The 339,582-nt window shown below is 71.4% G+C and carries 318 protein-coding genes, 1 other RNA gene, 1 pseudogene and 3 riboswitches (1 of these 323 only partly in view); of the genes and pseudogenes, 144 read left to right on the forward strand and 176 right to left on the reverse strand.

What is annotated here, in order from left to right; translation table 11 throughout:
* A protein-coding gene (locus ACFY01_RS08820) for a VIT1/CCC1 transporter family protein (protein ID WP_390734971.1) crosses the window boundary here: on the reverse strand, nucleotides 1-15 show its 5' end (the start). It extends 717 nt beyond the left edge of the window; 15 of the gene's 732 nt are visible here — the first part of the coding sequence; it begins with the start codon at nucleotides 13-15; its stop codon lies off the left edge, out of view.
* Nucleotides 16-264: 249 nt separating this feature from the next.
* Between ACFY01_RS08820 and ACFY01_RS08825 the strand changes: the two genes are divergently transcribed.
* The 7 genes from ACFY01_RS08825 (at nucleotide 265) to ACFY01_RS08855 (ending at nucleotide 8,087) form a co-directional block, all read left to right on the forward strand.
* On the forward strand, nucleotides 265-1,371 hold the full coding sequence (locus tag ACFY01_RS08825; protein WP_390734972.1) for an ADP-ribosylglycohydrolase family protein: 1,107 nt from the start codon (nucleotides 265-267) through the stop codon (nucleotides 1,369-1,371).
* Nucleotides 1,372-1,519: 148 nt separating this feature from the next.
* Entirely contained in the window at nucleotides 1,520-2,635 is a 1,116-nt protein-coding gene (locus tag ACFY01_RS08830; RefSeq protein ID WP_390734973.1) for an ADP-ribosylglycohydrolase family protein, read from the forward strand.
* Nucleotides 2,636-2,643: 8 nt separating this feature from the next.
* Nucleotides 2,644-3,819, forward strand: a complete 1,176-nt coding sequence (locus ACFY01_RS08835; RefSeq protein ID WP_390734974.1) for an ADP-ribosylglycohydrolase family protein — start codon at nucleotides 2,644-2,646, stop codon at nucleotides 3,817-3,819.
* Nucleotides 3,807-5,183, forward strand: coding sequence for an ADP-ribosylglycohydrolase family protein (locus ACFY01_RS08840; RefSeq protein WP_390734975.1), 1,377 nt, complete (start codon nucleotides 3,807-3,809; stop codon nucleotides 5,181-5,183). The genes ACFY01_RS08835 and ACFY01_RS08840 overlap by 13 nt, the downstream gene beginning before the upstream one ends.
* Nucleotides 5,180-6,073 carry a ribokinase gene (gene rbsK / locus ACFY01_RS08845; protein WP_390734976.1) on the forward strand — a complete coding sequence of 298 codons (894 nt, stop codon included), beginning with the start codon at nucleotides 5,180-5,182 and terminating at the stop codon, nucleotides 6,071-6,073. Before ACFY01_RS08840 ends, rbsK begins: the two co-directional genes overlap by 4 nt.
* Nucleotides 6,070-7,278, forward strand: coding sequence for a CaiB/BaiF CoA transferase family protein (locus ACFY01_RS08850; RefSeq protein ID WP_390734977.1), 1,209 nt, complete (start codon nucleotides 6,070-6,072; stop codon nucleotides 7,276-7,278). Before rbsK ends, ACFY01_RS08850 begins: the two co-directional genes overlap by 4 nt.
* A complete protein-coding gene (locus ACFY01_RS08855) occupies nucleotides 7,275-8,087 on the forward strand; it encodes an HpcH/HpaI aldolase/citrate lyase family protein (protein WP_390734978.1) in 813 nt (270 codons plus the stop codon). Before ACFY01_RS08850 ends, ACFY01_RS08855 begins: the two co-directional genes overlap by 4 nt.
* Before the next feature lie 88 nt (nucleotides 8,088-8,175).
* Here ACFY01_RS08855 and lgt read toward each other — a convergent pair whose 3' ends face one another.
* The 11 genes from lgt to hisI form a co-directional block, all read right to left on the reverse strand.
* Nucleotides 8,176-9,210 carry a prolipoprotein diacylglyceryl transferase gene (gene lgt, locus ACFY01_RS08860; protein WP_390734979.1) on the reverse strand — a complete coding sequence of 345 codons (1,035 nt, stop codon included), beginning with the start codon at nucleotides 9,208-9,210 and terminating at the stop codon, nucleotides 8,176-8,178.
* Between the two features lie 85 nt (nucleotides 9,211-9,295).
* Nucleotides 9,296-10,072, reverse strand: coding sequence for a DsbA family protein (locus tag ACFY01_RS08865; RefSeq protein WP_390734980.1), 777 nt, complete (start codon nucleotides 10,070-10,072; stop codon nucleotides 9,296-9,298).
* 74 nt (nucleotides 10,073-10,146) lie between these two features.
* Nucleotides 10,147-10,965 (reverse strand): tryptophan synthase subunit alpha, encoded by an 819-nt coding sequence (trpA, locus tag ACFY01_RS08870; protein ID WP_390734981.1) that lies wholly within the window; start codon nucleotides 10,963-10,965, stop codon nucleotides 10,147-10,149.
* Complete coding sequence (trpB, locus tag ACFY01_RS08875) at nucleotides 10,962-12,245, reverse strand: tryptophan synthase subunit beta (RefSeq protein ID WP_390734982.1); 1,284 nt, start codon at nucleotides 12,243-12,245, stop codon at nucleotides 10,962-10,964. Before trpB ends, trpA begins: the two co-directional genes overlap by 4 nt.
* 86 nt (nucleotides 12,246-12,331) lie before the next feature.
* The gene (trpM, locus tag ACFY01_RS08880; protein WP_390734983.1) at nucleotides 12,332-12,529 is read right to left on the reverse strand and encodes a tryptophan biosynthesis modulator TrpM; all 198 of its coding nucleotides are present in this window, start codon (nucleotides 12,527-12,529) and stop codon (nucleotides 12,332-12,334) included.
* Between the two features lie 22 nt (nucleotides 12,530-12,551).
* A complete protein-coding gene (trpC, locus tag ACFY01_RS08885; protein ID WP_390734984.1) occupies nucleotides 12,552-13,361 on the reverse strand; it encodes an indole-3-glycerol phosphate synthase TrpC in 810 nt (269 codons plus the stop codon).
* Nucleotides 13,362-13,504: 143 nt separating this feature from the next.
* Nucleotides 13,505-13,948 carry a DUF2752 domain-containing protein gene (locus ACFY01_RS08890; protein WP_390734985.1) on the reverse strand — a complete coding sequence of 148 codons (444 nt, stop codon included), beginning with the start codon at nucleotides 13,946-13,948 and terminating at the stop codon, nucleotides 13,505-13,507.
* A 91-nt stretch (nucleotides 13,949-14,039) separates the two neighbouring features.
* Complete coding sequence (locus tag ACFY01_RS08895) at nucleotides 14,040-14,297, reverse strand: HGxxPAAW family protein (RefSeq protein WP_390735275.1); 258 nt, start codon at nucleotides 14,295-14,297, stop codon at nucleotides 14,040-14,042.
* Nucleotides 14,298-14,471: 174 nt separating this feature from the next.
* On the reverse strand, nucleotides 14,472-15,113 hold the full coding sequence (locus ACFY01_RS08900) for a TIGR02234 family membrane protein (RefSeq protein ID WP_390734986.1): 642 nt from the start codon (nucleotides 15,111-15,113) through the stop codon (nucleotides 14,472-14,474).
* A 61-nt stretch (nucleotides 15,114-15,174) separates the two neighbouring features.
* A complete protein-coding gene (locus ACFY01_RS08905; RefSeq protein ID WP_390734987.1) occupies nucleotides 15,175-16,668 on the reverse strand; it encodes an anthranilate synthase component I in 1,494 nt (497 codons plus the stop codon).
* An 11-nt stretch (nucleotides 16,669-16,679) separates the two neighbouring features.
* Nucleotides 16,680-17,081, reverse strand: coding sequence for a phosphoribosyl-AMP cyclohydrolase (gene hisI / locus ACFY01_RS08910; protein WP_390734988.1), 402 nt, complete (start codon nucleotides 17,079-17,081; stop codon nucleotides 16,680-16,682).
* Nucleotides 17,082-17,163: 82 nt separating this feature from the next.
* On the opposite strand from hisI, the gene ACFY01_RS08915 reads away from it, so the two are divergent.
* Nucleotides 17,164-17,799: a TIGR03085 family metal-binding protein gene (locus tag ACFY01_RS08915; RefSeq protein WP_390734989.1), complete on the forward strand. Its 636-nt coding sequence runs from the start codon at nucleotides 17,164-17,166 to the stop codon at nucleotides 17,797-17,799.
* Between the two features lie 10 nt (nucleotides 17,800-17,809).
* Nucleotides 17,810-18,208 carry a VOC family protein gene (locus tag ACFY01_RS08920; RefSeq protein WP_390734990.1) on the forward strand — a complete coding sequence of 133 codons (399 nt, stop codon included), beginning with the start codon at nucleotides 17,810-17,812 and terminating at the stop codon, nucleotides 18,206-18,208.
* Nucleotides 18,209-18,211: 3 nt separating this feature from the next.
* Here ACFY01_RS08920 and ACFY01_RS08925 read toward each other — a convergent pair whose 3' ends face one another.
* The 10 genes from ACFY01_RS08925 to hisD form a co-directional block, all read right to left on the reverse strand.
* Complete coding sequence (locus ACFY01_RS08925; protein WP_390734991.1) at nucleotides 18,212-19,474, reverse strand: MFS transporter; 1,263 nt, start codon at nucleotides 19,472-19,474, stop codon at nucleotides 18,212-18,214.
* Between the two features lie 14 nt (nucleotides 19,475-19,488).
* Nucleotides 19,489-20,076 carry a helix-turn-helix domain-containing protein gene (locus tag ACFY01_RS08930; protein WP_390734992.1) on the reverse strand — a complete coding sequence of 196 codons (588 nt, stop codon included), beginning with the start codon at nucleotides 20,074-20,076 and terminating at the stop codon, nucleotides 19,489-19,491.
* Nucleotides 20,077-20,149: 73 nt separating this feature from the next.
* Nucleotides 20,150-20,905: an imidazole glycerol phosphate synthase subunit HisF gene (gene hisF / locus ACFY01_RS08935; RefSeq protein WP_390734993.1), complete on the reverse strand. Its 756-nt coding sequence runs from the start codon at nucleotides 20,903-20,905 to the stop codon at nucleotides 20,150-20,152.
* Complete coding sequence (locus tag ACFY01_RS08940) at nucleotides 20,902-21,300, reverse strand: Rid family hydrolase (RefSeq protein WP_390734994.1); 399 nt, start codon at nucleotides 21,298-21,300, stop codon at nucleotides 20,902-20,904. The genes hisF and ACFY01_RS08940 overlap by 4 nt, the downstream gene beginning before the upstream one ends.
* A complete protein-coding gene (gene priA, locus ACFY01_RS08945) occupies nucleotides 21,297-22,022 on the reverse strand; it encodes a bifunctional 1-(5-phosphoribosyl)-5-((5-phosphoribosylamino)methylideneamino)imidazole-4-carboxamide isomerase/phosphoribosylanthranilate isomerase PriA (protein WP_390734995.1) in 726 nt (241 codons plus the stop codon). The genes ACFY01_RS08940 and priA overlap by 4 nt, the downstream gene beginning before the upstream one ends.
* 4 nt (nucleotides 22,023-22,026) lie before the next feature.
* Nucleotides 22,027-22,668 carry an imidazole glycerol phosphate synthase subunit HisH gene (gene hisH / locus ACFY01_RS08950; RefSeq protein ID WP_390734996.1) on the reverse strand — a complete coding sequence of 214 codons (642 nt, stop codon included), beginning with the start codon at nucleotides 22,666-22,668 and terminating at the stop codon, nucleotides 22,027-22,029.
* The gene (locus ACFY01_RS08955; protein WP_361810975.1) at nucleotides 22,668-22,832 is read right to left on the reverse strand and encodes a hypothetical protein; all 165 of its coding nucleotides are present in this window, start codon (nucleotides 22,830-22,832) and stop codon (nucleotides 22,668-22,670) included. The genes hisH and ACFY01_RS08955 overlap by 1 nt, the downstream gene beginning before the upstream one ends.
* 4 nt (nucleotides 22,833-22,836) lie before the next feature.
* Entirely contained in the window at nucleotides 22,837-23,439 is a 603-nt protein-coding gene (hisB, locus tag ACFY01_RS08960; protein ID WP_390734997.1) for an imidazoleglycerol-phosphate dehydratase HisB, read from the reverse strand.
* Entirely contained in the window at nucleotides 23,436-24,548 is a 1,113-nt protein-coding gene (locus tag ACFY01_RS08965; protein WP_390734998.1) for a histidinol-phosphate transaminase, read from the reverse strand. The genes hisB and ACFY01_RS08965 overlap by 4 nt, the downstream gene beginning before the upstream one ends.
* Nucleotides 24,545-25,870: a histidinol dehydrogenase gene (gene hisD, locus ACFY01_RS08970; RefSeq protein ID WP_390734999.1), complete on the reverse strand. Its 1,326-nt coding sequence runs from the start codon at nucleotides 25,868-25,870 to the stop codon at nucleotides 24,545-24,547. Before hisD ends, ACFY01_RS08965 begins: the two co-directional genes overlap by 4 nt.
* Before the next feature lie 179 nt (nucleotides 25,871-26,049).
* On the opposite strand from hisD, the gene ACFY01_RS08975 reads away from it, so the two are divergent.
* From ACFY01_RS08975 to ybaK, 4 genes are all read left to right on the forward strand, one after another.
* Nucleotides 26,050-27,627, forward strand: a complete 1,578-nt coding sequence (locus ACFY01_RS08975; protein WP_390735000.1) for an oxidoreductase — start codon at nucleotides 26,050-26,052, stop codon at nucleotides 27,625-27,627.
* A gap of 138 nt (nucleotides 27,628-27,765) precedes the next feature.
* Nucleotides 27,766-28,815, forward strand: a complete 1,050-nt coding sequence (locus ACFY01_RS08980; protein WP_390735001.1) for a hypothetical protein — start codon at nucleotides 27,766-27,768, stop codon at nucleotides 28,813-28,815.
* Nucleotides 28,816-28,824: 9 nt separating this feature from the next.
* Nucleotides 28,825-29,565, forward strand: a complete 741-nt coding sequence (locus tag ACFY01_RS08985; RefSeq protein WP_390735002.1) for an LON peptidase substrate-binding domain-containing protein — start codon at nucleotides 28,825-28,827, stop codon at nucleotides 29,563-29,565.
* Nucleotides 29,566-29,578: 13 nt separating this feature from the next.
* Entirely contained in the window at nucleotides 29,579-30,091 is a 513-nt protein-coding gene (ybaK, locus tag ACFY01_RS08990; RefSeq protein WP_390735003.1) for a Cys-tRNA(Pro) deacylase, read from the forward strand.
* A 183-nt stretch (nucleotides 30,092-30,274) separates the two neighbouring features.
* On the opposite strand, the gene ACFY01_RS08995 is transcribed toward ybaK, so the two are convergent.
* The 4 genes from ACFY01_RS08995 to ACFY01_RS09010 all read right to left on the reverse strand — a co-directional run bounded on the left by ACFY01_RS08995 (nucleotide 30,275) and on the right by ACFY01_RS09010 (nucleotide 34,151).
* A complete protein-coding gene (locus ACFY01_RS08995) occupies nucleotides 30,275-30,919 on the reverse strand; it encodes an AAA family ATPase (protein WP_390735004.1) in 645 nt (214 codons plus the stop codon).
* Between the two features lie 34 nt (nucleotides 30,920-30,953).
* On the reverse strand, nucleotides 30,954-31,775 hold the full coding sequence (locus tag ACFY01_RS09000; RefSeq protein ID WP_390735276.1) for an ABC transporter permease: 822 nt from the start codon (nucleotides 31,773-31,775) through the stop codon (nucleotides 30,954-30,956).
* Between the two features lie 74 nt (nucleotides 31,776-31,849).
* Entirely contained in the window at nucleotides 31,850-32,824 is a 975-nt protein-coding gene (locus ACFY01_RS09005) for an ABC transporter ATP-binding protein (RefSeq protein WP_390735277.1), read from the reverse strand.
* A gap of 106 nt (nucleotides 32,825-32,930) precedes the next feature.
* The gene (locus ACFY01_RS09010; RefSeq protein ID WP_390735005.1) at nucleotides 32,931-34,151 is read right to left on the reverse strand and encodes an NYN domain-containing protein; all 1,221 of its coding nucleotides are present in this window, start codon (nucleotides 34,149-34,151) and stop codon (nucleotides 32,931-32,933) included.
* Between the two features lie 225 nt (nucleotides 34,152-34,376).
* On the opposite strand from ACFY01_RS09010, the gene ACFY01_RS09015 reads away from it, so the two are divergent.
* Complete coding sequence (locus ACFY01_RS09015; protein WP_390735006.1) at nucleotides 34,377-34,556, forward strand: hypothetical protein; 180 nt, start codon at nucleotides 34,377-34,379, stop codon at nucleotides 34,554-34,556.
* Between the two features lie 104 nt (nucleotides 34,557-34,660).
* Here the strand turns inward: ACFY01_RS09015 and dnaE are convergent, their stop codons facing one another.
* The gene (gene dnaE, locus ACFY01_RS09020) at nucleotides 34,661-38,200 is read right to left on the reverse strand and encodes a DNA polymerase III subunit alpha (RefSeq protein WP_390735007.1); all 3,540 of its coding nucleotides are present in this window, start codon (nucleotides 38,198-38,200) and stop codon (nucleotides 34,661-34,663) included.
* Nucleotides 38,201-38,445: 245 nt separating this feature from the next.
* Between dnaE and ACFY01_RS09025 the strand changes: the two genes are divergently transcribed.
* The 4 genes from ACFY01_RS09025 (at nucleotide 38,446) to ACFY01_RS09040 (ending at nucleotide 43,182) form a co-directional block, all read left to right on the forward strand.
* Nucleotides 38,446-39,771 carry a DUF2252 domain-containing protein gene (locus ACFY01_RS09025; RefSeq protein ID WP_390735008.1) on the forward strand — a complete coding sequence of 442 codons (1,326 nt, stop codon included), beginning with the start codon at nucleotides 38,446-38,448 and terminating at the stop codon, nucleotides 39,769-39,771.
* 67 nt (nucleotides 39,772-39,838) lie between these two features.
* Nucleotides 39,839-40,534: a hypothetical protein gene (locus tag ACFY01_RS09030; RefSeq protein WP_390735009.1), complete on the forward strand. Its 696-nt coding sequence runs from the start codon at nucleotides 39,839-39,841 to the stop codon at nucleotides 40,532-40,534.
* Nucleotides 40,535-40,611: 77 nt separating this feature from the next.
* Nucleotides 40,612-41,436, forward strand: a complete 825-nt coding sequence (locus tag ACFY01_RS09035; RefSeq protein ID WP_390735010.1) for a thioredoxin domain-containing protein — start codon at nucleotides 40,612-40,614, stop codon at nucleotides 41,434-41,436.
* Nucleotides 41,437-41,511: 75 nt separating this feature from the next.
* Nucleotides 41,512-43,182, forward strand: a complete 1,671-nt coding sequence (locus ACFY01_RS09040) for an alkaline phosphatase D family protein (protein ID WP_390735011.1) — start codon at nucleotides 41,512-41,514, stop codon at nucleotides 43,180-43,182.
* 355 nt (nucleotides 43,183-43,537) lie between these two features.
* Here ACFY01_RS09040 and ACFY01_RS09045 read toward each other — a convergent pair whose 3' ends face one another.
* Nucleotides 43,538-44,128, reverse strand: coding sequence for a dienelactone hydrolase family protein (locus ACFY01_RS09045; RefSeq protein WP_390735012.1), 591 nt, complete (start codon nucleotides 44,126-44,128; stop codon nucleotides 43,538-43,540).
* A 117-nt stretch (nucleotides 44,129-44,245) separates the two neighbouring features.
* Between ACFY01_RS09045 and ACFY01_RS09050 the strand changes: the two genes are divergently transcribed.
* Entirely contained in the window at nucleotides 44,246-45,355 is a 1,110-nt protein-coding gene (locus tag ACFY01_RS09050) for a mechanosensitive ion channel family protein (protein WP_390735013.1), read from the forward strand.
* A 61-nt stretch (nucleotides 45,356-45,416) separates the two neighbouring features.
* Here the strand turns inward: ACFY01_RS09050 and ACFY01_RS09055 are convergent, their stop codons facing one another.
* The 5 genes from ACFY01_RS09055 to ACFY01_RS09075 all read right to left on the reverse strand — a co-directional run bounded on the left by ACFY01_RS09055 (nucleotide 45,417) and on the right by ACFY01_RS09075 (nucleotide 50,491).
* Nucleotides 45,417-47,003 (reverse strand): Na+/H+ antiporter, encoded by a 1,587-nt coding sequence (locus tag ACFY01_RS09055; RefSeq protein ID WP_390735014.1) that lies wholly within the window; start codon nucleotides 47,001-47,003, stop codon nucleotides 45,417-45,419.
* Between the two features lie 86 nt (nucleotides 47,004-47,089).
* The gene (locus tag ACFY01_RS09060) at nucleotides 47,090-47,560 is read right to left on the reverse strand and encodes a GNAT family N-acetyltransferase (RefSeq protein ID WP_390735015.1); all 471 of its coding nucleotides are present in this window, start codon (nucleotides 47,558-47,560) and stop codon (nucleotides 47,090-47,092) included.
* Nucleotides 47,557-48,501: an RluA family pseudouridine synthase gene (locus ACFY01_RS09065; protein WP_390735016.1), complete on the reverse strand. Its 945-nt coding sequence runs from the start codon at nucleotides 48,499-48,501 to the stop codon at nucleotides 47,557-47,559. Before ACFY01_RS09065 ends, ACFY01_RS09060 begins: the two co-directional genes overlap by 4 nt.
* A 103-nt stretch (nucleotides 48,502-48,604) precedes the next feature.
* Complete coding sequence (gene lspA / locus ACFY01_RS09070) at nucleotides 48,605-49,207, reverse strand: signal peptidase II (protein ID WP_390735017.1); 603 nt, start codon at nucleotides 49,205-49,207, stop codon at nucleotides 48,605-48,607.
* Nucleotides 49,208-49,288: 81 nt separating this feature from the next.
* Entirely contained in the window at nucleotides 49,289-50,491 is a 1,203-nt protein-coding gene (locus ACFY01_RS09075) for a TraR/DksA family transcriptional regulator (RefSeq protein WP_390735018.1), read from the reverse strand.
* 624 nt (nucleotides 50,492-51,115) lie between these two features.
* Here ACFY01_RS09075 and ileS point away from each other — a divergent pair.
* Nucleotides 51,116-54,253 (forward strand): isoleucine--tRNA ligase, encoded by a 3,138-nt coding sequence (gene ileS / locus ACFY01_RS09080; protein ID WP_390735019.1) that lies wholly within the window; start codon nucleotides 51,116-51,118, stop codon nucleotides 54,251-54,253.
* Nucleotides 54,254-54,410: 157 nt separating this feature from the next.
* Here the strand turns inward: ileS and ACFY01_RS09085 are convergent, their stop codons facing one another.
* The 16 genes from ACFY01_RS09085 to rsmH form a co-directional block, all read right to left on the reverse strand.
* Complete coding sequence (locus ACFY01_RS09085; RefSeq protein WP_390735020.1) at nucleotides 54,411-55,613, reverse strand: DivIVA domain-containing protein; 1,203 nt, start codon at nucleotides 55,611-55,613, stop codon at nucleotides 54,411-54,413.
* 53 nt (nucleotides 55,614-55,666) lie between these two features.
* A complete protein-coding gene (locus tag ACFY01_RS09090; RefSeq protein ID WP_132854348.1) occupies nucleotides 55,667-55,957 on the reverse strand; it encodes a YggT family protein in 291 nt (96 codons plus the stop codon).
* Between the two features lie 50 nt (nucleotides 55,958-56,007).
* Complete coding sequence (locus tag ACFY01_RS09095; RefSeq protein WP_390735021.1) at nucleotides 56,008-56,640, reverse strand: cell division protein SepF; 633 nt, start codon at nucleotides 56,638-56,640, stop codon at nucleotides 56,008-56,010.
* Nucleotides 56,641-56,769: 129 nt separating this feature from the next.
* Nucleotides 56,770-57,489 carry a YggS family pyridoxal phosphate-dependent enzyme gene (locus tag ACFY01_RS09100; RefSeq protein ID WP_390735022.1) on the reverse strand — a complete coding sequence of 240 codons (720 nt, stop codon included), beginning with the start codon at nucleotides 57,487-57,489 and terminating at the stop codon, nucleotides 56,770-56,772.
* A 6-nt stretch (nucleotides 57,490-57,495) separates the two neighbouring features.
* Nucleotides 57,496-58,227, reverse strand: coding sequence for a peptidoglycan editing factor PgeF (gene pgeF, locus ACFY01_RS09105; protein ID WP_390735023.1), 732 nt, complete (start codon nucleotides 58,225-58,227; stop codon nucleotides 57,496-57,498).
* A gap of 10 nt (nucleotides 58,228-58,237) precedes the next feature.
* Complete coding sequence (gene ftsZ / locus ACFY01_RS09110) at nucleotides 58,238-59,455, reverse strand: cell division protein FtsZ (protein ID WP_390735024.1); 1,218 nt, start codon at nucleotides 59,453-59,455, stop codon at nucleotides 58,238-58,240.
* Between the two features lie 278 nt (nucleotides 59,456-59,733).
* On the reverse strand, nucleotides 59,734-60,537 hold the full coding sequence (locus ACFY01_RS09115; RefSeq protein WP_390735025.1) for a cell division protein FtsQ/DivIB: 804 nt from the start codon (nucleotides 60,535-60,537) through the stop codon (nucleotides 59,734-59,736).
* A gap of 26 nt (nucleotides 60,538-60,563) precedes the next feature.
* The gene (gene murG / locus ACFY01_RS09120; protein WP_390735026.1) at nucleotides 60,564-61,652 is read right to left on the reverse strand and encodes an undecaprenyldiphospho-muramoylpentapeptide beta-N-acetylglucosaminyltransferase; all 1,089 of its coding nucleotides are present in this window, start codon (nucleotides 61,650-61,652) and stop codon (nucleotides 60,564-60,566) included.
* A gap of 6 nt (nucleotides 61,653-61,658) precedes the next feature.
* The gene (ftsW, locus tag ACFY01_RS09125; protein ID WP_390735027.1) at nucleotides 61,659-63,023 is read right to left on the reverse strand and encodes a putative lipid II flippase FtsW; all 1,365 of its coding nucleotides are present in this window, start codon (nucleotides 63,021-63,023) and stop codon (nucleotides 61,659-61,661) included.
* A gap of 118 nt (nucleotides 63,024-63,141) precedes the next feature.
* Nucleotides 63,142-64,575, reverse strand: coding sequence for a UDP-N-acetylmuramoyl-L-alanine--D-glutamate ligase (gene murD, locus ACFY01_RS09130; protein ID WP_390735028.1), 1,434 nt, complete (start codon nucleotides 64,573-64,575; stop codon nucleotides 63,142-63,144).
* Nucleotides 64,557-65,630, reverse strand: coding sequence for a phospho-N-acetylmuramoyl-pentapeptide-transferase (gene mraY, locus ACFY01_RS09135; protein ID WP_390735029.1), 1,074 nt, complete (start codon nucleotides 65,628-65,630; stop codon nucleotides 64,557-64,559). Before mraY ends, murD begins: the two co-directional genes overlap by 19 nt.
* Complete coding sequence (gene murF, locus ACFY01_RS09140) at nucleotides 65,627-67,042, reverse strand: UDP-N-acetylmuramoyl-tripeptide--D-alanyl-D-alanine ligase (RefSeq protein WP_390735030.1); 1,416 nt, start codon at nucleotides 67,040-67,042, stop codon at nucleotides 65,627-65,629. The genes mraY and murF overlap by 4 nt, the downstream gene beginning before the upstream one ends.
* Before the next feature lie 4 nt (nucleotides 67,043-67,046).
* Nucleotides 67,047-68,567, reverse strand: coding sequence for a UDP-N-acetylmuramoyl-L-alanyl-D-glutamate--2,6-diaminopimelate ligase (locus ACFY01_RS09145; protein ID WP_390735031.1), 1,521 nt, complete (start codon nucleotides 68,565-68,567; stop codon nucleotides 67,047-67,049).
* Between the two features lie 150 nt (nucleotides 68,568-68,717).
* Nucleotides 68,718-70,703: a peptidoglycan D,D-transpeptidase FtsI family protein gene (locus ACFY01_RS09150; RefSeq protein WP_390735032.1), complete on the reverse strand. Its 1,986-nt coding sequence runs from the start codon at nucleotides 70,701-70,703 to the stop codon at nucleotides 68,718-68,720.
* A 5-nt stretch (nucleotides 70,704-70,708) separates the two neighbouring features.
* Nucleotides 70,709-71,251: a septum formation initiator family protein gene (locus ACFY01_RS09155; protein WP_390735033.1), complete on the reverse strand. Its 543-nt coding sequence runs from the start codon at nucleotides 71,249-71,251 to the stop codon at nucleotides 70,709-70,711.
* 42 nt (nucleotides 71,252-71,293) lie between these two features.
* Nucleotides 71,294-72,298 carry a 16S rRNA (cytosine(1402)-N(4))-methyltransferase RsmH gene (rsmH, locus tag ACFY01_RS09160; protein ID WP_390735034.1) on the reverse strand — a complete coding sequence of 335 codons (1,005 nt, stop codon included), beginning with the start codon at nucleotides 72,296-72,298 and terminating at the stop codon, nucleotides 71,294-71,296.
* A 335-nt stretch (nucleotides 72,299-72,633) separates the two neighbouring features.
* Here rsmH and ACFY01_RS09165 point away from each other — a divergent pair, with 335 nt between their 5' ends.
* From ACFY01_RS09165 to ACFY01_RS09180, 4 genes are all read left to right on the forward strand, one after another.
* The gene (locus ACFY01_RS09165) at nucleotides 72,634-73,245 is read left to right on the forward strand and encodes a beta-class carbonic anhydrase (protein WP_390735035.1); all 612 of its coding nucleotides are present in this window, start codon (nucleotides 72,634-72,636) and stop codon (nucleotides 73,243-73,245) included.
* Between the two features lie 231 nt (nucleotides 73,246-73,476).
* The gene (locus tag ACFY01_RS09170; protein ID WP_390735036.1) at nucleotides 73,477-74,514 is read left to right on the forward strand and encodes an AAA family ATPase; all 1,038 of its coding nucleotides are present in this window, start codon (nucleotides 73,477-73,479) and stop codon (nucleotides 74,512-74,514) included.
* A complete protein-coding gene (locus ACFY01_RS09175; RefSeq protein ID WP_390735037.1) occupies nucleotides 74,514-75,872 on the forward strand; it encodes a DUF58 domain-containing protein in 1,359 nt (452 codons plus the stop codon). The genes ACFY01_RS09170 and ACFY01_RS09175 overlap by 1 nt, the downstream gene beginning before the upstream one ends.
* Before the next feature lie 22 nt (nucleotides 75,873-75,894).
* Complete coding sequence (locus tag ACFY01_RS09180) at nucleotides 75,895-78,279, forward strand: DUF3488 and DUF4129 domain-containing transglutaminase family protein (protein ID WP_390735038.1); 2,385 nt, start codon at nucleotides 75,895-75,897, stop codon at nucleotides 78,277-78,279.
* Between the two features lie 103 nt (nucleotides 78,280-78,382).
* Here ACFY01_RS09180 and ACFY01_RS09185 read toward each other — a convergent pair whose 3' ends face one another.
* The 3 genes from ACFY01_RS09185 to ACFY01_RS09195 form a co-directional block, all read right to left on the reverse strand.
* Nucleotides 78,383-78,772, reverse strand: coding sequence for a DUF3040 domain-containing protein (locus ACFY01_RS09185; RefSeq protein ID WP_390735039.1), 390 nt, complete (start codon nucleotides 78,770-78,772; stop codon nucleotides 78,383-78,385).
* A 285-nt stretch (nucleotides 78,773-79,057) separates the two neighbouring features.
* A complete protein-coding gene (locus ACFY01_RS09190; protein ID WP_390735040.1) occupies nucleotides 79,058-79,828 on the reverse strand; it encodes a methyltransferase in 771 nt (256 codons plus the stop codon).
* A gap of 89 nt (nucleotides 79,829-79,917) precedes the next feature.
* The gene (locus tag ACFY01_RS09195; protein ID WP_390735041.1) at nucleotides 79,918-80,484 is read right to left on the reverse strand and encodes an SAV_6107 family HEPN domain-containing protein; all 567 of its coding nucleotides are present in this window, start codon (nucleotides 80,482-80,484) and stop codon (nucleotides 79,918-79,920) included.
* Nucleotides 80,485-80,664: 180 nt separating this feature from the next.
* On the opposite strand from ACFY01_RS09195, the gene ACFY01_RS09200 reads away from it, so the two are divergent.
* The 4 genes from ACFY01_RS09200 to ACFY01_RS09215 all read left to right on the forward strand — a co-directional run bounded on the left by ACFY01_RS09200 (nucleotide 80,665) and on the right by ACFY01_RS09215 (nucleotide 86,115).
* Nucleotides 80,665-81,486: an ATP-binding cassette domain-containing protein gene (locus tag ACFY01_RS09200; protein ID WP_390735042.1), complete on the forward strand. Its 822-nt coding sequence runs from the start codon at nucleotides 80,665-80,667 to the stop codon at nucleotides 81,484-81,486.
* A complete protein-coding gene (locus ACFY01_RS09205) occupies nucleotides 81,458-83,542 on the forward strand; it encodes a YhgE/Pip family protein (protein ID WP_390735043.1) in 2,085 nt (694 codons plus the stop codon). The genes ACFY01_RS09200 and ACFY01_RS09205 overlap by 29 nt, the downstream gene beginning before the upstream one ends.
* Before the next feature lie 50 nt (nucleotides 83,543-83,592).
* Entirely contained in the window at nucleotides 83,593-84,222 is a 630-nt protein-coding gene (locus ACFY01_RS09210) for a TetR/AcrR family transcriptional regulator (protein WP_361437429.1), read from the forward strand.
* 402 nt (nucleotides 84,223-84,624) lie between these two features.
* On the forward strand, nucleotides 84,625-86,115 hold the full coding sequence (locus tag ACFY01_RS09215; RefSeq protein WP_390735044.1) for a phytoene desaturase family protein: 1,491 nt from the start codon (nucleotides 84,625-84,627) through the stop codon (nucleotides 86,113-86,115).
* A gap of 19 nt (nucleotides 86,116-86,134) precedes the next feature.
* On the opposite strand, the gene ACFY01_RS09220 is transcribed toward ACFY01_RS09215, so the two are convergent.
* From ACFY01_RS09220 to ACFY01_RS09245, 6 genes are all read right to left on the reverse strand, one after another.
* Entirely contained in the window at nucleotides 86,135-87,022 is an 888-nt protein-coding gene (locus ACFY01_RS09220) for a hypothetical protein (RefSeq protein ID WP_390735045.1), read from the reverse strand.
* 56 nt (nucleotides 87,023-87,078) lie between these two features.
* Nucleotides 87,079-88,002, reverse strand: a complete 924-nt coding sequence (gene metF / locus ACFY01_RS09225) for a methylenetetrahydrofolate reductase [NAD(P)H] (RefSeq protein WP_390735046.1) — start codon at nucleotides 88,000-88,002, stop codon at nucleotides 87,079-87,081.
* 113 nt (nucleotides 88,003-88,115) lie between these two features.
* Nucleotides 88,116-88,763, reverse strand: coding sequence for a thiamine phosphate synthase (thiE, locus tag ACFY01_RS09230; protein ID WP_390735047.1), 648 nt, complete (start codon nucleotides 88,761-88,763; stop codon nucleotides 88,116-88,118).
* A gap of 89 nt (nucleotides 88,764-88,852) precedes the next feature.
* Nucleotides 88,853-89,218, reverse strand: coding sequence for an Rv2175c family DNA-binding protein (locus tag ACFY01_RS09235; protein ID WP_390735048.1), 366 nt, complete (start codon nucleotides 89,216-89,218; stop codon nucleotides 88,853-88,855).
* Nucleotides 89,219-89,296: 78 nt separating this feature from the next.
* Nucleotides 89,297-90,526 (reverse strand): NAD(P)/FAD-dependent oxidoreductase, encoded by a 1,230-nt coding sequence (locus tag ACFY01_RS09240; RefSeq protein WP_390735049.1) that lies wholly within the window; start codon nucleotides 90,524-90,526, stop codon nucleotides 89,297-89,299.
* A 32-nt stretch (nucleotides 90,527-90,558) separates the two neighbouring features.
* Entirely contained in the window at nucleotides 90,559-90,909 is a 351-nt protein-coding gene (locus tag ACFY01_RS09245; protein ID WP_390735050.1) for a hypothetical protein, read from the reverse strand.
* A 53-nt stretch (nucleotides 90,910-90,962) separates the two neighbouring features.
* Nucleotides 90,963-91,074: riboswitch (TPP riboswitch) on the forward strand.
* Here ACFY01_RS09245 and thiO point away from each other — a divergent pair.
* From thiO to ACFY01_RS09270, 5 genes are all read left to right on the forward strand, one after another.
* Complete coding sequence (thiO, locus tag ACFY01_RS09250; RefSeq protein WP_390735051.1) at nucleotides 91,072-92,232, forward strand: glycine oxidase ThiO; 1,161 nt, start codon at nucleotides 91,072-91,074, stop codon at nucleotides 92,230-92,232. Its footprint overlaps the riboswitch before it by 3 nt.
* Entirely contained in the window at nucleotides 92,229-92,441 is a 213-nt protein-coding gene (gene thiS / locus ACFY01_RS09255; RefSeq protein ID WP_390735052.1) for a sulfur carrier protein ThiS, read from the forward strand. Before thiO ends, thiS begins: the two co-directional genes overlap by 4 nt.
* 2 nt (nucleotides 92,442-92,443) lie before the next feature.
* Nucleotides 92,444-93,238 carry a thiazole synthase gene (locus ACFY01_RS09260; RefSeq protein WP_390735053.1) on the forward strand — a complete coding sequence of 265 codons (795 nt, stop codon included), beginning with the start codon at nucleotides 92,444-92,446 and terminating at the stop codon, nucleotides 93,236-93,238.
* Nucleotides 93,239-93,461: 223 nt separating this feature from the next.
* Nucleotides 93,462-95,393, forward strand: a complete 1,932-nt coding sequence (gene pknB, locus ACFY01_RS09265) for a Stk1 family PASTA domain-containing Ser/Thr kinase (protein WP_390735054.1) — start codon at nucleotides 93,462-93,464, stop codon at nucleotides 95,391-95,393.
* Nucleotides 95,394-95,502: 109 nt separating this feature from the next.
* Nucleotides 95,503-96,345 (forward strand): deoxyribonuclease IV, encoded by an 843-nt coding sequence (locus ACFY01_RS09270; RefSeq protein ID WP_390735278.1) that lies wholly within the window; start codon nucleotides 95,503-95,505, stop codon nucleotides 96,343-96,345.
* Nucleotides 96,346-96,360: 15 nt separating this feature from the next.
* On the opposite strand, the gene ACFY01_RS09275 is transcribed toward ACFY01_RS09270, so the two are convergent.
* Nucleotides 96,361-97,002, reverse strand: a complete 642-nt coding sequence (locus ACFY01_RS09275; protein ID WP_390735055.1) for a sulfite oxidase-like oxidoreductase — start codon at nucleotides 97,000-97,002, stop codon at nucleotides 96,361-96,363.
* A gap of 175 nt (nucleotides 97,003-97,177) precedes the next feature.
* Between ACFY01_RS09275 and bfr the strand changes: the two genes are divergently transcribed.
* A complete protein-coding gene (bfr, locus tag ACFY01_RS09280) occupies nucleotides 97,178-97,657 on the forward strand; it encodes a bacterioferritin (RefSeq protein ID WP_390735056.1) in 480 nt (159 codons plus the stop codon).
* On the opposite strand, the gene ACFY01_RS09285 is transcribed toward bfr, so the two are convergent.
* Entirely contained in the window at nucleotides 97,654-97,878 is a 225-nt protein-coding gene (locus ACFY01_RS09285) for a bacterioferritin-associated ferredoxin (RefSeq protein WP_390735057.1), read from the reverse strand. The two genes, bfr and ACFY01_RS09285, sit on opposite strands and share 4 nt — an antisense overlap.
* Before the next feature lie 139 nt (nucleotides 97,879-98,017).
* Nucleotides 98,018-99,370 carry a class II 3-deoxy-7-phosphoheptulonate synthase gene (locus ACFY01_RS09290; RefSeq protein ID WP_390735058.1) on the reverse strand — a complete coding sequence of 451 codons (1,353 nt, stop codon included), beginning with the start codon at nucleotides 99,368-99,370 and terminating at the stop codon, nucleotides 98,018-98,020.
* A gap of 105 nt (nucleotides 99,371-99,475) precedes the next feature.
* On the opposite strand from ACFY01_RS09290, the gene ACFY01_RS09295 reads away from it, so the two are divergent.
* Both ACFY01_RS09295 and ACFY01_RS09300 read left to right on the forward strand, forming a co-directional pair.
* Nucleotides 99,476-99,532 (forward strand): trp operon leader peptide, encoded by a 57-nt coding sequence (locus ACFY01_RS09295; RefSeq protein ID WP_078912442.1) that lies wholly within the window; start codon nucleotides 99,476-99,478, stop codon nucleotides 99,530-99,532.
* Nucleotides 99,533-99,621: 89 nt separating this feature from the next.
* Entirely contained in the window at nucleotides 99,622-101,484 is a 1,863-nt protein-coding gene (locus ACFY01_RS09300) for an anthranilate synthase family protein (protein WP_390735059.1), read from the forward strand.
* A 48-nt stretch (nucleotides 101,485-101,532) separates the two neighbouring features.
* Here ACFY01_RS09300 and ACFY01_RS09305 read toward each other — a convergent pair whose 3' ends face one another.
* From ACFY01_RS09305 to ACFY01_RS09320, 4 genes are all read right to left on the reverse strand, one after another.
* Nucleotides 101,533-102,561, reverse strand: a complete 1,029-nt coding sequence (locus tag ACFY01_RS09305; RefSeq protein ID WP_390735060.1) for a 6-phosphofructokinase — start codon at nucleotides 102,559-102,561, stop codon at nucleotides 101,533-101,535.
* Nucleotides 102,562-102,671: 110 nt separating this feature from the next.
* On the reverse strand, nucleotides 102,672-103,349 hold the full coding sequence (locus ACFY01_RS09310; RefSeq protein WP_390735061.1) for a response regulator: 678 nt from the start codon (nucleotides 103,347-103,349) through the stop codon (nucleotides 102,672-102,674).
* The gene (macS, locus tag ACFY01_RS09315) at nucleotides 103,346-104,590 is read right to left on the reverse strand and encodes a MacS family sensor histidine kinase (protein WP_390735062.1); all 1,245 of its coding nucleotides are present in this window, start codon (nucleotides 104,588-104,590) and stop codon (nucleotides 103,346-103,348) included. Before macS ends, ACFY01_RS09310 begins: the two co-directional genes overlap by 4 nt.
* A gap of 34 nt (nucleotides 104,591-104,624) precedes the next feature.
* Entirely contained in the window at nucleotides 104,625-105,359 is a 735-nt protein-coding gene (locus ACFY01_RS09320) for a lysophospholipid acyltransferase family protein (RefSeq protein ID WP_390735063.1), read from the reverse strand.
* Between the two features lie 163 nt (nucleotides 105,360-105,522).
* Here ACFY01_RS09320 and ACFY01_RS09325 point away from each other — a divergent pair, with 163 nt between their 5' ends.
* Complete coding sequence (locus ACFY01_RS09325) at nucleotides 105,523-106,302, forward strand: alpha/beta hydrolase (RefSeq protein WP_390735064.1); 780 nt, start codon at nucleotides 105,523-105,525, stop codon at nucleotides 106,300-106,302.
* Nucleotides 106,295-106,885, forward strand: coding sequence for a hypothetical protein (locus tag ACFY01_RS09330; RefSeq protein WP_390735065.1), 591 nt, complete (start codon nucleotides 106,295-106,297; stop codon nucleotides 106,883-106,885). The genes ACFY01_RS09325 and ACFY01_RS09330 overlap by 8 nt, the downstream gene beginning before the upstream one ends.
* 84 nt (nucleotides 106,886-106,969) lie before the next feature.
* Here the strand turns inward: ACFY01_RS09330 and ACFY01_RS09335 are convergent, their stop codons facing one another.
* The 6 genes from ACFY01_RS09335 to ACFY01_RS09360 all read right to left on the reverse strand — a co-directional run bounded on the left by ACFY01_RS09335 (nucleotide 106,970) and on the right by ACFY01_RS09360 (nucleotide 112,027).
* Nucleotides 106,970-107,716, reverse strand: coding sequence for an endonuclease/exonuclease/phosphatase family protein (locus ACFY01_RS09335; RefSeq protein ID WP_390735066.1), 747 nt, complete (start codon nucleotides 107,714-107,716; stop codon nucleotides 106,970-106,972).
* A 72-nt stretch (nucleotides 107,717-107,788) separates the two neighbouring features.
* On the reverse strand, nucleotides 107,789-108,742 hold the full coding sequence (locus ACFY01_RS09340; protein ID WP_361437476.1) for an ROK family glucokinase: 954 nt from the start codon (nucleotides 108,740-108,742) through the stop codon (nucleotides 107,789-107,791).
* 64 nt (nucleotides 108,743-108,806) lie between these two features.
* Nucleotides 108,807-109,316 carry a DUF5304 domain-containing protein gene (locus ACFY01_RS09345; protein ID WP_390735067.1) on the reverse strand — a complete coding sequence of 170 codons (510 nt, stop codon included), beginning with the start codon at nucleotides 109,314-109,316 and terminating at the stop codon, nucleotides 108,807-108,809.
* Between the two features lie 67 nt (nucleotides 109,317-109,383).
* Nucleotides 109,384-110,601, reverse strand: a complete 1,218-nt coding sequence (locus tag ACFY01_RS09350) for an ArsA family ATPase (RefSeq protein ID WP_390735068.1) — start codon at nucleotides 110,599-110,601, stop codon at nucleotides 109,384-109,386.
* A gap of 42 nt (nucleotides 110,602-110,643) precedes the next feature.
* A complete protein-coding gene (locus ACFY01_RS09355) occupies nucleotides 110,644-111,087 on the reverse strand; it encodes an SRPBCC family protein (RefSeq protein WP_390735069.1) in 444 nt (147 codons plus the stop codon).
* A 142-nt stretch (nucleotides 111,088-111,229) separates the two neighbouring features.
* Nucleotides 111,230-112,027, reverse strand: coding sequence for a metallophosphoesterase (locus tag ACFY01_RS09360; RefSeq protein WP_390735070.1), 798 nt, complete (start codon nucleotides 112,025-112,027; stop codon nucleotides 111,230-111,232).
* Between the two features lie 298 nt (nucleotides 112,028-112,325).
* Between ACFY01_RS09360 and ACFY01_RS09365 the strand changes: the two genes are divergently transcribed.
* The gene (locus ACFY01_RS09365; RefSeq protein WP_390735071.1) at nucleotides 112,326-114,122 is read left to right on the forward strand and encodes an AMP-dependent synthetase/ligase; all 1,797 of its coding nucleotides are present in this window, start codon (nucleotides 112,326-112,328) and stop codon (nucleotides 114,120-114,122) included.
* A 26-nt stretch (nucleotides 114,123-114,148) separates the two neighbouring features.
* Here ACFY01_RS09365 and ACFY01_RS09370 read toward each other — a convergent pair whose 3' ends face one another.
* The gene (locus ACFY01_RS09370) at nucleotides 114,149-115,735 is read right to left on the reverse strand and encodes a GMC oxidoreductase (RefSeq protein ID WP_390735279.1); all 1,587 of its coding nucleotides are present in this window, start codon (nucleotides 115,733-115,735) and stop codon (nucleotides 114,149-114,151) included.
* A gap of 83 nt (nucleotides 115,736-115,818) precedes the next feature.
* On the reverse strand, nucleotides 115,819-116,961 hold the full coding sequence (locus tag ACFY01_RS09375) for a glycosyltransferase family 4 protein (RefSeq protein WP_390735072.1): 1,143 nt from the start codon (nucleotides 116,959-116,961) through the stop codon (nucleotides 115,819-115,821).
* A 119-nt stretch (nucleotides 116,962-117,080) separates the two neighbouring features.
* Between ACFY01_RS09375 and ACFY01_RS09380 the strand changes: the two genes are divergently transcribed.
* Nucleotides 117,081-118,316, forward strand: a complete 1,236-nt coding sequence (locus tag ACFY01_RS09380) for a glycosyltransferase 87 family protein (protein WP_390735073.1) — start codon at nucleotides 117,081-117,083, stop codon at nucleotides 118,314-118,316.
* A 75-nt stretch (nucleotides 118,317-118,391) separates the two neighbouring features.
* Here ACFY01_RS09380 and ACFY01_RS09385 read toward each other — a convergent pair whose 3' ends face one another.
* The 6 genes from ACFY01_RS09385 to ACFY01_RS09410 form a co-directional block, all read right to left on the reverse strand.
* Complete coding sequence (locus tag ACFY01_RS09385) at nucleotides 118,392-119,582, reverse strand: hypothetical protein (RefSeq protein WP_390735074.1); 1,191 nt, start codon at nucleotides 119,580-119,582, stop codon at nucleotides 118,392-118,394.
* Between the two features lie 30 nt (nucleotides 119,583-119,612).
* The gene (locus ACFY01_RS09390) at nucleotides 119,613-120,626 is read right to left on the reverse strand and encodes an NlpC/P60 family protein (protein WP_390735075.1); all 1,014 of its coding nucleotides are present in this window, start codon (nucleotides 120,624-120,626) and stop codon (nucleotides 119,613-119,615) included.
* Nucleotides 120,627-120,850: 224 nt separating this feature from the next.
* Nucleotides 120,851-121,336 carry a hypothetical protein gene (locus tag ACFY01_RS09395; protein WP_390735076.1) on the reverse strand — a complete coding sequence of 162 codons (486 nt, stop codon included), beginning with the start codon at nucleotides 121,334-121,336 and terminating at the stop codon, nucleotides 120,851-120,853.
* 192 nt (nucleotides 121,337-121,528) lie between these two features.
* On the reverse strand, nucleotides 121,529-122,563 hold the full coding sequence (locus ACFY01_RS09400; protein WP_390735077.1) for an NlpC/P60 family protein: 1,035 nt from the start codon (nucleotides 122,561-122,563) through the stop codon (nucleotides 121,529-121,531).
* A gap of 213 nt (nucleotides 122,564-122,776) precedes the next feature.
* Nucleotides 122,777-124,120 carry an NYN domain-containing protein gene (locus tag ACFY01_RS09405; protein ID WP_390735078.1) on the reverse strand — a complete coding sequence of 448 codons (1,344 nt, stop codon included), beginning with the start codon at nucleotides 124,118-124,120 and terminating at the stop codon, nucleotides 122,777-122,779.
* A 32-nt stretch (nucleotides 124,121-124,152) separates the two neighbouring features.
* Nucleotides 124,153-124,392, reverse strand: coding sequence for a hypothetical protein (locus ACFY01_RS09410; RefSeq protein WP_132850853.1), 240 nt, complete (start codon nucleotides 124,390-124,392; stop codon nucleotides 124,153-124,155).
* A 153-nt stretch (nucleotides 124,393-124,545) separates the two neighbouring features.
* Between ACFY01_RS09410 and ACFY01_RS09415 the strand changes: the two genes are divergently transcribed.
* Together ACFY01_RS09415 and ACFY01_RS09420 are read left to right on the forward strand one after the other, a co-directional pair.
* Nucleotides 124,546-125,301 (forward strand): rhomboid family intramembrane serine protease, encoded by a 756-nt coding sequence (locus tag ACFY01_RS09415; RefSeq protein WP_390735079.1) that lies wholly within the window; start codon nucleotides 124,546-124,548, stop codon nucleotides 125,299-125,301.
* Nucleotides 125,298-125,579: an Lrp/AsnC ligand binding domain-containing protein gene (locus ACFY01_RS09420; RefSeq protein WP_361437510.1), complete on the forward strand. Its 282-nt coding sequence runs from the start codon at nucleotides 125,298-125,300 to the stop codon at nucleotides 125,577-125,579. Before ACFY01_RS09415 ends, ACFY01_RS09420 begins: the two co-directional genes overlap by 4 nt.
* A 391-nt stretch (nucleotides 125,580-125,970) precedes the next feature.
* Here ACFY01_RS09420 and ACFY01_RS09425 read toward each other — a convergent pair whose 3' ends face one another.
* The 8 genes from ACFY01_RS09425 to ACFY01_RS09460 all read right to left on the reverse strand — a co-directional run bounded on the left by ACFY01_RS09425 (nucleotide 125,971) and on the right by ACFY01_RS09460 (nucleotide 133,756).
* Nucleotides 125,971-127,332: an aminotransferase class V-fold PLP-dependent enzyme gene (locus ACFY01_RS09425; protein WP_390735080.1), complete on the reverse strand. Its 1,362-nt coding sequence runs from the start codon at nucleotides 127,330-127,332 to the stop codon at nucleotides 125,971-125,973.
* A 163-nt stretch (nucleotides 127,333-127,495) separates the two neighbouring features.
* A riboswitch (SAM riboswitch) is annotated at nucleotides 127,496-127,612 on the reverse strand.
* Nucleotides 127,613-127,689: 77 nt separating this feature from the next.
* The gene (locus tag ACFY01_RS09430) at nucleotides 127,690-127,863 is read right to left on the reverse strand and encodes a hypothetical protein (RefSeq protein ID WP_390735081.1); all 174 of its coding nucleotides are present in this window, start codon (nucleotides 127,861-127,863) and stop codon (nucleotides 127,690-127,692) included.
* A 28-nt stretch (nucleotides 127,864-127,891) separates the two neighbouring features.
* A complete protein-coding gene (locus ACFY01_RS09435) occupies nucleotides 127,892-128,248 on the reverse strand; it encodes a PRC-barrel domain-containing protein (protein ID WP_390735082.1) in 357 nt (118 codons plus the stop codon).
* 98 nt (nucleotides 128,249-128,346) lie between these two features.
* Nucleotides 128,347-129,411 (reverse strand): anthranilate phosphoribosyltransferase, encoded by a 1,065-nt coding sequence (gene trpD / locus ACFY01_RS09440; RefSeq protein ID WP_390735083.1) that lies wholly within the window; start codon nucleotides 129,409-129,411, stop codon nucleotides 128,347-128,349.
* 160 nt (nucleotides 129,412-129,571) lie between these two features.
* Nucleotides 129,572-131,209 carry a cytochrome bc complex cytochrome b subunit gene (locus tag ACFY01_RS09445; protein ID WP_390735084.1) on the reverse strand — a complete coding sequence of 546 codons (1,638 nt, stop codon included), beginning with the start codon at nucleotides 131,207-131,209 and terminating at the stop codon, nucleotides 129,572-129,574.
* Complete coding sequence (locus ACFY01_RS09450) at nucleotides 131,206-132,264, reverse strand: Rieske 2Fe-2S domain-containing protein (RefSeq protein ID WP_390735085.1); 1,059 nt, start codon at nucleotides 132,262-132,264, stop codon at nucleotides 131,206-131,208. The genes ACFY01_RS09445 and ACFY01_RS09450 overlap by 4 nt, the downstream gene beginning before the upstream one ends.
* Nucleotides 132,261-133,073 carry a c-type cytochrome gene (locus ACFY01_RS09455; RefSeq protein WP_390735086.1) on the reverse strand — a complete coding sequence of 271 codons (813 nt, stop codon included), beginning with the start codon at nucleotides 133,071-133,073 and terminating at the stop codon, nucleotides 132,261-132,263. Before ACFY01_RS09455 ends, ACFY01_RS09450 begins: the two co-directional genes overlap by 4 nt.
* A gap of 62 nt (nucleotides 133,074-133,135) precedes the next feature.
* Nucleotides 133,136-133,756 (reverse strand): heme-copper oxidase subunit III, encoded by a 621-nt coding sequence (locus tag ACFY01_RS09460; RefSeq protein ID WP_132850863.1) that lies wholly within the window; start codon nucleotides 133,754-133,756, stop codon nucleotides 133,136-133,138.
* A gap of 198 nt (nucleotides 133,757-133,954) precedes the next feature.
* On the opposite strand from ACFY01_RS09460, the gene ACFY01_RS09465 reads away from it, so the two are divergent.
* Nucleotides 133,955-134,356 (forward strand): hypothetical protein, encoded by a 402-nt coding sequence (locus tag ACFY01_RS09465; protein WP_390735087.1) that lies wholly within the window; start codon nucleotides 133,955-133,957, stop codon nucleotides 134,354-134,356.
* A gap of 31 nt (nucleotides 134,357-134,387) precedes the next feature.
* Here the strand turns inward: ACFY01_RS09465 and ACFY01_RS09470 are convergent, their stop codons facing one another.
* The 4 genes from ACFY01_RS09470 to coxB form a co-directional block, all read right to left on the reverse strand.
* Nucleotides 134,388-135,647, reverse strand: a complete 1,260-nt coding sequence (locus ACFY01_RS09470; RefSeq protein WP_390735088.1) for an Ig-like domain-containing protein — start codon at nucleotides 135,645-135,647, stop codon at nucleotides 134,388-134,390.
* A gap of 149 nt (nucleotides 135,648-135,796) precedes the next feature.
* Nucleotides 135,797-136,195 carry a cytochrome c oxidase subunit 4 gene (locus ACFY01_RS09475; RefSeq protein WP_361816501.1) on the reverse strand — a complete coding sequence of 133 codons (399 nt, stop codon included), beginning with the start codon at nucleotides 136,193-136,195 and terminating at the stop codon, nucleotides 135,797-135,799.
* Nucleotides 136,192-137,928 carry a cytochrome c oxidase subunit I gene (gene ctaD, locus ACFY01_RS09480; RefSeq protein WP_390735089.1) on the reverse strand — a complete coding sequence of 579 codons (1,737 nt, stop codon included), beginning with the start codon at nucleotides 137,926-137,928 and terminating at the stop codon, nucleotides 136,192-136,194. The genes ACFY01_RS09475 and ctaD overlap by 4 nt, the downstream gene beginning before the upstream one ends.
* A complete protein-coding gene (gene coxB / locus ACFY01_RS09485) occupies nucleotides 137,925-138,884 on the reverse strand; it encodes a cytochrome c oxidase subunit II (protein WP_390735090.1) in 960 nt (319 codons plus the stop codon). The genes ctaD and coxB overlap by 4 nt, the downstream gene beginning before the upstream one ends.
* Nucleotides 138,885-139,143: 259 nt before the next feature.
* Between coxB and ACFY01_RS09490 the strand changes: the two genes are divergently transcribed.
* Entirely contained in the window at nucleotides 139,144-140,523 is a 1,380-nt protein-coding gene (locus ACFY01_RS09490; RefSeq protein ID WP_390735091.1) for a cysteine desulfurase/sulfurtransferase TusA family protein, read from the forward strand.
* Between the two features lie 3 nt (nucleotides 140,524-140,526).
* On the opposite strand, the gene ACFY01_RS09495 is transcribed toward ACFY01_RS09490, so the two are convergent.
* Nucleotides 140,527-141,501 carry a carbohydrate kinase family protein gene (locus ACFY01_RS09495; RefSeq protein WP_390735092.1) on the reverse strand — a complete coding sequence of 325 codons (975 nt, stop codon included), beginning with the start codon at nucleotides 141,499-141,501 and terminating at the stop codon, nucleotides 140,527-140,529.
* 149 nt (nucleotides 141,502-141,650) lie between these two features.
* On the opposite strand from ACFY01_RS09495, the gene ACFY01_RS09500 reads away from it, so the two are divergent.
* Nucleotides 141,651-141,860: a hypothetical protein gene (locus ACFY01_RS09500; RefSeq protein ID WP_390735093.1), complete on the forward strand. Its 210-nt coding sequence runs from the start codon at nucleotides 141,651-141,653 to the stop codon at nucleotides 141,858-141,860.
* A gap of 101 nt (nucleotides 141,861-141,961) precedes the next feature.
* On the forward strand, nucleotides 141,962-143,833 hold the full coding sequence (locus ACFY01_RS09505) for a hypothetical protein (protein WP_390735094.1): 1,872 nt from the start codon (nucleotides 141,962-141,964) through the stop codon (nucleotides 143,831-143,833).
* A gap of 92 nt (nucleotides 143,834-143,925) precedes the next feature.
* Here ACFY01_RS09505 and ACFY01_RS09510 read toward each other — a convergent pair whose 3' ends face one another.
* Nucleotides 143,926-144,282 (reverse strand): HesB/IscA family protein, encoded by a 357-nt coding sequence (locus ACFY01_RS09510; RefSeq protein WP_390735095.1) that lies wholly within the window; start codon nucleotides 144,280-144,282, stop codon nucleotides 143,926-143,928.
* Nucleotides 144,283-144,567: 285 nt separating this feature from the next.
* Here ACFY01_RS09510 and nadA point away from each other — a divergent pair, with 285 nt between their 5' ends.
* Complete coding sequence (nadA, locus tag ACFY01_RS09515; RefSeq protein ID WP_390735096.1) at nucleotides 144,568-145,752, forward strand: quinolinate synthase NadA; 1,185 nt, start codon at nucleotides 144,568-144,570, stop codon at nucleotides 145,750-145,752.
* 62 nt (nucleotides 145,753-145,814) lie between these two features.
* Here the strand turns inward: nadA and ACFY01_RS09520 are convergent, their stop codons facing one another.
* From ACFY01_RS09520 to ACFY01_RS09540, 5 genes are all read right to left on the reverse strand, one after another.
* Nucleotides 145,815-146,363, reverse strand: coding sequence for a DUF1062 domain-containing protein (locus ACFY01_RS09520; RefSeq protein WP_390735097.1), 549 nt, complete (start codon nucleotides 146,361-146,363; stop codon nucleotides 145,815-145,817).
* Between the two features lie 197 nt (nucleotides 146,364-146,560).
* On the reverse strand, nucleotides 146,561-147,244 hold the full coding sequence (locus ACFY01_RS09525; protein WP_390735098.1) for a response regulator: 684 nt from the start codon (nucleotides 147,242-147,244) through the stop codon (nucleotides 146,561-146,563).
* Entirely contained in the window at nucleotides 147,241-148,464 is a 1,224-nt protein-coding gene (locus tag ACFY01_RS09530; protein WP_390735099.1) for a sensor histidine kinase, read from the reverse strand. The genes ACFY01_RS09525 and ACFY01_RS09530 overlap by 4 nt, the downstream gene beginning before the upstream one ends.
* Nucleotides 148,465-148,489: 25 nt before the next feature.
* Nucleotides 148,490-148,768: a hypothetical protein gene (locus ACFY01_RS09535; RefSeq protein WP_390735280.1), complete on the reverse strand. Its 279-nt coding sequence runs from the start codon at nucleotides 148,766-148,768 to the stop codon at nucleotides 148,490-148,492.
* A 43-nt stretch (nucleotides 148,769-148,811) separates the two neighbouring features.
* On the reverse strand, nucleotides 148,812-149,588 hold the full coding sequence (locus ACFY01_RS09540; RefSeq protein WP_390735100.1) for a PspA/IM30 family protein: 777 nt from the start codon (nucleotides 149,586-149,588) through the stop codon (nucleotides 148,812-148,814).
* A 268-nt stretch (nucleotides 149,589-149,856) separates the two neighbouring features.
* Here ACFY01_RS09540 and ACFY01_RS09545 point away from each other — a divergent pair, with 268 nt between their 5' ends.
* Together ACFY01_RS09545 and ACFY01_RS09550 are read left to right on the forward strand one after the other, a co-directional pair.
* The gene (locus ACFY01_RS09545) at nucleotides 149,857-150,483 is read left to right on the forward strand and encodes a DUF3043 domain-containing protein (RefSeq protein WP_390735101.1); all 627 of its coding nucleotides are present in this window, start codon (nucleotides 149,857-149,859) and stop codon (nucleotides 150,481-150,483) included.
* 83 nt (nucleotides 150,484-150,566) lie between these two features.
* On the forward strand, nucleotides 150,567-151,268 hold the full coding sequence (locus tag ACFY01_RS09550) for a class I SAM-dependent methyltransferase (protein WP_390735281.1): 702 nt from the start codon (nucleotides 150,567-150,569) through the stop codon (nucleotides 151,266-151,268).
* Between the two features lie 73 nt (nucleotides 151,269-151,341).
* On the opposite strand, the gene ACFY01_RS09555 is transcribed toward ACFY01_RS09550, so the two are convergent.
* Entirely contained in the window at nucleotides 151,342-151,554 is a 213-nt protein-coding gene (locus ACFY01_RS09555; protein WP_390735102.1) for a hypothetical protein, read from the reverse strand.
* A gap of 289 nt (nucleotides 151,555-151,843) precedes the next feature.
* On the opposite strand from ACFY01_RS09555, the gene ACFY01_RS09560 reads away from it, so the two are divergent.
* The gene (locus ACFY01_RS09560; protein WP_390735103.1) at nucleotides 151,844-153,052 is read left to right on the forward strand and encodes a bifunctional adenosylcobinamide kinase/adenosylcobinamide-phosphate guanylyltransferase; all 1,209 of its coding nucleotides are present in this window, start codon (nucleotides 151,844-151,846) and stop codon (nucleotides 153,050-153,052) included.
* Nucleotides 153,053-153,084: 32 nt separating this feature from the next.
* On the opposite strand, the gene ACFY01_RS09565 is transcribed toward ACFY01_RS09560, so the two are convergent.
* Nucleotides 153,085-154,167, reverse strand: coding sequence for a class I SAM-dependent methyltransferase (locus ACFY01_RS09565; protein WP_390735104.1), 1,083 nt, complete (start codon nucleotides 154,165-154,167; stop codon nucleotides 153,085-153,087).
* Between the two features lie 133 nt (nucleotides 154,168-154,300).
* Between ACFY01_RS09565 and cobT the strand changes: the two genes are divergently transcribed.
* The 3 genes from cobT (at nucleotide 154,301) to ACFY01_RS09580 (ending at nucleotide 157,969) form a co-directional block, all read left to right on the forward strand.
* A complete protein-coding gene (cobT, locus tag ACFY01_RS09570) occupies nucleotides 154,301-155,395 on the forward strand; it encodes a nicotinate-nucleotide--dimethylbenzimidazole phosphoribosyltransferase (protein WP_390735105.1) in 1,095 nt (364 codons plus the stop codon).
* A gap of 100 nt (nucleotides 155,396-155,495) precedes the next feature.
* Nucleotides 155,496-157,292 carry a phosphatidylglycerol lysyltransferase domain-containing protein gene (locus ACFY01_RS09575; RefSeq protein WP_390735106.1) on the forward strand — a complete coding sequence of 599 codons (1,797 nt, stop codon included), beginning with the start codon at nucleotides 155,496-155,498 and terminating at the stop codon, nucleotides 157,290-157,292.
* Nucleotides 157,289-157,969, forward strand: coding sequence for a hypothetical protein (locus ACFY01_RS09580; RefSeq protein ID WP_390735107.1), 681 nt, complete (start codon nucleotides 157,289-157,291; stop codon nucleotides 157,967-157,969). The genes ACFY01_RS09575 and ACFY01_RS09580 overlap by 4 nt, the downstream gene beginning before the upstream one ends.
* 192 nt (nucleotides 157,970-158,161) lie before the next feature.
* Here ACFY01_RS09580 and ACFY01_RS09585 read toward each other — a convergent pair whose 3' ends face one another.
* On the reverse strand, nucleotides 158,162-158,929 hold the full coding sequence (locus ACFY01_RS09585) for a hypothetical protein (protein ID WP_390735108.1): 768 nt from the start codon (nucleotides 158,927-158,929) through the stop codon (nucleotides 158,162-158,164).
* Nucleotides 158,930-158,989: 60 nt separating this feature from the next.
* On the opposite strand from ACFY01_RS09585, the gene ACFY01_RS09590 reads away from it, so the two are divergent.
* The 10 genes from ACFY01_RS09590 to ACFY01_RS09635 all read left to right on the forward strand — a co-directional run bounded on the left by ACFY01_RS09590 (nucleotide 158,990) and on the right by ACFY01_RS09635 (nucleotide 172,751).
* On the forward strand, nucleotides 158,990-159,796 hold the full coding sequence (locus tag ACFY01_RS09590) for an adenosylcobinamide-GDP ribazoletransferase (RefSeq protein WP_390735109.1): 807 nt from the start codon (nucleotides 158,990-158,992) through the stop codon (nucleotides 159,794-159,796).
* A gap of 321 nt (nucleotides 159,797-160,117) precedes the next feature.
* Nucleotides 160,118-161,653, forward strand: coding sequence for a leucyl aminopeptidase (locus ACFY01_RS09595; RefSeq protein ID WP_390735110.1), 1,536 nt, complete (start codon nucleotides 160,118-160,120; stop codon nucleotides 161,651-161,653).
* Between the two features lie 230 nt (nucleotides 161,654-161,883).
* Nucleotides 161,884-163,272, forward strand: a complete 1,389-nt coding sequence (lpdA, locus tag ACFY01_RS09600) for a dihydrolipoyl dehydrogenase (RefSeq protein WP_390735111.1) — start codon at nucleotides 161,884-161,886, stop codon at nucleotides 163,270-163,272.
* Nucleotides 163,273-163,332: 60 nt separating this feature from the next.
* A complete protein-coding gene (gene sucB / locus ACFY01_RS09605; protein WP_390735112.1) occupies nucleotides 163,333-165,183 on the forward strand; it encodes a 2-oxoglutarate dehydrogenase, E2 component, dihydrolipoamide succinyltransferase in 1,851 nt (616 codons plus the stop codon).
* Between the two features lie 201 nt (nucleotides 165,184-165,384).
* Nucleotides 165,385-166,008, forward strand: a complete 624-nt coding sequence (locus ACFY01_RS09610; protein WP_132850891.1) for a GntR family transcriptional regulator — start codon at nucleotides 165,385-165,387, stop codon at nucleotides 166,006-166,008.
* Between the two features lie 522 nt (nucleotides 166,009-166,530).
* Nucleotides 166,531-169,233, forward strand: coding sequence for a pyruvate dehydrogenase (acetyl-transferring), homodimeric type (aceE, locus tag ACFY01_RS09615; RefSeq protein ID WP_390735113.1), 2,703 nt, complete (start codon nucleotides 166,531-166,533; stop codon nucleotides 169,231-169,233).
* Between the two features lie 101 nt (nucleotides 169,234-169,334).
* The gene (locus tag ACFY01_RS09620; protein WP_390735114.1) at nucleotides 169,335-170,333 is read left to right on the forward strand and encodes a helix-turn-helix transcriptional regulator; all 999 of its coding nucleotides are present in this window, start codon (nucleotides 169,335-169,337) and stop codon (nucleotides 170,331-170,333) included.
* A 79-nt stretch (nucleotides 170,334-170,412) separates the two neighbouring features.
* Complete coding sequence (locus ACFY01_RS09625) at nucleotides 170,413-170,931, forward strand: DUF4240 domain-containing protein (protein WP_390735282.1); 519 nt, start codon at nucleotides 170,413-170,415, stop codon at nucleotides 170,929-170,931.
* 245 nt (nucleotides 170,932-171,176) lie between these two features.
* The gene (locus ACFY01_RS09630; protein ID WP_390735115.1) at nucleotides 171,177-172,028 is read left to right on the forward strand and encodes a helix-turn-helix domain-containing protein; all 852 of its coding nucleotides are present in this window, start codon (nucleotides 171,177-171,179) and stop codon (nucleotides 172,026-172,028) included.
* Between the two features lie 156 nt (nucleotides 172,029-172,184).
* Nucleotides 172,185-172,751 carry a hypothetical protein gene (locus ACFY01_RS09635; protein ID WP_390735116.1) on the forward strand — a complete coding sequence of 189 codons (567 nt, stop codon included), beginning with the start codon at nucleotides 172,185-172,187 and terminating at the stop codon, nucleotides 172,749-172,751.
* A 374-nt stretch (nucleotides 172,752-173,125) separates the two neighbouring features.
* Here the strand turns inward: ACFY01_RS09635 and ACFY01_RS09640 are convergent, their stop codons facing one another.
* The 7 genes from ACFY01_RS09640 to ACFY01_RS09670 form a co-directional block, all read right to left on the reverse strand.
* Nucleotides 173,126-173,512, reverse strand: coding sequence for a DUF397 domain-containing protein (locus ACFY01_RS09640; protein WP_390735117.1), 387 nt, complete (start codon nucleotides 173,510-173,512; stop codon nucleotides 173,126-173,128).
* A 91-nt stretch (nucleotides 173,513-173,603) separates the two neighbouring features.
* Nucleotides 173,604-173,786, reverse strand: a complete 183-nt coding sequence (locus ACFY01_RS09645; protein ID WP_390735283.1) for a hypothetical protein — start codon at nucleotides 173,784-173,786, stop codon at nucleotides 173,604-173,606.
* Nucleotides 173,787-173,949: 163 nt separating this feature from the next.
* Entirely contained in the window at nucleotides 173,950-174,360 is a 411-nt protein-coding gene (locus tag ACFY01_RS09650; RefSeq protein ID WP_390735118.1) for a PIN domain nuclease, read from the reverse strand.
* Nucleotides 174,357-174,590: a type II toxin-antitoxin system VapB family antitoxin gene (locus ACFY01_RS09655; protein ID WP_390735119.1), complete on the reverse strand. Its 234-nt coding sequence runs from the start codon at nucleotides 174,588-174,590 to the stop codon at nucleotides 174,357-174,359. The genes ACFY01_RS09650 and ACFY01_RS09655 overlap by 4 nt, the downstream gene beginning before the upstream one ends.
* A 64-nt stretch (nucleotides 174,591-174,654) precedes the next feature.
* A complete protein-coding gene (locus tag ACFY01_RS09660) occupies nucleotides 174,655-175,674 on the reverse strand; it encodes an aldo/keto reductase (RefSeq protein ID WP_390735120.1) in 1,020 nt (339 codons plus the stop codon).
* Nucleotides 175,675-175,774: 100 nt separating this feature from the next.
* The gene (locus tag ACFY01_RS09665; protein ID WP_390735121.1) at nucleotides 175,775-177,859 is read right to left on the reverse strand and encodes a hypothetical protein; all 2,085 of its coding nucleotides are present in this window, start codon (nucleotides 177,857-177,859) and stop codon (nucleotides 175,775-175,777) included.
* Nucleotides 177,860-177,991: 132 nt separating this feature from the next.
* Complete coding sequence (locus ACFY01_RS09670; protein WP_390735122.1) at nucleotides 177,992-178,786, reverse strand: peptidoglycan recognition protein; 795 nt, start codon at nucleotides 178,784-178,786, stop codon at nucleotides 177,992-177,994.
* A 199-nt stretch (nucleotides 178,787-178,985) separates the two neighbouring features.
* Here ACFY01_RS09670 and ACFY01_RS09675 point away from each other — a divergent pair, with 199 nt between their 5' ends.
* Nucleotides 178,986-180,170: a MarP family serine protease gene (locus ACFY01_RS09675; protein ID WP_390735123.1), complete on the forward strand. Its 1,185-nt coding sequence runs from the start codon at nucleotides 178,986-178,988 to the stop codon at nucleotides 180,168-180,170.
* Nucleotides 180,171-180,182: 12 nt separating this feature from the next.
* Here the strand turns inward: ACFY01_RS09675 and ACFY01_RS09680 are convergent, their stop codons facing one another.
* A complete protein-coding gene (locus ACFY01_RS09680; RefSeq protein WP_390735124.1) occupies nucleotides 180,183-180,671 on the reverse strand; it encodes a GNAT family N-acetyltransferase in 489 nt (162 codons plus the stop codon).
* A 71-nt stretch (nucleotides 180,672-180,742) separates the two neighbouring features.
* On the opposite strand from ACFY01_RS09680, the gene ACFY01_RS09685 reads away from it, so the two are divergent.
* Together ACFY01_RS09685 and ACFY01_RS09690 are read left to right on the forward strand one after the other, a co-directional pair.
* Nucleotides 180,743-181,636: a TIGR01777 family oxidoreductase gene (locus tag ACFY01_RS09685; protein ID WP_390735125.1), complete on the forward strand. Its 894-nt coding sequence runs from the start codon at nucleotides 180,743-180,745 to the stop codon at nucleotides 181,634-181,636.
* A gap of 163 nt (nucleotides 181,637-181,799) precedes the next feature.
* Complete coding sequence (locus tag ACFY01_RS09690; protein ID WP_390735126.1) at nucleotides 181,800-183,158, forward strand: NAD(P)/FAD-dependent oxidoreductase; 1,359 nt, start codon at nucleotides 181,800-181,802, stop codon at nucleotides 183,156-183,158.
* Between the two features lie 72 nt (nucleotides 183,159-183,230).
* Here the strand turns inward: ACFY01_RS09690 and ACFY01_RS09695 are convergent, their stop codons facing one another.
* Nucleotides 183,231-184,667 (reverse strand): regulator, encoded by a 1,437-nt coding sequence (locus ACFY01_RS09695; protein ID WP_390735127.1) that lies wholly within the window; start codon nucleotides 184,665-184,667, stop codon nucleotides 183,231-183,233.
* Between the two features lie 210 nt (nucleotides 184,668-184,877).
* Between ACFY01_RS09695 and lipB the strand changes: the two genes are divergently transcribed.
* From lipB to ACFY01_RS09715, 4 genes are all read left to right on the forward strand, one after another.
* Complete coding sequence (gene lipB / locus ACFY01_RS09700) at nucleotides 184,878-185,720, forward strand: lipoyl(octanoyl) transferase LipB (protein ID WP_390735128.1); 843 nt, start codon at nucleotides 184,878-184,880, stop codon at nucleotides 185,718-185,720.
* Between the two features lie 449 nt (nucleotides 185,721-186,169).
* Entirely contained in the window at nucleotides 186,170-187,135 is a 966-nt protein-coding gene (gene lipA, locus ACFY01_RS09705; protein ID WP_390735129.1) for a lipoyl synthase, read from the forward strand.
* Between the two features lie 273 nt (nucleotides 187,136-187,408).
* Nucleotides 187,409-187,609: a hypothetical protein gene (locus tag ACFY01_RS09710; protein WP_390735130.1), complete on the forward strand. Its 201-nt coding sequence runs from the start codon at nucleotides 187,409-187,411 to the stop codon at nucleotides 187,607-187,609.
* 71 nt (nucleotides 187,610-187,680) lie between these two features.
* Nucleotides 187,681-188,382, forward strand: coding sequence for a DUF4191 domain-containing protein (locus tag ACFY01_RS09715; protein WP_390735131.1), 702 nt, complete (start codon nucleotides 187,681-187,683; stop codon nucleotides 188,380-188,382).
* Nucleotides 188,383-188,478: 96 nt separating this feature from the next.
* Here the strand turns inward: ACFY01_RS09715 and ACFY01_RS09720 are convergent, their stop codons facing one another.
* Entirely contained in the window at nucleotides 188,479-188,946 is a 468-nt protein-coding gene (locus tag ACFY01_RS09720) for an RDD family protein (protein WP_390735132.1), read from the reverse strand.
* Between the two features lie 223 nt (nucleotides 188,947-189,169).
* Here ACFY01_RS09720 and glnA (ACFY01_RS09725) point away from each other — a divergent pair, with 223 nt between their 5' ends.
* Entirely contained in the window at nucleotides 189,170-190,579 is a 1,410-nt protein-coding gene (gene glnA, locus ACFY01_RS09725; protein WP_390735133.1) for a type I glutamate--ammonia ligase, read from the forward strand.
* 63 nt (nucleotides 190,580-190,642) lie between these two features.
* Here the strand turns inward: glnA (ACFY01_RS09725) and ACFY01_RS09730 are convergent, their stop codons facing one another.
* Entirely contained in the window at nucleotides 190,643-190,891 is a 249-nt protein-coding gene (locus ACFY01_RS09730; RefSeq protein ID WP_390735134.1) for a hypothetical protein, read from the reverse strand.
* Nucleotides 190,892-191,159: 268 nt separating this feature from the next.
* Between ACFY01_RS09730 and ACFY01_RS09735 the strand changes: the two genes are divergently transcribed.
* From ACFY01_RS09735 to ACFY01_RS09745, 3 genes are all read left to right on the forward strand, one after another.
* Nucleotides 191,160-191,417 carry a hypothetical protein gene (locus ACFY01_RS09735; protein WP_390735135.1) on the forward strand — a complete coding sequence of 86 codons (258 nt, stop codon included), beginning with the start codon at nucleotides 191,160-191,162 and terminating at the stop codon, nucleotides 191,415-191,417.
* A gap of 107 nt (nucleotides 191,418-191,524) precedes the next feature.
* Nucleotides 191,525-192,445: a zinc metalloprotease HtpX gene (gene htpX, locus ACFY01_RS09740; RefSeq protein ID WP_390735136.1), complete on the forward strand. Its 921-nt coding sequence runs from the start codon at nucleotides 191,525-191,527 to the stop codon at nucleotides 192,443-192,445.
* Between the two features lie 2 nt (nucleotides 192,446-192,447).
* A complete protein-coding gene (locus ACFY01_RS09745) occupies nucleotides 192,448-193,032 on the forward strand; it encodes a hypothetical protein (RefSeq protein WP_390735137.1) in 585 nt (194 codons plus the stop codon).
* 22 nt (nucleotides 193,033-193,054) lie between these two features.
* Here the strand turns inward: ACFY01_RS09745 and ACFY01_RS09750 are convergent, their stop codons facing one another.
* Nucleotides 193,055-193,345 (reverse strand): hypothetical protein, encoded by a 291-nt coding sequence (locus ACFY01_RS09750; protein ID WP_390735138.1) that lies wholly within the window; start codon nucleotides 193,343-193,345, stop codon nucleotides 193,055-193,057.
* A gap of 79 nt (nucleotides 193,346-193,424) precedes the next feature.
* On the opposite strand from ACFY01_RS09750, the gene ACFY01_RS09755 reads away from it, so the two are divergent.
* Nucleotides 193,425-195,080 carry an alpha/beta fold hydrolase gene (locus ACFY01_RS09755; RefSeq protein ID WP_390735139.1) on the forward strand — a complete coding sequence of 552 codons (1,656 nt, stop codon included), beginning with the start codon at nucleotides 193,425-193,427 and terminating at the stop codon, nucleotides 195,078-195,080.
* A gap of 16 nt (nucleotides 195,081-195,096) precedes the next feature.
* On the opposite strand, the gene ACFY01_RS09760 is transcribed toward ACFY01_RS09755, so the two are convergent.
* On the reverse strand, nucleotides 195,097-196,452 hold the full coding sequence (locus ACFY01_RS09760) for a DUF2252 domain-containing protein (protein WP_390735140.1): 1,356 nt from the start codon (nucleotides 196,450-196,452) through the stop codon (nucleotides 195,097-195,099).
* Nucleotides 196,453-196,634: 182 nt separating this feature from the next.
* On the opposite strand from ACFY01_RS09760, the gene ACFY01_RS09765 reads away from it, so the two are divergent.
* A complete protein-coding gene (locus ACFY01_RS09765; RefSeq protein WP_390735141.1) occupies nucleotides 196,635-197,816 on the forward strand; it encodes a winged helix DNA-binding domain-containing protein in 1,182 nt (393 codons plus the stop codon).
* Between the two features lie 71 nt (nucleotides 197,817-197,887).
* Here ACFY01_RS09765 and ACFY01_RS09770 read toward each other — a convergent pair whose 3' ends face one another.
* The gene (locus tag ACFY01_RS09770) at nucleotides 197,888-198,142 is read right to left on the reverse strand and encodes a hypothetical protein (RefSeq protein ID WP_361437672.1); all 255 of its coding nucleotides are present in this window, start codon (nucleotides 198,140-198,142) and stop codon (nucleotides 197,888-197,890) included.
* Between the two features lie 135 nt (nucleotides 198,143-198,277).
* Between ACFY01_RS09770 and ACFY01_RS09775 the strand changes: the two genes are divergently transcribed.
* Both ACFY01_RS09775 and ACFY01_RS09780 read left to right on the forward strand, forming a co-directional pair.
* Complete coding sequence (locus ACFY01_RS09775; protein ID WP_390735142.1) at nucleotides 198,278-198,640, forward strand: arsenate reductase family protein; 363 nt, start codon at nucleotides 198,278-198,280, stop codon at nucleotides 198,638-198,640.
* Nucleotides 198,641-198,750: 110 nt separating this feature from the next.
* Nucleotides 198,751-199,491: a hypothetical protein gene (locus ACFY01_RS09780; RefSeq protein WP_390735143.1), complete on the forward strand. Its 741-nt coding sequence runs from the start codon at nucleotides 198,751-198,753 to the stop codon at nucleotides 199,489-199,491.
* Nucleotides 199,492-199,494: 3 nt separating this feature from the next.
* On the opposite strand, the gene ACFY01_RS09785 is transcribed toward ACFY01_RS09780, so the two are convergent.
* Nucleotides 199,495-200,349, reverse strand: a complete 855-nt coding sequence (locus tag ACFY01_RS09785) for an alpha/beta fold hydrolase (RefSeq protein ID WP_390735144.1) — start codon at nucleotides 200,347-200,349, stop codon at nucleotides 199,495-199,497.
* Between the two features lie 79 nt (nucleotides 200,350-200,428).
* Here ACFY01_RS09785 and ACFY01_RS09790 point away from each other — a divergent pair, with 79 nt between their 5' ends.
* The 8 genes from ACFY01_RS09790 (at nucleotide 200,429) to ACFY01_RS09825 (ending at nucleotide 207,899) form a co-directional block, all read left to right on the forward strand.
* On the forward strand, nucleotides 200,429-200,932 hold the full coding sequence (locus ACFY01_RS09790) for a MarR family winged helix-turn-helix transcriptional regulator (protein WP_390735145.1): 504 nt from the start codon (nucleotides 200,429-200,431) through the stop codon (nucleotides 200,930-200,932).
* A 110-nt stretch (nucleotides 200,933-201,042) separates the two neighbouring features.
* Nucleotides 201,043-202,080, forward strand: a complete 1,038-nt coding sequence (gene glnII / locus ACFY01_RS09795) for a glutamine synthetase (protein WP_390735146.1) — start codon at nucleotides 201,043-201,045, stop codon at nucleotides 202,078-202,080.
* Between the two features lie 139 nt (nucleotides 202,081-202,219).
* Nucleotides 202,220-202,342, forward strand: coding sequence for a hypothetical protein (locus tag ACFY01_RS09800; protein ID WP_390735147.1), 123 nt, complete (start codon nucleotides 202,220-202,222; stop codon nucleotides 202,340-202,342).
* 118 nt (nucleotides 202,343-202,460) lie between these two features.
* Nucleotides 202,461-203,072 (forward strand): winged helix-turn-helix domain-containing protein, encoded by a 612-nt coding sequence (locus ACFY01_RS09805; protein WP_390735148.1) that lies wholly within the window; start codon nucleotides 202,461-202,463, stop codon nucleotides 203,070-203,072.
* A 70-nt stretch (nucleotides 203,073-203,142) separates the two neighbouring features.
* Nucleotides 203,143-204,180 carry an NAD-dependent epimerase/dehydratase family protein gene (locus ACFY01_RS09810; protein ID WP_390735149.1) on the forward strand — a complete coding sequence of 346 codons (1,038 nt, stop codon included), beginning with the start codon at nucleotides 203,143-203,145 and terminating at the stop codon, nucleotides 204,178-204,180.
* 53 nt (nucleotides 204,181-204,233) lie between these two features.
* Nucleotides 204,234-205,508, forward strand: coding sequence for a sensor histidine kinase (locus tag ACFY01_RS09815; RefSeq protein ID WP_390735150.1), 1,275 nt, complete (start codon nucleotides 204,234-204,236; stop codon nucleotides 205,506-205,508).
* Nucleotides 205,493-206,149 carry a LuxR C-terminal-related transcriptional regulator gene (locus ACFY01_RS09820; RefSeq protein WP_390735151.1) on the forward strand — a complete coding sequence of 219 codons (657 nt, stop codon included), beginning with the start codon at nucleotides 205,493-205,495 and terminating at the stop codon, nucleotides 206,147-206,149. Before ACFY01_RS09815 ends, ACFY01_RS09820 begins: the two co-directional genes overlap by 16 nt.
* A gap of 184 nt (nucleotides 206,150-206,333) precedes the next feature.
* Nucleotides 206,334-207,899, forward strand: coding sequence for a DUF1996 domain-containing protein (locus ACFY01_RS09825; RefSeq protein ID WP_390735152.1), 1,566 nt, complete (start codon nucleotides 206,334-206,336; stop codon nucleotides 207,897-207,899).
* Nucleotides 207,900-207,990: 91 nt separating this feature from the next.
* Here the strand turns inward: ACFY01_RS09825 and ACFY01_RS09830 are convergent, their stop codons facing one another.
* A complete protein-coding gene (locus tag ACFY01_RS09830) occupies nucleotides 207,991-208,404 on the reverse strand; it encodes a hypothetical protein (RefSeq protein WP_390735153.1) in 414 nt (137 codons plus the stop codon).
* 100 nt (nucleotides 208,405-208,504) lie between these two features.
* Between ACFY01_RS09830 and ACFY01_RS09835 the strand changes: the two genes are divergently transcribed.
* The 3 genes from ACFY01_RS09835 to ACFY01_RS09845 all read left to right on the forward strand — a co-directional run bounded on the left by ACFY01_RS09835 (nucleotide 208,505) and on the right by ACFY01_RS09845 (nucleotide 211,859).
* Nucleotides 208,505-209,050 carry a tetratricopeptide repeat protein gene (locus ACFY01_RS09835; RefSeq protein WP_390735154.1) on the forward strand — a complete coding sequence of 182 codons (546 nt, stop codon included), beginning with the start codon at nucleotides 208,505-208,507 and terminating at the stop codon, nucleotides 209,048-209,050.
* A 128-nt stretch (nucleotides 209,051-209,178) separates the two neighbouring features.
* Complete coding sequence (locus tag ACFY01_RS09840) at nucleotides 209,179-211,095, forward strand: hypothetical protein (protein WP_390735155.1); 1,917 nt, start codon at nucleotides 209,179-209,181, stop codon at nucleotides 211,093-211,095.
* 74 nt (nucleotides 211,096-211,169) lie between these two features.
* The gene (locus ACFY01_RS09845; RefSeq protein WP_390735156.1) at nucleotides 211,170-211,859 is read left to right on the forward strand and encodes a TetR/AcrR family transcriptional regulator; all 690 of its coding nucleotides are present in this window, start codon (nucleotides 211,170-211,172) and stop codon (nucleotides 211,857-211,859) included.
* 4 nt (nucleotides 211,860-211,863) lie between these two features.
* Here ACFY01_RS09845 and ACFY01_RS09850 read toward each other — a convergent pair whose 3' ends face one another.
* From ACFY01_RS09850 to ACFY01_RS09885, 8 genes are all read right to left on the reverse strand, one after another.
* A complete protein-coding gene (locus ACFY01_RS09850; RefSeq protein WP_390735157.1) occupies nucleotides 211,864-212,226 on the reverse strand; it encodes a 5-carboxymethyl-2-hydroxymuconate Delta-isomerase in 363 nt (120 codons plus the stop codon).
* A 108-nt stretch (nucleotides 212,227-212,334) separates the two neighbouring features.
* Nucleotides 212,335-213,996, reverse strand: coding sequence for a SpoIIE family protein phosphatase (locus ACFY01_RS09855; protein WP_390735158.1), 1,662 nt, complete (start codon nucleotides 213,994-213,996; stop codon nucleotides 212,335-212,337).
* A 101-nt stretch (nucleotides 213,997-214,097) separates the two neighbouring features.
* On the reverse strand, nucleotides 214,098-219,497 hold the full coding sequence (pulA, locus tag ACFY01_RS09860) for a pullulanase-type alpha-1,6-glucosidase (RefSeq protein WP_390735159.1): 5,400 nt from the start codon (nucleotides 219,495-219,497) through the stop codon (nucleotides 214,098-214,100).
* 130 nt (nucleotides 219,498-219,627) lie between these two features.
* The gene (locus ACFY01_RS09865; protein WP_390735160.1) at nucleotides 219,628-221,004 is read right to left on the reverse strand and encodes an alpha-amylase family protein; all 1,377 of its coding nucleotides are present in this window, start codon (nucleotides 221,002-221,004) and stop codon (nucleotides 219,628-219,630) included.
* A gap of 134 nt (nucleotides 221,005-221,138) precedes the next feature.
* Nucleotides 221,139-222,884 (reverse strand): glycoside hydrolase family 13 protein, encoded by a 1,746-nt coding sequence (locus ACFY01_RS09870; protein WP_390735161.1) that lies wholly within the window; start codon nucleotides 222,882-222,884, stop codon nucleotides 221,139-221,141.
* A gap of 151 nt (nucleotides 222,885-223,035) precedes the next feature.
* Nucleotides 223,036-223,941, reverse strand: coding sequence for a sugar ABC transporter permease (locus ACFY01_RS09875; RefSeq protein WP_390735162.1), 906 nt, complete (start codon nucleotides 223,939-223,941; stop codon nucleotides 223,036-223,038).
* A 19-nt stretch (nucleotides 223,942-223,960) separates the two neighbouring features.
* Complete coding sequence (locus ACFY01_RS09880; RefSeq protein ID WP_390735163.1) at nucleotides 223,961-224,965, reverse strand: carbohydrate ABC transporter permease; 1,005 nt, start codon at nucleotides 224,963-224,965, stop codon at nucleotides 223,961-223,963.
* Nucleotides 224,966-225,066: 101 nt separating this feature from the next.
* Entirely contained in the window at nucleotides 225,067-226,341 is a 1,275-nt protein-coding gene (locus ACFY01_RS09885) for an extracellular solute-binding protein (protein ID WP_390735164.1), read from the reverse strand.
* Nucleotides 226,342-226,704: 363 nt separating this feature from the next.
* On the opposite strand from ACFY01_RS09885, the gene ACFY01_RS09890 reads away from it, so the two are divergent.
* Entirely contained in the window at nucleotides 226,705-227,739 is a 1,035-nt protein-coding gene (locus ACFY01_RS09890; RefSeq protein ID WP_390735165.1) for a LacI family DNA-binding transcriptional regulator, read from the forward strand.
* Between the two features lie 75 nt (nucleotides 227,740-227,814).
* On the forward strand, nucleotides 227,815-228,672 hold the full coding sequence (locus ACFY01_RS09895; RefSeq protein ID WP_390735166.1) for a phosphatase PAP2 family protein: 858 nt from the start codon (nucleotides 227,815-227,817) through the stop codon (nucleotides 228,670-228,672).
* 62 nt (nucleotides 228,673-228,734) lie between these two features.
* Here ACFY01_RS09895 and ACFY01_RS09900 read toward each other — a convergent pair whose 3' ends face one another.
* Complete coding sequence (locus ACFY01_RS09900) at nucleotides 228,735-231,731, reverse strand: bifunctional [glutamine synthetase] adenylyltransferase/[glutamine synthetase]-adenylyl-L-tyrosine phosphorylase (protein WP_390735167.1); 2,997 nt, start codon at nucleotides 231,729-231,731, stop codon at nucleotides 228,735-228,737.
* Nucleotides 231,732-231,961: 230 nt separating this feature from the next.
* Between ACFY01_RS09900 and ACFY01_RS09905 the strand changes: the two genes are divergently transcribed.
* Nucleotides 231,962-232,399, forward strand: a complete 438-nt coding sequence (locus tag ACFY01_RS09905) for a VOC family protein (protein ID WP_390735168.1) — start codon at nucleotides 231,962-231,964, stop codon at nucleotides 232,397-232,399.
* A 17-nt stretch (nucleotides 232,400-232,416) separates the two neighbouring features.
* Here ACFY01_RS09905 and ACFY01_RS09910 read toward each other — a convergent pair whose 3' ends face one another.
* Complete coding sequence (locus tag ACFY01_RS09910; protein ID WP_390735169.1) at nucleotides 232,417-233,307, reverse strand: DUF72 domain-containing protein; 891 nt, start codon at nucleotides 233,305-233,307, stop codon at nucleotides 232,417-232,419.
* Nucleotides 233,308-233,473: 166 nt separating this feature from the next.
* On the opposite strand from ACFY01_RS09910, the gene ACFY01_RS09915 reads away from it, so the two are divergent.
* The 6 genes from ACFY01_RS09915 to ACFY01_RS09940 all read left to right on the forward strand — a co-directional run bounded on the left by ACFY01_RS09915 (nucleotide 233,474) and on the right by ACFY01_RS09940 (nucleotide 238,073).
* Nucleotides 233,474-234,370, forward strand: a complete 897-nt coding sequence (locus ACFY01_RS09915; RefSeq protein WP_390735170.1) for an alkaline phosphatase family protein — start codon at nucleotides 233,474-233,476, stop codon at nucleotides 234,368-234,370.
* A gap of 1 nt (nucleotide 234,371) precedes the next feature.
* Entirely contained in the window at nucleotides 234,372-235,658 is a 1,287-nt protein-coding gene (locus ACFY01_RS09920) for an MFS transporter (RefSeq protein WP_390735171.1), read from the forward strand.
* Nucleotides 235,655-236,674, forward strand: a complete 1,020-nt coding sequence (locus ACFY01_RS09925) for a TolB family protein (RefSeq protein ID WP_390735172.1) — start codon at nucleotides 235,655-235,657, stop codon at nucleotides 236,672-236,674. Before ACFY01_RS09920 ends, ACFY01_RS09925 begins: the two co-directional genes overlap by 4 nt.
* Nucleotides 236,675-236,791: 117 nt before the next feature.
* Nucleotides 236,792-237,667 (forward strand): helix-turn-helix domain-containing protein, encoded by an 876-nt coding sequence (locus ACFY01_RS09930; protein ID WP_390735173.1) that lies wholly within the window; start codon nucleotides 236,792-236,794, stop codon nucleotides 237,665-237,667.
* A complete protein-coding gene (locus tag ACFY01_RS09935) occupies nucleotides 237,664-237,861 on the forward strand; it encodes a DUF397 domain-containing protein (RefSeq protein ID WP_390735174.1) in 198 nt (65 codons plus the stop codon). The genes ACFY01_RS09930 and ACFY01_RS09935 overlap by 4 nt, the downstream gene beginning before the upstream one ends.
* Before the next feature lie 32 nt (nucleotides 237,862-237,893).
* A complete protein-coding gene (locus tag ACFY01_RS09940) occupies nucleotides 237,894-238,073 on the forward strand; it encodes a hypothetical protein (RefSeq protein WP_390735175.1) in 180 nt (59 codons plus the stop codon).
* 193 nt (nucleotides 238,074-238,266) lie between these two features.
* On the opposite strand, the gene ACFY01_RS09945 is transcribed toward ACFY01_RS09940, so the two are convergent.
* Entirely contained in the window at nucleotides 238,267-239,061 is a 795-nt protein-coding gene (locus tag ACFY01_RS09945; RefSeq protein ID WP_390735176.1) for an SDR family NAD(P)-dependent oxidoreductase, read from the reverse strand.
* 242 nt (nucleotides 239,062-239,303) lie between these two features.
* Between ACFY01_RS09945 and ACFY01_RS09950 the strand changes: the two genes are divergently transcribed.
* A complete protein-coding gene (locus ACFY01_RS09950) occupies nucleotides 239,304-241,679 on the forward strand; it encodes an Orn/Lys/Arg decarboxylase N-terminal domain-containing protein (RefSeq protein ID WP_390735177.1) in 2,376 nt (791 codons plus the stop codon).
* Nucleotides 241,680-241,950: 271 nt separating this feature from the next.
* Here ACFY01_RS09950 and glnA (ACFY01_RS09955) read toward each other — a convergent pair whose 3' ends face one another.
* Nucleotides 241,951-243,312, reverse strand: a complete 1,362-nt coding sequence (gene glnA / locus ACFY01_RS09955) for a type I glutamate--ammonia ligase (RefSeq protein WP_361437730.1) — start codon at nucleotides 243,310-243,312, stop codon at nucleotides 241,951-241,953.
* Between the two features lie 380 nt (nucleotides 243,313-243,692).
* Between glnA (ACFY01_RS09955) and ACFY01_RS09960 the strand changes: the two genes are divergently transcribed.
* The gene (locus ACFY01_RS09960) at nucleotides 243,693-244,880 is read left to right on the forward strand and encodes a globin domain-containing protein (protein ID WP_390735178.1); all 1,188 of its coding nucleotides are present in this window, start codon (nucleotides 243,693-243,695) and stop codon (nucleotides 244,878-244,880) included.
* A gap of 29 nt (nucleotides 244,881-244,909) precedes the next feature.
* Here ACFY01_RS09960 and ACFY01_RS09965 read toward each other — a convergent pair whose 3' ends face one another.
* Nucleotides 244,910-245,350 (reverse strand): RrF2 family transcriptional regulator, encoded by a 441-nt coding sequence (locus tag ACFY01_RS09965; RefSeq protein ID WP_390735179.1) that lies wholly within the window; start codon nucleotides 245,348-245,350, stop codon nucleotides 244,910-244,912.
* A 146-nt stretch (nucleotides 245,351-245,496) separates the two neighbouring features.
* Here ACFY01_RS09965 and ACFY01_RS09970 point away from each other — a divergent pair, with 146 nt between their 5' ends.
* The 4 genes from ACFY01_RS09970 to ACFY01_RS09985 all read left to right on the forward strand — a co-directional run bounded on the left by ACFY01_RS09970 (nucleotide 245,497) and on the right by ACFY01_RS09985 (nucleotide 251,154).
* Nucleotides 245,497-246,171, forward strand: a complete 675-nt coding sequence (locus ACFY01_RS09970; protein ID WP_390735180.1) for a DUF3105 domain-containing protein — start codon at nucleotides 245,497-245,499, stop codon at nucleotides 246,169-246,171.
* Entirely contained in the window at nucleotides 246,171-246,794 is a 624-nt protein-coding gene (locus ACFY01_RS09975; RefSeq protein ID WP_390735181.1) for a DUF305 domain-containing protein, read from the forward strand. Before ACFY01_RS09970 ends, ACFY01_RS09975 begins: the two co-directional genes overlap by 1 nt.
* Nucleotides 246,795-247,013: 219 nt before the next feature.
* Entirely contained in the window at nucleotides 247,014-248,954 is a 1,941-nt protein-coding gene (locus ACFY01_RS09980) for a protease pro-enzyme activation domain-containing protein (protein ID WP_390735182.1), read from the forward strand.
* 124 nt (nucleotides 248,955-249,078) lie between these two features.
* Entirely contained in the window at nucleotides 249,079-251,154 is a 2,076-nt protein-coding gene (locus tag ACFY01_RS09985; protein WP_390735183.1) for an NAD(+) synthase, read from the forward strand.
* Here ACFY01_RS09985 and ACFY01_RS09990 read toward each other — a convergent pair.
* The 4 genes from ACFY01_RS09990 to ACFY01_RS10005 are packed head-to-tail and all read right to left on the reverse strand — an operon-like array spanning nucleotide 251,136 to nucleotide 257,853.
* A complete protein-coding gene (locus ACFY01_RS09990; RefSeq protein WP_390735184.1) occupies nucleotides 251,136-254,249 on the reverse strand; it encodes an SAV_2336 N-terminal domain-related protein in 3,114 nt (1,037 codons plus the stop codon). The genes ACFY01_RS09985 and ACFY01_RS09990 overlap by 19 nt on opposite strands.
* Complete coding sequence (locus tag ACFY01_RS09995; RefSeq protein WP_390735185.1) at nucleotides 254,250-255,221, reverse strand: AAA family ATPase; 972 nt, start codon at nucleotides 255,219-255,221, stop codon at nucleotides 254,250-254,252. It lies immediately after the preceding gene.
* Entirely contained in the window at nucleotides 255,218-257,362 is a 2,145-nt protein-coding gene (locus ACFY01_RS10000; RefSeq protein ID WP_390735186.1) for a trypsin-like peptidase domain-containing protein, read from the reverse strand. The genes ACFY01_RS09995 and ACFY01_RS10000 overlap by 4 nt, the downstream gene beginning before the upstream one ends.
* A gap of 8 nt (nucleotides 257,363-257,370) precedes the next feature.
* Nucleotides 257,371-257,853 carry a CU044_2847 family protein gene (locus ACFY01_RS10005; protein ID WP_390735187.1) on the reverse strand — a complete coding sequence of 161 codons (483 nt, stop codon included), beginning with the start codon at nucleotides 257,851-257,853 and terminating at the stop codon, nucleotides 257,371-257,373.
* 427 nt (nucleotides 257,854-258,280) lie between these two features.
* On the opposite strand from ACFY01_RS10005, the gene ACFY01_RS10010 reads away from it, so the two are divergent.
* Nucleotides 258,281-263,032 (forward strand): RICIN domain-containing protein, encoded by a 4,752-nt coding sequence (locus ACFY01_RS10010; RefSeq protein WP_390735188.1) that lies wholly within the window; start codon nucleotides 258,281-258,283, stop codon nucleotides 263,030-263,032.
* A complete protein-coding gene (locus ACFY01_RS10015) occupies nucleotides 263,029-263,571 on the forward strand; it encodes a hypothetical protein (RefSeq protein ID WP_390735189.1) in 543 nt (180 codons plus the stop codon). The genes ACFY01_RS10010 and ACFY01_RS10015 overlap by 4 nt, the downstream gene beginning before the upstream one ends.
* Nucleotides 263,572-263,903: 332 nt before the next feature.
* Here the strand turns inward: ACFY01_RS10015 and ACFY01_RS10020 are convergent, their stop codons facing one another.
* The 4 genes from ACFY01_RS10020 to ACFY01_RS10035 all read right to left on the reverse strand — a co-directional run bounded on the left by ACFY01_RS10020 (nucleotide 263,904) and on the right by ACFY01_RS10035 (nucleotide 268,825).
* Nucleotides 263,904-265,121 (reverse strand): MFS transporter, encoded by a 1,218-nt coding sequence (locus ACFY01_RS10020; RefSeq protein WP_390735190.1) that lies wholly within the window; start codon nucleotides 265,119-265,121, stop codon nucleotides 263,904-263,906.
* A gap of 130 nt (nucleotides 265,122-265,251) precedes the next feature.
* Entirely contained in the window at nucleotides 265,252-266,310 is a 1,059-nt protein-coding gene (locus ACFY01_RS10025; protein WP_390735191.1) for an endonuclease/exonuclease/phosphatase family protein, read from the reverse strand.
* Between the two features lie 195 nt (nucleotides 266,311-266,505).
* The gene (locus ACFY01_RS10030) at nucleotides 266,506-267,135 is read right to left on the reverse strand and encodes a TetR/AcrR family transcriptional regulator (RefSeq protein WP_390735192.1); all 630 of its coding nucleotides are present in this window, start codon (nucleotides 267,133-267,135) and stop codon (nucleotides 266,506-266,508) included.
* 100 nt (nucleotides 267,136-267,235) lie between these two features.
* Nucleotides 267,236-268,825, reverse strand: a complete 1,590-nt coding sequence (locus ACFY01_RS10035) for an MFS transporter (protein WP_390735193.1) — start codon at nucleotides 268,823-268,825, stop codon at nucleotides 267,236-267,238.
* Between the two features lie 200 nt (nucleotides 268,826-269,025).
* On the opposite strand from ACFY01_RS10035, the gene panB reads away from it, so the two are divergent.
* The 3 genes from panB to ACFY01_RS10050 all read left to right on the forward strand — a co-directional run bounded on the left by panB (nucleotide 269,026) and on the right by ACFY01_RS10050 (nucleotide 272,249).
* Nucleotides 269,026-269,892 (forward strand): 3-methyl-2-oxobutanoate hydroxymethyltransferase, encoded by an 867-nt coding sequence (gene panB, locus ACFY01_RS10040; RefSeq protein ID WP_390735194.1) that lies wholly within the window; start codon nucleotides 269,026-269,028, stop codon nucleotides 269,890-269,892.
* Nucleotides 269,893-270,396: 504 nt separating this feature from the next.
* Nucleotides 270,397-271,422, forward strand: a complete 1,026-nt coding sequence (locus ACFY01_RS10045) for an ATP-binding cassette domain-containing protein (protein ID WP_390735195.1) — start codon at nucleotides 270,397-270,399, stop codon at nucleotides 271,420-271,422.
* A complete protein-coding gene (locus ACFY01_RS10050; protein WP_390735196.1) occupies nucleotides 271,419-272,249 on the forward strand; it encodes an ABC transporter permease in 831 nt (276 codons plus the stop codon). The genes ACFY01_RS10045 and ACFY01_RS10050 overlap by 4 nt, the downstream gene beginning before the upstream one ends.
* A gap of 29 nt (nucleotides 272,250-272,278) precedes the next feature.
* Here ACFY01_RS10050 and ACFY01_RS10055 read toward each other — a convergent pair whose 3' ends face one another.
* Together ACFY01_RS10055 and ACFY01_RS10060 are read right to left on the reverse strand one after the other, a co-directional pair.
* Nucleotides 272,279-275,545 (reverse strand): BTAD domain-containing putative transcriptional regulator, encoded by a 3,267-nt coding sequence (locus ACFY01_RS10055; RefSeq protein WP_390735197.1) that lies wholly within the window; start codon nucleotides 275,543-275,545, stop codon nucleotides 272,279-272,281.
* A gap of 268 nt (nucleotides 275,546-275,813) precedes the next feature.
* Nucleotides 275,814-276,353: a DUF6578 domain-containing protein gene (locus ACFY01_RS10060; protein ID WP_390735198.1), complete on the reverse strand. Its 540-nt coding sequence runs from the start codon at nucleotides 276,351-276,353 to the stop codon at nucleotides 275,814-275,816.
* Nucleotides 276,354-276,468: 115 nt separating this feature from the next.
* Between ACFY01_RS10060 and ACFY01_RS10065 the strand changes: the two genes are divergently transcribed.
* On the forward strand, nucleotides 276,469-277,239 hold the full coding sequence (locus ACFY01_RS10065) for a site-2 protease family protein (protein ID WP_390735199.1): 771 nt from the start codon (nucleotides 276,469-276,471) through the stop codon (nucleotides 277,237-277,239).
* On the opposite strand, the gene ACFY01_RS10070 is transcribed toward ACFY01_RS10065, so the two are convergent.
* From ACFY01_RS10070 to ACFY01_RS10080, 3 genes are read right to left on the reverse strand one after another with little or no spacing between them, the layout of a single operon-like run.
* Nucleotides 277,221-277,403, reverse strand: a complete 183-nt coding sequence (locus tag ACFY01_RS10070; RefSeq protein WP_390735200.1) for a hypothetical protein — start codon at nucleotides 277,401-277,403, stop codon at nucleotides 277,221-277,223. The genes ACFY01_RS10065 and ACFY01_RS10070 overlap by 19 nt on opposite strands.
* A gap of 56 nt (nucleotides 277,404-277,459) precedes the next feature.
* Nucleotides 277,460-278,185 carry an NADPH-dependent F420 reductase gene (gene npdG, locus ACFY01_RS10075; RefSeq protein WP_390735201.1) on the reverse strand — a complete coding sequence of 242 codons (726 nt, stop codon included), beginning with the start codon at nucleotides 278,183-278,185 and terminating at the stop codon, nucleotides 277,460-277,462.
* A 9-nt stretch (nucleotides 278,186-278,194) separates the two neighbouring features.
* Nucleotides 278,195-278,395, reverse strand: coding sequence for a hypothetical protein (locus tag ACFY01_RS10080; RefSeq protein WP_390735202.1), 201 nt, complete (start codon nucleotides 278,393-278,395; stop codon nucleotides 278,195-278,197).
* A gap of 260 nt (nucleotides 278,396-278,655) precedes the next feature.
* Between ACFY01_RS10080 and ACFY01_RS10085 the strand changes: the two genes are divergently transcribed.
* Nucleotides 278,656-279,252, forward strand: coding sequence for a hypothetical protein (locus ACFY01_RS10085; RefSeq protein ID WP_390735203.1), 597 nt, complete (start codon nucleotides 278,656-278,658; stop codon nucleotides 279,250-279,252).
* A gap of 371 nt (nucleotides 279,253-279,623) precedes the next feature.
* On the opposite strand, the gene ACFY01_RS10090 is transcribed toward ACFY01_RS10085, so the two are convergent.
* A complete protein-coding gene (locus ACFY01_RS10090; protein WP_390735204.1) occupies nucleotides 279,624-279,857 on the reverse strand; it encodes a hypothetical protein in 234 nt (77 codons plus the stop codon).
* A gap of 58 nt (nucleotides 279,858-279,915) precedes the next feature.
* On the opposite strand from ACFY01_RS10090, the gene map reads away from it, so the two are divergent.
* Complete coding sequence (gene map, locus ACFY01_RS10095) at nucleotides 279,916-280,773, forward strand: type I methionyl aminopeptidase (protein ID WP_390735205.1); 858 nt, start codon at nucleotides 279,916-279,918, stop codon at nucleotides 280,771-280,773.
* Here map and ACFY01_RS10100 read toward each other — a convergent pair.
* The gene (locus tag ACFY01_RS10100; protein WP_390735206.1) at nucleotides 280,770-281,429 is read right to left on the reverse strand and encodes a PhzF family phenazine biosynthesis protein; all 660 of its coding nucleotides are present in this window, start codon (nucleotides 281,427-281,429) and stop codon (nucleotides 280,770-280,772) included. The two genes, map and ACFY01_RS10100, sit on opposite strands and share 4 nt — an antisense overlap.
* On the reverse strand, nucleotides 281,422-281,601 hold the full coding sequence (locus tag ACFY01_RS10105) for a hypothetical protein (protein WP_390735207.1): 180 nt from the start codon (nucleotides 281,599-281,601) through the stop codon (nucleotides 281,422-281,424). Before ACFY01_RS10105 ends, ACFY01_RS10100 begins: the two co-directional genes overlap by 8 nt.
* Nucleotides 281,602-281,770: 169 nt before the next feature.
* Here ACFY01_RS10105 and efeO point away from each other — a divergent pair, with 169 nt between their 5' ends.
* Genes efeO through ACFY01_RS10125 form a run of 4 tightly spaced genes read left to right on the forward strand, consistent with a single transcriptional unit; the run spans nucleotide 281,771 to nucleotide 286,062 of the window.
* Entirely contained in the window at nucleotides 281,771-282,904 is a 1,134-nt protein-coding gene (gene efeO, locus ACFY01_RS10110; RefSeq protein WP_390735208.1) for an iron uptake system protein EfeO, read from the forward strand.
* A 13-nt stretch (nucleotides 282,905-282,917) separates the two neighbouring features.
* A complete protein-coding gene (gene efeB, locus ACFY01_RS10115) occupies nucleotides 282,918-284,234 on the forward strand; it encodes an iron uptake transporter deferrochelatase/peroxidase subunit (RefSeq protein ID WP_390735209.1) in 1,317 nt (438 codons plus the stop codon).
* Nucleotides 284,235-284,237: 3 nt separating this feature from the next.
* On the forward strand, nucleotides 284,238-285,110 hold the full coding sequence (gene efeU / locus ACFY01_RS10120) for an iron uptake transporter permease EfeU (protein ID WP_390735210.1): 873 nt from the start codon (nucleotides 284,238-284,240) through the stop codon (nucleotides 285,108-285,110).
* Nucleotides 285,070-286,062 (forward strand): hypothetical protein, encoded by a 993-nt coding sequence (locus ACFY01_RS10125; protein ID WP_390735211.1) that lies wholly within the window; start codon nucleotides 285,070-285,072, stop codon nucleotides 286,060-286,062. The genes efeU and ACFY01_RS10125 overlap by 41 nt, the downstream gene beginning before the upstream one ends.
* 63 nt (nucleotides 286,063-286,125) lie before the next feature.
* Here the strand turns inward: ACFY01_RS10125 and ACFY01_RS10130 are convergent, their stop codons facing one another.
* Entirely contained in the window at nucleotides 286,126-286,860 is a 735-nt protein-coding gene (locus tag ACFY01_RS10130; protein ID WP_390735212.1) for a bifunctional DNA primase/polymerase, read from the reverse strand.
* A gap of 149 nt (nucleotides 286,861-287,009) precedes the next feature.
* On the reverse strand, nucleotides 287,010-287,645 hold the full coding sequence (locus tag ACFY01_RS10135) for a TetR/AcrR family transcriptional regulator (RefSeq protein ID WP_390735213.1): 636 nt from the start codon (nucleotides 287,643-287,645) through the stop codon (nucleotides 287,010-287,012).
* A gap of 144 nt (nucleotides 287,646-287,789) precedes the next feature.
* Here ACFY01_RS10135 and ACFY01_RS10140 point away from each other — a divergent pair, with 144 nt between their 5' ends.
* Nucleotides 287,790-287,966: a DUF6243 family protein gene (locus tag ACFY01_RS10140; RefSeq protein ID WP_390735214.1), complete on the forward strand. Its 177-nt coding sequence runs from the start codon at nucleotides 287,790-287,792 to the stop codon at nucleotides 287,964-287,966.
* A gap of 14 nt (nucleotides 287,967-287,980) precedes the next feature.
* Here ACFY01_RS10140 and ACFY01_RS10145 read toward each other — a convergent pair whose 3' ends face one another.
* The 3 genes from ACFY01_RS10145 to ACFY01_RS10155 are packed head-to-tail and all read right to left on the reverse strand — an operon-like array spanning nucleotide 287,981 to nucleotide 291,419.
* The gene (locus ACFY01_RS10145; RefSeq protein WP_390735215.1) at nucleotides 287,981-288,970 is read right to left on the reverse strand and encodes a small ribosomal subunit Rsm22 family protein; all 990 of its coding nucleotides are present in this window, start codon (nucleotides 288,968-288,970) and stop codon (nucleotides 287,981-287,983) included.
* Nucleotides 288,971-288,990: 20 nt separating this feature from the next.
* On the reverse strand, nucleotides 288,991-290,172 hold the full coding sequence (locus ACFY01_RS10150; RefSeq protein ID WP_390735216.1) for a serine hydrolase domain-containing protein: 1,182 nt from the start codon (nucleotides 290,170-290,172) through the stop codon (nucleotides 288,991-288,993).
* On the reverse strand, nucleotides 290,118-291,419 hold the full coding sequence (locus tag ACFY01_RS10155; RefSeq protein WP_390735217.1) for a multidrug effflux MFS transporter: 1,302 nt from the start codon (nucleotides 291,417-291,419) through the stop codon (nucleotides 290,118-290,120). The genes ACFY01_RS10150 and ACFY01_RS10155 overlap by 55 nt, the downstream gene beginning before the upstream one ends.
* 95 nt (nucleotides 291,420-291,514) lie before the next feature.
* Here ACFY01_RS10155 and ACFY01_RS10160 point away from each other — a divergent pair, with 95 nt between their 5' ends.
* Together ACFY01_RS10160 and ACFY01_RS10165 are read left to right on the forward strand one after the other, a co-directional pair.
* Nucleotides 291,515-292,588, forward strand: a complete 1,074-nt coding sequence (locus ACFY01_RS10160; protein ID WP_390735218.1) for a Gfo/Idh/MocA family protein — start codon at nucleotides 291,515-291,517, stop codon at nucleotides 292,586-292,588.
* The gene (locus ACFY01_RS10165) at nucleotides 292,585-293,343 is read left to right on the forward strand and encodes an SDR family oxidoreductase (RefSeq protein ID WP_390735219.1); all 759 of its coding nucleotides are present in this window, start codon (nucleotides 292,585-292,587) and stop codon (nucleotides 293,341-293,343) included. The genes ACFY01_RS10160 and ACFY01_RS10165 overlap by 4 nt, the downstream gene beginning before the upstream one ends.
* A gap of 547 nt (nucleotides 293,344-293,890) precedes the next feature.
* On the opposite strand, the gene ACFY01_RS10170 is transcribed toward ACFY01_RS10165, so the two are convergent.
* Nucleotides 293,891-295,084 (reverse strand): D-alanyl-D-alanine carboxypeptidase family protein, encoded by a 1,194-nt coding sequence (locus ACFY01_RS10170; protein WP_390735220.1) that lies wholly within the window; start codon nucleotides 295,082-295,084, stop codon nucleotides 293,891-293,893.
* Between the two features lie 152 nt (nucleotides 295,085-295,236).
* Here ACFY01_RS10170 and ACFY01_RS10175 point away from each other — a divergent pair, with 152 nt between their 5' ends.
* Nucleotides 295,237-296,733, forward strand: coding sequence for an ABC transporter permease (locus ACFY01_RS10175; protein WP_390735221.1), 1,497 nt, complete (start codon nucleotides 295,237-295,239; stop codon nucleotides 296,731-296,733).
* Nucleotides 296,734-296,768: 35 nt separating this feature from the next.
* Entirely contained in the window at nucleotides 296,769-297,491 is a 723-nt protein-coding gene (locus ACFY01_RS10180; RefSeq protein ID WP_390735222.1) for an ABC transporter ATP-binding protein, read from the forward strand.
* 28 nt (nucleotides 297,492-297,519) lie between these two features.
* Here ACFY01_RS10180 and ACFY01_RS10185 read toward each other — a convergent pair whose 3' ends face one another.
* Together ACFY01_RS10185 and ACFY01_RS10190 are read right to left on the reverse strand one after the other, a co-directional pair.
* Complete coding sequence (locus ACFY01_RS10185; RefSeq protein ID WP_390735223.1) at nucleotides 297,520-298,551, reverse strand: aldo/keto reductase; 1,032 nt, start codon at nucleotides 298,549-298,551, stop codon at nucleotides 297,520-297,522.
* 90 nt (nucleotides 298,552-298,641) lie between these two features.
* Entirely contained in the window at nucleotides 298,642-298,968 is a 327-nt protein-coding gene (locus ACFY01_RS10190) for a nuclear transport factor 2 family protein (protein ID WP_390735224.1), read from the reverse strand.
* Nucleotides 298,969-299,104: 136 nt separating this feature from the next.
* Between ACFY01_RS10190 and ACFY01_RS10195 the strand changes: the two genes are divergently transcribed.
* Nucleotides 299,105-299,650, forward strand: a complete 546-nt coding sequence (locus ACFY01_RS10195; RefSeq protein WP_390735225.1) for a DoxX family membrane protein — start codon at nucleotides 299,105-299,107, stop codon at nucleotides 299,648-299,650.
* A gap of 43 nt (nucleotides 299,651-299,693) precedes the next feature.
* Entirely contained in the window at nucleotides 299,694-300,029 is a 336-nt protein-coding gene (locus tag ACFY01_RS10200) for a MazG-like family protein (protein WP_390735226.1), read from the forward strand.
* A gap of 398 nt (nucleotides 300,030-300,427) precedes the next feature.
* Here the strand turns inward: ACFY01_RS10200 and ACFY01_RS10205 are convergent, their stop codons facing one another.
* The gene (locus tag ACFY01_RS10205; RefSeq protein WP_390735227.1) at nucleotides 300,428-301,048 is read right to left on the reverse strand and encodes a hypothetical protein; all 621 of its coding nucleotides are present in this window, start codon (nucleotides 301,046-301,048) and stop codon (nucleotides 300,428-300,430) included.
* 186 nt (nucleotides 301,049-301,234) lie between these two features.
* Here ACFY01_RS10205 and ACFY01_RS10210 point away from each other — a divergent pair, with 186 nt between their 5' ends.
* Nucleotides 301,235-302,239, forward strand: a complete 1,005-nt coding sequence (locus ACFY01_RS10210; RefSeq protein WP_390735228.1) for a winged helix-turn-helix domain-containing protein — start codon at nucleotides 301,235-301,237, stop codon at nucleotides 302,237-302,239.
* A 16-nt stretch (nucleotides 302,240-302,255) separates the two neighbouring features.
* On the opposite strand, the gene ACFY01_RS10215 is transcribed toward ACFY01_RS10210, so the two are convergent.
* The 8 genes from ACFY01_RS10215 to ACFY01_RS10250 form a co-directional block, all read right to left on the reverse strand.
* A complete protein-coding gene (locus tag ACFY01_RS10215; RefSeq protein WP_390735229.1) occupies nucleotides 302,256-302,531 on the reverse strand; it encodes a hypothetical protein in 276 nt (91 codons plus the stop codon).
* Nucleotides 302,532-302,831: 300 nt separating this feature from the next.
* Nucleotides 302,832-303,238: RNase P RNA component class A (gene rnpB / locus ACFY01_RS10220), an RNA gene on the reverse strand.
* 18 nt (nucleotides 303,239-303,256) lie between these two features.
* Nucleotides 303,257-303,850: a Uma2 family endonuclease gene (locus ACFY01_RS10225; protein ID WP_390735230.1), complete on the reverse strand. Its 594-nt coding sequence runs from the start codon at nucleotides 303,848-303,850 to the stop codon at nucleotides 303,257-303,259.
* A 91-nt stretch (nucleotides 303,851-303,941) separates the two neighbouring features.
* Complete coding sequence (locus tag ACFY01_RS10230) at nucleotides 303,942-304,871, reverse strand: DMT family transporter (RefSeq protein WP_390735231.1); 930 nt, start codon at nucleotides 304,869-304,871, stop codon at nucleotides 303,942-303,944.
* Nucleotides 304,868-305,734 carry a helix-turn-helix domain-containing protein gene (locus tag ACFY01_RS10235; RefSeq protein ID WP_390735232.1) on the reverse strand — a complete coding sequence of 289 codons (867 nt, stop codon included), beginning with the start codon at nucleotides 305,732-305,734 and terminating at the stop codon, nucleotides 304,868-304,870. Before ACFY01_RS10235 ends, ACFY01_RS10230 begins: the two co-directional genes overlap by 4 nt.
* A gap of 37 nt (nucleotides 305,735-305,771) precedes the next feature.
* Nucleotides 305,772-306,281 (reverse strand): TetR/AcrR family transcriptional regulator, encoded by a 510-nt coding sequence (locus ACFY01_RS10240; protein WP_390735284.1) that lies wholly within the window; start codon nucleotides 306,279-306,281, stop codon nucleotides 305,772-305,774.
* Nucleotides 306,282-306,285: 4 nt separating this feature from the next.
* Nucleotides 306,286-306,708, reverse strand: coding sequence for a DUF4260 family protein (locus tag ACFY01_RS10245; protein WP_390735233.1), 423 nt, complete (start codon nucleotides 306,706-306,708; stop codon nucleotides 306,286-306,288).
* Nucleotides 306,709-306,800: 92 nt separating this feature from the next.
* Nucleotides 306,801-307,430, reverse strand: a complete 630-nt coding sequence (locus ACFY01_RS10250) for a TetR/AcrR family transcriptional regulator (protein ID WP_390735234.1) — start codon at nucleotides 307,428-307,430, stop codon at nucleotides 306,801-306,803.
* Nucleotides 307,431-307,478: 48 nt separating this feature from the next.
* Here ACFY01_RS10250 and ACFY01_RS10255 point away from each other — a divergent pair, with 48 nt between their 5' ends.
* The 5 genes from ACFY01_RS10255 to eda all read left to right on the forward strand — a co-directional run bounded on the left by ACFY01_RS10255 (nucleotide 307,479) and on the right by eda (nucleotide 312,062).
* On the forward strand, nucleotides 307,479-309,050 hold the full coding sequence (locus ACFY01_RS10255; protein WP_390735235.1) for an FAD-dependent monooxygenase: 1,572 nt from the start codon (nucleotides 307,479-307,481) through the stop codon (nucleotides 309,048-309,050).
* A gap of 89 nt (nucleotides 309,051-309,139) precedes the next feature.
* Entirely contained in the window at nucleotides 309,140-309,889 is a 750-nt protein-coding gene (locus ACFY01_RS10260) for a MerR family transcriptional regulator (RefSeq protein ID WP_390735236.1), read from the forward strand.
* Nucleotides 309,886-310,473, forward strand: coding sequence for a hypothetical protein (locus ACFY01_RS10265; RefSeq protein WP_390735237.1), 588 nt, complete (start codon nucleotides 309,886-309,888; stop codon nucleotides 310,471-310,473). The genes ACFY01_RS10260 and ACFY01_RS10265 overlap by 4 nt, the downstream gene beginning before the upstream one ends.
* 59 nt (nucleotides 310,474-310,532) lie before the next feature.
* Complete coding sequence (yaaA, locus tag ACFY01_RS10270; protein ID WP_390735238.1) at nucleotides 310,533-311,315, forward strand: peroxide stress protein YaaA; 783 nt, start codon at nucleotides 310,533-310,535, stop codon at nucleotides 311,313-311,315.
* Between the two features lie 72 nt (nucleotides 311,316-311,387).
* Nucleotides 311,388-312,062, forward strand: coding sequence for a bifunctional 4-hydroxy-2-oxoglutarate aldolase/2-dehydro-3-deoxy-phosphogluconate aldolase (gene eda / locus ACFY01_RS10275; RefSeq protein WP_390735239.1), 675 nt, complete (start codon nucleotides 311,388-311,390; stop codon nucleotides 312,060-312,062).
* Here eda and ACFY01_RS10280 read toward each other — a convergent pair.
* From ACFY01_RS10280 to ACFY01_RS10290, 3 genes are read right to left on the reverse strand one after another with little or no spacing between them, the layout of a single operon-like run.
* A complete protein-coding gene (locus ACFY01_RS10280; RefSeq protein ID WP_390735240.1) occupies nucleotides 312,034-313,356 on the reverse strand; it encodes a bifunctional RNase H/acid phosphatase in 1,323 nt (440 codons plus the stop codon). The genes eda and ACFY01_RS10280 overlap by 29 nt on opposite strands.
* 11 nt (nucleotides 313,357-313,367) lie before the next feature.
* The gene (locus ACFY01_RS10285; RefSeq protein WP_390735285.1) at nucleotides 313,368-314,111 is read right to left on the reverse strand and encodes a zinc ribbon domain-containing protein; all 744 of its coding nucleotides are present in this window, start codon (nucleotides 314,109-314,111) and stop codon (nucleotides 313,368-313,370) included.
* Complete coding sequence (locus tag ACFY01_RS10290; RefSeq protein ID WP_390735241.1) at nucleotides 314,108-314,965, reverse strand: Nif3-like dinuclear metal center hexameric protein; 858 nt, start codon at nucleotides 314,963-314,965, stop codon at nucleotides 314,108-314,110. Before ACFY01_RS10290 ends, ACFY01_RS10285 begins: the two co-directional genes overlap by 4 nt.
* Nucleotides 314,966-315,152: 187 nt before the next feature.
* Between ACFY01_RS10290 and ACFY01_RS10295 the strand changes: the two genes are divergently transcribed.
* Nucleotides 315,153-316,397: a hypothetical protein gene (locus tag ACFY01_RS10295; RefSeq protein ID WP_390735242.1), complete on the forward strand. Its 1,245-nt coding sequence runs from the start codon at nucleotides 315,153-315,155 to the stop codon at nucleotides 316,395-316,397.
* A gap of 96 nt (nucleotides 316,398-316,493) precedes the next feature.
* The gene (locus ACFY01_RS10300) at nucleotides 316,494-316,649 is read left to right on the forward strand and encodes a hypothetical protein (protein WP_390735243.1); all 156 of its coding nucleotides are present in this window, start codon (nucleotides 316,494-316,496) and stop codon (nucleotides 316,647-316,649) included.
* Nucleotides 316,650-316,740: 91 nt separating this feature from the next.
* Here ACFY01_RS10300 and ACFY01_RS10305 read toward each other — a convergent pair whose 3' ends face one another.
* From ACFY01_RS10305 to ACFY01_RS10315, 3 genes are read right to left on the reverse strand one after another with little or no spacing between them, the layout of a single operon-like run.
* Nucleotides 316,741-317,679, reverse strand: a complete 939-nt coding sequence (locus ACFY01_RS10305; RefSeq protein WP_390735244.1) for a 3-oxoacyl-ACP reductase — start codon at nucleotides 317,677-317,679, stop codon at nucleotides 316,741-316,743.
* Nucleotides 317,680-317,691: 12 nt separating this feature from the next.
* Nucleotides 317,692-318,768: a Zn-dependent alcohol dehydrogenase gene (locus ACFY01_RS10310; protein WP_390735245.1), complete on the reverse strand. Its 1,077-nt coding sequence runs from the start codon at nucleotides 318,766-318,768 to the stop codon at nucleotides 317,692-317,694.
* Nucleotides 318,769-318,799: 31 nt separating this feature from the next.
* The gene (locus tag ACFY01_RS10315; protein ID WP_390735246.1) at nucleotides 318,800-319,657 is read right to left on the reverse strand and encodes a MaoC/PaaZ C-terminal domain-containing protein; all 858 of its coding nucleotides are present in this window, start codon (nucleotides 319,655-319,657) and stop codon (nucleotides 318,800-318,802) included.
* Between the two features lie 309 nt (nucleotides 319,658-319,966).
* Here ACFY01_RS10315 and ACFY01_RS10320 point away from each other — a divergent pair, with 309 nt between their 5' ends.
* Nucleotides 319,967-321,250 (forward strand): sensor histidine kinase, encoded by a 1,284-nt coding sequence (locus ACFY01_RS10320; protein WP_390735247.1) that lies wholly within the window; start codon nucleotides 319,967-319,969, stop codon nucleotides 321,248-321,250.
* On the opposite strand, the gene ACFY01_RS10325 is transcribed toward ACFY01_RS10320, so the two are convergent.
* A complete protein-coding gene (locus tag ACFY01_RS10325) occupies nucleotides 321,228-322,808 on the reverse strand; it encodes an alpha-L-arabinofuranosidase B (protein WP_390735248.1) in 1,581 nt (526 codons plus the stop codon). The genes ACFY01_RS10320 and ACFY01_RS10325 overlap by 23 nt on opposite strands.
* Before the next feature lie 216 nt (nucleotides 322,809-323,024).
* Here ACFY01_RS10325 and ACFY01_RS10330 point away from each other — a divergent pair, with 216 nt between their 5' ends.
* The 8 genes from ACFY01_RS10330 to ACFY01_RS10365 all read left to right on the forward strand — a co-directional run bounded on the left by ACFY01_RS10330 (nucleotide 323,025) and on the right by ACFY01_RS10365 (nucleotide 330,052).
* Nucleotides 323,025-323,636, forward strand: a complete 612-nt coding sequence (locus tag ACFY01_RS10330) for a response regulator (RefSeq protein WP_390735249.1) — start codon at nucleotides 323,025-323,027, stop codon at nucleotides 323,634-323,636.
* 179 nt (nucleotides 323,637-323,815) lie between these two features.
* Complete coding sequence (locus ACFY01_RS10335; protein WP_390735250.1) at nucleotides 323,816-325,558, forward strand: MFS transporter; 1,743 nt, start codon at nucleotides 323,816-323,818, stop codon at nucleotides 325,556-325,558.
* 168 nt (nucleotides 325,559-325,726) lie between these two features.
* The gene (locus ACFY01_RS10340) at nucleotides 325,727-326,383 is read left to right on the forward strand and encodes a class I SAM-dependent methyltransferase (protein ID WP_390735251.1); all 657 of its coding nucleotides are present in this window, start codon (nucleotides 325,727-325,729) and stop codon (nucleotides 326,381-326,383) included.
* Nucleotides 326,380-326,550, forward strand: a complete 171-nt coding sequence (locus ACFY01_RS10345; protein WP_390735252.1) for a hypothetical protein — start codon at nucleotides 326,380-326,382, stop codon at nucleotides 326,548-326,550. Before ACFY01_RS10340 ends, ACFY01_RS10345 begins: the two co-directional genes overlap by 4 nt.
* Before the next feature lie 124 nt (nucleotides 326,551-326,674).
* Nucleotides 326,675-327,649: an N-acetylmuramoyl-L-alanine amidase gene (locus ACFY01_RS10350; protein WP_390735253.1), complete on the forward strand. Its 975-nt coding sequence runs from the start codon at nucleotides 326,675-326,677 to the stop codon at nucleotides 327,647-327,649.
* 117 nt (nucleotides 327,650-327,766) lie between these two features.
* Entirely contained in the window at nucleotides 327,767-328,588 is an 822-nt protein-coding gene (locus ACFY01_RS10355) for a hypothetical protein (protein ID WP_390735254.1), read from the forward strand.
* 100 nt (nucleotides 328,589-328,688) lie between these two features.
* Complete coding sequence (locus ACFY01_RS10360) at nucleotides 328,689-329,699, forward strand: LLM class F420-dependent oxidoreductase (RefSeq protein WP_390735255.1); 1,011 nt, start codon at nucleotides 328,689-328,691, stop codon at nucleotides 329,697-329,699.
* A gap of 62 nt (nucleotides 329,700-329,761) precedes the next feature.
* The gene (locus ACFY01_RS10365) at nucleotides 329,762-330,052 is read left to right on the forward strand and encodes a hypothetical protein (protein WP_361437862.1); all 291 of its coding nucleotides are present in this window, start codon (nucleotides 329,762-329,764) and stop codon (nucleotides 330,050-330,052) included.
* A 230-nt stretch (nucleotides 330,053-330,282) separates the two neighbouring features.
* Here ACFY01_RS10365 and ACFY01_RS10370 read toward each other — a convergent pair whose 3' ends face one another.
* Genes ACFY01_RS10370 through ACFY01_RS10380 form a run of 3 tightly spaced genes read right to left on the reverse strand, consistent with a single transcriptional unit; the run spans nucleotide 330,283 to nucleotide 333,496 of the window.
* On the reverse strand, nucleotides 330,283-331,353 hold the full coding sequence (locus ACFY01_RS10370; RefSeq protein ID WP_390735256.1) for a prenyltransferase/squalene oxidase repeat-containing protein: 1,071 nt from the start codon (nucleotides 331,351-331,353) through the stop codon (nucleotides 330,283-330,285).
* Entirely contained in the window at nucleotides 331,350-332,102 is a 753-nt protein-coding gene (locus ACFY01_RS10375; RefSeq protein ID WP_390735257.1) for a class I SAM-dependent methyltransferase, read from the reverse strand. The genes ACFY01_RS10370 and ACFY01_RS10375 overlap by 4 nt, the downstream gene beginning before the upstream one ends.
* The gene (locus ACFY01_RS10380) at nucleotides 332,096-333,496 is read right to left on the reverse strand and encodes a glycosyltransferase family 4 protein (RefSeq protein ID WP_390735258.1); all 1,401 of its coding nucleotides are present in this window, start codon (nucleotides 333,494-333,496) and stop codon (nucleotides 332,096-332,098) included. The genes ACFY01_RS10375 and ACFY01_RS10380 overlap by 7 nt, the downstream gene beginning before the upstream one ends.
* Before the next feature lie 220 nt (nucleotides 333,497-333,716).
* Between ACFY01_RS10380 and ACFY01_RS10385 the strand changes: the two genes are divergently transcribed.
* Nucleotides 333,717-334,361, forward strand: a complete 645-nt coding sequence (locus tag ACFY01_RS10385; protein ID WP_390735259.1) for a TetR family transcriptional regulator — start codon at nucleotides 333,717-333,719, stop codon at nucleotides 334,359-334,361.
* A gap of 33 nt (nucleotides 334,362-334,394) precedes the next feature.
* Nucleotides 334,395-334,580, reverse strand: a riboswitch (TPP riboswitch).
* Nucleotides 334,581-334,675: 95 nt separating this feature from the next.
* Here the strand turns inward: ACFY01_RS10385 and ACFY01_RS10390 are convergent.
* Entirely contained in the window at nucleotides 334,676-334,909 is a 234-nt protein-coding gene (locus tag ACFY01_RS10390) for a ferredoxin (RefSeq protein ID WP_390735260.1), read from the reverse strand.
* A 6-nt stretch (nucleotides 334,910-334,915) separates the two neighbouring features.
* Nucleotides 334,916-336,373, reverse strand: a complete 1,458-nt coding sequence (locus ACFY01_RS10395; protein WP_390735261.1) for an aldehyde dehydrogenase — start codon at nucleotides 336,371-336,373, stop codon at nucleotides 334,916-334,918.
* Nucleotides 336,374-336,970: 597 nt separating this feature from the next.
* Here ACFY01_RS10395 and ACFY01_RS10400 point away from each other — a divergent pair.
* Complete coding sequence (locus ACFY01_RS10400; RefSeq protein ID WP_390735262.1) at nucleotides 336,971-338,404, forward strand: hypothetical protein; 1,434 nt, start codon at nucleotides 336,971-336,973, stop codon at nucleotides 338,402-338,404.
* An 87-nt stretch (nucleotides 338,405-338,491) separates the two neighbouring features.
* On the opposite strand, the gene ACFY01_RS10405 is transcribed toward ACFY01_RS10400, so the two are convergent.
* Nucleotides 338,492-338,848: an integrase gene (locus ACFY01_RS10405; RefSeq protein WP_390735263.1), complete on the reverse strand. Its 357-nt coding sequence runs from the start codon at nucleotides 338,846-338,848 to the stop codon at nucleotides 338,492-338,494.
* Between the two features lie 174 nt (nucleotides 338,849-339,022).
* On the opposite strand from ACFY01_RS10405, the gene ACFY01_RS10410 reads away from it, so the two are divergent.
* Nucleotides 339,023-339,238: a hypothetical protein gene (locus tag ACFY01_RS10410; RefSeq protein WP_390735264.1), complete on the forward strand. Its 216-nt coding sequence runs from the start codon at nucleotides 339,023-339,025 to the stop codon at nucleotides 339,236-339,238.
* Between the two features lie 31 nt (nucleotides 339,239-339,269).
* Nucleotides 339,270-339,452, forward strand: a pseudogene (locus ACFY01_RS10415) (NUDIX domain-containing protein); the annotation flags it as partial.
* Nucleotides 339,453-339,582 lie beyond the last annotated feature (130 nt).

Genomic DNA, 339,582 nt, shown 5'->3' on the forward strand with positions numbered 1-339,582 from the left:
CTCGATGATGGCCATCAGGGGTCCCCCAGGAAGCTTAGCCAAAGCTAACTTTGGACGAGTTCTACTTTTCGACAACACCGAACTTACGCCTCGAATTCCGTCCCCGCCAGCAAGGAAAGGCTGGGCTAACCTGCGGTTTTGACCGTGGCGACCGTGCCGACCGGGTGACTTGGCGGTCCAGGAGGCGCTACCGGACCGCTCCCGTGGGACACCTCCGCAAAGGGCTCCGCGCCCCGGGCGGAGCTCCCCGGAGGTGAGGCCCGCATGGCATCCGCCCCTATGGCACCGGTCCCTGTGGTGTCGGTCCGCGAACGGGCGCGCGGCGCGCTGCTCGGTCTCGCCGTCGGGGACGCGCTCGGGGCACCGGCCGAGAACATGAAGCCCTCCGAGATCCGCGCCCGCTGGGGCCGCATCACCGGGTACGTGGCCGAGCGGCCGGCCGGCACGGACGACACCGAGTACGCGATCTTCTCCGGGCTCCTGCTGGCCCGGCATGGCTCCGCGCTCACCCCCGCCCACGTCGAGGCGGCCTGGCACGAGTGGATCGCCGACGGCCACGAGGGCCCCTTCCGGGGCGCGGGCTTCAGTGAGCGCGGCACCCTGGAGAACCTCCGCCGGGGCCTGGCCGCCCCCATCTCCGCCCAGCACCGGCACGCCTGGAGCGACGGCCTGGCGATGCGGGCGGCCCCCTTCGGGGTGTTCGCGGCGGGCCGCCCGGCCGAGGCGGCCCGGCTGGTGGCGATCGACGGTTCGGTCAGCCACGAGGGCGAGGGCATCTACGGCGGCCAGGCGGTGGCGGCCGGGGTCGCGGCGGCGATGGCGGGCGCGCCGACCGTCGCCGTGGTGGCCGCCGCCCTCGCGGTGGTCCCGGAGGACTCCTGGACGGCCCGCTCGCTGCGCCGCGCGGTGGCCGTCGCCCACCGTGGGGAACGCGCCGTCCGTTCCGCCGTCGTCATCGGCGGCTACCCCTGGACCGACCTGGCCCCCGAGGCGGTCGCCCTGGCCTTCGGCGCGTACGCGGCGGCCGACGGCGACCTCAGGGAGGCGGTGCTCACGACCGTGAACATGGGCCGCGACGCCGACACCACCGCCGCGGTCGCGGGCGCCCTGGCCGGGGCGACCCAGGGTGTCACGGCGATCCCCGCCGACTGGGCCGCCGCGATCGGCCCGGCCCGCGGCAGCTGTCTGCCCTCCATGGCGGGCCACCACGTGCTCGACGTGGCCGAGCTGCTGGTGCCGGAGGAGGGCGGGAAGTGGGGGGCGGAAGTAGTGGTGCCCGACTTCCTTCCGACGGTGGAACAGCTCCTCGCCGGCAGCCGCCTGCTGACCACCACCGGCGCCGGCGACCTGGACAGCGAGGTACGGCCATGACCCCGCGCACCGAGGACCCGCCCCTCGGCCCCACCACCGGCCGCCCCGCCGCAGGACACCGCCCCACACGGACACCCGAGCGCCCCCGACGGCTCCCTCACGAGCCGACCACGACCCCCGCCCACGACCCTGACAGTGAGGTACGGCCATGACCCGCCGCATCGAAGGGCTGCTCCTCGGGCTCGCCGCCGGGGACGCCGCGGGGTGGCCTGCCGCGCGACACCGGGCCGTGCGGATGCCCGAGTGGACGCGGCGGCTCACGCGCGAGCTGGACACGTTCGCCGAGCACAACGCGACGACCACGCTGCCGGTGCCGATCGCGCTCAACCAGCCGCCGGAGCCGCTGCGGCTCGGCCCCTCCGACGACGCCGAGTGGGCGGCGTTCGCGGCGGAGGCGGTGCTGCGCGCCGGGGACGACAGCGTGCTCGGGGATCTGAGCCGGGACCGCCGGATGCGCGCCGCCATCGATCTGACCTGGACCGCCGTCGCCTCCGAGGTCGCGGCGGCCGCCGAACGCGCCCCCGAGGTCGAGTCGGCGGTGCTGCCGCTGCGCGCCCGGATCTCGGTGCGTGCCGGACTCGGCAATCTCGCCGCCGGTCTGCGTCCGCCCGCCACCGGCCACGACAACCCGCACTACTTCGACGACGCGGCCTGCGTACGGGCCTGCGTGCTCGCCGTGGCCCACCCCGGCGACCCCGCCCGCGCGGCCGAACTCGCCGAGTTCGACGCCCGCTACACCCAGGACGGCGACGGCGTGCACGGTGCCCGTGCGATGGCGGCGGCCCTGTCGCTCGCGCTCGCCGGGGCCGAGGCCGGGCCGTGTGTGGCGGCGGCGCTCGCCGAGCTGCCCGGGGAGACGGAGATCGGCCGCAACGCCCGCCACGCGCTGGCCCTCGTGGAGGACACCGACACCGCCTTCGGGCTGGTCCCGCTCCTGGAGCACCAGATCGTCGACCACGTCTACAGCTACGGCATCGCCGCCGCCGAGACCGTCCCGGTCGCCCTGGCCCTGGCCGTCGCGGCCCGCGGCCGGATCGGCGAGGCGGTCCCCGCCGCGGCCTGCCTGTCCCGGGTCGCCGACTCCGCCCCCGCCCTGGCCGGCGCGCTGACCGGCGCACTGGGCGGTGGCGAGTCGGTCCCGCGGGCCTGGCGGGACGCCTGCCGCACCCTCTCCGGCTGTGCCCTGCCCCGTCTGACCGGCACCGACCTGGTGGAACTCGCCGGACTCCTGGAAGCCACGCAACCGGTCCGACCAGGAGGATGATTCGGGGCATGACGCCCAAAGGAGAAGAAAGCAGCGGGGCCGGCCTGGACGAGCGGATCACCGGGGCACTGGTCGGCGCCGCCGTCGGCGACGCGCTCGGCGGCCCCGTCGAGGGCTACTCCCCCGAGCAGATCGCCGAGCGCCACGGCGGCCGCGTCCACGGCATCGTCGGCCCCTGGAACGGCGACGCCTGGCGCACCGCCCGCCCGATCGCGCCGTACCACAAGGGCGACGGACACGTCACCGACGACACCCTGATGACCCACGCCCTGGTCCGGGTGTACGCCCGGGTCCGCGACCACCTGGACGCGTACGCGGTCGCCGACCACCTGGTCCCCGACCTGATGACCACCCCGCGCTGGATCCCGGAGCTGGAGGCGGAGGCACTCCCGCTACAGCGGATCTTCCTGGCGGAGAAATGGCTGGTGGCCCGGCTGGCCTACGGCCATGTCGACCCCCGCGAGGCGGGCACCGGCAACATCGTCAACTGCGGCGCGGCGATGTACATGGCCCCCGTCGGCCTGGTCAACGCGGCCAACCCGGCGTGCGCCTACGCCGAGGCGCTGGACGTCGCCGGCGCGCACCAGTCGTCGTACGGCCGTGAGGCCGCCGGCGTCTTCGCGGCGGCGGTGGCGGCGGCGGCCACGCCGGGCGCGACGCCGGAGTCGGTGGTCGCCGCGTGCCTGGACCTGGCGAAGGACGGCACACGGGAGGCGATCGACCGGGTCTGCCAAGTGGCGGGCGGCCACCGGGACTTCGAGTCGGCCCTGGCCCCGGTCCGGGAGGCGGTCGCCCCCTACGACACGGTGGGCCCCGACTACAAGTGCCCTGCTCTGAGCGCCCGCCGCCCCTCCCGGCTGCACTCGATCGAGGAACTCCCCGTCGCGCTGGGCATGTTGCTGGTCTCCGGCGGCGACTACCGGCAGGCGGTCCTGGGCGCGGTCAACTACGGCCGGGACTGCGACTCCATCGCCACGATGGCGGGCGCCCTCGCCGGTGCGCTCGGTGCACCGGTCCCGGAGGACTGGTCGAAGGCGGTGGCCGAGGCCAGCCGCCTGGACCTGTGGGAACCGGCGCGCGCACTGGCCGAGGTGACCCGGGAGGTGTTCGCGCGGGACGTCGGCCGTCGCCGGTCCCACGAGGCGGCCTTCGCCGGGCTCGGGGGCACCGGATGCTCCGACTGACCTGGGTCCAGCCGGAGGACCTGCTCGGTCACGAACTCCACCAGGCCCGCCAGGACGGCCGCGAGCCGTCGGCGATCGCGGAGCGCTGGCGGGCGGCGGGCGGCCGGGAGGCGCCGGCCCGGGCGGGGGCGTCGGCGCGGCCGGCGTCACGCTATCTGCGGACGCTCGCGGAGGACCTGCTCGACGAACTGGCCGACCTGCCCAGCCGCTTCGCGGAGGACGAGCCGACGAACCTGGCGAGGATCATGGCCGCCTGCCCGGACTGGCCCACCGGGCCCGCGCGCGGCGGTACCCCGACCCCGCTCGCCCTCGAAGCCGCCTGGCTCGGCAGGGCCGTGGGCTGCCTGCTCGGCAAACCGGTGGAGAAGCTCCCCCTGGAGGGCATCCGCCGACTGGCCCGCGCCACCGGCAACTGGCCTCTGAACACCTGGTTCACGGCTCGCGGAGTCCCCGCGGAGCTGACGGAGACGTACCCCTGGAACCGCCGTTCGGCCGCCACCTCCCTCGCCGAGAACATCGACGGCATGCCCGAGGACGACGACCTCAACTACCCCCTCCTCAACCTCGTCCTCCTGCGACGCCACGGCAGGAGCTTCACCACCGCCGACGTGGCGGGGCTCTGGCTGGACGAGCTCCCTCCCGGCCGCACCTTCACCGCCGAACGCCTCGCCCTGCGCAACCTCCTCACCGGTGTCGAGCCCCCGTACACGGCTCGCCACCGCAACCCCTTCCGCGAGTGGATCGGTGCCCTGATCCGTGCCGACGTCCACGGCTGGACCAACCCGGGCGACCCGGCCGCCGCGGCCGGACAGGCCCATCGCGACGCCGCCCTCACCCACACCGCCAACGGCGTCTACGCGGCCATGTTCACCGCTGCCGCCATCGCCACCGCCGCCACCGGCACCCATGACGTCCACGCCTGTCTGCGCGCCGGCCGCACGGTGGTCCCGCCCCGCTCCCGCCTGGCCGGGGCGATCGACCACGCCGTCCGGCTCGCCCGGTCCCACCAGGACTTCGACGAGGTCGTGGACGAACTCCACGCCACCCACTGCGCCACCTACCACTGGGTCCACGCCATCCCCAACACCGCCCTCATCGCCGCCGCCCTCACCCACGCGGACGGCGACTTCACCGGCGCCGTCTGCCGGGCGGTGTCCGGCGGCTGGGACACCGATTCCAACGGCGCGACCGCCGGGAGCATCGCCGGTCTCCTGGCCGGCTCCCCGGACGCCCTCCCGCACCGCTGGACGGCCCCCCTGAAGAACCGCCTCGCCACATCCGTCGCCGGCTTCGACGGCACCGGCTTCGACGCCCTCGCCCACCTCACCCACTCGCTCACCCGCCCGGAGGTGACCCACCCATGACCCACATCGCCGTACTCGGCAGCACGAACATGGACCTGGTCGCGTACGTCGAGAAGGCCCCGCAGCGCGGGGAGACCGTCACGGGACGGGAGTTCCGTACGATCCCCGGCGGCAAGGGCGCCAACCAGGCCATCGCCGCGGCCCGCGCCGGCGCGACGGTCTCGATGCTCGGCGCGGTCGGCAACGACGCCTTCGGCACCCGGCTGCGCTCCACCCTGGAGCACTCCGGCGTGGACACCGACAGCCTGCGCACGGTCGAGGGCCCCTCCGGCACCGCGCACATCGTCGTGGACGACGAGGGCGGCAACGCGATCGTCGTGATCCCCGGCGCGAACGGCACCGTCGACCACCTCACCCCGGGCGACGAGGGCGTCATCGCCTCCGCCGACGCGCTGCTGCTCCAGCTGGAGATCCCGCTCGACGGCGTTCTCGCGGGCGCGGAGGCGGCCCGCCGGCACGGCGTCCGTACGGTCCTCACCCCGGCGCCCGCCCGGATGCTCCCCCCCGAACTCCTCGCCGCCACCGACCTGCTGGTGCCCAACGAGTACGAAGCGGCCACCCTCACCGGCCGCACCGACCCGCTCGACGCGGCCACCGCCCTGCTCGACCGGGTGCCGGAGGTCGTGATCACCCTGGGCGCGGCGGGCTGCCTGTACGTGCTCCGGGGCGCCGAACCCCTCGTGGTGCCCGCCCCCCAGGTGACCGCCGTGGACTCCACCGGCGCCGGCGACACCTTCGTCGGCGCCCTCGTGGTGGCCCTGGCCGAGGAGCGGCCGGTGCGGGAGGCGCTGACCTGGGCGGCCGCGGCGGCCTCGATCTCCGTCGAGCGGGAGGGGGCGTCGGCGTCGATGCCGTACCGCCCGGAGATCGAGGCGCGGTACACCGCATGAGTTCCGACCGTACGAATACCGGCCGGCCGCTCAGCGGTCTGCGCGTCCTCGATCTCGCCACGCTCTTCGCCGGGCCCCTGGCCGCCACCCTGCTCGGTGACTTCGGCGCCGACGTGGTCAAGGTCGAGCACCCGGCGAAGCCCGACCCCTCCCGGGGCCACGGCCCCGCCAAGCACGGCGTCGGCCTGTGGTGGAAGCTGCTCGGCCGCAACAAGCGCACGATCACCCTGGACCTGTCCAAGCCGGGCGGCCGGAGCACCCTGCTGCGGCTGGCCGCCACCGCCGACGTGGTGATCGAGAACTTCCGCCCCGGCACGCTGGAGAAGTGGGACCTGGGCTGGGACGAGCTGTCCGCCGCCAACCCGCGCCTGATCCTCACCCGGGTCACCGCGTTCGGCCAGTTCGGCCCGTACGCCCACCGCCCCGGTTTCGGCACCCTCGCCGAGGCGATGAGCGGCTTCGCGGCGATCACGGGGGAGCCGGACGCCCCGCCGACCCTCCCGCCGTTCGGTCTCGCCGACTCCATCGCCGCTCTGGCGACGGCGTACGCCGTCATGACCGCGCTCGCGGCGCGGGAGCGCACCGGCGCCGGCCAGGTCGTCGACATGGCGATCATCGAACCGATCCTGACCGTCCTCGGCCCCCAGCCCACCTGGTACGACCAGCTGGGATACGTCCAGGCACGCACCGGCAACCGGTCCGCGAACAACGCCCCGCGCAACACCTACCGCACGGCCGACGGCTCCTGGGTCGCCGTGTCCACGTCCGCCCAGTCGGTGGCGGAACGGGTGATGCGGCTGGTGGGCAGGCCGGAGCTGATCGACGAACCGTGGTTCGCGACCGGCGCCGACCGGGCCGCGCACGCCGACGTGCTGGACGAGGCGGTCGGCCGCTGGATCGCCGCACGCACCCGCACGGACGTCCTGGCCGCGTTCGAGAAGGCGGAGGCCGCGATCGCGGAGATCCAGGACGTACGGGGTGTGCTGGCCGACCCGCAGTACCAGGCCCTGGACACCGTCACCACCGTCGACGACCCGGAGCTCGGCCCGCTGCGCATGCAGAACGTCCTCTTCCGGCTGTCCGCCACACCCGGCGCGATCCGCTGGGCGGGCCGCCCGCACGGCGCGGACACCGAGGCCGTCCTCACCGAACTGGGCCTGACCCCGGACGAGCTGCGCGCCCTGCACGAGGAGGGCGCCCTGTGAGCCCGTTCCCGCTGACCTGGCTGTACGCCCCCGGCGACCGCCCGCACGTCGTCGCCAAGGCGCTGGCCTCCGGCGCGGACGTCGTGGTGGTCGACCTGGAGGACGCGGTCGCCCCCGACCGCAAGGCATACGCCCGCGCCGCCACCACCGAGCTGCTGTCCGAGCCCCAGCCGGTCCCCGTGCACGTCCGGGTCAACGCCCTGGACGGGGAATGGGCGGCGGCCGACGTCCGGGCGGTGGCCGCACTGGACGGCGTGGCCGGGCTGCGGCTGCCCAAGGTGACGTCCGCGCAGGACGTGGTCGGCGTGGCCGAGCGCACCGCGCTGCCCCTGTTCGCCCTGCTGGAGAGCGCGCTGGGCATCGAACGGGCCTACGCCGTCGCCGCCGCCCATCCGTCGCTGCGGGGCATCGCCCTGGGCGAGTCGGACCTGCGGGCCGACCTGGGGGTACGGGACGACGTGGGCCTCGACTGGTGCCGCTCCCGGGTGGTCGTCGCCGCGCGCGCGGCCGGGCTGCCCCCGCCGCCCCAGTCGGTGCACCCCGACATCCGTGACCTGGAGGGCCTGAGCGCCTCCTGCGCCCACGGCCGCGCCCTGGGCTTCCTCGGCCGGGCCGCGATTCACCCGCGCCAGCTCCCGGTGATCGAGCGGGCCTACCTGCCCACCCAGGCCGAGCTGGAACGGGCCGAGACGATCGTCAAGGCGGCCATGACCGACCAGGGCGCGCAGGCCCTGCCGGACGGCCGCTTCGTCGACGCGGCGGTGGTGGCGGCGGCCCAGCGGACGCTGGCGCTGGCGGACAGGTCCTGAGACCGGTGCTGAGACGCGGCGAGGGCGCCCGGCATCCCGGGCGCCCTCACCGTCGTCCTTGCCGTCGTCCTCGCCGTACGGCCGGACGTCAGCTCTTCTTCGTGGCGGCCTCGGCCTCGTCCTTGCTCTCGTCCTCGGCCTCATCCTTGGCCTCGGTACTGACCTCGGCCTTGGTCTCGCTCTCGGCCTTGGCGTCGCCTGCCTCGTCCTTCGCGTCCGCCTTCGCGTCCGGCGTCTGCGGCTCCGTCGTGGCGGCCTTGCCCTCGGCGTCGGTCTCGCCCTCGCCGCCCTCGGCCGAACCGTCGGAGACACCCGGTTCCACCACGGCTTCCCGTCCCGGACGCTTCTTCGCCGAGATCACCATGTAGGCCACCGCGAGCAGGAACACGATCATCGCGGTCCAGTCGTTGAGCCGGAGGCCCAGGATGTGGTGGGCGTCGTCGACGCGCATGTACTCGATCCAGCCGCGGCCCACGCAATACGCGGCGACGTACAGCGCGAACGCCCGGCCGTGTCCCAGCTTGAAGCGGCGGTCGGCCCAGATGACCAGGAAGCCGACGCCGATGCACCACAGGGATTCGTAAAGGAACGTCGGGTGGTAGTAGCCCGGCACCCGGCCGCCCTCGGAGGAGGTGATGTGCAGCGCCCACGGAACGTGCGTCTCGCGACCGTACAGCTCCTGGTTGAACCAGTTGCCCCAGCGGCCGATGGCCTGCGCGAAGGCGATGCCCGGCGCGATGGCGTCGGCGTACGCGGGCAGCGGGATGCCCCGGCGCCGGCAGCCGATCCACGCGCCCAGCGCGCCGAGCGCGATGGCACCCCAGATGCCGAGGCCGCCCTGCCACACCTTGAAGGCGTCCACCCAGTCGCGGCCCTCGCTGAAGTACAGCTCGTAGTCCGTGATCACGTGGTACAGGCGGCCGCCGACCAGGCCGAAGGGCACGGCCCAGACAGCGATGTCGGCCACCGTGCCGGCCTGCCCGCCGCGGGCGACCCAGCGCTTGTTGCCGAGCCAGACGGCAACGAAGACGCCGATGATGATGCAGAACGCATAGCCGCGCAGCGGAATGGGACCGAGGTGGATCACCCCGCGCGACGGGCTGGGAATGTAGGCAAGTTCCATGGCAGAGTCGACGCTACCGTGCCGGGCCGGGCCCACGGCAGGCGGCCCGGCTACGGGTCCATAACAGGGACGTGAGAAACGCTTACTACCCCTTGTTGGCCTCCTCCACCATCTGCTTCAGCTTGGCCGGGGTCATCGTGCGGTCCTCGTAGATGTTCTTGCCGCCCAGCAGCACGGTCGGCGTGCCGGTGAAGCCGCCCGCCTGGAAGGCCTTGTTGGACTTGTCCACCCAGCTGGTGTGCGTGCCGTCGTTGACGCACTTGCGGAAGGCGGCCGTGTCCAGGCCGGGGACCTTGCCCGCCAGCTCGATCAGCTTGGCGTCGCTGGAGAAGGCGTCGTCGGTTTCCTTGGGCTGGTTCCGGTAGAGCACGTCGTGGTAGTCACGGAACTTCCCGGCGTCCTGGGCGCAGGCCGCGGCGCCCGCCGCGCGGCGGGATCCGCTGCCGCCGAGGTTGCCGTCGATCAGCGTGACCAGGTGGTACTCGATTCTGAGCTTGCCCGCGTCGGTCAGCTCGTGGAGCGTCGGCCGGTACACCGTCTCGAAGGCCTGGCAGGCCGGGCAGCGGAAGTCCTCCCACACCGTGAGCGTCGACTTGGCGCCGTCCTTGCCGACCGGGATCGCGAGGCTGTCCTTGCCCTGTGCTCCCGAGGGCGCCACGACCGGGCCCGCCTTCGCGGCGCCCTTCTCCTTGCCCGAGTTCGCGGCGATCACTCCGATCACCGCCGCGAGGCCCAGGACACAGACGACGCTCGCACCGACGATCAGCGCGCGCCGTCGCTTCTCCGCGGACTTCTGCTTCTCGCGCTCGACCGCCAGCCGCTCCCGGGCGGTGCGCTTTCCCTCACGGTTCTTCTCGCTCACACCCCCAGAACGAACCGGGGAGGCGCAGCGCGCCTCCCCGGTCCCAGGTCCACTCGTTCGAGTGACCGAATGCGTCAGCCTCGGCCGCGCACGCCCTGCGCCAGTTCACCGGCGAGCGCGCGGACCGCCTCGACCCCCGCCGCGTGGTCCGGCGCGTCCAGCATCCGCTTGACGAAGGCCGAGCCCACGATCACGCCGTCGGCGAAGCCGGCGACCTCGGCGGCCTGGGCCGCGTCGGAGACTCCGAGCCCGACGCAGACGGGCAGGTCGGTTCCGGTGGCACGGGTCCGCTCCACCAGGTCCTGCGCCTGCGCGCCGACCGACTCGCGGGTGCCGGTGACGCCCATCAGCGAGGCCGCGTACACGAAGCCGCTGCCCGCCGCGGTGATCTCGCCGAGCCGCTCGTCCTTGCTGCTCGGCGCCACCACGAAGACCGTCGCGAGGCCGTGCTTCTCGGCGTGCTCCCGCCACAGCGCCGACTCCTGCACGGGCAGGTCGGGCAGGATGCAGCCCGCGCCGCCGGCCTCGGCCAGCTCGGCGGTGAAGCGCTCGACGCCGTAGCGGTCGATGGGGTTCCAGTACGTCATGACGAGGATCGGCTTGCCGGTGGCCTCGTAGGCCTCCTTGACCGTGCGCATGACGTGCGCGATCTTGACGCCGCCGCGCAGGGCGATGTCGTCGGCGGTCTGGATGACGGGCCCGTCGAGCACCGGGTCGCTGTGCGGCAGACCGACCTCGACGACGTCGGCTCCGCCGTCGAGCACGGCCTTGATCGCGTCGATGCCGCCGTCCACGGTCGGGAACCCGGCCGGGAGGTAGGCGATGAGGGCGGAACGGCCCTCGGCCTTGGCGGCGGCGAGGGTGTCCGCCAGCAGCTGGATGGTTCCGCTCACTTGGCGTCCCCCTCGATCTCGGCGGTGTCGGCCGCGTTGGCGGCGACCTCGGCGTCGGTGTCGTACAGGCCGAAGTAGCGGGCGGCCGTGTCCATGTCCTTGTCGCCGCGACCGGACAGGTTGACCACGATCAGGCCGTCCTTGCCCAGCTCCTTGCCGACCTCCAGGGCGCCGGCCAGCGCGTGGGCGCTCTCGATCGCCGGGATGATGCCCTCGGTGCGCGACAGCAGGCGCAGGGCCTGCATCGCCGCGTCGTCGGTGACCGCGCGGTATTCGCCGCGGCCGCTGTCCTTGAGGTAGGAGTGCTCGGGTCCGATGCCCGGGTAGTCCAGACCGGCCGAGATCGAGTACGGCTCGGTGATCTGCCCCTCCTCGTCCTGGAGGACGTAGGACCGGGAGCCGTGCAGGATGCCGGGTTCGCCGGCGGTCAGGGTGGCCGCGTGCTCGCCGGTCTCGATGCCGTGGCCGGCCGGCTCGCAGCCGATCAGGCGGACGCCCTCGTCCGGGATGAACGCGTGGAAGAGACCGATGGCGTTGGAGCCGCCGCCGACACAGGCGACCGCGGCGTCCGGGAGGCGTCCCGCCCGCTCCAGGAGCTGGCGGCGGGCCTCCACACCGATCACGCGGTGGAAGTCGCGGACCATGGCCGGGAAGGGGTGGGGGCCGGCGACCGTACCGAAGAGGTAGTGGGTGTGGTCGACGTTGGCCACCCAGTCGCGGAAGGCCTCGTTGATGGCGTCCTTCAGCGTGCGGCTGCCGGACTTCACGGCGATGACCTCGGCGCCCAGCATGCGCATGCGGGCCACGTTGAGGGCCTGCCGCTCGGTGTCGATCTCGCCCATGTAGATCGTGCACTCGAGGCCGAACAGGGCGCAGGCCGTCGCCGTCGCGACACCGTGCTGGCCGGCGCCGGTCTCCGCGATGACACGGGTCTTGCCCATGCGCCTGGTCAGCAGGGCCTGGCCGAGCACGTTGTTGATCTTGTGGGAGCCGGTGTGGTTGAGGTCCTCCCGCTTCAGGAAGACCCGTGCGCCACCGGCGTGTTCGGCGAACCTGGGCACCTCGGTGAGGGAGCTGGGGCGGCCGGTGTAGTTGACCAGCAGGTCGTCGAGCTCGCGGGCGAACTCGGGGTCGTGCTTGGCCTTGTCGTACTCGACGGCCACCTCGTCGACTGCCGCGACGAGGGCCTCGGGGATGAACTTGCCGCCGAAGGCGCCGAAGTAGCCTTCGGGGCTGGGGATCTGACCCTGTGGGTCGGGGATGAAGAAGTCGCTGGGCATGCGGATACCTCACGGTGAGTGCGTGTGAAAAGACACTATTCGCCGTGGGGGCGGGGTTTTGTCTGTTGGCTGCGGGCCCGTTGTGGCTAGTCGCGCAGTTCCCCGCGCCCCTGAAAGGGGCGCTGCCATCGCCGGCCGTTCACCTGTCCAGGTTCGTCTCCGATGACGTATCGCACCCGTCGGCCGTGCACCCTGCGCGCGGGCGCACGGCAGCCACGCGGACGGCAGCCGCGCGCGAGGCGGGCGTAGCGGTCCGTGGTCGTGGCAGGGGTCAGCGGTGTCATCGGAGAAAACCCTACCGGGAAATCAGCCCCGGCCGTGCCGCAGTGCCGGGTGCTCCCCCGCCGCCACCAGGTCGGCCACCGCCGTCTTGGGGTCGCGGCCGGTCACGAGGGACTCGCCGACCAGGACCGCGTCGGCGCCCGCGTTGGCGTAGGCGATGAGGTCGTGGGGGCCGCGCACGCCGGACTCGGCGATCTTGACGATGTGGTGCGGGATCTCCGGGGCGACGCGCTCGAACGTGCCGCGGTCGACCTCCAGCGTCCTGAGGTTGCGCGCGTTGACGCCGATCACCTTGGCGCCCGCGTCCACCGCGCGCTCGACCTCGTCCTCGTCGTGCACCTCGACGAGCGGGGTGAGGCCGATGGACACGGCGCGCTCGATCAGCGACTCCAGGGCCGGCTGGTCGAGGGCGGCGACGATCAGCAGCGCGAGGTCGGCGCCGTACGCCCGGGCCTCCCACAGCTGGTACGACGTGACGATGAAGTCCTTGCGCAGGACCGGGATGTCCACGCGGGCCCGGACGGCCTCCAGGTCGGCGAGCGAGCCGCCGAAGCGGCGCTGTTCGGTGAGGACCGAGATGACGGCCGCGCCGCCCGCCTCGTAGTCGGCGGCGAGCCCGGCCGGGTCGGCGATCGCGGCCAGCGCGCCCTTGGACGGGCTGGAGCGCTTCACCTCACAGATGACCTTGACGCCCTCGCCGCGCAGCGCGGCCACGCCGTCCTTGGCGGCGGGCGCCTTCGCCGCGCGCTCCTTGAGCTCGTCGAGGCTGACGCGCGCCTGCCGTTCCGCGAGGTCGGCACGGACTCCGTCGATGATCTCGTCGAGCACACTCACGCGAGCGGCCCCCTTCCGGACGGTTTTTCGAGACGGTGGAAAAGCCATTGAAAAGCCATGGTCACTGCGATGGTATCCGGAGGAGGGCGCAGGGCTCGCATCCGGTGGGCGCCGGTCCCACTACCTGGACGTTCACCGCTCCGTCAAGGGTGCAGCCAGCCGCCGAACGGCAGGTTCCGGACGACGGTGAAGACCAGCAGCAACGCCCCCGCGGCCCACAGCTGCGCCGGGGAGGGGTCGATCCGCAGCGGGCGTCCGCGGACCGCGCGGACCGCCCAGACGGTCCACAGCGCGGCGAAGCCCAGATATCCGGCCACGGCAGGCGCGTTGTCCTGGAGCGCGGTGAGGAGGTCCCCGTGGACGAAGGCGTGCGCGCTGCGCAGGCCGCCGCAGCCGGGGCAGTACAGGCCGGTGTAGCGCAGCAGGGGGCACACCGGGTAGTGGCCGGGCCGGTTGGGGTCGACGGCTCCGACGTAGGCGAAGGCCCCGGCGACGGCCGTGAGGATCCCGGCGGGCACGGCGAGCCTCCCCCACCGGGTGGTGGGCGTCCCGTGGGCGCCGGTGCTGTGGGCGTTCACGCCTCGCATTCTGCCCCGTACGGGCCGCACGCGCGCGTGAGGGGCGCGCCGGCGCCTCAGCGGTGCCGCCGCGCCCCTCAGGCGGGCAAGGGTGCCGTGCTCAGCTCTCGGCGCTCGCCGGCTCGCGGGTCGCGGCCGGGGCGGCGTGCGCCACCGCGTGGGTCTGCTTCGGCTGGCCGAGGCCCATCGAGCGCATGATGGCGCCCACGACACCACCGAGGGCCACGATCACCATGCCGGCCCAGAAGCCCAGCGGCTGTGCCATCACCATGAAGGCGCCCGCGACGCAGAAACCGATGAAGGCGATGATGACACCGGTCCAGGCGGCCGGGGTGTGACCGTGGCTGCTGCCCGCCATTGCTTGCTCCTCGTTGCTGGTGTGCGTGTCGTACGTGCCGTACGTCTCCGGGTCCGACCGTGTCCGGGCCGGACGCTCGCCGTCCATTGTCCCGTACGCGTGCGCGTGCCGTGAGCGGGGGTGGCCAGTGATGCGCGTCTGTTTCGCCACATCCGGCGGGTGTCCGGGACGGGGTCACGCCCCGGTGGGGTCCTCGCCCCGGTCCAGGGCCTTCCACAGCTCTTCGGGGCGGTCGGGGTCGGCGGCCTTGGGGGTGCGGCGCGGGCGAGGGGTGCCGTCGCGCTCGTAGCGGCCGGACATGGCGGGCCACAGCCGGCCGTACCGCAGGGCGAGGAGGCCCGCGAGCAGCAGGAGGGCGCCGCCGACGGCCGCGACGTAGGGCCAGCCGGTGTGGGTGAGCGCGGCGACCGTCGCGGAGGTGTCGCCGGTGGTCTCGGCGGCCTTCTCGTCGAGCGCGGAGCTGTCGGAGGCGCCGATCAGGGCCGCGGCGACGGTACCGGCGCCGGAGAGGGCGAGGAGCCCCGCGACCAGGAGCCGGCCGGCCTTGCGGACGGCGAAGACGGCGACGAGCGCGGCGAGGCCCACTATGGCGAGGGCCGCGGGGACACCCGTGACGTCGCTGCCCTTGGCGGTCAGCGGGAAGGCGCCGCCGGCCACCGTCGCGGTGCCCTCCGACCAGCGCTGCCGGGTGGCGAGCAGCGCCACGGCCGCGCCGAGCGCGCCGCACAGCAGGGCGACGGCGAGGCTCCGGCGGCCGGACGGCGCCGATACGGGCGCCTGGGAACGGGGGTTGGGTACAGCAGTCACGTACTCCACTATCTCCCGAACCCCGGGCGAACCGTCACCCGGGGTTCATGTGAGGAACGTGATAAACGCCCTACTTGCCCAGCCGGTTGGCCGTGTGCACCGCCCGCAGCACCGCCGCCGCCTTGTTGCGGCACTCCTGGTCCTCGGCGACCGGGTCGGAGTCGGCGACGATGCCGGCGCCGGCCTGGACGTAGGCGGTGCCGTCGCGCAGCAGGGCCGTGCGGATGGCGATGGCGGTGTCGGAGTCGCCCGCGAAGTCGAGGTAGCCGACACAGCCGCCGTAGAGGCCGCGGCGGGACGGTTCGAGCTCGTCGATGATCTGCATCGCGCGGGGCTTCGGGGCGCCGGAGAGGGTGCCGGCCGGGAAGCAGGCGGTCAGGACGTCGAAGGCGGTGCGGCCCTGGGCGACGCGTCCGGTCACCGTGGAGACGATGTGCATCACGTGCGAGTACCGCTCGACGGACATGAAGTCGACGACCTCGACGGAGCCGGGCTCGCAGACCCGGCCGAGGTCGTTGCGGCCGAGGTCGACGAGCATGAGGTGCTCGGCGCGCTCCTTGGGGTCGGCGAGCAGTTCGTCGGCGAGGGCCTGGTCCTCCTGCGGGGTGGCGCCGCGGTGCCGGGTGCCGGCGATGGGGTGGACCATGGCCTGCCCGTCCTCGACCTTGACCAGGGCCTCGGGCGACGAGCCGACGACGTCGAAAGCACCTCCGTCCCCGTGGGGGAACCGGAACAGGTACATGTACGGGGAGGGGTTCGTCGCCCGGAGGACCCGGTACACGTCCAGCGCGCTCGCCGTGCACGGCGTCTCGAACCGCTGTGACGGTACGACCTGGAAGGCTTCGCCCGCGCGGATGCGCTCCTTGACGTCCTCGACGGCCCGCTGGAAGTCGGGGCCGCCCCACAGGGCGGTGTACTCGGGCAGTTCGGAGGGAGGCAGCACGGCGGGCGGCTGGGCGACCGCGCGGGTGAGGTCGGCCTCCATCGCGTCGAGGCGGGCCACGGCGTCCGCGTACGCCTCGTCGACGCCCGTCTCGAGGTCGTTGTGGTTGATCGCGTTGGCGATCAGCAGGACGGAGCCCTCCCAGTGGTCCATGACCGCGAGGTCGCTGGTCAGGAGCATGGTCAGCTCGGGGAGCTTCAGGTCGTCCCGCTCGCCGGGGCCGATCTTCTCCAGGCGGCGGACGATGTCGTAGCCGAGGTAGCCGACCATGCCGCCGGTGAAGGGCGGCAGGCCCTCCTGGTGGGGGGTGTGGAGGGTCTCGATGGTGGCGCGCAGGGCGGCCAGCGGGTCGCCGTCGACGGGAACGCCGACCGGCGGGACGCCCAGCCAGTGGGCCTGGCCGTCGCGGGCGGTCAGCGTGGCGGCCGAGCGCACGCCGACGAACGAGTACCTGGACCACGAGCGGCCGTTCTCCGCCGACTCCAGCAGGAAGGTGCCGGGGCGCTCGGCGGCGAGCTTGCGGTACAGCGCGACCGGGGTGTCGCCGTCGGCGAGGAGCTTGCGGGTGACCGGGATGACACGGCGGTCGGAGGCGAGCTTGCGGAACGTCTCGAGGTCCATGGCGGCAGACCTTACTGATCCGGGGCCAAGACGCCGGAATCGGCGTCCTTGAGCAGCACGTCGGCGTCGAAGCAGGTGCGCGCGCCGGTGTGGCAGGCGGCGCCGACCTGGTCGACCCTGACCAGCACGGTGTCGGCGTCGCAGTCCAGGGCGACGGACTTGACCCACTGGAAGTGGCCGGAGGTGTCGCCCTTGACCCAGTACTCCTGGCGGCTGCGGGACCAGTACGTGCAGCGGCCGGTGGTGAGCGTGCGGTGCAGCGCCTCGTCGTCCATCCAGCCGAGCATGAGCACCTCTCCGGTGTCGTACTGCTGGGCGATGGCGGGCAGGAGTCCGTCGGCGCTGCGCTTGAGGCGCGCGGCGATCTCGGGGTCGAGGCTGCTGGGCCCGGGAGTACCGGTCGTACTGGTCATGAGTGCCATTGTGCCGGGCCGGCCCGACACAGCAGGGTGATGTCCAGTGTGCGGACCTGGGGGGCGGTCGTAGGCTGACGGTATGTCGACCTTCGCCAAGCGTGAACGGCTCCTGCTCGCCGACCTCTTGGAAACGACCGGTCCGGACGCGCCGACCCTGTGCGAGGGCTGGCGGACCCGGGACCTGGCCGCGCACGTGGTGGTGCGCGAGCGCCGCCCCGACGCGGCCGGCGGCAGCCTGCTCAAGCCGCTCGCGCCACGCCTGGAGAAGGTGATGGCGGAGTACGCCGCGAAGCCGTACGAGGAGCTGATCCAGCTGATCCGTACGGGCCCGCCACGATTCTCGCCCTTCCAGCTGAAGCAGATCGACGAGGCGGCCAACGTCGTCGAGTTCTACGTGCACACGGAGGACGTCCGGCGCGCCCAGCCCGACTGGGGCACGCGTGAGCTGGACCCGGTCTTCCAGGACGCGCTGTGGTCGCGTCTGGAACGCACCGCGCGCCTGGTGGGCCGGGGTCTGCCGACGGGTCTGGTGCTGCGCCGCCCGGACGGCAGGACGGTGGTCGCCCATCGCGGTACGCCGGTGGTGACGGTCACCGGCGAGCCGTCCGAGCTGCTGCTGTTCGCCTTCGGCCGGCAGAGTGCCGCCAAGGTGGGCGTGGACGGCGACGAGGACGCGATCGCCAGGTTGCACGGGTCGAAGCAGCTCGGCATCTGAGGGAGCTCCCATGATCAAGGTCGCGATGACCGGGGTGTACGTCGACGACGTGCCGAAGGCCCACGCGTTCTACACGGACGTGCTCGGCTTCGAGACCCGCACCCGCCTGGACCTGGGCGGTGGCACGCTGTTCATCACGGTGGGCGCCCCGGGCGGGGCCCAGCCGGATCTCCAGTTGCTGCTGGAGCCGGGCGCGGGCCCCATCGCGGAGCCGTACCGCCGGGCGCTGTACGAGGCGGGGATCCCGGCCATCGTCTTCTCGGTGGACGACATCGCGGCGGAGTACGAGCGGCTGCGCGGGCTCGGGGTGCGTTTCACCCACGAGCCGCAGGAGCAGGGTCCGGTGATCGCCGCGGTGCTGGACGACACCGTGGGCAACCTGGTGCAGCTGGCTCAGCCGAAGGGGTGAGCGTCAGCGGGGCAGCTCGGCGCGGCGCAGGTCCGGTACGCACAGGGCGACGATCCCGCCGAGTCCGCACACGGCGGCGCTGACGGCGTACACCGGTCCGAGGCCCCAGGCGCCGATCGCGGCGGCGGAGAACGGCATGCTCAGCGGGGTCAGGCCGAGGCTGACCAGGCTGGAGACGGCGGTGACCCGGCCGAGGTAGGTGGGGTCGGCCTGGGTCTGGAGCAGGGCGCCGCACATCACTCCGCTCAGGCCGGTGAGCAGTCCGACGGCCAGTGCGACGGCGACGGCGCCGGCGAGGCTGGGGACGAAGGCGAGCGCGCCGACGGCGACGGAGCCCGCGAGGACGGCGCACCCGGCGACCAGTCCGGCCCGGGGCAGCCAGCCCCGGACGGTCAGCAGCAGCGAGACGGCGCCCGCGCCGACGCCGAACCCGGCGAGCACCCAGCCCATCCCGGAGGCGCCCCAGCCGCGCCGGTCGGCCAGCAGGGTCAGTCCGACGTTGAGCGGGCCGACGAAGCCGAGGTCGCCGAGGGCGATGGTGATCAGCAGCGGGGCGAGGACGCGGTGGCCGCGGATGTAGCGCAGGCCGGCCACGAGGTCGCTCCAGGCGGTGCCCCCGGCGGCATCGGTGCGGGCGGTGTCGTCGCCGGGCAGCTCCCGCACCCGTACGGTGATCAGCAGCGGCACCGACACGGCGATCAGCAGCCCGGCGAGTCCGAACGCGGCCGCCGCGCCGCCGACCGCCACGCCGAGGCCGCCGAGCGGGGCGCCGACGATGCTCGCGAAGCGGATGGCGAGGGCGCGCATGCCGAGGACGCGGGCGAGCTGGCCCTTGCCCGTGAGCCGCGCGGGCAGGGCGCCCACGGCGGGCACGAACACGGCGTCGACGGTGCCGAAGACCAGCGCCAGCAGGGCCAGCGGCCACAGGCCGGGGCTGGTCAGGAACAGCAGGGCGGCCACCGCGAGGACGGCGGCGCAGCGTACCGCGTCACTGCCGATGACGACCCTGCGCGGCCCCAGCCGGTCGGCGATCACGCCGCCGCCGAGCATCAGCACGGCCCTGGGCAGCGCGCTGACCGACATCACGATGCCGGCCTGCGAGGGGCTTCCGGCCTGCACGGCGGCCCAGGACAGGGCGATGTAGTAGACGCTGTCGCCGACCATCGAGGAGGTGTAGGCCCCGAGCCAGCGCAGGACGTTGGGGTCACGGTGGGCGGGGCGGTCCGGGACGTTCTCCTCGACGGGTATCGCGGTCGCGGTGGTCACGGTGGTGGCCTCTCTCAGACGCGGAAGGGGAAGCCGTACATGTAGAGGGCGACGTGTTCGCGCCCCTCGGTCTCGCCTGCGGCCTCGGCGGCCAGTCCCTGCTCGTCGTACTTGCGCAGAAGCGTCAGCAACTCCTGCTTGAAGGCGGTGAGTTCCGCCGGCGTCAGCCGCATCAGGGACTCGTTGTCCATGGACGCGGCGTTCCACTCGGGGTTCCAGGTGGGGCGTTCGTCCAGGTAGCGGCGGTAGCGCTCGGCACGCTGGTCGTGGAAGAGGCGGGTGGCCGCCAGGTGCGCCGCGGCCTTCGCCGGTTCGCCCCGGAAGTCCTCGTCGCGGATGCTCACGCCGTCCGACGCGGGCTGCCACCAGCGCTCCCGCGCGTCCCCGGTCTGCGGTTCCGCCTCCTCGATCAGCCCGTGCTCGGCGAGCTTGCGCAGGTGGTAGCTGACCAGGGAGACGGCCTCGTCGACGTGCTCGGCCAGCTGCGAGGCCGTCGCGACCCGCTCGACGCACAGCAGTCGGTACAGGTCGGCCCGCAGCGGGTGTGCGAGGGCCTTCAGCGTGCCGACGTCGGTGATCCGCCGGTTCTCTTTGCTCGCCACACCCTCAGGCTAGATACGAAAGAAAAGTTGCGCAACAGATTTTGCGCAACTTCCCTTTCGCGTCTGGGATGTGTCACCTGACCGGGTGACCCCCCTCCCGCAGCGCCTGCTTCACCTCGCTGATCCGCAGGTCGCCGAAGTGGAAGACGGAGGCCGCGAGCACGGCGTCCGCGCCGGCGGCGACGGCCGGGCCGAAGTCCGCGAGCTTGCCCGCGCCGCCCGAGGCGATCACGGGGACCGTGACGTGCTTGCGCACGGCGGTGATCATCTCCAGGTCGTAGCCGTCCTTGGTGCCGTCCGCATCCATCGAGTTCAGCAGGATCTCGCCCGCGCCGAGCTCGGCGGCCCGGTGCGCCCACTCGACGGCGTCGATGCCGGTGCCCTTGCGGCCACCGTGGGTGGTCACCTCGAAGGAGCCCGACTCCGTACGGCGCGCGTCCACCGACAGCACCAGCACCTGCCGGCCGAACCGCTCGGCGATCTCGCGGATCAGGTCGGGGCGGGCGATCGCCGCGGTATTCACGCCCACCTTGTCGGCGCCCGCCCGCAGCAGCCTGTCCACGTCCTCGGCCGTGCGGACGCCGCCGCCGACGGTCAGCGGGATGAACACCTGCTCGGCGGTGCGGCGCACCACGTCGTACGTCGTCTCGCGGTCGCCCGACGAGGCGGTGATGTCCAGGAACGTCAGTTCGTCGGCGCCCTCGGCGTCGTACACCTTGGCCATCTCGACCGGGTCACCCGCGTCACGCAGGTTCTGGAAGTTGACGCCCTTGACGACCCGGCCGTTGTCCACGTCCAGACAGGGGATGACTCGCACGGCCAGGCTCATGTTCCGGACACTCCTCGGAACGCCTCGACCTCGACCTCGACGACCAGGCTGGGGTCGACGAAGCCGGAGACGATGATCATGGATGCGGCGGGCCGGACGGAGTCGAACAGCTCCTTGTGGGCGCGTCCGACGTCTTCCACGTCCCGGGCATGGGTGAGGTACATGCGCGTCCGCACGACATCGTCGCGGCCGAGGCCCAGCTGGGCGAGCGCGGCGAGCGCGACGTTGAAGGCGTTGACCGTCTGCTCGTACGGTCCGCCTCCGGCGATCTCACCGTCCACTATCGATGTGCAACCGGAGACGAGCACCAGGCCGTTGGGCAGCTCCACCGCCCGGGAGTAGCCGAAGCTCTCCTCCCAGGGCGCGCCGGTCGTGACACGTCGTACGTCGCTCACTGGGCTACCGCCTCCAAGGCCTCTTCAAGGGTGAACGCCTTCGCGTACAGCGCCTTCCCGACGATGGCACCCTCGACACCGAGGGGCACCAGGCCGGCGATGGCCCGCAGGTCGTCGAGCGACGACACGCCACCGGAGGCCACGACCGGGCGATCGGTCGCGGCGCACACGTTCTTCAGCAGTTCCAGGTTGGGGCCCTGGAGCGTGCCGTCCTTGGCGATGTCGGTGACGACGTACCGCGCGCAGCCCTCCTTGTTCAGCCGCTCCAGCGTCTCGTAGAGGTCACCGCCGTCGCGGGTCCAGCCGCGGCCCCGGAGCGTGGTGCCGCGTACGTCGAGACCGACCGCGATCTTGTCGCCGTGCTCGGCGATGACCTTGGCGACCCATTCGGGGGTCTCCAGCGCGGCGGTGCCGAGGTTCACCCGGGTGCAGCCGGTGGCGAGGGCGGCGGCCAGGGAGGCGTCGTCGCGGATGCCGCCGGAGAGCTCCACCTTGATGTCCATGGCCCGTGCGACCTCGGCGATCAGCTTCCGGTTGTCGCCGGTGCCGAACGCGGCGTCGAGGTCGACCAGGTGCAGCCACTCGGCGCCGGAGCGCTGCCAGGCCAGGGCGGCCTCCAGGGGGGAGCCGTAGGAGGTCTCCGTGCCGGACTCGCCGTGCACGAGGCGGACGGCCTGGCCGTCGCGGACGTCGACGGCGGGGAGGAGTTCGAGCTTGGCCATGTCTCTACAGGGTTCCGATCCAGTTGGTGAGGAGCTGGGCTCCGGCGTCGCCGGACTTCTCGGGGTGGAACTGCGTCGCCCACAGGGCGCCGTTCTCGACCGCGGCCACGAACGGCTTGCCGTGCGTCGCCCAGGTGACCCTGGGCGGGCGCAGCGCCGGGTTGTGGGTCTCCAGGCTCCAGTCGTGGACGGCGTAGGAGTGCACGAAGTAGAAGCGCGCGTCCTCGTCCAGGCCCGCGAACAGCTCGGAGCCGGCCGGGGCTTCGACGGTGTTCCAGCCCATGTGGGGCACGACGTCGGCCTGGAGCGGCTCGACCGAGCCCGGCCATTCGTCGAGGCCCTCGGTCTCGACGCCGTGCTCGATGCCGCGCGCGAACAGGATCTGCATGCCGACGCAGATGCCCATCACCGGCCGCCCGCCGGACAGCCGGCGGTCGACGACCCAGTCGCCGCGGGCGTCGCGCAGGCCCTTCATGCAGGCGGCGAAGGCACCGACGCCCGGCACCAGCAGGCCGTCGGCGTTCATGGCCTTGTCGAAGTCGCGGGTGATCTCCACGTCGGCTCCCGCGCGCGCGAGGGCACGCTCGGCGGAGCGGACGTTGCCGAAGCCGTAGTCGAAGACCACGACCTTCTTCGGCGCGCTCATCAGTTCCACACCTCCAGCCGCATGACGCCCGCGACCAGGCACATCGCCGCGGCGATCGAGAGCAGCACGATCAGGCTCTTCGGCATCTGCTGCTTGACGAAGGAGTAGATGCCGCCGACCAGGAAGAGGCCGACGACGATCAGGACGGTGGACAGACCGTTCATGGGTTTACAGCGCACCCTTCGTGGACGGGAGGATGCCCGCCGCGCGCGGGTCCCGCTCGCTGGCGTAGCGCAGCGCCCGGGCCAGCGCCTTGAACTGGCACTCCACGATGTGGTGCGCGTTGCGCCCGTAGGGCACGTGCACGTGCAGCGCGATCTGGGCCTGGGCGACGAAGGACTCCAGGATGTGCCGGGTCATCGTGGTGTCGTACTCGCCGATCATCGGCGCCATGTTCTCGGGCTCGGTGTGCACGAGGTAGGGGCGGCCGGAGAGGTCGACGGTGACCTGGGCGAGGGACTCGTCCAGCGGGACCGTGCAGTTGCCGAAGCGGTAGATGCCCACCTTGTCGCCGAGGGCCTGCTTGAAGGCGGCGCCCAGCGCGAGGGCGGTGTCCTCGATGGTGTGGTGGGAGTCGATGTGCAGGTCGCCGTCGGTCTTCACGGTCAGGTCGAACAGACCGTGCCGGCCGAGCTGGTCGAGCATGTGGTCGTAGAAGCCGACGCCGGTGGCGATGTCGGTCTTACCGGTGCCGTCGAGGTCTATCTCGACGAGGACCGAGGTCTCCTTCGTCGTGCGCTCGATCCTTCCGACGCGCGCCTCGCGAGTCATGCGCTCTGCTCCTTCTTCAGTTCACGGACCGCGTCGAGGAACGCGTCGTTCTCGGCCGGGGTGCCGGCGGTGACCCGCAGCCATCCCGGTACGCCGTTGTCACGGACCAGGACGCCCCGGTCGAGGATCTTCTGCCAGGTCGTGTGGGCGTTCTCGAACCGCCCGAACTGCACGAAGTTCGCGTCGGACTCGGTGACCTCGTAGCCGATGGACCTCAGCTCGCTCACCAGCCGGTCCCGCTCGGACTTCAGCTGCTCGACGTACTTCAGCAGTGTGTCGGTGTGCTCCAGGGCGGCCAGGGCGGTCGCCTGGGTGACCGCCGACAGGTGGTACGGCAGCCGGACGAGCTGGACGGCGTCCACGACGGCGGGGTGCGCGGCGAGGTAGCCGAGGCGGAGGCCGGCGGCCCCGAACGCCTTCGACATGGTCCGGGAGACGACGAGATTCGGCCGACCTTCGAGCAGCGGCAGCAGCGAGTGGCCGTGGCTGAACTCGATGTACGCCTCGTCCACGACGACCATGGACGGCTTCGCCGCCTGCGCGGCCTCGTACAGCGCGAGCACCGTCTCGGGCGGCACCGCGTTGCCCGTGGGGTTGTTGGGCGTGGTGACGAAGACGACGTCGGGCCGGTGTTCGGCGATGGCCCGCTCGGCGGCGGGCAAATCGACGGTGAAGTCCTCGTTGCGGGGACCGGAGATCCAGCGGGTGCCCGTGCCGCGCGCGATGAGCGCGTGCATCGAGTACGACGGCTCGAAGCCGATCGCCGTACGGCCGGGCCCGCCGAAGGTCTGGAGCAGCTGCTGGATGACCTCGTTGGAGCCGTTGGCCGCCCAGACGTTGGCGAGGGTCACCTCGTGACCGGAGGTGTCGGTCAGGTACCTCGCGAGCTGGGTGCGCAGCTCGACCGCGTCCCGGTCCGGGTAGCGGTTGAGGTTCCGGGCGGCCTCGCGGACCCGCTCGGTGATCCGCTCGACCAGCGGCTCGGGCAGCGGGTAGGGGTTCTCGTTCGTGTTCAGCCGTACGGGGACGTCCAGCTGGGGCGCGCCGTAGGGGGACTTGCCGCGCAGCTCGTCCCGTACGGGAAGATCGTCGATCTTTACGTCGCTCACTTGTTCGTCGGTACCTTCCAGCCGAACCTTGCCTTGATCGCCGCGCCGTGCGCGGGCAGGTCCTCCGCCTCCGCCAGCGTCACCACGTGGTGCGCGACCTCGGCCAGCGCGTCCTTCGTGTAGTCGACGATGTGGATGCCGCGCAGGAAGGACTGCACGGACAGGCCGGAGGAGTGGCAGGCGCAGCCGCCGGTGGGCAGGACGTGGTTGGAGCCGGCCGCGTAGTCGCCCAGGGAGACCGGCGCCCAGGGGCCGATGAAGATCGCGCCCGCGTTCTTCACCCGGTCGGCGACGGCGGCGGCGTCGGCCGTCTGGATCTCCAGGTGCTCGGCGCCGTAGGCGTCGACCACCCTCAGACCCTCGTCCACGCCGTCGACCAGCACGATCGCGGACTGCCTGCCCTTGAGCGCGGGGACGATCCGGTCGTCGACGTGCTTGGTCGCCGCGACCTGCGGTTCGAGTTCCCGCTCCACCGCGTCGGCCAGTTCGGTGGAGTCGGTGACCAGCACGGCCGCCGCGAGCGGGTCGTGCTCGGCCTGGCTGATCAGGTCGGCCGCGACGTGCACCGGGTCGGCGGTGGAGTCCGCGAGGATCGCGATCTCGGTCGGGCCCGCCTCGGCGTCGATGCCGATCTTGCCGGTGAAGTAGCGCTTGGCGGCGGCGACCCAGATGTTGCCGGGGCCGGTGACCATGTTGGCGGGAGCGCAGGACTCGGTGCCGTAGGCGAACATCGCGACTGCCGTGGCGCCGCCCGCCGCGTACACCTCGTCGACGCCGAGCAGTGCGCACGCGGCGAGGATCGTCGGGTGCGGAAGGCCCTGGAACTCGGCCTGGGCCGGGGAGGCGAGCGCGATCGACTCGACACCGGCCTCCTGGGCGGGCACGACGTTCATGATCACGGACGACGGGTAGACCGACCGGCCGCCGGGCGCGTACAGCCCGACTCGCTCGACCGGGACCCACTTCTCGGTCACCGCGCCGCCGGGCACGACCTGGGTCGTGTGGGACGTGCGGCGCTGTTCGCGGTGCACGAGGCGGGCCCGCCGGACGGACTCCTCCAGGGCGGCGCGCACGGCCGGGTCGAGCTGGTCCAGCGCGTCGGCGAGCGCCCGTGCCGGGACCCGTACGGATTCCAGCCGGACCCCGTCGAACTTCTCGGCGAAGTCGATCAGCGCCGCGTCGCCCCGATGATGCACGGCTTCGCAGATCGGACGCACCTTCTCGAGGGCGGCCTGAACGTCGAAGTCGGCTCGGGGCAGCAGGTCGCGCAGAGCGGGTCCCTCGGGAAGGGCGTCGCCGCGCAGATCGATTCGGGAGATCACGCCCCCAATTCTCTCAGACCGGCGTCGGCTGTCGTCCGCGCGTATCAATGGCTGATACAGAACGTGGCCGGAACGCGGAAGATCCCCTTCACCACTAGCGTTCGCGGGGTCACCGAGCGGGCATGAACGGCTGTACGAGCGGGCGAACCCACGAGTAGCCGAGGGAGGAGGGAAGGGCAGTGACCGAGGGGGCCGGCCTCCGCGCCGGGGACCTGCCGGACGACCTGTCCGCCGCCGAGGCCGGGATGTGGCAGGCCTTCCGCAACGGCAGCGTGTACGACCTGAGCAGCGGGGACGCCGTGGTGGACGACCCGCACGGAGGACATCCCTGGGGGCCCGAGCGGACCGTACGGGCCCGCATCGTGTGCTGGCTGCTCCTGGACGGTCCACCCGCGCTGGCCGGCCGCGTGTCGTCGCTGAAGCTGTCGGGCGTGCGGATCAGCGGGACCCTGGACCTGGCGGGCGGCACGGTGGTGCCGTACGTGGAGCTGAAGGGCTGCCGCTTCGACCGGGAGGTCCTGCTGCCCGAGGCCCGGTTCACGACCCTGCGCCTGGTGGACTGCTCGGTCCCCCGCCTGGAGGCCGCCCGGGTGCACACCGAGGGTGATCTGCACCTGCCGCGGTGCCGGTTCCAGGGCGGCGTCCGGCTCACCGACGCGCACATCGGCACCGATCTGCTGCTCAACCAGGCGGTCGTGTACCGGGACCGCACCGGCCGCTCGATCGCCGCCGACGGCATGACCGTCGGCCAGGACCTCCAGGCGGAGCTGCTGGAGTCGCACGGCGAGCTGAGCCTGCGCAGCGCCAAGGTCGGCGTGTCGCTGAGCCTGCGCGGCGCCAAGCTGGCCAACCCCTACTCCCGGCTGGCCCTGAACGCGCCCCAGCTGACCGTGGAGCGCACCCTCTACATGACCCCGGCCGGCGTGGGCAGCCCGCTGCTGAGCGGCACCACTCCCGCGCGCGGGACGCGGGTCCAGCGCTTCGAGTGCCAGGGCGGGGTGCGCCTGGACGACGGGCGGTTCGGGGACGCGGTCGACCTCGAGCGGGCCCGGTTCGCCTTCACCGACGACCAGGAGCTGTCGCTGCGCCGGGTGCAGGCGCCCGAGCTGCGTTTCCTCGGGGAGCGGCCGCAGCGCGGCAAGGTGGTGCTGTCGGGGATGCGGGTGGTCACCCTCGTGGACCGGGCGGCCAGCTGGCCGGGTCCGGGCGGTCTGCACATGGGCGGCTTCGCGTACGAGAGCCTGGTGCCGCAGGGCCCGTTCCCGCTGACCGAGCGCCTGGAGTGGGTGGCGGCGGCGACCGCCGAGTACAACCCCGAGCCGTACGAGCGCCTGGCCGCCGTACTGCGCGGGGCCGGGGAGGACGAGGACGCCCGCGAGGTGCTGCTGGCCAAGCAGCGCCGCCGCCGCGAGACCCTGCCGCTGGGCGCCAAGCTCTGGGGTTACGCGCAGGACTGGACGGTCGCCTACGGGTACCGGCCCGGCCGGGCCGCCGTGTGGATGGCGGTGCTGTGGGCGGCGGGCACGCTCGCCTTCGCGCACGCCAGCCATCCGCCGATGAACTCCGGCGGCCACCCGGCCTGGAGCCCGGCGCTGTTCGCCCTGGACCTGCTGCTGCCGGTCATCGACCTGGGCCAGGTGGGCCAGTGGCAGCTGCGCGGCGGCTGGCAGTGGCTGGCGGCGGCGATGGTGCTGCTGGGCTGGGTCCTGGCGACGACGGTGGCGGCGGGGGCGACGCGGCTGCTGCGGCGGAGCTGACCCGGGTCCGCCGACGCTTGGCAGGTACCCATCAGTAGTTGAACTCTAATCAACTTTTACCGGCCCTTGACCGGGCGGCGTACAACTTTCCTCGGCCTTGCCGCAGGGGCTGGCGCGTCGTCGACCTGCGGACTTTCAATGGTCGACACCATGGCTCTGCTGCCCACGTTCATCCGCCCCACCCGGATGAAAAGGACCCCCTCGCGTCCGGCCGGTCCGCCGGTCGATGACGAGGTGCTGCTCGACGCGCCCGACCACCGCCTCGGCCCCGCCCTCGTCGCGGCCGGGAGCGGCGAGTACCGCGCCGCCGCCGAGCTGCTGGCCGCCACCCGAGCGGCCGCCGAGTGGGAGAACCGCGACCGCTACACCCGGCGCCTGGCCGGTTTCGCTCGCTCGCGCTCCGAGTGGTTCGAGGCATGGCGCAGGGCCGCCCCGGACGACCCCGACGGACTGCTGGTGGCGGCCCAGCTGGCGGTGGACCGCGCCTGGCCCTCGCCGGCCCGCAGCGAGCTGCTGCGCGAGGTGAACCCGCTGATCACGGCCGCCGCCCGGGGCGACGCCCGGGACCCGGTGCCGTGGCGGCTCGCGCTGGACCACGCGCGCGGATCCCTGGCCGGCCACCGGTACTTCGAGGAACTGTGGGAGGCGGCGGTCCGGCGTGCCCCGCACCACTACGGCTGCCATGTGGCCGCCCTGCGCTACCTGGCCGCCTCCTGGCACGGCTCGCACCGCGAGTGCTTCGACTTCGCCGACCTGGCCGCGCAGGACGCCCCGGCGGACTCGCTCGTCCAGGCGCTGCCCGCGCGGGCGGCCCTCGGCTACCTGACCGACGGCTGCGGACCCGAGGTGCCGCGGGAGCGGCTGGACGCGGCGGCCGACCGGGCGATCGCGCTCTCCGGCCGGTTCCCGGCGGCCGACCCCTGGCCCGCCGAGATCCGCAACAAGCTCACCTACGTGCTCCTGCGGCTGGGCCGCCGGGAGGACGCCCGTGCCCAGCTCCGGCTGATCGGCCCGTACGCCACCTCCTTCCCCTGGGACCGGGTCTCCGAGGACCCGCTGGGCCACTTCCTGAGGCTGCGCGAGGAACTCCGGACGGCGGCCGTCCGCACCGGCCGGACCGGGCTGGCCCCGGCCCCGCAGGGACCGCGGAGCGACCACCGCGGTCACGTCGTCGCCGGTGACCATTAGGGTGGCGCCGTGACCACCGTCCGTCTCCCCCTCTTCCCGCTGAACTCGGTACTGTTCCCGGGCCTGGTGCTCCCCCTCAACGTCTTCGAGGAGCGCTACCGCGCCATGATGCGCGAACTGCTGAAGACGCCCGAGGAAGAGCCGCGCCGCTTCGCCGTCGTGGCGATCCGCGACGGCCACGAAGTGGCGCCGAGCGCCCCGGGCATGCCGGACCCGACCGCCGTGCCCGAACGCGGACCCGCCGCGGGCTTCGGCGCCGACCCCACCCGGGCGTTCCACGCCGTGGGCTGCGTGGCGGACGCCGCGACCGTCCGGGAGCGGGCCGACGGCACCTTCGAGGTGCTGGCGACCGGTACCACCCGGGTACGGCTGCTGTCCGTGGACGCGTCCGGTCCGTTCCTGACCGCCGAGCTGGAGGAGCTGGAGGAGGACCCGGGCGACGAGGCGGGCGCGCTGGCCGAGGGTGTGCTGCGGGCGTTCCGCCAGTACCAGAAGCGGCTGGCGGGCGCGCGGGAGCGCTCGCTGTCCACGGGTGCGGACCTGCCGGACGAGCCCGCCGTCGTCTCCTACCTGGTCGCGGCCGCGATGATGCTCGACACCCCGACGAAGCAGCGTCTGCTCCAGGCCCCGGACACCGCGTCCCGCCTGCGCGACGAGCTGAAACTCCTTCGCGCGGAGACGGCCATCATCCGTAACCTGCCGTCACTGCCGGCCGCGGACCTGACGCGCGGCCAGACGAGTCTGAACTGAGGCCCGGACCTCCATGGCGAAGAAGCCGAAGAAACAGCAGAAACCGCAGCAGCCGGGGGGCACGCCCGCGACGGTGGCCCTGACGGCGGCGGGCGTGGACTACACGGTCCACGCCTACGACCACGACCCGTCCCACCCCTCCTACGGCGAGGAGGCCGCCGAGGCGATGGGCGTCTCCCCCGAGCGTGTCTTCAAGACCCTGATCGCGGACGTCGACGGCACCCTGACGGTCGCCGTGGTCCCGGTGGCGGGCTCCCTCGACCTCAAGGCCCTCGCGGCGGCGGTCGGCGGCAAACGCGCGGCCATGGCGGACCCGGCCCACGCGGAACGCACCACCGGTTACGTCCGCGGCGGCATCTCCCCCCTGGGCCAGCGCAAGAAGCTCCCCACGGTCCTCGACGACTCGGCGACCGCCCACCCCACGATCTGCGTCTCGGCGGGCCGCCGGGGCCTGGAAGTCGAACTTGCCCCGAGCGACCTGACGACCCTCACGGAAGCGATACTGGCCCCGATCGGCCGCGGCTGACCTGCTGGGGGCTCCTGGAGGCTCGGCCCTCGCTTACCAGCCCGTCCGGCGTTTGAGGACGAGGCCGTTCAGGCCGAAAGGGGGGTCCAGGGGGCGCAGCCCCCTGGCGGGGTCGAAGGGGCGGAGCCCCTGGGGACGGGAAGGGCAGGGGCGGCGGGGGCGAGAAAATGCCGGCGGCGCGGCCTACGCCCCGTACGAGCCCTCCGCATAAGGATCAGGGTCCCGCGGACCGAACAGCGCGGTCAGCCCCAGATGAACCAGCACCGCGGCCACCGACCACGCCAGCAACGCCCCCTTGGCGCCCAGCTTCAGCGGCGCCGAGAAGGTCACGCCCTTCCCCACGGACTTGGCATGGGCGAGGACGTCCTTCTCCGGCCCGAGCCACACCCCGAGCCGCCACGCCAGCAGCGACCCCAGCACACCCCCGACGGTCAGCGCGACCACCAGCGGCACACCCCCGCGCCGTCGCCACAGGAAGACGACGACCGCGCTGACCGCCCCGAAGGCCAGCGCCAGCAGCGTGAACGTTCCGTCGACGCCGATCGCCTGCTCCCCTTCGGTGTCCTTGAGGTAGACGATCCAGTTCTTCCCGCTCTCGTCACCGACCAGCGGCACGTGCGGCGTGAGCCACAGCCACAGCAGCCCGAGGAGCACCCCGCCGAGCGCCATCGCCACCGTGATCACGGCGGCCTCCCGCACTTCGGTCTTCATCCCGGGGCCGTCCTGTTCGTGGGCTCCCCCCGCGGACCCGGCGGGCTGCGGCGCCTGTCGGTCCTGGTGCGGGGACGGTTCGTGCGGCGGCGGAGGCGGCGTCAGTGGTGCGGTCACCCTGACATCGTGCCAGGTCGCCCTGTGCGACGCGTCACCGGACGGCGGCCCGGCGGTACGCCCAGGTCGCCACGGCCAGCGACACCACCCCGACCCCGGCGCACACGCCCAGGTCACCGGCGACGAACGCCCAGTGGGGATGTGCCCCGAAGGTCCGCGCGTACGCCTCGACGCCGTACGTGGACGGCAGCAGGTCGCGGGCCAGCCGTACCAGCTCCGGCATCCGGTCCGGCGGCAGCACGCCGAGGAGCAGCGCCGCCGACATGCCGAGCTGTCCCAGCAGGGTGGCCAGTTCGGGCCGCGGCGCGAGCAGCCCGCAGGCCGCGCCGAGCCCGGCGAGCGCGGCGCCCGCGAGCGGGATCACCGCGACGAGGATCCAGAGGTTGCCCAGCGGCAGCCCGAACAGCGCGCAGCCGAACACGGCGGTCACCAGGGTCCCGGGCACGGTGAAGGACGCGTACGCCCCCGCCGCGCCCAGCACCACCGCCGCCGGCGGCACCGGCAGTGTGGCGTAGTGGTCGAGCCCGCCGCCGGCCCGCAGCTGCCCGAAGTACTGCGCCAGCAGGTTCAGCGCGACGAACGCGACCACGACGACCGACGAGCCGGCCACCACGGACTGGGCCTCGCCCCGGGTGTCCACCACCCCGCGCATCATGATCATGATGCCGACGGACTGGAAGGTCGCCACGAACAGCAGCGGCATCCGCGCCACCCGGGCCCGGGACAGCTGCGCCCGGTACACGGCGGCCATCGCCGGCCACAGCCGCGCGCGCGGCCCCAGCTCGGCCGCGCCCGTCGCCGGCTCAGGCACGGACACGGCCCTCCCCGCGGGAGTCTGCGCGGATACGGCACTCACGTCGAGCTGCTCCTCTTCCCTGCGGCGGCCGAGCCGTCCCTCGGGGGACCGTACGGATGCGGTGCCCCGTGTGCTCACGCCTTCACCAAACCCTGCCGCGCGGCACCGCCCAGTGCCAGGTACACGTCCTCCAGGCTGGGCGTGGCGAGGGTGAAGTCGTCCAGTGCGGCGAAGGCGGCCCCGCCGGTGACCGTGGCGACGGCCGCGCGGGCCTCCTCCGGCGCGAGCCGCAGGGTCCAGCGGCGCCCGGCCTGAACGGCCCGCTCGCGCAGCACGGCGACCTCCGGCACCTCCAGGGGCGCCTGTTCCCGCCACACCAGTTCCACCCGCACCTCGCCGGCCACGCGTTCCTTGAGCCCGGCGGGGGTGTCGCAGGCGATGACCCGGCCCTGGTCCAGGACGGCGACCCGGTCCAGGACGGTCTCGGCCTCGATGACGTTGTGGGTGACCAGCAGGACGGTCGTGCCGCGTTCGGCGCGCCGCCGGTCGACGGCGGACCACACCGCGCGCCGCGCCACCGGGTCCATGCCGGTGGTCGGCTCGTCGAGCACCAGCAGCGGGCGCTCGCCGACCAGGGCGGCGGCGAAGCAGGCGAGCCGCCGCTGGCCGCCGGACAGCTTCTTCAGCGCCCGCCCGGCGATCGGGGCCAGTCCCAGCTCCTCCAGCACCAAGTCCCGTTCGGCCCGGGCCCGCGCCGCCTCCAGACCGCGCAGGCGTCCGGTGGTCTCCACGGCGAGGGAGACGGTGAGCTCGTCGAGGGCGGTGGACTCCTGGCCGAGGTAGGCGAGGATGCGCGAGGCCCGCTCCGGATGCCGCACGATGTCGTGGCCGAGCAGTTCGACGCTGCCGGCGTCCGGCCGCAGCAGTCCGGTGAGCTGCCGTACGAGGGTGGACTTGCCGGCGCCGTTCGGCCCGAGCAGCCCGAAGATCTCGCCGCGGCGGACGTCGAGCGCCACGTCGTCGGTGGCGCGGACCTCCGGGGCCCCGGGCGCGCCGCGCCGGCCGCGCACGGCCGGATAGGTCTTGGTCAGTCCGCGCACGGCGCACACCACGTCATCCGGATGCCGAAGTGCCTGTGCCACGCGCGTACTCACAAGGGACGAGAGTACGCCGTCCGGGCCCTTTACTCGCCTTTGGGGCCTGGCGAGCGGGGGCTCACTCGCCGGTCGGCGCCTGCTCCGTGGCCGCGGGTACGTCGATCTCCCGCCAGAACCCCGCCCGAATGGCGTACCGGTCGTGCTCGTCGATCTGGTCGTCCTTGTGGGCGAGGAGGCCGAAGCGGGCCGCGTAGCGCAGCAGCTCACCGTCGATGCGGTGCGGGATGCGCGGGTACATCGCGGAGAGTTTCGGCAGGTGGACCTGGTCGCCCAGGCGGGAGATCCACCGCCGGGCGAAGACCTGCCCGACCTCGTACGGGTCCCCGCCGACCGTGGTGATGTCCTCCTCGCGGTCGGCCCACCGCTGCTCGGCGGTGGTCAGCTGGGCCAGCGTCGGCATGGACGCGACCTCCGGGGGTTCGGCCACCGCGCCCGGCCGGTCCACCCAGCCCTTGTCGGAGGACCAGCGCAGGGTGGCCGTGGCCGGCTGCTGCGCGGTCTGCACGCCGGGCGCGCGCAGCGCGGCGAGGTCCTTGGGGGTGGGTACGCCCTTGGCCGCGGGCACCCGCTCCTGCACGCCGTTCTGCGCGGCGGGGGCGGCCGCCGTGTGCTCGCTGTCCGCGGCGGGCCGCTCGGGCGCGGCGGCCAGCGCGGACTCGGGCAGCGGCGCGGAGAGGATCGCGGCGATCTCCGGGCGGGGCACGGGCGGCGGTGCGCAGACGCCGGTGAGCTCCTTGGCCCGTACCGCCTGCGTGATCCAGGCCCGGTCCAGCACGCGCCGCTCGTCGGCCTCGGCGACGAGGTCCTCGGACTGGTTGTAGTCGCCGTCGGCGGCCTGTACGGCCCACAGGTGGACGGCGACGCCGTGCTCCTTGGCGGCCATCATGCCCGGCAGCAGGTCGCCGTCGCCGGTGACCAGGACGACGTCGGAGCAGGCGCGGTTGCGGGCGAGCTCGGTGAGCTCGGCGTGCATGGCGGCGTCCACGCCCTTCTGCGCCCAGCGTCCGTCGCTGCGGGTCAGCGCGCCGAGCCGGACGGTGACCCGGGGCATCACGCGCAGCCGGCGGTGCTCCGGCTGGGGGACGCGGTCGGGTGCGCCGTCGAACCAGTAGATACGCAGCAGGGGGCGTTCGGTGTCGGCCTCCGCCCGCTCGCGCAGCGCCTGGATGAGGGCGGTGTGGTCGACGGTGATCCGGGACCGTGAGGGCTCTCCGGCGAGGAGGCTGGCTGCGGCCCCCAGCAAGTACCCGGCGTCCACCAGGACGATGCAGCGGTCCACGCGACTCACCTTCTTCCCGGGAGGTTTCCGCTTGCGGCTTCCTTCGAGTCTGCCCGACCGTGCGGGGGTTAACGGCTCGAACTCGATCTTCGGCGTGGCGTTTCGGGGTCGTGCGCTCCGACAAGCCTGTCACAGACGGTAATTATCCGGAATGCGTTCATTGTCAGCCTATGTGAATCTGAGGGCGGCCCTGGCCCCTAGATCCCCTTCAGGAGGCAGATCACCATGGCCAAGAACAAGAACAACCGCAAGCAGGCCGGCCCGAAGAACCGCTCCTCGCAGGCCGAGCAGCCGCAGGAGCGCACACAGCACGCCCCGGAGGCGCACGATCCCGAGATGGCGCACGTACCGGGCAGCCCGGCGGATGTCGCACGCAAGCAGCACAAGCGCTTCGGCCACAACTGAGACCGTCGCGCGGGCCTTTGAGCCCAGGCACGGACGAGGGGCGTATCCGCTCGCGGACACGCCCCTCGTTCACGTCGCACGCCCCGACCGCGCACCGGCGGTGATCAGCCCGCCAGGCAGGACGGGCCGAGCAGCACCTTGAGGTCGCCGAAGAGGGCCGGGTCCGGCTTCACGCGGTGCCGGTCCAGGCGCAGGACGGTCGTCTTGCGCGGGCCCTGGAGCTTGATGCGGACCTCGCTGTCGCCCTTGTGGTGGCTGAGGATCTCACCGAGGCGGCTGACCATCGGCGGGGTGACCCGCGTGGCCGGGATGGTGAGGATCACGGGCGCGTTGGTGCCCGCGTTGGAGAGGTCGGGGACCATCAGCTCCATCGCGACGAGCCGCGGCACGTCCTCGCGCTTGTCGAGGCGGCCCTTGACGAAGACGACCGCGTCCTCGACGAGTTGGGTCGACACGAGCTGGTAGGTGGCCGGGAAGAACATGCACTCGATGGACCCGGCGAGGTCCTCCACCGTGGCGATGGCCCAGGCGTTGCCCTGCTTGGTCATCTTGCGCTGGAGGCCCGAGATGATGCCGCCGATGGTGACGACCGCGCCGTCCGCGTGCTCGCCGCCGGTGAGCTGGGCGATGCCCGCGTCGGCCTTGTCGGACAGCACGTGCTCCAGGCCGAAGAGCGGGTGGTCGGAGACGTACAGGCCGAGCATCTCCCGCTCCTGGGCGAGCAGGTAGGTCTTGTCCCACTCCTCGGTGGTGAACTCCACGTCGAGACCGAAGCCGGGTTCGCTGCTGGTCTCCTCGCCCATGCCGCCGAAGAGGTCGAACTGTCCCTCGGCCTCCTTGCGCTTGACCGCGACCACGTTGTCGATCATCGGCTCGTACTGGGCGGTGAGGCCCTTGCGGGTGTGGCCCATCTCGTCGAAGGCGCCGGCCTTGATCAGCGATTCGGTGGTGCGCTTGTTGCAGACCACCGCGTCGACCTTGTCGAGGTAGTCGGGGAAGGAGGCGTACTTCCCCTTGGCCTTGCGGCACTTGATGATCGACTCGACGACGTTCGTACCGACGTTGCGGACGGCGGAGAGGCCGAAGAGGATCACGTCGTCGCCCTGGGCGGCGAAGTTGGACATCGACTCGTTGACGTTGGGCGGGAGCACCTTGATGCCCATGCGTCGGCACTCGTTGAGGTAGACGGCCGACTTGTCCTTGTCGTCCTTGACGGAGGTCAGCAGCGCCGCCATGTACTCGGCGGGGTAGTTCGCCTTCAGATAGGCGGTCCAGTACGAGACCAGGCCGTACGCGGCGGAGTGCGCCTTGTTGAAGGCGTATCCGGCGAAGGGGACCAGCACGTCCCACAGCGCCTGGATGGCCTCGTCGCTGTAGCCCTTCTCGCGGGCGCCCTTCTGGAACAGGACGAAGTTCTTCGCCAGTTCCTCGGGCTTCTTCTTGCCCATCACGCGGCGGAGGATGTCGGCCTCGCCGAGCGAGTAGCCGGCGATGATCTGGGCGGCCTTCTGCACCTGCTCCTGGTAGACGATCAGGCCGTAGGTGACGTCCAGGACCTCCCTGAGGGGCTCCTCCAGCTCCTTGTGGATCGGGGTGATCTCCTGGAGCTTGTTCTTGCGCAGCGCGTAGTTGGTGTGCGAGTCCATGCCCATCGGGCCGGGACGGTAGAGCGCGGAGACGGCGGAGATGTCTTCGAAGTTGTCGGGCTTCATCAGCCGCAGCAGCGAGCGCATGGGGCCGCCGTCGAACTGGAAGACGCCGAGGGTGTCGCCGCGCTGGAGCAGTTCGAAGGTCTTGGGGTCGTCCAGCGGGAGGCTCAGCAGCTCCAGGTCGACGCCCTTGTTGGACTTCACCATCTTGACGGCGTCGTCCATGATCGTCAGGTTGCGCAGGCCGAGGAAGTCCATCTTCAGCAGGCCGAGCGACTCACAGCTCGGGTAGTCCCACTGCGTGATGGTCACGCCGTCGGTGTGCCGGACCCAGACGGGCACGTGCTCGGTGATGGTCTCGCTGGACATGATCACGCCGGCGGCGTGCACGCCCATCTGCCGGACCAGGCCCTCGACGCCCTTGGCGGTGTCGATGACCTTCTTCACGTCCGGCTCGTTCTCGTACATCCCGCGGATCTCACCCGCCTCGCTGTAGCGCGGGTGCGAGGGGTCGGTGATGCCGTTGAGGTCGATGCCCTTGCCGAGGACGTCCGCGGGCATCGCCTTGGTCAGGCGGTCGCCCATCGCGTACGGGTAGCCCAGCACGCGCGCCGAGTCCTTGATGGCGTTCTTGGCCTTGATCTTGCCGTAGGTGCCGATCATGGCGACCTTGTCGGCGCCGTACTTCTCGGTCACGTACCGGATGACCTCGACGCGCCGACGCTCGTCGAAGTCGATGTCGACGTCGGGCATGGAGACGCGCTCGGGGTTGAGGAAGCGCTCGAAGATCAGGCCGTGCGGGATCGGGTCGAGGTCGGTGATGCCCATGGCGTACGCGACGATCGAACCGGCCGCGGAGCCACGGCCGGGACCGACCGCGATGCCGTTGTTCTTGGCCCACATGATGAAGTCGGCGACCACGAGGAAGTAGCCCGGGAACCCCATCTGGATGATGACGTCCATCTCGTACTCGACCTGCTTCTGCCGGTCCTCCGGGATGCCGCCGGGGAAGCGGCGCTCCATGCCGCGGCGGACCTCCTCCTTGAACCAGGTGACCTCGGTGTAGCCCTCCGGGATGTCGAACTTCGGCATGAGGTTCTTGGCCTCGAACATGCCGGTGGTGTCGACCATCTCGGCGACGAGGAGCGTGTTGGCGCAGCCCTCCTGCCAGGCGTCCGAGGAGTCGATGGCGTACATCTCGTCCGTGGACTTCAGGTAGTAGCCGGTGCCGTCGAACTTGAAGCGGTCGGGGTCGGAGAGGTTCTTGCCGGTCTGGATGCACAGCAGGGCGTCGTGGGCGCCCGCCTCGTGGGCGTAGGTGTAGTGCGAGTCGTTGGTGACCAGCGGGGGGATGCCGAGCTTCTTGCCGATCTCCAGGAGGCCGTCGCGGACCCGGTGCTCGATGTCGATGCCGTGGTCCATCAGCTCCAGGAAGTAGCGGTCCTTGCCGAAGATGTCCTGGTAGTCGGCGGCCGCCTTGAGGGCCTCGTCGAACTGTCCCAGGCGCAGCCGGGTCTGGACCTCGCCGGAGGGGCAGCCGGTGGAGGCGACGATCCCCTCGGACCACTGCGCGATGGTCTCCTTGTCCATCCGGGGCCACTTCTGGAGCCAGCCCTCCGCGTACGCGTCCGAGGACAGCCGGAAGAGGTTGTGCAGGCCGGTCTTGTTCACCGCCCACATCGTCTTGTGGGTGTAACCACCGGAACCGGAGACGTCGTCCCGCTTCTGGTGCGGCTGGCCCCACTGGATCTTGCGCTTGTTGCGCCGGGACTCGGGGGCGACATACGCCTCGATGCCGATGATCGGGGTGATCCCGGCCTTCTGCGCGGAATGGAAGAAGTCGTACGCCCCGTGGAGGTTGCCGTGGTCGGACATGGCGATGTGCGTCATGCCCATCTCGTTGCAGGCGTTGAACATGTCCTTGAGCCGCGCGGCACCGTCCAGCAGCGAGTACTGGGTGTGGACGTGCAGGTGCGTGAAGGGCGGCTTTGACACGGTTTCGGCCTCCGATTGAACAGGTGCGGCGCGAAGCGCCTCGTTGAGGGGCGGTGGTCGGGTGGCGGGTGGGCAGGCGTCGACGATCTTCCGACCGAGTGCGGACCGACTGCGGACAGTCTGGGGGACAGCGTCGAAGTCTATGCCCCGGGACTGACACTCGCCGGGCACTCCCGCGTACCTTCGTGCGTTGGAGACGGCAGCAACGCCGTCGCACCCATTGATGCACCAGGAGGCACCCAGCGATGTCGGTACCCCAGCTCAACGACGAGCAGCGCGGCGAGGAGATCCTCGCCGTCTTCGACACCGCCTTCGGCCAGCTCCTGGCCGCCGACCCGGCCGCGTTCCGCGTGAAGTTCCGGAAGATGGCGGCCTCGGCCTTCGCGTTCTACCGGGGCACGGCGTGCCTCTTCTACCACGACCTGGACGCGGAGAAGCGCGGCGGCCCGTACCTGGACGAGCGCACCTCCCGGGTCTGGATCCACGGCGACCTGCACGCCGAGAACTTCGGCACGTACATGGACGCCACCGGCCGGCTGATCTTCAACGTCAACGACTTCGACGAGGCGTACGTCGGCCCCTTCACCTGGGACCTGAAGCGCTTCTCCGCCTCCATCGCCCTCATCGGGTACGCCAAGGCGCTCGGCGACGACCAGATCACCGAGCTGGTCCGGGTCTACGCGGCCGCCTACCGCGAGCGCGTCCACGCCCTGGCGACCGGCGCCAAGAGCGACGAGGTGCCGCCCTTCACGCTGGACACCGCGCAGGGCGCCCTGCTGGACGCGCTGCGTGACGCGCGCTCCCTCACCCGCTTCGGGCTGCTGGACTCGATGACCGAGATCCGGGACTTCGAGCGCCGCTTCGCCCCGGGCGGCGGCTCGATCGAGCTGGACGCGGCGACCCGCTACAAGGTGCTGGCGGCCTTCGACGGCTACCTGGAGACGCTGCCGGAGACCTCGCTGGCCCGCCCGGACTCGTACCGGGTCAAGGACGTCGTCGGGCGGCGCGGCATCGGCATCGGGTCGGCCGGGCTGCCGTCGTACAACATCCTGCTGGAGGGTCACAGCGACGCCCTGGAGAACGACGTCGTGATCTACATCAAGCAGGCCCAGACCCCGGCCGTCTCCCGGCACATCACGGACCCGGCGATCCGTGACTACTTCCAGCACGAGGGCCACCGCACGGTGATCTCCCAGCGCGCCCTCCAGGCGCACGCCGACCCGTGGCTGGGCTGGACGGAGCTCGACGGGACGGGCCAGCTGGTCGCCGAGGTGTCGCCGTACGCCGTCGACCTGGACTGGAGCGACATCGACGACCCGGAGGAGATCGCGGCGGTCGTCGCCGACCTGGGCCGGGCCACCGCCACCATGCACGCGGCGGCGGACGACACCTCGGGCGAGTCCCTGGTGCCGTTCTCCACCGAGCGGGCCATCGACGCGGCGATCGCGGCCGACGAGGAGGGCTTCGCGGACCTGCTGACCGACTTCGCGCACGGCTACGGCGCACGCGCGCGTGCCGACCACCAGATCTTCGTCGACCTCTTCCGCAACGGCCGCATTCCGGGTCTGTGACCGACGGGCCGCTCACAGATACCTTTTAGGGGTCTCTTACAGCGGCCCATGACACACTCTCCCCGCTATGGACATATCCGGGATCCAGCTCAGAGCCGTACGCGCGGCGCTGTTCACGGCACTGGTCGTGACGCTCAGCAGCGCGTCGCACGTGCTGCTGTCCCGGGCCCCGCTGCCGGTGAACACGGTGGTCGCGGTCGCGGTCGCCGTGTTCCTCCTCGCGTACGCCCTCGCCGGCCGCGAGCGCGGCTTCGGCCGGATCGCCGCCGTGCTGGTCCCGCTGGAACTGACCGCCGACACCGTCTTCACCACCGGCCAGCACGTCTGCTACGGCCGCGCCGGCGGCCCCGTCGCGGGCCCGCTGCGTTCGGTCGGCTGGGACGTGCTGTGCGGCAACGGCGCCGGGGTGGGCGCTCCGCTGGCCCGGGTCACCGGCACCGGCACCGACCGGCTCGCCGCCCTGCTCGCCCACGCCGGGCCGGCGACCGCCTGGCTGCTGCTGGCGGCGCACGTCGGTGTGGGCCTGCTGGCCGCCGCCTGGCTGCGCCGGGGCGAGCGGGCGCTGGGCCAGCTGGTGCGCGCGGTGACCGCGACGACGTTCCGGCCGCTGCTGCTGGCGGTGGCCGCGGTGGCCGTCCGGCCGGATCCGGCGGCGGTACGGCGGGTCCGGATCCCGCACGCCCAAACGGCCGTCGCCCGGGACCGGCTCCTCGTGCACTCCCTGGGACGGCGTGGACCGCCGTGCTCGGTCGCCTTCGCCTGAGCGACACCTGAGCACGACCAGTCCCCCACACGTATCCCGCGTACGACCCGTGCGCGTCCCACATGGAGATCACCAAGATGAGCAAGCGGAACAGCCAGTCGGCGAAGACGGCGGCCCGGGAGCGGCTGCGCCAGGAGCGCGAGCGCCAGGCCAAGCGCGACAAGGCCAAGCGGCAGGCCATCGTGGCCGGCTCGGTCGTGGCCGTCCTGGCGGCGGCCGGCGGCATAGGCTACGCCGTCGTGCAGGCCAACAAGCCCGCCTACTGGGAGGGTCTGAAGGACGCCAAGGTCGTCGCCCCGGCGAACACCACGGGTACGAAGGGCACCACCGTCGTCATCGGCAAGGACAGCGCGAAGAAGACCCTCAAGGTCTACGAGGACCCGCGCTGCCCCGTCTGCGCCCAGTTCGAGCAGGTCGTCGGCGCCACCGTGAAGAAGGACACCGACGACGGAAAGTTCAAGATCCAGTACGTCGGTGGCACGTTCATCGACAACAAGGACAACGGCCAGGGCTCCAAGAACGCGCTGAGCGCGATGGGCGCCGCGCTGAACGTCAGCCCGGAGGCGTTCCTCGAGTACAAGACCGCGCTGTACTCGACGAAGTGGCACCCGGACGAGAAGGTCGACAAGTTCAAGGACGACAGCTACCTCATCAAGGTCGCCGACACGGTTCCCGCGCTGAAGAACAACACGGCGTTCGAGAACGCGGTGAAGAAGGGCACGTACGACGCCTGGGCGATGGCGATGTCGAAGACCTTCGACACCAACAAGGAAGGCGTGACCGGCACGCCGAGCTTCGTGATGGACGGCAAGAAGCTCACCGTCAACGGCCGGCCCGACGGCAACCCGCCCATGTCGGTGGCTGACTTCAACCGCTTGGTGGACGCGGCCCTCAAGGGCTAGTCACCACATGACGGGCAGGCGAACTTTGCGAGTTCGCCTGCCCTTTTTCCATACCGGTCAGTAACCTGATCGGCCGTGACCAGTCGATACAGAGCCTCCACATCGTCCGAGGGCGTCAACTCCCTCTGCCCCCGCCGCCGTACGGTCGTCAAGGCCGCGGCGGCGACGGCTGTCCTGGCCGGCCCGCTCGCCGCCGCACTGCCCGCGCGGGCCGCCACGGACACGCCCGCCTTCCTGCACGGCGTCGCCTCCGGTGACCCGCTGCCCGACGGCATCCTGCTGTGGACCCGGGTGACACCGACCGCCGAGGCGATGCCGGGCTCCGGGCTCGGCCCGGACACCGAGGTGAGCTGGGTCGTCGCCAAGGACAAGGCGTTCACCAGCATCGTCAGCAAGGGCTCCACCACCGCGACGGCGGCCTCCGACCACACCGTGAAGGCCGACATCCGCGGTCTGGAACCGGCGACCGACTACTGGTTCCGCTTCTCGGCCGGCGGTACCGACTCCCCGGTGGCGCGCACCCGTACCGCCCCGGCGGCGGACGCGGCCGTCTCCGGCCTGCGTTTCGGCGTGGCCACCTGCGCCAACTGGGAAGCGGGTTACTTCTCCGCCTACCGGCACCTCGCGGCCCGCAACGACCTGGACGCCTGGCTGCACCTGGGCGACTACATCTACGAGTACAAGTCGGGCGAGTACGCGGCCCGGGGCACGGTCGTGCGCCCGCACGCGCCGGCGAACGAGATCATCACGCTCGCCGACTACCGCGTCCGGCACGCGAAGTACAAGACCGACCCCGACCTCCAGGCACTGCACCTGAAGGCACCGGTCATCGCCATCTGGGACGACCACGAGTTCGCCGACAACGCCTGGTCCGGCGGCGCGGTCAACCACACCGAGGGCGCCGAGGGCACCTGGAGTGCCCGTCAGGCCGCCGCGCGGCAGGCGTACTTCGAGTGGATGCCGGTCCGCCCGGCGATCGCGGGCACCACCTACCGGCGGCTGCGCTTCGGCAAGCTCGCCGACCTGTCGCTGCTGGACCTGCGTTCCTTCCGCTCCCAGCAGGCGTCCACGGGCAGCGGCTCGGTGGACGACCCGGACCGGACGATCACCGGCCGCGCCCAGCTCGACTGGCTCAAGGCGGGTCTCAAGGCCTCCGACACCAAGTGGCGGCTCGTCGGCAACTCGGTGATGGTCGCGCCGTTCGTCATCGGCTCGCTCACCGCCGACCTGCTCAAGCCGCTGGCCAAGCTGCTCGGGCTGCCGCAGGACGGCATCGGCGTCAACACCGACCAGTGGGACGGCTACACCGACGACCGCCGCGAGCTCCTCGACCACCTGCGGTCCAACGCCATCGGCAACACCGTCTTCCTGACCGGTGACATCCACATGTCCTGGGCCAACGACGTGCCGGTGGACGCGGGCACCTACCCGCTGTCGCCGTCGGCGGCCACCGAGTTCGTGATCACCTCGGTCACCTCGGACAACCTCGACGACATCGTGAAGGTCCCCGAGGGCACCGTCTCCGCCGTCGCCGCGCCGGTCATCGAGGCCGCCAACCGGCACGTCCACTGGGTCGACACCGACCGGCACGGGTTCGGCGTCCTGGACATCACGGCCGACCGGACGCAGATGGACTACTACGTCCTGTCCGACCGCACGAACCCGGACGCGACCGCGTCCTGGGCCCGTTCGTACCGCACCCGCAGCGGCACGCAGAAGGTCGAGCGCACCTACAACCCTGTGTAAAAGACCAACGCCCGGAGCAACCGAGACGATCCTTCCAACATCGAACACCTTGGCGAGGCGCCCTGTCTGGCGGCCCGTCAGGTCCGTTCATGATGGGAGTCACATGGCCACCGTTCCTGTGGACTGAGCAGGAGTGAGTCCCCTCAGCCGCACGCCCCGAACGGTTGTGGGCGCACTGGTTACTGGCGTACTCGCCCCGGGGCAGCGACACGGATCCTGTCCGTGGTCCGATCCCGGGAGGCCAGCTTCCTGACGACCTGGCCACACCGCAAGCCCGGGAGCCGATCACCACACGATCGCGTTAAATCGACCTCGTGCTGGTGCACAACCCCAGGAGTGCTTCCCGGGCCAGCCCTCACGCCCCGCTCGGTGTGGGGCCCAGACCGTCGAGGAAGCCGAGTGCCACCCGCCAGGTGGCCTCGGCGGCCTCCTCGTCGTAGTCCGGCAGGCCGGGGTCGGTGTAGAGGTGACCGGCCCCGGCGTACCGGTACACCTCGACATCGGCGCCGGCTCTGCCCATCTGGAGGTACCAGGCGCTCAGCCAGTCGTCCGTCTCGAACGGGTCCGGCTCGGCGACGTGCAGCTGCACCGGCAGCTCGTCCACGGAGGCGTTCGGCGCGAGGTCCGACGTGCCGTGCAGGAGCAGCAGCCCGCTCGCCTTGTCGTCGCCCAGGGCGAGGGTCTGCGCGATGGAGGCGCCGAGCGAGAACCCCGCGTACACGAGCCCCCGGTCGGAGTACGGCGCGGCGGCCAGGACGGCCCGCTTCAGCAGCTCGTCCTTGCCGACCTCGTCGTTGAAGGCCATGCCCTCCTCGACCGTGTCGAACGTACGTCCTTCGAAGAGGTCCGGCGTCCACACCTCGTGCCCCGCGCCGCGCAGCCGGTCCGCGGCCTGGCGCACCGCGGGCCTGAGGCCGTAGGTCGAGTGAAAAAGCATGATGTTCATGAGGCCATGGTGCCAGCCGGTCACGACAGTGACCGACCGTGACCGCGTCGGGCGCTACCCAGGTGCGTGCCGAAGTCACATGTTCAAGCTCGCCGGTGGCCGGTTACGTTCGGAGGCATGGAGAACGTACTCCGCCCTCTGATCGTGATCGGCAGTGCGGTCGCGCTGACCCTGCTCATCGGCTGGGCCACCGACCGGCTACTGCAAAAGGCAGACGAACGGAACCACGAAACGCCCTTGTGGGGACTGCTGCGCCGCGGGCGCATCCCCTACCAGCTCGTACTGTGCGCCGCCATGCTGAGAGGGTCTTACGACCAGGCGCGGCTGCTGGAGCAGCACCAGGCCGGCATCGGCCGGACGCTGACCCTGGTGCTGATCGGGTCGGCCGCCTGGCTGGTCATCCGGATCGCGGGGGCCATCGTCGAGACGTCGTACAGCCGGTACGCGCGAGCCCACCGCGATCCGGCCCGGGTGCGCCGGGTGCGCACACAGGTCGAGCTGATCATGCGGGTGGTGTCGGCGATCGTCATCGTCGTGGCCGCCGCCTCGATGCTGCTGACGTTCCCGGCGATGCGCGCGGCCGGTGCCTCGCTGCTGGCCTCGGCCGGCATCCTCGGCATCGTCGCCGGTGTCGCCGCGCAGTCCACGCTGAGCAACATGTTCGCCGGGCTCCAGATCGCCTTCGGCGACATGGTGCGGATCGGGGACACCGTGGTGGTGGACGGCGAGTGGGGCACCGTCGAGGAGATCACGCTGACCTTCCTGACGGTCAAGACGTGGGACGAGCGCCGGATCACCATGCCTGTGTCGTATTTCACAGCGAACCCGTTCGAGAACTGGTCGCGCGGCACCCCGCAGATGACCGGCATCGTCTACTGGCACCTCGACCACAGCGCGCCCATCGAGGCGATGCGCGAGAAGCTGCGGGACATCCTGCGTGAGTGCCCGGCCTGGGACGGCCGCGCCCACGGACTGGTGGTGACCGACTCGACCCCCAACACGATCCAGGTCCGGGCCCTGGTGACCGCGAAGGACGCCGACGACATCTGGACGGTGCGGGTCACGGTCCGCGAGGAGATGATCACCTGGCTGTCCGCGGAGCACCCGTACGCGCTGCCCCGCGTCAACACGGCCGGCGCTTACCTCCCCCCGGGCAGCCCCCGCATCCCGTCCCAGGACGGCGCCCAGCACCGGGCCTACGAGACCCCGCGGACGGGCAGGGCCTGACGCCCGGCTTCCCGACCGACCGGAAACGAGTGGTGGCGGGCGGGAGACCCCCCGCCCGCCATCACTTCAGACTGCGCACGTCCAGATGGCGCAGCACCCGGTCAACGATCTCCGGATCCGCCCCGGGTTCGCTCCGCGCGGCCATCACCTCGTGCCGCGCGGCGCTCAGCATCTCCCCCTGGATCCGCCGCACCCGCTTGAGCCGGCGCACGCGCCTCTCGTGCGCGTCGCGCCGCTCGTCCTCCCCCACGTCCGGACTGATCCGCAGCCCGATGTCGAAGGCCCGCCGCGCCATCTGCTCGGACAGCTCCTCGGGCAGTTCCTCGACCGACTCGATCTCCTTCAGCCGCCGCTTGGCCGCCTTGGCCGCCCGCACGGCCAGCTGCTTCTCGAACTCCTTCTCCCGCTCCGTGTCCGCCCGCACGCCCAGCCGCTTCACCAGCCACGGCAGGGTGAGTCCCTGGAGCACCAGCGTCGCCATGATCACGCCGAAGGCGATGAACACGATCTCGTCCCGGTCGGGGAACGGCGACCCGTCGTCGGTCGTGAGCGGAACGGCCAGTGCCAGCGCCACCGACGCCACGCCCCGCATCCCGGACCACCACATCACGGCGGTCTCCCGCCAGCTCATCGGGATGTCCTCGTCGTAGTCCCGTCTGGCGTGCAGCCGTTTGGTCAGCCAGGTCGCCGGCATCAGCCACAGCAGGCGTACGAAGACCACCACGCCCACGACCGTGGCCGCCCAGCCGAGCAGCTCGCCCCACCGCCCGGACGCCGTCCGGATCGCGTTGTGCAGCTCCAGGCCGATCAGCCCGAACGCCACGCCGGTGACGAGCGTGTCGACGATGTCCCAGAAGGTGTGCCCGGCGAGCCGTGTCATCACGTCGTCCGGGTGGGAGGCGTACTCGGCGAGGAAGAGCGCGGTGGTGAGCACGGCGAGCACCCCGGAGCCGTGCAGTTCCTCCGCGAGCACGTACGAGGCGTACGGCACCAGCAGCGTCAGCCCGATCTGGAGGGTGGCGTCGTCCAGCACGTCCATCAGCCAGTTCGCGCCCCAGCCGAGTGCCAGCCCCACGGCGACGGCGACCACCGCGGACAGCACCAGGTCCAGCCCGGCCTGCCAGGGCGAGAAGCTTCCGCTGACCACGGCGGCGATCGCCACGTGGTACAGCACGATGGCCGTGACGTCGTTGAACAGTCCCTCGCCCTCCAGGATCGACACCAGCCGGCGCGGCAGCCCGAGCTGTCCGGCCACGGCGGTCGCGGCGACCGGATCCGGCGGCGCGACCAGCGCGCCGAGCGCGACGGCGGCGGCGACCGGCAGTCCGGGCACGATCGCGGAGGCGACGGCGGCCACGCACACCGTGGTGACGAACACCAGCGCGACGGCGAGCAGGAAGATCGGCCGTTTGTTGGCGGTGAACTGCCGCCAGGACGTCCGCCGCACCGCCGCGTACAGCAGCGGCGGCAGCAGTCCGGGCAGGATCAGCTCCGGCGGGATGTTCACGTTCGGGACGAAGTCGGCCACCGCGAGCACGATGCCGAGCAGCGTCATCAGCACCGGCGCCGGCACCCCGAACCGGTCCCCCATCGGCACACTCACCAGGGCCCCGAGCAACAGCACGAACAACAGGGCCAACTGATCCACGGCAAGCGCTCCGGGAGTCGACGTCACGAGCAGGCCTCAAGCCTGCCATGCCCCCGCGCGCACCGGCCGACCGGCGCCCCCGGGGACTACAGCGTGCGCCGCATCGCCCGGTGCGGGATGCCCGCCTCCGGGTACTCCGGCCCGTACGCCTCGTATCCGAGCCGCTCGTAGAAGCGCAGCGCGTGGGTCTGCGCGTGCAGGTCGACGGCCGTCAGCCCGCGCGCGCGTGCCGCGTCCTCGATGGCCCGCACCAGGGCCACGCCGACGCCCAGGCCGCGTGCCTCCCTGGTGACCGCGAGCCGTCCCAGGGAACCCACCGAGACGTCGCCGCCGGTCTGCGCCACGGCCGCCGCGCCGTGCAGCAGCCGTCCGGTGCCCAGCGGCACGCCGTCCTCGCGGACCGCCAGGACGTGCACGGCGGCGGCGTCGTGGGCGTCGTACTCGACGTCCTCGGGGACGCCCTGCTCGGCGACGAAGACCTCCTTGCGCACCGCGAAGCAGGCCTGCCGGTCGGCCGGGTCCTCGGCGATCCGCACGGTGTACGGCGTGCCGGTCATCCGTAGGTCTCCTCGCGGACCTGGTCGAGCGCCGTCTGGAGGTCCTCCGGGTAGCCGCACTCGAACTCCACCCACCGGCCGTCCCCGGGGTGCTCGAAACCGAGCCGTACGGCGTGCAGCCACTGGCGGGTCAGGCGCAGCCGCTTGGCGAGCGTGGGGTCGGCACCGTAGGTCAGGTCGCCGACGCACGGGTGGCGGTGGGCGGACATGTGGACGCGGATCTGGTGGGTGCGGCCCGTCTCCAGCTTCACGTCCAGCAGGGAGGCGGCGCGGAACGCCTCGATCAGGTCGTAGTGCGTCACGGACGGCTTGCCGTCCGCGGTGACGGCCCACTTGTAGTCGTGGTTGGGGTGGCGGCCGATGGGGGCGTCGATGGTGCCGCTGGTCGGGTCCGGGTGGCCCTGGACGAGCGTGTGGTACCGCTTGTCGACCGTGCGCTCCTTGAACTGGCGCTTGAGCGACGTGTACGCGTACTCGGACTTGGCGACCACCATCAGGCCGGACGTGCCCACGTCCAGGCGGTGCACGATGCCCTGGCGCTCGGCGGCCCCGGAGGTGGAGATCCGGTACCCGGCGGCGGCGAGGCCGCCGATGACGGTCGGCCCGGTCCAGCCCGGCGACGGGTGCGCGGCCACGCCCACGGGCTTCACGATCACGACCACGTCATCGTCGTCGTGCACGATCTCCATGCCCTCGACGGGCTCGGCGACCACCTGCACCGGCGCGGGCGCCTGCGGCATCTCGACCTCGAGCCAGGCACCGCCGCGCACCCGCTCGGACTTGCCGACCACCGCCCCGTCGACCTGGACCTTGCCCGCTGCGGCCAGCTCCGCCGCCTTGGTACGGGAGAAGCCGAACATGCGGGAGATGGCGGCGTCGACGCGCTCGCCCTCCAGGCCGTCGGGCACGGGCAGGGTACGGATCTCGGGAAGCGTGCTCACCCGACGAGTATGCCGGACGGGTCCGACGGCCCCGAACGAGCCTGTGGACAACGCAGCCTGTGGACAAGCCCGCCGGGCCGGCCGGGCGGACGGGCCGCGGGGCTCAGTCCTTGTGGACCGTGCCGTCCGGGTCCAGGCCGCGGAAGGACAGCAGCACGATCAGGACGCCGCCGCAGACGATCGCCGAGTCGGCCAGGTTGAACACCGCGAAGCCCTTGGGCGCGATGAAGTCGATGACCTCGCCCTGGAAGATCCCCGGCGAGCGGAAGATCCGGTCGGTCAGGTTGCCCAGCGCGCCGCCGAGCAGCAGGCCCAGCGCGATCGCCCAGGGCAGGCTGTAGAGCTTGCGGGCGAGGCGGATGATCACCACGATGACGGCGGCCGCGATGACCGTGAAGATGACCGTGTAGGCCTGCCCGAAGCTGAAGGCCGCACCCGCGTTGCGGATGGCGGTGAACTCCAGCCACTCCCCGATGACCTCGACCGGCGCGTGGTGCTCCAGCTTCGCCACCACGACCAGCTTGCTGACAAGGTCGAGGGCGTAGGCGAAGGCGGCCACCGAGAACAGCACGGCGATCCGGCGCCGTCCCCGGGGCCGCTCGGCCGGGGGCGTCGCGGTCGCCGCGCTCGCCGCGGCGTCATCGTGTCCCGCTCCCGCAGCGTCCGGGGTGTCCGGCGTACCGATGATGTGTTCCGCCTCTGCCACGTGAGTCCCTCAACCTAGGTACCTGACTGCACACGAGACTACGGCACGCCCCGGCCGGCCCCCGTGCCGGTCGGCACCGGCTCAGTACCGGCGTTCCTGCTTCTGCTTGCACTCCACGCACAGGGTGGCCCTCGGGAAGGCCTGCATGCGGGCCTTGCCGATGGGGTTGCCGCAGTTCTCGCACAGACCGTACGTACCCGCGTCCAGCCGTTCCAGGGCACGCTCGGTCTGGATCAGCATCTCGCGCGCGTTGGCGGCCAGCGCCATCTCGTGCTCGCGCGTGATGTTCTTGGTGCCGGTGTCGGCCTGGTCGTCGCCGGCGCCGTCCCCGGAGTCCCGCATGAGCCCCACGAGGGACTGCTCCGAGGCGGTGATCTCGGCGCTGAGCCGCGCCTCCTCGGACTGGAGCTCGGCGCGTGCCTCCTCGACCTCCTCGGAGGTCCAGGGATCCTCACCGGGGCGCACCGCGAGGTCGCCGGGGTCCACCGCGGCGAGGCGCGCCTTGGGGACTGCGGTCTTCGCCGCCGTGGCCGTGCCAGGAGTCTTCTTCGCAACCACCGTCGTGGCTCCCGTCTGCTTCGCGGCCTGCGCCGCGCCCGCCTTCTTGGCCGAACTCTTCCCGGCCACCGCCTCCTCGGTGCCCGCCTGCTGCCCTGCCGCCCGGGCGGCGCCCGTCTCGGCGGCCCCGCCCCCTCCCGCACCGGCCGTGCCGGTCCCGGGTTCCCTGCCGCTCGTTTCCTTGCGGCCGGTCTTCTTGCCGCCCCGTTCCTCGATGCCGGGTTTCCTGCCGCCCGATGCCTTGTCGTGAGGTGCCTTGCCGTGCGATGCCTTGTCGTGAGGTGCCTCGGCGTGGGGTGCCTTGCCGTGCGGTGCCTCGGCGTGGGGCTTTTTGCCGCCCCGCGCCCCGGTGCCGGGCTCCTTCGCCGCGGCTTCCTCGGCGCGCGTCCTCTTGGTGGTGACTCCGGCAGCGCCCGTCTTCCTGGCCGTAGCCTTCCGCGGGCCGCTCTCCTCGGCCGGGACCGCGGGCTTCCGGGAACCGCCCTTGGCGGCTGCCGCCGTCTTCTTCGCGGCGCCCTTGCCCGCCCTGGCCGTCGCCTCCTCGTCGGCGGCCGTCGCCTTCCCGGCGGAGGTCTTCCCGGCGACCGGCTTCCTCCCCGCCCCACCCGCGCCCTTTCCGGCAGCCCCCTCGGCGGAGGACTTCGTCCCACCGGAGGCACCCGCGACCGCTCCCCTGGCCCTGCCGGGCGCCGCCGACTGCTGTACGGCGGTCTTCTTCGCCACCATGGCCGCGGCCCCTTCACATATTGTGATCTTGCTCGCGAATCGTGCTGGGACGATAAATCGACTCGAGTCCCGCGGCAACGGGGCACGCCGCCCGATCCGCCCGCCTCGCGACCCCCGCGCGACAAGCCTGCATGCGTTGTGCCCAGCTCCCAGCCGGGTAATCCGCCGAGCCCGGCATCCCGGGATCCGAACACGCGTACCTCGCCATTCAGGTCACATTCGGGACATATCCACCATTCCCCGTCGGCGGGCTCCTCGCACTGTCCCCGCACCCGAAATGGGTCTGCCGCTGTCGCCGGGGCGCCGTACACTGGGCGGAGCGAAAAGCGTGGATGGGGACGAGTAGCGGCGTACGCAGCCCAGAGCGACCCGGGGACGGTGGAAGCCCGGGGGCGAGCGCGACGCGAAGATCACCCCGGAGCCGCCGGAAGAAAGCCCCAGCGCAGGCCCAGGGGCCGGTAGAACCGGCATCGCGACCCCAATGAGGGGGCTCACCGGCGCATACGGCGCACGGGGAGCCAAGGAGGGTGGTACCGCGGGAGCGCGCCGCACCCGGCGCACGTAGCACATACGGCTCTCGTCCCTCCGACGGAAGGCAGCAAGTCCGTTGGAGGAAGCTCGCTGATGACAGCGCCGACGTACCGCCAGGTACCCGCCCAGGTCGACCTGCCCGCGCTCGAGCACGCGGTGCTCGACTTCTGGCGCGAGCAGAAGATCTTCGCCAAGAGTCTGGAGCAGTCCGAGGGCCGCCCGGAGTGGGTGTTCTACGAGGGCCCGCCCACCGCCAACGGCATGCCCGGCGCCCACCACATCGAGGCCCGCGTCTTCAAGGACGTCTTCCCCCGCTTCCGCACCATGCGCGGCTACCACGTGGCCCGCAAGGCCGGCTGGGACTGCCACGGCCTCCCGGTGGAGCTGGCGGTCGAGAAGGAGCTGGGCTTCTCCGGCAAGCAGGACATCGAGGCGTACGGCATCGCCGAGTTCAACGCCAAGTGCCGCGAGTCGGTGACCCGGCACACGGACGCCTTCTCCGCGCTGACGACCCGCATGGGGTACTGGACGGACCTCGACGGCGCCTACCGCACCATGGACCCGGCGTACATCGAGTCCGTCTGGTGGTCGCTGAAGGAGATCTTCGACAAGGGCCTGCTGGTCCAGGACCACCGCGTCGCCCCCTGGTGCCCCCGCTGCGGCACCGGCCTGTCGGACCACGAGCTGGCACAGGGCTACGAGACGGTCGTCGACCCCTCCGTGTACGTCCGTTTCCCGCTCACCTCCGGTCCGCTCGCCGGCGAAGCCGCGCTCCTGGTGTGGACGACGACCCCGTGGACCCTGGTGTCCAACACCGCCGTCGCCGCCCACCCCGAGGTGACCTACGTCGTCGCCACCGACGGCGAGGAGAAGCTCGTCGTCGCCGAGCCGCTCGTCGCCAAGGCGCTCGGCGAGGGCTGGGAGACCACGGGCCAGACCTTCACCGGCGCCGAAATGGAGCGCTGGACGTATCAACGTCCGTTCGAGCTCGTCGAGTTCCCGGCAGAAGCCCATTTCGTCGTCAACGCCGACTACGTCACCACCGAGGACGGTACGGGCCTGGTCCACCAGTCCCCCGCCTTCGGTGAGGACGACCTCAAGGTCTGCCGCGCCTACGGCCTGCCGGTCGTGAACCCCGTCCGCCCGGACGGCACCTTCGAGGAGGACGTCCCGCTGGTCGGCGGTGTCTTCTTCAAGAAGGCCGACGAAAAGCTCACCGAGGACCTCCAGCAGCGCGGCCTGCTCTTCAAGCACCTGCCGTACGAGCACAGCTACCCGCACTGCTGGCGCTGCCACACCGCGCTGCTCTACTACGCGCAGCCGTCCTGGTACATCCGCACGACGGCCATCAAGGACCGGCTGCTCCAGGAGAACGAGCGCACCAACTGGTTCCCGGAGACCGTCAAGCACGGCCGGTACGGCGACTGGCTGAACAACAACATCGACTGGGCGCTGTCCCGCAACCGCTACTGGGGCACCCCGCTGCCGATCTGGCGCTGCGAGGACGGCCACCTCACCTGCGTCGGCTCCCGCGCGCAGCTGACCGAGCTGACCGGCACCGACCAGTCCGGGCTCGACCCGCACCGCCCGTTCATCGACGAGGTCACCTTCGCCTGCCCGCAGTGCGAGAAGACCGCCACGCGCGTGCCGGAGGTCATCGACGCCTGGTACGACTCGGGCTCCATGCCGTTCGCGCAGTGGGGCTACCCGTACCAGAACAAGGAGCTGTTCGAGAGCCGCTACCCGGCGCAGTTCATCTCCGAGGCCATCGACCAGACGCGCGGGTGGTTCTACACCCTCATGGCCGTCGGCACCCTGGTCTTCGACAAGTCGTCGTACGAGAACGTCGTCTGCCTGGGCCACATCCTCGCCGAGGACGGCCGCAAGATGTCCAAGCACCTGGGCAACACCCTGGAGCCGATCCCGCTCATGGACCGGCACGGCGCGGACGCGGTGCGCTGGTTCATGGCGGCCGGCGGCTCCCCCTGGGCGGCCCGCCGGGTGGGGCACGGCACGATCCAGGAGGTCGTCCGCAAGACCCTCCTCACGTACTGGAACACGGTCGCCTTCCAGGCGCTGTACGCCCGCACCTCCGGCTGGGCGCCCAGCGAGGCCGACCCGGCCCCGGCCGACCGTCCGCTGCTGGACCGCTGGCTGCTGTCCGAGCTGCACGCGCTGACCGACCAGGTCACCCAGTCCCTGGAGGCCTACGACACCCAGCGCGCCGGCAAGCTGCTGTCGGCGTTCGTCGACGACCTGTCCAACTGGTACGTCCGCCGCTCCCGCCGCCGCTTCTGGCAGGGCGACAAGGCGGCGCTGCGCACCCTGCACGAGGTCGTCGAGACGGTCACCAAGCTGATGGCCCCGCTGACGCCGTTCATCACCGAGCGGGTCTGGCAGGACCTGGTGGTGCCGGTCAGCCCCGGCGCCCCCGAGTCCGTGCACCTGGCCTCCTGGCCCGAGGCGGACCTGTCGGCGATCGACCCGGAGCTGTCGAAGCAGATGGTCCTGGTCCGCCGCCTGGTGGAGCTGGGCCGCGCCACGCGCGCGGAGTCGGGCGTGAAGACGCGTCAGCCGCTCAGGCGCGCGCTCATCGCGGCGGCCGGCTTCGACGCCCTCGACACCGAGCTGCACGCGCAGATCACCGAGGAACTCAACGTCGAGGCGCTCGCCTCGCTGAGCGAGGTCGGCGGCTCGCTGGTCGACACGACGGCGAAGGCGAACTTCCGCGCGCTGGGCAAGCGGTTCGGCAAGCGCGTCCAGGACGTGGCCAAGGCGGTCGCCGCGGCCGACGCCGCCGCGCTGTCCCTCGCGCTGCGCGAGGGCACGGCGTCGGTGGAGGTCGACGGGGAGACGATCACCCTCGCCCCCGACGAGGTGATCATCACCGAGACCCCGCGCGAGGGCTGGTCGGTGGCGTCCGACTCCGGTGCCACGGTCGCGCTGGACCTGGAGATCACCGAGGAGCTGCGGCAGGCGGGCCTGGCCCGTGACGCGATCCGGCTGATCCAGGAGGCCCGCAAGAACAGCGGCCTCGACGTGGCCGACCGCATTGCGCTGCGCTGGACCTCCACGGACCCGGCGGTCGTCGCGGCCCTGACCGAGCACGCGGCCCTGATCGCCGACGAGGTCCTGGGCACCGACTTCGCCCAGGGTGAGGCGGACGGCTCCTACGGCGACCCGTTCACCGACGAGGGGCTGTCCCTCACCTTCCGCCTGCGCAAGGCGTAGGCAGCGGCGGCACCACGAAGGCCCGGCCCCCTGGGGGCCGGGCCTTCGGCGTCACCGGCGTCAACACGCGTAAAAAGGGCGGGGCCCCGGACCGAAGTCCGGGGCCCCGCCCTGAACGCTGCCGACGCCTACGGCGTACTACTGACCGTGCCGGCCGTCAGTTGTCGTCCTCATCGATCAGGAACCCGCGCATCGGCGAGGGAGCCTGGCCCATCGGCGACGGGCCCTGCGGACGGACCGGAGCCATCGGCTGGGTCATCGCCGGGGTCATCTGCTGCTGGCCGCCGTAGGACGGGGCAGCGGGGCTCGGCGCACCGCCCATGGTCTGGTTGCCGCCGTACGACGGGGCGCTCGCGCCGGCCGGTGCCATGGAAGGCGCCGGGGACGGCGGCAGAGACGCGGTCGCCGGGGTACGCGGCGGGGCCAGGGAGTCGTCGGCCTGGGTCTCCAGCTGGCGCAGCTGGGACTCGAGGTACGACTTCAGACGCGTACGGTACTCGCGCTCGAAGCCACGCAGGTCCTCGACCTTGCGCTCCAGCGTGGCGCGCGCGGACTCCAGGGAGCCCATGGCGACGCGGTGCTTCTCCTGCGCGTCCCGCTCGAGCGCGTCGGCCTTGGCGCGCGCGTCACGCTCGAGACCCTCGGCACGGCTGCGGGCCTCGCCGACGATCTTGTTGGCCTCGGAGCGGGCCTCGGCGATCGCCTGGTCGGCGGTCTGCTGGGCCAGCGAGAGGACTCGGGCGGCGCTGTCGCCACCGGGGCCCTGACCGGGGCCGCCCATCGGACCGCCCATGGGGCCGCCCATCGGACCGCCCATCTGCTGCTGCATGGGGGGCTGACCACCCATCGGGCCCTGGCCCATCGGACCCTGACCCATCGGGCCGGGACCCTGCGGACCCGGACCCTGACCGCCGGGACCGGCGGGCAGCTGCGGGGCACCGCTCGGCAGCTGGGGCGGGCCACCCATGGGGCCACCCATCTGCTGCTGCGGCGGGCCCGATATTCCGGCGGGCACCGGAGCGCCGGGACCTCGCATGCCCTGCTGCGGCATGCCGCCCTGCTGCATACCGCCCTGCGGCATGCCGCCTTGCTGCATGCCGCCCTGCTGCATGCCGCCCTGCTGCATGCCGCCCTGCTGCTGGTCCTGCTCCGGGGGCTTGCGCATGTTCTGCTGGTTCTGCGCGGCCGCGCGCGTGGCCGCGGCCAGCTTGGCGCGCAGGTCCTCGTTCTCGCGGAGCAGACGGGTCAGTTCGGCTTCGACCTCGTCGAGGAAGGCATCGACCTCGTCCTCGTCATAGCCTTCTCGGAGGCGGACGGTCGTGAACTGCTTGTTCCGCACGTCCTCGGGGGTCAACGGCATCTCTTCACCTCAACGTAGTCATCGGCAGTCGGCAAGACCGTATCGTCCACAGCTCACCCCACCAGGTTTCCCACGATGGAGATCAGGATGTAGACGATGATCATCAGTACGAAGAAGGACAGGTCGAGCGCCACGCCCCCGAGACGCAGCGGCGGAATGAACCGCCGCAGAAGCTTCAGCGGTGGATCGGTGACAGTGTAGGTGGCCTCCAGTACGACCACCATGGCCTTGCCGGGTTGCCACGAGCGGGCGAACTGGAAGACATAGTCCATGACCAGCCGGAAGATGAGCACGATGAGGAACACCATCAGCGCGATGTAGATCACCTGCGCGAACACGCTCATGGATTGTGCTTCCCTCTCCCCTGCTTAGTGCTTCGTTCCGGTCGTACTTCTCAGCTCTGGTTGAAGAACCCGCCCTCTGCGATGCGGGCCTTGTCCTCCGCCGTGACATCGACGTTAGCAGGAGACAACAGGAACACCTTCTGCGTCACCCGCTCGATGCTGCCATGGAGACCAAACACCAAACCGGCCGCAAAGTCGACAAGTCGCTTCGCGTCTGTGTCATCCATCTCAGTCAGATTCATGATCACCGGGGTGCCCTCACGGAAGTGTTCCCCGATGGTACGGGCCTCGTTGTAGGTCCGGGGGTGAAGCGTGGTGATCCGGTAAGGCTCTCGTTCCGACACGACCTTGGGCATGATCACCGGTGCGTTCTTCTCCAGGGACTGACGTTCTTGTGTGATGGACGACACGGGCGCGATCCGCGCCGGACGTCCCGATTCCGCGGGGAGCGAAGCGGCATGAGGAATCGGTTCGCGCGGCGCGGGGGGCTGCACGACTCGTACCGCTTCGTCCCTTTGGGACTGATGCGACTGGTGTGACGGCTCGTGCCGTCGATGGTCCCGTTCAGGCTCCGGGTCCAGTTCGGGCTCGAAGTCGTCGTCGGGGTCAAAACCGCGGCCGTCGTACCCATCGTCCTCCACGAGGCCGAGGTAGACCGCCATCTTGCGCATCGCGCCGGCCATGCTCTGAGTCCTCCGCTCTGTGGTGGATCCGCTGACGACCGCCAAGTGCCCGCGATCCACGAGGTCGTTCTGCACGCCTCTCGGCGACATTGACCATATTTTCTGCTGTGGTCCGACTTCTTGGCGACGTTACCCGAGCCTGGGGCGGACTCCGAGTACCGCAGTGCCGATGCGTACATGTGTCGCTCCGGCGGCCACGGCGTCCTCGAGGTCCGCACTCATCCCTGCGGACACCATGTTCGCAGCCGGATGGGCCCGGCGCAGGTCAGTCGACAAATCCATCATCCGCTCGAACGCGGCCCGTTGACGCCCCGCGTACTCCCCGGTCAGCGGCGCGACGGTCATCAGCCCGTCGAGCCGCAGCCCCGGAGCGCCGGCGACCAGGTCGGCCAACTCTTCGATTCCGCCGGGCGCCACGCCACCGCGCTCGCCCCTCGCGCTCTCGCCCGCGTCGAGCGCGACCTGGAGGAGACACCCCACCTCGCGCCCGGCCCGCACGGCCTCCCTCGACAGCGCCGTGACGAGCTTGGCGCGGTCGACGGACTGCACGACATCGGCGTAAGCGACCACCGATCGCACCTTGTTGGTCTGCAACTGACCTACGAAGTGCCAGGAAAGCGGCAGATCCGAGCAGGCGGCGGCCTTGGGGGCGGCGTCCTGGTCGCGGTTCTCCGCGACGTGGCGCACGCCGAGTCCCGACAGGATCCGCACATCGCTCGCCGGGTAGGTCTTGGTGACCACGATCAGGGTCACCTCCTCCCGCTCGCGCCCGGCGGACACACAGGCCGCGGTGATGCGCTCCTCGACCTTCGCCAGATTTGCGGCGAGTTCACCCTTACGATCCGTCATGTCCGATCAGTCCAGCCACACATAGCCCGCGAGCCGCCCGGTGGTGCGGTCCCGGCGGTACGAGAAGTGATCGCCCGATTCGAGCGTGCACACCGGCGACTGCTCCCGGTCGCACACCCCGAGCCGTTCGAGCTGCGCGTGCACTCCGGCGCTCACGTCGACCGCCGGAGTGCCCCAACTCGTCTCGGCGTACGCCGCCGGCTCGACGGCGGCCACCTCTGCACGCATCGCCTCCGGCACCTCGTAGCACCGGCCGCAGACGGCCGGTCCGGTGCGGGCGACGATCCGGCCCGGCTCGGCGCCGAGCTCCACCATGGCCCGCACGGCGGCCGGGACGACCCCGGCGACCATGCCGGGCCGGCCGGCGTGCGCCGCGGCGGCGATCCCCGCGACCGGGTCGGCGAGCAGCACCGGAGTGCAGTCGGCGGTGAGCACCGCCAGGGCGAGTCCCCGCCCGGCCGTGACGATCGCGTCGACCTCGGGCACCGGGCTCCCCGTGCCCCACGGCCCGTCGACCACGGCCACGTCCGCCCCGTGCACCTGGTTCATCCAGACCACCCGCGCCGGGTCGAGGCCCAGCGACTTCGCGGCCAGTTCGCGGTTGTTCCGTACGGCGTCGGGGTCGTCGCCGACCGCCCCGCCGAGGTTCAGCTCCTCGTACGGAACGGCGCTCACCCCGCCCCACCGGTCGGTGAAGGCGAAGTGGGCGCCGTTCACGATGTCGTGCCGTCCTATCACGTCAGGAGGATCACTTGAGGAAGTCCGGTACGTCCAGCTCCTCCGCGGCGCTGTCCGAGTAGGTCCGCGGGGCCGGCGGGATCGACGGGGTGACCGGGATGTCGGCCACCGGCTCCGGAGCGGCGGGCTCCGGCTCCTCCTTGGGCGTGACGCTGCCGAGCGAGCCGAAGGACGGGCGGCTCTCGGGCTGCCGTACCGGGGTCGGCTCGTCGCGCCGTGCCGAGGACGCGGAGGACGAGGACGAGGACGACCCGAGGACGTTGTCCCGGCGGGCGGGCGGCTGGCCCCCGTCGAAGCCGGCCGCGATCACCGTGACCCGGACCTCGTCGCCGAGGGCGTCGTCGATCACCGCGCCGAAGATGATGTTGGCCTCGGGGTGGGCGGCCTCGCTGACCAGCTGGGCGGCCTCGTTGATCTCGAACAGGCCGAGGTCAGAGCCGCCGGAGATGGAGAGCAGAACACCCCGGGCGCCGTCGATGGAGGCCTCGAGGAGCGGCGAGGAGATCGCCATCTCGGCGGCGGCCACCGCGCGGTCGTCGCCGCGGGCCGAGCCGATGCCCATGAGGGCGGAACCGGCCTCGGACATGACCGACTTCACGTCGGCGAAGTCGAGGTTGATGAGACCGGGGGTGGTGATGAGGTCGGTGATGCCCTGCACACCGGAGAGCAGCACCTGGTCCGCGGACTTGAACGCGTCCAGCACGCTGACCTGGCGGTCCGAGATGGACAGCAGCCGGTCGTTGGGGATGACGATGAGGGTGTCGACCTCTTCGCGGAGTTCGGCGATGCCGTCCTCGGCCTGGTTGGCCCGGCGCCGCCCCTCGAAGGTGAACGGGCGGGTGACCACGCCGATGGTGAGGGCGCCCAGGGAGCGTGCAATGTTGGCCACGACGGGCGCGCCGCCGGTGCCGGTGCCGCCGCCTTCACCGGCCGTCACGAAGACCATGTCGGCCCCCTTGAGGACCTCCTCGATCTCCTCGCGGTGATCCTCGGCGGCCTTGCGGCCGACGGCCGGGTTGGCTCCGGCGCCGAGTCCGCGGGTGAGTTCGCGGCCGACGTCGAGCTTGACGTCGGCGTCGCTCATCAACAGCGCCTGCGCGTCGGTGTTGATGGCGATGAACTCGACGCCCTTGAGACCGACCTCGATCATCCGGTTGATGGCATTGACACCACCGCCGCCGACACCGATGACTTTGATGACTGCGAGGTAGTTCTGCGGTGCTGCCACGTCGAAGGCCTCTCGCCTCGAGTTACGTGTCGCCGCCTCGCGGCCTTGCCGCGATCCGACGACTGATGCCGAATGGGACGGTCCGAGTGCCGACCCGAACCCTAACGCTGAAGTTTAGGGTTACCAGTGTGCCTGTTCCTTGAAGTCTTCTGAACAGGACACTAAGTCGACAAGTGGCGCACGTTCAACGAACACGCCGAACCTCCCGTTTTTCTTTTCACCCTATGTGATCAGGCATAGCGGTGCCCAACCAGGGTGCTGGCCTGCGCGGACGTGCGTCAACTCCCTGATGACGCAGGCGCGGTGGGAACGCTGACATCGAAGTGCCGTGCGCGGGGGGCGGCTTTCATGAGAGCGTTGAGGGTACGGGCCTTCGCGCGGCCGTTCTCGTCGCTGCCCCACTGCACCGTGCGGCCGCCGCCCAACTCCAGCGAGATGTCGTCGTAGGAACGGACCTTGACGACCCGTGTCTCGCTCGCGACGTTGGCCGGAATGTCACCGGCCACCCCCACGGCCGCCCGCACCAGACGGGCCTGGTCGAAGCGGCGCAGGCTCGCGGCGGCGGAGGCGGAGCGGGACGGGGTCAATTCCAGTGCGGGAATGCCGCTCGGGGCCTGCGAAACCGTGGCGAAGCGGACACCGTCGTCGTCCACTTCGATGAACTTTCCGCCCTTTTCCATGAGCAGCACCGGGACGCGCTCGGTCACTTTCAGCCCGATTCCGTGGGGCCAGGAACGGACGACCTGAACCGAGTCAATTCGGGGCAGTTTCCGGCGCAGTCGGGCCTCGATGTCGTCCGTGTCGATGGAAATCAGCGGCTTGCCGACCGGCACCCGGGCGGCCTGGCGGACCTGTGCGGGCGTCAGGACCACGGTCCCAGTGACCGAGACCCGCTCCACCCGCAGCCACTTGGAGCCGTACAGCAGCCAGACCACTCCCGAGACGAGGAGCACGAGAGCGGCGGCCAGGACGACGACTGCGCGGAGGCGGGGAAGGCGGAGTCTCCCCAACCGCCTTCCCGGCGGCGGGCCGGACGACTCCTGCTGGCGATCACCGCGCTCGGCGGTCGTCGGTCCGGCCACGCTCACTGCCCTCCGTGCATATCGTCCTATCGGCGTGAGGCGATCGCCTCGTACACCATGCCGACGAGCAGGTCGTCGGCGTCCCGGCGGCCGAACTCACCGGCGGCACGGGACATCTCGTACAGCCGGTGCGGGTCGGCGAGCACGGGCAGGACGTTCTGCTGCACCCACTCGGGCGTGAGTTCCGCGTCGTCGACCAGGAGGCCGCCGCCGGCCTTGACCACCGGCTGTGCGTTCAGCCGCTGCTCGCCGTTGCCGATGGGCAGCGGGACGTAGGCGGCCGGGAGCCCGACGGCGGAGAGTTCGGCGACGGTCATCGCGCCCGCGCGGCAGAGCATCATGTCGGCCGCGGCGTACGCGAGGTCCATCCGGTCCAGGTAACTTACCGGGATGTAGGGCGGCATTCCCGGCATCTGGTGCACCTGCGGCAGTTCGTTCTTCGGGCCGACCGCGTGCAGGATCTGGATCCCGGCCTGCTGGAGCCAGGGGGCGACCTGCTGGACCACCTCGTTGAGGCGGCGGGCGCCCTGGGAGCCGCCGGAGACCAGCAGCGTGGGCAGGTTCGGGTCGAGCCCGAAACGCGCGCGGGCCTCCGGGCGGACCGCGGCGCGGTCCAGGGTGGCGATGGAGCGGCGCAGCGGGATGCCGATGTAGCGGGCGTCACGCAGCTTGCTGTCGGGCGTGGAGACGGCGACCCGGGCGGCGTACCGCGACCCGATCTTGTTGGCCAGGCCGGGGCGGGCGTTCGCCTCGTGGATCACGATGGGCACGCCGAGGCGCTTGGCGGCCAGATAGCCGGGCAGGGCGACGTAACCGCCGAAGCCGACGACGCAGTCCGCCTTGGTGCGCTCCAGGATCTGCTCGGCGGCCTTGATCGTGCCCCGCAGCCGGCCCGGGACGGTGATCAGCTCGGGGGTGGGCTTGCGGGGCAGCGGCACCGCCGGGATCAGCGCGAGTTCGTAGCCGCGCTCCGGGACGAGCCGGGTCTCCAGTCCCCGCTCCGTGCCCAGGGCCGTGATCCCCACGGTCGGGTCCTGCCTGCGCAGGGCGTCCGCGAGGGCGAGCGCGGGCTCGATGTGGCCGGCGGTCCCCCCACCGGCGAGTACGACATGCACCGAAATTCACCGCTCTCCGGACGAGCGCGCCGCCGAGGCACGCCGTCTCATCGTGTTCCATCTCCGGGGCCCCCGATTAAACACAGAACCCCCGGCACCCCGCTTTCTACCAAAACGAGGTTGCCGCATCGCAAGCGCCGCCCGCGCAGCGGGCTCGTCGCGCGCGAAGGCGATCAGCAGCCCGATGGCGAACATGGTCGGCAGCAGGGCGGACCCTCCGTAGGAGAACAGCGGGAGGGGGACGCCGGCGATCGGCAGCAGACCGAGCACCGCACCGATGTTGATCACCGCCTGCGCGGTGATCCAGGTGGTCACGCCTCCCGCGGCGTACCTCACGAAGGGATCCTCCGTGCGTCCGGCCACGCGGATACCCGCATAGCCTAGAGCCGCGAAGAGGGCGAGCACCGACAGCGTCCCCGCCAGGCCCAGTTCCTCACCGGTGACGGCGAAGATGAAGTCGGTGTGGGCTTCGGGGAGTTGGCCCCATTTCTCCACACTCGCGCCGAGCCCGGAACCGAAGAGGCCGCCGGAGGCGAGCGCGTAGATCCCGTGCACGGCCTGCCAGCAGTCGGCGACCCCGGAGCGGGGCTCGGTGGCACCGATGCAGGCGAGGCGGGCCATGCGGTTGGGGCTGGTCTTGATCAGGACCACCCCGATCAGGCCGGCGATCGACAGCACGCCGACGAACAGCCGGGTCGGCGCCCCCGCCAGCCACAGCAGCCCGAAGAGGATCGCGGTGAGGATGATCGCGGTGCCCATGTCCCCGCCGAGCATGATCAGCCCGAGCAGCAGGAAGGCGACCGGCACCAGCGGCACCAGCATGTGCTTCCACTGGGTCAGCAGCTTCCGGTCGTGCTTGCGCGCGATCAGGTCGGCGCCCCACAGGACCAGCGCGAGCTTGCCGAACTCGCTGGGCTGGATCTGGAAGGAGCCGCCGAGCGAGATCCAGTTCTGGTTGCCGTTGACCGCCATCCCTATCCCCGGCACCTGGACCAGGACCATCAGGAAGACGGCTCCCGCGAGGATCGGATAGGCCAGCGCCCGGTGCAGCTTCACCGGCATCCGCGAGGCTACGAACATCAGACCGCCGCCGATGGCCGCGGCCAGGAACTGCTTGCGGAAGAAGTACGACCCCGGCAGCGACAGCTGGAGCGCGGTGATCTGGGAGGCCGAGTAGACCATCACCAGTCCCAGCACGGTGATCAGCACGCTGCCGCCGAGGATCAGGTAGTAGGCGGTCAGCGGCCGGTCCCAGGCCTTCCGCGCGCGCGTGAAGAGCCGTCGTACGGGGTTGTCGCGCGGCGGCCGGGGGGACGGGGGCCGTCTGACGGCCCGCTGAACCGGAGGACGGCCTGTACGGCTACCGGACATCACCGGCACCTCCCGACCTTCAGCCACATCCGAGTCACGCGTCCCTCCTAGGGCCTGTTCCGAGTTCCCCGAACAGGCCCTGGGGTCCCGAAGCACCCGCTGGGGACGGGACCCGTCGTCAGGCGCCCGCGCCGAGTTCGCGAACCGCCTCCGCGAACGCGTCACCGCGCTGGTTGTAGTTGGTGAACATGTCCATGGAGGCGCAGGCCGGCGCAAGCAGCACCGTGTCGCCGGCGACCGCCAGCCGCTTGGCTTCCGTCACCGCCTGGAGCATCGCCCCAGTGTCGGTCCGGTCGAGGTCGACGACGGGTACTTCCGGCGCGTGTCGCGCGAGGGCCTCTCGGATCAGGGCGCGGTCCGCGCCGATGAGGACGGCGGCGCGAAGTCGCTTTGCCGACTTGGCGACCAGTTCGTCGAAGGTGGCACCCTTCGCCAGACCGCCCGCAATCCATACGATCGACTCATATGACGCCAACGAGGCCTCAGCCGCGTGGGTGTTGGTGGCCTTCGAGTCGTCGACGTACGTCACGCCCTCCAACTCCGCCACCTTCGCGATGCGGTGGGCGTCCGGGGTGAAGGCCCGCAGGCCGTCCCGTACGGCCTGCGGAGGCACGCCGAAGGCCCGCGCGAGGGCCGCCGCGGCAAGGGCGTTGGCGATGTTGTGCGGGGCGGGCGGGTCGACGTCGGAGACCTCGGCGAGCTCCTGGGCGTTCTTCTGCCGGTTCTCGACGAAGGCACGGTCGACCAGGATGCCGTCCACCACGCCGAGTTGGGAGGGCGCGGGGGCGCCGAGGGTGAAACCGATGGCCCGGCAGCCCTCCTCGACGTCCGCCTCGCGCACCAGGTCCTCGGTGAGCTTGTCGGCCACGTTGTAGACGCAGGCGACCCGATTGCCCTCGTAGACACGGCCCTTGTCGGCGGCGTAGGCCTCCATCGAGCCGTGCCAGTCGAGGTGGTCGGGGGCCAGGTTCAGCACCGCGGCGGAGTGCGCGCGCAGGGAGGGCGCCCAGTGCAGCTGGTAGCTGGACAGCTCCACGGCGAGGACGTCGTACTGCTCGTCGCCGAGCACGGCGTCCAGCAGCGAGACGCCGATGTTGCCGACGGCCGCCGTGCGCAGGCCCGCCGCCTTGAGGATGGAGGCGAGCATCTGGACGGTGGTGGTCTTGCCGTTGGTGCCGGTGACGGCCAGCCACGGCGCTGGCTCCTTGCCGTCCCGGCCGCGCAGCCGCCAGGCGAGTTCGACGTCGCCCCAGACGGGGACGCCGGCCTGCCCGGCGGCGCCGAACAGCGGCTTGTCGGGCTTCCAGCCCGGTGCGGTGACGATCAGTTCGGTGCCCTCGGGCAGGGTGTCGCCGTCGCCGAGGCGCACGGTGACCCCGAGCGCCTCCAGTTCGGCCGCCTGGGCCCGTGCGCGGTCGTCGTCGCCGTCGTTGACGACGGTGACCCGCGCGCCGAGTCCGTGCAGCACCTTGGCCGCCGGGACGCCGGAGACGCCGAGTCCGGCGACGGTGACGTGCTTACCCTGCCAGTCGGTCACTTTTCCGCTGCCCATCCCGCATAGAAGAGGCCAAGTCCGACAATCACACAGATTCCCTGAATGATCCAGAATCGGACCACCACGAGGACTTCGGACCAGCCTTTGAGTTCGAAGTGGTGCTGGAGTGGCGCCATCCGGAAGACGCGCTTGCCGGTGAGCCGGAAGGAGCCGACCTGGATGACCACCGACATGGTGATGAGGACGAACAGACCGCCCATGAGGGCCACCAGCAGCTCCGTGCGGGAGAGGATGGCCAGGCCGGTGAGGACACCGCCGAGGGCGAGCGAACCGGTGTCGCCCATGAAGATCTTGGCCGGCGAGGTGTTCCACCACAGGAAGCCGATGCAGGAACCCATCAGCGCCGAGGAGATGACCGCGAGGTCCAGCGGGTCGCGCACCTCGAAGCAGGCGTGCGGGTTGGTCAGCGTCTGCGCGTTGGCGCAGGACTCCTGGAACTGCCAGACGCCGATGAAGGTGTAGGCACCGAAGACGAGCACGGAGGCGCCGGTGGCCAGACCGTCCAGGCCGTCCGTCAGGTTCACGCCGTTCGACATCGCGAGGATCATGAACAGCGCCCAGACCACGAACAGCACCGGACCGATCGACCAGCCGAAGTCGGTGATGAACGACAGCTTCGTGGACGCCGGGGTGTTGCCGCGCGCGTCGGAGAACATCAGCGACAGCACGGCGAAGCCGATGCCGACGATCAGCTGGCCGGCCATCTTCGCCTTGGCCCGCAGACCCAGCGAGCGCCGCTTGACGATCTTGATGTAGTCGTCCAGGAAGCCGACCAGGCCCATGCCGGCCATCAGGCCGAGGACCAGCAGCCCGGAGTAGGTCGGCGGCTTGCCGGTGATCACCTTGCTGAGGAAGTAGGCGGCGATCGTGGCCAGGATGAACGCGATGCCGCCCATGGTCGGCGTACCGCGCTTGCTGGCGTGCTCGCGCGGGCCGTCGTCACGGATGTACTGGCCGTACCCCTTGCGCGCGAGCAGCTTGATCAGCAGCGGGGTGCCGACCAGCGTCAGGAAGAGGCCGATGACCCCCGAGAACAGGATCTGGTTCATCATCGGGCGGCAACCTCACCCTCGGCACCGCTCTCGACCAGCGCCTGGGCAACGCTCTCCAGCCCCACCGAACGGGACGCCTTCACGAGCACGACGTCCCCCGGGCGCAACTCGCTGCGCAACAGGTCGACCGCCGCCTGTGCGTCGGACACGTGCACCGACTCCTCACCCCACGAACCCTCGTTATATGCGCCCAGTTGCAGCCAGGAGGCTTCGACCCCCCCGACCGCGACGAGCTTGCTGACGTTGAGCCGGACGGCGAGCCGTCCGACCGCGTCGTGCTCGGCGAGCGCCTCGTCCCCGAGCTCGGCCATCTTGCCGAGCACCGCCCAGGTCCGCCGACCCTGGCCCATGGCCGCGAGCGCGCGAAGAGCGGCCCGCATGGACTCGGGGTTGGCGTTGTAGGCGTCGTTGACGATGGTCACGCCGTCCGGGCGCTCGGTGACCTCCATGCGCCAGCGGGAGAGGGAGCCCGCCTCGGAGAGCGCGGTGGCGATCTCTTCCGCGGACATGCCCAGCTCATGGGCGACGGCGGCCGCGGCGAGCGCGTTCGACACGTGGTGCTCACCGTACAGGCGCATGGTCACATCGCTTGCACCGGAGGGTGTGTGAAGCCTGAACTGGGGCTGTCCGCTGTCCGTGAGTCGCACGTTCTCGGCCCGTACGTCCGCTTCGGCCGACTCTCCGAAAAGGATCACCTTCGCCTGGGTACGGGAGGCCATGGCCCGGACCAACGGATCGTCGGCGTTGAGGATCGCGGCTCCGCCGTCCTCGGCGGCGGGCAGGGCCTCCACGAGCTCGCCCTTCGCCTGCGCGATCTGCTCGCGGCCGCCGAACTCGCCGATGTGGGCGGTGCCGACGTTGAGCACGAGCCCGACCTTCGGCGGGGTCAGCTCGGCGAGGTAACGGATGTGGCCGATGCCCCGGGCGCCCATCTCCAGCACCAGGAAACGCGTCTCCTCGGTGGCGGACAGGGCGGTCAGCGGCAGCCCGATCTCGTTGTTGAGCGAGCCCGGGGTGAACACCGTCGGCGCCTTGCGCCGCAGTACCTGGGCGATGAGGTCCTTGGTGCTGGTCTTGCCCGCCGAGCCGGTGAGGGCGACGAGGGTGGCGCCGAGCCGGCGTACGACGTGCCGGGCGAGGGCGCCGAGGGCGCTCTGCACGTCCTCGACGACGATCGCGGGCACCCCGACGGGGCGCGACGCCAGGACGGCGACCGAGCCCGCCGCCACGACCTGCGCGGCGAAGTCGTGGCCGTCCACGCGCTCGCCGACGAAGGCGACGAACAGGCTGCCCGGAACCGCCTCCCGGGAGTCCCGGACCACCGGCCCGGTGACGTGGACGGATGGATCCGGTATGTCGTGCGTCTGCCCGCCGACGACTGCTGCGATCTCGGCGAGGGAGAGGGCGATCACAAGTTCATCCCTGGGTCTTCTGGATAGCTTCGCGAAGCACCTGGCGGTCGTCGAAGGGACGGATCACGCCGGCGATGTCCTGGCCCTGCTCGTGGCCCTTGCCGGCGACCAGCACGGTGTCCCCGGGCTGCGCCCGGCCGACGGCGGCGGCGATCGCGGCGGCCCGGTCCTCGAAGAGCAGCACCTCGCCGCGCTCGTGCGCGGGCACGGCGGCCGCGCCCTGGAGCATGGTGGCCAGGATCGCGAGCGGGTCCTCGGAGCGGGGGTTGTCGGAGGTCAGTACGGCGGTGTCGGCGAGCCGGGCGACGGCGGCGCCCATCGGGGCGCGCTTGGTGATGTCGCGGTCGCCGCCGCAGCCGAGGACGACGTGCAACTGGCCCTTGGTGACCTTGCGCAGGGCCTTGAGCACGGACTCGACCGCGTCGGTCTTGTGGGCGTAGTCGACCACCGCCAGGTACGGCTGCCCGGCGTCCACCCGCTCCAGGCGGCCCGGCACGCCCGGTACGGCGGCGATGCCGTCGGCGGCGGCCTGCGGGTCGAGACCGGCGGCGGCGAGGGCGACGACGGCGGCGAGGGCGTTCGCCACGTTGAAGGGGCCCGGCAGCGGCGCCTTGGCGGCGATCCGCTCGCCCTGGGGGCCGAGCACGGTGAACGTGGAGTCCATCGGCCCGACCTGGACGTCCTCGGCGCGCCAGTCGGCGTCGGGGTGGCCCTCGGCGGAGAAGGTGATCACCGGGACGGTCGCCTCCCGGGCGAGCCGGCGGCCGTACTCGTCATCGGTGTTGACCACGCCGAGTTTGCTGCGTTCCGGGGTGAACAGCTGCGCCTTGGCCTGGAAGTAGTCCTCCATGCCGGAGTGGAACTCCATGTGTTCCGGGCTGAGGTTGGTGAAGACGGCGATGTCGAAGACGCAGCCGTCGACCCGGCCGAGGACCAGGGCGTGACTGGAGACCTCCATGGCGACCGCCTCGACGCCCCGCTCGCGCATGACGGCGAACAGCGCCTGGAGGTCGGTGGCCTCGGGGGTGGTGCGCTCGGACTTGATGCGTTCGTCGCCGATGCGCATCTCGACCGTGCCGATCAGCCCGGTGGACTTCACCGTCTTCAGGCCGCCCTCGACGAGGTAGGCGGTGGTGGTCTTGCCTGACGTGCCGGTGATGCCGATCTGGAGCAGGTCCCCGCCCGGGCGGCCGTAGATGGTGGCCGCCAGTTCGCCCATGCACGCGCGCGGGTCGTCCACGACCAGGACCGGCAGGCCGGTCGCGGCGGCGCGCTCGGCACCGGTCGGGTCGGTCAGGACCGCGACCGCGCCCAGGCCGGCGGCCTGGGTGACGAAGTCGGCGCCGTGCACGCGCTCGCCGGGGCGGGCGGCGTACAGGTCGCCTGGGCGGACGGCGCGCGAGTCGTGGGTGATGCCCGTGACCCGCGCGGCGCTCTCCGGTCGTTCGACACCCAGCTGGTCGGCGAGCTCCGCCAGGGGTGTGGCGGAGACCTGAACCGGTCGCGGCGGCCCCGGATATGTCACGGAAGCGCCCTTCTGGGTGGTTTGGGACTGATCAGCGTGTGGCACGGCGGTGAGCGTACCGGGAGTAGCCGCTCCGGAGCCAAGTGAAGGCCGGGGGGCGTCGGGGCTCCCGGGGTCGGGAGTGATCGTTGTCACGGGAATCGTTCCTGGTCAGGGCTTGAAGTCGACGGGCAGGTTCGCGGGCTTGGCACCGGTGGGCGGAACCTGGAGGGTCTTGAGCGCGAACTCCATCACCTGCTTGTAGATCGGGCCGCAGATCTGGCCACCGAAATAGCTGCCCTTCGTGGCGTTCTGGATCGCGCAGTAGACGGTGATGCGCGGCTTGTCCGCGGGTGCGAATCCGGCGAACGACGAGGTGTAGCCGCGGTACCTTCCGGTGGCCGGATCCACGCGGTTGGCCGTGCCGGTCTTGCCAGCCACCCGGTACCCCGGGATACGGGCCTTGATGCCGGTGCCCTGCTCGTCGTCCACCACCGACTCCAGCATCCGGGCGAGGGTCTTGGCGGTCTTCTCACTGATCACCCGGGTCTTCTTGGCTTTGGGCGCGGGGGTGAAGCGGCCGTCGGCGCCCTCCTCGCCGCGTACCAGGGTCGGCTGGACGCGGACGCCGCCGTTGGCGATGGTCGAGTAGACGGAGGCGGCCTGCATGGCGCTGAGGGAGAAGCCCTGGCCGAAAGGGATCGTGTACTGCTGCGACGTCGACCACTTGCCGGCCGGGGCCAGGATGCCCTTGGTCTCGCCGGGGAAGCCGAGGCCGGTGGCGTTGCCGATGCCGAACTTGCGCAGATACGAGTAGAGGACCTTGTTGGCCTGCGGCTGGGTCCTGCCGAGCTGGCCGGTGGCCAGGATGGTGCCGATGTTGCTGGACTTGGCCAGCACGCCGTTGAGCGTGAGGTACCAGGTCGCGTGGTCGACGTCGTCCGAGAAGAGCCGGTCCCCGCGGTGCAGCCGGTTGGGCACGACGACGTGCGTCAGCGGGGTGGCGGCGTTCTGCTCCAGGACGGCCGCCATCGACATGATCTTGGCGGTGGAGCCGGGCTCGTAGACGTCCTGGACGGCCGCGTTGCCCATCGCCGCGCCGTCGGCCTTCGCCAGGTCGTTGGGGTCAAAGCCGGGCGCGTTGGCCATGGCCAGGATCTCGCCGGTGCGGGTGTCCTGGACGATCACGTAGCCGCGGTCCGCGCCGGACTTCTTCACCTGCTCGGTGATGGCGTTCTGGGCGGCCCACTGGATGTCGCGGTCGATGGTGAGCTCGACGTCGGCGCCGGGCACGGCGGGGGTCTCGGTGGAGCCCGCTGTGGGGACCTGGCGGCCGCCGGACTGGGCGTAGCGGACCTTGCCGTCCTTGCCGGTGAGCTGCTTGTTCAGCTGCTGCTCGATGCCTCCGCCGCCCTTGCCGTCGGCGTTGACCCAGCCCAGTATCCCGGCGGCCAGGTCGCGGTTGGGGTACACGCGCTTGCTGCTGGGGTCGGAGAAGACGCCGGCGAGGACGTTGACGGTGGAGTGGTCCTTGGCCGCCTTCTCGGTGAGCGCGGCCCTGATGTCCTTGATCTGGTTCCAGACCTCCGGGGTCTGGCGGCCGGCCAGCTTCACATAGCGCAGGTTCTTGTTCGCGGGGCGCAGCTTGCGCAGCAGGTCGGCCTGGTCCTGGCCGAGGATCGGGGCGAGCAGGGCGGCCGCCTGTTCGGGGCCGTCGTCGATCTTCAGCTGCTTGCGGTTGAACATCGTGGGGTCGGCCGTGATGTCGTAGGCGTCCTCGCTGATCGCCAGGGCCACGCCGTTGCGGTCGGTGATCCCGCCGCGCTCGGCGGCCAGCGTGTGGACGACGTAGCGGTTCTGCTCGGCCTTGGCGGTGTACGCGCTCGCGTCGACGGCCTGGACCTGGAGCAGGCGTACGACGAAGGCGACCAGCACCAGCGTGAGCGCGAGGCTCACCATGCGCAGGCGCGGGCGCGGGCTGCCGAGCCGGATGCTGCGCGCCGCCGGCGGCCGCGGCCGACTGGGCCGGGCCGGGCGGCGGGCCGGCCGCGCACCGGGCCCCGGACGCCCCGCCCCACCCCCGCCGGCGGCCTTGCGGGGACTGGGCGGCTTCGCGGGACCGGGCACGCGGCGGCGCGGGGGTTCCCTGTCGGACACTTCCGTCACCTGCCGGGGGTCGTGGTCGTGGCGGGCTGGAGGGCGGGGGGCACCGAGGTGGCGGCCTGGGGCGGGGCCTGGGCCTGCGCCGGGGGCGGGGTCGTCGCGGGGGGCTGGGAGCCGGAGGCGGGCGGGGCGGTGGCGGGTGCCGGCAGCGGGACGGCGGGGCCGGCGGACTCGTCCGCGGCGGCCGGGCTGGGGACGCCCTTGACGGTTCCGTCGGGGTCGAGGAAGGCGGGGTCTCCGCCGGGCACCATGCCGAGTTCGCGGGCGCGGCGCTGGAGGGCGTCGGGGGCGGAGTAGGCGTCGATGTCCCGCTGGAGGGCCTGTTGCTGGTCGGTGAGGCTCTTGGTCTGCTTCTGGAGGTCGTCGAGCTTGAACGAGCCCTCGCTGAGCGCCGAGTTCAGCACGAGCAGACCGATGAGACCGCCGCCGAGGAGCAGGACGACGAGGAGCACGAACGGGGTGCGCGCCGCCTGTCCCGGGCCGGCCGGGAAGAGCCGCGCGAGCCGGGCCGCCCGCCCCCTCAGTTCGGGTTTCCTACTCACTTGCCCTCCGGTGAGTTCGGGGAGCCGAACGGCCCGGCTCGCTCACTCGACGTCCTCCCTGATGCGCTCGGCGCCGCGCAGCCGTGCCGGAGCGGCGCGGCGGTTCTCGGCGACCTCTTCCTCGGTGGGAAGTTCGGCACCGCGCGTGAGCAGCTTGAGCCGGGGCTGGTAGCGCTCGGGGACGACCGGCAGGCCGGGCGGCGCGGTGGTGGCGGCGCCGGCCGCGAACACCTGCTTGACCAGGCGGTCCTCGAGCGAGTGGTACGACAGGACGGCGATCCGGCCGCCCACCCCGAGGGCCTTCACCGCGGCCGGGACCGCCCTCTCCAGGACGGCGAGTTCGCCGTTGACCTCGATGCGCAGGGCCTGGAAGGTGCGCTTGGCCGGGTTGCCCCCGGTGCGCTTGGCGGCCTGCGGCAGCGCGTCCCGGATCAGCTCGACGAGCCGCGCGCTGTTGCTGAACGGCTCCTTCTCGCGCTCCCGGACGATGACGGAGACGATCCGCTTGGCCTGCTTCTCCTCGCCGTACGCCCGCAGGATCCGCACGAGCTCGCCGGCCGGGTAGGTGTTGAGGACCTCCGCGGCGCTCATGCCGGTCGTCTGGTCCATACGCATGTCCAGGGGGGCGTCCTGGGCGTAGGCGAAGCCGCGGTCGGCCTCGTCGAGCTGCATGGAGGAGACGCCGAGGTCGAACAGCACGCCCTGCACACGCGGGACGCCGAGCCGGTCGAGCACGGCCGGCAGCTCGTCGTACACCGCGTGGACCAGCGTCGCCCGGTCCCCGTACGGCGCCAGCCGCTCACCGGACAGGCGCAGGGCCTCCTTGTCGCGGTCCAGGGCGACGAGCCGGGCCTCGGGGAACCTGGTCAGCAGCGCCTCGCTGTGGCCGCCGAGCCCGAGGGTGCAGTCGACGACCACCGCCCCCGGCCGCTCCAGTGCGGGCGCCAGCAGGTCCAGGCACCGCTGGAGCATCACAGGGACGTGTCGACTCCGGCCCTCCCGTCGCCCGCCACCACCCTTCTGCGGAAGCGCTTCGCGCCCATTCATTCCGAGGGCCTCTCATGTGCGGCACGGCGGCGTACGCACCGCCGGGTCCCCGCCCGCTCGTGAAGGGGAGGCCTGCCGGCGCCCAAGGCGTCAGCCGGCCGGGAGCGGGAGGAGGCCGGGCCGTGCGTACGCGCCGCGCGGGTAAATCGATGCTGCTCAGTCCAGCAGGGAGAGCGTCGCCTCCCGCTTCGCGTCACTTTAGTCCACCGTGTCTCGCGGTCAATCAACCGGCCTGCGCGTCGCGTACCGCATCCCGGGCGGAGGCACAATTCGAAGGGAATCACCCGTCCGGCCCAGTTTTGCCCTCCGTGTGGGTTAGCTCACAACAAGCCACGATGACGTTCTTTGTCCCCTCTCACAGCAGGCCGGGATCGCGGGTGACCAGTAACGTCATGACTATGACGACTTCCGCAGCAGCTCCCACTGGGTCCGAAGACGCCATATCGCAGGGCGGCAAGGTCACCGACCGCCTCGTGGCGGCCAACGAGCGGTACGCCTCGGCGTTCACCGACCCCGGCATGGACGCCCGCCCGGTCCTGCGTGTCGCCGTGGTGGCCTGCATGGACGCCCGGCTCGACCTGCACGCCGCGCTCGGCCTCCAGCTCGGTGACTGTCACACCATCCGCAACGCGGGCGGCGTGGTCACCGACGACGTGATCCGGTCCCTCACCATCAGCCAGCGCAAGCTGGGCACGCGCAGCATCGTCCTCATCCACCACACCGGCTGCGGCCTGGAGTCCCTCACCGAGGACTTCCGCAACGAGCTGGAGATGGAGGTCGGCCAGCGTCCGGCGTGGGCGGTGGAGTCCTTCCGGGACGTCGACCAGGACGTACGCCAGTCGATGCAGCGCGCACGCACCTCGCCGTTCCTGCTGCACACCGACGACGTGCGCGGCTTCGTCTTCGACGTCAGGACCGGTCTGCTGCGCGAGGTCGACGCGGCCTGAGCGGACCGCTCGCCCCGGAAGCACACCGCGCCCCGCATCGAAAGTCCGGTCGAAAAGGTTGCAAGACCGACATAGTGCGGGCAGTTGTCCACAGTCGGATGACACGAAACGGTAACGGCAGCAAGAATGCGGGGTGCGACGTCATGCGGAACCCTTTCCGCGTGGTGTCCGTGTTTCGGGGTGGGCCACGCAGAGCGCCGGCCCTTGTAAGAACGGGCCGAGGAGGGCCGGGTGACGACCTATGACGATCGAGCGAGCCTTACAGATCTGACCGCCACTGTGGAGCGGGTCCGCAGTTCGGTGGAAGGAGTGATCGAGGGCAAGCCCGAGGTCGTACGGCTTTCGCTGACCGTACTGCTCGCCGAGGGGCATCTTCTGATCGAGGACGTACCCGGGGTGGGCAAGACGATGCTCGCCAAGGCACTGGCACGGTCCATCGACTGTTCGGTGCGGCGCATCCAGTTCACGCCCGACCTGCTTCCCTCCGACATCACCGGTGTGTCCATCTGGGACCAGCAGCGCCGGGACTTCGAGTTCAAGCCGGGTGCCATCTTCGCGCAGATCGTGATCGGCGACGAGATCAACCGCGCCTCGCCCAAGACCCAGTCCGCGCTGCTGGAGTCGATGGAGGAGCGCCAGGTCACGATGGACGGGCAGACCTACGAACTGCCCAGCCCCTTCATGGTGGTGGCCACGCAGAACCCGGTCGAGATGGAGGGCACCTACCCGCTGCCCGAGGCCCAGCGCGACCGCTTCATGGCCCGGGTCTCCGTCGGCTACCCCAGCGTCGAGGCCGAGTTGCAGATGCTGGACGTGCACGGCGGGGTCTCGCCGCTGGAGGACCTCCAGCCGGTCGCGCACGCGCACGAGATCCTCAAGCTGATCGAGGCCGTGCGCGGCGTCCACGTCGCCGAACCGGTGAGGCGGTACGCGGTCGAACTGGTCGCCGCCACCCGCACCCACCCCGACCTCAGACTCGGGGCCTCACCGCGCGCGACACTGCACCTGCTGCGCGCGGCGAAGGCATCCGCGGCCCTCAGCGGGCGGGAGTACGCGCTCCCGGACGACGTGCAGGCCCTCGCCGTGGCCGTGCTGGCCCACCGGCTGCTGCCCACCGCCCAGGCCCAGCTCAACCGGCGCACCTCGGAACAGGTCGTGCAGGAGATCCTTCAGCACACGCCGGTGCCCGCGGCGGCACCGCAGCAGGGCGGCCTCGGCCTCGGCCGGGGTGTGCCGGGCTATCCCTCGCAGCCCCCGCGGAGGCTGTGATGACCGCCGGGGGGACGGGGCAGGCGGAGGCCGACCGCGGGGAGCGGGGCGGCATCCGTACGGCCCTGGCCGGGCTGACCACCCGCGGCCGGTCCTTCCTGGCCGCCGGTGTCGCCGCCGTGATCTGCGCGTTCGTCCTGGGCCAGAGCGACCTGCTCCGGGTCGGGGTGCTGCTGGCCGTCCTGCCGCTGCTCTGCGCGGCCGTGCTCTACCGCACGCGCTACCGGGTGGCCGGCAGCCGCCGGCTCTCCCCCTCGCGGGTGCCCGCCGCCAGCGAGGCCCGGGTGCACCTGCGGGTGGACAACGTCTCACGGCTGCCCACCGGCCTGCTGATGCTCCAGGACCGGGTGCCGTACGTCCTCGGGCCGCGGCCCCGCTTCGTCCTGGACCGAGTGGAGCCCGGCGGCCGGCGCGAGGTGTCCTACCGGGTCCGCTCGGACCTGCGCGGCCGCTATCCGCTGGGCCCGCTGCAACTGCGCCTGACGGACCCCTTCGGGATGTGCGAACTCACCCGCTCCTTCTCCTCGTACGACACCCTGACGGTGATCCCGCGCGTGGAGCCGCTGTCGCCGGTGCGGCTGAGCGGCGAGGCCAAGGGGTACGGCGACGGACGGCAGCGCTCGGTGGCGCTGGCGGGCGAGGACGACGTGATCCCGCGCGGCTACCGCCACGGCGACGACCTGCGCCGGGTGCACTGGCGCTCCACCGCGCGCTACGGCGAGCTGATGGTGCGCCGTGAGGAGCAGCCGCAACGCTCCCGCTGCACGGTGCTGCTGGACACCCGGGGCATCGCCTACGCGGGCGCCGGCCCGGACTCGGCCTTCGAGTGGGCGGTGTCCGGCGCGGCGTCCGTGCTGGTGCACATGCTCGAACGAGGCTTCTCGGTACGGCTGCTGACGGACACCGGCAGCTCGGTGCCCGGCGAGGGGGCCGACGGGTTCGCCGGCGCCAGCCAGGAGACGGCGGACGCGGCCGGGATGCTGATGGACACGCTCGCGGTGATCGACCACTCGGACGGCGCGGGCCTGTCCCGCGCGTACGACGTGCTGCGCGGCGGCAACGAAGGGCTGTTGGTGGCGTTCCTGGGCGACCTCGACGAGGAACAGGCCGCGGTGGTCGCCAAGATGCGCCGGCGCAGCGGCGGCGCGATCGCCTTCCTGCTGGACGGCGCGTGGCTGCGGGAGACGGCCGACGCCCCCGGCCCGGCGGAGCCGCACAGCGAGGGCCTGCGGATGCTGCGCGAGGCGGGCTGGACCGCCGTGAGCGTCCCGCGCGGCGCCTCCCTGAACGACCTGTGGCGCCAGGCGGACCACGACCGCCGGGACATGGCCGTCGTGAGCGGCGGGGAGGCACTGTGAGGACCGGCTGGGAGGAACTGTCATGAGCGGGCGGGCTCGGCTGGCCCTGTTCGCCGCGGCGGCCACGCTGATGGCGTCGTGTGCGCTGCTGCCCCTGGTGGACCGGCCGACGTGGCTGTTCCAGGCGGCCGCGCTGGTGGCGGTGCAGACGGGCGTGGGCGCGGCGACCCGGCGGGTGCCGCTGGCCCGGCCGCTGACCGTGGCGGCGCAGGCCCTGGTGACGCTGCTGATGCTGACGCTGCTCTTCGCCCATGAGCAGGCGGTCGCCGGGCTGATACCCGGCCCCGAGGCGTTCCGGCATCTGGCCGACCTGCTCCAGGAGGGCTCGGACGACGTCAGCCGGTACGCGATACCGGCGCCGCTGACCGACGGGATCCGGCTGATGCTCGTCGGCGGAGTCCTGGTCATCGGCCTGCTGGTGGACACCCTCGCGGTGACCTTCCGCAGCTCTGCCCCGGCCGGCCTGCCGCTGCTCGCCCTGTACTCCGTCGCCGCCGGGCTGTCCGACGGCGAGTACGACTGGGTGTGGTTCCTGATCGCCGCCGCGGGCTATCTGCTGCTGCTGCTCGCCGAGGGCCGTGACCGGCTGTCGCAGTGGGGCCGGTTCTTCGGCGGCGCGGCGCGCACCCCCGGCGAGACACGGGACGGGGCGGTGGCGCCGGTCCGTACGGGGCACCGCATCGGCGTGGTCGCGCTGGGCATGGCCCTGCTGGTGCCGTGGACGCTGCCCGCGATGAGCGGCGGCCTGCTGGACACGGCCGGGACGGGCATCGGGGCGGGCAACGGCTCCGGCGGCACGATCTCCGCGGTGAACCCGCTGGTGTCGTTGCGCGACAGCCTGAACGTGGACCAGGACCGCCAGGTGCTCTCCGTGAAGACGAGCACGAACGACATCTCGGACCTGTACCTGCGGATCGTCTCCCTGGACGACTTCGACGGCACCACCTGGAAGCCGTCGCAGCGGCACATCGTCGGCGTACCGGACCAGTTCCCCACGCCGATCGGCCTGAGCCCCGAGATCAAGCGCAGCAGCGTCCTGACCAAGGTCACGGCGGCGGACTGGTACGCCCAGGACTGGCTGCCGATGCCGTACCCGCCGAGCAGCGTGCGGATCGGCGGCAACTGGCGGTACGAGCCGGTCGGCATGACGCTGGTCGGCGACCACGGCCAGACGACGCGCGGCGCGACCTACACGGTGACCAGTGTGGACGTGCAGCCGACGGCCGAGCAGCTGACGGCGGCCAAGCAGCCGCCGGCGGCCCTGGCGCGGGAGTACACCAAGGTGCCGTCCTCGCTGCCCAAGGTGGTGGCGAAGACCGCCGAGGAGATCACCGCGGGCGCGGCGAACCACTACGAGGAGGCGGTCAAGCTCCAGGACTACTTCGCCGTGACCGGCGGCTTCCAGTACGACACCCAGGTGGAGGTAGGACGGGGCCCGAACGCCATAGCGAACTTCCTGAAGCGGAAGCAGGGCTTCTGCGTGCACTTCTCCTTCGCGATGGCCGCGATGGCCCGCACGCTGGGCATCCCGGCCCGGGTGGCGGTGGGCTTCGCGCCCGGGTCCCCGCAGGCGGACGGCTCGGTGTCGGTCGGCCTGAAGGACGCGCACGCCTGGCCGGAGCTGTATTTCGAGGGTGTGGGCTGGACCCGCTTCGAGCCGACGCCGACCCGGGGCACGGCACCGTCGTACACCCAGTCGGACACGCCCGGCAGCAGCCTTCCGGACCAGGTACGGCCCTCGCAGACGGCGAGTGCGGCGCCCGCCGTGCCGGTCTCCCCGAGCGAGAGCTGCACGGTGCAGGAGCGCAAACTCCAGGCGTGCGACAGCCCGTCCGCGCAGGCCGCGCTGCACAAGCAGTCGCATCCCCGGCGGTGGTGGGTGTACGCGCTGTGGGCGCTCGGCGGACTCGCCGTCGCGCTGGTCCCGTTCACGCCGATGCTCTGGCGGGCCCGGCTGCGCGCGGTACGGCTGGGCGCGCACGCCCGTACCGAGGAGGGCGCGGCGGCGCACACGCTGGCGGCCTGGCGGGAACTGACCGACACCGCATGGGACTTCGGCATCCTGCCGGACGAGTCGCAGACCCCGCGCAGAGCGGCCGCCCGGATCGTCCGGCTCGGGCATCTCGACCCGGTGGCCGGAGCGGCGGTGCACCGGCTGGCGGACGCGGTGGAGCAGGTCCTCTACGCGCCCCGGCCGCGCCCCGTGGCGGGGCTGGCGGAGGACGTGCGCCGGGTGACCGCCGCGCTGAAGAGCACGGTGAGCCTCGGTACGCGACTGCGGGCGCTGTTCCTGCCGCGCTCGATCGTGCAGGTGCTGTGGGCGGCGTCGGCGTGGTGGACGTCCGCCACGGCACGGGCGACGGCGGCCCTGCCGACCCCGCGCAGGGCGCCGGGCCAACAGGGCTGAGTCACCGGGGCGGGCACCCGCCCCAGTGGGTTCACGGCATGCGTGAGGGGCGGTCACCGGAAGGTGGCCGCCCCTCTCACGTGTGTCGGTGAACCGCCGGGGGCTAGTGACCCTGCTCGTCGCGGCGGCGCTGCCAGCGCTGCTCGATCCTGTCCATCATGGAGCGCTTCTGCCGTCCCTGCCGACGGGCGTGCGGGGCCCCGGCGGGCTGTTCGCCCGGCTTGGGGGCCTTGCGCCAGCCGGTGACGGCGAGCACCGCGCAGCCGAGCATCACGAGGAAGCCCACCACGCTGATCCAGATCTGCTGCGCGACCATTCCGGCCATGAGGAGCGCGATACCCACGAGGAAGCCCGCGACCGCCTGGTAGACCCGCCGCCGGGTGTACGTACGCAGCCCGCTTGCCTCGAGCGCCGACGCGAACTTGGGATCTTCGGCGTACAGCGCTCGCTCCATCTGCTCGAGCATGCGCTGCTCGTGCTCCGAGAGCGGCACGGAGTCCTCCTCATCGTGCAGTCGCCGGGGCGACCCGGGGGTCCCTTCAGGATAGGCAGGGAATCGCCCCCGTGAAACCCGCCCCTCTGCGCCAATTGGCCAACCGGAATCCGGCCTGACGGACCCGGCTCGCTGAGGCTTCCATTCCCCGGCGGCCGACCCGTCATGCCGAGCGGTCTCCCTCGATCATACGGCGCAAACCCCTCGATCGGGGGGCCTGTGGCGTACTCCATGCGCCGCCGACGCCCTGATCAGCGGCGTGCCCCTGGTTGCACACCAGGCGGTTCACGCCCCCGGCGACACCGCCGTCTCACCGAGCACGTGCAGCTGGGTGGCCACGGAGTGGAAGGCCGGGAGTTCGGCGGCCGCCGCCTCCAGCCGCAGCAGGGCGTCGAGGGCGCCCGGCTCGGTGTCCACGAGGACACCCGGGACCAGGTCGGCGAAGACCCTGACGCCGTGCACGGCGCCGACCCTGAGGCCCGCGCCCTCCACGAGCGCGGTGAGCTGGTCGGCGGTGAAGCGGCGCGGCACCGGGTCGCCGGAGCCCCAGCGGCCGTCGGGGTTCTCCAGCGCCTGCTTGGCCTCCTTGAAGTGGCCCGCGAGGGCGCGGGCGAGCACCGCGCCGCCGAGTCCCGCGGCGAGCAGGCTGAGGACGCCCTCGGAGCGCAGCGCGGCCACCGCGTTGCGGACGCCCTCGGCGGGGTCGTCCACGTACTCCAGGACGCCGTGGCACAGCACCACGTCGTAGCCGCCGCGCTCGACCACGTCGAACAGTCCGTGCGCGTCGCCCTGCACCCCCCGCACCCGGTCGGCGACGCCGGCCTCGGCGGCCCGGCGCTCCAGCGCGAACAGCGCGTTCGGGCTGGGGTCGACGACGGTGACCCGGTGGCCGAGGCGGGCGACGGGCACCGCGAAGTTGCCGCTGCCGCCACCGGTGTCGAGGACGTCCAGCGAGTCCCGGCCCGTGGCCTTGAGCCGGCGGTCGAGGGCGTCCTGGAGGACCTCCCAGACCACGGCGGTACGGAGAGAGGCGCGGGGTCGCATCGGGTCCGACACGGCAGTTGACTCCTCGGGGACGCAAGGCTGGGCGAAGGCTTCAGGCGCCTTCCACCCTATTGCCTCCCGTACCGCCCGCGGTCATCGCGTCAGCCCGCGTCCGGCATCTCGCGCGGGGCGGCGGCCGGGTGCTCTGGCTCGCCGGTGTCCTGGCGGGGCTGGGGCAGGACCGGCTGGAGCACCAGCATCCGCTCGACGATGCGGACGAACATCGCCACGTCCCGTATCAGGTCGTCGGCGTCGCGGCTGCCCGCGGCGCCCTGGATGCCGGCCTCGGCCCGGGCGCGGCGGGCGGCGCCGGAGGCGAACAGGGCGCTCCATTCGGTGAGTTCGGGCGCTATCTCGGGGAGCACTTCCCAGGCGCTGCGGATGCGCGTGCGGCGCCTGGGTGAGGGCTCGGGTCGGCCGCGTGCGGCGAGCACGGCGGCGGCGGTGCGCAGGGCGGCGAGGTGGGCCGTCGCGTAGCGCTCGTTGGGGGTTTCCAGGACGGCGGCTTCTTCGAGTCCGGCGCGAGCCTGGGCGAGCAGGTCGAGGGCGGCGGGCGGTGCCGTGGACCGGCGCAGCACGGGGTGCACGTCGCTCGCCGGTCCGGTCAGTGAGGGGGCAGGGCCGGTGGCGCGGCGCCGGCGGGCGGCGGCTGCGGACGGGTTGGCCATGACGAACCTCCTGTCGTCTGGGTGACGGCACGCCCTGCTACGAGGTGCCGTATGTGCCCATCGTGAGGTATGGCACTGACAATCCGTTCTGACCTGGCCTTTTGCTTCGATCGAAGGTTCGGGCTAGTTTTTGCACTGACCAGTCAGTTCAAAAACATTTCCAGGGGGAAGGCGGGAGCCATGGACCCGTCACAGGACAGCCCGGCACAGGACAGCGCCCACGGCCTCGGCGTCACCGCCCGCGACTTCGGGCTGCGCGGGCCCCGGGGCTGGGTCTTCCGGGGCGTCCGTCTGGACGCGGAGCCCGGGTCGCTGATCGCGGTCGAGGGGCCCTCCGGTTCCGGCCGTACCTGTCTGCTGCTCGCGCTCACGGGACGCATGAAGCCCACGGAGGGAGTGGCCACCGTCGGCGGGCTCAAACTCCCCCGGCAGATGTCCGCCCTGCGCCGGGTCAGCGCCCTCGCCAACGTCGCCGGGGTCACCGACCTCGACCCGGCCCTCACGGTCGGCGAGCACCTGCGCGAACGGGCGCTGCTGCAAAGGCGCTTCGGGGGTCCCCTGCGCGGGCTGCTGCGGCCCCGGGCGGAACGGGCCGGCGAGGCCCGGCGGCGGACCGAGAGCGCGCTGGCCGCCGCCGGGCTCGACCCGGACACCCTGCCCAAGGGCGCCCGGACAGCCGTACGGGATCTGGAGCGGCTGGAGGCGCTGCGCCTGTCCGTCGCCCTGGCCCTCGTCGGCGGCCCCGGGCTGCTCGCCGTGGACGACACCGACCTCAAGCTCTCCGACGCGGAGCGGGCCGAGGCGCACGCGCTGCTGGCCTCGGTCGCGGCGGCCGGGACGACGGTCGTGGCGGTGTACGCCGAGGCCCCCGAGGGCGCGGTGACCGTCTCCACCCGGCCCGCCGAGACCGACCACGAGACCGACGAACACGAGACCGACCACGAGACCGACGAAGACGTGAAGGAGGCGGCCGATGCGCTCGCCGAAACTGGCCGCGCTTGAGCTCAGGCGCTTCGGCCGCGGCAAGCTCCCCCGCGCCGCCCTGGTCGCGCTCCTCGTGCTGCCCCTGCTGTACGGCGCCCTGTACCTGTGGTCCTTCTGGGACCCGTACGGCCGCCTCGACCGCATCCCCGTGGCCCTGGTGAACGACGACAAGGGGGCGACCGCGAGCGGGAAGAAGCTCTCGGCGGGCGACGACCTCGTCGACGGGCTGCGCGACAGCCGGACCTTCGAATGGCACGAGGTGAGCGCCGCCGAGGCCCGCAGGGGCGTCGAGGACGGCACCTACTACCTGTCGCTGACCATGCCGGCCGACTTCAGCCGGCGCATCGCCTCCAGCTCGGGCGACTCCCCCGAGACGAGCGCGCTCCAGGTACGGACGAACGACGCGAACAACTACATCGTCGGGCAGATATCCCGGTCGGTGTTCAGCGAGGTGCGGACGGCCGCGTCCACCAAGGCCTCCCGGCAGTTCCTGGACCGGATCTTCATCTCCTTCTCCGACATCCACGGCAAGACGGAGACGGCCGCCAAGGGCGCCGACAAGCTCGAAGGAGGCATCGGGAAGGCGGAGAAGGGCTCCAAGGACCTCGCCGACGGGCTGAAGGACGCCAAGAGCGGCAGCGGCAAGCTGGCCAAGGGCCTGGAGAAGCTCGACAAGGGCGCGGGCGACCTCCAGGACGGCTCGCGGCAGGTCGCTGACGGCACCCAGACCCTCGCCGACAAGGTCAACGGGGTCTACGACAAGGCCGGCCCGTTCGTGAAGGCCAACGAGAAGACCATCGGGGACACCGCCCGGCTCGTCGCCGACTCGGCGAAGACGGTCCGCGACAACCTCGGCGTCCTGGTGAGGACGGCACCGGCCGCCGCCAAGGCCGCCCACGCGGCCTCCGCCGAGCTGGACGAGATCTACCGGACGCACTGCGAGACGGCGCTGCTGCCCGACGACGTCTGCCCCGACCTGAAGAAGGCGAAGACGGCCGCCTCCGACGTGGCCACGGTCGCCGACGACCTCAACACGCTGATCGCCGACCAGGACGGCGACCTGAAGACGCTGCGCGCGAACCTCGGCACGCTCCAGAAGCAGGCGCAGGCGCTCGCCGACCGCGCCCCGCACCTCTCCGAGGACCTCGACGACGCCGTGTCCCGCGTCAACAAGCTGAACGAGGGCGCGGGCAAGGTCGCCGCGGGCGCCGAGAAGCTGCACACCGGGCTGGGCACCGCCAAGACCGGCGCGACCGACCTCGACAAGGGCATCGGCACGGCCGAGACGGGCGCCGAGACCCTCAGCGGCGGCATGTACAAGCTCGTCGACGGCTCCGGGAAGCTCGCCGGCGGCCTGCACGACGGGGCGAAGAAGATCCCCGACTACGACAAGCGGGACCGCGACCAGCGCACCGGGGTCATGGCCGACCCGGTCCAGCTCGCCTCCAGGGACCTGCACCACGCGCCGAACTACGGCACCGGGTTCGCCCCGTACTTCATCCCGCTGTCCCTGTGGGTCGGCGCGATGGTGGCGTACATGCTGATCCCGCCGCTCAACCGGCGTGCCCTCGGTGCCGGGTCGTCCGCCTGGCGGACCGCGCTGGCGGGCTGGCTGCCGGTGGCCGCGGTCGGGGTGCTCCAGACGGCCGCCCTGATGTCCGTCCTGCACTGGGCGATCGGCCTGGAGATGACCCGGGCGGCCGGGACGGTGGGCTTCCTGTTCCTGGTGGCGGCCTGCTTCGCGGCGATCGTGCAGTGGCTGAACGCACGCTTCGGCGCGGCCGGCCGGATCCTGGTGCTCGCCCTGCTCATGCTCCAGCTGACCTCCGCGGGCGGTACCTACCCGGTGCAGACCAGTCCCCGTTTCTTCAACGCGATCCACCCCTTCCTGCCGATGAGCTACGTCGTGCAGGCCCTGCGCAGGCTCATCACGGGCGGTGGCCTCGGCCCGGTGTGGCTGGCCTGCGGCGTGCTGACGGCGTTCACCGCGGGCGCCCTCGCGCTCACCGCCCTGTCGGCCCGCCGCCACCAGGTGTGGACCCTGGACCGGCTGCATCCCGAGCTGAGCCTGTGACCTCGCCTTTCGTGTCCCCTTCGGACGCCGTTCCTGTGAGAATCGACGCCATGGAAAGCAGCAGCGCCACGTCGGGTGGCAGCACGCGCCGCGAGGCCACCCGGCAGAAGCTCTACGAGGCTGCCGTCACGCTCATCGCCGAGCAGGGTTTCTCCGCCACCACGGTGGACGAGATCGCCGAGCGTGCCGGGGTCGCGAAGGGCACGGTCTACTACAACTTCGCGAGCAAGTCGGTTCTCTTCGAGGAGCTGCTGCGGCACGGCGTCGGCCTCCTCACCGCGTCCCTGCGCGAGGCGGCCGAGCGGACGGCACGCGAGGGCGGCAGCAGGGTCGACGCCCTGGACGCGATGGTCCGGGCCGGACTGGTCTTCATCGACCGCTATCCGGCCTTCACCCAGCTGTACGTGGCCGAGCTGTGGCGCACCAACCGCGCCTGGCAGTCCACGCTGATGGTGGTCCGGCAGGAGGCCGTCGCCGTCGTGGAGGGCGTGCTGCGCGAGGGCGTGGCGAACGGCGAGTTCAGCGAGGAGATCGACGTGCAGCTGACCGCGGCCGCGCTGGTCGGGATGGTGCTGGTGGCCGCGCTGGACTGGAAGTCGTTCCAGCCGGAGCGGTCCCTGGACGACGTCCACGCGGCGCTGTCCCGGCTGCTCCAGGGACGGGTCAGCGGAAAGGGCTGAGCCGGCCCGCCCGGCGGTAGCCGCACGCGCGCGTGCACGGAAAAGCGCCGGTCCGTCGTGGCCCGTCCCCCGCGGGCCACCTCGAACCGGCGCTTCCCTCTTGCTCCCCCGGACGTCCCCCCGTTGGACCCCCCGTTCGGTCGTCCCCCGGGTACCCCCCGTGCCTCGCTTCCGCCGACGGATCGGCGGAAGGAGCGGATCGAGGGCCGCTCCGTTCCGGCGCCCCGTGTCGCCGGTGCCGGAGCCGTGCCCCTTCTCCGTGTCTCCACTCTCTCGTTCGCGCAGGTGGCAGCCCATCCGTGCGCGTACTCATCTCGCGCACTAGGTACGGATACTCAGCCCTGCGTGCTCATCCCCAGCCCGTGGCCGGGATTGTCGGTGGGGGTCGCTAAAGTCGCGGGCATGGCACGGATTGCGGTGATCGGCGCCGGGATGGGCGCGATGGCGGCCGCCGCCCGGCTGGCCGTCGCGGGCCACCGGGTGGCGGTGTACGAGCGTACGGAGACGTACGGCGGTGCGGTGCGCCGGTTCGAGCGGGACGGGTTCCGCTTCGACACCGGCCCCGGGCTGCTGCCCCTGCCCGCGGTCTACCGCGACCTGTTCGTCAAGACCGGCAAGGAGCCGCTGGAGGCCTGCGTCGAGCTGGTGCAGGTCGACCCGTCGTCCCGGCACGTCTTCGCGGACGGCACCGAGGTGTCGTTGCCGAACGCCTCGCGCGCGGGTGTCGTCGCCGCCCTGGACGAAGCACTGGGCGCGGGCGCGGGCGGGCGCTGGGGGGACTTCCTGGTGCGGGCGCGCGAGGCCTGGGACCGCACCCGGCGTCCCTTGCTGGAAGAGCCCCTGTGGCCGAACTGGCGTGTGCTGGCGGAGCGGGACCCCTATCCCTCGGTCCCGCACAAGCGGCTGCTGCGCACCCGGCGGGCGTCCACGCTCGCCGAGGTCGGGGAGTGGGACCTGCGCGACCCGCGTCTCGCGGCGCTCCTGGACAGCCACGCGCTCGCGTACGGCCTCGACCCCCGCACCGCTCCGGCGAGCGCGGCCGTACTGCCGTACATGGAGCACGCCTTCGGCACCTGGTATGTGCGGGGCGGCATGCGGGAGTTGGCGCGCGCGGTGTACGAGCGGTGCGTGGCCCGCCGGGTGGAGTTCACCTTCGGCGCGGAGGTCACCGGCATCGTGGAGAAGGACGGCCGGGTGGCGGGGGTGGAACTTGCTGGGGGCACCTCCCAGGCTTTCGGCTCTGGGGGAGGCACGGTGGCCGAGGCCGACCACGTGGTGGCGGACGTGGACCCGGTGCGGCTGCGGAGTCTGACGGGGCATCCGCTGGACGCCGACGGGGATGTGCGCGCGGAGACCGTGACGCCCCGCGCGGGCCGGTTCACGGTGCTCCTGGCCCTGCGCGGCGAGCGCGAGCCCGGTGCCGTACACCGCACGGTCGTGCACGCGCCGGACCCCGCGCGGCCCACGGTGACCGTGCTGCGGCCCGACGACCCCGCCTCGCGTCCGGAGGGCGCGTACGAGTCGGTGGTCGTCCAGGCCGTGGTGCCGGCGGAGGGGGACTGGGAGCAGGAGAGCACGGTCCGGGACTTCACCGGCCTCGTCCTGGACGCCGCCGGGGCCGCTGTTCCGGGCCTGCGCGAGCGGCTGGTCTGGCACGAGGTGCGGACGCCCGGTCACACCGGGGCCGAGACGGGTTCCGGGGCCGTCCCCGCTCCCGCGCTCGCCGCCGCGGACGGCCGCTTCCTGCATCCGGCGAACACCACACGCCTGCCGGGCCTGTACCGGGTGGGCGGCTGGTCACACCCCGGCGGTGGACTCCCCCACGCCGGCATGTCCGGCGCGCTGGTGGCGGGGCTGATCGTGGAGGGGCCGGACTTCCGCGGCTCGCAGTGAGCCCCTGAAGCAGCGAGCCTCAGAAACGGTACTGCTCGTCGAATCCGTGCCCCTGCTGCTGACCGCCCGTCTGGTAGGGGTACGGCTGCTCGGCGGGGAGGGCGCCGTAGGAGTCGTCGGTGCGCTGCTGCGGGACCCAGACGCCGTCCGCGGGGGTCTCGCCGTAGCCGCCGGTGCCGTACTGGCCCTGGCCGTAACCCTGTTGGTCGTAGTGCTGGCCGCCGTACGTCTGGTCGTAGCCGGTGGTGCCGTAGGCGTCGGTGTAGCCGCTGTACTGCTGCTGGCCGCCGGTGTCGTATCCGTACTGCTGCTGGCCGTAGCCGGAGTAGTCGTACGCGTACGACTGGTCGGCGCCCTGGTGCTGGGTGGCGGACGGCTGGGCGGAGCCCGAGAAGGAGTCGCCGTATATGCCGTACGTACCGGTTTCGTCGGGCATGGGCTGCGGCTCGTAGACCGCGGTGGTCTCCGCGGCCGTGGGTGCGGCGGAGCGGGCGGCGGGGGCGAAGACGTCGTCGCGGTCGTAGTCGTCGTCGGCGCCGGCGTCGCCGTAGCCGGCCGCCTGGGTCCCCTGGACGGCGGAGGCGTCGAGGACCGGGTCCTGGCGCTCGGGTTCGCCGCGGCGGCGCTTGCTCTTGCCGGTGGCGCCGGCCTCCGGGCGGCTGACCGCCCAGCCGGCGGCGAAGCCGCGGCGGAACGACAGCGTGACGTAGGTCTGCCCGACCGCGAAGGCGGCCGCGCCCAGGCCGATGACCGGCACGGACGGGATCAGCACACCGACCACGACACCGAGGAAGCCGACGAAGGCGAGCAGCCGCCAGCGCAGCCGCGCCTTGTACTGAAGCAGCACCTCACCGAGCAACCACAGCGCGACGATGCCGAACGCGATGTAGAGGACCGTCCAGCCCATGTACGCCCCTCTCCCAGTGACCGCTACGCAGTGTGTCGTATCGCGGTGCGGCCGGTCTAGGCCTGCGGGGGATGGTGCAGGCCCAGGTTCTCGTAGATTTCCAGCGTAGCCGTGGAGTTGTTGAGCGTGATGAAGTGCAGTCCGGGCACTCCCTCGGACAGCAAGCGTGCGCAGAACTCCGTGGCGAATTCGATACCGATGGAGCGTACCGCCGCCGGATCGTCTTTGGCTGTGAGGATCCGCTCTTTCAGGGCGGACGGGAAGGCGGCGTTGCTGAGCTTCGGCAACCGTTGCAGCATCTTCACGCTGGTCACCGGCAGTACCTCGGGGATGACCGGGGTCTCGCAGCCCGCGGCGGCGACCCGGTCGCGCAGGCGCAGGTAGGACTCCGGCTGGAAGAACATCTGCGTGATGGCGTAGTCGGCGCCGGCCCGGCACTTGTCCACGAAGTGCGCGACGTCGGCGTCCCATTCCGAGGAGCGCGGGTGCATCTCCGGGAACGCGGCGACGCCCACGCAGAAGTCGCCCGACTCCTTGATGAGCCGGACCAGCTCGGCCGCGTAGGTCAGGCCCTGGGGGTGCGGCACCCACTCGCCCATCGGGTCGCCGGGCGGGTCGCCGCGCACGGCCAGCATGTTGCGGATCCCGGCGTCCGCGTACTGGCCGATGATGTTGCGCAGTTCGGCGATGGAGTGGTCGACCGCGGTGAGGTGGGCGACCGGCGTCAGCGTGGTGTCGACGACGATCTGCTGGGTCTCCTTCACCGTGGTGGCGCGGGTGGAACCGCCGGCGCCGTACGTCACGGAGACGAAGTCGGGCGCCACCGCCTCGACCCGGCGCAGCGCGTTCCAGAGGTTCCGCTCACCCTGGGGGGTCTTGGGCGCGTAGAACTCGAAGGAGTACGTCGTCTTGCCGGTGCCGAGGATGTCACGCACCGTACGCGCGCGATCGGACCTGGTTGATGCGGTTCCGAGGGCCATACCGGCAGGTTAGCCAGGGGCGGCCGGTCCCCCAACCGAAAGCCGGAAGTTTGCCCGAATTGTCGGCCTGTTGTCCACCCCTTGGACATACGTGGACACCCGCGGGTGCGGCGTCACGCCTGCCGGAGCCGTTTGGCGAACTCCGCCGCCGCCGCTCCCGGGTCCGAGGCCTCGGTGATCGCCCGTACGACGACCACCCTGCGGGCTCCCGCGTCCAGGACCTCGTCGAGATTGCCCAGGTCGATGCCGCCGATGGCGAACCAGGGGCGGTCGGTGCCCAGCGCGGCGGTGTGCCGGACCAGGTCGAGGCCGGGCGCGGGCCGGCCGGGCTTGGTGGGGGTGGGCCAGCACGGGCCGGTGCAGAAGTAGTCGACGCCCTCCTGGACGGCGGCGGCCTCCGCCTCCGCCTCGGCGTGCGTGGAACGGCCTATGAGGACGTCCGCGCCGAGAATCGCGCGGGCCGCGGGGACCGGGAGGTCGCCCTGGCCGAGGTGGAGCACGTCCGAACCGGCGGCGTGCGCGACGTCCGCGCGGTCGTTGACCGCGAGCAGCTTGCCGTGCCGGGCGCAGGCGTCGGCGAGGACCGCGAGGTGCTCCAGCTCCTCGGCGGCCTCCATGCCCTTGTCCCGCAGCTGCACGACGTCCACACCGCCGGCCAGCACCGCGTCCAGGAACTCGGCGAGGTCACCCTGCCGTTTCCGGGCGTCCGTGCACAGGTAGAGCCGGGCGTCGGCGAGGCGGTCGCGGGCGGTGGCGGGCATGCGTGGGTCCCCCGTTGTCGGTGCGCGGTCGGCGGCGTACGGGCCAGGTGGCCCGTACGCCGGACGGTGTTCGGTTCGGATGGTCCGGGTCAGACGGCGAGCGCCTGGGCGCGGCGCTTCACCTCCGTGCCGCGATTCTCGCTCAGGGCCTGCGCGGGGGTGCCGGGGAGGCTCGGGTCCGGGGTGAAGAGCCATTCCAGCATCTCTTCGTCGGTGAAGCCGTCGTCCCTGAGGAGCGTCAAGGTCCCGGACAGGCCCTTGACGACCTTGTCCCCGTCGATGAAGGCGGCGGGGACGTGCAGCGCCCGGTTCTCACCACGGCGTACGGCGATGAGGTGGCCCTCCTTGACCAGCTGCCGAACACGTGTCACCTCGACGCCGAGCTGTTCGGCGATGTCGGGCAGGTTCAGCCAGGCGGGGACGAGAGCATCGATCTTCGCGTCAATCTCGGTCACGGGAACAAGCCTGCCATCTGCCACTGACACTCGGAAGTCAGGCCGGTCCACCTGGGGCGACATCCCAGGTCCCGGGCCTTAAGCCGTGGCGTTCTTCAGCGGCCTCGCCGGGTCGGCCAGCAGCTCCGGCCGCATCGGTGTGCCCGCCTCGATCAGCCGTCGCCCCTGGGCCAGGTCCCTCGGGCGTCCCACGGCGAGCAGGGCCACCAGCCGGTCCTCCTTCAGCCAGCAGACCGTCCACGCGGGGCCGGCCGGATCGCCGCGCCACAGGGTGCGGTCGGCCGCGCCGTGGTGACCGGCGTACTGGACGAAGCGGCCGAACTGCTCGGACCAGAAGTACGGCACGGGGTCGTAGACCGCGGGGGTCTCGTCCATGATGTTCGCGGCGACCGTGCGCGGGCCCTGGAGGGCGTTGTCCCAGTGGTGGACGAGCAGCCGCTCCCCGTACCGCCGGGAGGGGAAGGAGGCGCAGTCGCCGACCGCGTACACGTCCGGGGCCGAGGTCCGCAGGTGCTCGTCGGCCACCACCTCGCCGTGCGCGCCGAGTTCGATGCCGGAGCCGGCCAGCCACGCCGTGGCGGGGCGGGCTCCGATGCCGACGACGACGGCGCCCGCGGGCACCCGTGAGCCGTCGTCGAGCACCACCGCGCCCGGCTCGACGCGCTCCACGCGCGCGTGGGTGCGCAACACGGCGCCGCTGTCGGCGTACCAGGACACCATCGGCGCGGCCACCTCGGCCGGGAGCGCGCCGGCGAGGGGGCGGTCCGCCGCTTCCACGACCGTGACCGCGCAGCCCGCCTCGCGGGCCGCCGTGGCGAACTCGGCGCCGATCCAGCCCGCGCCGACGACCACGATGTCGTGCTGCCGGGCGAGTACCGGCCGCAGCCGTTCGGCGTCGTCGAGGGTGCGCAGCAGGTGCACGCCGGGCACGCCCTCCGTGCCCGGCAGCCGGATCGGTTCGGCGCCGGTGGCCAGGACCAGCACGTCGTACGGCACGGGCCCGGCCTCGGTGTCGACCTCGTGCTCGCCCGGGCGCACGCCCAGCGCCTCACGGCCGAGCAGGAGTTCGATGCCGAGCGCCTCGAAGTCGACGTCGAAGGCGGAGCCCTCGGCCTTGCCGAGCAGCACCGCCTTGGACAGCGGCGGCCGGTCGTACGGCTGGTGCGGTTCGGCGCCGATCAGCGTCACGGTGCCCCGGAAACCCTGCTCGCGCAGGGCGACCGCGGTCTGCACCCCGGCCATGCCCGCGCCGACGACGACCACGCGCCGCGCCTGTGACGTGCCCTGTTCCCGCGTCTGCTCGCTCACTCGATCACCATAGTCAACTGACTCTTCGTCAGTCAGGGGGCGTGCTCAGTGACCTGCTCCACAACGCTCGTACCCGCTCCGGGCTGCGATTCCCACTCCCAGGTCTCCTCCAGCCGCACCCTGCCGTCGGGCAGCTCGACGACGGTGGACGCGCAGTGTCCGCCGGAGGTGGTGCCGTCCCGCTTCAGCTGCACGTACCGGAAGTCCAGCCGGTCCCCCTCCCGGGTGCCCACGAGACACCCGCGTACGACATCGCCGCCCGCGTAGTCGGCCCAGATCTCGCCGTCCTTCTCGTGGTACGCGAACCGGGTGCGCGTACCCACCTGTCCCGGGGCCTGGTCCGCGACGGGGGCGAGGATCAGACCGTCGAGCGAGCGGGCCATCGGCGGAGGCCTCCTTACAAGTCAGGTGCTCTGCGGGCTAGGGTGGCCACCGTACAAGCACTCGCGGGAGCCCGGACGCACCGGGCTGAGAGGGAGGCTGGCGGCCTCCGACCGTACGAACCTGATCCGGGTCATGCCGGCGAAGGGAGGGGCTGGACGCCCATGCCGTCACGTACGTCCGACGTCCTCGTCATCGGGGGCGGCATCATCGGCCTGGTCACCGCCTGGCGGGCCGCGCAGCGCGGCCTGGCGACGGCCGTGGTGGACCCGGAGCCGGGCGGCGGCGCAGCCCAGGTGGCGGCCGGGATGCTGGCCGCCGTCACGGAGCTGCACCACGGCGAGCAGACGCTGCTCGGCCTGAACCTGGCGTCGGCCCGCCGCTATCCGGACTTCGCGGCCGAGCTGACCGAGCTCACCGGCCTGGACCTCGGCTACCGCAGATGCGGCACGCTCGCCGTCGCGCTGGACGCCGACGACCGCGCCCACCTGCGCGAACTGCACGCCCTTCAGCACCGGTCGGGCCTGGAGTCGGAGTGGCTGTCCGGACGGGAGTGCCGGCGTCTCGAACCGATGCTCGCGCCGGGGGTGCGCGGCGGGCTCCGGGTGGACGGCGACCACCAGATCGACCCGCGCAGGCTGGCGGCCGCGCTGCTCGCCGCCTGCGAGCGGGCCGGGGTGGTCTTCCACCGGGTGTGGGCCGAGCGCTTGGACGTCGTACGGGACCGGGCGGCCGGCGTCACCGCCTCGGACGGCGGCGAGTTGCGCGCGGGCCAGGTGGTACTGGCCGCCGGAAGCCTGAGCGGGCGGCTCGCGGGCCTGCCCGAGGACGTGCTGCCGCCGGTGCGGCCGGTGAAGGGCCAGGTGGTGCGGCTGACCGTGCCGCAGCGGTACGCGCCGTTCCTCAGCCGGACCGTACGTGCCGTGGTGCGCGGCAGCCACGTCTACCTGGTGCCCCGGGAGAACGGCGAGCTGGTCGTCGGGGCCACCAGCGAGGAGCTGGGCTGGGACACGACGGTGACCGCGGGCGGGGTGTACCAGCTGCTGCGCGACGCGCACGAGCTGGTGCCCGGCATCACCGAGCTGCCGCTCACCGAGACCCGGGCCGGACTGCGGCCCGGCTCACCCGACAACGCGCCGCTGCTCGGCCCGACCGGTCTGGACGGGCTGCTGCTGGCCACCGGGCACTACCGCAACGGCGTGCTGCTCACGCCCGTCACCGGGGACGCCCTGGCGCACGCCCTGACCACCGGTGAACTGCCCGAGGAGGCCCGCCCGTTCACCCTCAAGCGCTTCGGCAAGGCACTCACGGAGCAGCCCGCATGAACAGCCCCGTCACCATTTCCGTCAACGGAGAGCGCCGGGAGATCGCCCCCGGCACCGCTCTCGACACCCTCGTGAAGTCCCTCACCGCGGCGCCGCGCGGAGTGGCCGCCGCGCTCAACGAAACCGTCGTCCCGCGCGCGCAGTGGCCCTCCACGGCCCTGGCCGAGGGCGACCGCGTCGAAGTCCTCACCGCCGTCCAGGGAGGCTGACCATGGCCGACGACCCCTTCGTCCTCGGCGGTACGTCCTTCACGTCCCGCCTGATCATGGGTACGGGCGGTGCGCCCAGCCTCGAGGTGCTGGAGCGGGCGCTGGTCGCCTCCGGCACGGAGCTGACGACCGTGGCGATGCGACGGGTGGATCCCGGCGTGCACGGCTCGGTGCTGTCGGTGCTGGAGCGGCTCGGCATCCGGGTGCTGCCGAACACGGCGGGGTGCTTCACCGCCGGGGAGGCCGTGCTCACCGCCCGGCTGGCACGCGAGGCGCTGGGGACCGATCTGGTGAAGCTGGAGGTCATCGCGGACGAGCGCACGCTGCTGCCGGATCCGATCGAGACGCTGGAGGCGGCGGAGACGCTGGTCGACGACGGGTTCACAGTGCTGCCGTACACCAATGACGACCCCGTGCTGGCGCGGAAGCTGGAGGACGTCGGCTGTGCGGCGATCATGCCGCTGGGGTCGCCGATCGGGTCCGGGCTGGGGATCCGCAACCCCCACAACTTCCAGCTGATCGTCGAGCACGCGCGCGTGCCGGTGATCCTGGACGCGGGGGCCGGTACGGCGTCGGACGTGGCGCTGGCGATGGAGCTGGGGTGTGCGGGGGTGATGCTGGCCTCGGCCGTCACGCGGGCGCAGGAGCCGGTGCGCATGGCTGCCGCCATGCGGTACGCGGTGGAGGCGGGACGGTTGGCCCGGCTGGCGGGGCGGATTCCTCGGCGGCACTTCGCCTCGGCGTCGTCTCCTGCGGAGGGGCTGGCTGTGCTTGATCCGGAGCGGCCCGCTTTCTAGTGCGGCCTTGCTGTAGTCCCGTTTTTGTCTCCCACCCACGCACCACCCGTTTCCAGTTGGTTCAGAGGTGGACGTCTCCCGTGGGGCTTCATCGCCGTTGGCGGCTTTCCGGGCGTGGTCGGCTCTGCCCCTGGCGTGGGAAGCGTCACAGGTCGGCTGCAGTAGCGCTCCTATCCTGGCCGAAACCGTGGGGGTGTCGGTCCTGGCTCGTAGACTCGCCTGCGTGGATACGACCCTTCAGGACCCTCTCGTCGGGCAGGTGCTCGACGGCCGGTACCGCGTCGACGCGCGGATCGCGGCCGGCGGGATGGCCACGGTCTACCGGGCGCTGGACACCCGGCTGGACCGGGTCCTCGCGCTCAAGGTGATGCACCCGACGCTCGCGGCCGACGGATCGTTCGTGGAGCGGTTCATCCGGGAGGCGAAGTCGGTGGCCCGGCTCTCCCACCCCAATGTCGTACAGGTGTTCGACCAGGGGACCGATGGGGCATACGTCTATCTCGCCATGGAGTACATCGCCGGGTGCACCCTGCGGGACGTGCTCCGCGAGCGGGGCGCCCTTCAGCCGCGGGCCGCGCTGGACATCCTGGAGCCGGTGCTGGCCGCGCTCGGTGCCGCGCACCGGGCCGGGTTCGTGCACCGGGACATGAAGCCGGAGAACGTCCTGATAGGGGACGACGGACGGGTCAAGGTGGCCGACTTCGGGCTCGTGCGGTCCGTGGACACGGTGACCAGCACCACCGGCGCCGTGCTCGGGACGGTCTCGTACCTGGCGCCCGAGCAGATCGAACACGGGACGGCGGATCCGCGCGTCGACGTCTACGCCTGTGGTGTCGTGCTCTACGAGATGCTGACCGGCGGCAAGCCGCACTCCGGGGACACCCCCGCCCAGATCCTCTACAGGCACATCCACGAGGACGTGCCGCCGCCCTCGGCCGCCGTGCCGGGTCTGGCGTACGAACTGGACGAGCTGGTCGCCGCCGCCACCGCCCGCTCCCCCGAGCTCAGGCCGCAGGATGCCGTGGCCTTCCTCGCCCAGGCGCGGGAGGCACGCGCGCAGGTCGGTGAGGAGCGGCTGGACGTGGTGCCGCCGCAGGCGGTCTCCGGCCCGCACGACAACGCCGAGGACCGGACGAGCGTGATCCCGCGCGCGTTGACGGTGCCACGCCCGCTGCCGGTCAACGAGGCGGACGAGCCGGGGGCGGTCCTCAACCGGACCAGTGTGCTCCAGAGCCCGCCCGCCGACCCGCCCGTGCGCCGGCCGGGGCGGCCGAGGCGCGGGCTCATCACGGTCGTCGCGGCCGTGCTGCTGGTCTTCGGGGTCGGTGCGGGGGTCTGGTACATCAACTCCGGCCAGTTCACGAGGGTCCCTGCGCTGGTGACGAAGACACAGGCGCAGGCCGAGGAGCGGCTGGGGAAGGCCGGGCTCAAGGTCAAGCAGGTCAAGCACGCCTACAACGACACCGTGCGCAAGGGCACGGTGATCAGCAGCGACCCGGCGGCCGGCGCCCGCATCCGCACCAACGACTCGGTGACGCTGACGATCTCCGACGGCCCGAAGACCGTGAAGGTGCCGGACCTGTCGGGCCGCAAGCTCGCCGAGGCGCGAGCGCGGCTGAAGGCGCTGGGACTGGCGCCGGGCATGGTCACCCGGGAGTTCAGCGAGGACGTACCGAACGGTTCCGTGATTCGCACGGCCCCGGTCGCCGGCACCGTGCGGCACGCGGGCTCGGCGATCGCGCTGACCGTCAGCAAGGGCAGCCCGATCGACGTGCCGGACGTCACCGGCGACGACCTGGACAGCGCGAAGCAGGAGCTCCAGGGCGCCGGCCTGAAGGTGGAGGTGTCCACGCAGCAGGTCAACTCCGAGTACGACAAGGGCAAGGTCGCCCGGCAGACCCCGGCGGGCGACGGCCAGGCCGCCGAGGGCGACACGGTGACGCTGACCCTGTCCAAGGGCCCGGTGATGGTCGAGGTGCCGGACGTGGTGGGCGACAGTGTGGACGACGCCCACCAGCAGCTGGAGGACCGCGGTTTCAAGGTCGAGGAGGACCGTGGACTGCTCGGGCTGTTCGGCGACACCGTGAAGAAGCAGTCCGTGGACGGCGGCCAGACGGCACCCAAGGGGTCGACGATCACGATCACCATCCGGTGACGGGGGCCCGCCCGGACCATGACACCCTGAAGGGGTGACACCGCAGCACTCCGGCCCCGCCGCCCCCGGCCCCGACCCGGTCCCCGCCCCCGTCCCCGCCCGCAATCCCGTGGGCGGTCACGTGCCCGTGGCCGGCGGCCTGCATTCCGTCGGGCTGTCGTACGCCCGTGATCTGAAGGCCGAGACCGTGCAGGTCTTCGTGGCCAACCCGCGCGGCTGGGCCACGCCCGCCGGGAACCCCCGGCAGGACGAGGCGTTCCGCGAGGCCTGCGCGGAGGGGGCGATCCCGGCGTACGTCCACGCGCCGTACCTGATCAACTTCGGCTCGCACACCGAGGCGACCGTGGAGCGGTCGGTGGAGTCCCTGCGGCACTCGCTGCGCCGGGGGCGGGCGATCGGTGCGCTCGGCGTGGTGGTGCACACCGGGAGCGCGACCGGCGGCCGGGACCGGTCCGTGGCGCTGAAGCAGGTGCGGGAGCATCTGCTGCCGCTGCTGGACGAGCTCACCCACGACGACGATCCGTATCTGCTGCTGGAGTCCACGGCCGGACAGGGCGCCTCGCTCTGCTCCCGCACCTGGGACTTCGGGCCGTACTTCGAGGCGCTGGACGCCCACCCGAGACTGGGCGTGTGCCTGGACACCTGCCACGTCTTCGCCGCCGGGCACGACCTGGCGGGGCCGAGCGGCATGCACCGGACGCTGGACCTGCTGGTGGACACGGTCGGCGAGGGCCGGCTGAAGCTGATCCACGCCAACGACTCCAAGGACGTGGTGGGCGCCCACAAGGACCGCCACGAGAACATCGGCGCCGGCCACATCGGCGAGGACCCCTTCCGCGCCCTGATGACCCACCCGGCGACCGCGGGCGTCCCCCTGGTCATCGAGACACCCGGCGGCAAGGAGGGCCACGCGGCGGACGTGGAGCGCCTGAAGAAGCTCAGGGACGGCTGACGGCGGGGGCGCCGGTCAGAGTTCGGGCCCGTCCCCCGGGCCCTCCTGGTAGGAGTACCGCTGCTCTTTCCAGGGGTCGCCGATGTTGTGGTAGCCGCGCTCCTCCCAGAAGCCGCGGCGGTCGGTGGTCATGTACTCGATGCCGCGGACCCACTTGGGGCCCTTCCAGGCGTACAGGTGGGGGACGACGAGGCGGAGCGGGAAGCCGTGCTCGGCGGTGAGGAGTTCGCCGTCCTTGTGGGTGGCGAAGAGCGTGCGCTCGGAGGCGAAGTCCGACAGGCGGAGGTTGGAGCTGAACCCGTACTCCGCCCAGACCATCACATGGGTGACGTCGGGCGCGGGCGGGGCGATCTCCAGGATCGTCCGGGCCGGAATCCCACCCCATTCGGCGCCGAGCATGCTGAACTTGGTGACGCAGTGCAGGTCGGCCACGACGGTGGTGTACGGCAGCGCCGTGAACTCCTCGTGGGCCCAGCAGTGCTTCTCGCTGTCGGCGGTGGCGCCGAAGACCCGGAACTCCCAGCGCTCAGGCCGGAACTTGGGCACGGGCCCGTAGTGCGTGACCGGCCAGCCGCGCTGAAGTCGCTGCCCCGGCGGAAGCTCGGACCGTACGGCCTCTCCCGATTCTCCAGACTCGCGCTCCACCGGCTGACCCATGCCTCCATCCTGACAGACCCCGGGCAGTGCACATGACCAGGGAGGTACCGAAACGGGCAATCGGTACCAAGCATCCATTTCCTTACTAAGTGCGCACTTACTGGACGATCATCAACACCGATGCAATCATGCCGCCGCAACCTCCCTTGTTCCCCAGGTGGAAGGAGCCGCTGCGATGCAGGGCGATCCCGAGGTCATCGAGTTCCTCAACGAGCAGCTCACCGGCGAGCTCACCGCGATCAACCAGTACTTCCTGCACGCGAAGATGCAGGAGAACTTCGGCTGGACGAAGCTCGCGAAGTACACGCGGCACGAGTCGTTCGACGAGATGAAGCACGCCGAGGTGCTCACCGACCGGATCCTGTTCCTGGAGGGGCTGCCGAACTACCAGCGCCTGTTCCATGTGCGCGTGGGCCAGACGGTCAGGGAGATGTTCGAGGCGGACAAGCAGGTCGAGGTGGAGGCGATCGACCGGCTCAAGCGCGGGATCAAGGTGATGCGCGAGAAGGGCGACATCACGTCCGCGAACATCTTCGAGGACATCCTCGCCGACGAGGAGCACCACATCGACTACCTCGACACCCAGCTGGACCTGCTGGAGAAGCTCGGCGAGGCGCTCTACATCGCCCAGCTGATCGAACAGCCGGAGAGTTAGGCGGCGTCCGGGAGGTCGGCCAGTACCGGCCGGCCCTCGTCGGCCGCCTCCCGGCGGGGGCAGGCGCCGCGGCCGAGGATGGCCTGGATCCGGCGGACGCACGAGCCGCAGTCCGTGCCGGCCTTGCAGGCCGACGCTATCTGGCGGGGCGTGCAGGCACCGGCCTCCGCGTGCTGCTGGACCTGGGCCTCCGTGATGCCGAAGCAGCTACAGACGTACACGCGGACTCACCTCCCGACGGGATCACTGTCTTACTGCCATCCCGTTTTCTTCGGTGAGGCAAACCTAACCTTACCCGTCGCGTGAAGCCCGCAAAAGTGGGAGGGGCGCGGATCGAGTGTGATCCGCGCCCCAGGTCACTCACTGGTCCCGGTACATCTCCGCCACGAGGAACGCCAGGTCCAGGGACTGGCTGCGGTTCAGGCGCGGGTCGCAGGCCGTCTCGTAGCGCTGGTGCAGATCGTCGACGAAGATCTCGTCACCACCGCCCACGCACTCGGTGACATCGTCACCGGTGAGCTCGACATGGATGCCGCCCGGGTGGGTGCCGAGGCCCTTGTGCACCTCGAAGAAGCCCTTGACCTCGTCGAGCACGTCGTCGAAGCGGCGGGTCTTGTGCCCGGAGGCCGCCTCGAAGGTGTTGCCGTGCATCGGGTCGGTCACCCAGGCCACCGTCGCGCCCGACGCCGTGACCTTCTCCACCAGCTGCGGCAGCCGGTCGCGGATCTTGTCGGCGCCCATGCGGACGATGAAGGTGAGGCGGCCCGGCTCGCGGTCCGGGTCGAGGCGCTCGATGTACTGGAGCGCCTCCTCGGCCGTCGTGGTCGGGCCGAGCTTGATGCCGATCGGGTTGCGGATCTTCGAGGCGAACTCGATGTGCGCGCCGTCCAGCTGCCGGGTGCGCTCACCGATCCACACCATGTGCCCGGAGACGTCGTACAGCTGACCGGTGCGGGAGTCGACCCGGGTGAGGGCCGACTCGTAGTCCAGCAGCAGCGCCTCGTGCGAGGAGAAGAACTCGACGGTCTTGAACTCCTCCGGGTCGGTGCCGCAGGCCCGCATGAAGTTCAGCGCGTTGTCGATCTCGCGGGCCAGCTGCTCATAGCGCTGGCCGGAGGGGGACGACTTCACGAAGTCCTGGTTCCAGGCGTGCACCTGGCGCAGGTCGGCGTAGCCGCCGGTGGTGAAGGCGCGCACCAGGTTCAGGGTGGAGGCGGACGCGTGGTACATCCGCTTCAGCCGCTCCGGGTCGGGGATCCGCGCGGCCTCGGTGAAGTCGAAGCCGTTGACGGAGTCGCCCCGGTAGGTCGGGAGCGTCACACCGTCGCGGGTCTCGGTCGGCTTGGAGCGCGGCTTGGAGTACTGGCCGGCGATACGGCCGACCTTCACCACGGGCACGGACGCGGCGTACGTCAGCACGGCGCCCATCTGGAGCAGCGTCTTGAGCTTGTTGCGGATGTGGTCGGCGGACACCGCGTCGAAGGCCTCGGCGCAGTCGCCGCCCTGGAGGAGGAACGCCTCTCCCTTGGCGACGGCCGCCATCCGGGCGCGCAGCTGGTCGCACTCGCCCGCGAAGACGAGCGGCGGATACGACTCGAGGTCCGCGATCACTGCGCGCAGAGCCTCGGTGTCGGGGTACTCGGGCTGCTGCGCCGCGGGCAGGTCTCGCCAGGTGTTGCCAGCGCTCGCGCTGGTCTTAGCGTTCACGGTCACCCCGTAAACACTACGGGGTCGCGGCTAGGGATTTCCCCGCAGCTCGACCAGTGAGACGGAGTGATCACCGTACGGACCGGCGGCCGGTGCGGTAGGGTTCCCCGCATGTTCGCGCTTTCGACCCAGAACTGGTGGTGGACCGCTCATCCGGCGGCCCACTGACTGCGCGTACGCAAGACTTCGCGAAGGCCGCCCGAGGGCGGCCTTCGGTGTTTCCCGGGGTCGTCCCTCTCTGTCGAGAAGGATGACCCATGAATCTCCAGGACCTCTTGTCCGAGTCCCGCCCCTTCGCCCTGCTACGCCGTCGTACGCCGGGCCGCGAGGAGCACGTGGTGGAGGTGCTGCTCGGTCCCGTCACCTCGCGGGAGCGCCTCGCCGACCTGCCCGACGAGGGCCTCGCGCTCGTGCCGTTCCGGCAGATCCGGGAGCGCGGCTTCGACGTCCGCGACGACGGCACGCCCCTGCTGGTGCTGACGCCCGAGGAGTCGTACGAGATTCCGCTGGACGAGGCACTGGCGTCACTGCCGGATCACGAGGTGCGGGTCGAGGGCGGCCGGTTCGACGTCGGCGACGAGGAGTACGGCGAGATCGTCGGGCGCGTGCTGCACGAGGAGATCGGGCGGGGGGAGGGCGCCAACTTCGTGATCCGGCGGACGTACGAGGGGCAGATCCCCGGGTTCTCCAGAGGCGACGCCCTCGCGCTGTTCCGGCGGCTGCTGGAGGGCGAGCGGGGCGCGTACTGGACCTTCGTCGTGTACACCGGGGAGCGCACCCTGGTCGGGGCCAGCCCGGAGGTGCACGTGCGGATGTCCGGCGGCACCGTCGTCATGAACCCGATCAGCGGGACGTACCGCTATCCGGCCCAGGGGCCCACGGCCGAGCACCTGCTCGACTTCCTCGCCGACGGCAAGGAGATCGAGGAGCTGTCGATGGTGGTCGACGAGGAGCTCAAGATGATGTGCACCGTCGGCGACATGGGCGGGGTCGTGGTCGGCCCCCGGCTGAGGGAGATGGCGCACCTCGCGCACACCGAGTACGAGCTGCGCGGGAAGTCCTCCCTGGACGTACGGGAGGTGCTGAGGGAGACGATGTTCGCGGCGACCGTCACCGGGTCGCCGGTGCAGAACGCGTGCCGGGTGATCGGGCGCCACGAGGTCGGGGGGCGCGGCTACTACGCCGGTGCGCTGGCCCTGCTCGGCCGGGACTCCGGCGGGGCCCAGACCCTGGACTCCCCGATCCTGATCCGCACCGCGGACATCTCGGGCGAGGGGCGGCTGCGCGTCCCGGTCGGCGCCACGCTCGTCCGCGGCTCGGACCCGGCGGGCGAGGTCGCCGAGACGCACGCGAAGGCGGCCGGCGTCCTCTCGGCCCTCGGGGTACGGCCCTCGCGGCCGCGCGCGGAGCGGGGGCGGCCCCGGCTGGCCGACGATCCCCGGGTGCAGGCCGCGCTGGAGGGGCGCCGCTCGTCGCTGGCGCCGTTCTGGCTGCGGATGCAGGAGCGGTCCGCCGCCCTGGACGGTCACGCCCTGGTCGTCGACGGCGAGGACACCTTCACGGCGATGCTGGCGCACGTGCTCCGCTCCGGCGGGCTGGAGGTGACCGTCCGGCGGTACGACGAGCTGGGGCTGCAGGAGGCGGTACTCGCACACGAGGGGCCGGTCGTGCTCGGGCCGGGCCCGGGTGACCCCTCGGACCTGACCGACCCGAAGATGCGCCTCCTGCGCACGCTCGCCGCCGAGGTGATCCGGGAGCACCGGCACGGTGTGCTCGGGGTGTGCCTGGGCCACGAGCTGATCACGGCCGAGCTGGGCCTGGACCTCGTACGCAAGCGGGTGCCGTACCAGGGGGCGCAGACGACGATCGACCTCTTCGGACGGCCGGAGACGGTCGGCTTCTACAACAGCTTCGTCGCCCACTGCGACGAGGAGACCGCCCGGGAGCTGGCCGCGCACGGGGTCGAGGTGAGCCGGGCGGAGAACGGCGAGGTGCACGCCGTACGCGGTCCCGGGTTCGCCGGGGTGCAGTTCCACCCGGAGTCGGTGCTGACCCTGAACGGGGCGGCGGTCGTGCGGGAGCTGATGGCCCGGCTCCGCACGGCGGGCAGCACGAGCTGAGCGGGCGGGCCCGGGGACCTCACGGCTCCCCGGGCCCGGACCGGACGGTCAGCCGAAGAAGACGCCGACCTCCGCGTACAGCGCGGGGTCCACCGTCTTCAGCTTCGCCGTGGCCTCGGAGATCGGGACACGGACGATGTCGGTGCCGCGCAGGGCGACCATCTTGCCGAAGTCGCCGTCGCGGACGCAGTCGATGGCGTGCAGGCCGAAGCGGGTGGCGAGCCAGCGGTCGAAGGCGCTGGGGGTGCCGCCGCGCTGGATGTGCCCCAGCACGGTGGTGCGGGCCTCCTTGCCGGTGCGCCTCTCGATCTCCTTGGCCAGCCACTCGCCGACCCCGGACAGCCGGACGTGGCCGAAGGAGTCGAGCGACCCGTCCTTGAGGACCACGTCGCCGTCCTTCGGCATGGCGCCCTCCGCGATCACGACGATCGGGGCGTAGGAGGCCTTGAAGCGGGAGGTGATCCAGGCGCAGACCTGGTCGAGGTCGAAGCGCTGCTCGGGGATGAGGATGACGTTGGCGCCGCCCGCGAGCCCGGAGTGCAGGGCGATCCAGCCGGCGTGACGGCCCATCACCTCGCAGACCAGGACGCGCATGTGGGACTCGGCGGTGGTGTGCAGCCGGTCGATGGCCTCGGTGGCGATGCCGACCGCGGTGTCGAAGCCGAAGGTGTAGTCGGTGGCGGACAGGTCGTTGTCGATGGTCTTGGGCACGCCCACGCACGGCACGCCGTACTCCTCCGACAGCCGCGCGGCCACCCCGAGGGTGTCCTCGCCGCCGATCGTGATCAGCGCCTCGACCTCCTGCTTGGCGAGGTTGTCCTTGATCCGGCGGACGCCGTCCTCCTGCTTGAGGGGGTTGGTCCGCGAGGAGCCGAGGATCGTGCCGCCGCGGGGCAGGATGCCCCGCACGGTGGGGATGTCGAGGCGGACGGTGTCGCCCTCCAGGGGCCCTCGCCAGCCGTCCCGGAAGCCGACGAAGTCGTAGCCGTACTCCTGTACGCCCTTGCGCACGATGCCCCGGATGACGGCGTTGAGCCCGGGGCAGTCGCCGCCTCCGGTCAGTACTCCGACCCGCATGGAAATGTCCCTTCGCAGCGGTTGCCTGACGGAGAGTCACGGTAGCCGTGACTCAGGTCACACAGCGAGAGGCGGGAAGGGCAATTCCGGTGAACTGTCGGGCGTTCGCTTTACTCGTCGTCAAGCCCGCGCTCTATCGCGTACCGCACGAGCTCGACCCGGTTGTGCAACTGGAGCTTGCCCAGGGTGTTCTGGACGTGGTTCTGCACCGTGCGGTGCGAGATGACCAGGCGTTCGGCGATCTGCTTGTAGCTCAGGCCCTTGGCGACCAGCCGCAGCACCTCGGTCTCACGGTCGGTGAGCCGGGGCGCCTTCGGTTCGTCGGTGTCCGGGGCGGGCGCGGGCTCGGAGGCGAGCCGACGGTACTCGCCGAGGACGAGACCGGCGAGGCCGGGCGTGAAGACCGGGTCGCCGACCGCCGTACGGCGCACCGCGTCCAGCAGTTCCTCCGTGGACGCCGACTTCAGCAGATAGCCGGTGGCACCGGACTTCACCGCCTCCAGGACGTCGGCGTGCTCGCCGCTCGCCGACAGCACCAGCACGCGCAGCGCCGGGTTGGCGGCCACCAGTTCCTTGCAGACCTGTACGCCCGGCTTCGCGGGCAGGTTGAGGTCCAGGACGAGGACGTCGGGGGCGGCGGCCTTGGCGCGGCGCACCGCCTGTTCGCCGTCCCCGGCGGTGGCGACCACCTCGAAACCGGACTCGGCCAGGTCCCGGGCGACCGCGTCGCGCCACATCGGGTGGTCGTCGACCACCATGACCCTGATCGGGTCCCGCTGCTCCGTCATCGTTTGTCCGCCTTCCCCCGGGAGGCCCGCCGGTCCTCGTGGTCCTTCGGTACCTTCAGTTCGACTTCCGTGCCCTGCCCCGGAGTCGACAGCAGCTCCGCGCTGCCGCCGAGGTCGCGCAGCCGCCCCCGGATGGACAGGGCCACCCCGAGCCGCCCCTCGCCCTCGGCCTGGACGAGCCGCCCCTGAGGGATGCCGGGACCGTCGTCCCGTACGGTCACCACGACCTCGTCCGGCTCGTCCTCGACCAGGATCCAGGCCCGCGCGTCCTCGCCCGCGTGCCGCCGGACGTTGTCCAGGGCGGCGCCGACGGCCGCGGCCAGCTCCCGTGCCGCGCCGGCCGGCAGGAACACCGGGGCACCGGGTTCGGCGAGGCTGACCCGGGCGCAGGCGTACGGCGCGAGCAGCGAGCGCAGGTCGACCGGGCCGCCGGGGCCGGCGGTGTCGTCCGGCTCGTCCACCGCCCGTACGACCGCCCCCTCGGCCGGGTCCTCGGAGACGCGCGGGACGGGCACCAGACCGCCGGAGACCAGCGTGCGCAGCGCCACCTCCTGCTCCCCCGCCATGCGGCCCAGCTCGGCCGCCTCGCCGCCGATGACCGCGCCGCGCCGCTGCACCATGGCCAGCACCTGGAGCACGCTGTCGTGGATGTCCCGGGCCAGCCGCTCCCGCTCCCGGGTGGCGGCCTCGATCTCCAGGGCGCGGGCGAGGGTGCGCTCGGAGGCGCGGGCCACCTCGACGACGTAGCCGATGGCGATGGAGGCGACCCACACCAGGATCACGTTGTGCACGGTGTCGCGGGCGGGGCGGCCGCGCTCGATCAGGTTGGCGACGGCGACCAGCGTGGAGGCCAGGGCCGCCCAGCGCCAGCCGCCCTTGATCGCGAAGGCCAGCACCGATCCGGCGGTCCATATCGACGGCAGCGTCGGCCCGCCCTCGACGATCCGGTGGTGGGCGTCGGCGAGCGGGGTGAGCAGGATGCCGGTGAGCGCGATCGTCAGGTCGGCGGCGAGGAAGCGCTTGGTGCAGCTCGCCGCGTTCGCCGCCCGGGGCAGGGTGGCCAGGGTCCACCCGACCAGGACGACGTAGTAGGCGATCGCGATCCAGGGACGGACGAACTGGTCGTACGCGGTGGCGCACAGTCCGATCGCGTACAGCATCGTCAGCACCCGGTAGCCGGTGAGCGCACGCCACAGCGGCAGCTCGACCGACATCCGCATGACCTTCTCGCGCCTCGGCACGTCCCCCCACCCCCCTGCCCCGGCCGCCGGGCCCCTAGGACTCGGCCTTCTTCTTCTCGGCCTTCTCCGCCTCCTTGGACGCCTTCGCGGCCTCCGCGATCCGGCGCTTGGCGGCGGTGGCGTACATGTCGACGTACTCCTGGCCGGAGAGCTTCATGATCTCGTACATGACCTCGTCGGTCACCGCCCGCAGCACGAAGCGGTCGTGCTCCATGCCCTGGTAGCGGCTGAAGTCCAGGGGCTTGCCGATGCGGATGCCGGGCCGCATCAGCTTGGGGACGACCTTCCCGGGCGGCTGGATCTTCTCCGTGTCGATCATCGCGACGGGGATGACCGGCGCGCCGGTGGCGAGGGCCACGCGGGCGAGACCGCCGGGTTTGCCCCGGTACAGGCGGCCGTCGGGCGAGCGGGTGCCCTCGGGGTAGATGCCGAAGAGCTCACCGCGCTCCAGGACCTCTATCCCGCTCCTGATCGCCGCCTCGCCCGCGCCGCGCGCGCCGGAGCGGTCCACCGGGAGCTGGCCGACGCCCTTGAAGAAGGCCGCGGTGAGCCGGCCCTTCACGCCGGGCGTGGTGAAGTACTCCGCCTTCGCGATGAAGGTGACCTTGCGGTCGAGGACCGCGGGCAGGAAGAACGAGTCCGAGAACGACAGGTGGTTGCTCGCCAGAATGGCGGCACCCTCGGCCGGAACGTTCTCCAGGCCTTCCACCCAGGGTCTGAAGGCGACCTTCAGCGGTCCCCCGATGGCGACCTTCATCGTGCCGTACAACAACCGAGTGCCTCCTGTTTCCGTCGATCAGACCTTAACCCGCTCCGCCGTCAAAGGCGCCGACGGCCCTGGTCGGTGTCAGTGCGGTCGCGTACGGTGAAGCAGCACCTGGAGTCGTTCACACTCTTCTCATGAAGGCCCTTCTCACGAACAGGAGACCGACGTGCCGGTTCTCCCCGGAGCCGAGCCGTACCGCCACGAGGGCGGTCCGGTGGGTGTCCTGCTCTGCCACGGGTTCACCGGCTCGCCGCAGTCGCTGCGTCCGTGGGCTGAGCAGCACGCGGCGCACGGCCTGACCGTCTCGCTGCCGCTGCTGCCCGGGCACGGCACGAGCTGGGAGGACATGCAGGTCACCCGCTGGCAGGACTGGTACGCGGAGGTGGACCGCGAACTGCGGCTGCTGCGCGAGCGGTGCGAGCGGGTGTTCGTGGCGGGCCTGTCGATGGGCGGGGCGCTCGCGCTGCGGCTCGCCGTCAAGCACGGGGACACGGTGCAGGGCGTCGTGGTCGTCAATCCGGCGAACAAGGTGCACGGCCTGTCCGCGTACGCGCTTCCGGCGGCCCGGCATTTCGTCCGTACCACGAAGGGCATCGCGAGCGACATCGCGAAGGAGGGCGCGGCGGAGGTGGGGTACGACCGGGTGCCGCTGCACGCCGCCCACTCCGTGCGGAACTTCTTCCGGCTGCTGGACGGCGAGCTGCCGCAGGTCACCCAGCCGCTGCTGCTCCTGCGCAGCGCGCACGACCATGTGGTGCCGGCGGTCGATTCGGCCCGCATCCTGAGCCGGGTGTCGTCGACGGACGTAACCGAGGTCGTGCTGGAACAGAGTTACCACGTGGCGACGTTGGACCACGATGCGGACCGGATCTTCGAGGAGAGCCTCGCCTTCATCGGCCGGCTCGCACCCAGTGTCGGCAAGGAAGGGACGGCCGCAGTTGGCTGAGCACGACTCCGACCGCGAGGACCGCGAGCCGGACGAGAAGGGCGTGCCCCTCGACGAGGAGGCGGCCTGGGCGGCGATCGTCGCCGGATACGGCGCGGAGCCGCCGGACCCGCCGGGCGCCAAGCCGTTCAGGGCGGTGGAGGATCTCGCGCTGCCCGAGAAGGACCTCGACAACGACATCGAGACGAAGCTCAGGAGGAACACGGACGACGGCGAGGAGCAGCGGCGGCCGCCCGCCGGGCCGCTGGGCAGCTCCGTGTCCTTCGCGCCCGGTGTGGGCCCGCGCGACTACACGGCGCCCGAGGCGTCCGATGACGACTTCGACGAGGACGACGAGGGCCACTTCGTGCCGCCCGAGCCGCCGCCGCTGCCCGCCGCCGACACGACTGCGAAGTTCGCCTGGCTGGGTGTGATCGGCGGACCGGTCCTGCTCCTGCTGGCCGTGCTGTTCGGCTGGGAGATGACCTGGTGGCTGGCGACCGCCGGTATCGGCGGCTTCCTCGGCGGCTTCACCGCGCTGGTGGCGCGGATGCGGACGGACGACGAGGGCGACGACGACCCGGGACGGGGCGCCGTCGTCTGAGCTTCGCTCTACGCGGCCGGGACTCTGAGGGCGGCCACGGACCGGAAGACGGTCCGTGGCCGCCCTCGACGCGGAACCTCCCGCTCAGGCTGCGGGCACCCGCAGCGCTGCCAGCACGGGCAGGTGGTCCGTCGCCCTCGCGAGATCGGCCTCGGTCACTCCCGGATGGCCCAGCGGTACCCCGCAGCCCAGTACCTCGATGCCCTTCGTGGCGAAGATCGCGTCGATGCGGCGGTGGGGCTCGTCGCGGGTCCAGGTGTGCTCGCCGCCCCAGGGGGCGGTGGCCCGGCAGTCGTGCAGCGTGTCGGCGAGCCGCCGGAAGGTCGGGCCCTCGGGGCGCTCGTTGAGATCGCCGCCCGCCACCGCGTGCTCCACGCCCATTCCGGCCAGGCGGTCGAGGAGCATGCCGCCCTGCTCGTACCGCTCCTCCTCGTGGAGGCTGAGGTGACAGCTGAGGACGCCGAGGCGGGCGCCGCCGAACCGGATCACCGCCGTGGCGAAGCCGCGGCGGTGCTGCCCGGGGGTGAGCGGGAGCAGGACGTCCTCGGTGCGTTCGACGGTGGCCCGGAGCGAGCAGAGGACCGCCGGTCCCGCGGCCGTCGCGCCGCCCGAGAGGATCACCTGGCCGGAGGCGGCCGCCAGGCGGGCCAGCTTCTTGCGCCAGCGGAAGAAGCGGGGGGCTTCCTGGACGAGGACGAGGTCGGGGGCGCAGGCGGTGATGACGCGGGCGAGGGCGTCGGTGTCGTCGCGCATGGAGCGGATGTTGTAGCTGAGGACGCGGATGATGGCTGCACCGTCGGGCTCGGTGAGGGAGTTCGGCAGCGGCTCCATGGCGATCAATGTACGCCCGACGAAGAGGGGCGCGAGGTCCGTGACCCCGCGCCCCTGTGCGTCATACGTCTCTTACATGATCGGGTCGGGCTCGCGGGCCAGGTCCGCCGCGCCGACGAGGCCCGCCTTGTTGCCGAGCTGTGCGGCGATCACGTCGGCGACCGGGCGCCAGTTGCCGCCGACCAGCCAGCGCTTGTAGGACTTGCGGATCGGGTCGAGGACCAGCTCGCCCTCCTCGGAGAGGCCGCCGCCGACGATGAAGGCGGAGGGGTCGAAGAGGGAGGCGAGGTCGGCGAGGCCGGCACCGGCCCAGCGGGCCAGCTCGCGGTAGGAGTCGACGGCGACCGGGTCGCCCTGGCGGGCGGCCATGGAGATGTGCTTGCCCTCGATGCCGTCGGGGGTGCCGTCGCCGAGGGCGAGCAGGATCTCGGCGAGCTCGGGGGTGGCGTTGGCGCGCTGCTTGGCGTATCTGACGAGGGCGCGTCCGGAGGCGTACTGCTCCCAGCAGCCCTGCGAGCCGCAGCCGCACAGCAGGCCGTCGGGGACCATCCGGATGTGGCCGAACTCGGCGGCGACGCCGAAGTGGCCGCGGCGCAGCTTGTTGCCGATGATGATGCCGCCGCCGAGGCCGGTGCCGAGCGTGATGCAGATGACGTTGCGGTGGCCCTTGCCGGCGCCGAACTTGTACTCGCCCCACGCGGCGGCGTTGGCGTCGTTCTCGACGACGACCGGGAGGCCCACGCGGGCCTCGACCTTCTCCTTCAGCGGTTCCTGGCGCCAGTCGATGTTGGGCGCGAAGTAGACCGTTGAGCGCTGGCGGTTGACGTAGCCGGCGGCGCCGATGCCCACGCCGACGATCTCGTGCCCGGCGCGGGCGCCCTCCACGGCCGAGGCGATGGCGTCCACGATGCCCTCGGGCGTACCCGGGGTCGGCACCTTGAAGGTCGAGAGGATGTTGCCTTCCTCGTCGACCACGCCGGCCGCGATCTTCGTGCCGCCGATGTCGACGCCGATGGTGAGTCCCATGAATCCCTCAGTTTCGGTCGAGCCCCGCTACCGCCAACCGTACCCGAGGCCCTGCCCTCAGCCGTCAGTCCAAGTCGATGCGCTCCCCGGGACCGGTGCCCTCACCCCGGTCGTCGCGATCGTCCCAGTCGGACCTAGGGGCGTCCTGGAGGCCGCCCGGACGGGAGGTCCAGCGCTGCTCCTGGGCCTGGACGGCCGAGCGGTAGGCGGCCAGCAGCTCGTTCCCCGCCGCCGCCAGGTGGTCGAAGACGTCCGGGTTGCGCTCTATGACGGGCTCCACGGCCGCCTTGGCCTGCTGTACGACCTGCCGGACCACCTGCTGTGCGGCCGGTCCGGCGACCGCGCCGAGCAGCGGGGACTGGATGCCGGACAGCTTGTCGGCGACCGCGTCGACGAGCCTGCGCAGTTCCTCCGCGGCCGAGCCGGGGGGCGGGCCGTGTTCGGCGCGGCGGCGGGCCTTCTCCGCCGCGAGGTCCTCGGCGCAGGCCGTGGCCCAGGCGTCGGCGTCGGTCGCCCGTACCTGGTCGGCCGCCTCCGGTTCGGAGTCGTCGGGCGTGGGGCGCTCTTCGCTCATGACGGTCTCCTGACTACGTTTCGCCCTTACGACGTTACCCGAACGGGGCTCTCCGGTTCATCGTCCGTCAGGTCCCGCGCGGCCACAGGCCCGGGTCCGGGGCGAACCGGATGCGCAGCTCGCCCTCGCGCAGGGCGGCCCCGGCGACGGTGCAGCGGCGCAGGGCGGAGGGCAGCGGGACGATCCGGCGGAACGGGCCGGCCGTGATCACGATTTCGTCCCCGCGCCGGATGAGGTCGAGTTCGTCCCGTATGGCGCCGGGCAGCGGGATGTGCCAGACCAGTACGCCGTCCTCGGCGATCCGGTCGGTGACCGGCCACTCGACCGGGGCGGGCGCCGGGTTGACGCCGGGCACGGCGAGCGCGGCGAGGTCGTCGGCGCCGCGCGGGTCGTGGCCGAGGTGGGCGACAACGTGGACGTCGTAGGACTCGCGCCACTCGGCGAGGGTCTTGCCCTGCTGGGCGGTGAGATCCCAAAGGGGCGCGAAGCTCGTTGAGGGGTGGTGGTCGGACGACGGGCGGGACAGCCAGGGGTCGTGGGCGGTCTCGGGCAGGACGCGGTTGGCGATCAGCGCCTCGGTGCGCAGCCCGCGCAGGGCGAGGCCGAGGCATGCGCCGCGTACGGCGTCGGCGGCTGCCGGGCCCGGTTCGGCGACCAGGTGGACGGCGGTGTCGCGGTCGGCGAGGACGCTTTCCACGGCGGCGAGTTCGACGTCCCAGCGGCCTGCCGTCTCGTACAGCCAGTCCGCGGGCATGGGGACCCCGGCGAGCCGGCCGAGGACGGGGCGCAGGGCGCGGGCCGCCTGCCGCTCGGGCGGGAGGAGGCGGCGCAGGTACCGGCGCAGTTCCTCCGGCAGGGAGAGCAGGGCGAGGGCCCGGGAGGCGGGCGGCAGGTCGACGACGAGCAGTTCGTACCGCTCGGAGAGGGCCGCGTCCCGCAGGGCGCGCAGGAAGGACAGTTCCTCGGCGCCGGGGAGCGGGGTGACCTCCTCGGCGTCCAGGCGGGCGGCGCCGAGCAGGTCGAGGACGTTCGCGGCGCGGCTCTGGAAGGCGGTGAGGTCGTCCCGGAAGCGCTCGGTGGCGTCCGGCCGCCAGGCGGTGAGGCGGTCGGCGGCCCGGACCGGGACCGGTCCCGTCGCCGTGCCCAGCGCCGCGCCGAGGGTGTCCGTGCGGTCGGCGCTCAGCACGAGGGTGTCGACGCCGTCGCCCGCCGCTCGCAGCGCGGTGGCCGCGGCGACGGTCGTACGTCCGCAGCCGCCCGGGCCCGTGATCAGGATGGTACGCATGGTGCCGACGCTACCTGTGCCCGGCACATGCTCCGGGCAGCGCTACTGCTCGCCCGACTCCACGCGCTTCTTCAGCCCCGCCAGCGCCCGGTCGATGATGACCTTCTCGGCCTTGCGCTTGATCATGCCGAGCATGGGGATCTTGACGTCCACGGTCAGCAGGTAGGTGACCTCGGTCGTCCCCGCGCCGGTGGGCTTCAGGATGTACGAGCCGTCGAGGGAGCGCAGCATCTGGGACTTCACCAGGGTCCAGGAGACCTCGTTCTCGCCGGTCCAGGTGTAGGCGAGGGTCTGGTCGTCCTTGATGGCGCCCGCGTCCATGACGAGCCGGACCTGCTCGGCGCGGCCCCGGTCGTCGCTCTTGAGGACCTCCGCCTCCTTCACCTCGCCGGTCCAGTCCGGGTAGCGGGCGAAGTCGGCGATCACCCCCATGACGTCGGCCGGTGCCGCCTCGATCGTGATGCTCGAGCTGGTGTGTTCCGCCATCGCCGTGGCTCCTCCAGATGCGGGCCGGTTATCGGGTGGTCGTCGTGCGTGGTCGCCGTGCGGGCGCGTCCTGCGCACTGGTGTGCAGCGGAAGGCTACCGCGCCCGCCACCAGGCGACTTCACCCAGTACCCCCCGGTCCCTCACCATTCCAGCGCCCAGGGCTTCCCGGTGCCGGCGAAGTGCCCCACGTTCACGCACTCGGTCGCCCCGATCCGCATCCGCTTCACCAGCGGCTGGTGGACGTGGCCGAAGAGGGAGTAGCGCGGTCTGGTGCGGCGGATCGCGTCCAGCAGGGCGCGGCTGCCGCGTTCGAAGCGGCGGGCGACCGTGTCGTAGACCAGCTCCGGGACCTCGGGCGGGATGTGCGTGCACAGCACGTCCACCTCGCCGACGGCCTCGATCTTCGCCGCGTACTCCTCGTCGCTGATCTCGTACGGCGTCCGCATCGGGGTGCGCAGACCGCCGCCGACGAAGCCGAAGACGCGGCCGCCGATCTCCACCCGCTCGCCGTCCAGGACGGTCGTGCCGGGGCCGGCGTACTCCCGCCACAGCGGCGGCATGTCGACATTGCCGTACGTCGCGTACGTCGGTGCCGGGAACGCGGCGAACAGCTCGGCGTACTGCTTGCGCACCGCCTTCTCGATGGCGGTGGCCCGGTCGGCGTCGATGCCCGCCCACAGCCGGGCCCCGAGCTCCCGGGCCTCCTCGAAGCGGCGGGCGGTACGCAGTTCGACGAGGCGGTCGGCGTTCTCCTCGCCGAACAGGTCGGGGAAGATGCCGCGCGAGTGGTCGGCGTAGTCGAGGAAGAGGACGAGGTCGCCGAGACAGATCAGCGCGTCGGCTCCCTCCCCGGCTCGGGCCAGGTCACGGGCATTGCCGTGCACATCACTGACCACGTGGACGCGGGTCCTGGGCCTGCCGGCCGATGAGGGTGCCATGGCGATCAAGCGTAGGTCGCGCGGTGCACTTGTGAACAGTGGCGTCCGGGACTGCGGTTACTGGCTGGTCATTAAACGGGTGGACTACTGTGCACCAAGGAAACACCAACCTGTGTGACGCAGCGAACATCTCGTCGGGACCCCCTGTCGAAGAAGCCATACCGGCGGGTAACGTCCGGGCAGTCCAGTCGTGCTCTGGATTTCAACAGCTGAATCCGCGAGCACTTGCCCGAGCCTTGGACCACACCGTCGCATCACACAACGTCGTGGCGCCGGCGCCCTATGAGGAGCAGCAGTCTTGCGCGAGTTCAGCCTTCCGGCTTTGTACGAGGTCCCTGCGGACGGAAACCTGACCGACATCGTCCGCAGAAACGCCGCGCAGCATCCCGACGTCGCCGTCATCGCCCGCAAGGTGGGCGGTGCGTGGCAGGACGTGACGGCCACGGCCTTCCTGGCCGAGGTGCAGGCCGCCGCGAAGGGTCTGATCGCCTCCGGCGTCCAGCCGGGCGACCGGGTGGGCCTGATGTCCCGGACCCGCTACGAGTGGACGCTGCTGGACTTCGCGATCTGGAGCGCCGGCGCGATCACCGTGCCGGTGTACGAGACCAGCTCGCCGGAGCAGGTGCAGTGGATCCTCTCCGACTCGGGCGCCACCGCCTGCATCGTGGAGCAGGCGGGCCACGCCGCCGCCGTGGAGTCGGTGCGCGAGTCGCTGCCCGCGCTCAAGCAGGTCTGGCAGATCGACGCCGGGGGCGTGGAGGAGCTGGGCAGGCTGGGGCACGACGTCGCCGACGCGACCGTCGAGGAGCGCAGCTCGCTGGCGAAGGCCGACGACCCGGCGACGATCGTCTACACCTCGGGCACGACGGGCCGCCCCAAGGGCTGCGTCCTCACCCACCGCAGCTTCTTCGCCGAGTGCGGGAACATCGTGGAGCGGCTGCGCCCGCTGTTCCGCACCGGTGAGTGTTCCGTCCTGCTGTTCCTGCCGCTCGCGCACGTCTTCGGACGCCTGGTGCAGATCGCCCCGATGATGGCGCCGATCAAGCTGGGCAACGTCCCGGACATCAAGAACCTCACCGACGAACTGGCCGCGTACCGGCCGACCCTGATCCTGGGTGTACCGCGCGTCTTCGAGAAGGTCTACAACACCGCGCGGGCCAAGGCGCAGGCGGACGGCAAGGGCGCGATCTTCGACAAGGCGGCCGACACGGCCATCGAGTACAGCAAGGCCCTGGGCACGCCGTCCGGCCCGTCCGTCGGTCTGAGGATCAAGCACAAGGTCTTCGACAAGCTGGTCTACAGCAAGCTGCGCGCGGTGCTCGGCGGGCGCGGCGAGTATGCCATCTCCGGTGGCGCCCCGCTGGGCGAGCGGCTCGGCCACTTCTTCCGCGGCATCGGCTTCACGGTCCTGGAGGGCTACGGCCTGACCGAGTCCTGCGCGGCCACCGCCTTCAACCCCTGGGACCGGCAGAAGATCGGCACGGTCGGCCAGCCACTGCCGGGCTCCGTGGTCCGCATCGCCGACGACGGCGAGGTGCTGCTGCACGGCGAGCACCTGTTCAAGGGCTACTGGAACAACGAGGCCGCGACCGCCGAGGCGCTGGCCGACGGCTGGTTCCACACCGGTGACATCGGCACCCTCGACGAGGACGGCTATCTGAAGATCACCGGCCGCAAGAAGGAGATCATCGTCACCGCGGGCGGCAAGAACGTCGCCCCGGCGGTGATAGAGGACCGCATCCGGGCGCACGCGCTGGTCGCGGAGTGCATGGTGGTGGGCGACGGGCGGCCGTTCGTCGGCGCGCTGGTCACCATCGACGAGGAGTTCCTGGGCCGTTGGTGCGCCGAGCACGGCAAGCCGGCGGGCTCCACCGCGGCGTCGCTGCGCGAGGACCCGGATCTGCTGGCGGCGATCCAGGACGCGGTCGACGACGGCAACGCCGCGGTGTCGAAGGCGGAATCGGTGCGGAAGTTCCGCATTCTGTCCTCCCAGTTCACGGAGGAGACGGGCCATCTCACGCCGTCCCTGAAGCTCAAGCGGGGCGTGGTGGCGAAGGACTACGCGGCCGAGATCGAGGCGATCTACGCGAAGTAGTCACCTCCTGCCTGCGGCGCGACGGTTCATGGCGCGGTGTCCTCGGCGAGGACCCGCGCCATCGTGCGTTCGGCGAGCGCGGTGATCGTCACGAACGGGTTGACGCCGATCGAGCCGGGCACGAGCGAGCCGTCGGTGATGTACAGCTTCGGATACCCCTTGACCCTCCCGTAGTCGTCGGTGGCCTTGCCGAGGACGCAGCCGCCCAGCGGGTGGTAGGTGAAGTCGTCGGCGAAGACCTTGCTGTTCGAGCCGAACAGGTCGTACCGGTAGATGGTGGCGTTGGCCGAGTTGATCCGGTCGAACAGCTTCTTGGCCATGGCGACCGACACCGCGCTCTGGGCCGCCGTCCAGCCCAGCTTCACCGCCCCTGACGAGGCGTCGTACGTGAATCTCGCCCGCTGGGGGTTCTTGGTGATCGCGAGGTACAGGCTGACCCAGTGCTCGAAGCCCATGGGCAGCGGGGCGATCTCGGCGAAGACCGGGTTGTCGGCGTTGGCCCAGTCGTCGATGCCCATCACGGGCATGGTGGCCTGGTTGGCGCCGACGGTGTCCCAGATGTGGTTGGCGCGGCCGAGCATGGTGTTGCCGTTGGTGCCCCAGCCGGCGCCGACGCTGGCGTCGAGGTCGGGCAGGGTGCCGGTGTCCCGGGCGCGGACGAGGAGTTCGCTGGTGCCGAGGCTGCCGCCGCCGAGGAAGAGGTACGTGCAGCCGTAGCTCCTGGTCTCGACGACCGTGCCGGTGTTGTCGATGCGGTCGGCGGTCAGCACGTAGGAACCGTCGCTCGCCCGGCTGACGGTCCGCACCTTCTCCAGGCTGTGGATGGTGACGTTGCCGGTGCCCAGCGCGGCGGCCAGGTAGGTCTTGTCCAGGCTGCGCTTGCCGTAGTTGTTGCCGTAGATGACCTCCCCGGCGAGCGCGGACCTGGTCGCGGTGCCGGCCGCCTCGCGCTGCATGTAGCCGAAGTCGTAGACGTTCGGCACGAAGGTGGTCTTCAGGCCGGTGGCGTCGGCGGCCTTCCGGGAGGTGCGGGCGAACTTGTACCACTCGGTCGACTCGAACCACGCGGGGTCGATGCTGTTGACGCCGAGCATGGCGCGGGCGCGCGGGAAGTACGTGCCGTACATCTCGCTCGCGTCCACGGTCGGGAACTGCTCGGTGAAGTACGACTGGAGCGGGGTGACCGCCATTCCGCCGTTGACCAGGGAGCCGCCGCCGACGCCCCGGCCGACGAAGACGGACATGGCGTCGTAGTGCACCCGGTCGAGGGCCCCGGGGTAGGGGGTGATGTCCCGGTTGACGAGGTCCAGCCACAGGAACGTGGCCAGCGGTGCCTCGGTGCGGGTGCGGAACCACATGGACCGCTGGTCGGGGGCGTTGGTGGAGCAGAACACCTTGCCGTCGGAGCCGGTGGTGTTCCACAGCCGGCCCATTTCGAGGACGACGGTACGGATGCCGGCCTGGCCGAGGCGGAGGGCGGCGACGGCACCGCCGTAGCCGGAGCCGATCACGATGGCGGGGGCGGACTCGACCGCGGCGGGCTCGACCGCGTGGGCCGACTTCAGGCCGACGCGGGTGAAGCCGAGGGTGGCCGCCGTCTGGAGGGCGGCCATACCAAGGATGTGACGTCTCGTCAGCTGACGCTGCATCAGTTTGGCTGTCATGCGCGCAGCATCGGCGGATTATCCCCCTCCGGCTAGAGCAGGGTTTTCAACTTCTCGGCCAAAAGGTCCCAGCGCCACTTCTCCTCCACCCACTGCCGCCCCCGCTCGCCCATCCGGCGGCGCAGTTCGGCGTCGCCGAGGAGGGCGGTGATCCGCTCGGCGGCCTCGTCCGGAAAGCCGCCGCGGACCACCCAGCCGGTCTCGCCGTCGAGCACCGCGTCGGGCGCGCCGCCCGAGTCGCCGGCGACGACGGGCAGCCCGGTGGCGGAGGCCTCCAGGTAGACGATGCCGAGCCCCTCGACGTCCAGGCCGCCCCGCCGGGTCCGGCAGGGCATGGCGAAGACGTCCCCGGCGCCGAAGTGCGCGGGCAGCTCGGACCAGGGCACGGGGCCGGTGAAGCGCACCGAGTCCGCCACCCCGGTCTCGTGGGCGAGGCGGTGGAGGTCCTTCTCGTAGGGCCCGCCGCCGACGATCAGCAGTACGGTGTCCGGCTCGGCCGCCAGGATCCGCGGCATGGCCCGGATCAGCGTGTCCTGGCCCTTCCTCGGCACCAGCCGGGACACGCACACCACGACCGGCCGCTCGGTCAGCCCGAGCCTCGCCCGCACCTCGGCGCCGCCCGACTCCGGGTGGAAGGTCTTCTCGTCGACGCCGGGCGGCAGCTGCACCATCCGCCCGGCCGCCTCGGGGGTCAGCGCGCCGGCGATCCGCGAGCGCGTGTACTCGCCGAGGTAGGTGATCGTGTCCGTCGACTCCCCGATCCGGCGCAGCAGCTGCCGGGCGGCGGGCAGCTGGGCCCACCCGGCCTCGTGGCCGTGGGTGGTGGCCACGATCCGCCGGGCGCCCGCCTTCCTGAGGGCCGGCGCCATCAGCCCGAGCGGGGCCGCCGCCCCGAACCACACCGAGTCGCACCCGTGCTCCCTGAGCAGCCCGACCGCCCGGCGGGTGGCCTGCGGGGTGGGCAGCAGCATGGTGGTGCGGTCGCGTACGACGGTGAAGGGCTGCTCGGCGTCGAAGGCGGCCGTGGCCCGGGCGCCCTCCCGGCTCCGCTTCCAGGTGGAGGCGTAGACGACCAGCCGGTCCGGGTCCAGGCGCAGTGCCATGTTGTGCAGGAACGCCTGGATGCCGCCCGGCCGGGGCGGGAAGTCGTTGGTGACGATCAGGGTCTTGTGCATCGCCGCCGACCCTACCGAACCGGCCGTACCCGGCCGGGGGCGGCCGAGTCTGTGGCAGGCTCACAGGCGGGCAGGACATCATGTTCCCCTCAAACGTAAATCGAACGGCAGGGGACGGTGTGGAGAGCAAGGGCGCGGGGTGGTCCCTGGCAGGGCTGTCGGTGACCTGGGCCGCGACCCGGCTGGTGGTGCTGCTCTACGCCTTCCGGGTGCTCGTGTTCCCGGGCGCGGACGTCACGTCCGACGTGTCCGTGACCTATCGGGGCTGGTACGAGGTGCTGAGCACCGGCACCTTCCCGCTGGACGACGTGACCTGGCAGTACCCGCCCGCCGCCGCGCTGGCCATCCTCTCCCCCGCCGCCCTGCCCTTCCTCAGCTACACCCACGCCTTCTTCGTGCTGGCCTTCCTCGCCGACCTGGCCGTGCTGGGCCTGCTGCTGTACACCGGCCGCCGCCCCGGCAGGTCGCTGCGCGGCGCCTGGGTGTGGGTGGTGGGCGTCCCGCTGCTCGGCCCGACGGTGTACGCCCGCTACGACGTGATGGTGACCGCGGTCGCGGTGGCCGCGCTGCTCGCCGGTGCCCGGCACCCGCGGGTGATGGGCGCGCTGGCGGGCTTCGGGGCGATGCTCAAGGTGTGGCCGGCGCTGCTGCTGGTGGGCGCCGTACGGCGCCGGGCGTGGGGCGCGGCGGCGGTGGCCGCGTCGGGTGTCGCCGCGCTGTTCTCGGTCGCCATGCCCGGTGCCTTCGCCTTCGTCACCTTCCAGCGGGACCGGGGCACCGAGGTGGAGTCGCTGGGCGCCCTGGTCTTCCATGTGTGGCGGCACTTCGGCTGGCAGGGCGAGGTGCTGCTGAACTACGGCTCGATCGAGTTCCTCGGCCCGTACGTCGGCACGGTGAGCACCGTCGCGCTGACACTCACCGGGGTCTGCTTCGGCTGGCTGCTGCTGTGGCGGATGAACGCGGACCGGTTCCGGACCCACACGCTCGCGGACGCCGCGTTCACCGCGGTGCTGATGTTCACCGTGACGAGCCGGGTGATAAGCCCGCAGTACATGGTGTGGCTGGTCGGTCTGGCCGCGGTCTGCCTGTGCTTCCGGGCCGGCCGGATGGGCCTGCCCGTCCTGCTGGTGCTGGCAGCGACCTTCGTCACGGTCCTGGAGTTCCCGACCGGCTTCACGCACGTCGTCGCGAGCGACTGGTACGGCACCGCCCTGCTGTTCCTGCGCAACGGTCTGCTGGTCGCCGCCTCGGTCAGCGCGGCCCGCCGCCTGTGGCGCTCCACCGTCACCCCGGTCCCCCTGCCCGCACTGCCGAGCCAGAGCACTCCGTCGACGGAGACCCAGGTGTCCTCCTGACCCCGGCCCGCGCGAACAGCACCGCGACGGCCGCGCCGAGCGCGAGTGGCTGCGCGAGGCCATCGGGCTGCTCACTCAGCCGAGTTGAGCACGCACGTACTCCTGCCACTGCTCGGTGAACGTCTCCGGGTTCGTCCCGAGCACCTTCTTCAGCGCGTCCTCGACCGCTCCCGCCCGCTTCCCGTGCGCGCCGACGGCCCGGTAGAACTCGCCGAGCCGGACCTCGCCCCAGTGGTCGGCGATCATCCGGCAGGCCATCCAGCCGCCCTCGTAGGCCCGGGCGAGGTCGACGGCGTCCGTGCTGAAGCCGAAGTCCTTGTCGACCGGCAGGCTCTCCGGGACGTGGCCGTCCTGGACCGCCCGCGCCAGCTCCGGCGCGGCCTCGGCCGCCGTACGGCCCGTGCCGAGGTAGCCGATCCAGTCGGCGTAGCCCTCGGAGAGCCACAGCGGGGTGGCGGCGTCGGTGTGGGCGCGGGTGGCCACATGAGTGGTCTCGTGGGTGAGCACGACCTGCTTGCCGACGTCGCCGAGGACGGCGTACGCCTCCGGGTTGACGATGACCCGGTCGGCGGGGGCCCGGTCCGACCCGCCCGCCTCGCCCGTGGTGACCGCGGCGATGCCCCGGTAGGAGGAGGCGGGCGAGCCGAGCAGGCCCGCCATGTCCTTCAGGGAGTCCGGTACGAGCACCACGACGCGCCGGGACCAGTCCGTGCCCCACGCCTGCGACACCGCCGGGACGGCGCGGTCGGCGAGCCGGGCGAAGCCGCGCAGCTCGTCGCCGGACCGCCCCACCCCGAGCACCAGGCTGTGCGCACCCCGCGCGGCCGCCACCCTGCCCTGGTCCCACAGCTGCTGCCCGGACTTCCTGGCGGGCCGGTCGGCGGCGACGTACCAGTGCCCGTCGGCGGTGCGCGCGAGCGTGAGGGTGCGGGCGGCGGTGACGGGCGCCTTGTCGTAGCCCCGCACCCGGTAGCGCAGTTCGGCGTCGGCGGTGGCGGTGGCGCCGCCGCGGTGCAGGCCGGTCAGCCGGTAGGTCCAGGACGCCAGCGGCACCGCGCGCAGCCGCTCGTACTGCGCGGGGCTGCCGGTCCTGTCGTACGCCGCCTCGTCGTGGTGGAGCAGGGCCGCCGCCCGGCGGTCGAGCACCTGCTGCACCTCGGCCTTCGCCGAGTCGGTGGCGGACGGCCCGCCGCACCCGGCCAGGGAGGCGAGCAGCAGACAGAGCCCCGTCACCGAGGTACGCCACGCCCGTCTGCGACCAGCCATTTTTCGATCGTACGGCCCGGCGCGGAAAAGTCAGGGCCGGGTGACCGAGGAGATCGGCATCATCCCGACCGGGTCGTAGCGGACCGGAGCGCCGGGATAGGGCGCGTGGATCACCTGGCCGTTGCCCGCGTACATGGCGACATGGCCGGCGTCGGACCGGTAGACGACGAGGTCACCGGGCCGCGCCTGGGAGAGCGGGATCTGCCGGCCGGCGTACCGCTGTTCCTGCGAGGTGCGCGGCAGCTGGACGCCCGCCTGCGCGTACGACCACTGCGTCAGGCCCGAACAGTCGAAGCCCGAGGGGCCGTTGGCGCCCCAGACATAGGGACGGCCGAGGGCGGAGCGGGCGGCGGCGAGGGCCGCGGCGGCGCGTGCGTTCGGGGCGGTGGCGCCGGAGAGGTCGGGCATGCCGGTGCGGCCGGAGCGGGAGGCCCGCTCGTAGGCGGTGCGCTGGTCGGCCGGCAGCGAGTTGAGCAGCCGCCGGGCCTTGGCGAGCTTCTTCTCCACGGTCCGCTTGTGGGAGGCGACCGCCTTGCGGCTCTTCTCCAGCTCGGCGAGCTTCCCGGCGGTCTCGGTGCGTTCCTGGGCGAGTTCGCGCATCGCGGACTGGAGTTCCTTCAGCCGGCCGGCCTGGCGGGCGCCGATCCGGTCGAGTGTGGTGGCCTTGTCGAGGTAGTCGACGGGGTCGTCGGAGAACAGCAGGGCGACGGCCGGGGCGATGCCGCCGGAGCGGTACTGGGCGCCGGCCAGTGAACCGAGCGTCTCGCGCAGGGCGTTGACGCGCTGCTGCTGCCGGGCGATCCGGTCCTGGGCCTCGCCGACCTCCTTGCGCAGGGTGTCGGCGCGCTCGTCGGCCTTGTCGTAGGCCTCGGTCGCCCGCTCGGCCTCCTGGTAGAGCCGGTCCACCTCGGCGCCGGGGTCGGCGTGCGGCGCGGCGCCCGCGGAGACGGCGCCGAGCGCGGCGGTCGCGACGGACAGCACACCGAGGGCGGTGCCGGCGCCCCGGTCGAACCCGGACGGTGCAAGGCGGCGATGGGACCCCACGGGAAGCCGCACTCCTTCCGCTGACGGATGTCTGGCAAAGCTCGCCAGACAGTAGCCGCGCGAACACGCACCGTCCAAAGCCGTCCCCGGCCCGCCACGGCCCCGCAATGCGAAACCCCGCCGCTGACGCAGGTCAACGGCGGGGCGTGGAGTCAGTCCGGGCCGCGGTGATTCGCCCGTTCGGACGGCACACCGTGTTGATGCAGGCCGGGGACCATCTGCCCCTACACCAGGTGTGGAGAACCCGTGAGCTCCCAGGGGTCGCGGGGCCCCTTGCCGTCTGCGTCGAGGTCGTAGCGCACCGTCGCGTCTCCCGTGACGAGTTGACGCATGTTGACGCTCATGTCCAAGCTCGTCTTGCAATTCAAAGCGCTGCCGTCCTCGCGGTTCATGAGCGCGGTCACATCACAGACGGCCTTGCTGTCGACATAATCGCTTCCGCCTCCCTGGGGGCGCGACTCCAGCCGGATCTCCAGGTCGAAGTTGTCGAACTTCCTGGTGCTGCCGCCACCTCCGTCCTTGAACGATCCCAGCACAACGGCGGTGTACTTCCTCATGCTGGCGCTCGGCGGGCTCGCGGGACCCTCCTGGATACAGACCTCGAGGTCGACGTCCGTGTTGAAGCCCGACGTGGAGAAAGTCTTGGACTGCCAGGCCGAGCACCTGCTGTCGTCAGCGTGTGCGGTGCCGGCGAACAGCATTCCGCTCATGCAGCAGGTCACCGCAGCAGCCGAGGTGAGGGCGAGTCTTAATCGATGCATTTCACTCCTTTGTCGCGTACCTGCCACAAAGTATTACAAACCTGATCGACTTTGCCAACTCCAGGTAAACGCGGGGGGATTGAGGAGTGACATGACTTGGCCCACCAGGCCTGCCTGGTGGGCCGAATGCGAGTGCCGTGGCTAGATACGGACGCCGAACTGGAAAGGCATGTTGTTGATCGACTCGTAACGCACGACTGCGCCCGTGTGCGGGGCATGCAGGACCTGACCGTTGCCCGCGTACAGGCCGACGTGGTGATGGTCGCTGAAAAAGATGACCAGGTCGCCGACCTTCAGGTCACTCATGCTGGAGATGACCGTGCCAGCCCCGGCCTGCGCCTCGGAGGTGCGCGGGATGGAGACGCCGGCCTGGGCGTAGGCCCAGGAGGTCAGGCCCGAGCAGTCGAAGGAGGACGGGCCGGTGGCGCCCCAGACGTAGGGCGAGCCGATCTTGCTCTGGGCGGCGGAGAACGCGGCGGCGGCGCGGCCGGAGGCGGTCGGGGTGTCGCCGAGGTCGGCGCGGTCGCCGGCGGAGCGGCTGGCGCGGTTCTGCTCGGCGTCGAGGGCCGCCTTCTCCTTGGCGGTCAGGGTGTTGAGCAGCTTCTGCGCCTCGGCGAGCTTGCCCTGGACTTCCTTCTTCTTCTTGCCCAGCTCGGTGCGGGTGGAGGCGAGGTCCTTGAGCTTCTCGGTGGCCTCGGCGCGCTCCTGGGCGAGTTCGCGCTGTTTGTCCTGGATCTTCTTCAGGGCCTCGACCTGCTGGCTGCTCAACTGGTCGAGCGTGGAGGCCTTGTCGAGGTAGTCGTCCGGGTTCGAGGACAGCAGCAGCTGGACCGAGGGGTCGATGCCGCCGGAACGGTACTGGGCGGTGGCCATCGAACCCAGGCCGTCGCGCAGCTTGTTGAGGTCCTCCTGGCCGCGGGCGACGTTGTCCTGGATGGTGGAGATCTCCTTCTGGAGCTTCTCCTGCTTCTCCTTGGCCCCGTCGTACTTCTCGCTGGCCTGCTCGGCTTCCTCGTAGAGCTTGTCGACCTTCGCCTTGACCTCGCTCTTGCTCAGCTTCGCGCTGGGCGCGGCGTTGGCGGCGTTCGCGCTGAGCGCGACGGCGGCGGCTGCCGCGGTGGTCAGCACGGTGATGCGCGTGCGACTGGGCTGCTTGGGTCGACGATGGGACGCCACGACAGGCGAACTCCTTCTCGTGAGTGATCACCCGCTCGGAGGTTCGAGGCCAGACCCTAGTGACCCTCTTGTGATCAGATCAAATCCTCACACCAAAAAACCTCGTCACGCAATGCATTCTTTGCACTCAACCCACATGGAGTGAGACCCGGTTGACGCTACGTTGCGTGACGGTTCCGTCAATTCGGGCATTAAACCTCTACGTTGCCGTTTTCAGGACAGGCGCTTGAGAAGCACCGCAGAAGCCACCGGACGCGCGCCCGCCCTGGCGACCCCGTCAGCCACCTCGCGGTCGGTCGAGGCGACGATGACCGGCCGGCCCGGCGGCTCCGCGCGCACCAGCTGGCGGATGAGCTCGTCGGCCGTGACACCCGGCTTGGAGAACAGCACGCGCACCCCGCGCGGCGGCGCGAGCAGCACCGGCGCGGCCAGTTCGGCCCCGTCGAAGACGCAGGTGACCTCGGCGCCGGTCTGGGCGGCGAGCTGGGAGAGCTGGCCGAGCAGCCGCAGCCGCTGCTTCTCCAGCGGCATCTGCGGATAGCCGGTCTTGGTGACGTTGTAGCCGTCGACCACCAAGTGCGCCTGGGGCAGGGCGAGAAGCTGGTCGAGGATGGCCGGGTCGTGCTCGGACAGCGCCCGGGCCGCGATGTCCTTCGGGGTCATCCGTCCCGGTTCGACCGCGTCCACCGTCTCCGCCGGCCGCACCGACACGGGTGGCAGGGCCAGCTCCCGGCGCAGCCCCTGGGTCGCGTCCAGAAGGGTGTCAAGGAGCAGGCGGACGCGCATGTCCTCGACACTGCGCCCCTCCCGCGCTGCCCTGCGCGTGGCCTCCAGCGCCGCCTCGGCCTCGCCGAGGCGGGCCTTGAGCCGCCGGGTCTCGCTCTCCGCGGCGGACACCTGGGCGTGCCCCTCGGCGCGCACGGCCTCCATGTCACCCTGCGTCTTGCGCAGCGCCGCCTCGCCGCGCTTGACGTCGCTGAGGGCGGCGCGGAGCTTGCGGTGAAGCGATTCGGCTTCCTTCTTGGCCGCGTCCAGCTCGACGCGCAGCCGCTCGGTCTCGGCCCGGGTCTGCTCACGGGCCCGGTCGAGCTCCTCGCGCAGCCGCTCCAGTTCGGCGCGGCTCTCCTCGTCGGCGCGTTCGGCGTCCGCCCGCTGGGCCTCCTCGCCGGCCGCGGTCACCAGCTTCACCCAGCCGGTGGGCCGCAGTACGTAGGCCGCGGCCGCCACATCGAGCGGGTCCGCGGCCGGGGGCGGGGAGCCTGAGTCGAGGGCGCCGGCGATCTCCGGCTGGGCCTCTCTGAGCTTCTCGCCGATGCGCTGGCGGAACAGCGGGTCGGTCTCCAGCGCCGCCGCCATCGCGTTGCCCGCGAACTTGGCGCGACGATTCGGGGCGAAGCGGGCGTACTGCCTGAGCTGTGCGGGCAGTTCGGCCACCGTCAGCCCACCGAAGCCGTCCGAGACGATCTGCACGACCCGCCGCCGCACGCCGTCGGGCAGCGGACGGTCAAGCACCTCGGCGGTGCCGTCGCCCGGCCCCCCGCCTGTGGTCTCCACCATCCGTCACCCCACTACGTGCGCGACCGCTCCGTTCAGGAGTCGGCGCCCGGCCTGTCCACGAGTTCCACCTGGTCCACCGCGTTGCACCAGCGGCAGCGCACCGACTCGATGGTCTCACTGACCACCTCGCGCTCCTCGACCTTGGGCTCACCGGCGAGGTCGAGGTGGATGTACTCGACGACCTTCGACGAGCGGGTCACGTCGAAGCGGGTGAGGTTGCCGCAGAGCGTGCAGCGCCACCGAGTCTGGTCGGTCGGCAGGGGAACCGGCATCGTGACTGTTCGCTTCCTTCTAGTGTCCGTGACGCGCCCTCCGCGACGCGTGTGGCTCGTAACCCTACGGCCTGGCGGGTACTCGCCGCCCGTCCGTCCACGGCGGCGAGGCGGTCTGTTCCCTTGCGTCCCGTTACGTCATGCTCTGTGTTCGTGATCAGCAACTGGAGCGCGGCGGCCGGCGGGACCCTGAAGCGGGTCCGGCGCTCGCCGGCGCCGATGACGCACGCCCTGATCGTCCTGTGCTGCCTGCTCTTCCTGATCGGGCCGGCGGCCGGGCTGAATCCGGCGTACGGCTACGGCGACGGACTGCTCGCCGCCCAGCGGGCCTACTTCCGGCACTGGGGCGTGATCCCCGCCGAGCTCTTCGGCGGCCCGGCCCGGGCGGTCCTCACCCCGGCCACGGCACTGTTCGTGCACGGCAGCTGGGTGCATCTGCTGGGCAACATGCTCTTCCTCTACGTCTTCGGGGCGATGACCGAGGAACGGATGGGCCGCGTGCGGTTCACCCTCTTCTACCTCGGCTGCGGCTACCTGGCGCTGCTCGGCTACGCCGCCGCCAACGCCACCTCCGAACAGTCCCTGGTCGGGGCCTCGGGGGCGATCTCGGCGGTGCTCGGCGCGTTCCTCTACCTGTTCCCCGGTGCCCGCGTCACCAGTCTCCTCCCCTTTCTGTTCTTTCTCCCGCTGCGCTTCCCCGCCTGGGTCGTCCTGCCCTTCTGGGCGGCCCTGCAATGGCTGGCGGCGCGCCGGGCCGCCCAGGGCCCGGGCGTGGCGTACCTGGCCCACCTGGTGGGCTTCGGGCTGGGCTTCGTCTTCGCGTGGGTGCTGTTCGGGCGGGCCACCAGGGCCTGCCCTAAAGTTGAGCCCGCCCCAGCTCCGGCCCCCGAGGGAGAGAACCAGCCGTGATCACCGCGATCGTGCTCATCAAGACCAGCGTGGACCGGATCCCCGAGATCGCGGAGCAGATCGCCGCGCTGGACAGCGTCAGCGAGGTCTTCTCCGTCACCGGCACGTACGACCTGATCGCCATGGTCCGGGTACGGCAGCACGAGAACCTGGCGGACGTCATCCCCGGCAAGATCAGCAAGATCCCCGGCGTCGAGGGCACCGACACCCACGTGGCGTTCCGCACCTACTCCCAGCACGACCTCGAGGCGGCCTTCGCGATCGGGCTGGACAACTAGGGCCTGTCCGGCGGGCCAGGTCGCGGGAAAGGGACGGTGCCCCGTCGGCGCCGGTGAGCGGGGCCGTCCAGGCCGAACGCCCGCACGCCGTCGTCGCCGCGCACATGGCGGTGCCGCCGGACACCGCCGCCCGGAGGAGGCCGCCCGGGGCCGGGTCGTACGACCACGCCTTGGTGCCGTCGACGGCCGGACCGCGAACCGGGCCCTCTTCTTCCACAGCCGCCTGCCGTCCCGGGCACTGAAGCCGCTCCGGCCGCCGGCGGGGACTGCCCACCACCGGGCGCCGTGCGGGCAGCAACCCGTGCGGACCACGCCGCCCGCGACGAGCGGGGCGGCGTTTCTGGGGCCGGCCGGCGTGCTCGTCCGCGGGTGCGGAGCCGGCCCGCGGTGGTCAGACGGCGGGGACGCAGCGGCCGTTCTCGGTGCGGTAGTTCCACTTCGCGCCGGTGCGTACGAGCTCGCGGACCGCGTCGACGAACCGGTCCACGTGCTCGTCCGGCGTGCCCGCGCCGAAGCTGACGCGGATGGCGTTGAGGGACTTCTCGCCGGGCGCGGCCTCGGGGGCGCCGCACTCGCCCTGGGTCTGCGGGTCGCTGCCGAGCAGGGTGCGCAGGAGCGGGTGGGCGCAGAACAGGCCGTCGCGGACGCCGATGCCGTACTCGGCGGAGAGGGCGGCGGCGAAGTGCGAGCTGTTCCAGCCCTCGACGACGAAGGAGATGACGCCGACGCGCGGGGCGTCGTCGCCGAAGAGTGAGAGGACCCGGACCTCGGGGACCTCGGCGAGGCCCGCGCGGACCTTCCCGATCAGGTACTCCTCCCGGGCGACCAGGGTGTCGAAGCCCGCCTCGGTGAGCGCCTTGCAGGCCGAGGCGATGGAGTAGGCGCCGATGACGTTCGGGGAGCCGGCCTCGTGGCGGGCGGCGCTGTCGTGCCACTCCACGTCCACTCCCCCGTCCGTGCGCCGGCTGACCTTGCGGCTGGCGCCGCCGCCCGCGAGGTACGGCTCGGCGGCCCGGAGCCAGTCGGCGCGGCCGGCGAGGACGCCGGAGCCGAAGGGGGCGTACAGCTTGTGGCCGGAGAAGGCGACCCAGTCGACGTCGAGGTCCCGGACGGACACCGGGTGGTGCGGGGCCAGCTGGGCGGCGTCCAGGACGATCCGGGCGCCGTGCGCGTGGGCGGCGGCGGCCAGCTCGCGGACCGGCCACAGCTCGCCGGTGACGTTCGAGGCGCCGGTGACGCACACCAGGGCCGGCCCGTATGGGTCACGGTCGGCGAGGGCCCGCTCCAGCGTCTCCACGGCCTGCCGCGGGGTGCGCGGGGCGTTGAGGTAGGTGACCCGCGCGTCCTGCCAGGGCAGCAGCGAGGCGTGGTGCTCGGTCTCGAAGACGAAGACCTGGCAGTCGGCGGGGAGCGCGCGGGCGAGCAGGTTGAGGGAGTCCGTGGTGGACCGGGTGAAGACCACCTGGTCGTTCTCCCGGCAGTCGAGGAACTCGGCGACGGTCTTCCGGGCGTTCTCGAAGAGGTCGGTGGACAGCTGGGAGAGGTAGCCGGCCCCCCGGTGGACGCTGCCGTAGTACGGGGCGTACGCGGCCACGTCGTCCCAGACCCGCTGGAGCGCGGGGGCGCTGGCCGCGTAGTCGAGCGCGGCGTAGGTGACCTCGCCGCCGGTGACGAGCGGCACGGTGACGTCCCGGCCCAGGACGGGCAGCGGGGCGCAGACGGACTGGTCGGAGGCAAGGGTGGAGACGGACATGGGTGTACTCCCGTGAAAGCAGGCGGAAATCACCGACGCGAGCGAACGGGTGCTCCAGCGCCGACAAGGTGAAAGGGGTGTGCGGAGGCGGGGCTCGACGCCCTATCGCATTCGCTTGCTCACGGAAGGCTCCCTCGATGACCAGGACCCCTGGCGTGTGAGGGGTCCGCGCTTGCCGCAGACCTCGCTGCCTGCGGCCTGGTCTTCACCCGGGGCACCCCGCCACGGACGGAGGGTTGCCGGACAGTCGGCCGGGGCCTCATGACTGTCACTCATGACCTGCGAAAGAACGTACGCGAGCCGATCAACGGCCCGCAACTCGTGTCCGGATCCCGGGACGCCCGCCCGGCGCCGGGGTCACCGGACGAAGTGGTGCCGGTGCGAGCGCCGGGACCAGCGCACACCGAAGAACACGAGGTCGGCCACGAACAAGACCGCGCCGATGACCAGGAGGTAGAACAACCCGTTCGCCGCCACGCCGATGAGTCCCAGGATGACCGCCGCAAGGATCAGGAACAGGAAGAGCGCCATGGGTGACCACATCCTCCGACCGGGCCGCTCAACCCCGCGCGAGACGGCGCCCGCGTGCGGCACCGCCCTCGTAGGGCCTGTCGTAGTGTTCGAAGATCTCGTGTTCCCGTTCGGCCGGCAGGACGTCGTCCATGCCGATCGACGGCGACTTCTTCACCTGCCCACGGGGATGGGCCACCCGCACGTAACCGGGTCCGAGGGTCGCCTCGTCGAGCGGGACGAAGACGAGCCGGTGCCGGGTCGGCATCCCGGTGCGGACGGTGACCATCGCGGGCGTGTCGTCGGTGGTGTCCACGTAGACCGCTTCGAGGGCCCCGATCTTGCGGCCTCTGGGATCGATCACGTCGCGGTTGCGCCACTCGCGGATATCGGCTGAGTGGATCATGCCTCGCTCCTCGCGGCCCCTCCCGGACACCGCAGGGTCAGGCGGAGCGGCCGCGGGAGAGCTACCACGTCTTCACTGTACTCCCGCGGCCACCCGGGTCACGCGTTGCTCGCGGCCACCCAGCGGTCCAGGGTCCGTCTGGCCGAGCCGGAGTCGATCGACTCGGCCGCCCTGCGCATCCCGGCGCGGAGCTGCTCGGCCAGGGGCTCCTGGGTCGGGTCCAGGGCCACCAGGGCCGCCGCCGAGTTCAGCAGGACGGCGTCCCGTACGGGGCCCGTCTCGCCGTCGAGGAGCCGCAGGGCGACCTCGGCGTTGTACGACGGGTCACCGCCGCGCAGGGCCTCCACCGGCACCAGCTCGATGCCGACGTCACGCGGGTCGAAGCGCTCCTCGGCGACCTTGCCGTCGCGCACCACCCAGACGTGGGACGTGGACGTCGTGGTCAGCTCGTCGAGGCCGTCGTCGCCGCGGAAGACGAGGGAGGAGTTGCCGCGTTCGGCCAGGACACCCGCGATCATCGGCGCCAGCCGGGGGTCCGCGACGCCTACCGCCTGGGCCTTCACCTTCGCCGGGTTGGTCAGCGGTCCGAGGGCGTTGAAGACCGTACGGATGCCCAGCTGGCCGCGCGCGGCGGCCACATGGCGCAGCGCCGGGTGGAACTTCACCGCGAAGCAGAAGGTGATGCCCGCCTCCTCCGCGACCTCCGCCACCCGCTGCGGCGTCAGGTCCAGATTGACGCCCAGCTTCTCCAGGACGTCGGAGGAGCCCGACGCCGAGGAGGCCGCCCGGTTGCCGTGCTTGACGACCTTCGCGCCCGTGCCGGCCACCACGAGCGCCGACATCGTGGAGATGTTCACCGTCTTCGCGCCGTCGCCGCCCGTGCCCACGATGTCGACCGTGCGGCCCGACACCTCGATCACGTTGGCGTGCTCGTACATCGCCCGGACCACACCGGTGATCTCCTCGACGGTCTCGCCCTTGGCGCGCAGCGCCACCACGAAGCCGGCGATCTGCGCGTCGGTGGCCTCGCCGCGCATGATCTGGTCCATCGCCCATGCCGTCGCGTCGGCGCTCTGGTCCCGGCCGTACAGCAGGGCGTTCAGTACCTCGGGCCAGGAACGGCCCGCCGCGGTGTCGCCTCCAGCGGGGGTCACAGCGCTCATCAGCCGCTCCTGGTCGTCGTAGAGGAATCTGTCGTCGCAGAGGAGTGTGTCGTCGTCGAGACAGAGTGTGCTGCCACCCTATCCAGCCCCGGGGCAAGGCGAAGGGCCCCGTCCGAACACCGGACGGGGCCCTTCGCGCGTGGCGTGGCGTGCGCAGCGATCAGTGGTGGCCGTGGCCGCTCGTGATCTCCTTGTACTCCTCGACGGTCGGCTTCGGGATCTGGTTGTCCTCGCCGTAGTAGGCGTTGCTGAGCTTGGCGCGCAGCTTCTCGGAACCCTTGATCTTCCGCTCGACGCCGTTCTCGTCGACCGTCGGGCCGATCTCGGCCGGCGCGTACTGGTTGTGAGCCGTGAGGGTGTGCAGCTGCTCCTGGCTGAGCGGCTCGTGGACCTCGATGAACTCACCGTGCGGCAGGCGCTTGATGATGCCGGTCTCCCGGCCGTGCAGCACCTTGTCACGGTCACGGCGCTGGAGGCCGAGGCAGATCCGCTTGGTGACGATGAACGCGACGACCGGTCCGACGAAGAAGCCGATCCGGACGAACCAGGTGACCGCGTTGATCGACAGGTGGAAGTGGGTGGCCCACAGGTCGTTGCCACCGCCGACCAGACCGATCATGTACACGGTGACCCAGGCGACGCCGAACCCGGTACGGGTCGGGGCGTTGCGCGGGCGGTCCAGGATGTGGTGCTCGCTCTTGTCGCCGGTGACCCAGGACTCGATGAACGGGTAGACCGCGATGGCCGCCAGCACGACACCGAAGAGGACCAGCGGGATGAACACGCCCAGGACGAGCGTGTGACCCCAGAGGTTGATCTCCCAGCCCGGCATGTAGCGGACGAGACCCTCGGCGAAGCCCATGTACCAGTCGGGCTGGGCGCCGGTGGACACCTGGTCCGGACGGTAGGGGCCCATGGCCCAGATCGGGTTGATCTGGGCGACCGCCGCGATGGCCGCGATGACACCGAAGACCAGGAAGAAGAAGCCTCCGGCCTTGGCCATGTAGACCGGCAGCAGCGGCATGCCGACGACGTTCTTGTTGGTCTTGCCGGGACCCGCGAACTGCGTGTGCTTGTGGTAGAAGACCAGGATCAGGTGGCCGACGACCAGGCCGAGCATGATGCCCGGCAGCAGCAGGATGTGGATCGAGTAGAACCGGGCCACGAAGTCGTGGCCGGGGAACTCGCCGCCGAAGAGGAAGAACGAGATGTACGTGCCGACGATCGGCATGGACAGGATCGCGCCCTCGGTGAAGCGGACACCGGTGCCGGAGAGCAGGTCGTCCGGGAGCGAGTAACCGGTGAAGCCGGTGAACATGCCCAGGACGAACAGCAGGAAGCCGAAGAGCCAGTTGATCTCACGCGGCTTGCGGAACGCGCCGGTGAAGAACACGCGCATCATGTGCACGAACATGCCGGCCAGGAAGATCAGGGCGGCCCAGTGGTGGATCTGCCGGATGAGCAGACCACCGCGCACGTCGAAGGAGATGTGCAGGGTCGAGCTGAACGCCTCGCTCATCAGCTGGCCCTGGAGCGGGACGTAGCTGCCGTGGTACTCCACCTCGTTCATCGACGGGTGGAAGAACAGCGTCAGGTACACACCCGTGAGGATGATGATGAGGAAGCTGTAGAGGCAGACCTCACCCAACATGAACGACCAGTGGTCGGGGAAGATCTTGCGCATGTTGGCCTTGGCCAGGGAGTAGATCCCGAGCCGGCCGTCGGCCCAGTCGGCGACGCGCTCGCCGGCCGGTGCCTTCCCGCGGGTGCGGGGCTGTTCGTTGGCTGAAGTACTCATCCGCGCTCCCAGAATGCAGGACCGACGGGCTCCTCGAAGTCGCCGAGCGCCTGGAGGTAACCGTCTCCGTTCACGCCGATGCGGAGCTGGGGCAGGGCGTGACCGGCGGGGCCGAAGATCACTCGGGCACCGTCGGAGAGGTCGAAGGTGGACTGGTGGCACGGGCACAGCACGTGGTGCGTCTGCTGCTCGTACAGCGAGATCGGGCAACCGACGTGGGTGCAGATCTTCGAGTACGCGACGATGCCCTCGTGCGACCACTCGAGCTCGCGCTTGTCCTTGATGTTGTCCGGCTGGAGCCGGATGATCATCAGGGCCGCCTTGGCGATCTCGTTCTGGAAGTCCTCCTGCGCCTCCTCCAGGCCCTCGGGCTTGGCGAAGGTGAGGGAACCGACCTGAACGTCCTCGGGGCGCAGCGGCTGGTTGGTGTTCATGTTGACCAGCAGCTTGCCCTTGGACCACAGCGTGTGGCGGAGCTTGGACTCGGGCAGCGGGCCGAGGTCGCGCAGCAGGACGACGCCGGAGAGCGGCACCAGGGTGAGCGCGCCGAGCATCGTGTTGCGGATCAGCTTGCGGCGGCCGATCGCCGACTCCTTGGCGCCCAGCTTGAAGTCCGCGTGGACCTTCGCCCGGGTCTCGGGCGAGGCCGAGATCGGGTGGCGCTCGTCGGCGACCTCCACGTCGGACATCAGGGTGCGGGCCCAGTGGACCGCGCCCGCGCCGATGGTGAACAGCGCCGTACCGAGGCACAGGCCCAGCGCGAAGTTGAGCGCGCTGATGTGGCCGATCGGGAAGACGAAGATGTTCTTGTCGGCCGGGATCGTCACGTAGGACGCGATGAAGCCGATGGTGGCCAGCATCGACACCGTGAACAGCAGGGCGACCATGCGCTCGGACCGCCTGGCGGCCCGCTCGTCGATGTCCTGGATCCGGTGCTCGTGCGGCGGCAGCCCGGGGTCGGCGAACGGGTTCTTCTCGTCCGCGACGTCCACGGCGCCGTGCGTGGTGTCCTGCTCGGCGGGCAGGTTCTCTTCTGGAATGTCTTGGCTACTCATGACTTCTTGGCCTTTGCGGTCCGAGCGGCGACCCAGACGGCGACCGCGACAAGTGCGCCGAGACCGAAGATCCACGCGAACAGACCCTCGCTGACCGGCCCGAGGCCGCCCAGCTCCAGACCGCCGGGGTTCGTCGTCTCATCGCCGTTGACCGCGTGCAGGTACGCGATGATGTCCTTCTTGTTCTTCTCCGACAGGGTGGTGTCGGGGAAGGACGGCATGTTCTGCGGGCCGGTCTGCATGGCCTCGTAGATGTGCTTCGGGTCGACGCCCTCCAGGGACGGGGCGAACTTGCCCTTGGTCAGCGCACCACCCTTGCCGGTGAAGTTGTGGCACTGCGCGCAGTTGGTGCGGAACAGCTCGCCGCCCTTGGCGATGTCGCCGTCGCTCGGGTTGTACTGCTCCGAGGTCGGCACGTTCGGGCCGGCGCCCAGGGAGGCGATGAACGCCGCCAGCTGGTCGATCTGGGCCTGGGTGTAGATGTTCTTCTTCTTCGGGACCTGCGCGCCCTGGGAGGTGGCGGCCGGCATGCGGCCGGTGCCGACCTGGAAGTCGACGGCCGCGGCGCCCACGCCCACCAGGCTCGGCCCGTCGGAGGAGCCCTGGCCACCGGTGCCGTGGCAGCTGGCGCAACCGACCTCGTAGAGCTTCTTGCCCTCTTCGATGGTCAGGGACTGGGAGGACTCGTCGGCCTGCGCCTTGCTCGCGGGCGCGAACGCGGCGTACAGCCCCCCAGTGGCCGCCAGCGCGAGGAGTAGGACGACGACCGCCGCCAGCGGATGGCGTCGTCGTGCGGAGAGCTTTTTCACGGATTACCCCGGTGTCAGGATCTTCTGCGTCGATGCTTCTGGATGTTCGGGAGCGGTCCCGGCTACTTGATCAGGTAGATCGTGGCGAAGAGACCGATCCAGACGACATCGACGAAGTGCCAGTAGTAGGACACGACGATCGCGGCGGTGGCCTGCTCGTGCGTGAACCTCTTCGCCGCGTAGGTGCGGCCGAGGACCAGCAGGAAGGCGATGAGACCGCCCGTCACGTGCAGGCCGTGGAAGCCGGTGGTCAGGTAGAACACCGAGCCGTACGGGTCGGAGGAGAGCGAGAGCCCGTCCTTCTTCACCAGCTCGGTGTACTCGAAGATCTGGCCGCCGATGAAGATCGCACCCATCACGAACGTGACGATGAACCAGCCCCGGAGCTTCTTCACATCACCGCGCTCGGCCGCGAACACGCCGAGCTGGCAGGTGAGGGAGGAGAGCACCAGGATCGTGGTGTTCGTCGCCGAGAACGGAAGGTTCAGGCTGGAGGCCATCTCCTTCCAGTGATCGGGACCCGTCACCGATCGCAGGGTGAAGTACATCGCGAAGAGGGCCGCGAAGAACATCAGCTCGGAACTCAGCCAGATGATGGTTCCGACGCTGGTGAGGTTCGGCCGGTTGACCGACGGGTGCGCGTGCCCGGTTTCTACTGTCGTTGCTGTCGCCACGACCGACATTATGTCGGTCGCTTATCTCGCCCTCACTCCGGGGGGTGCCGTTCGGAGTGTTCGCAGGGTGTGCAGTGCCCGTATGGCCCATCAGGCGGTCGTTCGAAGTCGTGTCCGGACCAGTGTTGACGGGGTGTCGGAGGGGGTAGCATCCGCCGCATCGGTCCTGTTCGTACGACGGCGTACGCCCTGTGTATCGGAGGAACCATGCAGCCGACCGCCACGGTGCTGGTCTACAGCGACGACTCCAACACCCGCGAGCAGGTCCGGCTCGCCACCGGGCGCCGGCCGGCCCCGGACGCGCCCGTGGTGGAGTTCCTGGAGTGCGCGACGCCCGCCGCGGTACTCGCCGAGCTGGACAAGGGCGGCATCGACGTCTGCGTCCTGGACGGCGAGGCCGTGCCCATGGGGGGCATGGGGATGTGCCGGCAGATCAAGGACGAGATCTTCGACTGTCCGCCGGTGCTGCTGCTGATCGGGCGCCCGCAGGACGCCTGGCTGGCGACGTGGAGCCGGGCCGACGCGGCGGTGACGCTGCCGGTCGACCCGGTGGAGTTCGCCTCGGCGCTGGCCTCCCTGCTGCGGAAGAAGAAGCTGCTGAGCGCCTGACGGCTCGGGGCGCGGCCCCGCGCTCCGGACCTCAGATCGCCGTCGGCTGGAGCCTCAGCGCGTCCTGTGGGGCCGGGCCGTCGGGCTTGCCGTTGGTCAGGACGCTGCCGGTGCGCCACTTGTTCCAGTCGACGTTCCAGTCGCCGAAGCCGTTGCCGAAGGGCTCCATCGTGTGGCCGCCCGAGTTGACGACCTTGACGATGTCACCCGGGTGGATGGTGTCGAAGAACCACTCCGCGTTGGACGTGCTCATGCCCGTGCAGCCGTGGCTGACGTTCGCGTAGCCCTGGGAGCCGACGGACCAGGGGGCGGCGTGCACGTACTCACCCGACCAGGTGACGCGGGTGGCGTAGTAGACCGGTAGGTCGTACGAGTCGGAGGTGCCCTCGGCGATGCCGACGGTGCTGCCGCGCATGCGTACGTACTGCTGCTTCTCCAGTACGACCTTGACGCCGTTGCGGGTCTCGAAGCCGGGCTTTCCGGTGGTGACGGGGATCTCGTTGATCACCGCGCCGTTCTTGTAGACGGTCATCTGGTGGGCCGACGCGTCCGTGACGGCCTCGATCCGGTCGCCGATGGTGAGCGTCAGGGGCTTGGCGGTGCCGCCCAGGAGGCGGTCGCCGATCCGCACGCCGTCCAGGTTGCTGTGCACGTGGAGGGTGGCGTGCGCGGGCCAGTAGTCCTTGGGGCGGTAGTGGAGTTCCTTGGCGCTCACCCAGTACCAGGAGCCGGCCACGGCCGGGATGGAGTCGACCCTGAGGGCGCGTTCCACGACGGCCCGCTGCGCCTTGTCCTTGATGTCCTGGCTCAGCTTCGCCGTGACAGGCTGGCCGACGCCATACGTGCCCGCGTCGGGCCCGAAGGTGACGTCCAGGCGCTTGGTGGTGCTGGGCAGGCTGGTGTCGAAGGTGAGGGTCCGGCGGCCGGGCGCCCCGTCCTCGTCCTCCGTGCTGATCCGCACCGTGTAATGGGCGTTCGCGGCCAGCGGGGCGGTGCTGTGCCACCGGCTGCCGTCGGCGGCGAGTTCGCCCGCCACGTAGCGTCCCGTGGCGTCCACGGCGGTGACGTCGGTGATGCGCCCGTCGTCCTCTGCGGTGACTTCGAGGGGCTTGTCCGGGTCGGCCTTCTTCCCGTCGCCGGTGAGGCCGCTGAAGGAGATCTGGTCCGCCGCGTCGTACGGCTTGTCCGCCAGGGGGTTGCCGTCCGATCCGCAGGCGGTGACGCCCGCGCCGAGGGCGGCCATCAGCAGGGCGCAGCTGACGACGGTGCGGGTGCGCGGAGAGATGCTCATGGGCTCAACGTAAGGAGAGTCGCCGACCCGGGCGCGCTGGATGTGGCGGACGGGGGAAGGGCGGTGCGCGGGGCCGTGCCAGAACGGCGGGAGCCCGGACCTCCTTGCGGAGTGTCCGGGCTCCCGGTGCGCGCTATGACTTGGGCGTACTACTGGGTGCGGTTCTCACCGTGGTAGTACTCGAAGACCCAGCCGAACAGGCCGATCATGATGATCGGTGCCGCGAAGTAGATCAGCCACCAGCCGACCGCGATGCTGAGGAAGGCGATCGCACCGCCGGTGCCGAGCATGAGCGGCTGCCAGCTGTGCGGGCTGAAGAAGCCCAGCTCGCCCGCGTCGTCCGCGACATCGGCCTCCTTGTTGTCCTGGGCACCCGCGTCGACCCGCCGGGCGGTGAAGCCCAAGTAGAAGCCGATCATGATGCACAGGCCGAAGGCCAGGAAGAGCGCCGTGGTACCGGCCGGCTCCTTCGACCACACGCCGTACACGACGGCCATGATCAGGACGAAGAAGCTCAGCCAGATGAACATCCGGCCCTGGATCTTCACTTGCCGGCCTCCTTGCTGCCCGCGATGGCGCTGCTGCTGCCGTGGCCGGCGTGCTCGAGCTGCTCAAGAGCGGCGATCTCGGGGTGGTGCAGGTCGAACGCCGGGGATTCGCTGCGGATCCGCGGCAGGGTGAGGAAGTTGTGGCGCGGCGGCGGGCAGGAGGTCGCCCATTCGAGCGAACGGCCGTAGCCCCACGGGTCGTCGACGCCGACCGGCTTGCCGTACTTGGCCGTCTTCCACACGTTGTAGAGGAACGGCAGGATCGACAGGCCGAGCACGAACGAGCTGATGGTCGAGACCGTGTTCAGGGCGGTGAAGCCGTCGGCCGCGAGGTAGTCCGCGTAACGCCGCGGCATGCCCTCGGCGCCCAGCCAGTGCTGGACCAGGAAGGTGCCGTGGAAGCCGACGAACAGCGTCCAGAAGGTGATCTTGCCGAGGCGCTCGTCCAGCATCTTGCCGGTGAACTTCGGCCACCAGAAGTGGAAGCCGGAGAACATCGCGAAGACGACGGTGCCGAAGACGACGTAGTGGAAGTGGGCCACCACGAAGTACGAGTCCGAGACGTGGAAGTCCATCGGCGGCGAGGCCAGGATGACACCGGTCAGACCACCGAACGTGAAGGTGATCAGGAAGCCGGTCGCCCACAGCATCGGGGTCTCGAAGCTCAGCGAGCCCTTCCACATGGTGCCGATCCAGTTGAAGAACTTCACACCGGTCGGGACCGCGATCAGGAAGGTCATGAAGGAGAAGAACGGCAGGAGCACGCCACCGGTGACGTACATGTGGTGCGCCCACACCGTCACGGACAGACCGGCGATCGAGATGGTCGCGGCGATCAGGCCCATGTAGCCGAACATCGGCTTGCGGCTGAAGACCGGGATGACCTCGGAAATGATGCCGAAGAACGGTAGCGCGATGATGTACACCTCTGGATGGCCGAAGAACCAGAAGAGGTGTTGCCACAGTAGCGATCCGCCGTTGGCGGCGTCGAAGACGTGGGCACCGAACTTGCGGTCCGCCTCCAGGGCGAACAGCGCGGCGGCCAGGACCGGGAAGGCGAGCAGGACCAGGACACCGGTCAGCAGCACGTTCCAGGTGAAGATCGGCATGCGGAACATGGTCATGCCGGGCGCGCGCATGCAGATGATCGTGGTGATGAAGTTGACCGAGCCGAGGATCGTGCCGAAGCCGGAGAAGGCCAGACCCATGATCCACATGTCGGCGCCGACGCCGGGGCTGCGGATGGCGTCCGACAGCGGGGCGTAGGCGAACCAGCCGAAGTCGGCCGCACCCTGCGGGGTGAGGAAGCCGGCCACCGCGATCAGCGAGCCGAACAGGTAGAGCCAGTAGGCGAACATGTTCAGCCGCGGGAACGCCACGTCGGGCGCGCCGATCTGGAGCGGCATGATCCAGTTCGTGAAACCGGCGAACAGCGGCGTCGCGAACATCAGCAGCATGATCGTGCCGTGCATCGTGAACGCCTGGTTGAACTGCTCGTTCGACATGAACTGCAGACCCGGCCGGGCAAGCTCGGCGCGCATGAGCAGCGCCATGACGCCGCCGATGAGGAAGAACGCGAACGACGTGACGAGGTAGAGCGTGCCGATCGTCTTGTGGTCGGTGGTCGTCAGCCACTTCACCACGACGTTGCCGGGCTGCTTGCGCCTTACCGGCAGCTCGTTCTCGTAAGAGTCAGCCGCCGCGGCACCCTGGGGTTCGTTGAGGATGCTCACAGGTTGTTCGTCTCCCGGTTCTTCTCGTGCGGCGTCTGCGCGATGCCGGCCGGAATGTAACCGGTCTGCCCCTTCTTGACGAGGTCCTTGAGGTGCTTCTCGTAGGCCGCCGGGGAGACGACCTTCACGTTGAACAGCATCCGGGAGTGGTCGACGCCGCAGAGCTCGGCGCACTTGCCCCGGAAGGTGCCGTAGGCGTTCGGAGTCACCTGGAAGGCGTTGGTGTGGCCCGGGATGACGTCCTGCTTCATGAGGAACGGCAGCACCCAGAAGGAGTGGATGACGTCACGCGAGGTGAGGACGAAGCGGACCGTCTTGCCCTTGGGCAGCCACAGCGTAGGACCCGGGTTGTGGGTGTCCGGGTTCTTCGTGCCGGGCGTGCCGACGTCGTAGACACCGCCGGCGTTCGCCGGGAAGTCGGTCTTGAACCGGTCCGGGATCGCGTTCAGCTGCGGGTCGGTCTTGGCGTTGCCGGTGGAACCGGGCACGTTCTCGATGTAGTTGAAGCCCCAGCTCCACTGGAAGCCGACGACGTTGACGGTGACGTCGGGCTTCTTGGAGAGGTCGAGGAGCTTCGACTCGTCCCGGGCCGTGAAGTAGAAGAGCACCGAGATGATGATGATCGGTACCACCGTGTACAGCGCCTCGATCGGCATGTTGTACCGGGTCTGCGGAGGTACCTCGACCTTGGTGCGGCTGCGCCGGTGGAACATGGCGCTCCACAGGATCAGGCCCCACACCAGCACGCCGACGGCGAGCGCGGCAGCCCAGGAGCCCTGCCACAGGGAGAGGATCCGCGGAGCCTCTTCCGTGGTCGGGGTGGGCATGCCAAGGCGGGGGAAGTCCTTGTATGTGCAACCGGTTGCGGTCGCCAGGACCAGGCCCGCGGTCATTGCCTGCAGCAGCTTCCGCCGCATCGGGCGCCGCGGCGAGCGGTCGGAGCCGTTGGGACTCACGTAGCGCCTTCCCGAGAGTCTCGCCCGCGCTGGTTGGCTGCGGCCTTCTCGCTGGTCGGTCGCCGCCCTGCGTCGGGCAGGGGTTTGATGTTTATGCGGACCAAACCCTACTGGACGCCTTCCGGGGGGTCGCGGGGAGGGGGGCCTAGTGGGTGGGGAGGTTAGCTTGTTTGGCGGCTGCGGGTATTTCGTGGCTGGTCGCGCAGTTCCTCGCGCCCCTTTGGGGCGCTGCACCCGAGGGGCGTCATAGCGTTTACGTATGTCCTATTTCGACGCTGCATCCTCCGTTCCTCTCCATCCCGTCGCCCGTCAGGCGTTGTTGGCCTCCCTGGATGAAGGGTGGGCCGACCCCTCTCGGCTCTACCGGGAGGGGCGGCGGGCGCGGTTGTTGTTGGATGCCGCGCGGGAAGCGGCCGCCGAGGTTGTGGGGTGTCGGGTGGACGAGCTGACGTTCACCTCCTCCGGGACCGGGGCCGTGCACAGTGGGATCGCGGGGGCGTTGGCGGGGCGGCGGCGGGTCGGGCGTCACCTGATCGTGTCATCCGTCGAGCACTCCTCGGTGCTCCATTCGGCGGACACGCATGAGGCGGGCGGTGGCGCGGTCACGCAGGTCGCCGTGGACCGTACGGGCGCGGTGACCGCCGAGTCGTACGGGTCCGCCCTCCGGCCCGACACCGCGCTCGCCTGTCTCCAGTCGGCCAACCACGAGGTGGGGACCGTGCAGCCGGTGGCGGAGGTCGCCGAGGTGTGCCGGGCGGCGGGGGTGCCGCTTCTGGTGGACGCGGCGCAGTCGCTGGGGTGGGGGCGGGTCGAGGGTGACTGGTCGCTGCTGACGGCGAGTGCGCACAAGTGGGGCGGGCCGTCGGGGGTCGGGCTGCTGGTGGTCCGCAAGGGGGTGCGGTTCGCGCCGCAAGGGCCGGTGGACGAGCGGGAGTCGGGGCGGGCGTCCGGCTTCGAGAACCTCCCGGCGATCGTGGCCGCGGCGGCCTCGCTGCGGGCGGTGCGCGCGGAGGCCGACCGGGAGGCGGCACGGCTGCGGGAGCTGACGCGGCGGATCCGCGCGCGGGTGGCGGAGTCGGTGCCGGACGTGGAGGTGGTGGGCGATCCGGAGCTGCGGCTGCCCGGGATCGTCACCTTCTCCTGTCTCTATGTCGACGGGGAGACCCTGCTGCACGAGTTGGACCGGGCCGGCTTCTCCGTCTCGTCCGGTTCGTCCTGTACGAGCAGCACCCTGACGCCCAGCCATGTGCTCAGGGCGATGGGGGTGCTGAGCGAGGGCAACGTCCGGGTGTCGCTGCCGCCGGGCACCGCGGAGGACGACGTCGAGCGGTTCCTGTCGGTGCTGCCGGGCGTGGTGGCGGGGGTGCGGGAGAAGCTCGGCGCGCCGGTGCCCGCCGCGGCGGCCGTACGGCCGGACGAGGTGGTCGTCGACTCGCTCGGCAAGCGCTGCCCGATCCCGGTCATCGAGCTGGCGAAGGTCATCGGGGACGTGCCGGTGGGCGGCACGGTCCGGGTCCTGTCCGACGACGAGGCGGCCCGCCTCGACATCCCGGCGTGGTGCGAGATGCGCGGGCAGGAGTACGTCGGTGAGGAGCCGGCGGACCACGGTTCGGCGTACGTGGTCCGCCGTATCGCCTGACTGTCAGACGAGGTGCTGCTGGACCTCGGCGGCGGCCTCGTGGCCGTAGGCCTTGGTGAAGCGGTCCATGAAGTGGGCGCGGCGCAGCTGGTACTCCTGGGTGCCGACCGTCTCGATGACCAGGGTGGCGAGCATGCAGCCGACCTGGGCGGCGCGCTCGTGGGAGACGCCCCAGGCGAGGCCGGAGAGGAAACCTGCGCGGAAGGCGTCGCCGACGCCGGTGGGGTCGGCCTTGCGCTCCTCCTCGGGGCAGCCGACCTCGACCGGGTCCTCACCGGCCCGTTCGATGCGGACGCCCTGGGAGCCGAGCGTGGTGACCCGGTAGCCGACCTTGGCGAGGATCTCCTCGTCGGTCCAGCCCGTCTTGGACTCGATGAGGCCCTTCTCGTACTCGTTGGAGAACAGGTACGTCGCGCCGTCCAGCAGTATCCGGATCTCCTCGCCGTCCATGCGGGCGATCTGCTGGGAGAAGTCGGCGGCGAACGGGATGTTCCGCGAGCGGCACTCCTCGGTGTGGCGGAGCATCCCCTCGGGGTCGTCGGCGCCGATCAGGACGAGGTCCAGGCCGCCGACGCGGTCGGCGACGGTCTTGAGCTCGATCAGCCGGGCCTCGCTCATGGCGCCGGTGTAGAAGGAGCCGATCTGGTTGTGGTCGGTGTCGGTGGTGCACACGAAGCGGGCGGTGTGCAGGGTCTCGGAGATGCGCACCGACTCGGTGTCCACGCCGTGCCGCTCCAACCAGGCGCGGTACTCGTCGAAGTCGAAGCCGGCGGCGCCGACCAGGACGGGCCGGGTGCCGAGCTGGCCCATGCCGAAGGCGATGTTCGCGCCGACGCCGCCACGGCGGACGTCGAGGTTGTCGACCAGGAAGGAGAGGGAGACCGTGTGCAGCTGGTCCGCGACCAGCTGGTCGGCGAAGCGGCCGGGGAAGGTCATGAGGTGGTCGGTGGCGATGGAGCCGGTGACTGCGATGCGCACGGCGAGGATTCTCCTGAGGGAGGCGGTTTGACAGTTCACGCTACCCGGTCCTGCCGTTCACACCACCTGTTCCGGCCGAGGTGCGAGAACGGGAAAACTACCCGATAGTAGATCTTTATCCGCTGACTTCACATGCTTACGGTGCCGCTATGACGAACCTCAAGGTCCACGCCCCCGTTCCGGCCGACCTCGACGGCGACCTGGCGTCGCTGCGCGGTGACTGCGCCCGAATGGCTCCGCACTGGGCGGTGGCGGACCGGGACTCCTCCGTTCCCGTGCCCCCGTCGCTGATCCACGGCGTGACCGTCCCCGTCGCCTCCGCCCGGCTGCTGGACGCCATGTCGGACTACGGCGACTGATTCATCCGGTCCGTTCGAGGGAACCGCTCGCTCACCTGTCGCGTCCCATCGCCGTCCCCCGAGGAGGGGATGCGGGATACGACCCAGCGAGGAGCGATGCGGTGAACACCGAGCGACCCGACAACGACGACGCGGCCGCGGGCACCGGCGCGGGAGCCTCGGCGGACAACCGGACTCCGAAGACCGGGGCCGCGCCCGAGCGGGAGACCTCCCCCGAGCCGCCGAAAGCCGAAGCAGGAGCGGCGGCCGGGGCGGCAGCTGAGCCGGAGGCGGCGTCCCAGCCGGAAGCCGCGGCCGAGCAACCGGAGGCCGTATCCGCAGCGGTGGCGGAGCCGGAGCCCGACGCCGCGTCCGAGCCGGAAACCGCACCCCGGCTGGAGGCCTCGCCCGAGCCGGGAGCCGTGGCCGAGCCTGCGGTCGAACTCGTCTCCGAGCCCGCCACCGAACCCGCCACCGAACCCCCCGCCGAGCCCGCGGTCGTGGGCGAGCTGTCCGACGACGAGGTTCCCCGGGACCACGGCGAGGCCGATGACGAGCGGCCCGCCCGCCGCCGCTCCCCCGCGGTCATCGCCTCCGTCGCCGCCGCCGTACTGCTGGTCGGGGGCGGTGGGGCGTACCTCGCCGCGACCGCGAACGGCGCATCGGTCGGCGGCACCGGGTCCGCGGCCTCCGGCGGCACTCCCCCGCCCCTCACCCTGGACGGCTCCTCGGAGGGCATCGCGCCCGGTGAGCCCAACCCGTACGGCGTCACGTACAAGGCCGCCGGCACCCTGCCCGACGGCCCCGGTTCGGCGCCGGTGTACCGGGCCGGCGGCGAGGTCACCAAGGACGAGGTGGCCCGGCTGGCGAAGGCGCTGGGCGTCGACGGCACGCCCGTGGCCGAGGGGCAGACCTGGCGGGTCGGCTCCGCGAAGGACGGGGCCGGTCCGAGTCTCCAGGTCAACAAGGAGGCGCCGGGCACCTGGTCGTTCAGCCGGTACGCGCCCGGCACCGACAACTGCAAGAAGATCACCGTCTGCACCCAGGACCCCGCCAACCCGGCCACCGACGGGGTGAGCGAGTCGGCCGCGAAGAAGGCGGCGGCGCCGGTGCTGAAGGCGGTCGGCCAGGACGACGCCAAGGTGGACGCGAGCCAGGTCATGGGCGCCCAGCGGGTGGTGAACGCCGACCCGGTGGTGGGCGGGCTGCCCACCTACGGCTGGACGACCGGTCTGACCGTCGACAAGCAGGGCCAGGTGATCGGCGGCCACGGTGAGCTGAAGGCGCCGGTGAAGGGGGACACGTATCCCGTCGTGGGCGCCGAGAAGGCGCTGAGCTTGCTGAACGCATCACCCGGGACCGACCACCGGATGGGCATCGGCGGTTGCGCCGCTCCCGTACCGCAGAAGGACCGTCTGGAGCAGCCGTGCGGGCAGGTGTCGGGGTCGGCCGTGCCGGCGCCGGCGCGGGAGACGGTCACCGTGCGGAAGGCGGTGTTCGGGCTGGCCGCGCACTCCGTCGACGGCCGGCAGGCGCTGGTGCCGTCCTGGCTGTTCCGGACGCGGGGGGCGGCGGACACCTTCACGGTGACGTACCCGGCCGTCGACCCGAAGTACCTGGCGTCGCCTGGCACCACGCAGTCGGGCACACAGCCGGGTACTCCGTCGGGCACGTCGTCGGCGTCACCGGCCGAGAAGCCCGTGGCGGTGACCGGCTACAGCGTCGCGGACGACGACCTGACCGTGGCGTTCGAGGGCGGGGTGTGCGCCGACTACAAGGCGTCGGCCGCCGAGGACTCCGGCAAGGTGACCGTCACGGTGACCGAGAAGCCCTGGCCGAACAAGATCTGCGTGCTGATCGCCAAGGTCTACCACCGGACCGTGCACCTGGACCAGCCGCTGGGCGACCGGAAGGTGGTCGGCTCGGACGGCCAGGAGATCCCGAAGGAGCGGCCGGACGCACGCCTGCCGAAGTCGTCGTCCATGACCCGCTGACCCGCCGACCCGCTGGGTCCGCGGACACGCGAAGGCGGCGACCCCGTCGGAGGGGGCCGCCGCCTTCGTGTTGTGCGCTGTGGCCGCGCGACTCAGCTGAAGGAGTCGCCGCAGGCGCAGGAGCCGGTCGCGTTCGGGTTGTCGATCGTGAAGCCCTGCTTCTCGATCGTGTCCACGAAGTCGACGGTGGCGCCGCCCAGGTACGGGGCGCTCATCCGGTCGGTGACCACCTTGACGCCGCCGAAGTCCTTCTCGACGTCGCCGTCGAGCGAACGCTCGTCGAAGAAGAGCTGGTAGCGCAGGCCGGAGCAGCCGCCGGGCTGGACGGCGACGCGCAGGGCGAGGTCGTCACGGCCTTCCTGGTCGAGCAGGGCCTTGACCTTCGACGCGGCGGCTTCGGTCAGGATGATGCCGTCGGTGACGGTGCTGGTCTCGTCCGATACGGACATCTACATCTCTCCCGGGTTGTACGGAGACTGCTTGCCGACGGTTGCAACCGGCGGGGCCGCGGATTCATTCCGGGCCGAGTGTTTGTCTTGTCGTTCCCTTCTCATGCTCGCACATGCGGTTCGAAGCGGAAAACGCCTCACCGGCGCCTGCCGGCGCCCGACCGACGCCCGACCGGGATTCACGTCACATCGACGCAATGACCATCGTCAAAGTGACGTGAAGCGGGTTATGATAGATAACGTCAATTCGACGAAAAGTAGAGAAGACCAGAAAGGGTGCGTGCCGTGACCACCGCCCAGACCCCGGAGCTCGACGTACAGCCGTCTCCGCTCGCCCTGCTGCTGCTCGGCCGTCAGGCCGACCCGAAGAGCGAGCGGGGTGTCGAGTGCCCCGGTGACCTGCCCTCGCCGTCCGACCCCGACCTGGTCGAGCGCGCCCGCGCGGCCAAGGCGAAGCTCGGCGACAAGGTCTTCGTGCTCGGCCACCACTACCAGCGCGACGAGGTCATCCAGTTCGCCGATGTCACGGGCGACTCCTTCAAGCTGGCCCGGGACGCGGCCGCGCGCCCGGAGGCCGAGTACATCGTCTTCTGCGGTGTGCACTTCATGGCCGAGTCGGCCGACATCCTCACCTCCGACGACCAGAAGGTCGTCCTGCCCGACCTCGCCGCCGGCTGCTCCATGGCCGACATGGCGACCGCCGAGCAGGTCGCGGAGTGCTGGGACGTCCTGACGGAGGCCGGTGTCGCCGAGCAGGTGGTGCCCGTCTCGTACATGAACTCCTCCGCGGACATCAAGGCGTTCACCGGCAAGCACGGCGGCACCATCTGCACGTCGTCGAACGCGAAGCGGGCCCTGGACTGGGCGTTCGAGCAAGGTGAGAAGGTCCTGTTCCTGCCGGACCAGCACCTGGGCCGCAACACCGCCGTCCGCGACATGGGCATGTCCCTGGACGACTGCGTGGTCTACAACCCGCACAAGCCGAACGGCGGACTGACCGCCGACGAGCTGCGCGCCGCCAAGATGATCCTGTGGCGCGGCCACTGCTCGGTCCACGGCCGCTTCAGCCTCGACTCGGTGAACGACGTGCGCGCCCGCATCCCCGGCGTCAACGTCCTGGTCCACCCCGAGTGCAAGCACGAGGTCGTGGCCGCGGCCGACTACGTCGGCTCGACGGAGTACATCATCAAGGCCCTGGAGGCCGCCCCGGCCGGCTCCAAGTGGGCCATCGGCACGGAACTCAACCTGGTCCGCCGCCTGGCGAACCGTTTCGCGCCCGAGGGCAAGGAGATCGTCTTCCTCGACAAGACGGTCTGCTTCTGCTCGACCATGAACCGCATCGACCTCCCCCACCTCGTCTGGGCCCTGGAGTCCCTCGCCGAGGGCAACCTCGTCAACCGCATCGAGGTCGACAAGGAGACGGAGGCGTTCGCCAAGCTGGCCCTGGAGCGGATGCTGGCGCTGCCGTAGCCTGCGGCTGCCCGCCTGTGCCGGGAGATGCCCCTTCCTGGACGGAAGGGGCATCTTCGGGTTCAGCGCTTGAGCGTGAAGGTGAAGTCGCCGGAGAGCCTGCTGTTCAGCCGCACCGCCGAGACGAGCTTCCCTTCCGTGATCAGTCTCTCGAGCTCGGCCCGTGAAAGACCGCAGCCTTCAGCGATCAGTCGCACCGGTCGGACGGGGATCCGTGCCGCGAAGCGGACCGAGACGTCGAGCACCTCGCGGTCGAGGTGGTCCGGTCCGCCGGTGTCGAGGCACCAGGCGTCGCCCCAGTCGAGGGCGATGCGATTACGGCGCCGCACGACCGGATCCTGGAGCAGCTCAGCTGCCAGGCCCGGGTCGTTGTCATGCATCCGGTCCAGCAGTTCGGGCCGTACGGAGCGCACGTTCACCCGCTCCAGGACCGTGAGCTTCGTGGTGTCCCCGCAAGCGGTACAGAGCGCGAGGAGCCAGGCGTCGATGAGCTTGTGGTTCGCGTTGACGCGGAACTTACCGCTCGTCAGGAAGCGCTCGGACGCGCACGCGTGGCAACGACGGAGAACGAGCGGCAGGCAGGTGGGCGTGACCACCCAGATGTTGAGCACAGAAGTACACCGGTTTCAGTGAGAAATCCGCAGCAAGAAGCAGCGCGGCGCAGATGCGCGACGCGCGACCGATCAGCTCTCGGGAGGTCTCACAGGGTGTACAACGGCACGTCCTTTGCTTGACGACTCGGTTCGGCAGCACGCTAACGGCGCACGGCGGCGCCGCACCACTGGTTTACGGCGGGACAGGCGCGCCGTCACTCCGCCCGCGGCCGAACCAGCCCCGACTCATAGGCGATCACCACGAGCTGCGCCCGATCCCGGGCCCCCAGCTTGGCCATCGCCCGGTTCACGTGGGTCTTCACGGTCAGCGGGCTGACCTCCAGCCGTTCCGCGATCTCGTCGTTGGAGTGGCCGCCGGCGACCTGGACCAGCACCTCGCGCTCCCGCCCGGTCAGCGCGGCGAGGCGTTGCGCGCGGGCCGGGTCGTGGTCGTCGTCGGCCGCGTCGCCCTGGGCGAGGAAGCGGGCGATGAGGCCCTTGGTGGCCGTCGGGGAGAGGAGGGCCTCTCCCTCGGCGGCCACCCGGATGGCGTTCAGGAGTTCCTCCGGTTCCGAGCCCTTGCCCAGGAAGCCGGAGGCACCGGCCCGCAGCGCCTGCACCACGTAGTCGTCGACCTCGAACGTGGTCAGGATGACCACCCGGACGTGCCCGAGCGAGGGGTCCGCGCTGATCAGCCGGGTGGCCGCCAGCCCGTCCGTCCCCGGCATGCGGATGTCCATCAGTACGACGTCGGCCCGGTGCCGGGTCGCCAGCCGTACGGCTTCCGCGCCGTCCGAGGCCTCGCCCACCACCTCCATGTCCGGCTCGGAGTCGACGAGCACTCTGAAGGCGCTGCGCAGCAGTGCCTGGTCGTCGGCGAGCAGGACGCGGATGGTCATGCGGAGTCTCCCGGGGCGGCGGTGCCGGTCTTGATCGGCAGGATGGCATGGACGCGGAATCCACCGCCGTAGCGGGGGCCGGTGGTGAGGGTGCCGCGCAGGGCGGTGACGCGTTCGCGCATGCCGAGGAGGCCGTGGCCGCCGCCGGAGGGAGCGGGCTCGTTCTCGCCGGGGCGGCCGTCGTCCAGCACCGTGACCTCGATATTCGGGCCCACGCGAACCACGCTGACCTCGGCCTTGGCATCGGTGCCCGCGTGTTTCTGCACGTTGGTGAGGGCTTCCTGGATTATGCGGTACGCGGCCAGGTCGACGGCGGCGGGCAGTTCGGTGCCCTGGTCGGTGCGGGCGACCTCGACCCGGAGACCGGCGTTGCGGAAGGTGTCGGCGAGGTCTTCGAGGCCGCTGAGGCCGGGGGCGGGTTCGGTGGGGGCCTTCGGGTCGCCGGACTGGCGCAGCAGGCCGACGGTGGCGCGGAGTTCGTTGAGGGCGGAGCGGCTGGCCTCGCGTACGTGGGCCAGGGCCTCCTTCGCCTGGTCGGGGCGCTTGTCCATGACGTGGGCGGCGACTCCGGCCTGGACGTTGACCAGGGCGATGTGGTGGGCGACGACGTCGTGCAGGTCGCGGGCGATGCGCAGGCGTTCCTCGGCGACCCGGCGGCGGGCCTCCTCCTCCCGGGTGCGTTCGGCGCGCTCGGCACGCTCGCGGATGGCCTGGACGACCGCGCGGCGGCTGCGGACGGCGTCTCCGGCGGTGGCGCCGATGCCGGTCCAGGCGAAGATGGCGAGGTTCTCCTGGGCGTACCAGGGCAGGGGGCCGGCGAGCATGGCGGCGCCGGTCAGCACGGTCATGGTGAGCAGGCCCGCGCGCCAGGTGGTGGCGCGGTCGGTGGTCGAGGCGACGGTGTAGAGGGCGACCACGGCGGACATCGCGACCGGGGCGCGGGGGTCACCGGTGACGGACTCGATCAGTGAGACGGTGCCGGTGACGGCGAGGACCGTCTTGGGGGCTCGGCGCCGGAAGACGAGGGCCGCGGCGCCGATCGTGATGAGCAGCAGGCTGAACGGGGCGGGGCTGCGGACGCCCCAGGCGACGTCCTTCTCGTCCTGCGGGGTCACGAAGGACCCCACGACCATGCAGATCAGCACGCCCGCCGCGAGTGCCGCGTCCAGTGCGAGGGGGTGTGCCTGGAGGCGGCATCTGGCGCGGTCGAGGGTGCTCACACCGTGAACAGTACGGACAGTCCGGTCAGCCCGGAATCAGTCCGTCGTCGCGCAGCAGTTCCCGGACCTCCTCCAGCGTCGCGTCCGGTGACGGCAGGATGAGGTCGGAGGGGGCCAGGGAGTCGTCGGGGACGGGCTCGCCGAGGTCGCGGACCTTGGTGAGGAGGGCCTGGAGGGTGCGGCGGAAGCCGGGGCCGTCGCCGTTCTCCATCTCGGCCAGCAGCTCGTCGTCGAGCTTGTTCAGTTCGGTGAGGTGGCTGTCCGCCAGCCTCACCTGCCCCTCCCCCATGATCCGTACGATCATGTCGGCCATGTCGCCCTCCAGGCTGTGGCTGTCGGCGCTCGGGCTACTGCTTGTCGAAGCGCGGGGTGTCCTGCGGCTGCTGGGACTGCGCCTGGCCGGTGCCGCCCTCGATCGCCTGCTGGGGCGCGCCGCCGGCCAGCTCGGCCTTCATGCGCTGGAGTTCCAGCTCCACATCCGTGCCACCGGAGATCCGGTCCAGCTCGGCCTGGAGGTCGTCCTTGGCCAGGCCGGAGGGGTCGTCCAGGGCGCCGGAGGCGAGGAGCTCGTCGATGGCGCCGGCCCGCGCCTGGAGCTGGGCGGTCTTGTCCTCGGCGCGCTGGATGGCCAGGCCGACGTCGCCCATCTCCTCGGAGATGCCGGAGAAGGCCTCGCCGATGCGGGTCTGCGCCTGGGCGGCGGTGTAGGTGGCCTTGATGGTCTCCTTCTTCGTACGGAAGGCGTCGACCTTGGCCTGGAGCCGCTGGGCGGCGAGGGTGAGCTTCTCCTCCTCGCCCTGGAGGGTGGTGTGCTGGGTCTCCAGGTCCGTCACCTGCTGCTGGAGCGCGGCGCGGCGGGAGAGCGCCTCGCGGGCCAGGTCCTCGCGGCCGAGCGCGAGCGCCTTGCGGCCCTGGTCCTCCAGCTTGGTCGACTGCGACTGGAGCTGGTTGAGCTGGAGCTCCAGGCGCTTGCGGGAGGTGGCCACGTCGGCGACGCCGCGGCGGACCTTCTGGAGCAGCTCCAGCTGCTTCTGGTACGAGTAATCGAGGGTCTCGCGCGGGTCCTCGGCCCGGTCAAGGGCCTTGTTCGCCTTCGCGCGGAAGATCATCCCCATACGCTTCATGACACCGCTCATGGGCTTCGCGCGCCCCCTTCTGACGGACTCCAGCTCACAGATCCTGCGACAGAACCCACAGTACGGGCCCTGCATCCATTACCGCACTGTTCGGGGACGGATGCGCTCATCCCCAAGGACGACTGCGTACGGCTGCGCTCCGGCGTAGGGAGTAGGTGGCTCCCGGGGTGCCCCTGAGCGAACCGTCCGCGACGTCCCCTGTGTCCCCCTAGAGACGAATGGTGTTGCCGGATCGTTCCCCACGGGGCTGGGGTCCATGCCCCGACACCCCGTACCCTTGGGTTTTGTGTTCCGTAGCCGTGCCAAGGAAGAGAAGGCCCCCACCGACAAGGTGACGGTGACCGACTCCAAGCAGCCCCGTGACCCGCAGGCCCCCAAGGGCAGGCCCACGCCCAAGCGCAGTGAGGCCCAGTCCCAGCGCCGCAGCGTCGCCAGCACTCCGACGAACCGCAAGGACGCCGCCAAGCGGCAGCGGGAGGAGCGCCGCGTCCAGCTGGAGCGGCAGCGCCAGGCGCTGGCCAGCGGCGACGAGCGGTATCTGCCGGCCCGTGACAAGGGTCCGGTCCGCAAGTTCGCCCGGCAGTGGGTCGACTCCCGGTTCAACGTGGCGGAGTTCTTCCTGCCGCTGGCCGTGGTCATCCTGGTGCTGAGCGTGGTGCGGGTGCCCGCGCTGCAGACCATCGCGCTGCTGCTGTGGCTGGTCGTGATCGTCCTGATCGTGCTGGACTCGATCCTCAGTGGCTTCCGGCTCAGGAAGCGGCTGGGCGAGCGCTTCCCGGACCAGAACCGCAAGGGCGCGGTGGCGTACGCCCTCATGCGCTCTCTTCAGATGCGTCGGCTCCGGCTGCCCAAGCCGCAGGTCAAGCGCGGAGAGCGGCCCTGAGCACGGACGCCTTCCAGGGGGGTGCGGCGGATGCCTGGCTGAGCAAGCTGGGCGGGTTGCGGGACGTCGTACGGCAGGAGCTGGTGGCCCGGCAGCTCGACGAGCAGATAGCCGGGCGGTTCCCGGTCGGGCAGCGGCTGCGGGTGCTCGACGTGGGAATGGGCCAGGGCACGCAGGCGCTGCGGCTGGCCCGGGCCGGGCACCAGGTGACCGGCGTCGAGCAGGACACGACGATGATCTCGGCGGCGCGCGAGGCGCTCTCCGGTGAGCCCGAGGGGATCCGCGAGCGGATGCGGATCGTCCAGGGCGACGGCCGCGACACCGGGGTGCACTTCCTGCCGGGCAGCTTCGACGTGGTGCTGTGCCACGGGGTGCTGATGTACGTCGAGGAGCCCGATCCGCTGCTGGCCGGGCTGGCCCGGATGCTCGCCCCCGGCGGGCTGCTGTCGCTGCTGGTGCGCAACGGCGACGCGCTGGCCCTGCGGCCGGGGCTGTCCGGGGACTGGGCGGGGGCGCTGGCCGCTTTCGACACGACTTCCTACCGCAATCGGCTCGGCCTCGACGTCCGGGCGGACCGGCTCGGCACGCTGACGTCCACGCTCGCCGGGATCGGGGCGCCGCTGCACGCCTGGTACGGGGTGCGGGTCTTCACGGACACGGCGGCGGACGGCGCGGAGATCCCGGCGGACCTGGACACGTTGCTGGCCGCCGAGGAGCGGGCCGGGCGAACGGACCCGTACCGGGGGGTCGCGGCGCTGCTGCACCTGTGCGGGGTGCGGGGCTGAGCGGGGACTGAGACGAGGCGGGGCGGGCGAGGACCCGTGAGGGCACCCGCCGCACCCCCCGCCTCGCGGGCGTTCAGGACTCGTCGGCGTGCAGGCTCATCGGGCCGTAGATCTCCGTGGTGTCCTCGAACAGCCGGACCTGGTCCGCGCCGCCCTCCAGCAGGGCCTTGTAGTGCTCTCCGACCCAGGACTCGGCATCCCCTTGCGTGGTGAACTCCTCGGGCTGGACCGCGGGCTGGACCTCCGTCCCGTCGGCCTTCTCGAACCGCCACGTCCAAGCCACCATGTACGCCTCCCTGGTGCGACCACGTGCAGAGCGAAAGCCGGATCTTGGTCCGGCTCCTGCACCGAGCCTAGAGCCTGTCCGGCGGATGATGCCCCAGACGCAGGGCCTTGCACGCCCTCCTCCGCCTTTGCCGGACGCTCCCCCACGCTCGAACAACCTCGCGCGGGGGCACCCCATGGCCCCGCTCACCAGCGTCGATGGCGCACCTGCTCCTTTCCGGCGGCCTGATCCGCCGGGCAGGCCCTGGCCGGGCGCGCAAGACCTGCGGCGGCAAGCGAAAATCGAGTCCGTGGAACTGACTCTGCTCGGCACCGGTGCCCCCGCGGGACTGCCCCGCCCCGACTGTCCCTGCGCGGCCTGCGCCACCGCGCTCGGCCCGGACGCGCGGGCGGCCACCGCGGTGCTCGTCGACGGGACGCTGCTGCTGGATCTGACGCCCGGCGCGGCGTTCGCGGCGGCCCGGGCCGGTCAGTCGCTGGGCGGGGTACGGCAGGCGCTGCTGTCGCATCCGCACGACGGGCCGGCGGTCGAGGTGCCGGCCGGGCTGCCGCAGCCCGTTCGGGTGCCGGACGGACGGGAGTTGACGCTGCTGACGGGGCATCGGGTGCGGGCGCTGGCGATGGACGCGGGCGGCACCGGGTACGCGGTGACCGGGCCGGACGGTCAGCGGCTGCTGTACCTGCCGCCGGGCGGCGCGCCCGCCGGGCTGGAGGGCGGGGCGGCGCGGGGCGCGGCGTACGACATGGTGCTCACGGATGTCGTGGGGCGGCCGGACGCGCTGGCCAGGCTGCGGGCGGTGGGCGCGGTGGGGCCGACCACGGACGTCGTCGCCGTCCACCTCGACCACGACGTGTCGCCGGGGCCGGAGTTGCGGCGCCGGCTGGCGGCCGCGGGGGCGCGGGCGGTGCCGGACGGGACGACGCTGGTGGTGGGGGTGTACGAGCACGTGCCCGACGTGCCGCGGCGGACGCTGGTGCTGGGCGGTGCGCGGTCGGGGAAGTCGGTGGAGGCCGAACGGCGGCTCGAGGCCTTCCCCGATGTGCTGTACGTGGCGACGGGCGGGTCGCGGAACGGGGACACGGAGTGGGCGGCGCGGGTGGCCACGCACCGGGACCGGCGGCCGGGTTCGTGGCGTACGGCGGAGACGTGCGACCTCGTGCCGTTGCTGGCCGAGGACGGGCCGCCGCTGCTGATCGACTGTCTGTCGTTGTGGCTGACGGACGCGATGGACTCGGTCGGGGCGTGGGACGACGCGGAGTGGGCGTCCGGTGGGGAGCGGGCGTTGCGGGAGCGGGTGCGGGAGTTGGCCGCGGCGGTGCGGGCGGCTCGGCGGACCGTGGTCGCGGTGTCGAACGAGGTGGGGTCGGGGATCGTGCCGGCGACCTCCTCGGGGCGGCGGTACCGCGATGAGCTGGGGCGGCTGAACTCGGCGTTCGCGGCCGAGTGCGAACAGGTGCTGCTGGTGGTGGCGGGGCAGGCCGTGGTGCTGCGGGGGTAGGCACCGGCACCGACGCCGGCTGCTGCCGAGGCCTACGGTCTGTCCTTGCGGGCGATGAGGCGGTAGGCGTTCGAGAAGCGGGTGCGGCGCAGGAGGGGGGCCAGGGCGCGGTCCAGGAGGGCTGCCGCGTCGGCCAGGGGGCTGGTGGCTCCCAGGAGCACGGAGCGGAGCGCCTGTTGGAGTTCGCTCGGCGGGGTCGTCCGCCACGGGGCGTCCGGGGCCGGGAAGGCCTGGCCGAGGGCGAGGGCGACGGCGGCCGAGAGGTCGTAGGGGATGTGCGGGGCCCTGCGGTCCGTCAGGAGGACCGTGCAGCCGCGGGATTGCAGTTCCGTGCGGAGGTTGGCCAGGGGCATCAGGTGGACGCGGCGGGGCTGGCCCTGGGGCAGCCACCACTTGCCGAGGAGGACGGCGAAGACGCTGTGCGGGTCGGTCGTCTCCACCAGCAGGTGCCCGCCGGGGCGCAGCGCGGCGAGCGCGGCGTGGAGTTCGGCCCGCGGGTCGGGGGTGTGCTCCAGGTGGTGGAACATGCTGACGACGTCGTAGCGGGCGCGCAGGCGGGCGAGGACGCCGGGGGTGGTGAGGTGGCCCCGGTGGGCCTCCTCGATCCATCCGGCCCGGCGGGCCTCCTCGACGCGGGGGGTGGTGTCGACCCCGTCGAAGGAGGTGTACGGGAAGAGTTCCCGGGCCGTCCGCGGGAAGTGGGCGCGGCCGGTGCCGACGTCCAGCCAGCTCTCCGGTTCGGGTTGCAGCGCCAGGACGGCGTTCGCCGCGTGCCGGTGGCGCCGGTGGCCGCAGTGGGCGGCGAGGAGGCGTTCCGCGAAGTCCTCCAGGTGCCCGTCGTGGATGTCCCCGTGGTGGAAGGCGAGCCCTTCGGCCGTGAGCCGGGGGTTCTGGAAGGCGTGCCCGCAGTCCCGGCACTGGTCGAGGACGAACGTGCCCGGCTTGCGTTGGAGGAGGTCGGGGCCGCGCAGACGGGTGCGCAGGCGTTTCGAGCGGCACCACGGGCAGTCGTCGCGGCGCGGACCGGTGAACCGGTCGGTGCCCAGGGCCAGTTCGGCGGCGTACATGGCCCGGTGCCGTTCGATGGCGGCCAGGGTGGGTGGCGAGGGCTGCATGGACGGCTCCCTGTGCGACATTCCGCTGCAAAGCGGAACGTATGGGATGCCGATCTTGGGTGCAAAGACATCGTGGCTGTGTGGTGGCGATGTGGCGCGGAACTGTTCGATCGCTGCCGGTACTGTTCGGCGAATGAGCTCGCTTAATCTCGACGACTTCACCGATCTGATCGAGCGTCCGGACGGGGGCGTGCGCCGTGACGCCGAGGCCCGCCGGGAGCGTCAGATCGTGCCGCCCGGGTCCCTGGGGCGCCTCGACGACCTGGGTGAGTGGTTGGCCGCCGCACAGGGGGCCGTGCCGGTACGGCCGGTCGAACAGCCGCGGGTCGTGCTCTTCGCCGGTGACCACGGCGTCGCGGAACTGGGCGTCTCGGCCCGCCCCGCGGGCACGGCCGACCAGTTGGTCCGGGCGGTCCTGGAGGGCGCCAGCCCGGCGGCGGTGCTCGCGCGCAGGCTGGGTGTGCCGGTGCGGGTGGTGGACATGGCGCTGGACTGCGATCCGGAGTCGCTGCCGGCGGAGGTCGTACGGCACCGGGTGCGGCGCGGCAGCGGTCGTATCGACGTCGAGGACGCGCTGACCGCCGAGGAGGCCGAGGCGGCGTTCCGGGCGGGTGTCGCCGTGGCCGACGAGGAGGCCGACTCCGGTACGGATCTGGTGGTGCTCGGTGATGTGAGCGTCGGCGGGACCACGGCGGCCTCCGTGCTGGTGGCCGCGCTGTGCGGGACGGACGCGTCGGTGGTGACCGGGCGGGGCGGCCGGGCGATCGACGACCTGGCGTGGATGCGCAAGTGCGCCGCGATCCGGGACGCGCTGCGCCGGGCGCGGCCGGTGCTCGGCGACCAGTTGCAGTTGCTGGCGACCGTGGGCGGGGCCGATCTCGCGGCGATGACCGGGTTCCTGTTGCAGGCCGCGGTGCGCAAGCTGCCGGTGATCCTGGACGGAGTGGTGGCGTCCGCGTGTGCGCTGGTCGGGCAGCGGGTCGCGTTCCGGGCGCCCGACTGGTGGCTGGCCGGGCACGACAGCGGGGAGCCGGGGCAGGCGAAGGCGCTGGACCGGATGGCCCTGGAGCCGCTGCTGGAGCAGGGGGTGACCGTGGGCGAGGGGGCCGGGGCGCTGCTCGCGCTGCCGCTGGTCCAGGCGGCGGCCGCGCTGGCGGCGGAGCTGCCCGAGCGGGAGCCGGAGGAGCCGGAGCAGTCCGAGAAGCCACAGGAGTCCGAGCCGGAGTAAGCCGAGAGGCAGGAGTCAGCGGAGGCGGAGCAGTCGTACGAGCGGGCGGTCTGGCCGGAAAAGCGTGGTTCGCCGGAGCGGCGCCATATGATCCTGGCTTATGGGAGATGCCCGAATTGCCGCGGATCTGGAAGCCGCCGGGGACCGGCCGGGCGGGAGCGGGCGGCGGTCGACCGGGGCGTCCCGGCGGGCCGCCGCCCTCGCCGTCTGGTACCTGCGCGCCGTCGCCTTCATCAACTTCCTGAGCGCCGTGTGGGTCTCCCTGGGCCAGGACGTCAGGCGCCACAACCAGGAGAACTACTTCACGCCGTACCTGCTGACGGCCGGCTTCGCCTCGGGCGTCTTCACGACGTTCCTGGCCATCACCATGCGCCGCCGCAAGCGGGCCGCGTGGATCCTGAACCTGGTGCTCAGCGGCCTGTTCCTGGCCCTGTTCGCGTTCGCCATGGCGTTCCCGGAGATCCAGCGGTACGCACAGAACTGGATCTCCCTGTTCCTCACGGCCGCCTTCGTCGGCGCGCTGCTGCTGGGGCGCCGGGAGTTCTACGCCAAGGGCGACCGCTCCAACCCCAGGCTCGCCGTCATGGTCGCCGTCGGCGGCGGGCTGGTCGCCTCGCTGCTGGCCGCGCTGCTGGTCACGGCCGCCAACCAGGCCCCGGACGCCGCGAGGTCGACGTTCCCTGAGCGCTGGCACTACGGGACGCTGCGGCTGATCTCGGTCGCCGCCGACGAGACGCGGTTCCCGGGGATCTCCTCCCCGAACTGGGCCAACGTCGCCGTCAACGTGATGAGCACGGTCCTGGTCCTGGCCGTGTTCTACGCCGCGTTCCGCTCCCGGCGCGCCGTCGACCCGATCACCGAGGACGACGAGAAGCGGCTGCGGGCGCTGCTGGAGAGGCACGGCGAGCGGGACTCGCTCGGCTATTTCGCGCTGCGCCGGGAGAAGAGCGTGGTGTGGTCGCCGACCGGGAAGGCGGCGGTGGCCTACCGGGTGGTGGGCGGGGTGGCGCTGGCCTCCGGGGACCCGATCGGCGACCCGGAGGCGTGGCCGGGGGCGATCGTGCCGTGGCTGGCCCAGGCCCGGGAGCACGGCTGGATCCCGGCCGTGATGGGCACGAGCGAGGAGGCGGGCACCGTGTACGCGCGGCACGGGCTGGACGCGCTGGAACTCGGTGACGAGGCGATCGTGGAGGTCGCCGAGTTCACGTTGGAGGGACGGGCCATGCGGACCGTCCGGCAGGCGTACAACCGGGTGAAGCGGGCCGGGTACACGGTGCGCATCCGGCGGCACGCGGACATCCCGGCCGGAGAGATGGCGTACCTCGTGCAGCGGGCGGACGACTGGCGCGACGGGGCCACCGAGCGCGGGTTCAGCATGGCGCTGGGCCGGCTCGGGGACCCGCGGGACGGGCAGTGCGTGATGCTGGAGTGCACGGACGCCCAGGGCGGCCTGCGGGCGCTGCTGTCCTTCGTGCCCTGGGGGCCGCACGGGCTGTCCCTGGACCTCATGCGCCGTGACCGGGACTCCGACAACGGGCTGATGGAGTTCATGGTCATCGAACTGCTGCGCCGGGCCGCGGAGATCGGGATCACGCAGGTTTCGCTCAACTTCGCGATGTTCCGTTCCGTCTTCGAACGTGGCGCCCGCCTCGGCGCCGGGCCGGTGCTGAGGCTGTGGCGGTCGCTGCTCAGCTTCTTCTCGCGCTGGTGGCAGATCGAGTCGCTGTACCGCGCCAACGCCAAGTACCGGCCCATCTGGGAGCCCAGGTTCCTGCTCTTCGAGAAGAGCGCGGACCTGCCGCGCATCGGCCTCGCGTCGGCGCGGGCGGAGGGGTTCCTGGAGGCGCCGGGGCTGCCGAAGTGGCTGCACCGCAAGCACCTGGAGACGCATAGATGAGTCCGCTCGTCCGCTGGGCCCGCGCCGAATGGGGGCTGCTGTACGCCACCGTGCGTGAGCCGCTGCTGGAGCGGCGCCTGCGGGCGATCCCGATGACGGCCGGGGTGGTGTGTCTGACGGCGGTGGTGCAGCTGGTGCAGAACCAGCCCTGGGGCTACCGGCCGGTGCAGGCCCTGGGGGCCGTACGGGCCGCGGACCCCCTGTGGCTGGCGTTGCTGCGGACTCCGCTGTCCCTGTTCGTGCCGGCGCTGGACCTGCCGGTGTGGGGGGCGCTCGTGCAGATCCTGCTCGTGTTCGGCATCGCCGAGATCTGCCTCGGCCGCCGGCGGACGCTGGCCATCGCGTACGTGGCCACGCTCGCCGGCACCTGGTACGCGCGCGTCGGCAGCGCCCTGGGCCCGCACCACCCGCTGGGCCTGCCGGTGACGGACGCCCAGGTCGTCGACACCGGCCCGTCGGCGGCCGTGGTGGGCCTCGCCGTGTACCTGGGCCGGCGGTACGGCGCCCACGTCACCGCGAGCGGCGTGGCCGCGGCGATGCTGGCCGAGGTCCTGGTCAAGGACAACCTCGCGGGAAAGGAACACCTGGCGGCCCTGGCGGGCGTGGCACTGCTGTGCGCGGCGGAAACCCTGCGGGAGCGCCAGCGCCGGCCGGTCGCACTCGACGGCGTCGGGTAGGGTCTGCCGCCTCTCCAGCCCTGACCACCAGACGGGGCCACCTCCACCGGCAGCGCGGCGGAAAGCCCGCGCGAGCCTCACCGCCGACCCGCCACGCTCGACGGTGCCGGATCCGGCATGCCACCGATCCAGCCCTGAACCACCAGACGGGGCCACCTCCACCGGCAGCGCGGCGGAAAGCCCGCGGGAGCGTCAACGCCCACCCGTCGCACTCGACGGCGTGGGGTCCGGCTTGCCGCCGATCCAGTCCTGAACGGCCAGTCCGGTACGCAGCCAGCGGCGGTCGTGCCGGTAGGCGCGCAGCAGGGACCGCGCGCGGGCGCGGGCGCGGTGGCGGTAGAAGCGGCGGGCCCAGTACGAGCCGGGCCGGGCCAGGCGTACCGCGCCGACCAGGGCGACGAGCGGGACGATCACGCCGAAGATCGCGGTGCGGAGTTTGCCCTTGGTCAGGGCGACCAGGGAGAGGACGAAGTTGCCGGCGACGGTGGAGATGACGGTGCCGCGGTCCTGGAGTTCGTCCCGGGAGAGGTCGTTCACGCCGAACGGGGCGAAGCCGACGAGGACCAGGCCGACCAGGGCGGCGGTGAGGACGACGGCCTCGACGCTCTGGCGGCCCTCCTCGGTCCAGTAGACGTCGTGGAGGTGCAGGATCAGCGCGAACTCGTCCAGGACGAGCCCCGCGCCGATGCCGAAGACGACCGCGAAGAGTCCCCCGCCGAAGCCGTTGCGGCCGCCGGCGACGGCCCCGAAACCGCCGATGACCGTGAGGACGACGCCGGGCACCACGTGGTGGATGTGCAACCCGCCCGCCCCCGTGACATTGCCGAACGGCCCTTTGCCCGCCCGGATCATACGGGTGATCACGCGCGTGATCACGAAGGTGAGGACGAAGGCGCCGAGGGCGAGGAGCAGCGGGAGCTTGCCCGGTTCGACGACGTTCCGCCACCACCAATGTCCCATATGCGAACTTTAGTCTCGGGGCCCGTACGGGCCCGCCCGGCCGCCCGGTAACCTGCGCCGGTGCCCGAGCCCTCTGCCACCTCCTCCCCCGCCCCCTGGCCGGACGGCCTGCGCTTCGCCTTCGGCACCCTCACCGTCCTCCCGGTCCGGGTCACCCGCTGGGACCGGGGGGCGGCCCGCGGCGGCATGCTGTGCGCCCCGCTGGCCGGTCTGGTGGTCGGCGGGTGCGCGGCCACGCTCGGCGTGCTGCTGCTCGTCCTCGGCGCCGGCCCGCTGCTCGCCGCCGTCGCCACCGCGGCCGTGCCCGCCGCGCTGACCCGGGGCCTGCACCTCGACGGGCTGGCCGACACCGCGGACGGGCTGGGCAGCGGCAAGCCCGCCGAGGACGCGCTGCGGATCATGAAGCAGTCGGACATCGGGCCGTTCGGCGTGCTCACGCTGGTGCTCGTGCTCCTGGCCCAAGTGGCCACGCTGGCCCAGGCGTACGGCGGCTCGTGGGCCCGGGGCGCGCTCGCCGCCGTCGTCTCGGCGACGGCCGCCCGGCTGGCGCTGACCCTCGCCGCCCGCGCCGGGGTGCCGGCCGCCCGGCCGGAGGGGCTGGGGGCGGCGGTCGCCGGAGTGGTGCCCACGGGCGGCGCGTCGGCCGTCGCGGCCGGGGTGGTGGCGGCGGCCGGAGCGGGGGGCGCCTGCCTCGGCGCGTACGACGCCGTACGCGCCGCCCTCGCAGTGGTGGCCGCCGTGGCCGCCGCCGAACTCCTGCTGCGCCACTGCACGCGCCGCTTCGGCGGGGTCACCGGCGATGTGTTCGGGGGGCTCGCGGAGACCGCGGCGACGACGGCCCTCGTGGTGCTCAGCCTGGGCCGCTGACGCCTGCCCGGCGGGTCACGCCGCGGACACCGGGCTGGGCACGCTCACCAGCACCGATGAGGCACCGCCCACGTCCCGCAGCTCTGGCCGCCGGCCCCTCCGTGGCCGGCGGATCGCCCGCCGGAGGGCGACGACTGGACGGCCACGGCAATGAGCGAACGCGACGACGCGCGTAGGCTCGTCCCGGGTGTTCGCCGACAGGGTGAAGGCCCCGGTCGCAACGCGCCACCAGGCCGGATCTAGGGTGGTCGCTTCCCGGGCCCGGTCGACCCACCCACATCGGCCAACGAAACTTCACATCGGAAGCGAGAATTCACCACCGTGACTGCTCTCACTCTCAGCACCGCCGCGGCGCCCGGCCTCCGGGCCGACGCGATCGTGATCGGTGTCGCCAAGGGCGCCAAGGGCCCCGTCGTCGCCCCGGGCGCCGAGGCCGTGGACAAGGCCTACGACGGCAAGCTCGCCGGCGTCCTGGAGACCCTCGGCGCCTCGGGTGCCGAGGGCGAGCTGACGAAGCTGCCCGCCCCGGCCGGCTTCAAGACGCCGCTCGTCGTGGCGGTGGGCCTGGGGTCGGAGCCGGTCAAGGACGCCTGGTACGACGCCGAGGCGCTGCGCCGGGCCGCCGGCGTGGCCGCCCGCGCCCTCGGCGGAGCCAAGAAGGCCGCCTTCGCACTGCCCGTCGGCGACAGCGGCGACGTCGGCGCGATCGCGGAGGGCGTGCTGCTCGGCGCGTACTCCTTCGACGCGTACAAGGAGAACGGCAAGGACGACCGCTCCGCGAAGGCGAAGAACGGCAAGGGCCCGCTCGCCGAGGCCGCGCTGCTCGGCGCCAAGCCGCGGGACGCCGCCCACAAGGGTGCCGTGGCGCGCGCCCTCGCCGTCGCCGAGGAGCTCAACCGGGCCCGTGACCTGATCAACATGCCGCCGAACGACCTGACCCCCCAGGCGTTCGCCCAGGTCGCGCAGACCGCGGCCAAGGAGCACGGCCTCAAGGTGCAGGTGCTCGACGAGAAGGCCCTGACCAGGGGCGGCTACGGCGGCATCCTGGGCGTCGGCGGCGGCTCTGCGGCGACCCCCCGCCTGGTGAAGCTGTCGTACACGAACTCCAAGGCGAAGAAGCACCTCGCCCTCGTCGGCAAGGGCATCACGTACGACTCGGGCGGCATCTCGCTCAAGCCCGCCGGTCACAACGAGACGATGAAGTGCGACATGAGCGGTGCCGCCGCCGTGTTCGCCGCCGTCGTCGCCGCCGCCCGGCTCGGCCTCGAGGTCAACGTCACCGGCTGGCTGGCACTCGCCGAGAACATGCCCTCGGGCACCGCGGTCCGCCCCGGGGACGTGCTGCGCATGTACAGCGGCAAGACCGTCGAGGTCCTCAACACCGACGCCGAGGGCCGCCTGGTCCTCGCCGACGCGCTGTGGGCGGCCTCGCTGGAGAAGCCGGACGCGATCGTCGACGTGGCGACGCTGACCGGTGCGATGGTGCTGGCGCTGGGCAGCCGCACCTTCGGTGTCATGGCCAACGACGACGCGTTCCGCACGGCGATCGTCGAGGCCGCCGAGGAGGTCGGCGAGGCGTCCTGGCCGATGCCGCTGCCGGAGCACCTGCGCAAGGGCATGGACTCCCCCACCGCCGACATCGCCAACATGGGCGAGCGGATGGGCGGCGGGCTGGTCGCCGGTCTCTTCCTGCGCGAGTTCGTCGGCGACGGCATCACCTGGGCCCACCTCGACATCGCCGGCCCGGCCTTCAACGAGGGCGGCCCCTTCGGTTACACGCCCAAGGGCGGCACGGGCTCGGGCGTCCGGACGCTGGTGCGGCTTGCCGAGCTGACGGCTGCCGGCGACTTGGGCTGAGTTCGCACACCCCCTGGGGGCTGCGCCCGCGAGGGTGCAGCCCCTTCTCACATCCGAACGTGGGACGTCTCACACACCGGCCCCGCGTCTCGAACTCAAGCGACAAGTGCGAAGATGGGGCACGGCAGGACAGGGCCCCCACCACAGGGCCGAAGAAAGAGCGGCCGGACACCAGCCGCCGCCCGGTCAACGCTGACCGGCGTACGGCGCACATGCATGGAGGACGTGACGTGGCGAACGACGCCAGCACCGTTTTCGACCTAGTGATCCTCGGCGGTGGTAGTGGCGGTTACGCCGCGGCCCTGCGCGGGGCGCAGCTGGGCCTGGACGTCGCCCTGATCGAGAAGGACAAGGTCGGCGGCACCTGCCTGCACCGGGGTTGCATCCCCACCAAGGCCCTGCTGCACGCGGGCGAGATCGCCGACCAGGCCCGCGAGAGCGAGCAGTTCGGCGTCAAGGCCACCTTCGAGGGCATCGACGTCCCCGCCGTCCACAAGTACAAGGACGGTGTCATCTCCGGCCTGTACAAGGGTCTGCAGGGTCTGATCGCCTCCCGCAAGGTGACCTACATCGAGGGTGAGGGCCGCCTGTCCTCCCCCACCTCCGTCGACGTGGGCGGCCGGCGCGTCCAGGGCCGTCACGTCCTGCTGGCGACCGGCTCCGTGCCGAAGTCGCTGCCGGGCCTGGAGATCGACGGCGACCGGATCATCTCCTCCGACCACGCCCTGGTCCTGGACCGCGTGCCCAAGTCCGCGATCATCCTGGGCGGCGGTGTCATCGGCGTCGAGTTCGCCTCGGCGTGGAAGTCCTTCGGCTCGGACGTCACGGTCATCGAGGGCCTGAAGCACCTCGTCCCGGTCGAGGACGAGAACTCCTCCAAGCTTCTTGAGCGCGCCTTCCGCAAGCGCGGCATCAAGTTCAACCTGGGCACCTTCTTCCAGAAGGCCGAGTACACCCAGGACGGCGTCAAGGTCACCCTCGCCGACGGCAAGGAGTTCGAGGCGGAGGTCCTCCTCGTCGCCGTCGGCCGCGGCCCGGTCTCGCAGGGTCTGGGCTACGAGGAGCAGGGCGTCGCGATGGACCGCGGTTACGTCCTGGTCGACGAGTACATGCGGACGAACGTCCCGACCATCTCCGCCGTCGGTGACCTGGTCCCCACGCTCCAGCTCGCGCACGTCGGCTTCGCCGAGGGCATCCTGGTGGCGGAGCGTCTGGCCGGTCTGAAGGCCGTGCCGATCGACTACGACGGTGTCCCGCGGGTGACCTACTGCCACCCGGAGGTCGCCTCCGTCGGCATCACCGAGGCCAAGGCCAAGGAGATCTACGGTGCGGACAAGGTCGTCGCTCTGAAGTACAACCTGGCGGGCAACGGCAAGAGCAAGATCCTGAACACCTCGGGCGAGATCAAGCTCGTCCAGGTCAAGGACGGCGCCGTGGTCGGCGTCCACATGGTCGGCGACCGCATGGGCGAGCAGGTCGGCGAGGCCCAGCTGATCTACAACTGGGAGGCGCTGCCGGCCGAGGTCGCCCAGCTCATCCACGCCCACCCGACGCAGAACGAGGCGCTCGGCGAGGCCCACCTGGCCCTCGCGGGCAAGCCCCTGCACTCGCACGACTGACCCCTCGGTCGACGAAGCGACGACACAGACTTCCGCAACTCGTAAGGAGCAACCGAAACCATGGCGGTTTCCGTAACCCTTCCGGCGCTCGGCGAGAGCGTCACCGAGGGCACTGTCACCCGCTGGCTGAAGGCCGAGGGTGAACGCGTCGAGGCCGACGAGCCGCTGCTCGAGGTCTCGACCGACAAGGTCGACACCGAGATCCCCTCGCCCGCCGCCGGTGTGCTGGCCTCCATCAAGGTCGCCGAGGACGAGACCGTCGAGGTGGGCGCCGAGCTGGCCGTCATCGACGACGGCACCGGAGCCCCCGCGGCCGCCCCGGCCCCCGCCGCCGAGGCCGCCCCGGCCGCCGCGCCGGCGCCGACCCCCACGGCCGCCCCGGCCGCACAGACCCCGGCCGCCCCCTCCACGGAGCAGGCCGCCCCGGCCCCGGCCCCGACCGCGGAGGCCACCGCCGGTGCCTCCGGCGCCCAGGGCACGGACGTGGTCCTGCCCGCGCTCGGTGAGTCCGTCACCGAGGGCACCGTCACCCGCTGGCTGAAGGAGGTCGGCGAGTCCGTCGAGGCCGACGAGCCGCTGCTCGAGGTCTCCACGGACAAGGTCGACACCGAGATCCCGGCGCCCACCTCCGGTGTGCTGCTGGAGATCGTGGTCGGCGAGGACGAGACCGCCGAGGTCGGCGCCAAGCTCGCCGTCATCGGCGCCCCGGGTGCCGCCCCGGCCGCCGCTCCGGCTCCGGCCGCCCCGGCCCCGGCGCCCGCCGCCGAGGCCCCGGCGCCCGCGCCCGCGCCCGCCCCCGCCGCTCCGGCTCCCGCGCCCGCCCCGGCCCCGCAGGCGCCCACGGCTCCGGCCCCGCAGCAGGTGACCACCCCGGCCCCCGAGCCGGTGCCGTCCGCTCCGGCGCCCGCCCCGGCTCCGGCCCCGGTCACGCCGGCCACCGCGCCGACCTCCCCGACCGCCACCCAGGCGACCGACGAGGGCGCGTACGTCACCCCGCTGGTGCGCAAGCTCGCCGCCGAGAACGGCGTCGACCTGGCCACCGTCAAGGGCACCGGCGTCGGCGGCCGCATCCGCAAGCAGGACGTCATCGCCGCCGCCGAGGCCGCGAAGGCCGCCGCCGCTGCCCCGGCGCCCGCCGCCGCTGCCGCTCCGGCCGCCACGAAGAAGGCCCCGGCGCTGGAGGTCTCCCCCCTGCGCGGCCAGACCGTCAAGATGCCCCGCATCCGCAAGGTCATCGGCGACAACATGGTCAAGGCGCTGCACGAGCAGGCCCAGCTGTCGTCGGTCGTCGAGGTCGACGTCACGCGCCTGATGCGGCTGCGCGCCCAGGCCAAGGACTCGTTCGCCGCGCGCGAGGGCGTCAAGCTCTCCCCGATGCCGTTCTTCGTGAAGGCGGCGGCCCAGGCGCTGAAGGCCCACCCGGTCATCAACGCCAAGATCAACGAGGCCGAGGGCACGATCACCTACTTCGACTCCGAGAACGTCGGAATCGCGGTGGACTCCGAGAAGGGCCTGATGACCCCGGTCATCAAGCACGCGGGCGACCTCAACATCGCCGGTATCGCCAAGGCCACGGCCGAGCTCGCGGGCAAGGTCCGGGCCAACAAGATCACCCCGGACGAGCTGTCCGGCGCGACCTTCACCATCTCCAACACCGGTTCGCGTGGCGCGCTGTTCGACACGATCATCGTGCCGCCGGGCCAGGTCGCGATCCTCGGCATCGGTGCCACGGTCAAGCGTCCGGCCGTCATCGAGACCGAGGAGGGCACGGTCATCGGCGTCCGCGACATGACCTACCTGACCCTCTCCTACGACCACCGTCTGGTGGACGGCGCCGACGCGGCCCGTTACCTGACGGCGGTCAAGGCGATCCTGGAGGCGGGCGAGTTCGAGGTCGAGCTCGGCCTCTGACGCCCTGAGCAGGCAGCACCGCACCCCGTCCGGATCTTTCCGGGCGGGGTGTTCGTGTTTGTCGGGGTGCTCACCGTGTAAGGCTCGTCTCACCTGCGCAAAAGCGCCCCCGTGCGCCCCTCCCGAGGACCGAACCCGCCGTATTGTCTAAACGTCAAAGCCCCCGGGGGCCGCAGGACGGCCCCTCCCTAAGGAGCCCCCATGACCGCGCCCGTCGTCCACTCGCTGCGCGAGCAGATCCGCGAGCACATCGTGGAGGGAATCGTCAGCGGGCGCTGGCAGCCGGGCGAGCGCATCGTGGAGCGGCGGATCGCCACCGAGCTGGAGGTGAGCCAGACCCCGGTCCGGGAGGCCCTGCGCGAGCTGGAGTCCCTGCGCCTGATCGAGTCCGCACCGAACAAGGGCGTACGGGTGCGGAACCTGACGGCGGCCGACCTGGAGGAGAGCTACCCGGTGCGGGCCGGCCTGGAGGCCATCGCGGCGGAGCTGGCGGCCGGCCGGCTCGCGGAGGACTGCTCGGCCCTGGAGCCGCATGTCATCGCGCTCTACGAGGCCGACCGCAACGCCGACGGCACGGGCCAGGTCCGCCACACCGTGGGCTTCCACCGGGAACTCGTCCGCGCGGCGGGCAACTCGGTGCTGCTGCACACCTGGGAGGGCCTGGGCATCGAGGTGTTCACCGCCCTCTCCATCCGCTGGCTGGGCACGGTCCAGCAGTCGTACGCGGAGGAGCACGAGGAACTGGTGCAGGCCTTCAAGCGCCGCGACCCACGCATCGCGGAACTGGTGAAGGCCCACGTCCTGGGCTGCGCCCCGCGCGCCTGACCAGCTCCCGCCCCGGGGCGCTGTCCGCGGCCCTCCGCCGGCCACCCACCGCACCGCGCCACACCCCGCGCCGCGCGGAACCGGAACAAGACCCACATCCTGGCCTGCGCCCCGGCGCCCGACCACCTCCGGCACCACGAAACACTCCGCGCCCGAACACCGCGCTCCGCCCCATCCCCTACCCCCACCACCCCGGCACCGGCGAAGATCCACACCTCGGCCCATATAGCGCCCCGGGCCGAACCGCCGCCGAACAGCAGAGCGCACCCCCGCTCAAACGCCGCCCGACCTGCGAAAACGCCACCCCGGGCACGACACTCGGTGCCCCCGCCGGAGGCACCCCGTGCCGACTTTCTCGTAATCAAGAGGTTTTGCCCCTCAACCCTTTGATCGATCATCGATCAGGGGGTTAAAGTCACCGACGGACCTCTACCGGGGTCCCTCCGCCCTGTCCTGCCAAAGACCAAGGGCACCCCCAACAACTCTCACAGGGAACCCCCTTCGACTGAGGAAGGCGGCGACATGACCGACCCCAACGCCATCCAGCCGAGCGCGCTCGACCAGCTCCCGGACCGCGACCCGGAGGAGACCGCCGAATGGCAGGCCTCCCTGGACGCCGTCGCCAGGGAGGCCGGGCCGCACCGCGCCGCGTACCTGATGCGGCGCACGCTGGAGCGCGCCGAGGCGGGCGGCATCGCGCTGCCGAAGCTTCTCGAGACCGACTACGTCAACACCATCCCCACCTCCGCCGAGCCGGGCCTGCCCGGCGACCCGGAGATGGAGGCCCGCATCACCGCGTGGAACCGCTGGAACGCGGCCGCCATGGTGACCCGCGGCAGCAAGCACGGCGTCGGCGGCCACATCGCCACCTTCGCCTCCGCGGCCTGGCTGTACGAGACCGGCTTCAACCACTTCTTCAGGGGCAAGGAGGCCGACGGCTCGGGCGACCAGCTCTACATCCAGGGCCACGCCTCCCCCGGCATCTACGCCCGTGCCTTCCTCGACGGCCGGCTCAGCGAGCACCACCTCGACAACTTCCGCCAGGAGGCCGGCGGCAACGGCCTGCCCTCCTACCCGCACCCGCGCCGTCTGCCCTGGCTGTGGGAGTTCCCGACGGTGTCGATGGGCCTCGGCCCGCTCTCCGCGATCTACCAGGCCCGCTTCAACCGCTATCTCACGGCGCGCGGCATCAAGGACGTCTCCTCCTCGCACGTCTGGGCCTTCCTCGGCGACGGCGAGATGGACGAGCCGGAGTCGACCGCGGCGCTCGCGCTCGCCTCCCGCGAGGGTCTGGACAACCTGACCTTCGTCATCAACTGCAACCTCCAGCGCCTCGACGGCCCGGTCCGCGCGAACTTCAAGATCGTGCAGGAGCTGGAGGCCCAGTTCCGCGGCGCCGGCTGGAACGTCGTCAAGACCCTGTGGGGCTCCGCCTGGGACGAGCTGTTCGCCCTCGACACCACGGGTGCGCTCGTACGCCGCCTGCGCCAGGTACCGGACGCGCAGGTCCAGACGTACCAGACCCGCGACGCCGCCTACATCCGCCAGGACTTCTTCGGCGCCGACCCGGCGCTCGTGGAGATGGCGAAGCTGCTGAGCGACGACAAGATCCTCGAGTGTTTCCACCTCTCGCGCGGTGGTCACGAGGCCCGCAAGGTCTACGCCGCGTACAAGGCCGCCGTCGAGCACAAGGGCGCGCCGACCGTGATCCTGGCCCAGACGGTCAAGGGCCACACCCTCGGCCAGGGCTTCGCGTCGAAGAACGCCAACCACCAGATGAAGAAGCTGTCGGTGGACGAGTTCAAGGCGATGCGCGACCTGCTCGAACTGCCGATCAAGGACAGCGACTTCACCGACGGCGTGGTCCCCTACGGCCACCCGGGCGCCGACTCCCCCGAGGTCCGCTACCTCCAGGAGCGCCGCGCGGCCCTCGGCGGCCCGGCCCCGGCCCGCCGCGTCCACCCCGTCGCCCCGCTGCCCGCCCCCGCCGAGAAGGCCTTCGCCTCCTTCGACAAGGGCTCCGGTTCCCAGAACGTGGCGACGACGATGGCCTTCGTCCGCCTCGTCAAGGACCTGGTCCGCGACAAGGAGACGGGCAGGCGCTGGGTGCCGATCGTCCCGGACGAGGCCCGGACCTTCGGCATGGAGTCGCTCTTCCCCTCCCTCGGCATCTACTCGCCGAAGGGCCAGACGTACGAGCCGGTCGACCGCGACCAGCTGATGTACTACAAGGAGGCCAAGAACGGCCAGATCCTCAACGAGGGGATCACCGAGGCCGGTTCGATGGCCGACTTCATCGCCGCGTCGACCGCGTACGCGACGCACGGCGAGGCGATGATCCCGTTCTACATCTTCTACTCGATGTTCGGCTGGCAGCGCACCGCCGACCAGATGTGGCAGCTCGGCGACCAGCTCGGCCGCGGCTTCCTCGTCGGCGCCACGGCCGGCCGTACGACGCTGACGGGCGAGGGCCTCCAGCACGCCGACGGCCACTCCCCGGTGATCGCCGCGACGAACCCGGCGGCGCTGACGTACGACCCGGCGTTCGCGTACGAGGTCGCGGCGATCGTCAAGGACGGTCTGCGCCGGATGTACGGCGAGGCGGCCCCGGGCGAGGACCAGAACGTCTTCTACTACCTGACCGTCTACAACGAGCCGCTGCCGCAGCCCGCCAAGCCGTCGGGCCTCGGCATCGACGAGGGCATCGTCAAGGGTCTGTACCGCTTCAACACCGCGGAGTCCGCGGGCATCACCCCGCCCGCCAACGCCCCGCGCATCCAGCTGCTGGGTTCCGGCACGGCGATCCACTGGGCGCTGAAGGCGCAGCGGCTGCTCGCCGACGAGTGGGGCGTGGCCGCCGACGTCTGGTCGGCCACCTCCTGGACGGAGCTGCGCCGCGACGCCCTGGAGGCCGACGCGGCCCTGCTGCGCGGCGAGGAGCGGGTGCCGTACGTCCGCCAGGCGCTGCACGGCGCCGAGGGCCCGGTGCTCGCGGTCTCCGACTACATGCGCCAGGTCCCCGACCAGATCGCGCAGTGGGTCGAGCAGGACTGGTCCTCGCTGGGCGCCGACGGCTTCGGCCTCTCGGACACCCGTGAGGCGGCCCGCCGTCACTTCGGCGTCGACGCGGAGTCGATCGTCGTCGCGGCCCTGGCCCAGCTGGCCAAGCGCGGCGAGATCAAGGCGACCGCGGTGAAGGAAGCGCGGGAGAAGTACGGCCTGTAGTGGCTCAGGACTGAGGGAAGGGGCACGGCGTCGCGCCGTGCCCCTTCGTCGTCGGTGCCGTCGTCGGTGCCGCTGTCAGTGGTGCCCGGCATCATGAACGTATGCGCGCCGCCCGCCTGATCAAGATGGTGCTCCTGCTCCAGTCCCGCCCCTCCATGACCGCCGCGGAGCTCGCGCGCGAGCTGGAGGTGTCGGAGCGCACGGTCACCCGGGACGCGCAGGCGCTGTCGGAGGCGGGGGTGCCGGTGTACGCGGACCGGGGCCGGGCCGGGGGCTACCGGCTGATCGGCGGCTACCGGACCCGGCTGACCGGTCTGGCCCGCACCGAGGCGGAGGCGCTGTTCCTGTCCGGCGTGCCGGGGGCGCTGCGCGAGATGGGCCTGGAGGACGTCGCCTCGGCGGCCCACCTGAAGGTGTCCGCCGCCCTGCTCCCCTCCTTCCGTGACGCCCCGCGCACGGCGGCCCAGCGCTTCCACCTGGACGCGCCGGCCTGGTTCCGCGAGCCGGAGACGCCCGCGCTGCTTCCCGCGGTCGCCCAGGCGGTGTGGGACGACCGTCGCGTGACGGCCCGCTACCGCCGGGACAGTACGGAGGTGGAGCGGGAGCTGGAGCCGTACGGGCTGGTGCTGAAGGCGGGGGTCTGGTACCTGTGCGCGCGGGTCCCGGAGGCGGGCGGCGCCTGCCGGACGTACCGCACGTACCGCATGGACCGCTTCACGGCCGTCACGGTCTCGTCGGCCCGCTTCCACCGGGACGAGGACTTCGACCTGCCGGGCCACTGGGCGGAGCGGGCGGAGGGCTTCGCCCGTTCGATCCTGCGGGCGGAGGTGATCGTCCGGCTGTCGGCGGAGGGGGTGCGGAAGCTGCCGTACGCGGTCGACCCGGTGTCCGCGAGGGACGCGACGGAGGCGGCGGGCGAGGTGGGCGAGGTGGACGCCGACGGCTGGGTGACCCTGACCCTGCGGGTGGAGTCCGAGGAGGTCGCGCACACGCAGCTCACGGCCCTCGGCCCGGAGGTGGAGGTACTGGCACCTCAGTCACTGCGGGCACGCTTCGCGCGGGACGCGATACGACTGGCGTCGCTGTACTCCTCCCCATGACGTTTCTCCCCATAACGATCCGACGATCCGCCGCACTCCACGTGCGCCCCTGTGCCTGAGGGCCGATGCTGGACCCGTGATGGACGAGATGGAGTTCTGGGAGCTGGTGGACGCCACCCGCGAGGCCGCCGAGGGCGATCCCGAGGAGCAGGCCGACGTGCTCGTGGACCGGCTTCTCCAGCTTGACCCGGACATGATCCTGGACTTCGCCCGTCACTTCGAGGCCCGCTACAACCGCGCGTACACCTGGGACCTGTGGGGCGCCGCCTGGGTGCTCCTGGACGGGGCGAGCGACGACGCGTTCGACTTCTTCCGCTGCTGGCTGATCGGCCAGGGCCGCGAGATCTACGAGGGCGCGGTGCACGCCCCGGACTCCCTGGCCGAGCTCCTGGACGACTTCGACGAGGAGATCGACGGCGACGGCGAGGAACTGGGCTACGCCGCGGACGAGGCGTACGAACAGCTCACCGGCACGGTCGCCCCCGACCTCGGCATCGCCCCGGCCCCGGCGGAGCCGGAGGGCACCCCGGTCGACTTCGAGAACGAGTCGGCCCTCGCGGAGCGTTACCCCCGTCTCTGGGCCCGCTTCAAGGAGTGACCTGATCCGCCTCTCGCCCCCCGTTTCCCGTGCGCCGGCCCAGCGGCCGGACACACCGTCAGAAACCGTTGACAAGGGGCGTGTTCCCCGTTTTGGGTGCGCTGGGGGTACGCTGGGGCCAATTCCCCCGGACCGCCAGGTGGCGAGTCGCGCCGGAGCAGGTTGCCACCTGGCAGGTTGCTCGTGGCAGACTGCCACGTGGCAGTCCTCAGTCACCCTCGAAAAGAATCGGGACCGGCGAGGAGATGACATCGAAAGATCCCGCACTGGAACGGCGCAGGGTGCGACTCGCTCTGCGCACTTTTCGCAATGACGCACAGCTCAGCCAGCCCGACGTGGCCGAACGGCTGTCCTGGTCGCCGTCCAAGGTGATCCGTATCGAGGGCGGCTCGGTCGGGGTGTCGGTGACGGACCTGCGCGCCCTCCTCGATCTCTACGGTGTGCGGGACGAGGAGACGCGGCGCCGGCTGGAGGACGCGACCCGCGCGAGCCGGCGGCCCCCGTGGTGGGGCGGATACCGGGATGTCGTGGGCCCGCAGTTCGCCGTGTACCTCGGTTTCGAGAGCGCGGCGAGCGTGCTGTCCGCCTACGACCCGACGTTCGTCCCCGGTCTGCTCCAGACCGAGCAGTACACTCGCGCCCTGCTGGACGGCCGTCAGCCGGAGGCCAGGGCCGACGCGATCGTGCGGCTGCGCGCCGAGCGGCAGCGGCGGTTGCTCCGCGAGTCCGCCGAACCACGGCTGAGGTTCCTGGTCGACGAGGCGGCACTGCGGCGCTGGATCGGCGGACCGGAGACCATGCGCGCACAACTGGAACAGCTGAAGTCCGCCGCTCGTCTCCCCCATGTGGACCTGAGTGTCGTGCCCTTCACCCTGGGCGCCCACGCCGTGCTGCGCAACGGCGCGATCGCGCTCACTTTCAACGACGGCGATGACGTCCTCTTCGTGGAGGGCCCGAACGGCGCACTGACGACACGCGACGACCAGGAGGCCGTCGTCGACTACCTGGAGAAGTTCGAGAAGTCCCGCACCGACGCCGAGTCCGGCGACGATGCGATCGCCTTCATCGACGAGGTGCTGGAGCAGTACCCGTCATAGCAGGAGCTTTCCCCCGTTCTGGCGACAGTCGGGAAGAGATCGGAGAGGCCCGTGGCGGGTGTCTTCAGGCGGATACGGCAGAGGCGGGCACTGGACGGTGCCCGCCCGGGCACTCCTGTGCCCGGACCCGCCTCGCCGACGGCTGAGCGGACGGACGTGACCGCGGCGGCAGGCACGAACACTTCGGCGGATCCGGGCGGGACCGCGGACCCGGCCACGGTCTCGCCCGAGCCCGGTGACGCGCTGGAGCCGATCCAGCCGACCGTGATCATCTCCCCGCCCCCGGCCGAGGTGGCCTCGCCCCGGGACGTCCTGATGGACCGGCCCATGACGTTCTTCGACTGGGTGGCCTACGTCTCGCACACGATCCTGAACTCGGACTCGGCCCTGAAGAGGTTCCTCAAGGTCGTCAAGGGCCTCGCCCTCATATCCGGAGGGCTGATCCTGGGCATATGGCTGGCGGCCATCGTCCTGTACGCCATAGTCCACGCGATCGCCCCAGGGAACACCCCCTCGCTGCGCACGCTCATGCTGAGCGTCTTCGGCACCGGCGGCTTGGGCACGCTCGTCCTGGTCTACCGGCGAATACGCAGGTGGATCAGAAACCGTCAGACGGCCCCCACCACTCCGACTGCTCCAACTACCCCGGCTACTCCGACGACCGGAACCCGTCCCCAAGAGCCCGAGCCGCCAACTGCGGAAACCGGCGGGCAGCGGCCGTAGTCCCCCGGTCGAGCAGCAGGCCCGCGAGACCCGCCACCGTCGCACCGACCGCCGCCCACACCCAGGGGCGCAGCGTCGGTGTCACCGCGAGGGAGAGCAGAACACCCGCCAGCGTGGCCGTACCCCCGGAGAGTACGAAGCAGACGACGACCACGACGACCAGTGGCAGCAACGGACGCGGGCCGGCCCTGTCCACGTTCCCAGTGGGAAGCGACGTCCCCGTGGAATCCCCCGTGGAATCCCCCATCTCGCCCCCAGGCAGCTGTTTTGGACTCCGGTAATGGTCCGGAACTCGTCTCACTGCTCGGCCCAATCGAACCACAGGAACCCCCCGTCCCGGATTTCACCCTGAGCCCATGGCCGGAAGTCGCCCATCACACCGGCCCTCCCAGGGTTGTACCGCATAACGCGCGCAGAAACTCCCGCCAGGCCGGGGCTTCGAAGGCGACGACGTGTCCCTTCGGACGATGCGACTCACGCACCCGAACTCCCCCGTCCGTCAGGGCGACTTCCACGCACTCGACCGGATCGCAAGCACTGCTTTTGCGCCAGTCGAGCCCGAGCAGGTCACCATCGCCCACCCTGACTCCCTCGCACCACAAGGTCGACGACCGTGCGGACCGAGGCTGCGCCTCGCCTGGAAACCCCCCGTATTCCCTGCGGCTGTCGGCCCGCGCACCGTAGCGCAGGCGCGGAAGCCCTCGCAGGACGACAGCGGGAGTGGCCAGTGCGCGGCACGAACCCGACCGCCGGTCACTCACTTCTGTCCTACTTTTGTCCCGAAAGGTTAGGCTCTCCGGAGCCGTGCGCCAAGTTGCAAACAAGCCCGATTGCCGTACGGGGCAAGGGACTTCACGCCGCCGTGGTGCGCCGGCGGCTGCTGTCCGACGGAAGGTACGCCTGCGTCCGGTCGGCCTTCACCGCGTGGTACAGCGGCGCCTTGTTGGCCTGGTCGAGCGCGGACGCCGTGACGGCGGCCGGGCCGAGGACGACCGTGGCGACGGCGCAGACGACGGTCCAGGCACTCTTCTTCATATCGGTGCTCACTTGATCCCCACCTTCGGTCAGTGCGTACCCCTGACGCTATGGCGCCCCGCTCAGCGGGATCAGTGAGCCGCCTACGAGGAACCTGTGAGCGCGGCGCGGACGAGGGCGGCGTCAGCAGATCAGCGCGGCTGCAAGTCAGCCGCTGTGGCGTTCACCTGGTACGGGCGTCCCTCTGTTGGAGCTCTTTGAGCACCCCGGCCACGGTGGCGAAGTCGTTGTCCACGTGGAGGACGGTGTGCCCGTGGTGAATCGCGGTGGCACAGACGAGCAGGTCGATCGCTCCGGCCGCGCGGTGCTGACCTTGCTGCGTCAGCTTGTACTGGGCGGTGTCCACCCAGCGCCAGGCGTTCTTCGGGACCGGGGAGAGGTGGCACAGCGCGTCCAGATCCTCCGCCAGCTCGTCCCGGTGAGACGGACCGGCGGCCGAGTACAGGAACTCAACGCGCGTCGGCTCGCAGATGTGGAACGTCCCGGCGGCGATGTGACTTTCCCAGGACCCCAGTGCTCCCGGGGTCCGGAACAAGTACCACAGCGCCGAGGTGTCGAGCAGGTAGGTGATCACTCGAAGGCCGCCCGCCGCGCACGCTTCATCGCGTCGTACGCGGCCGAGGCCTGCTCGAACTCGCCCCGGGCTCCTCGCTCGGCCAGCCGCTCGGCAGCCTCCAGCCGCTTGATCCGTGCCACGTAGTCACGCAGGGCGGCGTTGACGGTTTCCTTCTTGGTCGTGGTACCCATGAGCCGCATGGCCTCGGCCAGCGCCTCCTCGTCGAGGTCGATCTGAGTCACGGACACGCTGATCAACCCTTTCGTATTGGCGATGTACATGAACACGATACATCGCCAACATGCGGGCGTTTCAGCGGCGGCGCAGGGTCGGGTCCAGTAGGGCGGGTGGGGTGTCGAACTTCTCGTCGGGGGCCAGGTCGGTGCCGGGGGTGACGATCGTGTCGATCGCGTCCAGGACGTCAGTGGAGAGCGTCGTGTCGGCGGCGGCCAGTTGCGTGTGCAGGTGGTCCAGGGTGCGGGGGCCGATGAGGGCGCTGGTGACGGCGGGGTGGGTGGTTACGAAGCCCAGGGCCAGCTGGATCATGGTCAGGCCGGCCTCGTCGGCGAGCTCGGCCAGCTGCTCGACGGCGTCCAGCCTGGCGCGGTTGGCGGGGACGGTGGTGTCGAAGCGCTGCGGCATGAAGGCCGAGCGGCTGGTGGTGATGTCGCGGCCCTCGCGGATCGCGCCCGACAGCCAGCCCGAGGCCAGGGGGCTCCACACCAGGACGCCGAGGCCGTACTGCTCGGTCACCGGCAGGACGTGGGTCTCGATGCCGCGCTGGAGGATCGAATAGCTGGGCTGTTCGGTGGTGTAGCGGCTCAGGTGGTGCTCGCGGGCGGCCCACTGCGCCTGCACGATGCGGTAGGCGGGGAAGGTCGAGGAGCCGAAGTAGCGGATCTTGCCCGCGCGTTGCAGGTCGGTCAGGGCCGACAGTGTCTCCTCGTCGCTGGTCCTCGGGTCCCAGCGGTGGATCTGGTAGAGGTCGACGTGGTCCACCCCGAGGCGGCGCAGGCTGTTGTCCAGTTCGGCGATCAGCCAGCGGCGCGAACTGCCCTGGTGGTTGCGCTCCTCGCCCATCGGCATGCCCGCCTTCGTGGCCAGCACGATGTCGTCGCGGCGGCCGGCGATGGCCTTGCCGACCATCACTTCCGACTCACCGTCGCCGTACATGTCGGCGGTGTCGATGAGGTTGATCCCCGCCTCCAGGGCGGCGTCGACGATGGCGGTGGCCTCCTCCTGGGTGGTGCGTCCGATCCTGCCGAAGTTCATCGCGCCGAGCGCGAGGGTGCTGACCTGTACGCCGGTCCGGCCCAAGGTGCGGTACTGCATGACGTGTCGTGCCTCCTGGCGTCGCGAACAAACGGAACCTCGTTCCGGAACGATACGGAACGAGGTTCCGCTTACGCAAGCGCAGCGGCCGACTGTGGACTCAGGCGCTGCCCGCCCTGCCCAGGTCCAGCAGCCCGGCGGAAGCGGTTCGTTGCTGCGGGAACACCCGGTCGGGGTCCGCGTGCGGGTCCGGGTGGGCATCGGTGAGGTCGCGTACCGCCCTTTCGGCCAAAGCGTTGACGGCCGTATTGAAACGCTCCATGGAAGTCGGGTGGTCCGGGCCCAGAACGTATTCCTTCAGGGTGCGGCGATCGGCGGCCATGGGGTCGTGGTGGGGGGCGCGTACCGAGTCGAGGATTTCCGGCAGGCGGGTGCATTCGCGGTCGAGGAGATAGGCGCCGCCCGCCGTGGTGTACGCGGCGCGGAATTCCTCGTCGGCGAGGTCGTGGGCGTTGGTCAGGACGTACGGCTTGAGGCTCGCGACGAAATCGGCGACCACGGAGGAGACGTCGCTGATGAGGATGTCCGCCTGGTCGAAGCACTCGTAGAGGGTGGGGAGTTGCTTGAGTATGACGTTGTGGCGTACGGGGCCGCGGGACTCCCAGAAGACGCGGTGCCACTCGGCGCGCAGGGCCTGCCACTCGGCGGCGCCGCTCCGGTCGGGGACGCGGGCGTCGCGGGTCTGCTGGGTGTGGTCGCCCTCGCCCCGGCCGGCCAGTTCGTCGAGGCGGGCCTGGATCTCCTGGAGCCGGGGCGCGGCGGCGGCCACCGCGGCCTCCGTCCGCTCGGCGTCCCGCTGCTCGTTGTCGGCCCGCAGCAGGGCGCGGATGGCCTGGTCGGCGGCGGCTGCCTCCGCCGAGCGCTTGCCGGTGAGCGGGTGGGGCTTGTAGATGACGCGGACGTTCTCGGCGAGGAGCTTCTCGATCAGGGGCACGCCCATCGGGATCAGGGACGTGTGGCAGTCGTCGTCGCTCCAGCCCTCCCAGGTGGGGGCGTACAGGACGACGGGCAGCGGGCCGGGGGTGTGGTCGGCGTGCAGGCGGATCGGGGACAGCTGGGGGCGGCCCACCTCGACGATGGCCTCGTCGCTGATGGCGTGGCGTACGCGCTGGTAGCGGTCGCGGCCCGCCCGGCCGGCCACCCAGATCTCGTCGTAGACCTTGCTGACCCGGTTGCTGCTGGCGAGCTTGTCGCTGTCGCCGTGACCGATGAAGACGTGCTTGGCCTCGGCGACGCGCAGCATGTGCACGTTCTTGCCGGCGTTGCCGGGGTAGAGCACGACGCGGACGCCGGACAGGTCCAGCTCGGCCAGATCGTCGGCCTTGGGCACGCAGACGACCGGGATCCAGGTGCGGCTGAGGTGACGGAACGAGGCCTTCTCGCGAAGGACGATCACCGGGCGGCGGTCGAGCTGCTCCAGCGTCTCGATCCACATGTTGACCTGGTACATGAAGTCCCGGGAGACGGCGGCGAAGCTGAAGTACAGGGCCACCTCGGGGCGGTAGCCGGCCAGTTGCCGGTTGACCTCGGCGATCACCTCGTCCCGGCCGGGGGTGCGGCGGGCCGCGCGGAAGTGCCGGAGCAGGGCCAGTACCGCCGCCACGGACAGGCCGGTCGTCAGCGCGTAGCCGATGCCCGCCGGGTACCCCTCCCCCGTCGCCAGCGCGGCCAGCAGCCCCGCGTGGGCCGGCAGGTCGAGGTGGAGGAGCTTGCGCAGGACGCGCCGGTAGAGGAGGGCGGGCGGGCTCTGGGGGATGCCCGCCCCGCTCATGTCGAGGTTGCGCACGACGACCGGCAGGCCGCGCCGGATGCTGATGGCGCGGTGCAGCGCCGAGTACAGCATCACGAGCGCGAAGTGCACGCTGAAGACGGCCAGTCCGGCGATCAGCACCGCGTCCGGCGCGTCCGTCCGGTCGGCCAGGGCGAGCAGCATCACCGTCCTGATGGCGAACCGCATGGTGCGGCTGAGCTGGAGCGTCGCCAGCCGGCGCACGAAGCCGGGGGCGCGGGCGTGCAGCACCTCGTCCGCGAGGTACGTCACCGCCGACGCCGCGGCGAATCCCCACAGGGACGGCAGCAGCGCGAAGACGGGCAGCGCCGCGAAACCGGCGCCGAACAGCAGCACCAGGAATAGCTCGGTCTTCCCGCGCACCCGCAGGGCAGCGCAAAGCCAACGGATCGGCATGGACAAGGATTCCCCCCGGAATTCTGTCTTCTCGCGTGTTTGGCCGGTTCGACAGGGGCCGGTGGCGAAAGGTTGTACACCTGGACGACGGAAATAGTTCATCTTCCGTTGGTAAATACGGAAGGGGAAGTTCTACTTTCGCCGGCCCTGAAGTCGTGCCGCCGTCTCCCGGATGGCCGGGAGCTTCGCGGTGAGGGCCGCACCCGGGCAGGCCGTCATGTAGCCGTCGTTGTGGCCGGCGACGGCGGGGAGGGTGACGGTGGTGCCGTTCTTGAAGCGGCTGTCGCTGCTGCTGGAGACCAGGGCAACCCGTGACCGCGGGTCGACGTCGGCCAGGCCGAGCTTCCAGGCGGTCAGTGCGGCGATCGCGTCCGTCATGGCCCGCGAGACGGGGACCCCGGCGGTGAAGGTGCCGAGGGCGGCGATGCCGGCGGTGCGGTGGTTGAAGCCCAGGGCGTGGGCGCCGGTGACGGCGCGGTCGGCGCCGCCCGCCCGGCCCTCGTAGATGGTGCCGCAGCGGTCGACGAGGAAGTTGTAGCCGATGTCGTCCCAGCTGCGGGCGCCGGTCTGGCCGGCGTAGAGATCGCGGATGATGCGGGGCGTGTCGGCGCAGGCGTAGCTGTTGGGCGAGTCGGTGTGGTGGACGAAGACGGCGACGACCTGGTCGTCGTAGCGCGGTGGCGGCTGGGTGCGCCGGGCGATGGCGACGTCCAGCCATGCGGTGCGCGGCAGGATGCGCGGCCGGGGGGCGCGGTGGCGGGTCACCGGATCCGGCCGGGCCGCCCCGGAGCGGGCCGTCGCGGTCTGGGCGTACCGGGTCCCGGCGACCGTGTCCTCGACTCCCTGGGCGCACAGCGCGGGCGCGAGGACGGCGGCCAGGCCGGGCAGGCAGCCCAGCACGGTGCGGGCGGCGGCGCGGGCGTCCATGGACCCACTGTCGGCTGGGCCCGCTGCGCCCGCGATGTGCGATGTGCCACCTGGCGGAACCATCGTCCTGGTCCAGGACGTTTCTGGGGGTACACGCACACGTGGCCGGATCCAGCGGTGTCCAAGGGTGGCGGGTGCGTGTAACTGATCACTGGGCCCGTCCCACCCGTACTAGGGGGTCCGAGAGAAAGGCGGCTCCGTGGACTTGCTCGACCTGGTGCTTGTGCTGGTGATCCTGGCCTACGCGGCTTCCGGATACCGGCGTGGGCTGGTTGCCGGTTGCGTCTCGCTGGCCGGGTTCGTGGGCGGGGCGGTCGTGGGTGTGTGGGTGCTGCCGTGGGTGATGGACCTCGTCACACGCGGGACGCCCGCGGCGACCGTCACCGCGGTGCTGACGGTGCTGGTCCCGGGCGTCGTGGGGCACGAGCTGGCGGGGCGGCTGGCGCTGCGGCTGCGGCGCGAGCTGGACGAGGGGCCGCTGCGGGTGGCCGACGGGGTCGGCGGGGCGGCGGCGAACTCGGTCGCCGTGCTGATCGTGGCGTGGGTGGCCGCGAGTGTGCTGGGCGCGTCCTCGTCCGTGACGGTGACGACGGCGATCCGTGACTCGGCGCTGCTGGGCGCGGTGCAGAACGCAATGCCGGACACCACGCCGACCTGGTTCTCGCGGGCGACGTCCGCTCTCACCGAGGCGGGCTTCCCGCAGGTCTTCAACCCCTTCGAGAACGAGTCGACGGCCCGGGTCGCCAAGCCCTCCGGCGACAGCGTCACGCCCCGGGCCTCGAAGGCCGCCAGGACGAGCACGGTGAAGATCGAGGGCGTCTCCGGCACCCAGGGCCGCGAGGGCAGCGGGTTCGTGTACTCGCCGGAGCACGTGATGACCAACGCCCACGTGGTGGCGGGCATCGACGATCCGACCGTACGCATCGGGGGCGTCGGGCAGTCGTACGAGGCGCGCGTGGTGCTCTTCGACCCGGACCGGGACGTGGCGGTGCTGTACGTGCCGGGGCTGAGCGCCCCCGTGCTGCGCTTCGACGACAACGCCTCGCGCGGTGACTCGGCGGTCGTCGCGGGCTATCCGCAGGACGGCGACCTCGACCTACAGGCGGCCACGGTGGCGAACCGGGTGCGGGCGACCGGCCAGAACATCTACAGCGACGCCACCGTCACCCGCGAGATCTATTCCATACGGTCGACGGTCCGGCCCGGCAACTCCGGCGGCCCGCTGCTGACCACCGGGGGCCGGGTGTACGGCGTGGTCTTCGCCCGCTCCACCGCGAACGACGAGACGGGATACGTGCTGACGGCGAACGAGGTGTCCTCGGACGCCACGCGCGCGAAGGACGCGACGACGCCGGTGGACACCGGGGAACTGGTCACCTCCTGACCCCGGCGGGAGTCAGAGGGGACGGCCCATGAACACGTCGTCCACGTACTCCCCGCCCAGCAGGAACTCCTCCGGCAGCACGCCCTCGACGACGAAGCCCTCGGACTCGTAGAGCCCCCGGGCGGGGGTGTTGTGCCCGAGGACGCGCAGGGTGATGCGGCGGGCGCCGCGCCGGCGGGCCTCCGCGACGGCGGCACGGATCAGCGCGCGGCCGACGCCCCGGCCGCGGGCCTCGTCGGCGACGGCGAGGCCCTGGATCTGCCGTACGTGCGCGTTGCAGTCGAGCGGGGTGGGGAAGCCGATGCGGACGTACCCCACGGCGCGGCCGTCCGACTCGGCGACCAGGGTGTCCTCGACGGCGTGCCGCTCGGAGAAGAACGGCCGGTACGGCGGCTTCGGCTCGGGCTGCACCGCGTGCAGGTGCGACCAGGTGGCCACGTCGATGCGGGTCAGCGCCTCGTCGTCCTCGGGCCGGGCGGTGCGTATGGAGGGATCGGGCATGCCGGTCACCCTACGGCGGGGTTTCCGGTGCCTCACGGGGTTTTCACGCGCTCAAGGGGCAGGATGGCGGCATGGAACGATCACGCATCGCGGTGACCGGCGCCTCCGGTCTCATCGGCAGCGCTCTGGTGCGGTCCCTGACCGCCGACGGACACGAGGTGGTGCGCCTGGTCCGCCGCTCGGCCCGCGGCGCGGACGAGGTCTGCTGGGACCCGGAGGGGCAGTACGTGGACGCGGCCGGGCTCATCGGCTGCGACGCGGTGGTCAACCTGGCCGGGGCGGGGGTCGGCGACCGCCGCTGGACGGAGGACTACAAGCGCCGGATCCGGGAGAGCCGGGTGCTGGGCACGGCGGCGCTGGCGGAGGCCGTCGCCTCGCTCGACGAGCCGCCGCGCGTCCTGGTCAACGGCAGCGCGATCGGGATCTACGGCGACACCGGGGACCGGGTGGCCGACGAGGACACCCCGCCCGGGGACGGTTTCCTGCCGTCGCTGTGCGTGGAGTGGGAGGAGGCCACCGTGCCCGCTCAGGAGGCGGGCGTACGGACGGTGTTCGCGCGGACCGGGCTGGTGGTGGCGCGCGGCGGCGGCGCGTGGGGGCGGCTGTTCCCGCTGTTCAAGGCCGGGCTCGGCGGGCGGATGGGCGACGGGCGGCAGTACTGGTCGTACATCGCGCTGCACGACGAGGTGGCCGCGCTGCGTCATCTCATCGCCGGGGACGGGCTGTCGGGGCCGTTCAACCTGACCGCCCCGCAGCCGCTGACCAACCGGGAGATCACCGAGGCCATGGGGCGCGTGCTGCACCGGCCGACGGCGTTCGCGGTGCCGGCGCCGGTGCTCAGGGCCGCGCTGGGCGAGATGGCGGGGGACGTGCTGGGCAGCCAACGGGTGGTGCCCAAGCGACTGCTGGAATCGGGGTTCACCTTCGCGTTTCCGGGGATCGAAGACGCGATCCGGGCGGCCTGATGAACTCCTGTGACCATATGCGACCGTCGTGCGACCGTGCCCTGTTCATGCGCGACTGCATCTGACCGATCACGGCCCTAACCTCGATCCGAACTCGGGTATCCCTGGAGCCTGTTGGGGGCATGACGTCTCCACCGGCCGCACAACCTCGAGGAGGGGCCTCGTGCTTGAGCCCGTGTACCAGGTGGACGTCGTCATCGTGGGGGCCGGGACCGCCGGTCTCTCCGCGGCACATCGGCTGACCAGCGCAGGAGTGACGACCGCGGTACTGGAGGCCGCCCCTTACGTGGGCGGCCGCATGTCGACGGAGAAGGTCGACGGTTTCCGGCTCGACCGGATCGGCCAGTTCCTGTCCACGTCGTATCCGGAACTACGCCTGACACCAGGGCTCGACGCCCTCGTCCTGCGCCCCTTCGCGCCCGGCGTCCTGCTGCACCGCGACGGCCGCCGGCAGCGCGCGGGCGCACCAGCGGTCGGAGGGAGCGCAAGGGGCGCACTCCATGCCGTACGCGCCCTGGCGAGCGCTCCCCGGAGCACGGCGGTGTCACCCGTGCGGAAGACCGGCGCACCGGTCGGCGGCGCCGTCGACCAGGCCCGCCTCCAAGCGGCTCTCGCCCGGATCGCCGGTACGCCCGTCGAACGCGTCCTGGCCCGTCCCGAACTCCCCGCCGCCCAGGCCCTCGCCGCCCGGGGGGTGCCCGCCCGCACCATCGACGGCTTCCTGCGCCCGCTGCTCGCCGCCCTGCTGTGCGACCCGGAGCTGACCACCTCCAGCCGGTGCGCCGACCTCGCGCTGCGCTCCTTCGCGAGCGGCCGGCTGTGCGTGCCGGAGGGCGGCGCCGAGGTGCTGCCGGAACTGCTGGCGCGGTCCCTTCCCCCCGGCACCGTGCACACCGGGGTCCGTGCCACCTCGGTCGCCACCACGGCCGTGACGACGGCCGAGCACGGCGTGTTCCGCTGTCGCGCGGTCCTGCTGGCGACCGACGCGCGTGCCGCGGCCGAGCTGCTGCCCGGTCTGCGCGTGCCGGACTTCCATCCCGTCACGGTGGTCCACCACACGACGGACGAGCCGCCGACGACGGGCTCCGCGCTCCTGCTGGAGGCCGACCGCGGCGGCCCCGTCGCGCACACCGCGGTCGTCAGCGACGTCGACCCGAGCCGCGCGCCCGCGGGCCGGGCGCTGGTCTCCTCGACCGTCCTCGGCACTCCTCCCGAGGGCGTCGACACCGCCGTACGCATGCACCTGTCCCGGCTGTACGGCACCTCGACGCGCCGCTGGGAGACCCTGGCCGTGCACCACACGGCCGAGGCCGTCCCCGCGATGCGCCCGCCGCACGACCTGCGGCGGCCGGTACGGCTGATGGCGGGCCTGTACGTGTGCGGCGACCACCGCGACACCAGCACCGTCCAGGGCGCGCTGCACTCGGCACACCGGGCCGCCGCCGCGGTCCTGGCGGACCTGGGGGCGGCGGGCTCGATGCACCGGGCGGACCCACCGGCCACCCTGCGGAAAGCGGCCTGATCCCGGGCGTCCGGCAGGGGGCGGGTGCGGGTCAAGGCCGGGGCAGGGGCGGGTCGGGGTCGGGTCGGGGGCTCACCCGAGCGCCGCGATCCTGTCGCGGTAGCCCCGGACCGGTGCGGCGTCCTTGTAGGGCTCCAGCCGGCGTTCGAAGTCCTTGACGTACTCGATCGCCCGGACCGAGCGCATCTCCGCCGCCTGCCCGGCCGCCTCCGCGCCCAGCGCGCAGGCCTGGTCGAGTTCGCCGAGGCCGAGGCGGGCGGTGGCGAGGACGACCCGGCAGAACAGTCTGCTGCGGGCGTAGGAGGGGGCGCGCAGTTGCAGGGAGCGCTCGGCGTGCTGGGCGGCGGCGCGGAACTGCTGGAGGTCCCGGTGGCAGTGCCCGAACTCGTCGGCGAGCTGTGCCTCGTCGAAGAATCGCGCCCAGTACGGCACCTCGTCCCCGGGCCGGGCCGCCTCCAGGGCGCGCTCGGCCCGCACCAGTGCGCCGGTGCACGCGCGCACCTCCCCCAGCACGCCGTGCGCCCGCGCTTCGGAGGCGTGCAGCAGCGCCTGTACGACCGGCGGGGCGCCGCCCCCTACGCCCTGCTGCGCCACGCGGGCCAGCTGGACCGCTTCCCGGCCGTGCCCGAGATAGACGGCCTGGCGGCTCATGGTGACCAGGACGTAGGAGCCGTAGGTCCGGTCCCCGGCCGCCTGGGCGAGCCGCAGCGCCTGTACGAAGTAGCGCTGGGCGAGTCCGTGCGCGGCGATGTCGTACGAGGTCCAGCCCGCGAGGCGGGTGAGGTCGGCGGCGGCGGCGAACAGGCGGCGGCCGGTCTGCTCGCCGTAGGTGCCGCGCAGCATCGGCTCGCACTCGTGCTCGAGGTAGCGGACCAGGGCCTGGCGGGCGTGGCCGCCGCCGTAGGCGTCGTCGAGGGTGCGGAAGAGCTCGCCGACGGAGCGGAGCGCCGCGATGTCGCCGGCGGTGACCTTCTGGCCCGCGCCGCGCTCGGCCAGCCCGCGCTGGCGGGGCACCACCGGGCGGCCCTGCGCGGGCACCCGGGCGGGCGGCTCGCCGCGGGCCACCTTGTCGTCGGGCCGGCCGATCAGCCAGTCCCGGCTGGGCACGACGAGGCCGGCCGGGGTGAAGGCGATCTTGCGCAGCTCGGCGTGGCTGCCGGAGTCCTTGCGCCACAGCCCGCTGACGATGTCGACGGCCTCCTCGGGGCTCGCCGCGAACTCCAGGCCCGCGTAGACCGGCGCGCAGGCGTCCAGGCCCAGGTCCTGGGCGGTCAGGCGGCGGCCGAGACGCCTGGTGAAGACCTCGGCGATGAGCGCGGGAGTGGTCCCCCGGGGCTGCTGGCCGCGCAGCCACCGGGTCACCGATGTCTTGTCGTATCTGAGATCCAGCCCGTGTTCGAGACCGAGCTGGTCCACGCGACGGGCCAGACCCGCGTTGGAGAACCCCGCTTCTGCGATGAGCGCGGCGAGCTGTCGGTTGGGGGTGCGCTGCGCGGGTCGGTCCGTCATCTGCGGTGCGGTCTCCTGCCTTTCGAACCCAAGCAGCTTGGCCGCTTGTGCCCGGATTGCCTGTGAGCAGCCCTTATGGCCTCGTGAACGGCGCGAATGTAGCGGAGAGTGAACAGGTCATCACATACTTCAGCGTGCATTCATCCGATCGTGTGAGGATTGATCCCCGGGCTGACGCGCGGCGACCGAACTGGCCGGACGTACAGTGGCGTGGGCGCGTTACGTGCCTTACGAGCTTCTAGGGAGGCGCTTGCCGTGAGTGAGTTGCGGTTCGTCCGCATGGGATTCGGTGCCGAGGCCGTGGACTACCAGGTGGCCTGGGACGAGCAGCGCCGGGTGCACGCGGCGCGGTTCGCGGACGAGGTTCCCGACACCGTCCTGCTCCTCGAACACCCCCCGGTCTACACGGCGGGGCGCCGCACCGAGGCCAGTGAGCGGCCCCTCGACGGCACCCCCGTCATCGACGTGGACCGCGGCGGCAAGATCACCTGGCACGGGCCGGGGCAGCTGGTGGGCTACCCGATCCAGAAGCTGCCGCGGCCGGTGGACGTGGTCGCGCACGTTCGGCGCCTGGAGGAGGCGCTGATCCGCACCTGCGCGGAGTTCGGCCTTCAGACCACCCGGGTCGAGGGCCGCAGCGGGGTGTGGGTGCTCGGCGACCCGGTCGAGAAGCGGCCGGCGCTCGGTGGGCTGGCACTGGACTTCGACCCGCGGCTGACCGACGACCAGTTCGACCCTCGGCTGAACGGGCCCGAGTACGCGCCGTCCAACGCCGGCCAGCGGCGGGAGGACCGGAAGCTCGCGCAGATCGGCATCCGGGTGGCCAAGGGCGTCACCATGCACGGCTTCTCGTTCAACGTGAACCCTGACAACCGCTGGTTCGACAAGATCATCCCGTGCGGTATCCGGGATGCCGGGGTGGCCTCCCTCGCCGGTGAGCTGGGGCGCGAGGTGACGATCGAGGAGGTGCTGCCGGTGGTTGAGCGGCACCTCAGGGACGTGCTCGAGAATGCGGAGCTGAAGCCTCGGGAGGTCGAGCGGACGCCGGCGTAGCGAGCCGGGCGGGGCCCCGCTGTTCCTCGCCCCCGCCGCCCCCACCCTTCCCGCCCCCAGGGGCTCCGCCCCTGAACCCCACGGGGCTGCGCCCCCTCACCTCGCCGGGAGCGCCGCCCCCGAACAACCCACCCCACCAGGGGCTCCGCCCCCGGCCCCCTCGCGGGGCTACCGCCCCTGCACCCCGCCGAGGCTCCGCCCCTGAACCCCACGAGGCTGCGCCCCCTCACCCCGCAGAGAGCGCCGCCCCCACCAACAACCCGGGGGGACTCCACCTCTGCAGCCCGCAGGGAGGCGTCTCTCGGAATTCCGGCGGTCGCTGGGAGCGTTGCTCCTGCGCCGCGGGGGGGTCGCACCCCCAGAGCCCGCTCCTCGGGTGCCGGAGGGGCTGGATTGGTACGGGCGTACCCTGGTGTACGCCGAAGAATCGAAGCTACAGGGAGCCGGTCGTGTCCGCAGTCACCCCCGACGGACGCAAGATGCTGCGCCTGGAGGTCCGCAACAGCCAGACCCCCATCGAGCGCAAGCCCGAGTGGATCAAGACCCGGGCGAAAATGGGTCCCGAGTACACGAAGATGCAGAACCTCGTGAAGAGCGAGGGGCTGCACACGGTCTGCCAGGAAGCCGGGTGCCCGAACATCTACGAGTGCTGGGAGGACCGGGAGGCGACCTTCCTCATCGGCGGTGACCAGTGCACGCGGCGCTGCGACTTCTGCCAGATCGACACCGGCAAGCCCGAGGCCCTGGACCGCGACGAGCCGCGCCGCGTGGGCGAGTCCGTGGTCACCATGGACCTGAACTACGCCACCATCACCGGCGTCGCCCGCGACGACCTGGAGGACGGCGGCGCCTGGCTGTACGCCGAGACCGTGCGCCAGATCCACGCGCAGACGGCCGGCCGTGAGGGCGGGCACACCAAGGTGGAGCTCCTCGCGCCCGACTTCAACGCGGTCCCCGAGCAGCTGGCCGAGGTCTTCTCCTCCCGCCCCGAGGTCTTCGCGCACAACGTCGAGACGGTCCCCCGGATCTTCAAGCGGATCCGCCCCGGCTTCCGCTACGAGCGCTCGCTGAAGGTCATCACCGAGGCCCGCGACTACGGCCTGGTCACCAAGTCCAACCTGATCCTCGGCATGGGCGAGACCCGTGAGGAGGTCAGCGACGCGCTGAAGCAGCTGCACGAGGCGGGCTGCGAGCTGGTCACCATCACGCAGTACCTGCGCCCGAGCGTGCGCCACCACCCGGTGGAGCGCTGGGTCAAGCCGCACGAGTTCGTGGAGCTGAAGGAGGAGGCCGAGCAGATCGGCTTCTCCGGCGTGATGTCCGGTCCGCTGGTCCGCTCCTCGTACCGCGCCGGGCGGCTCTACCAGATGGCGATCGAGAAGCGAGGCGCCTACATCGCCTCGCAGGCCGTCTGACCCGCGGTCACCCCCGTTGCGCCGTCCGGGCGCCGGACAAGCGTGTGAATTCACGCACAAGAAACTACTGGCAAGTAGTGACCGATACGACGCGGTCCTGACAGTCCTCGCAGATGAGGACACCCGTCAGGACCGCGTCGCCGTTTCTACCTGGTCCAACGAGGCTTCATTGCCGTTTGACCGGTCGGTCACACCCTGGTAACACCAATCAGTGACGCTGGACTCACGCCACGTACACCCCGTACCCGCCGCCGTATCGAGGGGGTCCTCCACATGCAGGCCGCGCCCGTTCGCGCCACCGCCATCCCGTCGTTCACCGACGCGCTCCGCGCCGTCGAGTCCCTGCTCATGAGCGGCGGCCAGCGCACCGCCCGCCGCAACGCCTGGACCTCGGTCCTGGAGGACCGCCGCCGCGCCAAGGACCGGGTCGAGGCCCAGCGCGTCCTCGAGCAGGCGGTCACCCCCCGCCCCTGAGCACCCCCCTGGATCGCGCCTCCCGGACACTGCCGTCGTGGGCGCTCCTGGGGACACGTAGACTTCGGGGCATGGCGAGGAAGGAAACCGCAGCGGATGCTGCGAATGCCGGGCGACTGAAGCAGATCGCCCTTACCTACAAGATGACCCGCAAGGCCGACAGCAAGATCGGTCTTGTACTCGCAGCCGTCGGCATCGGCATCCTCGGTGTCTTCCTCGCGATCGGCTTCTTGATCGGGCACCCCATCTATCTCGGCATCCTGGGCCTGCTGCTCGCCTTCCTCGGGACGGCGATCGTGTTCGGGCGCCGGGCCGAGCGGGCCGCCTTCGGCCAGATGGAGGGCCAGCCGGGCGCCGCCGCGGCCGTGCTCGACAACGTCGGCCGGGGCTGGACGACCACCCCCGCGGTGGCGATGAACCGCAGCCAGGACGTGGTGCACCGCGCGGTCGGCAAGGCCGGCATCGTGCTGGTCGCCGAGGGCAATCCGAACCGGGTGAAGAGCCTGCTGGCCGCCGAGAAGAAGAAGATGAACCGCGTCGTCTCGGACGTGCCGGTGCACGACATCATCGTCGGCACGGGCGAGGGCCAGGTCGAGCTGAAGAAGCTCCGCACCACGATGCTCAAGCTCCCGCGGGTCCTGAGCGGCCCCCAGGTCACCGCCACCAACGACCGGCTGCGCGCGATGGGCGACCTGATGAGCAACATGCCGCTGCCGAAGGGCCCGATGCCGAGGGGCATGCGGATGCCGCGCGGCGGACCGAAGGGCCGCTGAGCCACCCCGTACGAGAGAATTTCCTACGACGATGGGGGCGGCCCGGATCACTCCGGGCCGCCCCCATCGTCGTACTCGAACATCGTCGTACTCGAACTAGATGCGGACCTCGACCGTCCTCGCCAGCCGGTCGTGCAGACCGCGTCCGTCGCGGTCCCAGATCAGGGCCGGGATCGCCAGGCACAGCAGGATGGTGCGGACCAGGGAGCGCAGCGGCTGGACGCGGCCGCTGTCCACGGCGACCACGCGGATGCCGAAGAGGCGCTTGCCGGGCGTGAAGCCGACCGTGCCGACGGTCAGGACGCTCAGAACGAGGAAGACGAGCAGGGCCCAGTTGCTGGTGGCGGGGCTGTAGCCGTGCGTGATCAGGCGGTATGCGATCAGGACGCACAGGGCCCAGTCCACCGCCAGCGCTCCCAGCCGCCGTCCCGGGCGGGCGATCGAGCCCGGTCCGTCCTCCGGGAGACCGAGCTGCTCGCCCCGGTATCCGAAGTCGGCACCGGCGTCTTCCATGGCCGCGCGCGGCCCGGAAAGCCACGATCCGATTGCTTGCCTGTTGTCCACCCGTCCACGGTACTGCGCCCGTATATGCCCGCCGGTCGGCGGGGTGTCCCAAGGGGTGGTCGGGGCTACGGTGGAACGAGGACCGGTTAACTTCTGCGAAACAAACGGGTCACGCCCGAGAAACCACCCGTCCCTAGGGTCGAGGTCAGCGTGTGCCACCGCACTGGCCGCACTTACGAACTACCACCCCGGCACGGGAACGGCCGGGAGTAGGAGGAGCTGGATGTTCCAGAACGCCGACGAGGCCAAGAAGTTCATCGCGGACGAGGACGTCAAGTTCGTCGACGTCCGGTTCTGCGACCTGCCGGGCGTCATGCAGCACTTCACGGTGCCCGTCGAGGCGTTCGACCCGGACGAGGAGCTCGCCTTCGACGGATCCTCGATCCGCGGCTTCCAGGCCATTCACGAGTCCGACATGGCGCTGCGCGCGGACCTGTCGACCGCCCGGGTCGACCCGTTCCGCCGTGACAAGACCCTCAACATCAACTTCTTCATCCACGACCCGATCACGGGCGAGCAGTACTCCCGTGACCCGCGCAACGTGGCGAAGAAGGCCGAGGCGTACCTGGCCTCCACCGGGATCGCGGACACCGCGTACTTCGGTCCCGAGGCCGAGTTCTACGTCTTCGACTCCGTCCGCTTCGCGACCACCGCGAACGAGTCCTTCTACCACATCGACTCCGAGGCGGGCGCCTGGAACACCGGCGCCCTCGAGGACAACCGTGGTTACAAGGTCCGCTACAAGGGCGGCTACTTCCCGGTCCCGCCGGTCGACCACTTCGCCGACCTGCGCGCCGAGATCTCCCTGGAGCTGGAGAAGAACGGCCTGAAGGTCGAGCGCCAGCACCACGAGGTCGGCACCGCCGGCCAGGCCGAGATCAACTACAAGTTCAACACGCTGCTCGCCGCCGCCGACGACCTCCAGCTCTTCAAGTACATCGTGAAGAACGTCGCCTGGCGCAACGGCAAGACCGCGACCTTCATGCCGAAGCCGATCTTCGGTGACAACGGCTCGGGCATGCACGTGCACCAGTCGCTGTGGAGCAACGGCGACCCGCTGTTCTACGACGAGCAGGGCTACGCCGGCCTGTCGGACACCGCCCGCTACTACATCGGCGGCATCCTCAAGCACGCCCCGTCGCTGCTGGCCTTCACCAACCCGACGGTGAACTCGTACCACCGTCTGGTGCCGGGCTTCGAGGCGCCGATCAACCTGGTGTACTCGCAGCGCAACCGCTCCGCCGCGATGCGTATCCCGATCACGGGTTCGAACCCGAAGGCCAAGCGCGTCGAGTTCCGCGCGCCCGACTCCTCCGGCAACCCGTACCTGGCCTTCTCGGCCCTGCTGCTCGCCGGCCTGGACGGCATCAAGAACAAGATCGAGCCGGCCGAGCCGATCGACAAGGACCTCTACGAGCTCGCTCCCGAGGAGCACGCGAACGTCGCGCAGGTCCCGACCTCGCTCCCGGCCGTCCTCGACTCCCTGGAGCGCGACCACGAGTTCCTGCTCGCCGGTGACGTCTTCACGTCCGACCTGATCGAGACGTGGATCGACTTCAAGCGCGCGAACGAGATCGCTCCGCTCCAGCTGCGTCCGCACCCGCACGAGTTCGAGCTCTACTTCGACGTGTGATCCGGGCCTGACCCTGCTGAGGGCCGCCACCCCCACGGGTGGCGGCCCTCAGCGTTACCGCTCTCAGCTGACCACGATCACCACGAAGCCGCCGTTGTTGAAGCCGAAGCCGTTGTTGAAGCCGAAGCCGTTGTTGAAGCCGAAGCCGCAGTTGTCGAAGAAGCGACTGCAGCCGCCGTGGGTGGATGCCTGGGTCGCCTTCGACGGCGCGGCTGCCGAGGCCGTGCCCGCCGTCCCGATCGTGGCGCCGCCGGCCATCAGAACGCTGATCGCGGAGACCGCGAAGAGACGCCTCGCGCGTTGTGCTTTCATGAGTGAACCTCCTTCCATCCCCTCGTGCGGTCTGCTGGGGCACGAGACGGATGGCCGCGGCCGCCGGACTAGGAGTCGGCGCGGTCGTAGGTGGTGCCGCAGGTAGAAAACCAGGGCTGAACGCAGCCCCCCTAAGCGGCTCTCACCTGAAAAGCCTAGCCGGGCATCGACCACCCGGCATCCCGTGCAACCTTCCGCGCCTCCCAGGCTTCCTACTCTCGGGGGAGCATCCCTCCCGACACCGACGGACGAGAGAGGTTGTACGGGGATGACTGAACAGGACGACTGGGAGCGGGAGTTCGACCACAGATGGGCGAGCTCGGCGGAGCACAAGGAGCCGTCCGCCCGGGCCCGGATGCTGGCCGCCCGGTGGAAGGAGAATCCGCCGGACCCGGCACCGTTCCGCGCGGACCCGGGCCCCGTGACGCCGCGCCGGTCGTCGTGGATGTCGACGGCCGTGGTGCTGGGCTGCGTGGCCGGGGTGATCGTTCTGCTCGGTTACGCGCAGATGCGGGCCTACCGGTGACTCACAGGGCCCTTTGCTGCTCCTAGGGCCGTTCGGAACCTCTTCATGGGAATGCGCGGGTGCACACTGGACAGCGGGACGAGTGCCTGACTGCGGGGTGATGCAAGATGCAGAGCCGCTTTAGGAGCGACCGGCGGTTGACCGCGCGCATGGGGCTCACGCTGTTCCTGCTCGGGCTGCTGTACGTGGGGTTCGTCGCCGCGCTGATCGTGTTGCTGAAGTCCTGGGTGCTGGTCGCGGTGGTCGCGGCGGCGCTGCTCGGGGCCCAGTACTGGTTCTCCGACCGGATCGCGCTGTTCGCGATGCACGGGCGGGTCGTGGAGCGGGAGGAGTATCCCGAGCTGCACACGGTGATCGACCGGCTGTGCGCCATCGCGGACATGCCGAAGCCGGTCGTCGCCGTGTCCGGCATGGACATGCCGAATGCGTTCGCGACCGGGCGGAACGCCGACAACGCCGTGGTCTGCGTGACAAGTGGGCTGCTCAGACGGCTGGAGCCGGCGGAGCTGGAGGGCGTGCTCGCGCACGAGCTGTCGCACGTGGCGCACAAGGACGTCGCCGTGATCACGATCGCCTCGTTCCTCGGTGTGATCGCGGGCCTGATCGTGCGGTTCGCGTTCTACTCCGGCCTGTTCGGCGGGGGCCGCAGGGACCAGAACACCGCCGCGGTGATCGCCCTCGTGATGGCCGTCTCGGCGGCCGTGTACGCGATCAGCTTCCTGCTCATCCGGGCGCTGTCCCGGTACCGGGAGCTGGCCGCGGACCGCGCGGCGGCGCTGCTGACCGGCCGTCCGTCGGCGCTGGCCTCCGCGCTCACCAAGGTCACCGGCGACATCGCCCGGATCCCGACGGACGACCTGCGCACGGCCCAGGCCTTCAACGCCTTCTACTTCACTCCCGCGCTGGGCGCCGAGCCCGGACTGTCCCGGCTGTTCTCCACCCACCCCAGCCTGGAGCAGCGGCTGGAGCAGCTGGCCCGGATCTCCGGCGAGCTGGGTGAGGCGGCGCGGCCGGACAGGGCGGGGTGAGCATGGGGCTCCTGGACATCCTCCTCGGCCGGACGAAGCCGGTCGCACCCGACCTCGACCAGCTGTTCGCGCTGCCCTCGGCGGCCGTGACCCTTCAGGCCGCGGCCGGGTTCACGCCGACCGGGGGCGGTGCGGTGTGCTTCGCGACGGTCGAGGGCGCGGCCTTCGAGCAGACGCACCGGGAGGTTCAGGCGCTCCTCGACGCGGACACGGACCGCACCGGCCCGCCGGTGGAACTGCGCCAGGACGACTACGGCTACTCCTGGCTGGTCTCCGAGCGCACCCCCGACCAGCTGCCCCAGCTGGTCAACGACCTGCACGCGGTGAACAGCTCCATGGAGGTCAACGGCTTCGGCCCGCAGCTGCTGTGCTCCCTGGCCGGATTCCGGGACGACTCGGGACACCGGCTGGCGCTGGTGTACCTCTACAAGCGGGGCACCTTCTACCCGTTCGCCCCGCTCGCCGGCGCGTCCCAGCGCCGCGACAACCCCCTCGAACTGCGGGTCAAGGCGGCCCTCGGGAACGATCTGCGCATCGAGCAGGACCTGAGCCGCTGGTTCCCGGTGTGGGGAGCCCCCGGTCTGTGACCGGGGGCTCCCGCCGGGCCTGTCAGCTCTTCTTCGCGCGCTCCTGGCGCCGGGCCTCGAAGGGGCGCTCGCGGCGGTAGCGGCGCTCCCACTTGGCCTGGCGGTCACGGCGCTCGCGGTACGCCCGGTACGTCGCGGGCGCACCCGCTCCCCCGGCGGGCGGGGTGGCACCGCCCGAGGACGACGCCGACGACGCGCTCACGCCGTACCGCACGTACAGGAAGAGCAGGGCGGCCGCGGCGAGCCACCAGGTGTGGTTTCCGAATCCCAGGACGACCAGGACGACCGCCCCGGACATGACGATGGTGCCCATCTCGGGCCTCCGTTTCCGTGGGTTCGCATTCAGCGTAGGGAGGCGGTCACTGGGCGTGCATCCCGTTTTCCGTGAGTGAATGGGCGCCATGACCGAACCCACCTTCTTCACGCCCTTCATGTACGCGTACGACGGTGAGCGACTCTCCGGTGTCCACGGCGGCGGGCCCGGCCGGGCCGCCGTGGTCCTGCTGCACGGTGCCGGCAACGGCAGTGAGGAGCGGTCGCGGCCGCTGCTCGGGGAGTTCGTCGCCCGGGGCTGCCGCGGGCTCGCCTTCGACTTCTCGGGGCACGGCAACAGCAGCGGCGCACTGCGGGAGTTGAGCCTGCGGCGGCGCTTCGAGCAGGCCGTCGCGGTGATCGACGCACAGGTGCCGGCGGCCGAGCCGCTGGTGCTGGTCGGGTTCAGCATGAGCGGCCAGACGGTGGCGGACCTCGCCCGGCACTACGGGGACCGGGTGGTCGCCCTGGGGCTGTGCGCACCCGCGGTGTACGCCCCGGAGGCGTGGGACGTGGCCTTCGGTGACGGGGAGGGGCGGTTCAGCGGGATCATCCGGACGCCCGGCGGCTGGCGCCGGTCGGCCGCCCTGGAGACGCTGCGGGCCTACGAGGGCCGGGCGGTGCTCGCGGTGCCCGGCACGGACGCGGTCATCCCGCCGGAGGTGACGGCGGCCGTACAGGACGCGCTGTCCGCGCGTGCCCAGCTCACCACCCTCGAACTCCCGGATGCCGAGCACTGGTTGGGCCTGTGGTTCCGCGACCACGCGGAGGACCGGCGGGACTTCGCGGACGCCCTGCTGACCGGCCTCGCCGACCGGGGCTGGACGGCCACCCTGGGCTGGGTGGCCAAGCAACTGCCCGAGGGCCGTTCGGTCACCGGCTCCCGCTTCCTGCGGGGCGGCTGGAGCGCCCAGATGCGCGGCCTCACCCTCGACGACGGCACCGGGCTGGTCCTGCGCACCTTCGTGAAGCCCTTCTTCCGCCGCGCCGCGCCCGGTCTGCTGGCCCGGGAGGCCGGCGTGCTGACGCTGCTCGCCGGGGAGGAGGGCATCCCGGCGCCCGCTCTGGTGGCGGTGGACGCCACCGCCGAACTGTGCGACCACCCTTCCCTGTTGATGACCGCTCTGCCCGGCGGGGTCAGGGTCGACGAGCCGGGCGCGGCGGAGCTGGAGCGGCGCCTGGACCTGCTCGCCGCACAACTGGTCCGGATCCACCGGGTGGCCCCGGCCGAACGGCCGCGCGCGTACCAGGCGTGGACATCGCCGGAAGGCGTGCGCACGCCCGGGGGCGCCCTGTGGGACCGGGCCGTGGACGTCATCAGGCGCGACCCGCCACCGTACGACGGCTGCTTCCTGCACCGGGACTTCCATCCCGGGAACGTGCTGTTCACCGGCGCGGGCGAGGAGACGCGGGTGTCCGGAGTGGTGGACTGGGTGGAGACCTCCTGGGGCCCCGCCGACCTCGACGTCGCCCACTGCTCGACCGCCCTGGCGCTGCTGCACGGCCCGGTGCAGGGCCTGCGGTTCCGGGACCGCTACGAGGCGCACGGCGGCCGCCGGCAGGCAGCGGACCGGGACCATCTGTACTGGCGTCTGCTGGACGCCCTGGCCTACTCCCCCGACGCGGCGAAACTGGCCGGTCCGTGGCGCGAGCTGGGCCGGACCGATCTGACGCCCGAGGTGCTGGCCGGACGCCTGGAGGCGTACGTCCGCGGCCTGCTGGAGCGCTACGGCTGAGCGTCGGCGCCGCCGCTCACCGTCCCGGCGCGGCCCTGACCAGGCCCGCCGCGACGGCCGCGGTCAGGGCCGCGTGGTCGGCGACGGTCTGGTCGGCATAGCCCAGGGCGAAGTCGGCGACGGCGCGGTCGAAGGTGTCGGCGGAGCCCAGGTAGGCGGCGATGGCGATGCGGTCGCCGGAGCGGGCGTGGCCGCGGGCCAGGGCGGTGCCGCACAGCCGGGCGTACTCGGCGAGGCCGCCCGGGCCCGTCCCGGCGACGCCGGCGAAGCCCTGCGTGTCGCGCAGCTCGCGCCAGTAGTAGGCGCGGCCCTGCGGCCCGGTCATCCAGCCGAGGAAGATGTCGCAGGAGGCCTGTAGCAGCCGCTGCCCGGTGACGACCCGGTGGCCGGGGTGGACGAACGGCCCGCTCGGCAGATGCTCCTCCAGGGCGGCCTGCCCGGCCTCCCTGATCTCCAGGAACAGCAGGTCGTCGGCGTCCCGTCCGGCGAGCAGCACGACGAAGCAGCGCAGGCCGACAGCGCCGATGCCGACGACCTTGCGGGCGGCGTCGACGAAGCGGTAGCGGTCGAGCAGGAGGCGGCGCTCCTCGGTGAGGGTGGAACGGTAGTCGCTGAAGGCCTTGCGCAGGGAGGCCGTGTCGGGCGCTCCGGCGGGTTCGAGGAGCGGCGGATCGTGGACGATGCGCCGCCGCCCGTCGACGACCTCCGTGAGCTTGCCGAGGGCGCGCAGGCCGGTGCGGCGGCGGGCGCGGGTGAGACTGGACTCGATGTGCCGGCGTCCGCGGGCGGAGCGGGCGAGGGGCGGCAGGCCGGTGGCCTCGACGCGCTGGTGCCAGACCTCGATTTCGCCGAGCGGGGCCAGCCGGCGCATGGCCGCACGGTAGCCGGCCGCCGCCGCCAGGGCGGCCCTGCGGACCTTCTCCTCCGGGTGGCCGTTCTCGCGCGCGGCCACCGCCACGCTGGCCGCGAGCCGTTTGACGTCCCACTCGAAGGGCCCGGGGAAAGTCTCGTCGAAGTCGATGAGGTCGAACAGCGGTGACCGCTCCGTGGAGGCGTGGACGCCGAAGTTGAGCAGATGGGCGTCGCCGCACAGCTGCACGGTCAGCCCGGTGTGCGGCTGCGCGGCCAGGTCGGCGGCCATCACGGCGGCGGCGCCGCTCAGGAAGGCGAACGGCGAGTCGGCCATGCGCCCGTACCGGACCGGCAGCAGCTCCGGGAGCCGGTCGCGGCCCTGCCGCTCCAGTACGGCGACGGGGTCGGGCCGGTCGGCGGACGGCAGCCAGTGGGCGTGCCCGGCGCGGGAGACGTGCTTGCGGGCGAGCCTGCCGCGCTGGGCGCGGTCGGCGGGACTGGCCGTGGCGGGGCTGGTCATGGCGTGATCCGCCTCCCTCCGCTCGCGTCTCGCGTCGCCTTCTGATCGAAGTGAAGGCGGACGGCCGGGTGACCGCATGCCCCGGTACGGCGAACGGGTGATGGGCGGGACCCGACCGCGGTTGTCAGTGGCCTCGGCGAAGATGAACGCGGGCATCAGTGGCTGACGGGCGGAGGTCTCAGATGAGCGGCGGACGGCGTCGTATCGGCGCGGCGGAACGGCGGGCCCGGCTGGCCGTGCGCCACCGGCTGGCCGGTACGGAGCGGGCGACGAGCCCCGAGGAGGTCGCCGCCTCGCTGGTGGCACTGCACGGCACGGATCCGGCGACGGTGTTCGTGGCGGTGGGTGCGCGGCTGGCCGAGCCGGCGAAGACCGTGCCGGCGACCGAGCGGGCCCTGTACGAGGACCGCACGCTGGTGCGGATGCACGGCATGCGGCACACGGTGTTCGTGTTCCCGACGGACCTGACGGCCGTGGTGCACGCGTCGACGGCCCTGGACGTGGCCGCGCGGGCGCGGGCCAAGCTGCTCAAGGACATGGCGAAGGGCGGCGGGCCGGACGCGGCGTGGCTGGCGGAGGTGGAGGCGTCGACCCTGGCGGCGCTGGCCCGGCGCGGCCAGGCCACGGCGACGGAACTGGCCGAGGACGAGCCCAGGTTGCGGGAGCAGTTCGTGTACGCGGCCGGCAAGGGCTACGAGGCGATGCACACGGTCTCCGGCCGCCTCCTGCGTCTGTTGGGCGTGGAGGGCAAGGTGGTCCGCGGCCGGCCGCTCGGCTCCTGGACCTCGAGCCAGTTCCGCTGGGCGGTGGCACCCGCACACCCCGAACTGGATCCCGCCGAGGCCCGCACCGCTCTGCTGCGCCGCTGGCTCACCGCGTGCGGTCCGGCGACCGAGGCCGACCTGAAGTGGTGGACGGGCTGGCGGGTCACGGACGTACGGGCGGCGCTGCGGGCGATCGGGGCGGAGGAGGTCGCCCTGGACGAGGGGGTCGGGTACGTGGTCCCCGGCGACTTGGAGCCCGTCACCGGGCCGGATTCCCCCTGGGCGGCCCTCCTGCCCGGGCTGGACCCGACGGCGATGGGCTGGCAGCAGCGTGACTGGTACCTCGCGCCGGAGTTCCGGCCGCCGCTGTTCGACGGCAGCGGGAACGTGGGGCCGACGGTGTGGTGGGACGGGCGGGTCGTGGGGGGCTGGGCCCGGCGGGCGTCCGGTGAGATCGTCTGGCGGTTCCTGGACGAGGGGGTGCGCCGTGCGGCGGAGCCCGCGGTGGCGGCGGAGGCGGAGCGGCTGCGGGGATGGCTGGGCGATGCCGGGGTGACCCCGCGTTTCCGGACGCCGTTGGAACGGGAGCTGTCGGCCTGAGGGCCGGACAGGGCTGTGGCTCGGCGTGACCGCCCGCGGCCGGGGCGGCTGCGGGCGGTCGCGCCGACCGGTCAGCGCGAGTACCGCATCAGGGCCCGCACCATGTGGCAGGTCGTGTCCGACGGCGGGTGGATCCCGATGCGCTCCGCCGTGCTCCGGATCGTCTCGTCGCGGGCCTGGTTGGGCACGTAGACGCCGGAGTCGAGCAGGGCGATGGCGAGGCGCATGGCCTTGAGGCGGCGGTTGTGGGTGACGTACCACTCACGGGGACGTCCGGGCGGCAGCGGGCGCTTCATGACGGACGGGGCGGCAGCGGGCACAGGCATCCTCCTGTCGCGGTAAGGGCGTTGCAGGGGGACCCGGCAACACCCTCGAACACTGCTTCTATTCTACTTCCCGCCACCGACAAAAGCCCCTGGCCACAGGGGCTTTCGCCGGGTCTCTCGCGTACCGTTGGCCCCATGGAAATCTGGATCAACCCGGCCTGCTCCAAGTGCCGCAGCGCCATCAGCCTGCTCGACGCCGAGGGCGCCGAGTACACCGTCCGCCGCTACCTGGAGGACGTACCGAGCGAGGACGAGATCAGGGACGTGCTGGAGCGTCTCGGCCTCGAACCGTGGGACATCACCCGGACCCAGGAGGCCGACGCCAAGGAGCTCGGGCTCAAGGAGTGGCCGCGGGACGACTCCGCGCGCGGCCGCTGGATCACCGCCCTCGCCGAGCACCCCAAGCTCATCCAGCGTCCGATCATCACGGCGGACGACGGCACGGCGGTGGTGGGCCGCACGGACGAGGCCGTGCAGGACGCCCTGACCAGGAAGTGAACTTTCCTGTGACGCAGACCACTTGAGAAGACTCACGCAACCGCTGAGTAACTCCGTTCGGTATCTCGTACATAGCGGCGTACGCTCCCCTACCTCTTCAGGAGGCGCGCATGTCCCGCAGGAGAAAACTCGGTACGAAGAAGACGATCGCACTGCTGGCCAGTGCCGCGGCAGTGGCGGGAGGCGGCGCCTTCGTCCTGGCGACCACCTCGAACGCCGCGCAGAGTCCGCAGAAGGCGAACACCCTGTCGTCGGCCGCGGATTCGACCGTCTGCCAGGGGCTGGCCACGGCCCTCGGCAACAACCAGAAGTTCATCGACGGTCAGAAGGCCAACCCGGACGCGCAGTCGCAGGCGAGGATCGCCAACCGCGAGGCGGTCATCGAACAGATCAAGGTGCAGCAGAAGGCGTCGGGATGCGTCGTTGGGGAGTCGGCTCAGGGCTCCCAGGCGACGCAGTCGGCGCAGGCCGGCCAGCAGGGTGACCAGCAGGCCGGGCAGGCGGCCGGTCAGGAGGCCGGGCAGGCAGCCGGTCAGCAGACCGCGCAGCCCTCGCAGAGCGCCGCCGCGGGAAACACCGGCGACGGCGCTGCCGCGGCCTCCGGCCAGCAGGTCTGCAAGGGCTCCACCGTGACGCTCTCCGGCGAAGGCGGTGCCCCGGCGGCCTCCAGTAACCAGTTCCCGGCGGGGACCACGCTGAAGGTCACCAACCTGGACAACAACAAGTCCACGACGGTGAAGGTCACCTCGGTCTCCGGCAGCTGTGTACTGCTGAACAACGCGGCCTTCGAACAGGTCCGCGAGCCCGGCAAGTTCCTCATCCGCCGCGCGGTGATCGAGAAGGTGGGGTGACGCTCAGGCCGACAGGAACCGGGTGAGGTGGCCGGCCAGGCCGACGGGTGCCGCCTGCGGCAGCGCGTGGTGCGAGACCTCCGGGAGCACGACCGTCTCGACGCGCGGCAGCAGCGCGCCGGCCCGGTTCGCCACCTCGTACGTGTCATGAGTCCTGCTGCTCCCGCCCAGGAGCAGCAGGACCGGCATGTCCAGGCCCCGCAGCGCGTCCGGCGCCGGGCGCGGGCCGGTCACCGGCTTCACGGCGGGAAATCCGGCGGCCGCCTCCTGGAGGCGCAGCCAGTCGGTGTCCAGGGCCGCTCCCTGGGTCTCCCAGTCCAGGAAGGCACGGACCCGGCGGGGCGAGGGCCGCAGCAGCATCGGCAGCGCGTGGACCAGGTACGCCGCCTTGAACCCGGCGAAGCACTGGGTCGGGTCCAGGAGGAACAGGCGGCGTATCCGGCCGGGCGCGCGCAGCGCGTAGTGCAGTGCGATCCAGGCCCCGTAGGAGTGCCCGCCGAGGTCCGTCTGCGCCACGCCGAGCCCGTCGAGCAACGCCTCCAGCCAAGCCGCCAGGTCGGCGACCGTACGGGGGTGACGGCCGGCGGCCGGCACGCTGCGGCCGGGGGCGCCGATCAGGTCGGCGGCGAGGACGCGCCTGGTGCGGGCCAGTTCGGCGGCCTGGCCGTACCAGGAGGCGGACGTCGCCCCGCCGCCGCCCGGCAGGAGCAGCAGCGGAGGCGCGTCGCGCGGGCCGCAGGCGTTGACGTGGGTGTCGCCGAAGGGCGTGCCGACGGTCAGCGTCTCCCGCTCCGCCGGCCACTGCGCCAGGACCTCGTCGTACGCGACCCGGAAGGCGTAGCTGTCGTATCCAGTCATGCGGACCCCCTATTATCTCGTTGAGCGAGATACTCGCCGAGCGAGACGTGATGATAGCCGCATCCCGGAGGGACACCGCATGCCGGCCGTGGAACCAGGCCCCGAGCTGGAGATCGTCCACCTGCTGCGCGCGGTGACCGTCGAACTCGGGCTGCACAGCGCGCGGTTCGCGAACCGCAACGGCATGCACCCCACCGACGTACGCGCGCTGATCGCCCTGATGGACGCCCGCCGGGCCGGGCAGGAGACGACCGCCGGACAGCTGGGCGCCGCGCTGGGGCTCAACTCGGCGGGGACCACGGCGCTGCTGGACCGGCTGGAGCGGGCGGGGCACGTGCGGCGGGTGCGCGGCGCGCGGGACCGGCGGAAGGTCGCCGTCGAGGTGGACGAACGCGCGGTCGAACTGGGGTGGGCCTTCTTCGGGCCGCTGATCGAACGGTCGGTGGAACTGCTGCGCGGCTGCGACGAGCACCAGCTGGCCGCGATCCGCGAGTTCCTCGGCGGGGTGCGGGAGGCGGCCGCCGACAACGTGAGCCTGGGCACAGAAACGCCAGGTAACACGGGGTTCACATTTGAGCAATGATCGGGAAATCGCCTGTTGACAGGCTGCCGGGCGACAACGGCGGCGCCCCAGTGCCGCAGCGCCGCAGCACCCGCAAGTGCGCCCAGACACACCCCGAAGGATGTGGCCCCGTGAGCTTCAAGGCTGAGTACATCTGGATCGACGGCACCGAGCCGACGGCAAAGCTGCGTTCCAAGACCAAGATCTTCGGGGACTCGGAAAAGGGCGTGACGGTCGAGGAACTGCCGATCTGGGGCTTCGACGGGTCCTCCACCAACCAGGCCGAGGGGCACGCCTCCGACTGCGTGCTCAAGCCGGTCTTCTCCTGCCCGGACCCGATCCGCGGCGGTGACGACATCCTCGTCCTGTGCGAGGTCCAGAACATCGACCTCACCCCGCACGCGTCCAACACGCGCGCCGCGCTGGCCGAGGTAGCCGAGCGGTTCGCCGCGCAGGAGCCGATCTTCGGCATCGAGCAGGAGTACACCTTCTTCGACGGCTCCCGCCCGCTGGGCTTCCCCGAGGGCGGCTTCCCCGCCCCGCAGGGCGGCTACTACTGCGGCGTCGGCGCCGACGAGATCTTCGGCCGCGAGATCGTCGAGGCCCACCTGGACAACTGCCTCAAGGCGGGCCTGGGCATCTCCGGCATCAACGCCGAGGTCATGCCCGGCCAGTGGGAGTTCCAGGTCGGCCCGCTGTCCCCGCTCGAGGTCGCCGACCAGCTGTGGGTGGCCCGCTGGCTGCTCTACCGCACCGCCGAGGACTTCGGCATCTCCGCCACCCTCGACCCCAAGCCGGTCAAGGGCGACTGGAACGGCGCCGGCGCGCACACCAACTTCTCCACCAAGGCGATGCGCGAGGGCTACGACGCGATCATCACCGCGTGCGAGTCGCTCGGCGAGGGCTCCAAGCCGCTGGACCACGTCAAGAACTACGGCGCCGGCATCGACGACCGCCTCACCGGTCTGCACGAGACCGCCCCGTGGGACAAGTACTCCTACGGCGTCTCCGACCGCGGCGCCTCGGTCCGCATCCCGTGGCAGGTCGAGAAGGACGGCAAGGGCTACATCGAGGACCGCCGTCCCAACGCCAACGTCGACCCGTACGTGGTGACCCGCCTCATCGTCGACACCTGCTGCGCCGCGCTGGAGAAGGCCGGCCAGGCCTGATCCCCCGCACGTTCCCCTCAGGGGCGCCCGCCGTCACGGCGGGCGCCCCTGGCGCTTGTTGGCGGGCACCCTTGACGCTCGTTGTCCGAGGAGTGAGAGAAAGCTGCTGTCACGGGCTCATGTCTGCTTCAATAAGGCCATGGCCAGCTTCCAGAAGTACACCGCGACGGGTCGCCACGACCTCGAGCCCTTCTGGCCCTCCCGTCAGCACCACGACTTCGACCGGGTGTGTTGCCGCGCGGTGAACGCGCGGGCCCTCTAAAGCCGTAACCCCCGGCCTTCGGCCAGCGCGAAACGACGTACGTCCCTCGGCGCGCCCGACCACGAATCGCGGCCGCCGTCCTCCCAGACGGACTCTCGCGCGAAAGAGCTGACCTCTCATGGCGACCACTCGTTCTCTCTCCACCGCCACCAACACCACCACCGCCTCCGCCCACGCTTCCCGGCACCGGCTGCGTGCCGTCGACCGGGACGAGGTGGTCGACGTCGCGGACTTCCTGCCGCCGGGCGCCACCTGGCTGCCCGCCCCGCAGCACACGCTGCCCACCCTGCCGGGCCGGCCGCCGATGGTCGGCTACCTGGTGCTGGTCCCGGCCGACCAGCAGCCGCCGTTCCTGCCCGTCGCGGTGCCCGGCCGGCCCGACACCTCCGACAGCGCCTCGGACAGCGCCTCCGACAGCGCCCTCGGCACCGGTGCCGACCAGCTGGTGCGGATCGACACCGTCCAGCGCACCGCCAGCGTGGACGGACGCGAACTCGACCTCACCTACCTGGAGTTCGAGCTGCTCGCGCACCTCGTGGCGCACCCGCACCGGGTGCACACCCGCGACCAGCTGGTCACCACGGTCTGGGGCTACGGCCACGTGGGCGACGGCCGCACGGTCGACGTGCACGTCGCCCGGCTGCGCCGCAAGCTCGGCGCCGCGCACCGGGGGACCATCCAGACGGTGCGCCGGGTCGGCTACAAGTACGCCCCGCCGGCCGGCCGCTGAGCCGGTTCCGTGCTCTGCTGACGGCAGATTCCCGTTCCGTCCCGCGCCCTCGGCGGGCACGATCACCGGTATGAGACTTCTGGTGCTGGGTGGTACGGAATTCGCGGGACGGGCCGTGGTGGAGGCCGCGCTCGGACGCGGCTGGGAGGTGACCGTCTTCAACCGGGGACGGATCGCGCCTCCCACGGGGGTGCGGGCGCTGCACGGCGACCGCACCCACCCGGAGGGGCTCGCCGCCCTGGCCGGGGACGAGGAGTGGGACGCGGTGGTCGACACCTGGTCGGCCGATCCCCGGGCCGTGCGGGACACGGCGCGGCTGCTGCGGGGCCGCGCCGGGCGGTATGTGTACGTGTCGAGCATCTCGGTCTACGCCTGGCCCCGGGCCGCCGGCTTCGACGAGGACGCGCCCCTCGTCGAGGGCGCCTCGGCCGACGCGGGACAGACCGAGTACCCGCAGGACAAGCTGGGCGGTGAGCTGGCCGCCGTGGCGGCGTTCGGCGCCGACCGGTCGCTGCTGGTGCGGGCCGGGCTGATCCTCGGTCCGTACGAGAACGTCGGCCGGCTGCCCTGGTGGCTGACCCGCGTCGCCCGGGGCGGCCCGGTCCTGGCCCCGGGGCCGCGTGACCTGCCGCTCCAGTACGTCGACGTGCGCGATCTCGCCGAGTGGACCCTGGGCGCGGTGGAGGGCGGGGCGAGCGGGCCGTACAACCTGGTGAGCCCGCGGGGGCACGCCACCATGGGCACCCTGCTGGAGTCCTGCGTGCGAGTCACCGGAGCCGCGGCCGAACTGCGCTGGACCGACCCTCAGGTCGTCCTCGACGCCGGTATCGAACCCTGGACCCAGCTGCCGGTGTGGGTGCCGCCGGACGGCGAGCTGTACGCGGGGGTGCACCACACCGACGTCTCACGGGCGTCGGCCACGGGACTGGTGTGCCGGCCGGTGGGCGAGACCGTGGCGGACACCTGGGCATGGCTGCGGGAGATCGGCGGCACGGCGCCCATGCGACCCGACCGGACGCTCAAGGGTCTGGATCCGGAGGTGGAGGCCAAGGTGCTCGCCGCGGCCGGGGACACGGCGACCGGGGGTGTACCTGGCACCACCCCCTGACATGGGGCTTCGGACCAGTGCCCGGCGCGCACCCGGTCCGACAGACTGACGCCATGACGACGAACACGCACAGCGGCGGCGACTTCCGTACCAGGGTGCGGGAGGTCGTGCTCGCCGCCGTACGGGGGCTGGTGCTGGCCGTGGTGATGCTGCCGATCTCGGTTCTCTGCTTCGCCCTGACCCTGGTCTCCGTCGCGTTGATCCCGATCGGTGTCGGCGTCTTCACCACCCCGTGGATCCTGGACGGTGTCCGGAACGTGGCGGACACCCGGCGGCGGCTCGCGGCCGAGTGGTGCGGGGTGCGGATACCCTCGGCGTACCGGCCGGTGCCCGAGGGCGCCAATCCGTGGGCGCGCACCTACGCGCTGCTGCGTGACCCGGCCGTCTGGCGCGATGTGCGGTGGCTCCAGGTGGACATGACGGCGGGTTTCCTCACGGCTCTGTTGCCGGCGGTCCTGCTCTTCTACCCCTTCGAGGGGTTCGCGGTGGCGGCCGGGCTGTGGCGGGTGGTCGCGGACGGCCAGACCTACTGGTACGGCTTCGTGCCGGTCACCGACCAGCCGTCCGCGCTCGGCGCGGGTGCCACGGCCGCGGTCCTCCTGGTCGGCGCCTACCACCTCACCCCGCGCCTGCTGACCGCCCACTTCCAGCTCACCCGCGCCGTGCTGGGGGCCGGCCAGGGCGAACTGACCGAGCGGGTCAAGGTGCTGACCGAGACCCGGAAGGACGCCGTGGACACCTCGGCCGCCGAACTGCGCCGTATCGAGCGGGACCTGCACGACGGGGCGCAGGCCAGGCTGGTCGCGATGGGCATGGACCTCGGCACCATCGAGATGCTGATGGACAAGGACCCGGCCAAGGCCAAGCAGCTCGTCGCGAAGGCCCGGCAGGCGTCCGCGGAGGCCCTGGGCGAACTCCGCGACCTGGTCCGCGGCATCCACCCGCCGGTGCTGGCCGAACGCGGACTCGGTGACGCCGTGCGGGCGTTGGCGCTGCGGCTGCCCGTCTCCACCGAGGTGGAGGTGGAGTTGGCCGGCCGGGCGGACGCGCCGGTCGAGTCGGCTGCGTACTTCGCGGTGAGCGAGGCGCTCACCAACGCGGTCAAGCACTCCGGTGCCGACCGGATCTGGGTCGACGTCCACCACGCCGAGGGCACGCTGCGGATCACGGTGACCGACAACGGCAAGGGCGGCGCGGTGGTCGGAGCCGGTTCCGGGCTCTCCGGTGTCGAGCGGCGACTGGGTACATTCGACGGCGTCCTGGCCGTCAGCTCTCCCGCGGGCGGTCCCACCATGGTCACCATGGAGATTCCGTGCGTGTTGTCCTAGCCGAAGACCTGTTCCTGCTGCGCGACGGGCTGGTCCGGCTGCTGGAGGCCTACGACTTCGAGATCGCGGCCGCGGTGGAGACCGGACCGGAACTGACGCGGGCGCTCGCCGAGTTGCAGCCGGACGTCGCCGTGGTCGACGTCCGGCTGCCGCCCACCCACACCGACGAGGGTCTCCAGTGCGCCCTGCGGGCCCGGCAGGACAGACCGGGTCTGCCGGTGCTGGTCCTCTCCCAGCACGTGGAACAGCTGTACGCGCGCGAGCTGCTGGCCGACGGCAGCGGCGGGGTCGGCTATCTGCTCAAGGACCGGGTGTTCGACGCGGAGCAGTTCGTGGACTCCGTACGGCGGGTGGCCGCGGGCGGTACGGCGATGGACCCGCAGGTGATCCAGCAGCTGCTGTCCCGGCGGGCTGCCACCGAGGAGCAGCCGCTGGGCCGGCTGACGCCGCGCGAGCGGGAGGTGCTGGAGCTGATGGCGCAGGGCCGGTCGAACCAGGCGATCGCCGCGCAGCTGGTGGTCACGGAACGGGCCATCGCCAAGCACACCGCCAACATCTTCGGCAAACTGGGACTCGAGGTGTCGGACGACGACAATCGGCGCGTCCTGGCGGTGCTCGCGTATCTGGACCACGGACGCTGACCCGAATTCAATTTTTCTGCAACTTCCGCTGCTCAGGGCCAGGTTGCGGGCAGATCGCGCAGAGATCCTCTGATGAATTTGTGAGTCGGCTGAACACGCCTGAGGCGGGGTGCGTATGAAGAGGCGCCGCTTCACTCCTGTCGGGCGCCTCGATGCTGCCCCGCAAGGAAGTCAGAGGAGTTCCATGGGACGCAACACACGCAAACGCCGTACGCCATTGGCCACGAAGGCCATAGCCGCATCGGCGGCCCTAGCGCTCGGTGGGGGCGGGCTGATCTGGGCGAATTTCTACGCTTCGGCGCATGAGTCGAACAACTCGGCGCAGAACCAGACCAAGTCCGCCGCCGCGCAGGTGGCGACGATCGCCTGCCCGGACGTGGGGCAGAAGCTGACGAACGTACCGGCCAACGCCCAGAAGGGTGTGGCGGTGGAGCTGGCGAACCTCGACAAGCAGGTCACCGAGGCCTACGCCAGGCTCGCCTCCACCCGCCAGGCGCAGGCCAACGACGCGAGCTTCGTCCAGAACGCGATCGTCGGTCCCCTCAAGGAGAAGCGGGCAGCGACGATCGACCGGATCCGGCTCGACGTCCAGCGCGTCGGTGGCAGGTTCGACACCTCGCTGGCCCAGCTCGCCGCCTGCACGACGATGACCGCCAACCAGACCACCGCCGGTGGCCAGCAGAACAACGGTGGCCAGCAGCAGAACGGTGGTCAGCAGCAGAACGGCGGCCAGCAGCAGAACGGCGGCCAGCAGCAGAACGGCGGCCAGCAGAACAATGGCGGCCAGCAGCAGAACGGCGGCCAGCAGCAGGGCAGCAACGGCCAGGCCGGCAACGGCCCGACGGCGGCCGACTTCGTGGACATCACGAAGGTCGCGGCGAACGTCCAGGGCAAGCCGGTGGCCGGCGGCAACGCCTCCAAGGGCACCTTCACCACCAAGTGCGGTGTGAACGCCAACAAGAACCACAACACCGACAACGTGATCGTGGCGCCCGGTGTGACCAACGGCGCGCACCACCTGCACGACTACGTCGGCAACCAGAAGGTCAACGCCTTCTCCAGCAACCAGACGTTCCTTCAGGGCGGCACCAGCTGCCAGAACAAGAACGACCTGTCCTCGTACTACTGGCCGGTCGTGCGTATCCAGGACGGTACGCAGGACTTCGACCAGAACAAGGACGGCGGTGGCAAGGAAGGCAACGTCGGCAAGATCCTGACCCCCGTCCAGGCGCAGATCAAGTACGTCGGCAACCCGCAGAGCAAGGTCGTCGCGATGCCGCAGTTCCTGCGCATCATCACCGGTGACGCCAAGACCACCACCAACGGTCTGGCGAACGCCAACGCGCACTGGAGCTGCACCGGCTTCGAGAACAAGGTCCAGCTGACGAACCAGTACCCGATCTGCCCGCAGGGCAGCAACGTGGTCCGCACGTTCGCCTTCCAGAGCTGCTGGGACGGCAAGAACATCGACAGCGCCAACCACCGTACGCACGTGGCCTTCGCGGACCCGGCGAGCGGTGCCTGCGGCAACGGCTTCAAGGCCATCCCGCAGCTGACGATGCGCCTGGTCTACAAGATCAACCCGCCGACCATCCAGAACGGCGTCGTGAAGAACGCCTACGCGGTGGACGGCTTCCCGGACCAGCTGCACAAGTCGGCCACCGACCACGACGACTTCATCAGCGTCACGACCGGCGGCCTGGCGAACAAGATCGCCAACTGCGTCAACAGCGGTCAGCAGTGCCAGTGACCCACTGAGGTGGGCCATTGAAGAAGGCCGATGAAGAAGGCCGGTGGCGGGTCCCTCCCGCCACCGGCCTTCGCCGTGTGCGCACCGGCCGTCAGCCGCTGTGGGCGGCGTGCGAGCCGTGGTTCGTCCCGATCTCCACGTCACCGCCGAGCTTCTTGCGCAGCGCCTTGACCACCCCGTTGTCGCCGACGGCGACCCACTTGCGGCCCACGAGGTAGTAACCGCCGTAGTCCTTGGCGTCGTTGATCCACTCGCGCTGGCCGCGGTCGGTGGCGAAGGTGGCCAGGATGAACTTGCCGTCGCCGTTCTTGCAGATGGCCTGACGGAGTTCGTCGGCGTCCGTCTGGATGTTCGGCGAGCACTTCACCTCGGCGGCCAGGCTCTCCAGGCTGCCGGTGGCCGTGGTGGGCACCGACTCGGTGGCCTCGCCGGAGCCGCCGCAGGCCGCGAGCGCCAGTACGGCGGTGGCGCCCGTCAGGGCGAGCATCGGTCGCGTCAACCTCATCTGTTCCTCCGGTCCCGGTCGGGCAATAGCATGCCGCAGAGAGCCCCGTGCGGGGCCCTGCCCTTCGATACGGCGTTCGCCGGTGATGTGCTCAAATCAGATGTCACCCCAGGCACAGCTGTGCGAAGGTGAGCCGGTGAACCAAGACTGGGAAGACCGCGTGGCCGCCGCCTGGGCCACCTTCGACGACTACCCCGAGGCACGCGCGGCCGAGTTCAGGGCCGTGATCGACGCCCTCGTCGCCGAATTGCCCGAGGGCAGTCCGCTGGGCCCCTTCGAGCAGGCCTGTGCCTGGGACTCCACCGGTCACTCGGACAAGGCGGCACCGCTGTACCGGGAGGCGCTCGCCCTCGGCCTCAGCGAGGTCAGCGGCTACAAGGGGCGCCGGGCCAAGATCCAGCTGTCCAGCTCCCTCAGGAACATCGGCCGGGCGGAGGAGGGCGTCAAGCTGCTCACCCCCGAACTGGACGCGCCGTCAGACGAGTTGGACGACGCGGTACGGGCCTGCCTCGCCCTGTGCCTGTCCAGCCTCGGCCGGGACCGCGAGGGCCTGTCCCTCGTCCTCGGCGCCCTCGCCCCCCATCTGCCCCGCTACCAGCGGTCGATGGCGAACTACGCGCGGGCTCTGGTGGAGCCGGAGGACTGAGGCACCCGGCACGGAGGACTGCACGGCACCCGGCACGGAGGGCTTCGCGGGACCGAATCACCCGATCCGGAGACCACATTCACCCGGACAGCGGGTGACCCTCGAACGGCTCGCTCGTTTTCCCGAACGTGCAGTCACAGGATGTAGCCAACCGTCAAGCCCCTGTCCCCTCCTCGGCCGTAGGTGTCGAGCAGGCCGAAGCCGCCCTCGTCGAGCACTATCCACGGCTCGTCCGGCTCGCCTATCTGGTGCTGCCGCCGGGCCTCGGCCGGGGCAGGCGCGTCCTGACCGCGCACGCGCTCACCCAGCGCGCCCTGCCCCGGGGCCGCAAGTCGTCGTCCGTGATCCCGGCCCAGTCGACGGGCCACGACGGCGACCCCGGATACGCCTTCGTCCGCCTCCAGGTGGTGCGTGCGGCCCTGGAGGCGGGCCTCCCGCTCAAGCGCAGGGCATGGCCCACCCGCTCCCAGCTCCCGCCGCTGCTCCCCCAGGTGTGGGGCCTGCGCCTCTTCCCGCGCTCGGGCGGCGCCGACGAACTCGCCCTGGACCAGCGGCTGGCCGCCCTCTCCGGCCCGGGCCGTGCCGCGTACGTACTGCGCGGACTGGAGAAGCTCCCCGACGCCGACGTGCAGACCCTGCTGACGGCGGCCGGCGTCCCGGACCCGGCCCCCGCCCTGAAGGAGGCCGACGGCATCCCCGCCCAGTACGCGCTGCTCGACTCCGCCGAGTTCGACCCCTGCTCGCTCCAGGCCCGGCCCACCGATCTGATGCGGCGCAGGCAGCACTCCAAGTCGGCGCTCGCCGCGGCGGCCGCGCTCGCGGTGTGCGGCGCGCTGATCACCCTGCCGGGCGGCGGCTGGGGCGCCGACGGCCCCGCCGCCCCGCCGTACGCGCGGAACCCGGCGGCCGAGGCCGCCCTCGACCCGGGACAGCTGGTCCGGATCTCCCCCACCGCCTGGAAGACCGCCGCCCGCACCGACTTCTCCGTCTGGCCCACGCGCGGCGCCCTCGCCCGCGACACCGCCCTGCTGCGCCGCGCCCTCTCCGTCTGGGCCCGCCCCGGCGACACGGTCCAGGTCTCGGCGACCCCCGGCACCCAGACCGGCGGTCCGGCCGGCCCGCCCCAACTGCTGTACGCGGGTCTGGTCGACAACGCGCGCGTGGTGATCCTCTACGACGGTCTGCGCATCGCCCGCTACGCCGAGCCGAAGGACGGCACGCGGGGCGCCGCACTCGACTTCGCCCGCGTCGACGGGGCCAGGAAGGCCGATGCGGGCGCGCTCGTGCTGGGCCGGTCCGACGGGAACGTCCGGTTCCTGACCGCCCCCTGGGTGGAGAAGGCGGCCGAGCGTGACCTGGTGAAGCCCCGCGCCGGAGCCATGGACCTGGAGCTGACCGACGGGGTCACCGCGCCATTGGCCAGCCCCGTCCTGCGGCCGGGCAAGTGCGCCTCCTGGAACGCGCTCCAGCTGACCGACGCCTCCGGCACCCATCTGGCCACCGACCTCGGCGAGCTGGTCCCGGCCCGGCTCACCTCCGGGCGGCCCGGCAAGGCGGGCGACGCGCCGGGGGCCCAGGCCCTGCGCACCTGGGCGCCCTTCGCCTGCTCGCTGGCCCAGGAGCGTGCCGCGGGCGTGCGCAGCGTCAACGCCTGGTCCTTCGCCGACCAGCCGCTGCCCGACGGGAACGGCGAAGCCACCTGGGTGTGCACCCGGGGCGAGACCTGGCGGGGTGACGGGACGACGGCCCTGGCCCAGTTCCAGACAGCGGGCTCGCGGCACGGGGTGATCGTGGCCAAGGGCAAGGACGGGACGGCGTGCGGTCCGCGTGATCCGCATGTGCTGGCCGGGGTGCTGTGGCAGGCCGGCAAGGGTGACTGGTACCTGCTGGCCGCGGGCAGCTGGGGCACCGCGTCGATCCGCACGACCGGCGAGGTCACCGCGTCGGCCCAGGGCAACCTGCTCACCGCGAAGGCCAAACAGGGCGCCCGAGCGGACCTGAAGGGCACCCTGGACGACGGCACGCCGATCAGCGGCCTGCACTAGAGGCTCTCGCGGTGCCGGGCAGGGTGGACCACTTGTGAGCGCCGACGGCCGAATTCGATCGGTAAGGTGTTCGCATGACTACCGGGGTTCGCCGCAGGATGGGCGTCGAGGAGCGGCGGCAGCAGCTGATCGGCGTCGCCCTCGAACTGTTCAGCCGCCGCTCGCCGGACGATGTGTCCATCGACGAGATAGCCTCGGCGGCGGGCATCTCGCGCCCGCTGGTCTACCACTACTTCCCGGGCAAACTCAGCCTGTACGAGGCCGCGTTGAAGCGGGCCGCGGAGGATCTGGCGGGCCGGTTCGTGGAGCCGCACGAGGGTCCGCTGGGCGCCCGGCTGCTGCGGGTGATGCGCCGCTACTTCGACTTCGTCGACGAGCACGGGCCCGGTTTCTCGGCGTTGATGCGTGGCGGACCGGCCGTCGGCTCGTCGGCCACGAACGCGCTCATCGACTCCGTACGGCAGGCCGCGTATGACCAGATCCTTGTCCATCTGGGCGTCATCGATCCGCCCGCACGACTGGAACTGGTCATCCGCTCCTGGGTCTCGCTCGCCGAGTCGACGGCCCTGATCTGGCTGGACGGCCGGGACATCCCACGCGCCGAACTGGAGATCCAGCTCGTGCACGACTTCGCCGCCCTGGCCGCCGTGAGCGCCGCCTACGACGAGGAGATGTCCACCCTCCTGCGCGGCATGCTGAAGGAGGAGCCGGCCGACGGTCCCTTCACCGACCTGCTCAACCGGCTGATCGCGCTGGCCTCCTGAACCGTCAGCGTTCGAACTTCCGGTACGACGCGTCGAGGTCACGCACCTCGGCGGAGGCGTGCAGCACGAAGCCCTCGTCCGCCACGTGCTCGCGGAGCAGTTCGATGACGGTCTCGGTCAGTTTCGCCTTGGTGTCTTCGGTGCGGCCGGCGAGCAGGCCGATCGTGACGTGCACGATGGCGTGGTGCTGGTCCTCGGGGTCCTCGTAGCCGAACGCCGTGACCGCGCTGGGCCGGAACTGCGTCTTGCAGGCCTCCGGCTTCGCGGCCGCGATCTCGACCGTCGCGGTGTGCAGGGCGTGGGCGAAACCGGCCCGGTCGAAGGCCGGGTCCATCACGGCGGAGTAGTCGACGGTGATCTGCGGCATGGGCACGCACTCCTGTTCTAGGGCAACGGTGTCACCCTAGGGCCTGTCCGGCGGATCATGCCCCAGACGCGGGGCTTGGCACGCCCATCTGCGGCGATGAGGCGCCGCTCATTTCCTGCGGCCTGATCCGCCGGACAGGCCCTGGTCGGCGTGATCCGCGAGCCGTAGGGCCAGCATCGCGATGTCGTCCTCCCGGTCGTGGGCGAAGCAGTCGAGCAGGGTGTCGCACAGCGGGGCCACTCCGGGCGGGGCGCCGGCGGCGGCCGTGCGGAGGTGGGCCAGGGAGACCGCGAGGTCCGTGCCGCGGGTCTCGATCAGGCCGTCGGTGACCATCAGCAGCCGGTCGGCGGGCCGCAGCACCAGTTCGGTGGGCGGCGGCCGGTCCAGGCCGAGGCCGAGCAGCGGTCCACTCGCCGCCACGTACCCGGCGCCGCCCCCGGCCCGGACGACGAGCGGCGGGATGTGGCCGGCGTTGGCGATCCGGACCCGCCCGCTGTCCGGGTCGGCCAGGACCAGGCACACGGTGGCCGTGACGTCCGGGTGGTGGTGCTGGAGCATCCGGTCGAGCCGCGCGGCCAGCACCCTCGGGTCGCTGTCCTCGACGCAGTAGGCGCGCAGCGCGTGCCGGATCTCCACCATGACGGTGGCCGCCTCCAGTGAGTGCCCGGCGACGTCCCCGACCGCGGTGAGCATCCCGCCGTCGGTGCGCAGGGCCGCGTAGAAGTCCCCGCCTATCTCGGTCTGCCGGGAGGCGGGCACATAGCGGACGACGATCTCCAGGCCCGGCAGACGCAGCTTCTCCGGCCGGGGCAGGAAGCTGTGCTGGAGGGTGAGGGCGACATGGCGCTCCACCTGGTACATCAGCAGCGGTTCGGCGGCCAGGGCGGCGTTCTGCGCGAGCCGGGCGAGCAGCGCCTCGTCCGCCGGGTCTGCGCCGGGCACGCGGGACACCGGTGTGGCGAGGCAGACCGGCGTCCGGTCCGACCGGGTCTGGGCCACCACCAGCCGGGCGTCGTCCTCGGCGCCGGGCCGGAAGAACCCGGCCGGCCACAGCGGTGCGGGCACGGTGGTGCAGCGCGTCCCGGTCCGCCCCTCGGCGAGCCTGGTGATCAGCCGGGCCACGGCCGCGTGCGCGGTGGCGTCGGGCAGGGCGAGGACACTGCGGTCCCGGGACGTCCCCCGGTACAGCTCGCCGTCGGCACCGATCACGAAGGCCACGGCCGGGGCACCGGTCAGCCGGGCGGCGCCCTCGGCCGCCGCGTCGGCCAGTTCCCGCGCGCAGCGAGCCGCCTGCACGGCGACGGTGGCCTCGGACAGCAGCGTCATCCGGCGCACCAGCGACTCGGCGCCGGTGTGCCGGCGCGCCCCGCGCACCGCGGCCCGGACGACGGCGCGGATCTCCTCCGGTTCGGCGGGCATCGTCAGATACGCGTCCCCGCCCGCGTTCAGCCCGCGGCACCGGTCGCCCGGCGTCAGCGCGGCGGCGGAGAAGTGCACCACGGGCAGCGCGGCCATCGGCGGCTGCGCCTTGACCCTGCGGCACAGCTCGAAGCCGGTCATGTCGGGCAGCCCGACGTCCACCAGGGCCACGTCGGGCAGGGTGCCCGCGCGCAGGCGTACGTCGAGTTCCACCAGGGCCTCACCGGCGCTGGCCACCGGCACCACCCGGTGCCCGGCCCGGCGCAGCACCGCGCCCATGGCGTACCGGCTGGCCGCCGCGTCGTCGACGACCAGGACCGTGGTCTCGGGGTGCCGGCGGCTGTCGTCCATCTCTCCCGGCCCTCGGTGCGAAACGTCGGTGCGAATAGTCGGTGCGAAAGGTGGGGCGGCCCCCGAACGAGGACCGCCCCACCCACGCTAGCGCCCGTGCGTCAGCCCCGGGTGAACACCGCTACGGTTCGACCCGGAACGGCGAACGTGCCCGATTCCGCCGCGTACGAGGAGGACTTGACGGTAGGGTCCGCACCCGATGCCTGCACCGGGTGCAGCCGGTAGTGCCGCCCGGCGAGCGCGGCGATCCGCTGCTCCTGCTTCTCGGGCGTGGCGTTGAACACCACGACCAGGTCACCGAGGCGCATGGTGATCACACCGGGTGTCTCGTCCTTCCCGGACAGCGGGAAGGACAGCCGCGACTGCACCTGAGCGGTCGTGCCGAGGGAGAAGGCCCGCTCCGTCGTGCGGATCCGCAGCAGGTCCCGGTACGCGGCCGAGGCGCCCTCGATCTGCGGGCACCCGACGCTCACCGAGCTCAACAGGGGCTTGGCGTAGGTCCACTTGGACTGGTTGTCGGCCGCCGTCGGCAGGCCCCGGCCGAAGCCGTTGCCGTCCGCGCAGTTCCAGTGGATGGCGTTGAACCAGTCGCCGCTGTCGAAGGAGTTGCGGTCCAGCGACTTCGAGCGCAGCAGGTCGGTGCCTGCCTGGGAGAGCGCCGGGCCCTGCGAGAGGCTCGCGGTGGCCATCGCCAGGACCTGCATGCGGGCCCGGTCGGACGCGGAGGTGTCCCCCGGCAGCTTGTAGGCGAGGGCGTCGAAGAGCGACTCGTTGTCGTGCGCGTCGACGTAGGCGAGGGCGTCGCCCGGCGCGTCCGCGTACCCGGCGGGTGAGCCGTTGTAGTCGATCTCCGCTCCGGTGACCTCCTTGCCGCCGGTGTCGGTGAAGCGGTACTTGGCGAGGTTGCCGGTCAGGCCCACCTTGATCAGGTCCTGGTAGTGCAGGAGCCGGGCCTTCTGCTCCTCCTTCGTGCCGTTCGCCGTCGAGGAGTTGGGGTCGGTGTAGAGCCCGGAGGCGAAGCCCTGGACGCCGGGGTCGGAGTCGAAGGGGCTGCCGCCGCGCACCGCGTCCCGGGCCCGGTCGGAGAAGGTCGCGATGCCGGTGCCGGCCATGTTCTTCTGGGTGGCCTGCACGAACCGGGCGTCGTCGGCGACCTCGCCGAAGTTCCAGCCCTCGCCGTACAGGATGATCTTCTTGCCGTCGACGCCGTCCTTGGCGACGGTCAGCGCGTCGAGGGCCTTGCGGACGGCGAGGATGTTGGCCTTCGGGTGGTGGCCCATCAGGTCGAAGCGGAACCCGTCGACCTTGTACTCCTTGGCCCAGGTGACGATCGAGTCGACGACCAGCTTGCCCATCATCGCGTTCTCCGGCGCGGTGCCCGCGCAGCAGGTGCTGTTGGCCACGCTTCCGTCGGCGAGCAGCCGCTGGTAGTAGCCGGGCACGATCTTGTCGAGGACGGAGGTGTCCGCCTGGCCGCCGGCCGCCGTGTGGTTGTAGACGACGTCCATCACGACCCGCAGGCCGTCGTCGTTGAGCGCTTTGACCATCTCGCGGAACTGGACGGTACGCGCGGTGCCGTCCGGGTCGGTGGCGTACGAGCCCTCGGGGACCGTGTAGTGGTACGGGTCGTAGCCCCAGTTGTAGGCGTCCTTCGCGGCGGTCTTCGCCACGCACTCCTGCTGCTTGTCGGAGTCGGGAGCGTAGGAGGCCAGGTCGCAGTCGGGGCTCGCCTGGTCGGCCTTCTTCTCGGGGATGGTGGCTATGTCGAAGGCGGGCAGGAGGTGGACGTAGGAGGTGCCCGACTTCGCGAGCTCGCGCAGGTGCTTCGAACCGTCGCTGGTCTTGTCGGTGAAGGCCAGGTAGGTGCCCTGGTCCTTCGCCGGGACCGTCTTGTCGGCGACGGAGAAGTCCCGGATGTGCAGCTCCTGGATCTGCGCGTCCCTCAGCGGTACGGCCTTGGGCTTGCGCAGGCCCGACCAGCCGCTCGGGGCGAGGGACTTGTCGTTCAGGTCGACGACGAGGCTGCGTTCCGAGTTCGCGGTGAGCGCGAGCGAGTACGGGTCGGTGACCTCGTTGGTGACCATCTTCCGGACGGTGGGCGCCCAGACCTTCACGACGTACCGGTAGGGCTTGCCCTTCCAGGACGCCGGGCCGGTGACGGACCAGACCCCGGTGGCCGCGTCCCGGTGCATCCCGACGCTGCGGCCGTCGAGGTCGAGGCGGACGGACCGGGCCGTCGGCGCCCAGACCGAGAGCGTCGGCTTGCCGTCGTGGAAGACGGGCCCGAGCCTGGCCTTGGTCGCGCCGGGGTACAGGTCGTCGAGCACGCCCGCGATCTGCACGCCGGTCGCGCTGAGCACGGCCCCGTTCGCGGCGCGCTGCGAGGCGACGAGCTGGCCGCCCAGCGCCTGGCGCACCCGGTCCCGGTCGCGCGGGTCGACGGACCAGGCGGTGTAGTCCTTCAGGTGCGGGAACCTCGCCTTCTGGGCGTCGGTGAGCGTGGTCTTCGACAGCCGCAGCCAGCGTTCGTCGTCGCTGGTCAGCGTCCCGTCCTTGACCGTGATCGAGCCGTCGAGGGAGTACAGCAGCTGGGTGGAGACGGCGCCGTCGGCGCCGTTCCAGGCGAGCGTGTCCCGGTCGATCCAGACCGCCTTGGAGGTGGTCAGGTCGAGGGCGGCGGCGCTGCCCGCGGGCTGCGGCAGCAGGTACTTCTCCTGACCGTTCAACAGCCACACCTCGTAGCCGTCGTTCTTGAGGTCCAGCGACTGGTCGGTGGGGAGATCCTTGTCGTCGCCCTTGTGGATGATGTAACTGAGGCTGGTGGCACCATCGGTGAGCGGTACCTCGAAGACCGCGCCATAGGCGTCGGTCTTCACCGGCTTCAGGGGGTTCGACCAGTCGGTGGGGTTCGCGGCGCCCGTCCAGACGTGCAGGCCCCAGCCGTCGTAGTTCCCGTCGGCGCGGTGGTAGTGGATGACGGCCTTGGTCTTGTCCTGGGCCGGGTAATCGGGCCGCTCGGTCAGTACGTCCGTCTTCCCCTGCTCGACCCACACCTCACCCGTCTTGGTGACGTCGATGGACCGGTCGGCGGAGACGTCCTTGTTGCCGTCCTTGTCGACGACCAGGAAGCCGACGTTCGAGGCGCCAGGCTTCAGTTTGACGTAGGCGAAGGCGCCGTACGCGTCCCGGCCGGTGAAGGGGTGCCCGGCGGGCCAGGTGGTGGACTCGCCGTCGGCGATGTCGCCCCAGGCGTACAGGCCCCAGTCGCCGTAGTCGCCGTCGGTGCGCTTGTAGTGGACGATCGCGTAGTCCCGGGAGGAGGCCGTGGGGACCTCGGCCGCGGGCGGAGTGCCGGTGGTGCTGCCGGCGGTGGCGCTCGCGGTGTGCCCGGCGGAGTCGACGACGACCGCCTTGTAGCGCAGAGCGGTTCCGGCGGGCACGTCCTTGCCGATGGTCTGGGTGACCTTGTACGGGGCGTGGTCGGCGGAGCCGAGGGTGCGCCACGTGCCGTTCCCGACCTGCGCCGCGAAGACGACGCGGTCGAGCTGTCCCCCGGTGACGTCGGCGGACAGTTCGACGGTCCCGGTGGCACCGGTGTCCGGGGCCTCGAGGGTGATCGTGGGCTTGGTGGCGGGCTTGGCGAGGGTGCCGGTCGCCTTGTAGACGACGGCCGCGCCGGCCGGGACGGTGACGGTGAGCTCACGGTCGCCGTCGGTCTTCAGGGTGCCGTCCGCGCCGAAGACGCCCCGGTAGGACATCCCCGCCGAGCCGGTCGCGAAGGTAGCGGTCTTCGCCTCGCCGGCGTTGTTGAGGGCGACGACGTACTCCTGGCCGGTCCTGGCGTCGGTACGGGTGAAGGCGTAGATCCCGGCGCCGTCGGCCGCGTACCGCTCGGTCTGCACCCCGTCCGTCAGGGCCGGGTTGGCCTTGCGGAGCCTGGAGAGGGCGGCGATCTCCTTGTACAGCGGCGCGCTCGTTTCGTAGGAGTCGCTCGCGTGGGTGCGGTCGGTGCCGATCTCGTCGTCGTCGAGGTAGTCGGCGACCTTGGAGGCGAACATGGTCTGGCGGGCGTCCTTGTCGCCGCCGGAGCCGGTGAAGCCCTGCTCGTCGCCGTAGTAGACGACCGGGTTGCCGCGGCTGAGGAACATGACCTCGTTGGCGAGCCTGTCCTTGGCGAGCAGTTCGGCGTCGGAGGCCTTGGGGTTGTCCTGCTCCAGGAAGTAGCCGATCCGGCCCATGTCGTGGTTGCCGAGGAAGGTGACCTGCTCGTAGGCGTTGGCCTTGTCGGTCGTGTACTTGTAGTCGTCGCCGAAGACCGACGCCAGCTTCCGCGCGCTGCCGCCCTGGGAGGCGTAGGAGCGGGCCGCGTCCTGGAAGGGGAAGTCGAGCGTGGCGTCGAGTCGGCCCTGGGTGACGTACGGGGACGTGATCGAGGTGTCGGCGGAGTAGACCTCACCGAACATGAAGAAGTTCTTCCGCCCGTGCGCCGCGGCGTACTTGTCGAGCGCCGTCGCCCACTGGGTCCAGAACTCCATGTCGACGTGCTTGACGGTGTCGATCCGGAACCCGTCGACGGCGAAGTCCTTCACCCACCGCTGGTAGATCCCCTCCATGCCGTGGACGACCTCGGGACGCTCGGTCCACAGGTCGTCGAGGCCGGAGAAGTCGCCGTAGGTGGTGGACTCGCCGGCGTAGGTCGAGTCGCCCCGGTTGTGGTACATCGTCGGGTCGTTGAGCCAGGCCGGGACCTTTGCCTTGCCGGTGACCTGCGGGGTGTACGGGAAGTCGGCGCCGGAGACGGCCGGGAACTTCCCCGTCCCGTCGGCGTGGTCGGCGTCGTCGAAGGGCCTGCCGTCCTCGGTCAGGTAGGGGAAGGCGCCCTTGGAGAGGTAGTCGGAGGACTGCTCCTTGTAGTTCACGACGTCGGCGGTGTGGTTGGTGATGACGTCGAAGAAGACCTTCATGCCCTTGGCGTGCGCCTTGGAGATGAGGGTCTGGAGGTCCTTGTTGGTGCCGAAGTGCGGGTCGACCTGGGTGAAGTCGGTGATCCAGTAACCGTGGTAGCCGGCCGAGGCGTTGCTGCCCGTCCCCTGCACCGGCTTGTTCTTGAAGATCGGCGCCATCCAGATGGCGGTGGTGCCGAGCCCCTTGATGTAGTCGAGCCGCTTGGTGAGGCCGTTGAGGTCGCCGCCCTGGTAGAAGCCCTTGTCGGTGGGGTCGTAGCCGGTGCTGAGGCGTGAGCCGGTCAGGCCGCCCTTGTCGTTGGACGTGTCCCCGTTGGCGAAACGATCCGGCATGACGAAGTAGAACTGCTCGCGCGTGTCGTCGTGCCGGGCGGGCTGGGCGGCGAGGGCCGCGTCCGACGGGGGCGTGGGCAAAGTGGCGGCCTCGGCGGCCAGTGGCTGGGCCAGGGCGGCGACGAGGGCGACGGCGGTGACGGCCGCCGCCCGTCTGACGTAGGCGGTACGGCGCCTGAGGGGCGCCGGCCATCTCGGTATCACAGGCGGGAACTCCTTGCGATTACGGCTCATTCGGGTCCGACCCCGGCGCGACCGTACCGCCGACGAAAGGGTTGCAGCAAGACTTGTGAAACCCGGAGAAAGAAGTTTCACGCACAGTCAGCAGGCCTGCTCAGCAGCTGGACTTGCCCGCGTAGAGCGCCAGAGCCGTGTTCGAGCCCAGAGTGGCGGTGAACTGACCGCTGGAGTTCACCGTCACCGCCGTGTTGTTCTGCACGTTGCAGTAGGTCCCGGCCGGCAGGGACGTCTGGTAGGTGCGGGTCAGGGACGAGGACTCGTGGTTGATGGCCACGTAGCCCTTGCTGCCGCGCCCGAAGCCGATCGCGTTGTTGCCGTCGTCCCACCAGTCGGTCATCGACTGACCGCGGGTGGTGTTGCGGAAGGCGACCATGGACTTGATCTCCGGCCAGGCGTGCTGGCACTTCCAGCCGTCCTGCCAGCACGCGTTCACCGTGCCGCCGCCCGGCGGGCCCGCGTCGACGTCCGTCCACTCGTAGCCGGAGTTGATGTCCGGGGCGCCGTAGGGGTAGGCCAGCATGAAGACGTTGGCGAGGGTGTAGTCGGCGCCGTCCTTGTAGTTCAGGGTGGAGCCGTTGCGCTCGGTGTCGTGGTTGTCGACGAAGACGCCGGCGACCGAGCTGCTCAGGTAGCCCCAGCCCTCGCCGTAGTTCTTCAGGTAGGCGAGCTTCTCGTTGTTGAGGACGCGCTTGAGGTCGTAGGCGTAACGGAACTCCTGGACGTCGCCGTTCCCGGTGTACTCGGTGGGCTGGACGGCCTCGTTGGCGCCGTAGATGACCTCCTGCTTCCAGTAGGCGGAAGGGTTCGTCAGACGGGACTTGATGTTGGCCAGGTCCTCCGCCGGGATGTGCTTGGCCGCGTCGATGCGGAAGCCGTCCACGCCGAGGGTGAGCAGGTCGTTCATGTAGCCGGCGATCGTCTTGCGGACGTACTCCTCGCCCGTGTCCAGGTCGGCGAGGCCGACGAGTTCGCAGTGCTGGACGTTCCAGCGGTCGGCGTAGTTCGTCACCTGGGAGGTGCAGTCGTCGAAGTCGTAGACCGAATACAGCCCCGGGTAGTCGTACTTCGTGTACGACGAACCGCCCGTGCCGGTGCCCGAGCCCGCCGACATGTGGTTGATCACCGTGTCGACCACCACCTTCACGCCGGCCGCGTGGCAGGTGTCGACCATGTTCCGGAACGCCGTACGGTCGCCGAGGCGACCCGCGATCTTGTACGACACCGGCTGGTACGACGTCCACCACTGCGAGCCCTGTATGTGCTCGGCGGGCGGGGAGACCTGGACGTAGCCGTAGCCGGCGGGGCCGAGGGTGCTGGTGCACTCCTTGGCGACCGAGGCGTACTTCCACTCGAAGAGGACGGCGGTGACGTCCTTGACGCCGGGCGGGGAGGCCTGTGCGGTAGTCGGGTACATGCCAACCGTAAAGGCGGCGGCGAGGGCCAGTACCGCGGGGAGGGTTCTGCGTGCCATGTGGGGTTCCTTCGTCGTTGAAGGCGCTTGCTGCAATGTTTCAGCAAACTTGCGGTGACGCAGATGTTAAAGGCCCGCTGCCGAAAAGGCAGCGGGCCTTTGTGAAGTTGATGCAAGAACTTTCAGACGGGCCCTCAGTCCGCCGTCGTCCACCAGACGGTGGTGTCGGCCGGCACCTTCGCCTCGCCGCCCGCCTCGGTCACCTCACCGCTGGTGAGCAGGACCCTGCCGTACGCCGGGGTCGTCACCGCCTCCCCCGTGGTGTTCGCGACGCACACGAACTCCCCGCGCCGGAAGGCGAGGACGCCCTCGGGGGCGCGCAGCCACTCCACCGCGTCGCCCGCGCCGAGCGCGGGGTGGTCCCGGCGGGCGGCGAGCGCGGCCCGGTACAGCTCCAGCGTCGAGCCCGGCACACCGGTCTGCGCCTCGACGCTCAGCTCCCCCCAGCTCGACGGCTGCGGAAGCCAGCTGCCGCCGCTGCCGAAGCCGTACGAGGATCCCGTGCGGGTCCACGGAATCGGCACCCGGCAGCCGTCGCGGAAGCCGTCCTGGCCGGCACCCCGGAAGTACGCCGGGTCCTGGCGCACCTCGTCGGGCAGGTCGACGACGTCGGGGAGACCGAGCTCCTCGCCCTGGTAGATGTACGCCGAGCCGGGCAGGGCGAGCATCAGCAGGGTGGCCGCGCGCGCCCGGCGCAGGCCCAGCGCGCGGTCGCCCGCCGTGCGGATCTGGGTGCCGAGGCCGGGCGGGTTGGCGAAGCGGGTGGCGTGCCGGGTGACGTCGTGGTTGGACAGGACCCAGGTGGCGGGGGCGCCGACCGGGCGCATCGCCTCCAGGGTGCGGTCGATGACCGTACGCAGCTCCTCGGCGTCCCACTCCGTGCTCAGGTACTGGAAGTTGAAGGCCTGGTGGAGTTCGTCGGGCCGGACGTAGTTCGCGGTCCGCTCGACGGTCGGCGTCCACGCCTCGGCGACGAAGATCCGCCCACCCGTCTCCCACCACCGCCCTTCTGACGAAGGCCCTTCGGGCCCCTTTTTATTCGAGTATTCGTCGAGGATCAGCCGCCACTGCCGGTAGATCTCGTGCACGCCGTCCTGGTCGAAGAACGGCATGACATCGTTGCCCAGCAGTTTCAGCTGGTCGTGGGAGCCGAGGTCGGGCAGGCCGTCGGCCTTGACCAGGCCGTGCGCCACGTCGATGCGGAAGCCGTCGACGCCCATGTCCAGCCAGAAGCGCAGGATCGAGCGGAACTCGTCCCCCACCGCCGGGTGGTCCCAGTTGAAGTCGGGCTGCTCGGGGGCGAAGAGGTGCAGGTACCACTCCCCGGCCGAGCCGTCCGGTTCGGTCACCCGGGTCCAGGCCGGGCCGCCGAAGATGGACTCCCAGTCGTTGGGCGGCAGCTCGCCGTCCTGCCCCTTGCCGGGGCGGAAGTGGTAACGCTCCCGCAGCGGCGAGCCGGGGCCCTCGGCGAGCGCCCGCTTGAACCACTCGTGCTGGTCGGAGGAGTGGTTGGGCACGAGGTCGACGATGACCCTGAGGCCGTGCCCGTGGGCGTCGCGGATCAGGGCGTCGGCGTCCAGCAGGTTGCCGAACATCGGGTCGACGGCGCGGTAGTCGGCCACGTCGTAGCCGGCGTCGGCCTGCGGCGAGGCGTAGAACGGGCTGAGCCAGACGGCGTCCACGCCCAGGTCGCGCAGGTGCGCGAGTCTGGAGCGCACGCCCTCCAGGTCGCCCATGCCGTCGCCGTCGCTGTCGGCGAAGCTGCGCGGATAGACCTGGTAGATCACCGCGTCCCGCCACCAGTCGCGGCGCTGGGCGACGGTGGCGACAGCTGACTCGGAAACGGGGCTCGGTGCCGGGTCGGCGGAGTGCTGGCTCATGGCGTCCTTGTGCGTCCTTGTGTGTAACTCGGTCATGGGGCTTCTCGGGTGCGCTGATGAGGCGGCCGCGGTGCCGGCGGGGTCGGATGGGCACCGCGGCCGCCACCCGCGCGGACAGGCGCGCGGGAGCCCTTGTGCGGTGGGCGGGAGGTCAGCCCTTGGTGCCGCCGGCGGTGAGGCCGGTCACCAGGTTTTTCTGGACAAGGTAGAAGAACACGGACACGGGTATCGCGATCAACACCGCGGTGGCGGCCATGTAGTTCCATTGTGCGTCGTGCTCGCTGACGAAGCTCTGCAGGCCGACGGCGAAGGTGTACTTGGAGTCGTCCAGCATGAAGGTGGTCGCGAACGCCACCTCGCCGACGGCCGTGATGAAGTTGTAGAAGGCCGCGACGGCCAGCCCCGGGCGGGCCAGCGGCAGGATCAGCCGGGCGAACGTGCCGAAGGGGGTGAGGCCGTCCACCCGGCCCGCCTCGTCGATCTCGAAGGGGATGGTGTCGAAGTACCCCTTGAGCAGCCAGGCGCTGTACGGCACGGCGGTGGTGCAGTTGATGACGATCAGGGCCCAGTAGGTGTCGATGAGACCGAGCTCGCTGAAGATCTCGTACATCGGCACGATCAGGATGGCGATCGGGAAGGCCTGGGTGAGCAGCAGCACCCACATCAGCGACTTGTAGCCGGGGAAGCGCATGCGCGAGACGGCGTAGCCGGTGGTGGCGGCGACGAAGACGCCGATCAGGGTGGTGCCGAGCGCCACGATCATCGTCGACTTGAACCAGTCGAAGAAGGCGGTGTGCTGGAGCACGAAGCCGTAGTTGGAGAAGGTCAGCTTGCCCAGGATCTTGCTCGGGTGCAGGTAGTCGTCCTTGTCCGGCCCGAGCGAGAGGAAGATCAGCCAGGCCACCGGCGCGATCGCGACGAGGCTCGCGAGGGCGAGGCCGGCGTGCAGGAGGGCGGCGCCGAGCGGGCCGCGTTCGCCCCGCCGGCGGGTGCGGCGCGTGGGGCGCGCGGTGGAGGCGGGCCCGGCCTCGGTCTTTTCCAGGGTCGTGGTGCTCATGGCGGCGGCTCCTGCGGCGTCAGACGGCGAGCTGGTCATTGCGCTTCAGCCAGCGGAAGTAGAAGGAGGTGAAGACGGTGAGGACCGACAGCAGCAGCACTCCGTACGCGGCGGACTGGGCGAAGTCGCGCGGCTGCTGTCCGAAGCCCAGGTAGTAGGCCCAGGTCACGAGGATCTGGGCGTCGGGCGCGCCGGTGGGGCCGAACAGCAGGAAGATGATGGCGAACTGGTTGAAGGTCCAGATGATCCCGAGGAGTACGACGGTGGAGCTGACGGACCTCAGACCCGGCAGCGTGACGTACCGGAAGCGCTGCCAGGGGCTCGCCCCGTCCATCTCGGCGGCCTCGTAGAGCGAGGAGTCGATGGACTGGAGGCCGCCGAGCAGCGAGAGCATCATGAACGGCACACCGCACCAGGTGTTGACCATGATCGCCGCGAACCGCTGCCAGAAGGTGTCCTCCAGCCACTGCGGCTGGGGCAGGTGCAGCGAGTGGAGGACCTGGTTGAGCACTCCGGAGTCGGAGAGCATGATCCGCCAGGAGAAGACGGTGACGAAGGTCGGCACGGCCCAGGGCAGGACCAGCAGCACCCGGTAGAAGGTGCGGCCGCGCAGCTTCTCGTTGAGCATCAGCGCGAGGCCCAGGCCGATGGTGTAGTGCAGGGCGACGCAGGCGACGGTCCAGAAGACGGTCCACAGGAAGTGCGACCAGAACCGGTCGTACGACAACGGGCCGAACAGGATGTCCTTGTAGTTGTCGATCCCGATGAACTTGTACGTGGCGTCGATGTGGTTGACGCCGATGGTGCGCGCCGAGTTGAGGCTGTTGGCGTCGGTCAGGGTGAGGTAGAGGCCGCGCAGCAGCGGGTAGCCCACGATGACGCCGAGCACGACGACGACCGGCGTGATCATCGCGTAGGCGTACCAGTGCTTCTGGAATCCGTGTCTGATGCGCTGGCCCAGGCCGGGCCGCGGCGCGCGGTCACCGCGGCGGTTGCCGGTGGCGCGGTCGATGGCGACTGTCATGTTCGACACCTTCGAAAGATCAGGGGGCGGGCCTGGGCACAGGCCGGTGGCCGCCGGATCCTTCCCCCCTCGCGTGGGGGAGGTCCGGCGGCCACGCGGGCTCACTTGCTGAAGTCGGGCACCAGCTTGGTGATGGCGACCTCGGCGTTGCTCAGGCCCTTGTCCAGCGACTCCTTGCCGGCGGCGACCTTGGGCAGCTCGATGTCCAGCGGGCCCCACAGGGAGCTGTACTCGGGCAGCGCCGGGCGCGGCTGGGCGGCGGCCAGGACGCCCTGGTAGCCGGCGATGCCGGGGTCGGCCTTGACCTGGGCGGTGTAGGCGTCGTCGCGGGTGGGCAGCGTGGAGTTCTTCAGGGCGATGGTCTCCTGGGACTTCGCCGAGGTCATGTAGTTGACGAACTTCAGCGCCGCCGCCTGGTGGGCCTTGTCCGAGCCGGCGTAGACCGAGAGGTTGTGGCCGCCGGTCGGGGCGCCCGCCTTGCCGGTGGAGCCGGCCGGGACGGTGGCGATGCCGAGGTTGGACTTGTCCTTGAACGCGGAGCCCTTGTAGAAGTTCGTGATCTCCCAGGGGCCCTGGATGATCGAGGCGACCTTGCCGCTGACGAACGCGTCCTGGATGTGGGCGTAGGCGTCGGCGGTGGTGTCGGCCTTGTGCAGGCCCTGCCCCTTGAACGTGCTCAGCCAGGTGCCGTAGGCCTTCTTCGCGGCGGCCGAGTCGACGGTGATCTTCTTGGCGGAGGCGTCGACGGTGTCCGTGCCCTCGCCGTAGAGGAAGCTCTGGGCGTAGTAGGCCGCGGTGGAGCCCCAGTAGCCGTAGACGTGCTCCTTGGCGTCGATCTTGGAGGCGTCGGCCTTCAGCTCGTCCCAGGTCTTGGGGGCCTCGGTGATGCCGGCCTTCTTGAACAGCGCCTTGTTGTAGACGAGGGCCAGGGTGTCGGTGACCAGCGGCACGCCGTAGGTCTTGCCGCCGTACTGCGCCTGAGTGATCAGGTTGGACTTGAACTTGTCCTTGTCCCCGAGCGCCTCGGTGCCGTCGAGCGGCAGGAAGTAGCCCTTCTTGGCGAAGGCGGGGGTCCAGCCGACCTCGGAGCGCAGCACGTCCGGGGCGCCGCTGGAGCCGGCTGCGGTGTCGAACTTGTTCTGCGCCTGGTCGAACTGGACGTTGACGTACTTGACCTTGATGTTCTTGTTGGCGGCCTCGAACTGCTTGATCAGGGCCTGGTACGTCGGTGCCTCATTGGTGGCGTTGGAGGTGTCCCACCAGGTGATGGTGACCGGGCCGTCCGACTTTCCGCTGTCGCTGTCGCTCCCGCCGCACGCCGTCGCCGTGAGGGCGAGGGACGCCACCAGTGCGGAGGCCGCTATGCCACGCCGCATGAGTTCTCCTTGAGGGTTAAGCCCGAGTGCTGACAGGGGGCGGTCCCGTCCGCCGCCCCTGCCGTCCTGCCGACCGCGCCGTCGCCGCCGCCGGGCGAGTGGGAACGTAACAGCGATGCAAGCGTTGCGAAAGACCTTGCAGAAAAAAAGTGCAAGAGGGTGCGGATGTTATGCCGCCGTGACCCCTCCTCGACCGCCACGAGACCCTTGTCTTACGTGGCTGAGCGGGAAAGGGCCCGATTGTGCAAGACTCTGCAAGCTCTTGCTATCCGGCTCCGTCACGGGGATCATCCCTTGCGGGACCTGGGCGCCGACCACAACAGAGGGACCGCGATGACGATACGGCCGGTACAGTCCGGTGCCGTGACCACACGGCTTGCGGACATCGCTGCGCAGGCGGGGGTGAGCGAAGCGACCGTCAGCCGCGTCCTCAACGGCAAGCCCGGCGTCGCCGCCACCACCCGCCAGTCCGTGCTCGCCGCGCTGGACGTGCTCGGCTACGAGCGCCCGGTACGGCTGCGGCAGCGCAGCGAGGGCCTGGTGGGCCTGATCACCCCCGAGCTGGAGAATCCGATATTCCCCGCCCTCGCGCAGGTCATCGGCCAGGCGCTGACCCGGCAGGGCTACACGCCGGTGCTGGCCACGCAGACCCCGGGCGGGTCGACGGAGGACGAGCTGACCGAGATGCTCGTCGACCGGGGGGTCGCCGGCATCATCTACGTCTCCGGGCTGCACGCGGACACCACCGCCGACATGGGGCGCTACGAGCGGCTGCGGGCGCAGGGCGTGCCGTACGTGCTGGTCGACGGCTTCTCGCCGAAGGTGCAGGCGCCGTTCATCTCCCCCGACGACCGGGCCGCGATGACGCTGGCGGTGACCCACCTCGCCTCGCTCGGCCACACGCGGATCGGTCTGGCGCTCGGACCGAAACGGTTCGTCCCGGTCCAGCGCAAGATCGAGGGCTTCGTGCGCGCCGTGCAGGACCAGCTGGGTCTGGACGCGGCGGCCGTCGAGTCGGAGCTCGTGCAGCACTCCCTCTACACCCTGGAGGGCGGCCAGGCCGCCGCCACCGCGCTCATCGGGCGGAACTGCACGGCCGTGGTCTGCGCCAGCGACATGATGGCCCTGGGCGCGATACGGGCCGCCCGGCAGCTGGGCCTGGAGGTCCCCCGGGACGTCTCGGTGGTGGGCTTCGACGACTCCCCGCTGATCGCGTTCACCGACCCGCCGCTGACCACCATCCGCAAGCCGGTCCCGGCGATGGGCCAGGCGGCGGTGCGGACGCTGCTGGAGGAGATCGGCGGGACGCCCGCACCGCACAGCGAGTTCGTGTTCATGCCGGAACTGGTGGTGCGCGGTTCGACCGCTTCTGCTCCCGGGGACCGGAATCGTCCCTAGGGAGTAGAACGTGCGGCCCGAACCCGACCAAGGGATGATCGGGGCTTGAAGGCTTTTCTGGCAGACTCTGTAGCTATGGGTGACTCGACCGTGACGGAGCCGGAAGGTCGCGAGCAGACGGCCGTTCCGCACCCTGTCACGGGTGGAGCGGGCTCCGGCGCGCTGCGCCGGCTGCGCGCTCCGCGCCGCCCTCGTCTGTGGTTCGAGATCCTGCTGATCGCGGTGAGTTACTGGACGTACTCGCTCGTCCGCAACGCGGTCCCCGAGCAGCGCGGCAAGGCGATGCGCAACGCCGACTGGGTCTGGCGGGCCGAGCACCACCTCGGGGTCGCCGTCGAGGAGTCGGTCAACCACGCCGTGAACGCGGTGACATGGCTGATCGTGGGGATGAACTACTACTACGCGACCCTGCACTTCGTGGTGACGCTGGGCGTGCTGGTGTGGCTGTACCGCAGCCATCCGGGCCGGTACGCGGCGATGCGGACGGCGCTGTTCGCGACGACCGGTGTGGCCCTGCTCGGTTACTACCTGTTCCCGCTCGCCCCGCCCCGGCTGATGCGCGGCGGTGACTTCGTGGACACGGTGACGGTCCACCAGACCTGGGGGTCGATGGCCTCCGGCGACCTGAAGCACATGTCGAACCAGTACGCGGCGATGCCGTCGATGCACATCGGCTGGTCCCTGTGGTGCGGGCTGACGATCTTCGCGCTGGCGAGCGTGCCGTGGGTGCGGGTGGTGGGGCTGCTGTACCCGGTGACGACGCTCGTGGTGATCGTGGCCACCGCCAACCACTTCTGGCTCGACGCGGTCGGCGGCGTCCTGTGCCTGGCCTTCGGCTTCACGGTGGCCCGCCTGTGGTACGGAGCCCTGCCGCACACCCTGCCCCGCCTGGTCCCGGCACGGAGCTCAGCACCAGTGCCGAGCGAGGCGTAGGCGCCGCGCGGCTCGGGCGTGGGCCCGGTCAATCCGGCGGCGAGCGTGTCCGGGCGAGGCGTTCAGTCCTGGTAGAACAGCTCCTCCACCACTCCCCGCGCCCTGCGGGTCGTACGGCGGTACGCGTCGAGCATGTCGCCGGCGTGGCCCGGGCCGTAGCCGAGGTAGCGGCCGACGGCGGCGAGCTCGCGGGGGTCGGAGGGGAAGGTGTCGCCGGCCCGGCCGCGGACCAGCATGACGGCGTTGCGGACGCGGGTCGCCAGCACCCAGGCCTCGTCGAGGGTCGCGGCGTCCTCGGCGGAGATGAGACCGGTGTCGCGGGCGGCGGCGAGGGCCTCACGGGTGCGGGTGGTGCGCAGTCCGGGTTCGCGCCGGCCGTGCCGCATCTGGAGCAGCTGCACGGTCCACTCGACGTCGGACAGGCCGCCGGGGCCGAGCTTGGTGTGCAGCTTGGGGTCGGCGCCGCGCGGGAGGCGCTCGGCCTCCATGCGGGCCTTCAGCCGGCGGATCTCGCGCACCGCCTCGTCGCCGAGCCCGCCCTGCGGGTAGCGCAGCGGGTCGATCAGCTCCATGAAGCGGCCGGCCAGGCCCTCGTCCCCGGCGACCGGCTCGGCCCGCAGCAGGGCGTGCGACTCCCAGGTCAGGGACCAGCGGCGGTAGTAGGCCTCGTACGACTTCAGGGTGCGCACCAGCGGCCCGGACTTGCCCTCCGGGCGCAGGTCGGCGTCGATCAGCAGGGGCGGGTCGGCGCTGGGCAGCTGGAGCAGGCGGCGCATCTCGGCGACGACCTTGTTCGCGGCGTCGGCGGCCTCCCGTTCCTCCACGCCGTCCTGCGGCTCGTGCACGAAGAGCACGTCGGCGTCGGAGCCGTAGCCCAGTTCGTGGCCGCCGAAACGGCCCATGCCGATGATCGTGAAGCGGGTGGGCAGGGTGTCGCCCCAGCTCTCGCGGACCACCGCGCGCAGCGTGCCGGCGAGGGTGGCCGCCGTGAGGTCGGAGACGGCGCCGCCGACCCGGTCCACCAGGGCGCCCTGGTCGGCTTCGGCCGGGTTCGCCTCGGTCCCGTAGGAGTCGACGATGTCCGCGGCGGCCGTACGGAACAGCTCGCGGCGGCGGACGCCACGGGCCGCGGTGACGCCCTGGGCGGCGTTCTCGGCGCGGCCCACGGCGGCGAGTACCTCCTGCTCCAGGTGGGCGCGTCCGCGCGGCTCCAGGCCACCGCCGTCGCCGTCGCCGAGCAGGGCGACGGCCTCGGGGGCGCGCATCAGCAGGTCGGGGGCGAGGCGCCCCGCCGACAGCACCCGGGCGAGGTTCTCCGCCGCCGCGCCCTCGTCCCTGAGCAGCCGCAGGTACCAGGGGGTCTTGCCGAGCGCGTCGGAGACCTTGCGGAAGTTCAGCAGGCCCGCGTCGGGGTCGGCGGAGTCGGCGAACCAGCCGAGCAGTACGGGCAGCAGGGTGCGCTGGATGGCGGCCTTGCGGCTGACGCCGGAGGCGAGGGCCTCCAGGTGGCGCAGGGCGGCGGCCGGATCGGCGTAGCCGAGGGCGACCAGGCGTTCGCGGGCCGCCTCCGGGCTGAGCCGGGTCTCACCGGGGGCGAGCTGGGCGACGGCGTCGAGCAGCGGCCGATAGAAGATCTTCTCGTGCAGTCGGCGCACGACGGCGGCGTGCCGCTTCCACTCCCGGGTCAGTTCGGCCACCGGGTCGGCCCGCAGCCCGAGGGAGCGGCCCAGGCGGCGCACGTCGGCCTCGTCCTCGGGTACGAGGTGGGTGCGGCGCAGCCGGTACAACTGGATCCGGTGCTCCATGGAGCGCAGGAATCGGTAGGCCTCGTCGAGCTGCACGGCGTCGGACCGGCCGACGTAGCCGCCGGCGGCGAGCGCCTGGAGGGCGTCGAGGGTGGTGCCGCTGCGCAGCGAGGCGTCGGTACGGCCGTGCACGAGTTGCAGCAGCTGCACGGCGAACTCGACGTCCCTGAGGCCGCCCGGGCCCAGCTTCAGTTCGCGCTCGACCTCGGCGGCGGGGATGTTCTCCACCACGCGGCGGCGCATCTTCTGCACGTCGGCGACGAAGTTCTCGCGCTCTGCGGCCTTCCAGACCAGCGGTCCGACGGCGGCGACGTACTCCTCCCCCAGCCGCAGGTCCCCGGCCACCGGGCGGGCCTTGAGCAGGGCCTGGAACTCCCAGGTCTTGGCCCAGCGCTGGTAGTAGGCGAGGTGGCTGCTCAGCGTCCGCACCAGCGGACCGTTGCGGCCCTCGGGGCGGAGGTTGGCGTCGACGGGCCAGATCGACCCCTCGACGGTCGTCTCGGAGCAGATCCGCATCATGTGCGAGGCGAGCCGGGTCGCGGACTTGAGGGCCTTCCCCTCGTCGGCACCGTCGGCAGCCTCCCCCACGAAGATCACATCGACATCGGAGACGTAGTTCAGCTCGTGTCCGCCGCACTTGCCCATCGCGATCACCGCGAGGCGGCACGCGGCGGCGTCGTCGGGCGCGGCGGCCTCCGCCAGGGCGAGGGCGGCGCGCAGGGTGGCGGTGGCGAGGTCGGCGAGCTCGGCGGCGGTCTCGGCGACGTCCGTGGTGCCGCACACGTCGCGGGCGGCGATGGAGAGCAGGCAACGGCGGTAGGCGACGCGCAGCGAGACGAGATCAGCGGCCTCCGCCAGCCCCCTTTCGAACTCCTCCACCCCCGGGTGCAGGTCCCGGGGCTCGTAGGTGACCAGCGCCTCCCAGTCCCGCGGGTGCCGGGCCAGGTGGTCGGCCAGCGCGGCGGACGCGCCGAGCACGCCCAGCAGACGGTCGCGCAGCGGCTTGGCGGCTATCACCGTGTCCAGCAGCTCCCGGCGGGCGGTGGCCCCCGGCTGCGCCTCCAGCAGCCGTACGAGTCCCAGCAGCGCGAGGTCCGGGTCGGCGGTCGCGCCCAGCGCCTCCAGCAGCACCGGGTCGTCCCGTACGGGCGCCAGCTCCGGGCTGTCCAGCAACCGCTCGGCGGCCGACGGATCAGTGAAACCGTGCCGCAGCAGCCGAGTGAAGGTACTGCTCCTGCGTCCCGGCCCCGTCATCCCCGGCCTCCCTCGGATCAGCTTCGGATCAGTTTCGGATCAGCTTCGGATCACGCTAGTACTGGCCAGAGCCTATCCGGAGACCCCGGCGGGGGCTCAGGGCCCGGTGGGCCGAGTTCCGCTTCCCGGTTTCGGTGGCGCCGGGTGGCGATTTCCGCTTCGGTGAGGGCGGGCGGTCCGGACGGGCCGCCGACGGTGGGAGATCCGTACGCCGATCAGGGAGTCGTTGCATGGACATGACCCTCGAAGTGATCCTGCTGCCCGTGTCCGACGTGGACCGGGCCAAGGAGTTCTACCGGGACAAGGTCGGGTTCCACGTGGATCTCGACGGCGAGGTGATGGAGGGCGTGCGGATCGTGCAGCTGACCCCGCCCGGCTCCGGGTGTTCCGTCGCGCTGGTCGACGGGCTCCAGATACCGACGGGAACCCCGCAGCCGGGCACGTACCACGGGCTCCAGTTGTGTGTCACGGACGCCAAGGCGGCCTACGAGGAGCTCACCGCGCGGGGCCTGGAGGTCACCGAGCCGCAGCAGTTCGCACCGCAGGACGGGGCCACCTTCATGTACTTCAAGGACCCCGACGGCAACGGCTGGTCGATCCAGGAGTACCGGAAGCGGGCGACCGAGCCGCTGCACCAGGTGCTGGCCGCACTGGCTCAACGGCAGTAGCGGCCGGCCGCACCGGCTCAGCGGCAGTAGTCGTTCAGCTGCCGGCGGACCTGGTGGGGGACCGTCGCGGCGAGCAGGTCGTGCATGGTCCGCGCCGCCCTGACCGCCGCGTCGGCGCAGCAGTTGTTGAACAGGACGTGGACACGGTCGGTGCGGTCGGCCAGGGCGCGAATGCGTGGCAGCCACTCCCCCAGTTCACCCTCGGTGTAGGCATGCCGGAAGCGGTCCTCCTTCGTCCCCGTCCCCCAGTGCGGGCTGCGCCCGTGGAACCGGACGACGGAGAGCCGGGACGTGGTGGCGGGCGCCACCGGAGGCATGGAGGTGGGCAGCCCCGCCACCGTGTCGACCGCCACGGCGGTGGCGTCCAGGTCGGCGAGGAGGGCGGCCGTGGAGCGCACACGCTCCTCCCGCCACCACCCGGGGTGGCGGAACTCGACGGCGAACGGCCAGTCGCGGGCACGCTCACGGGCCGCCCGGACGATGCCCTCGGCGCCGGGGCCGGGGGCGAGGGAGGGCGGGTACTGGAAGAGCAGCGTCCCAAGCCGGCCCGCACGCCGCAGCGGCTCCACCGCCTCCGCGAACCGGTCCCACACCTCGTCCAGCAGACCCTCGTCGCGGGCGTGCCCCCGTAAGTCCGCGGGCAGCGCGGCCGGACGCGTTGGGTGCCCGGTCAGCAGGGAGAACGCCTTGACGTCGAAGACGAAGCCGTCCGGGGTGCGCTCCACCCACAGCCGGCTGGTGCGGACGCTCGGCAGGGCGTAGTACGCCGAGTCCACCTCGACCACCGGAAACCGCTCGGCGTAGTACCGCAGCCGCCCCTCCGCGTCGCGCCGCCCCCGCGGGTACCACCCGCTCGTCACCAGCGCACGGTCCGTCCACGAACACGTCCCCACCAGGATCTCCGCCATGGGCGCGTGAGTACCCAGGAGTGCGGGGGTCAGTGCGCGGGGCGACGTCACGGCAGCAGTTCACTCGATCTTCACCCACCGTGCCGGATGCCGTGACGCGGGGTAACGTTGGCGTGCGCATGCTCTGACCGCACCGCCAGCCCCGCTCCCCCCTCCGGAGGTTGATGTGTCCGGCAGTTCTGCCAAGTCCGCGTACCGCCGTGCCCGTACCGCCGTGGCATCGGCAACCGCCTTCACCGCGGCCGCGATCGGGCTGTGGACCGGGCTCGGCGGCGGCTCCGCGCACGCCGCGGGCGCCGTACCGGCCCCCGACCACGTGATCGTCGTGGTCATGGAGAACCACGCCTACAGCCAGGTCATCGGCTCCTCCAGCGCCCCGTACATCAACTCGCTCAAGACCGGCGGCGCGAACCTCACCCAGTCCTACGCCATCACCCACCCGAGCCAGCCGAACTACTTCGCCCTCTTCTCCGGCTCCACCCAGGGCATCACCGACGACAGCTGCTACACCCCCGGCTTCTCCTCGGCCGCCAACCTGGCCTCCGAGCAGCTCGCCGCGGGCCGCACCTGGGCCAGCTACAACGAGACGCTGCCCAGCCAGGGCTCGACGACGTGCAGCAGCGGCAACTACGCGCGCAAGCACAACCCGTGGTTCGGCTTCAGCAACGTACCCACCTCGTCGGCCAAGACCTTCGCGCAGTTCCCGACCGACTACTCCACCCTCCCCCAACTCTCCTTCGTGGTCCCGAACCTGTGCAGCGACATGCACGACTGCTCGGTGTCCACCGGCGACACCTGGCTGAAGAACAACCTGGGCGCCTACGCCACCTGGGCCAAGACCCACAACAGCCTCCTGGTCGTCACCTTCGACGAGGACAACCGGCTCAGCGGCAACCGCATCCCGACCGTCCTGTACGGCCAGCCGGTGACGGCCGGTTCGTCGTCCGCCACGACGTACAACCACTACGACCTGCTGCGCACCCTGGAGGACACCCAGGGTCTGACCGCGCACGCGGGCAACGCCGCCTCCGCCAAGGACATCACCGGGATCTGGGCGTCCTGAGGTGTACGTAGCGGACAGCCGCGCGAGCAACCCCGGCGCGCCGGCGTCCGCGAACGGTGCCGTCCGGCCTCCCGCCGGGCGGCGCCGTGCCGCGGTCGCCCCCACGGTGCTCGCGCTGGGCACGGTCAGCCTGGTCACCGACGTGTCGTCCGAGATGGTCACGGCGGTGCTGCCGCTGTACCTGGTGACGGGCCTCGGCCTCTCCCCCCTGGGCTTCGGGCTCCTGGACGGCATCTACAACGGCTTCTCGGCGCTCGTCCGGCTGGCCGGCGGCCACCTCGCCGACCGGGGCGGGGGCCGCCACAAGTGGGTGGCGGGCGCGGGATACGCCCTCTCGGCGCTATGCAAGCCCATGCTGCTGCTCGCCCACACCCTCACCCCCATCGGCCTGATCCTCGCCGCCGACCGCACCGGCAAGGGCCTGCGCACCGCCCCGCGCGACGCGCTGATCTCCCTGTCGTCCACACCGGAGACCCGCGGCCGGTCCTTCGGCATGCACCGCGCGATGGACACGGCGGGCGCGCTGCTCGGCCCGCTGGTCGCCTTCCTGATCCTGCGGGCGACGGTGGACGGCTACGACGCGGTGTTCACGGTGAGCTTCTGCGTGGCGGTGCTGGGCGTCCTGGTGCTGGTGCTGTTCGTACCGGGCGGCAGGAGCCGGCCGACCCCGGCCGGGCAGCGCCCGACCCTACGGGCGGCCCTCGCCCTGCTCCGCCACCGCGACCTGCGCCGCCTCACGGTGTGCGCCCTGCTGCTGGGCCTGGCCACGGTCAGCGACTCCTTCGTCTACCTGCTGCTCCAGCGCAGGCTCGGCGTCCCCGACCGCTGGTTCGCGCTGCTCCCGCTGGGCACGGCGGCGGCGTTCCTGCTGCTGGCGGTGCCGCTGGGCCGGCTCGCGGACCGGGTGGGCCGCTGGCGGATCTTCCTGGCGGGCCACGGCGCGCTGCTCCTCGCGTACGGGCTGCTGCTCGGCTCCTGGCGCGGCGCGGTGCTGCCGTACGCGGTCCTCCTGCTGCACGGCACCTTCTACGCGGCCACCGACGGCGTCCTCATGGCGGCCGCCTCGGACAGCGTGCCGGAGGCCCTGCGCTCCTCGGGCCTGGCCCTGGTCCAGACGGGCCAGGCACTGACCCGTTTCGCCTGCTCCCTCGGCTTCGGCGCGGCCTGGACGCTGTGGGGCGACCGCACGGCGCTGGCGGCGGCGACGGCGGCCCTCGCGATGTGCGCCGCCTTCTCCTTCACCCTCCGCCCGAACACCCCCCGCCCGAAAGGCACGTCAACGGCATGACGGTACGCAACCGCATCCTGGTGCTGCTCTCGGCCCTCGCCGTGCTGGCGGGGGTCGCCGCGGCCGCCGTCCTCCACGCGTCGGCCCGCGCGGACCGCCGCGACCACACGCAGGCGGGCGGCCCGAAGGTCACGTCCGGGACGGTGACCCTCACCCGGCCGGACCGCATGGTCTTCCGCAACATGGCCTGGGGCCCGCACCGCGACGAGCTGACCACGGTCCCCGCCTCCGACCCGTCCGGCCCCCGCACCGCCTCGGGCGTCAAGTGCCTGCGTTTCTACGCCGCTTCCGGCACCGGCGTATGCCTCCAGGCGGTGCACGGCCCGGTGTCGGACACGTACCGGGCGGTGATCCTGGACGCCCACCTGAAAGCGACGGCCCGCTACGACGTCCCCGGCATCCCCTCCCGGGCCAGGGTCTCCCCGTCCGGCCACTTCGCCGCCTGGACGGCATTCGTGGGCGGCGACTCGTACGCGGGCACGAACTTCTCGACCCGCGCGGCGATCGTAGACACCCGCACGGGGAAGCTGATCCCGACGCTTGAATCCTTCCGCGTCATAAAGGACGGCCACACGTACCGGGCGGCGGACGTGAACTTCTGGGGCGTCACGTTCGCGTCCGACGACCGTACCTTCTACGCGACGCTGGCGACGAAGGGTAGGACGTACCTGGTCCGGGGCGACCTTCGGACGCACACGCTCACCACCCTCCACACCGACGTGGAATGCCCGTCCCTCTCCCCCGACGGCACCCGCATCGCCTACAAGAAGCGCGTGAAGGGCCGCTCCAAAGACGCCCCTTGGCGCCTGTACGTCCTGGACCTCGGCACCATGCGCGAGACCCCGCTCGCCGAGACCCGCAGCGTGGACGACCAGGCGGTCTGGAAGGACAACCACACGGTGGTGTACGCCCTGCCGGGCGACTACGGCGCCGACCTGTACGAGATGCCCGCGGACGGCACGGGCGAGCCGCGCCGCATCAGCACGTCGGCGGTGTCCCCGGCCTACCTGGGGTGAGGCCAGGGCTGGTGTCACCCGATGGCGTGCCGCGAGGTTCGTTCACCTCACCGGGCCTCTCCTGAATGCCTAGCGTGAGCCACGTCGCGATACGACGCGTACGGCGAAGGGGTGCGGATGTCGGTGGACGGCGAGGCGGTACGGCTCAGGAGTGAGGCGGACGAGCCGGGGTGGGAGGTGGACCCGGAAGACGAATGGGGTGTGGCCGTAGTAGCCACGGTAGGGCGGCAGTTGAAGCTGCGGCGGGAGGCCGTGGGGATGCGGGCGGCCGACTTCGGGACGGCGGTCGGGTACGGGGAGGACCTCGTCTACAAGATCGAGGGTGGGAAGCGGATTCCCCGGCCCGAGTACCTGGAGAAGGCGGACGAGGTACTCGGGGCGGGTGGGCTGCTCGCCGCGATGAAAGAGGACGTGGCGAAGGTTCGTTATCCGAAGAAGGTCCGGGAGTTGGCGAAGCTGGAGGGCAACGCGGTCGAGATCGGGCTGTACAGCAACCACAACATCCACGGCCTGCTCCGGACCGAGGAACACATGCGCGCACTGTTCGACGTCTGGCTACCCGCCCACACGGAAGAGGACACCGAGCGCATGGTGGCTGCCCGGCTGGCCCGGCGCGCAGTCTTCGAGAAGTCACCGGCACCCGCCCTCAGTTTCGTGCAGGAGGAAGTGACGCTCCGCCGTCCCGTCGGAGGCACAATGGTGTGGCGACGACAGCTCGAACGACTGCTGGAGCTGGGGAAGTTGCGGCACGTGACGATTCAGGTGATGCCGACCGGCTCCGAGGATCATTGCGGTACGGGCGGGTTGATCGAGGTGCTGAAATTCCCCGACGGCACTGCGGTGGGGCGCTCCGACGGAGCGTTCAGCGGGCGGCCGGTGACCGATCCGAAGCAGCTGAGGATCCTTGAGCTGCGCTATGGCATGATCCGCGCCCAAGCCCTCACGCCCCGCGAGTCGCGAGCCTTCATCGAGCAGATGCTGGGAGAGACATGATCCGCGATCTGACCTGGTTCAAAAGCAGCTACAGCAGCAGCGGTGACGGCAACGACTGCGTCGAGATCGCCATAGCCTCCGGCACCGTCCACGTCCGCGACTCCAAGACTCCGCACGGCCCCCGACTCACCGTGACGCCAGCGGCCTGGGCCGGCTTTCTGCCCCTCGCGGAAGACCGTCCTACGCTGGTGTAGGGGCCACCGCGGCGCGGCCGACATCGCGGGGCGTGGACGGAGCACGGCTGGACACGGCGTGCCCCAGGTACTACGGCGCCGCGTGCGTCCGCACGGGGTACGCGCACATGGAGCTCACCTGGACCGGCCCGGCCTCGCTGCGGGTGACGATGGATACTCCCCAGCTGGACTGGACCCTCACGGCCACCTCGACCCGCTCCTGGACCTTCTGAACACCGTCAGCGCGGCGCTGCCGCTGTCCACCTGGTGCACTCCTGCCTGGCTCCGTGCACGGCAGCGGCTGGCCCGCGCGCTGGGGATGTCATGCCGAGCGGCCACAGGGGGACGGTCATGCCCCAGCCGGTCTACTTCGTCGAAACGCTCCGAGACCGCCCTGCGGTCCTGGTAGTACCTGGTCCCAGGCGATCACACCGTCTTGACCTGGCCACCGTCGATGGTGAACTCGGCTCCTGTGATGTTGCCGGCGAGCGGCGAGGCGAGGAAGAGAGCCAGATCGGCGACTTCGTGAGGTTCGGTGACCCGCCCGGTGGAAATGCCCATGCTCTGCGGCACGACCACGTCGATGGCTTCCTGAGCGGTGGTGCCGGCCTGGGCAGCCGTCGCATCGGCGAAGCCACCCGGGGCGGTCCAGAAGGGGGTGCGGACGGGCCCTGGGGCGATCGCGTTGACCCGGACGCCTCGCGGGGCGAACTCCTCCGACAGCGACTTGGTCAGGCTGCTCAGCCCGGCCTTGGCCGCGGAGTAGTCCACGACCATGGGGAAGGGCAGGCGCGCGTTGATGGAGCTGATGTTGATGATGGCGCCGCCGTCCGCGTCCAGCAGGTGAGGAAGCGCCGCGCGACTGGTGCGGACCGCGCTGAACAGGGTCAGGTCGAAGATCCGCTGCCACTCGGCATCGTCGATGTCGAGGAAGCTCGGACGGGACGTCGCGGCTCCCAGGTTGTTGACCAGGATGTCGACCCCGCCGTACTGCTCCACCGCGAGCCGGACGAGCGCGTCCGGTCCGTCGGCGGTGGACAGGTCGACCGGGACCGCAGTGACGCCGTGGTTCTCATGGAGCGCTTGGAGCTCGGGAGTGACGCTCCGGCTGCCGGCGACGACGTGGGCGCCTTCCCGGGCGAACGCGTCGGCGATGGCGAGGCCGATGCCCTTGCTAGCCCCGGTGACGACGGCGACCTTGTCCTTGAGCTGGAGATCCATGGCGCTCCTTCTCCGAGTCGATCACCGCATACGTCGAGCGTACGCGGAACGGACGCCACCGGCTCGACCGACGGTTCGCGGCCGTCGGCCCCGGCCTCCGCCCCATGCGGCCGAGACACAGGTCAACACCCGGACAGCGGTTTCCGTCCCCGGAGTGGTTTGCCGCTCCGCCCGCCGTCTGCGGCACCGGTGCCACCGGACACTCGGCGCGGAGGCGGCGCGGGCCGCCGGAAGGGGGCGGCATGGCCGAGAACAGGATCCTGGTCGCGGTGCGGGAGCATCCTCGGGACGAGTGCGCCGGGGCCGAGCAGTTGCGGAAGATCCGGGACGCGGTCGAGACGGGTGGCTTCGGAGTCCGCTGGGCGGTCACCGCCGCCGACGCGGAGGCGGTGCTGCGCACCGAGGCCGGGCTGGCCGCGGCGCTGGTGGCCTGGGACCTGCCCGGGGACGGCGGCGGCGAGGGCCCTGGCGGGGCCGCCGTCCTGCGGCGGATCGGCCGCCGGTTCCAGGACCTGCCCGTGTTCCTGGTCATGGCGGACGACGGCGTGCGGGACCTGCCCCTGTGGGTGTCGGAGTCGGTGGTCGGTTATGTCTGGCCGCTGGAGGACACTCCGGGTTTCATCGCGGGCCGGGTCACGACCGCTGCCCGTGCCTACCGGGAGGCGGTTCTGCCGCCGTTCTTCCGGGCCCTGCGCCGCTTCGACGACGCGCACGAGTACTCGTGGCACACCCCGGCCCACTCCGGCGGCGTCGCGTTCCTCAAGTCACCCGCCGGGCGGGCCTTCCACGACTACTTCGGTGAGCGCCTGCTGCGCAGCGACCTGTCGATCTCGGTCGAGGAGCTCGGCTCGCTGTTCGAGCACACGGGCCCGATCGGCGAGGCGGAGCGGAACGCCGCCCGGGTCTTCGGCGCCGACCTCACCTACTTCGTGCTGCACGGCGACTCCACCTGCAACCGGCTGGTCGGCCACTTCAGCGTGACGCGCGACGAGATCGCGCTGGTGGACCGCAACTGCCACAAGTCGGTGCTGCACGGCCTCGTCGTCTCCGGCGCCCGCCCCGTCTACCTGATCCCCACCCGCAACGGTTACGGCCTGGCGGGCCCGCTGCCCCCGGCTGAGCTGGACGCCGGTGCGGTGGCGGACCGGATCGCCACGCACCCGCTCGCGGCGGGGGCCGTCTCGTCGCACGCCCAGTACGCGGTGTTCACCAACTCCACGTACGACGGCCTGTGTTACGACGCGGTGGCGACGGCAAGGGCGTTCGCGCCCAGCACGCCCCGCCTCCACTTCGACGAGGCCTGGTTCGCGTACGCCCGCTTCCACCCTCTCTACGCGGGCCGCTACGGCATGTCGGTGGACGAGGACGCCTTCCCGGGACCGGACCGGCCCACGGTCTTCGCCACCCAGTCCACGCACAAGCTGCTGGCCGCGCTCTCGCAGAGCGCCATGGTGCACGTCCGGCCCGCGCCCCGGGCACCGGTGGAGCACGACCGGTTCAACGAGGCGCTGATGATGCACGGCACCACGTCCCCGCTGTATCCGATGATCGCCTCGCTGGACGTGGCCACCGCCATGATGGACGGGCCGCAGGGCCGGTGGCTGGTCGACGAGGCGGTGACCGAGGCGGTCCGCTTCCGCCAGGAGATGGTGCGCGTCGGGCGGCGCATCGAGGCCGCCGGGGACCGGCCGCCGTGGTTCTTCGGCGTGTGGCAGCCCGAGGCGGTGACGGACCCGGCGAGCGGCAAACGCCTCCCCTTCGACGAGGCACCGGCCGAACTGCTGTCCACCGAGCCGTCCTGCTGGACCCTGGAGCCGGGCGCCGACTGGCACGGCTTCCCCGGGCTGACCGAAGGCCACTGCATGCTGGACCCGATCAAGGTCACCCTGACCTGCCCGGGGATCAGCGCCACCGGCGAGATGACGGACACCGGCATCCCGGCCCGCGTCCTGACCGCCTACCTGGCCACCCGCAACATCGTCGTGGAGAAGACGGACAGCTACACCACGCTGGTGCTGTTCTCGATGGGCATCACCAAGGGCAAGTGGGGCACTCTGCTGGACGCCCTGATGGACTTCAAGGCGCTGTACGACGGCGCGGCCCGGCTGGACCGCGTACTTCCCGCACTCACCGCCCGGCACGCTCGCCGGTACGCCGGCCTGACGCTCCCCGAGCTGTGCCAGGAGATGCACGACCACCTGCGCTCGGTCCGCCTGGTGGAGTTGCTGGACACCGCCTTCCAGCAGCTGCCGGAGCCGGTGGCCCCACCCCAGCTCTGCTACCAGCGCCTGGTACGCGGCGGCACCGAACGCGTCCGCCTGGCCGACGCGGCGGACCGGATCGCCGCGGCCATGGTCACCGTCACCCCGCCGGGAATCCCGGTCCTGATGCCCGGCGAGAACACCGGCACCGCCGACGGCCCACTGCTCCGCTACCTCACCGCCCTGGAGTCCTTCGACCGCCGCTTCCCGGGCTTCGCCAGCGAAACCCACGGCGTCACGGTCGACGACGCCACCGGCGACTACCTGATCGAGTGCCTGCGCCCGGAGCAGTACCCTCACCGAGCCACCACCCCGGCCCAACGCCACGCCCCCGAGCCGGTCCACTCGCCCCGCTGAGAACGCCGAAGGGCCGACGGTTCACGACCGTCGGCCCCCTCCGCAGGGATCCGCCCGCACCGGCCCCTACAGCACCGGATCACTTATTGTCGGCCCGCAACAGATGTCCGACAGAGCGGGAGCGCTCTAGGAGGCGCCGCCGACAAGACTGCTGTAGCCATGGCAGCGCTCCTGGCGCTGACACCCAGGACCGTGAGACGCCGTGAGGCCGACGGTTCACGACCGTCGGCCTCACGGGATCGTATGGGCGGAAGCCCCCTCCGACCTGCGCCTACAGCACCGGCAGGTTCTTCCGGAGCTCGAACGCCGTCACCTCGGAGCGGTACTCCTCCCACTCCTGGCGCTTGTTGCGGAGGAAGAAGTCGAAGACGTGTTCGCCGAGGGTCTCGGCGACCAGGTCGCTGTTCTCCATGAGGGTGAGGGCCTCGCCGAGGTTCTGCGGGAGGGGTTCGATGCCCATGGCGCGGCGCTCGGCGTTGGAGAGGGCCCAGACGTCGTCCTCGGCGCCGGGCGGGAGCTCGTAGCCCTCCTCGATGCCCTTGAGGCCGGCGGCCAGCAGCAGCGCGTACGCCAGGTACGGGTTCGCGCCGGAGTCCAGGGAGCGGACCTCCACGCGCGCGGAGCCGGTCTTGCCGGGCTTGTACATCGGGACGCGGACGAGGGCCGAGCGGTTGTTGTGGCCCCAGCAGATGTAGGAGGGGGCCTCGCCGCCGGCGCCCGCGGTGCGCTCGGAGCCGCCCCAGATGCGCTTGTAGGAGTTGACCCACTGGTTGGTGACCGCGGAGATCTCCGCCGCGTGCTTGAGCAGGCCCGCGATGAAGGAGCGGCCGACCTTGGAGAGCTGGTACTCCGCCCCCGACTCGTAGAAGGCGTTGCGGTCGCCCTCGAAGAGCGAGAGGTGCGTGTGCATGCCCGAGCCCGGGTGCTCCGAGAACGGCTTCGGCATGAAGGTGGCCTGGACGCCCTGCTCCAGCGCCACCTGCTTCATGACCAGGCGGAACGTCATGATGTTGTCCGCCGTGGAGAGCGCGTCGGCGTAGCGGAGGTCGATCTCCTGCTGGCCCGGGGCGCCCTCGTGGTGGGAGAACTCCACCGAGATGCCCATCGACTCCAGCATGGTGATCGCCTGGCGGCGGAAGTCCATGCCGATGTTCTGCGGGGTGTGGTCGAAGTAGCCGGAGTTGTCGGCGGGGGTGGGGCGGGAGCCGTCGAGGGGGCGGTCCTTCAGCAGGAAGAACTCGATCTCGGGGTGGGTGTAGAAGGTGAAGCCCAGGTCGGAGGTGCGGGCGAGGGCGCGCTTGAGGACGTAGCGCGGGTCCGCGAAGGACGGGGAGCCGTCCGGCATGAGGATGTCGCAGAACATGCGGGCGGTGCCGGGGGCCTCGGCGCGCCAGGGCAGGACCTGGAAGGTGGAGGGGTCCGGCTTGGCGATCATGTCGGACTCGTAGACCCGGGCGAAGCCCTCGATGGCGGAGCCGTCGAAGCCGATGCCCTCGTCGAAGGCCTGTTCCAGCTCGGCGGGGGCCACGGCCACGGACTTGAGGAAGCCCAGCACGTCCGTGAACCACAGGCGTACGAACCGGATGTCGCGCTCCTCCAACGTCCGGAGTACGAACTCCTGCTGCTTGTCCATCTTCCGCTTCCCCATCCTTGCTGGTCAGGCCGCCTGTCCCCGGTCCCACGGGAGGCGGTCGGGCACCTGAGCATCCCACCACAACACCATTTCACGCGTGTTGCCGACCTTGATCGTCCGACAGTCCACGGTCTGAACGCCTCGCGTACGGCGGATGTACTGCTCTTCGCCCATCTTGCCTGCTCGCACCGACATCCGTAATGGCCCGTCCGCTTCCGGCCCGTTCCCGTCCGCTTCCGGCCGGCTCCCGGTCCGCCGCCCTGCGGCTGCCGCGTGAGCGACGCCACGCTCCTTTAATTTGCATCTCAGATGCAAGTTTCATTAGCGTCCTGATCAGTGCCGGGCCCGCCTCGGGCCCGACGAGCCACGAGGAGTCCGTCATGCTCTCCGAGCAGTCCGCAGCCACCGTCCGCGCCACGCTCCCCGTCGTCGGCGCCGCCATCGGCGAGATCACCGAGCGCTTCTACGCCGGCCTCTTCGCCGCCCACCCGGAACTGCTGCGCGACCTGTTCAACCGCGGCAACCAGGCCGCCGGCACCCAGCGCCAGGCCCTCGCCGGCTCCATCGCCGCCTTCGCCACGTACCTCGTGGACCACCCGGACCAGCGGCCGGACGCGATGCTGGGCCGCATCGCCCACAAGCACGCCTCCCTCGGCGTCGCGCCCGAGCAGTACACGGTCGTCCACGAGCACCTCTTCGCCGCCATCGTCGAGGTCCTCGGCGAGGCCGTCACGCCCGAGGTCGCCGCCGCCTGGGACGAGGTGTACTGGCTGATGGCGAACGCCCTCATCGCCATCGAGAAGCGGCTGTACGAGGAGAGCGGCAGCCGCGGGTGGCGGGAGTGGGAGGTCGTCGAGCGCGTCGCCGAGACCGCCGACGTCGTCACCTTCCGGCTGCGCCCGGTGGACGGCGGACCGGTGCGGGACTTCCGCGCGGGACAGTACGTCTCGGTCGGCGTGGTGCTGCCCGACGGGGCCCGGCAGATCCGGCAGTACAGCCTCTCCGGTGCGCCGGGGACGACGGTGCGGCAGATCAGCGTGAAGGCGGTGCGCGGCGGCGCCGGCCCCGACGGCGAGGTCTCGGGCCACCTCCACGCGCGCGTGCGCGAGGGCGACGTCCTCCAGCTGTCCGAGCCGTACGGCGACCTCGTCCTGGACGACGCCACGGACACCCCCCTGCTGCTCGCCTCCGCCGGCATCGGCGTGACCCCGATGGTCGCGATGCTGGCGCGGCTGGCGGAGACCGGCCACCGTGCCCCGGTCACCGTCGTGCACGGCGACCGCTCCCCCGCCGACCACGCCCTGCGCGCCGACCACGAGGCGTTCGTGGCGAAGCTCCCGGACGCGGCGGCGCACTTCTGGTACGAGGAGCAGGCCCCGGCGAACGGGCGGTCCGGGCTGGTGGACCTGGGCGACATCGCCGTACCGGAGGGCACGCGCGCGTACCTGTGCGGCCCGCTCCCCTTCATGCGCGCGGTCCGCACCCAGCTGATCGAGAAGGGCGTGGCCCCCGCCGACATCCACTACGAGGTCTTCGGCCCCGACCTGTGGCTGGCCCAGCAGGGCTGAGCCAGCCCCAACAGGGCTGAGTGGCACCCCTAGGGCCGGGTGATCTCCAGCAGGAGCGGTCCGGTCGGGGTGGCGACCATGTCCGCCACCGTGAGCGGGTCCAGCGTGGCGAAGAACGCCTCCTGGGCCCGCCGCAGTGCGCCGCGCAGGCGGCACGCGGAGCTCAGGGGGCAGGGCGCGGTGCCGCCCGCGCCCTCGCAGTCGACCACGTCGCCCACGCCCTCGAAGGCGCGCACCACCGCGCCCACCGACGCCGCGCGTCCCTCCTCGGTGAGCGCGAGCCCGCCGCCCCGGCCGCGCCGGGCGTTGACCAGGCCCATGTGCTGGAGTTCGGCGACGACCTTCGCCGCGTGGGTGTAGGGCACGTCCATGTCCTCCGCGACCTCCCGGGTCGTGGGGGTGGCCCCGTCCGCGACGGCGAGTCGCATGAGCATCCGCAGGGCGAGGTCGGTGGAGCGCAGCAGCCGCATACCAGCCAGCCTAGATAATGCGCATCCACCGTTCAAATTATCGGTTCCCTACCGTTTCCGCCGACCTCCCTACGGCCGGAAGGCCTCCCCCGACTACGATCAGCGAGCCCCACCCGTCCCTTTCCTTTCCCCAGAAGGACACCGTCATGGGTTCCGCGAAGAACACCGGCAACGCCGCGCGCAAGGCTCGAATAGAAGAGATGCGACGGGCGGAGCAGGCCCGCGAGCGGCGCAACCGGCTGCTCACCGTCGCCGCGAGCGTGGTCGTGGTCGCCGGTCTCGTGGTCGGCGGTGTCGTGCTGGTGCGCTCACAGTCGGACAGCGGCAAGGACTCGGCGAGCGGCTCCAAGAGCTCCGGGGACTCCGGCCACTTCACGACCGGCAAGGACGGCGTGCGGACCTGGTCGGGCAAGCTGTCGCGGACGCACGTCACCACGTCCGTGAAGTACCCGATGCACCCGCCCGTGGGCGGCAACCACAACCCGGTCTGGCTGAACTGCAACGGCAACGTCTACACCTCGCCGGTGAAGGACGAGAACGCCGTGCACGCGCTGGAGCACGGCGCGGTCTGGGTGACGTACACCGCCAAGGCGAAGAAGGCGGACGTGGACGCGCTCGCCGCCAAGGTGAAGCAGACGCCGTACACGCTGATGAGCCCGTACGAGAACCAGGCGGCGCCGCTGATGCTGTCGGCCTGGGGCCACCAGCTGACCGCGAAGAGCGCCGACGACCCGGCGGTGAACAAGTTCTTCGCCACCTACGTCCAGGGCGCGCAGACGCCCGAGCCGGGTGCCTCGTGCACCGGCGGGACGATGAAGTGATGCGGCTCGTCGGCTGGGTCGCGGGCGCCGCGGCGGCGGTGCTCGTCGCGGCCGGGGCGATCACGTACGCGGTGGCCGAGGACGGGGGCACCTCCGCGAGCACTCCGGGTGCGGAGTCGGCGGACGCGGGCTTCGCGCGGGACATGGCGGTCCATCACCAGCAGGCCGTCGAGATGTCGTACATCGTGCGCGACCGCACGAAGAACGAGGAAGTCCGGCGGCTCGCCTACGACATCGCGCAGACACAGGCCAACCAGCGCGGCATGCTGCTGGGCTGGCTCGACCTGTGGGGGCTGCCCAAGGTGTCGGCACATCCGCCGATGACCTGGATGGGCATGGGCGACATGCCGGCCGGCAAGGACGGCGCGCTGATGCCGGGCATGGCCACCAACACCGAGCTGAAGAAGCTCCAGGGCCTCAGCGGCAAGCAGGCCGAGGTCTTCTTCCTCCAGCTGATGACGGACCATCACAAGGGCGGCATCCACATGGCCGAGGGGTGCGTCGCGAAGTGCACCGTCGGGGTGGAGAAGAAGCTCGCGCAGGGCATGGTGGACGCGCAGCAGTCGGAGATCCAGCTGATGGCGGACATGCTCAAGGAGCGCGGGGCACAAGCGCGTTCTTAACACTCCCGCAAGGATGAAAGCCCCAAATCGCCCTTCCTTACGGTTACTTGGGTTTCTCTTGACTTTCGCGTTCCCCTGGCATGAACGGTTCATCGAAAGAGTGGCCCCCATCGTGTGATCCACCGGGCCGAACCGCCGCGGGCCCGGCGCGGATCGCCGATGACCAACCACACATGCCTACATGCGCCTCATATCGCGAGGAGCATCGCAGGGGGTTACATGAGATCCAACCGCGCCAACCTGCGCGCCGTGAGCCTGGCAGCGACACTGCCCATGCTCGCGGGTGCGCTGGCGCTCGGCATACCCGCGGCGCACGCCGCGGACAACCCGGGCCGGGACACGCTCGCGGGCACCAAGCCCGCCTGGGCCACGGCCAAGGCGGACAAGGGCTCCACGTCGAACAGCGCCCAGGTCAACGCCCGGGTGTACTTCGCCGGCCGCGACGCGTCCGGCCTCGCGGCCTACGCCAAGGCGGTGTCCGACCCGAGCTCGCCGCAGTACCGCAAGTACCTCAGCGCCAAGCAGGCCCAGGCCCGCTACGGTGCGACCAAGGCCCAGGTGGCCGCCGTCAAGTCCTGGCTGAAGTCGGCCGGGCTGAAGGTCACCGGGGTCACGCAGCACTACGTCTCCGTCACCGGTGACGTGGCCGCCGCCGAGAAGGCGTTCGGCACCCAGCTGCACAACTACGTCAAGGGCTCCAAGACCTACCGCGCGCCGTCGAAGACGGCCTCCGCGCCGGAGAGCCTGAAGGGCGCCGTCCTGACCGTCACCGGCCTGGACAACGCGCCGCACAAGGCGTCCCACGACGACCAGCTGCCCGGGCCGGGCACGGTGTTCAAGAACTCCGGGCCGTTCTCCTCGTACTACGGCTCGAACACCGCGAGCACGCTGCCCGACGCGTACGGCTCGAAGATCCCGTACGCCGTCAAGGGCTACACCGGCAAGCAGCTGCGGGCCGCCTACGGCGCCGGCAGCTACACGGGCAAGGGTGTCCGCGTCGCCATCACGGACGCGTTCGCCTCGCCGACCATCGCCTTCGACGCGCAGACCTACGCGAAGAAGCACGGCGACGCCGCCTGGAAGACCGGCCAGCTGAAGCAGGTGCTGCCCAAGAACTACACGCACACCGGCGCCGACGAGTGCGACGCCTCCGGCTGGTACGGCGAGGAGACCCTCGACGTCGAGGCCGTGCACGCGGTCGCGCCGGACGCCGACGTCACGTACGTGGGCGGCGCGTCCTGCCTGGACGACGACCTGCTCGACTCGCTCAGCAAGGTCGTCGACAACCACCTGGCCGACATCGTCTCCAACTCCTGGGGCGACATCGAGGCCAACCAGACGCCGGACCTGGCCGCGGCCTACGACCAGGTCTTCCAGTTCGGCGCGGTCGAGGGCATCGGCTTCTACTTCTCCTCCGGTGACAACGGCGACGAGGTCGCCAACACCGGTACGAAGCAGGTCGACACCCCGGCCAACTCGGCCTGGGTGACGGCGGTCGGCGGTACCTCGCTGGCGGTCGGCAAGGGCGACAAGTACCTGTGGGAGACCGGCTGGGGCACCGAGAAGGCCTCGCTGTCGGCCGACGGCAAGAGCTGGACGGGCTTCCCCGGCGCCTTCACCTCGGGTGCGGGCGGCGGCACCAGCAAGACCGTGGCCGAGCCCTTCTACCAGAAGAAGGTCGTCCCGGACTCGCTCGCCAAGGTCAACGGCGCCGCCGGCAACCGCGTCGTCCCGGACATCTCGGCGATCGCCGACCCGAACACCGGCTTCAAGGTCGGCCAGACCCAGACCTTCCCGGACGGGTCGGAGCAGTACAGCGAGTACCGCATCGGCGGCACCTCGCTGGCCGCGCCGGTGATCGCGGCCGTGCAGGCCCTCGCCCAGGAGGCCGGCGGCGGCAAGGCGCTCGGCTTCGCCAACCCGGCGATCTACGCCAAGTACGGGTCGAAGGTGTACCACGACGTCACCGACAACCCGACCGGCAAGGGCCTCGCGGTCGCCCGCGTGGACTTCGCCAACGGCTACGACGCCACCGGCGGCCTGCTGACCTCGGTCCGCAGCCTCGGCAAGGACAGCTCGCTGTCCGCGGTGAAGGGCTACGACGACGTGACCGGCGTGGGCTCGCCCGCGAACGGCTACGTGCAGTCGTACAAGAAGTGACGTACGGCCGGTAACGGCACCTGAGGGGCGCGGGATGTGATCATCCCGCGCCCCTTCGGCATGGACGGGGTGCAACCGGGTTACCCGCCACCCATCGTGTCGCTCTGACGATTACACTGGGCGGGTGCCTCCGTTGAACTTCTGGTCGATCTATCAGCACGGCTTCGCACGCGTCGCCGCGTGCACGGGTCACACCGTCATCGCGGACCCGCACGCCAACGCCGAAGCGGTCCTGCGCCACGCGCGCCGGTGCGCCGAGGAAGGCGTCGCCGTCGCCGTCTTCCCCGAGATGGGACTGTGCGGCTACTCGATCGAGGACCTGCTGCTCCAGGACGCGCTGCTCGACCGGGTCGAGGAGGCGCTGAAGGAAGTGGTGGCCGGATCGGCGGGGCTGCTGCCGGTCCTGGTCGTCGGTGCCCCGCTGCGGCACCGCAACCGGGTCTACAACTGCGCGGTGATCGTGCACCGCGGCCGTGTCCTCGGCGTGGTGCCCAAGTCGTACCCCCCGAACTACCGCGAGTTCTACGAGCGCCGGCAGATCGGCGACGGCGCCGACGAGCGCGGCGGGTCGATCCGGGTCGGCGGCGAGTCCGTGCCGTTCGGCGTGGATCTGCTGTTCGCCGCGGACGACGTCCCCGGTCTCGTGCTGCACGCGGAGATCTGCGAGGACATGTGGGTGCCGGTGCCGCCCAGCGCGGAGGCGGCCCTCGCCGGTGCGACCGTCCTGGTCAACCTCTCGGGCAGCCCGATCACGGTCGGCCGGGCCGAGGACCGCAAGCTGCTGTGCCGCTCGGCGTCCTCCCGCTGCCTCGCCGCGTACGTCTACGCGGCGGCCGGCCTCGGCGAGTCGACCACCGACCTGTCCTGGGACGGCCAGGCCATGGTCCACGAGAACGGCGTGCTGCTGGCGGAGACCGAGCGGTTCCCGCTCGGCGACAGCTACGCGGTGGCCGACGTGGACCTCGATCTGCTGCGGCAGGAGCGGCAGCGGATGGGCACGTTCGACGACAACCGCCGTACGCACAGCGCCCGGACCGGGGACTTCCGGACGCTCGCGTTCGAGCTCGACCCGCCGCTCACCGACCTGGGGCTGCGCCGCCGCCTGGAGCGCTTCCCGTTCGTGCCGGCCGACGCCGACCGCCTCGCCCTGGACTGCTTCGAGGCGTACAACATCCAGGTCGAGGGCCTCCAGCAGCGATTGGCGGCGATCGGCGGCCCGAAGGTCGTCATCGGGGTGTCCGGCGGCCTCGACTCCACGCACGCGCTGATCGTCGCCGCCCGCGCGATGGACCGCGCGGGCCGCCCGCGCAGCGACATCCTGGCCTGGACACTGCCCGGCTTCGCCACCAGCGACCACACCAAGGACAACGCCCACAAGCTGATGAACTCCCTCGGCGTCACCGCGGCCGAGCTGGACATCACGCCCACCGCACGGCTGATGCTGAAGGAGATGGACCACCCGTTCGCGTCCGGCGAGCCGGTGTACGACGTCACCTTCGAGAACGTCCAGGCGGGTCTGCGCACCGACTACCTCTTCCGGCTCGCCAACCAGCGCGGCGGCATCGTGCTCGGCACCGGCGACCTGTCCGAGCTGGCGCTCGGCTGGTCCACGTACGGCGTGGGCGACCAGATGAGCCACTACAACGTCAACGGCGGGGTGCCGAAGACGCTGATCCAGCACCTCATCCGCTGGGTCATCAGCAGCGGCCAGTTCGACGAGGAGACCGGCAGGACGCTCGCGGCGATCCTGGACACCGAGATCAGCCCGGAGCTGGTGCCGGGCGAGGAGATGCAGTCCACCGAGTCCAAGATCGGCCCGTACGCGCTGCACGACTTCACGCTCTTCCACGTCCTGCGCTACGGCTTCCGGCCGTCGAAGATCGCGTTCCTGGCGTGGCACGCCTGGCACGACGCGGAGTCCGGCGAGTGGCCGCCCGGCTTCCCCCAGGCCAAGCGGGTCGCGTACGACCTGCCGGAGATCCGGCACTGGCTGGAGGTCTTCTGCCGCCGCTTCTTCGGGTTCGCGCAGTTCAAGCGCTCGGCCATGCCGAACGGGCCGAAGGTCTCGGCGGGCGGTTCGCTGTCCCCGCGCGGTGACTGGCGGGCGCCGTCGGACGGCAACGCGCGGGCGTGGCTGCGGGATCTGGAGCGGTTCGACCTCCCGGACGCGGGACTCCCGAGTCAGGTGGCGAAGCCCTGAGCCACAAGGGCGGCCAGACACACGTAGGCATGGCGGTTGCCCGCGCTCAGGGCGCTCAGGTGGCCCTCACCCCCGTGGACCAAATGGTGGTCGTAGGCGATCGAGACGATGCCACGGCACAGATCGCGGAGTTCGGCGGGCCGGGACACGATGCCAGAGGCGAACGATCCGTCGCCCGCGCCGGACGGCAACGCCGCGGAGACGACGATGATGCTGCGGCTCAGCAGGTCCGGTGGGCCGTGCTCCCGCAGTCGCGCGAAGACCTCGCGGCCGAGCGGGGTCAGCAGCGACTCGACGGAGTCGGCGACGATGACGAGCTGATCGGCTTGTGGCAGAACGGTACCGAGATCCGTGTTCAGTACGTCGGACTCGGAGTCGGTGATCACGATGGCGTAGTCGTCGCACAGCCGGCGAAGGACCCTGCGGACGTCTTCCGCCTCGGGGCCGCCCGGACCGATCAGGTCCGTCAGGACGTGCGCGCCTGAGGCCATGCGGGAGACGAAGGAGGTGGTTCCCCGGTAGGTCCCCTCCTCCAACTGCTCCAGCATGGCCGTCATCCCGTGACCGCTGTTCGCGTTCACCCGGAAGCCCAGCGTCCCACGGCCCGGGTCGGTGTCCACCACGATGATCCGGTCGGCCCGGACCGCGGCGAAGGTCGACGCCAGCAGAGCGGCCGTGGTGCTCTTGCCGACGGTGCCGGGGAAGCCGAGCACGGCGACTCGACGGCTCTCAGGGGCAGTCGTGCGGATCAGACGGTGCAGCGCCTCGGTGTCCATTCCCTGCACCAGCATGCCGTCGTCCTGGCGCAGCCCGAGACGCACCGACAGGGCTTCCATGAGGGAGTGGGCACTCGGCGTGGGAGCCGGGTGCCTCGGGTCGCATGCCTCGATCAGCGCGTCCAGCTCACCGAGGTCGTCCGGTACGAACGAGGTGAGTTTGGCGAGGATCGTGCCCAGCGACTCGATGTCCGGCTCCACCTCCTGTGGTCGCGTGGCAGGACGGGATGCGAACCAGTCCGTGAGCAGTACCGACCGCCCGAGGCACTGCACGGTGTCCGCGTTCAGGTCGCCGTGACACAGGCCGGCGTAGTGGCTGACCGTCACCGCCTCGCACAGCCGCAGCGCTGTCTCCAGGGCGTCGTCCGGGTGGAAGCCGTCACGGGCCAGCACCTCCGACAGCGGCATGGCGGGGCTGCCGTCGGGCATGTGGGGCTGGGTCTCGACGATCCAGCGAAGCCCCTCCTCGTCCGAGCCGACGGCCATCAGCTGGGGGGCGCAGCGGCCCTCCAGCTGTGTGAGTGCGTCCGCTTCGGCCTGGAACAGATGCTCTTGTTCCGCCGGGCCGGTGATGACGACCACTTCCGTTCCGCTCGGATCCCGCCCAAGGAACTTCTGCCGCCGACCGCTGCCGACTCCTCGCGCGTGCAGTGTGTACTCCCCGACTCGCCAGGGGTCGGTCGGCCTGAGAGACCACCACACCGTCCCGGTCCGCCGCTCCAGACTGCCCACCCCGAATCGCGAGGCCAGTCGCGGTCCGACGGTCGCGAACGCCCGTGTCGAGGTGGGAATCCTGTCGATGCCCTCGGGATGGGCGAGCCACGCCGGGAAGTCGGCAGACCTCCCCGCCAGCTGTTCCAACCGCTCACCCACGTTGCGCGCCGTCTGTACGAGGTCCGCCAGCGGCACCGCGTTGATCAGGGCCTGCCCGGCGTCGTGTTCGAAGTCGAAGAGCTGGTGCTGCGGCGGGAGCGGCTTGTCCGGGGCTGTGAGCTGCGGGGTCATGAGCCCGCCGAGGAACACCTCTGCCAGGTGCGCGGTCCGTGCCCAGGGGATCGCCGCCTGCACCAGACGCATCACCGGCAGGGACAGCGGTGCGAGCCCGGCCAGGTGGGCTGCCAGGCGGTACGCCTCGGGTGTGGCCGCGGCGTGGAAGCGGCGAAGACGTGACAGACCGGTGTCCGCGGGCCGCCGCTGCCCGGTGCGAGGGGCTGCCAGCAGCGGGAGGGTGGCCGAGGCGGCGGGGGACGCGACGAGGTTCACCCAGGCGCTCAGGGATCCCGGTGCCGGCTCCAGGACCGGCACCGGCACCCCTGTGAAGCGGGCGACTTCGGGCGGGAGCAGCGGGTCGGTGACGAGCCATTCCGTGTTGGCCGAGCCACGTCGTCCACTGCTGACCTGCCAGCGCTGGGCACGCAGGGCGGAGCTGTCCCACATCCGCCGCGGCAGGGCATGGAGCACGGCGGTCGGACCGTACCCGGCCCACTGCCGCAGCGTCCGGTGCATGTCGCCGTTACGCCAGGCGAGGCCCACGCCGTCGCTGACGACCAGGACGAGCGTGCGGCCCGTGGGGTCGCACAGCCGGCTCGGCGCTGTCCGCTGGGCATCGGGCGCGAAGGGGCGACCGCGCAGATACGGTTCTCGGCTTCGGGTGTGCAGGCCGTACGCGTTGATGACGCGGAAGGCGCCGGCCCGCCGCAGCAGAGCGTGCAACTCGGTTGCCAGGCGCTGCCACAGCACCATGGAAGTGCCGTCGTCGATCACGAGGGCCAGGTCGAGCCAGCGTTCCGGTGCCGGGCGCATGACGACGTCCGGGAGCCCGGTCTCGGCCAGGACATGAACGGTCGCCTGCTCGTCGAACTCGTAGCGCGAGGTGCTGGGACGGGACTGCTTGAGGGGACGGAGCGCCCGGCCGATGAGCAGTTCCATGGAGAGCGCCTTGATTTCGGGGACCCGCACCGGCATGGCCCGGGCACCGGTGTGCAGGGGTTCGCTGACCCGCTGTGGAGCCTCGGACCGCCGCTCCGGTGGCGTCGGCGGTGTCGCACGGTGCGTGGACGGACGGGCGCCGCCGTACACATCGGTGCGGCCCGCCGGCCGCGGCCGGCGTTCGCGGCGCTGCGGCGTGACGCGTGTGGGGAGCGAAGGTGCCTCGCGGGGGGTGGCCGCGCGTCGCAACGGCAGAGCCTCGGCCGGACCGGTGAGGGCACGTGCCAACCACAGGGCGTCGAGCATCTCCTCCTGCGAGAGCACCACTCCGCAGTCGGCCAGCAGGTGGATGACGCTGCGCAGTTCCCGCCCCGTGGCGTCCCCGGGCATTCAGATCGTCCCGCCGAGCCTGTGCAGCACCGCGTCCAGCAGGGAGTCCGCGTCCAGGTTCACGCCGCCTGCCCGGAGGAACACGGCGTTGAGCAGTTGGTCCGTAGCCAGTCCACCGGCCTGCCGGCGGCGCAGGAACTCATCGAGCAGTTCACTCACTTCGCCCATGGTTCCCTCTCCGAGATGGGCGGTGACGATGTCCCGGAGCCGCTCGTCGTCCGGCGCCGGAAGCTCCAGACGGACGCAACGGCGCAGGAATGCCGGCGGAAACTCGCGTTCGCCGTTGCTCGTGATGACCACGACGGGGAACTCGTCACACCGCACTCGGCCACGGGTGACCTGGATCCGCTCGTCGGCATCGGCGGCCAGGATCTCCACACAGGACTGTCCCTCGGGCAGTCGGGCGAGCTCGGCGATCTCGTACTCGCCGTCTTCGAACACCGTCAGTAGATCGTTGGGGAGATCGACGTCGCCTTTGTCCAACTCGTCGATGAGCAGGACGCGCGGGCGTGGACGAGGTACCAGCGCCGTCCCCAGGGGGCCCAGGCGGATGAACGTGCCGATCGAGGGTTCAGCGTCCGCGGTGTCTCTGGCAAGGGTCGTCTCGCGCAGCCGGCCGACCGCGTCGTAGCGGTAGAGGGCCTCCCCGACCGTCGAGCGGCTGTTGATCGGCCAGTGAAGCACGTCTCCCAGATTGAGTTCGTGCGCGACGGCCCGTGCCAGGGATGACTTGCCGGTGCCGGGCTGTCCGGTGACCAGGAGGGGCCGACGCAGGTGCAGGGCGGCACTGACGATGTCCGCGTGACTCTGGCTGATGAGGTAGGGAGCGGATCCGCGGGAGGTGCCCGGCTCTCCCGGGGGCCTTTCGCCTGGCGTCGCTCCGAAGCGACGCCAGGGTGGGGCCTCAGGCAGGTGGACGTCCCTGGGGACGCCGTCGCCCCGGAAGAGCCGCCAGGGTGCTTCGCCTGTCATGCGTTCTCCTGTGAGGGGTCGTCGAGGTAGAGGTCCGGGCAGGTGGAGTCGGACCAGGCGAGTACGGGCCGGCCGTCGGTCGGCTTGTTCCACTCGCGGCGGCGGTACTCGTGCACACGGCCGGGCAGTTGCCTGGGAGAGGCCTTGGCCAAGTGGTCGCAGGCCTCGGACCAGGTGTTGTCGCCCCGTCCCCACAGCACCACCGGCAGCCCGATGGCCAGGCAGTACTGCACGATCTGACTGCGCAACCGGGCTTCGACCGCGGGTACGACGGCTCCGACGGTGTTCAGATCTCCCGCGAAGCTGCTGTAGAGGTCGCTGAGACTGCCGACCGAGGGGTCGATCAGCCGCAGTACTCCACCGTCCAGCCGCCTCCTGCGTTCGTCCAGAAAGTCCGTCAGGTCGCTGCCCCGCTCGAGGAGTTCCGGGCAGCTGATGACGACGGGATACTCGACTCCCAGCGCCCGGTACGTACCCATGGGGCCGGGGGACGGCCATGCGTGCGGATCGAGTTCGAGTCCCTCACGGCCGAGGGCCAGTTCGATGAGTGGCTTCACTCCGTTGTGGATCAGTGTGCGGGCCTTGCTGAAGATTTCCGTGACCGCCTGGGCGGTGTCGTACGACCGGTCCTCTTCGGTCGACACCCGCTGCCACCCGTACTCCTGCCGGCGCCAGATGCGCACTGTGTAGAGCTGGGGTGCGTCCGTTCCTTCGACCGCGGTCAACTGGACGTAGAGCCGGGGAACGTCTCGGCGCAGGCGCCGGGCCCGGGCGCGGGCATCCGCGAACCGGTCGCCCACGGCGTCCTGCGTGTCCAGGATCCGGTCGACGACCTTCCTGCTCCAGTCCACCAACTCGCTTCCCAGCTCGGTGGGAGCGAGGGCGGCCAGTTGCAGGACCAGGCAGACCAGGGCGGGTAACAGGGCACTGTTCGCCAGATCCGTCGCCGGCGCACGACGGTGGAGTTCCAGTTCGTCGAGGAGGGTCCGGAGTGCTTCGTCGGTGCTTTCGGGATCCAGCCATGCCGCGTCGGGGGGCAGTGCGGCCGCCAGGTCGATGTCGGGCAGCGCGTCGCGGACCACACCGGGCATCGCGGTGGTGATCGCGTTCGGCAGAGCGGCCAGCAAGGCGTTCAGACGGTCGCGTTCACCGGACGTGAGCAGCAGGCAGTTGCGGATGCGCCAACCGACCGGCACGAGTTCCGAGACCGCTTCCGGACGGAACTGGTAGAGGGCGTCGGTGAGTTCGGCCAGGGCCCGCGGGTGGCTGAGCAGAACGCGGACGAACTCGTCGATGCTCGGCGCGGATCCGTCCCCGGGATGTGAGAGACCGATCTTGTAGGCCACATGACGGCCGCAGTGCGCGAGTGTCTCGTGGCTGTTCAGCCTGCGGTTGATGACGTCCGCGAGTTCGGTGTACTCGCTCGCGGAGGGCGGCTCGCCCGCATCACGGGCTTCGTCGAGAAGACGGTCGGCACCCACCATGGCGAGTTCCTCGCGGACGCCCTGGGCGGTGACGCACCAACTGCGGCGCCGCATCCGGTCATCGTCGTCCGACTGGGCCTGGCCACCTTTGAGTCTGCCCATGACCAGCCCGACGACCGCGCTCTCGGCTGCGGACCAGACAGGGCCACCGCTGTAGCCCGGCTGGATGTTCCCTCCTGTCTCACAGCCGTCGAGGAGGGCGAAGGCGGTCTCGGGCACGTCGGCCACCACGCCCCGTGCCACGGACAGGTCGGTGTACCGGCCTGCCGGTTGCCAGGCGCGGATGGCCATGTCCACCACCGGGGGCTTCCATTGCGGCGGCACGAGCGTCGAGGGCAGGTCGTCCAGTAGTTGGAGCACGGCGAGATCGCCGCGCCAGCGTGCCCTGTCCCGGTCACGGACGGGGATCCACACCATGACCTCGGCTTCACGCCCGTATCGACCGACCCGCACACCCAGCCGCACTTCGCCGCCAGGATGGGCTGATTCGAATTCCTCTCTGTCGAGGGCCATGTTGACGACATGAGCGGCCGTCAGCACACGTCCCGCGGGTAGCAGAATGCCGGCGCCGACGATGTGCAGCGCCTGACGCCCACTCAACGCGGACACGGAGACGGTCGCCGGGCGGGTGGCACCCGGCGGGCGGAACCACGGCATGGCGGTCCTTATGAGGCCATGCCGGGACCGGCGCCCGCGCTCGTTTCCGGGGCGGGTCGCCAGGTCGCGGAAACGGTGACGCTGCTTGCGCTCTTGACGTCGACGATGCCGAGCTTGAGATCCTGTCCGAGTTGCAGCCCGAACTGGACGTTGAATTCATGCGGCGGATTGTCGACGGAGCTGACGACCGAATGCACCTCGCGGAGCAGCGGCCCCAGCGGGCTCAGGGCACCGCGCAAGCTCCCCCGGGCCAGTGTGCGGGCGGCGTCCCTGATCCGCCCCGCGGGCTCCGCCCCGCCGACGCCGCCGGGCAGGTCGTCCTCGTCAGCGCCGTATTCGTGATCGCCGTCGGACTCGGCGTACTTCGTGAACTCGCCGCCGACGCCCCGGCCACCCCCCTTGACGTCCCCGGTCTGCGGTCCCCCGACAGGTGACAGCTGAAGTCGTATGACCGTGCCGTCTTCCAGCAATAACTCCGCATATTGCGCCATGGGCATATTGTGCCGGTCCGCACCCGGCGGCGTGGCCGATTCCCGCCGACAGGGGGAACTCGCCGAGTCCGGCCGCGGCCTGACGCCGGTCGACGTACAGGAATCTCACAGGAACACCTGTACGAGGTCTTCTCCGTGTGTCTACAGTGATGCCGCGCATCGGCGGAGCCCGACCACTCCGTACGCGCACATCAGTCAGCGACCGGGGGAACGCCGTCGCTCACGGGGAGGGATCGCGTCGCTTCTGACTTCCCGTGTGAGCCCTTGAAGAAATCCACTGCTCTGCGGAGCATCGGCCGACCATCCGGCGCATCCACGTTCTGAAGAAGAAAGTGATGCTCCGTTGCCTTCCCGATCACGAAGATCGCTCATACCAACACCTGGACGGTCAGGGCTGGTTGCCCGGATCATCCTCCTGCTGACCGCGGTGGCGGTCGTCGTCGGCCTCACCGTCAGGCCCGGCCTCGCGGGTCGCACGGACCAGGACCACGTAAGCCTCGTGGGCGATTCCTACGACGGCTACGACACCAAAGCGGCCGAACAGCTGCGCGGGGACCAGTGTGTGGCCGCCGACGCCCTCCGCAAGGGCGGACCGAACCTGTTCGCCCTCGCGCAGAACGCGATAGGACTGCCGCCCGACCAGCTCCACCAGAAGCTCGACCGGGACCTCACCGACACCAACACCCCGCTGCACCAGGCGTTCTACGCGGACGGCACCAACAGCGACCAGTGGGTGAAGAAGGTCGGTGACCAGGGGCAGGCCTGGTCCAGCACGGTCAGCGGCCTGGACTCCTACCCCGGCGCCCCACGGGATGCGAACAAGATCTTCGACCAGGTCGGGCTGCTTCCGTGGCTGTACCAGTCGTACTTCAAGTCGGTCGACCTGTTCTCGCCCTTCTACGAGACGTCGCCCACCGCTGACGACAGCACGAAGGCTGCCGCGGTCGCGATCGGCGACCAGCTGTACACCACCGGGGGGACCCCGGAGGAGCAGCAGGCGTGGGCGCTGTGGAAGAAGAACTCCGGCAAGATCGAGCCCAATCAGCTGTTCGTTCCCCGGGTGTTCGCCGATGACGCCCGTATCTTCCTGTCCTCGGGCGGTTTCCCGCGCACGGCCCCGGCTCCGGACAGCCCGGAGTTCCGTATCGCGGTCGAGGACCTGAAGACCCGCTTCGCCGCCTGCGCGTGGCACGACCCGATCGACCCGGACCGGGTTCTGGGCAAGGAGGTCTCGCAGGCGTCCGCCGAGTGGCAGCAGGAGATCGCTTCCCAGGCCACGCAGCGACAGCAGATCCTGGCGGCCAACGTCAGCGCCACGAAGGCGTTGCAGGACGGCACGTTCGCCCTGGGCAAGGCCCTGGGCCAGTCATGGATCGCGGACTACTCCACCCGCTGGCTGGACCACTACACCGAGGGCGGCCTCAACTGGATCGGTGACGCCCCGCTGGAGATCCAGGTGCCGGGCGCCGCCGGCAAGTGCCTTGAGGTCCAGGGAGCCGCCAAGACCAACGGCAGCCCGGTCCAGATCAACACCTGCAACAGCGGCAGCGCCCAGAAGTGGCAGCTGTGGGGTGTCTACGACGGCCACTACACCCTGCTGAACGTCAACGCGCAGAAGTGCCTGGAGGTGCTGAACGGCGCCAGCGCCAACGGCACGAAGATCCAGATCCGGGACTGCGGCAGCGGCAAGGCCCAGCAGTGGACGTTCAGCGTCCGCGCCGCGGGCGAGCTGCGCAACATCGCCACGGACAAGTGCCTGGACCTGGCCGCGTTCGACAACGGCAAGGACGCCCTGCTCAACGCCTGCAACGGCTCCAACGCGCAGAAGCTCCGCATCGTCCCCAAGGGCCACACCGGCACCGCGCCGGCGAAGGCCGACGTGGACAAGGCCAAGGCGAACGTCACGAACGCCCAGGCGGAGGCGAAGAAGCAGCTCGCCGCCGTCAAGGCGCAGCTCGCCGCCGCGCAGAAGGCCGCCACCACCTCGGACACGGCGCTTCAGGCCGCCTACGGCATCGCCGACACCAACGGCGCGCCCCGCGGTCGTGGTCTGCTGGTGGGCCAGCAGAAGGACCAGGTGACCAAGGGGTCGGTCGCCGCGCTGACGGCGATGGTGAAGGCCGCCGAGACCGCCGAGGCCGCGACCCGCGCCTCCGCCGGGGACAGCGCGACGATCACGCAGCGCGCGCTGGCACAGTCGGCGCAGGTGCAGGCGGAGTTCCGCAAGGAAGCCGCCAAGGCAGCCGAGTCGCAGGCCAAGGCAGCCGCCGACGCGGCGAAGATCCACCGGGACAACGCCAAGAAGGACAAGGAGACCGCGGAGGCCAAGCTCGCCGACGCGCTGAAGGCCGAGGGTGACGCGAAGGCGGCCGCCGCCGACGCGCACGCCAAGCGGCTCGCGGCCGAGGCCGAGGAGAAGACGGCCAAGGCTGAGAAGGAGACGGCCGCGGCCAAGCAGGCCGAGGCCGCCGAACACAGGAAGAACGCCGAGTCCGAGGCCACGAAGGCGAAGGACGCCAAGGACAAGGCCGAAGCCGCCGAGAAGACCGCCGGGAACAAGCGCGACGACGCGGTCAAGGCGAGCGCCCATGCCAAGTCCCTGCGCGACGACGCCTGGGACGCCGAACAGAAGGCGGACGCGGCCCGCGCCAAGGCCGACGCCAAGGACGCCTACGCCGACTCCCTGGACTCCGGCAGCGCCGCCGACGACGCCCGCGCCGCCGCGAACGACGCGGACAAGGCCGCTGATGCCGCTGAAGCCGCTGCCGACAAGGCTCGTTCGGAAGCGGATGCGGCGACCCAGGCGGCGGCCGACGCCGACGCCGCCGCGACTCGCGCGGAGTCGGCGGCCAAGCGGGCCCGCTCCGACGCGGACGCCGCCCAGGCCGACAAGCTGAAGGCCGACGCGGCGGTGAAGACCGCGACCAGCGCAGCCGCGGACGCGATCAAGGCGTCGCAGGACGCCGCAGCCGAGGCCAAGACGGCCGTCAAGCTCGCCGACGAGGCCGAACAGCACGCCAAGGACTCCAAGGCGCAGGCCAACGCGGCGAACGTGGAGGCCGGCAAGGCACTCGCGGCTTCGGCGAAGGCCGCCGGGTTCGCGCATGTCACCGCGCAGGCCGCCGTGGACGCGGGCAAGGCCGCCGAGCAGGTCGCCGCCCCGGCCAACGACGCCGTCCAGCTCGGCTCCCCGTACGTCGACACCGACTCGGTGGCCGGCCTGGTGGTGCTGACCGGTCAGGCGTCGAAAACCATCGCCGACCAGCAGCAGGCCGTCGCCGACGCGCACGCCAAGAACGCCGCCGCCGAGGCCGAGGCCGCCAAGAACCTCGCCGACCAGGCCAAGGGCGACGCGAAGGAGGCCTACCAGCACGCGGCCAACGCCGCCCAGTACGCCTCCGACGCGCGCACCTACTCCAAGGAGGCCCTGGGTTACGCGGCCGACGCCGCCAAGGCCGCATCCGCGGCCGCGGCATCACTGGCCCGCACCGTCGAGTACGACAAACAGGCCGCCGAGGACGCCGCAGCCGCCGACAAGGCAGCCGGCAAGGCAGAGGGCTACGCCAAGGACGCCCGCGACTCCGCCGACGCCGCCGAACTCGACGCCGAAGCCGCCCGTTCCGCAGCCGCCCAGGCCGAACAGGACGCCAAGGACGCCCGCGCCGCCGCCGACCGCGCCGACGCCGCCGCCACCGAAGCCGAACAGGCCGCCAAGGACGCCGACAAGTACGCCGAGGAAGCCCAGGACGCGGCCGATCGCGCCGAACGGGCGAAAGAAGGAGAGCAGATATCCACGGGGGCGGGCACCGGTGTCGGCAACGTCTTCTATGTCATAGACAAGGTCACACCGGTCGGTGAGCCCAAGTGGCTCGGACAGCGGGACCTGAGCGCCTGCAACATCGTGTGGGCGAGCCCCACGGAGCATTGCAACGAGTTCGAGGTGACCACCGAAGTCACCGTCAACTACTACCTGTGCACCAGCCCCGACGCTCCTGCCACAACTTCTGGTTGCCCGTCGGAAAGCACCTTCTTCCTCGGCCCGGACACCAAGAAGATCACGCAGAAGCGGGCGATCCTCATCAGTGCCTGGGACGTCCTCGAAGAGCTGTGGTCGCCGATCATCAAGGCTCTCACTCACGACTTCACCGAGTGCTACCACGGCTCCGTCTCCGGTTGTGCGTGGGCGGCGACCTGGTTCATCCCTGGCAAGTCCATCACTGCCATAGCCGACGGTATCCGCGCCGTCGACGCCGCTTTGCGCACCGGTGTCGGGGTTGCCGACGCCTACAAGGCGCTCAAAGCACTTCAGGTCGCCCCCGAGACGCTCGCCGACATCGAGAAGGTCATCAAGACGTCCGACGAGCTCAAAGCTGCCTGCCGCATCAACAGTTTCCCGGGCGACACGCAGGTGCTCATGTCGGACGGATCGCGCAAGGACATCCGTGACGTGCGCTCCCGCGACACGTTGCTGTCCGCCGACCCCGGCACCGGTCTCATGGAGCCGAAGCCAGTCACCCGCACGTTCCAGCACGCCACCAACCACCTTGTCGACATATCCCTAGCTGGTGGCGGTCGCTTGTCCAGCACCACGGGACACCGGTTCTTCGTCGAGGGTCAGGGCTGGACGCTCGTCTCCGACCTGCATGTGGGTGACCGGCTGCGCACGCCGAGCGGGTCGCTCCGCACCGTGAAGAACCTGGACGATCGACCTGACCTCGCGCCCCGGACGGTGTACGACCTGACGGTGTCGGGTCTGCACACGTTCTACGTACTGGCAGGCGGGACGCCGGTCCTGGTGCACAACTGCGACGGGGAGATCCACTGGCTCACGGAAACGCTGAGCGCGAGCTCGGACGCGGCGAAGTACGATGCCGGTGCGATGGGGTCCCGGTCTGGCTTCGCCCCCGCCCTGCAGTACTTCAAGGCGGGTGCCACCAGGCTCAGCCAGGTCAAGTTCGACGGCATCGACACCGTCAACAAGATCATGATCGACCGGAAGTGGAACATCAGCCGACGCGCCAAGAGCTACCTCCAGGCGCAGAACCAGTCGCTCGCTCTGGAGCAGAACGGCATGACCGGACTCTGGGAGGTCCCGAACGAAACCGTCGCCCGGCAGGCTCGGAAGATGCTCGCGAGCCAGAACATCATCAACATCAGAGTGAGGGTCGTCGCACCATGATCACCACGAAGTACGCACTGGCGAAAGCCGTCGTGGACTTGATCATCTCGATCGAGCTCTCGGTCGGGGAAGACCTTTCCCACGGCGTTGCCGCCGGCATCACGGATCCGGTCAAGGAGTTGCTCGGCGGCACTTCGCGAGAGGTGCGCGACGACCTCGGCCAGTTGTTCCGTGTGGTGGCGCAGGACGAGGGAATCCCGGCACGGAGGGAAGCCGCGGTCGACCTTGCCGACACGATCGGCGCCACGGGTTCCGGTGACGACTCGTCCACGTCGAGCACTGCGGACCGTGTCCTCGCCAAAGCCTTCATGAGGCTCATGAACTCCGTCGAGCTCGCGGACGACGAAGACTTCGACCCCGACACCGCGATCAAGATCATGGAAGCGGTCAGTGGGTACTTGGCTCACGTGGTGCCGGAAGAAGTGCGCCAGGACCTCGTCCCACTGTTTCGCGAAGTAGCAGAGGGCGAGGACGATCCGGCACACAGGGAACTCGCAGCCGACTTCCCCGAAGCGATCGGTCTCGTGCCGGAGGACTGATCCACTCCCTTGACGTCTCGGTGAAGGCCGGGCATCACTGAGGGCCGTCCCCTGCCTCGCCAGGTGGGGGACGGCCCTCAGCGGTACGCAACCTGTCCTTCCGCCTGGTGCTGTCGCAGCGACCGGCGGAGCCGGCGCTGATGCGGGAGGCCGCCCCGTACCCGTGGTCACAGGCGGAGTCCCCGGCCAGGTGCAGGAGCTCGACCCCGCGGAGATCGCCGGGGTGCAGGGGGTGCAGCCCCCGCCGGGGCCGAAGGGGCGGAGCCCCTGGGGACGGGAGAGGGCAGGGGCGGCGGGGGCGAGAGCCGCCCGCCCCCGCCGGCCAGTCGCCGTCAGCCGTGCAGCGCCTCCGCCTCCTGCGGGACGTGGGAGGCCACCAGCCGCTCCCGGCCCCCGGCAGGGGCCCGGCGGCGGTCCACCGCGTAGGCCACGCTTGCCACGCCCAGGCCGAGTACGGTCAGCGCCGCGCCGGCGAGCGCCGGGGACGTGGTGCCGAAGCCGGCCGCCAGGGCCAGGCCGCCGATCCAGGCGCCGCCGGCGTTGGCGAGGTTGAAGGCGGCCTGGTTGGCGGAGGAGGCCAGGGAGGGGGCCGCGGAGGCCTTCTCCATGACCATGAGCTGGAGCGGGGAGCCGGTGATGAACGCGGCCATGCCGAGGAGGGCGACCCCGAGGGCCGCGCTCCACTCCGCCCGCATGAGGACGGGGAACAGCAGCAGCACCACCGCCAGGGAGGTGAGGCCGCCGAACAGGGTGCCGCGCAGCGAGTGGTCGGCCAGGCGGCCGCCGAGCAGGTTGCCGGCGGTGGCGCCGACACCGAACAGGGCGAGCAGGAGCGTCACGCTGGACTCGGCGAAACCGGCGGAGTCCGTCAGCATCGGCGTGACGTAGCTGTACGCCGAGAACAGGGCGCCGAAGCCGGCCACCGTCGTGCCGAGGGCCAGCCACACCGGCAGGGAACGCAGGGCGGCCAGTTCGCCGCGCAGGCCGCGCGCGGTCGCGTGGGTGTGGTCGTGGGGGATCAGCGCGGCGAGCGAGGCTATCGCCGCCAGGCCGATCACGCTGACGCCCAGGAACGTCGCCCGCCAGCCCAGGTGCTGGCCCACGAGGGTGGCGACGGGGACACCGGCGATGTTCGCCACCGTCAGCCCCAGGAACATCAGGGACACGGAGCGGGCCTTGCGCTCCGGCGGCACCATGGTCGTCGCGACCACCGCGCCGACGCCGAAGAAGGCGCCGTGCGGCAGACCGCTGAGGAAGCGGGCGGCCAGCAGCGACTCGCTGCCGGGGGCGAACGCGGAGAGCACGTTGCCCGCGACGAACAGGGCCATCAGGCCGATCAGCACCGTGCGGCGGGACATCCGCGCCGTGACCGCGGCGAGCAGCGGGGCGCCGATGACGACGCCCAGCGCGTACGCCGAGACCAGGTGCCCGGCGGTGGGGATCGAGATGTGCAGGTCGTCCGCGACCTCGGGCAGCAGGCCCATGATCACGAACTCGGTCGTACCGATGCCGAAGGCGCCCACGGCAAGGGCGAGCAGGGCCAGGGGCATGAGGGGACCTTTCAGAGCGGTTCCGTGCAGTTCCGTACAGTGCGCGACTTCTCAGTCGTGCTCGACTTCCCAGTCGTATCACTATGTTCAAGTACGGAACAAACGCTCTCGGGGCCAGTATTCCAGCGGGTCAAGACCCGGTTGCCGATGTGGTGACCTTCACACGCGCCGCCACCGGCAGATGGTCACTGCCCGTTCGCGGGAGGGTCCAGGAGCTCTCCGGCTCGATGCCCTTGACCATGATCTGGTCGATCCGGGCCATCGGGAACGACGCCGGCCAGCTGAAACCGAAGCCGCTGCCCGCCGCGCCCTGCGTCGAACGCATCTGCGAGGTGACGGCGTTGAGGGCGCGGTCGTTCATCGTGCCGTTCAGGTCGCCGAGCAGCACGACCTGCTTGACCGTCTCGTCGGCGATCGCCTCGCCGAGCGCGTCGGCGCTCGTGTCGCGCTGCCGGGCGGTGAACCCGGCCTCCATCTTCACCCGTACCGACGGCATGTGGGCGACGTACACCGCGACCGGGCCCTTAGGGGTCGCCACCGTGGCGCGCATGGCCCGCGTCCAGCCCAGCTTGATGTCCACGGCCCGGGCACCGCTCAGCGGGTACTTGCTCCACAGCCCGACCGTGCCCTGCACCGAGTGGTACTTGTACGTCGACGCCAGCGCCTTCTCGTACACCGGCACTGCGGACGCCTTCAGCTCCTCCAGCGCCAGCACGTCCGCGCCGGAGGAGGCCACGTCCCGGGCGGTGCCGGACGGGTCCGGGTTGTCGGCGTTGACGTTGTGCGTGGCGACCACCAGATCGCCGCCCCCGCCCGACTTGTCGGTGAGCAGCCCCCCGAACAGGTTCAGCCATACGATCGACGGCAGCAGCACGGCGATCAGCGCCGTCGCCGACTTCCGCACCAGCCCCAGGACCAGCAGCACCGGGATGGCCAGCCCCAGCCAGGGCAGGAAGGTCTCCGTGAGGCTGCCGAGGTTGCCGATCCGGTTGGGGATGTGGGAGTGCAGCAGCATCACCAGGGCGAGCAGCAGCGCGAGCACCGCGAGGACGATGCCCCGGCGCCAGACGCGCGGGTCGCCGCGCCAGCCGTCGAGGAACCCGGTCGCCAGGCGCCGGAGCCGAGATGCCCGACGCTCGGGCCCCGAGCCGCCGTTGTCCGTCTCCGTCACGTACGCCTGCTGCGCCATACCGTCTGCCTCACTGCCTGCCGTGCACACCGTCGTCCCCATGTGTTCTTCCGACCCTAGGGGATGATCGGCCTCGGTCCCGCCGTCCATGACGGCCGTACGGGCACGAGGACGAACAAGTCGGCGCGGGGAGTTCCGGTTACGGGGGTGAGCGACCCGGACTGTGACGAAACGCGCACATTCAGGCGCCGAGCCCTAGCGGTCCGGCGAGCTGACGGGCCGTAGGCCTTCGAGGACCGTGTCGACGATCTGTTCGGCGAGCCCCTCCGGGAGGTCGGCGTCGGGGCGCAGGAGGGAGCGGGTGAGCATCGGGCCGACGAACAAGTCGTTGACCAGTTCGACGTCCACGTCCGCGCGCAGCTCGCCGTTCCGCTGCCCCCGGCGCAGGACCTCCAGTCCGATGTTGCGCCGGGGAGTTATCACACTGGCGTGGTAGGCGGCCCAGATCTTGGGGCTGCTCTTCATCTGGGCGTGCACGTTGTGCAGGATCGCCGAGGACCGGCTGACCAGGCCGCGCCGGCGCAGCGCCTCCAGCAGCACCACCAGGTCGTCGCGCATGGAAGTGCCGGGGAGCTCGGGATCCTTGGGTTCGGCGGCGCGCATGACGTCGACGAACAACTCCTCCTTGCCGCTCCAGCGGCGGTAGATGGTCGCCTTGCCGACCCCGGCGGTGCGGGCGATGCGCTCGATGGAGAGTTCGGCCAGCGACACGCCCTCCTCGAGGAGTTGCATCACGCCCTCGATGATGGCCTGTTCCACCGCCTCGCTGCGGGGGCGGCCCCTGGCGGGGCCGCACTGCCGGGGCCGGCTGTCGGCAAGGCTCACGTCGTTCCGTCCTTTCGCCTGCTGCGCGCCGATGTCGCGCAGCTGCCTCCTCCCCCGTCGATCGAGTTTCCTCCTCGACCGAGTCTCCCCCGTCCACGGGCTATTCTCCGGCCGCCACCAACTGCGGCTCCTCCGTGTCCTCCTGACGCCTCGGCGGCTTGCCCGGCAGGAAGAGGGCCACGACGACCGCGCCGATGATGGCGACGCCGGTGCCGCACAGCGCGGTGATGTGCATGGCGTGCAGGAAGGCGTCGTCGGCCGGGCCGACGAGGGCCTTGCCCTGGGGGCCGAGCTTCTCGGCTACGCCGAGGGTGGCCTCGACCGACTCGCCCGCCGTGTCCCTGAGGCCGGCCGGCAGCAGGCCCAGCTTGTCCTCGATGCCGTTGCGGTAGACGGTGGACAGCACCGAGCCGAGCACGGCGATGCCGAGGGCGCCGCCGACCTGGCGGAAGGTGTTGCTGAGGGCGGAGGCCGAACCGGCCTTCTCCCGCGGCAGGGCCTGCATGATGACGACGGAGGTCGGCGTCATGATGTGCGCCATGCCGGTGCCCATGAGGAAGAAGACGACCTCCAGCAGCCAGATCGGCGTGTCCTTCTCGAAGGTGGCGAAGGCGGCCAGGGTGCCCGCGATCACCACCAGGCCCGCCGTGGTGGTGGCCTTGTTGCCGAACCGGTCGACCACCAGCCGGGCGCGCGGGGCGAAGATCATCTGGGCGGCGGCCAGAGGCAGCATCAGCAGACCGGACTGGAGCGGCGAGTAGCCGCGCACGCTCTGGGTGTAGAAGACCGAGAAGAAGGTCACGCCCATCAGCGCGAAGAAGACCAGTGCGATGGCACTCATCGCGGCCGAGAACACCTTGTTCTTGAAGTAGGAGACGTCCAGGGACGGGTGGTCGCTGCGCTTCTCGAAGATCACGAAGCCGGTGAGCACGGCCAGGCCGGCCGCGATGGTCGCCAGCACCTTGGGATCCGTGAAGTCGGCCAGCTCGCCGCCCTTGATGATGCCGTAGACGAGCAGGACCAGGCCGACGACGGACAGTACGACGCCGACGGGGTCGAGGCGGCCGGGGTTCGGGTCGCGGGAGTCGGGCACCAGCCACACCATCAGCGCGAGCGCGAGGATCACGATGGGCACGTTGATGAGGAAGACCGAGCCCCACCAGAAGTGGTCGAGCAGCGCGCCGCCGGTGATCGGGCCGATGGCGATGGCGAGGCCGACACCGCCCGCCCAGATGCCGATGGCCTTGGGCTGCTCCTCGCGCTCGAAGACGTTCATCAGGACGGCGAGGGTGGCGGGCATGACGAACGCGGCACCGAGGGCCATCAGGGCGCGGTAGGCGATGAGCTGGCCGGGTGAGCCGGACTCGGCGGCCAGGGCCGAGCCGATGCCGAACACCATGAGCCCGCCGAGCAGAACCTTCTTGCGGCCGAGCCGGTCGCCGATCAGACCGGCGGTGAAGAGGAGGCCCGCGAAGACGAGGGTGTAGGAGTTGATCGCCCACTCGATCTCGCTCTGGGTGGCGCCGAGGCCGGTCGGGGCCGGGGTGGAGATCGTCTTGATGGCGACGTTCAGGATCGAGTTGTCCAGCACCACGATGAGCAGGCTCAGCATCAGCACGCCGAGGATCGCCCAGCGGCGCCGGTGGACCTCTTCCGGTATCCGGCGGGCAGGGACGGCAGGAGTAGTCATGCCGCAGAGCCTAGAGCAATTCCAATACGGCACCGTCTCGTATCTGAATTACTTTACCCAGGCCTTACACAGGCGGCGCTCCAGGGGTGCGCGAGGGATCACGCGGGACCCCCCTGGCTCCGACTGGCACGAGGTGCCACCATGGAGGCGGTCCGGGGACGCCGTCAGGGCGCCTCGAGATGACGTTAGGAGCCGTTGCAATGACGCAGCTTTCGGCTGCCCAGACGAAGCCCTCCGACGGCAGCAAGGCGCTGTACGGGGGCAAGGGCACGCGCCGCATCACCGTCCGCGACATCGCCCTCGCCAAGGAACGCGGCGAGAAGTGGCCCATGCTCACCGCCTACGACGCGATGACCGCGTCCGTGTTCGACGAGGCGGGCATCCCGGTCATGCTGGTCGGCGACTCCGCCGGCAACTGCCACCTCGGGTACGAGACGACCGTGCCCGTCACCCTCGACGAGATGACCATGCTGTCGGCGGCCGTCGTACGGGGTACGAACCGCGCGCTGATCGTCGGCGACCTGCCCTTCGGCTCCTACCAGGAGGGTCCGGTGCAGGCGCTGCGCTCGGCGACCCGGCTGGTGAAGGAGGCGGGTGTCGGCGCCGTGAAGCTGGAGGGCGGCGAGCGCTCGCACGAGCAGATCCGGCTGCTGGTGGAGTCCGGCATCCCGGTCATGGCCCACATCGGCCTGACCCCGCAGTCCGTCAACGCCATGGGCTACCGCGTGCAGGGGCGCGGCGAGGAGGCGGCGGCGCAGCTGCTGCGGGACGCGAAGGCCGTGCAGGACGCGGGCGCGTTCGCGGTGGTGCTGGAGCTGGTGCCGGCGGAGCTGGCGGCCGAGGTGACGCGGGTGCTGCACATCCCCACCGTCGGTATCGGGGCCGGGGCGGAGACGGACGCGCAGGTGCTGGTGTGGACCGACATGCTCGGGCTGACGTCCGGGCGGGTGCCGAAGTTCGTCAAGAAGTACGCCGATCTGCGTGAGGTCATGAGCGGCGCGGCGAAGGCGTTCGCGGAGGATGTCGTCGGCGGGACGTTCCCGCTGGAGGAGCACTCCGTCCACTAGGACCATTGCCCGCACCACAGGCAGCCCGCCGATCTTCCCCCGTCGGCGGGCTGCCGCCTTGTTTCCGACCCTTTCCTCGCCCCCGCCGCCCCTACCCTTCCCGTCCCCAGGGGCTCCGCCCCTTGGCCCCCGCCAGGGGGCTGCGCCCCCTGGGCCCCCGCGGGGCTCCGCCCCTGCACCCCGCCGGGGCTCCGCCCCAGGACCCCACAGGGGGTTGCGCCCCCTGCACCCCCGCGGGGCTCCGCCCCGGACCCCGTCGGCCTGAACGGCCTCGTCCTCGAACGCCGGACAGGCTGATGAGAGCGGCCGCGCCCTCCAGTCGCCGCGACGGGAGAGGAGAGCCGCGCCTCCCAGCCGACCCGCACGGGTGGTGGGTGGGCATAGGCCCGGGGGGCTGGGGGCGGAGCCCCCAGCGGACCGGCCGGGTCCGGCTGCTGCCGGCCGTCGGAGACGTGTAGGCGACCTGTCGGTGGTTTGTCGGTCGGGGCTGGCACCGTCATCGGCATGACGCGAATCGACAACAACCCCACCGGCGCGGACCACGCCGTCACCGTGCGGGGACTGGTCAAGCACTACGGCGAGACCAAGGCGCTGGACGGGGTGGACCTGGACGTGCGCGAGGGCACCGTGATGGGTGTGCTCGGGCCGAACGGAGCCGGGAAGACCACCCTCGTGAGGATCCTGTCCACCCTGCTGGCCGCCGACGCCGGACAGGCGACCGTCGCCGGCTACGACGTCGTACGGCAGCCCCGGCAGCTGCGCCGGGTGATCGGCCTCACCGGGCAGTACGCCTCGGTGGACGAGAAGCTCCCGGGCTGGGAGAACCTCTACATGATCGGCCGACTGCTCGATCTGCCGCGCAAGGACGCCCGCGCCCGCGCCGACGAACTGCTGGAGCGGTTCTCCCTCACGGACGCCGCCAAGCGCCCGGCGAGCACCTACTCCGGCGGTATGCGACGCAGGCTCGACCTCGCCGCATCCATGATCGGCCGGCCCCAGGTGCTGTTCCTCGACGAGCCGACGACGGGACTCGACCCCCGTACCCGCAACGAGGTGTGGGACGAGGTCAAGGCCATGGTCGGGGACGGCGTCACCGTCCTGCTGACCACCCAGTACATGGAGGAGGCCGAGCATCTGGCCTCGGAGCTGACCGTGGTGGACCGCGGCCAGGTCATCGCCAAGGGCGGCATCGAGGAACTGAAGGCCAAGGTCGGCGGGCGCACCCTGCGCGTGCGGCCGGCCGATCCGCTGGAACTGCGCCCGCTGGCCCGCATGCTCGACGAGCTCGGCATCACCGGCCTCGCCACCACCACCGTGGACACCGACAGCGGCACCCTCCTGGTGCCGATCCTCAGCGACGAGCAGCTGACCGCCGTGGTCGGCGCGGTCACCGCGCGCGGCATCACGATCACCTCCATCACCACCGAACTCCCCAGCCTGGACGAGGTGTTCCTGTCCCTCACCGGCCACCGCGCCAGTGCCCCGCAGGACGTCACGCCCGCCGAGACCCGACAGGAGGTCGCCGCATGAGCGCCGCAACCGCCACCGCCCGCACCGCCACCGTCAGCACCGCCGACGCGCGCATCCCGCTGCGCGGCCACCTGCGCCACACCGGCGCCCTGATCCGCCGCAACCTGCTGTGGATCAAGCAGGACCCCGAGTCGATGATGGACGCGGTGCTGATGCCGGTCATCTTCACCCTGCTGTTCGTGTACGTCTTCGGCGGCTCGATCGGGCAGGCACTGGGCGGCGGGCAGGACGGGTACGTGCAGTACGTGATCCCCGGCATGATCGCGATGATGAGCATGACGCTGTCGCAGGGCGTCGGCACCGGCTTCAGCCAGGACTTCAACTCCGGGGTCATGGACCGTTTCCGCTCCCTGCCGATCGGACGCGGCTCGGTGCTCTTCGCGAAGATCACGGTGGAGCTGACGCGGATGCTGTTCGCGACGGTCGTGCTGATGACCGTCGCCGTGCTGGTCGGCTTCCACATCCACCACTGGGGCGGGCTGTTCGCGGCCGTGGGCCTGGCCACGGTGTTCGCCTCGTCGATCATGTGGGTGTTCCTCACCCTGGGTGTGATCCTGAAGAACGCGCAGTCGGTGCAGGCGATGGGCTTCCTGGTGCTGTTCCCGCTGCAGTTCGGCTCGTCGATCTTCACGCCGACGAAGACGATGCCGGGCTGGCTCCAGGCCTTCACCGACTACAACCCCCTGTCCACGCTCGCGGACGCGGCGCGCGGACTGATGATCGGCGGCCCGGTCGCGCACGACCTGTGGGTGACGCTGGGCTGGTCGGTGGCCATCACCGCGGTGATGGCCCCGGTCTCGATCTACAAGTTCCGAACCAAGACCTGACCTGCCGTACCTGGTCCGGTCGGACGGTGTCAGACGAGGGCGGTGGCCTCCACGAGGGAGAGGCCACCGCCTTCGGCGTACGCGGAGTCGTACGTCTCCTCATCGAGCGCGGCCCGGACGGCCGCCTCGGTGCGCTCGCGCACCGCGCGCTCGACTTTCCCCGGGACATGGCCGGACGGCAGCAGGGCGGCGGCCGCGCCCAGGCAGCGGGCGGCGTCGCGGGCGCGGGTACCGCCGTCGGCCTCGGCGAGGGCCGTCGCGGCGATGGTCAGGTACAGGGTCCGCAACTGCGGGGCGATGGCCAGGGCCAGCGGGTCGCCGGCCTGCTCCAGTGCGCGTCGGATCTTGTCCAGGGCCTCGTCGGGACGGCCGTCGACGGCGTCCACCCAGGCCTCCTGGCCGAGGATCAAGGCATCGAAGACGACGAAGTGCGAAATCGCGAAGTCCCGGCGGAGCAGGCGGAGTTGCTCTCGGGCCTCGGCGACGCGGTCGGTGAGCGAGAGCCAGCCGGCGAGGAAGAGGCGGGCCATGGGCATCGCTTCGTTGTGGCTGCCGTCCTGGCGGGCGATGATCTCGCGCAGCATGCGCTCGCCGAGCTCCGGCTCACCGGTCTCCAGGACCACGGCGGCCAGGCGGACGCCGAGCACCGCCGTCTGGGCGCGGGCGCCGAGGCGTTCGGCCTGCTCGATGGCCGCCCGGAAGTCGGCGGCGGCCGACTCGTACTCTCCCTTGCGCTCATAGGACTCGCCGCGCGCCGAGAGCGCCTCGGCCGCGCCCCAGGCGTCGCCGAGGCGCTGGAACATCTCCAGTGCCTCGTCGGCGTCACGTCTGGCATCGCCCGCCCACTCGCTGCGGTTGGCGAGGATGTTGGCCCGCATCTGGAGGGTGGCGGCCAGTTCCCATTCGAAGCCCGGGGTTTCCCGGGAGGTCCGCACGCAGGCGTCGATGATGGCGCGCAGCCGCTCGATGCCCCCGGTCAGCAGTACGGCGTAGAACCACAGCATGCCCGGGGGACGGCAGGTCTGCGGCAGGCCGGGTTCGTACACCTCGGTGATGACGCGCAGCTTCGCCCGGGCCTCGGGGGTCTGCCAGGCGTCCAGCTCGGTGTCCATGCAGGCGAGATGGGTCAGGTGCAGCCCGCGCCGGACCTCGTCGAGCAGTTCGCCGGTATACGGGGGCGGGGTGTCCGTGCAGCGCTGCCACACCGGTGCGGCGCGGCGGACGGGCTCGGTGAACGGGTCGGGGCCGAGTGCCATGACCTCGGCGCACAGATTGCGGGCCTCGATGCGCAGGTCGCGCATCTGCCAGTACCAGCCCAGCGAGAGGACCAGGCAGATGGCCTCCTGCTCGTCCCGCGCGGCGATGGCCCGGCGCAGGGCGGTGCGCAGGTTCTCGTACTCCAGCTGGAGCCGCTCGATGGCGGTGCGCTGCTCGGTGCCGCGCAGCAAGGGGTCTGTGGCACGGGCGAGTTCACGGAAGTACGTCAGGTGGGCGCGCTCGGTCTCCCCCCGCCGGCCGGACTCGTCGAGCCGTTCGCCCGCGTACTCGGCGACGGTCTCCAGGAGCCGGTAGCGCATCCCGCCGTGGGGGACGGGGGCGGCGACGACCAGGGACTTGTCGACCAGGGAGCCCAGCGCGTCGAAGGCGTACGGTCCGCACACCGCCTCGGCGGCGGCGAGGTCGCAGCCGCCCGCGAAGACCGACAGGCCGCGCAGGACCTCGCGTTCGCCCTCGTCGAGCAGGTCCCAGGACCAGTCGACGACGGCCCGCAGGGTCTGCTGGCGGGGCAGCACGGTGCGGCTGCCGGAGGTGAGCAGCCGGAAGCGGTCGTCGAGGCGGTCGACGATCTGGCGGGGCGTGAGCATCCGGAGCCGGGCGGCGGCGAGTTCGATGGCGAGGGGCAGGCCGTCGAGGCGCCGGCATATCTCGGCGCACGCCTCCGGGTCGTCCTCGGTGCGGAAGCCGGGCCGGGCGGCCGCGCCCCGGTCGGCGAGCAGCCGCAGCGCGACCGGCTCGGGCAGCGGTTCCACGGGGCGCAGCAGCTCGCCGGGGACGCCGAGGGGTTCCCGGCTGGTGGCGAGCACGGTGACCCCCGGGCAGCGGGCCAGCAGCCGCTCCGCGAGGCGGGCCGCGCCGTCCACCACGTGCTCGCAGTTGTCCAGGACGATCAGCATGCGGCGCCGGCCGCAGTGCTCGACGAGTCGCTCGACGGGGTCGTCGTGCCGGTCGGCGACGGCCCGCATGCTCTCGGCGCCGGCGCCGTGCAGCACGGTCTCGCGGGCGCCGATCGCGGTGAGCACGGCCTCCGGTACGGCTTCCGGGTCGTCGACGGGCGCCAGCTCGGCCAGCCACACCCCGTCCCGGGCCGTGCCCCGCACGGCTTCGGCGGCCTCCTGCGACAGCCGGGTCTTCCCCGCCCCGCCGGGTCCGAGCAGTGTGACCAGCCGGGCCGTCACGAGGTCCGACCGGAGGGCCTCGATGTCGGCCTCCCGGCCGACGAAGGAGGTGAGGCGGGCGGGGAGGTTGCCCGGGGCCGCCCCGGGCGGGCGCACCGCCGGCGGCTCCGGCTGTGGGGACAGCAACTCGGCGTGCAACGCCCGTAGTTCGGGCCCGGGATCGGAGCCGAGCCGCTCGACGAGGAGCTGTCGTACGTCCTCGTAGGCGGCCAGTGCCTCCGCCGTGCGGCCCGCGTCGCGCAGGGCGCGCAGCCGCAGGGCCTGGAGGGGTTCGTCCAGGGGGTGGGTGTCGCACAGGGCGGTCAGCTCGGGCAGCGCCCCCTCGGCGTGGCCGAGGGCGAGGGCGGCGGTGTGCCGGGCGCGCAGGGCGTCCAGGCGGCGGGTGTCGCAGCGTGCGGCCTCGGCGGTGCGGTCGGGCAGGTCGGCGAGGGCCGGGCCGTGCCACAGCGCGAGGGCGTCGTCGAGGACCGTGGCCGCCTTGGCCGCGTCGCCGTCGGCCAGGGCGCGCAGCCCCTCCCCGGTCAGGCGTTCGAAGCGGTGCAGGTCGATGTCGTCGGGCGCGGCCGCGAGCCGGTACCCGCCCTCCGCCGAGGCGACCGCGTCGGCCCCCAGGGCCCGCCGGAGCCGCCCGACCAGCGCCTGGAGCGCGGCGGTGGCGTCGGCGGGCGAATCCCCGTCCCACACCTCGTCCACCAGCACACCGACCGGCACCGTCCGCCCGGGTCTGAGCGCGAGCACGGTCAGCAGCGCACGCAACCGCGCCCCGCCCACGGAAACGGACGTACCGTCGGGACGGAGTACCTGCGTGGTGCCGAGAATCCGATAGCGCACGGCCCCCATTCTCCCCGCTCAACTCCCCACCGGTCACGGAGTTCCCCCCGGCGGGCCGCCCACGGCCTCCGACCCGACGGACCCTACCGCCCCCGCCGGGCACTTTGCCGTCACCGGACCGGCGCGACGGGCGGCCCACGGCCCCGGGCCGACCACGGCCCCGGGCTGACGGGCCCTGTCGCCCCCGGCCAGGTCTCCGACGGTCACGGCGTTGGCGCGACGGACCGCCCACAGCCCCCGGACCGACGGACCCTACCGGCCTTCCCACCAAGCTCTCCTACCGTCCCCGCCGGGCTCTCCGCCGGTCACCGGGCCGGCGTCGCGGAGCGGCAGGGGGGTTCGGGGTGGTGGGCGTGCTGTCCGTGATGGACGGCAGTCGGCGGTGGCCCGTCCCGTGGACGGTTTCCGGGGGGTCGGGAACGTCGAGGGTGACGAGGACACCGTCCGTGTCCCGCCTGCGCCGGGGGTCCGGGCCGTCGGCGGGTTCGCCGCGGGCGAACCACTTCGGGCAGCTGTCGACCGGTTCGAGCGTCCGCCGGCCGGGCACCGGTGCGAAGGTGCGCGAGCCCGGGCCGGTCTCCGCGTACTCCTGCTGGACGAGGTGGATGGCGCGGACGCGGCCCTCGGCCGTGGGCCACCCGTCGCTGTGGTACTCGACCCGCAGCAGCCCCTCGTACTCCTCCTCGTCCCAGCCCCACGCCCGCATGTCGTCGGGTTCCATGGGCATCACCGGCCACGTCACCTCGTCCCCGACCGAGAACGGCCTGCCGCAGCACTCCATCTGCCAGCCCTCGTACAGCGCTCGCCTCAGAACCATTCCCCCACCTTCCTAGGAACCGGCACCGGTCCGCGAGACGTTTTCCCCTTACGCCCGGTACGGTCGGGCTCGCCGTCCGCCTCAGCTCCAGCTTCGACCCACAGGAGTCCGCCGCATGACCACCGCCACCACCCGCCACAGCGAGCGGCGGATCAGTCCCGTGTTCGTCGGGATCCTGGCCGTCACCGCGGTCACGGGATGGGCCACCTGGACGGGGTTCGCCGACCAGCCGGGCGTCGCCGTGTTCCTGTTCGTGACGGCCGCCTGGATCGTCTCCCTGTGCCTGCACGAGTACGCGCACGCGCGCACGGCCCTGCACAGCGGTGACGTCTCGGTCGGCGCGAAGGGCTACCTCACGCTGAACCCGCTGAAGTACACGCACGCCCTGCTCAGCATCGTGCTGCCGGTGGTGTTCGTGATGATGGGCGGGATCGGCCTCCCGGGCGGCGCGGTGTTCATCGAGCGCGGCCGGATCCGGGGGCGCTGGCGGCACAGCCTGATATCGGCGGCCGGCCCGCTGACGAACGTGCTGTTCGCGGCGGTGTGCACGGCCCCGTTCTGGCTGCACGCGCTGGACGGGGTGCCCCTGGAGTTCCGCTTCGCCCTCGCCTTCCTCGGGCTGCTCCAGGTGACGGCCGCGGTCCTGAACTTCCTGCCGGTCCCCGGCCTGGACGGCTACGGCGTGATCGAGCCCTGGCTGTCGGACGGCGTCAAGCGGCAGGTGGAGCCGTTCGCCCCGTTCGGCCTGCTGTTCGTGTTCGCGCTGCTGTGGCTGCCGTCGGTCAACCACGTGTTCTTCGACGTGATCGACGCGATCCTGCGGGGGCTCGGGGTGAGCGAGTACGACGCCTCGTACGGCTGGGGCCTCTACCGCTTCTGGGAGTAGCCGGCCCGGCTTCGCCGCAGGTAGTACCAGGTCATGTTGGACGACAGACCGGCGAGCAGCACCCAGACAACCCCCACCAGCCAGCTGCCCTGGACGAAGGAGACGACGGCCGCGGCCACGGCGAGGAGGCACACGACGAGGGCGTAGAGGGCAAGGCGGGGCATTTCGTTCAGGCTCCTGTCGGGGGACACTGCTTCGGCGACCAGTGTCCCCCATCCGGTCAGACGTCCGTGATGCGGAGCCCCGCGTGCGCCTTGTACCGGCGGTTGACGGAGATCAGGTTCGCGACCAGGGACTCCACCTGGTGGGCGTTGCGCAGCCGCCCGGCGAAGATCCCGCGCATACCGGGGATGCGCCCGGCCAGCGCCTGGACGATCTCCACGTCGGCCCGCTCCTCGCCCACGACCATCACATCGGTGTCGATCTCCTCGATCTCCGGGTCCTGGAGGAGGACCGCCGAGAGGTGGTGGAAGGCGGCGGCCACCCGGGAGTCCGGCAGCAGCGCGGCGGCCTGCTCGGCGGCGCTGCCCTCCTGAGGCTTCAGCGCGTAGGCGCCCTTCTTGTCGAAGCCGAGCGGGTTGACGCAGTCCACGACCAGCTTCCCGGCCAGTTCCTCGCGCAGGGACTCCAGGGTCTTGCCGTGCCCCTCCCAGGGCACCGCGACGATCACGATGTCGCTGCGCCGCGCGGTCTCGGCGTTGTCGGCGCCCTCGACGCCGTGCCCGAGCTCCTCGGCGGCGGCCTGCGCGCGCTCGGCGGCCCGCGAGCCGATGATCACCTTCTGGCCGGCCCGGGCGAGCCGGTAGGCGAGGCCCTTGCCCTGGGGGCCGGTGCCGCCGAGCACGCCGACGACCAGTCCGGAGACGTCGGGGAGGTCCCAGGGGTCCTTGGCGGGGGCCGTCGCGGGGGCCTTCGCGGGCTGCTGTGCGCTGTCGCTAGAGGTCATGCGCCGACTCTACGTCCGCCGTCCGGGGGCCACCGGCTCAGGTGGCCCCCGGCACGGGCGCCCGTAGGCGGCGGGCAGGCCGTCGACCGTGTGGACGGACCGCCAGGTCCGGCCGGCGCCGGTAGAGGCGCGGACGGTCGTCAGGGCCCGGCCGCCGGGGAAGGCGGGGCCGGAGAAGAGCAGCACGCCGGGGTCGCGGAGCTGGAGCACGCTGCCCCGGCAGACGGGCGAGCAGTCTCCCGGACCGGGTGCCCACCACCGCCGGGATCCGGTAACTGGCGTGGCCCTCGCAGCCCGCGCGGAAGGGGACGGTGGCGTCGGTCCTCGGGCGGCTCCTCGGGCGTCCGCGGACGTGTGCGGGCCTGTGCGTACCTCTGTGGAACCGTACTGACCGGACACTGTCCCCGAATTGAGCGAATTTGAGGTGAACTCCGCGTCAAGAGTGACCGGTTACGGCACCATGCGGTCGTATGGACGCCGTACGGGTCGCGCTGCTGCGCGAAGTGCTCGCCGGGACCGAGTGGCTGGGTGCCACCCGGCGGTTCGCGGGCGTACTGCGCGGGTCCGTGGTGACGCACGGCGGCGGGCTGTTGCTGGTGGGCACCCCGGAGTACGAGCCCTGGCACCTGGCGGCCCACCTGGTGGACGAGGCCGCCTGGTCGGGCACGCCCGAGCTGGCCCCGACCCTCGTACGGCACGGCGCGTGCCCCTCGGACCCGGCGCACCTGGCCGTCGGCCCCGGCCGGCTCGAGGCGGCCCGGCGCGGCGAGACCCTGCTGGTCGTGGCCCCGGCCGAGCCCGCCCCCCTGCTCCAGCGGGTGCACGACGCCCGCCGGGCGGGGGTGACGGTGCTGGCCCTGGGCGCCGGCGGGGGCGAGCTGGAATCCATGGCCCACGAGACGCTGGCCGTACCGGAGGGCGCCGAGCTGGACCTGGACAGCGTCCAGCACCTGGTCAGCGCGGCGGCCGGCGAGAACGAGGGCTCTCCGAGGGTTCGGCGGGGGTTCCGGGACCGTCTGTCGAGGCTGGCGGAAACCCTGACGTCGCCGCCGCCCGCCCCCTGGTGACACTCCCGGCGAAAAGCGGTTGCCGCGCACCGCGCTTCGTGCGGGTCCTGTCAGCCCTCGTCGTCCCCCCGTCGGCCGACGCGTCGTGCGGGCGCGGGCCCCCGACGGAGGTCGCGAGCGCACGGCACGCAAGCCGGAGCTGCACGCGCCGGGGCGGCACAGCGCTGCCGGTCGTCGGTACCTCCGGCACGCGCCCGGGTGCGGGGCCTGTCAGTCCTCGTCCGTCTGCCCGCCAGGCGGCGCGCCGTGCGTGGGCGGGCCCCCGATGAAGGTCGCGAGCGCACGGCACGCAAGCCGGAGCTGCACGCGCCGGGGCGGCACAGCGCTGCCGGTCGTCGGTACCTCCGGCACGCGCCCGGGTGCGGGGCCTGTCAGTCCTCGTCCGTCTGCCCGCCGGCCTGGGCGTCGTGCCAGCGGGGGTCGTTCTCCCACTCGAGGTTTCGCTCGCGGGCGGTCTGCATCGCGTGTTCGGCCTCCGCACGGGTGGTGTAGGGGCCGAAGCGGTCCTTGGCCGGGCACTCCGGGCCCTCCTCGACCTTCTTGTGGTGCAGGCAGTAGTACCACTCGCCGGGCTTCCCGGCCGTCCGCTTCTTGAACAGGGCCATGACCAGCTCCTCTCGCCAACGACATGTTCCCCCACACCCGCTGGTTAGACTCGCTGGCATGTCTGGCCAGTCGCTGCTCGTCCCAGGGGAGCTGTCCCCCACCCGTTCGGTCCCCGGCAACATCCGCCGCCCCGAGTACGTCGGCAAGCCCGCGCCGACGCCGTACACCGGGCCGGAGGTGCAGACTCCCGAGACCATCGAGGCGATGCGGCGGGCCGGGCGCATCGCCGCGCGGGCCATGGAGGAGGCCGCCAAGCTCATCGCGCCGGGCGTGACCACGGACCAGCTGGACAAGGTCGCACACGAGTACATGTGCGACTACGGCGCCTACCCGTCGACGCTCGGCTACCGCGGCTTCCCCAAGTCGCTGTGCACCAGCGTCAACGAGGTCATCTGCCACGGCATCCCGGACTCGACGGTGCTCAGGGACGGTGACATCGTCAACCTGGACGTGACGGCGTACATCGGCGGGGTGCACGGCGACAACAACGCCACCTACCTGGTGGGTGACGTCGACGAGGAGTCCCGGCTGCTGGTCGAGCGGACCCGGGAGTCCCTCAACCGGGCGATCAAGGCCGTGAAGCCCGGCCGGCAGATCAACATCATCGGCCGGGTCATCGAGTCCTACGCCAAGCGCTTCGGGTACGGCGTGGTCCGGGACTTCACCGGGCACGGCATCAACTCGTCGTTCCACTCCGGGCTGATCATCCCGCACTACGACAGCCCGCAGGCCACGACGGTCATGCAGCCGGGGATGACCTTCACGATCGAGCCGATGCTGACGCTGGGCACGCACGAGTACGACATGTGGGACGACGGCTGGACCGTGGTGACCAAGGACCGCAAGCGAACGGCCCAGTTCGAGCACACGCTGGTGGTGACCGAGACCGGCGCGGACGTCCTCACGCTGCCCTAGGGCCGCTCGGGCTGGCGCTCCAGGAACACGCGGCCGCCGACCTCCACCCAGCCGCCGGGCTGCGGGGCCGTGAGGATCTGGGAGCCGGAGCCCTGGGTGATGTTGAGGGCGCGGCCCAGTTGTTCCGTGAGCAGCAGTGCCGCCGCGCCCGTCGCCTCGTCCTCCTCGATGCCGTCGTCCCGGCCGGGGAAGGCGCGGGCGCGGATCCGGCCGGCGGCCTCGTCCTCCCACGCCCAGGCGTAGATCCATTCGCCGGGTGACGGTACGGGCAGCGCGTCGACCTCGGCGGCGGTCGCGTACTGGCGCAGGGTGCGCGGCGGTGCCCACTCGGCACGGGCCTCGATCCAGCTGAACTCGCCGTCCAGGCGGACGCCGACGACTCCGGCCGGGGTGACCAGTTCGGGCACGTCCAGCAGCCAGCCCACGCCGACGCAGGGGTGACCCGCGAAGGGCAGGCGCAGGGTGGGCGTGTAGATGTCGACGATCCCGCGCTCGGGGTCGTCCACGAACACCGTCTCGCTGAAGCCGAGCTTCGCGGCGAACGCCTGCCGGTCCTCCGGGTCGGGGACCCGTGAACCGTTGCGGACGACGCCGAGCTCGTTGCCGTATCCGCCGTTGGCCGCGCAGAAGACGCGCAGCACGTCGTAGTCAGTCACCAGGGAATTGAAACATCACGGCGGCGGCCAGGGCGCCCCAGGCGGGGGCGCCGCCGGGGAGCGGCCAGGAGCGCGTGCGGTCACTCTCGTTGGGCAGGCCGGCGAGAGTGACCCGGGTCAGCACCAGGCACTTCGGGTCTTCATGTGACCGGTGTCGAGGTCGCGCGATCACTTGACCCCTCCTTTACCGTCCCTTGGGGGTTACTTTGAGCCGTCGATATCAAGCCGTGTCTGTGATCTTTCTGTGGGAGCTGAATCGGGGACCGGGTGGGTATGACTGAGGTAAGCCTCAGGTAAGTTAGGCCAGCCTCACCACACCAGCTTCCCGCTTGGAGCCCTGCATGCGAGCCGTCCGACTCACCGTCACCGCCGCCGCGACCGCGGCAGCTCTGACCGCCCTCTCGGCCTGCACGGCGAAGAGCGACGCCAAGGGTGCCGACGCCATCCAGGTGACCGCCGCCGACTCCAAGTGCGACACCTCGGCCAAGTCCGTCCCGGCCGGTCAGGTCACGCTGCGGATCGAGAACAAGGGCAGCAAGGCCACCGAGGTCGAGATCGTCCTCCCGGACGGCCGGATCATCTCCGAGAAGGAGAACGTCGGCCCCGGCACCAAGTACACCCTCACCGCCGAGGTGAAGGCCGGTTCGTACGAGATCGCCTGCCGCCCGGGCATGAAGGGCCACGGCGTCCGGCAGAAGCTCACCGTCACCGGCGGCTCCACCGCCAAGCGGAACCCGCAGCTGGACAAGGCGGTCGCCGACTACCGCGACTACGCCCAGGACCAGGCCGACCAGACGCTGCCGCTCGTCGGGACCTTCGTGAAGGCGGTCAAGGACGGCGACCTCGAAGCCGCCAAGAAGGCCTACGCGCCCTCCCGCCTCGGCTGGGAGCGCACCGAGCCGGTCGCCGAGTCCTTCGGTGACATCGACCCCAAGGTCGACGTCCGGGCGGACGGCCTGGAGGACGGCCAGAAGTGGACCGGCTGGCACCGCCTGGAGAAGGCCCTCTGGCAGGACAAGAAGATCGGCGCCGAGGAGAAGACCCTCGCCGACCAACTGGTGACCGACCTGAAGGACTGGCAGAAGCGGGTCGGCAAGGCCGAGATCACCCCGACCTCCATGGCCAACGGCGCCAAGGAGTTGCTCGACGAGGTCGCCACCGGCAAGGTCACCGGCGAGGAGGAGCGCTACTCGCACACCGACCTGGTCGACTTCAAGGGCAACGTCGAGGGCGCGCAGAAGTCGTACGAACTGCTCAAGCCGGTGGCGCAGAAGAACGACCCGGCGCTCACCAAGGAGCTGGACAAGCAGTTCACCGCGCTGAACACGCTGCTCGACAAGTACCGCTCGGACAAGAACTCGTACGACTTCGTCTCCTACGACAAGGTCACCGACGACCAGCAGAAGGAACTGTCGGACGCGGTCAACGCCCTCGCGGAGCCGCTGTCCAAGCTCGCCGCGGCCGTTGTGAAGTAGGGGGACGACGACGATGACGGACACCCAGGGAACCAGCCCTTCCAGCCCTTCCAGCCCTTCCAGCCCTTCCAGCCCTTCCAGCCCCGCCAGCCCCTCCCGCCGCTCGCTGATCGGCTGGGGCGGCGCCGGCCTCGCGCTCGGGGCCGCCGCGGCCGGCGGTGCGGTGGCGATGGCGAAGACCGGCGACGACGTGGACCCGGCCGCGGCCGAGACGGGCGCGGCGGTGGAGTTCCACGGCGCCCACCAGGCGGGCATCGCCACGCCGGTGCAGGACCGGCTGCACTTCGCCGCGTTCGACGTGAAGACCGAGGATCGCGCCGAGTTCATACAGATGCTGAAGGACTGGACGGCCGCCGCGCGCCGGATGACGGCCGGGAAGGCCGTCGGCGAGGGCGCGTACGGCGGGCTCGCCGAGGCCCCTCCGGACGACACGGGTGAGGCGCTGGGGCTGAAGCCCTCGCGGCTGACGCTGACGATCGGGTTCGGGCCGTCGTTCTTCGAGAAGTTCGGGCTGGCGGACAAGCGGCCGGCCGCGCTGGTCGACCTGCCCGCCTTCCCGGGCGACAACCTCGACAAGTCCCGCACCGGCGGCGACCTGTGCGTCCAGGCCTGCGCGGACGACCCGCAGGTCGCCGTGCACGCGATCCGCAACCTGGCCCGGATCGGCTTCGGGAAGGTCGCCATCCGCTGGTCGCAGCTCGGCTTCGGCAAGACCTCCTCGACCACGCCGGACGCCCAGACGCCCCGCAACCTCATGGGGTTCAAGGACGGCACCCGCAACATCGCGGGCACGGAGACGGACCGGCTGAAGAAGTTCGTGTGGGTCGGGGAGGGCGGGGACGGCGACGCCGACTCGGCCTGGATGACCGGGGGGTCGTACCTCGTCGCCCGGCGGATCCGGATGAACATCGAGACGTGGGACCGCACCTCGCTCCAGGAGCAGGAGGACGTCTTCGGCCGCGACAAGGGCGAGGGCGCCCCGGTCGGCAAGGCCAAGGAGCACGACAAGCCGTTCCTGAAGGCGATGAAGCCGGACGCGCACGTGCGCCTGGCGCACCCCGACTCCAACGACGGGATCACCATCCTGCGCCGGGGCTACTCCTTCACCGACGGCACCGACGGCCTCGGCCGCCTGGACGCGGGCCTGTTCTTCCTGGCCTACCAGCGTGACGTGCGCAAGGGATTCATCCCGTTGCAGCGGCGGCTGTCGGCGAAGGACGCGCTCAACGAGTACATCCAGCACGTGGGTTCGGCGGTCTTCGCCGTCCCGCCAGGCGTCCGGGACTCCGGTGACTGGTGGGGACGGACGCTGTTCTCGAAGGAGGCGTAACCCGTGTTCTCCAACTACCTGATCGGTCTGCGCGAGGGCCTGGAAGCCAGCCTCGTCGTCTGCATCCTGATCGCCTACCTGGTCAAGACCGGCCGCAGGGACGCCCTGAAGCCGATCTGGATCGGCATCGGCATCGCCGTCGCCATCGCGATGGGCTTCGGCTGCGTCCTCGAGTTCGGCTCCCAGGAGCTGACGTTCAAGGCGCAGGAGGCGCTCGGCGGTTCGCTGTCGATCGTCGCGGTGGGCCTGGTGACCTGGATGGTGTTCTGGATGCGGCGCACCGCCCGGCATCTGAAGTCGGAGCTGCACGGCAGGCTGGACGCGGCCCTGGCGATGGGCACGGGCGCGCTGGTGGCGACGGCGTTCCTGGCCGTGGGCCGGGAGGGCCTGGAGACCGCCCTGTTCGTGTGGGCCTCGGTGCACGCGGCCTCCGACGGCACCCCGCGCCCGCTGGTCGGCGTGGCGCTGGGCCTGGCGACGGCGGTCCTCCTCGGCTGGCTGTTCTACCGGGGAGCCCTGAAGATCAACCTCGCCAAGTTCTTCACCTGGACCGGCGGGATGCTGGTCGTGGTCGCGGCCGGCGTGCTGGCGTACGGCTTCCACGATCTCCAGGAGGCCGGCATCGTCCCGGGGCTGACGAACCTGGCCTTCGACATCAGCGACACGATCGCGCCGGACAGCTGGTACGGCACGCTGCTGAAGGGCGTGTTGAACTTCCAGCCCGACCCGACCGTGATCCAGGTCACGGTGTGGCTGCTGTACCTGATCCCGACGCTCGCGCTGTTCCTCTCCCCGGTAGGGTTCGCCTCCGGGAAGGGGAAGGTGAACGCACCTGATGACCAGGGATCGCAGCCCTCGCAGGCTTCGCAGGCGTGACCGGAACGCACTCATAGCCACCTCGCTGACCGCTTTGTCGCTGACGGCGAGCGGATGCGTGGTGGTGCACGGGGAGCGCGAGGTGCTCCCGGCGACCACCCGCGCCGAGGCCGCGAAGGCCTTGCGGCAGTTCACGGACGCGTACAACAACGCCGACAAGGCGTACGACCGTTCCCTCGACGCGGACCACGTCACCGGCGCCTTCGGCGACATCGACGGGGCCCGGCTGGAGGCCGGGCATGCGAACAGCCCGGGCGGCAACACCCGGCACACCCCGCTGAAGCTGTCGGACGCGAAGTACACCATCGTCAAGAAGGCCGGCTGGCCGCGCTGGTTCGTGGTGAACGCCGCCGCCAACAAGGGCGGTGCCGCGCGCTGGCTGTTCGTCTTCACCCGCGACGGTCTCGCCGAGCCGTGGCAGGCCGCGTACGTGACGCTGGTGGCCCCCGGCAACGTGCCGGAGTTCAAGAAGGACAAGGACGGCTGGGGCGAGGCCGTCCCCGCGGCCTCCACCTCGCTGGCCGTCGAGCCGCGGCAGCTCAGCCGGCAGTACGCGACGTATCTACAGAGCGGCGGGAGCGTCTTCGCGGACGGCGCGCACACCAGCGGGTGGCGCAAGGACCGCGCGAAGGAGGCCAAGAAGCCGGGTCTGGTCAGGCAGTTCATCGACGAACCGCTGACGAGCGGCGACTACGCGCCGCTGGCGCTGCGCACCGCGGACGGCGGGGCGCTGGTGTTCTTCACCACGCACCACTACGAGAAGCAGACCGCCGCCGCGGGCACCTCCGTGCCCACCCCCGGCGACGACGTGAAGGCCCTGACCAAGGGCGAGATCAAGCAGTCGCTGACGCTGGAGCTCGTCTCCAACGAGGTCGCCCTGGACCCGAAGGCGGGCGGCAAGGTGTCCGTACTGGGCCGGATCCAGGGGCTGACGGGGGCCGAGGGCGGCTGAGGACGGCTGGAGGCGGCCAGGAGTCCCGGGAGTCCTCACCCGGGGCCTGCCCGGCCGGGGGCTTCAGTGCCGCAGGGGCCAGGCCGCCGCCGGGTGGCCGGGTTCCGCGCCGGCATGGCGGGCGCAGGCGTCGGTGAGGGCCTCCAGCAGGCTCAGCGGGTCCGGCAGCGGATGCTCCGGGCCGCGTACCCAGCGCACGGCCTTCTCCTCGCCCGGCAGCCGGGCCGGCGGGACCAGCACGTACGAGCCCCGGCAGTGCCAGCGCAGGCCCGGGTGCTCGTCCATGGTCTCGGGGTGGCAGTCCAGCTCGCAGGGCCACCACTCGTCCTCGTCCTCGGGCGTGCCCCGGGTGAGGGTGAAGAACAGCAAGCGGCCGTCGTCGCTCTCGGCGACCGGGCCGACCTCGACACCCGAGCCGAGCAGCCTCTCCAGCGCTTCCCGGCCGGCCTCCAGGGGGACGTCGAGGACGTCGTGCACCATGCCGGTGGCGGTGACGAAGTTGGCCTGCGGCTGGTGCCGGGCCCAGCGCTCGATCTGGGCGCGGTCGGTGGTGGACTGCGTCTGCCAGGCGAACGACACCGGGTGCCGGGCGGGGGTGGGACAGCCGACGCGGTCGCAGGAGCAGCGGTAGCCGGGCGCGGGGTGCGCGGCGGGCGCGAGCGGCAGTCCCGCTCCGGCGGCGGCCAGCAGCAGGGTCTCACGGCCGCCGTCGTCGGCGGCCTGCTTCGGGCGGCGTCCGCGCAGCCACTGGGAGATCTTGCCCTGCCGGCCGGACCGGCCGTCGAACTCCGCGCTCATCTATCGCCTCGCCTCGCCTGTCGTGCGGTCAGCATGCCCCATGGTCCCACCGTCCGGGGCTCCGGTGGGCCGGAGCCGACATCCGGGGTGAGTGAGACAAGACATACCGGGGGCTCCCATCGGTCGTTTTGCCGTGATTTGGCGGCCGGTCAGCGCGGGGCGAGGCCGTACAGCGCGTAGTCGACGAGGGTGTCGGTGTACTCGTAGGTGATCGGGCCCGTGTACTGGAGCCAGCGCTGGGCCAGCGGTGAGACGAAGAACTCCAGGGCGATGCGCGGGTCGATACCCGGGCGGACCTGGCCGGCGTCCTGGGCGGCGCGCAGGCGGTCGACGTACAACTGGAGGGACGGTTGCAGCAGCTTGGCCGTGAACTCGCGGCCGACCTGTTCGTTGACCACGCCCTCGGCGGCCAGGGCCCGGGAGGGCGCCTCGAACCTGGGATCCGTCAACTGGTCGACGGTGGCCCGCAGCACGGCCTTGATGTCGGCGGCGATGTCACCGGTGTCCGGGATGGCGTACGGCTCCTGCTCCGCCGCCCCCGCGTCCCGCGCCGCCTGTTCGCTGAGGTCCAGGAAGGCCTCCAGCAGGACCTCCGCCTTCGAGGACCACCACCGGTAGATGGTCTGCTTGCCGACGCCGGCGCGGGCGGCGATTCCCTCGATCGTCGTCTTCGGGTAGCCGGCCTCCGCGACGAGTTCGAGGGCGGCGGCGTAGATGGCGCGGCGGGACCTCTCGCTGCGGCGGGTGGTGTCGGGGGCGGACGGGGCGGGCTTCTGGGCGGCCATGGGTTCGAACCTATCAGGTTGACAAGACGGATCGTCTCGCGAAGAGTGGCTGATGGAGACGAGACGGTTCGTCTTGTTGGATCACTTGTCGGATCGTCGAGTCGTCGACTCGATCGAATCGACCGCATGCGGAGGGAGACCCTGATGTCGCGAGGTGGAACCGGAAACATGCTGGGCGTCGGCGGCACCCGCCGGAACCTCGGCCGCAAGGCGCTGCGGGGCGACGGCCAGGACGGCCGCGTGGGCGCAGGCCCCGACCGCCGGGCCCAGAAACGGGAGCTGCTGCGCAGGCTCCAGGAAGGGCGGGACACCCGGCGGTGACGCCGGACGCGGGGTCAGTCCTCCGCGGGCGGCCAGGGATCGCCCCAGTCCGCGTCCCGGGCCGCCTTGTACAGGTCGCCGTGGCGTTTGGTGACCGTCGTCCGGCGCAGTCGCTCGTCCGTCTCGCACAGGTCGAGGAGGACCTGGCCCTTGCGGATCTGCGGGCGCCGGACCACCCGGGCGGGCGCGGGGGTGACGGGGAGGCGGGTGACGGCGACGTAGCTGAACTTCTCGTCCTCGTACGCCAGGGAGCCCCCCTTGACCTGGCGGTGCAGGGAGGAGCGGCTGACCCGCGCGGAGAAGTGGCACCAGTCGGTGCCGGGGGCGATGGGGCAGGCGGCGCTGTGCGGGCAGGGCGCGGCGACGTGGAAGCCGGCCTCGACGAGGCGGTCGCGGGCCTCGATGACGCGGGCGTAGCCGGCGGGGGTGCCGGCCTCGACGATCACGACGGCCCGGGCCGCTCGCGCGGCGGCGTCGACGAGCGCCGCGCGGTCGGCCTCGGTCAGTTCGTTGAGGACGTAGGAGACGGTGACGAGGTCGACCGGGTCGAGGGTCAGGGCCGTGCCGATCCGGGCGCGCTGCCAGCGGGCGTCCCTGAGCGCCGGGTGGGCGGCGGCGATCTCCTTCCCGAGCGCGAGCGCGGGCTCGGCCCAGTCCAGTACGGTCACCGGCCGCGTGCCGTCCCAGGTGGCGCTGACCGCCCAGGTCGCCGCGCCGGTCCCGCCACCGACGTCGGCATGGCTGCCCGGCACCCACCCGGGCACGGCGTCCGCGAACGCCGCCAGGGCCGACCGGACCGCCTCGAAGGTGGCCGGCATCCGGTAGGCGGCGTACGCGGCGACGTCCGCGCGGTCCCGGAGGATCGGCGCGTGGGTCGGGGTGTCCCCGCGGTAGTTGGCGATCAGCCGTTCCACGGCCCCGGCGGCCTGCGAGGGCGGTAGCCCGTCGAGCAGTCCGGTGAGGGTCGCGCGGAGGGTGTCGGCGGCGGAGGCGGGGGCGTTCACCCGCCGATTCTCTCAGGCTCTCAGGACCCCTGGACCGCCCGGGCCAGCCTCGTCGCCGCCGCTGCCCTGGGCCCGCTGTCCGGTGGCCGCCGCCGGGGATGCACGGTGTTGGCCAGCAGCACCAGGAACGTGTCCGTGGCCGGGTCCAGGACCAGCGACGTCCCCGTGAAGCCGGTGTGGCCCGCCGCTCCCCCGCCCGCCAGCTCGCCCATGAACCAGGGCTGGTCCACGGCGAAGCCCAGGCCGGGCGGGGTCAGCAGCAGTTCCACGAAGTCGGGGCCGAGGATGCGCGCGGGACCGTACTGGCCGCCCGCGAGGAGGGTGCGGCAGAAGACCGCGAGGTCCGGGCCCGTGCCGAACAGGCCCGCGTGGCCGGCCACCCCGCCCAGCGCCCAGGCGTTCTCGTCGTGGACCACGCCCCGCAGCATCCCCCGGTCCGCCTTGGCCCAAGGCCGCCGCTGGTCCTCGGTGGCCGCGGCGCCCGGGCACGGCCCGAAGCCGGTCGCGGTCATCCCCAGCGGCCGGGTGATCCCCTCGTGCACCAGGGCGTCGAGGGCGCGGCCGGTGACGCGCTCCAGCACGAACTGGAGCAGCAGCATGTTCAGGTCCGAGTACAGGTACGTGCCCGGCTCACCGCTCGGCGCCTCGGCCCGCAGCAGCGCCAGCCGCGCGGTGTCGTCGGCGCAGTCGTACAGCGGCAGCTCGGGGCGCAGCCCGGAGGTGTGGGTGAGCAGCTGCCGTACGGTGATGCCGTGCTCGGCGGCGGCCCGGAACTCCGGGAGGTACGCGCCCACCCGGGCGTCCATGCCGAGGGTGCCCCGCTCGATCTGCTGGACGGCGGCGACCGAGGTGAACAGCTTGGTGAGCGAGGCCAGGTCGAAGGGGGTGTCGACGGTCATCGGCACCCGGGCGGCCGGCGGCAGTTCGACGCCCGCGTCGGTCTCCGGGTCGTAGGAGCCGTACCGCACCGCCCAGCCCGCCGCCTCCCGCGCGGCGATCACCGGCCCGCGTCCGGCCACCACGACGACGCCCGCCGCCCAGGGATGTTCCCCGGTGGTGAGGCCGCGGACCCCGCGGACCAGGCGGCCGAGTTCCGTGCGGTCGAGCCCGGCCCGTTCCGGGGTGTCGACGCGCAGCCTTGGTGCGCTCAGCTCTCTCCTCCTTCCGTCCCCGCACGCGTACGCGTGTTCCAGGGACGGCACATTCCCACGAAGCAGGCCAGCGCGACCAGTGATCCCGCCAACTGGACGACGGCCATGGGCACGGCGCTGTGCTCCCCGGCGACGCCGACGAGCGGCGAGGCGACCGCTCCGACAAGGAAGGAGGAGGTGCCGAGCAGCGCGGAGGCGGAGCCGGCCGCGTGCCGGGTGCGCAGCAGGGCGAGGGACTGGGTGTTGGGCAGGGTGATGCCCATCGCGGACATCAGCACGAAGAGCGCGGCGGCGACGGGGGCGAGGCCGACGTTCCCGAAGACGCCGGCGGACATCAGCAGCAGCGCGGTCGCGGCGAGGACGACGACGGTCAGGCCGACGGCCAGCACCCGGTCCAGGCGGACCCGGCCGACCAGCACCTTGCCGTTGATCTGCCCGGCGACGACCAGGCCCACGGAGTTCAGCCCGAACAGCAGGCTGAAGGTCTGCGGGGAGGCGCCGTAGATCTCCTGGATGACGAAGGGCGAGGCCGATATGTAGGCGAACAGCGCGCCGAAGGCGAAGCCGCCCGCGAGCATGTAGCCGGTGAAGGGCAGGTCGGCGAGCAGTCCGCGCATCGCGCGCAGCGCCTCGCCGACGCCGCCGCCGTGGCGTTCGGCGGGCGGCAGGGTCTCGGGCAGCCTGAGCCAGACGACGCAGCCCAGCAGGGCCCCGACCACCGTCAGGACCACGAACACGCCCCGCCAGTCCGTCACCCGCAGGATCTGTCCGCCGATCAGCGGCGCGACGATGGGCGCGGCCCCCGAGACCAGCATGAGGGTGGAGAAGAAGCGGGCCATGGCCACGCCGTCGTACAGGTCCCGGACGACCGCCCGGGCGATGACGATCCCGGCCGCGCCCGCGAGGCCCTGCGCCAGCCGGAAGGCGACCAGGGTCTCCACGGTGGGCGCGACGGCGCACAGGGCGGTCGCGACGACGTACACGGTGAGGCCGACGAGCAGCGGGCGCCTGCGGCCGAACCGGTCGCTCATCGGACCGACCAACAGCTGCCCGAGCGCCATCCCGGCCAGGCAGGCGGTGAGGGTGAGCTGGACGGTCGCCGCGGGGGCGTGCAGGGAGCGGGTGACCGCGGGCAGGGACGGGAGGTACATGTCCATCGCCAGCGGGGGTGTCGCGGTGAGGCCGCCGAGGACGAGGACGAGCAGGAGGCCGGTGCGGCGCACGGCCGGGACGGACGGCTCCCGCGGTGCGGACCCCCGCTTCACCTCCGGTGCCGACGCCGCCGTGTGCTCGCCCATGTGCCCCTCCCTCTCCGTGCCGACCGGCACCTATGCTCTCAGCTCGTAGACGCCGGTCGTACACGGTGCCGGGGATCACATGAGCGAGGGTGGGGATGGCGGGGCAGAGCGTGCGGTGGGGGATCCTGGCGACGGGCGGGATCGCCGCCGCGTTCACGGCGGACCTGGTGGACCTGCCGGACGCGGAGCTGGTGGCGGTGGCCTCGCGCAGCGGGGAGTCGGCGCGGGCGTTCGCGGAGCGGTTCGGGATCCCGCGGGCGTACGGCGACTGGGAGGCGCTGGCGAACGACGAGGACATCGATGTCGTGTACGTCGCCACCCCGCACTCGGCGCACCGGGCGGCGGCCGGTCTGTGCCTGGAGGCCGGGCGGAACGTGCTGTGCGAGAAGCCGTTCACGCTGAACCTGCGCGAGGCCGAGGAGCTGGTCGAGCTGGCGCGCGGGCGCGGGCGCTTCCTGATGGAGGCGATGTGGATGTACTGCAATCCGCTCATCCGGCGGCTGAAGGCGCTCGTCGACGACGGCGCCATCGGCGAAGTGCGCACCGTGCAGGCCGACTTCGGCCTCGCCGGGCACCTCTTGCCGGAGGCGAGGAATGGAGAACTGCCGCCCGCGCACCGGCTGCGCAACCCGGCGCTCGGCGGCGGCGCGCTGCTCGACCTGGGCGTGTACCCGGTGTCGTTCGCGCAGTTGCTGCTCGGCGAGCCGTCCGACGTGACCGCCCGGGCGACGCTGTCCCCGGAGGGCGTCGACCTCCAGACGGGCGCCCTGCTGTCCTTCGGCTGCGGCGCGCTCGCCTCGGTGCACTGCTCGATCGTCGGCGGTACCTCCGTCTCGGCGTCGGTGACCGGCTCACGGGGCCGGATCGACATCCCGTCCGGCTTCTTCCACCCCGACCGTTTCGTGCTGCACCGCGACGGCCGCGACCCCGAGGAGTTCGCCGCCGACCCGGCCGACGGGCCGCGCAGCAGCCTGCGGCACGAGGCGAAGGAGGTCATGCGGGCGCTGCGGGCGGGTGAGACGGAGTCCCCGCTGGTGCCGCTGGAGGGCACGCTCGCGGTGATGCGGACGCTGGACGCGATACGGGAGCGCATCGGAGTGCGGTATCCCGGGGAGGCCGGGGACCTGGGGGACTTCGGGGAGGGGGCCTCGTACGCTGCCGTGTCATGACTGACACGCGGACGAGGATCGCGGTGGTGACCGGCGCCGGTTCCGGCATCGGCCGGGCGGTCTCGGTGGAGCTGCTGCGGGCCGGATGGTCGGTGGCGCTGGCGGGGCGGCGCACGGAGACCCTGGAGGGGACGGCGGCGCTGGTGCCCGAGGGCGCCGCGCTGGCCGTACGGACGGATGTGGCGCGGCCCGAGGAGGTGGCCGCGCTCTTCGCCGCCACGGTGGACCGGTTCGGGCGCGTCGACCTGCTGTTCAACAACGCGGGCACCTTCGGCCCGGGCGGGGTGCCCGTCGAGGAACTGCCGTACGACGCCTGGCGGCACGTGGTGGACACCAACCTCAACGGGGCGTTCCTGTGCGCGCAGGCCGCGTACCGTCGGATGAAGGAACAGGACCCCCAGGGCGGCCGGATCATCAACAACGGCTCGATCTCGGCGCACACGCCCCGCCCGCGCTCGGCCGCCTACACCGCGACCAAGCACGCGCTGACCGGCCTGACGAAGTCCCTGGCGCTGGACGGCCGGCCGTACCGGATCGCCGTCGGGCAGATCGACATCGGCAACGCGGCCACCGACATGACGCCCCGGATGTCGACGGGCGCGCTCCAGGCCAACGGGGAGGTAACCCCGGAACCGGTGATGGACGTCGCCGACGTGGCGCGCACCGTGCGGCACATGGCCGAGCTGCCGCTGGAGGCGAACGTGCAGTTCGCGACGGTGCTGGCGACGGCGATGCCGTACGTGGGGCGGGGCTGAGTTCCCCACGCTCCGTCAACTCCCCGATCCACACAAGCGGAATTCCAACGTCCGCGGTATTGCGGCCGATAGCGGACCTATGCTCAAATTTCTTCACCAGAGCTTCACAGTTGGAGCACTGGCGTTCCGCGGCCGCACCGAGGGGGGAGGCGGCAGCCGTTCCACGGCACCGGAGTGGGGGTGGACCTTTCGCGCTGGAGCGCGGGGTACGCACCGGTGAGTGGAACGGCTGCCGTTTTGGCCTGCCGAGGGCCGGCCGCCACATTCCGCTTGCGTGCGGCGGCCTACGCGCGTGATCGCGGCGTTGCCGAACCGTCGAGGGGACTCCTCCCCCGCGCGCACGCTCACGCGGGGGCACCCCGCCGCCGCGGCACGGGTTCCGGGTGGCGGCGGAGTCCGACGACCGGCCCACGGGCCTGGTGCGAGAGTCCCTCCGTCGGCCTTCGGCCGGGAGGCGCCCCCGCCCGGCGACGACCGGCATCCCGCCGCACCGGCCACCGCCGGGCCCTGTCCGAGGACGGGCCCGGCGGGACCTTCGCGACCGGCCCTACCCCGGCTGCTCGGCGTCCGGCTTGCCCTCAGCGGCCGTACCCGCCCTGCGCCGTCGCAGTGCCCACGCGCCCGCGCCCAGCAGGGTGACCGTCCCCGCGGCCCCTTCCAGCAGCCGCCAGCTCGATGAGCCGCCCGATGCCGAGCCGGGGGCCCCGGCGGCGGCCTGGGCGGTCCTGCGCGTCGGCGTGGGGCCGGCGCTCGCCTTCGCGCCGCCCTCGCTGAGCGGGTCGACCATCATGCCGACGGCTCGCGCTGAACCGCCCTTGCCGAAGCCCCAGTCGAGCAGCGCGGCGGTCTCCTCGTAGACGGCGTTGCCGCCGCTCTTGGGGTGCATCACCGTGACGAGCAGGGTGCGCCCACCACGCACGGCCGCGCCGGTGAAGGTGTTGCCGGCATGGCTGGTGTAGCCGTTCTTCACCCCGATCAGGCCCTCGTACGTGCCGAGGCCCCACGCCCCGGTCAGCAGCCGGTCGGTGTTCTGGATCTGGAAGGTCTTCTTGCCGCCCGCCGGGAAGTCGGCGGTCCGCGTGCCGCAGTAGCCCCGGAAGTCGCCGTCCTTGAGCCCGTGCCGGGCGAAGAGGGTCAGGTCGTACGCCGAGGACAGCTGGCCCTTGTGGTCGAAGCCGTCCGGGCTGACCACATGGGTGTCCAGGGCCTGGAGATCGTCCGCCTTGGCCTGCATCTCGGCGACGGTCTTCGCCAGCCCGCCGTTGAGGTGGGCGAGGACGTGCACCGCGTCGTTGCCCGAGCGCAGGAACACCCCCTGCCACAACTGGTGGACGGTGTAGGTGATGCCGGGCTTGACGCCGACCAGGCTGGAGCCGGCCGGGACGTCGGCCAGGTCGGCATCGGTGACCTTGTACTTCATCCCGCGGTCCAGCTTGCGCAGCACGGTGTCCGCGAACAGCATCTTCAGCGTGGACGCCGGCGCCAGCCGCCGGTGCGCGTCGAACGAGGCGAGTACCTCACCCGTGTCGTGGTCGGCGACGAGCCACGAGCGGGCGGTGAGCTTCCTGGGCAGCCCGGTGGCGCCGCGTACCTGGATTCCGGTGCGGGCCAGCCGCTCTCCGCCTATCGCCGTCGCGGCGGACGCGGGGGTGGCGGACGCGGGGGTGGCAGCCGACAGGGGAAGGGCGGCGGCCGTCAGACCTAGGGCGGCACGCCGACTGAGCCGAGAACAATCGCGCATCCCGGGACCGTACACCGAGCCCGTCATACGAAAATCTCATCCCCCTACCCGCTTTCTCAGCCCTGACACATGTTTTACCCAGGCCCGCTCAAAGGTTCCTCCCTAATTTGGCGCAGCGCCCACAGCGGGCGCCAAGAACCTCGAGGAACGGGATGTTTGGCATCTATCTCAAGCGCGAGCTGAGCCGGCGCAAGAAGGCCGCTCTGGTCATCGCGATGGGTCTGGCGCTCGGAATCGCGCTGGTCATCACCGTCAACTCGGTGTCGGCCGGCATGCAGCAGGCGCAGGACAAAGTCCTGAAATCGCTGTACGGCCTGGGGACGGACATGACCGTCACCAAGGCCCAGACGGCACCCAAGGCCGGCAGCTCGCAGGGTGGCCCGAACTTCAAGTTCGACGCCAAGTCGAGCAGCAAGACCTCGCAGAGCTCCGACCGGGTCATGACACAGGGCGGCCAGGCCCTGAAGTCCTCGCTGGTGGAGAAGGTCTCCGCGCAGAAGGGCGTGGACAGCGCGGTCGGCGCCCTGTCCCTCAACGTCACCAAGGTCGACGGCTCGTTCACCCAGGGCAAGGCGAAGTCCTCGACGTCCGGCTCGTCGGGCACCTCCGGTTCCTCGGGCTCCCAGCAGCAGGGCGCCCCGGGCGGCGGCAACAGCGGCGGCGGCCAGCCGCAGGTGCAGGGCGGCGGCGCCAACTTCAACGTGAACAACTACTCCGTGGCCGGCGTCGACGTCACCGACCAGGAGCTCGGCCCGCTCGCCGCGATGAAGATCACCTCCGGCACGACCTTCACCTCGGCGCAGACGAACGCCAAGGTCGCGGTGGTCAGCAAGTCCTACGCCAAGGAGAAGAAGTACAAGGTCGGCTCGACCTTCAAGATCTCCGGCACCAAGTACAAGGTCATCGGCATCGCCACCCCCGACAGCAGCGAGTCCACCACCGACGTCTACCTGCCGCTGAAGCAGGCGCAGACGCTGGGCGACGCCAAGAACAAGGTCACCACGATCTACGTCAAGGCGACCGACTCCCAGCAGATCTCCGCCGTGAAGAAGGAGATCCAGTCCAACATCTCCGGGACCACGGTCACCACCTCCTCCGACCTGGCCTCCACGGTCTCCGGCTCCCTCTCCACCGCCTCCGACCTGGCCTCCAGTGTCGGCAAGTGGCTGTCCATCGCCGTCCTGGCCGCCGCCTTCCTGGTCGCCGCGCTGCTCACCTCCTCCGCCGTCTCCCGGCGCGTGCGTGAGTTCGGCACCCTCAAGGCGCTCGGCTGGCCGAGCCGCAAGGTCACCCGTCAGGTGGTCGGCGAGTCCATGGTCAACGGCCTGGTCGGCGGCGGCCTCGGCATCGCCCTGGGCCTCGCGGCCGCCTACACGGTCACCGCGATCAGCCCGAAGCTGACCGCGCAGCTCGGCAACAGCGGCGGCACAGGCATGGGCGGCGGCCCCGGCGGCGGCCCGGGCGGCGGCGGTCCCGGTCAGCAGTCCGCCGCCAACACCATGGAGATCGCCCTGTCGGCCCCCGTCTCCCTCACCACCATCGCGCTCGCGGTGGGCCTGGCGGTCACCGGCGGCCTGATCGCCGGCGCCATGGGCGGCTGGCGCGCCTCCCGCATGCGCCCGGCCGACGCCCTGCGCAGCGTGTCCTGACCCGCCGTCACCCTGCTTCCCCTTACGGAGTTCCCATGTACAGACTCACCGGCGTCACCAAGCGCTACACGCGCGGCAAGGAGACGGTGGAGGCGCTGCGCGGCGTCGACCTCACCATCGCCGACGGCGACCAGCTGGTCATCCAGGGCCCCACGGGTGGCGGCAAGTCCACCCTGCTCCAGATGATCGGCGGCCTCGACCGCCCGACCGAGGGCAGCGTCGAACTGGACGGCGTGGACCTCGCGCGCATCAGCGAGACCAAGCTGACCCGGCTGCGCGCCGAGAAGATCGGCATCATCTTCCAGGCGTTCAACCTCATCCCGACGCTCACCGCGCAGGAGAACGTCGAGACCGCCCTGGTCCCCCTCGGCGTCAAGCCCGCCGAACGCCGCGAGCGCGCGGCCGAGGCCCTGCGCTCGGTCGGCCTCGGCGAACGCCTCGGTCATGTCCCGACCGAGCTGTCCGGCGGCCAGCAGCAGCGCGTCGCCATCGCCCGCGCGCTGGTCAAGAAGCCGAAGGTGCTGCTCGCCGACGAGCCCACCGGCAACCTCGACGAGGGCACCCGCGACGACATCATGGCCTTGCTGGAGGGCCTGTGGCGCGAGTACGGCCTCACCTTCGTCATGGTCACCCACGACTCGTCGATCGCCCGCCGCGCACCGCGCCTGGCCACCATCAAGGCGGGCCGGATCACGCTGACCGAGCAGCGGCCCTACGTCCAGCACGGCGCCCAGGGTCACGGCACCCAGGGCTACTGAGCCCTCCTGCCCGGCCCGTCGGGGCCGCTCACCGCCCGAGTATCCGGTCGACGTCGGCCAGCTGCCCGGCGGTGAGCGGCCCCTTCTCGATGGCGCCCGCGTTCTGCTCCGCCTGGGCGACGGAACGGAAACCGGGAATCGGGACGGTACGCGGACTGCGCGCCCACAGCCAGGCGAGGGCGCCCTGGGCGAGGGTACGGCCGTCGCTGGTGAGGACGTCCCTCAGGGCGTCGACCCGGGTCAGCCAGTCGGGGTCGGCCCCCGCCCCGTCGACGTAACCCCCCAGCCAGGCCGGCGGCCGGCTGCGGATGTCCCCGGCCTCCAGCACGTCACCGGCCCTGCGCTTCCCGCTGAGCAGCCCCATGGCCAGCGGACTGCGGTTGATGCTGGCGAGCCCCGACCGCTCGCACAGCGCCAGCATCCCGGGCGCGTCCTGGAGGACGTTGAGCGCGTGCTGTACGGCGGCGCAGTGCTCCCCCTCCGCGAAGACGGCGGCGCGGGCCGGATCGTCCGTACTCCACGCGTAGGCCCGCACGAGCCCTTCCTGGACGAACTGCTCGCACAGGTCCCGGAGCTCGGCCGCCCGAACGGTGCCGAGATCCGACAGGTGCAGCTGATAGAGATCGACGTGGTCCGTGCCGAGGCGGCGCAGGGAGGCGGTGAGCGCGCGGCGGGCGTACTCCGGGGAGTCGTCGCCGCCGGTGAGGGTCCTGGTGTCCTCGTCGAACACGTTGCCCCACTTGGTGGCGACGACGACGTCGTCCCGCCGCTTGCCGAGCGCCCGCCCGAGTACGCGCTCGCTGTGCCCCGCGCCGTAGGTGTCGGCGGTGTCGAAGAAGGTGACACCGAGGTCGAGGGCACGACGGACGGCCCGTACGGACTCCTCGTCGTCGACCTTGCCCCATCCGAGGGGCTGCCCGTCGGCGTCCTGCCACTCACCGCCGATGGCCCAGCAGCCGAAGCCGAGGGCGCTGACCCGTATGCCACTGCGCCCCAGTGTCCTGGTGCTCTCCGTGCTCTCCGTGCTCTCCGTGCTCTCCGTGCTCTGCGTGCTCTCCATGGCAAGGACGCTAGGAGTTGAAGCGCACACGAAGGCAAGCCCTTACCGCGAGGCCGTCAGGACCGCGAGGCGGTCAGGACCGCGGGGAAGTCAGGCCTGCCCGGTCTCGAACCGCGAGATCCGCCCGTCCTCCTCCACCACGAAGCTCCACCGGGTACGCATCTCGCCCCACGTGTCGTTGCTGTACCGGGCGACGAGCGCACGGCCGCCGCGGGACTCGTTGTCGACCTCCAGGTGCCCGTGGGAGGAGAAGATCTCCCGGTCGATCCACTCGGCGAGGTCCCGGTCGGAGCCGTCGTCGGACATGGTGGCACCGGGCGCGAGGAGCGCCATGAAGCCCTCGCGGTCGTGGGCGTTGACGGCGTTGACGAAGGCCCGGACGGCCGGATCGCTGAGCTTGGCTGTCTGAATCGTCATGGCAGCCACAGTCACACCGCTGCCTGGGCCCCGCCACCCGAACGGCACGCCGGGAAGGCCGGTGAGGTGTGGACGGTGCGACGGTGGAAACGCGAGGGAGAACTGTTTCTGCCGCCTGCACGACCGGGGAGCGACCATGACCTGCTACGACCGACGAGACCTGGGCCTGCTGCTACTCCGTCTGGGCACCGGCGGGGTACTGGCCGCGCACGGCGCGCAGAAGCTGTTCGGCTGGTTCGGCGGCCACGGCCTGGAAGGGACCGGCCAGTTCATGGAGTCCGTCGGCTACGCCCCCGGCAAGGCGAGCGCGACGGCGGCGGGCCTGGCGGAGACGGGCGGCGGCACACTGCTGGCGCTGGGCCTCGCGACCCCGGCGGCGGGCGCGGCGGCGGCCGGCGCGATGGCGGGCGCGGCGGCGGTCCACATGCCGAACGGCTTCTTCGCCCAGGAGGGCGGCTACGAGTACGCGGCCACCCTGGCCCTGGCCGCCACCGGCCTCGCCGTCACCGGCCCCGGCCGCCTCTCCCTCGACCACGCCCTCGGCCACCTCTTCGACCGCGGCTGGATGGTCCCGACGGCCCTGGGCGTGACGGCGGCGGCCACGGCGGTGGTGGTCGGGGCGCGGAACAAGCGGCTCCAGAAGGCCAAGGAAGGCGAACAGGAACCTTTGTTCGAAGACTGACGTCCCGTTCGCGGGCCGAGAGGTCCATGGCAGTCTGCGTCCCATGACCGATCAGGCCCCGGACCTCTGGCCCACCATCGACGCCCTGCGGACCTGGCTGGACGCCGACCGCCCACCCGACGCGGCGGATTCCCTCCTCCTGCGCATCCTGAAACTCTCGGAGGAGGTCGGTGAGGTCGCCCAGGCGGTGATCGGCACGACCGGCCGCAACCCCCGCAAGGGCGTAACCCACACCTGGCAGGACGTCGAGGCCGAGCTCTGCGACGTCGTCATCACGGCGCTGGTGGCGTTGCGCACGCTCACGCCGGACGCGCGGGAGGTGTTCGCGGGGCATCTGGCGAGGGTGGCGGAGCGGTCGCTGGGCACCGACCGGTTGTGAGCAACGGACGCGTCGGGCTGTACGCCGGGCACACCTGACGCGCTCTTCCGACCTGGGCTTGGTGACCCAGGCCCGGATCTGACTTGTCCAGGCCTCCGACCGCCTGACTGGAGCGGCGGGCGGTCGGCGGGCCATGCACTTCACGGGGAGGAAACCTCCGCCTTCGGTTGTCTACCAGCCCCGAATGCTCCGGGCACCTCCGGCGGCGGAATGTGTCCACCCGGTCGCCGCATCCCCTGCGATGCCCCGCCTCGCTGCAGCGCGTCTCGCACTACGACGTTGTGCCCAGCGTCTGGCTCGGCCGGTTCGGCCCGCCTTGTGGCAGCTGCCACCCACCATCGCGCGGCCGGCCGCACTGAGCAGCCGACCGCGCTCCCCCGCAGGTGGATGGCCTGTAGTCAGCAGTTGCGGACAGTGTGGACGTAGGTCCAGTCGCCGACGGCGTCATAGCTGTGCGCCGGCGGCGTGGTGTAGAGGAGAGTGCCGTTGGGCCTGTACATCCGTGCACGGGTGCCGGTGGTCTGGTTGTTGTCCCACGAGCCCGGACCGGTCCACGGGATGGTGTAGACGCCGCACGAGTACATGTCTATGTGGCTGCCGGTCCAGTAGGTGCCGCTGTAGGCGCAGAAGTGGTGGTAGTCCGCTCCCCCTCCCGCGCAGGGGTCCGCAGCGGCCGGACGCCCGGAGGCAGAGGGGAAGGAGCGGGGGCGAGCCTCCCCAGGAATGGCGACGTACACCTTGCCCTGACCATTGAGGTCGATCGTGTTGGGGGACACCTGGGTCCCGCCCGTCGCCGTGAGGTATCGGTCGACTTCCGCCTGCAGGCTGGCGGCCTGGGTCCTGGTGAGGTGGGCGGCTGCGGCCTGCGCGGCGAAGTCCGGGTGGGCGGGAGCGGCGTCGGCCGCGCCGGCGGTCCCTGCGGCGAGCGCGAGGAAGGCGCCGGTCAGTGCGGCGATGAGCCGTCCCCTGCTGGTGCAGTGCTTCCGGCGAGCCGGCGAGGCCGAAACGATGCGCTTCACGTAGGTGATCCTTTCGGTGGATCGGTCATCGGGCTGTACGACACGCGAGTGCGCCGTGGCGTCCGGCACCTCGCGCTCAGACCACTCTCGGTGTCCGGCAGGGGGCACCTCGACCTGATTCGGTCTGGCCCGAACAAGGACAAATCCGGAAGGCTCTCGTCAGGCTGCCGAGCATGCGGGGAGATCGTGGTCTATCGCATTCACTTCACGGCTGAGGACCTGGCGCGCACCCGGGTGGCCGCGGCTCCGCTGCCGTCCGTCGAACTGGACATCGCCGTGCGCATGGTGCAGGAGCGCAGTCATCCCGTGCGCTTCGGCGCGTGGCGGCAGCAGGCGCTCCGGCGTCTGAGACCGCAGGCGCGCATGATCCTTGACCTCATCTCACCAAGGGGCGCGTCTCCGGATTTCCTGGGGGCAACGCAGACCGACAGTCCGGAAGAGTTCCTGCAACAGGTTCGCTCCACGCCGTCATCACGGGTGCAGCGGGACCTGGCCCGCATCGCCGAGCGCCGCGCACTCCCGGCGTGGGTGCGCCGGCTCGCCGACGACGAGGAGCTCCTGGAGCAACTTTGGGACACGTGGGAGCACGTGTACGAGCAACTGCTGGGCTCCTACTGGCCGCACATCGTCGAGCGTGTCGCCGCCGAACGCGCCGCACGCATGCGCGACGTGCTCGAAGGTGGCATCGCGCGCCTGTTCGCCGGCCTGAACCCGCAGCGCATCCGCTGGGAGGCACCAGTACTGCACATCACCATGGCCTCGGGGCTCGACGCGGATCTGCGCCTGGAGGGCCGGGGACTGCTGCTGGTCCCCTCGGTGTTCGGCTGCGAGTCCCCGGTCGTCAATCCCGACGCCCAGCCGCAACCCATGCTGACTTATCCGGCCGACGGCGACCAGCGCCCACTCCTGCTAACCGCCACCCTCCATGCCAGCACGTCCCACAACCCGGCAGCATCCCTGGCCACGTTACTGGGCCGCACCAGAGCCGCCGTGCTCGTCGCCATCGCCGAGCGGCCGGGATGCACCACGAGGGAACTGGCCACCACGGTCGGCGTCGCTCCGGCGAGTGCCAGCGAACACGCCACCGTTCTGCGCACCGCCGGACTGATCGACACCATGCGGCTCAAGAACATGGCGCTACACAGCCCCACTTCCACAGGCCTCGCGTTGCTGGACTCCGGTACCGACTGACGTAGACACGCCTTGTCTATGCGGCTCGCCGTACCGGTTCCGACGGCCGCTGAGACTCGTCAGGCCCGGAGACCGAGGGAGGTGGGAGGGTCGGTTCCGCGAAGGAGTCGAGCATGGTCACTCCGAAGCGCCGTGCGAGGGGTGCGGCAGCCATGGCCATGGCCAGGACGATCGGCGCGGTGAACTCTCCTGCGGCTCCAAACTGCTCGACCAGCTGGCTCTGCCAGGCCGCCGGCGTCGACTTGGCGGGGGCCTGGCTGGCGCGCGTGGTGAAGGATTCCAGGACGCCCACGGCCGCGTAGGTGACGGTGCCTGCCCGGGTCGGCGTTGCGTACGGCCCAGATGTCGATGCAGGTCAGCAGGGCGCGCACACCGTACAGCCCATCCGCGACGTCCCCGGTCGGCGAGGTGGGGAAGACAGGATGGGGTCCCACCCGTCCCCACCGAACGCCCGCTTGCCGCATCCGACTGGCAACAGTGAGACCGCGAAGCACGAGCCGCCCACAGGGAACGCGGGCCCATGGGTCACTGGCCGGAAAGGGCCTCCGACGCAGGTCAGAGGCCCCTTCTCAGGCAAAGCCGCAGCTGGCGGCAGACGAGTCGGGCTGTACGCCGGGTTCTGTTCCGGGGGGTCCTCGCGGGCCCTCCGGCGACGGCCATCCATCTAGGGCCGGCGTTGCCGCCGGTCTCGTGCGGTCTACCCGCGGACTCGGGCGGGCAGCCCTCGAACGTCCGCGCAGAGCGCGCCTTTCACAGCGGCTCCTTTTGACCTTGCTCCGGGTGGGGTTTACCTAGCTGCCCAGGTCACCCTGGGCACTGGTGGTCTCTTACACCACCGTTTCACCCTTACCGAGGACCGAGGTCCCCGGCGGTTTGTTTTCTGTGGCACTGTCCCGCGGGTCACCCCGGGTGGCCGTTAGCCACCACCCTGCCCTGTGGAGCCCGGACGTTCCTCGGGAAGCCCCCTGAGGGACTCCACGCGGCCGCCCGCCCGGCTCGTCTGCCGTAGCGACCATGTTACCGGGCGGGAGGTGCGGTTACGTCCGCTGTCTCGAGGTCGAAGGCGAAGGGCTCCGGAAGGGTGACCGGCTTGCCGAGCGGGCGGGTGCGGATCTCGCGGTAGTCGTCGTTCACCGGATCGCTGAACAGCGTGATCGAGGAGGCATCACGGTCGATCAGCAGGTAGAGCGGGATGCCCGCGCGGGCGTAGCAGCGGCATCTGGTCTCACGCTCGGCCCTGGGCTTGGTGGACGGCACTTCGAGGACCATGGCGACGCCGTCGCAGGGCATCCATGCATCGGCGCCCCGGTACAGCCGCAATGCGGCGGGGGTGAAGGTGCCATCAGGGATCACGTGGTCCTTCGGGCAACCACCCCCGCTCTTAAGCCTGAGGCCCTTGTTCGCGGAGAAGTCCATGTCGGTTCCTGACCGCCTGATCACTTGCTTCATGATCAAGCTGATGCAGTCCTCGTGGTCCCCGCCCCGCGGCGGTGTCACGACGATCTTCCCCTCGATCAGTTCGGCTCGGAAGCCCTCCGGGGTGTCGGCGGACAGGAAGATGTGCAGCAGGCCCTCGGCCGGGGTGGTGGGCTCATCGGCCACGGCAGTCATGTCATACCCCTCCTTCGGTCGTCGCCAGAGTGGGGCATCCCAAGATCACCTGTCCGTGGGATCGGGGGCCGTTCCCACGATCGGGGCACCCCTAGGCGGACTCCACCCGACCCTCCGCCCGGCTCGGCTGCGGGGCCGAGCCTGTCACCGGGGTCGTGCCACGCCGCGTACCGGCGGCCGTGGCCAGTACCGAGCCCGCCAGGATCAGGGCGAAGGCGAGGCCGATGGCGGGGGTGAGGGACTCGTCGAGGAACACCGCTCCGGCCGCCACCGCCACCGCCGGGTTGACGTAGGTGATGACCGAGGCGCGGGTCGGGCCGATCTCCTTGATCAGTTCGAGGAAGGCGACGAAGGCGACCGCGGTGCAGAGGACGCCGAGGCCGGCGAGGGCGGCCAGGACGTGGCCGGAGGGGAGGGCCGAGGGCCAGGTGGCCGCGGCGGCGGGGGCGTAGAGGAGGGCTGTGAGGGCCAGGCAGGGGGTGATCAGGTGGAGGGTGGGGACGTCTTTCATGCGGCGCGCCGCTATCAGGGGTGCCGTCGCGTAGCCGAGGACCGTGACCAGCACCTCGGCCAGCGAGCGGGCGTCGCCGCCGGTCAGGTGGGGGACCGTGAGCACGGCGACCCCGGCGAGACCGACGCCCAGTCCGGTCACCCGCCGCATGCTCAGCCGTTCCGTGTCGCCGAAGAGCCGGGCCGCGACCACACCGGCGATCGGGACGCCCGCGATCAGCAGGCCGGCCGTGGAGCTGGACAGGTGCCGTTCGGCGTCGGTGAGGGTGAGCCAGGGGCCGACGATCTCCAGGCACGCGAAGGCCAGCATGGGGCGCCAGTGGTCCCGTACGTTCCGTATCAGGCCCTTCTGGCGCAGGGCGAAGGGGAGCAGGAGAGCGGCGCCGAGCGCACAGCGCGTGAACACCACCATGGCCGGGGACACCGCGTCCACCGCCACTTTGATCATCAGGTAGGGGACGCCCCAGATCACTCCCATGAGGGAGAACAGGAACCAGCCGCGTGCAGTCATGTGGACGAGTGTCGGTCCCATCGCCCGGGCGGGTCTTGAACGTCGTTGCGCACGCTGGTGCGGTACGCCGCCGGGGTCACCCCCAGCACGCGGCGGAACCAGCGGGTGAGGTGCGCCTGGTCGGCGAAGCCGACGAGCGATGCCACCTCGGCGGGGCGCAGGCCCGTCTCCAGCAGGCGGCGGGCCCGGGCGACCCGGTGCTGGGCGAGCCAGGCGTAGGGGGGTATGCCCATCGCGGTGCGGAAGGCGCGCAGGAGCTGGTAGCGGGACAGGTCCAGTTCGGCGGCGAGGTCGGCCAGGGAGGGCGGGGCGAGGAGTTCGTCGGCGAGGCGGTCGCGTACGACGTGTGCGATGTGGTCGGCGCCGGGCACGGTGTCGTTCACCGCGCGGGCCGTGGAGTGGCGGCGGGCCAGTGCGGTGAGCAGCCAGGGGAGGCGGGACTCGGTCTCCAAGGGGTCGGGGCAAGCGCTGAGTTCGGTGTGCGTGACGTGCAGGGCGGTGGACAGTTCCGGGTCGTCGAGCACGGCTTCGCAAAAGTGCGGGAGGCCGCCGAGGGTGCCGTCGGTGAGGAGGGAGCTCTCGGCGTACAGGGCCCGGTAGGAGTAGCCGTCGCAGGGGTCGGCGGGGCCGCCGGTGTGCATCTCGCCGGGGGCGAGGACGACGATGGAGCCCGGGCCCGAGCGGATCAGGCCGCCCCGGTAGTCGATGGCCTCGCAGCCGCCGGTGGTGACGCCGATGGTGTACTCGTCGTGCGCGTGCGGGGCGTAGACGTGGGTGTCGAAGCAGGCGGTCAGCAGGTCGAGGGGTGGACCGCAGCGGCCGAGCCGTGCTCTGGTCCACGTGGCCTGCTCGCGTTCGTTCACGGCGCCCCCCCCTTGTTCACGGCCCCCTGCTCATGCCCTAAGGGTGCAACGCCTTCAGGCCCCGTTTCCATGCCGCCGCCAGGTCCGCGTCGTCGGGAAACCGGCCGTGGATCTCCAGGATCACCATGCCGTGCGCGAAGGCCCAGATGGCGCGGGCCAGGTCCAGGTCGCCGCCGCAGGCCCGCATGAGCGGCAGCGCGGCGCGGTCCTCCAGGCCGGCGGGGAGTTCGGCGCGCGGCAGGGGGCGTTCGGTGGCCAGGCAGTAGAGGTGCGGGTGGGCGAGGGCGTAGGCCCGGTAGGCCTCGGCCAGTGCCTCCAGCGAACCGGGGGCGCGGGACTCGGTGGCCTCCAGGGCCTCGGCCGACTCCGTGAGCATCTCCGCGACCAGTTCGACCTCTACGGCGTGCTTGTCGGGGAAGTGCTTGTAGAGGGAGGGGGCCTTGATGCCGAGCCGGTCGGCGAGGGTCCGCATGGTGAGCAGGGCGGGCCCGGACTCCTCCAGGAGTTCGCGGGCGGCCGCGACGATCTCCCGTGCCCTGGGGGTCAGCCGTTCAGCCACGCTGGAAGCCCTCCTTCGTCCGCAGTCCGTATCCGAAGGCGCGATCGTACGAGATGTGCGCGAGCCAGCCGCACAGGGCGGCGAAGCCGGGGGCCCACGCGATGGGGGCCACCGTGTAGAGGGCGATTAGCGCGACGGGGACCAGGGCCCGGTGCATCGCGTTGTAGTACGGCACCGCGCGGGGCGCCAGCTGCCCCTTCGCCATGCGGGGCGCCTCGTCGACGGCGACCAGGAAGGTCAGGTCGGGCAGGACGAGGAAGAGCAGGGCCGGGGCGCCCGCGAGCCAGCCGTGGTTCATCGCCTCCAGCACCGCGAAGGCGGACCAGAACAGGGCGCCGGCGAGCCAGGCGGTGCGGCGCAGGACGGTGAGGGTGGTGCGGGACGGTACGGACGTGGTCGCACTCGTACTGGTCACGGCTACTGCCTCCTGAGGCCGGGACGACGTCGGGCTAACGTCGTTAGCCAGTACGGTATGGCTAACGACGTTAGCCGTCAAGGGACGGGAGGCTACGCCGTCATCCGCTCCAGCGCGTCGAAGGCCACCCCCAACCGGACCCGGTGATCCTCGGCCACCTCGTCCACCGGGTCACCCGCGAGCAGGCGCCGCGCCGAGGCGACGTAGACCGTGCGGTACGCGGCGACGGTCAGCGCCGCGAGCAGTTCCGGATCGGCGACACCCGCCTCCGTGAAGGCTCCGGCGAGCGCCTCCTCCAACTCCTCCACCCCTTCCCGGGCGCGGGCCCTGAGGCCGGGCGAGTCGGCGACGACCCGCCAGAAGGCCGCGAAGCCGTCCCCCACCCCGCCCAACGGGTGCCGGTGGTCGAGGAGTTCGAGTGCGAGACGGCGCAGCGCGGCCAGCGGGGCCTCACCGGGACCGCGCCACCGCACGGCTCCGGTGAAGGCCTCGACAGCCTCCGGAATGCGGTCGAGGAACAGGTCCTCCTTGCGCGGGAAGTAGTTGAAGACGGTCATGGCGGAGACACCGGCGGCCCGGGCGACCTCCGCGACGGTCACCTGGTCGAAGCCGCGCTGCGCGAACAGCCCGGTCGCGATGTCGGAGATCCGTTGCCGGGTCTGCCGCTTCTTGCGTTCCCGCAGGGGGAGTTCGACCTCCCAAGCCTCCTGGTCATCAATCACGGGAAAACTATAGCGAGCAAAAACTTTTAGTGACTACAGTGAGTTTCCATGACGACGACGGATTACGACGTGGTGGTGGCCGGCGCCGGGCCGGTGGGGCTCTTCCTCGGCTGCGAATTACGGCTCGGCGGTGCGCGGGTGCTGGTCGTGGAGCGGCTCACCGAGGTGGACGAGACGATCAAGGCGGGCTCGATCAACACACCCAGCGCGGTGGCGTTCTACCGGCGGGGGCTGCTGCCCGAACTGGCGGCCGTGTGGGAGAAGATCCTGAGCGGGCTGCGGGCCTTCGCGCAGACCCGGGGCGACGGCGGTGAGCCACGCCTGCCTCCGAAGTTCGCCGGGCACTTCGCCGGGATCATGATGAGCACCGACCTGTTCGACGACTCCGACCCGGCTTTCGCGGACGTCGGTCCGGCCGGTGAGGCCGGCCTGGGCGTGCCGCAGGCGGAGCTGGAACGGATCCTCGCCGCGCACGCCGAGAAGCTGGGCGTCGAGGTGCGCAGGGGCGTGGAGCTGACCGGGTTCGCGGACGACGGGGGCGGGGTGACCGTGACCCTCGCTCCCGCCGACGGATCCGCGCCCGAGGAGGTCCGCGCCGGCTGGCTGGTCGGCTGTGACGGCGGCCGCAGCACAGTCCGCAAGCTCGCCGGGTTCGACTTCCCGGGCACCCCGCCGGAGATCACCGGCTACCAGGCGGTCGTGGACATGACCGGCGCCGAGAGGCTGGGCACCGGCTGGAACACCACCGACACGGGAACATACGTCAACGGCCCCTTCCCGGGCCGCGTCCTCACCGTGGAGTTCGACGGGCCGCCGGCCGACCGGTTCGCACCGGTGACCAAAGAGGAGTTGCAAGCCGCCCTGCGCCGGGTGTCCGGCGTCCCCGAAGTGACCGTGCACAAGGTGCGCTCCCTCACCCGCTTCACCGACAACGCCCGCCAGGCGACCACCTACCGCAAGGGCCGGGTCCTGCTCGCGGGCGACGCCGCGCACGTGCACTCGCCGTTCGGCGGGCAGGGGCTCAACCTGGGCGTCGGGGACGCGATGAACCTCGGCTGGAAGCTCGCCGCCGTGGTGCGCGGCCGGGCCCCGGAGACCCTGCTGGATTCCTACACCGCGGAGCGGCACCCGATCGGCGCCTGGGTGCTCGACTGGACGCGCGCCCAGATCGCCCTGATGCGGCCCGACCGGCACGCCCGCGCCCTGCGCCGGGTGGTCACCGACCTCGCACTGACGACCACCGGCACCACCTATCTCGTCAAGCAGATCTCCGGCGTCTGGCAGCACTACGACCTGCCCGGCGACCACCTCCTGACCGGCCACAGCGCCCCCGACCTCGAACTCGCCGACGGCACCCGCCTCGGCGACCGCCTCCACACCGGCCGCGCCCTCCTGCTCGACCTCACCGACGATCCCGAGCTGCGGGCCCGCGCCGACGGCTACGCCGGCCTGGTCGACGTCGTCACCACCACCTGCCCCGCCCGCCCGGACCTCGCGGCCCTGCTGGTACGGCCGGACGGTTTCGTGGCGTGGGCGTCCGACGGTGGCAGGGGGGATTCCGGGACCTCCCTGGCCGAGGCCCTGGAGCGCTGGTTCGGCGCGGCGGCACTTCCGGCCTGACCTGACACGACCTGACACACATCCCTGACCTGACACATCCCTGCCCCGGCACTTGACCCTGACGCAACGTCAACGTCTGTACTGCTGTCATGCGGATCGGAGAACTCGCCGCCGCGGTCGGCGTCACGACGCGTACCGTGCGGCACTACCACCACCTCGGCCTGCTCCCCGAACCGGAGCGCCTGGCGAACGGATACCGGCACTACACCCTCCGCCACGCCGTCGTCCTCGCCCGGATCCGGCGGCTGACGGAACTGGGGCTCGGGCTGGCCGAGGTGCGGGACGTGCTCGTGGACGACGCCGGCAAGGACCTCGTCGAGGTGCTCACCGAACTCGACGAGGACCTGGCCCGTCAGGAAGCAGAGCTGCGTGAGCGCCGGGCGCGGCTGCGGGGGTTGCTGGAGCACGGGGAGCTGCCCGCCGAGGGGCCCGTGTCCGCCGAACTGGCCTCCCTGCTCAGCGGGATGGCCGATCCGTCGGACTCGCCGATGGCGGCCAAGGACCGGGACATCCTCACGCTGCTCGACACCGCGGCTCCCGCCGAGGCGCGGGAGCGGATGTTCACCGCGCTGCGCGGCGCCCTCGGCTCGCCGGACGTCCTGGCCCGGGCCCAGGAGGCGTACGCGCTGCTCGACCAGCTCGCGGACGCCGAACCGGGCGACCCGCGGGTGGCGGAGGCGGCCCGGGCGCTGGCCGCGTGCCTCCCGCCGGAGCTGCGCTCCGGGGCGCCCGTGGACCACGACAACGCCGTACTCCGCGCCGTCTACGCCGACATGGCACCGGCCCAGGCGGAGGTGGTCCGCCGCGTGCTGCGGAACCTCACCGAGGGCCGGTCATGAGGGCGGCGTACACCCTGGTCCGCCACGAGGCGCGGCTGCTGGCGAGCCTGGCGCTGTGGCCGGCCCGGCGGCGCCCCGGCGCGGCCGCCGGCCAGGTCTTCGGGTACGCGCAGGGGCAGGGCGCGACGATGGCCGGGCTCGCCTTCGTGTGCGTGATCGAGACGTTCATGATGTCCGTGCTGCTGCGCCGCTGGCCGATCCCGCACGGGGTGGTGCTGGCCCTGGACGTGTACACGGTGGTGTTCGTCGTCGCCCTGCACGCGGCCTGCGTGGTCCACCCGCACGTCCTGACCGCCGACACCCTGCGGGTACGACATGGGGTCCACGTCGACCTGCGCATACCGCTGGAGACGATCACGGCCGTACGGCGCGAGGTGCGCTTCACCCAGGAGCGCGCCCCCGGCCGACTGGACGTCGCGGTCGGCTCCCGCACCTCCGTCACCCTTGAACTGGCGCAGCCCGTAAGGCACATGACGCTGCTCGGCCGCCGCCGCGAGGTGACCGAGGTCCGGCTGCACGCCGACGACGCCGACGCCCTCGTGCGCGCGCTCACCCGGGCGGATCGCAGGGCGGGGCGGGCGTAGGGCGGAGCGGCGCGGGGCAACCCGTACGCTGGCCCGGAGCTCGAGAGAAGGAGTACCCCGTGCTTGTCCTGCTGCCGCCCTCCGAAGGCAAGGCCGCCTCCGGGCGTGGCGCCCCGTTGAAGCTGGAGTCCCTGTCCCTGCCCGGACTGAACGCCGCGCGTGAGGCCGTGCTCGGGGAGTTGGTCGAGCTGTGCTCCGGTGACGAGGACAAGGCGCGCGAGGTGCTCGGGCTGAGCGAGGGGCTGCGCGGTGAGGTGGCCAAGAACGCGGGTCTGCGGACCGCCGGGGCGCGGCCGGCGGGTGAGACCTACACCGGGGTGCTGTACGACGCCCTGGACCTGGCCTCTCTGGACGCCGCCGCCAAGCGGCGGGCCGCCCGTTCGCTGCTGGTGTTCTCCGGGCTGTGGGGCGCGGTCCGGGTGACGGACCGGATCCCCTCCTACCGCTGCTCGATGGGCGTGAAGCTGCCCGGCCTTGGCGCGCTCGGCGCGCACTGGCGTACGCCGATGGCGGGGGTGCTGCCCGAGGCGGCCGGGAGCGGGCTGGTGCTGGACCTGCGGTCCGCCGCGTACGCCGCCGCCTGGAAGCCGGCCGGCGAGGTCGCCGGGCGGACCGCGACGGTACGGGTGCTGCACGCGCCGACCCGGAAGGTGGTCAGCCACTTCAACAAGGCGACGAAGGGGCGGATCGTGCGCAGCCTGCTGTCGGCCGGGGCGGCTCCCGAGGGGCCCGCCGAGCTGGTGGAGGCGCTGCGGGACCTGGGGTACGAGGTGGAGGCGGAGGCGCCCGCCAAGGCGGGGCGGCCGTGGGCGCTGGATGTGCTGGTGGCGGAGGTTCACTGACGGCACCCCCCTTTCGTTGCAGCATGCGCAATGACCTTTGCGCATGCTGAACACCCCGGGCACGATGAGCGCATGACCTCGCCGCTGCCCTCGTCCCCGGCTGCCTCCGTACTGGATCTCGCGCCCGCGCCCGTCGTGCCCGTGGTGGTCCTCTCCGACGCCGCCGACGCCGTACCGCTGGCACGGGCGCTGGTGGCCGGGGGGCTGTCCGCGATCGAGGTGACGCTGCGGACGCCTGCCGCACCGGAGGCGATCCGGGCGATCTCCGGGGCGGTGCCGGACGCGGTGGTCGGGGCGGGCACGGTGCTGACGCCCGGTCAGGTGGCCGAGTGCGCGGCCGCGGGGGCGCGGTTCCTGGTCAGCCCCGGCTGGACGGACGTACTGCTGGGGGCGATGCGGGAGTCCGGGGTGCCGTTCCTGCCGGGGGTGTCGACCGCCTCGGAGGTGGTGGCACTGCTCGAACGCGGGGTGCGGGAGATGAAGTTCTTCCCGGCGCAGGCTGCGGGCGGTACGGCGTATCTGCGGTCACTGGCAGGTCCGTTGCCGCAGGCGCGCTTCTGCCCGACGGGCGGCATCGGCCCTGACAACGCCCACGAGTATCTGTCCCTGCCCAACGTCGCCTGTGTGGGCGGGAGTTGGATGGTCCCGGCGGACGCCGTCGCCGCCCGGGACTGGGCCCGGGTCGAGGCGCTGGCGCGGACCGCCGCCGGACTCGGGCTCAGGAACGCAGGTGGGACGTGTCGTTGAACAGCCGTACGCTCGCGTTGCCGTCCGCGTAGTACGCCACCGCCGACAGTGAGGCCGCCGACAGCTCCATGCGGAACAGTGACTCGGGCGGGGCGCCGAGGGCGAGGCGTACGAAGGTCTTGATCGGGGTGACGTGCGTGACCAGCAGGACCGTACGGCCCGCGTACGCCGCGACCAGTTTGTCGCGGGTGACCGCGATCCGGGCGGCGGTGGCCGCGAAGCTCTCGCCGCCGCCGGTGGGTTCGGCGGCCGGGTCGGCGAGCCAGGTGTTCAGGTCGTCCGGGTAGCGCTCCCGCACCTCGCCGAAGGTGAGGCCCTCCCAGGCGCCGAAGTCCGTCTCCCGCAGCCCGTCGTCGATCGTCACCTCCAGTCCGAGCCGGGCGGCGACGATGCCCGCGGTCTCGCGGGTGCGGGCGAGGGGGGAGGCCACGACGGCCTGGATCGTGCCGCGCCTGGCCAGCGCGGTGGCGACCCGCCGCGCCTGCTCGCGGCCGACGTCGGACAGGGCGGGGTCGGTACCGCCGCTGCCCGAGAAACGCTTCTGCGGGGTGAGCGGGGTCTCGCCGTGGCGCAGGAGCACGAAGGTGGCGGGGGCACCGAGATCGGGGCCCGCGCTCCAACCGGGGGTGGAGGGGGCGGGGGTGGCCACGGTACGGGCCGCACGGACGTCGGCGGCGTCGGCGGCCTCGGTAGCGTCGGCGGCGTCAGTGGCGTCGGCCTCGGCACCGCCCTCCGCCGAGGTGGAGCCGGTGCCCCGGCCCGTCGTCAGAGCCGCGCGCGCCTTAGCCGCGCCCGCCGCCGCGTCCCCGGGCGGGCCCGACGGCTCCGGCAGCGCGGGCGGGGTGTCGAGTGCCGCGCGGGAGGCGGACGGGGACCACTGCTCGCCCTTGGCGCCCGCGTCCATCGCCTCGTTGGCCAGGCGGTCCGCGTGCTTGTTGCGCTCGCGGGGGATCCACTCGTAGGTGACCTGGCCGGCCGGGAAGACGCGGGCCGCCTGAGCCGCCAGGGGCTTCATGTCGGGGTGCTTGATCTTCCAGCGGCCCGACATCTGCTCGACGACGAGCTTGGAGTCCATGCGGACGTGGACCCGCGCGGCCGGGTCGAGCGCGTGTGCGGCGCGAAGGCCGGCCAGGAGGCCCCGGTACTCGGCCACGTTGTTGGTGACGACGCCGAGGTACTCCGCCGCCTCGCCCAGGGTCTCCCCCGTCGCCGCGTCGCTGACCACGGCGCCGTAACCGGCCGGTCCGGGGTTGCCCCGCGACCCGCCGTCGGCCTCGACGATGAACTCCCGCACCGCACTGGCTCCTAGAGGCCGGACTCGGACGTGCGCACCAGGATGCGGCGGCAGTTCTCGCAGCGCACCACCGTGTCGGGCGCCGCCGAGCGGATCTCGCTCAGCTCGGTGATCGCCAGCTCCTGGCGGCAGCCCTGGCAGGTGCGCTGGTACAGCTTGGCCGCGCCGATCCCGCCCTGCTGCTCGCGCAGCTTGTCGTACAGCTTGAGCAGGTCCGCGGGGACCGTGCCCGCGATGACCTCGCGCTCCTTGGTGACCGTGGCCGCCTCGCCGTCGATCTCCTCGAAGGCGGAGTCCCGGCGCCCGGTCGCGTCGTCGATCTTCGCCTGGACGGAGGCCACCCGCCCGGTCAGCTCGGCCACCCGCTCCTGCACGGACTCACGGCGCTCCATGACCTCCAGGACGACGTCCTCCAGGTCACCCTGCCGCTTGGCGAGGGAGACGATCTCCCGCTGGAGGTTCTCCAGGTCCTTGGGGCTGGTGACCGCGCCGGAGTCCAGGCGCTGCTGGTCCCGGGCGGCACGCTGGCGCACCTGGTCCACGTCCTGCTCGGCCTTGGTCTGCTCGCGGGCGGTGTCGCTCTCCTCGGTCTGCGCGGCCACCAGCAGGTCGCGCAGCTGCGTGAGGTCCTTGGTCAGCGACTCGATCTCGGCGTGCTCGGGCAGCGACTTCCGCTTGTGCGCCAGCTGCTGGAGACGGACGTCGAGGTCCTGGACGTCGAGGAGTCGGATCTGGTCGGCGGGCGCGGCGTTCAGTTGGGGGCTCCCATGGTGCTAGAGGTCGTGATGGACGCCGCGTGGGCGGTCCAGGGGTCGGTGACCGTCTTCGAGACGTGGACGCGCAGGTCCCAGCCGTGACGGTCGGAGATTTCGTCGAGCTGGGCGGCGGCCAGCTCGCACCAGGGCCATTCGGTGGCCCAGTGCGCCGCGTCGAGCAGCGCGAGCGGAGCGTGTGCGATCGCCTCGGAGGCCGGGTGGTGGCGCAGGTCCGCGGTGAGGAAGGCGTCCACGCCGGCCGCCCGGACCTGGTCGAAGAGGCTGTCGCCGGAGCCGCCGCTGACGGCGACCGTGTGCAGGACCGCCTCGGGGTCGCCGGCCACCCGGATGCCCTGCGCGGTGGCGGGCAGCCGTTCGGCGGCGCGGGCGGCGAACTCGCGCACGGTCACCGGGTGGTCCAGTTCGCAGACCCGCCCCAGGCCCCGGCGGCCCTCCGGGTCGGTCGGGTCCGGCACGAGGGGTCGTACGACCCGCAGGTCCAGCGCTCCGGCCAGCGCGTCGCTGACGCCCGGGTCGGCCGTGTCGGCGTTGGTGTGGGCGACGTGCAGCGCCACGTCGTTCTTGATGAGGGTGTGCACGACCCGGCCCTTGAAGGTCGAGGCCGCGACCGTGGTCGTACCGCGCAGATAGAGCGGGTGGTGGGTGACCAGCAGGTCGGCGCCGAGCTTCACGGCCTCCTCGACGATCTCCTGGACGGGGTCGACGGCGAACAGGACCCGGGTGACCTCCTGGTCGGGGTCGCCCACGACCGTGCCGACCGCGTCCCAGGACTCGGCCCGCTCGGCGGGCCACAGGTTCTCCAGCGCGGCGATGACTTCAGACAGACGGGGCACGGGGAAAAGGCTACCTGCCTGTTCCGCGCGGGTGTACCGACTCCGCCCCACCGGCCCCCTTCAGCACAGTCGCCCCCGTTTCCTCAGAGGAACCACCGCGCGGCCACCCGTACGTGTGAAGCGGCCGCCCGGCGCTCCCCCGTCCGTGCGTATGAAACCTAGCTTCGTCACTGGAGGTGACCGAACGATGACAGCCTGTGCGATCGAATCGTCGGCGACCCGGGAGGACGACGGGGCGCCCCGGACGGACTGCGCCATCACCGTGGACGGCGGCTACGCCGCCCGCCTCGCGTCGGCCGGGGGCTGCTGGTTCCCGGAGCGCTGGACACTGGGCGGGCCCGAGCCGTACGCCGTGCCGCTGCCCGGGAACCAGCCGGAGGAGCCCGGTACCGAGGTGCAGCCGATGGGTGACGGGCGGGTCCTCATCCACCGGCTGGTGGAGCGGCGGCACGTCTTCTCGCTGCTGTACCCGACCGGTCCGGGCACCGGTGAACTGCCGCTCGGCGCGGTGGAGTGCCCGGAGGAGGACGCCCGGGTGGGGTTGCTGCCCCCGGCGCCGGGCGGCGAGCGGGCCTACGCCCTCGCGGTGGGCCGGTACACGACGGCGGTGTGGCTGGTGGCGGGCGGCGCCTTCGGGCCCGAGCAGCTCGCCGAGGTCCCGGGGCGCTGCTCGGGCGGTGCCTGGCTGGACCGTACCGGGCGGCTGCTCGCCGTGGACCGGGAGATCGGCGGCCGGACCAAGGCGGTCGTGGTGGATCTGGAGCGGGGCGGCGAGGTGTCGCCGCTGCTTCAGATCGCCGCCGACAGCGACGACCGGCTGCGGCTCGCCGACCCCGACAGCGGGCTGCTGCTGATCTCCTCGGACGCGCCCTCGCCCGGGCAGGAACGGTTGGGCTGGGGCGTCCTGGGCAGCTCGCTGCCCGTGCGCTTCCCCGACTGCCTGCGGGTGCCCGGCTGCGCGGTGACACCGTTCTCGATCCAGCCGGGGCAGGTGCTGACGCCGGAGACCTGCGCGGTGGCGCTGCGGATCGATGGGCCGCTGGGCGGCTGGGTCGGCGTGTGGCGGCCCGCGGAACGGCAGGTGCACCATCTCCCGGCGCCCGAGGGCTGGCTGGCGGGGGCCGGGCTGTGGACGGCCGAGGGGGTGCTGCGGCTGCCGTACGTCACCCGGGACGTGCCGTGCGGCGTGGCGGGGCTGGCGGCGCCGCCGAGAGCCTTCGCGGTCACGGTTCCGCAGGCGCCTGCGATTCCGGGGCCGGTTCCGGGGCCGGCGCGGGGAGGGGGAACGGCGCGGGGTGCGACTCCGGTTCCGGGGCCGGGAGCGGCGCGGGGACCGGCTCCGGAACAGGCGGAAACGGAGCCCGAGCAGCCGGTTGTGGCCCGTCCGGTGCCGCTCCAGCAAGCGCCGTTGGGACGTGTTGTAACGAACTAGTGCCGGTCGGCGTGCCCGCCTGGATTCGACCCGAGGTGTGCCGGTTAGACTCGCCCGGCTGTACGAAAGATCATGTTGACGGGGTGAATTCTTCCGATGAGCGACGCCAGCACCACTCAGACGCTGTCCGCCGACTCCCAAGAGACCACGGGCCACGGCAAGCACCGGGGGCCGGTTTCGGGCCAGGACAGTGAGACGGCCCCGCGCGGCCGTCACCGCAAGCCGGTCGAGGAGACCGAGGCGGTTGCCTGACAGTACACCGTAAGCAGTACGCGGTAAGCAGTACGCCGTAAGGGGGTCGTCCGTCACCGACGGGCGGCCCCCTTCGGCGTGCTCGGCGTGCTCAGCCCCGCTTGAGTGCCAGCACCTCCGCCGCCGCGAACGTCTCCCCCGCCGGGCGCCGCGCGTAGTGCGGGGTGAGCAGCGCGTCGAGTTCGTCGTAGGTGAAGGCCTCCTGCTTGCTGTCGAACTGTGCCTGCACGCGCGGCCGTTCGACGATCGCCACCATGCCGCCGTGCACCACGAGCAACTGCCCGTTGACCCGGGCGGCGGCGGGCGAGGCCAGGTAGCCGACGAGCGGTGCGACATGCTCGGGGGCGAGCGGGTCGAGGCCCTCCTCGGGGGCGGCGAGCCCGGCGAAGACGTCCTCGGTCATCCGGGTCCGGGCGCGTGGGCAGATGGCGTTGGCCGTCACGCCGTACTTGGCGAGGGCGAGGGCGGTGGACGTGGTGAGGCCCACGATGCCGCCCTTCGCCGCCGCGTAGTTGGGCTGCCCCGCCGAACCGGCCAGGAACGCCTCCGAGGAGGTGTTCACGATCCGCCCGTACACCGGTCCCCCGGCCGCCTTGGACCGCTCCCGCCAGTGCGCGGCGGCGAGGTGGGTGGTGTTGAAGTGGCCTTTGAGGTGGACCCGGATCACCGAGTCCCACTCGTCCTCCGTCATGGAGAAGACCATGCGGTCGCGCAGGATGCCCGCGTTGTTGACCAGGATGTCGAGCTTGCCGAACTCCTCGACGGCCAGGCGGACCAGGGCCCGCGCCTGCTGGAGGTCGGCGACGTCGCCGGTGTGGGCCAGGGCCCGGCCGCCCGCCGCGCGGATCTCGGCGGCGACCTCCTCCGCGGGCCCGGCCGATGCCTCGCCGGAGCCGTCCCGGCCCGGCCGGCCGTAGTCGTTGACGACGACGGCCGCGCCGAGCCGGGCGAGTTCCAGTGCCTCGGTCCGGCCCAGTCCCCGGCCGGCGCCCGTGACGACGGCGGACAGCCCCTCGAGTGGCAGTGACATCCGCGTCAGTCCTCAGATCTCGATGCACGTACGCAGGGCGGTCCCGGTACGCATCTGGTCCAGCGCCTCGTTGACGTCGGCCAGCGGCACCCGGTGGGTGATCAGCCCCGCCAGGTCGATACGGCCCGCCCGCCACAGCGCGATGGTCCGCTCGTAGGAGGTCAGCACGTCCCCGCCGCCGTACATCGACGGCAGGATCCGCTTCTCGTCGAAGAACAGCTCGAACATGTTGAGCTGGAGGAAGTCGTCCATGGCGCCCGCGCCGACGACGACGAGGGTTCCGCCGCGCCGGGTGTTCTCGTAGGCGGTGCGGGCGGTGGCGGACCTGCCGACGACCTCGAAGACGTAGTCGAAGCCCTCGCCGCCGGTCACCTGCTGCTTGGCGTCGGGCAGTTCCTCCGGGGAGACGGCCCGTGTCGCGCCGAACTCCAGTGCCGACTCGCGGCGCGAGGCCACCGGGTCGACGGCGACGATCTCGGCGGCGCCCTTCAGCCGGGCCCCCTGGATCGCGGAGATGCCGACACCTCCGCAGCCGATGACGGCGACCGACGAACCGGCCTCCACATCGGCGGTGTTGAGCGCGGCGCCCAGTCCGGTCGTCACTCCGCAGCCGATGAGGGCGGCGATGTCGAAGGGCACGTCGTCCGGGACGGGCACGGCGCAGCCCGCGTCGACGACGACCTCCTCGGCGAAGGTGCCGGTGCCCGCGAAGCCGAAGACGTCCCCGCCGGGCCGCTTGAAGTTGGGGGTGCCCGCGTTCATGAACCCGGCCAGGCACAGCTCGGTCTGTCCGCGCTTGCAGGCGGGACACGCGCCGCAGGCGGGCAGCCAGCAGACCACCACCCGGTCCCCGGGCTTCAGGCCGCGCACGCCCTCCCCGACTTCGAGGATCTCGCCCGCGCCCTCGTGGCCGGGCACGAAGGGCGCCGGCTGCGGCAGCACCCCGCTCATCGCGGACAGGTCCGAGTGGCACAGCCCGGTGGCCCTCACCCGTATCCTCACCCGTCCGGGGCCGAAGCCCACCGCCTCGACGTTGTCGAGGACCTCGAGCTTGTCCTGGCCGATCTCGTGCAGTACGGCTGCGCGCATGGTGCGGCTCCCCTCATCAAGGCTGGGTGGCTCAGGAGTGTTCGACGACGGTGTCCGCGAGGACGGGCGCGTCGCCCCGCTCCACCGCGCTCACGGCGACCCGCACGGCCCCCTCCTGCCGCCACATGCGGATGCGCAGGGTCTCGCCCGGGTACACGACCCCGGCGAAGCGGGTGCTGTAGGCGCGGACGCGGGTGACGTCACCGCCGAGCAGGGTGTCGACGACGGCCTTCAGCGTCATGCCGTACGTGCACAGCCCGTGCAGGATGGGCCGGTCGAACCCGGCGAGTTTGGCGAACTCGGGGTCGGCGTGCAGCGGGTTCCAGTCGCCGGAGAGGCGGTAGAGCAGGGCCTGGTCCTCGCGGACGGGCCTCTCGACGGTCCTCGTGGGCTCGCCGGCCGGCGGTTCCAGACGGGCGGAGGGCCCGCGGTCGCCGCCCCAGCCGCCTTCCCCGCGTACGAAGATCTGGGCGTCGTTGGTCCACAGCGGGCCGTCGGCGTCCGCGACCTCGGTGCGCATGACGAGGACGGCCGCCTTGCCCTTGTCGTACACGGCGGCGATACGGCCGGTGGCCGTGGCGCTGCCCTCGACCGGGATGGGGCGGTGCAGGGTGAGCGACTGGCCGCCGTGCAGGACGCGGGCGAGGTCGACCTCGACGCCCGGCATGGACAGGCCGCTGATGACGCCGGGTGATCCGTTGCCCGCGACGGTGGCGAAGCTCGGCAGGACGTGCAGCCGGGACTCCAGGGTGTAGCGCAGTTCGTCGGGGTCGGTGGCGGGGACTCCGGCGCCGAGGCCCAGGTGGTAGAGCTGGACGTCCCTGCGGTCCCACGAGATCTCACCGGACCGGGGCTCGGCGGCGAGGGCCTTGGCTGCGTCGATGGGCATACGGCTCCTGACACTGGCGCTTCGACTGGCGGCTTCACACTGGCGGCTTCAAGACCCCGGCACGGCCGTCCGCACCGTCGGCCGCACCGAGGTCGTCACGGGCCGACCTAGAACGCGTTCCAGTCCGGCGCCCTCTGTATAGCCCAGGGCTCCGGAGTTGTGAAGGCTCCTGACGTGTCGTCAGCTGCGGGCGGGCGGTGACATTTGTACTGCCAGGGTGCGTACATGTGCATCTGCCGACACACCCGGACCGGCTCGTAGTCTGTGCTGTCGTACGACCATGGGGAACATCTGATCGGGGGATCTGGGATGAGCGGCAGGATCGGGGCGTGGTGGCGGCAGGCCTTCAGCCAGGTGGAGGGCTGGCAGGTCGCGCGGGCGCAGTGGAAGAAGGACATGGAGCGCTTCAAGGCCCAGCAGAGGGCCGCCCGCAAGAACGGGCAGGTTCCCGAGCACCCGGGCCCGCCGCCCACCGGATTCGCCCTGATGCCCTGGCTGCTCATGGGCTTGGGCTCCTTCTCCAACCTCCTCCAGGGCAAGACCCCCAACCCGTGGATCGGCGGCCTGGGCCTGCTGACCTTCAACTCGCTGTACGTCTACGTGACCTTCCGCGCCTTCCACAAGGAGAAGCGCGAGGAGACCTCCACCCGGGTGGCGCTGCTGCTGATGGCACTGGTGACCACAGGTCTGGCCATCGGCTACGGCGGCAACTGGCTGATGTTCTTCCCGCTGCTGGGCCTGGCGACGGGCGCGACCGTGCGCGGCCCGTGGCTCGGCAGGGCGGGGATCCTGCTCGCCACCTTCGCGGGTACCGTCTCCGGGTTCCGCGACGGGGAGGACGCGGTGACCATCGCCTACGGCACGTTCCTGTCCACGATGGTGACCGCCGCGATCCTCTCCCTCTCCGAGGCCGTACGGGATCTGCGCGCCGCCCGCGAGGAACTGGCCCGGCAGGCGGTGGAGAAGGAGCGGCTGCGCTTCTCCCGCGACCTGCACGACCTGCTCGGCCACACCCTGTCGGTGATCGTGGTGAAGTCGGAGGCGGCCCGCCGGCTGGCCCCGCGCGACATGAGCGCCGCGCTGGCGCAGATCGGCGACATCGAGTCCGTTGGCCGCCAGGCGCTGACCGAGATCCGCGAGGCGGTGACCGGCTACCGCGAGGGCAGTCTCGCCACCGAGCTGACCCGGGCCCGCTCGGCGCTGTCCGCCGCGAGCATCGAGCCGGTCGTCCGCCAGTCCGGCACCCCGCTCGCCCCGCAGACCGAGGCGCTGCTCGCCTGGGTGGTGCGCGAGGCGGTCACCAACGTCGTCCGGCACAGTGACGCCACCCGCTGCGAGATCACCGTCGAGAGCGGCACCGAGCAGGCCAGGCTCACCGTCACCGACAACGGCAGCGGCAAGGCCGTCACCCGCCCCGCGGAGGGCATCGGCGGCACCGGTCTGAAGGGGCTGACCGAGCGCCTCGCGGCGGCGGGCGGCTCCCTCAGGGCCGGTCCGTCGCCGCGAAGCGGCTTCGCGGTCACCGCCGAACTCCCGGTGGAGCCGGCGGAACTGGCTGCCGCCGGGGCGGCTACGGCGCCCAGGGCGAGCTGACCGCCCAGCTCACGTCGTCGCTCCAGGACGTGGTGCTGTCCCAGGCGTTGGAGCCGCCGTCGCTCGCAATGTAGACGTTGAGGTTGTAGTGCCGCAGATACCTGGTCGGGTAGTTGTACGAGGCGAACGAGGTGCCCGTGCCGCTCTTGCCCGTCTGCGGACAGAAGGTCGCGTCGGATCTGAACTGGGCGGTGCCGTCCATGGGCTGCCGGTACAGCTTGTAGTTGTAGTGCCTCAGGAAGTCGCCCGGGTAGTTGCGCGACTCGAAGGACACACAGGAGCTACTGGCGAGTCCGCGGCGCACGATCCAGGTCGCGTCGCTCTTGTCGAGGGAGGAACCGCTCGACGTCACCGAGGAGATGACCGCCGCGTCGTTCTGGTGGCGGATGTAGTCGGTCGTGCAGCAGGCGGTCGTCGCGCGCAGCGATATCTCCGAGCCGGGCGTCAGGGAACCGGTGCTGCCGGTCGCGCCGCCGTAGCCGACGGAGACGATGTCGGCCTGCACGGCGTCGTCGGCGGCGTCCGTCGGGATGCCGGAGGTCATCACGCCCTCGAAGAAGGAGCCGATGGAGCCGTTGCTGTTGTCACCGCCGGTGCCCAGGACGATGGCGCCCTCCTGGTGCATGGGCGAGTAGCCGCTCGTGGTCGGCTCGCCCCCGGAATACGTGGTGGTGAGTCCGCCTGATTGCGCATTGCCGTATTTCAGCGCGAAATGGTTCTGCCCGTTGTTCTTCAGCAGCGCGGTCACGAACGGCAGCGGTCCGGTACCGGTGTTGGACGTGTTCTTGCTGTACCCGGCGTCCGACTGGAACAGCCCGTTCTCCAGGTCGGCCTGCACCCAGGGACCCTGGCCGTAGCACGGCGAGAACCAGCACTCGGTGCCGAAGTTGATCGCGTCCATGTGGCCGTTCCCGGTGTCCTTGTTGTTCGTCTCGGCGTTGCCGTAGTCGAAGCAGCAGGCCCCGTTGACGTGGGTACCGGAGGTCACCATGTACATCCCCTCGGCCTGCCCGTTCACGGCGACGCCCGAAGTGGAGTTGTCCCGGTAGCCCATGCCGGCCGATATCTCCAGGCCGTAGACCTGGTGGCCGCCGACGGTCACCGGCAGCGCGTCCGCGGGTGCCCCGACATCGGCCGCGCCCGCCCCGCCCGCGCCCTCGACGGTGAGGTCGTTGTGGCGTGAGGACTGGTCGTAGATCTTGGTGATGATGCAGGTCGTGCCGGAGCAGAAGCTGTCCTGCGCGGCCGCGTTGGCGTACCCGCCGGCCGTCAGCAGGCCGATGTTCGAGGTCGCCGAGTCCGAGGCGCGCTGCACCTGGTAGAGCGAGCCGCTGTACGACGAGTACAGCGCCCGCACGAGGCTGTGCGCGGCGACGCACGGGGTGCCGGCTGCGGCGTACACGTCACAGGGCAGCGAACTCGCGGCGGCGGCCTGCGGGGCGCCGACGCCGAGCAGCAGCGCGGCGACGGTGGCGAACGCCGCGAGCAGGGAGAGCGCGGCGCTTCTGGGCCGCCGGGGACTGCGGTGCGGCTGTCTGCGCGGGAGTCTCGGATCCACGGTGCACCTCTTCGGTTCCTCGTAGGGCAGTGCGGGGGGGATTGGTCGAAATATCGGACGCCGTTCGATCGAAATACCGGACCTATTCAGCGCCGTAATGCCGAACAATTACCGGAAATGCAGAGGCGATTGTTTGCGCGTCACCGGGGGCCGTCAACCCTGCGGACCGAACAAGGAAGAGTCTTTGATTGCCGACGTGTTGGCTACGCTTGGGTCGTGAAGAACATCAGGCTCCTGCTCGCCGAGGACCAGGGCATGATGCGCGGAGCCCTCGCCTTACTGCTCGGCATGGAGGCGGACATGGAGGTCGTCGCGCAGGTCGCGACGGGCGACGCGATCGTGGACGCGGCGTTGCGGCACCGGCCGGACGTGGCCCTGCTGGACATCGAACTGCCGGTGCGCAGCGGCCTGGACGCGGCGGCGGAGCTGCGCGAGCAGGTACCCGACTGCCGGGTGCTGATACTGACGACCTTCGGCCGGCCCGGCTATCTGCGCCGGGCCATGGAGGCGGGGGCGTCCGGTTTCCTGGTCAAGGACGGGCCGGTGGAGGAACTGGCCGCGGCGATCCGTCGCGTCCTCACCGGGGAGACCGTGGTCGACCCGGTGCTGGCCGCGGCGGCGCTCAGCGCCGGGCCGAATCCGCTGACGGCCCGCGAGTGCGACGTGCTGAAGGCGTCGGTGGACGGGGCGACCGTCGCCGACATCGCCGCGAAGCTGCACCTGTCCGAGTCCACGGTGCGCAACTACCTGTCCTCCGCGATCGGCAAGACGGGCACCCGCAACCGGGCGGAGGCGGTACGGGAGGCCCGGCAGCAGGGGTGGCTGTGACGGCTGCTCCCTCGACGGTCCTGATCCCCGCCCGACCGTACGAGCCGCGCCGCCATGACCCGACAGCGCGTCAGATACCCATGAAAAGGTCAAGAAATCGTTAGAGGCTCGAAGCAACGGAATAGTTGCCTGTGCATACGGGGTTCTCCCAGCACTTATCTCACTGGAGGCCTCACCCCATGACGCACACGACGACCGACCGGCCCACCCGGAGAGCGAGCGGCGCAGTGGTCCCGGTGCTCGCCTTCGCGGGCATCGTGGTCGCGGTGATGCAGACCCTGCTCGTCCCGGTCATCAAGGACCTGCCGCAGCTGCTGGACACCGCGCCCAGCAACGCCACCTGGGTCCTGACCTCTACTCTCCTGTCGGGCGCCGTGGCCACCCCGATCATGGGCCGGCTCGGCGACCTGTACGGCAAGCGGCGCATGCTGATCCTCAGCCTCGCCGTCATGGTGGTCGGCGCCCTGATCAGCGCCCTCACCAGCCAGCTGCTCACCATGATCGTCGGCCGTACGCTCCAGGGCTTCGCGATGGGCGCCATCCCGCTCGGCATCGGCCTGATGCGCGACATGCTGCCCCACGAGAAGCTCGGCTCGGCGATGGCCCTGATGAGCTCCTCGATCGGCGTCGGCGGCGGCCTCGCACTGCCCGCCGCGGCCCTCGTCGCCCAGCACACGAACTGGCACGCACTGTTCTACGGCGCCGCCGGCCTCGGCGTGCTCTCCATCGCCCTCACCCTCCTCGTCGTACCGGAGTCCCCGATGCGCGCCGAGGGCTCCTTCGACCTGCTGGGCGCACTCGGCCTGTCCACCGGCCTCGTCCTCTTCCTGCTGCCGATTACCAAGGGCAGCGACTGGGGCTGGACCTCGGGCACCACGCTCGGCCTGTTCGCCGCCGCCGCGGTCGTGCTCGTCCTGTGGGGCGTGATGGAACTGCGGGTCCAGGCCCCGCTGGTGGACCTGCGCACCACGGCCCGGCCCGCCGTGCTCTTCACCAACCTCGCCTCGATCATGGTCGGCGTCTCGTTCTACGTCGTCTCCCTGGTCCTGCCCCAGCTGCTCCAGCTGCCCAAGGCCACCGGCTACGGCCTCGGCCAGTCGATGGTCGTCGCGGGCCTGCTCGTCGCGCCGCTCGGCCTGACGATGATGTTCACCGCGCCCGTCTACGCCCGGCTGTCCGCGAAGTACGGCCCCAAGGTCACCCTGATCCTCGGCATGCTGATCATCGCGATCGGCTACGGCGCCGGCCTCGGCCTGATGAGCGCCCCCTGGCAGAGCCTGGTCATCGCGGTGATCCTGGGCGCCGGCATCGGCCTGGCCTACTCCTCCCTGCCCGCGCTGATCGTCGGCGCGGTCCCGGCCTCGGAGACCGGCGCGGCCAACGGCCTCAACACGCTGATGCGCTCCATCGGCACATCCGTCTCCAGCGCCGTCATCGGCATGGTGCTCGCCAACACCGCGAACCACGTCGGTGGCGTCGCGATCCCCACCATGCACGGCTTCCGGGTCTCCTTCCTGATCGCGACCGGCGCGGTGGCGATCGGCCTGCTGATGGCCCTGTTCCTGCCCAAGCCGAACCGCGCACCGCAGCTGCGCGCCAGCAGCGAGGAGGAGGCGAACCTGGAGCGCGCCGAGCAGGTCCTGGAGGTCCTGCGGGGCTTCCGCGGCCGGGTCCTGGACGCCGACGGCACCCCGGTCGCCCGCGCCAAGGTCACCCTGATCGACCAGCGGGGCCGCCAGGCGGGCGCCACCCTCTCCCAGGACGACGGCAGCTACGCCCTCACGGTCCCCGCCCAGGGCGCCTACGTCCTGGCCGCGAAGGCCACCGGCCACGGCCCGCACGCCTCGTCCGCGACCCACGCGGGTGACGAGCGGCCGGTCGAGCTGGACCTGGCACTGCCGGGCGAGGCGGTCAACGCGTAGCGCTCCGCGGAGTGCCGCGCGGTGCCGTCTGGCGTCTGCAGCATCGTCGTGGCTGGTCGCGCAGTTCCCCGCGCCCCTTCGGGGCGCTCCCACACCCCCTGTCGCTCCGGCGGCAGGGGGTGCGGCACGATGGGGCGCCCACACACACGTACGACCGAGAGGGACCCCATGCCCGCGGCACCCAAGCCCGAGATCCTGGCCGCGTTCGAGGCGGCGAAGGGGTTCATGCCCGTGGACGAGGGGCTGGCGCTGTACGCGGCGGCCGTGGAGGCGGGCCGGCTGGGGCTGCCGCTCCTGGAGGTCGGGACGTACTGCGGACGCTCGACGATCCTGCTCGCGGACGCGGCCCGGCAGGCCGGGGTCACCGCGCTCACCGTCGACCACCACCGGGGCAGCGAGGAGCAGCAGCCGGGCTGGGAGTACCACGACCCGGAGACGGTCGACCCCGAGGTCGGCCTGATGGACACGCTGCCCACGTTCCGCAGGACCCTGCACAAGGCGGGCCTGGAGGAGCACGTGGTGGCGCTGGTCGGCCGCTCCCCGCAGATCGCCGCGTTCTGGAACTCCCCGCTCGGCCTGGTCTTCGTCGACGGCGGCCACACCGACGAGCACGCGGGCGCCGACTACGAGGGCTGGGCCCCCCAGGTGGCCGAAGGCGGCCTCCTCGTCATCCACGACGTGTTCCCCGACCCGGCGGACGAGTTCACCGGGCAGGCCCCCTACCGCGTCTACCTCCGGGCCCTGGAGTCGGGGGAGTTCACGGAGGTCTCGGTGACGGGTTCGCTGCGCGTGCTGCGGCGGACGCGGGCTCGGGCCGCACGGTGAGATACCTGACCGGCCTCGCCCTGATCGTCTTCGGGGCGCCGCTCGTCGGCATCATCGGCCGGGTGCTGGAGGACGCGGGACGGAAGCGGCTCGGCAAGGTCGTCGGCATCGGTGTGTACCTGGTGGTGCTGGCGGTCGCCGTGTGGCTCGTCGTCAGCGACCTCTGACCGCGGCCTCTGACCGGCTTCCGCCGTCACGGCGCCCCTTGGCGCCCCCCGACGCCCCTCGGCGCCACCCGCCCGGCCCACTTGCGGCATGTGGGCACCGGGAACGGCCGCTAGGGTGGCAGACGTGTCGTACGTAGGCCCGGACTTCGATCCCCCGCAGCCCCGCCGGTCCCGGCGCGGCCCGCTGACCGTCGCGCTTGCCGCACTGGTGCCCGGCGCCCTGCTGGGCTGGCTGGTGTACGAGGCGGTGGGCGCCCCCGGTGGCTCCGGCCAGGCGGCCGGCCCCGCCTCCAGCTCGGCGTCAGTCTCGCGCCCGCTCTCCGCCTCGCCGTCGGGTTCCGTCACGGACGACGGCAAGGTGAGCCCGACGGCCTCGGCCAAGGCGTCCGGTACGCCCTCGGCCTCCGCGCCCGCCGCCTCCGGCCCGCTCAAGGGCAAGGTCGTCGTCATCGACCCCGGCCACAACCCGGGCAACTTCCGGCACACGGCCGAGATCAACCGCCAGGTGGACATCGGCACGAACTCCAAGGAGTGCGACACCACGGGCACGTCCACCAACTCCGGTTACACGGAGGCCCGTTTCACGCTCGACGTCGCCCACCGGCTGCGCGCCATCCTCGAACAGCAGGGCGCCACGGTGAAGTTCACCCACGACGGCGACTCCCCGCCCTGGGGGCCGTGCGTGGACGAACGCGCCCGGATCGGCAACAACGCGCACGCGGACGCGGCCGTTTCCATCCACGCCGACGGCTCGGCCGAGGGCAACCGCGGCTTCCACGTCATCCTTCCGGCGGCCGTCCACGCGGGCGCCGCCGACACCCGCCCCATCGCCGCCCCCTCCAAGTCCCTGGGCGAGCGGATCGCGGGCAACTTCCTGCGGGTCACCGGTGAGCCGCCCTCCAACTACATCGGCGACGGCACCGGTCTCGTCACGCGTAAGGACCTGGGCGGTCTCAATCTGTCAACGGTTCCCAAGGTGTTCATCGAGTGCGGCAACATGCGCGATAGCAAGGACGCGGCACTGCTCACCAGCGGCGCCTGGCGGCAGAAGGCGGCGCAGGGAATCTCTGAGGGAATCGTGAGTTTCCTGCGCGGGTAGTGATCGGCGGTCGGTCCCGACGCACGGCCTGATCATTCGAACGATAGTGTTCGTCCGATCAGGGGCCACCCCCGCGACGCCTCTGCCGACGACGAGACGACCTGCAAAGGACCTGAAGTGAATATCCGCTCCCTCACTCGAGGCGACGGCGTGGTGATCGGAGCAGCGGTGTTGCTCTTCATCGCGTCGTTCCTTGCCTATTACTCCTACTCCTACGCGGGCTACACGAAGACCGAGACCGCGTGGGGGATCGAGCTCGGAACGGGCCTCGGCATCTACATGGGGGCCGTCATCGGTGCCGCCCTGATCGTCCTCAACCGCTGCCTGCCTCAGCAGCGCAAGGTGGCCGGTCTGGACCTCGGCACGGTCGGCACGGGCTTCTCGATCCTGTCCGCCTGGATCCTCTTCTGGTCCCTGGTTGACGTGCCCGACGGTGTCGATGCCGGCGCGGGCCTCATCCTCGGCTTCATCGCCGCCCTCGTCCTGGCCGGCGCCGCCATCGCCACCCCCCTGGTCCCCGCCCTCCAGGCCGCTCTGATCCCGGCCCCGAAGCCCGCCGCCCCGCAGCCCTACGGTGCCCAGCCGCCCGGCGGTTACGGCTACCCGGGCGCCCCGCAGCAGCCCTACGGTGCTCAGCCGCAGCCGGGTCAGCCCTTCGGGCAGCAGCCGGGTGCGCAGCCCCAGCCGGCCGCGCAGCCGCAGCCGGGCGCGCAGCCGTCGGCCCAGCCGCAGCCGACCGGGGACTTCTCGCCGTTCTGGTTCGCCGTGCCGGTGCCGCGTCCGCTGTTCGCGGAGGACGGCTCGCAGGCGCCGATCGCCGAACTGGCGCCGGGTACCTGGTACCTGGCGGTCGAGCAGCGCGGCGCCCACCTGGTCGCGCAGACCCAGGACGGCCGCCGGGGTGTGCTCCAGGACACCTCCGGGATCCAGCGCGGCTGACGCCGCCCGCGACCGTCGTGTACGGCCCCTCACCCTTCCGGGCGGGGGGCCGTTGCCGTACAGTCACCCACTGAATCTGACGTACCGTCAGGAGGTAGGGATGCGGCTCGGTCTCGCGCTCGGGTACTGGGGCCGCGGCCCCTCCCCCGACCACCTGTCCCTCGCCCAGGAGGCCGAGCGCCTCGGCTACCACTCCGTGTGGACGGCGGAGTCCTGGGGCTCGGACGCCTTCACGCCGCTGACCTGGATCGCCGCGCGGACATCGAGGATCATGCTGGGCACGGCGGTCGCCCAGATGGCGGCCCGCTCGCCGACCACCACCGCGATGCACGCGCTCACCCTGGACCACCTCTCGGGTGGGCGCGTCATGCTGGGGCTCGGGCTGTCGGGGCCGCAGGTCGTGGAGGGCTGGTACGGGCGTCCGTTCCCGGCCTCGCCGCTGACCGCGACGCGGGAGTACGTGGACGTGGTACGGCAGGTGCTGCGGCGGGAGGCGCCGGTGGAGGTGGCCGGGCGGTTCCACTCCCACCCCTACCGGGGCGCGGACGGCACGGGCCTCGGCAAGGCCCTCAAGCCCATCACCCACCCCCTGCGCCCCGACCTGCCCGTCCTGCTGGGCGCGGAGGGCCCGAAGAACGTCGCCCAGACGACGCGTATCGCGGACGGCTGGCTGCCGCTGTACTGGGCCCCCACCCGCCCCGAGGTCTACGGACCTTCCCTCACCGGCCTCCGCGAGGGCTTCCTCGTCGCCCCCATGGCCCAGGTGCGGGTCTGCGACGACGTGGCCGAGGGCCTGCTCCCGGTGAAGATCATGCTCGGCTTCTACATCGGCGGCATGGGCCACGCGGCCCGCAACTTCCACGCCGACCTGATGGCGCGCATGGGGTACGAGGAGGAGGCCCGCCGCATCCAGGAGCTGTTCCTCTCCGGCCGCCGCGAGGAGGCCGTCCAGGCGGTCCCGGACGCCTTCGCCGACGAGATCTCCCTGGTCGGCCCGCGCGAACGCATCGCGGAGCGGCTTCAGTCGTGGCGCAAGGGCCCGGTGACGGACCTGCTGGCGCTGTCGCCGGATCCGCATTCGCTGCGGGTGCTGGCGGAGTTGAACTCCTAGGCGGTTTCAGCCCCTCAGCGGTTCAGCGGTTTCAATCGGGCTTGCGGGGCCAGACGGAGAGTATGTCTCGATATCGCAGTGGTTCCAACTCCGCTGGGACAGTCGTCGCGGTGGTCGCGGACATCATGGCCGTGATCCTCGGACTGTGGATCCTGATGTACCTGCTGGACGCGAACCGGGCCAACGACCTGGTCCAGTTCATCCACAACGCCGCCAACTGGCTCGCCGGCTGGTCGCGCGACCTGTTCACCTTCGACAGGGCCTGGGCCCGCGTCGTCTTCGGCTACGGCCTGGCCGCCGTGGTCTACCTCTTCATCGGCCACGCCCTGGCCAACCGCATCCACCGTCACTGAGCCCTCCGGGGGTACGCGGACGACCATGGGGCTCCGGGCGGCCGAAAGGGCCCCCACAGCCTCCGTGCCCCGCCGCGGCACAGGCTCCGGCCCGGCCGGCCGCGGTCCGGCCACACGCCCCGGATTCCCCGGTCGCGTGACCCGGGGCCGGGGGGCACCCCGGAAGACGAAGCACCCTCGGCAGGGCCTGAGCCTGGGCCTGGGCACGTGCCCGTCGAACCGCCGGACGGCTAGGCGCAGCAGTCCGGGTCCAGCCCCGGTGGCAGGTGTTCGCCGCCGAAGACCGCGCAGGTGGCCTCGTGGCCGCCGAGGGCGGCGACTGCCAGGAGCAGGGAGCCTGCCGTCCAGGTGGTGAGTTCGCGGGGCCAGACGGCGTCGTCGTCGAAGACGTAGCCGGTCCAGTACAGGCCGGTCTCCGCGTCGCGCAGGTGCTGGATGGACTGGAGGATGTCCAGCGCGCGGTCGGACTCGCCCATCGCCCAGAGCGCCAGGGCGAGTTCGGCGGACTCGCCGCCCGTCACCCAGGGGTTGGGGACGACGCAGCGGACGCCGAGGCCGGGGACGACGAAGCGGTCCCAGTCGGCCTCGATGCGTTCCTTCGCCTCCGCGCCGGTCAGGGCGCCGCCGAGGACCGGGTAGTACCAGTCCATCGAGTAGCGGTCCTTGTTCAGGAAGCGCTCCGGGTGCCGGCGGATCGCGTGGCGCAGCGCGCCGACGGCCAACTCCCAGTCGGGTTGGGGTTCTTCGCGCTGGTCGGCGATGGCGAGGGCGCACCGCAGCGCGTGGTGGATGGAGGAGCTGCCGGTCAGCAGCGCGTCCGCCGTGCCGGTGCCGTCGTCGTCGCGCCGCCAGCCGATCTGTCCGCCGGGCTGCTGCGAGCGCAGCACCCATTCCATCGCCGCGTACACGCAGGGCCACATGCGGTCGAGGAAGGTGTCGTCGCCGGTGGAGAGGTAGTGGTGCCAGACGCCTACGGCTATGTACGCGACGAAGTTCGTCTCCCGGGCGCGGTCCGTGACGTCGTCGTGTGCCCCGTCCGCGTACGCCGCGTACCAGGAGCCGTCCTCGTTCTGGTGCCGGGCCAGCCAGGTGTACGCCCGCTCGGCGGCCTCGTGTTCGCCGGCCGCGTCCAGGGCCATGGCCGCCTCGGTGTGGTCCCAGGGGTCGAGGTGGTGTCCCCGGAACCACGGGATCGCGCCGTCCTCGCGCTGCGCGGCGAGGATGCCGCGTACGGTCTGGGCGGCCTGCTCGGCGGTGAGGACCCCGGGCAGGACGAGGTGTTCTGTCCGGGGGGTCGTCACTTGGCGGCCACCTCGGAGGTCTCGGGGAGCAGGGGGAGGTGCGGCTTGGTCGCGTAGGCGACGAAGCTCTTGCCGATGAGCGGGTTCAGCGCCTGCTCGGCGACCCGGGTCGCGAGGGGCTTCTTCATGATGTCCCAGACCAGCAGCTTGTGGTACGCCCGCACGGGCAGCGCCTTGTCGTTGTCGACGCCGAACGCGCACTTCAGCCACCAGTACGGGGAGTGCAGGGCGTGGGCGTGGTGGGTGCCGTAGGGCTTCAGGCCCGCCTCGCGGATCTTCGCCAGCAGAGCGTCGGCTTTGTAGATGCGGATGTGGCCGCCCTCGACCTCGTGGTAGGCGTCGGACAGCGCCCAGCAGACCTTCTCGGGGCCGTAGCGCGGGACGGTGATGGCGATCCGGCCGCCGGGCTTCAACACCCGCACCATTTCCGCGAGTACGCCCTTGTCGTCGGGGATGTGCTCCATCACCTCGGAGATGATGACGACGTCGAAGGACTCGTCGGGGAAGGGCAGCGCGAGGGCGTCGCCCTCCATGGCGGTGGCGGTCGCTCCCGCGGGGGCCTCGCCCGCCTCCTCCATCGCCGCGAACCACTTGGCGACCTCGCGGATCTCCTCGGCGTTCTGGTCGAGGGCCACGACCTGCGCGCCGCGCCGGTAGCACTCGAAGGCGTGCCGGCCGGCCCCGCAGCCGAGGTCCAGGACACGGTCGCCCGGGGCGAGCGGGAACCGGGAGAAGTCGACGGTCAGCACGTGGCCCTGCTTTCGGAGTGTTCGGAGTGGACGCCTGTCGCGGCCGCGGGGCGGCCTGGATTCGCGGCCTCGGAACGGCCGATGGCCTCGCGGTACCGGGCCACCGTGCCTTCGGCGGCCCGCGCCCAGGTGAACCGCTGGAGCACCCGCCGGCGCCCGGCCGCGCCGAGTCGCGCCCGCAGTTCGGGGTCGCCGAGCAGTCGGCCGAGCCCGGCGGCCAGCGCTCCGGCGTCGCCGGGCGGCACCGCCAGGCAGGTCTCCCCGTCGGGCCCGGCGACCTCGGGGATCGCGCCGCCGGTGGTGGCGAGAAGCGGGGTGCCGGTGGCCATGGCCTCGGCGGCCGGCAGGGAGAAGCCCTCGTACAGCGAGGGCACGCAGGCGACCTCGGCGGAGCGGACCAGGTCGACCAGTTCGGCGTCGGAGATGCCCTTCACGAACTCGACGGCGCCTTCGAGGCCGTACCGCTCGATGGCCTGGGCGACGGGTCCGTCCTCGGCGCGTTTGCCGACGACGACGAGGTGGGCGTCCGGCTGCTCGGTGCGTACCTTGGCGAGCGCCTCGACGAGGAAGACCAGGCCCTTGAGCGGCACGTCGGCGCTGGAGGTGGTGACGATCCGGCCGGGCACGACGGGCACCGCCGGATTCGGCGAGAAGAGGTCGGTGTCGGCGCCGATGTGGACGACGTGGATGCGGTCGTCGCGGACGCCGAGGTGGTCGACGATCTCCTGGCGGGAGGTGCCGGAGACGGTGAGCACGGAAGGCAGGCGGCGGGCGACGCGCTTCTGCATGCGGGTGAAGGCGTACCAGCGGCGGACCGAGTAGCGGCGCTGCCAGCCGTCCGCGGCGTCCAGCTCCAGCTGTCGGTCCACCGTTATCGGGTGGTGGATGGTGGTGACCAGGGGGGCGCCGATGTCGCCCAGCAGGCCGTAGCCGAGGGTCTGGTTGTCGTGTACGACGTCGAACCGGCCGCGGCGGGCGCGCAGATGGCGGCGGGCGCGCAGGGAGAAGGTGAGGGGTTCCGGGAACCCGCCGGTCCACATGGTGGCGACCTCGAGCGCGTCGATCCAGTCGCGGTACTCGTCGCGGCCCGGGGTGCGGAAGGGGTCGGGCTGGCGGTAGAGGTCGAGGCTGGGCAGCTCGGTCAGGCTCAGCCGGCCGCCGTAACCCCCGGCCCCGGCCCCGTCCTCGTCGTCCAGTACGGGGTAGGGCTGGGAGCCGATGACCTCCACCCGGTGGCCGAGGCGGGCCAGCTCGCGGGAGAGGTGCCGGACGTAGACGCCCTGGCCGCCGCAGAACGGGTTCCCTTTGTAGGTGAGAAGCGCGATGTCGAGCGGTCGCTCGCCGTCGGCGGCGGGGTCCTCCTTGACGCCCGCCTCCCTGGCCTCAGCGGTCACTCTGAGCCCCCTTCTCCCTGCTCTGTCCCGCGAGACTACGTCGGGACGCTAATCTAGAACAAGTTTCAGACTTGATCGTTCAAGAGGCTCTGAATCTACCGGCAGGTAAGGGCGCTGGGAGCAGTGGATCAGGTGATTCGCGCCACGACCGGGCCCCTGCCATGCTGGGTGATCACTCGCCCTCAACGGCTGCCTCACCGACTGTCACGGAACGGGACCGATGCCTGCGCACGCCAAGGTGGAATCCAGTACCGCGAACCCCTCCTCCGCCCCTCTGACGGAGCGGCAGGAGGCCCGGCGCCGCCGGATCCTGCACGCCAGCGCGCAGCTGGCCAGCCGGGGCGGGTTCGACGCGGTGCAGATGCGGGAGGTCGCCGAGTCCTCCCAGGTGGCGCTCGGCACGCTGTACCGCTACTTCCCGTCCAAGGTGCACCTGCTGGTCGCCACGATGCAGGACCAGCTGGAGCACATGCACGGCACCCTGCGGAAGAAGCCCCCGGCCGGCGACACGGCGGCCCAGCGGGTTGCGGAGACCCTGATGCGGGCCTTCCGCGCGCTCCAGCGCGAGCCGCACCTCGCCGACGCCATGGTCCGCGCGCTCACCTTCGCCGACCGCAGCGTCTCGCCGGAGGTCGACCAGGTCTCCCGGCAGACCACGGCGATCATCCTGGACGCGATGGGCCTCGAGGACCCGACCCCCGAGCAGCTCTCCGCCGTCCGCGTGATCGAGCACACCTGGCACTCTGCTCTGATCACCTGGCTGTCGGGCCGCGCCTCCATCGCCCAGGTCAAGATCGACATCGAGACGGTGTGCCGCCTGATCGACCTGACGGATCCGGCGGGCGGCGAGGTGTCCGGCGACTGAGGCCGCAGGCGCGAAGGTGCGGGCGCACACGGAAGACCTACGAGACGGGTTCCCTTCGCCGGCATTGCCCGGATCAGGTAATGGGGGTCGCCTTCCGGCCTGACTGCTGCCTTCCGGCCTCTCAGACCGACCGATCGATGTCGGCCACGGCGGATGCCGATATCTCTTCGGCGTCGCGCCAGAGTCGGCTACTCCGGTCGGACTCCCTCACTCGCCCCGTAGGCTGCTTTCAGGATAAGTCGTACGGCGAGGTATGGAACCCCCCAAAGGGACTTTTTTTCGTCCCCCTCCATCCCACGCTCCTGCATCTCCCCCTACTCCTCCGGCGGGAACACCGCCTCCCCGCCGTCCACCAGCGTGATCGCGATGGCCTCGACGGGGCAGTTCTCGGCCGCCGCCAGTACCTTCTCGTTCGCGTCGGTGTCGGCGCCGACCGGATGGGACTGGCGGGCGGTGTCGAGGCGGAAGCCGTCGGGGGCGTGGTGGAGGCACTGGGCGGAGCCTATGCAGACGGAGCGGTCGACCTCGATGTGCCAGCGGTCCCCCATGCCCCCTCACGCCTCCCAGCCGGCGGGCAGGTGGATCATCTTGTGTTCGAGGTACTCGCCGTACCCCTCGGGACCGAACTCCCGCCCCAGGCCGGAGTTCTTGTAGCCGCCGAACGGGCCGAGCATGTCGAGGCTGAAGGTGTTGACCGAGTAGGTGCCGGTACGGACCTGCCGGGCGACCTCGATGCCGTGCGCGACGTCCGAGGTCCACACGCTGCCGGAGAGGCCGTAGTCCGAGTCGTTCGCGATCTTCAGCGCCTCGGACTCGTCGCCGTACGGCAGGAGGCAGATCACCGGCCCGAAGATCTCCTCGCGGGCGATGCGCATCGAGTTGTCGACGTCGCCGAAGAGGGTCGGCTCGACGTACCAGCCGCGTTCCAGCCCCGGCGGCCGCCCGCCGCCGGTGAGGATCTTGGCGCCCTCCTCCTGGCCGATGCGGATGTAGTCGAGGTTCCTGCGCTGCTGCCGTTCGGCGACCAGCGGGCCCACCTGGGTCGCCGGGTCCAGCGGGTCGCCGACGGTGAGTGCGCCCGCCGCCTGGGCGAAGGCGTCGGCGAACTCGTCGTAGCGGGAGCGGGGTACGAGGATGCGGGTCTGCGCGACGCAGGCCTGGCCGTTGTTCATCCAGGCCGCCGGGACGATGCCCGCGACCGAGGCCGCCACGTCCGCGTCGGGCAGGACGACGGCCGCCGACTTGCCGCCCAGCTCCAGCGTCACGCGCGTGAGGTTGCGCGCGGCGACCTCCATCACGCGCTTGCCGGCCGCGACCGAGCCGGTGAAGGAGACCTTGTCGACGCCGGGGTGCCCGACCAGGTACTCGCTGACCTCGCGGTCGGCCGGGAGGATGGACAGCACACCGTCCGGCAGCCCGGCCTCCTTGGCGATCTCGCCGAGGATGTAGGCGTCCAGGGGCGACTCGGGCGACGGCTTGAGCACCACCGTGCAGCCGGTGAGCAGGGCGGGCGCGAGCTTGGCGGCGGCGACGAACTGCGGGACGTTCCAGGGGACGACGGCCGCGACGACGCCGACCGGCTCGCGGCGGACGAGGATCCTCCCGAGCACTCCGTCACGGGTCTCCTCGTACGTGAAGTCCCGCGCGACCCTGATCGCCGCGTCCCACACCATCATCGCGCCGAGGGCCTGGGCGAGGACGCTCCAGGAGTACGGGGAACCGTTCTCGGAGGAGATCACACGGGCGATCTCCTCGTGGCGGACGGCGATCGCGTCCTTGATCCGGGTGACGACCTCGATCCGTTCCTCAAGGGTCGCACGCGGCCAGGGCCCCTCGTCGAACGCGCGACGCGCCACGGCGACGGCCCGGTCCACGTCCTCCCGCGAGGCGTGCGGCACCCTCCCGATGACCTCCTCGGTGTGCGGCGAGACGACCTCGATGACGTCCTTGCCCAGGGGGTCGGTCAACTCCCCGCCGATGAACAGCTGTCCGTGTTCCACGAGCTCGGTCATGGCCGACTGCCTCCCGCCGCACCGAATCTGACGCTGTTTCAGAACTGATATCAGTTCTGGTCGAACTAGGCCAGACCCACGAGCAGATGGGCCCCATCAGCGGATTAACCGCTGGTTACGTTGCCAACACGCTGCCTGGGTCGCCTGCAAGCCGTCATCCCCTTCGCCGGCCGTCTGGTACATGCCGTCCACCGCGTTCCTCGTCCCGCTCTCACTGCTCGGTGCCAGGTGCGTGCAGACAGGCAGGGTGAACCCTGGGTAACTGTGCCCCGGGTACCGGATCAGCGGCTTGCCGTGACGGTTGTCTCGTGAAGGCGCGCCTCCATTGCTCCTCACAGGAGATCCGAGCCCCCGTAATCGCTCGGCAGCGGTACAGCGACGGCGGCAAACGAAAAAATGCCTGACAAGAGGACCGTAAATCAGAGCTGTGGCCCATGAGACTGATCAGGGGTAGCATGGATTTAGTCAAAAATGTGGCCCTAAGGCAGCGCACAGCGGTCGGTAGAGCACTGCATCACACTTAGCCACCTGGGCGAAAGAAAGTCAGCGCCCCCTGACCGCTCACTTCTTTTCAGTCTGCGGCAGCAGGAGATCGAAATGACTGACCGCCTCACCGTAAGCCAACAGCTTGATGTCAATGACGAGCTGATATCGGCCAACGGCATCTGGAAACTAACGCTTCAAAGCGACGGGAATCTCGTCCTTTACAGAGCCGACCGAGTGCCGTTTTGGGAAACTAGGACATATGGCAAGCCGGTTACTCGTGCGACATTCCAAGCCGATGGAAACTTTGTATGCTACGACCGCAGAAACCATCCATGGTGGGCCAGCGGCTCCAACGAAAGCGGCGGCGCCTACATTGTCATCCAAGATGACGGCAACTTGGTGATCTACGACAGTTCCGGATCACCTAAATGGGCCTCAGATACAAGTGGCGATAAATACCGATGGCATACGGACTTACACGACCCTGAAGGTTGGACCGAGGTAGAGATTACGCGAAACGGCAGTGCACGATTCTCGGGTCACGTCCATAACGAAGGTGCCTTTTCCGAGCCCGAAGATTTTACACTCAGGACGGCCACATCAGGCAGCACCTGCCTTCTCTTTCAGAGATCCGGCCACCTTGGTGGATTCGGGGACTCAAGTTCCCGGAACGACTGGTGGGATGAATCCAGCTCCCGCCCTGACGTCGCTGCAAACTTCGACGACCTCATAGGAAGCTTGGTTCTGCGCGCCGCCGAGTCAAAAAAGGGAGTTATCACGGGTCCACTCGATGACGTCATAGACTTCACGGTCGGAGTCGTCGAAGGAAGTATTTTGGCCGGAGTGCCAGGAATTGAAGTCGTGCTGTTTGGCGGAGAGCTGGCCAGCCTCGTGCTCACCGGAAGCCTGATCCCAGGGGCGCGGATCATTGCCGGCACGCTATACATGACAGGGCTCCTCGGAGGATTTTACGCTCTCACCGGTGCTGGAGTGGCCCGGATCGGCGGAAAACAACGAAATATCACCAGTGACGAATACGAATGGGCAAACGATAAAGTATTCGGCGGATCACTTCCTCCGAAGGACGCCATTCTAATCACTGACACCATAGGGGCGGGTGACAATTGCTTCACCTTCCCCGCTCCGTACAAAAAAATAACCGTAAATATAGGGCCGGAACGCTACGACAATCCACGGGACTCTGATCCGGGAATATTTATTCATGAACTCACCCACGCTTGGCAGATCCAACACATGGATGCACCTGCCGCCTGGATTACGCGCGGATTTGCGGCCCAGCTTTTCAACGTGAGCTATGACTACGAAAATTATGGGCGACCTTTTAGGGATTTTAACATCGAACAGCAGGCTCAACTGGTGGAAGAGTGGTACGTAGGCTGCGAGAGGCAGCAGAGGTTGATGCACAGAGACGGATTTTACAAGCACCAAGAAGGCTTCCCTGCCGAAGATAATCGCGGCGCCAGCAAAGGCGGCAATCCTTTTTATGAGTATATAGTGAATAATATCTGGATGGGTAGAATATAGGCACAGACACCGATATAAATGCGGACGAGAATGCCCCTGACCAGCGGTTTCCCGGTGATCAGGGGCGAGTGCACAAGGTGTGGGCCGTCAGGGGGCCGTCGGGGCCTTGTGGGCCGTCCGGCACATCTCGTCGACGGCCTTCCACGTACGCGTCTCGCTGCTCGGCATGCGATGGGTGTAGGTGCGGAGCGTGAACCCGGCATCGGCATGGCCGAGGTAGGCGCTCAGGGCCTTGATGCTTTCCCCGGAGTCGAGGAGCAACGAGGCGTAGAAGTGCCGTAGCGCGTGCATGCCGTCTTCGCGGGCTTCCTTGTACCGCTCCCCCGGCCCGGGCTTGGGGATTACACCCGCCGCAGCGAGGGCCGGCTTCCAGGCGTGCGCGTTGAAGGCGTTGCGCCAGACTGCCCCACCTTCAGCACCGGTGAAGTACAGGAGCCTGGTCACCGGCTCTCCGCCGAGGTGGCATGCAGGGCAGCGTGACTTCGGCCTGGCGCCCAGGTCCGGATCCTGCTGGGCGACCCGGAGTCCGCGGCTGTCCGGCAGCCTGGCGAAGAGGAAGGGATCGGCGACGACCTGGCGGCGCGAGCGCGGATCACTCGCCGGTACTTGCAGCCCACCATGTCGACGCCCGGCGTCGAGATCCGGCTGCACGACACGATCCTCTACAACTCGATCTACCGGTTCGACGACGACGTGCTGGTGAACCCCCACGTGCTCGGAGCTCCCGCAGGGCAGAACCCGGTGATGCACTTCAAGTACCTGCCAGGAGCACGGACGTTCCGGCACTACATGCGGAGCTTCGACTACGCATGGGAGCAGGGCCGGGCGGCGTAACAGGCTCCCGGCATGCGACGCTGAACGCACGGCACGCGTCGACTACCTCAACGATCCGAACGCCCCGAAGGCGAACAGCCTCGTCCCCTCCGCGACCGCCGTGGCCCGCAACGAGGCCGGGGAGGTCCTGTTGATCGACAAGACCGACAACAACGTGTGGGCTCTGCCCGGAGGTGGCATCGACCTGGGCGAGTCAGCTCCCGACGCGGCCGTACTGTGGCTGGGGCGGTCGGCTCCGCGACTTTAGCCAGCCACTTTGGCGCGAGCCTCGAAGATCATGGCCCCAACGTCGTGCTTTACCGGGCAGGTCCACAGACTGCCCGACGCGCCGGAAGCTTACGGGG

The sequence above is a fragment of the Streptomyces sp. NPDC001480 genome (assembly GCF_042894725.1).
In the GTDB taxonomy this organism is placed as follows: Bacteria; Actinomycetota; Actinomycetes; order Streptomycetales; family Streptomycetaceae; genus Streptomyces.

What these genes read in the sequence shown, in the direction of transcription:
- ACFY01_RS08825 (WP_390734972.1), top strand. Translation starts at nt 265, where the DNA reads ATGGCATCCGCCCCTATGGCACCGGTCCCTGTGGTGTCGGTCCGCGAA.
- ACFY01_RS08830 (WP_390734973.1), top strand. Translation starts at nt 1,520, where the DNA reads ATGACCCGCCGCATCGAAGGGCTGCTCCTCGGGCTCGCCGCCGGGGAC.
- ACFY01_RS08835 (WP_390734974.1), top strand. Translation starts at nt 2,644, where the DNA reads ATGACGCCCAAAGGAGAAGAAAGCAGCGGGGCCGGCCTGGACGAGCGG.
- ACFY01_RS08840 (WP_390734975.1), top strand. Translation starts at nt 3,807, where the DNA reads ATGCTCCGACTGACCTGGGTCCAGCCGGAGGACCTGCTCGGTCACGAA.
- rbsK (WP_390734976.1), top strand. Translation starts at nt 5,180, where the DNA reads ATGACCCACATCGCCGTACTCGGCAGCACGAACATGGACCTGGTCGCG.
- ACFY01_RS08850 (WP_390734977.1), top strand. Translation starts at nt 6,070, where the DNA reads ATGAGTTCCGACCGTACGAATACCGGCCGGCCGCTCAGCGGTCTGCGC.
- lgt (WP_390734979.1), bottom strand. Translation starts at nt 9,210, where the DNA reads ATGGAACTTGCCTACATTCCCAGCCCGTCGCGCGGGGTGATCCACCTC.
- trpB (WP_390734982.1), bottom strand. Translation starts at nt 12,245, where the DNA reads ATGCCCAGCGACTTCTTCATCCCCGACCCACAGGGTCAGATCCCCAGC.
- trpM (WP_390734983.1), bottom strand. Translation starts at nt 12,529, where the DNA reads ATGACACCGCTGACCCCTGCCACGACCACGGACCGCTACGCCCGCCTC.
- ACFY01_RS08890 (WP_390734985.1), bottom strand. Translation starts at nt 13,948, where the DNA reads ATGCGAGGCGTGAACGCCCACAGCACCGGCGCCCACGGGACGCCCACC.
- ACFY01_RS08895 (WP_390735275.1), bottom strand. Translation starts at nt 14,297, where the DNA reads ATGGCGGGCAGCAGCCACGGTCACACCCCGGCCGCCTGGACCGGTGTC.
- ACFY01_RS08905 (WP_390734987.1), bottom strand. Translation starts at nt 16,668, where the DNA reads ATGGACCTCGAGACGTTCCGCAAGCTCGCCTCCGACCGCCGTGTCATC.
- hisI (WP_390734988.1), bottom strand. Translation starts at nt 17,081, where the DNA reads ATGACCAGTACGACCGGTACTCCCGGGCCCAGCAGCCTCGACCCCGAG.
- ACFY01_RS08915 (WP_390734989.1), top strand. Translation starts at nt 17,164, where the DNA reads ATGTCGACCTTCGCCAAGCGTGAACGGCTCCTGCTCGCCGACCTCTTG.
- ACFY01_RS08920 (WP_390734990.1), top strand. Translation starts at nt 17,810, where the DNA reads ATGATCAAGGTCGCGATGACCGGGGTGTACGTCGACGACGTGCCGAAG.
- hisF (WP_390734993.1), bottom strand. Translation starts at nt 20,905, where the DNA reads ATGAGCCTGGCCGTGCGAGTCATCCCCTGTCTGGACGTGGACAACGGC.
- priA (WP_390734995.1), bottom strand. Translation starts at nt 22,022, where the DNA reads ATGGCCAAGCTCGAACTCCTCCCCGCCGTCGACGTCCGCGACGGCCAG.
- hisH (WP_390734996.1), bottom strand. Translation starts at nt 22,668, where the DNA reads ATGAGCGCGCCGAAGAAGGTCGTGGTCTTCGACTACGGCTTCGGCAAC.
- ACFY01_RS08955 (WP_361810975.1), bottom strand. Translation starts at nt 22,832, where the DNA reads ATGAACGGTCTGTCCACCGTCCTGATCGTCGTCGGCCTCTTCCTGGTC.
- hisB (WP_390734997.1), bottom strand. Translation starts at nt 23,439, where the DNA reads ATGACTCGCGAGGCGCGCGTCGGAAGGATCGAGCGCACGACGAAGGAG.
- ACFY01_RS08980 (WP_390735001.1), top strand. Translation starts at nt 27,766, where the DNA reads ATGGTCGACACCATGGCTCTGCTGCCCACGTTCATCCGCCCCACCCGG.
- ybaK (WP_390735003.1), top strand. Translation starts at nt 29,579, where the DNA reads ATGGCGAAGAAGCCGAAGAAACAGCAGAAACCGCAGCAGCCGGGGGGC.
- ACFY01_RS09015 (WP_390735006.1), top strand. Translation starts at nt 34,377, where the DNA reads ATGGCCAAGAACAAGAACAACCGCAAGCAGGCCGGCCCGAAGAACCGC.
- ACFY01_RS09025 (WP_390735008.1), top strand. Translation starts at nt 38,446, where the DNA reads ATGTCGGTACCCCAGCTCAACGACGAGCAGCGCGGCGAGGAGATCCTC.
- ACFY01_RS09030 (WP_390735009.1), top strand. Translation starts at nt 39,839, where the DNA reads ATGGACATATCCGGGATCCAGCTCAGAGCCGTACGCGCGGCGCTGTTC.
- ACFY01_RS09035 (WP_390735010.1), top strand. Translation starts at nt 40,612, where the DNA reads ATGAGCAAGCGGAACAGCCAGTCGGCGAAGACGGCGGCCCGGGAGCGG.
- ACFY01_RS09045 (WP_390735012.1), bottom strand. Translation starts at nt 44,128, where the DNA reads ATGAACATCATGCTTTTTCACTCGACCTACGGCCTCAGGCCCGCGGTG.
- ACFY01_RS09050 (WP_390735013.1), top strand. Translation starts at nt 44,246, where the DNA reads ATGGAGAACGTACTCCGCCCTCTGATCGTGATCGGCAGTGCGGTCGCG.
- ACFY01_RS09060 (WP_390735015.1), bottom strand. Translation starts at nt 47,560, where the DNA reads ATGACCGGCACGCCGTACACCGTGCGGATCGCCGAGGACCCGGCCGAC.
- ACFY01_RS09075 (WP_390735018.1), bottom strand. Translation starts at nt 50,491, where the DNA reads ATGGTGGCGAAGAAGACCGCCGTACAGCAGTCGGCGGCGCCCGGCAGG.
- ileS (WP_390735019.1), top strand. Translation starts at nt 51,116, where the DNA reads ATGACAGCGCCGACGTACCGCCAGGTACCCGCCCAGGTCGACCTGCCC.
- ACFY01_RS09085 (WP_390735020.1), bottom strand. Translation starts at nt 55,613, where the DNA reads ATGCCGTTGACCCCCGAGGACGTGCGGAACAAGCAGTTCACGACCGTC.
- ACFY01_RS09090 (WP_132854348.1), bottom strand. Translation starts at nt 55,957, where the DNA reads ATGAGCGTGTTCGCGCAGGTGATCTACATCGCGCTGATGGTGTTCCTC.
- ACFY01_RS09095 (WP_390735021.1), bottom strand. Translation starts at nt 56,640, where the DNA reads ATGGCCGGCGCGATGCGCAAGATGGCGGTCTACCTCGGCCTCGTGGAG.
- ACFY01_RS09100 (WP_390735022.1), bottom strand. Translation starts at nt 57,489, where the DNA reads ATGACGGATCGTAAGGGTGAACTCGCCGCAAATCTGGCGAAGGTCGAG.
- ftsW (WP_390735027.1), bottom strand. Translation starts at nt 63,023, where the DNA reads ATGTCCGGTAGCCGTACAGGCCGTCCTCCGGTTCAGCGGGCCGTCAGA.
- murD (WP_390735028.1), bottom strand. Translation starts at nt 64,575, where the DNA reads ATGGGCAGCGGAAAAGTGACCGACTGGCAGGGTAAGCACGTCACCGTC.
- mraY (WP_390735029.1), bottom strand. Translation starts at nt 65,630, where the DNA reads ATGATGAACCAGATCCTGTTCTCGGGGGTCATCGGCCTCTTCCTGACG.
- rsmH (WP_390735034.1), bottom strand. Translation starts at nt 72,298, where the DNA reads ATGAATGGGCGCGAAGCGCTTCCGCAGAAGGGTGGTGGCGGGCGACGG.
- ACFY01_RS09165 (WP_390735035.1), top strand. Translation starts at nt 72,634, where the DNA reads ATGACGTTCTTTGTCCCCTCTCACAGCAGGCCGGGATCGCGGGTGACC.
- ACFY01_RS09175 (WP_390735037.1), top strand. Translation starts at nt 74,514, where the DNA reads ATGACCGCCGGGGGGACGGGGCAGGCGGAGGCCGACCGCGGGGAGCGG.
- ACFY01_RS09180 (WP_390735038.1), top strand. Translation starts at nt 75,895, where the DNA reads ATGAGCGGGCGGGCTCGGCTGGCCCTGTTCGCCGCGGCGGCCACGCTG.
- ACFY01_RS09195 (WP_390735041.1), bottom strand. Translation starts at nt 80,484, where the DNA reads ATGGCCAACCCGTCCGCAGCCGCCGCCCGCCGGCGCCGCGCCACCGGC.
- ACFY01_RS09200 (WP_390735042.1), top strand. Translation starts at nt 80,665, where the DNA reads ATGGACCCGTCACAGGACAGCCCGGCACAGGACAGCGCCCACGGCCTC.
- ACFY01_RS09205 (WP_390735043.1), top strand. Translation starts at nt 81,458, where the DNA reads ATGCGCTCGCCGAAACTGGCCGCGCTTGAGCTCAGGCGCTTCGGCCGC.
- ACFY01_RS09210 (WP_361437429.1), top strand. Translation starts at nt 83,593, where the DNA reads ATGGAAAGCAGCAGCGCCACGTCGGGTGGCAGCACGCGCCGCGAGGCC.
- ACFY01_RS09215 (WP_390735044.1), top strand. Translation starts at nt 84,625, where the DNA reads ATGGCACGGATTGCGGTGATCGGCGCCGGGATGGGCGCGATGGCGGCC.
- ACFY01_RS09220 (WP_390735045.1), bottom strand. Translation starts at nt 87,022, where the DNA reads ATGGGCTGGACGGTCCTCTACATCGCGTTCGGCATCGTCGCGCTGTGG.
- metF (WP_390735046.1), bottom strand. Translation starts at nt 88,002, where the DNA reads ATGGCCCTCGGAACCGCATCAACCAGGTCCGATCGCGCGCGTACGGTG.
- thiE (WP_390735047.1), bottom strand. Translation starts at nt 88,763, where the DNA reads ATGCCCGCCACCGCCCGCGACCGCCTCGCCGACGCCCGGCTCTACCTG.
- ACFY01_RS09245 (WP_390735050.1), bottom strand. Translation starts at nt 90,909, where the DNA reads ATGGCCCGCTCGCTCGACGGTCTGATCCTCGCCCCCGTCGCGGACCAG.
- thiO (WP_390735051.1), top strand. Translation starts at nt 91,072, where the DNA reads ATGCCGTCACGTACGTCCGACGTCCTCGTCATCGGGGGCGGCATCATC.
- thiS (WP_390735052.1), top strand. Translation starts at nt 92,229, where the DNA reads ATGAACAGCCCCGTCACCATTTCCGTCAACGGAGAGCGCCGGGAGATC.
- ACFY01_RS09260 (WP_390735053.1), top strand. Translation starts at nt 92,444, where the DNA reads ATGGCCGACGACCCCTTCGTCCTCGGCGGTACGTCCTTCACGTCCCGC.
- ACFY01_RS09275 (WP_390735055.1), bottom strand. Translation starts at nt 97,002, where the DNA reads ATGGGTCAGCCGGTGGAGCGCGAGTCTGGAGAATCGGGAGAGGCCGTA.
- bfr (WP_390735056.1), top strand. Translation starts at nt 97,178, where the DNA reads ATGCAGGGCGATCCCGAGGTCATCGAGTTCCTCAACGAGCAGCTCACC.
- ACFY01_RS09300 (WP_390735059.1), top strand. Translation starts at nt 99,622, where the DNA reads ATGAATCTCCAGGACCTCTTGTCCGAGTCCCGCCCCTTCGCCCTGCTA.
- ACFY01_RS09305 (WP_390735060.1), bottom strand. Translation starts at nt 102,561, where the DNA reads ATGCGGGTCGGAGTACTGACCGGAGGCGGCGACTGCCCCGGGCTCAAC.
- ACFY01_RS09310 (WP_390735061.1), bottom strand. Translation starts at nt 103,349, where the DNA reads ATGACGGAGCAGCGGGACCCGATCAGGGTCATGGTGGTCGACGACCAC.
- ACFY01_RS09335 (WP_390735066.1), bottom strand. Translation starts at nt 107,716, where the DNA reads ATGGAGCCGCTGCCGAACTCCCTCACCGAGCCCGACGGTGCAGCCATC.
- ACFY01_RS09340 (WP_361437476.1), bottom strand. Translation starts at nt 108,742, where the DNA reads ATGGGACTCACCATCGGCGTCGACATCGGCGGCACGAAGATCGCGGCC.
- ACFY01_RS09345 (WP_390735067.1), bottom strand. Translation starts at nt 109,316, where the DNA reads ATGAGCGAAGAGCGCCCCACGCCCGACGACTCCGAACCGGAGGCGGCC.
- ACFY01_RS09350 (WP_390735068.1), bottom strand. Translation starts at nt 110,601, where the DNA reads ATGCGTACCATCCTGATCACGGGCCCGGGCGGCTGCGGACGTACGACC.
- ACFY01_RS09355 (WP_390735069.1), bottom strand. Translation starts at nt 111,087, where the DNA reads ATGGCGGAACACACCAGCTCGAGCATCACGATCGAGGCGGCACCGGCC.
- ACFY01_RS09360 (WP_390735070.1), bottom strand. Translation starts at nt 112,027, where the DNA reads ATGGCACCCTCATCGGCCGGCAGGCCCAGGACCCGCGTCCACGTGGTC.
- ACFY01_RS09370 (WP_390735279.1), bottom strand. Translation starts at nt 115,735, where the DNA reads ATGGCCGCCCTCCAGACGGCGGCCACCCTCGGCTTCACCCGCGTCGGC.
- ACFY01_RS09375 (WP_390735072.1), bottom strand. Translation starts at nt 116,961, where the DNA reads ATGCACAAGACCCTGATCGTCACCAACGACTTCCCGCCCCGGCCGGGC.
- ACFY01_RS09385 (WP_390735074.1), bottom strand. Translation starts at nt 119,582, where the DNA reads ATGGCTGGTCGCAGACGGGCGTGGCGTACCTCGGTGACGGGGCTCTGT.
- ACFY01_RS09395 (WP_390735076.1), bottom strand. Translation starts at nt 121,336, where the DNA reads ATGAGCGGAATGCTGTTCGCCGGCACCGCACACGCTGACGACAGCAGG.
- ACFY01_RS09405 (WP_390735078.1), bottom strand. Translation starts at nt 124,120, where the DNA reads ATGGTGGAGACCACAGGCGGGGGGCCGGGCGACGGCACCGCCGAGGTG.
- ACFY01_RS09410 (WP_132850853.1), bottom strand. Translation starts at nt 124,392, where the DNA reads ATGCCGGTTCCCCTGCCGACCGACCAGACTCGGTGGCGCTGCACGCTC.
- ACFY01_RS09425 (WP_390735080.1), bottom strand. Translation starts at nt 127,332, where the DNA reads ATGTCCGTCTCCACCCTTGCCTCCGACCAGTCCGTCTGCGCCCCGCTG.
- ACFY01_RS09430 (WP_390735081.1), bottom strand. Translation starts at nt 127,863, where the DNA reads ATGGCGCTCTTCCTGTTCCTGATCCTTGCGGCGGTCATCCTGGGACTC.
- ACFY01_RS09435 (WP_390735082.1), bottom strand. Translation starts at nt 128,248, where the DNA reads ATGATCCACTCAGCCGATATCCGCGAGTGGCGCAACCGCGACGTGATC.
- trpD (WP_390735083.1), bottom strand. Translation starts at nt 129,411, where the DNA reads ATGAGCGCTGTGACCCCCGCTGGAGGCGACACCGCGGCGGGCCGTTCC.
- ACFY01_RS09445 (WP_390735084.1), bottom strand. Translation starts at nt 131,209, where the DNA reads ATGAGTACTTCAGCCAACGAACAGCCCCGCACCCGCGGGAAGGCACCG.
- ACFY01_RS09450 (WP_390735085.1), bottom strand. Translation starts at nt 132,264, where the DNA reads ATGAGTAGCCAAGACATTCCAGAAGAGAACCTGCCCGCCGAGCAGGAC.
- ACFY01_RS09460 (WP_132850863.1), bottom strand. Translation starts at nt 133,756, where the DNA reads ATGTCGGTCGTGGCGACAGCAACGACAGTAGAAACCGGGCACGCGCAC.
- ACFY01_RS09465 (WP_390735087.1), top strand. Translation starts at nt 133,955, where the DNA reads ATGCAGCCGACCGCCACGGTGCTGGTCTACAGCGACGACTCCAACACC.
- ACFY01_RS09470 (WP_390735088.1), bottom strand. Translation starts at nt 135,647, where the DNA reads ATGAGCATCTCTCCGCGCACCCGCACCGTCGTCAGCTGCGCCCTGCTG.
- ACFY01_RS09490 (WP_390735091.1), top strand. Translation starts at nt 139,144, where the DNA reads ATGTCCTATTTCGACGCTGCATCCTCCGTTCCTCTCCATCCCGTCGCC.
- ACFY01_RS09500 (WP_390735093.1), top strand. Translation starts at nt 141,651, where the DNA reads ATGACGAACCTCAAGGTCCACGCCCCCGTTCCGGCCGACCTCGACGGC.
- ACFY01_RS09510 (WP_390735095.1), bottom strand. Translation starts at nt 144,282, where the DNA reads ATGTCCGTATCGGACGAGACCAGCACCGTCACCGACGGCATCATCCTG.
- ACFY01_RS09525 (WP_390735098.1), bottom strand. Translation starts at nt 147,244, where the DNA reads ATGACCATCCGCGTCCTGCTCGCCGACGACCAGGCACTGCTGCGCAGC.
- ACFY01_RS09535 (WP_390735280.1), bottom strand. Translation starts at nt 148,768, where the DNA reads ATGATCGTACGGATCATGGGGGAGGGGCAGGTGAGGCTGGCGGACAGC.
- ACFY01_RS09540 (WP_390735100.1), bottom strand. Translation starts at nt 149,588, where the DNA reads ATGAAGCGTATGGGGATGATCTTCCGCGCGAAGGCGAACAAGGCCCTT.
- ACFY01_RS09545 (WP_390735101.1), top strand. Translation starts at nt 149,857, where the DNA reads ATGCCCCGACACCCCGTACCCTTGGGTTTTGTGTTCCGTAGCCGTGCC.
- ACFY01_RS09555 (WP_390735102.1), bottom strand. Translation starts at nt 151,554, where the DNA reads ATGGTGGCTTGGACGTGGCGGTTCGAGAAGGCCGACGGGACGGAGGTC.
- ACFY01_RS09565 (WP_390735104.1), bottom strand. Translation starts at nt 154,167, where the DNA reads ATGCAGCCCTCGCCACCCACCCTGGCCGCCATCGAACGGCACCGGGCC.
- cobT (WP_390735105.1), top strand. Translation starts at nt 154,301, where the DNA reads ATGAGCTCGCTTAATCTCGACGACTTCACCGATCTGATCGAGCGTCCG.
- ACFY01_RS09575 (WP_390735106.1), top strand. Translation starts at nt 155,496, where the DNA reads ATGGGAGATGCCCGAATTGCCGCGGATCTGGAAGCCGCCGGGGACCGG.
- ACFY01_RS09580 (WP_390735107.1), top strand. Translation starts at nt 157,289, where the DNA reads ATGAGTCCGCTCGTCCGCTGGGCCCGCGCCGAATGGGGGCTGCTGTAC.
- ACFY01_RS09585 (WP_390735108.1), bottom strand. Translation starts at nt 158,929, where the DNA reads ATGGGACATTGGTGGTGGCGGAACGTCGTCGAACCGGGCAAGCTCCCG.
- sucB (WP_390735112.1), top strand. Translation starts at nt 163,333, where the DNA reads ATGGCGGTTTCCGTAACCCTTCCGGCGCTCGGCGAGAGCGTCACCGAG.
- ACFY01_RS09610 (WP_132850891.1), top strand. Translation starts at nt 165,385, where the DNA reads ATGACCGCGCCCGTCGTCCACTCGCTGCGCGAGCAGATCCGCGAGCAC.
- aceE (WP_390735113.1), top strand. Translation starts at nt 166,531, where the DNA reads ATGACCGACCCCAACGCCATCCAGCCGAGCGCGCTCGACCAGCTCCCG.
- ACFY01_RS09620 (WP_390735114.1), top strand. Translation starts at nt 169,335, where the DNA reads ATGCGCGCCGCCCGCCTGATCAAGATGGTGCTCCTGCTCCAGTCCCGC.
- ACFY01_RS09625 (WP_390735282.1), top strand. Translation starts at nt 170,413, where the DNA reads ATGGACGAGATGGAGTTCTGGGAGCTGGTGGACGCCACCCGCGAGGCC.
- ACFY01_RS09630 (WP_390735115.1), top strand. Translation starts at nt 171,177, where the DNA reads ATGACATCGAAAGATCCCGCACTGGAACGGCGCAGGGTGCGACTCGCT.
- ACFY01_RS09645 (WP_390735283.1), bottom strand. Translation starts at nt 173,786, where the DNA reads ATGAAGAAGAGTGCCTGGACCGTCGTCTGCGCCGTCGCCACGGTCGTC.
- ACFY01_RS09660 (WP_390735120.1), bottom strand. Translation starts at nt 175,674, where the DNA reads ATGCAGTACCGCACCTTGGGCCGGACCGGCGTACAGGTCAGCACCCTC.
- ACFY01_RS09665 (WP_390735121.1), bottom strand. Translation starts at nt 177,859, where the DNA reads ATGCCGATCCGTTGGCTTTGCGCTGCCCTGCGGGTGCGCGGGAAGACC.
- ACFY01_RS09670 (WP_390735122.1), bottom strand. Translation starts at nt 178,786, where the DNA reads ATGGACGCCCGCGCCGCCGCCCGCACCGTGCTGGGCTGCCTGCCCGGC.
- ACFY01_RS09680 (WP_390735124.1), bottom strand. Translation starts at nt 180,671, where the DNA reads ATGCCCGATCCCTCCATACGCACCGCCCGGCCCGAGGACGACGAGGCG.
- ACFY01_RS09685 (WP_390735125.1), top strand. Translation starts at nt 180,743, where the DNA reads ATGGAACGATCACGCATCGCGGTGACCGGCGCCTCCGGTCTCATCGGC.
- ACFY01_RS09695 (WP_390735127.1), bottom strand. Translation starts at nt 184,667, where the DNA reads ATGACGGACCGACCCGCGCAGCGCACCCCCAACCGACAGCTCGCCGCG.
- ACFY01_RS09710 (WP_390735130.1), top strand. Translation starts at nt 187,409, where the DNA reads ATGCAGGCCGCGCCCGTTCGCGCCACCGCCATCCCGTCGTTCACCGAC.
- ACFY01_RS09715 (WP_390735131.1), top strand. Translation starts at nt 187,681, where the DNA reads ATGGCGAGGAAGGAAACCGCAGCGGATGCTGCGAATGCCGGGCGACTG.
- glnA (WP_390735133.1), top strand. Translation starts at nt 189,170, where the DNA reads ATGTTCCAGAACGCCGACGAGGCCAAGAAGTTCATCGCGGACGAGGAC.
- ACFY01_RS09730 (WP_390735134.1), bottom strand. Translation starts at nt 190,891, where the DNA reads ATGAAAGCACAACGCGCGAGGCGTCTCTTCGCGGTCTCCGCGATCAGC.
- ACFY01_RS09735 (WP_390735135.1), top strand. Translation starts at nt 191,160, where the DNA reads ATGACTGAACAGGACGACTGGGAGCGGGAGTTCGACCACAGATGGGCG.
- htpX (WP_390735136.1), top strand. Translation starts at nt 191,525, where the DNA reads ATGCAGAGCCGCTTTAGGAGCGACCGGCGGTTGACCGCGCGCATGGGG.
- ACFY01_RS09745 (WP_390735137.1), top strand. Translation starts at nt 192,448, where the DNA reads ATGGGGCTCCTGGACATCCTCCTCGGCCGGACGAAGCCGGTCGCACCC.
- ACFY01_RS09750 (WP_390735138.1), bottom strand. Translation starts at nt 193,345, where the DNA reads ATGGGCACCATCGTCATGTCCGGGGCGGTCGTCCTGGTCGTCCTGGGA.
- ACFY01_RS09755 (WP_390735139.1), top strand. Translation starts at nt 193,425, where the DNA reads ATGGGCGCCATGACCGAACCCACCTTCTTCACGCCCTTCATGTACGCG.
- ACFY01_RS09760 (WP_390735140.1), bottom strand. Translation starts at nt 196,452, where the DNA reads ATGACCAGCCCCGCCACGGCCAGTCCCGCCGACCGCGCCCAGCGCGGC.
- ACFY01_RS09765 (WP_390735141.1), top strand. Translation starts at nt 196,635, where the DNA reads ATGAGCGGCGGACGGCGTCGTATCGGCGCGGCGGAACGGCGGGCCCGG.
- ACFY01_RS09770 (WP_361437672.1), bottom strand. Translation starts at nt 198,142, where the DNA reads ATGCCTGTGCCCGCTGCCGCCCCGTCCGTCATGAAGCGCCCGCTGCCG.
- ACFY01_RS09775 (WP_390735142.1), top strand. Translation starts at nt 198,278, where the DNA reads ATGGAAATCTGGATCAACCCGGCCTGCTCCAAGTGCCGCAGCGCCATC.
- ACFY01_RS09780 (WP_390735143.1), top strand. Translation starts at nt 198,751, where the DNA reads ATGTCCCGCAGGAGAAAACTCGGTACGAAGAAGACGATCGCACTGCTG.
- ACFY01_RS09785 (WP_390735144.1), bottom strand. Translation starts at nt 200,349, where the DNA reads ATGACTGGATACGACAGCTACGCCTTCCGGGTCGCGTACGACGAGGTC.
- ACFY01_RS09790 (WP_390735145.1), top strand. Translation starts at nt 200,429, where the DNA reads ATGCCGGCCGTGGAACCAGGCCCCGAGCTGGAGATCGTCCACCTGCTG.
- ACFY01_RS09800 (WP_390735147.1), top strand. Translation starts at nt 202,220, where the DNA reads ATGGCCAGCTTCCAGAAGTACACCGCGACGGGTCGCCACGACCTCGAG.
- ACFY01_RS09805 (WP_390735148.1), top strand. Translation starts at nt 202,461, where the DNA reads ATGGCGACCACTCGTTCTCTCTCCACCGCCACCAACACCACCACCGCC.
- ACFY01_RS09810 (WP_390735149.1), top strand. Translation starts at nt 203,143, where the DNA reads ATGAGACTTCTGGTGCTGGGTGGTACGGAATTCGCGGGACGGGCCGTG.
- ACFY01_RS09815 (WP_390735150.1), top strand. Translation starts at nt 204,234, where the DNA reads ATGACGACGAACACGCACAGCGGCGGCGACTTCCGTACCAGGGTGCGG.
- ACFY01_RS09825 (WP_390735152.1), top strand. Translation starts at nt 206,334, where the DNA reads ATGGGACGCAACACACGCAAACGCCGTACGCCATTGGCCACGAAGGCC.
- ACFY01_RS09830 (WP_390735153.1), bottom strand. Translation starts at nt 208,404, where the DNA reads ATGAGGTTGACGCGACCGATGCTCGCCCTGACGGGCGCCACCGCCGTA.
- ACFY01_RS09835 (WP_390735154.1), top strand. Translation starts at nt 208,505, where the DNA reads ATGTCACCCCAGGCACAGCTGTGCGAAGGTGAGCCGGTGAACCAAGAC.
- ACFY01_RS09845 (WP_390735156.1), top strand. Translation starts at nt 211,170, where the DNA reads ATGACTACCGGGGTTCGCCGCAGGATGGGCGTCGAGGAGCGGCGGCAG.
- ACFY01_RS09850 (WP_390735157.1), bottom strand. Translation starts at nt 212,226, where the DNA reads ATGCCGCAGATCACCGTCGACTACTCCGCCGTGATGGACCCGGCCTTC.
- ACFY01_RS09855 (WP_390735158.1), bottom strand. Translation starts at nt 213,996, where the DNA reads ATGGACGACAGCCGCCGGCACCCCGAGACCACGGTCCTGGTCGTCGAC.
- ACFY01_RS09865 (WP_390735160.1), bottom strand. Translation starts at nt 221,004, where the DNA reads ATGGCACGCAGAACCCTCCCCGCGGTACTGGCCCTCGCCGCCGCCTTT.
- ACFY01_RS09870 (WP_390735161.1), bottom strand. Translation starts at nt 222,884, where the DNA reads ATGAGCCAGCACTCCGCCGACCCGGCACCGAGCCCCGTTTCCGAGTCA.
- ACFY01_RS09875 (WP_390735162.1), bottom strand. Translation starts at nt 223,941, where the DNA reads ATGAGCACCACGACCCTGGAAAAGACCGAGGCCGGGCCCGCCTCCACC.
- ACFY01_RS09880 (WP_390735163.1), bottom strand. Translation starts at nt 224,965, where the DNA reads ATGACAGTCGCCATCGACCGCGCCACCGGCAACCGCCGCGGTGACCGC.
- ACFY01_RS09885 (WP_390735164.1), bottom strand. Translation starts at nt 226,341, where the DNA reads ATGCGGCGTGGCATAGCGGCCTCCGCACTGGTGGCGTCCCTCGCCCTC.
- ACFY01_RS09895 (WP_390735166.1), top strand. Translation starts at nt 227,815, where the DNA reads ATGGGTGACTCGACCGTGACGGAGCCGGAAGGTCGCGAGCAGACGGCC.
- ACFY01_RS09900 (WP_390735167.1), bottom strand. Translation starts at nt 231,731, where the DNA reads ATGACGGGGCCGGGACGCAGGAGCAGTACCTTCACTCGGCTGCTGCGG.
- ACFY01_RS09905 (WP_390735168.1), top strand. Translation starts at nt 231,962, where the DNA reads ATGGACATGACCCTCGAAGTGATCCTGCTGCCCGTGTCCGACGTGGAC.
- ACFY01_RS09910 (WP_390735169.1), bottom strand. Translation starts at nt 233,307, where the DNA reads ATGGCGGAGATCCTGGTGGGGACGTGTTCGTGGACGGACCGTGCGCTG.
- ACFY01_RS09925 (WP_390735172.1), top strand. Translation starts at nt 235,655, where the DNA reads ATGACGGTACGCAACCGCATCCTGGTGCTGCTCTCGGCCCTCGCCGTG.
- ACFY01_RS09930 (WP_390735173.1), top strand. Translation starts at nt 236,792, where the DNA reads ATGTCGGTGGACGGCGAGGCGGTACGGCTCAGGAGTGAGGCGGACGAG.
- ACFY01_RS09935 (WP_390735174.1), top strand. Translation starts at nt 237,664, where the DNA reads ATGATCCGCGATCTGACCTGGTTCAAAAGCAGCTACAGCAGCAGCGGT.
- ACFY01_RS09945 (WP_390735176.1), bottom strand. Translation starts at nt 239,061, where the DNA reads ATGGATCTCCAGCTCAAGGACAAGGTCGCCGTCGTCACCGGGGCTAGC.
- ACFY01_RS09950 (WP_390735177.1), top strand. Translation starts at nt 239,304, where the DNA reads ATGGCCGAGAACAGGATCCTGGTCGCGGTGCGGGAGCATCCTCGGGAC.
- glnA (WP_361437730.1), bottom strand. Translation starts at nt 243,312, where the DNA reads ATGGACAAGCAGCAGGAGTTCGTACTCCGGACGTTGGAGGAGCGCGAC.
- ACFY01_RS09960 (WP_390735178.1), top strand. Translation starts at nt 243,693, where the DNA reads ATGCTCTCCGAGCAGTCCGCAGCCACCGTCCGCGCCACGCTCCCCGTC.
- ACFY01_RS09965 (WP_390735179.1), bottom strand. Translation starts at nt 245,350, where the DNA reads ATGCGGCTGCTGCGCTCCACCGACCTCGCCCTGCGGATGCTCATGCGA.
- ACFY01_RS09970 (WP_390735180.1), top strand. Translation starts at nt 245,497, where the DNA reads ATGGGTTCCGCGAAGAACACCGGCAACGCCGCGCGCAAGGCTCGAATA.
- ACFY01_RS09975 (WP_390735181.1), top strand. Translation starts at nt 246,171, where the DNA reads ATGCGGCTCGTCGGCTGGGTCGCGGGCGCCGCGGCGGCGGTGCTCGTC.
- ACFY01_RS09980 (WP_390735182.1), top strand. Translation starts at nt 247,014, where the DNA reads ATGAGATCCAACCGCGCCAACCTGCGCGCCGTGAGCCTGGCAGCGACA.
- ACFY01_RS09990 (WP_390735184.1), bottom strand. Translation starts at nt 254,249, where the DNA reads ATGCCCGGGGACGCCACGGGGCGGGAACTGCGCAGCGTCATCCACCTG.
- ACFY01_RS09995 (WP_390735185.1), bottom strand. Translation starts at nt 255,221, where the DNA reads ATGACAGGCGAAGCACCCTGGCGGCTCTTCCGGGGCGACGGCGTCCCC.
- ACFY01_RS10000 (WP_390735186.1), bottom strand. Translation starts at nt 257,362, where the DNA reads ATGCCGTGGTTCCGCCCGCCGGGTGCCACCCGCCCGGCGACCGTCTCC.
- ACFY01_RS10005 (WP_390735187.1), bottom strand. Translation starts at nt 257,853, where the DNA reads ATGGCGCAATATGCGGAGTTATTGCTGGAAGACGGCACGGTCATACGA.
- ACFY01_RS10015 (WP_390735189.1), top strand. Translation starts at nt 263,029, where the DNA reads ATGATCACCACGAAGTACGCACTGGCGAAAGCCGTCGTGGACTTGATC.
- ACFY01_RS10020 (WP_390735190.1), bottom strand. Translation starts at nt 265,121, where the DNA reads ATGCCCCTGGCCCTGCTCGCCCTTGCCGTGGGCGCCTTCGGCATCGGT.
- ACFY01_RS10025 (WP_390735191.1), bottom strand. Translation starts at nt 266,310, where the DNA reads ATGGCGCAGCAGGCGTACGTGACGGAGACGGACAACGGCGGCTCGGGG.
- ACFY01_RS10035 (WP_390735193.1), bottom strand. Translation starts at nt 268,825, where the DNA reads ATGACTACTCCTGCCGTCCCTGCCCGCCGGATACCGGAAGAGGTCCAC.
- panB (WP_390735194.1), top strand. Translation starts at nt 269,026, where the DNA reads ATGACGCAGCTTTCGGCTGCCCAGACGAAGCCCTCCGACGGCAGCAAG.
- ACFY01_RS10045 (WP_390735195.1), top strand. Translation starts at nt 270,397, where the DNA reads ATGACGCGAATCGACAACAACCCCACCGGCGCGGACCACGCCGTCACC.
- ACFY01_RS10050 (WP_390735196.1), top strand. Translation starts at nt 271,419, where the DNA reads ATGAGCGCCGCAACCGCCACCGCCCGCACCGCCACCGTCAGCACCGCC.
- ACFY01_RS10055 (WP_390735197.1), bottom strand. Translation starts at nt 275,545, where the DNA reads ATGGGGGCCGTGCGCTATCGGATTCTCGGCACCACGCAGGTACTCCGT.
- ACFY01_RS10060 (WP_390735198.1), bottom strand. Translation starts at nt 276,353, where the DNA reads ATGGTTCTGAGGCGAGCGCTGTACGAGGGCTGGCAGATGGAGTGCTGC.
- ACFY01_RS10065 (WP_390735199.1), top strand. Translation starts at nt 276,469, where the DNA reads ATGACCACCGCCACCACCCGCCACAGCGAGCGGCGGATCAGTCCCGTG.
- ACFY01_RS10070 (WP_390735200.1), bottom strand. Translation starts at nt 277,403, where the DNA reads ATGCCCCGCCTTGCCCTCTACGCCCTCGTCGTGTGCCTCCTCGCCGTG.
- npdG (WP_390735201.1), bottom strand. Translation starts at nt 278,185, where the DNA reads ATGACCTCTAGCGACAGCGCACAGCAGCCCGCGAAGGCCCCCGCGACG.
- ACFY01_RS10085 (WP_390735203.1), top strand. Translation starts at nt 278,656, where the DNA reads ATGGACGCCGTACGGGTCGCGCTGCTGCGCGAAGTGCTCGCCGGGACC.
- ACFY01_RS10090 (WP_390735204.1), bottom strand. Translation starts at nt 279,857, where the DNA reads ATGGCCCTGTTCAAGAAGCGGACGGCCGGGAAGCCCGGCGAGTGGTAC.
- map (WP_390735205.1), top strand. Translation starts at nt 279,916, where the DNA reads ATGTCTGGCCAGTCGCTGCTCGTCCCAGGGGAGCTGTCCCCCACCCGT.
- efeO (WP_390735208.1), top strand. Translation starts at nt 281,771, where the DNA reads ATGCGAGCCGTCCGACTCACCGTCACCGCCGCCGCGACCGCGGCAGCT.
- efeB (WP_390735209.1), top strand. Translation starts at nt 282,918, where the DNA reads ATGACGGACACCCAGGGAACCAGCCCTTCCAGCCCTTCCAGCCCTTCC.
- ACFY01_RS10125 (WP_390735211.1), top strand. Translation starts at nt 285,070, where the DNA reads ATGACCAGGGATCGCAGCCCTCGCAGGCTTCGCAGGCGTGACCGGAAC.
- ACFY01_RS10130 (WP_390735212.1), bottom strand. Translation starts at nt 286,860, where the DNA reads ATGAGCGCGGAGTTCGACGGCCGGTCCGGCCGGCAGGGCAAGATCTCC.
- ACFY01_RS10135 (WP_390735213.1), bottom strand. Translation starts at nt 287,645, where the DNA reads ATGGCCGCCCAGAAGCCCGCCCCGTCCGCCCCCGACACCACCCGCCGC.
- ACFY01_RS10140 (WP_390735214.1), top strand. Translation starts at nt 287,790, where the DNA reads ATGTCGCGAGGTGGAACCGGAAACATGCTGGGCGTCGGCGGCACCCGC.
- ACFY01_RS10155 (WP_390735217.1), bottom strand. Translation starts at nt 291,419, where the DNA reads ATGGGCGAGCACACGGCGGCGTCGGCACCGGAGGTGAAGCGGGGGTCC.
- ACFY01_RS10160 (WP_390735218.1), top strand. Translation starts at nt 291,515, where the DNA reads ATGGCGGGGCAGAGCGTGCGGTGGGGGATCCTGGCGACGGGCGGGATC.
- ACFY01_RS10165 (WP_390735219.1), top strand. Translation starts at nt 292,585, where the DNA reads ATGACTGACACGCGGACGAGGATCGCGGTGGTGACCGGCGCCGGTTCC.
- ACFY01_RS10170 (WP_390735220.1), bottom strand. Translation starts at nt 295,084, where the DNA reads ATGCGCGATTGTTCTCGGCTCAGTCGGCGTGCCGCCCTAGGTCTGACG.
- ACFY01_RS10175 (WP_390735221.1), top strand. Translation starts at nt 295,237, where the DNA reads ATGTTTGGCATCTATCTCAAGCGCGAGCTGAGCCGGCGCAAGAAGGCC.
- ACFY01_RS10180 (WP_390735222.1), top strand. Translation starts at nt 296,769, where the DNA reads ATGTACAGACTCACCGGCGTCACCAAGCGCTACACGCGCGGCAAGGAG.
- ACFY01_RS10185 (WP_390735223.1), bottom strand. Translation starts at nt 298,551, where the DNA reads ATGGAGAGCACGCAGAGCACGGAGAGCACGGAGAGCACGGAGAGCACG.
- ACFY01_RS10190 (WP_390735224.1), bottom strand. Translation starts at nt 298,968, where the DNA reads ATGACGATTCAGACAGCCAAGCTCAGCGATCCGGCCGTCCGGGCCTTC.
- ACFY01_RS10195 (WP_390735225.1), top strand. Translation starts at nt 299,105, where the DNA reads ATGACCTGCTACGACCGACGAGACCTGGGCCTGCTGCTACTCCGTCTG.
- ACFY01_RS10200 (WP_390735226.1), top strand. Translation starts at nt 299,694, where the DNA reads ATGACCGATCAGGCCCCGGACCTCTGGCCCACCATCGACGCCCTGCGG.
- ACFY01_RS10225 (WP_390735230.1), bottom strand. Translation starts at nt 303,850, where the DNA reads ATGACTGCCGTGGCCGATGAGCCCACCACCCCGGCCGAGGGCCTGCTG.
- ACFY01_RS10230 (WP_390735231.1), bottom strand. Translation starts at nt 304,871, where the DNA reads ATGACTGCACGCGGCTGGTTCCTGTTCTCCCTCATGGGAGTGATCTGG.
- ACFY01_RS10255 (WP_390735235.1), top strand. Translation starts at nt 307,479, where the DNA reads ATGACGACGACGGATTACGACGTGGTGGTGGCCGGCGCCGGGCCGGTG.
- ACFY01_RS10260 (WP_390735236.1), top strand. Translation starts at nt 309,140, where the DNA reads ATGCGGATCGGAGAACTCGCCGCCGCGGTCGGCGTCACGACGCGTACC.
- ACFY01_RS10265 (WP_390735237.1), top strand. Translation starts at nt 309,886, where the DNA reads ATGAGGGCGGCGTACACCCTGGTCCGCCACGAGGCGCGGCTGCTGGCG.
- eda (WP_390735239.1), top strand. Translation starts at nt 311,388, where the DNA reads ATGACCTCGCCGCTGCCCTCGTCCCCGGCTGCCTCCGTACTGGATCTC.
- ACFY01_RS10295 (WP_390735242.1), top strand. Translation starts at nt 315,153, where the DNA reads ATGACAGCCTGTGCGATCGAATCGTCGGCGACCCGGGAGGACGACGGG.
- ACFY01_RS10300 (WP_390735243.1), top strand. Translation starts at nt 316,494, where the DNA reads ATGAGCGACGCCAGCACCACTCAGACGCTGTCCGCCGACTCCCAAGAG.
- ACFY01_RS10305 (WP_390735244.1), bottom strand. Translation starts at nt 317,679, where the DNA reads ATGTCACTGCCACTCGAGGGGCTGTCCGCCGTCGTCACGGGCGCCGGC.
- ACFY01_RS10310 (WP_390735245.1), bottom strand. Translation starts at nt 318,768, where the DNA reads ATGCGCGCAGCCGTACTGCACGAGATCGGCCAGGACAAGCTCGAGGTC.
- ACFY01_RS10315 (WP_390735246.1), bottom strand. Translation starts at nt 319,657, where the DNA reads ATGCCCATCGACGCAGCCAAGGCCCTCGCCGCCGAGCCCCGGTCCGGT.
- ACFY01_RS10320 (WP_390735247.1), top strand. Translation starts at nt 319,967, where the DNA reads ATGAGCGGCAGGATCGGGGCGTGGTGGCGGCAGGCCTTCAGCCAGGTG.
- ACFY01_RS10335 (WP_390735250.1), top strand. Translation starts at nt 323,816, where the DNA reads ATGACGCACACGACGACCGACCGGCCCACCCGGAGAGCGAGCGGCGCA.
- ACFY01_RS10340 (WP_390735251.1), top strand. Translation starts at nt 325,727, where the DNA reads ATGCCCGCGGCACCCAAGCCCGAGATCCTGGCCGCGTTCGAGGCGGCG.
- ACFY01_RS10360 (WP_390735255.1), top strand. Translation starts at nt 328,689, where the DNA reads ATGCGGCTCGGTCTCGCGCTCGGGTACTGGGGCCGCGGCCCCTCCCCC.
- ACFY01_RS10365 (WP_361437862.1), top strand. Translation starts at nt 329,762, where the DNA reads ATGTCTCGATATCGCAGTGGTTCCAACTCCGCTGGGACAGTCGTCGCG.
- ACFY01_RS10385 (WP_390735259.1), top strand. Translation starts at nt 333,717, where the DNA reads ATGCCTGCGCACGCCAAGGTGGAATCCAGTACCGCGAACCCCTCCTCC.
- ACFY01_RS10390 (WP_390735260.1), bottom strand. Translation starts at nt 334,909, where the DNA reads ATGGGGGACCGCTGGCACATCGAGGTCGACCGCTCCGTCTGCATAGGC.
- ACFY01_RS10395 (WP_390735261.1), bottom strand. Translation starts at nt 336,373, where the DNA reads ATGACCGAGCTCGTGGAACACGGACAGCTGTTCATCGGCGGGGAGTTG.
- ACFY01_RS10400 (WP_390735262.1), top strand. Translation starts at nt 336,971, where the DNA reads ATGACTGACCGCCTCACCGTAAGCCAACAGCTTGATGTCAATGACGAG.
- ACFY01_RS10410 (WP_390735264.1), top strand. Translation starts at nt 339,023, where the DNA reads ATGTCGACGCCCGGCGTCGAGATCCGGCTGCACGACACGATCCTCTAC.